The organism is Leifsonia poae (genome assembly GCF_027921845.1).
Classification (GTDB): domain Bacteria; phylum Actinomycetota; class Actinomycetes; order Actinomycetales; family Microbacteriaceae; genus Leifsonia; species Leifsonia poae.
In genome coordinates this window covers 251780-704501 of the sequence record NZ_BSEN01000015.1, presented here as the reverse complement: position 1 = coordinate 704501, position 452722 = coordinate 251780, and the positions used below count along the sequence as shown (strand labels likewise).

The 452722-nt window shown below is 69.1% G+C and carries 422 protein-coding genes, 11 tRNA genes, 3 pseudogenes and 1 riboswitch (2 of these 437 cut by a window edge); of the genes and pseudogenes, 148 read left to right on the top strand and 288 right to left on the bottom strand.

Features of this window, described 5'->3' with window-relative positions:
* Positions 1–2040, bottom strand: the 5' portion of a protein-coding gene (helR, locus tag PKE84_RS18110) for an RNA polymerase recycling motor ATPase HelR (protein WP_271178639.1). Its footprint begins 174 nt before the window's first position; the window shows 2040 of its 2214 coding nt (coding positions 1–2040); the start codon lies at positions 2038–2040; its stop codon lies off the left edge, out of view.
* Positions 2041–2301: 261 nt separating this feature from the next.
* Here helR and PKE84_RS18105 point away from each other — a divergent pair, with 261 nt between their 5' ends.
* Positions 2302–3228, top strand: coding sequence for an alpha/beta fold hydrolase (locus tag PKE84_RS18105; protein WP_271178638.1), 927 nt, complete (start codon positions 2302–2304; stop codon positions 3226–3228).
* Here the strand turns inward: PKE84_RS18105 and PKE84_RS18100 are convergent.
* Positions 3225–4202 carry a prenyltransferase/squalene oxidase repeat-containing protein gene (locus tag PKE84_RS18100; RefSeq protein ID WP_271178637.1) on the bottom strand — a complete coding sequence of 326 codons (978 nt, stop codon included), beginning with the start codon at positions 4200–4202 and terminating at the stop codon, positions 3225–3227. The two genes, PKE84_RS18105 and PKE84_RS18100, sit on opposite strands and share 4 nt — an antisense overlap.
* 167 nt (positions 4203–4369) lie before the next feature.
* Here PKE84_RS18100 and PKE84_RS18095 point away from each other — a divergent pair, with 167 nt between their 5' ends.
* Positions 4370–4681, top strand: a complete 312-nt coding sequence (locus PKE84_RS18095) for a hypothetical protein (protein ID WP_271178636.1) — start codon at positions 4370–4372, stop codon at positions 4679–4681.
* A complete protein-coding gene (locus PKE84_RS18090; protein ID WP_271178635.1) occupies positions 4678–5334 on the top strand; it encodes an alpha/beta hydrolase in 657 nt (218 codons plus the stop codon). The genes PKE84_RS18095 and PKE84_RS18090 overlap by 4 nt, the downstream gene beginning before the upstream one ends.
* Before the next feature lie 19 nt (positions 5335–5353).
* Here the strand turns inward: PKE84_RS18090 and PKE84_RS18085 are convergent, their stop codons facing one another.
* The 5 genes from PKE84_RS18085 to PKE84_RS18065 form a co-directional block, all read right to left on the bottom strand.
* Positions 5354–5851, bottom strand: coding sequence for a universal stress protein (locus tag PKE84_RS18085; RefSeq protein ID WP_271178634.1), 498 nt, complete (start codon positions 5849–5851; stop codon positions 5354–5356).
* 30 nt (positions 5852–5881) lie between these two features.
* On the bottom strand, positions 5882–6301 hold the full coding sequence (locus PKE84_RS18080; RefSeq protein WP_271178633.1) for a VOC family protein: 420 nt from the start codon (positions 6299–6301) through the stop codon (positions 5882–5884).
* A gap of 72 nt (positions 6302–6373) precedes the next feature.
* The gene (locus PKE84_RS18075; protein WP_271178632.1) at positions 6374–7441 is read right to left on the bottom strand and encodes a putative endonuclease domain-containing protein; all 1068 of its coding nucleotides are present in this window, start codon (positions 7439–7441) and stop codon (positions 6374–6376) included.
* Positions 7442–7517: 76 nt separating this feature from the next.
* Entirely contained in the window at positions 7518–8648 is a 1131-nt protein-coding gene (locus tag PKE84_RS18070) for a flavin-containing monooxygenase (protein ID WP_271178631.1), read from the bottom strand.
* 130 nt (positions 8649–8778) lie between these two features.
* Entirely contained in the window at positions 8779–10437 is a 1659-nt protein-coding gene (locus tag PKE84_RS18065) for a LuxR C-terminal-related transcriptional regulator (protein WP_271178630.1), read from the bottom strand.
* Between the two features lie 225 nt (positions 10438–10662).
* On the opposite strand from PKE84_RS18065, the gene PKE84_RS18060 reads away from it, so the two are divergent.
* Positions 10663–11988, top strand: a complete 1326-nt coding sequence (locus tag PKE84_RS18060; RefSeq protein ID WP_271178629.1) for an acyl-CoA thioesterase/bile acid-CoA:amino acid N-acyltransferase family protein — start codon at positions 10663–10665, stop codon at positions 11986–11988.
* Positions 11989–12016: 28 nt separating this feature from the next.
* Here PKE84_RS18060 and PKE84_RS18055 read toward each other — a convergent pair.
* Together PKE84_RS18055 and PKE84_RS18050 are read right to left on the bottom strand one after the other, a co-directional pair.
* Positions 12017–12092 (bottom strand) — tRNA-Val (locus PKE84_RS18055).
* A gap of 55 nt (positions 12093–12147) precedes the next feature.
* Complete coding sequence (locus PKE84_RS18050; protein WP_271178628.1) at positions 12148–12621, bottom strand: peroxiredoxin; 474 nt, start codon at positions 12619–12621, stop codon at positions 12148–12150.
* Positions 12622–12827: 206 nt separating this feature from the next.
* Here PKE84_RS18050 and aceE point away from each other — a divergent pair, with 206 nt between their 5' ends.
* From aceE to PKE84_RS18020, 6 genes are all read left to right on the top strand, one after another.
* Positions 12828–15554: a pyruvate dehydrogenase (acetyl-transferring), homodimeric type gene (gene aceE / locus PKE84_RS18045; RefSeq protein ID WP_271178627.1), complete on the top strand. Its 2727-nt coding sequence runs from the start codon at positions 12828–12830 to the stop codon at positions 15552–15554.
* 53 nt (positions 15555–15607) lie between these two features.
* The gene (locus PKE84_RS18040) at positions 15608–16807 is read left to right on the top strand and encodes a PucR family transcriptional regulator (RefSeq protein WP_271178942.1); all 1200 of its coding nucleotides are present in this window, start codon (positions 15608–15610) and stop codon (positions 16805–16807) included.
* A 108-nt stretch (positions 16808–16915) separates the two neighbouring features.
* Positions 16916–17836, top strand: a complete 921-nt coding sequence (locus PKE84_RS18035) for an ACP S-malonyltransferase (RefSeq protein ID WP_271178626.1) — start codon at positions 16916–16918, stop codon at positions 17834–17836.
* Positions 17837–17845: 9 nt separating this feature from the next.
* Entirely contained in the window at positions 17846–18850 is a 1005-nt protein-coding gene (locus PKE84_RS18030; protein ID WP_271178625.1) for a beta-ketoacyl-ACP synthase III, read from the top strand.
* Between the two features lie 44 nt (positions 18851–18894).
* Complete coding sequence (locus PKE84_RS18025) at positions 18895–19143, top strand: acyl carrier protein (protein ID WP_271178624.1); 249 nt, start codon at positions 18895–18897, stop codon at positions 19141–19143.
* Between the two features lie 116 nt (positions 19144–19259).
* Positions 19260–20495, top strand: a complete 1236-nt coding sequence (locus PKE84_RS18020) for a beta-ketoacyl-[acyl-carrier-protein] synthase family protein (protein WP_271178623.1) — start codon at positions 19260–19262, stop codon at positions 20493–20495.
* A 148-nt stretch (positions 20496–20643) separates the two neighbouring features.
* Here the strand turns inward: PKE84_RS18020 and PKE84_RS18015 are convergent, their stop codons facing one another.
* Entirely contained in the window at positions 20644–21147 is a 504-nt protein-coding gene (locus tag PKE84_RS18015) for a DUF3145 domain-containing protein (RefSeq protein WP_271178622.1), read from the bottom strand.
* Between the two features lie 202 nt (positions 21148–21349).
* Between PKE84_RS18015 and PKE84_RS18010 the strand changes: the two genes are divergently transcribed.
* Positions 21350–21910 (top strand): PadR family transcriptional regulator, encoded by a 561-nt coding sequence (locus PKE84_RS18010; RefSeq protein ID WP_271178621.1) that lies wholly within the window; start codon positions 21350–21352, stop codon positions 21908–21910.
* Between the two features lie 25 nt (positions 21911–21935).
* On the opposite strand, the gene PKE84_RS18005 is transcribed toward PKE84_RS18010, so the two are convergent.
* Together PKE84_RS18005 and PKE84_RS18000 are read right to left on the bottom strand one after the other, a co-directional pair.
* Positions 21936–22784 carry a DUF1684 domain-containing protein gene (locus tag PKE84_RS18005; protein WP_271178620.1) on the bottom strand — a complete coding sequence of 283 codons (849 nt, stop codon included), beginning with the start codon at positions 22782–22784 and terminating at the stop codon, positions 21936–21938.
* An 80-nt stretch (positions 22785–22864) separates the two neighbouring features.
* On the bottom strand, positions 22865–24541 hold the full coding sequence (locus PKE84_RS18000; protein ID WP_271178619.1) for a bifunctional 3'-5' exonuclease/DNA polymerase: 1677 nt from the start codon (positions 24539–24541) through the stop codon (positions 22865–22867).
* Positions 24542–24655: 114 nt separating this feature from the next.
* Here PKE84_RS18000 and PKE84_RS17995 point away from each other — a divergent pair, with 114 nt between their 5' ends.
* Positions 24656–25009: a hypothetical protein gene (locus PKE84_RS17995; protein WP_271178618.1), complete on the top strand. Its 354-nt coding sequence runs from the start codon at positions 24656–24658 to the stop codon at positions 25007–25009.
* Positions 25010–25076: 67 nt separating this feature from the next.
* Here PKE84_RS17995 and PKE84_RS17990 read toward each other — a convergent pair whose 3' ends face one another.
* On the bottom strand, positions 25077–25535 hold the full coding sequence (locus tag PKE84_RS17990; RefSeq protein WP_271178617.1) for an NUDIX hydrolase: 459 nt from the start codon (positions 25533–25535) through the stop codon (positions 25077–25079).
* 162 nt (positions 25536–25697) lie between these two features.
* Here PKE84_RS17990 and PKE84_RS17985 point away from each other — a divergent pair, with 162 nt between their 5' ends.
* Entirely contained in the window at positions 25698–26168 is a 471-nt protein-coding gene (locus tag PKE84_RS17985; RefSeq protein WP_271178616.1) for an NUDIX hydrolase, read from the top strand.
* Positions 26169–26191: 23 nt separating this feature from the next.
* Here PKE84_RS17985 and PKE84_RS17980 read toward each other — a convergent pair whose 3' ends face one another.
* On the bottom strand, positions 26192–26593 hold the full coding sequence (locus PKE84_RS17980) for a hypothetical protein (protein WP_271178615.1): 402 nt from the start codon (positions 26591–26593) through the stop codon (positions 26192–26194).
* A gap of 233 nt (positions 26594–26826) precedes the next feature.
* Here PKE84_RS17980 and PKE84_RS17975 point away from each other — a divergent pair, with 233 nt between their 5' ends.
* Positions 26827–27123: a WXG100 family type VII secretion target gene (locus PKE84_RS17975; RefSeq protein ID WP_271178614.1), complete on the top strand. Its 297-nt coding sequence runs from the start codon at positions 26827–26829 to the stop codon at positions 27121–27123.
* A 31-nt stretch (positions 27124–27154) separates the two neighbouring features.
* On the opposite strand, the gene PKE84_RS17970 is transcribed toward PKE84_RS17975, so the two are convergent.
* The 3 genes from PKE84_RS17970 to PKE84_RS17960 all read right to left on the bottom strand — a co-directional run bounded on the left by PKE84_RS17970 (position 27155) and on the right by PKE84_RS17960 (position 29586).
* On the bottom strand, positions 27155–27952 hold the full coding sequence (locus tag PKE84_RS17970; RefSeq protein WP_271178613.1) for a class I SAM-dependent methyltransferase: 798 nt from the start codon (positions 27950–27952) through the stop codon (positions 27155–27157).
* Positions 27953–27965: 13 nt separating this feature from the next.
* Positions 27966–29027, bottom strand: a complete 1062-nt coding sequence (locus tag PKE84_RS17965) for a hypothetical protein (protein WP_271178612.1) — start codon at positions 29025–29027, stop codon at positions 27966–27968.
* Positions 29028–29088: 61 nt separating this feature from the next.
* Positions 29089–29586 (bottom strand): FBP domain-containing protein, encoded by a 498-nt coding sequence (locus tag PKE84_RS17960; protein WP_271178611.1) that lies wholly within the window; start codon positions 29584–29586, stop codon positions 29089–29091.
* Between the two features lie 396 nt (positions 29587–29982).
* Between PKE84_RS17960 and PKE84_RS17955 the strand changes: the two genes are divergently transcribed.
* Both PKE84_RS17955 and PKE84_RS17950 read left to right on the top strand, forming a co-directional pair.
* Complete coding sequence (locus PKE84_RS17955; RefSeq protein ID WP_271178610.1) at positions 29983–30810, top strand: MerR family transcriptional regulator; 828 nt, start codon at positions 29983–29985, stop codon at positions 30808–30810.
* A 98-nt stretch (positions 30811–30908) separates the two neighbouring features.
* The gene (locus PKE84_RS17950; protein WP_271178609.1) at positions 30909–31490 is read left to right on the top strand and encodes a cation efflux transmembrane domain-containing protein; all 582 of its coding nucleotides are present in this window, start codon (positions 30909–30911) and stop codon (positions 31488–31490) included.
* 86 nt (positions 31491–31576) lie between these two features.
* Here the strand turns inward: PKE84_RS17950 and PKE84_RS17945 are convergent, their stop codons facing one another.
* The 4 genes from PKE84_RS17945 to PKE84_RS17930 all read right to left on the bottom strand — a co-directional run bounded on the left by PKE84_RS17945 (position 31577) and on the right by PKE84_RS17930 (position 35377).
* Positions 31577–32620, bottom strand: a complete 1044-nt coding sequence (locus tag PKE84_RS17945) for a lactonase family protein (protein ID WP_271178608.1) — start codon at positions 32618–32620, stop codon at positions 31577–31579.
* Positions 32621–32956: 336 nt separating this feature from the next.
* Positions 32957–33030: transfer RNA gene (locus PKE84_RS17940), tRNA-Ile, on the bottom strand.
* Positions 33031–33042: 12 nt separating this feature from the next.
* Positions 33043–34305, bottom strand: a complete 1263-nt coding sequence (locus PKE84_RS17935; protein WP_271178607.1) for a glycosyltransferase — start codon at positions 34303–34305, stop codon at positions 33043–33045.
* A gap of 91 nt (positions 34306–34396) precedes the next feature.
* Complete coding sequence (locus PKE84_RS17930) at positions 34397–35377, bottom strand: DMT family transporter (protein ID WP_271178606.1); 981 nt, start codon at positions 35375–35377, stop codon at positions 34397–34399.
* Between the two features lie 40 nt (positions 35378–35417).
* Here PKE84_RS17930 and def point away from each other — a divergent pair, with 40 nt between their 5' ends.
* Positions 35418–35984, top strand: coding sequence for a peptide deformylase (def, locus tag PKE84_RS17925; protein ID WP_271178605.1), 567 nt, complete (start codon positions 35418–35420; stop codon positions 35982–35984).
* A gap of 29 nt (positions 35985–36013) precedes the next feature.
* Here def and PKE84_RS17920 read toward each other — a convergent pair whose 3' ends face one another.
* Positions 36014–36613, bottom strand: a complete 600-nt coding sequence (locus PKE84_RS17920) for a TetR/AcrR family transcriptional regulator (protein WP_271178604.1) — start codon at positions 36611–36613, stop codon at positions 36014–36016.
* A 54-nt stretch (positions 36614–36667) separates the two neighbouring features.
* Between PKE84_RS17920 and PKE84_RS17915 the strand changes: the two genes are divergently transcribed.
* Positions 36668–37471, top strand: a complete 804-nt coding sequence (locus tag PKE84_RS17915) for a class I SAM-dependent methyltransferase (protein ID WP_271178603.1) — start codon at positions 36668–36670, stop codon at positions 37469–37471.
* Between the two features lie 58 nt (positions 37472–37529).
* Here the strand turns inward: PKE84_RS17915 and PKE84_RS17910 are convergent, their stop codons facing one another.
* The 16 genes from PKE84_RS17910 to dusB form a co-directional block, all read right to left on the bottom strand.
* A complete protein-coding gene (locus PKE84_RS17910; RefSeq protein WP_271178602.1) occupies positions 37530–38441 on the bottom strand; it encodes a sensor histidine kinase in 912 nt (303 codons plus the stop codon).
* A 118-nt stretch (positions 38442–38559) separates the two neighbouring features.
* The gene (locus PKE84_RS17905) at positions 38560–38895 is read right to left on the bottom strand and encodes an SHOCT domain-containing protein (RefSeq protein ID WP_271178601.1); all 336 of its coding nucleotides are present in this window, start codon (positions 38893–38895) and stop codon (positions 38560–38562) included.
* Between the two features lie 128 nt (positions 38896–39023).
* Positions 39024–39686: a response regulator gene (locus PKE84_RS17900; protein ID WP_271178600.1), complete on the bottom strand. Its 663-nt coding sequence runs from the start codon at positions 39684–39686 to the stop codon at positions 39024–39026.
* Positions 39683–40909 carry a sensor histidine kinase gene (locus PKE84_RS17895; RefSeq protein ID WP_271178599.1) on the bottom strand — a complete coding sequence of 409 codons (1227 nt, stop codon included), beginning with the start codon at positions 40907–40909 and terminating at the stop codon, positions 39683–39685. Before PKE84_RS17895 ends, PKE84_RS17900 begins: the two co-directional genes overlap by 4 nt.
* A gap of 94 nt (positions 40910–41003) precedes the next feature.
* Positions 41004–41216: a hypothetical protein gene (locus PKE84_RS17890; RefSeq protein ID WP_271178598.1), complete on the bottom strand. Its 213-nt coding sequence runs from the start codon at positions 41214–41216 to the stop codon at positions 41004–41006.
* 169 nt (positions 41217–41385) lie between these two features.
* Positions 41386–41458 (bottom strand) — tRNA-Asn (locus tag PKE84_RS17885).
* An 83-nt stretch (positions 41459–41541) separates the two neighbouring features.
* Positions 41542–42450, bottom strand: a complete 909-nt coding sequence (locus PKE84_RS17880) for a D-isomer specific 2-hydroxyacid dehydrogenase family protein (RefSeq protein ID WP_373877170.1) — start codon at positions 42448–42450, stop codon at positions 41542–41544.
* A gap of 191 nt (positions 42451–42641) precedes the next feature.
* Positions 42642–43496, bottom strand: a complete 855-nt coding sequence (locus tag PKE84_RS17875) for an ATP-binding cassette domain-containing protein (protein WP_271178596.1) — start codon at positions 43494–43496, stop codon at positions 42642–42644.
* 9 nt (positions 43497–43505) lie between these two features.
* Complete coding sequence (locus PKE84_RS17870) at positions 43506–45197, bottom strand: ABC transporter ATP-binding protein (RefSeq protein WP_271178595.1); 1692 nt, start codon at positions 45195–45197, stop codon at positions 43506–43508.
* The gene (locus PKE84_RS17865) at positions 45194–46288 is read right to left on the bottom strand and encodes an ABC transporter permease (RefSeq protein WP_271178594.1); all 1095 of its coding nucleotides are present in this window, start codon (positions 46286–46288) and stop codon (positions 45194–45196) included. Before PKE84_RS17865 ends, PKE84_RS17870 begins: the two co-directional genes overlap by 4 nt.
* 1 nt (position 46289) lies before the next feature.
* Entirely contained in the window at positions 46290–47387 is a 1098-nt protein-coding gene (locus tag PKE84_RS17860) for an ABC transporter permease (RefSeq protein ID WP_271178593.1), read from the bottom strand.
* Positions 47388–47482: 95 nt separating this feature from the next.
* A complete protein-coding gene (locus PKE84_RS17855; protein WP_271178592.1) occupies positions 47483–49117 on the bottom strand; it encodes an ABC transporter substrate-binding protein in 1635 nt (544 codons plus the stop codon).
* A gap of 199 nt (positions 49118–49316) precedes the next feature.
* Positions 49317–51179: a DNA primase gene (dnaG, locus tag PKE84_RS17850; RefSeq protein ID WP_271178591.1), complete on the bottom strand. Its 1863-nt coding sequence runs from the start codon at positions 51177–51179 to the stop codon at positions 49317–49319.
* 54 nt (positions 51180–51233) lie between these two features.
* Positions 51234–52634, bottom strand: coding sequence for a DUF4282 domain-containing protein (locus PKE84_RS17845; protein ID WP_271178590.1), 1401 nt, complete (start codon positions 52632–52634; stop codon positions 51234–51236).
* Between the two features lie 71 nt (positions 52635–52705).
* The gene (locus tag PKE84_RS17840) at positions 52706–53953 is read right to left on the bottom strand and encodes a deoxyguanosinetriphosphate triphosphohydrolase (RefSeq protein WP_271178589.1); all 1248 of its coding nucleotides are present in this window, start codon (positions 53951–53953) and stop codon (positions 52706–52708) included.
* Entirely contained in the window at positions 53943–55133 is a 1191-nt protein-coding gene (gene dusB, locus PKE84_RS17835) for a tRNA dihydrouridine synthase DusB (RefSeq protein ID WP_271178588.1), read from the bottom strand. Before dusB ends, PKE84_RS17840 begins: the two co-directional genes overlap by 11 nt.
* A gap of 33 nt (positions 55134–55166) precedes the next feature.
* On the opposite strand from dusB, the gene PKE84_RS17830 reads away from it, so the two are divergent.
* Positions 55167–55697 carry an aminoacyl-tRNA deacylase gene (locus PKE84_RS17830; RefSeq protein ID WP_271178587.1) on the top strand — a complete coding sequence of 177 codons (531 nt, stop codon included), beginning with the start codon at positions 55167–55169 and terminating at the stop codon, positions 55695–55697.
* A 136-nt stretch (positions 55698–55833) separates the two neighbouring features.
* Entirely contained in the window at positions 55834–56679 is an 846-nt protein-coding gene (locus PKE84_RS17825) for a DUF559 domain-containing protein (protein ID WP_271178586.1), read from the top strand.
* Between the two features lie 76 nt (positions 56680–56755).
* Here the strand turns inward: PKE84_RS17825 and PKE84_RS17820 are convergent, their stop codons facing one another.
* From PKE84_RS17820 to recO, 4 genes are read right to left on the bottom strand one after another with little or no spacing between them, the layout of a single operon-like run.
* Positions 56756–56923, bottom strand: a complete 168-nt coding sequence (locus PKE84_RS17820; RefSeq protein WP_271178585.1) for a hypothetical protein — start codon at positions 56921–56923, stop codon at positions 56756–56758.
* On the bottom strand, positions 56920–57627 hold the full coding sequence (locus tag PKE84_RS17815) for a DsbA family oxidoreductase (RefSeq protein WP_271178584.1): 708 nt from the start codon (positions 57625–57627) through the stop codon (positions 56920–56922). The genes PKE84_RS17820 and PKE84_RS17815 overlap by 4 nt, the downstream gene beginning before the upstream one ends.
* A gap of 21 nt (positions 57628–57648) precedes the next feature.
* Positions 57649–58458, bottom strand: a complete 810-nt coding sequence (locus PKE84_RS17810) for an isoprenyl transferase (protein WP_271178583.1) — start codon at positions 58456–58458, stop codon at positions 57649–57651.
* The gene (recO, locus tag PKE84_RS17805; RefSeq protein WP_271178582.1) at positions 58455–59195 is read right to left on the bottom strand and encodes a DNA repair protein RecO; all 741 of its coding nucleotides are present in this window, start codon (positions 59193–59195) and stop codon (positions 58455–58457) included. Before recO ends, PKE84_RS17810 begins: the two co-directional genes overlap by 4 nt.
* A 61-nt stretch (positions 59196–59256) precedes the next feature.
* On the opposite strand from recO, the gene PKE84_RS17800 reads away from it, so the two are divergent.
* A complete protein-coding gene (locus tag PKE84_RS17800) occupies positions 59257–60012 on the top strand; it encodes a trimeric intracellular cation channel family protein (RefSeq protein ID WP_271178581.1) in 756 nt (251 codons plus the stop codon).
* A gap of 156 nt (positions 60013–60168) precedes the next feature.
* Here the strand turns inward: PKE84_RS17800 and leuA are convergent, their stop codons facing one another.
* From leuA to hrcA, 16 genes are all read right to left on the bottom strand, one after another.
* Positions 60169–61941, bottom strand: coding sequence for a 2-isopropylmalate synthase (leuA, locus tag PKE84_RS17795; protein ID WP_271178580.1), 1773 nt, complete (start codon positions 61939–61941; stop codon positions 60169–60171).
* Positions 61942–62076: 135 nt separating this feature from the next.
* Positions 62077–64560, bottom strand: a complete 2484-nt coding sequence (locus PKE84_RS17790) for a DUF2156 domain-containing protein (RefSeq protein ID WP_271178579.1) — start codon at positions 64558–64560, stop codon at positions 62077–62079.
* 5 nt (positions 64561–64565) lie between these two features.
* Positions 64566–65852 (bottom strand): alpha/beta hydrolase, encoded by a 1287-nt coding sequence (locus PKE84_RS17785; RefSeq protein ID WP_271178578.1) that lies wholly within the window; start codon positions 65850–65852, stop codon positions 64566–64568.
* A gap of 193 nt (positions 65853–66045) precedes the next feature.
* Positions 66046–67488: an ABC transporter permease gene (locus PKE84_RS17780; protein ID WP_271178577.1), complete on the bottom strand. Its 1443-nt coding sequence runs from the start codon at positions 67486–67488 to the stop codon at positions 66046–66048.
* The gene (locus PKE84_RS17775; protein ID WP_271178941.1) at positions 67485–68216 is read right to left on the bottom strand and encodes an ABC transporter ATP-binding protein; all 732 of its coding nucleotides are present in this window, start codon (positions 68214–68216) and stop codon (positions 67485–67487) included. The genes PKE84_RS17780 and PKE84_RS17775 overlap by 4 nt, the downstream gene beginning before the upstream one ends.
* Before the next feature lie 149 nt (positions 68217–68365).
* Positions 68366–69052 (bottom strand): response regulator, encoded by a 687-nt coding sequence (locus tag PKE84_RS17770; protein ID WP_271178940.1) that lies wholly within the window; start codon positions 69050–69052, stop codon positions 68366–68368.
* Between the two features lie 5 nt (positions 69053–69057).
* A complete protein-coding gene (locus PKE84_RS17765) occupies positions 69058–70920 on the bottom strand; it encodes a sensor histidine kinase (protein WP_271178576.1) in 1863 nt (620 codons plus the stop codon).
* An 89-nt stretch (positions 70921–71009) separates the two neighbouring features.
* Positions 71010–71903, bottom strand: coding sequence for a GTPase Era (era, locus tag PKE84_RS17760; RefSeq protein ID WP_271178575.1), 894 nt, complete (start codon positions 71901–71903; stop codon positions 71010–71012).
* Positions 71900–73198 (bottom strand): hemolysin family protein, encoded by a 1299-nt coding sequence (locus PKE84_RS17755; protein ID WP_271178574.1) that lies wholly within the window; start codon positions 73196–73198, stop codon positions 71900–71902. Before PKE84_RS17755 ends, era begins: the two co-directional genes overlap by 4 nt.
* Before the next feature lie 8 nt (positions 73199–73206).
* Positions 73207–73668 (bottom strand): rRNA maturation RNase YbeY, encoded by a 462-nt coding sequence (gene ybeY / locus PKE84_RS17750; RefSeq protein ID WP_271178573.1) that lies wholly within the window; start codon positions 73666–73668, stop codon positions 73207–73209.
* Between the two features lie 24 nt (positions 73669–73692).
* Positions 73693–74703, bottom strand: coding sequence for a PhoH family protein (locus PKE84_RS17745; RefSeq protein ID WP_271178939.1), 1011 nt, complete (start codon positions 74701–74703; stop codon positions 73693–73695).
* Between the two features lie 109 nt (positions 74704–74812).
* Complete coding sequence (locus tag PKE84_RS17740) at positions 74813–75166, bottom strand: histidine triad nucleotide-binding protein (protein ID WP_271178572.1); 354 nt, start codon at positions 75164–75166, stop codon at positions 74813–74815.
* Positions 75167–75303: 137 nt separating this feature from the next.
* Positions 75304–76677 (bottom strand): HNH endonuclease signature motif containing protein, encoded by a 1374-nt coding sequence (locus tag PKE84_RS17735; RefSeq protein WP_271178571.1) that lies wholly within the window; start codon positions 76675–76677, stop codon positions 75304–75306.
* A gap of 126 nt (positions 76678–76803) precedes the next feature.
* A complete protein-coding gene (locus PKE84_RS17730; protein WP_271178570.1) occupies positions 76804–77544 on the bottom strand; it encodes a 16S rRNA (uracil(1498)-N(3))-methyltransferase in 741 nt (246 codons plus the stop codon).
* 18 nt (positions 77545–77562) lie between these two features.
* Positions 77563–78672, bottom strand: a complete 1110-nt coding sequence (gene dnaJ / locus PKE84_RS17725) for a molecular chaperone DnaJ (RefSeq protein WP_271178569.1) — start codon at positions 78670–78672, stop codon at positions 77563–77565.
* 27 nt (positions 78673–78699) lie between these two features.
* Entirely contained in the window at positions 78700–79719 is a 1020-nt protein-coding gene (gene hrcA / locus PKE84_RS17720) for a heat-inducible transcriptional repressor HrcA (RefSeq protein ID WP_271178568.1), read from the bottom strand.
* Positions 79720–79926: 207 nt separating this feature from the next.
* On the opposite strand from hrcA, the gene PKE84_RS17715 reads away from it, so the two are divergent.
* Positions 79927–80502 (top strand): DUF4870 domain-containing protein, encoded by a 576-nt coding sequence (locus PKE84_RS17715; protein WP_271178567.1) that lies wholly within the window; start codon positions 79927–79929, stop codon positions 80500–80502.
* Between the two features lie 148 nt (positions 80503–80650).
* Positions 80651–81031 carry a DUF4870 domain-containing protein gene (locus PKE84_RS17710; RefSeq protein WP_271178566.1) on the top strand — a complete coding sequence of 127 codons (381 nt, stop codon included), beginning with the start codon at positions 80651–80653 and terminating at the stop codon, positions 81029–81031.
* Positions 81032–81074: 43 nt separating this feature from the next.
* On the opposite strand, the gene hemW is transcribed toward PKE84_RS17710, so the two are convergent.
* From hemW to PKE84_RS17690, 4 genes are all read right to left on the bottom strand, one after another.
* The gene (gene hemW / locus PKE84_RS17705; RefSeq protein ID WP_271178565.1) at positions 81075–82304 is read right to left on the bottom strand and encodes a radical SAM family heme chaperone HemW; all 1230 of its coding nucleotides are present in this window, start codon (positions 82302–82304) and stop codon (positions 81075–81077) included.
* A gap of 2 nt (positions 82305–82306) precedes the next feature.
* A complete protein-coding gene (locus PKE84_RS17700) occupies positions 82307–82954 on the bottom strand; it encodes a DUF1990 domain-containing protein (protein WP_271178564.1) in 648 nt (215 codons plus the stop codon).
* A gap of 7 nt (positions 82955–82961) precedes the next feature.
* On the bottom strand, positions 82962–84815 hold the full coding sequence (gene lepA, locus PKE84_RS17695) for a translation elongation factor 4 (protein WP_271178563.1): 1854 nt from the start codon (positions 84813–84815) through the stop codon (positions 82962–82964).
* Between the two features lie 114 nt (positions 84816–84929).
* Complete coding sequence (locus PKE84_RS17690; RefSeq protein ID WP_271178562.1) at positions 84930–86156, bottom strand: amidohydrolase; 1227 nt, start codon at positions 86154–86156, stop codon at positions 84930–84932.
* Between the two features lie 74 nt (positions 86157–86230).
* On the opposite strand from PKE84_RS17690, the gene PKE84_RS17685 reads away from it, so the two are divergent.
* Entirely contained in the window at positions 86231–87121 is an 891-nt protein-coding gene (locus tag PKE84_RS17685) for an NAD-dependent epimerase/dehydratase family protein (protein WP_271178561.1), read from the top strand.
* 214 nt (positions 87122–87335) lie between these two features.
* The gene (gene rpsT / locus PKE84_RS17680; protein WP_271178560.1) at positions 87336–87596 is read left to right on the top strand and encodes a 30S ribosomal protein S20; all 261 of its coding nucleotides are present in this window, start codon (positions 87336–87338) and stop codon (positions 87594–87596) included.
* A gap of 132 nt (positions 87597–87728) precedes the next feature.
* On the opposite strand, the gene holA is transcribed toward rpsT, so the two are convergent.
* The 5 genes and pseudogenes from holA to PKE84_RS17655 all read right to left on the bottom strand — a co-directional run bounded on the left by holA (position 87729) and on the right by PKE84_RS17655 (position 96338).
* Positions 87729–88766 (bottom strand): DNA polymerase III subunit delta, encoded by a 1038-nt coding sequence (holA, locus tag PKE84_RS17675; protein ID WP_271178559.1) that lies wholly within the window; start codon positions 88764–88766, stop codon positions 87729–87731.
* Between the two features lie 275 nt (positions 88767–89041).
* Positions 89042–90784: pseudogene (locus PKE84_RS17670) on the bottom strand (ComEC/Rec2 family competence protein); the annotation flags it as partial.
* A 488-nt stretch (positions 90785–91272) separates the two neighbouring features.
* Complete coding sequence (locus tag PKE84_RS17665) at positions 91273–92073, bottom strand: ComEA family DNA-binding protein (RefSeq protein WP_309297495.1); 801 nt, start codon at positions 92071–92073, stop codon at positions 91273–91275.
* A 145-nt stretch (positions 92074–92218) separates the two neighbouring features.
* The gene (leuS, locus tag PKE84_RS17660) at positions 92219–94807 is read right to left on the bottom strand and encodes a leucine--tRNA ligase (RefSeq protein ID WP_271178558.1); all 2589 of its coding nucleotides are present in this window, start codon (positions 94805–94807) and stop codon (positions 92219–92221) included.
* 85 nt (positions 94808–94892) lie between these two features.
* Positions 94893–96338, bottom strand: coding sequence for an anthranilate synthase component I family protein (locus tag PKE84_RS17655; RefSeq protein WP_271178557.1), 1446 nt, complete (start codon positions 96336–96338; stop codon positions 94893–94895).
* A 17-nt stretch (positions 96339–96355) separates the two neighbouring features.
* Between PKE84_RS17655 and PKE84_RS17650 the strand changes: the two genes are divergently transcribed.
* Positions 96356–97138 (top strand): aminotransferase class IV, encoded by a 783-nt coding sequence (locus tag PKE84_RS17650; RefSeq protein WP_271178556.1) that lies wholly within the window; start codon positions 96356–96358, stop codon positions 97136–97138.
* A gap of 10 nt (positions 97139–97148) precedes the next feature.
* Here PKE84_RS17650 and cydC read toward each other — a convergent pair whose 3' ends face one another.
* From cydC to PKE84_RS17630, 4 genes are read right to left on the bottom strand one after another with little or no spacing between them, the layout of a single operon-like run.
* On the bottom strand, positions 97149–98828 hold the full coding sequence (gene cydC, locus PKE84_RS17645; protein WP_271178555.1) for a thiol reductant ABC exporter subunit CydC: 1680 nt from the start codon (positions 98826–98828) through the stop codon (positions 97149–97151).
* The gene (cydD, locus tag PKE84_RS17640) at positions 98818–100455 is read right to left on the bottom strand and encodes a thiol reductant ABC exporter subunit CydD (RefSeq protein WP_271178554.1); all 1638 of its coding nucleotides are present in this window, start codon (positions 100453–100455) and stop codon (positions 98818–98820) included. Before cydD ends, cydC begins: the two co-directional genes overlap by 11 nt.
* Before the next feature lie 2 nt (positions 100456–100457).
* A complete protein-coding gene (gene cydB / locus PKE84_RS17635; RefSeq protein WP_271178553.1) occupies positions 100458–101480 on the bottom strand; it encodes a cytochrome d ubiquinol oxidase subunit II in 1023 nt (340 codons plus the stop codon).
* Positions 101481–101489: 9 nt separating this feature from the next.
* On the bottom strand, positions 101490–102902 hold the full coding sequence (locus PKE84_RS17630; protein WP_271178552.1) for a cytochrome ubiquinol oxidase subunit I: 1413 nt from the start codon (positions 102900–102902) through the stop codon (positions 101490–101492).
* Positions 102903–102997: 95 nt separating this feature from the next.
* Here PKE84_RS17630 and PKE84_RS17625 point away from each other — a divergent pair, with 95 nt between their 5' ends.
* The 4 genes from PKE84_RS17625 (at position 102998) to PKE84_RS17610 (ending at position 105666) form a co-directional block, all read left to right on the top strand.
* Entirely contained in the window at positions 102998–103366 is a 369-nt protein-coding gene (locus PKE84_RS17625; protein ID WP_271178551.1) for a BlaI/MecI/CopY family transcriptional regulator, read from the top strand.
* Positions 103367–103372: 6 nt separating this feature from the next.
* Positions 103373–104317, top strand: coding sequence for a M56 family metallopeptidase (locus PKE84_RS17620; protein ID WP_271178550.1), 945 nt, complete (start codon positions 103373–103375; stop codon positions 104315–104317).
* A 66-nt stretch (positions 104318–104383) separates the two neighbouring features.
* Positions 104384–104977 carry a TetR/AcrR family transcriptional regulator gene (locus PKE84_RS17615; RefSeq protein ID WP_271178549.1) on the top strand — a complete coding sequence of 198 codons (594 nt, stop codon included), beginning with the start codon at positions 104384–104386 and terminating at the stop codon, positions 104975–104977.
* On the top strand, positions 104974–105666 hold the full coding sequence (locus tag PKE84_RS17610; RefSeq protein ID WP_271178548.1) for a DedA family protein: 693 nt from the start codon (positions 104974–104976) through the stop codon (positions 105664–105666). Before PKE84_RS17615 ends, PKE84_RS17610 begins: the two co-directional genes overlap by 4 nt.
* Here PKE84_RS17610 and PKE84_RS17605 read toward each other — a convergent pair.
* The 5 genes from PKE84_RS17605 to PKE84_RS17585 form a co-directional block, all read right to left on the bottom strand.
* Positions 105659–106585 carry an ABC transporter substrate-binding protein gene (locus PKE84_RS17605; protein ID WP_271178547.1) on the bottom strand — a complete coding sequence of 309 codons (927 nt, stop codon included), beginning with the start codon at positions 106583–106585 and terminating at the stop codon, positions 105659–105661. The two genes, PKE84_RS17610 and PKE84_RS17605, sit on opposite strands and share 8 nt — an antisense overlap.
* Positions 106586–106644: 59 nt before the next feature.
* On the bottom strand, positions 106645–107409 hold the full coding sequence (locus tag PKE84_RS17600) for an ABC transporter permease (protein ID WP_271178546.1): 765 nt from the start codon (positions 107407–107409) through the stop codon (positions 106645–106647).
* The gene (locus PKE84_RS17595; protein ID WP_271178545.1) at positions 107406–108095 is read right to left on the bottom strand and encodes an ABC transporter permease; all 690 of its coding nucleotides are present in this window, start codon (positions 108093–108095) and stop codon (positions 107406–107408) included. Before PKE84_RS17595 ends, PKE84_RS17600 begins: the two co-directional genes overlap by 4 nt.
* On the bottom strand, positions 108092–108973 hold the full coding sequence (locus tag PKE84_RS17590) for an ABC transporter ATP-binding protein (protein WP_271178544.1): 882 nt from the start codon (positions 108971–108973) through the stop codon (positions 108092–108094). The genes PKE84_RS17595 and PKE84_RS17590 overlap by 4 nt, the downstream gene beginning before the upstream one ends.
* Positions 108974–109462: 489 nt before the next feature.
* The gene (locus PKE84_RS17585) at positions 109463–110122 is read right to left on the bottom strand and encodes a TetR/AcrR family transcriptional regulator (RefSeq protein ID WP_271178543.1); all 660 of its coding nucleotides are present in this window, start codon (positions 110120–110122) and stop codon (positions 109463–109465) included.
* A gap of 206 nt (positions 110123–110328) precedes the next feature.
* On the opposite strand from PKE84_RS17585, the gene PKE84_RS17580 reads away from it, so the two are divergent.
* From PKE84_RS17580 to PKE84_RS17570, 3 genes are read left to right on the top strand one after another with little or no spacing between them, the layout of a single operon-like run.
* A complete protein-coding gene (locus PKE84_RS17580; protein ID WP_271178542.1) occupies positions 110329–111396 on the top strand; it encodes an App1 family protein phosphatidate phosphatase in 1068 nt (355 codons plus the stop codon).
* A 34-nt stretch (positions 111397–111430) separates the two neighbouring features.
* Positions 111431–112552, top strand: coding sequence for a winged helix DNA-binding domain-containing protein (locus PKE84_RS17575; protein WP_271178541.1), 1122 nt, complete (start codon positions 111431–111433; stop codon positions 112550–112552).
* Between the two features lie 15 nt (positions 112553–112567).
* Positions 112568–113611 (top strand): FUSC family protein, encoded by a 1044-nt coding sequence (locus tag PKE84_RS17570; RefSeq protein ID WP_271178937.1) that lies wholly within the window; start codon positions 112568–112570, stop codon positions 113609–113611.
* 101 nt (positions 113612–113712) lie between these two features.
* Here PKE84_RS17570 and PKE84_RS17565 read toward each other — a convergent pair whose 3' ends face one another.
* The 7 genes from PKE84_RS17565 to PKE84_RS17535 all read right to left on the bottom strand — a co-directional run bounded on the left by PKE84_RS17565 (position 113713) and on the right by PKE84_RS17535 (position 122137).
* The gene (locus PKE84_RS17565; RefSeq protein ID WP_271178540.1) at positions 113713–114270 is read right to left on the bottom strand and encodes a YceI family protein; all 558 of its coding nucleotides are present in this window, start codon (positions 114268–114270) and stop codon (positions 113713–113715) included.
* Between the two features lie 117 nt (positions 114271–114387).
* On the bottom strand, positions 114388–115596 hold the full coding sequence (locus tag PKE84_RS17560) for a glycoside hydrolase family 3 N-terminal domain-containing protein (RefSeq protein ID WP_271178539.1): 1209 nt from the start codon (positions 115594–115596) through the stop codon (positions 114388–114390).
* A gap of 44 nt (positions 115597–115640) precedes the next feature.
* Positions 115641–116654, bottom strand: a complete 1014-nt coding sequence (locus PKE84_RS17555; RefSeq protein ID WP_373877162.1) for a carbohydrate ABC transporter permease — start codon at positions 116652–116654, stop codon at positions 115641–115643.
* Positions 116651–117592, bottom strand: a complete 942-nt coding sequence (locus PKE84_RS17550) for a carbohydrate ABC transporter permease (protein WP_271178538.1) — start codon at positions 117590–117592, stop codon at positions 116651–116653. The genes PKE84_RS17555 and PKE84_RS17550 overlap by 4 nt, the downstream gene beginning before the upstream one ends.
* Before the next feature lie 126 nt (positions 117593–117718).
* Positions 117719–119098, bottom strand: a complete 1380-nt coding sequence (locus tag PKE84_RS17545) for an extracellular solute-binding protein (protein WP_271178537.1) — start codon at positions 119096–119098, stop codon at positions 117719–117721.
* A gap of 78 nt (positions 119099–119176) precedes the next feature.
* On the bottom strand, positions 119177–120793 hold the full coding sequence (locus tag PKE84_RS17540; RefSeq protein ID WP_271178935.1) for a glycoside hydrolase family 13 protein: 1617 nt from the start codon (positions 120791–120793) through the stop codon (positions 119177–119179).
* 333 nt (positions 120794–121126) lie between these two features.
* Entirely contained in the window at positions 121127–122137 is a 1011-nt protein-coding gene (locus PKE84_RS17535; RefSeq protein ID WP_271178536.1) for a LacI family DNA-binding transcriptional regulator, read from the bottom strand.
* A gap of 115 nt (positions 122138–122252) precedes the next feature.
* On the opposite strand from PKE84_RS17535, the gene PKE84_RS17530 reads away from it, so the two are divergent.
* Positions 122253–123086 (top strand): UbiA family prenyltransferase, encoded by an 834-nt coding sequence (locus PKE84_RS17530; RefSeq protein WP_271178535.1) that lies wholly within the window; start codon positions 122253–122255, stop codon positions 123084–123086.
* Here the strand turns inward: PKE84_RS17530 and PKE84_RS17525 are convergent.
* The gene (locus PKE84_RS17525; protein ID WP_271178534.1) at positions 123068–124456 is read right to left on the bottom strand and encodes an MFS transporter; all 1389 of its coding nucleotides are present in this window, start codon (positions 124454–124456) and stop codon (positions 123068–123070) included. The genes PKE84_RS17530 and PKE84_RS17525 overlap by 19 nt on opposite strands.
* Before the next feature lie 81 nt (positions 124457–124537).
* On the opposite strand from PKE84_RS17525, the gene PKE84_RS17520 reads away from it, so the two are divergent.
* Entirely contained in the window at positions 124538–125209 is a 672-nt protein-coding gene (locus tag PKE84_RS17520; protein WP_271178533.1) for a hypothetical protein, read from the top strand.
* A complete protein-coding gene (locus PKE84_RS17515; RefSeq protein WP_271178532.1) occupies positions 125206–125412 on the top strand; it encodes a DUF6186 family protein in 207 nt (68 codons plus the stop codon). Before PKE84_RS17520 ends, PKE84_RS17515 begins: the two co-directional genes overlap by 4 nt.
* Before the next feature lie 39 nt (positions 125413–125451).
* Here the strand turns inward: PKE84_RS17515 and PKE84_RS17510 are convergent, their stop codons facing one another.
* Complete coding sequence (locus tag PKE84_RS17510; protein WP_271178531.1) at positions 125452–126771, bottom strand: LCP family protein; 1320 nt, start codon at positions 126769–126771, stop codon at positions 125452–125454.
* A gap of 159 nt (positions 126772–126930) precedes the next feature.
* On the opposite strand from PKE84_RS17510, the gene PKE84_RS17505 reads away from it, so the two are divergent.
* A complete protein-coding gene (locus PKE84_RS17505; RefSeq protein ID WP_271178530.1) occupies positions 126931–127158 on the top strand; it encodes an RNA-binding S4 domain-containing protein in 228 nt (75 codons plus the stop codon).
* Positions 127159–127206: 48 nt separating this feature from the next.
* On the opposite strand, the gene PKE84_RS17500 is transcribed toward PKE84_RS17505, so the two are convergent.
* The 11 genes from PKE84_RS17500 to rplU form a co-directional block, all read right to left on the bottom strand.
* Positions 127207–127282: transfer RNA gene (locus tag PKE84_RS17500), tRNA-Ala, on the bottom strand.
* A gap of 98 nt (positions 127283–127380) precedes the next feature.
* A complete protein-coding gene (locus PKE84_RS17495) occupies positions 127381–127674 on the bottom strand; it encodes a TFIIB-type zinc ribbon-containing protein (RefSeq protein WP_271178529.1) in 294 nt (97 codons plus the stop codon).
* Positions 127675–127823: 149 nt separating this feature from the next.
* Positions 127824–128195: a ribosome silencing factor gene (rsfS, locus tag PKE84_RS17490; RefSeq protein ID WP_271178528.1), complete on the bottom strand. Its 372-nt coding sequence runs from the start codon at positions 128193–128195 to the stop codon at positions 127824–127826.
* A gap of 52 nt (positions 128196–128247) precedes the next feature.
* A complete protein-coding gene (locus tag PKE84_RS17485) occupies positions 128248–129672 on the bottom strand; it encodes a hypothetical protein (protein WP_271178527.1) in 1425 nt (474 codons plus the stop codon).
* Positions 129669–130271 carry a nicotinate-nucleotide adenylyltransferase gene (nadD, locus tag PKE84_RS17480; RefSeq protein ID WP_271178526.1) on the bottom strand — a complete coding sequence of 201 codons (603 nt, stop codon included), beginning with the start codon at positions 130269–130271 and terminating at the stop codon, positions 129669–129671. Before nadD ends, PKE84_RS17485 begins: the two co-directional genes overlap by 4 nt.
* A 13-nt stretch (positions 130272–130284) precedes the next feature.
* Positions 130285–130521 (bottom strand): hypothetical protein, encoded by a 237-nt coding sequence (locus PKE84_RS17475; RefSeq protein WP_271178525.1) that lies wholly within the window; start codon positions 130519–130521, stop codon positions 130285–130287.
* A 54-nt stretch (positions 130522–130575) separates the two neighbouring features.
* A complete protein-coding gene (locus tag PKE84_RS17470; protein ID WP_271178524.1) occupies positions 130576–131844 on the bottom strand; it encodes a glutamate-5-semialdehyde dehydrogenase in 1269 nt (422 codons plus the stop codon).
* Between the two features lie 9 nt (positions 131845–131853).
* The gene (gene proB / locus PKE84_RS17465) at positions 131854–132654 is read right to left on the bottom strand and encodes a glutamate 5-kinase (RefSeq protein ID WP_271178523.1); all 801 of its coding nucleotides are present in this window, start codon (positions 132652–132654) and stop codon (positions 131854–131856) included.
* Positions 132651–134186, bottom strand: coding sequence for a GTPase ObgE (gene obgE, locus PKE84_RS17460; protein ID WP_271178522.1), 1536 nt, complete (start codon positions 134184–134186; stop codon positions 132651–132653). Before obgE ends, proB begins: the two co-directional genes overlap by 4 nt.
* Positions 134187–134263: 77 nt before the next feature.
* On the bottom strand, positions 134264–134521 hold the full coding sequence (gene rpmA, locus PKE84_RS17455; protein ID WP_271178521.1) for a 50S ribosomal protein L27: 258 nt from the start codon (positions 134519–134521) through the stop codon (positions 134264–134266).
* 31 nt (positions 134522–134552) lie between these two features.
* Positions 134553–134861, bottom strand: a complete 309-nt coding sequence (gene rplU, locus PKE84_RS17450; protein ID WP_271178520.1) for a 50S ribosomal protein L21 — start codon at positions 134859–134861, stop codon at positions 134553–134555.
* A 281-nt stretch (positions 134862–135142) separates the two neighbouring features.
* Here rplU and PKE84_RS17445 point away from each other — a divergent pair, with 281 nt between their 5' ends.
* On the top strand, positions 135143–135418 hold the full coding sequence (locus PKE84_RS17445; protein WP_271178519.1) for a DUF4031 domain-containing protein: 276 nt from the start codon (positions 135143–135145) through the stop codon (positions 135416–135418).
* A gap of 33 nt (positions 135419–135451) precedes the next feature.
* On the opposite strand, the gene PKE84_RS17440 is transcribed toward PKE84_RS17445, so the two are convergent.
* Positions 135452–138136 (bottom strand): Rne/Rng family ribonuclease, encoded by a 2685-nt coding sequence (locus tag PKE84_RS17440; RefSeq protein WP_271178518.1) that lies wholly within the window; start codon positions 138134–138136, stop codon positions 135452–135454.
* A 312-nt stretch (positions 138137–138448) separates the two neighbouring features.
* On the opposite strand from PKE84_RS17440, the gene PKE84_RS17435 reads away from it, so the two are divergent.
* Positions 138449–139054, top strand: coding sequence for a vitamin K epoxide reductase family protein (locus PKE84_RS17435; RefSeq protein ID WP_271178517.1), 606 nt, complete (start codon positions 138449–138451; stop codon positions 139052–139054).
* Positions 139055–139146: 92 nt separating this feature from the next.
* On the opposite strand, the gene ndk is transcribed toward PKE84_RS17435, so the two are convergent.
* The 5 genes from ndk to PKE84_RS17410 all read right to left on the bottom strand — a co-directional run bounded on the left by ndk (position 139147) and on the right by PKE84_RS17410 (position 145569).
* On the bottom strand, positions 139147–139566 hold the full coding sequence (ndk, locus tag PKE84_RS17430) for a nucleoside-diphosphate kinase (RefSeq protein ID WP_271178516.1): 420 nt from the start codon (positions 139564–139566) through the stop codon (positions 139147–139149).
* Positions 139563–140006: a DUF4233 domain-containing protein gene (locus tag PKE84_RS17425; RefSeq protein WP_271178515.1), complete on the bottom strand. Its 444-nt coding sequence runs from the start codon at positions 140004–140006 to the stop codon at positions 139563–139565. The genes ndk and PKE84_RS17425 overlap by 4 nt, the downstream gene beginning before the upstream one ends.
* Positions 140003–141364 (bottom strand): bifunctional folylpolyglutamate synthase/dihydrofolate synthase, encoded by a 1362-nt coding sequence (locus tag PKE84_RS17420; protein ID WP_271178514.1) that lies wholly within the window; start codon positions 141362–141364, stop codon positions 140003–140005. The genes PKE84_RS17425 and PKE84_RS17420 overlap by 4 nt, the downstream gene beginning before the upstream one ends.
* Positions 141361–144720: an isoleucine--tRNA ligase gene (gene ileS / locus PKE84_RS17415; protein WP_271178513.1), complete on the bottom strand. Its 3360-nt coding sequence runs from the start codon at positions 144718–144720 to the stop codon at positions 141361–141363. Before ileS ends, PKE84_RS17420 begins: the two co-directional genes overlap by 4 nt.
* Positions 144721–144936: 216 nt before the next feature.
* Positions 144937–145569: a TetR/AcrR family transcriptional regulator gene (locus PKE84_RS17410; protein ID WP_271178512.1), complete on the bottom strand. Its 633-nt coding sequence runs from the start codon at positions 145567–145569 to the stop codon at positions 144937–144939.
* Between the two features lie 77 nt (positions 145570–145646).
* On the opposite strand from PKE84_RS17410, the gene PKE84_RS17405 reads away from it, so the two are divergent.
* From PKE84_RS17405 to PKE84_RS17385, 5 genes are all read left to right on the top strand, one after another.
* A complete protein-coding gene (locus PKE84_RS17405) occupies positions 145647–146981 on the top strand; it encodes an MFS transporter (RefSeq protein WP_271178511.1) in 1335 nt (444 codons plus the stop codon).
* A gap of 79 nt (positions 146982–147060) precedes the next feature.
* Positions 147061–149670: a valine--tRNA ligase gene (valS, locus tag PKE84_RS17400; RefSeq protein ID WP_271178510.1), complete on the top strand. Its 2610-nt coding sequence runs from the start codon at positions 147061–147063 to the stop codon at positions 149668–149670.
* Entirely contained in the window at positions 149667–150113 is a 447-nt protein-coding gene (locus tag PKE84_RS17395) for a GNAT family N-acetyltransferase (RefSeq protein WP_271178509.1), read from the top strand. Before valS ends, PKE84_RS17395 begins: the two co-directional genes overlap by 4 nt.
* A gap of 112 nt (positions 150114–150225) precedes the next feature.
* The gene (locus tag PKE84_RS17390) at positions 150226–150684 is read left to right on the top strand and encodes a GNAT family N-acetyltransferase (protein WP_271178508.1); all 459 of its coding nucleotides are present in this window, start codon (positions 150226–150228) and stop codon (positions 150682–150684) included.
* The gene (locus PKE84_RS17385; protein WP_271178507.1) at positions 150684–150953 is read left to right on the top strand and encodes a hypothetical protein; all 270 of its coding nucleotides are present in this window, start codon (positions 150684–150686) and stop codon (positions 150951–150953) included. The genes PKE84_RS17390 and PKE84_RS17385 overlap by 1 nt, the downstream gene beginning before the upstream one ends.
* 36 nt (positions 150954–150989) lie before the next feature.
* Here PKE84_RS17385 and PKE84_RS17380 read toward each other — a convergent pair whose 3' ends face one another.
* From PKE84_RS17380 to PKE84_RS17370, 3 genes are read right to left on the bottom strand one after another with little or no spacing between them, the layout of a single operon-like run.
* Complete coding sequence (locus PKE84_RS17380; RefSeq protein WP_271178506.1) at positions 150990–151181, bottom strand: hypothetical protein; 192 nt, start codon at positions 151179–151181, stop codon at positions 150990–150992.
* Positions 151178–152458 carry an MFS transporter gene (locus PKE84_RS17375; protein ID WP_271178505.1) on the bottom strand — a complete coding sequence of 427 codons (1281 nt, stop codon included), beginning with the start codon at positions 152456–152458 and terminating at the stop codon, positions 151178–151180. Before PKE84_RS17375 ends, PKE84_RS17380 begins: the two co-directional genes overlap by 4 nt.
* Positions 152455–153138 (bottom strand): helix-turn-helix domain-containing protein, encoded by a 684-nt coding sequence (locus PKE84_RS17370; RefSeq protein ID WP_271178504.1) that lies wholly within the window; start codon positions 153136–153138, stop codon positions 152455–152457. Before PKE84_RS17370 ends, PKE84_RS17375 begins: the two co-directional genes overlap by 4 nt.
* Positions 153139–153249: 111 nt before the next feature.
* On the opposite strand from PKE84_RS17370, the gene PKE84_RS17365 reads away from it, so the two are divergent.
* Positions 153250–155289, top strand: a complete 2040-nt coding sequence (locus PKE84_RS17365) for a M3 family metallopeptidase (RefSeq protein ID WP_271178503.1) — start codon at positions 153250–153252, stop codon at positions 155287–155289.
* A gap of 61 nt (positions 155290–155350) precedes the next feature.
* Positions 155351–156682, top strand: a complete 1332-nt coding sequence (locus PKE84_RS17360) for an ion channel protein (protein ID WP_271178502.1) — start codon at positions 155351–155353, stop codon at positions 156680–156682.
* Between the two features lie 35 nt (positions 156683–156717).
* Here the strand turns inward: PKE84_RS17360 and clpX are convergent, their stop codons facing one another.
* From clpX to PKE84_RS17325, 7 genes are all read right to left on the bottom strand, one after another.
* Complete coding sequence (gene clpX, locus PKE84_RS17355) at positions 156718–157992, bottom strand: ATP-dependent Clp protease ATP-binding subunit ClpX (protein ID WP_271178501.1); 1275 nt, start codon at positions 157990–157992, stop codon at positions 156718–156720.
* 134 nt (positions 157993–158126) lie between these two features.
* Complete coding sequence (locus PKE84_RS17350) at positions 158127–158873, bottom strand: AAA family ATPase (RefSeq protein ID WP_271178500.1); 747 nt, start codon at positions 158871–158873, stop codon at positions 158127–158129.
* Between the two features lie 10 nt (positions 158874–158883).
* Entirely contained in the window at positions 158884–159552 is a 669-nt protein-coding gene (locus PKE84_RS17345) for an ATP-dependent Clp protease proteolytic subunit (protein ID WP_271178499.1), read from the bottom strand.
* A gap of 24 nt (positions 159553–159576) precedes the next feature.
* On the bottom strand, positions 159577–160173 hold the full coding sequence (locus PKE84_RS17340) for an ATP-dependent Clp protease proteolytic subunit (RefSeq protein ID WP_271178498.1): 597 nt from the start codon (positions 160171–160173) through the stop codon (positions 159577–159579).
* A 98-nt stretch (positions 160174–160271) separates the two neighbouring features.
* Positions 160272–160754, bottom strand: a complete 483-nt coding sequence (locus PKE84_RS17335) for a tetratricopeptide repeat protein (protein WP_271178497.1) — start codon at positions 160752–160754, stop codon at positions 160272–160274.
* 111 nt (positions 160755–160865) lie between these two features.
* On the bottom strand, positions 160866–162275 hold the full coding sequence (gene tig, locus PKE84_RS17330) for a trigger factor (protein ID WP_271178496.1): 1410 nt from the start codon (positions 162273–162275) through the stop codon (positions 160866–160868).
* 54 nt (positions 162276–162329) lie between these two features.
* Positions 162330–162407, bottom strand: a tRNA-Pro gene (locus PKE84_RS17325).
* A gap of 170 nt (positions 162408–162577) precedes the next feature.
* Between PKE84_RS17325 and PKE84_RS17320 the strand changes: the two genes are divergently transcribed.
* A tRNA-Gly gene (locus PKE84_RS17320) sits at positions 162578–162648 on the top strand.
* A 40-nt stretch (positions 162649–162688) separates the two neighbouring features.
* Here the strand turns inward: PKE84_RS17320 and PKE84_RS17315 are convergent.
* The 7 genes from PKE84_RS17315 to PKE84_RS17285 form a co-directional block, all read right to left on the bottom strand.
* Positions 162689–163000 (bottom strand): hypothetical protein, encoded by a 312-nt coding sequence (locus tag PKE84_RS17315; protein WP_271178495.1) that lies wholly within the window; start codon positions 162998–163000, stop codon positions 162689–162691.
* A gap of 105 nt (positions 163001–163105) precedes the next feature.
* Complete coding sequence (locus tag PKE84_RS17310) at positions 163106–165823, bottom strand: FG-GAP-like repeat-containing protein (RefSeq protein ID WP_271178494.1); 2718 nt, start codon at positions 165821–165823, stop codon at positions 163106–163108.
* Between the two features lie 265 nt (positions 165824–166088).
* Entirely contained in the window at positions 166089–166301 is a 213-nt protein-coding gene (locus tag PKE84_RS17305; protein WP_271178493.1) for an Rv0909 family putative TA system antitoxin, read from the bottom strand.
* Between the two features lie 71 nt (positions 166302–166372).
* Positions 166373–168910, bottom strand: coding sequence for a GH25 family lysozyme (locus tag PKE84_RS17300; RefSeq protein ID WP_271178492.1), 2538 nt, complete (start codon positions 168908–168910; stop codon positions 166373–166375).
* Between the two features lie 99 nt (positions 168911–169009).
* Complete coding sequence (locus PKE84_RS17295) at positions 169010–169672, bottom strand: response regulator transcription factor (protein ID WP_271178491.1); 663 nt, start codon at positions 169670–169672, stop codon at positions 169010–169012.
* Between the two features lie 55 nt (positions 169673–169727).
* Complete coding sequence (locus PKE84_RS17290) at positions 169728–171116, bottom strand: sensor histidine kinase (RefSeq protein ID WP_271178490.1); 1389 nt, start codon at positions 171114–171116, stop codon at positions 169728–169730.
* Positions 171106–172683: a multicopper oxidase family protein gene (locus tag PKE84_RS17285; protein ID WP_271178489.1), complete on the bottom strand. Its 1578-nt coding sequence runs from the start codon at positions 172681–172683 to the stop codon at positions 171106–171108. The genes PKE84_RS17290 and PKE84_RS17285 overlap by 11 nt, the downstream gene beginning before the upstream one ends.
* A gap of 156 nt (positions 172684–172839) precedes the next feature.
* On the opposite strand from PKE84_RS17285, the gene PKE84_RS17280 reads away from it, so the two are divergent.
* Positions 172840–173322 carry a Dps family protein gene (locus tag PKE84_RS17280; protein ID WP_271178488.1) on the top strand — a complete coding sequence of 161 codons (483 nt, stop codon included), beginning with the start codon at positions 172840–172842 and terminating at the stop codon, positions 173320–173322.
* Positions 173323–173380: 58 nt separating this feature from the next.
* On the opposite strand, the gene PKE84_RS17275 is transcribed toward PKE84_RS17280, so the two are convergent.
* Genes PKE84_RS17275 through PKE84_RS17260 form a run of 4 tightly spaced genes read right to left on the bottom strand, consistent with a single transcriptional unit; the run spans position 173381 to position 176951 of the window.
* Positions 173381–174835, bottom strand: a complete 1455-nt coding sequence (locus tag PKE84_RS17275) for an amidohydrolase (protein WP_271178487.1) — start codon at positions 174833–174835, stop codon at positions 173381–173383.
* Complete coding sequence (locus tag PKE84_RS17270) at positions 174832–175470, bottom strand: FMN-binding negative transcriptional regulator (protein WP_271178486.1); 639 nt, start codon at positions 175468–175470, stop codon at positions 174832–174834. Before PKE84_RS17270 ends, PKE84_RS17275 begins: the two co-directional genes overlap by 4 nt.
* An 18-nt stretch (positions 175471–175488) precedes the next feature.
* Positions 175489–176463, bottom strand: coding sequence for an Fpg/Nei family DNA glycosylase (locus PKE84_RS17265; protein ID WP_271178485.1), 975 nt, complete (start codon positions 176461–176463; stop codon positions 175489–175491).
* Positions 176463–176951, bottom strand: a complete 489-nt coding sequence (locus PKE84_RS17260) for a ribose-5-phosphate isomerase (protein WP_271178484.1) — start codon at positions 176949–176951, stop codon at positions 176463–176465. Before PKE84_RS17260 ends, PKE84_RS17265 begins: the two co-directional genes overlap by 1 nt.
* Before the next feature lie 72 nt (positions 176952–177023).
* Between PKE84_RS17260 and pepN the strand changes: the two genes are divergently transcribed.
* From pepN to PKE84_RS17225, 7 genes are all read left to right on the top strand, one after another.
* Positions 177024–179567 carry an aminopeptidase N gene (gene pepN / locus PKE84_RS17255; RefSeq protein WP_271178483.1) on the top strand — a complete coding sequence of 848 codons (2544 nt, stop codon included), beginning with the start codon at positions 177024–177026 and terminating at the stop codon, positions 179565–179567.
* Positions 179568–179685: 118 nt separating this feature from the next.
* Positions 179686–180597 (top strand): ATP-binding cassette domain-containing protein, encoded by a 912-nt coding sequence (locus PKE84_RS17250; RefSeq protein WP_271178482.1) that lies wholly within the window; start codon positions 179686–179688, stop codon positions 180595–180597.
* Positions 180594–181421 carry an ABC transporter permease subunit gene (locus PKE84_RS17245; protein ID WP_271178481.1) on the top strand — a complete coding sequence of 276 codons (828 nt, stop codon included), beginning with the start codon at positions 180594–180596 and terminating at the stop codon, positions 181419–181421. The genes PKE84_RS17250 and PKE84_RS17245 overlap by 4 nt, the downstream gene beginning before the upstream one ends.
* Before the next feature lie 9 nt (positions 181422–181430).
* The gene (locus PKE84_RS17240; protein ID WP_271178480.1) at positions 181431–182825 is read left to right on the top strand and encodes a sensor histidine kinase; all 1395 of its coding nucleotides are present in this window, start codon (positions 181431–181433) and stop codon (positions 182823–182825) included.
* Complete coding sequence (locus tag PKE84_RS17235; protein ID WP_271178479.1) at positions 182822–183499, top strand: response regulator; 678 nt, start codon at positions 182822–182824, stop codon at positions 183497–183499. Before PKE84_RS17240 ends, PKE84_RS17235 begins: the two co-directional genes overlap by 4 nt.
* A gap of 70 nt (positions 183500–183569) precedes the next feature.
* Positions 183570–184814: a mechanosensitive ion channel family protein gene (locus PKE84_RS17230; protein WP_271178478.1), complete on the top strand. Its 1245-nt coding sequence runs from the start codon at positions 183570–183572 to the stop codon at positions 184812–184814.
* Positions 184815–184869: 55 nt separating this feature from the next.
* The gene (locus tag PKE84_RS17225; RefSeq protein ID WP_271178934.1) at positions 184870–185280 is read left to right on the top strand and encodes a globin; all 411 of its coding nucleotides are present in this window, start codon (positions 184870–184872) and stop codon (positions 185278–185280) included.
* A gap of 34 nt (positions 185281–185314) precedes the next feature.
* Here PKE84_RS17225 and PKE84_RS17220 read toward each other — a convergent pair whose 3' ends face one another.
* Both PKE84_RS17220 and PKE84_RS17215 read right to left on the bottom strand, forming a co-directional pair.
* The gene (locus PKE84_RS17220) at positions 185315–185857 is read right to left on the bottom strand and encodes a hypothetical protein (RefSeq protein WP_271178477.1); all 543 of its coding nucleotides are present in this window, start codon (positions 185855–185857) and stop codon (positions 185315–185317) included.
* A gap of 117 nt (positions 185858–185974) precedes the next feature.
* On the bottom strand, positions 185975–186385 hold the full coding sequence (locus PKE84_RS17215) for a VOC family protein (protein ID WP_271178476.1): 411 nt from the start codon (positions 186383–186385) through the stop codon (positions 185975–185977).
* Positions 186386–186481: 96 nt separating this feature from the next.
* Here PKE84_RS17215 and PKE84_RS17210 point away from each other — a divergent pair, with 96 nt between their 5' ends.
* Complete coding sequence (locus tag PKE84_RS17210) at positions 186482–188137, top strand: FAD-binding dehydrogenase (RefSeq protein ID WP_271178475.1); 1656 nt, start codon at positions 186482–186484, stop codon at positions 188135–188137.
* A gap of 76 nt (positions 188138–188213) precedes the next feature.
* On the opposite strand, the gene PKE84_RS17205 is transcribed toward PKE84_RS17210, so the two are convergent.
* Positions 188214–188900 (bottom strand): DUF8185 domain-containing protein, encoded by a 687-nt coding sequence (locus PKE84_RS17205; RefSeq protein WP_271178474.1) that lies wholly within the window; start codon positions 188898–188900, stop codon positions 188214–188216.
* Positions 188901–188941: 41 nt separating this feature from the next.
* Here PKE84_RS17205 and PKE84_RS17200 point away from each other — a divergent pair, with 41 nt between their 5' ends.
* Positions 188942–189805: an acyl-CoA thioesterase gene (locus PKE84_RS17200; RefSeq protein WP_271178473.1), complete on the top strand. Its 864-nt coding sequence runs from the start codon at positions 188942–188944 to the stop codon at positions 189803–189805.
* A 50-nt stretch (positions 189806–189855) separates the two neighbouring features.
* Here the strand turns inward: PKE84_RS17200 and PKE84_RS17195 are convergent, their stop codons facing one another.
* Complete coding sequence (locus PKE84_RS17195) at positions 189856–190548, bottom strand: zf-HC2 domain-containing protein (protein WP_271178472.1); 693 nt, start codon at positions 190546–190548, stop codon at positions 189856–189858.
* On the bottom strand, positions 190545–191054 hold the full coding sequence (locus PKE84_RS17190) for a sigma-70 family RNA polymerase sigma factor (RefSeq protein WP_271178471.1): 510 nt from the start codon (positions 191052–191054) through the stop codon (positions 190545–190547). The genes PKE84_RS17195 and PKE84_RS17190 overlap by 4 nt, the downstream gene beginning before the upstream one ends.
* 132 nt (positions 191055–191186) lie before the next feature.
* Here PKE84_RS17190 and PKE84_RS17185 point away from each other — a divergent pair, with 132 nt between their 5' ends.
* Positions 191187–191594 carry a QcrA and Rieske domain-containing protein gene (locus PKE84_RS17185; protein ID WP_271178470.1) on the top strand — a complete coding sequence of 136 codons (408 nt, stop codon included), beginning with the start codon at positions 191187–191189 and terminating at the stop codon, positions 191592–191594.
* A 105-nt stretch (positions 191595–191699) separates the two neighbouring features.
* Here PKE84_RS17185 and PKE84_RS17180 read toward each other — a convergent pair whose 3' ends face one another.
* The 5 genes from PKE84_RS17180 to msrA form a co-directional block, all read right to left on the bottom strand.
* Complete coding sequence (locus tag PKE84_RS17180) at positions 191700–192176, bottom strand: acyl-CoA thioesterase (protein ID WP_343881455.1); 477 nt, start codon at positions 192174–192176, stop codon at positions 191700–191702.
* Positions 192177–192279: 103 nt separating this feature from the next.
* Positions 192280–193962, bottom strand: coding sequence for an energy-dependent translational throttle protein EttA (gene ettA, locus PKE84_RS17175; RefSeq protein WP_271178469.1), 1683 nt, complete (start codon positions 193960–193962; stop codon positions 192280–192282).
* Between the two features lie 285 nt (positions 193963–194247).
* Positions 194248–194781: a DUF6993 domain-containing protein gene (locus PKE84_RS17170; protein ID WP_271178468.1), complete on the bottom strand. Its 534-nt coding sequence runs from the start codon at positions 194779–194781 to the stop codon at positions 194248–194250.
* 39 nt (positions 194782–194820) lie between these two features.
* On the bottom strand, positions 194821–195456 hold the full coding sequence (locus tag PKE84_RS17165) for a single-stranded DNA-binding protein (RefSeq protein ID WP_271178467.1): 636 nt from the start codon (positions 195454–195456) through the stop codon (positions 194821–194823).
* A 153-nt stretch (positions 195457–195609) separates the two neighbouring features.
* Positions 195610–196137: a peptide-methionine (S)-S-oxide reductase MsrA gene (gene msrA, locus PKE84_RS17160; protein ID WP_271178466.1), complete on the bottom strand. Its 528-nt coding sequence runs from the start codon at positions 196135–196137 to the stop codon at positions 195610–195612.
* Positions 196138–196183: 46 nt separating this feature from the next.
* Between msrA and PKE84_RS17155 the strand changes: the two genes are divergently transcribed.
* Both PKE84_RS17155 and PKE84_RS17150 read left to right on the top strand, forming a co-directional pair.
* Positions 196184–197197: an aldo/keto reductase gene (locus tag PKE84_RS17155; RefSeq protein ID WP_271178465.1), complete on the top strand. Its 1014-nt coding sequence runs from the start codon at positions 196184–196186 to the stop codon at positions 197195–197197.
* Between the two features lie 204 nt (positions 197198–197401).
* Positions 197402–198118 carry a hypothetical protein gene (locus tag PKE84_RS17150; RefSeq protein ID WP_271178464.1) on the top strand — a complete coding sequence of 239 codons (717 nt, stop codon included), beginning with the start codon at positions 197402–197404 and terminating at the stop codon, positions 198116–198118.
* A gap of 75 nt (positions 198119–198193) precedes the next feature.
* On the opposite strand, the gene nadE is transcribed toward PKE84_RS17150, so the two are convergent.
* Positions 198194–199036 carry an NAD(+) synthase gene (gene nadE / locus PKE84_RS17145; RefSeq protein ID WP_271178463.1) on the bottom strand — a complete coding sequence of 281 codons (843 nt, stop codon included), beginning with the start codon at positions 199034–199036 and terminating at the stop codon, positions 198194–198196.
* A 74-nt stretch (positions 199037–199110) separates the two neighbouring features.
* On the opposite strand from nadE, the gene PKE84_RS17140 reads away from it, so the two are divergent.
* Complete coding sequence (locus PKE84_RS17140; protein ID WP_271178462.1) at positions 199111–200328, top strand: cation:proton antiporter; 1218 nt, start codon at positions 199111–199113, stop codon at positions 200326–200328.
* 86 nt (positions 200329–200414) lie between these two features.
* On the opposite strand, the gene PKE84_RS17135 is transcribed toward PKE84_RS17140, so the two are convergent.
* Positions 200415–201269, bottom strand: coding sequence for a LysR substrate-binding domain-containing protein (locus tag PKE84_RS17135; RefSeq protein WP_271178461.1), 855 nt, complete (start codon positions 201267–201269; stop codon positions 200415–200417).
* 156 nt (positions 201270–201425) lie between these two features.
* On the opposite strand from PKE84_RS17135, the gene PKE84_RS17130 reads away from it, so the two are divergent.
* The 3 genes from PKE84_RS17130 to PKE84_RS17120 all read left to right on the top strand — a co-directional run bounded on the left by PKE84_RS17130 (position 201426) and on the right by PKE84_RS17120 (position 203356).
* On the top strand, positions 201426–202730 hold the full coding sequence (locus tag PKE84_RS17130; protein ID WP_373877169.1) for an MFS transporter: 1305 nt from the start codon (positions 201426–201428) through the stop codon (positions 202728–202730).
* A 25-nt stretch (positions 202731–202755) separates the two neighbouring features.
* Entirely contained in the window at positions 202756–203241 is a 486-nt protein-coding gene (locus PKE84_RS17125) for a YdeI/OmpD-associated family protein (RefSeq protein WP_271178459.1), read from the top strand.
* Between the two features lie 42 nt (positions 203242–203283).
* Positions 203284–203356, top strand: a tRNA-Arg gene (locus tag PKE84_RS17120).
* 156 nt (positions 203357–203512) lie between these two features.
* Here the strand turns inward: PKE84_RS17120 and PKE84_RS17115 are convergent.
* Positions 203513–203776: a YbbN family protein gene (locus PKE84_RS17115; protein ID WP_271178458.1), complete on the bottom strand. Its 264-nt coding sequence runs from the start codon at positions 203774–203776 to the stop codon at positions 203513–203515.
* A gap of 152 nt (positions 203777–203928) precedes the next feature.
* Between PKE84_RS17115 and PKE84_RS17110 the strand changes: the two genes are divergently transcribed.
* From PKE84_RS17110 to PKE84_RS17090, 5 genes are all read left to right on the top strand, one after another.
* Entirely contained in the window at positions 203929–204735 is an 807-nt protein-coding gene (locus tag PKE84_RS17110) for an SGNH/GDSL hydrolase family protein (RefSeq protein ID WP_271178457.1), read from the top strand.
* A 9-nt stretch (positions 204736–204744) separates the two neighbouring features.
* Positions 204745–205365 (top strand): oligoribonuclease, encoded by a 621-nt coding sequence (orn, locus tag PKE84_RS17105; RefSeq protein WP_271178456.1) that lies wholly within the window; start codon positions 204745–204747, stop codon positions 205363–205365.
* Positions 205366–205417: 52 nt separating this feature from the next.
* Positions 205418–205493: transfer RNA gene (locus PKE84_RS17100), tRNA-His, on the top strand.
* Between the two features lie 147 nt (positions 205494–205640).
* Positions 205641–206150, top strand: coding sequence for a hypothetical protein (locus PKE84_RS17095; protein ID WP_271178455.1), 510 nt, complete (start codon positions 205641–205643; stop codon positions 206148–206150).
* 222 nt (positions 206151–206372) lie between these two features.
* Positions 206373–208436 (top strand): glycosyl hydrolase family 28-related protein, encoded by a 2064-nt coding sequence (locus PKE84_RS17090; protein ID WP_271178454.1) that lies wholly within the window; start codon positions 206373–206375, stop codon positions 208434–208436.
* An 85-nt stretch (positions 208437–208521) separates the two neighbouring features.
* Here PKE84_RS17090 and PKE84_RS17085 read toward each other — a convergent pair whose 3' ends face one another.
* Positions 208522–209061, bottom strand: a complete 540-nt coding sequence (locus PKE84_RS17085) for an ArsR/SmtB family transcription factor (protein WP_271178453.1) — start codon at positions 209059–209061, stop codon at positions 208522–208524.
* A gap of 75 nt (positions 209062–209136) precedes the next feature.
* On the opposite strand from PKE84_RS17085, the gene PKE84_RS17080 reads away from it, so the two are divergent.
* The 4 genes from PKE84_RS17080 to PKE84_RS17065 all read left to right on the top strand — a co-directional run bounded on the left by PKE84_RS17080 (position 209137) and on the right by PKE84_RS17065 (position 213013).
* A complete protein-coding gene (locus PKE84_RS17080; protein ID WP_271178452.1) occupies positions 209137–210399 on the top strand; it encodes an MFS transporter in 1263 nt (420 codons plus the stop codon).
* A gap of 341 nt (positions 210400–210740) precedes the next feature.
* Positions 210741–211508 carry an aggregation-promoting factor C-terminal-like domain-containing protein gene (locus PKE84_RS17075; RefSeq protein ID WP_271178451.1) on the top strand — a complete coding sequence of 256 codons (768 nt, stop codon included), beginning with the start codon at positions 210741–210743 and terminating at the stop codon, positions 211506–211508.
* An 89-nt stretch (positions 211509–211597) separates the two neighbouring features.
* The gene (locus tag PKE84_RS17070) at positions 211598–212656 is read left to right on the top strand and encodes a hypothetical protein (protein ID WP_271178450.1); all 1059 of its coding nucleotides are present in this window, start codon (positions 211598–211600) and stop codon (positions 212654–212656) included.
* A 6-nt stretch (positions 212657–212662) separates the two neighbouring features.
* Positions 212663–213013 carry a metallopeptidase family protein gene (locus PKE84_RS17065; protein WP_271178449.1) on the top strand — a complete coding sequence of 117 codons (351 nt, stop codon included), beginning with the start codon at positions 212663–212665 and terminating at the stop codon, positions 213011–213013.
* Positions 213014–213040: 27 nt separating this feature from the next.
* Here the strand turns inward: PKE84_RS17065 and PKE84_RS17060 are convergent, their stop codons facing one another.
* The 6 genes from PKE84_RS17060 to PKE84_RS17035 all read right to left on the bottom strand — a co-directional run bounded on the left by PKE84_RS17060 (position 213041) and on the right by PKE84_RS17035 (position 217393).
* Positions 213041–213307, bottom strand: coding sequence for a hypothetical protein (locus PKE84_RS17060; protein WP_271178448.1), 267 nt, complete (start codon positions 213305–213307; stop codon positions 213041–213043).
* Between the two features lie 9 nt (positions 213308–213316).
* The gene (locus tag PKE84_RS17055; protein WP_271178447.1) at positions 213317–213925 is read right to left on the bottom strand and encodes a nucleoside/nucleotide kinase family protein; all 609 of its coding nucleotides are present in this window, start codon (positions 213923–213925) and stop codon (positions 213317–213319) included.
* Positions 213909–214688 carry an energy-coupling factor transporter transmembrane component T family protein gene (locus PKE84_RS17050; protein ID WP_271178446.1) on the bottom strand — a complete coding sequence of 260 codons (780 nt, stop codon included), beginning with the start codon at positions 214686–214688 and terminating at the stop codon, positions 213909–213911. Before PKE84_RS17050 ends, PKE84_RS17055 begins: the two co-directional genes overlap by 17 nt.
* Positions 214685–216181 carry an ABC transporter ATP-binding protein gene (locus PKE84_RS17045; RefSeq protein WP_373877161.1) on the bottom strand — a complete coding sequence of 499 codons (1497 nt, stop codon included), beginning with the start codon at positions 216179–216181 and terminating at the stop codon, positions 214685–214687. Before PKE84_RS17045 ends, PKE84_RS17050 begins: the two co-directional genes overlap by 4 nt.
* An 89-nt stretch (positions 216182–216270) precedes the next feature.
* Positions 216271–216897 (bottom strand): ECF transporter S component, encoded by a 627-nt coding sequence (locus PKE84_RS17040; RefSeq protein WP_271178445.1) that lies wholly within the window; start codon positions 216895–216897, stop codon positions 216271–216273.
* A gap of 34 nt (positions 216898–216931) precedes the next feature.
* A riboswitch (TPP riboswitch) is annotated at positions 216932–217032 on the bottom strand.
* Positions 217033–217057: 25 nt separating this feature from the next.
* Positions 217058–217393, bottom strand: a complete 336-nt coding sequence (locus PKE84_RS17035; protein ID WP_271178444.1) for a spore germination protein GerW family protein — start codon at positions 217391–217393, stop codon at positions 217058–217060.
* 111 nt (positions 217394–217504) lie between these two features.
* Between PKE84_RS17035 and PKE84_RS17030 the strand changes: the two genes are divergently transcribed.
* Positions 217505–218416, top strand: a complete 912-nt coding sequence (locus tag PKE84_RS17030; RefSeq protein WP_271178443.1) for an endonuclease/exonuclease/phosphatase family protein — start codon at positions 217505–217507, stop codon at positions 218414–218416.
* A gap of 12 nt (positions 218417–218428) precedes the next feature.
* Here the strand turns inward: PKE84_RS17030 and dinB are convergent, their stop codons facing one another.
* On the bottom strand, positions 218429–219697 hold the full coding sequence (dinB, locus tag PKE84_RS17025; protein WP_271178932.1) for a DNA polymerase IV: 1269 nt from the start codon (positions 219695–219697) through the stop codon (positions 218429–218431).
* Positions 219698–219758: 61 nt separating this feature from the next.
* Between dinB and PKE84_RS17020 the strand changes: the two genes are divergently transcribed.
* Positions 219759–220763: an aldo/keto reductase family protein gene (locus PKE84_RS17020; RefSeq protein WP_271178442.1), complete on the top strand. Its 1005-nt coding sequence runs from the start codon at positions 219759–219761 to the stop codon at positions 220761–220763.
* A 30-nt stretch (positions 220764–220793) separates the two neighbouring features.
* On the opposite strand, the gene PKE84_RS17015 is transcribed toward PKE84_RS17020, so the two are convergent.
* The 7 genes from PKE84_RS17015 to PKE84_RS16985 all read right to left on the bottom strand — a co-directional run bounded on the left by PKE84_RS17015 (position 220794) and on the right by PKE84_RS16985 (position 226075).
* The gene (locus tag PKE84_RS17015) at positions 220794–221498 is read right to left on the bottom strand and encodes a hypothetical protein (protein ID WP_271178441.1); all 705 of its coding nucleotides are present in this window, start codon (positions 221496–221498) and stop codon (positions 220794–220796) included.
* A gap of 112 nt (positions 221499–221610) precedes the next feature.
* Positions 221611–223308, bottom strand: coding sequence for an MDR family MFS transporter (locus PKE84_RS17010; protein ID WP_271178440.1), 1698 nt, complete (start codon positions 223306–223308; stop codon positions 221611–221613).
* Positions 223305–223937, bottom strand: a complete 633-nt coding sequence (locus tag PKE84_RS17005; RefSeq protein WP_271178439.1) for a TetR/AcrR family transcriptional regulator — start codon at positions 223935–223937, stop codon at positions 223305–223307. The genes PKE84_RS17010 and PKE84_RS17005 overlap by 4 nt, the downstream gene beginning before the upstream one ends.
* A 73-nt stretch (positions 223938–224010) precedes the next feature.
* A complete protein-coding gene (locus PKE84_RS17000; protein ID WP_271178438.1) occupies positions 224011–224547 on the bottom strand; it encodes a DUF1697 domain-containing protein in 537 nt (178 codons plus the stop codon).
* A 2-nt stretch (positions 224548–224549) separates the two neighbouring features.
* Positions 224550–224843: a hypothetical protein gene (locus PKE84_RS16995; protein WP_271178437.1), complete on the bottom strand. Its 294-nt coding sequence runs from the start codon at positions 224841–224843 to the stop codon at positions 224550–224552.
* A gap of 77 nt (positions 224844–224920) precedes the next feature.
* Positions 224921–225697, bottom strand: a complete 777-nt coding sequence (locus PKE84_RS16990; RefSeq protein ID WP_271178436.1) for a YidC/Oxa1 family membrane protein insertase — start codon at positions 225695–225697, stop codon at positions 224921–224923.
* Positions 225698–225769: 72 nt separating this feature from the next.
* Positions 225770–226075 carry a DUF6412 domain-containing protein gene (locus PKE84_RS16985; RefSeq protein WP_271178435.1) on the bottom strand — a complete coding sequence of 102 codons (306 nt, stop codon included), beginning with the start codon at positions 226073–226075 and terminating at the stop codon, positions 225770–225772.
* 85 nt (positions 226076–226160) lie between these two features.
* Between PKE84_RS16985 and PKE84_RS16980 the strand changes: the two genes are divergently transcribed.
* Both PKE84_RS16980 and PKE84_RS16975 read left to right on the top strand, forming a co-directional pair.
* Positions 226161–226826, top strand: a complete 666-nt coding sequence (locus PKE84_RS16980; RefSeq protein ID WP_271178434.1) for an SDR family oxidoreductase — start codon at positions 226161–226163, stop codon at positions 226824–226826.
* A 9-nt stretch (positions 226827–226835) separates the two neighbouring features.
* Positions 226836–228530 (top strand): long-chain-fatty-acid--CoA ligase, encoded by a 1695-nt coding sequence (locus PKE84_RS16975; protein ID WP_271178433.1) that lies wholly within the window; start codon positions 226836–226838, stop codon positions 228528–228530.
* A 93-nt stretch (positions 228531–228623) separates the two neighbouring features.
* Here PKE84_RS16975 and PKE84_RS16970 read toward each other — a convergent pair whose 3' ends face one another.
* From PKE84_RS16970 to mnmA, 13 genes are all read right to left on the bottom strand, one after another.
* Entirely contained in the window at positions 228624–229487 is an 864-nt protein-coding gene (locus PKE84_RS16970) for a hypothetical protein (protein WP_271178432.1), read from the bottom strand.
* Positions 229484–230119 carry a SatD family protein gene (locus PKE84_RS16965; protein WP_271178431.1) on the bottom strand — a complete coding sequence of 212 codons (636 nt, stop codon included), beginning with the start codon at positions 230117–230119 and terminating at the stop codon, positions 229484–229486. Before PKE84_RS16965 ends, PKE84_RS16970 begins: the two co-directional genes overlap by 4 nt.
* A 99-nt stretch (positions 230120–230218) precedes the next feature.
* Positions 230219–230644: a PaaI family thioesterase gene (locus PKE84_RS16960; RefSeq protein ID WP_271178430.1), complete on the bottom strand. Its 426-nt coding sequence runs from the start codon at positions 230642–230644 to the stop codon at positions 230219–230221.
* A gap of 62 nt (positions 230645–230706) precedes the next feature.
* Positions 230707–232434, bottom strand: a complete 1728-nt coding sequence (locus PKE84_RS16955; protein WP_271178429.1) for an APC family permease — start codon at positions 232432–232434, stop codon at positions 230707–230709.
* An 82-nt stretch (positions 232435–232516) separates the two neighbouring features.
* Positions 232517–233482, bottom strand: a complete 966-nt coding sequence (locus tag PKE84_RS16950; protein ID WP_271178428.1) for an oxygenase MpaB family protein — start codon at positions 233480–233482, stop codon at positions 232517–232519.
* A gap of 4 nt (positions 233483–233486) precedes the next feature.
* Positions 233487–234041: a YbaK/EbsC family protein gene (locus PKE84_RS16945; protein ID WP_271178427.1), complete on the bottom strand. Its 555-nt coding sequence runs from the start codon at positions 234039–234041 to the stop codon at positions 233487–233489.
* A gap of 106 nt (positions 234042–234147) precedes the next feature.
* Positions 234148–235653, bottom strand: a complete 1506-nt coding sequence (gatB, locus tag PKE84_RS16940; RefSeq protein WP_271178426.1) for an Asp-tRNA(Asn)/Glu-tRNA(Gln) amidotransferase subunit GatB — start codon at positions 235651–235653, stop codon at positions 234148–234150.
* Complete coding sequence (gene gatA, locus PKE84_RS16935; protein WP_271178425.1) at positions 235653–237200, bottom strand: Asp-tRNA(Asn)/Glu-tRNA(Gln) amidotransferase subunit GatA; 1548 nt, start codon at positions 237198–237200, stop codon at positions 235653–235655. Before gatA ends, gatB begins: the two co-directional genes overlap by 1 nt.
* A gap of 9 nt (positions 237201–237209) precedes the next feature.
* Positions 237210–237506, bottom strand: a complete 297-nt coding sequence (gene gatC / locus PKE84_RS16930) for an Asp-tRNA(Asn)/Glu-tRNA(Gln) amidotransferase subunit GatC (protein ID WP_271178424.1) — start codon at positions 237504–237506, stop codon at positions 237210–237212.
* A gap of 40 nt (positions 237507–237546) precedes the next feature.
* Positions 237547–239310 (bottom strand): alkaline phosphatase family protein, encoded by a 1764-nt coding sequence (locus PKE84_RS16925; protein WP_271178423.1) that lies wholly within the window; start codon positions 239308–239310, stop codon positions 237547–237549.
* Between the two features lie 36 nt (positions 239311–239346).
* A complete protein-coding gene (locus tag PKE84_RS16920) occupies positions 239347–240723 on the bottom strand; it encodes an alpha/beta hydrolase (protein WP_271178422.1) in 1377 nt (458 codons plus the stop codon).
* A 211-nt stretch (positions 240724–240934) separates the two neighbouring features.
* Positions 240935–243229: an NAD-dependent DNA ligase LigA gene (ligA, locus tag PKE84_RS16915; RefSeq protein ID WP_271178421.1), complete on the bottom strand. Its 2295-nt coding sequence runs from the start codon at positions 243227–243229 to the stop codon at positions 240935–240937.
* 47 nt (positions 243230–243276) lie between these two features.
* Positions 243277–244395 (bottom strand): tRNA 2-thiouridine(34) synthase MnmA, encoded by a 1119-nt coding sequence (gene mnmA / locus PKE84_RS16910; protein WP_271178420.1) that lies wholly within the window; start codon positions 244393–244395, stop codon positions 243277–243279.
* Positions 244396–244597: 202 nt separating this feature from the next.
* On the opposite strand from mnmA, the gene PKE84_RS16905 reads away from it, so the two are divergent.
* Positions 244598–246103, top strand: a complete 1506-nt coding sequence (locus tag PKE84_RS16905) for an HNH endonuclease signature motif containing protein (RefSeq protein WP_271178419.1) — start codon at positions 244598–244600, stop codon at positions 246101–246103.
* 47 nt (positions 246104–246150) lie between these two features.
* Here the strand turns inward: PKE84_RS16905 and PKE84_RS16900 are convergent, their stop codons facing one another.
* Positions 246151–247365 carry a cysteine desulfurase family protein gene (locus tag PKE84_RS16900; RefSeq protein ID WP_271178418.1) on the bottom strand — a complete coding sequence of 405 codons (1215 nt, stop codon included), beginning with the start codon at positions 247363–247365 and terminating at the stop codon, positions 246151–246153.
* 50 nt (positions 247366–247415) lie between these two features.
* Between PKE84_RS16900 and glgX the strand changes: the two genes are divergently transcribed.
* Positions 247416–249659, top strand: coding sequence for a glycogen debranching protein GlgX (gene glgX, locus PKE84_RS16895; RefSeq protein WP_271178417.1), 2244 nt, complete (start codon positions 247416–247418; stop codon positions 249657–249659).
* Positions 249659–250150, top strand: a complete 492-nt coding sequence (ybaK, locus tag PKE84_RS16890; RefSeq protein WP_271178416.1) for a Cys-tRNA(Pro) deacylase — start codon at positions 249659–249661, stop codon at positions 250148–250150. Before glgX ends, ybaK begins: the two co-directional genes overlap by 1 nt.
* A 10-nt stretch (positions 250151–250160) precedes the next feature.
* Here ybaK and PKE84_RS16885 read toward each other — a convergent pair whose 3' ends face one another.
* Entirely contained in the window at positions 250161–251144 is a 984-nt protein-coding gene (locus PKE84_RS16885; protein ID WP_271178415.1) for a S66 peptidase family protein, read from the bottom strand.
* On the bottom strand, positions 251145–253718 hold the full coding sequence (gene glgP / locus PKE84_RS16880; RefSeq protein WP_271178414.1) for an alpha-glucan family phosphorylase: 2574 nt from the start codon (positions 253716–253718) through the stop codon (positions 251145–251147).
* Between the two features lie 56 nt (positions 253719–253774).
* Between glgP and PKE84_RS16875 the strand changes: the two genes are divergently transcribed.
* Both PKE84_RS16875 and glgB read left to right on the top strand, forming a co-directional pair.
* A complete protein-coding gene (locus PKE84_RS16875) occupies positions 253775–255829 on the top strand; it encodes an alpha-1,4-glucan--maltose-1-phosphate maltosyltransferase (RefSeq protein ID WP_373877160.1) in 2055 nt (684 codons plus the stop codon).
* Entirely contained in the window at positions 255829–258039 is a 2211-nt protein-coding gene (gene glgB / locus PKE84_RS16870) for a 1,4-alpha-glucan branching protein GlgB (protein ID WP_271178413.1), read from the top strand. Before PKE84_RS16875 ends, glgB begins: the two co-directional genes overlap by 1 nt.
* On the opposite strand, the gene PKE84_RS16865 is transcribed toward glgB, so the two are convergent.
* From PKE84_RS16865 to PKE84_RS16855, 3 genes are read right to left on the bottom strand one after another with little or no spacing between them, the layout of a single operon-like run.
* On the bottom strand, positions 258020–258808 hold the full coding sequence (locus PKE84_RS16865; protein ID WP_271178412.1) for an SDR family oxidoreductase: 789 nt from the start codon (positions 258806–258808) through the stop codon (positions 258020–258022). The two genes, glgB and PKE84_RS16865, sit on opposite strands and share 20 nt — an antisense overlap.
* A 60-nt stretch (positions 258809–258868) precedes the next feature.
* The gene (locus PKE84_RS16860) at positions 258869–259852 is read right to left on the bottom strand and encodes a tetratricopeptide repeat protein (RefSeq protein WP_271178411.1); all 984 of its coding nucleotides are present in this window, start codon (positions 259850–259852) and stop codon (positions 258869–258871) included.
* The gene (locus PKE84_RS16855; protein ID WP_271178410.1) at positions 259849–261720 is read right to left on the bottom strand and encodes a DUF8094 domain-containing protein; all 1872 of its coding nucleotides are present in this window, start codon (positions 261718–261720) and stop codon (positions 259849–259851) included. The genes PKE84_RS16860 and PKE84_RS16855 overlap by 4 nt, the downstream gene beginning before the upstream one ends.
* 203 nt (positions 261721–261923) lie before the next feature.
* Between PKE84_RS16855 and PKE84_RS16850 the strand changes: the two genes are divergently transcribed.
* Both PKE84_RS16850 and PKE84_RS16845 read left to right on the top strand, forming a co-directional pair.
* Positions 261924–264560: a hypothetical protein gene (locus tag PKE84_RS16850; protein WP_271178409.1), complete on the top strand. Its 2637-nt coding sequence runs from the start codon at positions 261924–261926 to the stop codon at positions 264558–264560.
* Positions 264561–264581: 21 nt separating this feature from the next.
* Positions 264582–265619, top strand: a complete 1038-nt coding sequence (locus tag PKE84_RS16845) for an AI-2E family transporter (RefSeq protein WP_271178408.1) — start codon at positions 264582–264584, stop codon at positions 265617–265619.
* On the opposite strand, the gene PKE84_RS16840 is transcribed toward PKE84_RS16845, so the two are convergent.
* The 11 genes from PKE84_RS16840 to PKE84_RS16790 all read right to left on the bottom strand — a co-directional run bounded on the left by PKE84_RS16840 (position 265616) and on the right by PKE84_RS16790 (position 275870).
* Complete coding sequence (locus tag PKE84_RS16840) at positions 265616–266338, bottom strand: alpha/beta hydrolase (RefSeq protein WP_271178930.1); 723 nt, start codon at positions 266336–266338, stop codon at positions 265616–265618. The two genes, PKE84_RS16845 and PKE84_RS16840, sit on opposite strands and share 4 nt — an antisense overlap.
* A gap of 29 nt (positions 266339–266367) precedes the next feature.
* The gene (locus tag PKE84_RS16835; protein ID WP_271178407.1) at positions 266368–266670 is read right to left on the bottom strand and encodes an Rv1322 family protein; all 303 of its coding nucleotides are present in this window, start codon (positions 266668–266670) and stop codon (positions 266368–266370) included.
* A gap of 65 nt (positions 266671–266735) precedes the next feature.
* Positions 266736–268478 carry a cation:proton antiporter gene (locus PKE84_RS16830; RefSeq protein WP_271178406.1) on the bottom strand — a complete coding sequence of 581 codons (1743 nt, stop codon included), beginning with the start codon at positions 268476–268478 and terminating at the stop codon, positions 266736–266738.
* 87 nt (positions 268479–268565) lie between these two features.
* Complete coding sequence (locus tag PKE84_RS16825; protein WP_271178405.1) at positions 268566–269207, bottom strand: aggregation-promoting factor C-terminal-like domain-containing protein; 642 nt, start codon at positions 269205–269207, stop codon at positions 268566–268568.
* A 135-nt stretch (positions 269208–269342) separates the two neighbouring features.
* Complete coding sequence (locus tag PKE84_RS16820) at positions 269343–269891, bottom strand: DivIVA domain-containing protein (RefSeq protein WP_271178404.1); 549 nt, start codon at positions 269889–269891, stop codon at positions 269343–269345.
* 12 nt (positions 269892–269903) lie between these two features.
* Positions 269904–270896, bottom strand: a complete 993-nt coding sequence (locus tag PKE84_RS16815) for a phosphatidate cytidylyltransferase (RefSeq protein WP_271178403.1) — start codon at positions 270894–270896, stop codon at positions 269904–269906.
* 5 nt (positions 270897–270901) lie between these two features.
* Complete coding sequence (gene frr / locus PKE84_RS16810) at positions 270902–271456, bottom strand: ribosome recycling factor (protein WP_271178402.1); 555 nt, start codon at positions 271454–271456, stop codon at positions 270902–270904.
* A 65-nt stretch (positions 271457–271521) separates the two neighbouring features.
* Positions 271522–272235: a UMP kinase gene (gene pyrH, locus PKE84_RS16805; protein ID WP_271178401.1), complete on the bottom strand. Its 714-nt coding sequence runs from the start codon at positions 272233–272235 to the stop codon at positions 271522–271524.
* A gap of 126 nt (positions 272236–272361) precedes the next feature.
* Entirely contained in the window at positions 272362–273189 is an 828-nt protein-coding gene (gene tsf, locus PKE84_RS16800; protein ID WP_271178400.1) for a translation elongation factor Ts, read from the bottom strand.
* Positions 273190–273234: 45 nt separating this feature from the next.
* Positions 273235–274203 (bottom strand): 30S ribosomal protein S2, encoded by a 969-nt coding sequence (rpsB, locus tag PKE84_RS16795; RefSeq protein ID WP_271178399.1) that lies wholly within the window; start codon positions 274201–274203, stop codon positions 273235–273237.
* A 230-nt stretch (positions 274204–274433) separates the two neighbouring features.
* Positions 274434–275870 carry a sugar porter family MFS transporter gene (locus tag PKE84_RS16790; protein ID WP_373877168.1) on the bottom strand — a complete coding sequence of 479 codons (1437 nt, stop codon included), beginning with the start codon at positions 275868–275870 and terminating at the stop codon, positions 274434–274436.
* Between the two features lie 407 nt (positions 275871–276277).
* On the opposite strand from PKE84_RS16790, the gene PKE84_RS16785 reads away from it, so the two are divergent.
* On the top strand, positions 276278–276796 hold the full coding sequence (locus PKE84_RS16785; RefSeq protein WP_271178397.1) for a peptidoglycan DD-metalloendopeptidase family protein: 519 nt from the start codon (positions 276278–276280) through the stop codon (positions 276794–276796).
* A 49-nt stretch (positions 276797–276845) separates the two neighbouring features.
* Here PKE84_RS16785 and PKE84_RS16780 read toward each other — a convergent pair whose 3' ends face one another.
* From PKE84_RS16780 to PKE84_RS16740, 9 genes are all read right to left on the bottom strand, one after another.
* Entirely contained in the window at positions 276846–277751 is a 906-nt protein-coding gene (locus tag PKE84_RS16780) for a tyrosine recombinase XerC (RefSeq protein ID WP_271178396.1), read from the bottom strand.
* A 102-nt stretch (positions 277752–277853) separates the two neighbouring features.
* The gene (gene dprA / locus PKE84_RS16775; RefSeq protein WP_271178395.1) at positions 277854–279167 is read right to left on the bottom strand and encodes a DNA-processing protein DprA; all 1314 of its coding nucleotides are present in this window, start codon (positions 279165–279167) and stop codon (positions 277854–277856) included.
* Entirely contained in the window at positions 279164–280720 is a 1557-nt protein-coding gene (locus tag PKE84_RS16770) for a YifB family Mg chelatase-like AAA ATPase (RefSeq protein WP_271178394.1), read from the bottom strand. Before PKE84_RS16770 ends, dprA begins: the two co-directional genes overlap by 4 nt.
* On the bottom strand, positions 280720–281076 hold the full coding sequence (locus PKE84_RS16765; RefSeq protein WP_271178393.1) for a YraN family protein: 357 nt from the start codon (positions 281074–281076) through the stop codon (positions 280720–280722). The genes PKE84_RS16770 and PKE84_RS16765 overlap by 1 nt, the downstream gene beginning before the upstream one ends.
* A gap of 107 nt (positions 281077–281183) precedes the next feature.
* Positions 281184–281507: a DUF2469 domain-containing protein gene (locus PKE84_RS16760; RefSeq protein ID WP_055893100.1), complete on the bottom strand. Its 324-nt coding sequence runs from the start codon at positions 281505–281507 to the stop codon at positions 281184–281186.
* A 34-nt stretch (positions 281508–281541) separates the two neighbouring features.
* A complete protein-coding gene (gene rnhB / locus PKE84_RS16755) occupies positions 281542–282324 on the bottom strand; it encodes a ribonuclease HII (RefSeq protein WP_271178392.1) in 783 nt (260 codons plus the stop codon).
* Positions 282324–283070: a signal peptidase I gene (lepB, locus tag PKE84_RS16750; protein ID WP_271178391.1), complete on the bottom strand. Its 747-nt coding sequence runs from the start codon at positions 283068–283070 to the stop codon at positions 282324–282326. The genes rnhB and lepB overlap by 1 nt, the downstream gene beginning before the upstream one ends.
* A gap of 87 nt (positions 283071–283157) precedes the next feature.
* Entirely contained in the window at positions 283158–283505 is a 348-nt protein-coding gene (gene rplS, locus PKE84_RS16745; RefSeq protein WP_271178390.1) for a 50S ribosomal protein L19, read from the bottom strand.
* Positions 283506–283744: 239 nt separating this feature from the next.
* Positions 283745–284239 carry a hypothetical protein gene (locus tag PKE84_RS16740; protein WP_271178389.1) on the bottom strand — a complete coding sequence of 165 codons (495 nt, stop codon included), beginning with the start codon at positions 284237–284239 and terminating at the stop codon, positions 283745–283747.
* Positions 284240–284326: 87 nt separating this feature from the next.
* Here PKE84_RS16740 and map point away from each other — a divergent pair, with 87 nt between their 5' ends.
* Entirely contained in the window at positions 284327–285097 is a 771-nt protein-coding gene (map, locus tag PKE84_RS16735; RefSeq protein ID WP_271178388.1) for a type I methionyl aminopeptidase, read from the top strand.
* 79 nt (positions 285098–285176) lie between these two features.
* Here map and trmD read toward each other — a convergent pair whose 3' ends face one another.
* Together trmD and PKE84_RS16725 are read right to left on the bottom strand one after the other, a co-directional pair.
* Positions 285177–285863, bottom strand: coding sequence for a tRNA (guanosine(37)-N1)-methyltransferase TrmD (gene trmD, locus PKE84_RS16730; protein WP_271178387.1), 687 nt, complete (start codon positions 285861–285863; stop codon positions 285177–285179).
* A gap of 10 nt (positions 285864–285873) precedes the next feature.
* Complete coding sequence (locus PKE84_RS16725; protein WP_271178386.1) at positions 285874–287085, bottom strand: MFS transporter; 1212 nt, start codon at positions 287083–287085, stop codon at positions 285874–285876.
* 52 nt (positions 287086–287137) lie between these two features.
* Here PKE84_RS16725 and PKE84_RS16720 point away from each other — a divergent pair, with 52 nt between their 5' ends.
* Positions 287138–287800: a GntR family transcriptional regulator gene (locus tag PKE84_RS16720; protein WP_271178385.1), complete on the top strand. Its 663-nt coding sequence runs from the start codon at positions 287138–287140 to the stop codon at positions 287798–287800.
* Positions 287801–287831: 31 nt separating this feature from the next.
* Here PKE84_RS16720 and PKE84_RS16715 read toward each other — a convergent pair whose 3' ends face one another.
* The 4 genes from PKE84_RS16715 to rpsP form a co-directional block, all read right to left on the bottom strand.
* Positions 287832–289787 (bottom strand): cell wall-binding repeat-containing protein, encoded by a 1956-nt coding sequence (locus tag PKE84_RS16715; protein WP_271178384.1) that lies wholly within the window; start codon positions 289785–289787, stop codon positions 287832–287834.
* Between the two features lie 189 nt (positions 289788–289976).
* The gene (rimM, locus tag PKE84_RS16710) at positions 289977–290606 is read right to left on the bottom strand and encodes a ribosome maturation factor RimM (RefSeq protein WP_271178383.1); all 630 of its coding nucleotides are present in this window, start codon (positions 290604–290606) and stop codon (positions 289977–289979) included.
* 1 nt (position 290607) lies between these two features.
* Positions 290608–290844 (bottom strand): RNA-binding protein, encoded by a 237-nt coding sequence (locus PKE84_RS16705; protein WP_271178382.1) that lies wholly within the window; start codon positions 290842–290844, stop codon positions 290608–290610.
* Between the two features lie 4 nt (positions 290845–290848).
* Positions 290849–291334 carry a 30S ribosomal protein S16 gene (gene rpsP / locus PKE84_RS16700; RefSeq protein WP_271178381.1) on the bottom strand — a complete coding sequence of 162 codons (486 nt, stop codon included), beginning with the start codon at positions 291332–291334 and terminating at the stop codon, positions 290849–290851.
* A 183-nt stretch (positions 291335–291517) separates the two neighbouring features.
* Here rpsP and PKE84_RS16695 point away from each other — a divergent pair, with 183 nt between their 5' ends.
* Both PKE84_RS16695 and PKE84_RS16690 read left to right on the top strand, forming a co-directional pair.
* Positions 291518–292651, top strand: a complete 1134-nt coding sequence (locus PKE84_RS16695) for a glutamate--cysteine ligase (protein ID WP_271178929.1) — start codon at positions 291518–291520, stop codon at positions 292649–292651.
* 127 nt (positions 292652–292778) lie between these two features.
* On the top strand, positions 292779–293480 hold the full coding sequence (locus PKE84_RS16690) for an SGNH/GDSL hydrolase family protein (RefSeq protein ID WP_271178380.1): 702 nt from the start codon (positions 292779–292781) through the stop codon (positions 293478–293480).
* Between the two features lie 13 nt (positions 293481–293493).
* Here the strand turns inward: PKE84_RS16690 and ffh are convergent, their stop codons facing one another.
* The 3 genes from ffh to ftsY are packed head-to-tail and all read right to left on the bottom strand — an operon-like array spanning position 293494 to position 296519.
* On the bottom strand, positions 293494–295074 hold the full coding sequence (gene ffh, locus PKE84_RS16685) for a signal recognition particle protein (RefSeq protein ID WP_271178379.1): 1581 nt from the start codon (positions 295072–295074) through the stop codon (positions 293494–293496).
* Between the two features lie 56 nt (positions 295075–295130).
* Positions 295131–295634 (bottom strand): DUF2004 domain-containing protein, encoded by a 504-nt coding sequence (locus PKE84_RS16680; protein WP_271178378.1) that lies wholly within the window; start codon positions 295632–295634, stop codon positions 295131–295133.
* A gap of 9 nt (positions 295635–295643) precedes the next feature.
* A complete protein-coding gene (gene ftsY / locus PKE84_RS16675; RefSeq protein WP_271178377.1) occupies positions 295644–296519 on the bottom strand; it encodes a signal recognition particle-docking protein FtsY in 876 nt (291 codons plus the stop codon).
* A gap of 30 nt (positions 296520–296549) precedes the next feature.
* On the opposite strand from ftsY, the gene PKE84_RS16670 reads away from it, so the two are divergent.
* Positions 296550–297371: a CHAD domain-containing protein gene (locus PKE84_RS16670; RefSeq protein ID WP_271178376.1), complete on the top strand. Its 822-nt coding sequence runs from the start codon at positions 296550–296552 to the stop codon at positions 297369–297371.
* A gap of 52 nt (positions 297372–297423) precedes the next feature.
* Here the strand turns inward: PKE84_RS16670 and smc are convergent, their stop codons facing one another.
* From smc to PKE84_RS16640, 6 genes are all read right to left on the bottom strand, one after another.
* Complete coding sequence (gene smc, locus PKE84_RS16665; protein ID WP_271178375.1) at positions 297424–301023, bottom strand: chromosome segregation protein SMC; 3600 nt, start codon at positions 301021–301023, stop codon at positions 297424–297426.
* A gap of 165 nt (positions 301024–301188) precedes the next feature.
* Positions 301189–301902: an ABC transporter ATP-binding protein gene (locus PKE84_RS16660; RefSeq protein WP_271178374.1), complete on the bottom strand. Its 714-nt coding sequence runs from the start codon at positions 301900–301902 to the stop codon at positions 301189–301191.
* Positions 301889–302797: an ABC transporter ATP-binding protein gene (locus PKE84_RS16655; RefSeq protein WP_271178373.1), complete on the bottom strand. Its 909-nt coding sequence runs from the start codon at positions 302795–302797 to the stop codon at positions 301889–301891. The genes PKE84_RS16660 and PKE84_RS16655 overlap by 14 nt, the downstream gene beginning before the upstream one ends.
* The gene (locus PKE84_RS16650) at positions 302794–304107 is read right to left on the bottom strand and encodes a branched-chain amino acid ABC transporter permease (protein WP_271178372.1); all 1314 of its coding nucleotides are present in this window, start codon (positions 304105–304107) and stop codon (positions 302794–302796) included. Before PKE84_RS16650 ends, PKE84_RS16655 begins: the two co-directional genes overlap by 4 nt.
* Positions 304104–305111, bottom strand: coding sequence for a branched-chain amino acid ABC transporter permease (locus tag PKE84_RS16645; protein WP_271178371.1), 1008 nt, complete (start codon positions 305109–305111; stop codon positions 304104–304106). The genes PKE84_RS16650 and PKE84_RS16645 overlap by 4 nt, the downstream gene beginning before the upstream one ends.
* Before the next feature lie 119 nt (positions 305112–305230).
* Positions 305231–306451, bottom strand: coding sequence for a branched-chain amino acid ABC transporter substrate-binding protein (locus PKE84_RS16640; protein WP_271178370.1), 1221 nt, complete (start codon positions 306449–306451; stop codon positions 305231–305233).
* A gap of 210 nt (positions 306452–306661) precedes the next feature.
* Here PKE84_RS16640 and PKE84_RS16635 point away from each other — a divergent pair, with 210 nt between their 5' ends.
* Positions 306662–307750, top strand: coding sequence for a GNAT family N-acetyltransferase (locus PKE84_RS16635; RefSeq protein ID WP_271178369.1), 1089 nt, complete (start codon positions 306662–306664; stop codon positions 307748–307750).
* 196 nt (positions 307751–307946) lie between these two features.
* Here the strand turns inward: PKE84_RS16635 and mutM are convergent.
* The 10 genes and pseudogenes from mutM to PKE84_RS16585 all read right to left on the bottom strand — a co-directional run.
* Positions 307947–308858: pseudogene (mutM, locus tag PKE84_RS16630) on the bottom strand (bifunctional DNA-formamidopyrimidine glycosylase/DNA-(apurinic or apyrimidinic site) lyase); the annotation flags it as partial.
* The gene (rnc, locus tag PKE84_RS16625; protein ID WP_271178368.1) at positions 308836–309567 is read right to left on the bottom strand and encodes a ribonuclease III; all 732 of its coding nucleotides are present in this window, start codon (positions 309565–309567) and stop codon (positions 308836–308838) included. The pseudogene mutM and the gene rnc, both read right to left, overlap by 23 nt.
* A gap of 10 nt (positions 309568–309577) precedes the next feature.
* Complete coding sequence (rpmF, locus tag PKE84_RS16620) at positions 309578–309781, bottom strand: 50S ribosomal protein L32 (RefSeq protein ID WP_271178367.1); 204 nt, start codon at positions 309779–309781, stop codon at positions 309578–309580.
* Between the two features lie 2 nt (positions 309782–309783).
* Positions 309784–310311, bottom strand: a complete 528-nt coding sequence (locus tag PKE84_RS16615) for a YceD family protein (RefSeq protein ID WP_271178928.1) — start codon at positions 310309–310311, stop codon at positions 309784–309786.
* A 99-nt stretch (positions 310312–310410) separates the two neighbouring features.
* Positions 310411–312624, bottom strand: coding sequence for a transglutaminase TgpA family protein (locus PKE84_RS16610; RefSeq protein ID WP_271178366.1), 2214 nt, complete (start codon positions 312622–312624; stop codon positions 310411–310413).
* Positions 312625–312673: 49 nt separating this feature from the next.
* Positions 312674–313987 (bottom strand): DUF58 domain-containing protein, encoded by a 1314-nt coding sequence (locus PKE84_RS16605; protein ID WP_271178365.1) that lies wholly within the window; start codon positions 313985–313987, stop codon positions 312674–312676.
* Positions 313988–313990: 3 nt separating this feature from the next.
* Positions 313991–315055, bottom strand: coding sequence for an AAA family ATPase (locus PKE84_RS16600; protein WP_271178364.1), 1065 nt, complete (start codon positions 315053–315055; stop codon positions 313991–313993).
* A complete protein-coding gene (coaD, locus tag PKE84_RS16595) occupies positions 315052–315534 on the bottom strand; it encodes a pantetheine-phosphate adenylyltransferase (protein ID WP_271178363.1) in 483 nt (160 codons plus the stop codon). The genes PKE84_RS16600 and coaD overlap by 4 nt, the downstream gene beginning before the upstream one ends.
* Before the next feature lie 85 nt (positions 315535–315619).
* The gene (locus PKE84_RS16590) at positions 315620–317821 is read right to left on the bottom strand and encodes an ATP-dependent DNA helicase RecG (RefSeq protein ID WP_271178362.1); all 2202 of its coding nucleotides are present in this window, start codon (positions 317819–317821) and stop codon (positions 315620–315622) included.
* A complete protein-coding gene (locus PKE84_RS16585; protein ID WP_271178361.1) occupies positions 317818–318558 on the bottom strand; it encodes a tetratricopeptide repeat protein in 741 nt (246 codons plus the stop codon). The genes PKE84_RS16590 and PKE84_RS16585 overlap by 4 nt, the downstream gene beginning before the upstream one ends.
* Before the next feature lie 48 nt (positions 318559–318606).
* Between PKE84_RS16585 and rsmD the strand changes: the two genes are divergently transcribed.
* Positions 318607–319176 (top strand): 16S rRNA (guanine(966)-N(2))-methyltransferase RsmD, encoded by a 570-nt coding sequence (rsmD, locus tag PKE84_RS16580; RefSeq protein ID WP_271178360.1) that lies wholly within the window; start codon positions 318607–318609, stop codon positions 319174–319176.
* Positions 319177–319196: 20 nt separating this feature from the next.
* Here rsmD and thiL read toward each other — a convergent pair whose 3' ends face one another.
* Positions 319197–320198 (bottom strand): thiamine-phosphate kinase, encoded by a 1002-nt coding sequence (gene thiL, locus PKE84_RS16575; protein WP_271178359.1) that lies wholly within the window; start codon positions 320196–320198, stop codon positions 319197–319199.
* A 24-nt stretch (positions 320199–320222) separates the two neighbouring features.
* On the opposite strand from thiL, the gene PKE84_RS16570 reads away from it, so the two are divergent.
* Positions 320223–320750, top strand: a complete 528-nt coding sequence (locus PKE84_RS16570) for a DUF3515 family protein (RefSeq protein ID WP_271178358.1) — start codon at positions 320223–320225, stop codon at positions 320748–320750.
* Positions 320751–320826: 76 nt separating this feature from the next.
* Here the strand turns inward: PKE84_RS16570 and PKE84_RS16565 are convergent, their stop codons facing one another.
* The 17 genes from PKE84_RS16565 to PKE84_RS16485 form a co-directional block, all read right to left on the bottom strand.
* Complete coding sequence (locus PKE84_RS16565; RefSeq protein ID WP_271178357.1) at positions 320827–321918, bottom strand: D-alanine--D-alanine ligase family protein; 1092 nt, start codon at positions 321916–321918, stop codon at positions 320827–320829.
* Positions 321821–322963, bottom strand: coding sequence for an NAD(P)H-dependent glycerol-3-phosphate dehydrogenase (locus tag PKE84_RS16560; protein ID WP_271178356.1), 1143 nt, complete (start codon positions 322961–322963; stop codon positions 321821–321823). Before PKE84_RS16560 ends, PKE84_RS16565 begins: the two co-directional genes overlap by 98 nt.
* Positions 322953–323735: a lysophospholipid acyltransferase family protein gene (locus PKE84_RS16555; RefSeq protein WP_271178927.1), complete on the bottom strand. Its 783-nt coding sequence runs from the start codon at positions 323733–323735 to the stop codon at positions 322953–322955. Before PKE84_RS16555 ends, PKE84_RS16560 begins: the two co-directional genes overlap by 11 nt.
* Before the next feature lie 7 nt (positions 323736–323742).
* Positions 323743–325113 carry a UDP-N-acetylglucosamine 1-carboxyvinyltransferase gene (gene murA / locus PKE84_RS16550; RefSeq protein ID WP_271178355.1) on the bottom strand — a complete coding sequence of 457 codons (1371 nt, stop codon included), beginning with the start codon at positions 325111–325113 and terminating at the stop codon, positions 323743–323745.
* On the bottom strand, positions 325110–325709 hold the full coding sequence (gene leuD, locus PKE84_RS16545) for a 3-isopropylmalate dehydratase small subunit (RefSeq protein ID WP_271178354.1): 600 nt from the start codon (positions 325707–325709) through the stop codon (positions 325110–325112). The genes murA and leuD overlap by 4 nt, the downstream gene beginning before the upstream one ends.
* Positions 325709–327223 (bottom strand): 3-isopropylmalate dehydratase large subunit, encoded by a 1515-nt coding sequence (gene leuC, locus PKE84_RS16540; protein WP_271178353.1) that lies wholly within the window; start codon positions 327221–327223, stop codon positions 325709–325711. The genes leuD and leuC overlap by 1 nt, the downstream gene beginning before the upstream one ends.
* 152 nt (positions 327224–327375) lie before the next feature.
* The gene (locus PKE84_RS16535) at positions 327376–327882 is read right to left on the bottom strand and encodes an FHA domain-containing protein (protein WP_271178352.1); all 507 of its coding nucleotides are present in this window, start codon (positions 327880–327882) and stop codon (positions 327376–327378) included.
* Between the two features lie 55 nt (positions 327883–327937).
* On the bottom strand, positions 327938–330301 hold the full coding sequence (locus PKE84_RS16530; RefSeq protein WP_271178351.1) for a transglutaminase TgpA family protein: 2364 nt from the start codon (positions 330299–330301) through the stop codon (positions 327938–327940).
* Positions 330298–331665 carry a DUF58 domain-containing protein gene (locus PKE84_RS16525; protein WP_271178350.1) on the bottom strand — a complete coding sequence of 456 codons (1368 nt, stop codon included), beginning with the start codon at positions 331663–331665 and terminating at the stop codon, positions 330298–330300. Before PKE84_RS16525 ends, PKE84_RS16530 begins: the two co-directional genes overlap by 4 nt.
* 20 nt (positions 331666–331685) lie before the next feature.
* Complete coding sequence (locus PKE84_RS16520) at positions 331686–332654, bottom strand: AAA family ATPase (protein WP_271178349.1); 969 nt, start codon at positions 332652–332654, stop codon at positions 331686–331688.
* Between the two features lie 18 nt (positions 332655–332672).
* Positions 332673–337937 carry an Ig-like domain-containing protein gene (locus PKE84_RS16515; protein ID WP_271178348.1) on the bottom strand — a complete coding sequence of 1755 codons (5265 nt, stop codon included), beginning with the start codon at positions 337935–337937 and terminating at the stop codon, positions 332673–332675.
* Positions 337938–338062: 125 nt separating this feature from the next.
* Positions 338063–338812 carry a hypothetical protein gene (locus PKE84_RS16510; RefSeq protein ID WP_271178347.1) on the bottom strand — a complete coding sequence of 250 codons (750 nt, stop codon included), beginning with the start codon at positions 338810–338812 and terminating at the stop codon, positions 338063–338065.
* Positions 338809–340512, bottom strand: coding sequence for a serine/threonine-protein kinase (locus PKE84_RS16505; RefSeq protein WP_271178346.1), 1704 nt, complete (start codon positions 340510–340512; stop codon positions 338809–338811). The genes PKE84_RS16510 and PKE84_RS16505 overlap by 4 nt, the downstream gene beginning before the upstream one ends.
* Complete coding sequence (locus tag PKE84_RS16500; protein ID WP_271178345.1) at positions 340509–341780, bottom strand: FHA domain-containing protein; 1272 nt, start codon at positions 341778–341780, stop codon at positions 340509–340511. The genes PKE84_RS16505 and PKE84_RS16500 overlap by 4 nt, the downstream gene beginning before the upstream one ends.
* A gap of 11 nt (positions 341781–341791) precedes the next feature.
* A complete protein-coding gene (locus PKE84_RS16495; RefSeq protein WP_271178344.1) occupies positions 341792–342604 on the bottom strand; it encodes a PP2C family protein-serine/threonine phosphatase in 813 nt (270 codons plus the stop codon).
* On the bottom strand, positions 342601–343683 hold the full coding sequence (locus tag PKE84_RS16490; RefSeq protein WP_271178343.1) for a TerC family protein: 1083 nt from the start codon (positions 343681–343683) through the stop codon (positions 342601–342603). Before PKE84_RS16490 ends, PKE84_RS16495 begins: the two co-directional genes overlap by 4 nt.
* A 184-nt stretch (positions 343684–343867) precedes the next feature.
* Positions 343868–344224: a DUF5655 domain-containing protein gene (locus PKE84_RS16485; RefSeq protein ID WP_271178342.1), complete on the bottom strand. Its 357-nt coding sequence runs from the start codon at positions 344222–344224 to the stop codon at positions 343868–343870.
* Between the two features lie 74 nt (positions 344225–344298).
* On the opposite strand from PKE84_RS16485, the gene PKE84_RS16480 reads away from it, so the two are divergent.
* Together PKE84_RS16480 and PKE84_RS16475 are read left to right on the top strand one after the other, a co-directional pair.
* Positions 344299–344517: a KTSC domain-containing protein gene (locus PKE84_RS16480; RefSeq protein ID WP_271178341.1), complete on the top strand. Its 219-nt coding sequence runs from the start codon at positions 344299–344301 to the stop codon at positions 344515–344517.
* 391 nt (positions 344518–344908) lie between these two features.
* Positions 344909–345205: a HigA family addiction module antitoxin gene (locus tag PKE84_RS16475; RefSeq protein WP_271178340.1), complete on the top strand. Its 297-nt coding sequence runs from the start codon at positions 344909–344911 to the stop codon at positions 345203–345205.
* Between the two features lie 63 nt (positions 345206–345268).
* Here PKE84_RS16475 and PKE84_RS16470 read toward each other — a convergent pair.
* The 3 genes from PKE84_RS16470 to PKE84_RS16460 all read right to left on the bottom strand — a co-directional run bounded on the left by PKE84_RS16470 (position 345269) and on the right by PKE84_RS16460 (position 348585).
* Positions 345269–345341: transfer RNA gene (locus PKE84_RS16470), tRNA-Glu, on the bottom strand.
* A gap of 85 nt (positions 345342–345426) precedes the next feature.
* A complete protein-coding gene (locus tag PKE84_RS16465; protein WP_271178339.1) occupies positions 345427–346326 on the bottom strand; it encodes a YegS/Rv2252/BmrU family lipid kinase in 900 nt (299 codons plus the stop codon).
* Between the two features lie 153 nt (positions 346327–346479).
* A complete protein-coding gene (locus PKE84_RS16460; RefSeq protein ID WP_271178338.1) occupies positions 346480–348585 on the bottom strand; it encodes a heavy metal translocating P-type ATPase in 2106 nt (701 codons plus the stop codon).
* Positions 348586–348699: 114 nt separating this feature from the next.
* Here PKE84_RS16460 and PKE84_RS16455 point away from each other — a divergent pair, with 114 nt between their 5' ends.
* A complete protein-coding gene (locus PKE84_RS16455) occupies positions 348700–349338 on the top strand; it encodes an MBL fold metallo-hydrolase (protein WP_271178337.1) in 639 nt (212 codons plus the stop codon).
* A 3-nt stretch (positions 349339–349341) separates the two neighbouring features.
* Entirely contained in the window at positions 349342–350727 is a 1386-nt protein-coding gene (locus tag PKE84_RS16450) for a cryptochrome/photolyase family protein (protein ID WP_271178336.1), read from the top strand.
* On the opposite strand, the gene PKE84_RS16445 is transcribed toward PKE84_RS16450, so the two are convergent.
* Complete coding sequence (locus PKE84_RS16445; RefSeq protein WP_271178335.1) at positions 350715–350978, bottom strand: hypothetical protein; 264 nt, start codon at positions 350976–350978, stop codon at positions 350715–350717. The two genes, PKE84_RS16450 and PKE84_RS16445, sit on opposite strands and share 13 nt — an antisense overlap.
* A gap of 62 nt (positions 350979–351040) precedes the next feature.
* Positions 351041–353872, bottom strand: coding sequence for a helix-turn-helix transcriptional regulator (locus tag PKE84_RS16440; protein WP_271178334.1), 2832 nt, complete (start codon positions 353870–353872; stop codon positions 351041–351043).
* Positions 353873–354012: 140 nt separating this feature from the next.
* On the opposite strand from PKE84_RS16440, the gene PKE84_RS16435 reads away from it, so the two are divergent.
* The 3 genes from PKE84_RS16435 (at position 354013) to PKE84_RS16425 (ending at position 355307) form a co-directional block, all read left to right on the top strand.
* Positions 354013–354261 carry an SCO4226 family nickel-binding protein gene (locus PKE84_RS16435; RefSeq protein WP_271178333.1) on the top strand — a complete coding sequence of 83 codons (249 nt, stop codon included), beginning with the start codon at positions 354013–354015 and terminating at the stop codon, positions 354259–354261.
* 50 nt (positions 354262–354311) lie between these two features.
* Complete coding sequence (locus tag PKE84_RS16430) at positions 354312–354476, top strand: hypothetical protein (protein WP_271178332.1); 165 nt, start codon at positions 354312–354314, stop codon at positions 354474–354476.
* Positions 354477–354542: 66 nt separating this feature from the next.
* The gene (locus tag PKE84_RS16425) at positions 354543–355307 is read left to right on the top strand and encodes a nuclease-related domain-containing protein (protein ID WP_271178331.1); all 765 of its coding nucleotides are present in this window, start codon (positions 354543–354545) and stop codon (positions 355305–355307) included.
* A 19-nt stretch (positions 355308–355326) separates the two neighbouring features.
* Here PKE84_RS16425 and PKE84_RS16420 read toward each other — a convergent pair whose 3' ends face one another.
* The 3 genes from PKE84_RS16420 to PKE84_RS16405 are packed head-to-tail and all read right to left on the bottom strand — an operon-like array spanning position 355327 to position 359291.
* Positions 355327–356208 carry an alanyl-tRNA editing protein gene (locus PKE84_RS16420; RefSeq protein ID WP_271178330.1) on the bottom strand — a complete coding sequence of 294 codons (882 nt, stop codon included), beginning with the start codon at positions 356206–356208 and terminating at the stop codon, positions 355327–355329.
* A gap of 9 nt (positions 356209–356217) precedes the next feature.
* Positions 356218–357984, bottom strand: coding sequence for an ABC transporter permease/substrate binding protein (locus tag PKE84_RS19540; protein WP_309297493.1), 1767 nt, complete (start codon positions 357982–357984; stop codon positions 356218–356220).
* On the bottom strand, positions 357984–359291 hold the full coding sequence (locus tag PKE84_RS16405; RefSeq protein ID WP_271178329.1) for a quaternary amine ABC transporter ATP-binding protein: 1308 nt from the start codon (positions 359289–359291) through the stop codon (positions 357984–357986). The genes PKE84_RS19540 and PKE84_RS16405 overlap by 1 nt, the downstream gene beginning before the upstream one ends.
* 467 nt (positions 359292–359758) lie before the next feature.
* Here PKE84_RS16405 and PKE84_RS16400 point away from each other — a divergent pair, with 467 nt between their 5' ends.
* On the top strand, positions 359759–360730 hold the full coding sequence (locus tag PKE84_RS16400) for a Dyp-type peroxidase (protein ID WP_373877159.1): 972 nt from the start codon (positions 359759–359761) through the stop codon (positions 360728–360730).
* On the opposite strand, the gene PKE84_RS16395 is transcribed toward PKE84_RS16400, so the two are convergent.
* On the bottom strand, positions 360640–361566 hold the full coding sequence (locus tag PKE84_RS16395; RefSeq protein ID WP_271178328.1) for an EamA family transporter: 927 nt from the start codon (positions 361564–361566) through the stop codon (positions 360640–360642). The two genes, PKE84_RS16400 and PKE84_RS16395, sit on opposite strands and share 91 nt — an antisense overlap.
* Positions 361567–361605: 39 nt before the next feature.
* Here PKE84_RS16395 and PKE84_RS16390 point away from each other — a divergent pair, with 39 nt between their 5' ends.
* Complete coding sequence (locus PKE84_RS16390) at positions 361606–362109, top strand: MarR family winged helix-turn-helix transcriptional regulator (protein WP_271178327.1); 504 nt, start codon at positions 361606–361608, stop codon at positions 362107–362109.
* On the opposite strand, the gene PKE84_RS16385 is transcribed toward PKE84_RS16390, so the two are convergent.
* Positions 362081–364000, bottom strand: coding sequence for an FAD/NAD(P)-binding protein (locus PKE84_RS16385; protein WP_271178326.1), 1920 nt, complete (start codon positions 363998–364000; stop codon positions 362081–362083). The two genes, PKE84_RS16390 and PKE84_RS16385, sit on opposite strands and share 29 nt — an antisense overlap.
* A gap of 156 nt (positions 364001–364156) precedes the next feature.
* On the opposite strand from PKE84_RS16385, the gene PKE84_RS16380 reads away from it, so the two are divergent.
* From PKE84_RS16380 to PKE84_RS16355, 6 genes are all read left to right on the top strand, one after another.
* Positions 364157–364681 carry a GNAT family N-acetyltransferase gene (locus tag PKE84_RS16380; RefSeq protein ID WP_373877158.1) on the top strand — a complete coding sequence of 175 codons (525 nt, stop codon included), beginning with the start codon at positions 364157–364159 and terminating at the stop codon, positions 364679–364681.
* Entirely contained in the window at positions 364678–365664 is a 987-nt protein-coding gene (locus PKE84_RS16375; RefSeq protein ID WP_271178325.1) for an amino acid ABC transporter permease, read from the top strand. Before PKE84_RS16380 ends, PKE84_RS16375 begins: the two co-directional genes overlap by 4 nt.
* Positions 365661–366419, top strand: a complete 759-nt coding sequence (locus PKE84_RS16370) for an amino acid ABC transporter ATP-binding protein (protein WP_271178324.1) — start codon at positions 365661–365663, stop codon at positions 366417–366419. The genes PKE84_RS16375 and PKE84_RS16370 overlap by 4 nt, the downstream gene beginning before the upstream one ends.
* A gap of 61 nt (positions 366420–366480) precedes the next feature.
* Positions 366481–367500: an ABC transporter substrate-binding protein gene (locus tag PKE84_RS16365; RefSeq protein ID WP_271178323.1), complete on the top strand. Its 1020-nt coding sequence runs from the start codon at positions 366481–366483 to the stop codon at positions 367498–367500.
* 112 nt (positions 367501–367612) lie between these two features.
* A complete protein-coding gene (locus PKE84_RS16360) occupies positions 367613–367909 on the top strand; it encodes a hypothetical protein (RefSeq protein WP_271178322.1) in 297 nt (98 codons plus the stop codon).
* Positions 367910–367990: 81 nt separating this feature from the next.
* Positions 367991–368509, top strand: a complete 519-nt coding sequence (locus PKE84_RS16355) for a GNAT family N-acetyltransferase (protein ID WP_271178321.1) — start codon at positions 367991–367993, stop codon at positions 368507–368509.
* 36 nt (positions 368510–368545) lie between these two features.
* On the opposite strand, the gene sufU is transcribed toward PKE84_RS16355, so the two are convergent.
* Together sufU and PKE84_RS16345 are read right to left on the bottom strand one after the other, a co-directional pair.
* The gene (gene sufU, locus PKE84_RS16350; RefSeq protein WP_271178320.1) at positions 368546–368986 is read right to left on the bottom strand and encodes a Fe-S cluster assembly sulfur transfer protein SufU; all 441 of its coding nucleotides are present in this window, start codon (positions 368984–368986) and stop codon (positions 368546–368548) included.
* Positions 368983–370260, bottom strand: a complete 1278-nt coding sequence (locus PKE84_RS16345) for a cysteine desulfurase (protein ID WP_271178319.1) — start codon at positions 370258–370260, stop codon at positions 368983–368985. The genes sufU and PKE84_RS16345 overlap by 4 nt, the downstream gene beginning before the upstream one ends.
* A gap of 174 nt (positions 370261–370434) precedes the next feature.
* Here PKE84_RS16345 and PKE84_RS16340 point away from each other — a divergent pair, with 174 nt between their 5' ends.
* From PKE84_RS16340 to PKE84_RS16325, 4 genes are all read left to right on the top strand, one after another.
* Positions 370435–371259: a DUF1684 domain-containing protein gene (locus PKE84_RS16340; RefSeq protein ID WP_271178318.1), complete on the top strand. Its 825-nt coding sequence runs from the start codon at positions 370435–370437 to the stop codon at positions 371257–371259.
* A complete protein-coding gene (locus tag PKE84_RS16335; protein ID WP_271178317.1) occupies positions 371256–372386 on the top strand; it encodes an LLM class oxidoreductase in 1131 nt (376 codons plus the stop codon). The genes PKE84_RS16340 and PKE84_RS16335 overlap by 4 nt, the downstream gene beginning before the upstream one ends.
* Before the next feature lie 9 nt (positions 372387–372395).
* The gene (locus tag PKE84_RS16330; protein WP_271178316.1) at positions 372396–373766 is read left to right on the top strand and encodes an NtaA/DmoA family FMN-dependent monooxygenase; all 1371 of its coding nucleotides are present in this window, start codon (positions 372396–372398) and stop codon (positions 373764–373766) included.
* Between the two features lie 64 nt (positions 373767–373830).
* Positions 373831–375084 carry an APC family permease gene (locus tag PKE84_RS16325; protein ID WP_271178315.1) on the top strand — a complete coding sequence of 418 codons (1254 nt, stop codon included), beginning with the start codon at positions 373831–373833 and terminating at the stop codon, positions 375082–375084.
* Positions 375085–375126: 42 nt separating this feature from the next.
* On the opposite strand, the gene PKE84_RS16320 is transcribed toward PKE84_RS16325, so the two are convergent.
* The 8 genes from PKE84_RS16320 to PKE84_RS16285 form a co-directional block, all read right to left on the bottom strand.
* The gene (locus PKE84_RS16320; protein WP_271178314.1) at positions 375127–375879 is read right to left on the bottom strand and encodes a DUF1295 domain-containing protein; all 753 of its coding nucleotides are present in this window, start codon (positions 375877–375879) and stop codon (positions 375127–375129) included.
* 5 nt (positions 375880–375884) lie between these two features.
* The gene (locus tag PKE84_RS16315) at positions 375885–376811 is read right to left on the bottom strand and encodes a 5'-3' exonuclease (protein ID WP_271178313.1); all 927 of its coding nucleotides are present in this window, start codon (positions 376809–376811) and stop codon (positions 375885–375887) included.
* A 208-nt stretch (positions 376812–377019) separates the two neighbouring features.
* Entirely contained in the window at positions 377020–377544 is a 525-nt protein-coding gene (locus PKE84_RS16310) for a hypothetical protein (RefSeq protein ID WP_271178312.1), read from the bottom strand.
* A complete protein-coding gene (locus PKE84_RS16305) occupies positions 377541–379157 on the bottom strand; it encodes an MFS transporter (protein WP_271178311.1) in 1617 nt (538 codons plus the stop codon). The genes PKE84_RS16310 and PKE84_RS16305 overlap by 4 nt, the downstream gene beginning before the upstream one ends.
* Positions 379154–380587, bottom strand: coding sequence for an ATP-binding protein (locus PKE84_RS16300; protein ID WP_271178310.1), 1434 nt, complete (start codon positions 380585–380587; stop codon positions 379154–379156). The genes PKE84_RS16305 and PKE84_RS16300 overlap by 4 nt, the downstream gene beginning before the upstream one ends.
* Before the next feature lie 77 nt (positions 380588–380664).
* Positions 380665–381030 carry an SHOCT domain-containing protein gene (locus PKE84_RS16295; protein WP_271178309.1) on the bottom strand — a complete coding sequence of 122 codons (366 nt, stop codon included), beginning with the start codon at positions 381028–381030 and terminating at the stop codon, positions 380665–380667.
* A 26-nt stretch (positions 381031–381056) separates the two neighbouring features.
* Positions 381057–381482: a DUF6325 family protein gene (locus PKE84_RS16290; protein WP_271178308.1), complete on the bottom strand. Its 426-nt coding sequence runs from the start codon at positions 381480–381482 to the stop codon at positions 381057–381059.
* A 36-nt stretch (positions 381483–381518) separates the two neighbouring features.
* On the bottom strand, positions 381519–382208 hold the full coding sequence (locus PKE84_RS16285; RefSeq protein ID WP_271178307.1) for a GAP family protein: 690 nt from the start codon (positions 382206–382208) through the stop codon (positions 381519–381521).
* 93 nt (positions 382209–382301) lie between these two features.
* Between PKE84_RS16285 and PKE84_RS16280 the strand changes: the two genes are divergently transcribed.
* On the top strand, positions 382302–383435 hold the full coding sequence (locus PKE84_RS16280; RefSeq protein ID WP_271178306.1) for an AI-2E family transporter: 1134 nt from the start codon (positions 382302–382304) through the stop codon (positions 383433–383435).
* Here PKE84_RS16280 and PKE84_RS16275 read toward each other — a convergent pair.
* Entirely contained in the window at positions 383413–383634 is a 222-nt protein-coding gene (locus PKE84_RS16275) for a DUF8691 family protein (RefSeq protein WP_271178305.1), read from the bottom strand. The genes PKE84_RS16280 and PKE84_RS16275 overlap by 23 nt on opposite strands.
* A gap of 144 nt (positions 383635–383778) precedes the next feature.
* On the opposite strand from PKE84_RS16275, the gene PKE84_RS16270 reads away from it, so the two are divergent.
* From PKE84_RS16270 to PKE84_RS16255, 4 genes are all read left to right on the top strand, one after another.
* A complete protein-coding gene (locus PKE84_RS16270) occupies positions 383779–386379 on the top strand; it encodes a winged helix-turn-helix domain-containing protein (RefSeq protein WP_271178304.1) in 2601 nt (866 codons plus the stop codon).
* Positions 386380–386475: 96 nt separating this feature from the next.
* The gene (locus PKE84_RS16265; protein ID WP_271178303.1) at positions 386476–386931 is read left to right on the top strand and encodes a DUF6325 family protein; all 456 of its coding nucleotides are present in this window, start codon (positions 386476–386478) and stop codon (positions 386929–386931) included.
* A gap of 1 nt (position 386932) precedes the next feature.
* Positions 386933–387088 (top strand): hypothetical protein, encoded by a 156-nt coding sequence (locus PKE84_RS16260; protein ID WP_271178302.1) that lies wholly within the window; start codon positions 386933–386935, stop codon positions 387086–387088.
* A 54-nt stretch (positions 387089–387142) separates the two neighbouring features.
* The gene (locus PKE84_RS16255; protein WP_271178301.1) at positions 387143–387544 is read left to right on the top strand and encodes a DUF7144 family membrane protein; all 402 of its coding nucleotides are present in this window, start codon (positions 387143–387145) and stop codon (positions 387542–387544) included.
* A 50-nt stretch (positions 387545–387594) separates the two neighbouring features.
* Here the strand turns inward: PKE84_RS16255 and PKE84_RS16250 are convergent, their stop codons facing one another.
* The 3 genes from PKE84_RS16250 to PKE84_RS16240 form a co-directional block, all read right to left on the bottom strand.
* Positions 387595–388203 carry an HdeD family acid-resistance protein gene (locus tag PKE84_RS16250; RefSeq protein ID WP_271178300.1) on the bottom strand — a complete coding sequence of 203 codons (609 nt, stop codon included), beginning with the start codon at positions 388201–388203 and terminating at the stop codon, positions 387595–387597.
* Positions 388204–388491: 288 nt separating this feature from the next.
* Complete coding sequence (locus PKE84_RS16245; RefSeq protein WP_271178299.1) at positions 388492–389094, bottom strand: DnaJ family domain-containing protein; 603 nt, start codon at positions 389092–389094, stop codon at positions 388492–388494.
* A gap of 48 nt (positions 389095–389142) precedes the next feature.
* Positions 389143–390741 (bottom strand): amino acid permease, encoded by a 1599-nt coding sequence (locus tag PKE84_RS16240; protein ID WP_271178298.1) that lies wholly within the window; start codon positions 390739–390741, stop codon positions 389143–389145.
* A gap of 151 nt (positions 390742–390892) precedes the next feature.
* Here PKE84_RS16240 and PKE84_RS16235 point away from each other — a divergent pair, with 151 nt between their 5' ends.
* The 3 genes from PKE84_RS16235 to PKE84_RS16225 all read left to right on the top strand — a co-directional run bounded on the left by PKE84_RS16235 (position 390893) and on the right by PKE84_RS16225 (position 393917).
* Positions 390893–391159 carry a hypothetical protein gene (locus tag PKE84_RS16235; protein ID WP_271178297.1) on the top strand — a complete coding sequence of 89 codons (267 nt, stop codon included), beginning with the start codon at positions 390893–390895 and terminating at the stop codon, positions 391157–391159.
* A gap of 116 nt (positions 391160–391275) precedes the next feature.
* Entirely contained in the window at positions 391276–393369 is a 2094-nt protein-coding gene (locus PKE84_RS16230) for an acyltransferase family protein (protein WP_271178296.1), read from the top strand.
* 182 nt (positions 393370–393551) lie between these two features.
* Positions 393552–393917 carry a VOC family protein gene (locus tag PKE84_RS16225; protein WP_271178295.1) on the top strand — a complete coding sequence of 122 codons (366 nt, stop codon included), beginning with the start codon at positions 393552–393554 and terminating at the stop codon, positions 393915–393917.
* A 24-nt stretch (positions 393918–393941) separates the two neighbouring features.
* Here the strand turns inward: PKE84_RS16225 and PKE84_RS16220 are convergent, their stop codons facing one another.
* Both PKE84_RS16220 and PKE84_RS16215 read right to left on the bottom strand, forming a co-directional pair.
* On the bottom strand, positions 393942–394097 hold the full coding sequence (locus PKE84_RS16220; RefSeq protein WP_271178294.1) for a hypothetical protein: 156 nt from the start codon (positions 394095–394097) through the stop codon (positions 393942–393944).
* Positions 394098–394203: 106 nt separating this feature from the next.
* The gene (locus PKE84_RS16215; protein ID WP_271178293.1) at positions 394204–394464 is read right to left on the bottom strand and encodes a hypothetical protein; all 261 of its coding nucleotides are present in this window, start codon (positions 394462–394464) and stop codon (positions 394204–394206) included.
* Positions 394465–394656: 192 nt separating this feature from the next.
* On the opposite strand from PKE84_RS16215, the gene PKE84_RS16210 reads away from it, so the two are divergent.
* Complete coding sequence (locus tag PKE84_RS16210; RefSeq protein ID WP_271178292.1) at positions 394657–395109, top strand: GNAT family N-acetyltransferase; 453 nt, start codon at positions 394657–394659, stop codon at positions 395107–395109.
* 309 nt (positions 395110–395418) lie between these two features.
* On the top strand, positions 395419–395679 hold the full coding sequence (locus PKE84_RS16205) for a LysM peptidoglycan-binding domain-containing protein (protein ID WP_271178291.1): 261 nt from the start codon (positions 395419–395421) through the stop codon (positions 395677–395679).
* Between the two features lie 158 nt (positions 395680–395837).
* Here PKE84_RS16205 and PKE84_RS16200 read toward each other — a convergent pair.
* The 6 genes from PKE84_RS16200 to PKE84_RS16175 all read right to left on the bottom strand — a co-directional run bounded on the left by PKE84_RS16200 (position 395838) and on the right by PKE84_RS16175 (position 401134).
* Positions 395838–395909, bottom strand: a tRNA-Gln gene (locus tag PKE84_RS16200).
* Positions 395910–395966: 57 nt separating this feature from the next.
* Positions 395967–396911, bottom strand: coding sequence for an NAD(P)/FAD-dependent oxidoreductase (locus tag PKE84_RS16195; protein WP_271178290.1), 945 nt, complete (start codon positions 396909–396911; stop codon positions 395967–395969).
* Between the two features lie 8 nt (positions 396912–396919).
* Positions 396920–398437 carry a glutamate--tRNA ligase gene (gltX, locus tag PKE84_RS16190; RefSeq protein WP_271178289.1) on the bottom strand — a complete coding sequence of 506 codons (1518 nt, stop codon included), beginning with the start codon at positions 398435–398437 and terminating at the stop codon, positions 396920–396922.
* Positions 398438–398467: 30 nt separating this feature from the next.
* Positions 398468–399244 carry a fumarylacetoacetate hydrolase family protein gene (locus tag PKE84_RS16185; RefSeq protein ID WP_271178288.1) on the bottom strand — a complete coding sequence of 259 codons (777 nt, stop codon included), beginning with the start codon at positions 399242–399244 and terminating at the stop codon, positions 398468–398470.
* A gap of 24 nt (positions 399245–399268) precedes the next feature.
* Complete coding sequence (locus tag PKE84_RS16180; protein WP_271178287.1) at positions 399269–400153, bottom strand: ketopantoate reductase family protein; 885 nt, start codon at positions 400151–400153, stop codon at positions 399269–399271.
* 15 nt (positions 400154–400168) lie between these two features.
* On the bottom strand, positions 400169–401134 hold the full coding sequence (locus tag PKE84_RS16175; RefSeq protein ID WP_271178286.1) for a LysR family transcriptional regulator: 966 nt from the start codon (positions 401132–401134) through the stop codon (positions 400169–400171).
* A gap of 80 nt (positions 401135–401214) precedes the next feature.
* Here PKE84_RS16175 and PKE84_RS16170 point away from each other — a divergent pair, with 80 nt between their 5' ends.
* Entirely contained in the window at positions 401215–402279 is a 1065-nt protein-coding gene (locus PKE84_RS16170; protein ID WP_271178285.1) for an aminotransferase class V-fold PLP-dependent enzyme, read from the top strand.
* Between the two features lie 107 nt (positions 402280–402386).
* On the opposite strand, the gene PKE84_RS16165 is transcribed toward PKE84_RS16170, so the two are convergent.
* From PKE84_RS16165 to PKE84_RS16155, 3 genes and pseudogenes are all read right to left on the bottom strand, one after another.
* Entirely contained in the window at positions 402387–403520 is a 1134-nt protein-coding gene (locus PKE84_RS16165) for a branched-chain amino acid aminotransferase (protein WP_271178284.1), read from the bottom strand.
* A gap of 40 nt (positions 403521–403560) precedes the next feature.
* The gene (locus PKE84_RS16160; protein ID WP_271178283.1) at positions 403561–404628 is read right to left on the bottom strand and encodes a 3-isopropylmalate dehydrogenase; all 1068 of its coding nucleotides are present in this window, start codon (positions 404626–404628) and stop codon (positions 403561–403563) included.
* Between the two features lie 67 nt (positions 404629–404695).
* Positions 404696–406227 (bottom strand): annotated as a pseudogene (locus tag PKE84_RS16155) (MFS transporter).
* Positions 406228–406287: 60 nt separating this feature from the next.
* On the opposite strand from PKE84_RS16155, the gene PKE84_RS16150 reads away from it, so the two are divergent.
* The gene (locus PKE84_RS16150; RefSeq protein ID WP_271178282.1) at positions 406288–406839 is read left to right on the top strand and encodes a TetR/AcrR family transcriptional regulator; all 552 of its coding nucleotides are present in this window, start codon (positions 406288–406290) and stop codon (positions 406837–406839) included.
* 28 nt (positions 406840–406867) lie between these two features.
* Here PKE84_RS16150 and PKE84_RS16145 read toward each other — a convergent pair whose 3' ends face one another.
* The 3 genes from PKE84_RS16145 to serA all read right to left on the bottom strand — a co-directional run bounded on the left by PKE84_RS16145 (position 406868) and on the right by serA (position 410232).
* Positions 406868–408088 carry an RNA polymerase sigma factor gene (locus tag PKE84_RS16145; RefSeq protein ID WP_271178281.1) on the bottom strand — a complete coding sequence of 407 codons (1221 nt, stop codon included), beginning with the start codon at positions 408086–408088 and terminating at the stop codon, positions 406868–406870.
* Positions 408089–408174: 86 nt separating this feature from the next.
* The gene (locus PKE84_RS16140; protein ID WP_271178280.1) at positions 408175–408540 is read right to left on the bottom strand and encodes a YciI family protein; all 366 of its coding nucleotides are present in this window, start codon (positions 408538–408540) and stop codon (positions 408175–408177) included.
* A gap of 99 nt (positions 408541–408639) precedes the next feature.
* A complete protein-coding gene (gene serA / locus PKE84_RS16135) occupies positions 408640–410232 on the bottom strand; it encodes a phosphoglycerate dehydrogenase (protein WP_271178279.1) in 1593 nt (530 codons plus the stop codon).
* Between the two features lie 137 nt (positions 410233–410369).
* On the opposite strand from serA, the gene PKE84_RS16130 reads away from it, so the two are divergent.
* A complete protein-coding gene (locus PKE84_RS16130; RefSeq protein WP_271178278.1) occupies positions 410370–410759 on the top strand; it encodes a DoxX family protein in 390 nt (129 codons plus the stop codon).
* Positions 410760–410789: 30 nt separating this feature from the next.
* Here the strand turns inward: PKE84_RS16130 and PKE84_RS16125 are convergent, their stop codons facing one another.
* The 7 genes from PKE84_RS16125 to otsA all read right to left on the bottom strand — a co-directional run bounded on the left by PKE84_RS16125 (position 410790) and on the right by otsA (position 419132).
* Positions 410790–411518 (bottom strand): copper homeostasis protein CutC, encoded by a 729-nt coding sequence (locus tag PKE84_RS16125; RefSeq protein ID WP_271178277.1) that lies wholly within the window; start codon positions 411516–411518, stop codon positions 410790–410792.
* A 115-nt stretch (positions 411519–411633) separates the two neighbouring features.
* A complete protein-coding gene (ilvC, locus tag PKE84_RS16120; protein WP_271178276.1) occupies positions 411634–412662 on the bottom strand; it encodes a ketol-acid reductoisomerase in 1029 nt (342 codons plus the stop codon).
* Positions 412663–412723: 61 nt separating this feature from the next.
* Positions 412724–413233 (bottom strand): acetolactate synthase small subunit, encoded by a 510-nt coding sequence (ilvN, locus tag PKE84_RS16115; protein WP_271178275.1) that lies wholly within the window; start codon positions 413231–413233, stop codon positions 412724–412726.
* 3 nt (positions 413234–413236) lie between these two features.
* The gene (locus tag PKE84_RS16110; RefSeq protein WP_271178274.1) at positions 413237–415045 is read right to left on the bottom strand and encodes an acetolactate synthase large subunit; all 1809 of its coding nucleotides are present in this window, start codon (positions 415043–415045) and stop codon (positions 413237–413239) included.
* A 48-nt stretch (positions 415046–415093) separates the two neighbouring features.
* Complete coding sequence (gene ilvD / locus PKE84_RS16105) at positions 415094–416788, bottom strand: dihydroxy-acid dehydratase (RefSeq protein WP_271178273.1); 1695 nt, start codon at positions 416786–416788, stop codon at positions 415094–415096.
* Positions 416789–416830: 42 nt separating this feature from the next.
* Complete coding sequence (gene otsB, locus PKE84_RS16100) at positions 416831–417640, bottom strand: trehalose-phosphatase (RefSeq protein ID WP_271178272.1); 810 nt, start codon at positions 417638–417640, stop codon at positions 416831–416833.
* A gap of 13 nt (positions 417641–417653) precedes the next feature.
* Complete coding sequence (gene otsA / locus PKE84_RS16095; RefSeq protein ID WP_309297492.1) at positions 417654–419132, bottom strand: alpha,alpha-trehalose-phosphate synthase (UDP-forming); 1479 nt, start codon at positions 419130–419132, stop codon at positions 417654–417656.
* Positions 419133–419332: 200 nt separating this feature from the next.
* Between otsA and PKE84_RS16090 the strand changes: the two genes are divergently transcribed.
* The gene (locus PKE84_RS16090) at positions 419333–420190 is read left to right on the top strand and encodes a sugar phosphate isomerase/epimerase family protein (RefSeq protein WP_271178271.1); all 858 of its coding nucleotides are present in this window, start codon (positions 419333–419335) and stop codon (positions 420188–420190) included.
* On the opposite strand, the gene PKE84_RS16085 is transcribed toward PKE84_RS16090, so the two are convergent.
* Both PKE84_RS16085 and PKE84_RS16080 read right to left on the bottom strand, forming a co-directional pair.
* Complete coding sequence (locus PKE84_RS16085; RefSeq protein ID WP_271178270.1) at positions 420187–421071, bottom strand: SGNH/GDSL hydrolase family protein; 885 nt, start codon at positions 421069–421071, stop codon at positions 420187–420189. The genes PKE84_RS16090 and PKE84_RS16085 overlap by 4 nt on opposite strands.
* A 94-nt stretch (positions 421072–421165) precedes the next feature.
* Positions 421166–421825, bottom strand: a complete 660-nt coding sequence (locus PKE84_RS16080) for a TetR/AcrR family transcriptional regulator (protein ID WP_271178269.1) — start codon at positions 421823–421825, stop codon at positions 421166–421168.
* Positions 421826–421949: 124 nt separating this feature from the next.
* Here PKE84_RS16080 and PKE84_RS16075 point away from each other — a divergent pair, with 124 nt between their 5' ends.
* Positions 421950–424799 (top strand): MMPL family transporter, encoded by a 2850-nt coding sequence (locus PKE84_RS16075; protein WP_271178268.1) that lies wholly within the window; start codon positions 421950–421952, stop codon positions 424797–424799.
* Complete coding sequence (locus PKE84_RS16070; RefSeq protein WP_271178267.1) at positions 424799–426811, top strand: YhgE/Pip domain-containing protein; 2013 nt, start codon at positions 424799–424801, stop codon at positions 426809–426811. The genes PKE84_RS16075 and PKE84_RS16070 overlap by 1 nt, the downstream gene beginning before the upstream one ends.
* Before the next feature lie 32 nt (positions 426812–426843).
* Here PKE84_RS16070 and PKE84_RS16065 read toward each other — a convergent pair whose 3' ends face one another.
* Positions 426844–428001, bottom strand: coding sequence for an SLC13 family permease (locus tag PKE84_RS16065; protein ID WP_271178266.1), 1158 nt, complete (start codon positions 427999–428001; stop codon positions 426844–426846).
* Between the two features lie 87 nt (positions 428002–428088).
* Between PKE84_RS16065 and PKE84_RS16060 the strand changes: the two genes are divergently transcribed.
* Together PKE84_RS16060 and PKE84_RS16055 are read left to right on the top strand one after the other, a co-directional pair.
* Positions 428089–428304, top strand: a complete 216-nt coding sequence (locus PKE84_RS16060; RefSeq protein ID WP_271178265.1) for a hypothetical protein — start codon at positions 428089–428091, stop codon at positions 428302–428304.
* A gap of 86 nt (positions 428305–428390) precedes the next feature.
* The gene (locus PKE84_RS16055; RefSeq protein WP_271178264.1) at positions 428391–428885 is read left to right on the top strand and encodes a hypothetical protein; all 495 of its coding nucleotides are present in this window, start codon (positions 428391–428393) and stop codon (positions 428883–428885) included.
* Positions 428886–428927: 42 nt separating this feature from the next.
* On the opposite strand, the gene PKE84_RS16050 is transcribed toward PKE84_RS16055, so the two are convergent.
* On the bottom strand, positions 428928–430304 hold the full coding sequence (locus PKE84_RS16050) for a glucose-6-phosphate dehydrogenase (protein ID WP_271178263.1): 1377 nt from the start codon (positions 430302–430304) through the stop codon (positions 428928–428930).
* 31 nt (positions 430305–430335) lie between these two features.
* On the opposite strand from PKE84_RS16050, the gene PKE84_RS16045 reads away from it, so the two are divergent.
* From PKE84_RS16045 to PKE84_RS16030, 4 genes are read left to right on the top strand one after another with little or no spacing between them, the layout of a single operon-like run.
* Entirely contained in the window at positions 430336–432123 is a 1788-nt protein-coding gene (locus tag PKE84_RS16045) for a glycoside hydrolase family 15 protein (protein ID WP_271178262.1), read from the top strand.
* A complete protein-coding gene (locus PKE84_RS16040) occupies positions 432120–432899 on the top strand; it encodes an alpha/beta hydrolase (protein ID WP_271178261.1) in 780 nt (259 codons plus the stop codon). The genes PKE84_RS16045 and PKE84_RS16040 overlap by 4 nt, the downstream gene beginning before the upstream one ends.
* Positions 432896–433186 carry an ATP-dependent Clp protease adapter ClpS gene (gene clpS / locus PKE84_RS16035; protein WP_271178260.1) on the top strand — a complete coding sequence of 97 codons (291 nt, stop codon included), beginning with the start codon at positions 432896–432898 and terminating at the stop codon, positions 433184–433186. Before PKE84_RS16040 ends, clpS begins: the two co-directional genes overlap by 4 nt.
* A complete protein-coding gene (locus PKE84_RS16030) occupies positions 433183–433683 on the top strand; it encodes a DUF2017 domain-containing protein (RefSeq protein ID WP_271178259.1) in 501 nt (166 codons plus the stop codon). The genes clpS and PKE84_RS16030 overlap by 4 nt, the downstream gene beginning before the upstream one ends.
* Positions 433684–433689: 6 nt before the next feature.
* Here the strand turns inward: PKE84_RS16030 and PKE84_RS16025 are convergent, their stop codons facing one another.
* Complete coding sequence (locus PKE84_RS16025) at positions 433690–434811, bottom strand: baeRF8 domain-containing protein (RefSeq protein WP_271178258.1); 1122 nt, start codon at positions 434809–434811, stop codon at positions 433690–433692.
* A 120-nt stretch (positions 434812–434931) separates the two neighbouring features.
* Here PKE84_RS16025 and PKE84_RS16020 point away from each other — a divergent pair, with 120 nt between their 5' ends.
* The 10 genes from PKE84_RS16020 (at position 434932) to PKE84_RS15975 (ending at position 445923) form a co-directional block, all read left to right on the top strand.
* Complete coding sequence (locus PKE84_RS16020; protein WP_271178257.1) at positions 434932–437019, top strand: hypothetical protein; 2088 nt, start codon at positions 434932–434934, stop codon at positions 437017–437019.
* Positions 437016–438044, top strand: coding sequence for a LacI family DNA-binding transcriptional regulator (locus PKE84_RS16015; protein ID WP_271178256.1), 1029 nt, complete (start codon positions 437016–437018; stop codon positions 438042–438044). Before PKE84_RS16020 ends, PKE84_RS16015 begins: the two co-directional genes overlap by 4 nt.
* 24 nt (positions 438045–438068) lie before the next feature.
* Entirely contained in the window at positions 438069–439361 is a 1293-nt protein-coding gene (locus PKE84_RS16010; protein WP_271178255.1) for an ABC transporter substrate-binding protein, read from the top strand.
* A gap of 2 nt (positions 439362–439363) precedes the next feature.
* Entirely contained in the window at positions 439364–440353 is a 990-nt protein-coding gene (locus tag PKE84_RS16005) for a carbohydrate ABC transporter permease (protein ID WP_271178254.1), read from the top strand.
* Positions 440350–441273, top strand: a complete 924-nt coding sequence (locus PKE84_RS16000) for a carbohydrate ABC transporter permease (protein WP_373877157.1) — start codon at positions 440350–440352, stop codon at positions 441271–441273. Before PKE84_RS16005 ends, PKE84_RS16000 begins: the two co-directional genes overlap by 4 nt.
* A gap of 5 nt (positions 441274–441278) precedes the next feature.
* A complete protein-coding gene (locus PKE84_RS15995) occupies positions 441279–442313 on the top strand; it encodes a glycoside hydrolase family 130 protein (RefSeq protein WP_271178253.1) in 1035 nt (344 codons plus the stop codon).
* Entirely contained in the window at positions 442310–443377 is a 1068-nt protein-coding gene (locus PKE84_RS15990) for a glycoside hydrolase family 130 protein (protein ID WP_271178252.1), read from the top strand. The genes PKE84_RS15995 and PKE84_RS15990 overlap by 4 nt, the downstream gene beginning before the upstream one ends.
* Positions 443378–443443: 66 nt before the next feature.
* A complete protein-coding gene (locus tag PKE84_RS15985; RefSeq protein ID WP_271178251.1) occupies positions 443444–443785 on the top strand; it encodes a YciI family protein in 342 nt (113 codons plus the stop codon).
* Positions 443782–445044: an RNA polymerase sigma factor gene (locus tag PKE84_RS15980; RefSeq protein WP_271178250.1), complete on the top strand. Its 1263-nt coding sequence runs from the start codon at positions 443782–443784 to the stop codon at positions 445042–445044. Before PKE84_RS15985 ends, PKE84_RS15980 begins: the two co-directional genes overlap by 4 nt.
* A 39-nt stretch (positions 445045–445083) precedes the next feature.
* Positions 445084–445923, top strand: coding sequence for an NAD(P)-dependent oxidoreductase (locus PKE84_RS15975; protein WP_271178249.1), 840 nt, complete (start codon positions 445084–445086; stop codon positions 445921–445923).
* A 54-nt stretch (positions 445924–445977) separates the two neighbouring features.
* Here PKE84_RS15975 and PKE84_RS15970 read toward each other — a convergent pair whose 3' ends face one another.
* Together PKE84_RS15970 and PKE84_RS15965 are read right to left on the bottom strand one after the other, a co-directional pair.
* Positions 445978–447171 (bottom strand): SGNH/GDSL hydrolase family protein, encoded by a 1194-nt coding sequence (locus PKE84_RS15970; protein WP_271178248.1) that lies wholly within the window; start codon positions 447169–447171, stop codon positions 445978–445980.
* Positions 447172–447336: 165 nt separating this feature from the next.
* Positions 447337–447412: transfer RNA gene (locus tag PKE84_RS15965), tRNA-Lys, on the bottom strand.
* A 164-nt stretch (positions 447413–447576) separates the two neighbouring features.
* On the opposite strand from PKE84_RS15965, the gene PKE84_RS15960 reads away from it, so the two are divergent.
* A complete protein-coding gene (locus PKE84_RS15960; RefSeq protein ID WP_271178247.1) occupies positions 447577–448386 on the top strand; it encodes an inositol monophosphatase family protein in 810 nt (269 codons plus the stop codon).
* 56 nt (positions 448387–448442) lie between these two features.
* On the opposite strand, the gene PKE84_RS15955 is transcribed toward PKE84_RS15960, so the two are convergent.
* Both PKE84_RS15955 and PKE84_RS15950 read right to left on the bottom strand, forming a co-directional pair.
* Positions 448443–448916, bottom strand: coding sequence for an SRPBCC family protein (locus PKE84_RS15955; RefSeq protein WP_271178246.1), 474 nt, complete (start codon positions 448914–448916; stop codon positions 448443–448445).
* The gene (locus PKE84_RS15950) at positions 448913–449296 is read right to left on the bottom strand and encodes an ArsR/SmtB family transcription factor (RefSeq protein ID WP_271178245.1); all 384 of its coding nucleotides are present in this window, start codon (positions 449294–449296) and stop codon (positions 448913–448915) included. The genes PKE84_RS15955 and PKE84_RS15950 overlap by 4 nt, the downstream gene beginning before the upstream one ends.
* Positions 449297–449449: 153 nt before the next feature.
* Here PKE84_RS15950 and PKE84_RS15945 point away from each other — a divergent pair, with 153 nt between their 5' ends.
* Genes PKE84_RS15945 through PKE84_RS15935 form a run of 3 tightly spaced genes read left to right on the top strand, consistent with a single transcriptional unit; the run spans position 449450 to position 452552 of the window.
* Positions 449450–450325 carry an ABC transporter ATP-binding protein gene (locus PKE84_RS15945; protein WP_271178921.1) on the top strand — a complete coding sequence of 292 codons (876 nt, stop codon included), beginning with the start codon at positions 449450–449452 and terminating at the stop codon, positions 450323–450325.
* A gap of 2 nt (positions 450326–450327) precedes the next feature.
* A complete protein-coding gene (locus PKE84_RS15940) occupies positions 450328–451572 on the top strand; it encodes an ABC transporter permease (protein WP_271178244.1) in 1245 nt (414 codons plus the stop codon).
* Positions 451572–452552 carry an NAD(P)H-quinone oxidoreductase gene (locus PKE84_RS15935; protein WP_271178243.1) on the top strand — a complete coding sequence of 327 codons (981 nt, stop codon included), beginning with the start codon at positions 451572–451574 and terminating at the stop codon, positions 452550–452552. Before PKE84_RS15940 ends, PKE84_RS15935 begins: the two co-directional genes overlap by 1 nt.
* Here PKE84_RS15935 and PKE84_RS15930 read toward each other — a convergent pair.
* A protein-coding gene (locus PKE84_RS15930; RefSeq protein WP_271178242.1) for a ribosomal maturation YjgA family protein crosses the window boundary here: on the bottom strand, positions 452455–452722 show its 3' portion. 203 nt of this gene lie beyond the right edge of the window; 268 of the gene's 471 nt are visible here — the last part of the coding sequence; its start codon lies off the right edge, out of view — the gene reads right to left on this strand; its stop codon occupies positions 452455–452457. The two genes, PKE84_RS15935 and PKE84_RS15930, sit on opposite strands and share 98 nt — an antisense overlap.

Below are 452722 nucleotides of genomic sequence, written 5' to 3'. Positions count from 1 at the left end.
CAGCAGCCGCGTGCGGCTCCTCCCCCGCACAACATCGACGCCCACCTCGACCCCGGCGGCGACGCTGCCGATGACGGCGGCGATCCCCTCCGGATGCTCGTCGAGCCACGCATCCAGAATCGACGGCAGCTCTGCCACGGCGCCGTGCTGCACCGGAACACCGCTCGTCCGCACGGACGTCGGCACGTTCGCGTCCGGCAGCACCGACCGGATGACCGGCTCCGCCTCGACCATGACCTCCTCCGGTGTGCGGTAGTTGATGGTGAGCGACGCCGTCGTGACCTGGCCGAGCCCGACCCGCCCGAGACGCTCTTCCCACGTCTCCCTGAACCCGTGCCGCGCCTGAGCGCGGTCCCCGACGATGGTGAAACTGCGCGACGGGCAGCGGCTCAGCAGCATCTGCCACTCGGCATCGGTGAGCTCCTGGGCCTCGTCGACGACGATCTGCGCGAACGGGCCCGCCCGCAGATCCGGGTCGGCGCTCGGCAACGCGGACTCGTCGACCAGGCTGTTCTGCGCATCCGGACGTCGCAGCATCGACATCACCTGCATCTCACTGTCGTCGGATTCGATGAGGTGCTCGACGACCTGCGCCATCTGCTCGCGGGATGCCGCGATCGCGGCGTCTCGCTGCCGCGTGCGTCGCGCCGCCTCAGGATCGCCGATGCGCCGGCGTGCAGCGTCGAGGTAGGGCAGGTCGGACACCGTCCAGGCGCGGGGATCCGGCCGCTGGAGCATCCGGAGCTCGTCGGCGCCGAGCCAGGGAGCGCACAGGCGCAGATACGCGGGCACCGTCCAGAGGTCCCCGACGACGCCGGCCGGGTCGAGGAGCGGCCACGCCCGTGCGAAGATTCCGGTCAGCTGTTCGTTCTGCAGGAGGGCCCTACGCGCGACGTGCGGGGGGACCTCCTCATCGTCGAGCTGATCGATCAGGATGTCGAGCAGCGCCTCCCACACCTGGTCGCGAGCCTCGTTGTGCGGGGCGCCGGGGTCGGCCGCGTCGAAGGCCTCGGCCCACTCGGCGCGGCTGAGCGGCAGGTCCGCCCAGGGCGTCTCGACGATCATCCCGGTGGCCGGCGGCTGCTCGTAGTACCGCACCGCGGCGTCGATCAGTCGCACCGGATCGGCGGATGCCTTCAGAGCCGCCACCGGCGGGTCGGCTTCCGTGATCGCATCGGCTCCCTCGGCGACAAGATCGCGGAGTGTGCAGATCTGCACGCTGTCCTCCCCCAGGCTCGGGAGCACGTCGTCCACATAGGCCAGATACGCCTGGTGCGGGCCGACGAACAGCACGCCGCCCGAGCCGCGAGCGATGTGCGGATCCGCGTACAGCAGGTAGGCGGCACGGTGGAGGGCGACCACGGTCTTGCCGGTGCCGGGGCCGCCGTCGACGACGAGGGCGCCGCGGGATCCTGCCCGGATGATCGCATCCTGGTCGGCCTGGATCGTGCCGAGCACGTCACGCATCCGGGGTGAGCGACTGCTGCCGAGGCTCGCGATGAACGCCGACTGATCGTCGAGCGCGGCGTTGTCTGCGAAGCCGTCGGGATCGAACACCTCGTCCCAGTAGTCGCTGACTCTGCCGTGCGTCCAGCGGTAGCGGCGACGGCTCGCCAGCCCCATCGGATCGCCGTGCGTCGCGCCGAAGAACGGCTCGGCGGCCGGTGACCGCCAGTCGCGAAGGAGGCGGCCTCCTGCGCTGTCCGTCAGGCCGAAGCGCCCGATGTACACGGGTTCGCCACCGTCGTCCGGCACGATGCGACCGAGGCACAGATCCAGTCCGTATCGACGGAGCGACCGCAGCCGTGCCGTCACGCGATGGATCTCGATATCGCGGTCCATCGCGGCCTGACCGGGGCCCCCTGGTGCCGCGAGTTGCGCCTCGAGGTGCGCGCTGAGCTCGGCGATCGTCTGATCGAGGCTCGCCTGGATCGCCGCGAAGTGCCGCTCATCGTCGGCGATCAGCCGCGGGTCGGACTTCGCGGCCAATCGTGCCGGCAGGTCGAAGGCGCTGTTGGTCACGTCCTCGCCGGGCCCCATTCCGCCGCTTGTCGAATCACTCTCATCCGTCCCGTACACCGTCGACACCACGCCCATTCAGCGACTCCCCTCATGCTGCTCTCCGCCTCGGCCGACTAGTCTGCGCCATGACCCGGGTCTTGCCGCAAGCCCCCCACTCGGCTATAAATTGAAAGTGGAGAGGGAAGTGGATTCCCTCTCCTTTCGCATGTCCGGCGCCGATGGCTGAGATCATCCGGCGAGGGTGACGAGGAGCGGCGGCATCGGGCGCACACTGGGTGTGTGGCTCGGGTGACATCTCCACGAGGGTCGGGCGGATCGAGCGGATCCGGCGAACAGACACGCAAGCTTCCCCGACGGCCGGCATCGGCGCTGGCCGAGCGGTGGACGACGATCGACGGCATCGACGTCTTCTACCGCGAGTCCCCCGCGCCTCCGGATGCCCCCGTGATGATGCACGTCCACGGTTTCGGTCTCTCCGGCAGATACCTGCTCCCGACGGCCGAACTCCTGCGCGACGAGTTCCACACGCTCGTTCCCGACCTGCCGGGGTTCGGTCGCAGCGACAAGGTGGATGTTCCGCTCGACGTCCCCGACCTCGCGCACGCGGCGGCGCGTTTCCTCGACGATCGCGGGATCGACAAGGTCACGCTGGTCGGGAACTCGATGGGCTGCCCCGTGATCTGCGAGTTCGCCTATCACTACCCGGAGCGGCTGGAGCGCGCCATCCTCGTCTCGCCCGCCGGCGGCGTGCAGAACCAACCACTGCGCCGGGCGATCGGACAGCTCACCAGAGACGGAACGCGCGAGCCGCGCAGGATGGTCCGGGTCGCCACCCCCGACTACCTGCGTTTCGGCGTCCCCAGCACGGTCCGGATGTTCAGAGCGCTCACGCAGTATCCGTCGCTCGAACGGCTGCTCGCCTTGCGCATCCCGACGCTGGTGGTGATCGGCGACAGGGATCCGCTGATGCCGGGGCCGGCGCGGGTCAAGGAGATCGCGAGCCGCACCGACAACCACGTGCTGCTCGTCACGATCGAAGGGGCGGCGCACGCGATCAACTTCAGCCATCCCGGCGAACTCGCTCACGTCATCCGGTCGTTCATGGCCGACGAGCCGATCGTCGACGACCCGGACTCGCCCGGTCACGCGCGGGTGCGCGAGATCCATCGCGGCGTGTTCCACCCGCGGGCCAAGGGCAGCGCCTAGGCCGCGGCTCCGTCCCACCACCGCAGCACGCGGGTGCCGAAGAAGGTCAGCCACGGCGACGGGAGCCCCGGCGGCACATCGACGTCGAACCAGGATTGACCCGGATACCGGTGCTCCTGCAACCAGGTTCCGTCGGGTCGTCGCGCGGCGCGGACCACCTCGATGGCGTCGCCGAGCCGAGCATCCGGTGGCACGCCGTCGTGCAGAGCGGCCTCCCGGAAGTAGTCGGTCGCTTTGAGCACGCTGAACGGAGCGCGGAACGGGTACGCGAAGCGCGTCACCCACGGACCGACCGGTTCGTCTGTGCTCAGCCGTCGCATCAGCCGGCGTTCGAGGAGGTACTCCTCCCCCGCATGCCTCGCCGCGCGCAGTTCGTCGCTCCCGCCCGTCGCCTGCTCGGCGTACAGCAGCGCGAGGAGCACATTCAGCGTGGAATGGAACGAGGAGCGGGTCGAGCCCTCGACCCACTCGCAGTTCCAGCCGCCGTCGCTCATGCGATGTTCGAGGAACCACTGCGCGATCCCGCTCACGTCCGCGCCGAGCCACACGCCGCTCGCCAGCGTGTAGGCGTTGATGCAGCAGTCGACCTCGCCGCGCCAGTACGGGGAGCCGTCGTACTCCCACCGGCTGTTCGCGTCGAGCCGTTCCGCCGTGCCGGCGAGGGCAGCGGGGTCGAGCCCCCAGTCGCGCAAGGCGTTGAGACTCCAGGTGGTAGCGGTCCACGGTTGGCCGGCGCCCTCGGCGGCCTCCGGGCCGTCGAAGTCGAAGTCCTTCGGGAAGAACGCCCCTCCCGCCCACTGACCGTCCGGATCCTGAAGCGCGAGCAGGCGCGCCCCGAACCCCTCGGTTGCGATCCGGGAGCGTGTGGCCTCCCATTCGTCGCGGGGAGCGTCGATCAGATCGCGCTCGACCTGCCAGCGCAACGCCGGGTCGGTGTCGAGCAGCCAGTCGTGCAGAGCGGGGTCGAGAGCCATCGCCGGGCATAGTACTCCGCGGTGCAGTGTCATCGGTCATGCCATGACTATTGCCCCGCTCGGCGTTCTTGCGGTCCGGCGACGGGAGGCCGTCGTAGGCTGTGCCGGCGCCTGGGGTTGATGGGTTCGAATGACGGAGTGTGTGTGATGGGAAGGGAGTCGGAACGGTGAGCGACGACGAGACGCGCGCGCAAACAGGGCAGCCCGAGCAGGCCGAGCGGGCCGACCAGCCGGGTCGTCGGCGGATCTCTCGGCGGGCGCTCGTCATCGGCGGCGCGGCAGCGGCCGCGGTGGTCGTCGCCGGCGTCGGGGTACCCGTCGCGATCGAGAACCGCCTGCTCCCCGGTCGCTCCACCTTCAACCGGGTGTTCGGACTCGACGGCGCGGCAGGGACCATCCCGTCGGTGGAGCCGGGACCGATGACGTCGGGCACGTTCCGGTCGGCAGCCCGCCTCGGTGCCGAGTGCGGGTGGCGGTGAGCTACCCGCCTGGATCGAGGGCAGGTAACACGCTCCCGGTGCTCATCGTGCTGCACGGCTACTCGGGCGATCACCGGTCGTCGTTCGGATCTGGCCAAGGTCTCGACCGCTTTCTCGCCCAAGCGGTGCAGCGCGGTGCGGCCCCGTTCGCGGTCGCCGCGGTGGAAGGCGGCAACACCTACTGGCATCGCCGCGCGAGCGGAGAGGACGCCGGCGCGATGGTGACCGACGAGTTCGTGCCGCTCCTCGCCGCCCAGGGCCTGACGACGGACCGGATCGGGCTGATGGGATGGTCGATGGGCGGCTACGGAGCGCTGCGGCTGGCCGGACGACTCGGACCGTCGAGAGTGGCGGCCGTGGCCGCCGAGAGCCCGGCGCTCTGGCATCACGCAGGCGAGACGGCACGCGGCGCCTTCGACGACCCAGCCGACTTCGCGGCGAACACGGTGTTCGGGCGGCAGCGCGAGCTCGCCGGCATTCCGGTGCGGATCGACTGCGGTACCGGGGACGGCTTCTACGAGGCCGCCCGCGACTACGCGGACAGTCTCTCGCCGAATCCGGCGGGAGGGTTCACCGCCGGTGGCCACGACAGTGCGTATTGGCGCCGCGTCGCGCCGAGCCAGCTGGCGTTCATCGCCCAGCACTTCGCCTGAGTCCACGGCACAGGGGCCGTCACACAGGTGATCGACCGAGCTTCTCCGCGCCCCGTTCCTCGTGGGCGACCGGGACCACGACGACGGGTCGGGTCGTCGCGCGGCTCAGGTGCGCAGCGACCGAGCCGGACAGCCACGCCTCGACCACGTGCGCCGCGCCAGAGCCGTGCGTGCCGACCACGATCAGGCGGGCAGCCACCTCGTCGGCGGCGATCTTCAGCACGTGGCCCGGGTCGCCCGCGAGCACCCGCAGGGACCAACCGTGTTCGAGCGGCTCCATGCGGTTCAGGGTCTGCGCGATCGAAGCGGCGAGATCCAACGCGATCCTGTCATCCGCCGGTCCCAGATCGCCGGGATACAGGGACTCGGCGTTGCGCCGGTCCCCGCTCTCCCAGTCGGCGAGGTAGGTGTCGATCGCGACGTAGGCGCAGAGGAGCGGCCGGTGCAGCTCCTTCGCCAGCGTGGCCGCTTCGAGCACGACGGCGACCGACTGGCCGGGATAGACCCCGGCCAGCACCGGGGAGACGGACGCGTCGGTCAGAGCGGATCACCCCTGCGGTGTGCCTGCGATGTTGACCAGCCACTGGATGCCGAAGCGGTCGACCGCCATGCCGAAGCTGTCGCCCCAGGGCGCCTTCGAAAGCGGCTCGAGCACCGTGCCGCCGTCGATCAGCTTCTCCCAGTAGCCGGTGAGCTGAGCCTCGTCGTCGCCGCTCAGTGACACCGAGATGGCCGAACCCGGCGAGAACTCCATGTGCGCGGGAACATCCGCGGCCATCAGCGTGTAGCCGGCGTCGGTCTCCAGCTGCGAGTGCATGATCAGGTCGGCCTCGGCCGGATCGGTGCTGACGTTGAACTCGGCGAAGGTCGACGTCGTGAGTTCGCCACCGAAGACCGACTGATAGAAAGTCATCGCCTCCCGAGCGGAATTGCGGAAGTTCAGGTAGGGATTCAACCGTGAAACCATGATGCTCTCCTCCTCGTGAACGGATCTGGTCTCAGAGTACTCACGGCCGATCGCGCTGCACGAGTGCAGAATTCAGCGGCGATAGGCGCCGACGATGAGCTCGCCGCGGATCTCGCCCAGCCGGTCGACGATGCGGTCGACGAGCGCGTTCGTCACGCCGGAGGCGGTGAGATCGAAAGGCCCGATCGGGCGCAGCTTGCCGCACCGGATGCGCACCACCTCCCAGCCGACCCCGCGCAGCAGCCGGTCCTTGCGCTTATCCGTGTCCTCGCGGCGTCCGACGTGCTCGAGTCCGTCGCGCCCGGTGGTGTCGTACTCGATCGCGACACGGAGCTCGGGGATGATGATGTCGGGCCACACCTCGAGGTGGGAGAAGAACGGACGGGCGACGCGCACGGCGTTGTTCCCGAGGTCGACCTCGAGGCGCTCGCCGAGGCGGCGACGGAGCTCCGGCTCGGCCGCGGAGGCCGGCGCCGGCGCCCAGCGGCTCACGAACGCATCGCCGACCGGCACCGCATCGGCGCCGGCGCGAGCGTGTCGGCACACCGGGCAGCGGCGGCCGCCGAGGATCTTCTCGATCGTCGCCTCGTACGACGGATGCCCGTGCTCGCACTGCCAGGCGAAGCGGCCGCCGGTGTTCGTCGCCTGCGAGACCTCGACGCGCGACCGGGGCGCCGCCATGGTGACGAGCTGTTCGCGGGTCAGCGTCTCCCGGTCGAGGCGGCGGCAGAGATAGCAGCGGTCGTCATCCGGGTCGTTCTCGATCCAGCGTGGATCACGTGCGTGGCCGCAGACGTACGTGCCGGCATCCGGAGACGGGGTGACCACCCGGCGTGCGGTCGCCAGCGCGGTGCACTCGGGACACCACGTCGACCGACGGCGGGAGCCAGCCGGCCGCGCTCGCTGCTCCGCCGGTGTCGCGACGAAACGATGACCGGCGTCGCACTCCCAGACGAGATAGACGTCGGCGGCCGGTGGGATCTGGGTGAGCACCACCCCGTGATTGAGGTCCGGGTGGTACTGGCGGATCAGCACCGGATAGCGCTCCCACTCCGCGCGGTACTGGCCGATCACGTAGGGGGTGTCGAGCGCCTTGGTCCACTGCCGGCGCGCCCACCACTGCTCGACGCTCTCCGGCACGGCACCTCTCCGATCGAGCGGCCGCCCGCTGCGGTCGCGCTCGGGCCAGGCTACGCGCGACCACCGTCATCCGGTGTCAGGGGGCGGTGGTGCGCACGACGGCGAGAGCCTGCGCGGGCTCCCCCAGCGACGTGGATGCGACGAGGCCGGCGATCCGTGCCGCGTCGCGGCCGACGCCGTGCACCATCGCCGACGACATCGATGTGAGGAAGTGGAGTCCGACGAAGAAGAGGCCCGGCGCGCCCGGGACGACACCGCGGTCGTGCACCGGCTCCCCCGTCGCGTCGTCGAGCACGGGCAGCCGGATCCAGTCGAAGCCCGCGCTGAAGCCCGTGCACCAGACGACATCGGCGACGTCAAGCGGCTCACCATCCACCACGGGGCGCCCGTGGTCGACACCCGTCACGCGACCCGTGCGGCGCACCCCCAGGCGCGCGAGTTCACGCGACTTCACCCGGATCAGGGGCACCCCTTTGCTCATGATGCGCGGCCGGGCGCGACGGCCGATGGGTGTGTCGACGGACATGATGCGCGGGAACACCAACCGGTTGAGCACGTGCACGACGATGTGCCTGCTCACGAAGCTCGTCGCCGAGCCGGGAACCTCCCCCGTGCTTGGGCCGGCGACGACGACGGGATGCGTGGCGGCGAGGTCTTTGGCGATCTCGGCGCCGGAGTTGCCTGCCCCCACGAGCAGCACCGTTCCGGGGAGCAATTGCTCCGGGTTGCGGTACTCGGCGGCGTGCAGCTGCCGGATGCCCTGGCTCAGGTCGTCCGCGAACGCCGGAATCCGAGGCACCTGGTAGTTCGACATCGCGACGACCACGCAACGCGCCTGGAAGGACTCGTCGCCGGACACGACGAGGTACCCGTCGCCGTCGGGCGCGGCACGGAGCGCGTCGACGCGGTGCCCGCTCTCGACGGGCAGGTGGAAGCGCTCGGCGTACGACGCCAGGTAGTCGGCCATCTGGTCTTTGGTCGGCCAGGCGTCGGGCGGGCCGGGGAACGGCATCCCGTCGAGCCCGTCGTAGCGGGCGGGGGTGAACAGCCGGAGGCTGTCCCAGCGGGTGCGCCACGCATCGCCGATGCGCGGCGCCGCGTCGAGCACCAGATGCGGGATGCCCCGCTGCTGCAGCTGGTAGGAGACGGCGAGTCCGGCCTGGCCGCCGCCGATGACGAGGGTGTCGACGTGTTGGGTGCTGTTCATGTCTGAACCGTAGGCACGCACCTCCGGTCGACGCTTCGGCACAATGCTCCAGGCGTCGGCGGCAGGATGGGTATTCGTACCCAATCCCGTTGAGCGCTCCGTGTGCCCGAGCACACCCGCTGGCGTGGCGTCAGCCCGCGACCAGGCCGTGCTCGTAGGCATAGGCGGTCGCCGCGGCACGGGACGGCACGCCGAGCCGGGCCAGGATGTTGCTCATGTGACGGTCGACCGTGCGCCTGCTGAGTACGAGCTCGGTGGCGATCTCCTTGTTCGTCAAGCCGGTCGTCGCCAACCGCAGCACCTGCAACTCGCGGTCGCTGAGCGGGCCACGCGATGCGGTGTCCGCGTGGTCGCCGGTGCGCCGCTCGCGGCCGGGTGCGGCGCCGAGTGCGGCGAATACTGCCGCGGCCGCCTGCCGGTGCAGGTGAGCGCCCTCGTCGTCGCCGAGCCGATCGAATCCGTCGGCGAGCACCACGCGCACCCGGGCCGCCCGATACGGAGCGTCGAGTTCGAGCCAGGCCTCGAGCGCGGTCGACAGCGCCGCCACAGCGTGCGGGATGCGCCCGGCCTGCTCCGACGCCAGCAGCAGCCGGCCGCGGGCCTCCACCGCCAGCGCGCCCAGCACGGGTGTGTCGTAGGCGGCCGCGATCCGTTCGAGCTCATCCACGGCCTCGGTCGCGTCGCCTGCGTCGGTCCGGTCGCCGGTCGCGAGAGCGATCTCGACGAAGGCCGGGAGGAATCGGACGCGCCCCAGAGCGCTCGACGAGGTGCCGAGCGCACGACGGATGCCTCCCATCGCGTGCTCGAGGTCGTCATACTGCAGGTGCAGCAGCGCAAGTCCGGGTTGCGGGTCGGCGCCGAGCGCAGCGGCGGACTCGTAGAGCGACTGCGCTTCGGCTCGCTCACCGCGCAGCCGGTGGATCTCCGCCTCTTCGTACGTCGCAGCGGCACGTTCGCGTCTCTCGACCTTCATGCCCGATGTCACGAGTCCCGCCTCGGCCAGGGCGGCGGGCCAGTCGCCGCCGAACTCCAGCAGCTCCGCCCGGTGCACGCGGCACGTGCCGTTGAAGATGCCGAGCTGCGTCTGGGACCGGCACCAGTCGTCGAGCACGGCCGACCACTCCCTGGCGCGGTCGACGGCCAGGACACGTTGGCAGCATCCGATGACCGCGCAGTAGACGAGGCCGCGCCCGAGCTCGGACACGGGGCCGGTGGTGGCCACGAGCATCGCTTCGTCGAGCATCCGGATGCCCGCATCGACCTGACCCAGCTCGATCAGCGCGCGGCCGTCGAGTTGCCGGGCGAGGGCGGAGAGGTCGGCCTCGCCGAACCGGTCGCCGCATGCCGCCGCCTCGACCGCGAGGAGATGCGCGGCATCGGGCCGGCGCTTCAGCAGTTCGCGATGGATCTGCGGGATCTTCACGTAACCGCTCACCGCGCAGTCGCCCAGCCGGTCGGCGAGGTCGGAGGCGCGCCACAGCCATGCCTCCGCTCGCGGCCGCTCCCCCAGCGACGAGAGACGGAAGCCGATCCAGAAGGCGCAGTTCGCCGCGCGCCGTTCGTCGCCCTCGTCGAGGCATTGCACGTACCCGCGCTCCAAGAGCGCGAACGCCTCGTCGTCGCGGGCCGTCAGCGAGGCGCTCCGCGCGTAACGCTCGAGATCGCCGATACCGAGACGGCGTTCCTGGTCGGCGATGGCGAGAAGACCGAACGCGTCCTCCCACCGGCGTTCGGCGAAGGCTGTACGGCCGTCCGCCAGCGCATTGAGCACCGCTGCTGAGCCCGGCATATCTGCGATTATCCGCTGGTGACGACGGCCGCGGTAGGCCGCGACGGCACCTTTCGTGCCGGGCACCCCGGGGTCATACTGAGGACATCATCACGTGTCGGGAGAGCCGCACGCTGATCGTCAGTTCTGGTTCCCGGCAGGTGCGCTGAGGAGTGAGCTGCATGATCTCCGTCCGTGAGAACGTCCACCCGGTGTCGGGCGGCCCGTGAGGATGACGGCGAAGCCATGCGATGGCAGCGGCTCACCCAGCGGGCGGCGTTCCTCGTCGCCTGCGGCCTGATCGCTGCCGCCGCGCTCGCCGGATGCACGACGCGCGCGGGCACCGGCGCCGGCCCGCGCTTCGTCACGCCCCCGCTCATCCACTACACGACCATCCTGTGGCCGGTTCCCCTGGTGCTCACCGGGGTCGAGCCGGGAAGGCGCCTGCGCCTCTCGGCGTCGATGCGGTCGGAGTTCGGCCGCTGGCATTCGGCCGCGACGTACACGGTGCCGCCGTCGGGCACGGTCGACCTGGCCACCGCACGGCCGCAGCAGGCCGCCTTCACCGAAGCGGACTCCGCTGGGCTGTTCTGGTCGCTGCGCGGTCCGGCTGTCGATCCCTCGGAGCTGATGCCGCTCTGGATGCGTTCGACCGTGTCGGTGGTGCTGGAGGCCCGAGACGGAGGGCGCGTCGTGGCGAGCCGTGCGTTCTCGCTCGACGGGCCGGGCGCGAACGCCGACCCGATGACGGTCGGATCCCTCGACATCGAGCGGGCCGCCGCTGCTGCCGGCGAGGAGCATCCGCCGCAGCTCTCGATCGGAGGGGTGATCCCGGTCGGCGCGTACTTCCAGGCCCGCTCTGCGGAGCGACCGCAGGGGCCCGTCGTCATCGTGTTCGACGATCCGGCTGTTGGCGTCTCGTCCGACTACATCGCACCGCTGCTGACGCAGTTCGGCGCCGCGGTCTTCGTGCTCCCGGTGCGGCGCGCCTTCACCGGCGTGCAGACGGCCAACGTGATCGAGGCCACCACGGTGGCCGCCGTGCTGGACTGGCTCGACCGTCGGCCGGAGGTGGACTCGACCCGGATCTTCACCTACGGCACGTCGCAGTCGGCGCAGCTTGCGCTCTGGGCGGCGACCAGGTTCAACGATCGCATTGAGGGCGTGTTCGCCGCCGGTGGCGCCACGGCGCCATTGTGCATGCGCGGGGCGGCCGTGCCCCCGGTGTCCGAGAACGGCGAACGCACCCTGTGCCAGAGGAGCGCCTCGCGCATCGATCAGTCGCGGGTGTTCCCGCTGGCGGCCATCGATGGTCCAGCCGTGTTCGCCTGCGCCGGTCGCGACGAGGTCTTGCCGAACGCGTGCGCGTGGATGGATGCGGCTCTGCGCGCCCGCGGCGCTCGCGTCGGCGATCAGGTGATCCGCGCACCCCGGTCGGTGCACGCGATGACGGTGCCGCCGGGCCTCCCCATCGCACTGCCGGAGGGTGCGGCTGCTCAAGCCACGGAGAAGGCGCGGGTCGCGTTCTGGGATGCGGTCGGCAGTGTGCTGCTCCGGGCGAGCCAGCGGTGAAGCGCCGAAGCGGTGCGAGGTGGAGTAGTGGTGGGCCCTGCCGGGATCGAACCGACGACATCCACGGTGTAAACGTGGCGCTCTACCAGCTGAGCTAAAGGCCCTGATGCCGCGGAAGCGGCGAAAGACTGCCGAAGCGGTCCGTCCAGCTTACCGGGGTCAGCCGACGTGCGCGGGCAGCAGCTCCAGTGCGGCGCGGTACGCCTCGAGCGACCTGGCCTCGCCGGGAGCGGTGATGAACGACGCCCTGATGATGCCGGACTCGTCGATGACGAACGTCGCGCGGTTCGCGAAGCCCTTCTCCTGCAGGAACACGCCGTACTCCTTAGCGATCTGGCCGTGCGGCCAGAAATCGGCGAGCAGCGTGAAGTCGTAGCCCTCCTGCTCCGCCCACGCGCGCAGGGTGAACTTCGAGTCGACCGAGATGCCGATCAGCTCCACCGCGTGGTCCTTGAACAGAGCGAGGTTGTCGCGAAGTGCGCAGAGCTCCCCGGTGCAGGTTCCCGAGAACGCGAGCGGGAAGAAGACGAGCGCGACGGCGCGCTTTCCGCGGTAGTCGCTCAGCCGGATGCTCTCGCCGAACTGGTTGAGGAGCTCGAAGTCGGGTGCCTGGGTGTCGTTCTCCAGAGCCATGGTGTGTTCCTTTCAGCGCCGGGATGCTCGATCCTGATTCGGCGCACGAGGACACAGCTTAGACCTCCCGCGAGGCAAGACCAAGGTGGCTGTCAACACCTGCGTCTCAGTGAGGCTAGGCTTGCGGATGGTGCCTTCGCGGTTGTCGTAACCCGACAGCGTCCGGCGCCTCACACGATCTATCCGACACAAGAAAGAGGTCGAGGGTGACTGTAAACGACCAGGACCCGTACTCGGTGAATCACATCGATTCGGACCCGGAGGAGACCGCCGAATGGCAGGAATCCCTCGACGCACTGGTTGCGGCCCATGGACACGAGCGCGCTCGTGAAATCATGCTGAGCCTGCTCAAGCGCTCCAAAGAACTGCACCTCGGTGTTCCGATGGTCCCGACGACGGACTACATCAACACCATCTCGCCCGAGAACGAGCCGGAGTTCCCCGGCGACGAGGACATCGAGCGCCGGTACCGCGCCTGGATCCGCTGGAACGCGGCCATCCTGGTGCACCGTGCTCAGCGCCCCGGCATCGCTGTCGGCGGCCACATCTCGACCTACGCGTCGAGCGCAGCGCTGTACGAGGTCGGCTTCAACCACTTCTTCCGCGGCCAGGACCACCCGGGCGGCGGAGACCAGATCTTCATCCAGGGCCACGCCTCCCCCGGCACCTACGCCCGCGCCTTCCTCGAGGGTCGCCTCAGTGCAGACCAGCTCGACGGGTTCCGCCAGGAGAAGTCGCACGCGGGCGGCGGTCTCTCGTCGTACCCGCACCCGCGCCTCATGCCGGAGTTCTGGCAGTTCCCGACCGTGTCGATGGGTCTCGGCCCGATCAACGCGATCTACCAGGCGCAGCTCAACCAGTACCTCACCAACCGCGGCATCAAAGACGCGAGCGACCAGCACGTCTGGGCCTTCCTCGGCGACGGCGAGATGGACGAGGTCGAGAGCCGCGGTCAGCTGCAGGTGGCGGCGAACGAGAAGCTCGACAACCTCACGTTCGTCATCAACGCCAACCTCCAGCGCCTCGACGGCCCGGTGCGCGGCAACGGCAAGATCATCCAGGAGCTGGAGAGCTACTTCCGCGGCGCCGGCTGGAACGTCATCAAGGTCATCTGGGGCCGCGAGTGGGACGACCTGCTCGCCCGCGACGCCGACGGCGCGCTCGTCAACCTGATGAACCAGACGCCGGACGGCGACTACCAGACCTACAAGACGGAGAACGGCGCCTACGTGCGCGAGAACTTCTTCGGTCGCGACCCGCGCACCCTGGAGCTCGTCAAGGACTACTCCGACGACCAGGTCTGGAACCTCAAGCGCGGCGGTCACGACTACCGCAAGGTCTACGCCGCGTTCAAGGCCGCTGTCGAGCACAAGGGCCAGCCCACCGTCATCATCGCCAAGACCATCAAGGGCTACGGCCTGGGTCCGAGCTTCGAGGGCCGCAACGCGACCCACCAGATGAAGAAGATGACGCTAGACAACCTCAAGACCTTCCGCGACGCGATGCGCATCCCGGTATCGGATGCTCAGCTCGAGGAGAACCCGTACCTCCCGCCGTACTACAACCCGGGTCCGGACGACGAGGCCATCCAGTACCTGCACGACCGGCGTCGCGCCCTCGGCGGTTACGTGCCGGAGCGCCGCACCAAGTACACGCAGCTGAACCTGCCTGACGACTCGGCCTACGCCATCGCCAAGAAGGGCTCGGGCACGCAGGAGATCGCCACCACCATGGCGTTCGTCCGGCTGCTCAAGGACCTGCTGCGCTCGAAGGACTTCGGTCACCGCATCGTGCCGATCATCCCGGATGAGGCGCGCACGTTCGGCATGGACGCGTTCTTCCCGAACGCCAAGATCTACAACCCGAACGGCCAGCACTACACGTCGGTCGACCGCGAGCTGCTCCTGGCCTACAAGGAGAGCCCGCAGGGCCAGATCATCCACGTCGGCATCAACGAGGCGGGAGCGCTCGCTGCGTTCACCAACGTCGCCACGTCGTACGCCACGCAGGGCGAGCCGCTCATCCCTGTGTACGTCTTCTACTCGATGTTCGGCTTCCAGCGCACCGGTGACGCCATCTGGGCCGCCGGGGACCAGATGGCCCGCGGCTTCATGATCGGCGCGACCGCAGGCCGCACCACGCTCACGGGCGAGGGACTGCAGCACGCTGACGGGCACTCCCTCGTGCTGTCGGCGACGAATCCGGCCGTCGTCTCGTACGACCCGGCCTACGGCTATGAGATCGGGCACATCGTGCGCAACGGTCTCGAGCGGATGTACGGCGAGTCGCACCCGAACCCGAACGTCATGTACTACCTGACGGTCTACAACGAGCCGATCGTGCAGCCGGCCGAGCCGGAGGGCGTCGACGTCGACGGGATCGTCCGCGGCATCTACAAGCTCCGCGGGAACGACGTCGTCGGACCGAAGGCGCAGCTGCTCGCGTCGGGTGTCTCCGTGCCGTGGGCGCTCGAGGCGCAGCACCTGCTCGCGCAGGACTGGGGTGTCTCGGCCGATGTCTGGTCGGTGACCTCGTGGTCCGAGCTGCGTCGCGACGGCCTCGCGGCCGAGGAGCACAACTTCCTCTACCCGCAGCAGGACACGCAGGTGCCGTACGTCACCCGCAAGCTGGAGGGCGCAGAAGGCCCGTTCGTCGCCGTGACGGACTACATGCACGCGGTGCCCGACCAGATCCGTCAGTTCGTGCCCGGCGAGTTCGCGACGCTCGGCGCCGACGGCTTCGGCTTCTCGGACACTCGCGCCGCTGCGCGCCGGTTCTTCAAGATCGACGGCCCTTCGATGGTCGTCCGCACCCTCGAACTGCTCGCCGCTCGCGGCCAGGTCGACGCGGATGCCCCCGCCCGGGCGATCGAGAAGTACCTGCTGCACGACGTGAACGCGGGCACCACCGGAACCGCCGGCGGCGAGAGCTGACGCGCGAACGCACCACCGTGCCGAAGACACCTGTGCCGAAGAAGCCGGCGGAGATGACGAAAGCGGAGACGCTCACCTGGCTGCGCAAGATCTCGGGTGAGCTGGCCACCGCTACGCTCAAGCGACTCGAAGACACCCTGCCGTGGTACCGCGACATGCCCCCTGGGCGGCGGTCCGCGGTGGGGTTGGTCGCCCAGGCCGGCATCTCGTCGTTCATCTCGTGGTTCGACGACCCGCGGTCGACGCCGTGGATCGCCGCCGACGTGTTCGGCGCTGCACCCCGCGAGCTCCTGCGCTCGGTGAGCCTGCAGCAGACGCTGCAGCTCATCAAGGTGACGGTGGAGGTCGTGGAGGACCGCGTCAAGCACGGCAGCGAGCCGTTGCGCGAGGCGATCCTGCTCTACTCGCGGGAGATCGCCTTCGGTGCCGCGGACGTCTACGCCCGCGCCGCGGAGGCCAGGGGCCTCTGGGACGCGCGCCTCGAAGCGCTCGTGGTCGACAGCATCCTGACCGGCGAGTACGACGACGAGCTGCCCAGCCGCATCGCGGCGCTCGGATGGCACGGTCACGGCGAGGTCAGCGTGCTGGTCGGAACGGCGCCCAAGATGCTCGACGTCGACCAGCTGCGCCGCACGGCGCGGCACATGTCGGCGGATGTGCTGATCGGGGTGCAGGGCAGCCGGCTCGTGCTCGTGATCGGCCGGGCATGGCCGAGCAACGCCACGCCGGAGGAACAGTACGGCGAGACCGTCGGCGCCTCCCCCATCGTGAGCTTCCTCGAGATCGCCACCCAGCTGGAGCCGGGCTTCGGCGCCGGCCACCTGGTGCTCGGGCACGAGGTGCCGAGCCTGGTCGACGCGTCCAAGAGCGCGAAGGCGGCGCTGGCCGGCTTCGCCGTGGCGAAGGCCTGGCGCAACTGCCCGCGCCCGGTGCACGCCGACGATCTGCTCCCCGAGCGGGCGCTGGCCGGTGACGGCCTCGCCAGGGCGACACTGATCAACCGCATCTACCGCCCGTTGCAGGCGCACTCGACCGAGCTGCTCACCACCCTGTGGTGCTACCTCGACAACGGCCGCTCCCTCGAGGCGACCGCCAGGGAGCTGTTCGTCCACCCGAACACCGTGCGGTACCGTCTCAAGCGCGTCTCGGAAGTGATCGGCTGGGACGCCACCGGCGCCCGCGAGGCGCTCATCCTGCAGGCGGCGCTGATCGTCGGCTCCATCAACGAGCCGGATGCGCCACGCCGCCCCTGACGCCGTCTCCCAGCGGACATCGGTTAGTAGACATCCGCACAAGCATTCCGGAATACTTCGTACCCGTTCGACACATCCGCTCAGCGGAGGATTGGCAGACTAGAACTCGTGATTGTCATCGTGTGCCCTGGGCAGGGCTCCCAGACCCCCGGATTCCTCGACCCCTGGCTCACGGAGTCGTCGTTCCGCGACCAGCTGGGCGCCATCTCGGACTCCGTCGGCATCGACCTCATCGCCCACGGAACCACCAGTGACGCCGACACCATCAAGGACACCGCCGTCGCGCAGCCCCTGATCGTCTCGGCCGGGCTCCTCACCCTGTCCGCTCTGTTCGCCGACGGCCGCCGCGACCGCGTCGGCGGCATCGCCGGGCACTCGGTCGGCGAGCTGACCGCCGCCGCCGGCGCCGGCATCCTGAGCGAGAACGACGCCGTCGCGTTCGTGCGCGAACGGGGTGCGGCCATGGCACGCGCTGCCGCCGAGACCCCGACCGGGATGAGCGCCGTCAACGGCGCCGACGAGACGGAACTGCTCGCGAAGCTCGACGAGTACGGGCTCTCCCCCGCCAACTACAACGGCGGCGGCCAGATCGTGGTCGCAGGCTCACTCGAGGGGCTCGCGAAGTTGAGCGAGAACCCGCCGGCGCGCGCCCGGGTGATCCCGCTTCAGGTCGCCGGTGCCTTCCACACCCGCTACATGGAGCCCGCCGTCGCGCACCTCCGGGAGTTCGCCTCGACGCTCGCCACTTCCGACCCGACGCTGCCGATCTGGACGAACAACGACGGTTCGCGCGTCACCAGCGGTGCCGCTTTCGTCGACCTGCTGGTCGGTCAGGTCTCCTCGCCGGTGCGCTGGGACCTCTGCATGGAATCGTTCCAGGCGGCCGGCGTCACGGGGATCATCGAGGTCGCCCCGGCCGGCGCCCTCGTCGGTCTCGCGAAGCGCGGCCTGAAGGGTGTACCGTCCGTCGCGATCAAGACGCCGGACGACCTGCCCGCCGCATTCGACCTCATCGACCAGGCCGCCTAAGGAGACGCGTTGACCCACCCCACCCTGCAGCAGGCCCACGGGCCCCAGTACACGCGCATCCTGTCCGTCGGTGCCGCCCGCGGCGACGTGGTCGTGCCGAACGACGACCTCATCGGCCCGATCAACTCGTCCGACGAGTGGATCCGGCAGCGCACCGGCATCATCACCCGCACCCGTGCGAGCCACGACGTGCTGGCGGTCGACCTGGCCACCGACGCATCCCGTGAAGCCATCGCGAAGTCCGGGGTCGACCCCGCGCTGATCGACGCCGTCATCGTCGCCACCATCAGCAACTCCCGCCAGACGCCCTCGCTCGCCGCCGTGCTCGCGGACCGCGTCGGGGCCAACCCGGCGGCCGCCTACGACATGAACGCGGCCTGCGCCGGCTACACCTACGGCATCGCCCAGGCCGACGCGCTCATCCGCACGGGCGTCGCGCACTACGTGCTCGTCGTCGGCGCCGAGAAGCTCTCCGACGTCGTCGACCCCACCGACCGCAGCATCTCGTTCCTCCTGGGCGACGGTGCAGGCGCGGTCGTAGTGGGGCCGAGCGAGTACCCCGGCATCTCCAAGACCATCTGGGGGTCCGACGGCTCCAAGGCCGACGCGGTCGGCATGAACGGAACGCTCGTCGACTTCCGCGACGGTGCGGCCGAATGGCCGACGCTCCGGCAGGAGGGCCAGACGGTCTTCCGCTGGGCGGTCTGGGAGATGGCCAAGGTCGCGAAGCAGGCCCTGGATGCGGCGGGTGTCACGAGCGACCAGCTCGCAGCGTTCATCCCGCACCAGGCGAACATGCGCATCGTCGACGAGTTCGCGAAGCAGCTCAAGCTTCCCGACACCGTCGCGATCGCCCGTGACATCGAGACCACCGGAAACACGTCCGCGGCGTCCATCCCGCTCGCCACGCACCGCCTGCTCGAGGAGAATCCCGAGCTCAGCGGCGGCCTCGCGCTCCAGATCGGCTTCGGCGCCGGGCTGGTGTTCGGCGCGCAGGTCGTCGTGCTGCCCTAAACTAAACAACGGTCAAACGACACCCCCCTCAAGGAGATAACACCATGGCATTGTCCACCGAAGAAGTTCTTGCCGGCCTGGCCGAGCTCATCAACGACGAGACCGGCATCGCGACCGACACGGTTGAGCTGGACAAGTCGTTCACCGACGACCTCGACATCGACTCCATCTCGATGATGACCATTGTGGTCAACGCCGAGGACAAGTTCGACGTGAAGATCCCTGACGAAGAGGTCAAGAACCTCAAGACCGTCGGTGACGCCGTCGAGTTCATCGTCAAGGCACAGGCCTAGTACCGCACGAAGAACTTCCATCGCGGTCGCGGCCGGTCCGGCGCCGCCGGATCGGCCCGCCCGTGATCGAGAGCGCCATCGGCGTCTCGAGTTTCTCACCAACGGAGAGTGTTGCAATGACCAAGAAGATCGTCGTCACCGGCATCGGCGCCTCCTCGCCGCTCGGTGGCACCGTCCCGGAGACCTGGGACGCCCTCCTCGCCGGCGTGTCCGGTGCCCGCACCCTCGAGCACGACTGGGTAGCGGAGTACGCCCTGCCCGTCACCTTCGCCGCTGAGGCCAAGGTGCGTCCGGAGGAAGTGCTGGAACGGCCCGTCGCCAAGCGCCTCGACCCGTCCAGCCAGTTCGCACTCATCTCCGCAATGGAGGCGTGGGCCGACGCGGGTTCCCCCGACGTCGCTCCCGAACGGCTCGGCGTCGACTACGCCACCGGCATCGGCGGACTGTGGACACTCCTCGACGCCTGGGACACGCTGCGTGAGCGCGGGCCGCGCCGCGTGATGCCGCTGACCGTGCCGATGCTGATGCCGAACGCCGCTTCTGCTGCGGTCTCGATGCACTTCGAGGCGCGCGCCTTCGCGCACACCGTCGCCTCCGCGTGCGCGTCCAGCACCGAGTCGCTGGTCAACGCCTACAACAACCTTCAGGCCGGACTGGCCGACGTGATCATCGCCGGCGGAACCGAGTCGGCGATCCATCCGATCACTATGGCGTCCTTCGCGTCGATGCAGGCGCTGTCGAAGCGGAACGACGACCCTGGCTCCGCATCGCGGCCGTACAGCGTCGACCGTGACGGGTTCGTCATGGGCGAGGGCGCGGCGAGCCTCGTGCTCGAGACCGAAGAGCACGCGCTCGCCCGCGGCGCGAAGATCTACGCCGAGATCGTCGGCGGCGGCGTCACCGCCGATTCGTACCACATCACGGCGAACGACCCTCAGGGCCGTGGAGCCATCCGCGCGGTCAACCTGGCGCTCGCCCAGGCGGGGGCGACGGCCGACGAGGTCACGCACATCAACGCTCACGCGACGAGCACACCGGTGGGAGACCCCGCCGAGTACACGGCTCTCCGGGAGGTGTTCGGCGAGCGGATCGCCGAGATCCCCGTCTCCGCGACCAAGGCGTCGACCGGTCACCTCCTCGGTGGCACGGGTGCCCTGGAGGCCGTGTTCACGATCCTCGCGCTGCGCGACCGGGTCGCGCCGCCGACGATCAACATCACCGAGCTCGACCCCGCGATCCCGCTCAGCGTCTCTGGCACCGCTCAGCCGCTCGGCAGCGGCCCGCAGCTCGCGATCAGCAACTCGTTCGGCTTCGGCGGCCACAACGCCGTCGTCGCGATCCGTTCCGTCTGACCCCGAGCGCGCGCCGACATCAGCGCTCGCGCGCAAAAAGAGAAGAGACCCCGACCGGGAAGCCACCGGTCGGGGTCTTTTCGTTTTCACCGCGTGCGGGCGGCAGCGCGTGATGCCTGGGCCGGCCCGCCGCGGGAGTCGTTGTTCGTCAGCCGACCTTGTGCAGCCAGACCACGGAGGTCGTGTCGCTGGCGTGCCGGAACACCTCGAGCTCGTCGTCCCAGGCCTGCCCGAGGGCGAGCCGCAGCTCACGGTGGAGCTCGATCGCGTTGGCGCCGGCGATCTCCATCGCGTACCGCACGCGGTCCTCGGGGATGACCATGTTGCCGGCGGTGTCGGTCTGGGCGAAGAAGATTCCGAGGTCGGGCGTGTGCATCCAGCGGCCGCCGTCGGTTCCGAGTCCGGCGTCCTCCGTCACCTCGAAGCGCAGGTGCTCCCAGCCGCGCAGAGCAGACGCGATCGCGGCACCCGTGCCCTGGGGTCCATCCCAGTAGAACTCGGTGCGCTGGGCGCCCTTGAGCACCGGTTGCGCCTCCCATGTGAAATTCACGGCGCGACCGATCGCGCGACCCGCCGCCCACTCGATGTGGGGGCAGAGCGCGCCAGGTGAGGAGTGCACGTAGAGCACTCCTCTAGCTGCGTGTGCCGCCATGGTTTTCCTCCGTTCGGTTCGATACGTCTTCCCCAACGATCGATCGACGGAACCAGGCTGTGCGTACGCACGGGCACGATATGAAATTGGCAGCCACGAGGCTGATGTCTTGAATTATGCCGCACAACCCGGCGAAGTTACAAGATTGTGATTCGGCGGTTCGGTGCCGGGGTCGTGCGGCAAAAGGAATAGCATACCGAGTATGTCCGTTCAGAACGGTTTTCTCGCTCTCCTCACCCTTGGGCCGGCGTACGGTTCGCAATTGCAGGGCGAGTTCCTCGCCCGCGCCGTGCACCGTCGTCAGCTGAACGCCGGGCAGGTCTACTCCACCCTCGACCGGATGATCGATCAGGGTCTCGTGGAGCCGGCGGGCGCCACCGACGACGGGCTGCCGCTCTATGCCCTCACTGCGCAGGGTGAGGAACAGGCGCGCGCGTGGCTCACGACCGGCCCGAAGGATTCCCGCCCCGACTGGGACGAGATGCAGGACCAGGTGTTGGTGGCCGTCTCGCTCGCCGATGCCGATCCCGACGGTGTGCTCCGTGACTATCGAGCAGCGTTCGTGGAGAAGATCCGCGAGCTCGCCCACGACGCCGACTCGAGCGCCGAGCTGGCGGCGAACCGCGCGGCGGAACTCGGCGCCAAGGCTGCGATCGAGTGGATCGACGAGGTCATCGCGACCCTCGCCGCGCATCCGGAGATCTTTCTGCAGGAGCGGTCGTCCGACCGCCCCCGACGCGGACGCAAACCCGCCGCGTCCTGACCCGACGGCGTCCTGACCCGACGGGTCAGTGCAGCAGCTCGCCCGCCTTGTTCAGCACGTTCTTCTCGCCCGCCTCGATCGGAACCGAGAACCGGTTCTGCGCCGGAGGCAGCGGGCAGTTGAAGTTGTAGCTGAAGGCGCACGGCGGCAGAACCGCGAGGTTGAAGTCGAGCGTCACCGTCCCGTCGGGATTGGGCGCCACGAACAGGAAACGGCCGACCGAGTAGGTGGAGTCGCCGTTCGTGCTGTCGGAGAAGACGAGCTGCAGCGCCCGGCCCGCCTTGAAGGCGGCGAGGTTGTAGTCGACGCCGTCTTTGCTGAAGGTGATCTCGCCAGGGACGACCATGTCGCGGGTCTTCCCCTCGTCTTTCAGGTGCTCGAAGCCGACCGTCTTGCCGCCCTCGATCGGCGTGAAGGCTGCCTGCACGATCCACTCGGGGTTGAAGTCGAACGCATCGATCGAGCCGAAGTCCTGGATCGCCTCCGAATTCGAGTCCCAGACGCGCAATGCGTAGTCGCCCTCTTCGCTGGCGATCACGAATCCGGTGACGGTGTCACTGAAGACGACCTCGCTGGGGTTCGCGTCGTCCTTGCCCCGCACGATGGCGTCTCCGTCGACCAGCGTGCCGTCGACCACGATGTCGTCGGCCGGCGTCGCCGTGACCTTGAGCCCGGACTGGCCGGCCGGCAGCGGCGACCAGAGGCCGGGGATGCCCCAGATCGGCTGCCCGGGAGCGGCCGGGTCGCCCGTGATCCACTGCGTGTTGACGAGCGCGAGGTTGCCCTTCGGCGCCGTGACGGCCTGCGCGCGGCGCTGGCGGTAGCGGGCCAGGATGTCGCGCGGATCAGTGGGGGCGGTGGCGGTGTCGGTCATGGTCTCCATCCTCGGTCAGGTGGTGTGCAACAACCAACTCCGACACAGGTTTATGCCGCGAAGCGTGCGTGCGCATCGATCTATTTCGCTTCGGCGTAGTTGTCGACGATCGCCGCGGTGACGGGGAACTCCACCGGGAAGTCGCCGAACAGCAATCGGCCGGCCTGGGCCGCTGCTGCTGTGACCGCGTCCGCTGCGCGATCGGCGAGGCCCTCCGGGGTGTGCACGATCACCTCGTCGTGCAAGAAGTAGACCAGGTGCGGGCCCTCCTCGAGCCGGCGTTCCGGCGCCATCGACGTCAGCTGCTTGCGCAGTTCGGCCATCCAGCACAGCGCCCACTCCGCTGCGCTCGCCTGCACCACGAAGTTCCTGGTGAAGCGGCCCCAGTCGCGTGCCTGGCTGCGCGCGCGTCGCTCCTCCGCATCGGTCGAGTCGGCGCCCGAGGCGGCCGACTGCGCGGCCAGCCACGCCGATCCCGGTCGCGGCGAACTCCGCCCCAGTCTCGATGTGACCACCTCGCCGCGCTCCCCCGCCCGGGCGGCGTCTTCGACGAGCCGGATGGCGCGTGGGAACGCCCGCGTGAGACGGGGCATGAGCCGACCGCTCTCCCCCGTCGTCGCCCCGTACATCGCGCCGAGCATCGCGACCTTCGCGTGCGCACGCTCGTCGACCGCGCCGGACGCGACGATGCCCTCGTAGAGGTCTTTCCCGCGGCCGGCTGCCGCCATGGCCGTATCGGCCGAGAGCCCGGTGAGGATGCGCGGCTCCAACTGCGCCGCATCGGCCACCACGAGCTTCCATCCGGGATCCGCGACCACCGCCCCTCGCACCTGGCGCGGGAGCTGCAGCGCTCCGCCCCCTTTGGTCGCCCACCGCCCCGTCACGACGCCACCCGGCAGGTAGTCCGGCCGGAAGCGACCGTCGCGGATCCAGGCGTCGAGCCAGGTCCAGCCGTTCGCCGTCAGCAGCCGGGAGAGCTTCTTGTAGCGCAGCAGCGGCTCGATCACCGGATGCTCCAGCTTGCGCAGTTCCCACGAGCGCGTCGACGTGACGATGAGACCGGTGCGCTGAAGCGCGCGCAGCAGCTCGGGTGGGCTGTCAGGATTCAGCGCGGGTGCGTCGAGGGTCGCTCGGATCTCGGAGGTCAGTTGTTCGAGCACGGCGGGACGGCCCCCGGTAAGCGGGCGCGGGCCCAGGAGCCCAGTGAGCAGCAGATCGTGACGCTCGGTGCTGTATGGGAGGCCCGCGTGACGCATCTCCGCGGCGATGAGCGCTCCCGCCGACTCCGCGGCGAGCAGCAGCCGGAGACGGCCCGGGCTCTGACTGCCGTCGATCGCCTCCTTCTGGGCGGCGAACTCCTGCAGCGGTGAGCGCGGCTCCGGACGGTCATCCGGTTGGTCGAGGTCGAAGAGGGTGGCATGCTCGACCGCCTCATCGGCGACGTCCGGCCGCACATCCCAGGCGTCGGCCGGACGGCGCGCGAGGGCGGACGAGGCGCTGAGCGTCGAATACCGCAGGATGGTGTGGCTGAGCTGCAGGTCGACGCAGCGCTCGATCCGGATGCCCGCCGCGAGCAGCGACGGATACCAGGCGCGTGTGTCGCTCCAGACCCAGCGCGGCGTCTCGCGCTCGGCGTCGCGCACGTACGCGGGCAGCTCGGCGAGGTCGACGGTCCGCTCCCCCCGCATCGCTCCGTCGTCATCGATGCGCACGGCCAGGACGGCGCCGGAACGCGACCAGTCGAGAACGATGTGCACCCTTCCATTCTCGGTGCTGCCGGCGACATTCATGGGTGCGTCCCCGTTGCACGCGACCGCAAACATGAGGATAATTCAGTCAACGACGAAGCCCAACCCGAGAGGCGATCGACGATGACCGTTTATCTGCACGACAGCCAGGGCACCTGGATCGCGTTCCGCACCGAGCCGAACGGGCGTTTCCTGTTCAACCCGGATGGTACGTGGATCGGCTGGTTCCCGTGGGGCGACGACGAGGTCGTCTCACAGGACGGCGTGTACCTGGGCACGGTCGTCGGCGATCGCCTCCTCGTTCGCGACGCGCCGCCGTACCGCGGCACTCCGAGCTATCCCGGCGCGCCCGACTACCCCGGGCACGCCAGCTATCCGGGAGCCGCGCCGTTCCTGAGCCTCCCGGTCGGCTACACGGATGTCCCCGGATCCGCCCTCTGGCCCGCCCAGCGCTGGGGAAGCAGCATCGCCTCCTGAGCCGTACGGGCTCTGTCGTGCCGGCTCTGTCGTGCCGGCTCTGCCGTGCCGGCTCCGCCGTGCGCCGTCAGTCGTCGAGGCCCACGAGTCGCGCGCGGAGCTCGGGCCACGATTGCGCGAATCCCGGATGCAGGGGCAACTCGGTCACCGACCCCACCGGCACCCAGCGAAGTTCGATGCTCTCGACGTCCGCCATGCGCGGCTCGAACGGCCGCACGGCCTCGGCGACGACCGTGGTGTACGACCAGTACCCGAGGTCGAGCACGCTCGTGAAGAGCACGTTCACGGCATCGGCGGGAACGTCCGCCTCCTCGTGCGCTTCGCGCAGCGCTCCGTCGACGGCGGACTCGTCCGCGTGGCGTGCGCCGCCGGGCAGCCCCCAGGTGCCGCCGAAATGGCTCCAGTCCGCGCGGTGCTGCAACAGGATGCCGCGCAGGCGATCATGCACGAGGAGCCCGGCCGCGCCGAACCGTCCCCAGAATCGTTCGCCGTTCGGGCCCTCGACCCACGCATCGCCGGAGTTCACGCTTCCACGTTAGTCGTCCGCGTGTCACGGGACGCTGCCGGGCAGCGCTCGTGACGTCGTGCGACACGCGAGCTCCCATCCGCGAAGAACGAGTCCGTCTCGCTCTGCGGTGCGGTCGTAAGGTGAGGTCATGATCGCTCGGACAACCAGGACGGTATCGTGATGGCGGCCGTGCGCAGCGCGGGCATCCTGCTGTATCGGCGCTCCCCCGCGCTGGAGGTGTGGATCGCGCACATGGGCGGGCCGTTCTGGTCCGGCAAGGATGAGGCCGCCTGGTCGATCCCGAAGGGAATCGTCGAGACGGCGGACGTCGACGGCGAGCTGGCTGCGGCCATCCGGGAGTTCACGGAGGAGGTGGGCACGGCGCCGCCGGACGTTGCGTACGAGCCGTTCGGCGAGTTCCGGCAATCGTCGGGCAAGGTCGTCGTCGTGTTCGCGGCCGAGACCGACTTCGCTCCCGGGACGATCGTGAGCAACACCTTTCCGCTCGAGTGGCCCCCGAGGTCGGGCACGATGCAGGAGTTCCCGGAGATCGACGACGCGCGCTGGGTCGACATCGACGAGGCGCGGGTGAAGCTCGTGAAGGGCCAGCGCGCGATCCTCGATGCCCTGGAGGGGCGGGTCGGCGGATGAGCGCCAGACCGTGAGCGCCTGCGTCAGCTGCGGAAGAAGTCTCCCGCGCGGCCGCTCCACAGCATGATGATCACGATCAGGGAGATTGCCGCGCTGATGGCGGCGCTCGGCAACTGCGCGGGGAACACGGCGGCCGCGTAGATGACGGACGCGATGCTCAGCAGCTGCACGACGGTGACGATCGCCCGGGCGGTGCGGCTGCCTCGGAGCAGCCCTCGTGCGATGGCGAAGATGATGAGGGCCAGCGCGATCAGCACGATACCGGTGACGATCACCCCCGTCGAGCCGCCCAGCTGAGCGCGCAGCTCCGCGTCGTTCTGCAGCACCAGCAGGGCGATCCCGCCGAGCAGGTCGAAGAACGCCTGAAGCCAGACGAGCACGGCGATGAAGGTCACGCGGCCTGGTCGGCCGTTCGCTGCGGTCATGGGATCCTCTCGTCGGAGCGAGCCTAGCGCCGGTGCCGCCACCGGTGCGGGTGCTGGTACGCCGTGTGGGCGACCCCGCGTGTCCGCGCGTGTCAGGGCTCGCGTCGGACCGGGTCGAAGTGATACACCGAGATATGCCTCGACGCCCCGAGCGTGTCGTCAATAGGCTTCGTCAGGTAACAACAGATCCGGGGGCGGGGGTCGCCCTCGACGATTCATGTGGGGGAACCAGGATGGCAAACATCAACGTCTCGTATCAGGAGCTGAACGGCAACGCGGATCGGCTCATCGCCGGCCGGGACGAGATCAATTCGACGCTCGCGAAGCTGCAGTCGCAGATCTCCGCGCTCACGGCGGCCGGGTTCACGACCGACAAGTCGTCGGGGGCCTTCGCCGACGCCTACACCCGGTTCACCTCGGGGGCGCAGAACACCATCGGCGGTCTGAACGACCTCTCGCAGTTTCTCCGCACCACCGCGCAGACGCTCCAGGACGTGGACGCGCAGCTGGCTGCTCGCATCGGGCGCTGAGCCACGACGCGGGCGGCGTCCACCGCATTACTCAGTCGGGCACGGAGGCGCGCACCGCCCAGGCGCGCGCATGCATCCGGATGGAACCGTCCGGCTCGGTGGACACCCGCTCGCGCAGCGCGTCGCGGAGCCGCTCGCGATCGCGGTCGGTCAGCGACATCGCATACGTCGGAGCGGAGCCCTGTCCGCCGAGAAACGGCGTCCAATAGTCGTCGAAGCTCGAGAACGTCGTCGGGATCTCGACCCCGTTCGTCTCCGCTGCGACCAGGCCCGCCTCCGTGAAGACACGCGCGAGAGCGTGCGGCTCGCACAGCGGGAAGCGTGCTCCCTCATCCGGCGCCGTCGGGTCGAGCCCCACCGCGGCGTCCCAGAACGCGCGCATCAGCTCCATGCCTCCCGCGTAGTCCCAGACGTATGCGGCGACCGTTCCGCCGGGGCGTGTCACCCGCGCCATCTCCGTCACGGCTCGCGCGGGGTCCGGGACGAAGTTCAGCACGAGCCCGGAGACGACCACATCCGCCGTGTCGTCGTCGAACGGGATCGCCTCCGCGCTCCCCTGCCGCAGGTCAGCGCGTGTCCCCAGCCGGGCTCTGGCCGTGTCGAGGAATCCTGCGGACGGCTCCACCCCGCCGACCCACGACGGCTCGCATCCGACGACGATCGCCTCGGTCAGAGCGCCCGTGCCGCATCCGATGTCGAGCCAGCGTTCCCCGGGTGGAGCGTCGAGCCAGCGCAGGAAGGCCGGAGCGACCGCTCTGCTCCAGCGCCCCACGTACCGTTCGTACGCGTCTCCCTGCTCCCAGTTGCCGGTGAGGTGGTCAGCGGACATGGTGCTCCCTCGGTCAATCGCAGGCAGGTGGGGCGGAGCCGTCGCCCGGCGTGGCCGAATCGAGGGCAAGGATCGCGAGGATCACGCGGCGGGTCGGCTCGTCGCGCCCGAGCACGGCGTAGACCGGACCGAGCGCGTGCCAGAGCCCGGCGAGGTCGCGCAGGTCCGCGGTCACGAAGTGGGTCCCGGCCGAGCATCCGGCCCGGATCGCCCGTTGCTCGAGGGTCCGCAGAGCGCCCGTGCGCCCGCGAGCGTCCGCGGCGGCGTCGTCGAGCCACGCCCGTTGCTGCATCGACAGCAGCGAGAGAACGCCCGGATGCGCGATCAGCGCCGTCATCCGCGGCCACAGCGCCATGTTCTGCGTGATGTACGGGCGGGCGAGCACATGATCGTGGTTCTGGTCGACGATCGAGCTCGCGTAGCCCAGCAGGGTGCGATTCGCGAACGCGGTGTCGCGTTCGGGAGGGCTCAGCTGCACCGACCGTGCACCGAACGCGGTGACCGCCGCCGCCTCGACGGAGGACCCGTACGACGAGAACGTGGACCTCTGCCAATCGCTCAGTGCGCGGAGCGGCCCCGATGTCTCCGTCGCGACCGGCCGGCGCAGAAAGCCGGGCTCGAGCGCCAGCCCGACGACCCCGAGGCGCCGCACGTCTGTCAAGACGGTGGTGGACAGGGCGCTGTCCACCACCGCCTGCTGGAGTCGGTAGCTGTCGACGAGCATCGGTGCGGTCAGCGCACGCGCCGTCGGAACGCCGAGACGTTCGAACGCTCGCGTTGGTACCCAGCCGAGGTCGTACGCGTGGCGAGCAACGCCCCGGATCAGGCGCGTCTCGGCATCCTGTCCGTCGCCGCAGCAGTCGCGGACGATCCGGATGGCGAGTTGCCCGTGCGACAGCGCGAACACACTGCGCGCGAACCAGTCCGCCAAGGGATCGCCGGTGGTGTCCTGCTCGGTGAAGCCCATCGTGAGCGACCGTGGACTCTCCGCGACGCCGCCGCGCGCCGAGCACCCGGAGACGACGAGGGCGACCGAGATCGCCGCAGCACCGAGCAGACTCCATCGCGTGCGCATCCGCGCCTCCTGAACCGACAGGTTTCGAGACGAAACGTGCGATCGAGCGCCAGAGTACTCGCTAGGCGCCGACGCCGTGCAGCACCGACAGCGCGAAGCTGCGTGCGCGCTCCCGGAGCACCGCCATGCGCTCTTCCCGCGCCGCCTCGACATCGAACCCGATGTACGCCATCGGCGGCCGCTTGCGGACATTCACCGAGCATCCGAAGTCGGCGCAGACGAGCGTGCCCACCGTGTCGCCGTTGCGGCCGGCCTGACCGGCGCGCTTGGCGCTGTAGAAGACGACGTCGTTCGACAGGTTCACGTCTTGGCACCACGAGCACTGCGGGCGCGCGAGGGCGCGAGCCTCGGTGGGACGCAGCAGGAGGCCGACGGCCGAGCCGTCGAGTTCGACGATGGCATAGCTTCGGCTCGGAACCTTGCGGTCGCGCCAGCCCAGGTAGTCATGGGCGTCCCAGTCGATGGTCGCGAAATCGGCGGGGAGGGCCAGGTCGGAGACCTCCTTGCGGGATGCGTTGACGAAGGACGAGCGGATGGACTGTTCGGTCAGGGGAATCATGAGTGTGCACCTTGGGATCGTCGGCCGGATGGGCGTGCCGGGTCGGCCGTGCAGGCGTCGCCGGGGCGCAGCCCGGGACGCAGGGTTCGAAGCAGCGGCGGATGCCGCTCCCCGCCGAGAGCCGGCGAGGTGGAGGACGAACGCGGTGTCGCTATCTCGCGTCGGCGAAGAACACGCCGACGACCTCCTGACGCCCCGAGGGCAGCGAGAGCGAGAGCTGGATGAACACCCGGCGAGCCTATCACCGCCCGCCGCGCGCCTCCCCGTCCCCATCCGTTGAGGGGTGCCGAATGCGTCTGAACACGCCGGCCAATGGCGTGTTCGCCACCCTTCGACGAATCGCGGCGGCTTTCGTTTGACTCTCACACTGTGTCATGGTCGAACGTGGCTTCCACTATGTACACCATCGGAGAGTTCGCCGCCTTCGGGCGGGTCAGCGTGCGGATGCTGCGGCACTACGACGCGATCGGGCTCTTGCCGCCCGCTCGAGTCGACGAGCGCACCGGGTACCGCCAGTACTCGAACGCCCAGCTGCGTCGTCTGCTGAGAATCGTCGAGCTCCGCCAGCTGGGTGTCGGCCTGGACCGCATCGCCACCGTCTTCGCAAGCGACGAGGACGACGACGCTGCGCTCCGGGACGCCCTCGAGGCGAGGCTCGCCGAACTCGAGGCCTCCGTGGCCGACGACACCGCGCGTCTCGCCCGGATCCGGCGACGTCTCCGACTACTGGAAGGAACGGAAACCATGTCAGAAGCAGTCACCTATCGCACCGTCGAGCCCGTCACCGTCTACGCCGTCACAGGTGTGTCTCCGGGGATGGGTCCGGAGAACGTCGGCCCCATCGTCGGCCCGCTGATCGAGCGGCTCGACCGCGTGCTGGTCGACGCCGGGCGCGCGATCGTCGAGCCGGCGATCTTCTGGTACGAGCCGGGCGAGGGCGGCGACGATCTCGCCGTGAACGTCTCGTACCACGCCGAGCCGACGCCTCTGCCGGGCGACGGCTACCACGTCGTCGAACTCCCCGGGATCGAGACGGCCGCCACGATCGTCCACCGTGGCGACATGTCCGGCATCGGCGACACCTGGTCGGCACTCGTCGATCAGTTGACTGGTGACGGCTACCGGATGACCGGCCCCAGCCGCGAGGTCTACCTCAAGGCGAACGGCCACATCCCGCAGCCCGACTGGGTCACAGAGCTGCAGGTCCCCGTCGAGCGCGCCTGAGAGCGGCTGACGCTGCCTGGTCGCTCCACCGGGGCCGACCGCTCGCACATGCTCTCGCGTGGCGGACGGTCGGCCTTCGGCACCTATAGCGTCATGGGGTGACCGATCACGCGTTGAAGCTTCGCCGATCCGGGATCGGTTTGGAGATCATCACGCTCGGCTGGAACGTCGTCGGCGTGGTGCTGCTGGCGATCCTCGCCTACCAGTCGTCATCGGTAGCGCTCCTCGGGTTCGGCCTGGACAGCCTCATCGAGATCGGCGCGAGCACCGTCGTGATCTGGGAGCTCACCGACACCGACGAGACCCGGCAGCGGGTCGCCCTGCGCCTGATCGCCTGGGCGTTCAACCTCCTAGCCACCTACCTTCTCGTGCAGGCCGTCGTCGCGCTGCTGCTCGGCCATCACGCCACCCCGCTCATGGGCGGAATCGGGTGGACCGCACTCACCGCTGTCGTCATGTTCGCGCTCGCCTGGGGCAAATGGGTCGTGGGCAAGCGCCTGAACAGCCCGGTGCTGCTCACCGAAGGACGCGTCACTCTCATCGACGGGATCCTGGCGACGAGCGTACTGATCGGGATCGGGCTCGACTACGCCCTCGGCTGGTGGTGGGCAGATCCGATCGCCGGGCTCGTCATCGTCTTCTACGCCGCGCGCGAGGCCGTCCACATCTTCCGCGCGTAGCCGAGCTTGCGGAGCAAGACGTCCGCAGACGGCACCTCCCGTGCCTGGAAGCGCGTTCGAACAAAGTAGCCGTAGGGCGGACGGGACTACACGAGCCGGAGGCAGGCAGGCGTCGGCACGGATGCGAGCGAGAGGAACTCCAGCGACCGCGCGTCCTCGTCGAAGGCGAAGACGGCCACGCTGTCACTGTCCTGATTGGCGACGATGACGCGTCGCGCATCCTGAGACACGATGAGGTCCCGGGGCGCCTTGCCACGGCACGGCTCGCTGGCCACCAGGGTCAGACCGGCCACCGGGTCGAACGAGAACACAGCGATCGTGTCGTCGCCCCGGTTCGTGGCGAACACGGTGCTGCCGGTGGGTGACACCCGCACGGCGGCGGTCGTGCTCACGCCGACCGCATCCGCCGGCCGAGTGGATGCGCTACCGGCTCGCTCGAATCGGTCGCCGTCGCGCCGCAGAACATCGACCGTGTTGCCGAGCTCGTTGACGACGAAGGCGTGCTGCCCGTCGGGGTGGAACGCCAGATGCCGGGGTCCCGCGGCTCCGGACGAGATCGTCGCGTCTGGGCGCCGGGCCAGCTGCCCGTCGCCATCGAAGCCGTAGAAGAGCACCTGGCCGAGGCCCAAGTCGACCACGACGAGGTCACCCGTGACATCGTCGAAGATCACCTGGTGCACGTGCGGGCTCTCCTGCCGGACCGCATCCGGGCCGCTGCCGTGATGCTGTACGAAGGCGACCCGCTCGCCGAGCGCGCCGTCGTCGTCGAGCGCGATGACCGAGATCGAGCCACCGCTGTAGGTGCCGACGACGAGGAACCGTTCGCTCGGGTCGAGTGCGAGGTGGTCGGGCTCGGCACCGGCCGCCGATGCTGTGCCGAGCAGAGTGAGCGAGCCTGCGGAATCACGGGCGAAAGCGGCGACGCCACCGTCCGGCGCTGTCTCCATTACCGCGTACACCCGCGAACCGTCGGCACTGGCGGTGAGCCACGACGGGTTCGCCAGCCGAGCTGCGACCTCCGCTCCGGCGACCTTCTCCCCGTCGAAGACCGCGCTCACGATGCCGTCGGCACGCCCGTCGACGTCGGGGACCTGCTGTGTGTATGTGCCGATGAGGAGCGCGCTCGTCATCATCTCATCCTGGCAGTGGGTGCGATGGATGGCACGGTCAGCGATTGGCTTCAGATCCTGGGTTTCCGCGTCGTGGTCCGGAATGAAGTGGGCGGGCGAGTCGAACCGAATGAGGTCGACGAGCTCTATGTCGCTGCGATATCCAATGGAGGCCAGGGCGTATTCGCGCCAGAGGCAACCGGATGGGGTGCACCCCGGGCGCGAGTACTGGCTCCCGGCGGACGGGAGTGGACCTTCGGCAGCTACCGACCCGGAGAGATCCAGCCCGCGGCAATCGCACCACGGCGAGGGCAGGATGTCTCGTTACCGTGAGGCCTGGTCGGGGGATGTTCTCCGTAGGGCGGACGGGACTTGAACCCGTGACCGGCGGATTATGAGTCCGATGCTCTAACCAGCTGAGCTACCGCCCCGTGTGCCGGCGTCTACTCGGACGTCGGCACCGATGGGGCCGCTTCCGTCACCGGGTCGGCCACCGGCTCACCACGATACAGGCTTTCGAATGTCGAGATCGTGGTCTGGATGTCGTGTGCCGCGACGATGCGCAGCGACCCGCGCTTGAGCACATCCAGCTCCTCCTTGGGGAGGGTGAGCACGTGCTCGAGCTTCGTCGCCAGGTCGTCGACATTGCCCGGATCGAAGAGGTAGCCGTTCTCGCCGTCGCGCACCAGGTGCGGCAGCGCCATCGCGTTCGCCGCGACGACCGGGAGGGCGGAGGCCATCGCCTCCATGGTCGCGATCGACTGCAGCTCGGCGATGGACGGCATCGCGAACACGGATGCCCGCGTGTACGCCTGGCGGAGCTGCTCGTCGGTCACGTAGCCGGTGAAGGTCACGCGGTCGGCGATGTTCAGCGTCTCGGCGAGGTTCTGCAGGTTCTTCAGTTGGTCGCCGCCTCCGACGATCTCCAGCTTCGTGTCGAGCGAGGCGGGCAGCGCGGCGACGGCCTTGAGCAGCACGTCGATCTGCTTCTCGCCCGTGACCCGGCCGACGAACAGGATGCGGTTCTCGGTGCGCTCACCGAAGTCCGGCGTGTAGTTGTGGGCGTCGATGCCGCAGGAGATCGCGTGCACGCCGCGCAGACCGGTGAACTTCTCGAGGAAGTCCGCGGCCTTGCGGGTCGGCGTGGTCACGGCCTCGGCGCGCCCGAAGGTGCGTCGTGCCGCCTTCCAGGCGAGCCCGATCGCCCACTCCTGGATCCAGCGCGGCAGGAGCGTGAACTCCAGCATGTTCTCCGGCATGAAGTGGTTCGTGCCGATGATCCGGATGCCGCGCTTCTTCGCCTCGACCGAGAGTCCGCGACCGACGACGATGTGCGACTGGAAGTGGACGACATCCGGCTTGACCTCGTCGATGATCCTGGCGCTGTTCTGCTTGATGCGCCACGGGATGGCGAATCGCAGCCAGTCGTGCGGGTACCAGCGCCAGCTGTACAGGCGGTGGGCCGTCATCGTCTGGCCCTCGTGCTCCTCCTGCCAGGTGCCGTGCTTGCGCGAGGCGGCGGGGGCGACGATGTGCACGTCGTGGCCGCGGGAGACGAGGCCGGCAGCGAGGCGCTCGGCGAAGCGTGCGGCGCCGTTGACGTCGGGCGCGAACGTGTCGGCGCCGATCAGCACGGTCAGGGGTTTCTTGGCCGCGCCGGCCGGCTGGGCGGGCGTGGAGCTATGCGGTCCGCTCGAATCGGGCACGAAGTTGGTTCCCTACGTTTGTGGGCCGGGACAGGAATCCGGCGAAGGTCGTCGCTAACGCCGATCGGGGTCGACCGGCTGATTCAGTCGCTTAGTCTAAGCCGGAATCCGGCGTTCTGTCCGAAAGCGTGGCCGCGACCGGCGCGCCTTCCAGGCCCGGCTCGAGCGATTGCGGGTGGTGCCTGGCGAGCATGAAGACCCCGTAGATGGCGACCGCGCCGGTGAGGACGAAGCCGATCATCGCCCACCAGGGCGCCTGGGCGGCCTCGTCGAGGATCAGGATGCCGATGGTCACCGCGACCAGCGGGTCGATCACGGTGAGACCGGCGATGACGAGATCGGGCGGCCCCGACGAGTACGCGTTCTGCACGAAGTACGCGCCGAGTGCCGCGGCGATCAGCAGTCCGACGATGCAGAGTACGAGCAGACCATCCCACTCACCGTCGCTGATACGTGCGATGACGACCTTCGCGAGGGTGGCCACGAAACCGTAGAGCACCCCGGCACCGACGATGTAGATCAGGGCCTTGAACCGGGAGCGCAGGAAGAAGAAGCACACCCCGAACGCCACGAGCACGATGGCGAGGATCACCAGGATCTCGATCAGCGCCCGATTCGTCACGGGGAGATCCCTCGCGGTGAAGGCGGCCAGGATGGCGAACGCACCGACGCCGCCGACGCAGAGCGAGATGGCGATGATCGACTGCCGGTTGAGCTTCACGTGCGTGACGCGCGCGTTCAGGATGGCCGTGACGACGAGAGCAATCGCCCCCAGCGGCTGCACCACGATGATGGGCGCGAGGGTCAGGCTGACGAGCTGGAACACGATCGCCAGGCCGAGCATCAGCGTGCCGACGACCCACGAGGGCCGTGCGAGCAGTCTGCCGAGCTGAGCCACGTCGAGACCGGAGGACGCCTCATGGGTCATCGCTTCGACCTTGGCGACACCGTGATGCTGCAGTTGGGCGCCGACCGACAAGAAGCAGGCGCCGATGAGAGCAATCGGGATTCCGAGGAATGCGCTCGGTTGAAGCGCGACCTCGCCCGTCACCGCCGTCAACACCGTATCCACCCCACGACCCTACCCAGTTTCATGCCGATATTCTTGCTGAATGGCCGTCCTCCCCATCCGGATCTCCGGAGATCCCGTGCTCCACTCCCCCGCAGCCCCCGTCACCGATTTCGACGACGGCCTGCGCACGCTCGTCGCCGACATGTTCGAGACGATGGATGCCGCTCCCGGGGTCGGCCTCGCCGGGCCGCAGGTGGGCGTGCCGCTTCGTCTCTTCGTCTACGGCTGGACCGACGATGACGACGTGTCGCATCGCGGCGTGGCGATCAATCCGGTGCTGTGGATCACCCCGACCTCGACGGACGAGCTCGACGAAGACGAGGAGTCGGAGGGCTGCCTGTCATTCCCGGGTGAGCGGTTCCCGCTGCGGCGCTCAGCCAACGCCATCCTGCAGGCGGTGGATCTCGACGGCGAGCCGTTCGAGGTGCACGCCGACGGCTGGCTCGCCCGCATCTTCCAGCACGAGTACGACCACCTCGACGGAACCCTCTACGTCGACCGTCTCACGCATCCGTACGGCAAAGCGGCCGCGAAGGCGTCGCGCAAGAACAGCTGGGGCGTACCCGGGCTGAGCTGGCTTCCTGGACGCGACCACCTCGAGGACTGACGGCTGCGTCCGCCGAGTGCTGTAGTCGGTCAGGGGCGCGCGCCGGGTTCGGCGCCGACGATGATCGACTCGACCACTTCTTCGACGGCGTCGGCATCGGGCAGACCGCCGAGTTCCCCGGCGAAGAGCAGGTGCCCTGTGCCGATCAGGGTGAATGCCAGTGCGTCGGGGTCCGCCTGCGGGGTCAGCCGTCCGAGGCGGCGCTCCGCCGTCAGGTAGCGCGAGAGCACGGCGGATGCCTCGGTGACGATGGGGACGCCACGCGGGGTCGTCTGGCGCAGCCGGCCGCGCAACTCCTCCCGGAAGCCGATGACGGCGATCAACCCGAGATCGATCGGTGTGAAGATCCGGGTGAGCGCATCGGCGATGGTTGAGACGACGCGCTCCCGCCCGACGGATGCGTCGAGCCGAGTGGCCTCCTGATCGAGCAGCGCGATGCGGTCGCGGATCAGCTCGGCGAGGAAATCGTCGAAGTCGGCGAAATGGCGATGCAGCACGCCTTTGGCGACCCCGGCCTCATCCGTCACCGCGCGACTGGTGAGTCCGCTCACGCCGTCCCGCGCGACGACGCGTTCGGCCGCGGCGAACAGTTGTGCTCGCGCGTCCCGCAAAGCGACTCCGGTCGGCATGCACGTCTCCTCGGCTACTGGATTAATGGGCGACCGCCCACTTAGAGTGGGCGCATGGTCACTCTAACGCCGGATCCCGCACCGCACCGACACCGCGAGATCGCCGAGTCCTTCGGCGCTGAGGCGGCACGCTACGACCGCGCCCGCCCGCATTACCCGCAGGCGGTCGCCGACGCTGTGCTGGACGGCCTGCCGGGCCGCCGCGTGCTCGATGTCGGAATGGGTACCGGCATCTCTGCGCTGCCGTTCGACGAGGCGGGGGCGCACATCGTCGGGGTCGAGGTCGATCCGCGCATGGCTGAGCTCGCGCGCTCGCGCGGCTTCCAGGTCGAGGTCGCTCGTTTCGAGGACTGGAATGCTGCCGGACGCGTCTTCGATGCCGTGATCGCCGGACAGACTTGGCACTGGATCGACCCGTCGGCCGGTGCAGCCAAAGCGGCGAGCGTGCTCGCGACTGGTGGCCGGCTCGCCCTGTTCTGGAATGTCGCCGACCCCGAACCGGAGATCGCCTCGGAGTTCGCTGCCGTCTACCGGTCCGTGGAGACGGGACTGCCGTTCACACCGTGGGCCGCACCGGCTCTCGACGGTTACGACGCCATCACCGGAGCAGCGATCGCGGGCATCCGGGCCACCGCTGCCTTCGCGGAGCCGCGCCGACTGCGCTTCGATCGGCAGACCACGATCACCGGGGAGGCGTGGCTCGATCAGGTTCCCACCATGGGCGGCCACAACCGCATCCCCCGCGAGAGCCTCACCGAACTCCTCGACGGGCTCGCACGGGTCGTCGACGACCACGGCGGAAGCTTCACCATGAACTACGCCACCGTGGTCATCCTCGCCGACCGCATCGCGGCGTGAGCTGCCCGGCGGCGCCGAGCACCGTGCGCTGCCAGGCGACGCCGCGGGCCGACGGGCGTCAGCGACCCAGGTCGACCCCGTGCACGCCGTTGTGGAAGCGCAGCGACGGGAAGACCGCCGACACCGAGAACCCCACTCCGGGCACCGTATGCGCGTTCAGGATGCCGCCGAACAGCGCGGAACGCTCCCGCATCTCGGTGAGGCCGGCGCCCTCGAAGCGCTCGGTGAGCGCCCGCAGGTCGTCGTCGATCGTGTACTGCGTCGCCTGATCGACCTCGTCGGGGCTGAGGCCGGCGCGGCGGGCGGCCGACCGGATGCCGTCGTCGTCGACGCTCACCTGCAGGCCCTCGTCCGTCCAGGCGAAGCCGACGGCGACCGCCGTGCCGGTCCCGCCGTGCCGGAGCGCGTTCTCGAGGCTGCCCTGCAGGATGCGGAACACGGCGAGCTCGGCGCCGGGCCGCAGTTCGAATCGCTCGCCGGTCTCGGTGAAGGTCACATCGAGTCCGGCGTCCCGCATCACACGGAACAGGTCGCGGGCGGAGTGCAGGCTGGGCTGCGGCATCGCCGCCGACTCGCCCTCGCGCACGACCGACTGCGCGCGGCGCAGATCGGCCAGGGCATCCCGGGCGAGCGTCTCGAGCGTGCCCGCCGACCGTGTGGCCGCCTCCGGGTCGCTCGCCGCGGCGTACCGGATGCCTTCGGCCTGTGCGACCAGCCGGGAGACCGCCTGCACGGCGACGTCCTGCAGCTCGCGGATGATGCGGAAGCGTCCGGCGTGCTCCGCGAGCTCGAGTTCGCGGTCGATGCGGTCCCACTCGGACTCGCTGCGGTCGTCGCGCTGCCGGCGGAGCAAGCGTGCGGCGCGCAGCCAGAGGATCAGCAACACGATGACGGCCAGGAGGAGCACGCCGCCGACGATGCCGGCGGCGATCACGAGGCCTCGTGCGTCGGGTGACGACAGAGCGTCCATGACAGTCCCTTCGGGCCGCTACGGGGGAACGGCCCGAACGAGCTTACCCGGCAGACGTGCGGGCGCACGGCGAACGGCGGCCGCGCCGGATGACGCGACCGCCGTTCGGAGCTGCGACTCAGGCGCTGTCGCCGCGGTTGGCGCGAAGGACCTCGAGCCGGGCGCGGTACTCGACCTCGTCGATGTCACCCTGCGCGAAGCGCTCCGCGAGCGTGCTCTCGGCCGAGCGCGAGGCGGCTCCCGGACCGTATCCGCCGCCGTACGGGCCGTATCCGCCGCGGGCAGCAGCCGCACGGCGCCAGCGACGCCCGGCGAAGGTGAAAATGAGCACGAAGACGGCGATCCAGAACAGCGGGATCAGCAGGAACAGCCAGCCGAAGCCGGCGCCCCACGGTCCCACCCAGGGTCCGCCCCAGTGGGCTGCGACGTTCGCAGCGGCGAGTGTGCTGAGCATGGTGGTCATCCAATCGGTGAACGCGGTCCGCACGATTCGCGGACCATCCACTCAAGCGTCGCCGGATCGGCTGCTCGGCGAATCCGCCCGGCGGAGTGAATGGCCGTACTCCGCCGGGAGCAGTGCGGCTACTGCCAGCCCGCCTGCACGAGGCCGGTCTCGTAGGCGACCACGACGAGGTGCACGCGATCGCGGGCGTCGAGCTTCGTCATGATGCGCGAGACGTGGGTCTTCGCGGTGAGGGGGCTCAGGAACAGCCGTTCGCCGATCTCCCCGTTCGTCAGTCCCTGGCCGACCAGCGTGAGCACCTCGCGCTCGCGTTCGGTCAGCCCGGCGAGGGCGTCGGATGCCGGCGCCGGCTTCAGACCACCGGCGACGCGCTCGAGCAGTCGGCGCGTGACGCCCGGCGAGAGCAGAGCGTCTCCCGCGCTGGCCACCCGCACGGCTCGGATGAGGTCGACGGGCTCGGTGTCCTTCACGAGGAACCCGCTCGCGCCGGCCGAGATGGCCTGTGCGACGTACTCGTCGAGCTCGAAGGTGGTCACGATGACGATGTGCGTTCCCGACAGTGCCGGGTCGCGCACGATCTGCTCCGTGGCCCAGAGTCCGTCTCCGTCGGGCATCCGGATGTCCATCAGCACGACATCCGGTTTCGTCGCGGTCGCGAGGGCGACCGTCTCGGTGCCGGTCGAGGCCTCCCCCACGATGTCGATGTCGGGCTCGGCTTCGAGCAGCGCGCGGAACCCTGCACGCACCAGATGCTGGTCGTCGGCGAGGAGCACCCGGATCACGACACACCCCAGGTACTGATCGGTCCGGTGGCGGCGGCCGTGCGGTGCGGGAAGTGCGCGGTGACCGTGACGCCGTGCGGCTGTCCGTCGTCGTCGCGCACGGTGACCGCCTCGAAGCGCCCGCCGAGCAGCTCGGCACGCTCGCGCATCCCGAGCATGCCCTTGCCGCCCTGCAGGGTGGTCTCGGGGAGCCCGCGACCGTCGTCGGTGACGCTCACGACGTACTCGCCGGCGGTCTCGGTGAGGTCGATGCGCACCGTCCTGGCCTGTGCGTGACGGCCGATGTTCGTCAGTGATTCCTGCACGATCCGGTAGATCGCGAGCTGGATGGCCGGGCTGGGAACGCTCGAGAGACGTTCGTCGTACCGCACCTGGAGTCCGGCGCGCTTGTACGTCTCGACGAGCACCGGGATGCGCTGCAGGTCCGGCTCGGGCGTGCGGGCGGCCGGTCCGCCCTCGGAGCGGAGGAAGCCGAGGACGCCTCGCACCTCCTCGAGCGCCTGGCTGCTCGTGGTCTTGATGGCGGCCAGACTCTCCTTCGCCTTGTCCGGTCGGGTGTCGAAGAGGTGAAGGCCGACTCCCGCCTGCACGCTGATCTGGGAGAGCGAGTGCGCGAGCACGTCGTGCAGCTCGCGCGCGATGCGCAGGCGCTCCGCTTCGGCGGCGGCCTCGCGGCGCGCGGTGAGCGTTCGGGAGACCTCGCGATACCGCTCCCTGCGGCCGCGGATGGCCTCACCTGCTCCCACCAGCAGGCACAGGATGAGCGCGATGATCAAGGGCCGGATGATGGCGGTCGGATGCCCGACCAGCAGGTACGCGCCGAGTGGGCCGAGCACCGCGAGCCCGGCGAGGGTCCACCAGGCCCAGACCCGCGCGCCGCGCACGACCGCGCTGACGACGGCGAGGGCGAGCGGGACAGCGGTGAACGGCGGCCCCGTGGTGATCGCGATCGCCGGAGCGCAGAGCACGGCGACGGCGGCGACGACGGGACCCGGATGCTGACGTGCCGCGAGCAGCACGAACGACGAGGCGAACGCGAGCAGGACGAACGCGAGCGTCAGCGGATCGGCCCGGGCATCGTGCACGGCGATGACCACGCCGGGGAGCTGGAACAGCGCGGCCACGACGACCGGGAGCCACCTGGCACCCGGCGGGCGGCGACGCCCCTCCCAGCCGTTTCCCGCGCGCGCGAACCACGTCTCATCGTTCGCGTTCAAGGGCATCTGACCATGCTAACCAGCGGTGCTGGATGCTCCATCCGCCGTGGGGCGCTTTACGGGTACTCCCGAGGGAGTACGCAGCGGACCATCGGCGCGCTCACGGGTTGTGTTCGGCGTCGAATCCGCGGTCGTCGGGCTCCTCGTCGAAGATGATCCCGCCCGGCACCGCAAGTGCGATGTCGGAGGCCTCGTCTTCTCGGCTCTGAAGGTCTTCTGCGTCGTCGTCCTCGAAGTCGCGCAGCACGTCATCCGGATCGCCGCCGGCGCGCTCGTCGTCGCGCCACCGGCCATCGCCGTTGTCGATCGTCATGCGGAGAGCGTACGCGCGGGCGACGCGCGCGACCAGAGCGCGCAGGTGAACATCCGGTGACGTCGGTCGGAATCGAATCCCGGCCCTCTCACATATGCCGGGCTCGACATATTGCACCCAACGACGCGAAAAACCCCCGAACTCCGTGATGGAGTTCGGGGGTTCGTTGCTCCCCGACTTGGACTCGAACCAAGAACCTGCCGGTTAACAGCCGGCTGCTCTGCCAATTGAGCTATCGAGGAATGCTTGAATCAGCGTAGCTACTTTATCAACATTTCGCGCACCGCCAAATCGAGACCGAATCTCGCGCGCGTCGCCCGCGGAATCAGTAGCCGGCGGCGGGATCGACGAGCCCGACGAAGCGCCCGTCGTCGAGGAACGCACGGGTGTTCAGCCGGATCCGCTCGGCCAGCAGCGGCGCCGTCATCTCTGGAGTGTCCGCCTGGTGCGGGGTGATCAGGCAGCGCGGCTCGTCCCACAGCGGGTGGCCGTCGGGCAGGGGCTCCGGGTCGGTGACGTCGAGGCCGGCTCCGGCGATCTCGCCGGATGCGAGGGCGTCGACGAGGGCGTCCGTGTCCACCAGCCCGCCCCGCGCGATGTTCACCAGGTACGCCGTCGACTTCATCGCGGCGAGCTCGTCACGACCGAGCAGGCCGCGCGTGCCGCCGGTGAGGGCAGCCGCCACCACGACGACGTCCGCCTCCGGCAGCACCGAGCCGAGTCCCTCGACCGTCACCGTGCGCGCTGCTCCCGGCACCGCGTCGGGCGAGCGCCGCACGATCGTGATGTCGCAGCCGAACGGCTCGAGCAGCCGGATGAGCTCCAGGGCGATCCCGCCCGCGCCGATGATGACCACCTTCAGTCCGTAGAGCGAGCGCCCCTCCTGCTCGGTGGCCCACGTGCGAGCGACCACGCGCTTCGGGAGCACGCGCAGCAGCGCGAGAGTGAGTGCGAGGGCGTGCTCGGCCACCGGCTGGGCGTACGCACCCTTCGCGCTCGTCCAGAGCAGCCCGGGCCGGGCCTCGGCGGCGAGGATGTCCGCGAAGGCATCGACGCCGGCGTACGGCAGCTGCACCCAGCCGATCTGCGGATTCTTCTCGAGCAGGTCGGCGAGACCGGCCGCCTCCCGGTACGAGAGCCACACGACGCCCCGCGTCTCCGGAGAGGGGTCGGCGACCGTGCCTCCGCCGGCGCGCACGGCGTCGACGAACTGCTGCTCGGGCTGCGGGAGCACGGCGATGGGACCCGACTGCGGGCGCTCCGCTGCCGGTACCTCGGTCACGTCGACCGCCAGTACGGCGCGGTGCTGTGAAGGAGTAGCCGCGGCGGACGAGACGGCAGCGGGCGAGCCGGAGGCGGAGTGGGAGGCGGCGGGGTTCGTCGGCTCTGCGGACATGCGGGTCTCCTTGATCGAGCAGTGTTGGGTCAGTCGGCGGTAGCCGGGCGCTGCGGGCGGCGCTCCGTACGCCGCGACGGCGGCTTCAGGGCCGTGGCGAGACCGGCGACGAACGGGTGCTCCGGCTTGGCGAGCACCTGTTCGATCGGGCCGTAGCCGACCACGCGGCCGCCCTGCAGCACCAGCGAGTTGGTGGTCGCCCGCCGCAGGACGGCGAGGTCGTGGCTGACGATGACGGCGGAGAAGTCCGCGTGGTCCTTCAGCTGACCGAGCAGGTCGATCACGGCATCCCGCACCGTCGCGTCGATCCCGGCTGTCGGCTCGTCGGCGACCAGCACGGACGGGCCGAGCACGAGTGCGCGGGCCAGTGCCACACGCTGCCGCTGGCCGGAGCTCAGCTCGTACGGGTACTTGCTCAGCACGCTGAGCGGCAGGTGGACGGTGTCGAGCATCGTGGCCGCGCGGGCGCCCGCCGTGCGCCGGCTGTAGCGCTCGTCACGTTCGAAGATCGGAAGTGCGACGTTCTCGGCGACGGTCAGCGACGGCTCCAGCGTGCTCGACGCGTTCTGGGCCAGATAGCCGACGTGGAAGGTCACCTCGGCGATGTCCCGCTTGCGCGCCTTGCGCATCGAGTGCCCGAGCACCGTGGCGTCGCCGCCGCTGACCCGGGGACCCGGCTCCGACGAGCGCGCGGGCAGGCCGCGCCCGGCGAGGATCGCCGCCAGCGTCGACTTGCCGGAACCGGTCTCGCCGAGCACCCCGAGCACCTCACCGACCTCGAGCCGGAAGCTCACTCCCCGCAGCGCGACACAGGACGCACTCGGCCCCTTGGCCGGATACTCGACGGACAGGTCACTGACGGCGATGGCGGGGCTGGAACTCACATATCGACCCTAAGCGCTCTGCGCCCGCAGCGCGCGCAAGGCCTCCCGCCGGTCGGCCTGTTCCACCGGATCCGGAACCGGGAGCGATGCCAGCAACCGCTGCGTGTACGGCTGCTGCGGGTTGCCGAGCACCTGCGCGCCCGTCCCTTCCTCGACCAGCTTGCCGCGGTGCAGCACCGCGATCCGGTCCGCGAGGATGTCGACGACCGCCAGATCGTGGCTGATGAAGAGGGAGGCGAAGCCGAACTCCTTCTGCAGCTCGGCGAAGAGCTCGAGCACGCGCGCCTGTACCGAGACGTCGAGGGCCGACGTGGGCTCGTCGGCGATCAGGAGCGTCGGCTCGAGGGCGAGCGCACGGGCGAGGCTGGCGCGCTGTCGCTGGCCGCCGCTGAGCTCGTGCGGGAACCGGTCGCCGTAGCTGCGCGGCAGCTGCACGGCTTCGAGCAGGTCGTTCACGCGCCCCCGTGCGGCCTGCGGGCTCGACGCCCGGCCGTGCACGACGAGCGGCTCCGCTACGCAGTCCGCGATCGTCAGCAGAGGGTTGAAGCTCGACGCTGGGTCTTGGAAGACGAACCCGATGTCCGCGCGCACCGGCTTGAACCGGCGCTCCCGCACCCCGTTCATCTCGACGCCGAGAACCTTCAGCGAGCCTCCGGTGACCCGGTTGAGCCCGCCGATGGCGCGACCGATCGTCGTCTTGCCCGAACCGCTCTCACCGACCAGACCGAGCACCTCGCCGGCGCGGATCTCGAAGTCGACACCGTCGACCGCGACGAAGCCGGGACGGCCGAGACGGCCGGGGTACTGGATGCGCAGGCCCTCCGCCTTGACGACGGGCGCCGCGCTCTCCCACTCGGCGCCGCGCGACGTCGCGCGATCCTGGGTGGATGCGCGCCCCTGGCCGATCTTCGGCACCGATGCGAGCAGGCGCCGCGTGTAGTCGGCCTGCGGGCTCGCGAACAGGGTCTTCGCGTCGGCCTCTTCGACCACCTTGCCCTGGTACATGACAGCGACGCGATCGGCCAGGTCGGCGACCACACCCATGTTGTGGGTGATCAGCACGATGGCGGCGCCGAACTCATCGCGGCAGCGGCGCAGCAGGTCGAGGATCTCCGCCTGCACCGTCACGTCGAGCGCCGTCGTCGGCTCGTCCGCGACGATCAGCCCGGGGTTGAGCACGAGCGCCATCGCGATCACGATGCGCTGCTTCTGCCCGCCCGAGAACTGGTGGGGGTAGTAGTTGACCCGCTTCTCCGGCTCCGGGATGCCCACCCGCTCGAGGATCTCGATGGCCTGCGCGCGCGCCTCGCTCTTCGAGAGCTTCGCGTGCGCCTTGAGTCCTTCGGCGATCTGCCAGCCGACTGTGTAGACGGGGTTCAGCGCGGTGGACGGTTCCTGGAAGACCATCGCGACATCGCTGCCGCGCACCTCACGCAGCTCGCGCTTGCTCAGGCTGATGACATCCGCTTCGGTGGAGCCGTCCTTGCTCCGCAGGATCACCGCGCCGGAGGCCGTCGCCGTCTCGGGCAGGAGTCCCAGGATGGTCTTCGCCGTCACGGTCTTTCCGCTGCCGGACTCCCCCACGATCGCGAGCACCTCGCCGGGCGCGACCCGCAGGGTCACGTCGTCGACGGCCTTCACCGCGCCGGCGTCGGTCGAGAACGAGACTGCCAGGTTGTTGATCTGTACGACGTCGCTCATGGCTTGACCTCGATTCCGTGTTCGTCGAACGATTCGCCGTCTTCGAGACCGGCGAGTCCTCCCGGGCCCGCCTCGAGCGTGCCGCCCGGCACGACCGACGTCTCGGCGACGAGGCCGGAGGCCTTCGCGACCGCCCGGCGTCCGCGCAGGCGCGGGTCGGCGAGATCGTTGAGGCTCTCGCCCACGAGCGTGATGCCGAGCACGGCGAGCACGATCGCGAGACCCGGGTACAAGGCGGTCCACCAGATGCCGCTGGTGACGTCGGCGAGCGACTTGTTGAGGTCGTAGCCCCACTCGGCCGCGGCCGTCGGCTCGATGCCGAAGCCGAGGAAGCCCAGGCCTGCGAGGGTCAGGATCGACTCCGAGGCGTTCAGTGTGAAGATGAGCGGCAGGGTGCGGGTCGAGTTGCGCAGCACGTGGCGGAACATGATCCGCCAGCTGCTCGCACCGATGACCTTCGCCGACTCGACGTACGCCTCGGCCTTGATCCGCACCGCTTCTGCGCGGATGACCCGGAAGTACTGCGGGATGAACACCACGGTGATCGAGATCGCGGCCGCCATGATGCCGCCCCACAGGCTGGACTGACCGCCGCTGATCGCGATCGCGACCACGATGGCGAGCAGCAGCGACGGGAACGCGAAGATCGCGTCGAGGATGACCACGAGCACGCGGTCGAGCCAGCCCCCGAAGTAGCCGGAGAGGAGTCCGACGGCGATACCGATGAAGATCGAGAGCACGACGGCGACGATGATCACGAGCACGGCGGTCTGAGCGCCCCAGATCACGCGAGAGAAGACGTCGTACCCGCCGACGGTGGTGCCCCAGATGTGCTCGGGGCTCGGCGGCTCCTGCGCGCCGAACGGTCCCTGCGCATTGCGGAGCTGTGCGAAGCCGTACGGTGCGATCAGCGGTGCGAAGATCGCCACCAGGATGAAGATGCCCGTGATGACGAGGCCCGCGATGAGCATCCCGCGCTGGAGCCCGACGCTCTGGCGCAGCTGGTGGACGACCGGCAGGCGGTCCAGGATGCTCCGCTTGGGCGGACGCGGCGTGGTCGGGAGATCGGACTGAACCGTTTCCGTCGACATGTCAGTACCTCACTCTCGGGTCGACCAGCGCGGCGATGATGTCCACGATGAAGTTGGTCAGGGCGACGATCACCGCGAGCAGCGCGACCATCCCCTGCACCGCCACGAAGTCGCGCGCCTGCAGGTAGTGCACCAGCTGGAAGCCGAGGCCCTTCCACTCGAACGTCGTCTCGGTCAGCACCGCGCCGCCGAGCAGGATGGCGATCTGCAGGCCGATGACCGTGATGATCGGAATCAGGGCCGGCTTGTAGGCGTGCTTGCGCACCAGGCGGTACTCGCTCACCCCGCGCGAGCGGGCGGCATCCACGTAGTCGGTCGAGAGCGTGCCGATCACGTTCGTGCGCACGAGGCGGAGGAAGACGCCGGCCGTCAGCAGGCCGAGGGTGACCGCCGGCAGCACGGCGTGGATCAGCACGTCGCCGACGACGGCGGGATCTCCCGTCTGGAAGGCGTCGATGAGGTAGATGCCGGTCTTGTTCGGGAGCGTCTGCATCTCCAGCTCGGAGCTGGTGGACGCGCGTCCGGCTACAGGGAGCCAGTTCAGCCAGATCGAGAAGATGAGCTTCAGCAGCAGGCCGGCGAAGAACACGGGGGTTGCGTAGCAGAGGATCGCGAAGATGCGCAGAGACGCATCCTTACCCTTGTCGCGGAAGTAGGCCGCGACCATTCCGAGCGGGATGCCGACGATGAACGCCACGATCAGCGCGTAGAACGCCAGCTCGAGGGTCGCCGCACCGTACGTGAGCAGCACCTGCGTCACCGGCTGGTTGTCGCTGAGGGTCGTTCCGAAGTTGCCCGTGAAGACGTTGCCGAGGTACTCGAAGTACTGGACGATCAGCGGCCGGTCGTATCCGGCCTGGTGGATGCGCTCGGCCAGCTGGTCGGGCGTGAGCTTGCCGCCGAGCGCCGCGGTGATCGGGTCGCCGGTCGCGCGCATGATGAAGAACACCACGGTGACCAGGATGAAGATGGTCGGGATGATGAGCAGCGCGCGTACGACGATGTACCGTGCGAGCCCACCTCCCGCCTTACGAGATTTGGGGGTTGCAGTGGGGCTTGCCGGCGCCGGCGCGGCGGGGCCCGTGACAGTCGCTGTCATTTCTACCAATCGTGAGTGTGCCGGAGTGCGAAGGGGCGACCCGCTTTCGCGAGCCGCCCCCAGCTTTCGGTCAGGCGATTCTAACCGCCGACGACCTAGCCCTTCGACAGGGCGGCGTACCGGAACTTGAACGAGCCGTCGAGCGTCTTGTCAGCGCCCGACACGGTCTTGCCGGTGATGGCCACCTGAGCACCCTGGAGCAGGGGCAGCGTGGACAGATCGGCTCCGACCTTCGCCTGGATCTCCTCGATCAGCTTGGTGCGAGCGGCCTTGTCGGTCGTTCCCAGCTGCTGGTCGATGAGCTTCTGCACCTCGGGGTTGTCGTAGTGGTTCACGAGGAAGTTGTCCTTCGCGAAGAACGGCGTGAGGTAGTTGTCAGCGTCCGAGTAGTCGGGGAACCATCCGAGCTGGTAGGCCGGGTAGGTGTCCTTGACACGGTCCTTGCTGTACTGCACGTACTCGGTCGACTGCAGGTTGACCTTGAACAGACCGCCCTGCTCCAGCTGGTCCTTCACCTGGGCGTACTCGTCGGAGGACGAGGGGCCGTAGTGATCGGTGTTGTACTGGAGGTTGAGCGCCACCGGGGTGCTCACGCCGGCCGCCTGGAGAGCAGCCTTCGCCTTATCGAGGCTGGGGCCGCCGTTACCGTCGCCGTACAGGTCCTTGAGGACCGTCGTCGCGCCGGTCAGACCGGACGGGACGAACGAGTACAGCGGGGTGTAGGTGTCCTTGTAGACCTGCTTGGCGATCGCGGCGCGGTCGACGAGGTCAGCAGCTGCCTGGCGCACGGCGAGGGCCTTCTTGGGGTCGGCCTGCGTGGTCTTGGCGCCGTACGGCATCGTGTTGAAGTTGAACACGATGTAGCGGATCTCTCCACCGGGGCCGTCGACGACCTTGACGTTCTTGTCCGTGCGCAGGCTCGCGATGTCGGTCGCGGAGAGGCTGCGGAACGCGACGTCGATGCCGCCCTTCTGGATGTCGAGCTTCATGTTCGACGCCTCGGTGTAGTACTTGACGTTGATCTTGTCCGTCGCCGGCTTGCCGAGCAGACCCTTGTAGCCCGAGTAGGCCTTGTAGGCGATCAGGTTGTTGAAGTCGTAGCTCGTGATGTCGTACTGGCCGGCGAAGGCGTGGCCCTTGACGATCGTGTTGTCGGGGGTGACCTTGTCGGCCGAGAAGACCTGCTCGTCGACGATCGGGCCGGCCGGGCTCGAGAGCACCTGTGCGAACGTCTGGTCGTTCGGCACCTTGAGGTGGAAGACGACCGTGGTCGGGTCCGTGGCCTCGACCGTGTCGATGTTCGCCAGCAGGTAGGCCGGACCGTTCGGGTCGTTGATCTTCTTCTGGCGGTCGAACGTGAACTTGACGTCGGACGAGGTCAGGTCGTGACCGTTCGCGAACTTCAGCCCGGGCTTCAGCTTGACGGTGTACTCGTTCGGCGAGGTGAACTCCGCGGACTCTGCGATGTCCGGCTTCACGTCGGCGGAGCCGTACGGGGAGTTCATGAGGAACGGGTACACCTGGTTCATCACGGCGAAGGAGCCGTTGTCGTACGAGCCGGCGGGGTCGATCGAGGTGATCTTGTCGGTCGTGCCGACGGTCAGCGAGCCGGAGCTGCCGGAGCCGGTGTTGTTGGCGTTCCCGGAGCAACCGGCGAGCACCAAGGCCGTCGCCGCGAGTGCGGCGGACACGGCCAGAAGGCGCTTGCCGCTGATGTGAGCGGATCTCATATCCGAATACCTCTTCCTGGTGTGGGGTCACCGATTCGGCAGACGCACGCGTGCCTCACTGCCGAATCACGTAGCCATATTCGTAACACGAAACGCGTCGCACGCATGCATCCGGATGGAGTTTGTAGCGCGATCTTTACATGCGCGCAATTTAACTGCGCACATTCGCGCAGGGCGCAGCGCCGTTGCGCAAAACGCGCTATTCTTCGCGCAACCTGCGTCGTTCGGTCTCAATCTGCATCATCGCGCGCCCGAGGGTCCGCGCGACCTCCGGGTCGTCCGTGCGGCGCAACCGCAGCTGCAGTTCCGCCTTCTCCCGCAGGAGGTCGCGCTCGATCAGCGCGCCGGCGACCGACCGCGCATAGGCGGTGAGATCGCCCATCTGCGGCACGGATGCCACGCTCAGCTCGTTCACGAGCGGAGCGAACGGCGCCGGCACCTCCGCCGCGACGCGGTCGACCCAACCGGGGTCGGCGAGCGTGGCGAGCTGGCTCGCGATGGCGTCCTTCACCACCCCGAGGGACGGATTCGTGAACGGGACCTGCATGACGCGCGCGGCGCGCTCGGCGCCGATCTCGTTCGGAAGCTGGAGGAGCACCATGAGGGTCTCGCGCTCTGTGCGCGACACCGGGTCGTTCGGCAGCTGGGCCAGGCCCGCCGCCGCCTGCACGGTCGGCTGCGCGCCGTTCGCGCCGCTCGTCGCGTTCTGCCCCTGCGGCGAACCGTTCTGGGCGGAGCGTTCGCCACGACGTGCTGCCTGCACCGCGCGGAGCGTGTCCTGCAGGTCGGCGCCGGAGAGCCGGGCCAGTTCGCGGGCATAGCCGTTCTGCGAGGCGGGGTCGCGGATCGTCGCCACGATGGGTGCTCCCCCGCGCATGGCCGACGTACGGCCTTCCACCGTGTCGAGGTCGTAGCGGTCGACCACCTGACGGATCATGAACTCGAACATCGGCTTCTTCGCGTCGATCATGCGGCGCACCGCGTCGTCGCCCTTCGCGAGCCGCAGGTCGCACGGGTCGAGACCGTCCGGGCCCACCGCGACGTACGTCTGAGCCGAGAAGCGCTGCTCCTCCCCGAACGCGCGCGTCGCCGCCTTCTGGCCCGCCGCATCCGGGTCGAACGTGAAGATCACGGAGCCCTGGCTGTTGTCGTCGCCCATGACACGCCGGATGACCTTGATGTGATCGACGCCGAAGGCCGTGCCGCAGGTCGCGACGGCGGTCGTGATGCCGGCGAGATGGCATGCCATGACGTCGGTGTAGCCCTCGACCACTACGACCTGGTCGAGGCGGGAGACATCGCGCTTGGCGAGGTCGAGCCCGTAGAGCACCTGGGCCTTCTTGTAGACCGGCGTCTCCGGAGTGTTCAGGTATTTGGGGCCTTTGTCGTCGTCGAGCAGTCGCCGTGCGCCGAAGCCGATCGTCTGGCCGGTCAGGTCGCGGATCGGCCAGACGAGCCGCCCGCGGAACCGGTCGTAGACGCCGCGGTCGCCCTGCGAGACCAGGCCGGCCATCGTGAGCTCGTCGACCGTGAAGCCCTTGGAGCGGAGATGCTTGGTGAGCTCGTCCCAGCTCTTGGGCGCGAACCCGACCCCGAACTGTGCGGCGGCGTGCGAGTCGAAGCCGCGTTCGCCGAGGAACCGGCGTCCGACCTCGGCATCGGGGGCAGACAGGCGGGACCGGAAGAACTCCTCCGCGGCATTGTTGGCGGCCAGGAGGCGGGCGCGGTTGCCGTGCTCGGAGGGTCCGCCGCCGCCGTCCTCGTAGTGCAGGGTGAAGCCGATGCGCGCGGCCAGCCGTTCGACCGCCTCGGTGAAGGTGACGTGGTCGAGCTTCTGGAGGAACTCGTAGACGTCTCCGCCTTCGCCGCAGCCGAAGCAGTGGTAGCGGCCGACGCCCGGACGCACCTGGAAGCTCGGGCTCTTCTCGTCGTGGAACGGGCAGAGGCCTTTGAGGGCTCCGACACCGGCCGACTTGAGGCTGACGTGGTCGCCGACGATGTCGGCGATGTTGGTGCGGGCCTTGACCTCTTCGATGTCGCTCTGTCGAATCCGGCCGGCCATACATCGATTCTAGTGAGCCCGGCCGACCTCGAGGGCCGCCGGGCGTTCACCCCGCTACTGCTTCTGCCTCTTGCGTCCGCGCGTGTTCTGCGCGATCTCGATGATCGCCACGAACACTTCGATGCCGACCCGCAGCAGCAGCACCGCCAGCACAGCGCCAACGATCGTGATGATCAAGCCGAACAGGAACACGAAGGCGCCGAAGAACGAGTGCGTCTCGACCGCGAGCGTCAAGCTGTACATGAGCGACAGCAGTGTGCTCAGGCCGATCAGGACCAGGCCGACCACATAGACGGGACCTGCGAGCTTGCGCGTGACGTAGTTCGTGAAGCTGAAGTCGAACAGCGTCGAGAAGAACCGGGTGTCGTCGAGGATCTCGGCGTAGTCGCTCATGCTGCGCGGGGGGACGCCCGCGGCGGAGTAAGCGTCGTCGCCGGCTTCGCCCGGCGGGATCGTCCCGGCCGGGGGAACCGTTCCTGCGGGTGGCGGCGGCACCGTGCCTGCCGGCGGGACCGTCCCGGCGGCGGCCCCGGTCGCTGGAGCTGTGCCGGAGGGCGGAGGCACTGCGCCTGCGCCTGCGGCGGCGGATGTCGCTGCGGGCACGAGCACCTCGGTCGGGGCATCGCTGAATGCGGCGGTGGTCGCGGCCGTGGTGGCGGGCGTGGCGGCGGTCGATGGGCCGGCCGCTGCGGCCGTAGCGGGCGGTGTTGCGCCCGCAGCCGACGCCGGTGCTCCCGTGGAATCCGCGGGCGTCGTGGCGGCGGACGGTTCGGTCACACCGTCGAGGAAGGCGTTATGTCCCGCGAGCGCGGCGTCGAGGATCTCCGGTGCGTCGCCTTGCGTCGCGCTCGTGCCGCTGGGCTTCTTCGGCGTGGGGGTCTTGCGCGCGGTGGAGCGTGCCGCGGGCGCACTGGTCGTCGGGACCTTCTTCGTCGCCGGCTTCGCCGGGCTCGTCGCGGCTGCGCCGGTCTTCGCGGCGCTGGCCGCAGTGACACCGGTCGCAGTGGCACCGGGCGCAGTGGCACCGGGCGTCGGGGCACCGTTCTTTGCGGCGGGCGTCTTGGCAGCGCCGGTCGTCGAAGAAGCGGTCTTCGCCTTGGCCGCGCCGGCCTTCGCTGCTCCCGCCTTGGCCGCCTTCGAGAGGACGGCGGCGCTGGTCATGTCGTCCGTGGCCGCGTCGGCGCCGGAACCGGCGCCGGTGCCGGCACCAGTGCCTGTCGTCGCTCGGCTCCGGGCAGGCGTGGTGCGCGGTGCACGGGCCGCGCGAGATGCGCCATCCGTGCCGAGCGCATCTGCCGCAGCGGTGTCTCCGGTCGTCGTTCCGGCCGTGGTCTCGGCGGCGCCTCCGGTCATCTTCGCCGCGGGGCGTGCCGTGGTGCGCTTGGGGCGCACAGGGGCCGCTGCCTCCGCGGGCGTCGGCTCCTCGCCGTTCGCCGGTGGTTCTGGGGTGCTCATTCTTTCCTCCCGATCGCCAAGACTCCCAGCATTCTGCACTGGGCCCGGTGTTTCAAGCCCGCTGGGTGAACTCAGTGCTGAACCAGACGCTCGTACCAACTGAGCGCGGACTGGTCGGTGAGACTGGCCACCTGATCGACGATCACGCGGCGGCGAGCCGTGTCATCGTCGGCGGAGTTCCAGTCTTCGGCGAAGCCCGCATCGAGCTCGGCCGGCCCGCGTTCATAGAGGATGTCGGCGAGCGTCGTCAGGATCTGGCGCTGCTGGACGTAGATGGGCTGCCGGGTGTTCTTCGACATCACGAAGGTCGCGACGATGCCCTTCAGTACGGCGATCTCCGCCTGGATGCCGGGAGGGACCACCACGTTCGCACCGAACCGGATCAGCTGCTGTCCGGGTGCTTCGTCGCGTGTCGCGCGGATCGCCGCCCCCGCGAAGCGACCGATGAGCTGACTCGTGAGGTTCTTGAGGCGCGCCTGCGACCGGCGGCTGCCATCCCAGGCGTCCAGCCACACGTCGAGGCTGTCGAGGCGATCGAACGCCGCGATGAGCTCGTCGTGGCTGAACTCGCCCCCGATCCACTCGTACATCGAGCGCACGAGGTCGTCGTGGTCTACGCGGCTGCCCAGCGCGGCCACGTCGATGTAGCCGTTGACGACCGCGTCTTCGAAGTCGTGCACCGAGTACGCGATGTCGTCGGAGAGGTCCATGACCTGGGCCTCGATGCAGCGGACGCGATCGGGCGCGCCCGCCCGCAGCCACTCGAACACCGCGCGGTCGTCCGTGTAGAAGCCGAACTTCGCGCGGCCGCTCGGATCGGCCACCGACGTCGTCGCGGGCCACGGATACTTGCAGCTCGCGTCGAGGCTGGCCCGGGTCAGGTTGAGTCCGTACGGGCGTCCGTCGGGCCCGAACACCTTGGGCTCGAGCCGCGCGAGCAGGCGCAGCGTCTGCGCGTTGCCCTCGAACCCGCCGATGTCGTCGGCCCACCCGTTGAGCGCGCGCTCCCCGTTGTGTCCGAACGGCGGGTGCCCGATGTCGTGCGCGAGGCAGGCCGTGTCAACGATGTCAGGATCGAGGCCGAGGCTCGTGGCCAGCTCGCGGCCGACCTGTGCGACCTCGAGCGAGTGGGTCAGCCGATTGCGGGCGAAGTCGAGGCCCGCCGTCGGGCTGAGCACCTGCGTCTTGGCGGCGAGGCGGCGCAACGCGCTGGAGTGCAGCAGGCGGGCACGGTCGCGCGCGAAATCGCTGCGGCGGTTCGAGTGCTCTTCGGGGAGCCAGCGCTCCCGATCGTGAACGCTGTAGCCGTCATCCGCCACTGTTGTGAACCTCCGCCTCGGCGACCTCTGCGCGCTGGTACCCGTCGAGCTCGCGGCTCGCGAGCCATCCGTCGGGAAGTGCGGGCCGCTTGGGGGATCCGGCGCGACCGCGCTGCCCCTCCGCCGCCTCGCCGGGGTACTCCTGCGACCAGTCGAGCGTCGCGAGCAGATCGTCGAGGTGCTCGAGCGTGTCGACCGTGGCCAGGCTCGCCCGGAGGTCGCCGCCGACGGGATAGCCCTTGAAGTACCACGCGACGTGCTTGCGGATGTCCCGGCAGCCGCGCTCTTCGCTCTCGAAGAACTCGACGAGCAGTTCCGCGTGCCGCCGGAACGTCGCCGCGACCTGCCCGAGACTCGGATGCGCCTGGGCGCGCGCCGCCTCAGCGGCATCGATCTCCCCCGCGCGTGCCCGGAAGGCCGCCGCGAGGTCGCCGAACAGCCATGGACGCCCGAGGCACCCGCGACCGACGACGACGCCGTCGCAGCCGGTCTCATCGACCATCCGGAGTGCGTCTGCCGCCGACCAGATGTCGCCGTTCCCGAGCACCGGGGTGCCCGTGATCGTCTCCTTGAGCTTCGCGATGGCGGACCAGTCCGCGTGCCCGGAGTAGAACTCCGCCGCCGTTCGAGCGTGCAGCGCGATCGATGCGACACCGGCTCCCTCCGCGGCCTTGGCCGCCTCGAGGTAGGTGAGGTGATCGCTGTCGATGCCCTTGCGCATCTTGACCGTGAGCGGGATGGATCCGGCGGCCTTCACCGCGCCCTCGACGATCTCGCGGAAGAGACCGAGCTTCCAGGGAAGCGCCGCTCCCCCGCCCTTGCGGGTGACCTTGGGCACCGGGCATCCGAAGTTCAGGTCGATGTGGTCGGCGCGGTCCTCCGCGACGAGCATCGTGACCGCCTCGGACACCGTCTTCGGGTCGACGCCGTAGAGCTGGATGGAACGGGGCGTCTCGGACTCGTGATGTGTGATGAGTCGCAGGGATTCGGGAGTGCGCTCGACCAGCGCTCGTGAGGTGATCATCTCGCTCACGTAGAGCCCGGCGCCGAACTCGCGGCAGAGCCGGCGGAACGCGGTGTTGGTGATCCCCGCCATCGGCGCCAGTACGACGGGCACGTCGAGCGCCAGCGGACCGATGGTCAGCTGGGGTGCGTGGCTTATCGTTGCTGTAGTAGACATTTCACTCAATTCTCCCAGAAAGCGCGGTAGGCCATGACCGAGGGGCAGGATGCTGTGGAGACTCCGAGCAACGACTCTCCTGTGGAGACCGCTCAGGAGACCGGGCGCGCGCGCGTCGAGGCCGATGCGCGGGCGCGCGGCGTGAGCATCCGGGTCATCGAACGACCGGCGGCCAGGAGCCTCGACGAGGCCGCGCAGCTCCTCGGGATCCAGCCGTCGGACATCGTGAAGTCCCTGGTCGTCAAGCGCAGCGACGGGACCTTCGTCTTCGCGCTGGTGCCCGGCGGCCGCAAGATCTCGTGGCCGAAACTGCGCGGGCTCCTGGGCGTGAACAAGCTTCAGCTGCCCGACGCTCAGGTCGCGTTCGAGGCCACCGGTTACGTTCGCGGCACGATCACGCCGTTCGGCAGCACCACCGCCTGGCCGGTCGTCGTCGACGAGACCGTCGTGGGACGCACCGTCTCGATGGGCGCCGGCGAGCACGGCTACTCCCTCTTCGTCGACGCCGACGAACTCGTCACCGCGTTCGGCGCCACCGTCGCCGACATCACCGACCCCGAGTAGCGCCCCTCCCTCCCGCACGCAGAAGGGGCCCCGACGCGCCGCGTACCGACGCATGCGACGGCGTGTCAGGACCCCTGATTCGCCGAACTGTGGAGAACGTTCGGGCAAGACCCGCGGGCTGTGCCAGGGTGGGCCGATGCGAGCCGCACCATCCCCGCAGCCCTCGACGAGACGATCGAGCTCGCGCGGCTCGACCGAGCCGGACGCGGCCGAGCTCGCCTCTGCCGAAGCTGAGCTCTTCGACCGCTGCCATGCCGCTCAGGCGAGGATGGGAGTCGAGCGATTCTTCAGCCACACCACAGCTGCTCGGATCTATGGTCTCTGTCTGCCCCGCGAGATCGAGCGGAAGGCGGAGCTGCATATCTCGACGGTCGCACCGCGCCGCGCACCAAAAGGAGCGGGTGTCATCGGCCACAGACTCCGGATCGACCAGGATTCGCTGCGAATCCGGTCAGGACTTCGCGTGCCGCAAGCCGTGGAGGTGTGGTGCGAGCTCGCCAGCCTGCTCGAGGGTGACGACCTGGTCTGCGCAGGAGACGCGCTCCTGCGTCGGAAGAATCCGTTGACCGAACCCGATGCGCTCCGGATGGCAGTCGAAGCGGCGACAGACCGTCCGAGGGTGGATCGGCTTCGGCGGGCGCTCCGATTGATCCGCCCACGCACCGACTCCCCGATGGAGACGCGGCTGCGACTTGCCCTCATTCGCGCTCGTCTTCCCGAGCCGGGGGTCAACATCGCGATCCTCGATAGCCGGGATTCGTTCATCGGCTTCGGGGATCTCGTGTACACAGGAGCACGCGTCGTCGTCGAATACGACGGAGATCACCATCGATCGGATCCTGCGCAGTACTCGGCAGACGTGGACCGCCACTGGAGAATGCAGAACGCCGGGTGGCAATTGGTCCGCCTCGACCGCGCCCACCTCCGCAACAATGCGCATGAAGCGGTGAATCGCGTGCGGCAGGCGCTCACACCGAAATGAGGGGTCCAGACGCGCCGCGAGATCGACAATCGAACGGCGTGTCTGGACCCCTCATCGAAAGGGGGACGCGACGGGGCTAGTCGGCGGCGGGGATGACGCAGGAGTCGCCGTCGCAGACGACGGCGTTCGCGTCGCCGAGCGGGATCAGCGAGAAGGTCGCAGGAGCCGCGGGAGCGGCAGGCGCCGCGGGAGCCTCAGCGGGGTATGCGGCGAGGCCGGCGCCCGCGACCTCGGCCGCGGTCACGCGGTCACCTCGGCACCCGAAGCGTCCGCGGCGGCTCCGGCGCCCGCAGCTCGCTCCGACCACACCTGCTCGAGCACCTGCGCGAACGTCGCCGCGTCCTGGGCACCAGACACCCCATAGCGGCCGTCGATCACGAAGAACGGAACGCCCTGGATGCCGTACTCCTGCGCCAATGCCTGGTCGGCCCGCACGTCGGAGAGGAACTCCTCCGAGCTCAGAGCCGCACGCGCAGCGTCACGGTCGAGCCCGACCTCGACGGCGAGGTCGACGAGGTCGTCGACGCGCCCGATGTGGCGGCCCTCGGTGAAGTACGCCCGGAAGAGCCGCTCGGAGAGCTCCAGCTGCTTTCCGTTCGCCTTCGCGAAGTGCAGGAGTTCGTGCGCCTTCACGGTGTTCGTGTGCTTCAGGACGTCGAAGTCGTAGTCGAGACCCACCGATGACGCGATGCCGGTGACGCGCTCCAGCATCTGCGAGACCTGTGCGGGCTGCATGCCCTTGTGGCCGGCGAGGAAGTCGATCTCGCTGCCGTCGAAGTCGACGGGGGTGTCGGGCGAGAGTTCGAAGGAGTGGTATTCCACCTCGACCGCCCGGTCGTCGCCGGTGCCGGCGAACAGGCCGCTGCCGGCTTCGAATTTGCGCTTGCCGATGTAGCACCACGGGCAGGCGATGTCGGACCAGATGTCGATCTTGATGGGTTCACTCACGCAGTTCTGCAACGGTGAAGGTCAGCCGGGCATTCCCGGCGCGTCCACCGCACCGCCGAACCGGCGGTTGCGCCCCGCGTACAGCTCGATCGCGCGCCACAGATCGACGCGGGAGAAGTCCGGCCACAGCGTGTCGAGAAACACCATCTCGGCGTAGGCGCTCTGCCAGAGCATGAAGTTGCTGGTGCGCTGCTCCCCCGAACTGCGCACGAACAGGTCGACATCCGGCAGCTCGGGCGCGTACAGGTGGCGCTGGATGCTCTTCTCGGTGATTGCGGACGGCTTCAGGCGACCGGCGGCCACCTCGGACGCGAGCGTGCGCACGGCATCCGCGATCTCGGTGCGACCGCCGTAGTTGACGCACATCGTGAGGGTGAGCACGTCGTTGCCGGCCGTCAGCTTCTCGGCGAACTGCAGTTCCTTGATCACGGACGACCAGAGCCGCGGCTTGCGACCGGCCCAGCGCACGCGTACGCCCCACTCGTTCAGCTGGTCGCGGCGCCGGTGCAGCACATCGCGGTTGAAGCCCATGAGGAAGCGCACCTCTTCGGGCGACCGCTTCCAGTTCTCCGTGGAGAACGCGTACACGCTCAGGTGCTTCACGCCGATCTGCACCGCTCCGGCGACCACGTCGAGCAGGGCTGCCTCGCCCGCGCGGTGCCCTTCGATGCGGGTGAGCCCGCGCGCGTTCGCCCAGCGTCCGTTGCCGTCCATCACGACCGCCACGTGCTCGGGCACAGCGGAGATCGGCAGCTCGGGCGGATACAGACCCGTCCAGTCGAGCGGGCGGAACTCCACCGCGTCTTTGTGCGTGTAGGGCTTGGGGCTCATCCGTTCGCTTTCCGTTCGTGCTGCACGTGCGCCAGGGATCGCAGACCGCGCTCGAGGTGCCACTGCGTGTACGCAGCGACGACGCCGCTCGCCTTCGACCGCGTAGCGTCGTCGGTCTCGTCCGCCGCCTCCCAGTCGCCGCTGAGCAGCGCGCCGAGCAGCCCCACCGTCTGCGTGTCGAGTCGTGGCGCACCCTGCGGGGCGCAGTCGGTGCAGACCACGCCGCCGAGCTGCACCACGAGCGACAGGTGCGGACCGGGTGCCCCGCAGCGCGAGCAGTCGAGGAAGCTCGGCGCCCAGCCGGCCAGCGACAGCGCCCGCAGAAGGTACGAGTCGAGGGTCAAGGAGGCCCCGTGCTCCTGCCGTGAGAGCGAGCGGAGCGCTCCGACGAGCAGCAGGTACTGCTGCAACGACGATTCCGCCTCGGTCACGCGATCGGCCGTCTCGACCATGGCGTTCGCCGCCGTGTAGCTGGCGTAGTCCCCCGCGATCAGCGCGCCGTAGGCGCCGAGCGACTCGGCCTGGGTGATCACGTCGAGGCTGCGGCCCTCGTAGAGCTGCACATCCGCGACCATGAACGGCTCGAGGCGCGAGCCGAACTTCGAGGCGGTGCGGCGGACCCCCTTCGCCACCGCCCGCACCTTGCCGTGCTGGCGGGTGAGCATCGTGACGATCCGGTCGGCTTCGCCCAGCTTGTGGGTGCGCAGCACGACGGCTTCATCACGGTAGACAGGCACACTCAAGTATCCCGCGTAACACCGACAGTCCGGGTCAGCCGCGCATGATACAAAGTGACGTATGAGCACCACCGCCCTCACGATCCCCATCTGGGTCGATCTGGTGGCGGTAGGGGTCGGCAGCCTGCAGGGTGCGATGTTCGCGTCCGGCTTCCGCGACCGCCGCCTCGACCTGCTCGGTGTCGCGATCATCGGCGTCGCCACGGGTGTCGGCGGCGGCCTGCTGCGCGACATCCTGCTGGTGGTGCGTCCGGTCGCCCTGCAGTCGAACTGGTATCTGCCGATCACGGTCGTCGCCGCACTGGTCGGGATGCTCCTGGTGCGGATGTTCCGGCGCCTCGACCCGATCATCACCTTCCTCGACGCGCTCACGATCGGGCTGTTCGGCGCCATCGGCGCGACCAAGGCGCTGTCGCTCGGGCTTCCGGAGGTGCCCGCGATCTTCGTGGGCGTGGTCTCCGCGGTCGGAGGGTCGATCCTGCGGGATCTCCTGCTGAACCTGCCCATCGCCCTGATGCACGTCGGTTCGCTCTACGCGGTCGCCGCGGGCGCCGGCACGATCGTGCTGGTCGTCCTCGTCGACCTCGGCGTGCCCATTCCGGTGGCCGCGATCGTCTGCGTCGCCGTGACCACGATCATCCGGTTGCTGGCGGTGCGTTTCGGCTGGAGCCTCCCGGAGCAACGGGAGCTGAGCCGCATCCCCCGGCCGCGCTGGCCGCGTCTCTCGTGGCGCGCCGTGCGCGTCGACGAGCGCACCGAGACGGGCTCGATCCCGCGCTACAAGATCCCGCGCTACAAGCTCGACAAGCCCGAGTAGCCCCAGCTCGACTAGCGGCACAGCGCCGCGTCCGCACCCGCAACTCCCGCAACTCCGGATGCCCGCAGCGCCACGCCGCCCGCAAACGCAGAACTCCGGAACTCCAAGGCCCTGAGACCGACGAGTTCCGGAGTTCTTCGCGAAATCCGACGCGTGCTACGCCGTGACGAGCTCCTGCGCCTCCGCCGGAGCGCTGCCGCGCACCGCACGGTTCACCGCCGAGACGACCGCCTTGAACGACGCCGTGGTCGTGTCGGCGTCGATCCCGACTCCCCACAGGCGCGTGCCGTCGACCTCGAGCTCCACGTAGGCAGCAGCCAACGCGGACTCGCTCGCCGACAGCGTGTGCTGCGAGTAGTCGTAGAGGTGAACGTCGATGCCGCGCGCGTTCAGAATGTCGAGGAACGCCGCGATCGGGCCGTTGCCCTCGCCTGTGGCCTTCGCCACCGAGTCGCCGTCGCGCAGTGTGACGGTGAGCGAGACGTGATCGCCGGTCTCGTTGGTGGTGCTCGTGCTGCCGAGTTCGAACCGGCCCCACTTGCTCTCCGCCTCGTGCGCCGGCGCCGGCAGATACTCGTCTTGGAAGATCGCCCAGATGTCGTCGCTCGACACCTCGCCGCCCTCTTCGTCGGTCTTGGCCTGCACGACGCCCGAGAACTCGATCTGCAGCTTGCGCGGCAGGTCCAGAGCGTGGTCCGTCTTCAGCAGGTAGGCGACACCGCCCTTGCCCGACTGCGAGTTGACCCGGATGACCGCCTCGTAGCTGCGTCCCAGATCCTTGGGGTCGACCGGCAGGTACGGAACGGCCCAGACGAGCTCGTCGACCGACGTGCCCTTCGCCTCGGCCTCGGCGGCCATCGCCTCGAAGCCCTTCTTGATCGCGTCCTGGTGGGATCCGCTGAATGCGGTGAACACCAGGTCGCCGCCCCAGGGGCTGCGCTCGTGCACCGGCAGCTGGTTGCAGTGCTCGACGGTGCGCTTGACCGAGTCGATGTCGCTGAAGTCGATCTGCGGGTCGATGCCCTGCGTGAACAGGTTGATGCCCAGCGTGACCAGGTCGACGTTGCCCGTGCGCTCACCGTTGCCGAACAGGCAGCCCTCGATGCGGTCCGCGCCGGCCATGTAGCCGAGCTCGGCGGCGGCGACCGCCGTGCCGCGGTCGTTGTGCGGGTGCAGCGACAGGATGACGTTCTCGCGGTGGTTCAGGTGGCGCGACATCCACTCGATCGAGTCGGCGTAGACGTTGGGCGTCGCCATCTCGACCGTCGCCGGCAGGTTGATGATGACCTTGCGCTCGGCGGTCGGCTCGAAGACGTCGAGCACCTGGTTGCAGATGTCGGCGGCGAACTCGAGCTCGGTGCCCGTGTAGCTCTCGGGCGAGTACTCGTAGTAGATCGTCGTGCCGGGGACCATCGATTCCATCTGGCGGCACAGCCGGGCGCCGCTCAGAGCGATGTCGATGATGCCCTGCTGGTCGGTGCGGAACACGACGTCGCGCTGCAGGATGCTCGTGGAGTTGTACAGGTGAACGATCGCCTGCTTCGCGCCGACGAGCGACTCGTAGGTGCGCTTGATCAGGTGCTCGCGCGCCTGGGTCAGCACCTGGATCGTGACGTCGTCGGGGATGGCGTCTTCTTCGATCAGGCTGCGCACGAAGTCGAAGTCGGTCTGGCTCGCGCTCGGGAAGCCGACCTCGATCTCCTTGTAGCCCATGCGGACCAGCAGGTCGAACATGATGCGCTTGCGCTCCGGGCTCATCGGGTCGATGAGGGCCTGGTTGCCGTCACGCAGATCGACGGCGCACCAGCGCGGCGCGACGGTGATGCGCTGGTCGGGCCAGGTGCGGTCGGGCAGGTCGACGCGGATCTGCTCGTGGAAGGGCCGGTATTTGTGGATCGGCATGGCGCTCGGCGCCTGGGTGTTCTTCATGGTCTGAAATCTCCTCGTGGTGTCATCTGGAGAGCCAACGACGAACTCCGCGACGAGGGAGGCCCAGAACTAGGACTCGTCGCGGCAGCTAAGAAGGAGCAGACCGTACACAGAAACGAGAGTACCACGCACCGCTCAGCCGCGCCCGCGTGCCAGGGCCGCCGCTTGCCGCACCGACAGCTGCGGCAGGTACGCCCGGATCAGCGCGACGCCGATCGCCGGCAGTGCGACCGGGTCGGGGTACGCCATGATCATCGGCCGCTGGGCCGGCTGGAACTTGCGCTTGAAGCGCAGCAGCGACCGGAAGCCGTACACGGGCTCCAAGGACGAGCTCAGGAATCCGAGCGTGCGGTCCATGCCGCTGCGCTCCGCGTCCTCCGGTTCGACAGCGGTGTGCGCGAGGGGCGCCGCCGACAGGCTCATGAACTCGATGCCGTCGTCGCGCATCCGGATGGCCGCCTCGGCGATCAGGAACTCCATCACGCCGTTGATGCTGCCGGGCCGACGACGCATGAAGTCGAGCGTCCAGCCGACCACGACGCCGTCGCGGAAGGTGGGCAGCCAGCTGGTGACCCCCTCGATCCGTCCCTCCTCGTCCACGGCGAGCATCAGCCGAACGGCGGGATCACGCAGTTCGTCCAGGCCGCCGAGGGTGAAGCCCATCTCCGGCAGGTCCTTCTCGGCCACCCACTGCTCCGAGATGTCCGAGAGCTGCACGACCTGGCTGAGCGGGAGGGCGGCGAACGTCGTCCACTCGGCCCGGATGCCCGCACGTTCCGCCCGATTGATGGACGAGCGCACATCCTGCCACTTCTTGCCGGTGGTCGACCAGTTCTGCGGGTCGATGACGGCCTCCTCCGCGACCACCATGGTCGACCATCCCATCTCGCGGAAGAGCCCCTCGAAGGCGGCGTCGACGCTGTAGAAGACGGGCGTCCAACCGTTGTCGTCGCAGAATCGCGCGAAGCGGTCCACCGAGCGGTCGTGCGGGGGCGGAGCGCCGAACGGGCCGCCGGTGGTGATCGCGACGCGGCCGATCACGCGGTAGGCGATGGCGTGCCCGTCGACCGGATCGAACCAGTAGTCGTTGCCCGGCCAGGTGGCCATGAACGAGATCGCATCGCCACCGCCGCGCTCGATCGCCTCGCGCACACGCACGGCATCCGTCTCACCGCGCCGTGATCCGCTGCCGCGCAGCACCGGGATGGCGGCCAGGACGGCGACCAGCCAGAACACGGTCCCGACGTTGTCGTAGACGAAGGTGGCGAACGGCGTCGTCGGGAGGTACTGCACGGGTTCCCGTCGCAGGAACGTCACGGGGATGAAGCGTTCGAGCACGTCGTTCACGAGATCGCTCAGGTCGAGGGGCCGCGTGAAACCGGTGTCCTTCTGGAGGTACCCGACGGCGATGTAGAAGAAGGAGAGAGCCAGCCCGGCGGCGACGACGATGAGGATGTAGCGCTGCACGGCCCGGGAGGCGGGCCGAACGGGAAAGTGCCTGCGGAGCACGACGAGGACGACCGCGATCGCCAGTGGGAGCAGCGATGACAGTGCGAGGATCGCCGTGATCTCCCAGTAGCGCGGCGTCAGCGAGATGCGGGGCGTCACCCCTGCGAGCGGGAGGATCCCGAAGTAGAACGCCGAGAGCACCGCGAGCAGCACGTTCACCGCGACCGCCAGCCAGAGCGCGAAGCGGCTCCCCCGCAGCAGTCCGTACGCCGCGACGAGCAGCACCAGCAGCGGCAGCACCGAGACCAGCACCGGTCCGACGCCGCTGATCCGCTCGACCGCCAGGTCGTGCACGCACTGACGGGTCACGGCGAACGCCTGGCAGCGCTCCAGCAGCGTCCCCTTGTCGGGGGCCTCGCTGGTGAAGAGGAGGGCGATCGGCGCCAGCAATCCGTAGCGCGAACGTGTCAGCAGGCCGATGACGGGACCGACCGCGGTCACCGCCACGACGGACGCGAGCAGCACCCGGATCTCGTGGTGCGAACTGCGCACCCATCCGGTGCGCTTCGCGGTCGGCCGCAACAGCACCCCGAGTCCGAGGCCGGCGAACACGGCCACCAAGCGGTAGACATCCGACGGGAGGCCCGAGTACAGCAGGAAGACCACGGCGACGAGCACGGTCAGCACGCGGATGCGTCGTCGCCAGAGCGCTCCGGCGAACGCGCTCGCCGTCATGATCGTGCCGCCCAGCGCGGTGAACACGTCGAGCACCACCAGGTGCCGCACGCTCGTCGCCCACATCTCGCCTGTGTCCGAGGCGAGCAGCTGCAGCCCGATCCCGGCGGAGATCCCGACGATCGGGGTGGCCACGAATGCGACGAGCGTGCGCCACGTGCCCATGAGGTGCTCGGCCGCGCCGACGAGGACGATCGTCAGCACGAGAGCGACGATCAGCTCGACGATGTCGTTCGTGAAGAGCACCGACGTGAGCGGCGTCCACCAGTGCCCGTCGACGAGCGGTCCCGGCCCGGTTCCCAGCCACACGCCGAGCGGACGGCGCGGTCCGTGCATCGGTCCGGTCGCGAGAGCGAGGGCGAGGATCACCAGGGTGATGACCACGGTGACGGGACGCGCAGCGACGACCGCCCGCGCGCGTCCGGCCCACGACATCCGGGTCATCCTTCGAGTCCCAGGTGTGCGGCGATGAGCGGGAAGCCGTGCGCCAGTGTGTAGCGGACCGTGTTCCAGTCGTGCGCCGAACCGGGCGAGACGAGCAGGTCGGTCGACATCCCGGCCCGGTCGGCGTCGGCGCGCAGCGTGTGCGCGTATCCCGTGTACCGCAGGTCGTTCTGCCCGACGCCGAACACGATCAGCGAGTCACGGTACGGGGCGTTGGCGCGCAGCAGCGCGCTCGGCTGGGCGGCCCGGTACGCCGTCACAGAGCCCGCGAACCCGGTCGCCACGGTCGATCCGCCGGCGCCGAGGGTGGGGCCGAGTTCGCTCGACGACGCCAGCGCCGACCCGAAGAGCTCCGGGTGCCCGGCGGCGAACTGCACCGCGCAGGTCGCACCTTGGGAGTACCCGAAGACGCTCCACGCGGCCGGATCACTGCTCACCCGCAGATGGGCCCGGATCCACGTTGGAACGTCCTTCAGCAAGTAGGTGGCCGAACGGCCGAGCGTCGACGAGTCGACGCACATCGGGTTGCGATCGGGGCCGCCGAGCTGGTCGGCGGCGACGACGATCGGCGCCAGGCCGCCGTGCTTCGCCGCGTAGGCGTCCATGACGGCGCCGATCCGGCCGGCGGTGAACACGTCCGCCGGAGCCCCCGGCTGCCCGGCGAAGGCGTACAGCACGGGCAGAACCGGCGGCGCGGCCGTCAGCGCTGCGGGCGGCAGATAGACGACGGCCGTGCGGGCGGGGAAGCCCGAGGTCGTCGCCGGAATCCGAACCGTTCCCGTCTCGCCCGTGGCCGGCAGCGAAGCGGGCGGGGTCCAGGTCGATCCGTAGTCGGTGCCCACCGCGACGACCTCGCCGTGCTCGTGATGCAGGTCGAGGCCGCGGTACGGCACGACACCGACGACGTCGTCCAGCGTGCGGTATGCGCCGAAGTCCACGTTGATCGCCGCCGCCGACACGATCAGGAACACCGGGATGCTCACCACGGCGATGACCTTCCGCCACCATCGCGAGCGGAACAGGTTCGCCAGTGCCAGCGCGATTCCGGCGCATCCGATGACGACCCAGAACCGCGTGACCGTCGTCAGCTGAACGCCGAACAGGTTGAGCACGTCGCCGAACAGCCACGTGACGAACCAGCCGAGCACTCCCCCGGCAATGGCCGCGAGCACGCCGGCGAGCACGCGCCTCCACGTCGGGCGCACCAGGAGGTAGAGCGCGAGCGCCGCGGCCACGACGTCGGCGGCGATCAGAAACGGCTGCTGATCGATGCGCAGGGACATGAGCCAGTTCAGGGTGGATCCTTTCAGGGTGCCGGCAGGCCGACGCACAATTCTCGGGTATTCAGCCTGCGCAGAGCTGCGATGACGGGGGCGCTCAGGAAACTCCGAGCATCCAGGGGGCTTCACGGAAGAATGCGCGAGCGTCGGAGCGCTGGACCGGACGGCCGGCGCCCGTGGCCGGGCGGGCCGGGTGCTACTCGACGGCCAGCGCGGCCACCGGCGAGAGCGCCGTCGCCCGGCGCGTCGGCGCGATCGAGGCGACGACGGCGAGCACAGCGGCGGCCACAGCCACAAGCGCGAGGAACGGCCACGGAAGAGCAGGGACGAGCAGGCCACCTCCCGGGATGCTGCCGAGCAGCGACTGCGCACCGATCCAGCCGTAGACCGTGCCGAGCACCAGCCCGGTCAGCACCGCCGAGACCGTGAGCTGAGCGCTCTCGGCGAGGATCATCCGCTTCACCTGCTGCGCCGTGAATCCGAGAGCTCGGAGCAGCCCGAGCTCCCTGCGCCGCTGCAGCACGCTCAGCGAGAGGTTGTTGATCACGCCGACCGCCGCGATGACGGCCGAGAATCCGATCATCACGGAGAACACGATCATCGTCACCGTGACCACGGGGGTCACGCCCGCATACAGCTCCGGCTCGTTGCTCTGAGCCTCCTGAATCATCTGCAGATAGGACTGCGCGGCCACGACGAACATCGTGATCAGGGTGACCCCGATGACCAAGCCGATCGTGGTGCGGGAGCTGCGCTCCGGGTTGCGCACCGCGTTGGCCGCGGCCAGTCTCGTCGCCGTCCCGTGGCCGAACAGCAGTCCGACGCCCCGAAGGATGGAGGGCATGAAGAGGGGCGCGGCGAGGATGATGCCGGTGAACGAGAGCACGCCGCCGGGCAGGGCGACCAGCACTCCGTACGAGTGGTACTGCTGGAGCACCGGTGTCGCGAACACATCGAGCCCCAGCAGCAGGCCGAAGGCGAGGAGCGCCGCGCCGACGAGGATCAGGGCGGATGCGACGACAGTGCGGCCCCTGCTCCGCCGCAGTGCGGCGGGCGGGCGCTCCTCGGCGGCGCCCAGCGCCTGAACAGGCGTCACGGTCAGCACCCGGCGTCCGCCGACCCAGGAGGCCAGCCACGTCGTGAGCACGACGACCACCAGCGGCGCGAGCAGCGCCGGCGTGATCACCGGATAGAGCAGGTCCGGGAGCACGCGCAGCGCGACGAACACCCGCACGGCCGCCAGGGCGAGCGTCGCGGCGATCGCCCCGCCGAGCAGGGAGCCGATCAGCCCGACGGTCAGTCCCTCGCCCGCCACTGAGCGCCTCTGCGCCTGGGCGCTCGACCCGATCAGTCGCAGCAGGGCGATCGTGCGTGTGCGCCCGGCGATGATCGTCGCGAAGGTGTTGGTGGTCACGATCGCCCCGACGTAGACCGCGATGATGAAGAAGATCACGGCCACGACGTTGAGCGCTACCGTCACCGAGCCGTGCGCAGCGACGTCGTCCTGTGCGATGTACGCCGCCAGCACTCCCGTCGACGACAGGAGGGCGACGCCGAATGCCGAGCTCAATGCGGCGACCAGGATGCTCGCGCGGTGCTCGCGCGCGTTGGCGCGGAACGCCGAGAACGGCCGGCTCACGCGCGCTGCTCCATGCCCAGCATGAACGTGGAGATCTCTTCGGCGGACGACCGCCCCCGTTCTGCGACGACAACGCCGTCCGCCAGGAAGACGATGCGATCGGCGAAGCTCGCGGCGATCGGATCGTGCGTCACCATCGCGATGCTCTGCCCGTACGACCGGCTCGCCTCGGCGAGCAGGGCGAGGACATCGCGCCCCGTGCGCGAGTCGAGATTGCCGGTCGGCTCGTCCGCGAAGATCAGATCGGGACGGGTCGCGAGCGCGCGCACGATGGCGACCCGCTGCTGCTGCCCACCGGACAGCTCGTGCGGACGATGGGTGAGCCGGTCGCCGAGGCCGAGCGAGCCGACGAGGTGGTCGATCCACTCCGCCTGCGTACGGGTCGGGCGACGACCGTCCAGTTCGAACGGCAGCCGGATGTTCGCCTGGACGTCGAGCGTGGGGACCAGGTTGAACGACTGGAACACGAAGCCGACCCGGCGCCGGCGCAGCACCGTGAGCTCCGCATCCTTCAGGCGGGTGATCTCCGTGTCGCCGAGCCAGACCTGACCGGTCGTGACCGTGTCGAGTCCTGCCATGACGTGCATCAGAGTCGACTTCCCCGAGCCGCTCGGCCCCATGATCGCGGTGAACTGCCCGGCCGGGATCCCCAGGGTCACGCCGTCGAGCGCATTGACCCGTCCGGCGCCGGCGCCGTACGACTTGGTGGCATCCACCACGCGCGCCACCAGGGCGGTGCGGGAGTCGGGGCTCAGAATCGGGTTGGCGGTCGTGATCGTCCGGCTGGTGACATTGTCCATGTCGACAACGCTAGAGATCCGCGCTCGGCCGCGAATCAGGCCAGCGGTCGATCGTCACTCAGCCTGGAGGATGATTCCTATTCCGCCGCCGTGAGCCCGTGCTCGAAGGCGTAGACGACCATCTGCACCCGGTCGCGGAGCCCGAGCTTGCTCAGGATGCGGCTGATGTGCGTCTTCACCGTCGCCTCGCTCAGGTATTCGGTCGAGGCGATCTCCGAGTTGCTGAGGCCCCGGGCGGCGAGCACGAAGATCTCGCGCTCCCGCGAGGTGAGGTTGCCGAACTCCTGCGGCTGCTCCTTGGCGGGCTCGCCGGCGGAGAAGTACTGGAACAGCTCGCGCGTCGCTCCGGCCGCGATCACCGCATTGCCGGCGTGCACCGTGCGGATCGCCGCCAGCAGGAACTCCGGCTCCGCGTCCTTGAGCACGAAGCCGCTCGCCCCTCCCCGGATGGCGCGTGCCGCCGCTTCGTCGAGGTCGAACGTGGTCAGCACCACGATCCTCGGCGGCCTGCGACCATCGCGCACGGCCCGCCCGACGATCTCCGACGTCGCAGCGATCCCGTCCATCACGGGCATCCGGATGTCCATCAGCACCACGTCGGGCGACGTCTCGAGCGCCACCTGTACGCCCTCCTCGCCGTTCGCCGCCTCCCCCACGAACTCGAGGTCGGGCTGCGATCCGACGAGCATCCGGATGCCCGCGCGGAACAGCGCCTGGTCGTCGACCAGCAGCACCCGGATGCGTTCGCCCGCGCCTGCGCCCATCCCGCTCACGCCGGGGCTCCCACCGGCAGGAACGCGGCGACGGTGAATGTGTCGCCGGTCGGACCCGCGGTGAGCGAGCCACCGGCGAGCGTCGCACGCTCGCGCATCCCTGGCAGACCGTGGCCGATGCGGGGCAGGGCTCCCGTCCCGGTCGCGGTGGTGTCGAGCGTGATCGGTTTCATGGTGTTCCTCACGGTGATGCCGACCCCCTGCACGCCGGCCTCGCTCGTGATCGAGGCGAGGACGACGGTCGCCGGGTCGGCGGTGCTGCCGTGCCGGAGCGCGTTGGTCAACGCTTCCTGCACGATGCGGTAGGCGGCGATCTGCTGGGCGGAGCCGAGACGCTCGAGGTCGCCGCTGCGCTCCATCGTCACGTCCAGCCCCGCTGCTCGAACCTGATCGACGGTCTTGTCGAGGTCGTCGAGCGACGGCTGCGGGCCCTCCGGCTGTGCGTGGCGCAGTTCGGCGAGCAGTACCCGCACGTCGCCCAGCGCCGAGCGGGCCGTCGACGCGATGGTCGTGAGCGCCTCGTCGACGGCATCCGGATCGGCGTGACGGGCGTAGCGCGCCCCGTCGGCCTGGGCGATGACCACGGCGAGCGAGTGCGCGACCACATCGTGCATATCGCGGGCGATGCGCGTTCGCTCCTGCTCGACGACGACGTCTTCGACGGCGCGGGCGCGATCGAACTCGGCGGCGACCTGCGCGCGGCGCGAGATCCTGGCGTTGCGCCACGTGCGCATGAGCAGCCCGAGCACCCAGGACAGGCCCAGCACGGTCGCGCTGACGACGAACAGGAAGACGAACTGAAGCGCGAGCCGGGTGATCGCCCCGGAGAGCAGATCGAGGTAGTTCTGGCTGACCGCCGCGGTCAGCGTGAGGTACAGGGCCGCCACCACGGCGCCGACTCCGGCCGAGATCAGGCCCGACCAGCGCACGACGCGGTCTCCGTAGGCCGCCGTCGAGTACAGCACGATCAGCACGCCGACGTCGCTGAACAGGATGTTGTGGCCGGAGATCATCTGCAGCACGGCGGCCAGCCAGGCGATCGCGAGCGCCACCGGCGGCGACATGCGGCGCACAGCCACCGCGACCGCGAAGCCGATCATCACCACGAAGCCGGTGCGCGGCGACGAGTCGAATCCGAACACGTTCACCGTATCGAGCAGGAGGCAGACCACCGCGAACAGGGCCGCGCCGGCGATGTCGAACGCGAGCTGAGGGCGGGTGAGGCGGCGCACCAGCGCGGCGCGGTCGACGTCGGCGTCGAGTGTCGGCGTTCCGCCCGACGAGGCCAGCCACATCAGCACCGAGCGTCCGCCGTCCGTGCCGATCGCGCGCTGCCGCGCGACGAGGTAGCCCACGAACCAGCCGGCGACGAAGAGCACCACGACCATCAGGCTCATCAGCAGCAGACCGACGCCCTGGCTGGTGTAGTAGCCGGCGATCACCGGGCCGAACTGCGGGAACTTGATGTCGCCGCGCACGGTGAAGAGGTACGCGACGGCGGGTCCGAGCAGTACCGCCGAGACGAAGTCGAGCCAACGGACCACCACGCCCGAATGGGCGGCGACACCGAAGATCGCGAGCAGCACCGCGATGCCGCCGACGAGCCGGAACGGCGCACCGAGCGAGTCGGGTGCGGCCAGTTCGAGGAGTACCGATGCCCAGACCAGCCCGAGCGAGACCGCGGGGATGACCCGTGACAGCGCGACGGCCGCACAGGCGAACACGAGCGCGAGCGCCGACTCCACGTCGACCGGGAGACCGGTCGCGATCCAGACGGCGAACAGCAGGAGCCCCAGGGCGGGCTCGAGCACCCAGCGGAAGGGCACGAGCCGGTCCACGAGTCGGGAGCGCTGCAGCATCCTTCTACGGTACGGGGCGAACGAGGCCGTCGCCGCGCGCACGGGCGGATTTCATCCGCTGGATGTACGCGGCAGCGCCCGCGCCCGGGTCAGAACCCGAGGCGGCCGAGCTGCTTCGGGTCGCGCTGCCAGTCCTTGGCCACCTTCACCCGGATGGACAGGAACACGTGCTTGCCGATCAGCTTCTCGATCGGCACGCGCGCTGTTGCGCCCACCTCGCGGATGCGGCTGCCGCCCTTGCCGATCACGATCGCCTTCTGGCTGTCGCGCTCGACGAACAGGTTGGCGTAGATGTCGACGATGTCCTTGTCGTCGCGCTCGATGATGTCGTCAATCGTCACAGCGAGCGAGTGCGGGAGCTCGTCCTCCACGCCCTCGAGCACCGCCTCGCGGATGTACTCCGAGATGCGGTCCTCGAGTCCCTCGTCCGTCACAGCATCGGCCGGGTACAGCGGAGCCGGCGAGGTCGGAAGCAGTCGCATCAGCTCGCTCGTGAGCGTGTCGAGTTGGATGCTGCTCGTCGCCGAGATCGGGATGATCGCCTCCCACTCGCGCAGCTCGGAGACGGCCAGCAGCTGTTCGGCCACGGCCTGCTTGCTCGCCGTGTCGATCTTCGTGACGATCGCCACCTTCTTCGCCCGCGGGTACTCGTCGAGCTGATCATTGATGAAGCGATCCCCCGGGCCGATCTTCTCGTCCGCGGGAACGCAGAAGCCGATCACATCGACGTCGCCGAGCGTCGACTGCACAAGCGAGTTCAGGCGTTCGCCCAGCAGCGTGCGCGGGCGGTGGATGCCCGGCGTGTCGACCAGGATCAGCTGGCCGTCCTTCTGGTGGACGATCCCCCGGATCGCGCGACGCGTCGTCTGCGGCTTCGAGCTGGTGATCGCCACCTTCTCGCCGACGAGCGCGTTCGTGAGCGTCGACTTCCCGACGTTCGGGCGGCCGACGAACGAGACGAATCCCGCATGGAAATCGTTCACGAGTGCTTCTCCTCCAGCGACGCGTCCGGCGTCGCGATCAGGGCGGTGTCGCGCTCGACGAGCACGGTGCTGACATGTTTGCGGCGGCCTTCGGTGCGATCGACGGTGAAGCGCAGCCCGTACGCCGTCGCCGTCGATCCGACCTCGGGGAGGCGGCCGAGCGCCTTGGAGACCAGGCCGCCGACGCTGTCGACGTCGTCGTCCTCGATCTCGAGTCCGAACAGTTCGCCGAGCTCGTCGATCGGCAGGCGGGTGCCGACCCGGTAGCGGCCGGGCCCGACCTGCTGCACGAGCTCGACCTCGTGGTCGTATTCGTCGGAGATGTCGCCGACCAGTTCCTCGATGAGGTCCTCGAGCGTGACCAGGCCGGCGATACCGCCGTACTCGTCCACGACCATCGCCAGGTGGTTCGATTCCAGTTGCATCTGCCGCAGCAGCTGATCGGCCTTCTTCGACTCGGGCACGAACAGGGCCGGCCGAGCCAGGTCGCCCATCGTCACCTGGTCGGCGCCGAGCGGGCTCTCGAAGCTGAGCTTCGCCACATCCCTCAGGTACAGCACGCCGACGACGTCGTCGGGGTCGCCGTCGATCACGGGCATCCGGGACACGCCCTTGCTGAGGAACAGGCCCATCGCCGTGCCGAGCCCGGCGCCGCGATCGATGGTGATCATGTCGGTGCGCGGGATCATCACCTCACGCACCACCGTGTCGTTGAACTCGAAGATCGAGTGGATGAGCTCCCGGTCGTCCTCCTCGAGAACGTCGAACTCGGTCGCCTCGTCCACGATGCTGAGCAGTTGCTCCTCGCTCGCCACCGGGGCCGACCGGGCGCGCGACGGCGTCACCCGGTTTCCGAGGGCGACCAGACCGTCGGCGATCGGCCCGAGGAGCACGCGCACGAACCGGATGAGCGGCGCCGTCAGCCGCAGCAGCAGCGTCGAGTTCGCCCGGCCGACGCTGCGCGGGCTCGCCCCGACCAGCACGAACGAGACACCCGTCATGATCAGCGCGGACAGGATCAGTGAGATCCACCACTGTTCGAAGATCATCTCGAAGGCGAGCGTGACGAGCACGGCGGCCGTCGTCTCCGCCGTGATGCGGATGAAGTTGATCGCGTTGATGTGCGCGCCCGGGTCGGCCGCTATGGCCAGCAGGGACTTCTTCGACCGCGACGTCTCCGCGAGTTCGGCGATGTCGCCGCGCGACTGCACCGAGATCGCCGCGTCGACCGCCGCCATCAGGCCGCCGAACGCGACGAGCACGAAGGCGATGACGAAGAAGAGGGTGGTGAGCATCCGCGCCTCTAGCGCTGTCGGTCGTAGCGCGAGAACCCGATCAGGATGTCGCGCTGGATGCCGAACATCTCGCGTTCCTCGGCGGGTTCGGCGTGATCGAAACCGAGGAGGTGGAGGATCCCGTGCGTCGTGAGCAGCAGTAGCTCCTCCATCAGGCTGTGACCGGCCGTTTCCGCCTGCGCCTGAGCGACCTGCGGGCAGAGCACCACATCGCCGAGCAGACCTGCCGGCGACGGTTCGTCCTCGGTGCCGGGACGCAACTCGTCCATCGGGAAGCTGAGCACGTCTGTCGGCCCCGGCTCGTCCATCCACTGCACGTGCAGCTGCTCCATCGCCGCTTCGTCGACGAGCACGATCGCGAGTTCCGCGTCCGGGTGCACGTGCATGATGTCGAAGGCGTAGGTGGCGAGGCGCTGCAACGCTGCCTCGTCCACCGGGATCGTCGACTCGTTGTTGACTTCGATGCTCATCGCTGGCGGTCCCTGTTCGTCTTTCTATCGTCTCTTCGGCGTGCGATCGCGCGGGATCGCCGAACGGCGCTCAGCGCGGTTGGCGAACTCCGCCGCCTGCTCGCGCTCGTAGTGCAGGGCCTGCTTCTGGGCGTCGTACTCCGTGTACGCGTCGACGATGCGGCCGACGAGCGTGTGGCGCACGACATCGTCGCTCGTCAGTCGCGCGAAGTAGATGTCGTCGATGTCTTTGAGCACGCGCGTCACCAGCCGCAGGCCGCTCGCGGCCGTCGGAAGGTCCACCTGCGTGATGTCACCGGTGACCACCATGCGGGAGCCGAACCCGAGTCGCGTGAGGAACATCTTCATCTGCTCCGGCGTCGTGTTCTGCGCCTCGTCGAGCACGATGAACGAATCGTTCAGCGTGCGGCCGCGCATGTAGGCCAGCGGGGCCACCTCGATCGTGCCCGCTGCCAGAAGCTTCGGAACGATCTCCGGGTCCATCATCTCGTTGAGCGCGTCGTAGAGCGGGCGCAGGTACGGGTCGATCTTGTCGGTGAGCGTTCCGGGCAGGTAGCCCAGCCGCTCCCCCGCCTCGACGGCCGGACGCGTGAGGATGATGCGGTTGACCTCCTTGCGCTGCAGGGCCTGCACCGCCTTGGCCATCGCCAGGTACGTCTTGCCGGTTCCCGCCGGGCCGATGCCGAACACGATCGTGTTGTGGTCGATCGCGTCGACGTACTGCTTCTGGCCGAGCGTCTTGGGCCGGATGCTCTTGCCCCGAGCCGTCAGGATGGCCTGGCTCAGCACATCGGACGGGCTGAGGTTGAGGTCGGTGTCGAGCATCTTCGCAGAGCTCGTGACCTCGGCCGGGCTGAGTTCGTGGCCGTTGCGGACCATCTGCAGCAGCTCCTCGATGAGGCGCCGCGCGGCGTCCACCTGGGCCGGGTCGCCGACCAGCGAGATCTCGTTGCTGCGGACGTGCACGTTCACCAGCGGGTACTGGTGTTCGAGCGTGGTCAGCAGGCGGTCCTGTGGGCCGAGCAGCCGCACCATCGCCACCCCGTCGACCTCGAACCGCGCTTCCGCCTGGCCCTCGGTCGGGCGATTCGCGCTGCTCTGGCTCGTGCTGTCGTGCTGTCCGTTGCGCTGCGGCGTCGGTTCGCTAATCGGCAAGGCTTCCTTCCTCGAGCTCCCCGCTCAGAATGTGTGCGTGGACGTGGAACACGGTCTGTCCCGCTCCCGCCCCGGTGTTGAAGATCAGTCGGAAATCGCCGTCGGAGAGCTCCGTCGCGAGCTTCTGAGCAACGTCGACCACGTGCGCCAGCAGAGCCGGATCGCCCGCGGCCAACTCGGCCACATCGCTGTACTCCTCGGTCTTCGGCACCACGAGCACGTGCACCGGCGCCTTCGGCGCGATGTCGCGGAACGCGATGACCCGATCGTCGTCGTAGACGATGTCGGCCGGGATCTCTCCGGCGATGATGCGCGAGAAGATCGAGCGCTGGTCGGTTTCCATACTCTCCATCTTAGAGTTCGGCTCCGTCATTGGGGGTCGATCGGGGCAATGGGCACAGGCGATGGCGGGCACCGTTCGCGATCGGCGGAACGGCGCCGTCGGTCGCGTGGTGGCGGGCGTCGCCCGATCGAACGCGGTCATCCCGTGGGTCTGAGCCGGACCCGGCCACCGGCTCGCGGCCTTCGGGTCGCGTCGAGGTGCCGGGGCGGGACGAAGTGCGGCACCGCGTCGCGCACCACGATGTCCCAGTCGTCCTGGTGGACGCGGTGATGATGACTCGAGCACAGCAGCACGCCGTTGCGGAGATCGGTCGGTCCCGCATGCGCCTCCCACCAGCGGATGTGGTGCGCCTCGGTATAGGTCGGTGGATGCGGGCATCCGGGCCACGCGCAGCCGTCGTCGCGCTCGGCGAGAGCCAGCCGCTGGGCCTTCGAGAACAGCCGCCTGCTTCGGCCGAGGTCGAGCACCTCGCTCGCGCCACCGAGTACGACAGGGATCACTCGGGCGTCCAGTGCCATCCGCCGTGCGGTCGACGCGCTGATCGGAGACGATACCGCGTCGATCTCCGCTGTGCCGATGCCGGCGCGCAATGCATCGAGGCCGACGCGCACGACCATCGTCACGGGCGCACCGCCCAGGCTCACGCGTTGCTCGCAGGCGGCGAAATGCCGGAACACCTCTGTTCCGGCGTCGGATCGACGCTGTGCGATGGTTCGCGAGTCGGGCAACTCCTCGATCGACTCTGCCTCGGCACAATCGCTCGAACCCTCGTCGGTATCCCTGAATCCAACCGACCGCATCCCATGCCCGACGACCGCGTCGATCGCCGAAACCACATGGCCTGCCGACTCCGGATCGAGGTACCAGTCGACATGCGTCATCCCGTCGGACGTGGTGCTGATCGCGAGCGACCGTCGCTGCCGTTGTCGCTCCTCCCGTGGGCGGATGCCGTCTTGATCGAGACGATCCCGCACGTGAACGGCCACGCACCGCAGGTCGGCCATGCCCAGATCGCGGGCGCGCTCGACCAGCAGGCTCTCACCCAGAGAGCGTTCGTCCACGCTGCAGTTCGCTTCCGCCTTCGTCAGCTCGCGCACGATGACGGCGGCCTCGTCGAGGCTGAGGATCGCGCCGCCGGCATCGTCTGCGCCGAGGGCAGCGGCGACCACCGGGAACCGGGACGGGAGACTCTCACCCACGAGCGACCGCCGCGGAGCGATCGCTTCGCCCACCACGTGCATGGTGCGTGCGGCAGAAAGCGAGATGCGCCACCGCTCCGCCAGCAGCGATGCAATGGATGCATGACCGGCGCGCGACACCGGGTTCGCGTCGCAGGGAAGAATCGAACGCGCAACCACTTCGCCCACCACCCGCAGCTTCACCGCGTCGAGTGCGGCCTGGAGCTCGCCGAGCTCAGTGAGGGCCCCGAGAAGCTCGTCGCGGGCGAACCGATTCGGCGTGGCGAAGGGCGCAAGGAACTCGCGCATCCGATCGGCGTGGCGGTTGGTCATGAAACCAGTCAATCAGCGACCACTGACATTCTAACCGCCAGAATGACCCTCTGATCAGGCAATTACCTGTGGACAACTTTGGGAACTAAGGACCTGTGGAGGAGAGTCCGCGAGACCCGGCTGAACTCACCAACGCCCGAGCGCACCGTTCAGCACAGCCAACGCAGCGGGTCCGGCCGTCGACGTGCGAAGCACCGTCGTCCCCAGCCGCACCAGCTCCGCTCCCGCAGCGGTCAGCAGCCCGAGTTCCTCCGGCGCGATCCCGCCCTCCGGCCCCACCACGAGCACGAGCGGGCGCGCATCCGGACCCGTCTCGACGACGATGTCGCTCAGCCGCGTCGTCGCATCCGGCTCGAGCACCAGAACGCGCGACGATCCACTCAACTCGGCCACCGCCTTCGTCGACGACAGCTCGCCGACCGACGGCACCCACGCCCGGATGGACTGCTTCGCCGCCTCCCGCACGATCGTCGCCCAGCGGTCGCGGCTCTTCGCGATCTTGGCGCCCTCCCAGCGCGACACCGAACGCGCGGCGGCCCAGGGAACCACCCGATCGACACCCAGCTCCGTCGACGCCTGGATCGCCAGCTCGTCGCGGTCGCCCTTGGCGAGGGCCTGAACCAGCGTCACCACCGGCGACGGGGATGCGACGTGCTGAACCGTTTCGACCTCGATCGTCAGCTCGGTGGACGTTGCCACCAGGACCTCCCCGGTCGCGATCAGTCCGCGGCCGTTGCCGATCATCACCGACTGGCCGGGACGCGTGCGGTTCACCGTCGCCGCGTGCTTGGCCTCCGGCCCGGTCAGCGAGAGCCGGGCGCCCTCGTCGACCGACTCCAGGTCTTCACGGAAGTACAGCGCGCTCATGACGGACCAGACCCCGGATCAGACGTTGAGGAACCGGTCGCGCAGCTTCGCGAAGAGACCCTGCTGGAATCGCGCCAGGGTCGGCTCGGTGTGCTTGTGGGCCGCGGCGAACTGCTTGATGAGTTCGCGTTCCTTGTGGTCGAGCTTCACCGGCGTGACCACCTGGATGCCGACCCGCAGGTCGCCTCGCCCGCTGCCGCGCAGATGCGTGATGCCGCGGTCCTTGATCGTGATGATGTCCGCGCTCTGCACGCCGGCCTTGAGGTCCATGCTGATGTCGCCGTCGAGGGCCTTGACCGTCGCGGTGGTGCCGAGGATCGCATCCGTCATCGCGACCTCGAGGGTGCAGAGCAGGTCGTCTCCGTCACGGCTGAAGACGTCGTGGTGCTTGACCTTGATCTCGAGGTAGAGGTCTCCGTTGGGGCCACCGGCGGGACCGGCCTCGCCGCTGCCCGGCATCTGCAGACGCAGGCCGGTGTCGACGCCGGCGGGGATGTCCACCGGCACGGTACGGCGGGCGCGCACGCGTCCCTGTCCCTGGCAGGTGACGCACGGCGTGGCGATGACGGTGCCGTACCCGCGGCAGGTGCCGCAGGGGCTCGAGGTCATGACGTTGCCGAGGAGCGAACGGACCGAGCGCTGGATGCTGCCGGTGCCGTGGCAGATGTCGCAGGTGACCGGCGCCGTGCCCGGCTGGCAGCAGGACCCGTTGCAGGTCTCGCAGACGATCGCCGTGTCGACCTCGAGGTCGCGGTGGGTGCCGAAGATGACCTCGTCGAGGTCGACCTCGACGCGCAGGAGCGCATCCTGACCGCGTTCCCGGCGCGACTTGGGGCCGCGCGACGTTCCGCCGCCGCCGAAGAAGGTCTCGAAGATGTCGCCGAAGCCGCCGAAGTCCGCGCCGCCTCCGCCACCGAAGCCGGGCTGCGGGCCGAGGTCGTACTGCTGGCGCTGCTGCGGGTCGCTCAGCACGTCGTACGCGTGCGTGACCTGCTTGAATCGCTCGGATGCCTCCGGGCTGGGGTTGACGTCGGGGTGGAGTTCCCTCGCGAGGCGGCGGTACGCCTTCTTGATCTCGTCGGGGGTGGCGTTGCGCTCAACGCCCAGGACTTCGTAATGGTCGGCCACGTACGGCTTTTCCTTCTCGTTCGGTGCTTATTCGCCCAGCAGGCGGGAGAGGTATCGGGCGACCGCGCGAACGGCCGCCATGTTGTTGGAGTAGTCCATGCGGAGCGGTCCGAGCACACCCAGCCGGGCGATGTCGGATCCGGAAGAGGTGTAACCGCTGGAGAGCACGCTGGTCTCGGCCAGGCCGAAGGCGGCGTTCTCGCGACCGATGCTGACGGCGACGCCGTGCTGATCGGTGGCCATCTCGCCGAACAGACGTAGCAGCACGACCTGCTCCTCGATCGCCTCCAGCACCGGGAAGATGCTGCCGGTGAAATCGTGCTCGGTGCGCACGAGGTTCGCAGCGCCGGCCATGACCAGCTTCTCCTGGCGGTTGGCGGCGATCTGGTCGATCAGTGCGCTCGCCACGGGCGCGACGAGGCCGCGGGTGCGCTCGGTGAGCGCCTCCGGCAGATCGTTGAGCCGGTGCGCGGCGTCGTTCAGCGACAGCCCGGCCGACGCGCCGTTGATGGCGCCCCGGATCTCCGCGACGTCTTCATCGCTCAGGTCGGACCCGAGTTCGATGACGCGTTGCTCGACCGCGCCGGAATCCGTGATCAACACGCTGAGCAGCCGTCGCGGCGCCAGCATGACGAGCTCGATGTGCCGGATGCGCGAGCGCGCGACCGACGGATACTGCACCAGCGCGACCTGGTTGGTGAGCTGCGAGAGCAGGCGCACGGTGCGCGCGAGCACGTCGTCGAGGTCGACGGACTGCCCGAGGAACACCTCGATCGCCTGCCGCTGCGCGGGACTGAGCGGACGCATCTCGGCGAGATGGTCGACGAACAGCCGGTAGCCCTTGTCCGTCGGCACCCGGCCGGATGAGGTGTGGGGCGCGACGATCAGCTCTTCTTCTTCGAGCGCCGCCATGTCGTTGCGGATGGTCGCGGCGGAGACTCCGAAGGCGTGCCGCTCCACGATGCTCTTGGAGCCGACCGGTTCACGAGACGCGACGTAGTCCTGCACGATCACACGCAAAACCTCGAGGCTGCGCTCGGACACCATACGACTCGCCTCCTGTCCGAACTGTTAGCACTCACTTCTCTTGAGTGCTAATCATATCGTGCCGACACGCAGACACATTCATTGCACGCCTGAGATTCACAGCAGTACCGTATGCATGCGCTCCCACAACAGCGTGGCGCGCACTGATCGGCAGGCCCGGCCGGCCGACGGTTCGATCCGAACGAGCTCGAACGAAAGGCACCGATCATGAACGACCCGACTCAACCCCCGAGCGATCCGGCCGCGGGCGGGGTTCCGCCGCAGCAGCCGGTTCCCCCCACCGGCGCCGTACCGCCGCCTCCTCCCCAGCAGCCTTACGGATCGGTTCCGCGGCAGCAGCCCTACGGATCGGTTCCGCCCCAGCAGCCGCAGCAGCCGCAGCAGCCGTACGGCGGCGTTCCGCCGCAGCAGCCGTACGGCGCACCGGCCGCCCCGCTCGACCCGGCCCAGGACAAGCAGTGGGCCTCCTTCGCGCACCTCGGCGGCATCCTCTGGATCCTGCCGTCGTTGATCATCTTCCTGGTCTTCAAAGACCGCGGCCGGCTGACCAACCAGGAGGCGAAGGAAGCGCTCAACTGGCAGATCACCTGGATCATCGTCTGGATCGCCTCCCAGATCGTCGGCGCCATCCTGTCGTTCACGGGCATCGGCTGGCTGCTCTTCGGGCTGCTGATCCCGTGGGTGCTCTACGTCGTGAACCTGGTGTTCTCGATCCTCGGTTTCGTCAAGGTCAACGGCGGCGGTACGTACCGGTATCCGGTGAACTTCCGGTTCATCAAGTAGGTCGGCGCCGCCTCAGCGACGGGCACGCGCAGAAGCCGGGAGGGTGACAGCCCTCCCGGCTTCTTCTCAGTTTCGGCCCGATCGCCCTAGAGTTGATGGCGACAGTGGTCCCGACCGCCCGCAGTCCGGGCGCACCCAAGGAGTGAAGATGTCCGCAACGCCCCCGCCCCCTCCCGGAGCGCCGTATGGCGGCACCCCGCAGCAGCTCAGTCCGTCCGACGAGAAGCTCTGGTCGACGCTCGTCCACATCGGCGGCATCCTGTTCAACTGGATCCCGGCGCTGATCGGCTACCTCGTGCTGAAAGACAAGGGACCGTTCGTGCGGGCGCACACCGCGACCGCACTCAACTTCCAGATCACGATCTTCATCGCCTACATCGTCGGCTGGCTGCTGACGATCGTGTTCATCGGCTTCCTCATCCTGGCGGCCGCCTGGGTGATCAACATCGTCTTCAGCATCATCGCGGCGGTCAAGGCGAACCAGGGCGAGTTCTACACCTACCCGCTCGCCATCAAGTTCGTCAGCTAGTCGCGAAAGCGCCCGGTCCGCCGGCCGCGGCCCGCTCTGCCGGTCAGTCGTCGGCCAGCAGGCGCCGCACAACGGCATCGGCCAGCAGCCGCCCTCGCAGTGTCAGTTCCACGACGCCGCGCAGGGCGGCTTTCGCGTCCACGAGGCCGTCGGCGATCAGGCCGGCCACGGCCGTGCGGCCGTGCTGGTCGAGCTCGGTGGTCGAGAGTCCGTCCCGGATGCGCGTCAGCAGCAGCACGCGCTCGACGCGCTGCGTCTCGGCATCCAGCGTCTCGCGGCCCGCGGCCGGCGACTCGCCCGCGAGCACCCGGCCGGCGTACGCCGCAGGATGCTTCACGTTCCACCAGCGCACGCCGCCGACGTGGCTGTGCGCGCCAGGGCCGATGCCCCACCAGTCGTGTCCCTGCCAGTAGGCGAGGTTGTGGCGAGACCGGTGGGCGTCGTCCGTCGCCCAGTTGCTGACCTCGTACCAGCCGTAGCCCGCGGCGGCGAGCCGAGCATCCGCCAGTTCGTACATGTCGGCCTGCAGGTCCTCGTCGGGTTCCGCGACGCCGCCCGATTTGATCTGGCGCGCGAGCTTGGTGCCCGGCTCCACGATCAGCGAGTAGGCCGACAGATGGTCGGGACGGCAGGCGATCGCGCTCTCGAGCGACCGCGACCAGTCGTCGAGCGACTCCCCCGGCGTGCCGTAGATGAGGTCGAGGCTCACCTGGAGCCCGGCGGCACGCGCCCACTCGACGACGAGCGGAACGCGCTCGGGGTCGTGGGTGCGCTCGAGGGTGGCGAGCACATGAGGCACAGCCGACTGCATCCCGAAGGAGACCCGCGTGAAACCGGCGGCCGCGAGCTGCTCGAGATACGCGGCATCGACGGAGTCGGGATTGGCCTCGGTCGTCACCTCGGCGCCCTCGGCGAGGCCCCACGCGTCGCGCACGGAGGCGAGCATGGCCGTCAGGTCGGTCGCCGGCAGCATCGTCGGCGTGCCGCCCCCGAAGAAGACGGTGGACGCCGCACGCGATGCGATGCCGGTCGCCTCGAGCACCCCGGCCGCGAACGCGACCTCGCTGATCGCATGCGCGGCGTAGTCGCTCTGCGCGACTCCGCGGAGCTCGGTCGCCGTGTACGTGTTGAAGTCGCAGTAGCCGCAGCGCACCCGGCAGAACGGCACGTGCAGATAGACGCCGAAGTTGCGTTCGGCGGCCCGCTCGGCGGTCGACGCGGGCAACAGGCCGTCAGCGGGCGCCGGATCGCCCAGCGGAAGAGCACTCGGCACGGTCAGACCGACCGAACGGGAAGGAGGGCGCGCAGGTACTTCGCCGTGTAGTGACGCTGCACCAGTCGCAGGATGGGCCCGAACGCACGGTAGAAGCCGTTCGCCGGCCGCGAGAACGCACGCAGCACGAACCAGACGGACCCATCGTCGCGCTGCTCGACGATGAACGCCTCTTCGCCGCTCTCCGGATGCCCGTGCAGGGTTCCGTAGGCGAAGCCGGCCCGGTTGGGTTCATCGATCACGTAGACGACGCGCATCGGCGCCGAGACGTGAATGGGACCGAAGGGGATCTTGAGCACGGCGGTCATGCCGTTGGCGATGTACGGCGACCCGTCATCCGCGAACACAGCCTCGGCCTGACGGTGCTCCTGGAGCTTGGCGGGCGAGCCGTCCGGGTTGAAGATCACCCCTTCGTACTGCACGCCGGTTCCCTCGTGGGCGTCGGTGACCTTGATCCCGCTCCCCCGTTGCACGCCCCACGTCATGAGGGAGGTGACCGCCGCGGCGAAGCGCTCCTCGCCGCTGCCGAGCCGCGCCTGGCGCTCAAGGGGGCGGTAGCCCTTCGGCGGGTAGTACAGCAGGTCGGGAGCCTGCGTGCCGCCCACCGCGCCGTACGTCACGGGCTGATCGGTGAACGTTGAGCGTCGCATGGCGTGCCTACTTCTTGTCCTTCTTCTCGACGTCGCCCGAGAGCGCGGCGATGAAGGCTTCCTGCGGTACCTCGACCCGGCCCACCATCTTCATGCGCTTCTTGCCCTCCTTCTGCTTCTCGAGGAGCTTGCGCTTGCGGGTGATGTCACCGCCGTAGCACTTCGCGAGCACGTCCTTGCGCATGGCCCGGATGCTCTCGCGGGCGATGATCCGCGCGCCGATGGCGGCCTGGATCGGCACCTCGAACTGCTGGCGCGGGATGAGCTCGCGCAGCCGCCCGGTCATCAGCACGCCGTAGGCGTAGGCCTTGTCGCGGTGCACGATCGCGCTGAACGCGTCGACCTGCTCGCCCTGCAGCAGGATGTCGACCTTCACCAGATCGGCCTCCTGCTCGCCGGCGGGCTCGTAGTCGAGCGACGCGTAACCGGCGGTGCGGCTCTTGAGCTGGTCGAAGAAGTCGAACACGATCTCGCCGAGCGGCATGGTGTAGCGGATCTCCACGCGGTCCTCGCCGAGGTACTCCATGCCCATGAGCGCGCCGCGGCGGCTCTGGCACAGCTCCATGATGACGCCAACGTAGTCCTTGGGGGCGAGGATGGCGGCCTTCACCATCGGCTCCTCGACCTTGGCGATCTTGCCGCCGGGGAACTCGCTCGGATTGGTGACCGTGATGGTCTTCTTGTCCTCGGTGGTGACCTCGTAGATCACGCTGGGGGCCGTCGTGATCAGGTCGAGACCGAACTCCCGTTCGAGGCGCTCGGTGACGATCTCGAGGTGGAGGAGTCCGAGGAAGCCGCAGCGGAAGCCGAATCCGAGGGCGACCGAGGTCTCCGGCTCGTACACGAGCGCGGCATCCGACAGCTTGAGCTTGTCGAGCGCCTCGCGCAGTTCGGGATAGTCGCTGCCATCGATCGGGTAGAGACCCGAGAACACCATCGGCTTGGGCTCCGTGTAGCCCGGGAGGGCCTCCGTCGCCGGCTTCGACGCGGTCGTGATCGTGTCACCGACCTTCGACTGGCGCACGTCTTTCACACCCGTGATGAGGTATCCGACCTCGCCGACGCCGAGGCCCTTCGACGGGGTCGGCTCCGGGGAGCTCACGCCGATCTCGAGGATCTCGTGCGTCGCCTTCGTCGACATCATCTGGATGCGCTCGCGCGGCGAGAGCTTGCCGTCGATCATCCGGACGTACGTGACGACACCGCGGTAGCTGTCGTAGACCGAGTCGAAGATCATCGCGCGAGCCGGCGCATCCTTCTTGCCGACCGGCTGCGGGATGAGTTCGACGACACGATCGAGCAGGGCATCCACGCCCATGCCGGTCTTCCCGGAGACGCGGAGGACGTCTTCGGGACGGCCGCCGATGAGGCTCGCCAGCTCGGCGGCGTACTTGTCGGGGTCGGCCGCCGGCAGATCGATCTTGTTCAGCACCGGGATGATCGTGAGATCGTTCTCGAGCGCGAGATACAGGTTGGCCAGGGTCTGGGCCTCGATGCCCTGCGCAGCATCGACGAGGAGGATCGCGCCCTCGCACGCCGCCAGCGATCGCGACACCTCGTAGGTGAAGTCGACGTGCCCTGGGGTGTCGATCATGTTGAGCGTGAAGGACTGGCCGGAGTCGTCGGCCCACGGCATGCGCACGGCCTGGCTCTTGATCGTGATGCCGCGCTCACGCTCGATGTCCATGCGGTCCAGGTACTGCGCGCGCATGTCGCGCTCGGCGACGACGCCGGTGATCTGCAGCATCCGGTCGGCCAGGGTGGACTTGCCGTGGTCGATGTGGGCGATGATGCAGAAATTGCGGATGAACGCCGGATCGGTCGCGGCGGGCTCGAGGGCCTTCAGAGCTCGTGGTGACATTGTGGGTCGATTCTCCCACGAGCCGAGCCTGCTTCCCTATTCGGGCGTCGGCGGCGGCATCGGCTGCCGGGCGAGCGGGCGCCGTCGACGGATCGGACGGCACCCGCCGACGGGTCAGACGGCCGTGTCGAACCGCTCGGAGCGCTCGACGACGACGCCGTGGTCGCCCTCCCAGCGGTACACCTCTGCGCCCTCGATGAAGACGCGCTCGGCACGAGAGTTCACGTCGAGCGGGTCGCCCGACCACACGACGATGTCGCCGTCCAGTCCCGGCGTCAGCGAGCCGACGCGCTCGTCCAGCTTCAGGAAGGAGGCGGGGTTGACCGTCAGCGCTTCGATCGCGGTGTCGCGGGGCAGCCCCTCCTTGACCGCGAGGGACGCCTGGTGCACGAGGAAGTTGATCGGCACGACGGGGTGGTCGGTGGTGATCGCCACCCGCACGCCCGCGGCGGCCAGCTTGCCGAGATTCGCGATCGCGCGATCCTTGAGCTCGACCTTCGACCGCGACGTGAACATCGGCCCGAAGATGACCGGGATGTCGCGCTCGGCGAGCACGTCGGCGAGCTTGTGCCCCTCGGTGCCGTGGTTGATGACGAGACGGTAGCCGAACTCGTCGGCGAGCCGGATGGCCGTCGCGATGTCGTCGTGACGGTGGGTGTGCTGGTCCCAGGCGAGCTCGCCGTCGAGCACGCGCACCAGCGTCTCCTTGCCGAGGTCGCGCGCGAACGACTTGCCGTCCTTCTCCGCCTCGTCGCGCTGGGCGCGGTAGTTCTGGGCCTCGACGAACGCCTGGCGGATGATCATCGCGACGCCCAGCCGCGTGCTGGGGGTGACGTTCTTCGCCCCGTAGACGCGCTTCGGGTTCTCACCGAGGGCCGACTTGACGCTGACGGCCTCGCGGATGACCTGCTCGTCGATCGTGCGCCCGCCCCACGACTTGATCGCGACGGTCTGCCCGCCGATCGGGTTGCCGGATCCCGGCTTGACGACGATCGAGGTGACGCCGCCGGAGAGCGCGTCGCGGAAGCCCTCGTCGTCGATGTTGATCGCGTCGATCGCGCGCACGGCGGCCGTGTTCGGCACCGTCATCTCGTTCGTGTCGTCACCGGCGGGACCGTTGGCCTCTTCGTGGATGCCGACGTGGCCGTGCGACTCGATGAAGCCGGGAAGAACCCACTTGCCGCTCGCATCGACGGTCTCGACGCCGTCCGGAACCGTGACATCGGCGCCGACCGCCGTGATCCGGCCGTTCTCGACGAGCACGGTGCCGTTCTCGATCGGGTCCCCGGCGACGGGGACGAGGTAGGCGTTGACGATGGCGATGGATGCGGGATTCTTCATGATTTCGAGCCTACGCCCGGGCATCGGCGGCACGGTGCGGGAATGGATGCGTCGCCGTCGCGTTGCACGCAAGCATGAGCATCCTCCTCACCGGCGCGACCGGCTTCATCGGATCATCCGTCCTCCCCCGCCTCATCGACGAAGGCCACAGCGTCGTCGCTCTGGTGCGCGACGAGACGAAGGCCGCCGCGGTCGAGGCCGCGGGCGCGACCGCCCTGATCGGGGACGCGACGGACGTGGAGCTCGTCGAGCGCGCGGCGCGCGAGAGCGACGGAGTGATCCACCTGGCATCGTCGAAGGATGTCGACCCGGTCTTCATCGGCGCTGTTCTCAGCGCGCTGGAGGGCACCGGCAAGGCGTTCGTGCACACCGGCGGCATCTGGACCTACGGCTCGAACGGCGACATCACCGAGGACTCGCCGTCGGCACCCCCGGCCCTGACCTCCTGGCGCGGTGCGAACGAGGCGCGCGTGCTGGCGGCTCGCGGCATCCGCACGGCCGTCGTCGTCCCGTCGATCGTCTACGGCTACGGCAGGGGTCTCGCGAACGAGATCGTCGACGCCCCGCGCGGAGACGGGGTCGCTCCGACCCTCCGCCTCATCGGTGACGGCTCGCAGCACTGGGCGACCGTGCACGTGGACGACCTCGCCGCCCTGTACGTGCTGGCCTTCGAGAACGGCGACGGCGGGTCGGTCTACCTCGGCGCGAGCGGGACGAACCCGACCGTGCGCGAGCTCGGCGAGGCCGCGGCCTCGGCGGCGGACATCGCCGGCGGTGTTCAGCCGGAGACCGTCGGGGAATCGCGCGACCGGCTCGGCGCCGGCCTGGCCGACGCCCTGCTGCTCGATCAGCAGGCACGTGGCACGAAGGCGCGCATCGACCTGGGCTGGGAGCCGAACGGCCCGACGCTGGTCGAGGAGATCACATCCGGTTCGTACGCGGTGAAGCAGACCGCGACCGCCTGACGCACACGGAGGCCGGGCGGGCTCGTCGGCCCGCGCGCCAGGCAGCCTGTCGGTTCGGCGCGGCGCGCGGGGTCGATGCGTTTGGTCAGACGGGCCCGCACTGGTAAAGTTGTTTGTTGGCTTGCGTGTGGGTTCCGTCCGCACGATTGCCGCAAGGCGCCCTCTCTCGCTGAGCGGCTCATCCGAAACTCACTACGAACGAAAGTAACCACACGTGGCAAACATCAAGTCGCAGATCAAGCGCATCGGCACGAACAAGAAGGCGCAGGAGCGCAACAAGGCCGTGAAGAGCGAGGTCAAGACCGCCATTCGCGCAGCCCGCGAGGCCGTCGTCGCCGGAGACAAGGACAAGGCGACCGCAGCTCTCACCGTCGCCAGCAAGAAGCTCGACAAGGCCGCCAGCAAGGGCGTCATCCACAAGAACCAGGCCGCGAACCGCAAGTCGGCGATCGCCAAGCAGGTTGCGAGCCTCTAAGCACCACACGTCCACGGGCCTGATCCCGTGAGTCGAAGAGCCCCCGTCATGGCGACGGGGGCTCTTCGCGTTTCACTCGCGTTGTCGCGGTCGGGGCAGCTTCTCGCGCTGGTTCCGTGCTCGTGCTGGGGCTCAGTCGCGGCCGCGTGAACTCACGATGCGGATCATCCGTTCGAGCGCGAACACCGGGTCCCGGCCGCCGCCCTTCACGTTCGCGTCGGTCTCGGCCAGGACCTCGATGCAGCGGCCGAGGCCGTCCTCCGTCCAGCCGGAGAGGTCGCGGCGGGCGCGGTCGACCTGCCAGGGAGCGAGCCCGAACTGCTGGGCCAGCTGCCCGGATCCGCCGCGTGCACCGGAGATCTTCGCCATCGTGCGGATCTTGCTGGCGAACGCCGCGACCATCGGCACCGGGTCGGCACCGGATGATAAGGCGTGCCGCATGGTGATGAGCGCCTCGCCGTGCCGGCCTGCGATCGCGGCGTCGGCGACCTGGAACGCGTTGGTCTCCATCCGGCCGCCGTAGTACTTGTCGACCGTCGCCTCCGTGATCTCGGCCGCCGTATCGGAGATGAGCTGCTGGCAGGCGCCGGCGAGTTCGGCGAGGTCATCGGCGAAGGCGGAGGTGACGGCGCGGAGCGCGCCGGGGCTGATCTTCTTTCCCGCCGCCCGGAACTCCGCCTGCGCGAAGTCGTACTTGTCGGAGTCCTTCTTGAGTTCCGTGCAGACGACCTCGATGCCGCCGCCCGTTCCCGCTCGGATCGCGTCGAGCAGCTTCTTGCCGCGCACCCCGCCACCATGGCGGAGCACCACGACGGTGCCGTCGGCCGGAGCGGCGAGGTAGTCGAGCATCTCGGCGAGGAAGACGTCGCTGCATTTCTCGACCGATTCGACCCGGATCAGCCGCGGCTCGCCGAACAGCGACGGGCTGGCGAGGGTCAGGAGCTCGCCGGGGGCGTAGTCGTTGGCGGCGAGATCGCTGACTTCGAGGCTCGGGTCCTCCGCCTTGAGCGCGTCGCGCAGCGCACGGATCGAACGATCCGCGAGAAAGCCCTCGGGGCCGGAGACGAGGACGATCGGTGCGGGCCGAACCTGGTTCCAGGAGAGCTGCGGGATGGCGGCCGCCGTACGCCCCGCGCTCGCGTTCGACCTGCTGCTGCCTCGTGCCGCCACGTTCCTCCTCGTTCCCCTCCAGCATACGGGGGCCCACTGTCATCGATCCGCGCGCCGGAGGCGTCGGAGCGCTCCGTCCAAAGCGACACCGCTCCCTCGGCCGACCCGGGCGAGACGAGGACGAGACCCTGACGATCGGTGCGCGCCCAGGACGTGCCGGCCGCTCCGAGGATCTCGAACGCGCGCGCCGTGGGGTGCCCGTACCCGTTCGCCGCCCCGACGGATAGGAGGCCGAGCGCCGCTCCGAGCTCGGCGTACATGGCAGCGCTCTGATCGGCGGATCCGTGATGGGCGACCTTCACGACGTCGACGGCGCCGACCGTGCCCGACGCGAGCAGTTCATCCTGCTCGCGCTCCCCCAGGTCGCCCAGAAACAGCGACGTCAGACCGTGTCCCTCGGCCGTGATCACAACGCTGCCCGCGTTCCCTGTGGGCGGGGGCGCAGCAGATGCTGCCGGCGGCCACACCACGCGCCAGCTCAGACCCCCGAGCGTGCCGTGCATACCGGCCTCTCCGCGCGAGACGGTCGTCCCTGTGGACTCCAGCCGGCCGACGGTAGTGTCGTCCGCGGCGTCCGACGTCGCGCCGACCACCGCCGCCGTTGCGCGGCCGATGACGGACTCGAGGCCGCCGATGTGGTCGGCGTCGTAGTGCGTGAGCACGAGAAGGTCGAGCTGCTCCACACCGAGCCGATCGAGGCACGCCGCGGTGGGGCCGGCGGTGCGCCCGACGTCGATCATCGCTGTGCGGCCGTCGTCGCGAAGGAGCAGCGCGTCACCCTGGCCGACGTCGCACACCGCGATCTGCCAGTCGTCGGGCGTCGCGAGGGCGCTCCCGAGCGTGGCGCCGCCGAGCGCTCCCGCGTAGACACCGATTCCGCCGATCAGCACCGCGGACGCCACAGACATCGCGATCCCCCGCGTGCGGCGACGACCGGCTCCCTCGTCGGGCTGCGCCCCCACCACTCCGTGGGATGGCCGACCGGACCGCCGTCCGAGAGCCAGGATGGCCACGGCCGCCAGCGCGCCTGCGCAGAGAACCACCCCGAGTGGACCGTCCACCCAGGGCAGACTGCTGCCCGGAAGGGACGCGGTCGTCTGTGCGACCGCCGCGATCCACGCCGACGGCAGCCACGCGACCCAGACCAGGGCTTGGCCGAGCACCGGCGCGACAGGGAGCACCAGGCAGGAGACGAGGCCGACAAGGGTGCCGATGGGCGCCGCGGGTTCGGCCAGCAGATTGGCGGCGACGCCGTACAGCGGCAACGTGGGCGTGAGCAGGATGAGCACCGGCTGACAGGCGAGCTGCGCCGCGAGCGGAATGGAGACGACGGCTGCGAGACTGCGCGGCATCCAGCGCGCGAGCACGCGCGCCAGCGGACCGGCGAGCACCAGGAGGCCCGCGGTCGCCAACGCGGAGAGCGCGAAGCCGTAGTCGCGGGCGAGCCACGGGTCGTGCGCGAGCAGCACGATCACCGCAAGGGCGAGCACCGGCACTCCCTGTGCCGGGCGACCGCGTGCGAGCGCGACCAGAACGATCACCGCCATGGTCGCCGCGCGAACGACACTCGCTCCGGGCGTCACCAGCACGACGAACGCCAGCAGCATCGCGAGGGATATGAGGACCCGAGTGCCGCGTCCGAGGCCTGCCGCTGCGCAGAGCAGGAACACGATGCCCGTCACCAGCGCACAGTTGGCCCCGGACACCGCGGTCAGGTGACTCAGCGCACTGACCTTCATCGCCTCGTCCAGCTCGAGGCCGACGGCGGAGACGTCACCGATCGCCAGTCCGGGAAGAAGGGAACCGCCGTCGCCCGGCGTCGCCGCCGCGGCAGCCGAGAAGCCGTTCCGGAGCACGTCGGTCCAACGAAGCCAGGGCGCCGCGTCGGCGAGCACGACGGGCGGTGAACGCGCGCTCACCAGGAAGGCGGTCGTATCGCCGGGGTCGTTCGCGCGTACGCTGCCCTCCACCCGCGACACGGAGCCGAACACGATCGTCCGCGCGTCGCCCGCGTCCATCGACCCGATCACTGTCACGGGAGACTCGACGGCGTACCGCTCGCCGCGCGCCGTCACGGACGACGCCGTGCCCTTCCACATCCACCGGGGTCGCCCGTCGAAGCCGCCCGAGATCCGTTGCGGTGTGCGGTCGGCGCGCACCTCCAGGGTGACCGCGGCCGACCCGGCGGCCGCGTCGACCAGCGGCTCGGGAGCGCGCCGAGGTTGTTCACGCGCGATGACGCTCAGCACGAGCGCAGCAGCCACGAGGGAGAGCACGCCGGCGGTCCAGATCACCGTCACGCCGCGCCCCGTACGCACGGCACCATCCCGGTTCGCGCGGCCGCCTGCCGCGACCCGTAGGCGCGCCCAGACGGTGATCGCCGTGCCCACGCCCACGAGCGTCCACGTGACAGCCGCGGCAACGGGCGCCGTCTGGGGCGCACCGACCACCATCGCCGCCGTGCCCCACATCGTGACGGCAGGGACCGCGAGCCGCAGATCCACCGTCATACCGTGATCCGGTCCTTCAGCCCGTCGAACAGCTTCTCGCCGATCCCGGTCACCTTCACGAGGTCGCCGGGAGCCGTGAAGCGTCCGTTCGCCGAGCGCCAATCGGTGATCCGCTGAGCGAGCGCCGGTCCGATCCTCGGCAGGGTGGCGAGCTCGGCCTCCGATGCCGTGTTGATGTTGACGAGGGCGCCGGATGCCGCGACGCTGCCTCCGGGCGCGGTCGTCGGGGCAGCAGCCGGGACCTCCCCGGCTCGCGGCACCGCGAGCTGTTCGCCGTCGGACACCGGCCGCGCGAGATTGATGCCGGACACGTCGGCATCGGCGCTGAGTCCGCCGGCCGCGGCGACCGCGTCGACCACCCGGGACCCGGCCGCCAACGAGACGAGCCCGGGCTTCTTCACGGCCCCGAGCACGTGCACCAGCAACTCCGCGCCGCCCACCGCGCCGGCGGAAGCGCTCGGCGCCGAACCGGACGGAGCCGTCGATTCGGCCGGCGCTGCCGCGGCGAGTTCCGCGACTGTCCCCTGCTGTCCGATCGCTGTCACGATCACCGTCACGACGAGTGCCGCGATCACGAGCACGACCGCGGCACCGATCCCGATCCGCACCCGCGTGGAGCGTGGCGCAGGAGCGAGGTCGGCCAGTGATGATTCATGACCCTGGGCAGCCGCATCCACGCCGGACGTACCGCCTGGGCTCACCGCCTCGTTCGAGCCCAGCACCTCGTCTGGGTCCACCGCATCCGCCAGGCCCGACGCCTGACCACCACGATGCCGCCCGGCACTTCGCTCCCCCATCCCTCCACGGTACGAAGCCGGGTCGCGCGCCGGGCGCCCGGCGGCTCACCGGTGGAAAGCGAACGACGGCCCTCCGCTGTGGAGGACCGCCGTGGGCTGAGTTCGCGTCATACGACGCGCCCCGGATACCGAACGCTACCGGGCGCTACCCGCGCGGCCTCGTCGCGATGTTCACCAGACGGGGCGCGCGGACGATCACGTTGACGATCTCGCGATCGCCGACCGAGCGCTTGACGGCATCGGATGAACGTCCGAGGGCCTCCAGCTCGTCGGCCGCGATCTTCGGCGACACCTCGAGGCGGTCGCGCACCTTGCCGTCGACCTGCACGACGGCGGTCACCGACTCCTCGATCAGCAGCGTCGGATCCGGCTTGCGCCACTGCGCCAGCGCCACCGTCGCCTCGTAACCGAGGATCGACCACATGTCCTCTGCCGTGTACGGAGCGAACAGGTTCAGAGCCATCGCCGTGACCTCGGCCGCCTCGCGCACCGCGGGATCCGCGGGCCCGGCGCCGGTGTCGATCGCCTTGCGCGTGGCATTGACGAGCTCCATGAGGCGGGCGACGACGACGTTGAACTTGAACGCCTCGATCAGCCCGGGCGCGTCGGCCAGGAAACGGTGCGTCACGCGACGCAGCGCCTGATCGCCGTTCTTCCACACAGCATCCGGAGCGCTCGTGACGTCGTTCGCCACGCGCCAGGCGCGGGCGAGGAACTTGGCGCTGCCGGACGGCGACACGTCCGCCCAGTCGATGTCGTCCTCGGGAGGCCCGGCGAAGGACATCGTCAGGCGCACGGCGTCGACTCCGTGCTCATCGAGCTGCTCCGCCAGCTTCACCAGGTTGCCGCGCGACTTGCTCATCGCCGATCCGTCCATCAGCACCATGCCCTGGTTGAGCAGTGCGGTGAACGGCTCCGTGAAGCTCAGGTACCCGAGGTCGAACAGCACCTTGGTGATGAACCGCGAGTACAGCAGGTGCAGGATGGCGTGCGTGACGCCACCGATGTACTGGTCGACGGGCGCCCACTTCTCGGCCTCCGCCGGGTCGAACGCCTTGGTGTCGTCGTTCACCGACAGGAACCGCAGGAAGTACCACGAGCTGTCGACGAAGGTGTCCATCGTGTCGGTGTCGCGCTTGGCCGGTCCGCCGCACTTCGGGCAGGTCACGTTGACCCAGTCCGAGGCCGCACCCAGCGGGCTCGTGCCCTTGGGCTGCAGGTCGAGACCGTCGGCCGGCGGCAGCAGGACCGGCAGCTCCGACTCGGGCACGGGCACCTCTCCGTCGATCTCGCAGTGGATGATCGGGATCGGCGTCCCCCAGTAGCGCTGGCGTGAGATCAGCCAGTCGCGCAGCCGGAAGTTCTTCGCGGGCGTGCCCAGCGAGCCCGCCTGCAGCGCCTCGGTGATGCGTCGGATGGCGTTGGACTTGCTCAGGCCGTCGAACGGCCCCGAGTTGATCAGCCGACCCTCGCCGGTGAGCGCGACGCCGGTCTCCGACGGGTTGTCCAGCGGCAGATCGTCGGGCAGGATCGGCTCGCCGGTCTCCGGATCCGTGTGGATGACCGGGATCGCGCCGGTGACCGGCTGGTTCGTGTCCAGCACCACGCGCACGGGCAGATCGAACGCGCGAGCGAAATCGAGGTCGCGCTGGTCGTGCGCGGGAACGGCCATGATCGCGCCGTGACCGTAGTCGCTCAGCACGTAGTCGGCGGCCCAGATGGGCAGCTTCTCCCCCGTCAGCGGGTTGACGGCATGACGCTCCAGGAAGACGCCGGTCTTCTCGCGGTCGGTGCTCAGACGGTCCATCTCCGTGGTGCCGCGCACCGCATCCAGGTACTCGTCGAAGCGGGCCTTGACCTCCGGGCGCGCATCCCGAACCAGTTCTGCGGCCAGGTCGGAGTCGGGCGCGACGACCATGAACGTGACCCCGTACAGCGTGTCGGGGCGCGTCGTGTACACCGTGACCGGCTCATCCCGGCCTTCGATGGTGAAGTTCACGTCGGCACCGGTCGAGCGCCCGATCCAGTTGCGCTGCATGCTCAGCACCTTGGACGGCCACGCGCCCTCCAGTTGGTTCAGGTCGTCCAGCAGACGGTCCGCGTAGTCGGTGATGCGGAAGTACCACTGGGTCAGCTTCTTCTTGGTGACCAGATTGTCGCAGCGCTCGCAGCGGCCGTTGACGACCTGCTCGTTCGCCAGCACGGTCTGGTCGAAGGGGCACCAGTTGACCTGGCTCGCCTTGCGGTACGCCAGACCCTTCTCGTACAGCTTCAGGAACAGCCACTGGTTCCAGCGGTAGTAATCGGGGTCGCTCGTCTGCAGGACGCGGTCCCAGTCGAAGCTCGGCGCGTAGCGGCGCATGCTCGCCTTCTGCTGAGCGATGTTGTCGTTGGTCCAGCCGTTGGGGTCGAGTCCGCGCTTGATGGCCGCGTTCTCGGCAGGCAGGCCGAAGGAGTCCCAGCCGATCGGGTGCAGCACGTTGAAGCCCTGCTGACGCCAGTAGCGCGCGATCACATCACCGAGTGCGTACGCCTCCGCGTGCCCCATGTGCAGGTCGCCCGAGGGGTACGGGAACATGTCGAGCACGTATTTGCGCGGACGCTTGTCGGCCGGGTCGTCCGTCGCGAACGGCTTGAGGTCTTCCCAGACCGGAAGCCACTTCTTCTGGATGTCGGCGAAGTCGTACTGCGCGCCCTCGGCGGGCGCGTGCGCTAAATCGTGCTCGTGTGCCACGTGACTCTCATTCGTCGGTTCTTGCCGCCTCGCCTGGGAGACGGCGGAAAGCAGAGGGCTGCTGCGTGCCCAAGCATCCAGACTACTAAACGTTCGGGAGGCCCGATCCGTTCCCTGACGCCGTCGGACCGGCTGCGATGAGCCCGGCCGCGGCGAGCAGGGCGCGCGCCTTGATCGCCACCTCGTCGAGTTCCTCCTCCGGCACCGACAGCGCGGTGATGCCTCCGCCGGCGCCGATGGTCACGAGACCGGGGCGCACGGTGATGCTCCGGATGACCATCGCGAGGTCCGCCGCGCCGTCGAGACCGACATACCCGAAGCATCCGGCGTAGATGCCGCGCTCGCCCTGCTCGAGCTCGTGCAGGATGCGCATCGCGCTGAGTTTCGGAGCTCCTGTCATCGAGCCGGCCGGGAAGCACGCCGCGATCGCGTCGACCGCCCCGAACCCGGTGCGAAGTCGGCCCTCGACGGTGCTGACCAGCTGATGGACCTGCGCGTAGCTCTCGACGGCGAGCAGGTGCCGCACCTCCACGGAGCCGACCTCGCACACGCGTCCGAGGTCGTTGCGCATCAGGTCGACGATCATCACGTTCTCGGCGCGCTCCTTCTCGCTCGCCTCGAGTTCTGCGCGTAATTCGACGTCGCGTGCGACCGTGGCGCCGCGGGGGCGCGTGCCTTTGATGGGCTTCGTGCGCACGAGGCCGTCGGATCGCACGGCGAGGAACTGCTCCGGAGACGAGCTCACGAGGGACACGCCTGCGATGCGGAGCAGTCCGCCGTGGTGCGCGGGGCTCGCCGCGCGCAGGCGCAGGTGCAGGGCGACGTCGTCGATCGTCGTCTCGGCGACGGCCTGGTTGGTGAGGCACAGCTGGTAGGCATCGCCGCGCCTGATGGCGTCCTGACACTCGGCGATCAGCCGCAGGTACTCGGCGTCGCCGTACCGCCAGACGGCCGGGTGCGGCGGTCCGACCGGATGCGCGGCAGCGTACTGAGCGGCGGCCCCCGCTGCCCTCCCGATCGCGCGGCGCACGCGCACCACCCAGGCCTCCTCCGACTCCCCGCTCTCGGCGTCGTCGACGGCCAGCAACTCGATGGTGCGGGTGCCGTGATCGAACGCGATCGCACGGTCGACGAACAGCATCGCGGCATCAGGGCCGGTCGTCGTCGCGATCGGGACGCCGCTCGCAGCCGCTCCGCTCTCGTACCCGAGCCAGCCGACCCAGCCGAGCGCGAACGATGGCTCGGTGGTGCGGGGCTCACTGCGGCCGCGCTCCGTCAGGTCGTCGGAGAGGAAGTCGAGCATCGACCCCGGACGACGTCGGAGACCCGAGGGCCCGTCCACGACGACCTCGCCTGCCGCAACGCTGGAGGTCGCGACGCGCATGCCCGCACCGAGGTAGCTGCGACCGCTGTCGGCATCCGGGCCGGCGTCGAGCCAGACAGCGTTCGCGGCGTCGGCGAAGAGGGCGACGAAGGCGTCGGCGGGATCCGCCCAGCCGTCGACCGGGTAACTGCGGAGTCGGGGAACCACTGCATTAGCCTAGGCGAATGGCTGCGAGCACGACCCTGTGGGACTGGCGCGGTGGCGACCTCGTCATCGTCGATCACTGCGAGGTCGGTGAGACCGCACTCGAGGCGGCGGACTCGTTCCTGGTCTCCGATGGCAGGGCCCTGGCTCTGGCGCTGCATCGGGAGCGGTTCGCCGAGACGGCCATCGAACGAGGTTTCTCCGACCGCTCTGCGCTCGACGAGTTCTGGCAAGCCGGGTTGGACGCGATCCCCCGCGACGGCCGCTGGTTTCCGCGCTTCGAGCTCGTGACGAGCCGGGATGCTCCCCTGCTGCGATTCCGGCTGCGTACCGCGCCCGACTTGACCGAGTCGGTCGTCGTCGCAACGGCTGCGGACGACCCGCGTCGCGTCCCGCATCTCAAGGGACCGGATCTCGCGGCGCTGAGCCGCCTGCGCCAGGAGGCCCAGCGGGCCGGCGCGCAGGAGGCGGTCATCCTCGACGACGGCCGGGTCAGCGACGGAGCGACGACCGCCCTGCTCTGGTGGCGCGGCGACACTCTCTTCACGCCGCCGCTGGTGCTGCCGCGCGTCGACAGCGTCGCGGCGAGGACGGTTCGCGGGGTGGCCGCGGCCCTCCGTGTGCCGGTGGACGAGGAAGCCGTCGCCCCGGCCGAGTTGGAGGGCGCGACGCTCTGGGCGGTCAATGCGCTGCACGGCATCCGCGCCGTCACTTCGTGGGTCGACGGACCGGCGCTCGCCCAGGATCCGGCGCGCACCGCCGCATGGCGGGCACGCCTGACCGCTCTGGCCCGTCCGTTCTGACGCCCGGGCCTTACGCGAGCACGCGACCGCGCTCGAGGCGGACCCGACGCGTGATCAGGTCATCCGGCACAGCGGTGTGGGAGATGAGCAGCACCGTACGCCCGTCCTCCGCGGCCGTCGTCAGGATGTCGCGAACGACCCGGTCGGCGATGCGGGCATCCACGTTCGCCGCCGGTTCATCGACGATCAGCACGGGGAAGTCGGCCAGGATCGCCCGCGCGACGGCGATCCGCTGTGCCTGTCCTCCGGACACGAGCGCACCGCGCTCCCCCACCGGCGCCCCCAGTCCACCGCGCTCGACGGCCCAGTCGCTCAGGCCCACTCGTTCGAGCACAGCGAACAGCTCATCGTCGGTCGCAGTGTCCTTGGCGAACAGCAGGTTCTGACGGAGGTCGGAATCGAACAGATACGGTCGCTGCTCGCAGAGCCCGATGATCGTTCGCACATCATCCTGCCGAGCATCCCTCGCCTCTACGCCGTCGATCGTGTACGAGCCCTCGTAGTCGATGAAGCGGGTGAGCACATGGGCAAGGGCCGTCTTCCCCGCACCCGTCGGGCCGGTCAACACGACGCGCTCGCCGGGGTGCAGACGGATCGACACGTCGTCCAGCACCGGTTCCGCCGTTCCTGGCCATCGCGCGCTCATCCCCCGCAACTCGATGACGGGACCCACGTGACGGTCGAGCGCCACGGCGTCGGGCCGGTCGACCGGCACCCCTGCCGGCGGCTGGTCGGGCGTCGTGGCGGCGAGCCGCCGTGCGCTGGCGATCACCTGGCGTCGCGCACCGAGTGCCAGGGGCACCGTTCCGAACACCTCGAACACGGCGAGCGGCAGCAGCGCGATCACCGCGAGCGTCGGCCCGTCGAGCCGGTGGGCGCCGAGAGCGGGAACCCCCGCCGCCAACGCAGCAGCGGTCGCCGCGCCCGCGAGAACGGACACGACGGCGCTGGTCAACGCGGACCCCGAGGCGCGGGACCGGATGGCGTCGGTGAGCGTGCGACTCGCGGCGCCGACCCGCTGCTGTGCGCTGTCCAGGGCGCCGTAGGCCGTGAGCACATCCAGGTTTCCGACCAGGTCGCTGACGCTGTCGTTGAGTGCTGCCCGGAGCGGGGCGATGGTGCGCTCGGCCGCGCCGGATGCCCAGCGGTTGATCAGTGTGCCCAGGAGGAAGGCGAGAACGAGCGAGACGAGGAGGGCGAGTCCGGCCTCGGGAAGAAGCAGGGTAACGCCGACGACGCTCACGGCGGCGATGATCCCGGCGGTGACGAGCGGCTGCACGACGCGGAGCGAGTGATTCTGCAGTTCGTCGACATCATCCGCTACCCGGGTCAGCAGGTCACCACGTCGGGTGTCGCCGAGGCCGTCGGGCGCGAGGGGCACCAGCCTCCCGAACAGTTCGGAGCGGATGGTCGCCAACTGCCGGAAGGCCGCATCGTGACCCGAGAGCCGCTCGAGATAGCGGAAGAAGGCCCGGCCGAGCGCGAACGCCCGAACGCCGACGACCGCCATCGAGATGTAGATCAGTGCGGGCTGCTCGGACGCCCGGGTGATCAGCCACGCCGAGACGGCCAGCAGGGCGACAGCGCTGCCGGCGCTCAGCACGCCGAACGCGATGCCGACCCACAACCGGCGGGCGGGGGGAAGCGCAAGCCGGAGGATGCGCCGGGTCGGAGCGGATTCAGCGGACACTGGTCAGCACCTCCAGCGGTATCACGTGGTCGGCGGCCTCGACGACGGGGGCACGGTGGCTGACGACCACCACGGTGCGGCCTTCAGCGGCCACACGCCGGAGATTCACGATCAGCGCGGCCTCCGTCGCGTCGTCGAGCGCGGATGTGGGCTCATCGAGGATCAGCACCGGGCAGCGCTCGGCGCGCATCCGGTACAGCGCCCGCGCGACCGCGACACGCTGCGCCTGTCCGCCCGAGAGACCCCTCCCGCCGGGGCCGAGCAGTGTCGACGGCTCGAGCTCCGGCGCCGCCGCCTCCCGCAGCGACGCGGCGACCAGGTCGGCATCCGGAGCGGGGGCACCGAGGGTGACGTTCGCGGCGATCGTGCCGGCGATCAGTCCGGGATTCTGCCCCGACCACGCGATGAGAGAGCGCCGGACGAGGTCGTCGTGCTCCGCTCCCACCGCTATCCGGCCCGAGGCGGGAGTGAACCCGAGGGCAGCCCCGATCAGGCTCGACTTCCCGGACCCGCTCGGCGCGCTCAGCACACTGAGCGCGCCCGCCCGAGCCTCGGCGCTGAATCCGGCGACGATCGGCCGACCGTCGTACGCAATCGTCACGTCGTCGAACGTCAGTGATGCGCGGGTGAGATCCTGTTGAGCCGCCGGCGGGGCCGCCTGAGGCACCGACGCGCGGTCGGCGTCGAGGATCTCGAAGGCGCCCTGTGCGGCCTCGATGCCCTCCGTCGCCGCGTGGTACGCCGCGCCGACGTTGCGGAGCGGGAGGAAGGCCTCCGGCGCGAGCAGCAGCACGAACAGCCCGACCGACAGATCGAGCTGACCGTTCAGCAGCCGGAGCCCGATCGCTACCGCGACGAGCGCCACCGAAAGGCTCGCTGCGAGTTCGAGCACGAACCCCGAGAGGAAGGACATTCGCAGCACCTTCATGGTGTGCACCCGGTACTCGTCGCTGACCGCGCGGATCCGGGCCGTCTGCCGGTGCTGCCGCCCGAAGAGCTTGAGCGTCGACAGCCCGTCGACAACGTCGAGGAAGCCCCGCGACAGTGTCGACAGGGCCGCCCACTGCTTCTGCTGCGCCGCCTGGGTCGCCCAGCCGATGAGCATCATGAAGATCGGGATGAGCGGCAGCGTGATGAGCACGATGATGCCGCTCGTCGGGTCGCTCCAGAAGATCATCCCGACCAGCAGCGGGGTCGCAACGGCGGTCAGGATGAGCTGCGGCACGTAGGCCGTGAAGTATCCCTCGAGAGCATCGAGCCCGCGGCCGATCGTGAGCGTCACCTGCGTGCCGCTGCGCGTCGAGAGCCAGCTCGGTCCGAGCCGGCCGATGGCGCCGGTCAAGGCCTGACGCAACTGGCCGATGACGGCGGCCCCACCGCGCGCCGCCGCCGCGTCGGACAACCAGATCACCAGACCCCGCACGAGGATCACGAGCACCAGCGCGCCGAGCAGCCCACTGATCGCCGCGATGTCGTCCCCGGCGATCGCGCGCACGACCACCTGAGTGACGAGCCAGGCGAACGCGATGATGCTTGCCGTGCGCAGGAGCGCGAGCGCACCTCCGGCGGCGAGCATGGTGCGCGCCGCCGCGGCGTAGCGGAGCAGACGGGGATCGAGAGGACGCACGGTCAGGCGGCGTTCGCGGTGACCGGAGCTTCTTCCGGGATCTGGGCACGGGTCACGCGCTTGCGGAAGATCCAGTAGGTGAACCCCTGGTAGAGCAGGATCAGTGGCAGGAAGATCGCGGCGACCCAGGTCATCACGGTGAGCGTCGTATCGGTGCTCGACGCATTGGCGATCGTCAGGCTGTTCTCCGGGTTCGGCGAGGAGGGCATCACGTTCGGGAACAGTGCTGCGAACAGCGACACCACGGCGAGGCCGATGGTGAGCGCCATGAACGTGAACGACCATCCCTCCGCACCGCGCAGGTTGGCGACCCACGACGAGATCAGGGCGACCGCCGCCAGCGCGGCGAGGATCAGGAATACGACCGAGAAGTGCGCGATGCCGGTCCAGAGCAGGAACGCCGCCGCGACGACGATCGCGATCGCGCCCGACCTCACGGCGAGCCGGCGGGCCCGCTCACGGATGGGACCGTCCGTCTTGAGCGAGATGAACACGACCCCGTGGGTGAAGAACAGCAGCAGTGTCGTCAGGCCGCCGAGCAGCCCGTACGGGTTGAGCAGGTCGAAGAGCGTCCCCGTGTAGTTGTGCTGGGCATCGAGGGCGACGCCCTGCACGATGTTGGCGAAGGCGCAGCCCCACAGGAACGCGGGCAGAGCCGACCCGACGATGATCATGCCGTCGAACCACTTCTTCCAGCGCGAGTCGGGGCGCTGGTGACGGTACTCGAACGAGACGCCGCGGGCGATGAGCGCCAGCAGGATGAGGAGCAGGGCCAGATAGAAGCCGCTGAACAGCGTCGCGTACCACTCGGGGAAGGCCGCGAACAGCGCAGCGCCGCCGACGATCACCCAGGTCTCGTTGAGGTCCCAGACCGGGCCGATGGTGTTGATCATCACGCGACGGTCGACGTCGTCCTTGCCCAGGAACGGCAACGCCATCCCCACGCCGAAGTCGAAGCCGTCGAGCACGAAGTAGCCGACGAAGAAGAAGGCGACGATGCCGAACCAGAGAATTGCCAGATCCATCAGTGTCTCCTAGTAGACCGTCGCGACCGGGACGTGTTTTCCCTCTTCGTCGAGGTGATCCTCGACGGGGGCCGGGCCCTTCTGGGCCGCACGTTTGATGAGCAGGAACTCGACCACCGCGAGCACTCCGTAGATCGCCGTGAACGCCACGAGCGAGATGAGCACGGTGAGCCCGGTGACGTTCGGCGAGACGCCGTCGGCCGTCTTCATGAGGCTGAAGACGATCCACGGTTGTCTGCCCATCTCGGTGAAGATCCAGCCGACGGTCATCGCCAGCAGTGAGAGCGGGAACGCCCAGATCGCGACCTTCCACACCCAGACCCGCTGCGGCATGCGGCCCTTCCTGGTGATCCACAGACCGACGACGGCGATGAGCACGTGGAGCGCGCCGAGTCCGATCATCCAGCGGAACGCCCAGTAGGTGACCCAGATGATGGGCGTGTAGTCACCGGGGCCATAGATCTGCACGTAGTGCGCCTGGAGGTCGTTGATGCCTTCGACCGTGCCGTCGAGCGTGTGCGTCGACAGGAACGACAGCAGGTACGGGATGCGGATGGAGAACAGTTCGTGCACTCCGTCCGGCGTGCCCAGCGTGAAGATCGAGAACGATGCATCGGCGCCGGTTGATGTCTTGTAGAGAGCCTCTGCCGCGGCCATCTTCATCGGCTGGGTCTGCACCATGGCGAGTCCGAGCTGGTCGCCGCTCAGCACGGTGAGCGCACCGGCGCCGACCATCGTCCACAGGCCGAACTTGAGCGCCGGACGCATCGTCTCGATGTTCTGCTTACGCGCGAGATGCCACGCGGCCACCGAGATGATCAGTCCCGCCGACACCATGAAGCACGCGAAGATCGTGTGCGGGAACGCGGCCAGTGCCACCTTGTTCGTGAGCACGGCCCAGATGTCGGTCAGCTCGGCACGGCCCCGCCCCTCGTTGAGCGTGTAGCCGACAGGGTTCTGCATGAATGCGTTCGCGGCGATGATGAAGTACGCCGAGAGGATGCTGCCGGCCGCGGTGAGCCAGATGGTGGCGAGATGGAGCCCTCGTGGGAGTTTGTCCCAGCCGAAGATCCACAGGCCGATGAAGGTCGCCTCCAGGAAGAAGGCGAGCAGACCCTCGAGGGCGAGCGGGGCGCCGAAGACGTCGCCGACGAAGCGCGAGTAGTTGGACCAGTTCATGCCGAACTGGAACTCCTGCACGATGCCGGTGACGACGCCCATGGCGAAGTTGATCAGGAAGATCTTGCCGAAGAAGTGGGTGAGCTGCAGATAGTGCACCTTGCCCGTGCGGTACCACGCCGTCTGGAAGATGGCGACGACGGTCACGACCCCGATCGTGATCGGGACGAACAGAAAGTGGTAGATCGTCGTCAATCCGAACTGCCACCGCGAGAGCAGCAGCGGATCTAACCATTCGTTCACAGCAACTCCACCAATCCCCATGGTTTCTACACCGTGTAGAACACATTTCTACTCAGTGTAGAACATTCTCAGCAAGGCCGCGCTACCCTAGAACCGTGGCGAATCTCGGAGAACTCGAACGAGCAGTGATGGATACTCTGTGGAACAGCGGCACCCCTGTCTCCGCCAACGAACTACGCGACAAGCTAGCTTCATCCCGGGGTGACGGCAAGGGACCGGCGCTCACGACGGTGCTCACCGTGCTGTCCCGTCTCGAGACCAAGGGCTTCGTCGAGCGCGACCGCGGTACCCGTCCGCACCTCTACTTCGCCGCGCTCTCCCGCGCGAGCCATGTCGCCGATCTCATGCACGAGGTCCTCGAGAGCTCGTCCGACCGCACGGCGGCCCTCGCCCACTTCGTCGGCTCCGTCGACGAGTCCGAAGCCGAGACCCTCCGGCGCCTCCTCTCCACGCGCTCGCAGTAGCGTCCGGTGACGCCCGTCAACGACATCGCGCTCGCGCTCGGCGTGCTCGCCGTCGCGCTGGCCTGGCCGGTCCCCGCGCTGCTGGCGCGTGCATCCTGGCCCGCCAGGGCTCCCGTGCTGGCACTCGCCCTCTGGCAGTCGATCGCCCTCGCCGGTGGCATCTCGATGATCGGCTCTCTGCTGCTCTTCGGCCTCCAGCCGTTCGGCGACGACCTCTGGAGCCGGATCGCCAGCGCCTTCGGTTCGATCCTCAGCGGCCCTCTCCCGCCGCAGGCATCCCTGCTGAACACCTTCGCGCTGAGCGCGGCCGTGCTGCTCGCCGTGCACCTGATCCTCAATCTCGCGCTCACATCGGTGCGCAGCCGCCGCCAGCGGCATCGACACCGGGAGCTCCTCGGCCTGCTGAGCTCCCCGCTTCCCGACACGCCGTCGACGCGGGTGATCGACCATCCCGCCCCTGCCGCCTACTGCCTTCCGGGAGCACGCAGCATCACCGTGCTCTCCGAGGGGATGATCGAACTGCTCACTCCCGAGCAGCTGGAGGCCGTCATCGCGCACGAGCGTGCGCATCTGAGACAGAAGCACCACCTGCTGCTCGACGCGTTCCGGTCGTGGAAGCGGGCTCTCCCGTGGTTCCCGATCGCGACCCGCGCGCAGGATGCCGTCGCTCTGCTCGTCGAGATGCTGGCGGACGACCAGGCACGACGTGTGTCAGGAGACACGGTGCTGGCGGAGGCGATCGAGCTCGTCGACGCGACGGGAAGCGCCGGCGCCGTCCTCGGCGCCCCGAAAGACAGTCGCACACCGGCCGAGCGACGCACGGCGCTCGTGTCCCGCGAGGCGCGACTTCTCGACCCGCCGGCGCCGATCAGCCCGGCCGCGCGCGCCTTCGTGGTCGTCATCTGCGCCGCGCTCGTGCTCGTGCCGCCCATCCTGGTGCTGACGAGCTGAGCGATCCGGGCGCCGGCCAGCGGGGTGTGAGGCGACGCCCAGCCCGCGCACAGTAGCATTTCCACCATGCCGAAGAAGGGGTCGTACGCCAAGGGGATCGCCAAACGGGAGGAGATCCTCACGACCGCGCTGGAGGTGTTCGCCCAGAAGGGGTATCGCCGCGCATCTCTGCGCGAGATCGCCGAGTCCGTCGGGCTCAGCCAGGCGGGACTGTTGCATCACTTCTCCTCCAAGGAGGAACTCTTCGCCGAGGTGCTGCGCAAGCGCGACGAGGTGGATGTGACGGGTACCGATCCGGATGCCGGCGACTTCGACGCGTTCGGCGCCCTGGTGGGTGCCGTGCGGCACAATGCCGAGGTCCCCGGCCTCGTGCAGCTCTACGCCACGATCTCGGCGGAAGCCGCCGACGACGATCACCCGGGCCACGACTACTTCGTCGAGCGCTATCGCACGTTCATCGGTCAGCTCGAGAAGCACGTGCGCGCAGAACAGCAGGCCGGACGGATCGATCCCGCACTGGATGCGCTGCAGGTCGCCAGGCTCGGCATCGCGGTCGCCGACGGCATGCAGGTGCAGTGGATGCTGGACAGCGAGGCCGACATGGCCGACGCCCTCTCCGCCTTCTGGGACCTCGTTCAGCGCACCGGGGACCGCCGGTGAACGACGCGCTCACCTGGATCCTCGACCTGGTGCAGAGCGTGGATCCCGTTCTGCGCACGGCCATCGCCGGCCTCGGGATGCTGCTCGAGACGTCGATCCTCGTGGGGCTCGTCGTGCCCGGCGATACGATCGTGCTCGTCGCGAGCACGGCGGTCGGCAATCCGGTCGAGTACATCGCCCTCGTGATCGTCGTCATCGTCGGCGCGCTCTGCGGGGAGAGCATCGGCTTCGCGCTCGGCCGGTTCTTCGGCCCCAAGATCCGGGCGAGCGGCCTGGGTCGTCGCATCGGCCAGAACAACTGGGACCGCGCGGAGGCGTACCTCGCGAAGCGAGGCGGCATCGCGGTGTTCCTGTCGCGCTTTCTGCCCGTGCTGCACTCGCTGATCCCGCTGACGGTCGGAATGAGCCCGATGCGGTACCGCACCTTCATGCGTTGGACGATTCCGGCGTGCGTGATCTGGGCGTTCGCGTACGTCTCCGTCGGTTCGGCGGCCGCGGGAAGCTACCGCGAGCTCTCGCGCGAACTGCACTGGGCCGGCTACGTCTTCGTCGCGGTCATCGCCCTCTTCATCCTTCTGGCGATCGTGGTGAAGAAGGTGCTTCAGAAGCGGGAGGCCCGGCACATGGATGCGGCGGCCCGGTCACCCGAGCCGCCGCACGCACCTGAGACCGAAGCCCCGCCTACTTGATCGGGTGGCTCGCCAGCCACTCCTTGGCGAGCGCGTCGGGCTGTGTCTTCGACGCGCCCTGGTTCTCGCTGTTCAGCGTGATGAGGTCCTCGGTGGTCAGCGCCTTGGAGACCTGGTTCAGGACGTCCTTGACAGTGTTCGAGGCCTTCTTGCTGTTGATCAGCGGCACCACGTTCTGCGCGGCGATCAGGCTCTTCGGGTCCTTGAGGGTCACGAAGTTGTTTTCCTTGATCGCGGGCGTGGTCGTGTAGATGTCCGCGAGCTGGACGTCGCCGTTCTTCAGGGCGGCGACGGTCAGCGGGCCACCGCTGTCGCTGATCTTCTTGAGCGTCGCGGTCACGCCGTACGCGCTCTTGAGTCCCGGGATGCCGTACGGACGCGTGGCGAACTCGGGGTTCGCGCCGACGACCAGCGGGATCGTCACCTTGGACAGATCGGCCAGGCTGGTGACGCCGTACTTGTCCGAGAACTCCTTGGTGACGTTGTACGAGTCGGCGTCCTGGGCCTGCGACTGATCGAGGACCTCGAACCCGCTGGGAAGGGCGTCGTTCAGCGCGGCGAAGACGTCGTCGCTGGAGGTCGCCGTGCTGTCCTTCGAGTAGTACTGCAGCAGGTTGCCGCTGTACTCGGGGACCAGGTCGATCGAGCCGTCCTTGAGCGCGGCGAGGTAGACGTCGCGCTGGCCGATGTTCGGCTTGGTGGTGACCTTCACGCCCTTGGACTCGAGCGCCTGTGCGTAGATCTGCATCAGGATCTCGTTCTCGGGGAACGCGGCCGAGCCGACCGTGATGGTGTCGGGCGCGGACGAGGCGGTGTCGCCGCTCAGCGCGCCGCCGCCGGACGAGCACGCGCTGAGAGCCAGCAGGGCTCCCGCCGCGATCACGCCGGCCGCGATGCGGCCTCTCTTGTGTGCGAACATGTGATTTCTCTCTTTCGTGGGTGCAGTGGTGTCAGTGGTGCTGGGTGGGTCGGGAACGTTCAGGGGGCCTCCGGGCTGACGGCCGGATCCGAGGACACGCGGGCCGTTCCGACAGAGCGTCCGGTGTCTCTGGTGCGCACGTCGGCGACCTTGCCGGCGGTGACGCCGCGCGGGACGACGAGTCGTTGCGTCAGGGCGAAGAGCCCGTCGACGACGAGAGCGAGCGCGACCACGAGGATCGAGCCGCCGAGCATCTCGTCGTAGCGGCGCACCGGGAGGCCGTCGAACAGGTATCGTCCGAGCCCTCCGACCGACAGGATCGCCGCGACGGTCCACGTCGCGATCACCTGCAGTGCGGCCGACCGGAGTCCGCCGATCAGCAGCGGCAGCCCGAGCGGCAGCTCGACCTTGCGCAGGATCTGGAACTCCGTCATGCCCATCGCGCGGGCGGCGTCGACGGTGCGCGGATCGACCGATTCGACACCGGCGTAGGCGCCGGCGAGCACCGGCGGGATGGCGAGGATCGTCAACGCGATGAGTGCGGGGATGATCGTCAGGCTGACGCTCGAGAGGGAGAGCGCCAGCAGCACGACCAGGCCCAGCGTCGGGATGGCGCGCAGAGCGCCCGAGAGGCCGACCGCGAGGCCGCGGAAGCGCCGCGTGTGCCCGATCGCGAGTCCGATCGGGATGGCGATGATCGCCGCGATGACGAGGGTGAGCGCCGAGTACCCGATGTGCTGTGCGAGGCGGTTCGGGATGCCGTCCTCCCCCGACCAGTTGACGGGGTCGAAGAGCCAGGCGAACGCCGAGAGGATGTCGGTCATGCTTCAGTCACCGCCGTCAGTGCCGCGCGTCGCGATGCCCGCTTGCTGCGGCGGTCGACGAGCGTCCAGGGCATCAGCAGCCGCCCGAAAAGCACCAGGATCGTGTCGAACACGAGCGCGATGATCATGATCGCCACGATGCCGATGATCACTTCGTCGGGGAAGTTGCGCTGAATGCCGTCGGTGAACAGGTTTCCGAGGCTGCTCACGCCGATCAGGGAACCGATGCTCACGAGACTGACCGTGCTCACCGACACCACGCGGAGGCCGGCCAGGAGCACAGGTCCGGAGAGCGGGAGCTCGACCGTCCAGAACCGCTTCCAAGTCGAGAACCCGACCGCCGTCGCCGACTGGAGAACGTCGCCGGAGACGGAGGCGAGTGCGTCGGCCGTGCTGCGCACCATGAGGGCGAGCGCGTAGATGCTGAGCGCGATGATCACGTTGATCGGATTGAGGATCTGCGTTCCGATCAACGCGGGCATGGACACGAACAGCGGCAACGACGGGATGGCGTACAGGATGCCGCACACCGTCAGCACCGTTCCCCGGCTCGCGTGATAGCGGTTCGCGACCCAGCCGATCGGGATGGAGACGACGAACCCGATGAGGATCGGAAGGACGCTCAGGATGACGTGAGCGACCGTGAGGTCCCAGACCAGGCCGAAGTTCGACCACAGCCAGCTCACGACGCTTCCTCACCCTGCGCCGGAGCACCCACGACCGAGACGGTCGCAGCCTTTGCCTCAGCGGGCGCGCCGGAGAGCACTCCGGCCGGTCGCCCTTCACTGTCGACCAGCACGTCGCCGGCCGGGGTCTTCTCGATGTGCAGCGCGCGCTTGCCGCGGTCGGCCCCGACGAACGAGGCGACGAAGTCGTCGGCGGGATTCGCCAGGATCTCGGACGGCGTGCCCTTCTGCGCGACGATCCCGCCCTTGCGGAAGATCACGACCTGCTCTCCGAGGCGAAAAGCCTCGTCGATGTCGTGCGTCACGAACACCACCGTCTTGTCGAGGTCGCGCTGCAGCCGGAGGAGCTCGTTCTGGAGCTCGTCGCGGACGATCGGGTCGACGGCGCCGAACGGCTCGTCCATGAGCAGGATGTTCGGGTCGACCGCGAGGCCGCGGGCCACTCCGACGCGCTGCTGCTGCCCGCCGGAGAGCTGGCTCGGGTACTTGTCGGCGAGCGACCGCTCGAGACCGACGTCGTCCATCAGCTCCAGCGCGCGCTCCCTGGCGTCCTTCTTCTTCACGCCGCGCAGCAGCGGAACGGTCGCGATGTTGTCCACGACCTTGCGGTGCGGCAGCAGCCCGGAGTTCTGCATCACGTAACCGATGCTGCGCCGCAGCGGGACCGGCTTGAGCGTCATGACGTCTTCGCCGTCGATCTCGACGGATCCACTGGTCGGGTCGACCATCCGGTTGATCATGCGCAGGATGGTCGTCTTGCCGCTACCGGACGAACCGACGAGCACCGTGATGGTGCGGGAGGGGATGACCAGCGAGAAGTCTTTGACCGCAACGGTGCCGTCGGGAAACTGCTTCGTTACCGAGCGGAACTCGATCATGTGTGCGGCTCATTCCTCGAAGTGTGCATCGGATCAACACAGGCCTGTCCTTCCACCCAAACACCATTCCGGGGGTTTGGCAAAGCATTGAGACGATTTGTGGCAACGCGGGTGCAGGCCATCCGTTGCCCCTTTCGCTGTCGGCAGGAGTGTCTACTGTGTTCGTCGTGCGGGCCGTATCGGATGCCAACATGCCATCGCCCACCGACATTCCCAGCCCGATCCCAGGCTGGAGCGGCGTGTGAGCGCACCAGGTGCCGCCGTCCTCGGCTCGGTCGGGATCGACTGCCGGATCCGGCGGAGCGCGCACGCTCTTACGCCGTTACACGGAGCCGGCCACCAGCGCACGCCGAGCACCGGGCGCGTGCGCATTGGCAGGCGCTCGGAGTACGCACGTGGCCGGTCAGCCTGTGCCGATCACGTCAGCGGGCGAGCCTGACTCGTGCCGAGCCTTCAGCGGGCGCAGACCGCGACCGCAGCGGTGACGCGCTACTCGCCGTCGCCGTAGCGCTTCGCGAGGTACTCGCGGGCCACGACGCGCGCCTCGGCGATGAACCGCTCGTCGCCATCCGGATCGACGAGGAACGCGCGGTTGATCAGCGAGTCCGAGATCTCGACGACGATCTCGAGCCGGAACTTCAGCTCGTCTCCGGCCGGCAGACCGAACTCGTCGGACAGGATCTCGGCGAAGCGGTGGGCGAAGAAGTCGTCATCATCGTCGACGGTCTCGCCGGGCAATCCCGAGCGCTCGGCGTCGGTGAACCGGATGATGCGGAAACCGGGCTCGGTGCGGAACATCAGCACGAAAGCGTCGATCGCGCATTCGACCGCGTTCCACCAGTGCTCGGGCTCGGCGTCGCGGATCGCGTCGACGACGGCGCCCCGATAGCGCTGCACCGCCCGGTCGCGCAGCGCCTGGAGCAGCACGATGCGATCCGGGAAGTAGCGGTACACGGTACCGATCGACGCGCCGGCGCGTTCGGCGACCATGGCCGTCGTGAGTCGGTCGAAACCGATCTCGTCGACGACTTCGGCCGCGGCGTCGAGCAGCGCGTCGATGCGGGCGGCACTGCGCTCCTGGATCGGCTCCGTGCGGACGAGCGGCGCACCTGTCTGGTTCTGACCGGCTACGAGGTCATTGATGGGCACGAGGGCAACTCCTTCTTTCCTGCAGGTCAACAATACGTTGGTCCGGGTCCCCAGCCCCGCAGAAGCATCAGCTCTGCGATATTCGGATCATATTCGTGGAAACCTCATTTCCGCCTCCGAATTGTCAACGACGCGCCGTCATTCTGTCCCCCAGATCTGGGGGCTGCGCGCAAACGTGCTCATGGAACATGAGAAACTGGTCACATATGCCTCAGTCCTCTGACCGACGCGCCGGCAGCGTCGAGCCCATCATGCATCGTGCTGCGCGCGTCGAGGACGCCTTCCATGCCTTCCGCGCGCGACGTGCACGCAAGCGGGGCTACCTGCCCACCGTCGTGCCGTACACCGGCTATGGTGCGCCGACGTGGGCGCGCATCCTGGGCCGGGTGGTGCTGGCGAAGGACCCGAAGCCGGGCAGTCGCGCCGAGCGGCTGCACCGCAAGCGCGAGGAGAGCATCCGGGGCTGGCGGTCGTTCACGAGCGTCCCCGTCGCCGACGTGCCGGTCACGATCGAGATCGAGGGCGACACCCATACGGTGATGCCCGACCGCGGCGGCGTGTTCGACACGGTCATCCCGGTGCAGCTCTCCCCCGGCTGGCACACGGTGCGGATGTCGACAGAAGGCTCGTCGCGCACATTCGAGTCCCCCGTGCTCATCATCGATCCGTCGGCGACGTTCGGCATCGTCTCCGATGTCGACGACACCGTGATGGTCACCGCGCTCCCCCGCCCGCTGCTGGCTGCCTGGAACACCTTTGTGCTCGACGAGCACGCGCGCGTCCCCACCCCCGGGATGGCCGTGCTGCTGGAGCGCCTCGCCGCCACGCATCCCGGCACTCCCGTGGTGTACCTCTCGACCGGAGCCTGGAACGTCGCCCCGACACTCACGCGCTTCCTGTCGCGCAATCTGTTCCCGGCAGGTCCCCTGCTGCTGACCGACTGGGGGCCGACGCACGACCGCTGGTTCCGCAGTGGACGCGACCACAAGCGCTCCAGCCTCGTGCGACTGGCCGAGGAGTTCCCCGGACTCAAGTGGCTGCTCGTGGGCGACGACGGTCAGCACGACGAGCAGCTCTACGCCGACTTCACCCGTGAGCACCCTGACAGCGTCGCCGCGGTCGCCATCCGCCAGCTCTCCAATGGTGAGGCGGTACTGGCCGGTGGACGCTCCAAGGCCGAGAAGCACAGCGAGATCAGCGGCGCGCCGTGGGTCTACGCGCCCGACGGCGCCGGCCTCAGCGAACAGCTGACCGACGCCGGGATGCTCCCCTAGCCGGACCGTCGGCGGTCTCCGCCATACTGGGCGCATGCCCGCCAGCATCGCCGACCTGCTCCGACTCCGTCTGATCGCGCAGGGTCTGAGCCCGCATGACGTCGACGACGCGAGCCCGGTCGACGCGGCAGCCGTCGTGCAGCATCTTCTCGCCGTGCAGGCGCAGGACTTCGGCGCGGCATGCTGGGCGCTCGGCGTCCGCGCTCCCGGCATCACCATCGGTGATGTGACGGCAGCGCTCGACGCCGGCACGGTCATCCGGTCGTGGCCGATGCGCGGCACCCTGCACTTCGTGCCGCCGGCCGATCTGGGCTGGATGCTGGGCGTCACCACCCAGCGCATGATCAGCGGCCTCACGCTGCGGCACCGGCAGCTCGAGCTCGAAGATGCCGACTTCGGCCGGGCACGCGACCTCGTCACCGAAGCGCTCAGCGGCGGTCGCAGCATCGGGCGCGCCGAGCTGATGGAGCTCTGGGAGGCGAACGGGATCGCGACGGCCGGCCAGCGCGGCTATCACCTCATCTACTACCTCGCGCAGACGGGCCTGTTGTGCTGGGGGCCGACGCACCGGTCCCAGCAGGCGCTCGTGCTCCTCGACGAGTGGGTCCCGGAGCCGCGCCACCTCGAACCGGACGAGGCCCTGTCCGAGTTCCTGGTGCGCTATCTGGCCGGGCACGGCCCTGCGACGATCAAGGACTTCGTCTGGTGGACCAAGGGAACCGTCGCCGGAGCGAAGACGGCCCTCGCCGTGGCGGGCGAGCGCCTCACCTCCGTCGAGGTCGACGGAACGGAGTACTGGCTCACATCCGAGCTCGCCGGCATGCCCGCCGCACCCGCACGAACCACAGCGTCGTCGGTGAAGCTCGTCCCCGCGTTCGACGAGTACCTCCTCGGCTATCAGACCCGCGACCCCGTGCTCGATCCCGCCCATGCCTCGATCGTCGTCCCGGGAGGCAACGGCGTCTTCGCGCCCGTGATCGTCTCCCGTGGCCGCATCGTCGGCATCTGGAAGCGAACCCCGACCGCGAAACGCGTGACCGTGCATCCGCAGCCGTTCGATCGCCTGACCCGTGTCGAGGAATCCGGCGTCGAACGAGGAGCGCGCGACTACGCACGTTTCCTCGGAGTCGACGTGGCCGTCGGCGCGCCCCGCTAACCTGGAGGGGTGGCACTGCGACTCCCTGCAAGCATCAGAGCGGCGTCACGGGTCCCCCTGCTGCAGGTCACGAAGACCGCGATCGCGATGGTCTTGGCGTGGGTGATCGCCGGCCTCTTCCTCCCGAACGAACTGCCGATCTTCGCGACGATCGCGGCCCTGCTCGTCGTGCAGCCCAGTGTGAACCAGTCCGTCGGCCGCGCGATCGAACGCAGCCTCGGCGTGATCGTCGGCGTGCTGGTGGCGTACGCGATCGGCCTCGCCTTCGGCACGAACGCCTGGATCGTGCTCGTCGCCGTCGTCGTGTCGCTGTTCGTCTCCTGGGCGCTCAAGCTCACCCCGGGAACGGCCAACCAGGTGCCGATCACGGCGATGCTGGTGCTCGCCGTCGGCGCTTCGACGCCCGACTACGCGTTCGCCCGGGTCATCGAGACGGTGATCGGCGCGGCCATCGGCGTCGTCGTCAACATCACGATCGTGCCTCCGGTGCTCCTCGCTCCCGCCCACACCTCGGTGCACCGGCTGGGCAACGAGATCGCCGCGACGCTCGACCGTCTCGCCGACGCGCTCGGCCGCAGGCAGACGCCGCAGCAGCTCAACGAGCTGCTGCTCCAGGCACGGCTGCTGCGCCCGATGGAGACCAAGGCCGACAATGCCCTCACCCAGGGCAGGGAGAGCCTGACGCTGAATCCGCGCCAGACCAAGCACCGACGCGTGCTGGAGCACGACGACGAGCTCTTCACGCGCTTCCGGCCGTTGATCACCCGAGCACTCGGCATGACGCGCGCGTTCCATGACCACTACGACGACAGCCTGGCCGGCGAGCCGACCCTGGAGGCGATCGCCGAGGAGCTGCGCCGCTCGGCGCACGACCTGCGCCTTCTCGCCCGCGATCCGGATGCGCCGGTCGACGAGCCGTCGACGGAGACGGCCGGCATCCCCGTGCTCACCGCGCCCCTGGTGATCTCGACGCCGGACCCACGGCACTGGGTGCTGATCGGCTCCCTGGTGGAAGACCTGCGGCGCATCCACGACGAGATCACCGGCGACAGCTCCTGACGGGGAAACTGGGCGACGCGAAAAAGGGCCCCGCCGAAGCGGAGCCCCTTTCCTCATGACACGTCAGGCGATCGGCGCGAGCGCCGATCGTGCCCGCCCGATCAGGCCTGGTTGAGAACGGCCTGCAGCTCGAGCGTGATGGTGACCTCGTCGCCCAGCAGCATGCCACCGGTCTCGAGGGCGGCGTTGTAGGTGAGGCCGAAGTCCTCGCGGTTGATCTTGGTCTTCGCGGTCGCGCCGGCCTTGTAGTTGCCGTACGGGTCCTGCCCGAAGCCGCCGAAGTCGAACTCGAACGTGACCGGCTTGGTCACGCCCTTGATCGTGAGGTCGCCGTCGACGAGGAAGTCGCCGCCGTCGACGCGTGCGCCGGTGGAGACGAACTCGATGTGCGGGTGCTCCTCGGCGAGGAAGAAGTCACCGGTGCGCAGGTGCGCGTCGCGGTTCTTGTCCTTGGTGTTCACCGAGGCGACCTCGGCCTTGGCGGTGACCTTCGAGTCGAGCGGGTTCTCCGCCGTGACGAAGGTGGCGTCGAAGTTCTCGAACACGCCCTTCACCTTGCTGATCATCAGGTGGCGGATGCTGAAGCCGACCTCGCTGTGCGAGGGGTCGATGGTCCAGGTGCCTGCCTTGTAACCGGGGATGTCGATCGTCGTGGTCATTCGTGTGCTCCTCGAGAGTCAAATGGTCGAGGCGGTCCACCCGCCTCACAGGTACATGCAAGCGCATAGACCATCGATCTATTCCGGAGATCCGAAAAAAGTTGACGCGTCACCGATTCACCGGACGGGAGCCACCAGCGAACGCCGGAGTTCGAGGAGTTTCAACGCATCGGAATCGATCTGGGCCGCGGAGATACGGCCGCTGCCGACCGCGGCGACGATCGCGTCGATCAGAGCGTCCGGATCCATCCTCTGTGCGGCCGGATCGGCCGGGAGCACGAAGAGGAGCATGGTGTTGCCGGCGGCCAGGGCGCGCACCGCGTTCTCGGCAGAATCCTGATACGCCGGCAATCCGGTGTCCTGCAGCATCCGCATGTCATCGGTGATCGTCACACCCGAGTACCCCAGCTGGTCGCGCAGGATGCGGTGCCAGGTCGGCGAGAGCGAGGCGGGCGCGGCATCGACGGCGCTGTAGACGAGATGCCCGAACATCACGAGCTCGGCGCCGGTGGAGATCCCGGCGACGAACGACGGCGCATCCCGGCCCTGCCACTGCGCCTGCGTGATCGGAGTGGTCGGCACGGTCAGGTGGGAATCGGCGTCGGTCTCCCCGTGTCCGGGGAAGTGCTTGAGGGTCGAGAGCACCGCCCCGTGCTCGGCGCCGACGGAGGCGCTCACCCGGGCCGCCGCGTCAGGCGGCGTCGTACCCAGGACCCGGTCGAAGATGAAGGACGACGGGTCGGCCGTGACGTCGGCGACCGTTCCGAAGTTCACGGTGATCCCGGTCTGGCGCAACAGCGTCGCGCGCCGGGCGAAGGCCGCCTGGGTCGCCGCGACCGGTGCCGACTTGAGGGTGTCGGCTCCCGGACCGGTGTCCCACGGCAGCCGGGTGACATCGCCGCCCTCCTCGTCGGTGGCGATCAGGGGCGGCAGCGCCGCATCCGGGACCATGGCGGTCGTGAGTGCCTTCAACGCCGCCGGTGTGGGTGGGATGTTGTCGCCCATCAGGATCATCCCGCCGACGCCGTAGCGGGCGACGAAGCTGCGCAGCGCGGCACCGTCGAGTCCGGGCTGATGGAGCATCAGGAGGCTCGCCACCTTCTGCCGCAGCGTCATGGTGCGCAGGCGCTCCTGGGCGAAGGCGGTGACCGGGTCGACGGTCGGCGTCGGTGTCGGGGTGGCCGTCGCGGTGGCGGAGGCCGACGTCGGCCCGGCTGAGCGCCCGGCCCCCGCCGCGCATCCGGACACCGCGACGAGCACGGCCGCGGCGATCGCGACGATCGTCGTCGCGCGCGTTCGAACCCGCGTTCCCGGCTGCCGCATCATCCTTCGATGGTAATCGCCGGGCGCGCGCCGGGACGCCGGTCGGGTCAGCCCTTGACCGCTCCTCCCAGGCCGGCGCTGCGCAGGAACAGCCCCTGGAAGATCAGGAACAGCACGATCGGGATGAGCGTCGAGATCGCCAGAGCGGCCAGGTAGACGTCGAGCTGGATCGCCGCCTGCAGGGTCGGCAGCCGCACCGACAGGGGCTGGATCGCCGGGTCCCGCAGCACGAGCAGCGGCCACAGGTAGTCCTTCCAGGCGGCGATGATCGCGAACACGGAGACGACGCCGAGGATCGGCTTCGACATCGGCAGCACGATCGACCAGAACAGCCGGAAAGGCCCGGCTCCGTCGGTGCGCGCCGCCTCGAACACCTCGCGCGGCAGGTTGTCGAAGAAGCGCTTGATCAGCACCACGTTGAACGCGCTCGCTCCGGCGGGCAGCCAGACCGCCCAGAACGTGTTGATCAGCGAGGTGCCGAGCAGCGGCGGGTTGAGGATCGTGAGGTAGAGCGGTACCAGCAGCACGACGGAGGGCACGAACAGGGTGCCGAGCACGAGTCCGTAGATCACCTTGCCGTACTTGGGGCGCAGCACGCTGAGGGCGTAGCCGGCGGTGGTCGCCACGACGATCTGCATGATCCATGAACCGAGGGCCACCCAGATGGTGTTCATGAACTGCACGTCGATGTGCACCGTCGACCACGCAGTCGACAGGTTCGCCCAGTCGACGCCGTTCGGGAACAGCGCCATCGGCGTGCGCAGGGTGTCCTGCGTCGGCGTGATCGCCGACTTCGCCAGCCAGAGCAGCGGGCCGAGGCCGACGACGATCAGCACCAGCAGCAGCACGACGTGCGTGATCCTGGTCCCCCACCGGATGCCCGGCCGGTGCCAGTCCGACGGCGAGAGGATGCCGCGGTCGCTCGTGTCGGCGCTCGCCTTCGCCCGCGTCTTGCGACGACGGCGGCGTCCGCGCGGGTCCTGCGGAGTGAGGCCGGAGTCCTCGAGCTCGTCGGTCATGACGTTCATGACCTCGGGCGTGAAATCAGTGGACGTGGTCAATTCTGGCTCCAGGACTTGGTGAGGCGGAAGTACACGAGGGAGAGGATGGCGAGGAACGCCGCGAGCATCAGGCTCAGCGCGGTCGCCGCTCCGTAGTCGCCGCCGAGGCTGTTCTCGAATGCGTAGCGGTAGATCAGCAGCAGCACCGTGACGGTCGCATTGACCGGGCCGCCGCCGGTGAAGAGGAACGGCTCGAGGAACACCTGCGCGGTCCCGATGATCTGGAGAATGAGGGTGATCAGCAGGATGCCCCGCAGCTGCGGCATCGTCACATGCCAGATCTTCTGCCAGATGTTCGCGCCGTCGACCTCGGCCGCGTCGTAGAGCTCCGGCGCGACACCGGTGATGGCGGCCAGGTAGATGATGATGGTGCCGCCGGCCGCCGCCCAGGTGGCCTCGACGACGAGCGACGGCATCGCCTGCGTCGCATCCTGGATCCAGGGCTGAGGCGGGATGCCCACCCAGCCGAGGACCGTGTTGAAGACGCCGGTCGGGCTCGCGTCGTAGAAGAACTTCCAGAGGAGCACGGCGACGACGGGCGGGACGACGACCGGGAGGTACGCGAGCGCGCTGTAGAGCCCCTTCGCCCGCTTGAGCTCGCTCATCAGCACCGCCGCGATCAGCGGGATCGGATAGCCGAGGATCAGGGCCAGGAGGGCGAACCATCCGGTGTTCCCCACCGAGGTCCAGAACAGGGGGTCGTTGACGACCTGCACGAAGTTGTCCCAGCCGACGAACGTCGGCGGCGCGATCAGGTTGGTGTGCTGGAAACTCATCACGACGGCGCGCACGATGGGCCACCAGGAGAAGACACCGAAGATGACCAGCATCGGCAGGAGGAAGACGAGATTGCTGAGTCCTCCCCCACGGAGCCAGGTCAACGGTGTGCGTCTGACGACTCTGCGCGAGGTCGTTCTCGGCCGGTCGATCGCTGTCATGGGCTGCTGTGCTTTCTCTTCGGGTGGTGCGAGTGCGTAGGGCCGCATACGGCCGACGGCCGGCGGGGCGCGTGACGCCCCGCCAGCCGGGTGGTGCGGTGGTCGGCCACCGTCACCGGGTGTTCACTACTTGTCGGCGTCGACGAGCTTCTGGATGTTCGTGTCGACCGTCGTCAGCAGCTGATCGACGTTGGCGTTCTTCTGCGTCAGCACCGCCTGCACCACCGAGTCGAGGGCACCGTAGAGCTCCTGCGTGTGCTTGTTCGGCTCGGGCACGAGGTTCGCGTCGAAGATCTTGTCGGTGAACGGCGCGACGTTCTCGAGCGGGATGTTCACCTCCGGCTTGATCCAGGACAGCGTCTGGTCGTAGGTGGCCTTGTCGAAGACCGGGAGCGTGGGGACGCCGACCGGCTGGTTCGACTTGGCGAGCACCTTGGCGTCGGCGATGGCCTGCGTCTTGTCGAGCAGCTTCTGCATGTAGTAGAAGTCGATCCACTTGACCGCCGCCGTCCGCTGGGCCGCCGTCGACTTCGGGCTGACCGCCGCGACGTTGCCGCCGACCAGAACACCGGCATCCGACGAGTCGGACAGCGGGAGCGCCGTCAGACCGTAGTTCTTCGGGTCCACGTTGTTCTGCTGCACGAGAGCGGTAAGCACATCCGAGCCGCTCGGGTACATCGCGACCTGGCCGGCGCCGAACGCCTGGTTGATGCCGCTCCAGTCGAGCAGGAAGTTGCTTCCGGCGGCGTTGTCCTCCCAGCGCACGTCGTGCAGGAACTGCAGAGCCTCCTTGGTGACCGGGTTATTGGTCGTGACCTTCGTCTTGCCGCCGTCGGTGGTCTCCATCCGGCCACCGCGTGCGTACACCGTGGTCGTGAGCTCCCAGCCACCGGTGTTGCCCTTGGTCATCTGCATGTAGCCCGCGACACCCGGAACCTTCTCCGAGATCGTCTTGGCGTCGGCGCGCACTTCGTCCCACGTGGTCGGCGGCTTGTCCGGATCGAGACCGGCCTTGGTGAAGATCTCGCGGTTGTACGAGAGACCCATGGCGTACGGGCCGTACGGGATGCCGTAGATCTTGTCGCCGGACTTGGCGACAGCGAGCACGTTCTCGTTGAACTTGCCGGCGTACGACAGCGCCTTGACCTCGGCCGTGATGTCGGCGAGCTGGCCGGCCTGCAGCAGCGACTGCGAGTCGGTGAACGGCACGTTGAACACGTCGGGCAGGGTGCCGCCCGCGAGCTGCGTCGCGAAGGTCGGGCCCGTCCACTGGTACTCCTCCGACTTGACGGAGATGTTCGGGTTCGCCTTCTCGAACTCCTTGACGCGGTCGTCGAATGCCTTGAACGCGGCCTTGTCGCTTCCGGGGATCAGGCTGGCTACGGTGATGCTCACCTTGCCGTCGCTGCTGTCCGAGCCGCTGCCGGAGCTGGAGCATCCGGCGAGCAGGCCGACACCGGCGATCGTGATCGCTGCGACTGCAGCAACCGTTCTTGGTGACCTCATTGTCGGTTCCTTTCGATGGTGGTGAGGTGCGGGTCGTGCTGTGTCACGTGAGGCAGGACCACGCGTGACCTCCGGCGGCTAGTGCTGTGTTCGTAGCCACGCCGTGGAGTCCGGGGGCAGCAGTCCGTGGTCGAGCGGGCTGCTGCTGAGCAGGATGGCGACGTGCTCGGGAAGAGCCACCGCCTGGTGGGAGAGATTGGTGACGCTGAGGAAGCGGGAGCCGCGTGCGAAGACGAGCGTTCCCTCTTCGCCGTCGCGCCACTCGAGCGGCCCATCGCCGAGGTCCGCCTCCGAGCGCCGGATGCGCAGCGCCTGCCGGTAGAGCCAGAGCATCGACGTCGCGTCGCTCTGCTCCGCCTCCACGGTGAAGCGCGACCAGGTGCGCGGCTGGGGCAGCCAGGGCTCCTCGGCGGAGCCACGCGGGCTGAACCCGAACGGCGGCTCGACGCCGCGCCACGGCAGCGGCACCCGGCAGCCGTCGCGACCGGGGTCGACGCCGCCGGAGCGGAAGTGCATCGGGTCTTCGAGCCGGTCGGCCGGCAGGTCCTCGACCTCGGGCAGGCCGAGCTCGTCGCCCTGGTAGATGTACAGGGATCCGGGGAGGGCCGCGGTGAGGAGAGCCGCGGCACGGGCGCGTCGCAGGCCGACGCCCAGATCCGTCGGCGTGCCGACCCGCTTCTTCGCGAAGGCGAACGACGAGTCCTCCCGGCCGTAGCGCGTGACCGGGCGGGTCACGTCGTGATTCGAGAGCACCCAGGTGCTCGGGGCGCCGACCGGGGCGTGAGCCGCCAGGGTCGCGTCGATCGAGGTGCGCAGTTCCCGCGCATCCCACGGCCGTGCGAGGAAATCGAAGTTGAAAGCGGTGTGCAGCTCATCGGCGCGCAGGTACATCGCGAAGCGCTCGATGTCGGGCAGCCAGATCTCGCCGACGAGCACGCGGGTCCCCGGGTACGAGTCGGCGATCGCGCGCCAGCCCCGGTACACCTCGTGGAGCTCGTCGCGGTCCTCGTTGGGATGCTCGCCGGGCGCCGGGTCCTCCGGCACCTCCGGGAGCTCGGGGTCCTTGATGAGCAGGGCGGCCGAGTCGATGCGCACGCCGGCGACGCCGCGGTCGAACCAGAACTTCAGGATGGCCTCGTGCTCGGCCCGCACATCCGGATGGTTCCAATTGAGGTCGGGCTGCTGCGGGGTGAACAGATGCAGGTACCACTCGCCGGGCGTGCCGTCAGGATTCGTGGTGCGCGTCCAGGTCTCGCCCGAGAAGTTGGAGACCCAGTTGGTCGGCATCTCGTCGCCGTGCTCCCCGCGTCCGGGACGGAACCAGAAGCGCTCGCGCTCCGGCGACCCCGGCCCGGCCGCGAGGGCCGCTTGGAACCAGGGGTGCTGATCGGAGATGTGGTTCGGGACGACGTCGATGATCGTCCGGATGCCCAGGGCGAGAGCCTCCTGGATGAGCGCTTCCGCTTCGGTCAGGTCGCCGAACGCCGGGTTGATCGTGCGGTAGTCGGCGACGTCGTAGCCGCCGTCGGCCAGCGGGGACTCGTACCACGGGGTGAACCAGATCGCGTCGACGCCGAGTTCGCGCAGGTAGCCGAGGTGCTGCCGTACTCCGGCGATGTCGCCGATCCCGTCGCCGTTGCCGTCGGCGAAGCTGCGGATGTAGATCTGGTAGATGACCGCGCTGCGCCACCACAGCGGGTCGCTCTGCGACGGCGTGAGCTGCGACGGCGTGTTCGCCTGGTCCGGAGCGGCCTGGGCGTCGGGGGCGGAGTCGCCCGCTTTCGGCTGGGCGGCGAGCACGGGGAGATCCACGGAAGGAGCCCTTCAGTCGGGCGACCCTGCTCGTAGCTCCGCGGTCGTTCTCGCTCAGCCTTGCGTTCGGGTCGACGGTTCGGTCGTCGGCGCGCGGCGGCACCAAACCATCGGCGCCATCGTCGTCGACCCAAATGTAGCTATGGCGACAGATTAACGCAAGAACTCAACAATGAGTAATTCGTTTGCGCACATTTGCGCTGAATTGCATAACAGTTACGACACGCGCGCCGGTCCGGTCGAGCCCCGGACGACGAGCTCTGGCTCGAAGAAGAGCTCGTCGGAGATGGCGGAATCGCTCGAGATCTGACGCAGCAGCAGCTCGATCACCGTGCGGCCCATCGGCTCGATCGGCTGCCGCACGGTCGTCAGCGGCGGCTCGGTGCAGTTCATCAGGGCCGAGTCGTCGTACCCGACGATGGAGATGTCCTGGGGCACGCTCATGCCGGCCCTCCGCACCGCCCGGATCGCGCCGAGCGCCATGGGATCGCTCGCGCACACGATCGCCGTGACCCCGGCGTTCAGCAGACGGGTCGCGGCCGCCTGGCCGGCCTCGAGGGAGTACAGGGAGTGCACCACGAGCTCCTCGTCGAAGGGGGCGCCCCAGCTCTCCACGATGCGCTTGGCCGCGGCGAGCTTGCGCTGGGAGGGCACGTGGTCGCGGGGGCCGAGGAGGAGGCCGATCCGCTCGTGGCCCAGGGAACGCAGGTGGTTCAGCGCCTGAGCGGTGGCGACGGTGTCGTCACAGGAGACGGTCGCGAAATCGAGTTCGTCGACCGGCGCGTTCACGAGAACCGTCGGCAGATTGAGGTCGGTGAGCCGCGAGTAGTGGTCGTGCGATGCATCCTGCTGGGCATACGCGCCGCCGACGAACACCACGCCCGAGACCTGCTGTTGCAGGAGCAGTTCGACGTAGTCCGCCTCGGAGATGCCCCCGGCGGTCTGGGTGCAGAGCACCGGCGTGTAGCCGTTCTGGGCGAGCGCTCCCCCGATCACCTCGGCGAACGCCGGGAAGATCGGGTTCTGCAGTTCGGGCAGCACCAGGCCGACCAGCCGGGCGCGCTCGCCCCGCAGCTTGCTGGGACGCTCGTAGCCGAGCACGTCGAGAGCGGTGAGCACCGCCTGTCTGGTCGCCTCCGAGACGCCGGGTTTCTCATTGAGCACGCGGCTGACCGTTGCTTCGCTCACTCCGACCTTGCGGGCCACCTCTGCGAGACGTTTCGACATGCGCATAGTTTACGCAATTCCTTGCAACCGGACGCAAGTCTTTTACACCAGCCGGCCTCAGATGCCAACGCGGCGCTGCAGACCGGATGCCGGCACACCACATACCATGTCGATCATGGCGAACAAGGTGACGGCGCTGCTGCTGGCCAGCCACCCCGGGCCGACCGCCGTCGTCACCGTGATCGCGGTGGTGCTCGGAATCGGCCTCGGATACTCCCCCGGCCGCCTCGCCCTGCTGGCCGTCTGCATCCTGCTCGGCCAGCTCTCGATCGGCTGGTCGAACGACTGGCTCGATGCCGCGCGGGACGCCTCCGTGAACCGCGCGGACAAACCGGCTGCTCGCGGGGCCATCGGCGTCGGCACGGTGCGCGCTGCCGCGTTCATCGCTCTGGTCGCCGCCATCGCCCTCACGCTGCTGCTCGGGCCGCTCGCCGCGATCGCACACGCGGTCGCGATCGGCGGCGGTTGGGCCTACAACCTCGGACTCAAGGCGACCGTGTTCTCGTTCGTTCCGTTCGCGGTCAGTTTCGCCCTGCTGCCGGCGATCGCGACCCTCGGCGGCCTTCCGCCGCGCTTCCCGGCCCCCTGGGTGCTCGCCGCCGGAGCCCTGCTCGGCGTCGCCGCCCACATCACCAACGTGCTCCCCGACCTCGCGGACGACGACAGCACGGGCATCCGGGGCATGCCGCACCGCCTCGGGGCGGTGCCGAGCGGGCTGCTCGCGTTCGCCTGTCTCGCCGCCGCGACGGTCACGATCACCCTCGGGCCCGGATGGCCGCCGCGACCGCTCCTCCTCGTCGGCTTCGCGATCGGACTCGCGGTCGCGATCACCGGCGTCGTGCTCCTGCTGCGTGGAGATCCGACGCGGCGCCTGATGCAGCTCATCATGACGTGCGCCATCGTCGATGTCGTGATGCTCGCGCTGGCGGGTCAGTCCGTCGCCGTCTGAATCGGGTCGGCCGCCGGCTCGTGGTTGCGGATGCCGATCGCCGAGACGATCCCGCCGAGCAGCATCAGGAACGCCGTGCAGAGGAGCGCTCTGTCGAACCCGGCCCTGTCGAGTTGCTCGCCCACGATCAGTCCCGCCATCGCCACCACGATGAGCCCGGCGATGCGCGAGATCGCATTGTTCACGGCGGAACCGATGCCTGCCTGCTGCGGGTGGATCGAGCCGAGGATCGCCGAGGTGAGCGGGGCGACCGTCATCGACAGTCCGACGCCGAACAGCAGCACCGCAGGCAGCAGATTGGTCCAGTAGTTCACGTGCGAGTCCATCATCAGCAGCCAGAGGAAACCGCTCGACGCGATGATCGGCCCGACAGCCATGAACAGACGCGGGCCGTACTTTCCGGCAAGCCCTCCGAAGAAGCCGGAGAGGAGCAGCATGCACAGCGTCGACGGGATGAAGACGAAGCCGGCCGCCGTCGCGGAGAATCCGGCGACCTGCTGCAGGAACAGGGTCACGACGAGCGGTCCGAACGCCAGCGCACCGTAGACGAGTGCCGTGGAGATGTTGCCCACCCAGAAGTTGTGCACCCGGAACAGGCCGAGCGGCAGCATGGGCTGCTTCGCACGCGTCTCCCAGAAGAAGAAGCCGGCCAGCATCAGCAGCCCGATGATCAGCGGGATGAACACCCGCGGGCTGCTCCAGCCGTACGGGCCCTGCTCGATCAGGGCGTAGACCGTGCCGGCGAGTCCGACGGACCCGAGGACGGCGCCCAGCACGTCGATACGGCCGCCCATCCCGTGATCGTCCTGCTTCAGCGTGAACATCAGCACGAGGGTGATCGCGATCGGGATGACGTTGATCACGAACACCCACCGCCACGACAGCGTGTCGACGAAGATCCCGCCGATCACCGGCCCGGCGATCATCGCGACGCCCGTCCACGCCGTCCACCGGCCGATCGCCTTCGCTTGGGCGGCTCCCTCAAAGGTCGAGATGATGATCGCCAGCGAACTGGGCACCAGGAGCGCCCCGGCGACGCCCTGCAGAGCACGTGCGACCACGAGGAACACGCCGGTCGGGGCGAACGCGCACAGCAGCGATGTGATGCCGAAGCCGATCAGCCCGACATACAGGATGCGCTTGCGTCCGAAGACATCCGAGAGCGAACCGGCGATCAGGATGAGCGACCCGAGGGTCACGAGGTACGCATCGACCACCCATTGCTGAAGCGGGAGCCCGCCGCCGAGGTCTTTGGAGATCGCAGGAAGGGCCACATTGATCACCGCGCCGTCGAGGAACGCCACGAAGCTCGCGAGGATCGCGATGATCAGCACCCGACGCTGTACCGAGGTCATGCTCAGGGTCGTCATGCTCTCAGTTAACGGGGAGGCGATCGGAAAGGCAACTACAGGGCGCTCCCAGCCGCGATGGGGAGTAGCCTGTTGTGCGCCATGTCGGATGAGCAGCACACGCTCGCTGATCGACCCGGCCGCCGTGCAGCCCGGATCGCCGCCACCACGCGCGCCTGCTGGGTCGCGGTGCTGCTGTTCACCGGCGCCTTCCACGTGTTGCGAGGCGCGCCCGTCGACGCCTGGATCTTCTTCGGCGTCGCCATCCTGGTGACCCTCGAGTCGCTCGGCTGGCTCCGTGTGCCGCTGAGCGCACGAGCGGATCGCACCGCGCGCGGGCGGCCGATAGCGGTCGCGGGCGCGCTGATCGCCACCCTCGTCGCGGTCCTCGCCGTCTCGCCGCTCTACGGAGGCGCCGACACCGCGATCGTCGTCGGCCTCGGGCTCGTGCTGCTGCCGATCGCGTGGGCGGCCCCGCCGAGCTCCCCGCCCTCGTCCGCGCCCTCGTCCGCGCCCTCGTCGACGACGGCGAGTGCGGAACCGGCACGGATCAAACGCGCGGCGATCGTCTGGTCCGTGATCATCGCGGCCGGCTGCGCGTGGGAGATCACGGCCTTCCTCCTCGGACGCAACTCCCCCGGCGGCTCGACGCAGTTCCCGGCGCTCTCTGACCTGGTCGACCCCCTCCTGGCCGACCCGTTCGGTCGGACCGCGCTGGTCGCGCTCTGGCTGGTCGGCGGCTACGCGCTCATCCGGAGAGGACGACGTCGATGAGGATCGTGACGATCGCGGGTTTCATCGTGTGCGGCATCCTGATGGCGGCACTCGTCCTCCAATCGCGGCGGGACGGCTCACGGCTGGCCCCGTTCGGCAGCCTTCTCGACGTCGTCATGGCGGATCGCGCTGCGCGGCTCACCATCCTGCTCTTCTGGTGGTGGCTCGGCTGGCACTTCCTGGTGACGCCGCCATCGCCGTAGCTCGCGCCGGACTCACGCCGGACTCGCGCCGCGCTCCGGCTAGTTGTTGCCCTTGGTGCAGGTCTGCTGCGCCGCCGTCTGGCCGGTGATGTCGGCAGGAAGCGGGACAGAGGTCTGGCCGGGAGTCGGAGTGACCGCCGGTGCGGGCGTCGCGGGCGAGGTCGGCGCCGAGGGTGCGGTGGGCGCCGGGGTGGTCGTCGGCGCCGGGCTCAGCGTCGGCGCCGGCGCGGTCTCCGCCGCTCGGCCCGTCGTGCCCGTCAGCTGAACGGGGAGGTCTTTCACCAGGGCGTTGTTCAGCGTGTCCGCGGCGTCCTGATTCACGACCACGCGATTGGCGTTGTCCGGATCGGAGTAGACGGGGTATTGCATGAACACCATGTTGCCGAGGCCTGTCTCCTTCATCGCGAGTCCGATCTGCACCAGCGTCGTCGGATTCGCGAGCGACTGGGACGGCGTGATGTTCTTCACCGCCGCCTTCGCAAGCCCGTAGAGCTGCACGGGATTCGACAGCACGCCGCCGCTGACCACCTTGCGAGCCAGCGCGGAGAGGAACACCTGCTGGTTGCTGATGCGGCCCAGGTCGCTGCCGTCGCCGACACCGTGGCGCGAGCGGAGGAAGGAGAGCGCCTGGTCGCCGACGAGCGTGTTCTCCCCGGCGGGAAGGTCGAGCGGCGGATTGGTGTACTCGTCGGTCACGGGCGTCGCGAGACACACGGTCACCCCGCCGATCGCGTTCGACATGGCGCTCACGCCGTTGAAGTCGACGGCAGCTGCGAAGGGGATCTGCGCACCGGTCAGCTTCTCGACGGTCAGCACGACGCACGCCAGCCCGCCGCGCGACAGCGCCGTGTTGAACATGTCGAGGTCGGAGCCACTGATCGTCCCGTTGCCGTTCGGGTCGGGACAGTCCGGGATCGGGACCATCAGATCGCGCGGGAAGCTGATCACCATCGCGCTCTTGTGGTCCTGCGCGATGTGCAGCAGCATCGTCACGTCGTTGTTGCCCGCTCCGGTGCTGGCGTCCTGCTCCTGCTGCAGATCGTAGATGCCGCCCTGGTTGCTGCGCGTGTCCGTGCCGGCGAGGAGCAGATTCACGCCGCCGCTGATCGCGCCGACGCTCGGGATGGATTGCTGGGCGGTGTGCCCGGGCAGGGCGACGAGCTCGACGCCCTTCTTGATCGAACGGGTCACATCCCAGAAGGCGTATGCGGCGACCGACCCGGCACTCACCGCGACGACCGCGACGATCGCGACGAGGATCTTCGCGATCGCTCCGATGGCGCGACGCTGAGGCAGGCGGCCGTGGCGCACAGCGGACGTGCGCTGGTCACGCTCGTGGTGGCGCGGCGCGTCGGTCATCTCGTGGATCCCCCTGGGTCGGGCGGGTGTGCTGGGTCGTCTCGAATCCTATTCCACCCGGGCTATGCGACTTCTGCGAAGCGCCCACAGAAGTTCATACACTCGACCTTTGTCGTACCACCGGATCGCAGGCGGCACATGGTCGGTTAGCCTTCCAGGATGACGAACGAAACTCCGATCGACGAAGTCCCCGTTGGCGATGAGACCATCCGCCTCGGTCAGTTCGTGAAGTTCGCAGGGCTCCTCGACTCCGGCGGAGATGTGAAAGAGGCCATCGTAAACGGCGACGTGACGGTGAACGGCGAGGTCGATCGCCGTCGCGGACGGCAGCTGCAGCGTGGCGACATCGTCAGCGTTGAAGGGCACACCGTGCGCGTCGGCGGGTGAGCCGCAAAAGAGAAGAGCCCCTGAGAACTGTGCGTTCATCAGGGGCTTTGGTGGATCTGAGGGGACTCGAACCCCTGACCCCCTGCATGCCATGCAGGTGCGCTACCAGCTGCGCCACAGACCCAGAAGCTGTTTCCGATCTCTCCGAAACAACTCGTTCAGCCTACTACATGAACGCGCACAGAAAAAAACGAGCGAGCCTCGAGTCGGCCGTCACGCGGATCAGTCGAACAGCTCGCTGAGCCAGTTCTCCTTCTTCTTGCGGTACGGGTAAGCGGGCTGCCCGGACGCAGGCTGCTGCCGGTACTCGTGCTGCGTCGGCTGAGCGTAGGTGGGCTGCGGTGGGTAACCGGGTGCTGACGGGGCGGCGGCAGGCGCGGTGCCCTGCGAGCGATCGATGATCTTGTCGAGCTCTCCGCGGTCGAGCCAGACTCCGCGGCATTCCGGACAGTAGTCGATCTCGATGCCACTGCGTTCACTCATGACGAGGGTGGCGTTGTCGGTGGGACACTTCATCGGCAGCTCCGTTTCGGTCGGGCCGGCGAAACGGACGCACGCCGGCGGGATCGAACTCAGTGAATCAGCCGCGGATGAGAGAACACCCCGTTGCGCCCGGGAAACCCCCGAGATGTGCGCAAGGCGGGTGACGAACGCGTGTCGACCTGCTAGTCGGCGTGGACGGGCAGCTCGAGGGGAACGACGGGGCAGTCCTTCCAGAGGCGTTCGAGCGCGTAGTACATCCGGTCCTCCTCATGGAAGACGTGCACGACCAGGTCGCCGAAGTCGAGCAGGATCCAGCGGCCCTCGGCCTTGCCTTCGCGACGGAGCGTCTTGACGCCCGCGTCGTTCAGCTGGTCCTCGATCTCGCCTGCGATGGCGATGACGTTGCGTTCGACGCGCCCCGACACGAGGAGGAACACGTCCGTGAGCGGAAGCGGCCCGGAGACATCGAGGGCGACGAGATCTTCGCCCGATTTGGAATCGGCGGCCTTCGCGGCGATCTGAAGGATCTCGCGGGCGTGCTCGGATGCGGTCACAGGTGGGACTCCCGGAGGGTTCGGATACTGGCGTTCTGACGGGTACGGATGATCAGAACACATTCAGGACGTAGGCGGCGATGAGGAGACCGATCACACCGACACCCAGCACCGCTGCGGTGATCGACAGCACGACCGGCAGTCGGCCGCCGCGCTTCTTCGGGGGTGTGATCACTCCGCGGGTGGAGGTGTGCGTGCTCACGGCTCGCGACGCGCGGATCGGCGCGACCTCGGACGTGTTGAACTCGTTCTCGTCGCCCTCGAGCAGACGGTCGAGGTCGGACGAGTCGATGCGGTTGGGATGCGCTCCCGTTGCACCGAGCCCGCGCGGCAGGTCGATCGAGCCCGTCACGAGGATCTCGCCGGTGCTGGTGAGCGGACCGGTGGCGTCCGGCGTGGGGAGGACGGGCAGGATGAGCGCGTTCGTCGTCGTCGCGGACCCGGACTGGCCGACATTGCGCGAGATGATCTGGTCGAACGGCTGGTTCTTGTCGTCGAGCTCGGCGGCCGTCGACCAGTGACCGACGGGCGGCGTGTACGGCTGACGTTCCTCGCTCGGGTCGACCGCCTCGGGCACAGCGGCGGGCGCCTCGGGCGTCGCGGCGGCAGGCGCAGCAGGTGCGGCGACCGGCGGCTCGGCCGGCGTCACCGGCGCGAACGTCGGCGGAGTGAAGACCGGCGGGGCAGGCGTCGACGGAGCCCCTGCAGCGGGGCTCGCCGCAGGCGTCGCGGAGGACGGCGTCAGCGATCCGAAGGGCCACGCGCTGGGCGTGGACGTGTCGGGCGTTGAATCAGGCGAAGCAGCAGGAGCAGCCGCAGCGGTTGCGGTCTCGTCGGCCGCGGCCGGCGGGGTGAACGTGACCGGGATGGTCGGCTCGATGTGGCCGGCCTGCTGGTTGGCCTCCTGAGCCTGCAGCATCGCCCGCAGCTCGCGACGCGTCAGGGTGCGCTCCTGATCGACGGGAGCGGCGGGTGACGCCGGGCCCTGCGTCACTGACGCAGGCGTCGCGGGCGACGGCGTCGACGCGGCGTCGGCGGGACGCACGGCGTCGGGCACCAGCGCCACCGGAGTGGTGACCGGTTCCTGCACCGAAGCGACGGGCGGCTGACGGTACAGCCCGGCATCCGGCTCGGAGGAGTCGTCGGACGCCGACGAGGAGTCGGAGTCGGACTCCGGCGAGAGCAGGGCGTCGAAGGACGATCCGTAGCTCGGCAGGTTCGGACGGGACGGAGCGGTGACCCCGGGCTCGGCGAACGCCGTCGCCGGGATGGCCGGCTTCTCCGGTTCTTGGTCGTCGTCGGTGCGACCGGCGGTGAACGTGTATGGCGTCGTCATCGTCGGGATCTCGCCGGCGGGCGTCGGCTCTGCCGTGCCGGCTCGTCGTGACGCCTGACCGGCGGCCTTCTCAGCCTGCGAACGCTCGTTCTCGCGCGCTTGTCGCCGTGTCTGTGGCGGCGGGTCTTGCCACAAAGTCATGCCACACTCCGATACAGATGGTGTTTGGAGATGTACTGAACAACGCCGTCCGGTACCAGATACCAGACGGGAAATCCCCTGCTCACCCGGTCCCGGCAGTCGGTTGACGAGATAGCCAGGGCCGGAACTTCCAACAAGCTTACGTCTTGCGTCGGCAATCCAGAAATAGTCAAGTCATGTCCCGGACGACTCACAGCAACGAAATGCGCGAGGCTCCAGAGCTCGTTGACGTCGCGCCAGTTCAGGATCTGAGCGATGGCGTCGGCACCGGTGATGAAGAAGAGCTCGGCCTCGGGGCGCGACTCGTGGAGATCGCGCAGTGTGTCGATCGTGTACGTCGGACCTTCGCGGTCGATGTCGACGCGACTCACGGTGAACCGCGGATTCGACGCCGTCGCGATGACGGTCATGAGGTAGCGGTGCTCCCCCGGCGACACGTCGCCCTTCTGCCAAGGGTGTCCGGTCGGTACGAAGACGACCTCGTCGAGGTCGAAGGACTGCGCGACCTCGCTGGCGGCCACCAAGTGGCCGTGATGGATCGGATCGAACGTTCCGCCCATCACACCGACACGCGGCCGGCGCTTTTCCGTGAGCTCCATACGACCGGCGCGGTCAGTGGCCCTGAGTGGGGTGGCCGGTTCCGTGGTGCGTCGCGCCGGGAGCGGCCGCGTGCTCTGCGGCACCGGGGCCCGCCTTGTGGCTGTGCCGGTTGGCGACATCGCGGTAGGTCCAGATCACGAATCCGAGCACAGCGAACACCGCCAGTGCGATCGCGCCGAATGCCCACGTCGGCATCGGAAGCTCCACGTGAGTTTCGGTCGCGGCCAGCAGAGCCGTCAGGTGTGACATCGAATTCATTCCTTTCCGTCAGCGCGAACGCCCGCCGACCAGTCTAGTGGCCGGTCAGGCGCGGATCTGTCCTGACCCGCGGACGATCCATTTCGTGCTCGTCAATTCGGGCAGCCCCATCGGACCTCGGGCGTGCAGCTTCTGCGTGGAGATCCCCACCTCGGCCCCGAAGCCGAACTCGCCGCCGTCCGTGAACCGTGTCGACGCATTCACCATGACGACCGCCGAATCGACCTCGGCGAGGAACCGCTCGGCATTCGCCAGATCGTTCGTGATGATCGCCTCGGTGTGCTGGGTCGAGTAGCGACGGATGTGGTCGATCGCCTCGTCGAGCGAGTCGACGACCTTCACGGAGATGTCGAGACTCATGTGCTCGGTCGCCCAGTCCTCCTCGGTGACCGGGACGGCACCGGGCGCGAAAGCGCTCGCGCGCTCGTCGGCGTGGATGGTGACCCCGGCCTCCGTGAGCGCGGTGACGACCGACGGCAGCACGCGCTCGGCCGCCGAACGGTGCACCAGCAGCGTCTCGACCGCGTTGCAGACACTGGGCCGCTGGACCTTGGCGTTGCGCACGATGTCGGCTGCCCAGTCCTCACGGGCGCTCTCGTCGAGCACGATGTGCACCACACCGGCGCCCGTCTCGATCACGGGGACCGTCGACTCCGTCACCACCGTGCGGATCAGCTCCGCGCTCCCCCGCGGGATGAGCACGTCGATGTAGCCGCGCGCCTTCATCAGCTCCGTCGCGCCGACGCGGCCGAACTCGTCGATGGTCTGCACCGACTCCTCGGGCAGTCCCGTCTCTCCGAGCGCTTCGCGGATGACCTCCACGAGCACACGGTTGGTGTTGATCGCCGCGCTGCCGCCGCGGAGCACGGCGGCGTTGCCGCTCTTGAGCGCGAGGGCGGCGATGTCGACGGTGACGTTGGGACGGGCCTCGTAGATCGCGCCGACCACGCCGAACGGCACACGCACCTGGGTGATCTTGATGCCGTTCGGCAGCGCGCTCCCGCGCACGGCCTCGCCGACGGGGTCGGTGAGCGCGACGATCTGCAGCACGGCGTCGGCGAGGCCGGCGAGCCGTGCGTCACTCAGCGTGAGCCGATCGAGCAGCCCAGTGGAGAGGCCGTTCTCGCGCCCATTGGCGAGGTCGAGCTCATTCGCTTCGAGGATGCGGCCGGACGCGTCACCCAGCCGGGTCGCGATCGCCCGCAGCGCCGCGTTCTTCTGGTCGGTGGTCGCCGTGGCCAGGGCGAACGAGGCGTTCTTCGCCGCCGCGAGCTTGTCGGCGAGCGTAACGGCGCCGAGCGTGGTCTGAGACATGGCTCAAGTTTAGGCGGTGCGCGCCGCATCCTGAGCGGGGGCGAACCAGGTGCCGACCCGCTCGCCGCGCAGTGCCTCGGCGACCAACGTGGTCGCGGTCAGGATGACTGCGGTGCCCTGCTCCGCGGCCTGCCTGGCGGCGGACACCTTGGTCAGCGCTCCCCCGGTCCCCACGCCGGAGAGACCCGTGGAGCCGATCTCGACGCCCGCGAGGTCGTCGTCGTACGCGACCTCGTCGATCTTCGCCGCTCCCGGCTCCTGCGGGGGCTTCGTGTAGAGCGCGTCCACGTCGGACAGCAGCACCAGCAGGTCGGCGTCGACGAGCAGCGCCACCAGCGCGGCGAGCCGGTCGTTGTCGCCGAACCGGATCTCGTGGGTGGCGACGGTGTCGTTCTCGTTCACGATCGGCAGGATGCGCAGGTCGAGCAGGCGCTCCATGGCCCGCTTGGCATTGCTCCGGTGGGTCGGGTTCTCCATGTCGCCGGCCGTCAGCAGCACCTGTCCGGCGACGATCCCGTACCGGTCGAGGCTGTCCTGATAACGGTAGATGAGCACGTTCTGCCCGACCGCGGCGGCGGCCTGCTGCGTGGCGAGGTCGGTCGGCCGCCCGTCGAGCGCGAGGTACGGGATGCCCGTGGCGATCGCGCCCGACGACACCAGGATCACCTGGGTGTCACGGCCGTGAGCCTCGGCGAGGGCGTCGACGAGCGGAGCGATCTGGCCCGCATTGTCTCCACTGATGGACGACGATCCCACCTTGACGACCACACGTCGCGCTGCGGGGACCTGGCTGCGGTCGTCGATCGTCATTCCCCGTCGGTCTCCTTGTTGTCGTTGTAGTCGTCGTCCGCCCAGAGGCCGGCCTCGCGCTCCCGCACGAGTTCGGCGCGAGCCTCTGCCTTGGCGTCCATGCGCTCGAAGTACTCCTCGCGGCGCTGGTTGCGGGTCGGGCGGTTGAGCGCGTCGAGGCGGGGGTCGGAACCGCGTGGCGAGGTCAGCAGTTCAGCCGTCGAGGTCAGCGTCGGCTCCCAGTCGAACACCACGCCGTTGTCGCGACCGATGACCACGGTCGAGCCCGCGACGGCCCCGGCCTTGAACAGCTGGTCTTCGACGCCGAGCTTGGCGAGCCGGTCGGCGAGGAAGCCGACGGCCTCGTCGTTGTTGAAGTCGGTCTGGGCGACCCAGCGCTCCGGCTTGGCGCCGAGGATGCGGTAGACGTTGCCGTCGGAGCCGCCCTCCACCTTGACGACGAACTTGGAGTCGTCCACCGCCTGCGGCCGGATGACGATGCGGGGGCGCGCGGCCTCCGCGGCCACCTGCTCGCGCCGTGCCGCTTCGACCAGCTCCGCGAGGGCGAAGGACAGGGGCCGCAGTCCCTCATGGCTCACGGCAGAGATCTCGAACACGCGGTAGCCGCGGGCCTCGAGGTCGCTGCGCACGAAGTCGGCGAGCTCGTGCGCATCCGGGACATCGATCTTGTTGAGCGCGATCAACTGAGGACGCTCGAGCAGCGGCGTCTGACCCTCCGGTACCGGATACGCGGCCAGCTCGCCCAGGATGACGTCGAGATCGCTGATGGGGTCGCGTCCGGGCTCCAGGGTGGCGCAGTCGAGAACGTGGAGCAGCGCGCTGCAGCGTTCGACGTGGCGCAGGAACTCGAGTCCGAGCCCCTTGCCTTCGCTCGCGCCCTCGATGAGGCCGGGCACGTCGGCGACCGTGTAGCGCACGTCGCCCGCCTGGACGACACCGAGGTTCGGGTGCAGCGTGGTGAAGGGGTAGTCGGCGATCTTCGGCTTGGCCGCCGACAGCGCGGCGATCAGGCTCGACTTGCCGGCCGAGGGGTACCCGACCAGGGCGATATCGGCGACGGTCTTGAGCTCGAGGAGCACATCGCCCTCGAAGCCCGGGGTCCCCAGCAGCGCGAAGCCAGGGGCCTTGCGCTTGGGGTTGGCGAGGGCGGCGTTGCCGAGGCCGCCGATGCCGCCGGGGGCGACGACGTAGCGCATGCCCGGCTCGTTCATGTCGATGAGCTCGTTGCCCGCCGGGTCCTTCACGACGGTCCCGACCGGGACAGCGAGCTCGAGCTCTTCGCCGGCGTAGCCGCTGCGGTGGTCGCCCATCCCGAAGCCGCCGTTGTCGGAGGAACGGTGCGGGTGACGGTGATAGCCGAGCAGCGTGGTGACCTGAGGGTCGGAGACGAGAACGATGTCGCCGCCGTTACCGCCGTTGCCGCCGTCGGGGCCGGCGAGCGGCTTGAACTTCTCGCGCTTGACGGAAACGCACCCGTTGCCGCCGTTTCCGGCGCGCAGATGCAACGTCACGTGATCCACGAACGTCGCCATGGTGCTCCTTCTATCGGGTAAAACGGGGATGGGCGGGCCGAAGCCCGCCCATCCGGAAGTGTGCTCGTGGAGGAGGCTTACGCCTGGGCCGCCACGATGTTGACGACCTTGCGGCCGCCCTTGCTGCCGAACTCGACCGAACCGGCCGCGAGTGCGAACAGGGTGTCGTCGCCACCACGGCCGACGTTCACGCCCGGGTGGAAGTGGGTGCCGCGCTGACGGACGATGATCTCGCCCGCGCCGACGACCTGACCGCCGAAGCGCTTCACGCCGAGGCGCTGCGCGTTCGAGTCACGACCGTTGCGAGTGGAGCTCGCTCCCTTTTTGTGTGCCATTGCTTCTTCTCCTCAGCCCTGTGCTCGTCGGCTACTTGATGCCGGTGACCTTGACGCGCGTGAGCTCCTGGCGGTGCCCCTGACGCTTCTTGTAGCCGGTCTTGTTCTTGAACTTCTGGATCACGATCTTCGGGCCGCGGAGGTCGCCGAGGACCTCGGCGGTGACCTTCACCTTGGCGAGCGACTTCGCGTCGGAGGTGATCGTGTCACCGTCAACAAGCAGCACAGCAGCGAGCTCGACGTTGCCATCCTTGTCGGCCTTGATACGGTCCATCGTCACGATGGTGCCGACCTCGACCTTTTCCTGCCGGCCACCGGCGCGCACAACTGCGTAAACCACTTTTACGTACCTTTTCTCTGGGGATCAGCTCCCCCCGGCTCAGTCGAGCGGCGGACCTGGTCCTAATCTCTGTATCTTCAGGAAGTTACTGGCGAGTCCTGCCCGTCGCTCCGCGACGTTCCGGCTCTCAGAAAAACCATGGTGGTCAGCGGACAACGCCCGACACACACCAACGGTCAACTTTACCCGATGCCGCTTCCACGGTCAATTCGCGTCACGCGGATCGGTGTGGGGGCGTCGGGGCGCGGCCCCTCGGTGGCGCCGCTTCCTACAATCATTGTATGACGGTCCTGATCGATCCCCCGGCATGGCCCGCCCACGGCATGTTGTGGTCGCATCTCGTGAGCGACAGCTCTCTCGCCGAGCTGCACGCCTTCGCCGATGCCAACGACATCGGCCGACGCGCGTTCGACCTCGACCACTACGACGTCCCCGACCGTCGTTACGATCAGCTCGTCGCCGCCGGCGCGGAGCCGGTCAGCGGCAAAGAGCTCGTCGTGCGGCTGCGCGCCAGCGGTCTCCGCATCAAGGCGCGGGACCGCGTGCGCAAGCACTGATCCCGCGCCTCGAGTGCGTGGTGCCGACGAGGACTACTCGGCGGAGTCGGTCCTGGTGATCTCGGGAGCCACCGAGCCGCCTGCGATGGCCGCGGTGCTGACCCGCCGGCTCCGGCCGCGTCCCTGTCCGGGCTGCTTGGGCTGCGGGAGCGCGTCGAGCACCGAGTCGAGCAGCTGCTCAGTCTCCTTGGAGGGGGCGCGACGCGACGGCGCGGTCGCGACGGCCACGGGGATGTCGAGCAGCGTGACCGCAGCCTCGGATGCGTCGGCCTGGAGGGGGCGGTCGGAAGCCGCGGCCGCATCCTGAGCCTCCGCGGCGTCGTCGGTCGACGGCGCTGCTGCCTTCTTCGAGGACTTCCTGCGGCTCTTCTTCGGCGCGTCGGTGGCGGCGGGGGCGACCTCGGCCGCGGCGTCCGCGTCGGCGACGTGCTTGCCGTGACCGCTGTCGGCTGCGGCGGCGGTGTTCGTGTCGTCGGCGACCGCAGCCGGGGCTGCCGCTTCGCCATCGATCGGATGCTCACCCTCGTGACCGTGCGCGGCGAGCGTGCTCGCGGCGATCTGCGCGAGCGCGTTCTTGGCGTCGTCGGTGATGGCGTGCGTCACGCCGGGAGCGGCGTGGCCGTTTCCGTTCGAGGCGCCGCCGGCGCCGTTGTTCGACGATCCGTTGCCGCCGTTGCCGTTCGAGCCCTGAGACTGCTGGCCGCCGCGGCCTCGCCGGCGCTCTCCCTGCTGCTGCTGTTGCGGCTGACGGTGCTTCACGACAGGCTCGTGGTGCACGACGACGCCGCGTCCGGCGCAGACCTCGCACGCCTCGCTGAAGGTCTCGAGCAGGCCGAGTCCCAGCTTCTTGCGCGTCATCTGAACGAGCCCGAGCGAGGTGACCTCGGCGACCTGGTGCTTCGTGCGGTCGCGGCTGAGGCATTCGATCAGCCGGCGCAGCACGAGGTCGCGGTTCGACTCGAGCACCATGTCGATGAAGTCGACGACGATGATGCCACCGATGTCGCGCAGCCGGAGCTGGCGCACGATCTCTTCCGCCGCCTCGAGGTTGTTCTTGGTGACCGTCTCTTCGAGGTTGCCGCCGGAGCCGACGAACTTGCCGGTGTTGACGTCGACCACCGTCATGGCCTCGGTGCGGTCGATCACGAGCGAGCCGCCCGACGGGAGCCAGACCTTGCGGTCGAGCGCCTTCTCGATCTGCTCCGTGATGCGGTACTCGTCGAACGCGTCGCGGTCGCCGGTGTACGGCTCGACGCGGTCGAGCAGATCGGGAGCGACCTGGCGCAGGTAGGTCTCGATGGTCTGCTTGGCATCGTCGCCCGAGATGATCAGCTTCTGGAAGTCCTCATTGAAGACGTCGCGCACGATCTTGATCAGCAGATCGGGCTCGCTGTGCAGCAGCGCCGGAGCTTGAACGGACTCGACCTGCTTGCTGATGTCCGCCCACTGCGCGGTGAGGCGCGTGACGTCGAGCGTCAGCTGCTCCTCGGTCGCGCCCTCGGCCGCCGTGCGGACGATGACGCCGACGTTCTCCGGCAGCACCTCTTTGAGGATCTTCTTGAGGCGCGCGCGCTCGGTGTCGGGCAGCTTGCGGCTGATCCCGTTCATCGAACCGTTGGGCACGTAGACGAGGTAGCGTCCGGGCAGCGAGACCTGGCTGGTGAGGCGCGCGCCCTTGTGGCCGACCGGATCCTTGGTGACCTGGACGAGCACGCGGTCGCCCGGCTTCAGCGCGAGCTCGATGCGGCGGGGCTGGTTGCCCGTCTCGGCGGCGTCCCAGTCGACCTCGCCCGAGTAGAGCACGGCGTTGCGGCCGCGGCCGATGTCGACGAAGGCGGCCTCCATGCTGGGGAGCACGTTCTGCACGCGTCCGAGGTAGACGTTGCCGATCAGCGACGCCTCCTGCGACTTCGCCACGTAGTGCTCGACCAGCACCTTGTCTTCGAGCACGCCGATCTGGATGCGGCCGCTCTTGGAACGGACGATCATCTGGCGGTCGACGGACTCGCGGCGCGCGAGGAACTCCGCCTCGGTGATGACGGGGCGGCGGCGCCCGGCGTCACGGCCGTCGCGACGGCGCTGCTTCTTGGCCTCGAGGCGCGTCGAGCCCTTGACCTTCTGCGGCTCCGTGATCAGCTCGGGCTCGCGCGGAGCGCGCACCTTGACGACGGTGTTGGCGGGGTCGTTCGAGCCGCCCCTGTTCTCCTCGCCGGCACGGCGACGCGACCGACGGCGGATGGTGCTCGGCTCGTCGTCTCCGTCGTCGTCGCGCGGCAGGGGCGGGAGCGGCAGAATGTCGGGCGCCTGGAAGAGCAGCGTTGTGGGGGGAAGCCCGGGAACGACGGGCGTGCCGGCCGCCGGCGACTCAGTGTTGTCAGCGCTTTCGGTGCTGTCGGTGTTCTCGGTGCTTTCGGCGGCGGGGGCGTCCCCTGCCGCGCGGGGCTCGTCGGCCACGGGTGTCTCCTCTTCCGGCGACGCCTCGGCCGCCGGGGGCTCATGGGGCTCGGGGGCGGTGGGACCCGACGGCGCCTGCTGGGCGCTCGGGGTCGCAGACGCATCCGGCGCCGCTTCGGTCACGGGCGGCTGAGGCGCGGCGGCAGCCGCGGCCTTCTTGGCATTCTTGCGGGACCCGAAGAGGCGCGAACGCTTCCTCCCCCCGCTCTCCGTGCCTTCCGTTCCGTTGACCTGCGTGTTCTCAGTGTTGTCGTTTTCCACCATCGCTGGTGCACTCCTCGACCGGAGCGCGGTTCCCCGCACACCGGGTACTCTCCGTAGGCGGAACCAGCACTCCCGCGCCGACTCCGCAATCCTTGGTCTGTGCGAACGGCTCGTGGCTCGGCTCGCACGGTCTCGATGTCTTCGGTCGGCCACTTCGGCCGACCCGTTCTGGGCGTCTCACGCCCTCAAGCCTTCTTTAGCGTCTCGTCGGCCACATGGCCGATGAGACTTCACAAACCATTATCGCATGGTCACGGCGCAAACGCGGTCGGCCCACGGTCGACACGCGAGAGCGCATGCCATAATCCGACTGTGCCTCCCTCTACGACGTCGCGCCGTCCGACAGCGCTCGCCATCTTCCTCATCGTCGCCGGAGCGATCGGATTCTGGGCCGCGTTCCAGCTCACCCTCGACAAGCTCGCCGTGCTCGCCAACCCGAACGCGAACCTGTCGTGCAACTTCAGCCTCCTGGTCGGGTGCTCCAAGAACCTCAACTCCGCCCAGGGCGCGATCTTCGGCTTCCCGAACCCCCTGATCGGCATCGCCTGCTGGACCGCCGTCATCTCGGTCGGCGTCGGCATCCTCGCCGGCGCCCGCTTCGCCAAGTGGTACTGGATGCTCTTCAACCTCGGCGTCGTCGGGGCCATCGTCCTCGTCGGCTACCTCATCGCCCAGTCGGTCACGGTACTCAACGTGCTCTGCCCCTGGTGCATGGTCACCTGGGTCGTCACCATCCCGACGTTCTGGGCCGTCACGCTCTACAACCTCAAAGAGGGCAACATTCCCGTTCCGGCATCCGCTCGCCGCTTCTTCGGCACCCTGTACGGCTGGGTGCCGCTGATCACGATCGTCTGCTACGCGATCGTCGCCATCTGGGCTCAGGTGCGCCTCGACTGGATCCACAACGTGTTCGTCTGACCCGCTGAACGCCCGACGGAAACGACGAGGGCGCCGGTTGCATCGGCAACCGGCGCCCTCGTCTTCGCCTCAGCGAGCGGGATGGGCCGCGGCTAGAACCACAGCGCCAGCTCGCGCGCAGCCGACTCGGGCGAGTCGGAGCCGTGCACGAGGTTCTGCTGAACCTTCAGTCCCCAGTCGCGCGCCAGGTCGCCACGGATGGTGCCGGGCGCGGCCGTCGTCGGGTCGGTCGTTCCAGCGAGCGACCGGAATCCCTCGATCACCCGGTTGCCGGCGACACGGATGGCGACGATCGGACCGCTCTCCATGAACTCGACCAGCGGCTCGTAGAACGGCTTGCCCTCGTGCTCGGCGTAGTGCTTGGCCAGCAGCTCGCGGTCGGCCTGCAGCATCCGGAGGTCGACGAGCGAATAGCCCTTCGCCTCGATGCGGCGAAGGATCTCGCCCGTGAGGTTTCTGGCGACTCCGTCGGGCTTGACGAGGACGAGGGTCTCTTCGACAGCGGTGGTCATGGATTCTCCGTTCCGGTGGCGGCCGCACGTGCGGCCTTGTTGTTTCGGTCGATGCGGGCGCCCGCGATCATGCAGTAGGTCCACATGGCCGTGAAGATGGCGCCCACGATGAAGAAGGCGGGGACGAGGAAGCCGGCGGCGACGACGACGAGCTGAACCAGCCAGCCGAGCCAGATGCCGACCGGGTAGCGCAGCAGCCCGACGGCCGCGATGATCACGACGACGACGACCGCTCCCCCGCCGAGCGCGATCGCGGGCGGGAGGGCCTTGAGCCCGAAGAGCACGAGTGCGCCCAGGAAGACGACGATGAGCTCGAAGCCGAGCACGATCGAGCCGAGGAGCTCGACGACACTCCTGGTGCGGCGCACGCGTCCGGCGGGCGCGGAGTCGGCGGGCGCGGAGTCGGCAGGACCGGGCTCGGCGGGACCGGGATCGGTCACGACGTCTCCTTCCAGCCGGCGGCCTCTGCGATCGTCATCGCTTCGCCGACGAGCACGATCGAGCCGGTCACCACGACGGCCCGCTTCGGCCCTTCGGCCGCCCAGTCGCGTGCGGCGACGAGCGCCTCCTCCAGGTCGGGGTAGACGAAGGTCGCGTCTTCGTGGGTCTCCTCGAGCACGATCTCGCCGAGCTCGGCGTAGTCGATCGCGCGGTCGGAGCGGACCTGCGTCACGTAGAACTGGTCGGTCACCGGCGCGAGCTCCCGGATGATGCCGCGCACGTCCTTGTCGGCCAACGCGGCGAAGACCATGGTGATCTCGTCGAAGTCGAAGTAGGTGCGCAGCGCCTTCGCGAGCGTCTCGGCGCCGGCCGGGTTGTGTGCGGCGTCGACGATGATGCTCGGCTCGATGCCGATCAGCTGCAGGCGGCCCGGCGAGGTCGAGATGGCGAAGCCCTCCTCGAGCAGGTCGCGGTTGAGCGGCTGCGTCCCGCGCCCGAGGAAGGTCTCGACCGCCGCGACGGCGACGGCGGCGTTCTGCGCCTGGTGGTCTCCGTAGAGCGGGAGGAACAGATCGTCGTAGGTGCCCGCCCTGCCCCGGATGCTCACCAGCTGTCCGCCGACGGCGACCGCCGTCGACGCGACGTCGAACGCCTCCGGCTGCACGGCGAGGCTCGACTCCGTCAGCTCGGCCGCGGTCGTCAGCTCCGCGAGGGCCTCGGACGGCTGAACGGCGCTCACGACGTCGGCCGACGGCTTGATGATCCCCGACTTGGTGCGCGCGATCGCGGCGACCGTGTCGCCGAGCGCCTTGGTGTGGTCGAGCGAGATCGGTGTGAACACCGCCACCTGTCCGTCGCCGACGTTCGTGGAGTCCCACTCCCCGCCCATCCCGACCTCGATCACAGCGACGTCGACGGGTGCGTCGGCGAACGCCGCGAAGGCCAAGGCGGTCAGGGCCTCGAAGAAGGTCAGCGGCGCGGAGCCGGCTTCGACCAGCTCGCTGTCGACGATCTCGAGGTACGGCTGCACGTCCTCCCAGTTGCGCACCAGGTCCTCATCGCTGATCGGCACGCCGTCGATCACGATGCGTTCGTTGAAGCGCACGAGGTGCGGGCTCGTCAGCAGCCCGGTGCGCAGGCCGTACGCCCGCAGGATGCTCTCGGCGATGCGGCTCGTGCTCGTCTTGCCGTTCGTCCCCGTGATGTGGATGATCGGGTATGCGCGCTGCGGGTCGCCCAGCAGTTCCACCGCTCGGCGCGTCGCGGTCAGCCGGCGCTCGGGGGCGCCTTCGCCGACCCGCGCGAGCAGCGCCTGGTAGACGCCCTCTGCCGCCTCGCGGAAGTCCTCGTCGCTCATCGGGTCCCCTCCTGCCGTCCCGCATCCTGCCCGTTCGCATCGGCGACCCGGGTCACGCCGACCGTGAATGCTCCGGCGTTGGCGAACTGCCCCGCCTCGAAGGTCTTCCGGTACGCGGCCTCCGCCGCAGCGAACTCAACCACCAGCGCCAGGGTCTCCGCGGCGATGTCCACAGTGTCGGCGAGGCCGAGCGCGCGGGAATCGTCGTCGTGGGCGAACTCCAGCGAGAGCCGGATGCGGTCGCTCACGTCGAGCCCGGCCGCCTTGCGCGTGTCCTGCACCGCGCGGATGACGTCGCGGGCAAGGCCCTCGGCCTCGAGCTCCGGCGTGGTGACCGTTTCGAGCAGCACGAACCCGCCGCCCGGCAGCAGCGCGAGGGCCGAGGTGGATTCGCCGTCGGCCTGCGCCGTCTCGAGCACGAGGTCGTATTCGCCTTCGGCCAGCTCGATGCCGCCGGCGGTCACGACGCCGTCCACTTCGGACCAGTCCCCCGCCCTCGCGGCCTTGATCACCGTCTGCACCTCTTTACCGAGGCGCGGACCGGCCGCGCGGGCATTGACCGTCAGCCTGCTCGTGATGCCGTAGAGCGATGCGCTGTCGTCGTGGAGTTCGACCAGCTCGACCGCCTTGACGTTGAGCTCGTCGCGCAGGATGGACTCGAACGGGGCCAGCGCCGCCGCGCGCGCGGCGACCACGGTGAGCCGGGCGAGCGGCAGCCGTACGCGCAGACCCGCCTGCTTGCGGAGCGAGAGCACCGTCGAGCTGATCGCCCGGATGCCGTCCATCGCCTCGACGAGCGCGTCGTCCGCCGGGAACTCGTCCGCCTCGGGCCAGTCCGTGAGGTGCACGCTCCGGCCACCGGTGAGCCCCTGCCAGATGCGCTCGGTCACGAGCGGGAGCAGCGGTGCGGCGACGCGCGTGACCGTCTCGAGCACCGTGAACAGCGTGTCGAACGCCTCGCTGCCGGCGCCGTCCTCCGACACACCCTCCCAGAAGCGGTCCCGCGAACGGCGGACGTACCAGTTGGTGAGGAGGTCGGCGAAGTCGCGCAGCTTGGCGGCGGCGAGCGTGCTGTCGAGCGCCTCGAGGTCGGCCGTCACGTCGGCGATCAGGTCGCGGGTCTTGGCCAGGAGGTAGCGGTCGAGCACGTCCGTCGAGTCGACGCGACGGCGTGCGTCATAACCCGTCGCGTTCGCATACAGCGAGAAGAAGTACCAGGTGTTCCAGAGCGGCAGCAGCACCTGTCGCACGCCCTCGCGGATCCCCTCCTCGGTCACGATCAGGTTGCCGCCGCGGAGCACCGGGCTCGACATCAGGAACCAACGCATCGCATCCGAGCCGTCGCGGTCGAAGACCTCGTTGACGTCGGGGTAGTTGCGCAGCGATTTCGACATCTTCTGCCCGTCGCTGCCGAGCACGATGCCGTGGCTGATGACGTTCTTGAACGCAGGGCGGTCGAAGAGCGCGGTCGAGAGCACGTGCAGCATGTAGAACCAGCCACGCGTCTGCCCGATGTACTCCACGATGAAGTCGGCCGGATTGTGGCTATCGAACCACTCGCGGTTCTCGAACGGGTAGTGCACCTGCGCGAACGGCATCGAGCCGGAGTCGAACCACACGTCGAGCACATCCGGGATGCGGCGCATCGTCGAGCGGCCGGTGGGGTCGTCCGGGTTCGGGCGGGTCAGCTCGTCGATGTACGGACGGTGCAGATCGGGCTCGCCGTCGCCGTTCAGCGGGAGACGTCCGAAGTCCGCCTCCAGGTCGGCCAGCGAACCGTAGACGTCGATGCGCGGGTACGCCGGGTCGTCGCTCTTCCACACCGGGATGGGCGACCCGAAGTAGCGGTTGCGCGAGATCGACCAGTCACGGGCGTTGCTCAGCCACTTGCCGAACTGGCCGTCCTTGACGTTCTCCGGCACCCACTCGATCTGCTGGTTGAGCTCGACCATGCGGTCGCGGAACTCGGTGACGCGCACGAACCAGCTCGAGACCGCCTTGTAGATGAGCGGGTTGCGGCAGCGCCAGCAGTGCGGGTACGAGTGCTCGTAGCTCGCCTGGCGCAGCAGCCGGCCGTTCTCGCGCAGCAGCTTGGTGAGCGGCTTGTTCGCCTCGAAGACCTGCAGGCCGGCGACATCCTCGATCACCGGCAGGAAGCGCGCGCCGTCGTCGACGGAGATGATGACCGGGATGCCGGCGGCCTCGCAGACGCGCTGGTCGTCTTCACCGTAGGCGGGCGCCTGGTGCACGATGCCGGTGCCGTCCTCGGTCGTGACGTAGTCGTCGACCAGGATGCGCCACGCGTTCTCGGTGCCGTAGGTCTCGGTGTCGGCGTAGTAGTCCCACAGCCGGTCGTACGTCACGCCCTCGAGTTCGGCGCCGCGGATGCGACGCGTGACGGCGGCCAGTGCGTCGGCGGCCGTCTCGTAGCCCAGGTCTTTCGCGTAGTTGCCGACGAGGTCGATCGCGAGCAGGTACTCGCCGCTCAGCACCTCGTCGTCGGGGACGCCGTGCGCGTCGGCCGCGCCGTTCGGTCCGGACGGCACGACGGCATACTCGATGTCGGGTCCGACGACGAGCGCGAGGTTCGTCGGCAGGGTCCACGGCGTCGTCGTCCAGGCGAGTGCCCGCACCGCGGTGAGACCGAGCGACTCGGCCTTGGCGCCGGTCAGCGGGAAGGTCACCGTGACCGTCTGGTCCTGACGCATCTTGTAGACGTCGTCGTCCATCCGGAGTTCGTGGTTCGACAGCGGCGTCTGGTCGCGCCAGCAGTACGGGAGGACGCGGTAGCCCTCGTAGGCGAGCCCCTTCTCGTGCAGCTGCGAGAACGCCCAGATGACGGACTCCATGAAGGTGACGTCGAGGGTCTTGTAGTCGTTGTCGAAGTCGACCCAGCGCGCCTGGCGGGTGACGTACTCCTGCCACTCGCGGGTGTAGTGGAGCACCGAGTCGCGGGCCGCGGTGTTGAAGGCCGCGATGCCCATCTCCTCGATCTGGCTCTTGTCGGTGATGCCGAGCTGCCGCTCGGCCTCGAGCTCGGCGGGGAGACCGTGCGTGTCCCAGCCGAAGCGACGCTCGACCTTCTTGCCACGCATCGTCTGGAAGCGCGGGAAGACGTCTTTGGCGTAGCCGGTGAGGAGGTGACCGTAGTGCGGCAGGCCGTTGGCGAACGGCGGGCCGTCGTAGAACACCCATTCCGGAGCGCCCTCGCGGTTGTCGATGGACGCGCGGAATGTGCCGTCCTTCTTCCAGAAGCCGAGAACCTCTGTCTCGATGTCCGGGAAGCTCGGGCTGGGGGCGACGCCGTTCGGCTGGTCGTCCGGCGAGGCGTTGTCCGGCGTGTGGGGGTACGGCATCTCTCTCCTGGCAGGTCGTTCGTCTGCACGAGGACGCCGGACGCTGACGCGTTCGCCGCGGTACCACCCCGCTTGCCGCATCCGCCCACTCGAGGATGCGACCGCTCTCTCTTTGGCTATGACGGGCCAGCCCCGTTCGGTTCTACTCGGCGGCCGGAACCGCTTTTCTTCCGAAGACTCACCGGTGATGGCCGGGTCGATGTCTGTACGACGATTCTACCTGGTCGCGGCGCGATCATCGAGGACGGCCTGATACCCGGCGCAGACCGGCGCGATCGCCGCCTCGACGTACGGCGCGAGCGGGCCGCGTGCGACGCCCGCAGCCGCCCAGACGGCCGCGGCGGCGACGGCCGCTCCGATGACCGCGGTAGCGATGCTCCGGGGCAGGAGAGTGTCGGGATCCGCGTCCGTCCGCCGCGCGACGAAGGCGCCGAGGAGCCGCACGAGTGTCAGGAAGCGGGACAGCGCCGACGACTCGAGCTCGGCGTTGGTGCCCATCACCTCGAACTGGGTGACCGCGAGCGGCAGACGGGCGGGACCGAACTCCGCGGCCAGCGCGACGACGGACTCCTGCACGGCGTGCATGGTCGGTCCCTGGGCGGATGCTCGCTCGAGCACCTCCCCGAACTGCGCCAGGCTCTCGTCCACCTCGACCCAGAGCAGGTCGCTCTTCGCATCGAAGTAGTTGAAGAAGGTCGCACGGCTCACGCCCGCTCGACGGGTGATGTCCTCGATGGTGGTGCCGGCGTAGGTGCGCTCGAGGAAGAGCTCCGCGGCCGCCTCGGCGAGGGTGCCGCGCGACGAGGCGCGCGGTCGCCCGGAACCCGTGGAATGGATCGGCGGCGTCATGCGTTCCTTCTCCTGCCTATTATTGGACCCGATCCAATTATCGCGTCCCGCCCGAGCATCGAATGACAAGGACCGTCGTGAGTTCCACAGACACCATCACATACAGCACCACCGACCGCCCCGGCATCACACCGGGCACCGCGCGCCGGGTCACCATCGCGTCGTTCGTCGGCACCTCCCTCGAGTCGTACGACTTCTACCTCTTCGCGTACTTCAGCGCCTTCTTCGTCGGCCCGCTGTTCTTCCAGCCGCTCGGCGCCTTCGGGGGTGTGCTCGCCGGGTTCCTGACCATCGCGGCCGGCTTCGTCATCCGGCCGATCGGCGCCATCGTGTTCGGTCACCTGGGCGACCGCATCGGCCGCCGGCCGACTCTCCTCATCACGATCCTCATGATGGGCATCGGCACCGGGCTCGTCGGCGTGCTGCCCACGTACGCCCAGGCCGGGTGGTTCGGAGCGATCGCGCTCGTCCTGCTCCGCCTGGTGCAGGGGCTCTCGCTCGGCGGCGAATGGGGCGGCTCGATCCTGCTGGCCACCGAGTATGCGAACCCGAAGCGGCGCGGCTTCTACGCGTCGCTCCCCCAGCTCGGATCGCCGGTCGGCAGCATCCTGAGCGCCGTTGTCTTCATCGTCATCTCGTTCGCGCTGCCCGCCGAGCAGATCGCCGCGTGGGGCTGGCGCATCCCGTTCCTCACGGCCATCCCGCTGCTGCTGGTCTCGCTCTACCTCCGCTGGTCGATCGACGAGACGCCGGTGTTCAAGGAGCTTCTGGCGACGGGCAAGCGCGACCGGTTCCCGGTGCTCGACGTGTTCCGCAAGGCGCCGTCCGCCTTCTTCATCGCGATCGGTGCGGCGGTCCTCGGCATCGGCTCGTACTCCCTGATGAACACTTACATGGTCCAGTACGGAACGGCGACGCTCGGCTTCAGCTTCAACGACCTGCTGATCGCCACGACCATCGGCGGTCTGCTGCAGCTCGTCACCATCCCGCTGTTCGGCGTGTGGGCCACCCGGATCGGTTCCGCCAGGGTCGTCGCGATCGGCGCCGTCGGAACCCTGATCATCGCCTTCCCGATGTACTTCCTGCTGCAGTACGCCACGTTCCCGATCCTCGTCGGCAGCATGATCATCGGCGGGATCCTGCCCACCCTCTCCTGGGCAGGGCTCGGCGGACTCATGTCCGACCTGTTCCCGAGCGAGGTGCGCTACAGCGGCCTCTCGGTGGCGTACAGCATTGCCGCGCTCCTCACCGCGTTCGTCCCGTTCCTGACCGCCCTGCTCGGCAACGCGACGGGGAACGTCTGGTGGTACCCCGGAATCGTGCTCGGACTGATGAGCGTCATCACCCTCGTGTCCGCATGGCTGGCCGCCCGCCGGCGACCGATCATCGACGACGTCGAACTCGCGGCCTGAGCCTCCGCTACCCTGGAAGGACTGCACACTCAGGCACCTTTCCATTGACACGGTGCCGCACATATCGATTCGGAGAGTCATGAGCGCCGCCATTGTGCCCGATAAGCCCGCCCTCGAGGGGCTGGAAGAGAAGTGGGGCGGCCGCTGGCAGTCCGACGGTACGTTCCTCTTCGACCGCGCCGCCGCCCTCGCGGCCGAGCGCCGGTGCCTCTACTCCATCGACACCCCACCGCCGACGGCCAGCGGCTCGCTGCACATCGGTCACGTGTTCAGCTACACCCACACCGACGTCATCGCGCGGTACCAGCGCATGCTCGGCAAGCACGTGTTCTACCCGATGGGCTGGGACGACAACGGTCTGCCGACCGAGCGCCGCGTGCAGAACTACTACGGGGTGCGCTGCGACCCGTCCCTGCCGTACGACGCCGACTTCACCCCGCCGTTCGAGGGCGGCGACAACAAGAGCAGCAAGGCGGCCGACCAGAAGCCTATCTCTCGCCGCAACTTCATCGAGCTCTGCGAGCGGCTGACGGTCGAAGACGAGAAGCAGTTCGAGGCGCTCTGGCGCTCGCTCGGTCTCTCCGTCGACTGGAGCCAGACGTACCGGACCATCGGCAACGAGGCGCTGCACACTTCGCAGCTCGCCTTCCTGCGCAACATCGAGCGCGGCGAGGCCTACCAGGCCATGGCGCCGACGCTCTGGGACATCACGTTCCGCACCGCGGTGGCCCAGGCGGAGCTCGAGGATCGCGAGCAGCCCGGCGCCTACCACCGCGTCGCCTTCCACGGTGCCGACGGCCCGATCTACATCGAGACCACCCGCCCGGAGCTGCTCCCCGCGTGCGTGGCCCTGGTCGCGCATCCGGATGACGAGCGCTACAAGGCGCTCTTCGGCACGACCGTGACCACCCCGGTCTTCGGCGTCGAGGTCCCGGTGCTCGCCCACCACCTGGCGCAGCCGGACAAGGGCAGCGGCATCGCGATGATCTGCACCTTCGGCGACATCACCGACGTGGTGTGGTGGCGCGAGCTCGACCTGCCCAACCGCGCCATCCTCGGCTTCGACGGACGCCTGGTCAGCGAGCCGCCGCTCGCCATCACGAGCGAGGCGGGCAAGGCCGCGTATGCGGAGCTCGCCGGCAAGACGGTGTTCTCCGCCAAGCAGACGGTCGTCGAGCAGCTGCGAGCCGCCGGGGACATCGTCGGCGACCCGAAGCCCATCCAGCACCCCGTCAAGTTCTTCGAGAAGGGCGACAAGCCCCTCGAGATCGTCTCCACCCGCCAGTGGTACGTCAAGAACGGCGCCCGCGACGAGGCGCTGCGCTCACGCCTGATCGAGCTCGGCCGTGAACTCGACTGGCACCCCGAGTTCATGCGCGTCCGCTACGAGAACTGGGTCGGCGGCCTGACCGGCGACTGGCTGATCTCGCGCCAGCGCTTCTTCGGCGTGCCGATCCCGATCTGGTACCCGCTCGACGGCGACGGCAACCCGCGCTTCGACGAGCCGATCCTGCCCGACGCGGCCCAGCTGCCCGTCGACCCGTCGTCGGACGCCGCACCCGGCTTCGAGGAGGCCCAGCGCAACCAGCCGAACGGCTTCGTCGGCGAGCACGACGTGATGGACACCTGGATGACCTCGTCGCTCACCCCGCAGCTGGCCGGCGGCTGGCAGCGCGACGACGAGCTCTTCGACGCCGTCTTCCCCTTCGACCTGCGTCCGCAGGGCCAGGACATCATCCGCACCTGGCTGTTCTCGACGATGCTCCGTTCGCAGCTCGAGCACGGTGTCGCACCGTGGACGAACACGGCGCTCTCCGGCTTCATCGTCGACCCCGACCGCAAGAAGATGTCCAAGTCCAAGGGCAACGTCGTCACTCCGGCCGACATCCTCGAGAAGCACGGCTCGGATGCGGTGCGCTACTGGGCGGCGTCGTCGCGCCTCGGCACCGACGCCGCCTTCGACCCGCAGAACCCGACCCAGATCAAGATCGGGCGTCGCCTCGCGATCAAGATCCTGAACGCGGCCAAGTTCATCCTGGGATTCGAAGCGCCCACGTCGGACGACCTCGCCCTGGTGACCGAAGCCCTCGATCAGAGCATGCTGCAGAACCTCGCGGCCGTCGTCTCCGACGCCACCGCTGCGCTCGACGGCTACGACCACGCGCGAGCCCTCGAACTCACCGAGACGTTCTTCTGGACGTTCTGCGACGACTACCTGGAGCTCGTGAAGGAGCGCGCCTACGGCGACGTCTCCCCCGAGCAGACGTCCGCCGTGGTCGCCCTCCGGCTCGCGCTGTCGACGCTCCTGCGGCTGTTCGCGCCCGTCGTCCCGTTCGCCACGGAGGAGTCCTGGTCGTGGTTCAACGAGGGCTCGGTGCACGTGGCGGCCTGGCCGACAGCCGACGGACTGACCGACTCGTCCTGGAGCGACCGCGCCGGCGTGCTCGGTGTCGTCGGCCGGGCGCTGACGAGCATCCGCGGCGCCAAGACCACGGCGAAGGCCTCGCAGAAGGCGCTCGTCGACTCCGCCACGATCGGCGGCCCGGAGGCGGAGATCTCCGCCGTCAAGCTGGCAGGGGGCGACCTCCGCTCGGTGGGCAGAATCGCCGACCTGCGGTTCGAATCCGGCGAGGAGCTCACGGTGACCGATATTCTGCTTGCCCAGGCCCCGAGCGAGGAGGAACGATGACTGCAACGGTCCGGCGCGTGGACGACAACGAGTTCTTCACCTGGCTCGACCTCTACGCGGGCTACGGCGAGTTCTACGAGACGCCGCTCACCGACGAGAAGGCGCTGCTCGTGTGGAGCTGGCTGACCGACTCCTCGCCCGAGCTGACCGCGTACTTCGCCGTCAACGAAGCGGGCGAGCCGATCGGGCTGGCGCACGTGCGCGAATTCGCGCGGCCGCTCGACGGCAGCCGCGGGCTCTATCTCGACGACCTCTTCGTGTCGCCGGATGCACGGGGCGAAGGCGCCGCGACAGCCCTTCTCGAGTCCCTGCGCGACCGCGCCCGCGCCGAGGGCTTCTCGGTCGTCCGCTGGATCACGGCCAAAGACAACGAGACGGCTCGCCGGGTCTACGACCGGGTCGCCGAGAAGACGAAATGGGTCACCTACGACCTCGTCCCCTGAGGTCGGGCCCGGCCGCATCCCTCCGACGGCATCGACCGGCGGGGATGCGCGCGATAGGGTCGAACAAGCATCAACTCTCAGCCGTGCGGGGTATGGCAAACGGAGGCAACACATGTCGATTGACGTCCGATCGGTCGCTGACGGCGATTTCTTCGCCTGGCTCGATCTCTACGAGAAGTACGCGGAGTTCTACGAGACCACGCTGACCGACCAGAAGGCACTGCTGCTCTGGTCGTGGCTGACCGCGCCCGACCACCCTGAAGAGGGCCTCATCGCCGTCGACGGCGAGCGGATCGTCGGGCTGGCGCACTTCCGTGAGTTCCCGCGCCCCCTCGAGGGCGACCGCGGGATGTTCCTCGACGACCTCTACGTGGCGGAGGACAGCCGCGGCAACGGCGTCGGCCACACCCTGATCGACGCCGTGCGCGAACGTGCGGCGGCGCGTGAGCTCGGCGTCGTGCAGTGGATCACCGCGCACGACAACCAGGAGGCCCAGCAGGTGTACGACTCCGTCGCCAGCCGCACGTCCTGGGTCACCTACGAGATCGACCTTCCCAAGGCGCGCGCCTGATGCAGCTCGGCACCCGCTGGGCGGTCGGAGCCGCAGCCCCATCGTCCCTGCCCGAGGTCGTCGGCTATGCCGTGCAGACCGTCGAGGAGGAGCTCGTCGCCACCGAGGTCGAGACCACGGACTGGCGCTGGACGCTCACCTGGCTCGAAGGCAAGCCGGTCATCGAACTCGACGACGGCACGGTCATCCACTACAACCCCTCCGAGGACTCGGCCACGATCACCCAGCCGTCAACGCAGGAGCCCGACGAGTTCGATCTCGAGCCATAGGCCGTCGTCGCGGGCTGCACGCCGGCGAGCTCGTCGTCAGCGCGGGAGCTGCGGCAGGATGCGAGCAGCGTTGTCGCGCGAGGCCGTGATGCGGGCATCCTGCTCGTCGTAACGCGGAGCCGAGCGGAGCACCGCGTGGCGCGTCCCCCAGTTCGTGAGCGCCTGTCCGAGGCTGACAGCGGTGCGGTCGATCCAGCCGGCGCGGCGGTCGATACTGAGTGCAGTCATGATCCGATTCCTTCCGGGTGTGTTTCGGCGGCGGGCTCGTACGAGCCGGCCGAGAGCAGCAGCCGCACGGCCACGAGGCACAGTGCGACGACGATGGCGCCTCCGATGACGAAGGGGAGCCTGAGGTCGATGCGGGCGACGAACCCGCCGATGACGGTCGCGATGGGTGTGAGTCCCCAGCCGATCGTGCGGATGATCCCCATTGCACGGCCGAGCATGTCGCTCGGGATGATCGACTGACGCAGGGCGCCCCAGGGCACGTTCCAGACGGCGACGCCGAACGCGCCGACCGCGTACGCCGAGATGGCGATGAAGACGTTGCCCGTCACGCCCACGCCCAACAGCCCGATCCCGCCGACCAGCATCGACCAGAACATCACCACGCCCCGGCCCCAGCGCTCCACGAGCCGACTGGCGATCAGGGCACCGATCAGGGCACCGAGGCCGACGCCGGCGGTGACCACGCCGATCAGAGCGGCGGGAACGGAGAAGGTCTGCAGCAGCAGGAGAACGACGCTCCCCTGTGCGAACGCCATCGCGGATGCCGTGAGCGAGGTCAGCACGATCAGGGCGCGCAGCAGCCGCTGGTGCGTCAGGAACCGGACCACGGCGCCGAAGGACGGCCGAGGCTCCGCGGCGGCATCCGGATTCGCGGCGGCCTCCGCACGCAACCCCCGTGCCGCTGCGGCCGGGATCGTCAGAGCGAGAAGTCCTGCCACCAGGAAGCCCGCGCCGGTGAACCAGACCGGGATGACGATCGCCGCGGCGAACAGGAAGCCGGCGACGGGCGTCGCGATGAAGTTCTGCACCACGATCTCGGCCGACTGCATGCGCCCGTTCGCCCGGTCGAGCTGATTGCGGGTGACGAGACTCGGCACGACCGTGGTGGTCGCGTTGTCGAACACCGTCTCGCCGAGGCCGAACAGCAGCACAATCGCGTACAGCCACCAGATCGTGAGCGTCGAGGTCGCGATCATCACCGCGAGCAGCGCCGCGACGGCGAAGCGCAGGCTGTTGGCCACCGCCATCGCGATCCGGCGGTCCACCCGGTCGAGGAGGATGCCGGCGGGGATGCCGAACAGCAGCCACGGCAGGAACGTCACGGCGGACAGACCGGCGATCAGAGCGGGGTCACGGGTGAGGGTCGTCGCGATCAGCGGCACCGCGGTGCGCCCGATGCCGTCGGCCAGGTTGCTGGTGATCGCGGCGGTCCAGAGCCGGTTGAACCCGGCGCTGAGCGGGGCGCGCTCGAGGGTGGGTCGGGTCGCGGTACTCATCGGTCTTCGCCTTCGACGAGCGGGAAGGCATTGAGCTGGATCTGCACGCGCCGTGCGCCGTCGGCGGGCTCGGCGTCGGGCACGTAGCCCCATTTCGCCCGGAGCCGATCGTGCAGCGCGTAGTACTCGCGCCCGAACTCGGCGAGCTGGTCTTTGGTGAGCGCCATGTGCGACGTCGACAGTGTCGCCGCCTGCGACCATTCCTCGCCGAGTACGTCGAGGCCGTAGCGCAGATACGCGACGAGACGGCGATCGTTGTTCTGCGCCCATTCGCGCGAGATGAGCTCGGTCGCTTCGCGGCCGGCCGGGGTGACGAGTGTCTCGGGCGAGCCGATGGTCACGCCGCCCGGAGCCATCCGCCACCAGCGCTCACGAGCCGAGCCCTTATCTTCGACCTCCACGATGATGTTGTGCTTGGCGAGCTGACGAAGGTGGTAGCTGGTGGCGCCGCTCGACTCCCCCAGGCGCTCCGCCAGACCACTGGCCGTCATCGGGCCGAAGTCGCTGAGCTCGTTCATGATCCGCACGCGCATCGGGTGCGCCAGCGCCCGGAGCGACTCCAGGCTCAGGGCGTCGTCATACGGGTGGGAGATCGCGGGAGGCTTCTCGGCGGAGGCCTCAGCAGACACCTCAGCGGGCGTCTCGGCGGGTGACTCTTCGGGGGTCTTCTCAGCGGCCATACCGACAGAGTAGCAATGCAAAGTTCTCTTTGCAACAGTCTCTTTGCAATTGCTTCTTTGCAATCATACGTTTGCATGCGAAGCGCGTACCGCTGGTTCTAGGCTGGGCAGATGGCTGAATCCTCGAATCCGTTCTTCGCTCCCAGCACCCTTCCGTATCAGTTGCCTCCGTTCGCCGAGATCCGCGACGAGCACTACCGACCCGCCTTCGAGCGCGGGTTCGAGGAGCAGCTGGCGGAGGTCCGCGCGATCACCGCGGAGCGCGATACGCCCACCTTCGAGAACACGATGATCCCCCTCGAGCTGTCCGGTCGAACGCTGATGCGCGTCGCCGAGGTGTTCTTCAACAAGAGCTCGTCCGACAGCACCGATTTCACCAACGCCCTGGAAGAGGAGATCGCTCCGCTCCTCTCCTCCCATGAGGACGCGATTCGGCTCGATCCCCAGCTGTACGCGCGCATCAAGGCACTGCACGACCAGCTCGACAGCCTCGGTCTTGATGCCGAGTCGCGCTATCTCGTCGAGCGCTACTACGCCGAATTCACCCTCGCGGGCGCCGGGCTGAGCGATGACGACAAGGAGACGCTGAAGGACTACAACCAGCGCCTCTCCACCCTCACGACGCGGTTCGAGAAGAACCTCCTGGCCGACACCAACGAGCTCGCCGTCGTCTTCGACGACGCGTCCGAACTGAACGGGCTCGGCGAGGGCGAGCTCTCCGCGGCATCCGAGGCGGCGAAGGAGCGCGGTCTCGACGGCAAATACGTGATCACGCTCGTGCTGCCGACCGGGCATCCCTCCCTCGCCGCCCTGACCGATCGCTCCGTGCGTGAGCGCATCATGACCGCTTCGCGTTCGCGTGGCATCCACGGCGGCGACAACGACAACCAGCAGCTCGTGCTCGACATCACTCGGCTGCGGGCGGAACGCGCGCGCCTGCTCGGCTTCGAGACGCACGCCGCGTACGTCACCGCCGATCAAACCGCCAAGAACCCGCGGGCCGTCGCCGACATGCTCGGCAGGCTCGCCCCGCCGGCGGCGCGCAACGCCCTGGCCGAGCAGGCCGACCTGCAGGAGCAGATCGGTGACGCGTTCGCCCTGGCGAGCTGGGACTGGTCGTTCTACACCGAGAAGGTGCGGCAGGCGAAGTACGACGTGGATGTCGCCGCGATGCGCCCGTACTTCGAGGCGGAGCGTGTGCTGCGCGACGGCGTGTTCTACGCGGCGACCCGCCTGTACGGCGTCACCTTCGCGGAGCGTCCCGATCTCGTGGCCTACCACCCGGATGCCCGGGTCTTCGAGGTCAGCAACGAGGACGGCTCGCCGCTCGGCCTCTACATCCTCGACCTCTACACCCGCGACTCCAAGCGCGGCGGAGCGTGGATGAACCCGCTCATCTCTCAGTCCGAGCTGCTCGACACCCCGACCGTCGTGGTCAACAACCTCAACGTGCCCAAGCCCGCCGCCGACGAGCCGACGCTGCTCACCTACGACGAGACGAACACGCTCTTCCACGAGTTCGGGCACGCCCTGCACGGCCTGTTCGCCCGGGTGACCTACCCGAAGTTCGCCGGCACCAACGTCTTCCGCGACTTCGTCGAGTTCCCCAGCCAAGTCAACGAGATGTGGATGCTCTGGCCGGAGGTCCTCGCGAACTACGCCGTGCACTATCAGTCGGGCGAGCGCATGCCGCAGGAACTCGTCGACCGGCTGCACGCGTCGGAGGCCTTCAACGAGGGCTTCCTCACCAGCGAGTACCTGGCTGCAGCCCTCCTCGACCAGGCATGGCACGCGATCACCGCCGACGACACCGTGACCGATGTCGCTGCGTTCGAGGCGGAGGCGCTGCGGGCGGTCAGCCTCGACAACCCCGCCGTTCCTACGCGGTACGCGAGCACCTACTTCGCCCACACGTTCTCCGGCGGTTATGACGCCGGGTACTACTCGTACATCTGGAGCGAGGTGCTCGACGCCGACACGGTCGAGTGGTTCAAGGAGAACGGCGGACTGCTCCGTGAGAACGGCGACCGTTTCCGCAGTCGTCTTCTCGGCGTCGGCGGCTCGAAGGACCCGCTGGAGGCCTACCGCGACTTCCGCGGCAGGGACGCCGTGATCGAACCGCTGCTCGCGCGCAGGGGCCTCGACAGCTAGTTGGCACTGGACCGCTCCCCGCGTCGCGCCCTACGCTGAGGCCGATGAGCAGGAGGGTCCGATGACATCCACGACCGGTGACGCCGGAGTCCCGAGCATCCGGATGCTCGTGCGGCTCTCCGTGCCCGCGGTCATCATCGGCGTCGTCTCGGCACTCGTCCTGTGGTGCCTCGACGAGGTGGCCGGCCTGCTCGAGGACGGACTGTGGAAGGGACTGCCCGGAGCGCTCGGCATCGACCCATCGTCGGGCTGGTGGATCTTCGCCGTTCTCACCGCCACGGGCGTCGCGATCGGGCTCGTGGTGTGGCTGGTCCCCGGTCACGCGGGTCCGGACTCGGCCACGACGGAGCTGATGACGCCTCCCCTGCGCCTCGCCGTGCTGCCGTCGCTCATCCTCGCGACCGTACTGGCCCTGGCGGGCGGCGTCAGCCTCGGCCCCGAGAACCCCATCATCGCGATCAACACGGGCCTTCTCGTCGCCGTGATCGCCCGGCTGTGGCCCGCTATCCCTCCGCAGCTCGTCGTCCTGATCACGGCAGCGGGCACGATCGGCGCCCTGTTCGGCACGCCGGTGGCGGCCGCGCTGGTGTTCACCGGCGTCGTCGCCGCCTTGAAGACGGGCGGGGCGCTCTGGGACCGCCTCTTCCTGCCGCTCGCCTCCGCGACTGCCGGGTCGATCACGATGACCCTGCTGGCGCATCCGTCGTTCGCCATCGCGATGCCGACCTACGATGCGCCGAAGATCGTCGATCTCGCGGGTGGAATCGTGATCGGCATCGTCGCGACGCTTCTCGGGCTGGTGATCGTCTACGTCTTCCCGCTCGTGCACCGCACGTTCCACCGCATCGGGCATCCGCTCATCTACATCACCCTCGGCGGTCTCGTGCTCGGCGGCCTGGGCGCGCTCGGCGGTCCGATCACGCTCTTCAAGGGCCTCACCCAGATGAACGAGCTCGTCCAGACCCGCGGCGACTACACGACCTGGCAGCTCGCTGGCATCGTGGGCGTCAAGGTCGTCGCCCTCGTGATCGCCGCCGCAGCCGGCTTCCGCGGCGGCCGGATCTTCCCCGCCGTCTTCATCGGCGCCGCCGTCGGTGTGCTCGCGAACGCGCTCGTCCCCGCCGTTCCGCTGCCCGTCGCCGTCGGGTGCGGTGTACTGGGGCTGACACTCGCGATCGCGCGCGACGGCTGGATCGCGCTGTTCATCGCCGCGGCGGTGACCAACTCACCCGCCATGCTTCCGCTGCTCTGCCTGGTGATCCTGCCGACGTGGCTGATGGTGTCACGGGCGCCGGAGATGCTCATCAAGCCGCCCGTGACGGTCGCTCCCGCACCGGCCGGGCCGACGGGGCCGCCCGACTCCCCCACGCAGCAGACGGCGCCCGGCAGCTGATCGCTGCGGGCGCCGTCTGCACACCTGTTCGGCGGTTAAGCCGACTTCTCTTCGCGTCGCGGACGGTGAGGGACGATCGTCGGAGCGGCGTTCTCGAGCACCGCCTCGCGGGTCACGACCACGCGGGCGACCTCGGAGCTCGACGGCACCTCGAACATGATCGGCCCGAGGACCTCTTCCATGATCGCGCGCAGCCCGCGGGCGCCGGTCTTGCGGAGAACCGCGAGATCGGCGATCGCCTCGAGCGCCGGCGGCTCGAAGTCGAGCTGCACGCCGTCGAGTTCGAACATGCGCTGGTACTGACGCACGAGTGCGTTCTTCGGCTCGGTCAGGATCTGCATGAGCGCTTCCTGGTCGAGCTGCGTCACGGTCGTCACGACCGGGAGGCGACCGATGAACTCGGGGATCAGACCGAACTTGTGCAGGTCTTCCGGCAGCACCTCGCTGAAGAGGTTCACGTCGTCGCCCTTGCTGTGCAGCGGGGCGCCGAAGCCGATGCCCTTCTTGCCCGCACGCTGGGAGATGATGTCTTCGAGCCCGGCGAAGGCGCCGGCCACGATGAACAGCACGTTCGTCGTGTCGATCTGGATGAACTCCTGATGCGGGTGCTTGCGACCGCCCTGCGGCGGAACGGAGGCGACCGTGCCCTCGAGGATCTTGAGCAGGGCCTGCTGCACGCCCTCGCCCGAGACATCGCGGGTGATCGACGGGTTCTCGGCCTTGCGGGCGATCTTGTCGACCTCGTCGATGTAGATGATGCCGGTCTCGGCCCGCTTCACGTCGTAGTCAGCGGCCTGGATGAGCTTGAGCAGGATGTTCTCGACGTCTTCGCCGACATAGCCGGCCTCGGTGAGCGCCGTGGCGTCCGCGACCGCGAACGGGACGTTCAGCCGCTTGGCGAGCGTCTGCGCCAGGTACGTCTTGCCACAGCCCGTCGGGCCGATCAGCAGGATGTTGCTCTTGGCGATCTCGACGTCGTCCATCGCGTCGGCCGCGGTGATCGTCGAACGGGCGCGAACCCGCTTGTAGTGGTTGTAGACGGCGACCGCGAGTGCGCGCTTCGCCGCTTCCTGTCCGATGACGTACTCCTCGAGGAAGCCGAAGATCTCTTTCGGCTTGGGGAGGTCGAACTCGCTCGACGTCTCCTCGCCCGCTTCCGCGAGGCGCTCCTCGATGATCTCATTGCACAGCTCGACGCATTCGTCGCAGATGTACACGCCCGGACCGGCGATGAGTTGCTGAACCTGCTTCTGGCTTTTGCCACAGAAGGAACACTTGAGCAGATCGGCGCTTTCCCCGATACGAGCCATCCGTCACCCTCCTCCTTCGGGTATCTTCTGACGAGCCTAACCTGTGCGGGCGACAAAGGTGCGCACCCCGCCCGCAAATGATCTCCGGCGCGTTCGCCCTCAGCGATTGCGCCGCAAACGGCGGTCACGGTTCGTCACAGCAGATGCCGCAGGTACCGCTCGGGGTCGTCGAGATAGGAGCGCCAGTGGCCCACGATCTCCAGGTCCTCCCAGGTGCTCTCCCGGATGCCCCACTCCCCTGTCTCGAGCAGATGCGCTCCGGGCAGCGACGCGAGTATCGGCGAATGCGTCGCGCAGATCACCTGGGTGCCGCGCTTCGCCATCTCGTTCAGGTTGGCGAGCCAGCGCAGGCTCGACCCGAACGACAGCGCGGCTTCGGGCTCGTCGAGCACCACCAGCCCCGCGACGAACTGCGGATGGTTGAGCTTGGTCTCGAGGAGCTCGTTGAACGACTCGCCGTGGCTCAGGGCATGGAGCACGGCATCCGGTCCGCCCAGGCTCTCGAGGTACGTGTAGTAGCCGTGCATCGTCTCGGCGCGCAGGAAGAACCCCCAGCGGGGGGCCGACGGGCTGCGCTCGGCGAGCAGCCATTCGCCGAGCGACGACTCCGACGGGCGGGTCTCGTGCCAGCCCTGGTTGCTCCCACCCTCCGGGGGAAGCCCGTACGCCGTGGCGATCCCCTCGACCAGGGTCGACTTGCCGCTGCCGTTCTCGCCGACCAGGAACGTCACGCCGGCAGGCAGCTCGAGGCCGTCGCGCAGCACCTGCGCGACGGCCGGGATGTTCGCCGGCCACACATCCGGGTCGTACATCGCGTCGTTGAAGACCCTGACACGCCGAACGGGGCGATCGTCGTGAAGACGATCGCCCCGTTCGGTCATGCCGAGGACTCTACTTGACGAGTGCCGGAAGCGCCTTGCGGCTGGTGAGCACCTGGTCGATGAGACCGTACTCGAGCGCCTCAGCGGCCGAGAGGATCTTGTCGCGGTCGATGTCCTTGTTGACCTGCTCCTGCGAGCGGTTCGAGTGGTGCGCGAGCGTCTCCTCGAGCCAGGTGCGCATGCGCATGATCTCGTTGGCCTGGATCTCGATGTCGGACGCCTGGCCCTGACCGGCCTCACCGACGGCGGGCTGGTGGATCAGGATGCGGGCGTTCGGCAGCGCGAGACGCTTGCCGGGCGTGCCGGCGGCGGTGAGCACTGCGGCGGCCGAGGCGGCCTGACCGAGCACGACCGTCTGGATCTGCGGGCGGATGTACTGCATCGTGTCGTAGATCGCCGTCATCGCGGTGAACGAGCCACCGGGCGAGTTGATGTACATGACGATGTCGCGGTCGGGGTCCTGGCTCTCGAGCACGAGGAGCTGCGCCATGATGTCATCGGCCGAAGCGTCGTCGACCTGCACGCCGAGGAAGATGATGCGGTCCTCGAAGAGCTTCGCGTACGGGTCCTGGCGCTTGTAGCCGTAGGCCGTGCGCTCTTCGAAGCTCGGCAGGATGTAGCGCGCACCCGGGGCCTGGACCCCGTTGAACGCCTGACCACCGAAGTTGGGGATGTTCATTTCGTCGTATTCCTTCCGTGGTCTCTACTTGACGGCGTCCGCGTCGGTGCCGCCACCGCCGACGACGTCGGAGGCCGTCTCGCGGATGTGGTCGACGAAGCCGTACTCGAGGGCCTCCTGGGCGGTGAACCAGCGGTCGCGGTCACCGTCGGCGTTGATCTGCTCGACCGACTTGCCGGTCTGCGCCGCCGTGATCTCCGCGAGGCGCTTCTTCATGTCGAGGATGAGCTGCGCCTGCGTCTGGATGTCGCTGGCCGTTCCGCCGAAGCCGCCGTGCGGCTGGTGCAGCAGCACGCGGGCGTTGGGGGTGATGTACCGCTTGCCCTTCGTGCCCGCGGTCAGCAGGAGCTGGCCCATCGAGGCCGCCATGCCGATTCCCACGGTGACGATGTCGTTCGGGACGAACTGCATCGTGTCGTAGATGGCCATACCCGCGGTGATCGAGCCACCGGGTGAGTTGATGTAGAGGTAGATGTCGCGCTTGGCGTCCTCCGCAGCGAGGAGCAACAGCTTCGCGGCGATCTCGTTCGCGTTGTCATCCCGCACCTCGGAGCCGAGCCAGATGATGCGGTCCTTCAGCAGTCGGTCAAAAACACTGGGTTGCATGCCCATGTCGGCCATGTGTCGCTCCATTTCCTTGTCGCTTCGTGAACGAATCTATCGGAGCCGCAACAGCATTTCCGGCCTGTTCGCCCTGGGCAGATCGGCGGGGCTCCGGCTCAGCGCCCGACGAGGTCGTCCCCGTAGGCCGCGACGGCCCGGCCGTACTGCGGAAGGTGCGGTGCGAGTGCGCTGAGCGACACCTGGACGGCCGCCGAAGGTTCGCCAGCGTCGTGCAGGGCGAGCGCCAGGAACGCGCGTGCGGCATCCGCCAGCGGATGGCCAGGATGCTCGGCTAGTTCGCCCCGCAGAAGCGCGGCGCTCTCCCCCGCCCGGCCGAGGTTGCGGAGCGTGCTCGCCAGCTGGATGACGGCCTGAGCGCGCTCCGGCTCGGCGAGGCCGCACTGCAGGGCCCGGCTGTAGAGCGGCTCGGCCTCGGCCTCGAGGCCCGCGTAGTCGCGGGCGCCGGCGGCTTCGAACAGCGCACGGGGGTCGTCCTCCTGGCGTTCGGCCACGAGGGCGTCGATCGCCTGCACGACCGCGTCGTCGCTCATGGTTCCCGCCGCCGTCCACACCGCGGCGACCCGCGCGTCCCAGTCCATGAGCATCCCCTCGTCGTTTCGTCGCTCGTCGTGTCGTCGCGCCGGGCGCGCTGGTCGCCCGGATACGCAGAAGGCCGGGAGCGATGTGCTCCCGGCCTTCAGGCGTGTCGACTACTTCTTCTTGGAAGCGGCCTTCTTCTTGGGCTTCTCCTCTTCGGCCGGAGCCTCGGCGGCCTCTGCCGCCTCTTCGGCCTCCGCGGTCTCGACGACCTCGTCGACGACGTCGGCGCCGTCTTCCTCGTCCTCGGGCAGTGCCGTGAACTCGGACAGGTCGACGGCATTGCCGTTCGAGTCGGTGACGGTCGCCTTGCCGAGCACGATCGCGAGCGCCTTGTTACGGGCGACCTCGCCGACCATCGACGGGATCTGGCCGTTCTCGCTGAGGATCTTCACGAACTCGTTGGGGTCCATGCCGTACTGGGCTGCGCCCTGCACCAGGTACTGGGTGAGCTCGTCCTGGCTGACCTTGACGTCTTCGGCCTGAGCGACCTCGTCGAGGAGGATCTGCGTGCGGAAGGTCTTCTCGCTCGACTCGGTGACCTCTGCGCGGTGCACGTCGTCTTCGAGGCGGTTCTCCTGCTCCAGGTGGCGGTGCACCTCGTCTTCGACGAGCGCGGCCGGAACCGGGATCTCGACGAGCTCGAGGAGCTTCTCGACGAGCTGGTCGCGGGCGCTGGTGCCCTGACCGAAGGTCTTGGCACGCTCGACCTGGCCGCGCAGGCTGTCCTTGAGCTCGTCGATCGTGTCGAACTCGCTCGCGATCTGCGCGAAGTCGTCGTCGGCGTCGGGCAGCTCGCGCTCCTTGACCGCCAGGAGGGTCACGGTGATCTGGGCGCTCTCACCCTCGTGGTCGCCGCCCATGAGGGGCGCCTCGAACGTGGTGGTCTCGCCGGCGGTCAGCGTGTCGAGCGCCTCGTCGATGCCCTCGATCAGCTCGCCGGAGCCGATCTCGTAGGAGATGCTGTTGGCCGTGTCGACCTCGTCGTCGCCGATGGTCGCGACCAGGTCGATCTGGGCGAAGTCGCCGGTCTTGGCCGGGCGGTCGACGGTGACCAGCGTGCCGAAGCGGCTGCGCAGGGTGTCGAGCTCCGACTCGATGTCGGCGTCGGTGACCTCGGCCGCGTCGACCGTGATCTTCACGTCGTCGTACGTGGGCAGCTCGATCTCGGGGCGCACATCCACCTCGATGGTGAGCAGCAGGTCGCCCGAGAAGTCCTTCTCGTTCGGCCACTCGGTGATGTCGGCTTCCGGACGGCCGAGCGGACGCACGTCGCTCTCGTCGACGGCCTGACGGTAGAACCCGTCGAGCCCCTCGTTGACCGCGTGCTCGAGGACGGCGGCCTTGCCGACGCGCTGGTCGATGATCGCCGGCGGCACCTTGCCCTTGCGGAAGCCGGGGATGCTGACCTGCTCGGCGATGTGCTCGTACGCGTGCTTGATGGACGGCTTCAGCTCCTCCGGCGTCACCGAGATGGTGAGCTTGGCGCGAGTGGGGCTCAGCTTTTCGACCGTGGTCTTCACGTTGTTGGGTTCTCCTGTAGTTGAACGGTGGTCTTCGTCGTGTGGCTCGAGGTCTGGTCGGGGCGACAGGATTCGAACCTGCGACCTCCCGCTCCCAAAGCGGGCGCTCTAGCCAAGCTGAGCTACGCCCCGGGTTCAGCGACCTCAAACCCGCCCGGTCCGTACCGCGACGCGAACGAACCCGTCGGGGGCGAAAGACCACGCGCAAGTCTACTGCACCCGTGACGACGACGGTGCGCCGGTCGGGGCACGTACGAAACCTGTACTACGATGTCCTGGGTGCCTCGCTCACGCGGGACTCCGGGGATGTAGCTCAATGGTAGAGCCTCAGTCTTCCAAACTGATTACGCGGGTTCGATTCCCGTCATCCCCTCTGTAACCGGCGCTGTACGCGTCGACCGGGACTCGAGCCGCTATGACGTGGCGAGTGCCTGCGCGATCCACCAGGAGAGCAGGCTGAGCACGATGCCGGCGAGCGGGTAGAAGAACGCCAGGCGGCGCCGCGTGAGGGCGACGATCCCCCCGATCACGCCGGCGAGCGTGAGCACCGGCGGCAGGAACACGCCCAGGAAGAAGCCGAGTGCATGCGTGGCGCCGTCGGTGTCCCAGAGGAAGACGCCGAAGAAGAGTCCGATGGCCAGCCCGATCGAGCCGACGATGAGCAGCACCGTCACGACGACGTCGCCGAGGTGGGCGCTCTGGGGCTTGCCTGATTCGGCGGACACGGTGTCACCGTAGCGCCGCTGTCGCGCTACGTCCAGCATCCGCAGATGGAAAAGGAAGAGCCGGCGGGTGTTGGTCTGCCGGCTCTTCCTCTTCTCAACTCGGGATCATCCGTAGATCTGCCAGCCGGTGCCGATCGCCATCGTCGAGGAGAACGAACCGGTGGTACTTCCGGCCGTGCCCGTCCCCGCGTAGAACAGGGCGGAGCCGTCGGCCCGGATGCCGATGATGTCGTTGATGCGGTCGCCGTTGGCGTCCTGCCCGCCCACGAGGGTCTGGAACGTGTTCCAGCCGCGGCCGATCTGCACCTCGGGCGCGAAACCGGAGTTGGTCGCGCTGGGTTTGCCTGTCCCGGCGAAGAACGACAGGGTGCCGTCGGTGCGGCGCGCCACGATGTCGGGGCGCCCGTCGCTGTTGACGTCGCCGACGCCCAGGATCGTGTCGAAGATCTGCCAGTTCGTGGCCAGCTTGACCGCGGGCTTGTAACCCTCGTGCGTACTGTCGACGACAGCGGTGCCCGCGTAGAACCACAGTGAGCCATCCGGTCGCCGCGCGATCAGGTCGGAACGACCGTCAGCGTTGAAGTCGCCGACGCCCACCACCGTGTCGTAGACACCCCACCCGTGCCCGACCTTCACGCCGGGCTTGTAGCCGGTGTCTGCGCCCGCGACCTTGCCGGTTCCGGCGTAGAACCAGAAGGTGCCGTCGGCACGGATCCCCAGCAGGTCGGGCTTGCCGTCGCCGTTGAAGTCGCCGGGCGCGACCAGCTTGGAGTAGACCTGCCAGCTGGTGCCGATCCTGCTCGGGGTCACGTAGAGGGCGCCGGTCGAGGTCATCGAGCCCAGCCCGGGGTAGAGCCACAGGCTGCCGTCGGCCCGGGTGGCCAGCACATCCGCCTTGCCATCGCCGCTGAAGTCACCGACGCCGAGTTCGTTCGTGTTCACGTTCCAACCGCCCGCAGACGTCTTCGCGGCCGAATAGCCCTCATCCTTCACCACGCTCCCGGGGAGGTAGGTCAGCGCACCGGCAGCGGAACGAGCCAGCAGGTCGGGCGTACCGTCACGGTTGAGGTCGCCGGGGGCCACCAGCGTCGAGGTGCCCGTCACGCCGGACAGCGTCACCGGGCGGGCAGGCAGATACCAGGCGTTCGTGCCCGAGGTGCGGCGCGTTCCCGCGTAGTAGTAGGCGCTCCCGTTCGGCATCAGGCCGATCAGGTCCGCTTTTCCGTCGCGGTTGAGGTCGCCGACGCCCAACACCTGCTTGAACACGTTCCAGCCGGTGCCGATCTTCTTGCCGGCAGCGTAGCCCTGCGCGTTCCCTCCGACGACACCCGTGCCTGCGTAGAACCACAGCGTGCCATCCGGACGCCGGGCGAGCAGGTCGGCCTTGCCGTCGCCGTCGAAGTCGCCGGCGGCCGAGATCTCGGTGTAGACGCTCCAGCCGGTTCCGATCTGTCGGCCGGATGCGAAAGTGGGCTTGCTCTTCGCGGCGTTGTTCGAGGCGTACAGCCAGAGGGTGCCGTCGGTCTTGCGGGCGACCAGGTCGGGCTTGCCGTCGCCGGTGAAGTCGCCGACGCCCAGGATGGTGTCGAAGGCGTTCCAGCCGACACCGATCTGGACGGCCGCGGCGTACCCGCTGTCCGACGAGCTCACCGTGCCGGTGCCGGCGTAGAACCAGAGGGTGCCATCGGGACGCCGCGCGATGAAGTCCGGTTTCCCGTCGCCGTTGAGATCCCCGGTCCCGATCACGGGAGCCGTGAGCGGTGTCGGTGCGGGCGGAATCGGCGTCGCTCCGCCTCCACCCGTGCTCGTTCCCCTGGCGAACGCCGCGAGCTGGGCCTCGGTGCCGTTGAAGACGTCCTGGTCACCCGGGAACACGCCGGCATCGGCGTACTGCCACATCGTGTACCGGCTCCATCCTGCGGGCAGTGTGCCCGCGCCGGACGCGATGTTGCTCGGGTACCGCGCGATGAAGAGCGGGTTGGCACCGAACGACGAGGTGTTGCCGGTGCACCGTGTCCACCAGTCGGTTGTCGAGTAGATCGCGGGGAGGCGGCCGGTGCGGGCGAGGATCGTGTTCGAGAAGTCCCGGATCCACGACACCATCTGCGCCGCGCTCAGGCCGTAGCAGGTCGCGCCGTACGGGTTGTACTCGATGTCCAGCAGCGGCGGCAGTGTGCGACCGTCGTTGGTCCAGCCGCCGCCGTTGTTGACGAAGAAGTTCGCCTGGGTGGCTCCCGACGACGTGTTCGGCGTCGCGAAGTGGTAGGCGCCGTGGGCGAGACCGGCTGTGTACGAGTCGCTGTACTGCTCAGCGAACTGGCTGCTCCGGTAGTCGGTGCTCTCGGTGGCCTTCACGTAGGCGAAGCGTCCGCCGTTCGCGTAGATCGTGCGCCAATTGGCGAGGTTCAGCACCTGCCAGCCGCTCACGTCGAGGCCCTGCACGCCGGCGGGGCGGGCGGCTGCGAGAGAACGGAACTTCGAGCCCGACCCTTCGGACGCCTCGACCGGGATCGTCGACCCCATCGCATGGTTGCGGGCGGCATTCATCGTGGCCAGCGACGGGTCGTCTCCGACCGCGGGAGCCGGAGCGGCTGTCGGCGCCGGGGACGCGGGGACCGACGGCGACGGAGTCGTTGTGGGCGCCGGGACTGCGGTGGGTGCCGGGCTCGCCGTCGGCGACGCCGCATCCGGCCGGCTCGCCGTCACGGAGGGAGACGGCTCAGGCGTCGCCGTCGTGGCGTTCGCCGGTGACGCGAGCACGCAGCTTGCGACCAGCGCCGCAGCAACGGCTGCCGTCGTGGCGAATTGGGAAACGGTGGGCATCGGAGGCGCTCCTCAGCTGTGGACGGATCCCTCGGGAAAGAACGCAACGGAGTCCACCGTCGACGAGCGGGATTGCAGTATGGTCGGTCGGGTCCACCGCTTCGGGGTCGGTCGGAGCGATGGTTCGAAGCTTAAGGCTTCGGTGGAAGTTTAACGGGATTCGTTCAGCAAGGAACCCTACCCGTTCGGGGGGTCCCGCATCGAGGCAGAGAAAAACGGCCGGTCCCACGAGGAAACCGGCCGTTCGGGATTACGTGTAAGCCCGCTATTCGTTGCCGACTTTCTTGTCGGCGGCGTCGCGGGCGCCCTCGATCTGCTCGTCGAACTTGCCGCCGCTGACCTTCTTCGCCGCGTCGGCGACGCCGTCGAGGAGCTTGTCGCTCACGCCTTCGGCCTGTTCGCTCGAGAGCGCGTCTTTCACCGCACCACTGTCGAGGAATTCCTTCGCCTTATTGGTGATGTCGTCCAGTCCGGCCATCTGAGCACCTGCTTTCCGTCAGCGAGCGTGGTTTCCTCAGTCTGCCCGCGCACCCGCGCGAGTGGCAAGGGTCACTGGTACACGTTCCACGAGGCTCCGATGCGCACAGACGAGCCGTACCCGAACCGCGGAACGCCCGTGCCTCCCGTGCCCGCGTAGAACCAGACGGTGCCGTTGGAACGCACGCCGAGCAGGTCGGTGCGGCCGTCGCGGTTGGCGTCGTGGGCGCCGAGGATCGAGCGGTAGACGTTCCATCCGGTGCCGATCCGAACGGCGGCGGAGTATCCGCTGGACGAGCCCATCCTGCCGGTGCCGTGATAGAACCAGAGCGATCCGTCCGCCCGCCGCCCGACCAGATCCGGCTTGCCGTCCCTGTCGAGGTCGCCTGTGCTGACGAGCGTGTTGAACGCGGCCCATCCCGTCCCCACCTGCACGCCGGCCCGGAACACCGGGGCGGCCGACGCGGCCTGAGCGGTACCGGCGTGGAACCAGAGCGTGCCGTTCGACCTGACGCCGACCAGATCGGGTCGGCCGTCGCCGTTGAAGTCCCCGGCGACGATCCGGGTGTAGGCGTTCCAGCCCGGCCCCAGCTGCACGGCCGGACGGTATCCGGTCGCTCCCCCGCCGAACGACGCGGTTCCCGCGTAATACCAGAGCGTGCCCGATGAGCGCACTCCGAGCAGGTCGACCTTGCCGTCGTGGTTGAGGTCGCCCGGAGCGATGAGCGTGGAGTAGACGTTCCAGCCGGTGCCGATCCGGAGCGCGGTGCCGTAGCGCGCCGGCCCCGAGCCCGGATGCAGCACGAGGGACCCGTCTGTGCGCTTCGTCACGATATCGCTCCAGCCGTCGAGATTGAAGTCACCCGCGTCCAGTGCCACGCTGTCGGTCGTCCATCCCGTGCCGGCCGCGACCGCCGCCTGGTATCCGCTCGCGCCGACGGGGTATCCGGGGATGAGGCGCAGGGCCCCGTCGAATCCGCGGGCCAGCAGATCGGTGATCCCGTCGCCGTTGAAGTCGCCAGGCGCGCTGAGCGTGTCCGAACGGCTGAGTCCGGATACCGGCATCTTCTGGGCCGTCCCGTACCACGGGGTACCCGCGCCGCCGCGTCCCCCCGCGTACAGGTACAGCGAGCCGTCGCTGCGGAAGCCCGCAAGATCCGGCTTCCCGTCCCTGTTCTGGTCGCCGATGCCCAGCAGCTGGGAGTAGACCTGCCAGCCGGTGCCGATCTGCACCGGGGCGGCATGTCCGGAGTGGGAGGTGTCGGCGATCCCGGTACCGGCGAAGAACCACAGGGTGCCGTCGGACTTGCGGGCGAGCAGGTCGGCCCGTCCGTCGGCGTTGAAGTCGCCGGGTGCGGTGATCTGCGTGAACGCGCCCCAGCCCGCATCGATGCGCACGCCCGCCCCGTAGCCGGGGGAACCCGATCCGACTGTGCCCGTGCCCGGGTAGAACCAGAGCGAACCGTCCGGACGCCGGCCGAGCAGATCGGCCCGTCGGTCGCCGTTGTAGTCCCCGACACCGATGATGGCGTCGTAGACGTTCCATCCCGTGCCGATCTGGCGCCCGGGAGCGTAGCCGCCACTCGTCGACGTGACCGTGCCCGTCCCCGCGTAGAACCAGAGGCTCCCATCACCGCGGCGCGCGATGAGGTCGGGCTTGCGATCGCCGTTGAAGTCGCCGACGCCGACGATCGGGGAATCCAGGGCGATCGCGGTCGAACCGCTCCTGGTAAGGGCGAGCAGCTGCGCGACGGTCCCGTTGAAGACGTCCTGGTCTCCCGGGAAGACTCCGTGGTTGGCGTACTGCCACATGGTGTAGCGGCTCCAGCCGGCGGGCAGTGTGCCCGCACCGGATGCGATGTTGTTCGGATAGCGGGCGATGACGAGCGGGTTTCCGCCGAAGCCGCCGTTGTTGCCCGTGCATCGCGTCCACCAGTCGGTGGTCGAGTAGATCGCGGGGAGCCGGCCGGTGCGGGCTCGGACCGTGTTCGAGAAGTCCCGGATCCACGCGACCATCTGAGCGGCGGTCTTGCCGTAGCACGTCGCACCGTACGGGTTGTACTCGATGTCGAGCAGCGGCGGCAGCGTGCGGCCGTCGTTGACCCAGCCGCCGCCGTGGGCGACGAAGAAGTTCGCCTGCGCGGCGCCGGACGACGTGTTCGGCGTCGCGAAGTGGTACGCGCCCCGCACCAGGCCCGCGCGATACGAGTCGTTGTACTGCTCGGTGAACTGGCTGCTCGTGAAGTCCGTGCTCTCCGTGGCCTTCACGTACGCGAAGCGGCCGCCGTTGGCCCAGACCCGCGTCCAGTCGGCCATCGCGAGCTTCTGCCACCCGCTCACGTCGAGCCCCTGGACCCCGGGCGGCTGCGTGGCCGCGAGCGGCTGCACGGCCGCGCCGGAGAAGGCTCGCGGGGCGGTCGACGCCGGGTCGTCCCCCGGCACGGTCGAACCCATCGTGTGATCCCCAGCAGCGTTCATCTGCGCCAGAGTCGGTTGCGCGTCGGTGCCGGCGGGGACGGTCGGAGTATCGGCCGTCGCGGCCAGTGCGCCGGTCGCGACAAGCGCGGCAGTGACGGTCATCGTCGTGAGCGTGCGCAGCAGAACAGACATGGGCGCCCTTCGCGGGTCGGTGGTCGGTGGGCGGTGCCCGCAGCCTAACCCCGAACCGGCGAGATGTCTGCCCTTGCGCTCGCGTGCCCCGAACGAGGGTCAGCGCTGGAGGTAGGCCAGCACTGCGAGCACCCGGCGGTGGTCGTCGCCCGAATCCTCCAGCCCCAGCTTCTGGAAGATCGCCGTCACATTCTTCTCCACGGCCCCGACGCCGATCACGAGCCGTTGCGCGATCCCGGCGTTGGTGCGGCCCTCGGCCATCAGTTGCAGCACCTCGGATTCGCGCGGTGTGAGCGCATCGATCGGGTCGGTGCGGCGTACCAGGAGCTCGCGAACGACCTGCGGATCGAGCACCGTTCCCCCGTCGGCGACGCGCGTGATCGCATCCCGCAGCTCGTCGAGCGACGCGATCCGGTCTTTCAGCAGGTAGCCCGTTCCGCCTTCGCCCGCCGACAGCAGCTCTTGCGCGTAGGTGCCCTCGACGTACTGGCTCAGCAGGAGCACAGCGGTGGCCGGGTGCTCGGCCCGCAACCGGATGGCCGCCCGCACCCCCTCGTCGCGGAAGGTGGGCGGCATCCGCACGTCCAGCACCGCGACATCCGGATGCAGGGAGCCGACCTCGGCCAGCAGGCTGTCGCCGTCGCCGTACGCGCCGACGGTCTCGAAGCCGGCCTCGTCGAACAACCGGATGAGACCCTCGCGCAGGAGCACGGAGTCGTCGGCGACGACGATGCGGAGGCGGGAGGGATCACTCGGGGTCATCCCTCCAGCCTAGGGCGGCGCTCAGCCCCGGGGGGCGCCCAGCCTCGGGGCCGCGCTACTGCGGCGCAGCGACCGGGATGCGGGCGCCGATGCGGGTCGGACCGCCGACCGGGCTGTCGATCACCAGTTCGCCGCGCAGTCCGCGCACCCGCTCGTCCAGGCCCCGCAGTCCATGCCCGTCGACGAGGGACGCTCCCCCGTTGCCGTTGTCGGTGAGCCAGATGTCCAGCCACACTGCGCCGGTCTGGGCGTCGGTGCGCGTGTCGACGAAGAGCCGGCCCGCGGTCGCTCCGGAGTGCTTGGCGAGGTTCGCGGCGAGCTCGGCGGCGACGTAGTACGCGCTGCGCTCGACCTCTGGCGCGAACCGGGCGCCCGGGGCGATCTCCGTCTCGAGCTGGATCGGCACCGTGCTGCGCGCCGTGAGGCTCTCGAGCGCGGACACGAGTCCGCGGTCTTGCAGGATGGGCGGCGCGAACCCGCGCGACAGTGCGCGCAGCTCCTCCAGCGTGTCGCGCGCCTGCTGGCCGGCCTCGGCGAGAATCGCCCTGGCGCCCTCCGGGTCGGCATCGAGCTTGCGCTCGGCAGTGGCGATGTCCATCTGCAGCCGGATGAGCCGCTGCTGCGGCCCGTCGTGCAGGTCGCGCTCCAGCCGCCGCAGCGACTGGTCCTCCGCCACGACCGCCGCACCGCGCGATGCCGACAGATCGGCGACCTCGCGCTGCAGGGCCTCGGAGCGCCACGCCCCGAGCATCCCGAGCGCCACCCCGTTGTGCATCACCGTCAACCCCCGGGTGACGAACGGGAGCGTCACGGCGAACAGCGCGCCGAGGACGATGTAGAGGATCTGGTCGCCGACCACCGGGTCGAAGGTCGATCGCGTGCCGGTGGCCCAGTCGACGATCACCCTCGAGAGGAAGAACGTCTGACCGTCGTTCGGGAGGAAGCGGTCCCAGATCCAGCCGGTGAGCCCACCGAGCGCCGTGGCCGTCCACGCGATCGTGATCGACCACGACACGATGCTGACGATCGGGTTCACGACCATCGTGTGGAGCAGATACAGCCAGTAGTGCCCGTTGACGAACGGTCCGAACGCGGAGCGCAAGAACGTGCGCGGCTTGTCGGCCGGCTCCCACTGGGGTCGCGCGATCTCGTCCCGGCCGGCCCAGCGCAGCCGGACGAGTTCGAGCGTCCCGAAGCCGCGCGCCGTGTAGAACGCCCCGATGAGCACGAAGAGCCCGACGTAGATCACGATCGTCCCGACGCCGGTCCAGAACAGCGACTGCAGGACGGCGAGCCCGATGATCGCGATCGGCATCGTCAGCAGCAGGAAGCCGAGCTCTCGCGGCACACCGCGCCACAGGGAGCCGTAGCCGACGCCTCGGGTGCTCGATTGCTGGCGGATGCTCGTCACATCGTCCAGCGTGGCAGAGGTTTCAGTGGTCATGGGTCATCTCCTGTCGTGGACCGCTGCCGGACCCGGCTGCGGTGGTGTCTTCCGGCACGGTGCCGGCATGCTGACCGGGCTGGACGACCACGAACTGGCCCATCATCCCGTGGTCTTCGTGCGTCAGCAGGTGGCAGTGGTACATGTACGGCGCGTTCCGGTCGGCGTAGTCCGTGAACCGCATCAGCAGCCGGAACTCGGTCTGCGGCGGCAGGTAGATCGTGTCCTTCCACCCGGCGAGCTCCGGAGGGGGCGTCTTTCCCGCGATCGTCCCGATCTGGAACTGCACGTCGTGCACGTGGAAGCTGTGCGGAGCATCCATCGTGTTGGTGACGACCCACTGCTCCAGCGCGCCGAGCTCGACGGTCTCGTCGATGCGCCCTGATTCCATCTGGCGTCCGTTGATCTCGTGTCCGTCGAGCAGGAACTCGCGCGTCACATCCGCATCGGCCGCACGCCAGCGCGCGAGGGCCACGAGCTGGTCGGGGATCGGCGCGCTCGGCGTGAGCACGGCGGCGGCCCGCAGCTGCAGAACGTCGAGCGTGTCGTTGCCCGCGTTCATCCCGGCGTTGATGCGGTCCACCCCGAGGTCGGGAGGAACGGAACGCAATGTCGTGCGCTCGCCCGCCACGACGTGCACGAGAACCTCGGCGCGCTCGCCGGGCGAGAGCCGGATGTGCGTGAGCGGCACCGGCGCAGGCAGGAGTCCGCCATCGGTCGCGATGAGCGAGAAGGAACGGGCGTCGTCGAAGCCGAAGTCGTAGGTGCGGGCCGGGGAGGCGTTCAGGAGGCGCAGCCGCACCGTCTCCGACGTCACGTCCAGGTACGGGCCGATCGCGCCGTTCACCACCAGGGTGTCGCCGATGGAGCCGATGAATCCGCCCACCGCGTCGGTGAACTGGCCCTGCGCATCGAACCGCTTGTCTTGCACGATGACGGGGATGTCGTCGACGCCGTAGCTGCGCGGGAGGTTCAGCGCCTCCTCCGCACGATCCTTCAGGATGACCATCCCGGCCATGCCGAGCTGCACCTGCTTCTCGGTCTCGCCATGCAGGTGCGGGTGGTACCAGAGGGTGGCCGCCGGCTGGTCGATGCGCCAGTGCGGCTCCCAGACCTCCCCCGGCGAGACCAGCTGGTGCGGCCCTCCGTCCATGCGGGCGGGCAGGTGCATGCCGTGCCAATGCACCGTCGTCTCCTCGGTGAGCCGGTTGGTCACGCGCATCCGCACGTCGTCCCCGCGCTCGGCGACGATCGTCGGTCCGAGGTAGGCGTCGTCGAAGCCCCAGGTCGTGGTCTCGACCCCCGGCCGGAACGCGGTCGTGCCGGCACGCGCCTCGAGGTCGAACACCTTCGATCCCGTGGCATCGATCGTCGGCTTCGCCAGGGGTGGGATGGGGAGGGCCCTGTCGAACCGCACCTTCCCCGCCGTGTCGATCGTGCCGCCGCCGAGGGCCCCGCAGCCGGCGATCCCCAGCCCGATGGCCGACGCGATGCCGACGGCGAGAGCTGCGCTGATGACGGTGGCGCGAGGGCGCCGCAGCCGGGACGCGGGCGAGGAACGGGTCATGCCTCCAGCCTCGCCAGACCGCGGCACGCGCGGTATGCGGCGGGCAACCGGACCCGACCGGGGGTTACCCCCACCTTAGTTAGCGCAGCCTCAGCTTCGTTGCGGAATTCTGCGTACCGCGTAGCGTTGTCTCAGGCACAAGAAAGGACGCCCATTATGACGGACATCGCCGTAACGCAGAGTGTTTCCAACCCGGACGTCGCCGCCGGAGTCGCACAGTTCCTCAGCCCGGTCGTGATCGATCTCACCGCCCTCGTGGTCAACGGCAAGCAGGCCCACTGGCATGTGCGCGGAGCCAACTTCATCGGAGTGCACGAGCTCCTCGACACCATCGTGGACCACGCTCAGGAGTGGGCCGACCTCGCCGCTGAGCGCATCGTCGCTCTCGGTCTCCCGGTCGACGCCCGCCTCGGAACGGTCGCAGCGAAGACCGCGACCGCCGAGCTCACCGCCGGCTTCCGTCAGTCGAACGACACGATCGCCGAGGTCATCGGCCAAATCGATGCGGCGCTCGCCGCCGTGAACACTGCGGTCAAGGAGCTCGACGAGCTCGACCAGACCAGCCAGGACATCGCCATCGAGATCGCCCGCGGCCTCGACAAGGACCGCTGGTTCCTCTTCGCGCACATCAGCGAGTAGCGCTTCTTCTCCGTGAACGGGTCGCCTTCGGGCGGCCCGTTCTCGTCGTTCCGGCGCCTCAGCGCACCGCGTCGTGCGTGAAACGGCCGGCGAGCATCGTCGCTGCCACGGGCATCCGGCGCAGCTCGGCGAGACTGCAGCCGAACGGGTCGTCGTCGAGCACGATCAGGTCGGCAGGCTCTCCGACGGCGATCCGCGAGCGCACCGAGGCGTCGAAGGCCACGCGTCGCGAGATCGACTGCTCCGGATGCCACGGGGCCCGGCCGTCCCGCGCCCGCGCGACGGCCGCGGACATCGCGACCCACGGATCGAGTGGAGCGACCGGTGCGTCGGAGCCGAGGGCGAGTCGCACACCGGCCCGCTGCAGCGCCGCGAGCGGGAAGGCGCGGCCCGTGCGGCCTGCCCACAGCACGTCGGCCACGTCGCGGTCGTCCATCGCGTGCTCGGGCTGCACGCTCGCGACGACGCCGAGTTCGGCGAAGCGGGAGACATCGGCGGTGCTGAGCAGCTGTGCGTGCTCGATGCGGCCAGGGACGCCGACCGTGGCGAAGGCGTCGAGGGCGAGGCGGTTGGCGTGATCGCCGATCGCGTGCACGGCGGGCTCGAGTCCGTTGTCCGCTGCGAAGCGCATCGCCGCGACCAGTTCGTCGGGTGTCAGGTTCTGCACACCGTGGCCGCCATCCGGATACGCGTCGAAGCAGAAGGCCGTGCGGGTATTCAGCGAGCCGTCGGTGATGACCTTGAACGGTCCAACGGTCAGCAGGCCACCGGTCTCGGGGATCGCGTCGCCCGTACGCAGACCGAGGTCGGCCGCCCGAGCGAGGTGATCGCCGTAGATCCCGAACTCGACCCGCAGGGATCGGGCGCCGTCGCCCATCCGTCGCTGCCAGACATCCAGGTTCCAGCCGTACTCCAGGTCCACGATTCCGACCACACCACGGGCGGCAGCAGCCAGCGCGGCGTCGGACGCCCAGCGGTCGAGAGTCGCGTCGTCGGCTGTGCTGAGCCGCGAGGTGACGGCGAAGCTCGCATCCTCCCTGAGCACCGCCGCGTTGTCGTCGTCCGCGGTCTCCGGGGCGTAGAGCCGCGCGGCGGCGGTGTTGAGCCAGCAGCAGTGCAGGTCGCCTGCGATCAGCACGGCCGGCCGATCGCCGGCGGCGTCGTCCAGGAGAGCGCGCGTCGGCACGTCCGGCCAGAGCGCGTCGTGGAACCCGAAGCCGACGAGTGTCTCGGCGGTCGCAGCGGCGGCGGCGCGTTCCCGCACGAGCTCGGCTGCGGCAGCAGCCGAGCTCGCCTGCGACACGTCGAGCCGGCGGGCGGTTTGCGCCCACTGCGTGAAGTGCACATGGTTGTCCCAGAGCCCGGGCGCCACCCACCGCCCGTCCAGCGACACCAGGTCATCGCCGCGCAGTCGCCCGGCCGGCGCGAGCGCAGCGATGCGGCCGTCCGAGATCAGGATGTCGACCGTGCCGTCGACGGCCGCAACGCGCCCGCCGCGCAGCACCGTCGTCATCGGGCGGCGCGCATCCGGTCGTGCACGCGGCGCATCTCGGCCGCCAGGGCCGCGCTCGCGTAGGGGCCGTCGCCCTCCAGCTCGGAGACGATGCGATCGACGGTCTCCGCCGGGCGGTTCTGGCTCATCTTGCTCTTGGCGACCACGCGGGTCGGCGTCAGGCGCAGGCCGACCGTGCCCGACGAGATGCGCTTGGCGTACTCGGCGTTCTCGGGGGTGCCTTCCATGCGGCGCGGATTCGGCATGGGATCCTCGAAATGGTCGACCAGCTGGCCGAGCACGCGGAAGTTCTCTTCGTCGCTGAGGATCTCGGGGACGCCGCTGAGATGGACGGCGACGAAGTTCCAGGTGGGCACGGCCGGCGTCGCGTCGTACCAGCCCGGCGAGATGTAGCCGTGCGGGCCCTGGAAGATCACGATGATCTCGTGCGCGCCGAGCTCGTGCAGCTGCTCATCCGGCCGTCCTACGTGCGTGACGATCGACAGCTCCTCGCGCGACTCGTCGACCAGCACGGGGTAGTGCGACGCCACCAGACCCTCGGAGGTCTGGGTGACGATCGTCGCCCAGGGGTTCTGGCGGATGATCCGCTTGATCTCCGCGGGATCGGCGAGGGTGAAACTCGGATTCTGACGCATCGCGCCCACCTTCCCTTCTCAGGCCTGATCGACCGGGCACCAGTACAGTTTGCGGCCGGCCATCTCCTCGAGAAGGATATGGGTGCCGCAGATCCGGCACGGCAAGCCCTCGCGCTTGTAGACCCAGTGCCGGTCGTCGCGGGAGGCCATCGCCTTGCGGTACGACTCGTCGTCCAGGTCGTCCATCGTCATCATCTGACCGGTCTCGACCCCGATCCGCAACAGCCTCACCCAGTCGCGCCAGAGGGCCCTGGCCGTCTCCTCCGAGACCTGCTTGCCCGGAGTGTGCGGGTTCTGACGCGCACGGAACAGCAGTTCGGCACGGTAGACGTTGCCGATCCCGCTCACGACCGACTGGTCCATCAGCAGCAGACCGATCGGCGTCCCCTTCTTGCGCACGGCCGTCACGAACCGGTTCTCCGCCTCAGGGCCGTCGTCCACGATCGGGTCCGGTCCGAGCTTCGCGATGACGGCGTCGACCTGCGCCGGGTCCAGCACCTCGCACGCGGTCGGGCCCCTGAGGTCGGCGACCGCCGTGTCGGTGAGCAGGCGCACGCGCACCTGCCCGATGGGCTCCGGCGGGAACTCGGTGATCTCCGGCTCGAGCTTCTCCGACTCCGACATCCGGAGCCGGGTGCGCCGCGGAGCACCGATGCTGTGCAGCGAGTTCTCGCCGGCGCTGTCGAGCACGGTGCCGCGCTGGTTGGTCTGGCCCATCCGCCCGTTCGCTGCGGCGATGGTCGGGTCGACGCTGATGTCACCGGCGAAGTCCCACGCTCCGTAGAGGCCGAGGTGCACGCGCAGCCACAGGTCGTTGTCGAACTCGAGGAACATCTGCTTGCCGACGGCCCTGGCATCGATCATCCGGTGGCCGTCGATGCGGGTCGCCCCCTCCGCGAAGCGGCCCTGCGGCGACGACACGGCGACGGTGCTCCCGACGAAGTTCGCCGCGAACTGTCGCGCGATGCGGTGGACGGAGTGACCCTCGGGCATCAGCGGTCCACGTTCTTGCCCGCGATGTCGCCGGTGGCTTCGTACTCGGCGAGCTGGGCGATCCGGCGCACGTGCCGTTCCTCGAACGAGAACGGCTCGGCGATGAAGGCGTCGATGAAGGCGGTGGCCTCCTCGACGGTGTGCTGACGGGCGCCGATCGAGATGACGTTGGCGTCGTTGTGCTGACGGGCGAGCACCGCCGTGCTGTTGTTCCAGACCAGTGCCGCGCGCGCCCCGCGCACCTTGTTGGCGGCGATCGCCTCGCCGTTGCCAGAACCTCCGAAGACCACACCGAGCGCCTCGACGCCCGCCTGCTGGTCGACGACGACCGCCTTGGCCGCGTTGATGCAGAAGGCCGGATAGTCGTCGAGAGCGTCGAAGCTCGTCGGCCCGTGGTCCACGACCTCGTGGCCCGCGTCGGTGAGGTGCTTCTGGAGATAAGTGCTGAAATCGAGACCGGCGTGATCGGTGGCGATGTGGATGCGCATGGAGTCCAGTTTAGGGATGCGTCTAGGGTTGTCTGTTGGACACGATCCACCACGCATCCGAAGGAGCCAGCGTTGCCAGGAGAAAACCTCACCCGCGTCGAAGCACAGGAGCGCGCAGCGCTCATCCGCACCCACAGCTATGACGTGACCCTCGATCTGACCCGCGGGTCGGAGACCTTCCTCAGCACGACGACCGTGCGGTTCTCGGCCGAGGCGGGCGCGTCGACCTTCATCGACGCGATCACCCGCACCGTGCACTCGGTGACGCTGAACGGAGCGGAGCTCGACCCCGCCCAGGTCAGCGACGGCGTGCGCATCCAGCTCGACGGTCTCGCCGCTGAGAACGAGCTCACGGTCGTGGCCGACGCGATCTACACCAACACCGGTGAGGGACTGCACCGTTTCGTCGACCCTGTCGATGGCGAGGTCTACCTGTACAGCCAGTTCGAGGTCCCGGATTCGCGCCGGATGTTCGCCGTCTTCGAGCAGCCCGACCTCAAGGCCGAGTTCACCTTCACGGTTACCGCACCCGCGCACTGGGTGGTCGTCAGCAACTCCCCCACGCCGCAGCCCGTCGACGCCGGCGACGACGCGAAGACCTGGTCGTTCCCCGCGACCAGCCGCATCTCGTCGTACATCACCGCGCTCATCGCCGGACCGTACGACTCGGTGCACAGCGAGCTGACCAGCAGCGACGGCCGCACCATCCCGCTCGGGGTCTACACCCGCAAGAGCCTCTCCGAGTACCTCGACGCCGACTACATCTTCGACAAGACCCGCGAAGGATTCGCGTTCTACGAGGAGAAGTTCGACTACGCGTACCCGTTCGAGAAGTACGACCAGCTGTTCGTCCCCGAGTTCAACGCGGGCGCGATGGAGAACGCAGGAGCCGTCACTTTCACAGAGACCTACGTGTTCCGATCGAAGGTCACCGACGCCATCAAGGAGCGCCGGGTCGTCACGATCCTCCACGAGCTCGCCCACATGTGGTTCGGCGACCTGGTCACCATGAAGTGGTGGAACGACCTGTGGCTGAACGAGTCGTTCGCCGAGTACGCGTCGACGCTCGCCACCGCTGAGGCCACCGAGTGGACCGAGGCCTGGACCACGTTCGCGGCGATGGAGAAGAGCTGGGCGTACAAGCAGGACCAGCTGCCGTCGACGCACCCGATCGTCGCCACCATCAACGACCTCGAAGACGTTCAGGTGAACTTCGACGGGATCACGTACGCCAAGGGCGCCTCCGTGCTCAAGCAGCTCGTCGCGTGGGTGGGGCAGGACGACTTCCTCGCCGGCGTCGCGAAGTACTTCAAGAAGCACGAGCACTCCAACACCGAGCTGCGCGACCTCCTCGTCGAGCTCGAGGCCACCAGCGGCCGCGACCTCACCGACTGGGCGGCCAAGTGGCTCGAGACGGCCGGCGTGAACACGCTGCGCCCGGAGATCGCGGTGGATGCCGACGGCACCATCACCTCGTTCGCCGTGCTGCAGACCGCTGCTGCCGACTACCCGACCATCCGGCCGCACCGCCTCGCCATCGGCTTCTACAACCTGGTCGACGGCGCCCTGGTGCGCGAGCACCGCCTCGAACTGGATGTCGACGGTGAGCGCACCGAGGTGGCCGAACTGGTCGGGCAGAAGCGCCCGGCGCTCGTGCTGCTCAACGACGACGACCTCGCGTACGCGAAGATCCGTCTCGACGAGGACTCGCTCGCCGTCGCCATCGAGCACCTCGCGAAGATCGAGAGCCCGCTCGCCCGCTCGCTCGTCTGGGGTGCGGCCTGGGATGCGACCCGCGACGCCGAGACGCCGGCGAGCGACTACGTGCGCCTGGTGCTCGGCAACATCGCGACCGAGACCGAGTCGACCACGATCCGCACCACGCTGAGCCAGCTCGCGCTCGCCGCAGGCTCGTACGTCGCGCCGGAGCGTCAGCAGGCGACGGCCGAAGAGGCCGCCTCGGCTCTGTGGGCCCTCGCGCAGCAGGCGGAGGCCGGCAGCGACGCGCAGTTCCAGTTCGTCAAGTTCTTCGCCGCGCTGGCGTCGACCGACGAGCACCTCGCAGCAATCGCGGCCCTCCGCGACGGCTCGACGACCCTTCCCGGCCTCACGGTCGACACCGACCTCGCGTGGGAGCTGCTGATCGCGCTCGTCGCGGGCGGCGCGGCCGGCCAGGACGAGATCGCTGCGGCGCTCGCGGCGGACAACACCGCCAACGGCGCGCAGTTCGCCGCGCAGGCCTCGGCGTCCATCCCGACGCTCGAGGGGAAGCAGGCGGCGTGGGACTCGGTGTTCGCCACGGACTCCGCGCCGAACGCGATCGTGCGCTACACGGGCCTCGGCTTCCAGCGCGCGGCCGACAAGAGCGTGCTCGCGGCCTTCGTGGCCCCGTACTTCGAGGCGCTGCAGGGAGTGTGGGAGTCACGGAGCTACAAGATCGCCGAGTACCTCGTCGCCGGAATGTATCCGGCGCCGCTGGCGAACGCCGAGCTGCGCGACGCGACGCGCGCGTGGCTCGACGCCAACCAGGAGCCGGCGGCGCTGCGCCGTCTGGTCGTCGAGAACCTCGCCGGGGTCGAGCGGGCGATCGCCGCCCAGGAGCGCGACGCACAGTAGCCTCCACCTTGTTGCAGTGACCGACGGATGGCGTGGTACTTCGGTACCACGCCATCCGTTCGACACACTGCACTCCTGATCGATGACGGGAGCGGAGCGCATCAATAGAGTCGTATCCATGATCCAACTCGATCGTCTCACCAAGACCTACGGCTCGAAGACCGCGGTCAACGACATCACAGCGACCATCCAACCGGGCAAGGTCACCGGCTTCCTCGGCCCGAACGGCGCCGGCAAGTCCACGACCATGCGCATGATCATGGGACTCGACCGGCCGACGCACGGCACGGCGATCGTGAACGGCAAGCGCTACGTGGAACATCGCTCCCCGCTCACCGAGGTGGGCGCCCTGCTCGACGCGAAAGCCGTGCACACCGGCCGAACCGCCTACAACCACCTGCTGGCGATGGCGGCGACGCACGGGATCCCGAAGCGGCGCGTACACGAGGTCATCGGACTCACCGGACTCGACGCGGTCGCCGGCAAGCGCGTCGGCGGCTTCTCGCTCGGCATGGGCCAGCGGCTCGGCATCGCGGCCGCCATGCTCGGCGACCCCGCAACACTCATCCTCGACGAGCCGGTCAACGGGCTCGACCCCGAGGGCGTGCTCTGGGTGCGCCAGTTCGCCAGGCACCTGGCGAGCGAGGGCCGCACCGTCTTCCTGTCCTCGCACCTGATGAGCGAGATGGCCCAGACGGCCGACCACATCATCGTTCTCGGACGCGGCCGCATCCTCGCCGACGCCCCGGTCGGCGAGATCCTCGCCGGCGCCACCCGCGGCGCTGTGCGCGTCCGCACCCCGCAGGCCGAGGAGCTCTCCCGCGCCGTCAACGGCCCCGACGTCACCGTCACCGGCGTCGAGAGCCAGCTGCTGGAGGTCTCCGGCCTCTCCGCCGCGCAGATCGGCGAGGCGGCAGCGCAGTTCGGCATCGTGCTGCACGAGCTCACCCCCATCAACGCCTCGCTCGAAGAGGCTTACCTCGAACTGACGCAGGACGAGGTCGAATACCGCACGGAGGTCTCCCGATGAGCACCGCAGTAGCACCCACCACCCGGCACAGCTCGCTCGGGCACCTCACCTTCCCGCGCGTCGTCCGCTCGGAGTGGATCAAGTTCCGCACCCTGCGCTCCACGTTCTGGTCGTACGCGATCGTGCTGGTGCTCGGTCTCGGGATCACCTCGCTTGTCGCCTTCAGCTTCCCGGAGAGCGCTGTCTCGCAGATGCCCGCCGCGGCAAAGGCGACCTTCGTCACCAGCACCGCGTCGTTCGGCGTGTACTTCGGTCAGCTGATCGTCGCCGTGCTCGGTGTGCTCGCGATCTCCGGCGAGTACTCGACCGGCATGATCCGTTCGTCGTTCGCCGCCGTGCCGCGTCGCACGCCCGTGTTCGTCGCCAAGGCGATCGTGCTCTTCATCAGCTCGTTCGTCGTCGGCATCGTCACCACGCTCGCCGGCTACGCCATCGCGGCACCGGTGCTGTCGTCCAAGGGCTTCCCCGTGGACCTCACCGAGGCTGGCACCGTCTGGGCGATCCTCGGCGCCGGCGCCTACCTGGGCCTGGTCTCGGTGTTCGCGCTCGGGCTCGGCACCCTGCTCCGTTCGGCCGCGGGCGGCATCGCCGCGGCGCTCGGCGTGGTGTTCCTCCTGCCGATCATCGTCAGCATCGTGGGCGGCCTGCTCGCCACCACGGAGTGGATCGCCGAGCTGCCCAAGTACCTCATCAGCAACGCCGGACAGGCGATGGCCGGGGCGGGCACCGAGCTCGACCCGTGGCAGAACGTGCTGATCGTGCTCGTCTGGACCGCCGTCTCGTTCATCGCGGGCGCTGTCGTCATGAAGCGCCGCGACGCGTAGCGTTCCCGTATGACCACTGACCCGATCACCCCCGGCCGGACGGCTTCTCCGGCCGGGGGTGATCTGTTGCTGCCGCGGCCGCCAGGCGCCATCCGGCGGTTCTTCGCGGCGCATCCGGTGCTGGTCGACGCCCTGATCGCCGGCGTCTATCTGGTGCCGAGCCTGACGGCCGGCATCGTTGCGATCGTGATGGAGCCGAGCTGGCAGCTCGCCGCGCGCCTGGTGCTGCACGCCATCGCGGGGGCTGCGCTGTTCCTGCGCCGCCAGCGGCCGTGGGCGGTGTTCATCGTCGCCCTGGTGGTGATGCTGGCCGGTGTCACCCTCGCGCGCGACATCGACTTCGTGCCCGCTCTCTTCGCGCTCTACGCGCTGGCCGTCTACCGGTCGGCGCGCGCCGCGTGGATCGGCTTTGCGGCCTATTCGGCGGCGACAGTCATCGCGCTCACCACCGGCTGGCTCCTCGCGCAGGTGAACTTCTACACGCCGCTCGACAACGAACCGATCGCGTCGGGCGTCATCGTCATCGTGCTCGCCCTCGTGTGGGTGCTGATCGGCAACAACATCGGAGGTCGGCGCCGCTATCTCGCCGCCCTCATCGACCGGGCGCAGCAGCTCGCGCGCGAGCGCGACCAGCAGGCCGTGATCGCCGCTGCGGCGGAGCGCAGCCGCATCGCCCGCGAGATGCACGACATCGTGTCGCACAGTCTCACGGTGATGGTGACACTCGCAGACGGCTCCGCGGGGCTCGTCGCGACGGCCCCCGAACGGTCAGCGGATGCGATGCGGATGGTCGCAGAGACCGGGCGCTCGGCGCTGGGTGATATGCGGCGCCTACTCGGCGTTCTGCGCGCGACCGAGGGGAACGGGGCCGAGCACGCGCCGCAGCCGGGTCTCGGCGAGCTCGGCGAGCTGGTCGAGCGCTTCCGCGCGGCGGGACTCCCGGTCCGCATCAGCGTGACCGGGACTCCGCCGACCGACACCGGGCAGCAGCTCACGGTCTTCCGGGTGGTGCAGGAGGCGCTCACCAATGCACTGCGATACGCCTCGCTCGCCACCACCGTCGAGGTGAGCATCACCTTCGCGGCCGATCGGATCTCCATCACCGTCGACGACGACGCCACCGTTCGAGGGACGCCGGGCCAGGGTTCCGGCCGCGGACTGCTCGGGCTGCGCGAGCGCGTCGGCCTGTACGGCGGCTCGCTTCAGGCCGGCCCACGCGCCGGGCGTGGGTGGCGCCTGCGCGCGGAGTTCGACGCCCTCGCGCCGGCGGCGGCATCCTCGGCCAGCTCTGTTTCACCGCCCGACGCAGCATCTCCGACCGACTCAGCATCTCCGCCCGACTCGGCATCTCGGCCGACACCGCCCGCACCGCCCGCACCGATCTCGCCCAGGAGTTCTTCGTGACCGATCGTCCCCCCATCCGTGTGCTCCTCGTCGACGACCAGGCGCTCGTTCGTCTGGGCTTCCGCATGGTGCTCGACGCCGAGAGCGACCTGACCGTGGTCGGCGAGGCGGGCGACGGAGGCGAGGCCGTTCGGCTCGCCGTCGAGTCGCGTCCCGACGTCATCCTGATGGACGTGCGGATGCCGACGCTCGACGGAATCGAGGCCACGCGCCGGATCGTCGCCGCGAATCCGGATGCGCGGATCATCATCCTCACCACCTTCGACCTCGACGAGTACGCCTTCGGAGGACTGCGGGCCGGCGCCAGCGGATTCCTCCTGAAGGACGCCCGCCCGGCCGAGCTCACCGCTGCGATCCGCGCCGTGGCTGCCGGCGACGCGGCCATCTCCGGCCGCGTCACCCGCTCGATGCTGGAACTGTTCGCCGACGTCCTCCCCGCCTCGGCCGCGGCTGGCACGCCCGCCTCCGACCCGACGGCGGCGCTGACCCCGCGCGAGCGCGAGATCCTGCTGGCGATCGCCGAGGGCCTCTCGAACGGCGAGATCAGCGAGAAGTTCTTCCTGACCGAATCGACGGTCAAGACCCACGTGGGCCGGGTGCTCGCGAAGCTTCAGCTGCGCGACCGCGTGCACGCCGTGATCTTCGCGTACGACAACGGACTCGTCGAGCGCTGATCCCACAGCGGGCGGCCTGACGGCGAGACCCAGCACCCGCCAAGGCGCGGCTCGGTAGGCTCGTACGCATATGTTGAAGCTGCAATCGAACTTCTGGACCGACCTCGGCGCGTGGGCCGTGGCGAGTGGATGGCTCCTCCTGCAGGTGGCGGCGATCATCCTCGGAGCCTTCCTGCTGAGCTGGATCCTGCGGGTGGTGATCAGGCGCGTCGTGCGCCAGATCGTCAGCGGCGTGAAGAAGAACCAGAACGTCACCGACACACAGGCGCTGGTCGCGTCGCCGCTCGCCGCCGTGCGCGTGGTGCAGCGCACCCGAACGCTCGGAACGGTGCTGACGAACATCGTCAACGTGACGATCGGCATCATCGCGATCATCCTGGTGATCAACACCCTCGCTCCCACTGCGCTCGGCTCGCTGGCGCTGCTCACGGCCGCCCTCGGAGCCGGCCTCGGTTTCGGCGCCCAGAACATCGTCAAAGACGTGCTCAACGGTCTCTTCATGGTGATGGAGGACCAGCTCGGCGTCGGCGACATCGTCGACCTCGGGCCGGCGACCGGCGTCGTCGAGGGGGTCGGCATCCGGATCACGCAGGTGCGTGACGTCAACGGCGTGCTCTGGTACGTGCGCAACGGCGAGATCCTTCGGGTCGGCAACATGTCGCAGGGCTGGTCGCGCGTGATCATCGATCTCGCGGTGCCATACGACGCGGACGTCGAGGCCGTCGAAGCCAAAATGATGGAGACCGCGACGGCGCTCGCGACAAGCCCGAAGTGGCGGTCGCGCATCCTCGAGAAGCCCGAGATCTGGGGACTCGAATCGATCTCGGCCGAGGCCATGGTGATCCGCATCGTGCTCAAGACGCGCACGACCGCCAAAGACGACGTCTCCCGCGAGCTCCGGATGCGCCTCAAGACGGCGCTGGACGAGATGGGTGTCAAGCTGCCGTCGCTCAACGCGATCGTACTCAGCGGCTTCGACGGCGCGGCGAGCGTGACCGGCGCGAAACCGCCTCGCACCCGGCCGACGCCGGTCGTGAACGAGGCCCCGAAGGGACGCAAGGCCCGCGCGGCCGCCAAGCGCGGCGCCACCGTCGCGTCCGACCCGCGCGCGCTCCGTCTGAAGGGCACCGCCATCGAGACGGGCACGGATGCGACGCAGAAGCCGGCGCCGTCCACGAAGGGGCCCGTCACGAAGCCGACCACGAAGCCCACCACCAAGCCGTCGACCACGTCCACGCCGACCGCGTCCGGCCCCGCCGAGCCGACCGAACCGCCCACGGCCGAACCGCCCAACACCAAGCCCCCGCAGGAGTGACGTGACCATCCCCACCAGTCCCGAGAGCGCCGGAACGGTCCCGCCCAGTCCCGTCGTGCTCCGCTCGAGCGAGAACGGCGCCGGTGTCGAGCAGACCTTCTTCGAGCAGGTCGGCGGGCACGCGACGTTCAAACGCCTCGTCGACGCCTTCTATCGAGGCGTCGCCGGCGACCCGGTTCTCAAGCCGATGTATCCGGAAGAGGACCTCGAACCGGCAGCCGAGCGGTTGACGCTGTTCCTCGAGCAGTACTGGGGCGGCCCCGGCACCTACAGCGAGCAGCGCGGTCACCCGCGGCTGCGCATGCGGCACATGCCTTTCAAGGTCAATCCCGACGCGCGCGACCGCTGGCTCGCGCACATGCGCGCTGCCGTTGAGGAACTCGACCTGCCTCCCCTGCAGGAGGAGACCCTCTGGGCCTACCTGGAGCGGGCAGCCTTCGCGATGGTGAACACGTTCGAGGAGTGACCGGCGCTGTGGTCCGCCATGGGCCGCGGCGCGACTAGCGGCGCGACTCGTTCGCGAGCATCCGGATGGTGCGGTAGCAGCCGAGCGCGGCGAACGCCAGGGCGAGCACGATCTGCGGGAGATACGCGCTCCAGAGGTCGCCGTTGGTGAAGATGTTGCGCCAGAACAGGCTCCAGAACTGCGGCTCGCTGAGCGCCTCCGACAACGGGATGCCCACGGCCTGCACGAGGTCGGAGAAGATGCCGGCACCCAGGCTCAGCACGACCGTGACGACGATGATCGCCAGGACGCCCCAGAACGACGCCCGCGTCACCCGTGCCTTCGAGCCGACCCGGTAGAGCCAGACGGCCCCGAACGAAACGCCGTACGACACGATCGACGCGATGAAGCCGATGTTCCAGAGCAGCACCCAGGCGGCGACGCCGACAGGGATCACCACCAAGGCGAGGGCGAGCCCGCGCGCGACGCGCTCCGGCTCCGGGACCGCGGGGCCGACCAGCTCCGGCGGCACCGAGACCTCGGGGGCGACAGGCTCGGCAGGAACGGTGGTCGACTGATCGTCGTGGGCGTCGGACATGGCGGCTACTCCCCCTCAGCGCGGATCTCGCGCGAGTCACAGCCTGCCACGCCCTACCCGCGCACCCGGCACGTGCGGACTCCCCCAGTCCGAGGGATGCGCCGCGGGAACGGATCGCTAGGAGGGGTGGGCCGCCAGCTCCGCCGCGTCGCGCTCCGCCTGGCTGCGCTCGACGCAGAACTCGTTGCCCTCCGGGTCCTGCATCACCACCCAGCCGCGGCCATCCGGCAGCCGGTGGTCGGCGAACACCGTCGCACCCAGGGCGAGGAGTCGTTCGACCTCGTCATCCCGCGTGCCGTCGGTCGGTGCCACGTCGAGGTGCACCCGGTTCTTCACCGACTTCCCCTCCGGCACATTGATGAAGAGCAGCCGGGTGAGGCCATCCGGACTGATGATGAGGTTCTCCTCGTCATCCGGGCCATTGGGGTCGTCCGGGTCCTCCGAGAAGCCGGTCACCTGTGCCCAGAACAGGGACTGCTCATAGGCATTCGCGCTGTCGAACGTGATGTGGTTGATTCGAACCGCCATACTCCACAGAATAGGCCTGGCCCGTACGAGCGCGGCAGGCCCCCGCCAGACCCGCCCCACCCGCCCGACCACCCCTGTGCCGAAGGAGACACCCGGATGACCAACGCAGTCACAGAGTCAGACGCCATCATCGTCGGAGCGGGCCTCGCCGGCCTGGTCGCGGCGTCGGAGCTCATCGACGCTGGCAAGCGCGTGACGATCGTCGAGCAGGAGCCCGCCGCGTCACTCGGCGGACAGGCGTGGTGGTCGTTCGGCGGCCTGTTCCTCATCGACTCGCCGGAGCAGCGCCGGATGGGCGTGAAGGATTCCCTCGCCCTCGCGCGCCAGGACTGGCTCGGCAGCGCCGGCTTCGATCGCGAGGAGGACCACTGGCCCAAGCGCTGGGCGGAGGCCTACCTGCAGTTCGCCGCCGGGGAGAAGCGCGCCTGGCTGCACGAGAAAGGTGTGCGCTTCTTCCCGATCGTCGGCTGGGCCGAACGCGGCTCGGGCATCGCGGGCGGCCACGGCAACTCGGTACCGCGCTTCCACATCACGTGGGGCACCGGCCCCGGTGTCGTCGCACCGTTCGTGCGCCGCGTGCAGCAGGGGGTCGCCTCCGGTCTCGTCACGCTGCTGCACCGGCACCGCGTCGACGAGCTCATCGTTGAGGACGGACGCGTCACAGGCGTGCGCGGCGCGATACTCGCCGAGGACCCGGCACTCCGAGGGGCGCCCAGCTCCCGGGAAGTCGTCGGCGAGTTCGAGCTCAGCGCCACCGCCGTCGCGGTCACCAGCGGCGGGATCGGCGGCAATCACGACCTGGTTCGTGCCGCCTGGCCGGAACGGCTCGGCACTCCCCCGACGCACATGCTGTCCGGCGTCCCCGCGCACGTCGACGGCCGGATGCTCGGAATCAGCGAGGCGGCGGGAGCGCGCCTCATCAACGGCGACCGGATGTGGCACTACACCGAGGGCATCCAGAACTGGAACCCGGTGTGGCAGCAGCACGGCATCCGCATCCTGCCCGGCCCGTCGTCGCTGTGGCTCGACGCGTCGGGCGAGCGTCTCCCCGTGCCGCTGTTCCCCGGATTCGACACGCTCGGCACGCTGGAGCACCTGCGCACGACCGGCGCCGACTACAGCTGGTTCGTGCTCACCCAGAAGATCATCGAGAAGGAGTTCGCGCTGTCGGGCAGCGAGCAGAACCCCGACCTGACGAACAAAGACCTGCGGCTGCTGTCGAAGCGGATCGGTCCCGGGGCGCCCGGGCCGGTCGAGGCGTTCAAGGAGAAGGGGGCCGACTTCGTCGTGGCCGACACACTCGACGAACTCCTGGCGGGGATGCAGCGACTCTCCGATGTGCCGCTCGACAGCGAGCGCGTCGCGCAGCACATCCAGGAGCGCGACCGCGAACTCGACAACGCGTTCAGCAAGGACCTCCAGCTCGCGGCCATCCGTGGGGCCAGGGAGTACCGCGGCGACAAGCTGATCCGGGTGGCCAGCCCGCACAAGCTGCTCGATCCGTCGGCGGGGCCGCTGATCGCGGTGAAGCTGCACATCCTGACCCGCAAGAGCCTCGGCGGAATCGAGACCGACCTCGACGGCCGTGTCCTCGGCGACGGCGGTGAGCCGGTCGCCGGGCTCTACGCGGCGGGGGAGGCGAGCGGGTTCGGCGGCGGCGGCGTGCACGGGTACCGCGCCCTCGAGGGCACGTTCCTCGGCGGCTGCCTGTTCTCTGGCCGTCAGGTGGGCCGGGCGATCGCGCGCGGCTGACGCACGGGCTGCCTGCTGCGGGGCGCTGCGGGGTGAGGCGCTGCGGAGTGGAGCGCTGCGGGGTGAGGCGCTGCGGCTACGCGCGCAGCGTCCAGGCCTGCCGGCGCACCAGCACGTGGCCGCGCTTCGTCGTGAGCCGCGTCCATGGGCCGGTCTCCAGGATGGACACCGGCTCGCCCTCGCCGAGGAAGCCGAGGCTCTCGGCGGCGAACGCCGCGCCCGCCGGAATGTACTCCAGCCCCTCGACCGGCTTGCCCCAGACCTCGGCTCGCACCCGCTGCACGAGCTGTTCGCCGGTGCCCGTCGGCACCGCTTCGGCCACCTCGGCGATGCCGTCCTTCGCCGTCTGCTGCAGCAGGTCGGCGGAGGCGTCGCCGACGGGCCGCCAGCCGCCCCGTGGCGGCGAGATGCCGGCCCAGGTGACCGTGGAGACCTCGAGCGGCATCCGGACCTCTACCGGGCCGTCGACGCCGTCGCCAACCGGGAGAGCGTCGGAGATCCGCGCCAGGCGATCGAGCAGCGACCGGATGGGCACCACCGCGTCGAACGCGACCTCCGGCTGGATGGCGAACGTGCGCAGACCGAGCACCGTCGGCGTCTGGTCGAGCAGGCCGCGCGGGTACAGGATCGCCGAGTACACGGCGAGGACGCCCGATCCGCCGATCAGGCGCACCGAACCTTCCTCCACACGGGCCGCCCGGGACAGGTAGGTCTGCAGGTCGGACACGGAGAGGGAATCCAAGAGGGAGAATGACTGGCTCATCTGCTGTCTAAACTACCAAGAGACATCACGATGGAGGCACTGTGACCGAGCCCCTGGCATCCCTTCTGACCGCGCTCGATCTGACCGACACCGGCGCACGCACCAGTGAGGACATCTTCACCGGACCGTCGCAATGGATGCCCCTCGGGCGTGTCTTCGGCGGCCAGGTGCTCGCGCAGTCCATCGTGGCCGCCCAGCGCACCGTGCCCGACGACCGTTCCATCCACTCGATGCACGGCTACTTCCTGCGGCCGGGCGACGTCAACCTGCCGATCACCTTCTCGGTCGACCGCATCCACGACGGCCGCTCATTCTCGACCAGGCGCACCCAGGCCTATCAGAGCGGGCTGCCCATCCTGTCGATGATCGCCTCGTTCCAAGACGACGACGAAGGCCTCGAGCACCAGATCGAAATGCCGGACGACCTGCCGGATCCCGAGTCGCTGCAGAGCTCGGCCGCGGTGCTGGCCGACATCGACCATCCGGTCGCACAGTACTGGGCCAGCGACCGCCCGTTCGACATCCGGCACGTCACCTCGCCGATCTACTTCACGGTCGAGGGCGAGCAGGTGGCGCACCAGGCCGTGTGGTTCCGCGCGATCGGAACGCTGCCGGACGACCCCGAGCTGCACCGCGCCGCTCTCGCCTACGCCAGCGACTACTCGATCATGGAGTCGGTCATGCGACGGCACGGCGTCGCATGGGCCACGCCCGGACTCAAGGCGGCGAGCCTGGACCACGCCATGTGGTGGCACCGCTACGCCCGGGTCGACGAGTGGCTGCTCTACCTGCAGGAGTCGCCGTCGGCCAGCGGCGGCAGAGGCCTCTCGCTCGGCCGTATCTACAGCCGTGACGGCCGGCTGATCGCCAGCGTGGCGCAGGAGGCGATGGTGCGGGTGCCGTAAGGCGCCGTCCCGTAGCCCGTCGCCTTCCAACCCGTCGCCCCGGGCCCCGGCTACCCGAAGGTGCTGCGCAGCAGCACGGTGCCGTCGGTCGCCGAGCGGATGTCGACGCTCGCGATCTTCGACAGCGGCACGCTGGTCGTGGCGACCGGCTCGACCGTCGATCCCGCCTGCGCCGTCCAGGTCGAGATCTGTGTGGCGACCCCGCTCCGGTCGGTGACGACCATCGCATAGGTCCAGACCCGCCCCGACTCGCTCCCCGCCCACTCGGCGTAGCTGCACCGCGACTCGATACGGGTCCCCCACGGCTCGGAGACGAGCTTCAAGTCGGCGCTCAACGCGCTCGGCTCGACCTGCGTCATCTGGACGCTCGTTCCGGCCTGCTGCGTGACGGGAGGCGCGACGAGGGACGGCACCACCACGGCCGAGATCGCGATGATGGCCGCCGCCGCGGCCAGCGCACCGGCGGTCCACCATCGGCGACGAGTGCGGCGCCTACGCGCCTCGCTCAGCAGTGCCGGAAGCAGTTGCGGGGTGGGCGCGACCGTCGGGTCGTCGAGCAGTGCGAACGCGTCGTCGGGGGCGACCCTGCCCAGGATGCCGGGGAGACCGGCCAGCTCCCCCATCGACGTGGCGCAGTCGCTGCACGTGCGCAGATGCTCCTCGTATGCGCGGCGCTCGGTGGGCGACAGCGCCCCGAGCACGTAGGCGCCGTCCCATGTCGCGAACTGGTCGTGAGTCGTCATCGCTCGGTCACCCCCCTCTCCTGCAGTGCGAGTCTCAGCGCGCGCAGCCCGTAATGGATGCGCGACTTGACGGTCCCCTCGGGAATGTCGAGCTCCCGTGAGATCTCGGCGATCGAACGTCCGCCGTAGTACGCGTGAACGATCACCGCGCGGTGCTCGTCGGACAGCTCCGCGAGGGCGTCCGTCACCAGCCAGGCGTCGAGCACGGCATCCGCCTCGTTCGGTCCACCGCGCTCGGGCAGCACATCGGTGCCGATCTCGTGGATGCTGTGGGCGCTGCGCTTGTCGTCGATCACCAGGTTGCGTGCCACCGTGAACATCCATGCGCGCGCCGAGGACTGCGACTGGTCGAGCACCGCCGGCCGGCGCCAGGCGCGCAAGAGGGTCTCCTGAACGACGTCATCGGCCATCGCGCGGTCGCCGGTGAGGTGCACCACGTAGCGCCACACCGCCTGCGCGTGCTGGTCGTGCAGCTCGCGGAGCAGTCGCGCGTCCTCGTTCGGCATGCACACCTCCACCAGATACACGAAGCCGCTTCAAAGAAGGTTCACCGTTTCACGGCCCCGCATTGAACCGTTCGCACGGCAGACTCGTGGATACCGGTATTACAAAGCTACGCCGACCCGTGAGGACTCAGTATGACCGAACCGACTCCGCTCACCCGACGCACCCTCGTCTCGATCGGCGGAGCGTCCGCGGGCGCCCTGCTGCTCGCCGCGTGCACGTCCGATGGCGCGGCCGGCTCCGAATCGGGCTCCGTCACCGTGCCGCTCTCCTCGATCCCCGTGGGAGGCGCTGTCTCCGCGAAGCTCGGGTCGACGCCCGTCGTCGTCTCGCAGCCCACGGAAGGAAAGGTCGTGGCCTTCAGCGCGGTCTGCACGCACCAGGGCTGCACCGTCGCTCCGACGGGCAAGGAGTTCGACTGCCCGTGCCACGGCTCCCGCTTCGACGGAACGACCGGCGACGTGCTCCAGGGCCCGGCTCAGCAGCCGCTCGGCAAGCTGACCGCCTCGGTGTCGGGTGACACAGTCACCGTGACGAAGTAGCCGTCCCAGCGAGTTGCGCCGAATGTGCGCTCGCGCACGCTCCGGACCGCACATTCAACGCAAGTCGGCCTGCGCGGGTAGCGGCGGCCGCGGCGGCCGCGGCGGTCAGCCGCGCTTGGTGAACTGCACCGGCTCGTCGAGGTAGGGCGTCCAGGCCGCGCGCTCGCCGTCGTTGATGCGGCGCGGCCGCTCGCTCGCCGCATCCACCAGCACGATCGTCGTCGCGGCGCGCGCGTACAGGATGTCGGGCTCGGTTCCGCGGGGCGAGTGCACTTCGTAGCAGACCTCGAGGCTCGCGCCGCCGAGGCGTCCGAGCCAGAGCTGCACGTCGAGCGGCTGCCGCAGGTACGGGATCGGCGCCAGGTACTCGATCTCCTGCCGCGCGATCAGCGTGAGCGTGTCAGCACCCGGCCGCCCGTCGAGCACCGCCGTGCTCGCGCCGACCGCCTCTTCTGCGTCGTCGGTGATCCAGAACGCGATGATGCGCGCCTCCTCGAGGAGGCGGAGCATCTCCGCGTTGTTCACATGGCCGTAGGCGTCGAGGTCGCTCCAGCGGAGCCTGATCGGCACGTGCAGTCTCATCGTCTTCGCCTTCCTGCGTCGTTGCTTGCTGCGCCAGCTCTGTGCTGCGCCTGTTCTCCCGCTCGGCCGCGACGGATACGACGGCCGGGCGGGAGCGCGGGGCTCAGTCGCGGGTGAGCTTGCGGTACGCGGAGCGGTGCGGCTTGGCCGCGTCCGGGCCGAGGCGCTCGATCTTGTTCTCCTCGTACGCCTCGAAGTTGCCCTCGAACCAGTACCAGTTGGCCGGGTCCTCCTCGGTGCCTTCATAGGCGAGGATGTGCGTGGCGATGCGGTCGAGGAACCACCGGTCGTGTGTGATCACGACGGCGCAACCCGGGAACTCGAGCAACGCGTTCTCGAGGCTCGAGAGCGTCTCGACGTCGAGGTCGTTGGTCGGCTCGTCGAGCAGCAGGAGGTTTCCGCCCTGCTTGAGCGTCAGCGCCAGGTTGAGGCGGTTGCGCTCACCACCGGAGAGCACGCCGGCCTTCTTCTGCTGGTCCGGTCCCTTGAACCCGAAGGTCGAGACGTAGGCGCGCGACGGCACCTCCATCTTGCCGACCTGGATGTAGTCGAGCCCGTCGGACACGACCTCCCAGAGGCTCTTGTTCGGGTCGATGCCGCCGCGGGACTGGTCGACGTACGAGATCTCGACCGTCTCACCGATCTTGAGGTCACCGCCGTCGAGCGGTTCGAGACCGACGATCGTCTTGAACAGCGTCGTCTTTCCCACGCCGTTCGGGCCGATGACGCCGACGATGCCGTTGCGCGGAAGCGTGAAGGTGAGACCGTCGATGAGTTTGCGGTCCGCGAACCCCTTCTCGAGGTTCTTCGCGTCGATCACGATCTGGCCGAGGCGCGGGCCCGGCGGGATCTGGATCTCTTCGAAGTCGAGCTTTCTGGTGCGCTCCGCCTCGGCCGCCATCTCCTCGTAGCGCGCCAGACGCGCCTTCGACTTCGCCTGGCGTCCCTTCGCGTTGCTGCGCACCCAGTCGAGCTCTTCGGAAAGCCGCTTGGAGAGCTTGGCGTCCTTCTTGCCCTGGACCTCGAGTCGAGCCTGCTTCTTCTCGAGGTAGGTCGAGTAGTTGCCTTCGTACGGGTACAGGTGACCGCGGTCGACCTCGGCGATCCACTCGGCCACGTGGTCGAGGAAGTACCGGTCGTGGGTCACGGCGAGCACAGCACCGTGATACTTGGCCAGGTGCTGCTCGAGCCAGAGCACGCTCTCGGCGTCGAGGTGGTTGGTGGGCTCGTCGAGGAGCAGCAGGTCGGGCTTCTGGAGCAGGAGCTTGCAGAGCGCGACGCGGCGCTTCTCACCACCGGAGAGGCTCGTGACCGGCCAGTCCCCCGGCGGGCAGCGGAGCGCATCCATCGCCTGCTCGAGCTGCGAGTCGAGGTCCCACGCGTCTGCGGCGTCGATCTTCTCCTGCAGCGTGCCCATCTCGGCGAGCAGGGTGTCGAAATCGGCGTCGGGGTCGGCGAGCAGCCCGGAGATCTCGTTGAAGCGGTCGACGTACGACTTGATCTCGCCGACGCCCTCCTGCACGTTCTCCAACACCGTCTTGCTCTCGTCGAGCAGCGGCTCCTGCATCAGGATGCCCACCGAGTAACCGGGCGTGAGCTTGGCTTCGCCGTTGCTCGGGGTGTCGAGCCCCGCCATGATCTTGAGGATGGTCGACTTACCCGCACCGTTCGGGCCGACGACACCGATCTTCGCCCCCGGCAGGAACGACATGGTCACGTCGTCGAGAATCAGCTTGTCGCCGACCGCTTTGCGGGCGCGCACCATCGAGTAAATGTATTCGGCCATGCCCTCCAGTCTATTGGGCGCGGGCGGCGCACCGGTCCCACCGGCCTCGCTGCCCGATACCTCCTCTCACGTTGCGCTCCACCTCTGGCATCGCCGTGACACCGCCCTGCCATCGCCGTGAGTGGTCACGTATTGTCGCTGGCCGGCCCGGAACCGCGTGTGTGGCGACAGTTGGTGACCGCTCACGCTCGTGCACCGCCAGCGCCCTGTGGATAAACGCGGGGCACGGCTCGACGCACGGCTCGACGCACGCCCTGCACGGGCATCCACCACCGCCGGCGCGAGCTACCAGTCGATCGCGCGGGTCTGGCCGATGAGGCACGAACCTGTGCCGAGCACCGGGGTGACCTGGCTGCTGTAGCCGCCGGCATCCGCACCGTTCTGTCCGATGAGGCAGCTGTCGCCCATGCGCACCGAGAACTGGATCGAATTCGCCTTGAGGCCGATCGTCGACGTATCCGGAGTGACCTGCATGTCGGCCTTCACGAAGCCCGCCGCCACGAGCGCGTCGATGAAGTCGCGGCCCTGCGCAGCAGGCTTGGCCGCGAGGGTGGCCTTGTTGACCTTGTTGAAGAACGGCAGATTCTGCTGCGCCGTTCCATCGGGGTGCAACTCGATGGCACTCGAGGTCTGGCTCGGCGTCGCCGTCGCCGTCGCCGTCGGGCTCGCGCTCGCGGTGCTCGGGGTCGGCGCGGGGCCGCCGCCGACGCATCCGCTCAGCAGAACCGAGACCATGATGGCCCCCGTCGCTGCACCCCAGACCCCTGCCGCGCGCCCCCGGGATCGACGGACGATCGGGAGGCGTCGCACGTCGGTCATCTCGTCTCCGTTGCGGTAGCGGTGGGGGCGAGAGCCATTCTAGAAGGGCACCGCGGGTGAATCCTCCGCGGTCACCGGGAGAGCCCAGCCGTCCGCGTCGCGGTCGATCCCGGCCCCGGCAGGGGCTGCGTGAACGTCTCCGTCGCCGCGCGACCCACTCGACAGCCCTCGCGATGCGTCCGAGCCGTCGCCCGGCATCCCGGTGTCCTCAGCCGCAGCTCCACCTGCCGCGTCTCGCTCTACAGCATCGCCCTGCGTCCCGCTGCCTTGTGTCCCACCGCCAGGCGCCCCCTCACCGTGCCCGTCGATCGGCGCCGAGCGGATCGTGCGCGCGAACGACGCGCTGCCCCAACCGAGATCGTGACCGACCGCATCCGCGTCGATCTCGACCACGATCCCCGAGCGGTCGTCGTTCTCCCACTCCCGAACGCTCAGCCGGCCGGAGACGATCACCGGGTCGCCCTTCGAGACGCACGAGGCGACGTTGAGCGCGAGCTGCCGGAATGCCGTGACGGTATACCAATTGGTGCCCGTGTTCTCCCACGCCTGGGTCTGCCGGTTGAACCGGCGACGCGACGCGGCGAGGCGGAACGTCGTGATGGGCAGCCCCTCGGCCGTGACGAGGTGGTTGGGGGCGGTGGCGACGAAGCCGCGCGTGGCCAGGGAATCGTTCATGGTGCTCTCCTTCGGAACCTCGGAACATCGCCGGATGGCGGTGCTGACGAGTCTCGAACGGATGAGCATCCGGAAACCGCGTGCGCATCAACCTGGGGAAAGGCTCTCGACGCGAGCCCCTGTGGAGGCGGGAGGCGGGAGCCGGGAGACCCGTTACGCCGCGATCACGTACTGCGAATACGAAGCGCGGATCTTGTTCACCTTCGGCTGCGCGACGGCGAGACAGTAGCCCTGACCCGGGTTCTTCGCGAAGAAGTCCTGGTGGTACTCCTCGGCGCGGTAGAACGTGCCGAGCGGCTCGAGCGTGGTGACGATCGTGCCGTCCCAGTACGTCGCCGCCCGCTCGAGGGCAGCATCGAACAGCGCCTTCTGCTCGTCGCCGTCGTAGAACATCGCCGAGCGGTACTGGGTGCCGACGTCGACGCCCTGACGGTTGAGCTGCGTCGGGTCGTGGAGCGTGAAGAACACGTCGAGGATCACGGATGCGGGGATCACCTCGGGATCGAAGGTCACGGCGACCGCCTCGGTGTGACCGGTGCTCCCGGTGCAGACCTCCTCGTAGGTGGGGTCGACCGTCGTGCCGCCGGTGTAGCCCGACACGACATCCTGCACCCCGCGGAGCACGCGGTAGACCGCATCCAGACACCAGAAGCAGCCTCCGGCGATGACGAACGTCTGCATGGGAACCCTTTCGTTGCGACGCGCACCATTCTCCTACGATGTGGACATGACTTATGTTCCGGCGGACGACCGCTACGACACGATGACCTACAACCGCAGCGGACGCAGCGGCCTCAAGCTGCCCGCACTGTCGCTCGGCCTCTGGCACAACTTCGGCGACGAGCGCCCGATCGAGACCCAGCGGGCCATCGTGCGGCGCGCGTTCGACCTCGGCATCACGCACTTCGACCTTGCGAACAACTACGGGCCGCCCGCCGGCACCGCCGAGACCAACTTCGGTCGCCTGCTGCGCGAAGATCTGGCCCCGTACCGTGACGAGATCGTCATCTCCAGCAAGGCCGGCTACTACATGTGGCCCGGCCCGTACGGCGAGTGGGGCTCCCGCAAGAACCTGCTCTCGTCGCTCGACCAGAGTCTCGCGCGCCTCGGCACCGACTACGTCGACATCTTCTACTCGCACCGTCCCGACCCCGAGACGCCGATCGAGGAGACCATGGGCGCGCTCGCCAGCGCCGTGCAGCAGGGCAAGACCCTGTACGTCGGCATCTCGAACTACGACCCGGAGCAGACCCGCGCCGCGGCCGCCGCGCTGGCCGAGCACAAGATCCCGCTGCTCATCCACCAGCCGCGCTACTCGATGTTCGACCGTCACATCGAAGACGGCCTCTTCCCGGTGCTCGACGAGATCGGTGCGGGGAGCATCGTGTTCTCGCCGCTCGCCCAGGGAATGCTCACCGACCGCTACCTCGACGGCACGGTCCCCGCCGGCTCGCGCGCGGCGACCAGCCACTTCCTGTCGGAGAAGCAGTTGAGCCCCGTCTACCTCGAGCGGGCGCGCGCGCTCAACGAGATCGCTGCGGCGCGCGGCCAGTCCCTCGCTCAGCTGGCGCTGCGCTGGGTGCTTCGCCAGCCCGCGGTGACCAGCGCGCTGATCGGCGCGTCGAGCGTCGCGCAGCTCGAACAGAACGTCGCAGCCTTGGATGCTCCCCCGCTGACTGCGGACGAGATCGCCGCCATCGAGCCCTACGCGGTCGACGGCACCGAGCACCTCGAAGACTGAGGCAACGAGCCGGCACAACTCCGGAACGACGGGCGCAATCCGGCCCGCGTTCCGGAGTTGTGCGCTTTCTCAGGGCGTGTCGGCCCGGAGTTCCGGACGAACGCGACCGGGTTGCGCCCACGGCCGGTCACGGGAGCGTCACGACTCCGCGACACTGCGCGCGAGGTCCCGGAAGAGCGGCGCATCCGGAGTTAACATCACGCCATGCAGTGGTGGAATGACTTCGTAGACTGGCTCACTTCGTCGGACGCTCAGCCGATGATCTTCAATGCGGTGGTGCTCGCGGTTGCCGTGATCGTCGCCGGGTTGCTCGCAGCCTGGATCGCGCGCGGCGCGATCAAGGGCCTGCTCTCCCGCACCGATCGCGCGCAGAAGGCGTCGGCCATCGCGGCCCTCGTCGACGCGGCGACCGAGGCATCCGTATGGAATTCCCTGACCCCCGGCGAACAGGTCCTCTCGGACCGCGCCGTCGGCCAGGCCGACATCATGGTGCGCCTGCTCCCCATCAAGGGCGCCGGTATCGCCGCCAACTGGGCCGGACACCAGCTCGCAGAGATGAAGCGCGCGTCCGCCACCTTCGGCTACCAGCTCGACCCCGCGATCGCCGAGTTCCGCGACCGCCTGATCGAGTGGCAGAACAAGCCGGGCCGCGCCCGCAAGATCTTCCAGGGCGACCTCGAGCGCTGGCGGTTCGAGAACAACGACTCGGAGCGCCAGCTCATCGCCCAGCAGGACGCCTGGGTCGCCGACCAGCATCACCAGCAGTACGTCCCCGTCGCCCAGAACGACACGGCGGACCCGTTCGGAGTCGGCAACGCCGACACGGTCGCGCCCGCATCACCGATCCCGTCCGACACGGTGCCGTCCAACACGGTCCCGTCCGACACCGCTCCGACCTCGAAGCTGTCGCAGCCCGTCTGATCGACGCGCGCACTTCCACCCGAACGAGAGAGGGCCGGCGGATCATCCGCCGGCCCTCTTCCGTTGCTGCAGTCCCTACTTCGAGTAGTCGCCCCGCTCGTGCCACCACTCGTCGAACATGCTGGCCGGAACACGCCGCTTGTGCTCGGTGGCCAGGTACCGGGCCTCGATGGCACTCGCCACCTCATCCGGAACATCGCGGCCCTCGAGGAAGTCGTCGATGTCCGCATAGGTCAGGCCGAGGTTGTCCTCGTCGGTCTGGCCCGGCGTGTGGTCGAGGAGGTCGGCGGTGGGCGCCTTGGTGTAGAGCCGCTCCGGCGCCTCGAGGTGCTCGAGCAGCGCGCGCCCTTGACGCTTGGTGAGCCCGGTGAGGGGCAGGATGTCCGTTCCGCCGTCGCCGTACTTGGTGAAGAATCCCGTGACCGCCTCGGCGGCGTGGTCCGTGCCGACCACGAGAAGGCGGCGCTGGCCCGCGATCGCGTACTGGGCGACCATGCGCGCGCGCGCCTTGACGTTGCCCTTCGTGAAGTCGCTCATCTCGTCGCCGACGGCGTCGCGGTACTCGTCCTGGAAGCCATCGACGCCGCGCTTGATGTTGAACGTCACCGTGCGCTGGGGGCGGATGAACGAGAGCGCGAGCTGCGCGTCGTCTTCGTCGTGCTGCACCGAGTACGGCAGTCGCACGGCGATGAACTCGGCCTCGACCCCTTGCTCGGCGAGTCGCTCGACCGCGAGCTGGCTGAGCCGGCCGGCGAGCGAGGAATCCTGCCCGCCGCTGATGCCGAGCACGTACCCGGACGCGCCCGTGTTCTTGAGGTACTCCACGAGGAAGCCGACCCGCTTCTCGATCTGGGCCGCCGGGTCGATGGTCGGGCTGACGTTGAGTTCCTCGATGATTCTGGCCTGGAGATCACGCATGCAGCCACCCTAGCGCCGGCGCGTTTCGGTCATGTGAACACCGCCGGGATGCGCGCCACGAGTAGCATCGCGGCATGGATCCCACGGTCGGCACCATCATCCTGCTCCCCCTGATCGCGGTCGGCGCCTCCTTGCTCGCGAACGCCGTGGGGAAGGTCGCCAAGATCCCCCTGGTGGTCTTCGAGATCCTGCTCGGACTGCTCGTCGGTCCGAGCGTGCTCGGCTGGATCCCGAAGTCGGACGGAGTCGACTTCCTTGCGAACTTCGGGCTCGCCTTCCTCTTCTTCATGGCCGGCAACGAGATCGACTTCGCCTCGATCAAGGGGCGTCCGCTCGGTCGGGCCTCGATCGGCTGGCTCGTCTCGCTCGTGCTCGGCGTGGTGCTGGGGATCGTGCTCGCCCCCGACCCGATCGCCGGCGTCTACATCGGGATCGCCCTCACCTCGACGGCGCTCGGCACGCTGATGCCGGTGCTGCGCGACGCGGGCGAGCTCAAGACGCCGTTCGGTCTGGCGGTGACCGCGGTCGGCGCCATCGGCGAGTTCGGGCCCCTGGTGGCCATCTCGCTCTTCCTCAGCGGCCGCAGACCTCTGGCGGCAGCCCTCGTGCTGATCGGCTTCGCCATCGTCGCTGGGCTGGGGATCTGGCTCGCCTCGAGGGGTACGCACGAGCGCTTCCACCGCCTGGTGCGCGCGACGCTGCACACGAGTGGACAGTTCGCCGTCCGCTTCGTCGTTCTGGTCATCGCAGCCCTCGTGGGCCTGAGCGTCGCGCTCGGCCTCGACATGCTGCTGGGCGCCTTCGCCGCCGGCGTCATCTGCCGGGTGCTGCTGCAGGGCGCGAGCAAGCCGGATGCCGAACTGGTCGAAGGCAAGCTGGAGGCGGTCGCGTTCGGTGTCGTGGTGCCCATCTTCTTCATCAACACGGGCATCGGATTCGACCTGCCGGCCCTCCTCGGCGACCCGCACGCCCTCCTGCTGCTGCCGATCTTCGTGGTGCTGCTGCTGATCGTCCGCGGGATCCCCGGCTCCTTCGCTGCTCCGCGCGGCGCGACGTTCGCCGACCGCAGCGCCCTCACCCTGTTCAGCGCCACCGGTCTGCCCATCATCGTGGCCGTGACGAATATCGCCCTCGACGAGCACGCCCTCTCAAAAGGAACGGCGACCGCGCTGGTCGGGGCCGGGATGCTCTCGGTGCTGCTGTTCCCGATCATCGCGCTGACCCTGCGCAAGCGGTCGAGCGACGGCGGCCTGCGGTCGCCCGACACCGATCGGGTGCCGATCGTCGGCTAGCCAGTGCCGGCCCGCGCCGGTTGGCGCCCCGCGCCGGTTGGCGCCCCGCGCCGGTCGGCGCCACCCGGCGCCGGTCGGTCCGAGCGCTACGGGATGCGCGTGAGCGCGCGTCCGAGGATCGCGGTGGTCAGCGCTTCGATCGGCTCGCGCGGCGCGGCCGGGTTCGACAGCAGTGTGAAGTCGACCTGCCCGAGCTCCGGCAGCGCGAACCGGTTGGTGACCTTCACCAGATCCGACGGGATGAGCGACCGCGGGAAGACTGCCACCCCGATCCCGGCACGCACGGCCGCGAGCACGCCGTTCACCTCGCGCGTATTGCACGTGATCCGCCAGGTGCGTCCCGCCGCTTCGAGGGCGTCGATGGTGATCTGGCGGCTCAGGCTCGGCCCCTGGTAGGCGATCAGCGGGATGGGCTCCCCCGGCTCGATCACCGTCTTCTCCTGCCCCACCCAGACGAGGTCGTCGGTGGCGACCACCGTTCCGTCGGTCGTGCCGGGGTTCTGCTTGATGAAGATCAGATCGAGGTGGCCGCCCTTGAGCCGCCGGTGCAGGGGGCCGGACTGGTCGACGGTGAGTTCGAGATTGATCTGCGGATGCTGCTGCCGGAAGTGGCGCAGGATGCGCGGCAGCGTGGTGATCGCCAGGTCGTCGGCCGCGCCGAACCGAAGCCGGCCGCGCATCGCCGAGCCGCTGAAATAGCGGTCGGCCTCCGCGTGCGCGGCCAGGATGGTGCGGGCGAAACCGGCCATCGCGTCTCCGTTGTCGGTGAGGCGCACATCCCGGGTGTCGCGGGCGACCAGCTGCCGCTTGGCCGTCTGCTCGAGGCGCCGAACGTGCTGGCTGACGGTGGGCTGACTGATCCCGAGACGCGCGGCCGCCTTCGTGAAACTGCGGGTGTCGGCGACCGCCAGGAAGGTGCGGAGCAGCACCGGATCGAACATCAGGCATCCATTCGATAAGCCAATAGGAGTTATAGCTTCAATTGCCCGCAAGAATATCGCGGATTGCGTAACGTCGAGAGGGAAGACCTTTCATACGGAACCAGATACGCAGGACGATTCGTGGCACACACCGCAGCAGCACCACCCACCGGACCGATGCAGGTCCTCTCAGCCCGCCCGCCGTGGAGAGACACGTTCATCTCGCTCCGCGTCCGCAACTACCGGCGTTTCGCCGCCGGCAACTTGCTTGCCAACACCGCGGTGTGGATGCAGCGCATCGCGATGGACTGGCTCGTGCTGCAGCTCTCCGGGAGCGTCGCCGCGGTCGGGATCACGGTGTTCATGCAGTTCACGCCGATGCTCGTCTTCGGCCTCTACGGCGGAGTCATCGCCGACCGCTACCTCAAGCAGCGACTGCTGATCGTGACGCAGTCGTGCGCCGCCGGACTCGCTGCCCTCCTGGCCGTGCTCACCCTCACCGGCACAACGCAGGTGTGGCACGTGTACGTGATCTCGTTCGCGCTCGGGCTGGTGACCGTCGTCGACAACCCGGCCAGGCAGGTGTTCGTGAACGAACTCGTCGGGCCGCACTACCTGCGCAACGCGATCAGCCTCAACTCGTCGATCTTCCAGCTCGGCGGCCTCATCGGACCGGCGGTCGGCGGCATCCTGATCACCGCTGTCGGGGGCGGGTGGTCGTTCGCGATCAACTCGGTGGCCTGTCTCGTGGTGGTCGCGGCGCTCTGCTCGCTCCGGCGCTCGGAACTGCACGCTTCGCCGGCAGCGCCCCGCGCCAAGGGGCAACTCGTCGAGGGGATGCGCTACGTCCGTGGCAAGCCGGTGATCTTCTGGACCGTCGTGATGGTCGCGATCATCGCGGTGTTCGCCTTCAACATGCCCGTCTTCCTCGCGGCGTTCGCGAACAACGTCTTCGACATCGGCGCGCAGGGCTACGGACTCTTCAACGCCCTGGTCGCCGCCGGCGCGCTCGTCGGCGCGCTCGCCTCGACGCGCCGCACGAGCATCCGGCTCAGCATGGTCGTGGGAACGGCCGCCGCCCTCGGGATCGTGCAGGCGCTGGCGGGCTTCGCGCCCACCGAGTTCACCTTCGGCGCGCTCCTCGTCGGCATCGGGCTCGCGAATCTGCTCTTCGTCACCGCCGCCAACTCGCTCGTGCAGATGTCGTCGAACGTGCAGATCCGCGGCCGGGTCATCTCGCTCTACATCCTGGTGCTGCTCGGTGGTCAGGCGATCGGCGGCCCGCTCATGGGCTGGGTGGTCGAGACGGTCGGACCGCACGTCGCGATGATGATCTCCGGACTCGTGCCCGCCGCGGCGGCCGTCGTGATCGCGCTGCTCATCGCGCGCAGCGCGAGCCTCCGGCTGAAGTTCAGCCTCCGCGGACGCCGCCCGAGCGTGGCGATCGTCAATCGCGCTGGCAAGGCCGGCGCGCGCCTCTAACATGTGCAGCGGCTAGGCTCCGAGGATGGTGACATACCGCGACCCAGGTCTGCTCGAGTTCGATACCGCATTGGAGCGGGGCGATGCCGGCAACTCCCAGTCGTACATCCTGCTGCCCGGAAAGGCCGAAGAGCTGTTCGGCACGAGTGGCCGCATCCCCGTCGTGGCGACCTTCGACGACGTGCACTATCGCGGGTCGCTCGTCACCTACGGAGGCGGACAGCACCTCATCCTGGTGCTGCGCAGCATCTGCGAACTGATCGGCAAGGAAGCGGGCGACAGCGTGCACGTGACGCTCGCCCTCGACACCGAGCCCCGCGTGGTCGAGCTCGAGCCGGATGTGCAGAAGGCGTTCAAGACGGCCAAGGCGCTCGACCCGTTCCGCGCGATGAACTTCAGCTACCAGCGGGAGTACGCGCTCTGGATCGAAGAAGCCAAGCGCCCCGAGACGCGCACCCGGCGAATCCAGCAGGCGATCGAGCGGGTGAACGCGGGCCGACGGCTGCGCTGAGAGCCGGCGACGGCGGCGGCTACGGTATCGTGGAAGCGCCCCGCCCTCGTAGCTCAGCGGATAGAGCAGGAGCCTTCTAATCTCTTGGTCGCAGGTTCGATTCCTGCCGAGGGCACACCAGCGCCTACTCGCCGAAACGCTTCTCATCTCTTGGTCGCAGGTTCGATTCCTGCCGAGGGCACGTGCCCGAAAGGTGCCGAAACGTCGCTTTGAAGGGCGCCAACCGACCTTTTCGCACCTCTCGCTGAGACACAGAGCGTGGCAGCGAGGGTTACGGCAGCGCCTTCGCGGCCGCGACCAGCACCTGCTGGAGCGTGGGAACGCCCTCGGCCCGAAACACCTCGTCGCCGTCGGGCGTGCTGACGATCACCGTCGGCGTCACCCGGATGCCGTCGGCCTCCGCACGTTCCACGTTGCGCGCCACGTCGAACTCCGCCACCGAGGCACCCGGGACGAGCCGTGACGCCTCAGCGAGGATCGCACGCGTCTGCATGCACGGCTCGCAGAAGGCCGAGGTGTAGAGGGTGAGCTTCACAGTGCACCGGCTCCGCACGCAGTGACGGGAGGGCGAACCGCGGATGTCGAATGCACGACTTCAGTGTACGTCCGGCGAACATCCGGAAGCCATCCGGGAACGGTCACGCGGCGGACACCCGGCGTTCGCGCTGACTGACGAGAATCACTCGTGTGAGCCGAGCCGCATACACCAGGTACGTCGCTCTCGGAGATTCGATCACCGAAGGGCTGTGCGATCCTGCGCCGCCGCCTTCGAAGCCATCGGCGCCCACCGCCCCGTGGCTCGGATGGGCCGACAGGCTCGCCGTGATCCTCGACGGAGACGCGCATCTCGGCGGACGCGAGTTCGAGTTCGCGAACCTCGCCGTGCGCGGGCGCCGCATCGGCGACGTCGTCGACGCCCAGGTCCCGCACGCCGTCGCGCTCGGCGCAGACCTGGTCTCGGTGATGGTCGGCGGCAACGATCTGATGAGCCCCGCCGCCGATCCGGATGCGCTCGCCGGCCGACTCGACGCCGGCATCCGGTCGCTGCGGGCGAGCGGTGCGACGGTGCTCCTCGCCAACATCTTCGACCCGCAGTTCGCGTTCTTCCTCAAGCCGTTCCGCGGGCGCGCAGCCGTGTTCAACGCGAACGTCTGGAGCATCGCGCGCGCCAACCAGGCCGTCGTGCTCGACGTGTGGGGCGTGCGCGAATTCCAGGACGGCGCGATGTGGGCCTCGGATCGCGTGCACCTGAGCGCCCGCGGACACCGGCTCCTGGCCGCGCGCGCCGCGCACACGCTCGGGGTTCCGTACGCGGAGATCGCCGCCAAGAACACCGCGGAATCGTCCCCCGCTCCCCCGCAACCGTTGCCGCTGCGCACCTGGCTGAGGGTCTACGCGATCCCCTGGGCCGCGCGCCGGCTCCGACACATCTCCGCCGGCGACGGGCTCGACCCCAAGCGGCCGGTGCCCTGCCGCGTCGGACCCCAGCATTAGACTCTCCGCATGGCTAATTCCTCGGATCGACTGGTCTGGATCGACTGCGAAATGACCGGACTCGACCTCGAGGTCGACGAACTCGTCGAAATCGCGGTGGTGATCACCGACTTCGAACTGAACGTGCTCGACCCGGGACTCAGCATCGTGATCAAGCCGGATGCATCCGCGCTCGAGAACATGAACGACTTCGTGCGCGACATGCACACGACGTCCGGCCTCATCGAAGAGATCCCGCACGGCAAGAGCCTCGCCGAAGCCGAGTACGAGGTGCTCGAATACGTGCTCAAGTACGCACCGGGCGCCCGAACGGCTCCCCTCGCCGGCAACACCATCGGCACCGACCGCATGTTCCTCGCGAAGTACATGCCCCGGCTCGACAACCACCTGCACTACCGCAACGTCGACGTCTCATCGATCAAAGAACTCGCACGCCGCTGGTTCCCGCGCGTGTACTTCAACGCGCCCGAGAAGCACGGCGGGCACCGCGCTCTCGCCGACATCCTGGAGTCGATCCGGGAGCTCGACTACTACCGCGACGCGGCGTTCGTCGGCGAGCCGGGACCCACCACGGAGCACGTCCAGGCGGTCTCAGCGGCCGTGGTGGAAAAATGGGCGCCCCAGATGTAATACAATCGTCAAGTTGCTTTGAGTGAACCGAAAGAGACACTCGAAGAGCATGGTGGGTATAGCTCAGCTGGTAGAGCGCCTGGTTGTGGTCCAGGAGGTCGCGGGTTCAAGCCCCGTTACTCACCCCAAAGAAGCGCCTGGTCGTGGTGCAGCGTCACAGAGCAGGTCACGGGTTCAAGCCCCGTTACTCACCCCAAAGAAGCGCCTGGTCGTGGTGCAGCGTCACAGCAAGCCCCCAGTAGAGAACTGCGGCGGCGCGCGTACTGTGACGTGGCATGAATGCAACCGGATGGATCATCCTCATCGTCGTGATCGTCATCGTGGTGATCGCGATCATCGTCGTCGTCTCCATGGCCGGCCGCCGACGCAAGGTCGAAGCGGACCGTCAGCGGGCCGGAGAGCTGCGGCAGTCCGCCGCGGACGACGAGCTGGCCGCCCGCGAACGCGAGGCGGCTGCCGCCCGTGCGTCTGCCGACGCGAAGCAAGCAGAGGTCGAGGCCGAGAAGCTGCGCCGCGAGGCCGAGGCCCGTCAGACCGACGCGACAGAGGCGCGCTCTGCGTCCGACGACAAGCTCCGCAAGGCAGACGGGCTCGACCCGGACGTGCGCACCGGCAGACGCGCCGAGCCCACAACGGCACCGGCGGCCCCCGGATCGCCCGCGGAGCCGACCGTCGCAGGAGACGCCCCGAACACGACACAGGCGCCGCCGCCGACCTCGCCCGCCGCGCCGGCCGTGGCTCCCGACGACCCGAACGCCGGCTCGGGACAGCACCGCGCCCCCTGACCCGCCAGCCGGCGCCGGCACCGCCGGCGCCGGGCGGCGGCGATCGACGCAATCCTTGCACCGACTTGCAGTCGATTACGCAATAACTCGACAAATCGTCGACAATTCTCACGACCCTCTTGTGGATGGCCGCATCGCGGTCGTATCGTCGGGCCAACTCTCGACGCAATCGTGCGCCGAGTGTCCAACGGCGTACACCTTCTCGAGAGGAACGAGTCAACGATGACACGAAACGTCCCGGCCGCCCGGCGCGGCCGATTCCCCCGGATGCGCTGGAGCACGTCCATCGCGTCGGCCGCCGCGATCGCGACGGCCGTCACTCTGGCCGGGCTCGCCGCACCCGCCGCCGCAACCCCCGCTCCGGTGACACCGTCGCCGGTCACACGCGCGGCCCTCGACCCGTCCCTCGTCAGCGGGCGCGGCGCCGCCCTCGGCTTCTCCGAGCAGGAGGCGGAGAAGGCCACGACGAACGGCACCGTGATCGGCCCCGACCGTACCGCGTACACCCTCCCCGCCGAGGCCTCCGGCCGCTCTGCCGTCTCGCTGAAACCGGGACAGTACGTGCAGTTCACCCTCCCGGCCGCCGCGAACGCCATCACTATGCGCTACAGCATCCCGGATGCGCCCCAGGGCGGCGGCATCACCGCCCCGCTTGCGGTCTCCGCGAACGGCGGCGCCGCGCGCACGATGACCCTCACGTCGCAGTACTCGTGGCTCTACAACCAGTACTCCTTCACCAACGACCCGAACGCCGGGCTCATCCATCCGGACTGGTGGATCACCGAATGCAAGTGCGTCCCGTCGCAGACGACGCCCGCGCCCGTGATCTCCACCCCGTTCCGCCCGATGCACTTCTACGACGAGCAGCGACTGCTCCTCGGTCGCACCTACAAGGCCGGCGACACGATCCGGCTCACCGCACCCGCGGGCAGCCCGGCAGCGACCACGACCATCGACCTGCTCGACTCGCAGGTGGTGGCCGCGCCGCACATCCGGCTCATCGCGGCGAACGTGCTGGCGTTCGGCGCCGACCCGTTCGGCAAGCGCGACTCGGCCGCGGCGTTCGACAAAGCCATCGCATTCGCCAAGAAGACGCACCTGAAGGTCTACGTGCCGCCGGGGCGCTACCAGGTCAACCGTCACCTCATCGTCGATGACGTCACGATCGAGGGCGCCGGCAGCTGGTACACGATCATCACCGGCAAGCAGGTCACGCTCTCCACTCCCGCACCCGACGGCTCCGTGCACACGGGCGTCGGCTTCTACGGCAAAGACGCGAGCGCCGGCGGATCCCACAACGTGCACCTCTCGGGCTTCGCGATCGAGGGCGACGTTCGAGAGCGCATCGACACCGACCAGGTGAACGGGATCGGCGGCGCGATGAGCGACTCGACCATCGACGGCCTCTACATCCACCACACCAAGGTCGGGATCTGGTTCGACGGTCCGATGTCGAACACGCACATCACCGACACCGTGATCGCCGACCAGATCGCCGACGGCGTGAACTTCCACACCGGCGTGACCGACTCGAGCGTGTCGAACTCGTTCATCCGCAACACGGGCGACGACGGCCTGGCGATGTGGTCGGAGAAGACGGCGGATGCCCGCAACACCTTCGACCACAACACCGTGCAGACGCCGACCCTCGCCAACGGGATCGCGATCTACGGAGGCACGGACAACACCGTCTCCGCCAACCTGATCGCCGATCCGCTCCGCGAGGGCAGCGGCATCCAGGTCGGATCGCGCTTCGGCGCCGAACCGTTCGCCGGTCATCTCTGGATCACCGACAACACGACGGTGCGGGCCGGAACGTACGAGCTCAACTGGGAGATCGGTCTCGGAGCGATCTGGTTCTACGCGCTGGAACGGAACATCGACGCGGACATCCAGGTCGTGGGCGACCACTTCCTCGACAACACGTACAACGCGATCATGCTGGTCACCGACTTCCCGGTCAAAGACCAGTACCGCATCACGAACGTCCACTTCGCCGACATCCGAGTGGACGGCACCGGAACCTCGGTGGTCAGCGCCCGCACGGCCGGCTCGGCGAGCTTCCAGAACGTGGATGCCCGCAACGTCGGCGCTGTCGGCGTGAACAACTGCGGATCGTTCAACTTCACGCCTGCCGGTTCGGAGTTCTCGTTGACCGACCTCGGCGGCAACGACGGCGGCGGAACGACCGGCCCGTGGCTCGCGGCGTGGGAGCTGCCGAACACCATCACCTGCGACGACCGCCCGCCGGTCGTCGTGCCTCCTGCGCCGTCACCGTGGAACTGACGCCGGCATCACACTGACGCGCTGAGACAGATCGAGGCCGGGCATCCATCGGGCGGATGCCCGGCCTCCCTGCGATCGCCGGCGCTCAGTCGGCCGAGCGGTGCAGCAACCAGATGCCGCCGTGCACAGGACGGTCGGCGCGCTGGCCGTCGCTCTCCACGTATTCGTCGAGCACAGCCAGGATGCGTCGGTCGATCTCCGCGACGTCGTCCGGCGACAGGTGCAGGGAGAAGCGCGCGTAGGTAGCGATCGAGGAGGGGCCCGCCTCGGCGAGCTCCTGCTGAAACGCATCGATCGGCGCGAACGACTCCGCCGTATCGGCGTGGGCGAGCGGGTCGGAGAGCCACCAGGTGCGGCCGGTCGAACGGTACGGCTTCTCGAGGGCCCCGCTCTCGCCGGTGCGGACGCCGGCGGGCTCGAGGAAGCCCGCATCCAGTAGCTGCTTCACGTGATAGTGCGCGGTGCCGGGGTCGATGCCCAGCCGGTCGGCCAGCTGCTTGTTGGTGAGCTCGTACTCGCCGCAGAGCCTCACCATGCGCACGCGCACCGGGTTGGCGAGCGCCTTCGCTTCTTTGACCGTCGCGGGCCTGCGCTTGGCGTCGACGGGATCCTGGGGCTCGTCCATGCCCTCAGGATACGTCCCGATGTGAATTGTGCAAATCCATTTGAATTTTCCCAATCACTGTGCAAGTCTTCCCTCATGGCTGCACCGCTGGGATCGAACTACTGGAAACTCTGGACATCGTCCGCGCTGTCCAACCTCGCGGACGGGGTCATGAAGGTCGCGCTGCCGCTGGTGGCCATCCGGTACACCGACTCGCCCACGATCATCGCGGGGCTGGCGTTCGCCTTCTCGCTCCCCTGGCTGGTCTTCGCCCTGACCGCCGGCGCACTCGCCGACCGTTTCGATCGCCGCCGCCTGATGCTCGTCGCCAACTCCGCCCGCGCCGCCTTCCTGGCGGTCCTCACCATCGCCGCGGCGATGGGCGCAGGCTCGATCTGGATCCTCTACGCGGCCGCCCTCTGCGTCGGCATCGCAGAGACGATCTACGACACGTCGTCGCAATCGATCCTCCCGCAGGTCGTGTCGCGCAGCGCCCTGTCCCGCGCGAACGGACGCCTCTACGCCGCCGAGTTGACCGCGAACCAATTCGTCGGTCCCCCGCTCGGCGGCTTCCTGGTCGCCGCCGGGTTCGCCCTGGCCTTCGGCGCTCCCGTGCTGCTCTGGGCGCTTGCGATCGGGATGCTCCTGCTGATGCGCGGTTCGTACGGCACCGATCATCCGCGCACCACCACCATGCGGGCAGACATCGCCGAGGGCTTGCGCTTCCTCTGGAGCAACACCCTGCTCCGTGTGCTCGCCATCATGGTCGGCGTCTTCAACTTCGCCGGCAACGCGACCTTCACGGTGCTCGTGCTCTACGCCGTCGGCCCGGCATCGGCCATGGGCCTGACCGATCCCGGGTACGGCCTCCTCCTGACCGCGTCCGCGCTCGGGAGTGTTCTCGGCTCACTCGTCGCCGAACGCGTCGAGCACGGCCTCGGGCGCTCCCGTGCACTGATCCTGACGATCCTCGGCAGTTTCGTCAGCCTGGCGACCCCGGCATTCACCACCAACCCCTACATCGTCGGTGCGGGATTCTTCCTCGGCGGCATCACGGTGTCGATCTGGAACGTGATCACGGTGTCGCTTCGACAGCGGATCACGCCCACCCGGCTGCTCGGCCGCCTCAACAGCGCCTACCGCCTGGTCTCGTGGGGCACCATCCCGCTCGGCGCCCTCGCCGGCGGGGTGCTCGCCCAGTTCCTGGGCTTCCCGCCCGTCTTCATCATCATGGGCGCCCTCACTCTCGGCCTCGTGATCGGGATGATCTGGGTCACCGACCGGCGCATGGACCAGGCCGAGCACGACGCGGAGAGCGTGTCCGCCGAGCACGACGCGGCACGGTCCGCCGGGCGCTGACACCACCGACGCACACACGACCCTCCCAGCCAACGTGCCTGTTCTGCCCAGAATGACCACGTAACGTTGTTTTCCGTTGACGGCACGGTATGCCGTCGTGTCGCGCGTGTGCCGCATCCACCCCCCGATTGCTCCGGATGTCCACCTGTGTTTAGCGCGGCACACCCGCGTCGCGCGTTGCGCGCCCTCTGACCCGCCGGGTCGCCGGGCGATCACGCACGTACCGCCGCGGTTCCCGACCCGCCGGATCGCCTCCTCTCCACCGAGGATGACCGATCCATGCCCGCCCACGGCCTACCGCCGTGTGCCCGCGAGCGGGGAAGCCCGAACACTGGAAGAGAATGCTCAGAACCATCCGCAACACCTCCCTGCCCCTCGGCCGCATCGTCGCCGGTGTCGCCACCGCCCTCGCGACCGCCAGCCTCATCGGCCCGGCGCTCGCCCAGCAGCAGAGCCAGACCGAGACGAAGCAGATCTCCGAGTCGACCGGCATGCACCACGAACAGCTCTCGGTCTACGAGGGGATCGTGCGCCACCGGCTCGAGGCCGAGGCCACGAAGACGCTCGCCAGCGCGAAGACCACCGTCGCCGCGCGTGCGGCGAAGGTCGACACGTCCGCGGCGAAGACCGCGATCGCCGGCCTCGACGACTATCAGCAGCTCGACGACTCCAACCTGCGCGCCACCATCGACAAGACGAAGACCGCCACGGCCGCCGTCGTGACGGCAGCTGCCAAGAAGGACCGCGAGATCGCCGCCGCCGCCGCTGCGGCAGCCGCCCGCGCCGCAGCGCTGGCGAACACCCCCTCGGGTGCGCAGGCGACGGCCCGCAACCTCGCCTCGAGCCTGCACGGCTGGGGCGACGGCGAGTTCAGCTGCCTCAGCAACCTCTGGCAGAAGGAGTCGGGCTGGAACTACCAGGCGTACAACGCCGGGAGCGGTGCCACCGGTATCCCGCAGGCGCTGCCCGGAAGCAAGATGGCGACCGCCGGCAGCGACTGGCAGAGCAACGCCTCGACCCAGATCAAGTGGGGTCTCGACTACATCGCGCGCTCCTACGGCTCGCCGTGCAGCGCCTGGTCCCACTCGCAGTCGGTCAACTGGTACTGATCGATCCGCCCGGGAGACCGGGCTCGTGAAATTCCGGTGCGCCGGTCCCGTGACGATCCCGGGGCCGGCGCACCGGTAAACTCACGCAGGTGAGCATCCCCGTCATCCAGGGCGCACATCTCGTCGGCAGCATCAACCTGCCCGATGCCGAGACCGTCCTGCGCACCGTCAGCACCCACCTCGGCGACCGTCTGCACCGCATCCCGGACGGCGAGGTGGGCGAACGCTTCTACTGGATCCAGTTCCAGACCAAACGGTTCGACACGATGGCGGGTCTCTCTCGAATCCCCGTCGAGCCGTTCTACATCCGCGACACCTTCGACGGCCGCCCCTTCGTGATCGACGAGGGCGTGTCGGCCGACGACCTCGTCTTCCCCGACCTCGGCTACGCCGAGGCGGCGCTCGCGTCGTACGCGACGTTCGCCCGCGTGCGCGACGAGGGCGCGATCGCACCCGGAACGCGGTTCCAGGTCTCCCTCCCCACTCCGGCGGCCATCGCCGGAGCGTTCGTCGTCGCCGACTTCCGCGCAGATTTCGAGCGGGCCTACGAGCGCGCGCTGTTCGGCGAGCTCGAACGGATCGTGGCGGGCATCCCCCACGCCGACCTCGCCATCCAGTGGGACACGGCCGTCGAGTTCGCGCTGCTGGAGTCGACCAACATCCGGTCGACTCACGCCATCGTGCCGTGGTTCGACGATGTGCTCGGCGGGGTGATCGAGCGTGCCGCACGGCAGGCCTCGGTCGTCCCCGCGGACGTGCAGGTCGGTTACCACCTCTGCTACGGCGATGTCGAGGAGGCGCACTTCGTGCAGCCCACCGATGCCGGGCATCTCGCCGACGTGATCTCCGGCGTGCTGGCCGCCGCCCCGCGTCCGATCACCTGGTTCCACCTGCCCGTGCCGATCGAGCGAGACGACGCGGCGTTCTTCGCACCGCTCGCCGCCGTCGAACTGCCGGAGAGCACGGAGCTCTACTTCGGGCTGCTCCACCACGAAGACGGCGTCGACGGCGCCCGTCGTCGCGCGGACGCGGCGGCCACCGCGGTGCCGCGGTTCGGCGTCGCCACCGAGTGCGGTTTCGGACGCGGCCCGAGCGAACGCACCCCAGCTCTGCTCGACCTGCACGCGGCCGTCGCCGACGCCTGGTGACCTGAGATGCTCGACCTGGACGCCGACGCGTTCGAAGCCCTCGTCACCGACGAGCTCGACGAACTGCCGGACGAGATGGTCGACGGGCTCGACAACGTGGTGTTCGTGGTCGAGGACCGCCCGGAAGACGGCTCGCTCGACCTGCTCGGACTCTACGACGGCGTCGCGCTCACCGAACGCGGCGACTACGGTTTCGGCGAGATGCCCGACCGCATCATCCTGTACCGGGAGCCGCTGCTGTCGATCTGCGACGACGAGCAGCAGTTACGGGACGAGATCCACGTCACCCTCGTGCACGAGATCGCGCACTACTACGGGATCGACGACGAGCGGCTGCACGAACTCGGCTGGGCGTAGCCGCCGACAGCTCAGACGGTCCGTCGCTCAGAGCGACTCGTCCTCTTCGTCGGCCTCGACGGGGTCGCTGTCCGGAGCGTCGAAACGGTAGGAGACGTACTTCTCGCCGTTCACCGTGCGCTCGTCGCCGGCGACGTACCAGAACAGCGACTCGAGACCACTGACGGCCGCGACGACACCGATGCGGTCATCGACCTTTCCGTCGACCAGCACCCGGCGGTCAGTCGTTCCTTCCAGGGGTCCGTCAACGTACTCGACGATGTACTCGTGCTCGGACTGGTTCTGATCGCTCATTCCTCAAATCTAGTCCTCGGGACGCGGTACGGCCTGCACCGGCAGGGGCCATTCGGTCACATCGAGTATCAGGTCGGCATTGTGCCGGGGCTGTTCACGCTCGAGATATGCCTCGAAGTCGTGCTGCCACTCGTCCCAGTGCGTCTCGAACGCGAGGCCGTCACGCGCCAGCGCGCGCTCCTTACGCAGCGTGTCGTCTGCGTCCAGCCAGATGCACAGGTCCGCGTCGGCGGCGTTGCCGGCCGTGAGGGTGCCGCAGCCCTCGACGATGAGCGGACGAACGCCATCCACCTCGTGCCACTCGGCCGGGCGATCGGCCGCCCAGTCCCAGCGTCGCCAGCGTCCGCGGCCGGTTCGTCGGAGCGGACCGAGCAGCTCGGCACCGAGCGCCCCGGCCGCCGCGGCGAGGCCGCCCCAGCCGGGATACAGGTCGTCCATGCGCACGAGCACGGGCGCGACGTCGCCGGGCCACTCCGCGACGATCCGGTCGGCCAGCGAGCTCTTGCCGGCGCCGCTCGGGCCGTCGATCAGCACCACCGGCGCCGGACGCCCCGGATCGGCGGCGAGGCGACCGAGCGCGGCGGTCAGGCGCGCGTGCGCGTCAGCTGCCGAGGACATTCCAGCTCCCCACCGCGATCGCGACCGCAGCGGCGGTGGATGCCACGAGCACCGCGACGGCCAGCGTCACCCAGTCGCGCCCGCGGAAGACCGACGGCCGCGCCCACGTGCGTCTCACCGGCGCGCCGAAGCCCCGCGCCTCCATGGCGGTCGCGAGCTTGGTGCCGCGCCGGATCGAGAGCACGAACAGCGCGAACGCCTGGCCGAGCATGCGCCTGATGGCTCCGGTCTCGGCGATCCCCCTGGCGCGCCGGGCGAGGGTCAGCGCGCGCCAGTCGTCGACGAACAGGCCGACGAGGCGCAACCCGGCCAGTCCACCGAGCACGAAGCGGGCAGGAAGACGCAGCACCTGGGCGAGCCCGTCGGCGAGGTCGGTGGGGTCGATCGTGATGAACAGCAGAACGGCGGGCAGTCCGATGGCCAGGATGCGCAGCATCGTCGCGAGGCCGAGCGCGATCGAGCCGTCGCTGATCTCGACGGCCCACCACTGCACGTAGACGGCGCCGCTCGCCTGGCCGTAGAGCACGGTGGTCAGCCCGGCCAGGGGCGCGGCGATCCAGACGGGCGCCGTGCGGACGACCAGCGTGCGCAGCGGAATGCCGGCTACCGTCAACAGCGCGATCTCGAGCACGAGTGCCACCGCTGCGGACACCCAGTCGATCGAGATCAGGAGGACGGCGCTCACGATGAGTGCCGCGCCCAGCTTCGCGACGGGGTTCACGCGGGCGAGCGGGCCCTGGCGCACAGGCGCGAGGATGCTCATGCGACCTCCTCCCCCGTGGCGGAGCCGTCGTGCGCCCCGCGCCCGTCGATCCCGGAGGTCCCTACCCTCGCGACGGTCTCGCCGCTTCGGGAGTCCCCGAGGCGCAGAACGTCCGCGCCGATCGCGGTGACGAACTCCGCGTCGTGCGTCGCTGCGACGATCGCGTGCCCCTCCACGCGCAGCTCGCCGATCATGGCGACCAGGCCGGCCCAGGTCAGCGCGTCCTGCCCGAACGTCGGCTCATCGAGCACGAGCATCCTGGGTCTGGTGGCGAGAGCGGTCGCGACCGAGAGCCGACGCTTCTGGCCGCCGGAGAGCGTGAACGGATTCGCCTCGGCGAGGCCGGCCAGCCCGAGCCGTTCGAGCAGTTCGTCGACCCGCCGCCCGATCTCGTCCTCTGGCTCCCGCACCGCACGCGGCCCGACGGCGAGCTCCTCGCGCACCGTCGAGGCCACGAACTGGTGCTCCGGGTTCTGGAACACACTGCCGATCCGCGTGAGCAGCTGGCGCGATCGCCAGGTCCACGGCTCGGCGGGCGCATCGAGCGCGAACGACGGCTCGGCCCGCAGGGACCCGCCGAGGGGTGGGAGGAGACCGCCGAGCGTGAGTGCCAGCGTGGACTTGCCCGCCCCGTTCGGTCCCGTGAGCGCCAGCGCTGAGCCGGCGGCGATGTGGGTATCGATCTGCAACGGCAGCGGCTGCACGGCCTGCGCCGTACGCCGGCGCCGACGGCGTGATGTCCCACCCCGGCCGATCTCGAGCCTGTCGGCCACCAGCAGTTCCGTGCCGACCCGCACCGGTCGCGCCGGGGCGATCGGCTCGTCCGGCAGCCACACGCCGGCCTGCCGGAGTTCGTTCGAACGGTCGGCCAGCACGGCATCCGGAGCGCCGTCGGCGAGCACACCACCGTCGGCCGCGAGCACGACGACCCGGTCCACGAGGTGCCGCCACACACTGACCCGGTGCTCGACGACCACGAGCGTGGCGCCGGTCGCCTCGAGTGCGGCACCGACCGCGTCGCGCACATCGACGACCCCGTCCGGATCGAGGTTGGCGGTCGGCTCGTCGAGCAGCAGCATCCCCGGACGCATCGCGAGCAGGCCGGCGAGGGCCAGCCGCTGCTTCTGCCCGCCGGAGAGCGCCGCCGTCGGATGGTCGAGCGGGACCCGCAGCCCGACGGCGTCGAGCGCAGCGCGCACGCGTGCCCAGATCGTCTCGCGCGGCACGCCGAGGTTCTCGCAGCCGAAGGCCACGTCGTCGCCCACGCGCGCCAGGATGACCTGGGAGTCCGGATCCTGAAGCAACAGGCCGCTCACGCCTCGGGAGCCCAGCGGAGACTCCCCGGCAACGTCGACGGTGCCGAGCGTGTCACCGTCGTCGTCGCCGCCGAGCACACCGGCTAGCGCCGCCAGGACGGTGCTCTTGCCCGCGCCGGATGCACCCAGCAGGAGCACGCGCTCGCCCGGCTCGATGCGCAGCGTCAGATCGCGCACCGCCCAGGCGGCGCGCCCCGAATACCGCCAGCCCCAGCCGTCGAACCGCGCGCCCGCCGGAGTCGGAGCGTCTCCGCGTCCGCTGATGATTACACCCGCCCCGTCACCTCGCGGCCGGCCGCGAACCTGCTCAGCGCTCCGGTGCGCGCGAGCGCCCTCACCAGCAGCCACGACAGCAGACCGGCGACGACGATGCCCGAGATGGTGGTCGACACCGTGTAGGCGATCGCGAAGGACGCCTTTGCGCCCGGGTAGGAGTAGAGGAGGTCGAGCACCGACTCGGCGAGGCCGGCGCCTGCTCCGGCCAGGAGAGCCACGTAGAGCCGCCAGTTGGCGTAGAGGAACGCCGCGACGACGATCTCGACGCCCAGGCCCTGCACCAGGCCGGACACGAGTGTCATGAAGCCCCACTGCGTACCGATCAGCGCGGAGACGACCGCAGCGACCAGCTCGGTGAAGATCGCCGCTCCCGGCTTGCGGATCACCAGGGCGCCGAGCACGCCGGCGAAGAGCCACGGCCCGTTCAGGATGCCCTGGAAGCCAGGCAGCACGGCCTCGATCGGCGCGGCGATGGGGCTGTACGCCTGACCCCAGGCCCAGAAGATGACACCGCTGGCGACAGCGATCACGCTGGCGACGACGATGTCGACGACGCGCCAGCGGAGGACCCGCCCGGTTCGCGTCGTGGACGGTGTGGATGCGATTGTCGAATGCACTTTTCGTGCCCTTTCATTCGTGGAAAGAGGGCACGGGATGATGAGAATGTCTCCCTGCGCTGGCATGATCCAGATCAGGTTCAACGGTCGAAGCTTGAGAAGCTTCCTCTCAGCCCGGCTCACCGGACTCCCGTGTTCGCACCGAGTCTAGTGCGTTCGCCTACTTCTTGAGTGCTTTGATGACCCGCGACCAGGCGTGGCCGGCCACCCACACGAACGGGATCCCCACGATCAGGAGCGTGATCAGGTTCGGACGGAAGTGCACGCCGCGCTCGTCGCTGACATAGGCGCCGAACGGGATGCTCACCCCGCCGCCACCGGCGCCACCAGGCGCGTCCTCCTCGCCGGCCTCGCCGCCCGAGCCGGCACCGAAACCGTACTGCACAGCGGCGACGGGAACGATCGTCGTTCCGTCGATCTCGACGGGTTCGCCGTAGACCGCCTTGATGCCGTTCGAGCTGATGGTTTCCGCGAGCTTCAGGGAGATGTTCGTCATGCGGGCAACGCTACCCTCCGCCTCCCAGGCTGACCAGGCCATCTCCCGGCCTGCGTCCAGCGTTTGCGGCGGCTTCTCAGGAGTTGACCCTGAATAATCGTGCGAGTGTCGATGATCCGTTCCAGCCGAGGCCCCCGTGGCGTCGTCGTCGGGATCCTCGCACTCGCCGCCGCGGCGCTGCTCCTCTGGCACGGCCTGCTCCCCAACCTGGCAGGCTCCGCCTCGCTCATCGAGACGTTCCTCCCGTGGGTCGGCGTGGCCATCCTGCTGCTCGGCCTCGCGGCGCTGCTGCGGCTGTCACTGTTCGGGGCGCTCTGCGTGGCCGTCGCGGCCGCCGTCTGGGCGGCCAACTTCGGCACGGCGCTGCTTCCAGCGATGCCGGTGGGTGCCGCGGGGATCACCGTCGTCAGCGAGAACATCCACGCCGACAACGTTGCGGCAGCTTCGATCGCGCACGACCTGGCGTCACGCGGGCCCGACGTCATCGCCCTGCAGGAACTCGACGCCACCTCACGCGAGGCGGTCTCCCGGGAACTGGACAAGACCTATCCGCACAGCGACATCGTCGGCACCGTCGGGCTGTGGAGCCGCTACCCGATCACCGATCAGGCGCGTCTCGACCTCGGCCTGGGCTGGGCGCGCGCGCTCCGCGTCGATCTGGCGACTCCGGGTACGCCCACCCGCGTCTACGCGGTGCACCTGGCTTCGGTGCGCCCGGGTCAGTACGAGCAGCGGGACACGATGCTCGCTCAGCTCGCCGACACGCTGACCGCCGACAGGTCGAGCCGTGTGCTCGTCATTGGCGACTTCAACACCGCGTCGACCGACCGCCAGTTCCGTCCCCTGCTCTCGACGATGACCGAGGCGTCGGACAGCGATCTCGGCCTCGGGTTCACCTGGCCGTCGTCGTTCCCCGTCGCGCGGCTCGACCACGCCCTTGTGCGCGGCCTGACGACCGTCTCGAGCTCGGTGCTCTCCGCCAACGGGAGCGACCACCGCGGCATCCTGATCGGCGTGCGGTAGCCGACCCACGCCCTAGTCGCTGAGCCAGCGCGGACTGCGCCCGTCTTCGGCGGCCGCGTCGGCGTCCCTGCCGGGCTTGACCAGCGACGCCGGACCGATCGCGCCCCTGCCGAATCGCGCGCTCACCGCGTCGAGAGTGCGTTCGGTCTCCCGCCACTCCTCGTCGGGGTCCCACAGCGCGAGCCGGTCGCCGCCGCTCTCCGTGAGCTGCTCGACGCGGACCCCGATCAAGCGGATGGGCGTGCGGTCGAGCCCGAGCGCCTCGTACACCTGCCACACCTCTTCGAAGATGCGGCGCCCGACGTTCGTCGCCTCGCCCAGCGTGCGTGACCGGCTCACGGTGCGGAAGTCCGAGAAGCGGAGCTTGAGAGCGACGGTGCGGCCGACCAGTCCGTGCGTGCGCAGGCGTGCGCCGACCTGGTTCGACAGGCGCAGGAGCTCGCGCCGCAGTCGATCCTGGTCGGAGACGTCCACCTCGAAGGTCATCTCGTGCCCGACGCTCTTCTCGCGCGACTCGGGCGTCACGCTGCGGGCGTCCCGGCCGTTGGCCAGTTCATGCAGCTTGCGGCCGGAGGCGTCGCCGACGGCCTTCTGCAGCACGTGCAGCGGCGTGTCGGCCAGGTCGGCGACGGTGCGCAGTCCGAGCCGGGCGAGCGATTCCTGCGTGCTCGCCCCGACGCCCCACAGCGCCCCGACCGGGAGCGGCCGCAGGTAGTCGAGCGTCTCGGCGACCGGGATCACCAGCAGCCCGTCGGGCTTCGCCCGCCCCGACGCGAGTTTCGCCATGAACTTCGTCGAGGCGGCGCCGACCGAGCAGGTCAGCCCCGTCTCCTCGAAGACGCGCGCCCGGATGAGCTCCGCGATGTGACGAGGGGACCCGAGGAGTCGACGAGCCCCCGCGACGTCGAGGAACGCCTCGTCGATGCTGAGCGGCTCCACGATCGGCGTCACCTCGGAGAAGATGCGCATCACCTTCGCCGCGTACTCCTGGTACTTATGCATGTGCGGCGGAAGGATGATCGCCTGCGGGCACAGCCTCAGCGCCTGGGCCACCGGCATCGCCGAGCGCACACCGAAACGGCGCGCCTCGTAGGTCGCACTGGTCACGACCGAACGTGGACCGGGATGCCCGACGATCGCCGGCTTGCCCCGCGCCTCCGGATGATCGAGCAGTTCGACCGCCGCGAAGAAGGCGTCCATGTCGACATGCAGGATGGTGGCCGTCGTGTCGTCGACGGTCGCCGCAGACACGCGTCTGTCGCTGCCGTCCGCTCGTCCCACTCCCCCAGCTTGCCACGCTCCGCCGACATCCGGCCCGGCGTCGCTGGCGTAGTTTGGGACCATGGAATTCAGATACCTCGGCAACAGCGGATTCAAGATCTCGGAGATCATCTACGGCAACTGGCTGACCCACGCATCACAGGTGGAGAACGACATCGCGACGCAGTGCGTTCAGGCTGCTCTCGACGCCGGAATCACCACCTTCGACACGGCGGACGCCTACGCGAACACCGCGGCGGAGAAGGTGCTCGGCGACGCCCTGAAGGGCGAGCGCCGCGCCTCGCTCGAGATCTTCACCAAGGTCTACTGGCCGACCGGTCCCAAGGGCCCGAACGACGTCGGGCTCTCGCGCAAGCACATCCTGGAGTCCATCGACGGTTCCCTCCAGCGACTCGGCTCCGACTACGTCGACCTGTACCAGGCGCACCGCTACGACCACGAGACACCGCTCGAAGAGACCATGCAGGCGTTCGCCGACGTCGTGCGCGCCGGCAAGGCGCTGTACATCGGCGTCAGCGAGTGGGACGCCGAGCAGCTGCGCAACGGCCACGCGCTCGCGAAGCAGCTCGGCTTCCAGCTCATCTCGAACCAGCCGCAGTACTCGATGCTGTGGCGTGTCATCGAGAAGGAGGTCGTACCCACCTCGGGCGAGCTGGGCATCTCGCAGATCGTCTGGTCTCCGGTGGCCCAGGGCGTGCTGACCGGCAAGTACAAGCCGGGCGCCGAGGCGCCGGCCGGGAGCCGCGCCGCCGACGAGAAGGGCGGCGCGAACGCCATCAAGAGCTTCATGCGCGACGACGTGCTCACGGCCGTGCAGCAGCTGCAGCCGATCGCCGACGAACTCGGCCTCACCATGGCGCAGCTCGCCGTCGCGTGGGTGCTGCAGAACCCGAACGTGGCCGGCGCGATCGTGGGCGCCTCCCGCCCGGAGCAGGTCGCGTCGAACGCCGCCGCAGCCGGCGTCCGGCTGTCGTCGGACGTGCTCGGACGCATCGACGAGGCCGTCGGCGATGTCGCGCAGACCGACCCGTCCCTGACGGTCTCGCCCGAGCGTCGGCCGGTCTGATCGCCCGCACCTCGTCTGGGCCGGGCAGGCTCAGACGAGGGCGGCGACCATCGGCGTGAACCAGGCGCGGAAGGCGGCGGAGTCGTCCCGCAGCGACGTGGAGACGATGACGGTGTGCGGTCCGACGATCCACGCGCCGGCTTCCGCCAGCGGCAGCACATAGAGATCGAGCCGGAAGTACCCCGCCTGGCGCCGCAGCACGTGCTCGCGCTCCTGCACCACGTCGACGATGTCGGCGGCGCGCGCGGCGTGCTGCTCCACGCTCGTCGCCGCGTACTCGGCGTGACGTTCGCGGGTCCAGGCCAGCGCGGCCTGGTAGTTGGCCATCACCAGATCCTGCAGCTCGAGCGCGCGATCGAACGCCTCGAAGTGCGGGGGCCGCAGCAGACTGGCGATCGGCCGCCGCTCCCGATCGACCGTCAGCTCGAACCACGCAAGCCACTGCTCACGGAGCGCATCCGGGCCGGTCACGCGATCCGGCTCGGAGGCGGGACGCACCGGCCCGGTGTCCATCCGGCCGACCGCTTGGTCGCGTGCGGGACGGCCGCCCTCGCGCTGAACGGGGACGGTGCCGGTAGCCGCGCGCATGGCCGGCGCCACGGCCGGAGACAGCTCAGGAATGCACGGATCGCCGATCGGAGACAGGCGTCCGAGGTCTCGCAGGGCGAGCGCCATCAGCAGGTCCCACGGACAGTCCTCGGTGACCTGCCATCGAAGGGTCCCTTCGACGAACATGGGGTCATTGTAGGAGCCGCCGGTGACAGCCGCCAGGGTCCGGTGCCCGACAAAACGCGAGCGACCCGCCTCCGGAAGCCGTTCGGAGGCGGGTCGCTCGGTTCACGAGGCGTCAGCGGGAGATGAGCTCCTGCTCGCGCTCGTCTCCGTCGAGGTCGGACGCCGTGTCGGACGCCGCCTCTCCGGATGCCGGGGTACGGTCGGCTTCGCCGGTGACGGCGAGCACCGGATGCGTCGATCCGTCGGTCTCCAGCGTCGTCGGGAGCACGTCCCGATCGATGGTCGTCGCCAGCGGCTTCTCCACCACGAAGCACAGCAGCAGGGCGGCGATCACGAGCAGCGGGACCATGTAGAGGAACACCGGGGTGAGCGCATCGTTGTACGCGCCGACGATGACATCGCGCACCGGTGCCGGCAGCGCCTTGACGATCGCCGGGGTGAACGAGTTGCTCGATCCGCTGGAAGAGGATGCGCCTGCGGGCATCCGGTCTGTCAGCAGCTCGGTGAGGCGGGCGACGAATAGGCTGCCGACGATCGCGGAGCCGAGCGAGGCTCCGATCTGACGGAAGTAGTTGTTCGACGCGGTCGCGGTTCCCACCTGCGACACCGGGAACGAGTTCTGCACGATCAGGATGAGGATCTGCATGCTCATGCCGAGTCCGATGCCCATCACGGCCAGGAACGAGCAGATGATCCACACCGGCAGGGTCGGGGTCATGGTCGACAGCAGCACCAGGGCGACGGCGACGATCACGGTGCCGACGATCGGCAGCCACTTGTAGCGACCGGTCCTGCTGACCAGCTGGCCCGAGACGATCGACGTCAGCAGCAGTGCCGCCATCATCGGGATCATCAGCAGCCCGGCCTCGGTGGCGTTCGCTCCGGTGACCATCTGCAGGTAGGTCGGCAGGTAGGCCAGCGCTCCGAACATCGCGATGCCGATGATGAGACCGGCGATCGTGGTCAGGTTGAAGTTGCGGTCCTTGAACAGCTTCAGGGGCATGATCGGCTCAGCGGCCCGGCGTTCGACGAACACGAACGCCACAGCGGCGACCACGGTGCCCGCGATCAGGGACAGGATGACGGCCGAATCCCACGCGTAGGTGTTTCCGCCCCAGGTCGTGACCAGCACGAGGCAGGTGGAGGCGATCGCGAGGAGCCCCATGCCGGCGAAGTCGAGTCGCGGCGCACGCTGCGCGTTCTTCGGCAGGCGGAGGAAGACGACGGCGGAGGCGATGGCCAGGATACCGAGCGGGATGTTCATCCAGAACGCCCAGCGCCACCCGATGCTCTCGGTGAACCAGCCGCCGAGGAGAGGACCGGCGACGGACGACAGCGCGAACACGCCGCCCATGACGCCCATGTACTTGCCGCGCTCGCGAGCGGGGACGACATCGGCGATGATCGCCTGCGACAGGATCATCAGACCGCCGCCGCCGAGGCCCTGGATGGCACGTCCCGCGATGAGCCAGGTCATGTCACCGGCGAGCCCGCCGACGACCGAGCCGGCGATGAAGAGTGCGATCGCGCCGATGAAGAGGCCCTTGCGGCCGATGAGGTCGCCGAGCTTTCCGTAGACCGGCAGCATGATGGTGGACGCCAGGATGTAGGCCGTGGTGACCCACAGCATGTGGTCGACGCCGTTCAGCTCGCCGACGATGGTCGGGAGCGCTGTGCTGAAGATGGTCTGGTCGAGCGATGCCAGGAGCATCGTGACCATGAGTCCTGCGAAGAGCAGGACGATGGTGCGCTTCTGCGGGGAACCGGCGGAGGTCTTCTCCGCCGTCACCGCCTGGGTGGGTGAGCTCATCTGAGTGTTTCGATTGCCTTTCCGGCGAGCTCGACGGCTCGTCTCGAGAGTTCGTGGGGGGAACGGTCGCCGCCAGCGGCGACCCATTCCTTCACGGCGACGCGCACGGCGCCGCCGCAGAGCGGGAGGATCAGTTCGGCGAGGGTGTTGCGCTCGTCGGCCGGCACGGCGGCGAACGAGGGGTCGTGCGAGAGCAGGGTGGCGGTCGCGGCGGTGAGCTGCTCCCCCATCCGCGTCATCTGCGCGATCTGGCGCGTGAGCAGGCTCGGGTGCTGCCGCACGATCGCCAGCCGGGCCTCGTGCAGCTCGGTGTCGGCGATACCGGGACCGAGCGCGTGCAGGAGCAGGCCGATGACCTGAGCGGTCAGCGACTCCCCCGCGGTGCTGGCCAGGTGCGCGGCCACCAGTTCATCGTCGATCGGGATGTCGCGGACGCCGAGCACGGCGTCCTCTTTGCTCTCGAAGTAGTTGAAGAAGGTGCGGGGAGAGACCGGCACCGAGGCGCAGATCGCGTCGACGGTGGTGTTCTCGAGCCCGACCTCCTGCGCGAGCAGCACGGCGGCGCGCTCGAGCTGAGCGCGGGTTTCGAGCCGCTTGCGCTCACGCAGGCCGAGGGTTTCGTTGATCACCTTTCAATTGTTGCGCTGCGCGTAACTTTTCACAACTGCAAGAATGCATAAATGAACTATTTGCGGAGAGTTCTCAGTTTCGGGTGTCCAGCTCCTCGAGCAGCTTGAGAACCGTGCGCCAGTTGCGGCCCGTCGCCACCTCGCCGACGCTTTTCCAGAAGGATGCGGGCAGCTTCGACTTCGACACCCCCAGCGGACACCACTGGTAGACGGCACGCGTGCCGAGACGCACCAACTCCGGCGCCAGCTCGTCGGAGGGAGGGACCTTCACGCCATCGGGGAGATCGGCTCCCACGAAGGTCACGACGAGTTTGGAGAAGTCGTCGCCGGCGTCGAGCAGCGGGTTGGCGTCGGCGATCCGCCGGAACTCCTGTTCGGTGATCAACAGCACCCGTGCGGCCACACCGGAGCGCGCCTCGATGCCCGCCTCGACCGCACGGCGCTCGCTCTCCCCCGGCGCGCGATCCGCATCGAACACGATGTTCCCGCTCGCGAGGAACGTTCTGACGTCGACGAGGCCGGCCTCCTCGAAAGCGTCGACGAGCTGCTGCTTCGCGACGCGAGTGGTCGGGCCGACGTTGATCCCGCGCACCAGCCCGACGCCGTGCATCCTCAGCCCTCGATCGGGTCGGCAGCCACGAGCAGAGCTTGCTCGATCGACGCCCGCTCGAAGGGGCCGCGGCCGTCGCGGCGGAACTGCGGCTCGTCGAAGGCGACCATCCAGTTCGTGGTCGAGCCGGCGGGCAGATTGACCGAACGCAGGCTCGCGGCGCCCGGCGCCACGATCACCCCGGTGGGCTCGCCGACCCAGTCATCGCCTCCGGCCACCGCCGGCTCGATCACATGCACCTGGACGCCGATGCCGAACCCGGGATCGGACGCCGCGGCGTCGCTACGCTTCTTCATCGCTCAAGCATCGCATCACGAGGGCGTCGATCCGGATTCCCTGGCCGAGCGCCCTCGACGGCGCGAAGCGTCGCCGTTCAGTGCGACGGCGACGGTTCGATCGTCCCCGTCGGCGCGTTGCGTCCCGGGTCGAGGAGACGACGCAGGATGAAGCGCTCGGCGACCGTCCACGCCGTCGACGTCAGGATGTACACCGCGGCGGCGAGCGGGACGAACGCCGCGAACACCACCGTGATGTACGGGAGGAAGGAGAGGGCGCGCACGATGCCCGTCGGCTCCGGCGCCCCCGGCGCCTGCGGCAGTGCGAGCACCCGGCGTGACACGGTCGTGACTCCGGCGATGAGCGCCAGGGTCACGAGGTAGACGAGCATCGCGGGCCAGACCCCTGCTCCGGCGCCGGTGAGCCCCACGAAACTGGTGCCGAGCGGAGCACCGAACGCATGCTCGCTGAGCAGCGTGTTCGCGTGCCCGGCGATCATCGGATGCGTGAAGACGGCGTAGACGAGCGAGATCACCGGGATCTGCAGGAGGAGCGGCAGCATGCCGGCGAAGGGCGAGGCCTTCTCGGTCTGGTACAGCTCCATCGTCTTGCGTGCGAGGGTCTCGCGATCCTTGCCGTGCTTCCGCTGCAGCTCGGCGAGCTGAGGCGCGAGCCGCCGGCGCGTGTACTCCGCCCGCACCTGGCTCACCCCGACGGGGAGCAGGATCGTGCGGACGAGGATCGTGAGGACGATGACGGCGATCAGGCCGCTCGCCGTGCCGGCCAGCGGCTGCACCGCGGCCGAGAGTCCGGTGACGAGGCCGTAGGCCGCGTCGAGAATGGCCGCGATCGGCCCGAAAGAGAAGATGTCCATGGGTGTGTCCCTGCTGTCGAACGGAGAGATGGATTCCGTCTGACCGCGTGCGGCGGGGAGCAGACGCTCCCGCTACGCGGTCTGCAGGGCGTATCCGGGCGCTCGCGGGCGCGGGCGGCCGTCGGCGTCGGGATCGGACTGCGTGAGCAGTCGTGCGCGATCGGCCGGTTCGACCGGCCGCGCCAGGCGCTCGCTCACCTGCAACGAGGTGACGAGGGCCACGAGCGAACGCAGGCCGGCGGTCGCGAGGATCGCGACGAGTCCGACGGCGCCGGCCATACCCGCCAGAGCGACGAGGCTCGCGGGGCTGGACGCACTGAGCGCGGTCTCGAGCGTCGACGCGACGAGGCGTCCGAGCAGCTCGAGGAAGGCGATCATGGTGATGACGCTAACAAAGAACGGGCGATTCGTCGTGAGGTGTTCGCCGTGGGCGCATCCGTGTCGCAAGGGCCATGATGGAAGCATGACTCGCGTTGCAATCGTCGGTGCCCACGGAAAAGTCGCCCAGCAGCTCATGCGGGTGCTCTACGACAGAGGGGACGACTTCGTCGGCGTCGTGCGGAACGACGAGCACGCGGACGACGTCTACCGCCTGGGCGGAGAGGGGGCGATCGTCGACATCGAGGCGGCGACGGCCGAGCAGCTCGCCGCCGCTTTCGCCGGCTGCGATGCTGTCGTCTTCTCGGCCGGCGCCGGCCCGGGCTCCAGCATCGAGCGCAAACGGACGGTCGATTACGGCGGCTCGGTGAAGTCGATGCAGGCGGCCGTGCTCGCCGGGGTCCGCCGTTTCGTGCAGGTGTCCGCCTGGGGTGTCGATGCCCCTCTCCCCGAGGACACAGAACCGGTCTGGCGAGCCTACGTGGAGGCCAAGCGGGACGCGGACGCGGTGCTCCGGCAGTCCGGACTCGACTGGACGATCCTGCGGCCGGGCGGTCTGACGTCCGACGAGGGCACCGGGCTGATCACCCTCGGCGACAGCGTCGCGCAGGGCCGGATCCCCCGCCAGGACGTCGCTCTGCTCATCGCCGAGTGCATCGACGAGCCGGCGACGATCGGCCACCAGTGGGAGGTCATCAGCGGCGAGACACCGGTCGTCGAGGCGATCCGTGCGCTGACCTCGCCCGCGTAGAGTTCCACCGTGAGCATTTACACAGACCGTCCCTGGGTGTCGAGCTACGCGCCGGGGGTGCCCGCCGAGGTCGACCTTCCTGCCGGATCCCTGGCCCACCTCATCGACGACTCGGTCGCCACCTACGGCAAGCACGTCGCGCTGGAGTTCTTCGGCGCGACCACCACGTACGCGGAGCTCGGCGACCAGATCGCACGCGTCGCGGAGGGACTGCGCAAGAAGGGCGTGCGCAAAGGCGATCGCGTCGCCCTGGTGCTGCCGAACTGCCCGCAGCACGTCGTCGCGTTCTACGCTGTCCTGCGCCTCGGCGCCGTGGTGATCGAGCACAACCCGCTCTACACGCCGCGAGAGTTGCGGCACCAGTTCGAGGATCACGGCGCGCAGGTCGCGATCGTGTGGGACAAGGTCGCGAAGACCGTTCAGGACCTGCCGGCCGACCTGGGCGTCACGACGGTCGTCTCCATCGACATCACGCGCGGGATGCCGGCCCCGAAGCGCATCGCCCTCCGGCTCCCGGTGCGCGCCGCGCGCACGGCGCGCGAGCAGTTGACCACGAAGGTCTCCGGAACGGTCACCTGGGAGACCCTTCTCGCCTCCAAGAAGCTGAAGGCCTCGTACCCGCGTCCCGAGCGCGACGATCTGGCGCTCATCCAGTACACGAGTGGCACGACCGGGCAGCCGAAGGGCGCGATGCTCAGCCATCTCAACCTCGCGGTCAACGCCGCGCAGGCGCGTGCCTGGGTCCCGGCGATCGAACGCGGCACTTCCGTCGTCTACGCCGTGCTCCCGCTCTTCCACGCGTACGGTCTGACCCTCTGCCTCACCTTCGCGATGAGCATGGGCTCCCGCCTCGTGCTGTTCCCGAAGTTCGACCCCGACATGGTGCTCGACGTCATCAAGAAGCACCCGGCGACCTTCCTGCCGGCCGTGCCTCCGATCTACGAGCGCCTGGTCGAAGCGGCCGAGAAGCGCAAGGTGTCGCTCTCGGGCATCGAGATCGCGATCTCGGGTGCGATGAGTCTCCCGCAGAGCATCGTGAAGCTCTGGGAGAGCAAGACCGGCGGCTATCTCGTCGAGGGCTACGGCCTCTCCGAGTGCTCGCCGGTGCTGATGGCCAATCCGGTCGGATCAACCCGCCGGGAAGCGACGGTGGGACTCGCCCTGCCGAGCACGGAGCTCCGGGTGGTCGATCCCGAGGATCCGTCGAGCGATCGTGCCTTCGGCGAGGAGGGCGAGCTGCTCGCCCGCGGGCCGCAGGTGTTCTCCGGCTACTGGCGCAAGACCGACGAGACGGCCAAGGTCTTCACCGACGACGGGTGGTTCCGCACCGGCGACATCGTCACCATGGATGCGGACGGATTCGTGCGCATCGTCGACCGCATCAAAGAGCTCATCGTCACCGGCGGATTCAACGTCTCTCCGAGCGAGGTCGAGGACTCCCTGCGCGCGTTCGAGGGCGTCTCCGACGTCGCGGTCGTCGGCCTGCCGAGCCCGCGCGGCGGCGAGGACGTGGTCGCGGCGGTCGTGATGGAGCCGGGGGCATCGTTCGACGAGGCCGCCATCCGCGCGTTCGCACGCGACTCCCTCACGCCCTACAAGGTGCCGAAGCACGTCGTGCAGGTCGACGAGCTGCCGCGTTCGATCGTCGGCAAGGTCATCCGGCGCAAGGTGCGCGACCAGCTCCTCGCCGCGTTCGGGCGCTGACCCGATCTCCCACCGCGTCTCCGGCGAGCGGGACCGATGTCGAGGTTCGCTTTCGCGCCATCTGCGCGTCTCGAAATTGCTAATTGTGGTGGACTATAAGCCATTTCGAAGAACGAACAGATACGCCGTGCACAGGCCCGCGATCGTCCAACTCACGAGACTCCCGACGAGAAACTCCTCGGCCTTCGATCCTTTTCGGCCGTCGGCACTGATCTCGGGGAAGCGGACGATCCCCTTCGCCGCCAGGAGCCCGACGATGACGGCCTCAGCCCCAAAGAGGCCCAGAGCCGTGATGAGAATTCGTTCGAACGGCCCGATGACCCGGCCGCCTTTCAACGTGGTGGCCGCGTGGTCGTCGGATTCTTCCCGTAGAGCGCTCGTTGTTTCCTCGGCCACCGATGCCAGTTCCCTGGAGCGCAGCGAGAGGGTCCATCGTCGTTGTTGCGGCAATGAGGGCCGCTCCGCGCTGACGGTCCGTCCGAAGGCGGCGCGGCAGATCAGATTCGACGTGCGGGTGAGCACAAGCACCACAGCCACCGCTCCGAAGAGCAGCTCGAAGGTGAGATGCAGACCGACGGTGTGCGCGTACGTGTTGAACGCTGTCACAAGCGTCGCTTCGTCACGCGCTCCGGCGTCGACAAAGAGGCCAAAGCTCACGAGCACAACGAATGCGATCGCCGCAGCGAGGAACCACCCGTTGCGCGAACGCCGGACGAACTCGCACTCGAGCCAGATCCAAACCCACGCAAAGAGGGCGATCGTCCCGACAGCGAAGGGAGACAAGCCCAGAACAATCAGGCCGAGAGCAGGCAGAACGAGTGCCGCGACGACTCCGGCGATAATCACCCGTGGCGGAATCGTGATACCGCGGCGATCATCGTGCGGCTCGGGCATCCCCAACACCCCCATGACTACGTCCACGACCGCGATGGTGAACACGAGAAGGGTCGAGATCATGCTGGAATCACGCTGGAGAACTGTTCGAGGCCCGTCACGAGCGCCGTGCCTCCCGATCGGCGGAGCGTCTGGGATACAGCCGGCTGCGTGATGCGCTCGACTGCCGCCAGCTCCTTCTGCGTCCGTCCCTCGAGCAGACCGGCAGCCAGCCGACGCTCTCGAGCCTTCATGCGAGAGATGATGTGGTCGCGCTGAAGGAGCAGCGCGTTGATCGCCGCAGTCATGGTCGCGTCTCCGGAGATGAACCAGGTGCGGAGGTACGGCTGCCCATGCGCTTCAAGCCGGCTACCGGTCGAGATCGCGTCACGCGCCCGCCACCAGGCCGAGCCGTCCTGTATCGACCAGCCGTCACTACTGGATTCCACCTCTCTCGCTTCTCCCTCGCCGATCCCGAATCGGCAATCGATGTCCGTCGGCAACGTCAGTCTTACGAGCGCGGTCGCGGCCAGGGCAGTACCCAGCTCCGCGTAGAGGGCCTGAAACTCGTCGCCGACTGTCGCCCAGAGGGGCAGCTCGGCGGGAAAACGTCGATGCGCGTGTTCGAACTCCGCTCTGATCAAGTCCTGAACCTGAGCTCGATCTGTCAGGTGGCGAGAGCCGACGATGTCGACGATGAGCGCGATTTTGGACACAAATGTCATTATATCGCTTATATTCAATGGATATAAGGAAAAATACCACATCCGTTTGTGCTGGACTGCCCGGCCCCACTGGCGCGGCCGCAGCGAGCCTCAGCCGATCGGGAACACCAGCAGCGAGCCCGTCGCCGTCGCGACCGCCTTGCCCGTCGCATCGGTGACGACGCCGTCGGCGAAGGCGACCCGGTTGCCCGGCTTCGTCACCGTTGCGACGCAGGTCAGCGGACCGGTGCCGGCGAGCACCGGCCGCAGGTAGTTCACCGTGATCTCGATCGAGGTGTAGCCCTGGCCCTGCGGGAGGGTGGTCTGCACCGCGCAGCCGAGGGCCGAGTCGAGCAGCGTGCACACCAGTCCCCCGTGCACCGTGCCGATCGGGTTGTAGTGCGACTCGTCCGGCAGGCACGTGAACGTCGCGGTCCCCGGCCCGACCGCGGTCAGGGACATGCTCATCAGGCTGGTGATCGGTGGCGGCGGGAGCTCGCCGGCGAGCATCGACTGGAGGTATTCGAGGCCGGACATGCTGGGCATCCTCGCGACGCCGGGTGCAGGATCCTGCCATTCGACCACTCGAGTCCGCTCCGTCATCTGCTGTCCTTCTCCTCGTCGTCCGTCTTCTCGGTCACCGGCTCCAGTGTCTCAGCACTCACCGGCGTCTGCCCAGGGGGCAGGTTCGAACGGTCGGGCGAGATGACGGTGCGCCCGGGGCTGGAATCGGGCAGCCCGAAGGTGGGAAGCCCCGCCGGCGTCAGCACCAGCGCGTGCGAGCGCATCGGCAGCGTCTCGCCGCGGAAGTAGTCGGGACGGCGCCACCACCAGATCGCCATGAGCACGGCGCCGATCAGCAGGCCGCCCACGCCCACCACGGCCTCGGCTCCGATGCCGAAGATCGTGACGTTCTTGCCGTCGTCGTCGACCAGCCAGTCCGGGGCGGAGAAGCTGATCAGCCCGTAGATGAAGACCGCGAGCAGCATCAGGCCGCCGACGAAGGGGAACACCCCGCGCATCACGATGCTGCGGAACGAGCCGAACAGCGTCTTGCGGTAGAACCAGACGCAGGCGAAGCCGGTGAGGCCGTAGTAGAACGCGATCATGAGACCGATCGAGCCGATCAGCGCGTTCAGCAGCACCGGGCTGATGAAGGTGAAGATCAGGTAGAAGACCGCGGAGACGATCCCCATTCCGATCGTCGCCCACGTCGGCGTGAGGAACCGGGGGTGGATGCGGGCGAACTTCTCCGGGATCGCCTTGTACGCGGCCATCGAGAGGGCGGTGCGAGCGGTGGGGAGGATCGTCGTCTGCGTCGACGCCGACGCAGAGGTGAGGATCGAGAAACCGAGCAGTGCCATCAGGATCGAGCCGACCACGCCGCCGCCGAACAGTGTCGGCCCGATCGCCGAGAACACGTCGGCCGAGTTCGCCGGGTTGGCGAGTCCGATGCCCTTGTCGCCGACGCCGGCGAAGGCGACGGTCGCGACGGTCACGATGGCGTAGGTGCCGAGCAGGAGCAGGGTGCTGATGATCGCGGCGCGCCCCGGTGTCTTGCCCGGGTCCTTCGTCTCCTCATTGATCGAGACCGCCGTGTCCCAGCCCCAGTAGATGAAGATGGCGGTGAGCATCGCGGGCGCGATGGTCTGGGCGAAGTCGAGCGTGAACGGGTTGAACCAGTCCCACTGCGGGATGAGCGAATACGGCTCCGCATTGCCGGTGTAGACCTTCACGAGCGCGAACACCGCGAAGAAGATCAGGATCAGCACCTCGAACGAGAGCAGCACGTACTGGAGGCGGGCCGAGATCTCGATGCCGCGGTAGCAGATCCAGGTCATCACCGCGATCCAGAGCAGCCCCGCGATCGTCGTCGCGAACGTGTTGTCCGCGAGCGCCGCCACCCCGGGCAGTCCGAAACTGCCGACGAAGGTGAAGGAGTACGAGCCCGCGACCGCGGCGAGGTTCGCCATCACGATCACGTCGGCGACGATGATTCCCCAGCCGCCCATCCATCCGGTGATGGGCCCGAACGCCCTGGTCGCCCAGGTGAAGGTGGTGCCGCAGTCCGGCTCGGCCTTGTTCAGTTCCTGGTAGGCGACGGCGATCAGATACATCGGGACGAAGGCCAGCAGCACGATACCGGGCGCTTTGACGCCGGCGGCGAGGGTGCCGCCGACGACGATGAAGCCGAGGCTCGCGGCCAGACTGTACGCGGGGGCCGTCGAGGCCACCCCGACGACGACGCTCGAGACGAGTCCTAATGCTCCGTCTTTCAGGCCCTTGGATTCCACGCCCTCCGGCGTTGGCGTACTCGTGGTGCTCATCCTGCACTCCCACCGACTCGGGTCCGCTCGTCGATGAGCGGGCCGGCTGGACTCAGGGTAACGCCGAAAGGCCGGAACGTGCTCAATCCCGGGCGGGATCTCCTGCGAGCCGGCTCAGGCGGCGGCGAGCGGCGAGCTCGGCCTGCGTCGTGTTCCCGAGCAGAGCGCCGGCGCCCTTCAGCACCGCCCCGGTCGCGAAGTCGAGCGGCAGCATGCGCCCGACGGGTGCGCTGTGGAAGCCGAGGAGCTCGCGGTGGGCCGGCGTGAGCGTCGACACGGCGGCCCGGAACAGCACGGGATACGACGGGCGGAGCATCCGGCTCAGCGGCGGCCTGCGGATGAAGCGCACGATCTCGTCGACATCGGGACCTCCGCGCAGCTCACCGGCGTCGGTGAAGGCCTCGAGCTGCGCCCGAAGCTGCGTCATGCTGCGCGGCGGATCCTCGACGCCCATGAGCTCGCCCGCCGTCGCCCACTCGGCGACGTAGGCGTCTCCTCCGCCCGGGATCGGCGCGCCCCAGCGCAGGTGCGCCGCGAGGAAGGAGTCGGTGAAGGCGAGGTGCACCCAGGAGGCCAGCTCGGGGTCGTTCGCCGCGTACGGCCTCAGGGCGCCGTGCCCGTCGCGGTAGGTACCGGCCACCCGCGTGTGCATCGACCTGACCATCTGCGAACCGGCGATCGCCTGCTCGCGCGACCCGAAGGTGACGGTGTGGATCCACCGGATGGTGCCCGCGAGCCGTCCCAGCGGGTCCTCGCGATAGCGCGAGAAGTCGCGGACGCCGGCCAGCGCGCCGGGGTGGAGCGCTTGGAGCAGCAGGGCGCGCACGCCCGCGACGAGCGTCGGCATTCCGCCGTGCACCGTCCAGGATGCACTGCCGGGGCCGAAGAAGCCTTCGTCGTCTCCGTCGCCGAGGGCGGTGATCCAGGCCGGGATCTCGTCCGCCCGGCCGGCGAGGGTCTCGATCAGCCGCGATCGCACCGAGCCCAGCACACCCCGCGCCGGATCCGCTGTGCGCCCGGAAGCCGGGGACTCGCCTGATGCCGTCATCCGGTCATCCGGCGATCTCGAGCCCGAGCCCCTCGACGACCTGCACACCGGGAAGCGCGGCGAGCACCGCGCCCGGCAGCAGGACCTTCGACCGGCGGACGCCGGACCCGATGATCACCACGTCGGTCTCCGCCACGCGGCTGTCGACGAACACCGGCCACTCGGCGGGAAGGCCGATGGGGGTGATCCCGCCGTACTCCATGCCGGTCAGCTCCACCGCTCTGTCCATCGACAGGAACGATGCCTTGCGCACGTCGAGCAACCTCTTGACGGTGTTGTTCACGTCGGCGCGCGTGGTCGACAGCACAACGCAGGCGGCGATCTTCTCGACGCCCTCCCGCTTTCCGGCGACGACGACGCAGTTTGCGAGCGTCGAGGCGTCGAGCCCGAACTGCTCGCGCGTCGCGGCCGTGTCGGAGACGGTGGGATCGATCTCGACGACGCCGACCGCATCGAGGAGGTCGGCGCTAGTGAGCGCGCCCGCCGTGGTCGGTGCGAGCAGTGCGGTGTCGGATGATGCGGGGACGGTGGTGAGACCGCCGAGTGTGAAGACGCCCATGCTCCTAATCTGCATGACGGGCGGCGCGAACGCCAGCCGATCCCGACACCTTCACAGGTGCCCGCGGACCGGCCGGCGTCCGGCTCTCCCGAACGACTTCGCGAACCTACTCGGCGCTGCCGGCGCGCTCGAGCACGAGCTCGCGCACGCGAGCGGCGTCGGCCTGGCCGCGCATGGCCTTCATGACCGCGCCGATGACCGCGCCGGCTGCCTGCACCTTGCCGTCGCGGATCTTGGCCAGCACATCCGGCTGCGCCTGCAGAGCCTCGTCGATGGCGGCGATCAGCGCGCCGTCGTCGGAGACTACCGCGAGACCGCGAGCGTCCACGACCTCCTGCGGCGAGCCCTCGCCCGCGATGACGCCCTCGAGCACCTGGCGCGCGAGCCGGTCGGTCAGCGTGCCGGCGTCGACGAGCTTCGCAACCTCGGCGACGTGGGCCGGTGAGACCAGCGAGCCGGCCGGTACGCCCTGGGCGTTCGCGAGACGGGCGATCTCGCCGGTCCACCACTTGCGTGCTGCTGCTGGGGTGGCCCCGGCAGCGATCGTGGCCTCGACCTCGTCGAGCAGGTCGGCGTTCGCGACATCCTGGAACTCGAGGGCGGTGAAGCCCCAGTCGGCCGTGAGCCGCTTGCGCCGCAGCGCCGGCTGCTCGGGCAGCGTGCCGCGGAGCTCCTCGACCCACTCGCGGGCGGGTGCGACGGGGACGAGGTCGGGCTCCGGGAAGTACCGGTAGTCGTCCGCGTCGCTCTTGGGGCGTCCGGCGCTGGTCGTGCCGGTGTCCTCGTGCCAGTGGCGGGTCTCCTGGATGATCACGCCGCCGGCCGCCAGGATGGCAGCCTGGCGCTGGATCTCGTAGCGCACGGCGCGCTCGACCGAGCGCAAGGAGTTGACGTTCTTCGTCTCGGTGCGCGTCCCCAGCGTCGACGACCCGCGCGGACGCAGCGACACGTTCGCGTCGCAGCGCACGTTGCCCTCTTCCATCCGGGCGTTGGAGACTCCGAGGCCCTTCACGATGTCGCGGATCGCGCGCACGTAGGTGCGGCCGATCTCCGGCGCGTCGGACTCGGCGCCCTCGATCATCTTGGTGACGATCTCGACGAGCGGGACGCCACCGCGGTTGTAGTCCACGAGCGAGTAGTCGGCGCCCTGGATGCGACCGGTCGCGCCGCCGACGTGCGTGAGCTTGCCGGCGTCCTCCTCCATGTGCGCGCGCTCGATCTCCACGGTGATCTCGCGGCCGGACTCGAGCTCGATCGTGACCCGGCCGTCGAACGCGATGGGCTCGTCGTACTGCGATGTCTGGAAGTTCTTCGCGGTGTCCGGGTAGAAGTAGTTCTTACGGGCGAAGCGGCTCGACTCTGCGATCTGGCACTCGAGGGCGAGCCCCAGCCGGATGCTCGACTCGATCGCCTTCTCGTTCACCTGCGGCAGACCGCCGGGGAGGCCGAGGCAGGTCGGGCAGGTGTTCGTGTTGGCTCCGGAGCCGAACTCGTTCGCGCAGCCGCAGAACATCTTCGTCTTCGTGTTGAGTTCGACGTGCACCTCGAAGCCGAGCACCGGCTCGAAGAGCTCGAGCGCCTTGTCGTAGTCCATCAGTTCCGCTTTGGCCATCAGACGGCTCCCTCTTCGCTCGCGAACATCTCGGTGGCGCTCAGGTCGGGTGCCTGACTGAGCATGCTGCCACCCCACTTCTGCTCGAGCAGCTGCTCGAGCGCGGCGCCGATCGTGTACAGCCGCGCGTCGGCGCGCGCCGGCGCCATCAGCTGCAGCCCGACGGGCAGGCCGTCCTCCGGCGCCAGACCGATCGGCAGCCCCATCCCGGGAACGCCGGCGAGGTTGGCGGGGATCGTGGTGATGTCGTTCAGGTACATCGCCATCGGGTCGGCGAGCTTCTCGCCGAATTTGAAGGCCGTCGTGGGCGCGCTCGGGCTGACCAGCACATCCACCTTCTCGAACGCCGACGCGAAGTCACGCTGGATGAGCGTGCGCACCTTCTGCGCGCTGCCGTAGTAGGCGTCGTAGTAGCCGGCGCTCAGGGCGTAGGTGCCCAGGATGATGCGGCGCTTCACCTCGGGTCCGAAACCGGCGTCCCTGGTCGCGGACATGACGCGCTCGACCGTGACGGGCGGGTCGCTCGGGTCGACGCGCAGCCCGAACCGCACCGAGTCGAAGCGCGCCAGGTTGCTGGACGCCTCGGCGGGCAGGATCAGGTAGTACGCGGCGACCGCGTACTCGAAGCTGGGGGCGCTGACCTCGACGATCTCGGCGCCGGCGCTCTCGAGCAGCGCGAGCGACTCCTCGAAGCGCTGCGTGACGCCGGCCTGGAAGCCCTCGCCCGAGAGCTCGCGGATCACACCGACGCGCACGCCCTTCAGGGCGCCGTCGGCGAGTCCCGCGCGTGCGGCATCGGCCATCGACGGCCAGGTGTCGGTGAGCGAGGTCGAGTCGAACGGGTCGTGACCGCCGATGACGTCGTGCAGCAGCCCGGCGTCGAGCACGGAGCGCGAGACGGGGCCGACCTGGTCGAGCGAGCTGGCCAGCGCGATCGCGCCGTAGCGGCTGACGCCGCCGTAGGTCGGCTTCACGCCGACGGAACCCGTCACGGCGGCGGGCTGGCGGATCGAGCCGCCGGTGTCCGAACCGAGTGCGAGCGGCGCCTCGAACGCGGCGACGGCCGCGGCCGATCCTCCGCCGGAGCCGCCGGGGATGCGCTCGAGGTCCCACGGGTTGCGCGTGGGCCCGTACGCAGAGTGCTCCGTGGACGATCCCATGGCGAACTCGTCCATGTTGGTCTTGCCGAGCGGCACGAGACCCGCCTCGCGGAGCTTGCGCACCACGGTGGCGTCGTACGGCGGCAGCCAGCCCTCGAGGATCTTGGAGCCCGAGGTCGACGGCATGTCGTTCGTGGCGAGCACGTCTTTGATCGCGATCGGCACGCCGGCCAGGGGTGCGAGCTGCTCGCCGGCGGCGCGGCGCTGATCGATCCCGGCCGCGGTCGCCAGGGCCTTCTCGCCCGCGACGTGGAGGAATGCGTGGACATCCTCGTCGACGGACTCGATGCGGTCGAGGTGGGCGCGGGTGGCGTCGACCGAGGAGACCGCGCGCGAAGCGAGGAGGCCGGCGAGATCGGCGGCGGAGAGCCGTGTCAGGTCAGTCATGTCGGGCCCCTACTCTTCGTCCAGGATGGGGGCGACCTTGAACTTGTCGCCGAGTCGGTCGGGGGCGCCGGAGAGCGCCTGCTCCACCGTGAGCGACGGCACCACCGTGTCCGGCCGGAACACGTTGGTGAGCGGCAGGGGGTGGCTGGTGGCGGGAACGTCGGGACCGGCGACCTCGGTCACCTTGGCGACCGCCTCGACGATCTGGCCGAGCTCGCTCGTCAGACTCTCGATCTCTTCGGTGCTGAGGTCGATCCGGGCGAGACTCGCCAGGTGCGCGACCTGCTCTGCACTAATTTCGGACATGCGTCTCCGTGCTGTGCGTTTGAGGGTGGATGGTTCAATTCTATTCAGTCGTTCCGAACAGGCCGACCCCCAGGCGCTGCACCTGGTCGTAGGCCTCTCGATACGTGCGCGGCACCGGCTCCCCCGGCTTTCCGTATCGTGCGGTGAGCAGCCCGACCAGCCCGACGCCGGGCGGGCTGAGCGGGCGGTCCTCGTCTCCGGGTCGCGGCGACTCCGCCTCCGGATTCGTCGGCAGGTACTGCGGGTAGGTGTCCGGCCAGGACGCCGGCTGGCGGGGCGTCGAGCGATTGACCGCGTTCTCGATGGTGCGCGCACCCTTGTCGCGCTCGGTCAGCGGCTGCAGACCGTGCTTGCGGGTCAGGGTGCTGATGACCGCGCCGTGATGCATCTGCTCGTGGATGATCGTGTTGCGGGCGGTGTAGGCGGAGATGGCGATGGCGGGCACCCGCACCCCGAGCCGGTCGAAGGCGAAGCCGTCCTCACCCGGTCCGCTGTCGTCGGGCGCGACCGCCGGACCGGGAGCCACGTGGTCGTATGTGCCGCCGTGCTCGTCGAACGTCACCAGCAGCATCGTGTTCATCGCGTTCGAGCCCTTCTGGCTCGCCGACGACCGGATGGCCGAGTACACCCGGTGCAGCAGCAGATCCCCGGCGCGCACATCCGAGATCGCGCCGCCCGCGATGACCTCGCCGTCGAGGTCCTCGACGGTCATCGGGCCGCCCGGTGGGTGCATGTCGTTGTGGTCGTAGAGAAGCCGGGGTTCCACGAAGGCGTAGTCGGGCAGCGCGCCCTTCTCCACGTCCTCGTAGAACTGGGTCATCGTGCGGAAGTTGCTGTGCCAGTAGGGCTCGAGAGCCGGCGCGTGGATGAAGCCGGTCAGCGAGATGATCTGGCGGTCGTCGAAGTAGACGCGCCAGCTCAGCCCGGCGTCCTCCAGCCTGTTGAAGATCGTCGGGGCGTCGTTCTTGGGGTCGAACCACTTGCGCAGGCCCTCGGCGCCGCCGTTGTTCACGTAACCGTGCGAGGTGGACGCGTTGAAGAACGACCGGTTGCAGAACGTCTGCGACGGCACGGCGCAATGCCAGTCGTCGTACACCGCGAACGACCGCGCGAGCGTCGAGAACACCGGCAGCATCGCGGGCGTGAACGAACCCATGATGCGCCGGTAGTCGTCGAGCCGTGGTTCCTGGTCGGGGCGGTCACGCCGCAGCACGTCGATGTAGTCGCGGACGAAGCCGTTGTTGCGCGGCTCGGCCCCGGCCGGCGGCGCGTTGTACGGAGGCTTCAGCTCGTCGAGCCGCACATCCGCGTTGCTCGGCGGATCGACGACGTCGTACAACTGCGTGTTGACATGGGCGTACACCTCGCCCGGATCCGGCGAGGGCTGCCGCATCACGAAGTCCGTGGTGCCTTCGTACGCGTGCACCCGGATGTCCTCGCCTCCGGCCGGGTCCGGGTTGCGGTAGTCGCCGAACGCGAGGCCGTCGAAGTGCTGGCCGGCGGGGAGGTTCCCCCGGTCGTAGAGGTAGCCGAGCAGGTTGTCGAACGAGCGGTTCTCGTACATGAGCACGACCAGGTGGTCGAAACCGGGCGATGGGCGCGGCGGCAGCGCCGGGTACTCCGTATCGGTGTCGGCCCCGCTGGATTCAGTGTTCTGCGAGGCGACCGTCGCACCGATCACACCGCCGGCGACCCCGCCGACGGCAGCGCCGGCGGCAGCGAATCCGGCGCGCTTGAGGAACTCACGGCGCGAGGCGTCGCGCTGTCGACTCCCTTCGGGAGTGGGCTGGTCGTCCCCCGTCATCGCATCCCATTATGCTCCGGGCATCCTGCTGCCCGGCTAGTGACCGGATGCGTTCTGCACCGCCGGGGTGCCCGAGGGTGCGCTGCCCATCACGAGCCGCCCGAGGTCGATCCCGATCAGCGCGAGATTGCGCATGCATTCGGTGCCGGCGGTGAAGTACTCGTTGTGACCGGATGATCCGGCGAGCGTCTCGCCCGTCACGGGGTCGGCTCCCCCGTCGACGCCCATCCGCTGCGCCCCGTACGAAGCCGAGCCGGGGTCGCTGCCGAAGAACGCGCTGTGGACGATCGGGTCCAGATCGGCCTGACCGACGAACACGTTGCCGTCGCGCACGCTCAGCGCCTTCACCGACTGGGCGTCGCTGCCGGGCGAGCCCATCAGCGCGAGCGCGTCGACGGTCACGGTGTGCCGTTGGAGGGCAAGCAACGCGGCGGTCGATCCGTACGAGTGCGCCAAGACGCTGAGGTAGGGCGGCGACGCACGTCGCATGGTCTGGATGCCCTCGAGAGTGCGCTCCAGGCTGTCGGCGCCCTGCGTCGCCAGCGTGAGGCCGCCGATGTTCATGAGCACGGGCGTCTGATAGCCGATCCAGGCCACGGTCGCGACTCCGGGTGTCCCCTGTCCTCCGCGCGGTCCGAGCACCCGGCGCAGCCACGACACCTGCTCGTCGTAGAGGTTCTGCGCCGTCTTCGCCCAGTCGACGACCTGCTCGCCGACCGACATGTACATGCCGGGCACCAAGACGCTGACGTAGTGCGCGGTGGCCAGATCGCCGATCACGATCGAGGCACGAGCGTCGTCGGAGGTGTCGAGGGCGACAAGAGTGCGTTTGACGCCGTCCTTCGCCTTCATGGCCTTCGCGACGTTGCCGAGCGTGGTGAGTTTGCGCTGCAGCTCGATGCGCACCGCCTTGCCGTTCTCCGTGGTGAGCCGCTTCGTCGTGTCGGCGATGGTCCTCGTGAGGTCGAGCGTGTTCGCCTGACCCCGCACCGCGTACGGGATGCCCTCGAGGTTCCCGATCACATGCGGCGCGCTGTGCAGCAGAGTGGACTGCTTCACGGGGTCGAGCAGTCGCCACACGCCGCTGACGTCTGTCGCCTGGGGCGGGTTCGCCAGCAGGCGGCCGAGGTCGCTGCGGTGCGCATCGATGAACGCGGGCAGGTCCGCCGCGCTCAGCCGGCTCAGCGCTCCGAGGATCGAGCCGGCGGCGACGGTCGCGGGTCCGCTCCCCGTCGGGGCGTCTCCGACCACCGTGTGCGAGGCGACTGCGACGCTGTGCGGGGCGTCTGCGACGCTGTGCGAGACCTCAGCGACGGCGGGCGACATCTGCGCGACCGACGAGTAGGCGGCCTGAGGCGGGATGTCTGCGGGCATGACAGGGGCCCCGATCAGCCCTGCGACGACCGAGGTCATGGTGACGATAGCTGCAAAGCCGACCAGCACTCCGTCCGGGTCCCTCCGAGAGCGACGAGCTAAGCCCTTGCAGTGCGCCCCGGGCGAGCGCACTCTCCGATGCTATCGGTACGCCCCTGCGCAAAGGCTGCTCGTTCTACCCCCTGTTGTGGAGTAGACAAGCCGGTCGGAGGGACATTCCGGTCTTGAGTGACATGGTGGAGCGGCCGGTTTAGACCGCGTCGTCCTCGTCCTGCCCGCCGGCGTCGTCGTCCTGCTGCCGAACGGCATCCGGGCCGCCCTCGAGCAGGAGCCGGAAACCGTCGGCGTCGAGGATGCGCAGACCAAGAGCCTCGGCCTTCGCCAGCTTCGACCCGGCGCCCGGACCGGCTGCCACGAAGTCGGTGTTCTTGGAGACGCTCGACGCCGCCTTGCCGCCGGCCGCGATGATCGCCTCCTGAGCGCCCTCCCTGGTGAAGCCTTCCAGTGATCCGGTGGCGACGATCGTGAGCCCCGCGAGCACGCCCCCGGCCTCAGCCGCTGCCCCCGGCCCGGGATGTCCTGGCGTCGAGAACTGCACCCCGTCGCGTTCCCAGCGCTCCACGATCTCGCGGTGCCAGGGGACCTCGAACCAGGCCAGCACGGCGTCGGCGATGATCCCGCCGACCCCGTCGACCGCGGCCAGGTCGTCGCGGGTCGCGCCACGGATGGCGTCGAGCGAACCGAAATGAGTGGCCAGCGCACGCGCGGCCACCGGGCCGACATGCCGGATGTTCAACGCCACCAGGATGCGCCAGAGCGGCTTCACGCGGGCAGCGGACAGGTTGGCCAGCAGCTCGATCGCGTTCTTGGAGGGCACGAAGTCGGCGTCGCCCGCGAATTCGGCGGCCTCGGGCTCGTACGCGCCATCCTTCTTCTGGCGCCGCCGGCGGAACGGAGTGTCGGTCTTCTCGGCGCCGCTCTCGGTCAGCTTGGCCAGCCCGGTCTCCGAGTCGCGCACGACGACCTGGACGGGGAACAGCTCGGCCATGGTGAGCCCGAACAGTCCGGCCTCGGTCGGCAGCGGCGGCTCCGACGGGTACAAAGGTCTCGTCAGCGCGGCGGCCGCCACCTCGCCCAGCGCTTCGATGTCGAGGGCACCGCGCGAGCCGATGTGCTCGACCCGGCCCTGCACCTGCGCCGGGCAGAACTCGGAGTTCGGGCAGCGCAGATCGATGTCGCCCTCCTTCGCCGGCGCGAGCCGGGTTCCGCAGACCGGGCAGTTCTCCGGCATCACGAACTCGCGCTCGCTGCCGTCACGCAGTTCGACGACCGGACCGAGCACCTCGGGGATGACATCACCGGCCTTGCGGAGCACCACCGTGTCGCCGATCAGCACGCCCTTCGCCTTCACGACCTCCTGATTGTGCAGCGTCGCCTGACGCACCTCGGAGCCGGCGACCCGCACCTTCTCCATCACGGCGAACGGCGTCGCGCGTCCCGTGCGGCCGATGCTCACGACGATGTCGAGCAGCTTCGTGTTCACCTGCTCGGGCGGGTACTTGTAGGCGATGGCCCAGCGGGGCGCCCTGCTCGTGGCGCCGAGTTCGTCGTGCAGCGCGAGCTCGTCGACCTTGATCACGATGCCGTCGATCTCGTGCTCGACGCTGTCGCGGTGCTCGCCGTAGTACTCGATGAACTCCGACGCCTTCGCCGCGCTGTCGACCACCCGGTAGTGGGTCGACGTCGGCAGCCCCCACTCCTTCAGCAGTTCGTAGGTCTTCGACTGGCTGTCGACGGGCGGGTTCGCCCAGGCGCCGATCCCGTGCACCAGCATGTGGAGACGCCCGAGCCGAGCCCGCATCAACGCGAGCTGAGCGGCGTTCTTGCCCTCCGCCTTCTGCCGCAGCGAGCCGCTGGCGGCGTTGCGGGCGTTCGCGAAGACCTTCTCGCCCATGTCGAGCTGGGCGGCGTTCAGCGCCTCGAACTCCGCCACCGGGAAGAAGACCTCTCCCCGCACCTCGACGAGCGGCGGATGCCCGGAACCGGCCAGCCGCTTCGGGATCGCCGGGATGAACCGGATGTTCTCGGTGACGTCTTCGCCGACGACGCCGTCGCCGCGGGTCGCCGCCGAGACGAGCATCCCGTTCTGGTAGCGCAGATTGATGGCGAGTCCGTCGATCTTGAGTTCGCACAGGTAGTCGACCGTGCGACCGGAGTCGCGCTCGACCTTGGCCGCCCACGCCTCGAACTCGGCGATGGAGAACACGTTGTCGAGGCTCAGCATGCGCTCTGCGTGCTCGACCGGTGCGAAGAGCGTCGTCTGGGCACGGCCGCCGACCGTCTGCGTCGGGCTGTCCTGGCTCTGCAGCTCGGGGAACAGCCGCTCCAGTTCCTCGAGCCGGTGCATCATGCCGTCGTATTCCTGGTCGCTCACCAGGACGGTGTCGCGTTCGTAGTACGCGTCACGCAACTCGAGGATGCGCGTGGTCAGCTGTTCGGCTTCGGCCTTGGCCGCACCGAGATCGTCGTTACCGTCATTCGCCACCCGACCAGCATAGGGAAGACGTGCGACACCGGCGGGGGTGCCGTGGGTCAGCCGACCGGTACGGCCGAGACGGTGCGATCGATCGTCGTCTGGCCGAGGACCCGCGTTCCGACGTAGACGACGGCCGTCTGGCCTGGCGCGACCCCGTTCAGCGGTTCGTCGGGAGTGATGACCAGCTCGGGCGTGCCGTCGGCGTTCGGTCGCACGACCGCAGTGGCGGGAACCGGATCGGCGTGCGCGCGGATCTGCACGTCGCACGCGAACTCCTCATCGGCGTGCTCGGGAGCGAGCCCGGCCCACGTGAACCGCGATCCGGCGATCTCGGCGATGTCGAGTGCCTCTTTTGGGCCGACCACCACCGTGTTCTCCTTCGGACGGACCTCGAGCACGAAGCGCGGCTTGCCGTCGTCGGACGGGTAGCCGATGTTCAGGCCCTTGCGCTGCCCGACGGTGAAAGCGTGCGCCCCCTCGTGGCTGCCCAGCCGGTTGCCCTCGCGGTCGAGGATGTCGCCCGTCTCTGCGCCGACCCGCTCGGCGAGCCAGCCGCGGGTGTCGCCATCCGGGATGAAGCAGATGTCGTGGGAGTCGGGCTTGTTCGCGACGCTGAAGCCGCGCGCGGCGGCCTCGGCGCGCACCTCCGCCTTCGACGGCGTCGCGCCCAGCGGGAACATCGCGTGCGCCAGCTGATCGGAGGTGAGTACACCCAGCACGTAGGACTGGTCCTTCGCCCACGCGCTTGCGCGGTGCAGTTCACGGTTGCCGTCGGCATCCGTGAGGATCGTCGCGTAGTGGCCGGTGCAGACGGCGTCGAACCCGAGGTCGAGCGCCTTCTCCAGCAGCGCGGCGAACTTGATCTTCTCGTTGCAGCGCATGCACGGATTCGGGGTCCGACCCGCCGTGTACTCGGCGATGAAGTCGTCGACCACGTCGAGCTTGAATCGCTCGGAGAAGTCCCACACGTAGTACGGGATGTCGATGATGTTGGCGGCGCGCTGGGCGTCCATCGAGTCCTCGATCGTGCAGCAGCCACGGCTGCCGGTGCGCAACGTGCCCGGCATCCGGCTCAGCGCCAGGTGCACGCCGACCACGTCATGACCGGCGTCGACCGCTCTGGCCGCCGCCACGGCGGAATCGACACCACCACTCATCGCCGCTAAAACTCTCACCGCAGAATTCTACGACCTCGACGCCGAGTGCCCCCTGGACGCATCGATCGACCGCGTTGGGTGCGAGTGGGGGCCTTTGGCCTAGCGATGTGCCGACGTTCCTCCACAGGCTGCTGCGATCGCAAGTTATCCACCGTAAAATGGCTGGCCAGAAGCGATATTCAGCGGCGGGGATGTCGGTGGTCGCTGATTGACTTGTCGCATGACCACTACCCCAGCCGCAGCGTTGAGAGCGGCGCTCACCGGGCTGACCCGTCCGTCACCTCTCGAGCGGGACGAGTTGTTGGCGGCGGTGTCGGCCCTCGGCGCCGCTCAGGCGGTGCTCGACGCGATCAAGACACAGGTGGCGGGCGAACTCGTCTCACGCTCGACACAGCTGGGAGCGCAGAACCCGGTCGCCCGCGCCGGGCATTCGAGTGCCGCCAGCCTCCTGTCCGATCGTTGGCGGATCCCGATGCCGGCGGCTCGGCTGTACTGCCAGGTCGGCGAGGCGACCAGACCGGGCACGAGCATCTTCGGAGAGGCGCTGCCGCCCGAGTTCGCGGTGCTCGCCGCCGCGCTTGCCGCACCGCTCGCACCCGAGGGGCCGTCCGCGGGGGCGTCTGACGAGCTCTCCGACGGCCGCGGGGTCGGCGTGGACCAGGCCGCCGTGATCGTCCGCGAACTGCGCAAGGCCGCGCCCGGATGCACGATCGACGACCTTCAGGCAGCCGAGCGCGTGCTTGTCGAGCACGCCCCGAACCTCGGGATCATCGACCTGCGGTCTCTCGCCGCGCAGGTGCGCGACCGGCTCGACCAGGATGGCGTGCTCCCGCGCGAGGACCGGCAGCGCACGCGCCGCTCGCTGACGATCAGCACCGCCAGCGACGGCATGACGCACATCGACTGGTACCTCGAGCCGGAGTCCGCCGGGTACGTCGTCACGGCGATCGACAGTCTCGTCGGTCGCGTGCTCCGCGACAGTCGTGGCGTGCGCTTCGTCGATCCGGGCGAGGCTGACGAAGCGGGTGTGGCGGGCGCAGCGGGTGTGGCGGGCGCAGCGGGCGAACGCTCGCGCACCGGTGACGATGCCGACCTCCTGGACGACGGGTTCGGCGGGCTGCCGCAGACGCGCACCCTCGCACAGCTGCGTTCGGACGCCGCGACGGACGTGTTCCGTCACCTGGCCGCGTGCGCGACCGACACTGCAGCCGCCGACACGGCGATCGGCGGCCGACCGCCGGTGACCGTGATGGTGCGGATCGGTCTCGACGCGCTGCAGTCCGGGCGAGGGAGCGGCGAGATCGAGGGCGTGCGCTCCCCCGTGAGTGCCGGCACCGTGCGCCGGATGGCCGCCGACGCGAACATCATCCCTGTCGTCCTCGGAAACCACTCCGAGGTTCTGGATCTCGGCCGCTCCCGCCGCCTCTTCACCACTGCCCAGAAGCGGGCCCTGGCGGAACGGGACGGCGGCTGTGCCTGGACCGGATGCCCGCACCCGCCTTCGTACACCGAAGCCCACCACATCCGCTGGTGGAACGCACACGACGGAGCCACCGATCTCGACAACGGCATCCTGCTCTGCAGCACCCACCACCATCGCGTCCACGACGACGGCTGGGACATCGACGTGCGCGACCACGTTCCGTACTTCATTCCGCCGGATCACGTCGACCCCTACCGTCGGCCGCGCCGAGGCGGTCGCGTGCGCCTCAGCGACGTCGCATGATGATGTCTGTGCGCTCGGCCGGCATCAGCCGCGCCGCCGCGACGCGCTCAGCCGCCCAGGCGTGTGGCGCGCTCGGCCAGTCCGGCACGCGACGCCTGCGCGTACGCGGCCGGGAGCGCGGCGACCAGCGCGTCGATGTCGGCCTCCGTGGTGGTGCGTCCCAGCGTCACGCGCAGGGCACTGCGGGCATCCGGTTCGGCGCGCCCCATGGCCAGCAGCACGTGCGAGGGCTCCGGGATGCCCGCCTGGCACGCGGAGCCGGTCGACACGGAGATCCCGGCGAGATCGAGCAGGAACAGCAGCGAGTCGCCCTGGGCGCCGGGGAAGGTGAAGTGCGCGTTCGACGCGACGCGGAACGGATCGCCGGCGGGCAGCCCGCTGAGGCGCGCATCCGGCACGTTCGTGAGCACGCCCGCGATCAGGCGGTCGCGCAGGGCGGCGAGACGTGCGCCCTCCTCCACGAGCTCACGTTCCGCGGCACGAGCGGCGACGGCGAACGCGACGGCGGCGGCGACGTCCTGGGTGCCGCTGCGCACCTGGCGTTGCTGCCCTCCACCGTGCACCAGGGGCACGACGGTCGCCGAACGGCTCAGCACGAGCGCGCCGATGCCGACCGGTCCCCCGATCTTGTGCGCAGACACGCTCAGCGCACTCACTCCCCCGCGCTTGAGCGCGGTGAAGTCGATGGGCAGGTGCCCGTACGCCGCGACGGCGTCGACGTGCACCGGGATCCCATATTCGGCGGCGAGCGCCGCCAGCTCGGCGACGGGCTCGATCGTCCCGACCTCGTTGTTCACCCAGAGGAAGGTGAGAAGTGCGACACTCTCCGGATCCCGCTCCAGTGCCTCCCGCGCCGCATCGACCCTGATGCGTCCCGCCTCGTCCAGCGGCAGCCACTCGATCTCGGCGCCCTCGGCCGACTGCAGCCATTCGAGGGTGTCCATCGTCGCGTGGTGCTCACCACCGGGAGCCAGGATGCGCGGACTGGGACGGCCGCCGTCGATACTGTTGCGCGCCCAGAACAGTCCCTTCACCGCGAGGTTGATCGCCTCGGTGCCCCCGGAGGTGAAGACGACCTCGATCGGATCGGCGCCGAGGGTCGCGGCCACGGTCTCCCTGGCCTCCTCGAGCATCCGCTTGGCCTGTTGTCCCTGACTGTGGATCGACGAGGGGTTGCCGACGACCCCCATGGCCTCGGCATAGGCCGCGATGGCCTCCGAACGCATCGGCGTGGTCGCCGCATGATCCAGGTAGACCGGCACTTGCCCTCCTCGAAACTGAAAGCGCTTGCGTAGTCACTACTCTAGATCGCATGACCTCCGCCGATCCTCTGCGCAATCTGGGCGTTCGCGTCAACCAGCACGGCGGCGAGCTTCGCGTCTGGTCGGAGAACGCCGACGGCATGGAGCTGTGCATCTTCGACAGCAAAGACCCCAACTGGATGGTCAAGACCGTCGCGATGACGAAGGACGCGAACAATGTGTTCGTCGGCCGTTCGCGGAGCCTCACGGTCGGCACGCGGTACGCGATCCGGGTGTCGGGGCCGGCCAGCCCGACGAATGTGTTCAACCCGGAGACCCTGCTGCTCGACCCGTACGCGCGCGGGATGGTCCGCGTCGGTGCGAACGAGTGGCGCGGGGTGGTCGTCGCCGACGGCTTCGACTGGGGAGACGCCCGCAAGCCGCTCATCCCACTGGATCACACGGTGGTCTACGAAGCGCACGTGAAAGGCATCAGCCGGCTCAACCCCGATGTGCCGGAAGAGCTGCGCGGCACCTACGCCGGCCTCGCCCACGAGTCGACGATCGGCTACCTGAAAGACCTCGGCGTCACGTCGGTGGAGCTGCTGCCCGTTCAGGCGTTCGTCTCGGAGCAGCGGCTGCTGCAGCAGGGCCTCACGAACTACTGGGGCTACAACACGCTCAACTTCTTCGCGCCGCACGCACCGTACGCGTCGCGCTCGGCGCAGGCGGCGGGACCGGAGGCAGTGCTCGCGGAGTTCAAGGGCATGGTGAAGCTGCTGCACCTGGCCGGTATCGAAGTCATCCTCGACGTGGTCTACAACCACACCGCCGAGGAGGGCATCGGCGGCCCTCGCACCAGCTTCCGCGGCATCGACAACGCCAACTATTACCGGCAGGATGCCGAGGGCGCCTACATCGACGTGACCGGATGCGGCAACACGGTGAACTTCGGGCACGATGTTCCGGTGCGGCTCGTCCTCGACTCGCTGCGCTACTGGGCGAACGAGGTGCAGATCGACGGCTTCCGCTTCGACCTCGCCGCGACGCTCGGCCGTAACGCCGATGTCGAGTACACGCGCGATCATCCGCTGCTGCAGGGCATCCTGCACGATCCGCAATTGGCCGAGGCCAAGATCATCGCGGAACCCTGGGATGTGGGCATCGGCGGCTGGCAGACCGGCAACTTCCCCGACGGGTTCTCGGAGTGGAACGACCGCTACCGCGACCGGGTGCGCAACTTCTGGCTGGCCGACATCGCCGATGCCCGCCGCAACGGCCAGGCGCCGGTGGGCATCGGCGGGTTCGCCACCCGGCTGGCCGGCTCCTCGAACACCTTCTCCCCGGAGCGCGGACCGCTGGCGTCGCTCAACTTCGTGACGGCGCACGACGGCTTCACGATGGCCGACCTCACGGCCTACAACGAGAAGCACAACCTCGGCAACGGCGAGAACAACCGCGACGGCACCGACAACAACCGCTCGTTCAACCACGGGATGGAGGGCGCGACGACGGACGAGGCGATCCTCCTCGAACGGCACAAGGCCATCCGCAACCTGATGGGGACGCTGCTGCTGTCCGCCGGCGTGCCGATGCTGACCGCGGGCGACGAGTTCGGCCGCAGCCAGCGGGGCAACAACAACGCCTACTGCCAAGACAGCGAGCTGACCTGGATGAGCTGGCTGCGCACCCGCGAGGAGCGGGAGCTGTTCGCCACCACGAAGCGGCTGCTCGAGCTGCGGCGCACGAACCCGGCCCTCCGGCCGAGCAAGTACGCGGTGTTCGGCGAGACGACCAAGAACGCCAGCCACATGGACTGGTACGACGCCACCGGTGCGCTGATGGACGACGAGGACTGGAACTCGCCGGAGAACCGGACCCTGCAGTACCTCGCGGCGTCCACGCCCGACCAGGAGGAGTTCAACCGCATCCTGCTGATCGTCCACGGAGTCGAGGACGACGTCGAGGTGTCGCTGCCCGTCGCCCCGGGCGTCGAGAACTACCAGCTTCTCTGGGACAGCGCGACGGAACTGCCCATCGACGAGGATGCGACTCCCCTGACCCCAGGCACCCGGCGACTGGTGGGCGGCACCTCGATGCAGCTCTACCGGGCCAACGGACCGCGGGTCGAGCAGGCGCTGACCGCGGCTGCCCAGCATCCGACCGAACGCGAGTCGGACGACCGGCACGCCGGGGACCAGCAGGCAGCCGACCATCGTTTCGCCGACGCCGAGGCGACCGACCATCGCGCCGCTCTCCCGGAGGACGAGCAGGCGTCTGCGCAGCACAACGTCGACCACTCGAATCCGACCTGATGGCGAAGCAGAAGGCCCCGGCGGGAACGCCGGCGACCGTCGCGCTGACCGCTGCGGGCATCCCGTTCTCGGTTCACCCGTACGAGCATGACCCGGCCGCCCCGTCGTTCGGGCTCGAGGCGGCGGAGGCGCTGGGCGTCGAGCCCGACCGCGTGTTCAAGACGCTGCTCGCCGACACCGACCTCGGCCTCGTCGTCGGTGTGGTGCCGGTGACCGGGATGCTCGACCTCAAGGCGCTCGCGGCAGCCGCCGGGGCGAAGCGGGCAACGATGGCGGACCCGTCCGTCGCCGAGCGCCGCACCGGTTATGTCGTCGGCGGCATCAGCCCGATCGGCCAGAAGACGCAGCACCCGACCATCGTCGACGAGACGGCCCAGCTGTTCGACACCGTCTTTGTCTCCGGCGGCAAGCGCGGCCTCGACATCGAACTCGCGCCGGCGGACCTTCTCGCCGCGACCGAGGGCGCGTACGCCGCTATCGCGAAGCCGTGAACGCCTGCTCTCAGGCCAGCGTCTGCTCCAGCACCTGGGTGCCGCCGTCCAGCACCAGCCGGCCGACAGCACCGTTGACCACGGTCAGCTGGGGCCCGGCGTGCCCGATCTCGACATCGGCGATGATCGGTAGCCCGAGCATCCCGAGCGCGTCGACCACGGCCTCGCGCTGCGTCAGGGTCTTCGAGTCAGGCGCGCTGGTGCGTCCGACCAGCACTGCGACGGCCGTGTCGAAGAAGCCGGCCAGGCGCATCCCGTGCAGTTGGCGGCAGATCGAGTACGCCCCGTCCTCGCACGCCTCGACGTAGACGATCGTCGGACCGAGCGCCCGGATCGCCTCCCGCGATGCGAACGGCGTGCCGGCGACGTTGGCCAGCGTCTCGATGCAGCCGCCGATCATCCGGCCCGTCACCTCGACCGGCCCACTGCCGGAGCCGAGCCGCGACCATCCACCGGTGGGCGACGACTGGCGTACGACAGCGCCGGCACCAGCGCTGGCACTGACACCGGCATCAGCCGCCCCCGCAGGCAGCGACGCCACATCCAGCCAGGAACTCAGCCCCGCCGGCAGCGACTCCGTCACGTCCATCAGATTGCCGCCGTGCAGGCTCGCCGACCCGGTGAGGAGCGTGAGCGGGGTGAGCAGCGTCGAGGTGTCGGAGTAGCCCGCGTACCAGGTGGGCTCGGCGCCGGCCAGCGCGTCGAAGTCGAGGAGCGACAGCAGGTCGATGCCCGTCTCCCCGCCCCAGGGCGGCACGATGGCCCGGATGCGCGGATCGAGCATCATCCGCATGAATTCCGCCGCGCGCTCGGGCGCCGAAGCGCTGATGTGCCCGGCGCCGAGCAGGCACTCACCGAGCTCGACCTCGAACCCGCGCCCGCGGAGCACCGAAACGGCGGCCTCGAGCCGCCCCTCGAACGCCGTCTCGACGCCGCTGGAGGTGGCCGTGATGCCGATCGTGTCGCCGGGTACGAGCGGCCGCGGGTAGCGCACCTACGCCGCCACGGCGACCAGGCCGAGCTCGGCCGGGCTGATGAGCAGGTCGTTCTTGGGCACGACGCGAACGGTGTAGCCGAACGCCCCGGCCCAGGCGAGCTGAACGGTGCCGCGGTATTCGAAGGCGACCGAGGCGTCGTGGCTGCCCGGGGCGTTGCGGTCGACCTCGAGCGCGGCGTAGCGCACGTCGGTGAGCTCGTCGCCCTCGTGGCTGCGGCCGTAGACCACCTGCACCTCGACCTCGTCGGGGCTGAGGCCGTTGAGGTGCACCAGCGCTCGCAGGTGCAGCTCGTCGCCGACCTGCGGAACCGCGTCGACACCGCCGGACTCGACATGGGCGACGGAGACACCGGGCCACGCAGCCCGCACGCGCTGCTTCCACGCGGCGAGACTCCGGGCGGCCGCGAACCCGTCGCCCGTCAGGCGGCGCTCGAAGCCGCACGCCGGCACGTACAGCCGGTTGACGTACTCGCGCACCATCCTGCCCGCACTGAGCTCGGGTGAGAGCGTCGCGAGCGTGTGACGGATCTGCCCGACCCACGCCTCGGGGACGCCGTCGCCGTTGCGCTCGTAGAAGCGCGGCGCGATCTGGTTCTCGATGAGGTCGTAGAGCGCCTCGGCCTCGAGCGCGTCGCGCTCGGCGCCATCGCCCGCCGCGTCGGCGGACGGGATCGCCCAGCCGTTCTCGCCGTCGTAGTACTCGTTCCACCAGCCGTCGAGGATCGAGAGGTTGAGCGCACCGTTCAGCGCGGCCTTCATCCCGGACGTGCCGCACGCCTCCAGCGGACGCAAGGGGTTGTTGAGCCAGATGTCCGTTCCCGGGTACAGCAGCTGCGCCATGCCGATGTCGTAGTCGGGCAGGAAAACCATCCGGGTGCGGATCTCGGGCTCCGACGCGAACTGCACCAGCTTCTGGATGAGCCGCTTGCCCTCGTCATCGGCCGGATGCGACTTGCCGGCGATCACGATCTGCACGGGACGCTCGGGGTTGAGCAGGATCGAGCGCAGCCGCTCGGGGTTGTGCAGCATCAGCGTCAGCCGCTTGTAGGTCGGCACGCGCCGGGCGAAGCCGATGGTGAGCACCGACGGGTCGAGCAGGTCGTCCATCCACGCCGGAGCGATGCCCCCGGGGTTCTGGCTCTCCCACGCCGCTTTCAGGCGCCGGCGGGCGTCACCGACCAGCTGCTCCCGCATCCGGGTGCGCACCGACCAGAGATCATGGTCGTGCACGGCGCCGCTGTTCGCCCAGTCGGCCGTGGTGGTGTCATCGGTGCCCAGCCGCTCCTCGGCGAGCGCCCGCATCATCGGGTCCGTCCAGGTGGGGGCGTGGACGCCGTTGGTCACGGAGTCGATCGGGACCTCCGCCGGGTCGAATCCCGGATAGAGCCCGTTGAACATGTGGCGGCTCACGTCGCCGTGCAGCTTCGAGACGCCGTTGGCGTGCTGGCCGAGCCGCAGCCCCATGACGGCCATGTTGAACATGTCCGGCGATCCGCCGGGGTAGTTCTCCGAGCCGAGGGCGAGCACGTCCGCCACCGCGACGCCGGGCAGCAGGTCGGTGGAGAAGTACTGCTGCACGAGCGGGCCGTCGAACCGGTCGATGCCGGCCGGCACGGGGGTGTGCGTGGTGAACACGGTCCCGGCGCGCACGACCTGCAGGGCCTCGTCGAACGTGAGTCCCTCGCCGATCAGGTCGGAGATGCGCTCCAGGCCCTGGAAGCCCGCGTGGCCCTCATTGGTGTGGAAGACCTCGGGCTCGGGCGTGCCCGACAGGTCGGTCCAGGCCTTGAGGGCGCGCACACCGCCGATGCCGAGCAGGAGCTCCTGCAGCAGGCGGTGCTCACCCCCGCCGCCGTAGAGGCGGTCGGTGACGGATCGGAGGCGCTCTTCGTTCTCGGGGATATCCGTGTCGAGCAGCAGCAGGCGCACCCGCCCGACGGCGGCCTGCCAGACACGGGCGTGGAGCACCCCGTTCGGCAGGGCGAGCGTGATCTGGACCGGTGTGCCGTCGGCGTTACGCAGCACCGACAGGGGCAGCCCGTCGGGATCGAGCACCGGATAGCTCTCCAACTGCCAGCCGTCGGGCGTGATCGCCTGCGAGAAGTAGCCGGAGCGGTAGAACAGGCCGACGCCGACCAGCGGCACGCCGAGGTCGCTCGCCGCCTTCAGGTGATCCCCGGCGAGGATGCCGAGCCCACCCGAGTACTGCGGGAGCGCGGCGGCGATCCCGAACTCGGGCGAGAAGTACGCGATGGTGCGCGGAGCCGAGCCGTCGAGCGACTGATACCAGCGCGGCTCGCTCAGGTACACGTGCAGGTCGTCGCGGAGGTGGTTCGCCCAGTCGACATAGCCCTGATCGGAGGCCAGTTCGGCGAGCCGGGCCGGGTCCACCGCGCCGAGGAGCGCGATCGGATCGTGCCCGACCTGCTGCCACAGTTCCGGCGAGATCCTGGCGAACAGCTGTCTGGTCGGCTCGTGCCACGACCAGCGCAGATTGCCTGCGAGTTCTTCGAGCGCCCCGAGGTTCTCGGGGAGGACGGCACGGACGGTGAATCTACGGATGGCCTTCACGGAAGTCAGCCTACGGGGCCTCCTGTGCCGCGGGCTAATGCGTGTACGGTCGGGATGTGGCAAAGAGCGCAACGAGTACTGCAGCATCCGTCGAGCGGCCGGCCGAGGAGTCCGAGATCACGCCGCTCATCGGCCGGATACCCATCCTGAAGCTCTCACCGCAGGTGGACGAGGGCCTCTGGCCCGCCACCGCGTTCAGCGGTGAAGTGGTGCCGTTCCAGGCAACCGCGTTCCGCGAGGGACACGATTTGATCGGGGTCGATCTGCTCCTGCTCGACCCGTCGGGCGAGCAGACCGAGCACCGGATGCGTCCGGTCGCCCCGGGCACGGACCGCTGGGAGGCGCTGGTGCAGCTCGAGGCCGAGGGTCTCTGGCGCTACCGCATCCAGGCCTACGCCGATGAGTACGCGACCTGGAAGCACAACGCCGAGCTGAAGATCCCGGCCGGCGTCGATGTCGAGCTCATGTTCACCATCGGCCACGAGCTCCTGGTGCGCGCGTCGACCGACAAGCGGCGCAGTACAGCCGAGCGCCGGCACCTCTCGGAGAGCGCGAAGGTGGTCGGAGACACGAACCGCAGCACCGAGGAGCGAATCACCGCCGCGACGGACACCCGCATCGCGGCCATCCTCCAGGCACGCCCCGTGGTGAGCCTGCCCACCCTCTCCGCCACCCGCTCCGTGCTCGTCGAACGCACCCGCGCCGGCGTCGGCAGCTGGTACGAGTTCTTCCCCCGCTCCGAGGGTGCGAACAAGCTTCCCGACGGCTCCTGGAAGTCGGGGACCTTCCGCACCGCGGCCAAGCGCCTGCCCGAGGTCGCCGCCATGGGCTTCGACGTCGTCTACCTCCCTCCGATCCATCCGATCGGTCACGACTTCCGCAAAGGCCCGAACAACACGCTCGAGGCCGGCCCGAACGACCCGGGCTCCCCGTGGGCGATCGGCAGCGCCGAGGGCGGCCACGACGCGATCCACCCCGACCTCGGCACCGAGAAGGACTTCGTCTACTTCGTGGGCAAGGCCAAGCAGTCCGGTCTCGAGATCGCTCTCGACCTGGCGTTGCAGGCGGCACCGGACCACCCGTGGGTCACCGAGCATCCCGAGTGGTTCACGACCCTGCCCGACGGCTCGATCGCGTACGCGGAGAACCCTCCCAAGAAGTATCAGGACATCTACCCGATCAACTTCGACAACGATCCGATCGGCCTGCGCACCGAGGTGCTGCGCATCGTGCGGTACTGGATCTCGCTGGGGGTGCGGATCTTCCGCGTCGACAACCCGCACACCAAGCCGATCGCGTTCTGGGAGTGGCTCATCCACACTGTCAACGCCGAGTACCCGGATGTGGTGTTCCTCGCCGAGGCGTTCACCCGCCCCGCGATCCTGCACACGCTGGCCAAGGCCGGCTTCCAGCAGTCGTACACCTACTTCACCTGGCGCAACACGAAGGAGGAGCTCGAGGAGTTCCTCGACAGTCTCGCCCACGAGACCGCCGACTTCCTGAGGCCGAACCTGTTCGTGAACACGCCCGACATCCTCACGGAGTACCTGCAGTTCGGCGGACCGGCGGCCTTCAAGATCCGCGCGGCGATCGCCGCGACGGCTTCGCCGACCTGGGGCGTCTACTCGGGCTTCGAGCTCTTCGAGAACGTGGCCCGTGCCGGCGCCGAGGAGTACATCGACAACGAGAAGTACGAGTACCGTCCCCGCGACTACGCCAAGGCCCAGACGGCAGGCCGCTCGCTTGCGCCGTATCTGACGATGCTCAATCGCGCGCGCAGCGAGCACGCAGCGCTCCGCCAGTTGCGCAATCTGACCGTGCACGGGAGTGACGACGACTCGATCCTCGTCTACTCCAAGTACCTGGCCGGACAGTTCACGCGCAGCGGCAAGGCCGACGCGATCATCGTCGTGGCGAACGTCGATCCGCATTCCGTGCGCGAGACGATCGTGCACCTCGACGTCGCGGCATTCGGCGTAGAGCCGGGAACCTCGTTCGAAGTCAAAGACATCGTGACCGGAGCGAGGTGGACCTGGGGAGCGGACAACTACGTACGCCTCGACGCGTTCACCGAGCCCGTGCACATCCTGAGTGTGAAGGTGGGCCCCTGATGACCCCGATCCCCGAAGGCGCCGCTGCGGTCGACCTCCCCGCCCTCGACGACGCCCTGCTGTTCGCCGTCGCGACGGGCAGCTATCACGACCCGCACTCCGTGCTCGGCCAGCATGCGGTGAGCGCGCCCGGCGTCGCCGACCGGATCACCGTGATCCGCACGCTGCGTCCGCTGGCGAGCGCGGTCTCGGCGGTGCTGTCGACCGGCGCGCACATCGAACTCGCGCACCTCGCCCACGGCATCTGGCAGGGCATCGACATCATCGGCGCCGACGGCTACACCGTGGAGGCCCGCTACCCCGACGGCAGCGTCTGGACGGCAGAAGACCCGTATCGGTTCCCTCCGACCATCGGCGACCTCGACCTGCACCTGATCGGCGAGGGGCGCCACGAGCAGCTCTGGTCGGCCCTGGGGGCGCACGTGCGCGAGGTCGACGGCGTGCGCGGCACGGCGTTCACGGTCTGGGCTCCGCATGCCAGGGCCGTGCGGCTCGTGGGAGACCTCAACGACTGGGACGGCACCCAGCACGCGATGCGCAACATGGGCCCGACCGGCGTGTGGGAGCTCTTCGTCCCCGGCATCGGCGCCGGCTCGATCTACAAGTTCGACCTGCTCGGCCAGGACGGCCAATGGGTGCGGCGCGCCGACCCGATGGCGCGGGCCGCCGAGACCCCGCCGGCCACGGCATCCGTCGTCACCGAGAGCGGATACCACTGGGGCGATGGCGGCTGGATGGCCGACCGCGCGGCGCACGACGTGCACAACGGGCCGATGAGCGTCTACGAACTGCACCTCGGCAGCTGGCGGCCGGGCATCGGCTACCGCGAGGCCGCCGACCAGCTGATCGACTACGTCGGAGCCCTCGGCTACACGCACGTCGAGTTCCTGCCGCTGTCCGAGCATCCGTTCGGCGGCTCGTGGGGCTATCAGGTCACCGGCTACTACGCACCGACGAGCCGCTTCGGCTCCCCCGACGACCTGCGCTACCTGATCGACCGGCTGCACCAGGCGGGCATCGGCGTGATCATGGACTGGGTCCCCGGGCACTTCCCGAAAGACGAGTGGGCCCTCGCGCGCTTCGACGGACAGCCTCTCTACGAGCACGGCGACCCCCGCCGTGGCGAGCAGAAGGACTGGGGCACCCTCGTCTTCGACTTCGGCAATTCGCAGGTGCGCAACTTCCTCGTCGCCAACGCGCTGTACTGGCTCGAGGAGTTCCACGTGGACGGCCTCCGGGTCGACGCCGTCGCTTCGATGCTGTACCTCGACTACTCGCGCGAAGACGGCGAATGGCTGCCGAACATCCACGGAGGGCGCGAGAACCTCGAGGCGATCAGCTTCCTGCAGGAGGTCACCGCCACCTCGTACAAGCGCAATCCCGGCACCGTGATGATCGCCGAGGAGTCGACGAGCTGGGCCGGCGTCACGGCGCCCACCTCCAGCGGCGGGCTCGGCTTCGGCTTCAAATGGAACATGGGCTGGATGCACGACGCGCTCCAGTACATCCACGAGGACCCGATGTACCGCAGCTACCACCACAGCGAGATCACCTTCTCGTTCGTCTACGCGTTCAGCGAGAACTTCCTGCTGCCGATCAGCCACGACGAAGTCGTGCACGGCAAGGGCTCGCTGCTGGGCAAGATGCCGGGCGACCACTGGCAGCAGCTGGCGAACGTCCGTGCGTTCCTCGCCTTCATGTGGGCGCACCCGGGCAAGCAGTTGCTGTTCATGGGCCAGGAGTTCGGTCAGCCGTCGGAGTGGAGCGAGGAGCGCGGGCTCGACTGGTGGATCCTCGACCAGCCGGCGCACCGCGGCCTGTGGGACCTGGTCGCCCAGCTGAACGCCACCTACAAGGCCAATCCGGCCCTGTGGGCGCTCGACAACGATTCGTCCGGATTCGAGTGGATCGACGGCTCGGATGCCGCCGGCAACGTGGTCGCCTTCCTCCGCAAGGACAAGGACGGCAACCCGATCGCGGTTCTGCTGAACTTCTCCGGCAACCCGCACACGGACTACCGGGTGGGCCTGCCGTTCGCCGGCGAGTGGGAAGAGCTGCTCAACACCGACGCCGAGCTGTACGGCGGGTCGGGCGTCGGCAACTTCGGCGCGGTGACGGCCGTGGACGAGCCCTGGGCAGGTCGCCCCGCATCGGCCACCGTGACGCTGCCGCCGCTCGGCGCGCTGTGGCTCAAGCCACGGACGAACTGAGCCAGTCGCGGTAGGTGACGCCGTCGAGCGCGTCGGCGGGGACGAGGTTCTCGCCGGCGCGCCAGGTGGCGCCGAGCGGTCCGCCGACGCGGAGGCCGACGATGGCGCCGCGCCCTCCCGTCACCGACTTCCACTCCCCCGCGAGCTCGCGGGCCGTTCGGATCTCGGGGCCGCCGATGCTCCTGGTCGCGTTCGGAGCGCCGTGTCCTTCCGCCGCGTCGACGAGGACGCGCGCGACGTCGCCGACCGCGATGGGCTGGAAGCTGATCTTCGTCGGCGCCGGGATGACCCCGAGGCGGGAACCGCGTTCGAAGAATGCGGTGATGAAATCGTGGAACTGGGTCGCCCGCACGATGCGCGTCTCGATCGGCGACTCCTGGTAGTTGCGCTCCTGGGCGGCCTTCGCACGGTAGTACGGGTAGGCGGACCGGTCGACATTGACGATCGAGAGCAGTACCGCCTGCCGCACGCCGAACCGCGCAGCGGTGTGCAGCAGGTTCTGCGAGCCGGAGGCGAAGACGTGGCTCGCGGCGCGACCGCCGCCGTTCGATGCGTCGACGAGCACGTCGGCGCCCTCGAGGACCTCCTCGAGACCGTCGCCCGTCACGAGGTCGGCGAAACGGTAGTCGGCGCCGGGAACGTACGCGGGCGCGTCGTCATCGGGGACACGACGGCTCGCCACGACGACGTCGTGGCCTCGTTCGATGGCCTCAGCGGTGACAGCCCGGCCCGCGAGCCCGGTGCCACCCACGACGAGAACGCGCGGCATTGGCAGCCTCCCGGCGGGTCGGTTGGGAACAGTGCCGCCGCGCGGCCGGTGGAGGCCCGCTCAGTACAGCAGCGACGCCAGCCTAGCCCGCGCCTTCACGACGCGAGGGTCGTCCACACCGACAATCTCGAAATAGTCCAGGATGCGCGTACGCACCACTTCCCTGCCCGCAGCGTCGAGCGTCGGGAACAGGGTGAGCAGACGGTCGAATGCGTCTTCCACGTGGCCGCCGGAGAGGTCGAGGTCGGCGACGAGCAGCTGGGCATCGACGTCGCGCGGGCCTTCGGCCGCGGCGGAACGGATCTCGTCCATCGACTTACCGTCGAGACGGTCGAGCAGGCTCACCTGAGCGAGGCCGGCAACGGCCATGGTGTCGCGCGGGTCCTGCGCGATGGCGGTCTTGTACTCGGCGATCGCGGTCGCGTAGTCACCGCGCTCGATGGCCTCGTACGCCTCCGCGTGGTGCGGGGGAAGCGGCTCGGCGACGGGCTCGGCGGGAGCGGCATCCGGATCGTCGGAGGCGGCGGGATCGCCCTCGACCGCTGCACGTCCGGTCACGCCGTTCTGGGCGGCGAGCTGCAGCAGCTGCTCGAACACGTCGCGCACCTGCGCCTCGGGCACGGCGCCCGAGAACAGCTGGACGGGCCGGCCGCCGATGACGGCCGCGACCGCGGGCACGGACTGCGCCTGGAACGCCTGGACGAGCTGGGGGTTCGCGTCGACGTCGATACGCACGAGCACCAAACGGCCGTCGTAGTCCTTGACGACCCGGTCGAGCACCGCAGACAGCTGCGCACTCGGCTCCGCCCAGTCAGCACGGAGGTCGACGACGACAGGAACCGTCATCGACAGGTCGAGGAAGTCGTTGAAGTTGGCGTCGGTGCCCTCGAAGTACAGGCTCGGCAGGGCGACGACCCCGTCGGGAGCGCCGGCGTCCGCCGCCCCCGCTGCGGGTGTCTGCCCCGACGTCATGGCCCGGTTGACGAGCGATGTCAGGTCGACGGCACCGCGCAGGCTGGCGGCGTTCGGCGGAATCTGGCTCATTTGACTTCCTTCGCTGCGACGAGGCCCTGAGCGAAGCCCAGGAGGGTGATCTTCGAGTCGGAGCCGGCCTTCGGTACGTAGAACGCCAGCTGGTAGCCGTAGGTGGTGTCGATACCCGTCTTCGACATCGTCACGCCCGAGAGGGCCGCGGACGTGGGACCGGCGCCGACCTCGGCCCCTGCCTCCACGACGCGGAGCGACTCCGTCTCGGTGAGGCTCGTCCAGACGATGGCGCCCGAGTCGTTGGTGGCCATCGCCGTCGGCGGGGTCGACCCCACCGCGTGCGAGAACTTCAGCGACGCCGTCTTCTCGAGATTCGCGAGCGCCTTGGCCTTGTACGCCTGGCCGACCACGCCGCGCAGGGTGTCGCCGGTCGCCTCGAAATCGGGCGCGTACTTGCTCTTGTCACCGTTCACCAGGATGTCGGCGTAGGCAGCGGCCACCTGGTTGGGAGCCAGCTTGAGCAGCTTGGAGTCCGGCGGCACGACCGCTGCGCCGATGCTGGCCGGCGCGAGGTCCGGGACCTTGGCCTTGGGCTCGAGCGACACCGCGTAGCTCACCTGGTAGTTGCTGCGAGCGGTCTGCTGCACGAGCGTGAGCGCGATCGGCGCCTGCGTCGTCTGCGCCGGCTTCACGACGGTCATCACCACGCGCGGCCAGGTGTCCGTGGACTGGGGCAACGACACGGCGAGCGGCCCGGCCGAGATGGCTGGCAGCGCGGGGACGTCGGACTTGTTGGTGCGGATCGTGTAGTTGGCCTTGCGCAGTTCGAGCGCCGGGCCCGAGAAGCGGGTCGCGAGCAGTGTGGCGTCGCGCTTCGCGTCCGCCTGGGTCGTAGTGGCGGAGATGCGCTTCATGATGCGCTCCAGCTGCGGCACGGTGACGCTCGGGGGCATCACGTCTTTGGCCTTGGGCAGGTCCGTCGTGATCGGGCTGGCCGTCGGTACGGCCGATGCCGAGGACTGCGACCAGAACTCGGAGGTGCAGCCGGTCAGTCCGAGCGCGCCGACGAGCACGACCGGAACGGCGATGAGCGCGCGCCGGGTCGAGCGCCGGCCCTTCGGGGTGGCCTCGATGGCCTTGGACGGCTTGTATCGGGGCGCCTTGGGAAGCTTCGGCATCTTGGGGCCGCCTCCTCCCTTGCGTCGTGGGCCGCGCGACTTGCGCAGCGAATAGAGCCCCCAGAGGTAGAGGGCGAGGCCGACGACCAACAGTCCGAGCCCGCCGACGATCAGCGGACCGGCCCACGGGGTGCTCGTGTCGAGCGGCCAGACGACGCGCACGGTGTTCGGCGCCGGCTGCGTGCCGTCTGCGGCCACGATGACGCTGATGCTGTCGGGCACGTTCATCCGGGTCAGCTTCGCGTCGTCGCCGTCGAACTCCTCGAGCCAGAGATCGGAGCCGGCCGGGTTGGGTCCTGGCGTCACCGCCGCCTTGGCCGAGGTGTCGGCGGACGCGCTCGGCGTCGCGGACGGTGTCGCCGTCGGTGCGGGGGTGGCGGTGCTCGTCGATCCCGAGCCGCCGTCGCCCTGGTCGGACGGCGTCACCTTCTTGGTCGTGATGGTGCCGTTCGCGGTGTTCAGGGTGAGCCGGGTGTAATCCTGATCGCCCAGCCACGCCGTCACATCGGCGGTGCGGCCGTACGCGACGACCTGCTTGCCACCACTGCCTCCGGTGACCGACATCGTCTGCTGGCCCGGATGCGCGTTGAGCACAGTACCGTCGATGACGATGTACCGGGGGTCGCCCGAGACGGTCGTGGAGACGGCCACCTGGGAGGGTGGTGCGAACACCGTGCGCTGGGCGATGCCGACAGCGATCATGACGGCCGCCACGACGAACGCGACGATGGCGAGTACGAAACGCAAACAAGCTCCTTCTGTGTTGCCCCGGGACGCCCGGCGGGCACAGTCAGTACACGATAGTCGACCACCCTGGGAGGCTCCTAACGATTGCCTGGACAGTCGCGGTCCCGACAGGGCCCCGATGCAGCTGTCGGGCTCGAAATGTAGGATTGGGGCGGTGCGGCAGCCACGTGGCGTGCACGCCTCGGACTTCAGGAGAGACAACAGTGGCCACCGACGATTCGAACTTCACACAGGTCTTCCGCGGATACGACAAGGACGAGGTCGACAAGGCCGTCCAAGACCTGCGGCGCGAGCTGATCAAGTCGAACACCCAGGCTGCCGATTCCGCCAAGGAGATCAAGCGGCTCCAGGTGCGCGTCGAGGAGCTCAACGCCGAGATCGAAGAGGTCGGGAGCCCCACGTTCTCCGGTCTCGGAACGAAGCTCGAGAACACCCTGCGGGTGGCCGAGGAGCAGTCGACCCGCCTGATCGCCCAGGCCGACATCGATGCCGAGAAGCTCCGCAACGGCGTCGCGGCGGAGGTCGACAAGATCAAGTCGACGGCCGCGCAGCAGGCCGAACGGGTGCTCGCCGACGCCCGCGCCCGCGCGACGACGGCCCTCGAGGACGCGCAGATCGAGGCGGCCGAGGTACTGGCGAAGGCGAACACCGACAGAGAGACCCTCGTCACGGATGCGCTGCGCGAAGCGGCTGCGATCCGCGGTGCTGTGGCCACCGAGGCCGCGGAGGTGCGTGCGACGAGCAAGCGCGAGTCGGCCGCTGTGCGCGCCGAGGCGGACCGGGAGGCGGCGGAGCTCAAGGCCGTGGCAACGCGCGAGGCCGAAGCCGCCCGCGCCGAGGCCGCGCAGCTGGACCGCGAGATCGAGACAAGACGGGCCGAGCTCGCCAACGCCTTCGCCGACGATCGCGCCGCGTTCGAGCGCGAGTCCGAGCAGACGCGACTCGAGCTGGCCAAGAAGGTCGCGGAGACGAACGATTCCCTCGAGGCCGAGAGCGTGCGCACTCGCAACGAGCTCGCGGCCGAAGCGGCGCAGGCCCGCGCCGACCTCGCCGACGAGGTCGAGCGCCAGCGCGTCGCACTCGCGTCCGAGGCGGCGCAGACCCGTGCCGACCTCGAAAATGAGACCAGGACCGCCCGGCAGGCGCTCGAGACCGAGGTCGAGCAGACGAAGAAGGCGCTCGCCTTCGAAGTCGAGCAGACCAGGAACAGCCTCGCCGCCGATGTGGAGCAGACCCAGTCCGCTCTCGCAGACGAGGTCACGCGCACCAAGAGCGAACTCGCAGACGAGGTCGCCACCACCAAGAGCGCCCTCGCCGACGAGGTGACCCGCACCAAGAGCGCCCTCGCAGACGAGGTCGCCACCACCACGAGCGCCCTCGCCGACGAGGCGGTCCAGACCCGCACGGCGCTGGCCGACGAGGCGATCCAGACCCGCACCGCCCTCAGCGACGAGGCGACCCGCACGCGCGCGGAGCTCGAGGCCGAGCGCACCGCGACCGCAGCGTCCCTCGCCGCCGACCGCGAGCAGACCGCGAGCAGCCTGGCCGCCGAGGTCGAGCAGACCAGGGCGGAGCTCGCCGCTGCTGCCGAACGACAGAGCCGCGACCTGAGCGCGGAGGCAGCGCAGCTGCGTGCCGATCTCGCCGCGGAGGTCGACCGCACCCGCAGCAGCCTCGCCGACGAGGTCGCCCGCGAACGGAGCGTCCTCGCGGCCGAGGTGGAGAGCACGAAGGCGCAGCTCGCCGCCGAGGTCGAGCAGACGAGGTCCGCTCTCGCGACCGAGGTCGAGCAGACCAAGTCCGCCCTCGCGACCGAGGTCGAGCAGACCAAGTCCGCCCTCGCGACCGAGGTCGAGCAGACCAAGTCCGCCCTCGCCGCCGAGGTCGAGCAGACGACGTCGACCCTCGAGAACGACGTGACGAGCACCCGCTCGGCACTGGAGGCCGAGGTCGAGCAGACCAAGTCCGCCCTCGCCGCCGAGGTCGAGCAGACCAAGTCGTCGCTGGCCGAAGAGATCGAGCGCACCCAGGCGACACTCGCCGAAGACGTGCGGCGCACGGCCGTCGACCTCGCCGACCAGCGGCAGTCGACCGCCGACACGCTCGCGAACGACGCTGAGCAGCAGCGCGTCGCTCTCGAGAAAGAGGCGGAGGAGACGCGTGTCGCCCTCGCCGACGACACGGAGCGGGCCCGCATCGCCCTCGAGCGCGAAACCACCGAGGCACGGGCGAAGCTCGCCGCAGAGGTGGCCGAAGCCACGACGGCGCTCGAGGCCGAGCTCGCGGAGCTCCGCAGCGCCTTCGAGCAGGAGGCGGCCCAGGCACGAGCAGCGCTCGACGCGGAACTCTCGACGCTGCGCACGCAGACCCTCGAGGCCGTCGAGGCGAAGACCCGCGAGATCGAGCAGGCCCGCATCGACCTCGACGTCGAACTCAAGGCACGGCGCGACGAGGCGGAGAAGGATTACCTGAGTCGCCACCAGGAGGCGGTGGCCCAGACCCAGAAGTACCTCGACGAGGCCAACCAGCAGCTGGCCGAGGCGGTCAAGCGCACCACGCAGGCGCGCACCGAGGCGGACACCTTCGAGACCGAGGCCCGCAACACGGTCAAGTCGGCCCGCAAAGACGCCGAGGCCACGGCGGCGAAGATCGTCGCCGACGCCGAGGAGCGCGCCGCCGGGCTCGTCGCAGAGGCCGAGGAGCGCACCGAACGCCTCGTGGCGGACGCGGAAGAACGCCTGGCGCAGATTAGGATTGAGCGCGAAGCCGTTGCGGGATACTTCGAGAACCTTCGAGGAGTGCTGCAGCAGGCGGAGAAGGTCTCCGCCGATAGCAACTGACGTTCGTCACCAGGGGGCCGCATGAAGATCCAGAACCCGTTCAGGGTCGGCCTCATCGGAACGTTGGGCGTCGGCGTCGGGATTCTGATCCTCACCTCCGTCGTGAACCTGGCGACGATCATCACCTACATCGGCGCAGCGCTCTTCATCGCGCTCGGCATCGAGCCGCTGATCTCGTTCCTCGAGCGCCACAAGTTCCCGCGCTGGTCGGCCCTGGTCATCACGCTGGTCGTCATCCTCGGCGCGCTCGCCGGCCTGATCTGGGCGATCGTGCCGGTCGCCGTCGACCAGCTCACCCAGTTGATCAACGGAATCGTCACCTGGGTCAATGAGGGCAAGGCGCAGCAGTGGTACACCGATCTGCAGCATCAGTTCCCCGGCATCGTCAATCAGCAGAACTTCGACGCGGTCACGCAGTGGCTGCAGAAGAACCTGCCGAACATCACCTCGACCGTGCTGGCCACCGGCGTCGGCATCGTCAGCGGCGTGTTCGGCGCCCTGATCGTGATCATCCTGACGATCTACTTCACCGCTTCGCTGCCGAGCATCAAGCGTGCTTCGTACCAGCTGGTCCCCGCGTCGAAGCGTGCCCGGTTCTCCGACCTCGGCGACCAGATCACCGACTCCGTCGGCAAGTACGTCATGGGCCAGGTCTCCTTGGCTCTCATCAACGGCATCCTGAGCGCGATCTTCCTCACCATCATCGGCGCGAAGTTCCCGATCCTGCTCGCGTCGATTGCCTTCTTCTTCTCACTGATCCCGCTGGTGGGCACCATCACGGGCTCCGTCATCATCACCGCGGTCTGCCTGCTCGCCGGGCCGGCGACGGCCATCACCGCCGGCATCTACTACATCATCTACATGCAGGTCGAGGCGTACGTGCTGAGCCCGCGCATCATGAACCGCGCGGTCTCCGTGCCGGGTGCCCTGGTCGTGGTCGCCGCCCTCGCCGGCGGCACGCTCCTCGGCATCCTCGGCGCCCTGATCGCCATCCCGTTCGCGGCGGGCATCCTGCTCATCATCAAGCAGGTCGTCATCCCCCGCCAGAACGAGCTCTAGACCGCCGTCCCGTCACGCCATTCGCCCGGAAGGGGCAGCGCCGACGGATTGACGCGTTCGACGATCTCGCTCAGCACGCGCCTGGTCTGGTTCTCCCCCACCCAGAGGTGCTTGCCGCCCTCGACATCGACGAGCTCGATCTGCGGGAGCGGCGCGAATGCCTCGGCTGCCGCATCCGGCTTCAGGTAGTCGTCGTGCTCGGGGATGAGCGCCACGATCGGCCGGGGGTCGCCCGCCCAGGCGGCCAGGTGCTCGGGCTTCGCACGATGCAGCGGGGGCGACAGCAGGATGACACCGTCGACCGGGAAGCCGCGCCCGTACATCAGGGCGAGCTCGGTGCCGAACGACCACCCGACGAGCCACGGATGCGGCAGGCCGCGCTCCGCGACGAACTGCATGGCGGCCTCGACGTCGTAGCGCTCCTCGATGCCGTGGGAGAACCGGCCTTCACTCGTCCCCCGTGGCGACGCCGTCCCCCGCGTGTTGAAGCGGAGCACGGCGATGTCGGCGAGGGCGGGCAGACGCGCCGCCGCCTTGCGCAGGATGTGCGAGTCCATGAAGCCGCCGCCGGTCGGCAGCGGGTGCAGCGTCACCAGGGTCGCGACCGGCGCGCGGTCGAGCGGCGACGCCAGTTCGCCGACGAGCGTCAGACCGTCGCGGGTGTGCAGCTCGATGTCTTCGCGCCGTGCGGGCAGCTCGACGCTCCCCCGGATCTCGATGGGCTCAGTGGTCACGTGCGTCCTTCTGCTCAGCTGATCTTCCAGCAATGGGAGTGCCAGTGCCGGCGTGCCGCGATGTCGGCCGCGTCGCCCATCACCCCGTCGGCGCGCCAGGCCACGAGATGGGCGACCCCGGGAGAGATGTCCTGACCGCAGCCGGGGCACACGTAGCTCTTCTGCGCCTGCACCGTCGACACGGGCTGCACGTTCCACGCGATGCCACGGCGCACCTCGGTGCGGCGCCAGCCGGTCATGATGCGCGAGAGGTCGAGGGCCTCGTCATCATCGCGGCCGTGGCCCTGACGGCCTCGGGGACGATTGCTGCGCGGCATCACACCAGTCTAGACACGGCTGTGGTGACTCATCCGTCATCGGCTACGCGTCGTGCGACATCCGCCTACGCATCGTTCTCGCGCTGCGCCATCCGCGATTCGTCGAAGTCGAGCATCGTCTGCGCCTTGGTCAGGATGCGCGACGGGTAGTTGCCGCGGCTGCGCGCCTCCAGCAGCGCGTCGCGCTCGGCATCGAGCACCAGCGACCGCAGCGCCCGGTACTGCTCGTGCGGGCCGGCCTTCTCCTTCTCGCCTTCCTCGCGTTCCACCCGCTCCCATTCGGCCTCGACACGCAGCAGCGTGTCTTGCCGCACCCGCTCCACGACGTCCTCGTCGAGCACCTCGCCCTCGGGGAGGCCGACGTCGGGGTTCTCGAGCGCGCCGAGGCCAGCCTCGCTCATCTCTTCGAGCAGGCCGGCCAGCTCGCGGCGATCGGCCGCGGCATCCGAGCCCGTCACCTTCAAGAGCCGGATGACCAACGGAAGGGTCCCGCCCTGGACGAGGAGCGTGACGAGCGCGACGACGAACGCGATCAGGATGAGCTGGAACGAGTACGGGGTCTCGCGCGGCAGCGTCTGAGCGGCGGCGAGGGTGACGACGCCGCGCATCCCCGCCCAGGTCAGCACCGCACCTCCGCGCCAGCCGATCGACGCATCCTGCATCTCGGTGATGTCGGCGGAGCGCCGTTCGAGATAGCGCCGCAGACGGGACCAGCGTCGCCTGTCGCGCTCCGTGCTCGGCTCCGGGCGGTCGTTCATCTTGTCGAGGCCGTCGGAGACGCGGTCGCCGATCTGCTCCGCCCGGCGCTGGCTGGCGCGCAGTCCGAGCACGATCGGCACGATGAAGAGCCCCCGGATGACCAGCAGCAGCACGCAGATCAGCAGGCCGAGCGCCAGGCAGCCCCAGACGTCGAGACCGGCCGGATGCGTCTCCACTCCGCTGATGATCGACTTCAGCTGCACGCCCATCACGAGGAAGACGCCGTTCTCGAGGAGGAACTGCACGGTGCGCCAGTTCAGGCGTTCGGCGATCCGCGCCTGGGCGCTGAACCGCCGTGCGGAGTTGTGGCCGGTGTAGAGGCCGGCGACGACGACGGCGAGCACCCCGGATGCCTCCAGACTCTCCGCCGGGATGTAGGCGATGAACGGCACGGCGAACGACATCGCTGTCTCGAGCACGGGGTCGTTGAGGCGCGAGCGGAGGAAGACCGTCACGATGCCCACCACGAGGCCGATCGCGATGGCGATGACCACGGACAGCGCGAACTGACCGGCGACCGCGGCGACGTGCACCGTTGCGGCGGTGGCGGCGACGGCCGACTTGAGCAGCACGAGCGCGGAGGCGTCATTGACCAGGCTCTCGCCTTCGAGAACGGTCACGAGTCGTGTCGGCAGACCGAGCCGCTTGGCGATGGCCGTGGCCGCAACCGCGTCGGTCGGGCTCACCACGGCCCCCAGGGCGATTCCGGCCGCGAGGTCGAGGTCCGGCAGGATCGCGTACAGGATGAAGCCGATGACGAACGCGGTGACAACGACCAGGACGACTGAGAGGACCGAGATCGGCCCGATGTTGCGCCTGAAGTCCATCAGCGGCACTTGGATCGCCGCCGAATAGAGCAACGGCGGCAGAACGATCGTCAGGATGACCCACGGAGGGACCTCGAACGAGGTCGGAAGGATCGGCAGGAACGAGATGGCAACGCCGACCACGACGAGCACGACCGGTGTCGCGATCCCGAGCTGTTTGGAGAACACGGACACCCCGACCAGCACGACGATGCCGATCACTCCGATGAGTGCGTACTCCATGCGACCACGCTACCGCGGCCGGATGATCCGGACGCGGGGGTTGCATTTCAGGCCGGCGTCAGCAAGAGCCGACTCTTCGGGTGGGCGTCAGTACCAGCCGGCGCTCTCGGAGTGCCCCCAGGCGCCGCACGGAGTGCCGTAACGACCCTGGATGTAGCCCAGACCCCACGCGATCTGCGTAGCGGCGTTGGTCTGCCAGTCAGGGCCGGCGGAGGCCATCTTGCTTCCGGGCAGTGCCTGCGGGATGCCGTAGGCGCCGCTGCCGGCGTTGTAGGCGTAGACGTTCCAGCCGGACTCGCGGTTCCACAGGGAGACGAGGCAGTTGTACTCGCTGTCGCCCCAACCGTGCGCCTTGACCGCGGCATAGCCGGCCGCCTGGGCCGATCCGGGGTCGGGAGTGCCGGCGGCGGGAGCACTGCTGCCGGAGCTGTCGCCGCTGTCCGAGCTGTCGCTGCTGCCGGAATCGGTCGCGGCGGGAGCCGGGGGCGGAGGCGGCTTGGGCTTCGGCTTCTCTTTCACCGAGATCGCCTCGCGGGTGACCGAGGTGGTGTACGAGCCGGTGGCAGCGAGCGTCTGCACGGGAGCGTCGCCGTAGCGCGACGTGCTCTGGACCGTGTCGGCGTACGCCGGCGTCGCCGCGGAACCCGAGTAGGGATCGACGACGTTCACCAGCGCGAATCCGACGGCGGCTGTGAAGGCGAAACCCCACAGCACGGCCTGCGATCGCACATGGGGTCGCCTTACCGTGACGCCGACCGGGTTGGCCGGAGTCAGGGGAACAATCTCTGACTCTGCTACTCGTCTACCCACGATCACAAGACCATAACGAACAAATCACGCATCGCCAAGACGAGCCTCCCACTTTCAGCGAACAGCCAGCATCACATCCGTCACGCTGTCGAGCAGCAGATCGACCTGGATCTCCTTGTATCCGCCGCGCTGCGGGCGGAACGTCACGGTGCGCACCTCTTCGACGCTCATCGGCTTCCCGTCCTGGAAATATTTCACCAAGCGCGACGAGAATCGGTCGACATCCGTGCGGTTGTAGCCATAGGTGAAGACGCTCGCGCGGTCGAAACGCTGCCCGATCGGCCGGTCGAGTCGGTTCAGCACGACCTGGGCCGTCGTGCGCGCCTCCTCGAACCAGGCGGCCTCGCCCGCAGCCGCGCGGGCGGCCTCGCGCTCGCGTGCCGCGAAGGCGTCCTCCAGCCGCTCGAGGGCGGCGTCGACATGCGTGGTCGAGTAGCCGCCCTTCTCCATGCCGAACGCGGTATGCCGGATGTCCGCCGAGGTCAGCGCATCCTTGTCGGAGGCGTCGCCGTCATAGGCGAGGCGGGCGGTCTGCAGGAACTCGTCGACCTGCGCGGTGTCGTAACCGAGCTTCGACTTCCGGGCACGGGGGAAGGTACTCACTCCCCCATTCTGTCATCCGAAGATGAGGAAGAGCGCGTAGGTGACGGCCGCAGACGGCAGAATCGAGTCGAGCCGGTCGAGGAAGCCGCCGTGCCCTGGCAGCCACGAGCTCATATCCTTGATGCCCAGGTCCCGTTTGATGAGGGACTCGGCGAGGTCGCCGAGGGTCGCGCTCAGCAGGATCACGATGCCGAAGACGATGCCGAACCACCACGGACGCTCGATCATGAACAGCGAGAGCAGGATGCCGGCGACCACGCTGGTGACCGCCGCTCCGGCGAAGCCCTCCCAGGTCTTCTTGGGGCTGATCGTCGGCGCCATCGGATGCTTGCCGAACGACAGTCCGCTCGCGTAGGCGCCGGTGTCGACGGCCACCACCAGGATGATGAACGCCAGCACCCACCACTCGCCGCGGTCCTCGGCGAGCAGCAGCATCGCGAAGCTCGCGAGCAGCACGACGTAGAGCTGCACGAGGGCCGACGAGCCCAGGTCGCGCACCAGCTGCGCGCGCCCCACCTTCGCTGGGCGCGCAGCCTCCTCGATGAGTCGCCAGACCCACACCAGCAGGATGCCGGCCGACAGCGAGACGAGCTGGCCTCCCGCATGGAAGTAGTACGCGGCAGGGGCGATGGCCACCGCCGCGACGATGGTCGGGATGCGCGGCACGAACCGCCCTGCACTGCGGAACGCCTGCGTGAGTTCGAACGACGCGAACGCCGCGATGCCGATGCCGAACACGAGGAAGAGCTGCTTGATGAAGATCAGGCTGATCAGCAGCAGCGCGCCGGCGCCGACGCCGATCAGGATGGCGAGGATCAGGTTGCGCCCGGTGCGGGCTTCGATGCGCTCGTTCGTCGCATCGAGCTGAGCCTTGCGGGCCTGGACCTGTCGTTCCAGATCGGCCCGGGTGGCCTGAACCTGAGCGCGGAACTCCGCCTTCGATCCCGGCCTGCCGCGGCGCGGCTGGACCGGGTCGTCCGGTTCGCCAGAGGTGCCGTTGGTCATGGTGCCTAAACCTCGAGGAGTTCGGCTTCCTTGCGCTTGAGAGCCTCGTCGATAGCCTCGACGTGCGTGCGCGTGACGTTCTCCAGCTCTTTCTCGCCGCGGGCCACGTCGTCGTCGCCGACCTCGCTCTTGAGCGCGTCGAGGTCGTCTTTGGCCTTGCGGCGGATGTTGCGGATCGCGACCTTGGCGTCCTCGCCCTTGCTGCGCACGAGCTTGACGAAGTCCTTACGGCGGTCCTCGGTGAGCTCGGGCAGGGTGACGCGCACGATCTCACCGTCGTTGCCGACGTTCGCCGACAGGTTCGGCATGTTGACGATCGCCTTCTCGATCTCCTTCAGCGCCGACTTGTCGTACGGCGTGACGAGCAGCACGCGCGCCTCGGGGTTCTGCAGACCGGCGAGCTGGTTGAGGGGCGTCGGAGAGCCGTAGTAGTCGACCAGGACCTTCTGGAAGAGGGCCGGGTTCGCGCGGCCCGCGCTCACCGTGCTGAAGTCGTCCTTCGCCGCCTCCACGGTCTTGCTCATGCGCTGGGTGGCGTCGGAAATCACATCCGCGATCACGGTCTCTCCTTCAGTCGGTGAATCGGTTTCTAGTCTAGAGCCGCGTGGCTGCGCAGCCCGCCCGGCTAGCCGAGCAGAGTGCCGATCTCGGCGCCGAGGATGGCGGCCGTGACGTTCCCGGCCGGCTCGATGCCGAAGATGCGCATGGGCATCCCGTTGTCCATGCAGAGGCTGAGCGCGGTGGAGTCCACCGCCTTGAGGTTCTGCTGCAGCGCCTCCTGGTGGCTGATCTGCTCGATCTTGCGCGCATCCGGGTTGGTGCGGGGGTCGTCGTCGTACATGCCGTCGACACCGTTCTTGGCCACGAGCACCACGTCGGCCTCGATCTCGAGCGCGCGCTGGGCGGCGACCGTGTCGGTCGAGAAGTACGGAAGGCCGGCGCCGGCACCGAAGATGACGACCCGCCCCTTCTCGAGGTGCCGCTCCGCGCGGCGCGGGATGTACGGCTCGGCCACCTGGGTCATCGCGATGGCGGACTGCACGCGCGTCTCGGCGCCGGCCTGCTCGAGGAAGTCCTGCAGGGCGAGCGCGTTCATGACCGTGCCGAGCATGCCCATGTAGTCCGCACGACCGCGGTCCATGCCGCGCTGCGAGAGCTCGGCGCCGCGGAAGAAGTTGCCCCCTCCGACGACGATGGCGACCTCGACGTCGCTGGCCGCCTGGGCGATCTCGCGGGCGATCGAGCTGACGATATCGGGGTTCACTCCGAGCTGACCGCCGCCGAAGGCCTCGCCGGACAGTTTGAGAAGGACCCTGCGCCTCTTATTGGATTCCGACATGCGTGTATGAGTCCTTCCGTTGGGCGATCTCGTTAAAAGTAGTGGTTGCGAAGCGCGAGCGCTCCACCGAGCGCACAGAAAAGGAGTCCGGATCGTGAGAACGATCCGGACTCCTTCATGAGGCTGTTAGGCGCCGACCTTGAAGCGCGCGAAGCCGGTGACGGTGATTCCCGCCTCCTTGACGACCTGGCTGATGCTCAGCTTGTTGTCCTTCGCGTAGTCCTGCTCGAGCAGGGCGACCTGCTTGAAGTAGGCGCCGAGGCGACCCTCGATGATCTTCGGGAGCGCGGCCTCGGGCTTGCCCTCGTTGCGCGAGATCTCCTCGACGATGCGGCGCTCGTTCTCGACGGCCTCCGCCGGGACGTCCTCACGGGTGAGGTACTCCGGGTTGGCGAACGAGATGTGCTGCGCGATGCTGCGAGCGGTCTCCGCGTCGTTGCCGGTGTAGCCGAGCACGACACCGACCTGCGGGGGCAGGTCCTTGGAGGTCTTGTGCAGGTAGATCGCGAAGTGCTCGCCGGTCACGACGGCGAGGCGGCGGAGCTCCACCTTCTCGCCGAGGATGGCGGCCTCGTCACCGATGAGCTCGGCGACGGTCTGGCTGCCGGCGGGGGCCGCGAGGGCCTCCTCGACCGTGGTGGCGCCCGCTGCGACGACCGCGTCGAGCACCTTGTCGGAGAGGGCGATGAACTTGTCACCCTTGGCCACGAAGTCGGTCTCGCACGCGAGCTCGATCATGGTGGCGCTGGTGCCGTTCTCCTTGGCCGCGACGAGGCCTTCGCTCGTGGAGCGGTCGGCACGCTTCGCGTTGCCCTTGGCACCCTTCAGGCGCAGGATCTCGGTGGCCTTCTCGATGTCTCCATCGGCCTCCTCGAGTGCCTTCTTGGTGTCGACCATGCCCGTGCCGAGCTGCTCGCGCAGGGCCTTGATGTCAGCGATGCTGATGTTTGCCATGTTCCTTTGAGAACCTTCTGTCGAAAATGTGGAGTGGGAGACGGGTTACTTGGCGTCGGTCTCGGCCTCGACGACAGCCTCGGTGGCGTCATCGGTGGCGACCGCGGCTTCGGCGCCCGCGTCGGCTTCGGTCTCCGCAACAGCCTCGGCGACGGCTTCGCCCTCGGCGACGACCTCGGCGGAGTCCGCCTTGGCCTCGGCGAGGTCGGCGTCTGCTGCCTTCTCGGTCTCGGCGCTGGACTGGACCTCGTCACCCGACGACGTGAGGAGCTCCTGCTCCCACTCGGCGAGCGGCTCGGCCGGCTCTGCACCCTCTTCGGGCTTCTGGTGACGCTGGATGAGGCCCTCGGCCGCGGCGTCGGCGACGATGCGGGTCAGCAGGCTGACCGAGCGGATGGCGTCGTCGTTACCCGGGATCGGGTACTGGACCTCGTCGGGGTCGCAGTTGGTGTCGAGGATGCCGATGACCGGGATGCCCAGCTTCTTGGCCTCGTCGATCGCCAGGTGCTCCTTCTTGGTGTCGACCACCCAGAGCGCGCTCGGGGTCTTCGCCAGGTTGCGGATGCCGCCGAGCGACTTGTGCAGCTTGTCGAGCTCCCGCTTCTTGATGAGGAGCTCCTTCTTGGTGAAGCCGCTCGTGGTGCCTTCGAAGTCGAGCTCCTCGAGCTCCTTCATGCGGGCGAGGCGCTTCGACACCGTCTGGAAGTTGGTGAGGAGGCCACCGAGCCAGCGCTGGTTGACGTAGGGCTGGCCGACACGCGTCGCCTGCTCGGCGATGGCGTTCTGGGCCTGCTTCTTGGTGCCGACGAAGAGGATGGTGCCGCCGTGGGCGACCGTCTCGCGCACGAACTCGTACGTCTTGTCGATGTACGCGAGCGACTGCTGCAGGTCGATGATGTAGCTGCCCGAGCGCTCCGTCAGGATGAATCGCTTCATCTTCGGGTTCCAGCGGCGGGTCTGGTGTCCGAAGTGGACGCCGCTGTCGAGCAGCTGGCGCATGGTTACAACGGCCATTTGCCGTTCTCCTTTTCTCGCATCCGGGCGCGCGCGGCACGCGGATGCTCTTGCGGTTGACTGCGGCGACCGGACGGCCGCCACTCCTGGTGCCCGGCGCGCACATCCGCTCCTCGGCCGACGGGATGACCCGTGGATCGTGAAGACCGGTGGATGTGGCGTAAACCCGAGTGGGCACGCGTAGTCACCCCGACGAGCGGGGTGCTGCAGTCATCTTATCAGAACGCGCCCTAGACGGTGTCGCCGCTGGAGCGCACCTGGACCCCGCGGTTCTTGCCCGCGTTGGCGAACAGCGTCTCCGCGTGCTCGAGCGCCATGCCGTTGGTCTCCGGGATCTTCCAGAACACGAAGAAGAACGACAGCAGAGCGAACACCGCGTACATGCCGTACGTGAACGGCAGCGAGAAGGCCGCCATCGGCGGGAAGCTGACGGTGACCAGGAAGTTGGCGATCCACTGCGCAGCCGCCGCGACACCGAGCGCCTTGCCGCGGATCTTCGTCGGGAAGATCTCGCCGAGCAGCACCCAGACCAGCGGGCCCCACGACGCGCCGAAACAGACGACGAAGACGTTGGCCGCGACCAGTGCGATCGGCCCCCAGGCGCCGGGCAGGCTGACCTCGCCCTTGCTGTTCGTCACGGAGAACGCGAACGCCAGGGCCATCGCTCCGAGCGAGACGGCCATCCCGATCGAGCCGGTGAGCAGGATGGGACGTCGTCCGACGCGGTCGACGAGCAGGATGGCGACGACCGTGACAGCCACGTTGGTGACCGACGTGATCACCGTGATCAGCAGAGAGTTCTTCTCGGTGAATCCCACGGCCTGCCAGAGCGTCGTCGAGTAGTAGAAGATCACGTTGATGCCGACGAACTGCTGGAACACCGACAGGATGATGCCGATCCAGACGATCGGTTTGAGTCCGAACCTGTTGCCGCGCAGGGTGGCCTTGAGGCCCTCCTTGTCCTCCTCGATCGAGTGCTCGATGTCGCCGATCTGGCGGTCGATGTCGCTCTCCGGCACGAGGGTGGCGAAGATCGCGCGGGCTTCGTCGTGCTTTCCGGTCGCGAGCAGGTAGCGCGGCGACTCGGGCAGGATCAGCGCCAGGATGCCGTAGACGACCGACGGGATGACACCGACCAGGAACATCCACCGCCACGCCTCGAGTCCGAACCACAGCTGGTTCGATGCGGAGCCGGCGACGCCGGCGAGAAGGGCGTCGGAGAGCAGGGCGACGAAGATACCGATCGTGATGGCGAGCTGCTGCAGCGATGCCAAGCTACCGCGGGACTGCTTCGGGGCGATCTCCGCGATGTAGGCCGGGGCCACGACGGAGGCGATGCCGATACCGAGACCGCCGATCACACGCCAGAAGCCGAGATCCCAGACCGAGAAGGCCAGGCCGGCGCCGATCGAGCTGGCGAGGAACAGGATAGAGCCGAGCAGCATCACCTTGATGCGGCCCCACCGGTCGGCGAGGCGACCGGCGATGTACGCACCGACCGCGCAACCGAGCAGGGCGATGGCCACCACGAAGCCCTTGACGAAGTCGTTGAGCGCGAAGTTCTTCTGGATGGAGTCCACCGCGCCGTTCACGACGGAGGAGTCGAATCCGAAGAGGAAGCCGCCGACGGCCGCAGCGACGGCGAGCCCGATGACCTTGCGGCGCATCGCGGACGTCGGCTTGGGCGCGTTGTCGTCCGCCGAGGACGAGGTGTTTCTCTGCTGTTCAGACATCTGAGACCTTTGCGATCGAGTGCGGGTCCGTCGGACACCGGGAGGTGTTCGGATCACCGGCGAATGACACGGTACTCCGGTACTTCACACTCGCAAACACCTGCATACGGCCGGGCGTGCCGCGCTGTCGCGCCCCTCCACCGCAGCGCCGTGCGATCCGTTCTCCACGGATTAGCCGACTCCGCCGTCGCAGGTGCATGCGTCCACCACAGTTGAACCACGAGCGGAGGGCGCTCGCTGAGCGGGCGGAATCCCGGGCGATTGTGGCCCCCGCATGCCGATGCGCAGGCGGATACAGGGAGGACGGGATGCGGAGAATCCGGCGGGCGAGATGGCCTGCAGTGGCGATAACGCTGGCGGTGTCGGCAGGTCTCGGTGCCGGCACGGATCACGGAGGCGCGACCGGATTGCGTCCTGCTGCGATCGACAGCACCTCTCGTGGCGCCTGGCGCTGGCCGCTGCAGGGGGTAGCGCTGACCCGTCCGTTCGAGGCGCCCGCGACTCCGTACTCGGCCGGACACCGCGGGGTGGATCTGCGTGCGGCTCCCGGCGCTGCGGTGTCGGCACCCTCGGACGCGGTCGTGCACTTCTCCGGGGTCGTGGTGGATCGCCCGGTGCTCACGCTGGATCACGGCGACGGTGTTCTCTCGAGCTACGAGCCGGTGCGGTCAGAGTTGAAGGCGGGCGACTCGGTCGCGGTCGGGGGTTCGGTCGGAGTGGTGTCGACGGGTGGACACTGCAACGAGGCGTGCCTGCACGTCGGGGTGCGGGTGTACGGCGAGTACGTCTCGCCGCTTCTGTACTTCGATCGCGTCCCGCGCGCGGTGCTCCTCCCCCTCGGCAGCGGAAGCGGGAGGTGAGACGCGGGGGGCTCGGCGGACGAACAACGTGGCCCGGGTGCCGCGTGGTTCAGGCCCGGGGGTGCGCGATCCGGTAGCTCTCCTTGAGCCGCTCGGTCGAAACGTGCGTGTAGATCTGCGTGGTGCCGAGGCTCGCGTGGCCCAGCAGTTCCTGCACCGCACGGAGGTCGGCGCCGCCGTCGAGCAGGTGGGTGGCGGCGGTATGCCGGAGGGCGTGCGGTCCGGCCGGTCCCGTACCGGGCAGATCGGCGAGCAGGCCGGCGACGAGACGGTAGATCGACCGGGTTCCGAGTCGAACGCCTCGGGCACCGAGGAAGACGGCCGCGCCGGAACGCTCCGACGCGAGATGCGGACGGCCCCGGCGGAGGTAGTCGACGATGGCACGGTGCGCGGGGACACCGAACGGGACGGTCCGCTCCTTCGAGCCCTTGCCGAGAACGCGCACGGTGAGCCGGTCGAGGTCGATGTCGTCGACGTCGAGACCCGCCAGCTCCGAGACGCGCAGCCCCGAAGCGTAGAGCAGTTCGATCACGGCGACGTCGCGGAGCCGGGCGGGGTCCCCGTCGGCGGCGCGCGCGGCGAGTAGTTCGAGCACCTCCGCGATCTGCGCCCGGTTGATCACGCGCGGAAGGGTCTTGCCGGCCTTGGGTGTCTTGAGCCGTGCAGCAGGGTCGGCGTTCTCCGCTCCGGCCCGCGCCAACCAGGCGCTGAACCCCTTCGCGGTCGCCGAGCGGCGTGCGAGCGTCGCCGTCGAGAGGCCCCGCTGCGACGCATCCCACAGCCAGTCCCGCCACAGGTCGAGCGTGATCGCCCCGGTGTCGGCGACCGCACGCGCCTCGGCGAAGGTGGTGAACGCAGCGAGATCGGACCGGTACGCGCGAACCGTCTGCGGGGAGTACCCGCGCTCCACCGTGAGGTGCGCGACGTACCTCTCGATCGCGCGCTGCAGCTCCACTCCCTCAGCATCCCCCCGAGCGCCGCCGATCCCGCGGAGCTCAGGCGGCTCGTTCCAGAATCCGCACGCTCCCCACACAGGTCCCGCGACCCGCGGCGACTCTCACACCTTCACCCACCCGTCGGCGTGCTCGGCCACCCTCCCCTCGAGTTCGAGTTCGGCCAGTGTCGCGGTCACGTCCCGAACCGACAGCCCGGACGACGATGCCACCACGTGAGCGGGGCGACCACGGGTGCGCACCAGGGCGTCCAGCACGCGCACCGGATGCCCGTCCACGGCCACGCCGTCCAGGGCGACGCGGCGTGCTGCCTCGCCCCGTGATGACCCCGGCGAGACGGGATCATCGAACCCGGCGAGCTCGGCCATCTCGGCGGCATCGGTCACGCAGGCCGCGTCGAACTCGCGCAGGAGCCGGTGGCAGCCGGCCGACGCCGGCGATGTCACCGGCCCGGGAACGGCGCCCAGCGGTCGCCCGATCGCCGCCGCGTGGCCCGCCGTGTTCAACGACCCCGACCGGCGACCCGCCTCGACCACGACCGTTGCGGCACTCGCAGCGGCGATGAGCCGGTTGCGCAACAGGAATCGCCACTTCGTCGGCGAGGACCCGCACGGGAGCTCGGCGACGAGCAGACCTCGCTGCGCGATCCTGGTGAGCAGGTCGGTGTGCCCGGCGGGATAGAGGCGGTCGACGCCGCCCGCCAGGAAGGCGACCGTCGGATGGTCGCTCGCCAACGCAGCGCGGTGTGCGGCACCGTCGATCCCATAGGCGCCGCCCGAGACGACGGTGATCCCCCGATCGGAGAGGCCGGCCGCCGCCTCCATCGCGACATGCTCGCCGTAACCGGTGGCCGCGCGCGCTCCGACCAGCGCGAGCGACCGCCCGAGCGTCCGCATCGCCCCGGCGTCGCCCCGCACCCAGAGCGCCAAAGGCGCGCCGTCACCCAGTGCGCCGAAGCCCGCCGGCCACAGCTCGTGCGACCGGGTGAGGAGCACAGCCCCGACCCGGGCGGCGGATTCGAGCGATCGGGTCGCACCAGCCAACGACAATCGCGGCGTCCATCGGTCGATCGCGTCGGCGATGCGTGGCGCGAGCACCGCGGCGGCGCCCGGGTCCGCCTCCGCCACCTCGGCCGCCAGCCGCTCCGGCGGCCATCGCTCCACGAGGCCCACCAGGGCGCGCGCGGCACCGAGCGCACCGACGAGCGCTCCGGCATCCGTGTCCCCCGGCTCGGTCAGCGTCGAGAACACTGCGGTGGCGAAGCGGTCCTCCAGCACCTCACGATCGTCGGGACCGCTGCCGACATCCGCTGCGCGGACATCCCCCTGGTCGGCACCCGATCCCGCGGCACCGGATCTCGCGGCGACCGGTCGCAGCAGGCGGGCGAGCTCGCTGTGCGGCACCTGGAGGAAGGTCATATCGTCGTCCCCCGCCGCAGGTAGAGCGCCGCGGCGACGTGCTCCGCCGTCGGCGCACCACCGGTCTCGAGGTCGGCGATCGTCCACGCCAGGCGGAGAGATCGATCGTAGCCGCGCATCGTGAGGCTGCCTCGCTCCAGGGCACGATCGAGAGCACCCAGCGCTGCGCGATTCAGTCGCCGCGGGCCCGTGCGCAGCCAGGTGCCGGACGCATCCGCGTTCCTGTTCCACGGAGTGCCCGCCATCCGCTCGGCGGCGACCGCTCGGGCGGCGGCAACGCGACGGCGCAGCGCCTCGCTCGTCGGGCGGGTCGCTGCGCTCTCCTGGCCGCCCGCATCCGCCTCGCGCACCGCCGCCAGACCGAGTCGCCGGACGTTCAGCCGGATGTCCACCCGGTCGAGCAGCGGTCCCGAGATCTTGGCCAGGTAGCGGCGACGAGCGATCGGCGTGCACGTGCACTCGTCGTCGGTCGAACCGTAGCGACCGCATGGACACGGATTCGACGCGAGCACCAGCTGGAAGCGCGCGGGGAATGTTGCCACCCCGCCGGCCCGGTGGATGGTGATGGCTCCCGACTCCAGCGGCTGCCGGAGAGCATCGAGCACGCTCGCCGGAAACTCCGCGGCCTCGTCGAGGAGCAGCACCCCATGCGAGGCCCGAACAATGGCGCCCGGCACGATGCGCCCGCTCCCGCCTCCCACGAGGGCGACCTGCGAGGCGGTGTGGTGCGGTGCTTCGAAGGGCGGCCGGCGGAGGAGCTCGTGACCGATGCGGACGCCGAGGAGAGACCGGATCGACGTCACGTCGAGGGCCTGCTCGTCGGTGAGGTCGGGGAGGATGCTCGGCAACCGCGCCGCGAGCATCGTCTTGCCCGCGCCGGGCGGCCCGATCATCGAGACGTGGTGTCCCCCGGCCGCGGCCACGACGAGGGCCTCGACGATCTCGTCATTGCCCACCACGTCGGCCATCTCGGGCTCCGCGGCGATGTCATCGACCACGGCGGCGACAGCCGCCGGCTCGAGCGAGTCGTCGGGAGCCAGGTCGCCTCCGTGCTGGATCACGGCATCGCGGAGCGAGACGACACCGGTGACCTCGATGCCGTCGACGAGCCTGGCCTCGTCGGCGTTCGCATGCGGCACCATCACGTGCTCGAAGCCGGCCGCCCTTGCCGCCCGCACGCTGGGCAGGATGCCGGGCACCGGCCGGAGCCGACCGTCGAGCCCGAGCTCACCCAGGTGCACGACGCGGCTCGCCGATTCCGGCCGGAGGTCGCCTCCCGCCGCGAGGGCGGCGATCGCGATGGCGAGGTCGAACGCCGATCCCTGCTTGCGCAGTGCGGCGGGCGACAGGTTGATCGTGAGCTTGCGCTGCGTCAACGGGCATCCGGCGTTGACCGCCGCGGAGCTGACCCGCTTGCGCGATTCACCGAGCGCCAAGTCTGGCAGCCCGATCAGCACGAAGGCCGGCAGGCCGGCAGCGATATCCGCCTCGACCTCGACCACGTCGCCGTGCATTCCGGTGAGCGCGACGGCGTAGGTGCGTGCGAGCGCCATCAGGCGACACCGGCGAGATGCTCGACCACCGGCGCGGCGCTCCAGGCGTCGAGCACAGCGATGGCGTCGATACGCACGTCGCCCGGCGGTTCATCCCTCGTAGTGCACCACTCCGCAGCCAGCCGCCGGAGCCGGTTGGCCTTGACCGCCGTGATGGCCTCGAACGGATGCCCGAACGCCACCGAGGTCCGTGTCTTCACCTCGACGAAGACGGTCGTCCGTTCCCGCCGGACCACGAGGTCGAGCTCCCCCGAGCGGCATCTCCAATTGCGATCCAGCACTTGATAGCCGTGCCGCTCCAGCCAGAGCGCGGCCACCTCCTCGCCCCGCCGGCCCAGGTCGTCTTTCGCTGCCATCCGTAACCTCCCGGGACAAGCCTGGGAGGGATCGTGCGTGCTCGGCGGCGGGCCCCGCGATCTGTGCAGAGGGCGTGCAGGACTGGGCCTGTGGAGGAGGCGAGCCGTTACTCGTCGAGGGCGAGTTCCTTGGGGAGCTCGAACTCCTTGCTCGAGAGCTCCTCGATGTTGACGTCCTTGAACGTCAGCACGCGCACCGACTTCACGAAGCGGTCGGAACGGTACACGTCCCACACCCACACGTCGTTCATGGTCAGCTCGAAGTAGAAGTCATGCTCGGTGTCCCGGCGCACGAACTCCACCTCGTTCGCAAGGTAGAACCGGCGCTCGGTCTCGATCACGTACTTGAACTGCGAGACGACGTCCCGGTATTCGCGGTACAAAGCCAACTCGACCTCGCGGTCGTAGTCGTCGAACTCGTCTTCATCCATCGTCCGACCAGTCTATGCCGGATGATCGGCCCGTCTATGCCGGGAGGTCGGCACGAAGGGCCGAAGCGCCGTTCGCAGACGACCCTGCCGAAAGCTCCACCGGAAACTCCGAAGGAGGTTCGCCCGGCAGGCCGACCGGAAGGTCGTCCGGCATGTCCAGCGGCATGTCCAGCGTGGCCGGGTCCTTCAGCCAGGTGAGCCGGTGCAGGGCGCTCGGCCCGAGCTCCGCGATGGCCGCGAAGTGCTCCCGGCTCGAGTAGCCCTTGTTCGACGCCCAGCCGTAGCCGGGGTAGTCGCGGTCATGGGCGATCATGAGCCGGTCGCGGTGCACCTTGGCGATCACCGATGCGGCGGCGACGGACGCGCAGTCCCTGTCGGCCTTGATCCGCGTCACGACGCGAGCGGGGCGCATCAGTGCCGGGTTCAGGTAGTCGTAGTTGCCGTCGAGGATCAGCGTGCTCTCCCGCACGTCGGCGCCGCCCGCCTCGAGCAGACCGAGCGCACGCGCTCCCGCGAGCCCGAGGCACCGCATGATGCCCAGCGAGTCGACCTCCGCGGCCGTCGCCATTCCGACCGCCGAGTGCAGGACCCAGCGCCGGCAGAGCGGCTCGAGTGCCTCGCGCGCCGGTTCGGGCAGCAGCTTGGAGTCGCGCAATCCGGTGGGCATCCGTTTGACCGCGCTGTCGATGACGACCATGCCGACCGCGACCGGGCCGGCGAGGGCCCCGCGGCCGACCTCGTCCACCGCGACGATCGACGTGACGCCGTCACGGTAGAGCGAGCGCTCGAAACGGAGGGTCGGGCTGATCGGAGTCATCACTTCTGATTCTCCTCCACTCCGCGGAAGACGTCGGGATAGTCGTCGAGCCAGGTCCAGCGGTTCGTCGGCCAGCTGATCACGAAGGCGCGCCCGACGACGTGGTCGATCGGCACGAATCCGCGGCCGGGAAGGTCCTGATTCAGCGAGGAGTCCTGGGAGTTGTAGCGGTTGTCGCCCATCACCCAGAGCTCGCCCTTCGGAACCGTCACGTCGAAGCTCCTGGTCGCGGCGTCCTTCTTGCCGGGCGGCACAAGGATGTACGGCTCGGTGAGCGCCTGACCGTTCACCGAGACGTGTCCGTCGGCCGTGCAGCACGCGACCCGGTCGCCCGGCAGCCCGATGACCCGCTTGATGAGATGGTCGTTGCTGTCGGCCGCCGAGAGCCCGATGACGGTGAGCACCTGGTCGACGGCGGCGCCGAACCCGTTCTGGTGGACAGGCGGCTGCGGGGCGAGCCAGCCGCCCGGATCACGGAAGACGACGACATCGCCGTGGCTGATCGGGATCATGCCCGGCTCGAGCTCGTTGACGATGATGCGGTCGTCGATCTGCAGCGTGTTCTCCATCGACGCAGACGGGATGTAGAACGACCGCACGATGAACGTCTTGATGAGGAAGGAGACCAGGATCGCGACGACGAAGATGATGAGGATGTCGCGGATGAAGGCACCGGTGCTGCGCCGTCGGCCGCGCCGTTCCGTCGCCACGCGGTTCGACCGGGTGGGCACTGCTTCTTCCGTCATTTAACCGCCTGAGCTCCCGGTCCAGTGTAAAGGAACGGGAGCTCAGAGCAGGTTCTACGGGAACCGCGAGTCGAGGCGCGTCGGGCCTCAGTTGTCGCGCTTCTCCTTGATCTTCGCCTTCTTGCCGCGCAGCTCGCGCAGGTAGTAGAGCTTGGCGCGACGCACGTCACCGCGGGTGACGACCTCGATGTGGTCGATGACCGGGGAGTGCACCGGGAAGGTACGCTCGACGCCCACCTGGAAGCTCACCTTGCGGACCGTGAAGGTCTCGCGGACGCCTTCGCCGGAGCGGCCGATGACGACGCCCTGGAAGACCTGGATACGAGAGCGGGTACCCTCGACGATGTTGACGTGGACCTTGACGTTGTCGCCGGCGCGGAAGGCCGGGATGTCCTGCTTCAGTGAAGCGGCATCCACCTGATCGAGAATGTGCATTGCTGGGTTCGCTCTCTGTACCCGCCACAGGTCGAGGACGGACTTGGGGACTGCAGCGAACGCGGGTGACCGCGCCGGCTGCGTCCGGATTATCGGTTATGGGGTGTCCGCGAGGATTGCTGGCTCCCCTGTGGCAGAGCCTGGCCGCGGCACAAACAACAATTCTGCCATGAAGGGGGCCGGTTTGCCAAAGCGCGCCCGATCCGGCCGAAGAGGCTCAGCGCACAGGACCGTGCGCCTCAGCTCTCGTCGCGGCGCTCTTCGATGACGATGTACTCGACGGCGTCACCGGATGCGGCGGGCGGACGGTTCACCTGCTGCGGCTGCGCGGCCCGTTCGTAGGCCTCGAACGTCTGCTGCACCCGGGTCCGGGTCTCCGTCACCAGCTCCCACAGCACGATCCAGAACGTCGCCAGTCCGAGCAGGATGCCGACGACGGGCAACCAGCTGGACACCCCGTCGATGAAGCAGCCGAACACCACGATCGAGGCGTGCCAGGCCGTGAGGAGACCCACGTCGTACCAGGAGACCGCCCGGGATTCCCGCACGCTCCTGCGCGCCGCGATGATGCCGCCGATGGCGAGTTGGGCGATGAACAGGATGGGGCAGATCACCAGCAGAGCGACGAACGCCCACCCGCTCGGGTGGAAGATCGCCCAGCCGATCAGCAGCCAGACGGGCAGGACGACGGCGGACGGGAAGAGCCACCAATAAAACGCCTTGCGGATGAACACGCGACCAGCGTATCCGTGCCAGGCTGTGCGGTGGCTGCGGGTTCGCCGAAGGCGTGAAAAACTGTTCGCACGACGTGAGGAGATCGTGTGATCGAGTTGAGGACCCCTGCCGAGATCGAGCAGATGCGCCCGGCAGGGCGATTCGTCGCCGATGTGCTGGCGCGCACGGCCACAGCGGCGCGCGTGGGCACCAACCTGCTCGAGCTCGACCGGATCGCCCACGACCTCATCAGGAGCGCCGGCGCCGTCTCGAGCTACCTCGACTACCACCCGTCGTTCGGCGCGAGCCCGTTCGGCAAGGTCATCTGCACCTCGGTGAACGATGCCGTGCTGCACGGTCTCCCCCACGACTACCGTCTGCAGGACGGCGACCTGCTGACCCTCGACTTCGCGGCCGCCGTCGACGGCTGGGTCGCCGACTCCGCGATCAGCTTCGTCGTCGGGAATGCCCGCGATGAGGACCTGCGGCTGATCGACACGACCCGTCGCGCGCTCACGGCCGGGATTGTCGCCGCACTTCCCGGCAATCGCGTCGGCGACATCTCGGCCGCGATCGCCGCCGTCGCCCACGCCGAGGGCTACTCGATCAACACGCAGTTCGGCGGCCACGGCGTCGGCCGCACCATGCACGGCGACCCGCACGTGCCGAACGACGGCCGCGCCGGCCGTGGCTTCCCCCTGCGACCGGGACTCGTGATCGCGATCGAGCCCTGGTTCCTCGAGACGACGGACGAGATCTACACCGACCGCGACGGCTGGACACTGCGCAGCGCGGACGGCTCACGCGGCGCGCACTCCGAGCACACCATCGCGATCACAGACGGAGACCCGATCGTGCTCACCGCCCGCGAGGGCTGACCGCCCGCAAGGGCTGACCGCCCGCAAGGGCTCACCGCCCGCGAGGGCTGAGCGCGCGCACTGATGTCCGCGGAAGCCTTCAGCCGAGCAGATCGGGCCGCACGCGCGCCGTGCGCTCGAGCTGCTGCTCGCGTCGCCAGGCGGCGATCGCGCCGTGGTTGCCCGACAGCAGCACCGGCGGCACGTCCCGCCCTCGCCACTCGGCCGGCTTCGTGTAGCTCGGGTACTCGAGCAGGCCGTCTTCGTGGGACTCCTGCACCAGGCTCTCCGGATTTCCGACGACGCCAGGGATCAACCGGCCGATGGCCTCGATCATCGCCATGGTCGCCACCTCGCCGCCGTTGAGCACGTAGTCGCCGATGCTCACCAGCCGCACGCGGGCACGTGACGCCGTGTCGTCGAAGACCCGCTGGTCGATGCCCTCGTAGCGGCCGCATCCGAAGACGAGGTGCTGCTCGTGCGCGAGCTCGCGAGCCGTCGCCTGGGTGAAGACCTCGCCGGCGGGCGACGGGAAGATCACGAGCGGGTCGCCCGGTCCAGCGGGCAGGATGCCGTCGAGCGCCTCGCCCCACGGCTCCGGCTTCATCACCATGCCCGCCCCGCCGCCGTACGGAGTGTCGTCGACCGTGCGGTGCCGGTCGTGGGTGTGGTCGCGCAGGTTGTGCACGCCGAGGTCGATGATGCCGGACTGCCGCGCCTTGCCGAGCAGCGAGATGTCGAGCACATCGAAGAACTCGGGGAAGATCGTGACGATGTCGATGCGCATGCCGGAAAGTCTATTGCGGCACGACGGCCAGCTCGCGGTCGCGCGGCACGAGCGGAACGGCGACGACCGGGCACAGGGCGACCGCGGCGAGGGCGAGTGGGAAGCCCACCAGCGTGATGAGCCCGCCCACCGCAGGACCCACGACCGAAGCCGCCAGGAACTGTCCGGTGTTCTGCGCGCCGAGCGCACGCCCCGACCAGAACGGCCCGGCGATCTCCGCCACCGAGGTGTACGCCAGACCGTTGTCGGCGACGGTCACGATCGCCGCGACGATGAGGATCACCGCGGCCCAGGCGGCGCCCAAAGAGGCCGCGACGGCCATCAGCAGCATCACAGCCACGGCGGCGATCGAGACCCAGCGCAACGGTCGCAGATGGCTTCCGACACGGTCGCTCAGCACGCCGACGCCGATCCGGCCGAGCGCTCCGGCGAACTGGCTCACGCCGATCACGACTCCGGCCGCGAGCGACGGGAAATGCAGCTCCGTGACCAGCCAGACCAGGCCGAAGGTCGAGATCGCGAACTGCGGCACGACCAGCAGCATCGACACCACGTGGATGCGCCAGAGCAGCGAGGTCTCCCGGTACGGCTTCCAGGTGGCGAGTGGATGCGCCGAGCCGTCCTCGGCGATGCCGCGCGGCGGACGGGGCGGGTCGACGATCCCGACGGCGCACAGCACCGCGGAGACCGCGCAGAGCACAGCGGGCACGACCAGGGCCGCCGCGATGCCACCGGACGCGGCGAGCTGCGGGATGGTCAACGCGGCGACGGCGACACCGAGGGGCTGGCACATCTGCCGGATGCCCATCGCCAGTCCGCGACGCTCCTTGGGGAACCAGCCGATCACCACGCGCCCGCTGGCGGCGTTGGGACTCGCCGCCGCCATCCCGCCGATCAGGAACAGCGCGCCCAGGCTCACGTAGTCGCTCGCGAACATCGCGGCGAACGCGGCCAGCGCCGTGATCGCGAGACCGGCCGAGATGACCCACCGCTCCCCGATGCGGTCACTCAGCGCTCCCCACGCGATCAGGGTGATCACGAGCCCGAGGGTCGGCGCCGACGCGAGCAGACCCGCCTCCCCGAGCGAGAGACCACGCTCGGTGTGCAGCAGCGGGATGAGGAACGCCGGCGTGCTGACGAACACCGTCGAACTCGCCTGAGCCGTCACGCCGAACGCCAGCATCAGCCACGGACGGGGTGTTCGTGTCATGATCGTGGTCATGCGGTATACCCTACTGGTATACCAAGCCGGTATACCAAATGGAAGGCATCGGATGCCCGAGCAGACGCACGTCTACGACAGACTCCGCGCGCAGATCCTCGACCTCGAGCGCACGCCGGGCGCACGCCTGACCGAACGCGGCCTCGAGGTCGAGCTGGGGGCATCCAGGACCCCGCTCCGGGCGGCGCTGATGCGCCTCGAATCCGACGGGCTGGTGGAGCGCGACGGCCGCGCATGGCAGGTCTCCCCCATCGACCTCGGTGAGATCGCCCGGCTCAGCGAACTGCGCGATGCCCTGGAGACCGCGGCCGTGCGGCTCAGTTGTATGCGCGCCGACGACGAGGCGATCGCTTCCCTCGCCGAGCGGCTCGGCCGGTTCTCGCTCGAGACGCCGAACGAGCAGAGCGTGCGCGCCGGCGCTCACTTCCACGTCGAGCTCGCCGGTCTCTGCGGCAACGACTACTTCAGCGACGCCGTGGACGCGGCGATGACCCGCCTCGCCCGCACCCGCTGGCTCGAGGTGCGCACGGAGGATGCCCGACGCCGCTCGTGGGAGGAGCACCGCGAGATCGTCGACCTCGTGGCCGCCCGCGATGCGGACGCCGCGGCGGAGCGCATCCACCACCACATCCTCGGCACGCACGAGCGCCTGCTCGCCGCGCTCGACGCGGATGCCCGTACCCTGCGTGCCCGGGGCCTCGCCGTCGTCGGCTGAGCCCGGCTACGAACGGCCGCCCGGCCGGTGATCAGCGGATATAGGCCAGCAGCGTCTTATCCGTCGTCGCCGACACTCCGGATGCACCTCCGAGCTCGATGATGCCGTGCGGCTTAAGCCGTTTCAGCTCCGCCGCCACCGCGGTGGGGATCGCGCCGGTCGGCGGGAGAAGCAGCACGGGGGCGCCGGACACCGCAGCGACAGGCGCGCCCGACAGAGCGTCCGGGAACAGATCGCCGCGCGCGACGAAGACCTTCGCGACTCCCGGGCGGAACGTCGCCGACGAGAGCGCTGCGCTCACGGTGTAGCGGTCCACACCCCCGATCCTCGTCACGGGGGCGATCGCGGCCAGATCACCGGCGACATCGACGCCGACCGAGCCTGTACCGCCCAGAACCGTGATGACCCCAGGGTGCAGGCGCGCCAGCTCCGCCGAGACCGCGTTCGGGATGGCTCCGGATGCCGGTACCAGCAGCACAGGAGCGTGGGAGGCCCCAGCGGCCGCGGCGCCGCTCAGGGCGTCGGGGAACGTAGCCCCCGTAGCGACGTAGACTCTGGCGACTCCGGGAGAGAAGACGGATGCCGAGAGCGAAGCACTGACCTCGTAACGGTCGGCGCCACCGATGCGGGTGACCGACGGCGCATACGACCTCAGTGCCGATTGCACGGCGGACGACACCGAGGCGGTGCCACCGAGCACCACGATCGCGTGCGGGCGGAGCCGCGTCAGGGCACGCACGGTGGACGACCCGAGGGCGCCCGACGGCGGCACGAGGAGCACAGGTCCGCCGAGTGCGGCCGCTGCTGCGCCGCCGGACAGCGCGTCGGGGAAGACCGCACCCGAAGCCACGAACACGACGGGCACGTCCCTGCCGAACGCCGCGCTCGCCGCGGCCCCGCTCACGTCGTAGCGCGTCGCCCCACCGATGCGCGACGTCGACGTGTAACGCGTGATCTGGTTGCCCCGCGTACCCTTCGAGTCGAGCACCGGCATCGAGTAGATCCAGACGTTTCCCCACCGGTCTGCGATCGCCTCTTCGCCGCCGCTCCCCGACCGTTGGAAGGTGAATGCGTGCTTGGTGACGACACCGGCACTCGAGACCGTGGTCACATCGCCGAGTTGATCGTTCACGCTCATCAGCTCGTGGCCGGGTCCCCACACCAGCGCTGCGGGTGCGGCCAGACCCTTGTCGACGATGTTGAGGGTCGTTGTGCTGTCAGCACCGAAGCGACCGAGCCTGTCGTCGTCGACGGACGACTGCAGTGTGTAGTCGACGTAGACGGAGCCATCGTTGTCGACCGCAGCTGCCCAGATGGTGATCGCGCCCGGGATCGTGAACGAGCGCTCGACGATTCCGGCAGACGAAAGCACGACCGCTCCGACCGACCGCCCCGCGACCGTCATGGCAATGCCGCCGTCCGGAGTGGCCTGAGGTGCCCCCAGGGCGGCTCCGGCCGGTGCGGTGTACAGGCGCGACCAGGTGCCGTCCGGGTGGATGAGCAGCAGTTGATACCCGTTCGGCGCCTGATCGGGAGACGAGGTCGTCTCAAGGCGCACGTCCCCGCTCGGCGACACGTCGAGTGCGAATCCGGGAAAGGCCTCGCCATTCGCGAAGGCACCCCGATCGGTTCCGTCGGCGCCGAGGTGCTCGATCACCCCGCTGGAGGTCAGCACGAACAGGGACCCGTCTGGAGCGACGGCCAGAGCGGATGACGGAGCCGCCGCCTGAGTGCCGGCCGCCTTCACCGTGGCGATGGCGGGGCTCCACGTGCCATCGGGGCGGATTCTGCTCACGACGCTGGTGGTCACGTTGAGGGCGTAGACGTCCCCGTCCGGCCCGGCCGCCATCCGGTAGTTGTTGTTGCCGGCCGGCAACGTGTATGTCGTCCCACGCGCTGTCGCCGCGGAGACCGGCGCCGGCACGCCGGCGACCAACAGAGTGGCAGCGATTGCGAGCACGACGATGAGCCCGGGTAGACGGCGCACGATGTCCCCTTGTTGCCGAAACCCGTCGGCACGTCTCAGTGGAGTTCCGGCGAGATCCGTACCGGAGCGCGCTCAGCCTAACGCGATGTCAATCGGTCGAGACACCGGGGTCCATCCCCCGTTCGGGGCAGCAGTGAGAACGAGAGAGCCCCCGCCGTCCGGCAGGGGCTCTCGGTGAGTCGCTCGGTGCTACTCGGTCGTTTCGCGAGTCCCGGGGGCGCCCGCCTCGGGTTCCGGGTCGTCATCCGGCACCTCTTCGAAGAGGCCCGTCGGCGGCGTCAGCGTCAGCGTGCCTGCCGCGAGGTCGACCTCGGGGACGATCGCCGAGACGAACGGGACGAGAACCTCGCCGTTGTCCGTCTTGATCGCCAGCAGGTCTTGCGCGGGCAGATGGTCGACCCGGGCGACGATGCCGACCTTGACACCGTCGCGGAGGGCGTCGAGCCCGACCAGCTGGTGGTCGTACCAGGCGTCGGCCTCATCCGGCAGCTCGCGCGGGTCCTGCGTCACCCAGAGGATCGCTTTGATGAGCGTCTCGGCCTCGGTGCGGTCGTCGACGCCCTTGAAGAACCCGACGGCGTGGCCGTTGTACCAGCGGAGCTCGGTGAGCTCCAGCGTCTTGCCGTGCCATTTCGACGCGGTCGGCACCTGCAGGGTGAAGACCGCGCCGGGGACGAACCGCTTCTCCGGCTCGTCCGTGTAGAGCTCGACCTTGATGGCGCCCTTCAGCCCGTGGGCTTTGTTGAGACGCCCGACGCGCAGCTGGGTCTGGTCGGAACGCGGTGACCCGTTCTGCGGCGGCAGCTTGTGGTCGGCCACCTCAGTTGTCGGTGTCGACGACGTCGACGCGAACGCGACGACCGTCTGCCAGCGCGCCCACGAGCGTGCGCAGCGCCTTGGCGGTGCGGCCGCTCCGGCCGATGACCCGGCCGAGGTCCTCGGGGTTCACACGAACCTCGAGGACCTCGCCACGGGGCGAACTCTTTGCAACGACGTGCACGTCGTCGGGGTGATCCACGATCCCCTTGACGAGGTGCGCGAGTGCGGGTGCGAGCAAGGTGTTACGCCTTCTCGCCGTCGGCGGCGGCTTCGGTGATCTCTTCAGCCTCGGTCACGACCTCGGCCTCGGCGGCCTCTTCGGCCTCGACCTCTGCCTCGACGACGGCCTCTGCCTCAGCAGCGACCTCGGCCGGCTTCTCGGCCTTGGGCTTGAGGACCGGCTTCTTCTTCTCGTCGGCCTGGAAGGCGACCTTCTCTTCCTTGACCTTGACGGTGCTCTTGGCGTTCTTGTCGCCCTTGAACTTGCCCCAGTCGCCGGTGAGCTTGAGAAGGGCCAGAACCTGCTCGGACGGCTGGGCGCCGACGCCGAGCCAGTACTGAGCGCGCTCCGAGTCGACCTCGATGACCGACGGCTCCTCGGTGGGGTGGTACAGACCGATCTCCTCGATCACGCGACCGTCGCGCTTGGTGCGCGAGTCGGCGACGACGATGCGGTAGTACGGAGCGCGGATCTTGCCGAGGCGCTTCAGACGGATTTTGACAGCCACAATTCTCCTGTGTTGTATGAGGTAATTTGACGAACTGACTGCCGTGAGCGTGGGGGCACACTCGGCAGGAGGTCTATGGTGTTCCACCGGACCTGATTAGAGGGTCGGGTACGACGGAACTCAACTAGCTATTCTGTCAGAAACGTGGGCCCTTTGAACAATCGGATGAACGGGACGACCAGCATGCAGATCGAATTCTCGGAATCCGAGCGCTCGACGGTGGGGATCGAGTGGGAGCTCGCGCTCGTCGACGCCTCGACCGGAGACCTCGTGCAGATCGCCCAGGAGGTGCTGCAGGAGCTCGGAACCGATGGCGAGGAGCATCCGCAGATCACCCACGAACTGCTGCTCAACACCATCGAGCTGGTGAGCCGCGTGCACCACACGGTGCCGGATGCGATCACCGACCTCCAGGAGCTCATCGGGCTCGTCCGAACAGTCACCGACCCGCTCGGCGTCGAGCTGATGTGCGCCGGCACGCACCCGTTCGCGCAGTGGTACGACCAGAAGGTCACGCCGAACGAGCGGTACGACCGCCTCCTCGACCGCACCCAGTGGTGGGGTCGCCAGATGATGATCTGGGGCATCCACGTGCACGTCGGCATCGACGACCGCGACAAGGCGCTCCCGATCGTCAACGGACTGCTGACCTATTATCCCCACCTGCAGGCCCTGAGCGCATCCAGCCCGTTCTGGGGCGGCGCCAAGACCGGCTACGCCTCCAATCGTGCACTCATGTTCCAGCAGCTGCCGACAGCGGGGCTCCCCTGGCAGTTCGGCAGCTGGACGAACTACGAGGAGTACGTTCAGGATCTCGTCACCACCGGCGTCGTGACCGACCACAGCGAGGTGCGCTGGGACATCCGGCCGTCTCCGCAATGGGGCACCGTGGAGATGCGCGCCTGCGACGGCCTCTCGACCGCCGACGAAGTGGGCGCGGTCGCCGCTCTGATCCACTGCCTCACCGACCGGATGTCCCAGCAGCTCGACGACGGCGTCGAGCCGGTCACCCTGCAGCCCTGGTTCGTGCGGGAGAACAAGTGGCGGGCGGCTCGCTACGGCCTCGACGCCGAGATCATTGTCGCTCCCGACGGCAGCGAGCGGCTGGTCTCGGATGCGCTGCGCGACCTGGTGGTCGACCTCGCTCCGGTGGCCGAGCGGCTCGGATGCCTGGCCGAGCTCGAGACGGTGGACGTCATCCTGCGCGATGGCGCGAGCTATCAGCGGCAGCTGGCGGTCGCCGAGGCGAACGGCGGCAGTCTGCAGGCGGTCGTGAGCTCGCTCACCCACGAACTCAGGGACGGCCTGCCCCGCTGACGGAGCGGCGCACAGCGCCCATCCACACCCGCACAGACGGCGGTTGACCGACCGGTTCACCCTCCCCCGCCCGACACGCCGTCGGATCCACAGCACTTACTCAGTTTCGGCGACGTACTCTCATCGCGTGCGTCTGTCTACCCGAAGCCTGCGCCTGGCCGTTCTGGCCGTCGCCGCAACCGCCACCATCGTCCTCGCCGGATGCTCGTCCGCGACCGTTCAGCGCCCCGTCGCCGCCGTCGGAACGCCGGTCGCCGCACCTCAGGGCGCACATGAGCCGCTGCTCGTCGCGATCGGCGACTCGATCGCGTTCGGCAAGGGCGTCGCCCGCGACGAGGCGTGGCCCGCTCGCGTGGCCGCGGCCCACGGCTGGCGCCTCACAGACCTCGCGGTCTCGGGGTCCGGCTTCGTCAAGAAGGGCTGGAACGGCACGACCTACCAGGACCAGGTCGACACGGCGCTCACCCTGCACCCCGACTTCATCCTGATCGCCGCCACGCGCAACGACCGCGACCAGAACCCCGCGCTCGTCGAGCAGAAGACCTCGACGATGCTGGATGCGCTCCGCCAGCAGTTCCCGAAGGTGCGCATCATCGGCACGACGGCGATCTGGGGGTCGGACACGCCGCCCGCTACGATCACGCGGGTCGACGCGATCATGAAAGAGGCCGTTCAGGGCGTCGACGGAACGTTCCTCGACGTCGGGTTCCCGCTCGTCGGGCACCGCGAGCTGTTGCAGGCCGATCAGATCCACCCGAACAGCGCCGGTCAGAAGGCCGTCGCGAACGTCATCGACTCCAAGCTGGCACCGCTGAACCTGGCCCTCTGACCGGCTTCGACGGCTAGCGGCCCAGGAACTTCTGCAGCGACGCGAGCTCTTCTTCGCTCGGTCCGCCCGGCTTGCCCGCTCCGGCTCCGGCGCCTCCGCCGAGTCCGAAGCCCGAGCCCGCCGCGGCACCCGTCGTGGGCTTGGCACCGGCCGCGATCGCTGCGTTCTCCGCCGCGCGCTTGGCCGGGTTGCCCGACTTCGAGCCCTTCTTCTTCGGCTGCTGCTTGCCGCGTCCGCCGCCGAACCCTGCACCCGGGATCGGACCCATGCCGGGAACGTTCGGAACGCCGCCCTTGGCCACGGTCTTCATCATCTTGGCGGCCTGCTCGAAGCGGTTCACCAGCTGGTTGACCTCGGTGACCGTGGTGCCGGAGCCCTTGGCGATGCGCAGGCGGCGCGAGCCGTTGAGGAGCTTGGGCGTCGTGCGCTCGACGGTCGTCATCGACTGGATGATCGCCTCGGTGCGCACGATCTCCTTCTCGTCGAAGTTGTCGAGCTGCTGCTTCATGGCGCCGGCGCCAGGGAGCATCCCCATCATCTTCTTGATGGAGCCCATGTTGCGCAGCTGCTGCATCTGCTTGAGGAAGTCGTCGAGCGTGAAGGTGTCGGTCGCGAACTTCTCGGCGACCTTGCGCGCCTCGTCCTCGTCGAAGGCCTCCTGCGCCTGCTCGATCAGGGTGAGGATGTCACCGAGGTCGAGGATGCGGCTGGCCATGCGGTCGGGGTGGAACGGCTCGAAGTCGTCGAGGCCCTCACCGGTCGACGCGAAGATGATCGGCCGGCCGGTCACCGAGGCGACCGACAGCGCCGCGCCACCGCGCGCATCGCCGTCGAGCTTGGAGAGGACGACACCGGTGAAGTCGACGCCGTCCTGGAACGCCTTGGCGGTCGCGACGGCGTCTTGACCGATCATCGCGTCGATGACGAACAGCACCTCGTCGGGGTCGACGGCCTTGCGGATGTCGGCGGCCTGCTTCATGAGCTCGGCATCGACGCCGAGACGGCCCGCGGTGTCGACGATGACCGTGTCGTACTGCTTGGTCTCGGCGAACTTCAGCGCGTCCTTCGCGACCCTGACCGGGTTGCCGACGCCATTGCCCGGCTCGGGCGCGTAGACGGGGACGCCGGCCTGCTCGCCCACGATCTGGAGCTGGTTCACGGCATTGGGACGCTGGAGGTCGGCGGCGACCAGGACGGGAGTGTGGCCGTCTTTCGCGAGCCACTTCGCGAGCTTGCCGGCGAGCGTCGTCTTACCGGCGCCCTGCAGGCCGGCGAGCATGATCACCGTCGGCGGCTTCTTCGCGAACTGCAGGCGGCGCTGCTCGCCACCGAGGATCGCGACGAGCTCCTCGTTGACGATCTGCACGACCTGCTGCGCGGGGTTGAGCGCCTTGTTGACCTCGTCGCTCAGTGCGCGTTCGCGCACCTTGCCGGTGAAGTCCTTGACGACATCGAGCGCGACGTCGGCGTCGAGCAGCGCGCGGCGGATCTCGCGCACGGTGCCATCGACATCGGCCGGCGACAGCTTGCCCTTGGTGCGGAGGTTTTTGAAGGTGTCTGCGAGGCGGTCAGACAGCGTTCCGAAAGTAGCCATGATCCAGCCAGTTTAACGGGAGGAATCTGTGAGCTCGCGCGATTTCGCGCCGAGCGTCACGAGTCGTGCGTGTCGATGTTCACCACGTCGCCGCGGATGTCGAAGCTCACGGTGAGCAGGGCATCCGTCTCGTCGGGCGCGATCGAGTAGTCGAAGGTCGCGAAGACCTCGTCCTCCTCGGGGTGATCGGGCTGGATGACCACGCGCAGCAGCTGCAGCGACCGCAGCACGTCGATCGCGATGTCGCCCGAGTTGTACACGAGGATGTCGAGCAGATCGTCGCCGAGCTTCTCGACGTGGTCGTCGATATAGGTGGTGGTGGCCGACTGGCGGGAGCTCAGCTCGGCGACGAGCGCATCGCGTGCGCGGGCGTCGAACCCCTCCATCGCCTGGATCAAGGCGGCGGCGGAGTCGAGCGCGAACTCCGTGACCGCCGACTCGTCGTCGGCCTGCAGCTCGACCTCGACGATCTGCTCGGAGAGGTCGGTGGAATCGCCCCAGGCGAGTCCGCCGCTCGCGGTCTCGTCGATGATGCCGAAGTACTCGTGTTCGATCGCCATGTCGCGCCCCTATCCCACCAGCTGCTGAGCGAAGACGTGCGGGGTGAAGCCGGTGAGGTCGTTGATGCCCTCGCCCTGGCCCACCAGCTTGATCGGGATGCCTGTCTTCTCCTGCACCGCGAGCACGAAGCCGCCCTTCGCCGAGCCGTCCAGCTTGGTGAGCACGAGCCCGGTCACGCCGGCGTGCTCGATGAAGGCTTCTGCCTGCGCGAGGCCGTTCTGCCCCGTCGTCGCGTCGAGCACCAGCAGCACCTCGGCGATCGGAGCCTGCTTCTCGACGACGCGCTTGATCTTGGAGAGCTCGTCCATCAGGCCGCCCTTGGTCTGCAGCCGGCCGGCGGTGTCGATGATGACGATCTCGGTGCCGTGCTGCTTGGCGTGCTCGACGGTCTGGAAGGCGACGGACGCCGGATCCTGGCCCTGCTGCTGGGGACGCACGATGTCGGCCCCGGCCCGCTCCGCCCAGGTCGCGAGCTGCTCGACCGCGGCGGCGCGGAAGGTGTCGGCCGCACCGACCACGACGGTGCGGTCGTAAGTGCGCAGGAACTTCGCGAACTTGCCGATGGTCGTCGTCTTGCCGACGCCGTTGACACCGACGACCAGCACGATGGCCGGACGCTCGGAGAGCTTGAGCGTGGTGTCGAGCTTCGAGAGGCGCTCCTCCAGGCTCTCGCGCAACATGCGCTGGAGGTCCGCCGGGTCGGTGGTGTGATAGCGGTCGACCTTGGCGCGCAGGTCGTCGACGATGGCCTCGGTGACGTCCGGGCCGAAGTCCGCGGTGATCAACGCCGTCTCGAGATCGTCCCAGGTGGTCTCATCGATCGTCTTCTTCGAGAACATGCCGCGGAGGGCGCTCGACAAAGACCAGGGGGTGCGTTCTGCCATAGGAATCACCCTAGTTGTTACGGTGTGACCATGTTCGCTCTCGTCTCCCTCTCCGCTGAGCTCGCGGAACAGCTCGTCGCCGTCGAGACGGGAGGAGACGACGCCGTGCATCAGGCACGCACGCGGGTGCGGCGCATCCGCAGCGTGCTCAGCGTCTACCGCCGCGCCTTCGTGGAGGAGGACGCGCAGGTGATGCGCGCCCGCCTCCGTCGGCTCGGCAGCGCGCTCGGAGAGACGCGGGATCTCGAGGTACGCGCGAAAGACCTCGAAGACCTGCTCGCGGCGGAGACCGCACCCGATGTGGTGGATGCCGTGCTCGGCTTCGCCCAGGACGCCAGGCGGGCATACGACGCGTCGCTCGCCGGCCTCATCCGGCGGCTGAACGGTCGCGCGCACCGCCGACTGCTTGCCGACCTCCAGGCGTTCGCCGCCCGACCGCCGCTGCGCAAACGCGGCAGGAAGCATCCGAACCGTGTCGCCAGGAACGGAATGGAGAAGGCGGCACGCCGCGTGGCGCGTGGGGACCTCGACTCGCTCGAGAAGCTCCACGAGCTGCGCAAGTCGGCGCGCCGGCTCCGCTACGCCGCCGACGCCGTCTCGGACACGCTCGGGCGGGACGCGGTGCGCATCTCCTCGGCCGCCGAGACCCTGCAGGATGCCCTGGGCGACCACCGCGACCTGGTGCTGCTGGCGAGCCATCTGCGGGCGCGGGCGGCGGAGACAGAGCTCAGCGCATCCGCGGCCGCCGGGATCGCCCGGCTCGCCTCCGACAGCGATGCGCGTGCGGAGACGATGCTCGAGCCGGTCCCCTCGCTGGTCGACGCCGTCGCTGCCGCCGTCGACGCGGTCTGAGCGGACCGGCGACCGCGGACCGCGGATCGCCGATCGCGGAACGCCGACCGGCTTAGGAGGCCTTCTCCTGCGCGACGCGCTGGCCGACGACCGCCGACACGCCGTCCTGCCGCATGGAGACGCCGTAGAGGGCGTCCGCGATCTCCATCGTGCGCTTCTGGTGCGTGATCACGATCAGCTGGCTCGACTCGCGCAGATCCTCGAAGATCGTCAACAGCCGGCCGAGGTTCGCGTCATCGAGCGCGGCCTCGACCTCGTCCATGATGTAGAACGGGCTGGGGCGCGCCTTGAAGATGGCGATCAGCAGCGCGACGGCGGCGAGCGACCGCTCACCGCCCGACAGCAGCGAGAGCCGCTCGATCTTCTTGCCTGCCGGCTTCACCGACACCTCGATGCCGGTGGTCAGCAGGTTCTCCGGATCGGTGAGGGTGATGCTGCCGGTACCGCCCGGGAAGAGGATCGGGAACACGTAGGCGAACGCCTCGCGCGTGTCCTCGAAGGCCGACTCGAAGATGATCTGCATCTTCTCGTCGATCTCCTCGATGATCGTGAGGAGGTCCTTGCGGGTGTTCGTGAGGTCGGTGAGCTGCTCCGTCAAGAACTTGTGACGCTGCTCCAGGGCGGCGAATTCTTCGAGGGCGAGCGGATTGACGCGTCCGAGCTGGGCGAGCTTGCGCTCGGCGGAGGCCAGCCGCTTCTGCTGCTGCTCACGGTTGAACGGCATGGTCTCGACCTCGGCGGCCGGCTCGTCGCCGTACAGCTGGTCCGCTGCGTCGTCATTTCCGGCAGCATCGGCCTCGGCAGCATCGTCTGCTGTCGGGGCGGCCGCGACCGGAATCGGCACCTCCGGGCCGTACTCCGCGACGAGCACATCCTCGACGAGCCCCAGTTCGCTGCCCGCCCGCTCGAGCAGACCGGAGAGATGCAGCTTCTTCTCGTAGATCTGCAGTTCGAGGCCGTGCACGCTCTCGGAGATGGTCTGCAACCGCTCGCGCAGCGCGTTCTCCTCACGCCGCAGCCCTGCGAGCTCCTCGTTCTGGCTGGCACGCCGGGCCTCGGCCGTCGCGAGCTCGACCCGCGCCTGAGCGACCGAGCGGTCGGCGGAGTCGAGCACCGCGGGGAGCGCCTCGAGCACGCGGGTGGCGGCATCGGTCTGCCGTCGACGGATGACGGCGCGGCGGGCGGCCTCCTCCGCTGCGGCACGTTCGGCCTCGAGCTGCCGGGCGATGGCCTCTCCCCTGGCCTGCTCCGCGCGCACGCGCTCCTTGGCGGTCTCGACGGACAGCCGCGCCTCGACCTCGGCCTCGCGAACCGCGTCGAGCTCCGCCGAGAGCGCATCCCGTGCACTGACGTCGAGGATCGGTCGCGGGCGTGAGCGTGCGGTCTCGAGTTCGGACTTCGCCTTCTCTGCGGCGGCCTCGGCCTCCGCAACGCGCTCACCGGCCAGCGCCAGCGCCGACGAGAGGCGCTCGAACTCGGCCTGCGAGGCCTCGAGCTGCACCTTCAGCCGGTTGAGCTGCTCGGTCTGCGCCGCGAGCCGGGCGTCGAACTCGCGAAGCGCACCGAGTGCGGCCTGCGACTGCTCCTTGGCCACCTGCAGCACGCCGCGCTGCTCGGCGAGGGCGAACCGTGCCCGGTCGATGAGCGAGGTGACCTCGCCCAGCCGGTCGTCGGCCGCATCCCGGTCGGCGATCAGTTCGATGCGGCTCTGCTTCGCGCCGGAGCCACCGCGCAGAACGTAGTCGGTGAGCACCTCACCGGTCTTGGTGATGATGGTGACCGGACCGCCGAGCCCGCGCGCCGCATAGGCGGCACTCGCAGCACGTGCCGCATCGAGATCGTCCGCGATCGCGGTGAACGCGAGGATGCCGAGCACGCCACCTGGCGCGTCGACGACCGAACGGGCGGCGACCACGCCGTGCACGCCGCTCAGGTCGACCTCTGGCGCCGACGCGTCCGCCATGATGACCTCGACGCGGCCCAGGTCGTCGGCGGACGCGCGGGCGACCGCCTCGAAGGCGCGCTCGCTGTCGTCGGCGAGCACCGCATCCGCCAGGGACCCCAACGCCGCGGCGATCGAGGCCTCGTAGCCGGGATGCACGCGGATGTGCTCGGCGACGAGACCGCGCACGCCGGGAAGCCGAGCGGCGACCAGGGCGGCGGAGCCGTCCTTCTGGTCGAGGGCCTGGGAGAGTGCGCTGGTGCGGGCGGCGAGGGCGTCGCGCTCCCGCTCGAGGGTGTGCAGCTCCTCGCGGAGCCGTTCGATCTCGCCCTCGGCCTCGAACACGTCGGCCTGGGCGAGCTCGTAGGCCTCGTCGAGGTTGCTCTCCCCCGCATCCGCCGTCGCGGCATCGGCCTCGCGGGCGGCGAAGTCGGCGCGTGCCTTCTCCCGGCGCTCCGTCGCGGCGTCGAGCGCGTTCTGCTGGCGGAGCACCTCGCCGCGCACCGCAGCGAGCCGCTGCGCGGCAGCGTCGGCCTGGCCGCTCAGCTTGGAGATCTCGAGATCGTGCCGGGAGACGAGCGCGCTCTGCGCGGCGATCTCCTCATCGACGGAGTCCAGTCGGGAACGCGCACTCCTGGTCGCGGCCTGCGACGCCACCCACGCGGCCTCGGATTCGGTGACGACCGTTCGCAGCCGGGCGACCTCGTCACGGGCATCCTGGACCATCTGCGGGCTCACGCTCGGTCCGGCATCCGGTGCGTCGGCCTGGCTGCCCAGCAGGGCGAGACGCTGGTTGGCCATCGTGTAGAGGTTGCGCAGGCGCTCCTGCACCGACTCGAGACCGAACGCGGTGCGCCGGGCGACATCGACCTCGTCGCCCACCTGGGCCTGCTCGAGCCGGGCGACGCGCAGCTGCTTCTGCTCGAGCTGCTCCTGCAGCACGATGCGCTCGCTGTGCCGCTCCGACTCGGTGCGGCCGTGGTCGTCGAGAGCGGTGCGCAGCGCGACCACCTCGTCGGCCAGCAGGCGCGCCCTGGCATCCCGGACGATGGCGGCGATGGACTGGGCCTCGCGTGCGATCTCTGCCTGGTGCCCGAGCGGCTTGAGCTGGCGCCGGATCTCCCCGGCGAGGTCGCTCAGGCGGGTGAGGTTGGTCTGCATCGCCTCGAGCTTGCGGAGCGTCTTCTCTTTGCGGCGGCGGTGCTTCAGGATGCCGGCGGCCTCTTCGATGAACCCGCGGCGATCCTCCGGGCTCGCGTGAAGGACGGCGTCGAGCTGGCCCTGCCCGACGATCACGTGCATCTCGCGGCCGAGACCGGAGTCGCTGAGCAGTTCCTGCACGTCGAGCAGGCGGCAGGTCGAGCCGTTGATCGCGTACTCGCTGCCGCCGTTGCGGAACAGGGTGCGCGAGATCGTCACCTCGGAGTACTCGATGGGCAGCGCGCCGTCGGAGTTGTCGATGGTGAGCGTCACCTCGGCACGGCCGAGGGGCCCGCGGGTGGACGTGCCGGCGAAGATGACGTCCTCCATCTTGCCGCCGCGGAGGGTCTTCGCCCCCTGCTCGCCCATCACCCAGGCCAGGGCGTCGACCACGTTGGACTTGCCGGAGCCGTTGGGCCCGACGACGCACGTGACGCCTTGTTCGAAGGCGAAGGTCGTCGGTTGAGCGAACGACTTGAAGCCCTTGAGCGTCAGGCTCTTGAGATACACCCGCCGCCCGTCCCTTCTCGCGTCCAGCAGCTTGCCTGCGCCAAATTTACCCGACCGCGTGCCGTTCGCCCGCCGCGCCCCGCTCGCACACGCAAACGAGTCCGGGAGAAATCGGCGCTCCGATGTGCGGAGGCGCGATTTCTCCCGGACTCGATGGCGGCGGGGTCAGCCGACGCCGAGGTACGCCTCCTTGATGGCGGGGTTGGCGAGCAGCTCGCGGCCCGTGCCGGAATGGGTGATCGAGCCCGTCTCCAGCACGAAGCCCCGGTTCGCGCGAGCGAGCGCCTGGTTGGCGTTCTGCTCGACGAGCAGGATGGTCGTGCCCTGCGCGTTGATCTCGCTGATGATCGAGAAGATCTGCTTGATGAACTGCGGGGCGAGCCCCATCGACGGTTCGTCGAGCAGCAGCAGGCGCGGCGCCGACATCAGCGCGCGGCCGATGGCGAGCATCTGCTGCTCGCCTCCGGACATCGTGCCGCCGACCTGCGTCTTGCGCTCCGCGAGTCGCGGGAACAGCGAGAAGACCCGGTCGAAGTCGGCGGACATCCCGCTGCGGTCCTTGCGGCCGAACGCGCCCATGTCGAGGTTCTCGAGCACCGTCATGCCCGGGAAGATGCCCCGGCCCTCGGGCGCCTGCGAGATGCCCTGGACCACCCGGATGTGCGCCTTCATCTTGGTGATGTCGGTGCCGTCGAAGGTGATCGTGCCCTTCGACGGGTTCAGCAGGCCCGAGATCGTCTTCATCGTGGTCGACTTGCCGGCTCCGTTCGCCCCGATGAGGCTGACGATCTCGCCCTCGTCGACGGAGAACGACATGTCGTGGATGGCCTCGATGCGCCCGTACGCGACGCTCACGTTCTTCAGCTCAAGCAACGTCATCTTCAGGCTCTCCCAGGTAGGCGGCGATCACGCGCGGATCGTTGCGGATCGCGGTCGGAACATCGTCGGCCAGCTTGCGGCCGAACTCGAGCACCACGATGCGGTCGGTGACGCCCATCACCAGGCGCATGTCGTGCTCGATCAGGAGCACGGTGTACCCATCGGCCCGGATGGTGCGGATGAGGTCCATCAGGTCCTCTTTCTCCGCCGGGTTGAAGCCGGCCGCCGGCTCGTCCAGGCAGAGCACCTTGGGGTCGGTCGCAAGGGCGCGAGCGATCTCGAGGCGGCGCTGGTAGCCGTACGGGAGCTGCCGGGATGCGGTGTTGGCCAGGTCGGCGATGCCGACGAACTCCAGCAGCGCCATCCCGCGCTCGATCGCGCTCTTCTCCTCGCGGATGTGGCGCGGGCTCCGGATGAGCGCGCCGGGCACGCTCGTGCGGTGCCGCGCATCCAGCCCGACCACGACGTTCTCGAGCGCGGACATCTCGCCGAACAGGCGGATGTTCTGGAACGTGCGCGCGAGACCGAGCCGGGTGATCCGGTGCTGCTTCTGACCCTTGATCGACTTGCCTTCCAGCAGCACGTCGCCGCTGGTCGGCTTGTAGACGCCGGTCATGGCGTTGAAGCAGGTGGTCTTGCCCGCGCCGTTCGGCCCGATCAGGCCCAGGATCTCGCCGCGCTTGATGTCGAAGCTGACGTTGTCGAGGGCCAGCAGCCCGCCGAACTTGACGGTCAGGTTCTTCACCTCGACGATGCTGTCGCCCACCTCGACCGCGATCTCGCGGTCGGGGGCGGCCGCAGCGGCGACCTCCAGGTCGATGCCCGCATCGGTCAGCAGTTCGGCGTCGGCTCCGGGGGCGAGCGCGTCGCGTGCGGCTTCGTCGTCGGCGGTCATGATGCGCCTCCCTTCGGTGTGGTCGGATCGGTCGGATCGGTCGGGTCGGTCGGGTCGGTCGGGTCGGTCGGACCGTTCCCATCAGTCGGTGCGGTCGGTGCGGCCGGGGCGGCCGGGGCGGGTGCCTCAGGAGACGCTCCAGCCGCCGTCGCAACCGCCGGCGCCGGCGCATCCGGTTTGTTCACCAGGTACTCGTACGCATGGCGACCGTAGGCCAGCAGTCGCTGCTTGGCCGGCACAAGGCCCTTCGCCCGGAAGATCATCAGCACCACGAGCGCGACGCCGAAGATCAGGTACTTGTAGTCGGCGATCGCGGTGAACCGCAGCGGCAGGTAGGCGACGATCGCGCCACCGAGCAGCGCGCCCACCTTGTTGCCGGTTCCACCGAGCACCACTGCGGCGAGGAAGAGGATCGAGGTCTGAACGTCGAACTTCTGGTTGTTCACGAAGCCGACCTGCCCGGCGAACAGCGCTCCGGAGAGACCGCCCACCGCCGCACCGATCGCGAACGCCCACACCTTGTACTTGAACGTGGGCACGCCCATGATCTCGGCGGCGTCCTCGTCCTCCCGGATGGCGATCCAGGCGCGGCCGACGCGGCTGCGCTCCATGTTGCCGACCAGCAGCAGCACGATGATGATCACGCCGAGCGTCAGCCAGTACCAGGGCACGCCATTGGAGTTGGCGAAGATCGGGATGCCGTCCGCGTTCTCGCCGGGCGGGTGCCCGACGTTCTGGAAGCCGACCTGCCCCTTCAGCGCCGGGATGATCGTCGCCAGGATGCGCACGATCTCACCGAAGCCGAGCGTGACGATGGCCAGGTAGTCGCCGCGCAGACGCAGGGTCGGCACGCCGAGCACGACGCCGAAGAGCATCGCGACCGCCATGGCGACCGGGATGGTCCACAGATACGGGATCTTGACGAACGGCGAGTCGGGGCTGGTCAGCATGGCCGCGGTGTACGAGCCGACCGCGAAGAAGGCGACGTAGCCGAGGTCGAGCAGACCGGCGTAACCGACGACGACGTTCAGGCCGACCGCGATGAGCGCGTAGACCGCCATGCTGAAGCAGGCGAGCGCCCAGTCGTTGCCCGGCTCGGTCGTGAGCGGGAAGAAGTTGAGGTACGGGAGCGCGAAGGCGATGGCGACCACGATGAGCATCCACAGCCACTGGATCTGCCGTGGCAGACCGTTCCAGCGGTCGCGGAAGCCCTGGAAGGGGCCTCCCCTGCGGGCGCGCGCCTCTGTGGCGTCCTCCGCCTGTTCGCTTCTGGCGTCCGGCAGGACGCGGGGTCCGTCTGTGGTGCTCATGCTCTGCTCCTCCCCAGTGAGGTACCGAGGATTCCCGTCGGCCGCACCAGCAGCACGAGGACGAGCACCACGAAGGCGATCACGTCCGTCCACTGGGAGTCACCGAGCAGGATCTGTCCGTAGTTTCCTATCAATCCGAGCAGCAGTCCACCCAGGAGCGCGCCCCGGATGTTGCCGATGCCGCCGAGCACCGCGGCCGCGAAGGCCTTGATGCCGAGCACGAAGCCGCCGGTGTAGATCACACCGGAGGGAACGAGCATCACGTAGAAGAGGGCGGCGGCGCCGGCCAGGAGACCGCCGAGCACGAAGGTGATCACGATGATGCGTTCCTTGTTGACGCCCATCAGTGTCGCGGTGTCGGGATCCTGCGCGACGGCCCGGATGCCGCGGCCGGTGCGGCTGCGGCGCACGAACATGTCCGTCAGCACCATGAGCACCACAGCGGCGATCACGATGATCAGCGACTGGCTGTTGATGATCGTGCCGAACACGTCGAACACCGCCACCGGACGGAACATCGTCACGGCCGGCTCGGCGTTCGCACCGCGGATCACGAAGATCGCGGACTGGATGGCGAACGAAGCGCCGATGGCCGTGATGAGGAACGCCAATCGTGGCGCGTTCCTCCGGCGTAATGGCCGATAGGCCACGCGTTCGAGGAGGAACGCGGTGACGGCCGATGCCAGCATGCCGACGATGAGGGCGAGCAGGATGTCGCCGATGATCGCGGCTATCCCGAGGTTCGGGATGGAGGGGCCGAAGCCCAGCGAGGTGAGAGTGATCACGACGCCGTACGCGCCGATGATGAACACCTCGGAGTGCGCGAAGTTGATCAGGTTGAGCACGCCGTACACGAGGGTGTACCCGACGGCGATCAGACCATAGATGGCCCCGAAGGTGAGGCCGTCGAAGGTCGCGCTCCAGAAGTTCTGTACGAGGGATTGGACATCGAAGTTGATCCACGAATTGTCTAGGACGGGGTGGATTGCGAGCAGTTCGAGCATTCAGGCATCCAGATCGAGTGGGAAGGGATCGACGTTGATCCGATCGGATTGCGGACAGGTGGAACGCAGGATGCCGCGGGTCGCGAGTCGGCGACCCGCGGCATCCTCAGTGTCGTGCGCTATCCGATGGTGCCGATCGGAACGATCTTGCCGTTCTCGACCTTGTAGCCGTAGACCGTCGGAGCCTGCAGCTCACCCGTGGAGTCCCACTTGTAGTGCTTGCTCAGTCCGTCCTTGTCGTAGGACTTCACGAAGTCCTTCAGGTCGGCGCGGGTCGTCTTGCCCTGGTCGATGCCCGAGAGCAGCACGGTCGCGGCGTCGTAACCCTCGATGGAGTACGTGCCGGGCTCGGCGCTGGCGAGCGTCTTGTAGTCCTTCTCGAAGTCCGGGATCAGCTCACCCGGGATGCAGGGGCAGGTGAAGTACGCGTTGTTGGACGCGTCGCCGGCCAGCTTGATGAACTGGTCGTCCTTCACTCCATCCGGTCCGACGAACGTTCCGGTGAAGCCCTTGCTCACGAGCTGCTGGTCGAACGGTGCACCCTCGGCGTAGTAGCCCGAGTAGTAGACCGCGTCCGGCTTCGCGTTGATGATCTTGGAGACCACCGCCGAGAAGTCCTTCTGACCGGTCGTCACCTTGTCGGTTCCGACGAGCGCGTCGCCGAGAGCCTTCGAGGTGGTCGTGGCCAGGCCGATGCCGTAGTCGGAGTCGTCCTGGACCAGGTAGACCTTCTTGGCCTCCAGCTTGTCGGTGAGGAACTTCGCCGCCGCCGGGCCCTGCACGGCGTCATTGCCGAGGCCGCGGAAGAAGGTCGTCCACCCGTTCTTCGTCAGGTCGGGGTTGGTCGCAGACGGCGTGATGTGAACCAGGCCCTGCTGCTCGAAGATGTTCCCCGTCGCCTTCGACTCGCCCGAGAACGGGAGACCGATGACGCCGATGATGTCCTTCTCATTGACCGCCTGGGTGACCGGGCCGGTCGCCTTGTTCGGGTCGCCCTCGGTGTCGAACTTCTTGAATGCGACCTGGCAACCGGAGTTGGCCTGGTTGTGCTGGTCGATCGCGAGCTGGACACCGTTGTAGATGTTGATGCCGAGCTGGGCGTTCGGGCCCGTCTCCGCTCCGACATAACCGATGGTCAGGCCGGCAGGACAGGTGGCCTTGCCGTCGCCGGCGGGCAGAACCGCGTCCTTGGGCGTGTCGACCGAGGTGATGGCCGGGATGTCAACCTTCCCGGAACTCGACGTCGACCCGCCGGTGGATGCCTGGTTGGCACACCCCGCCAGGAAGAGCGCGACCGCCGCTGCAACGGCCGCACCTGTGATGACTTTCTTTCGTAACATCTTCTGCCTCTCGACGTGAATCCGTTACGAAGCGGCGTAGTTGCCGCTTCGCACCACGAATATGTGTGCCGAGACTACATGCAATGCAACTAATCGCAACCAACATTCGCGCGCAGATTTACACGATTGAAACCAAAACGATTCGCTCTGTTCACAGCTCGGGCACCGGAATAGGCTGGGAATCCCCAGTGCACGAGGAGGTGCCGGCGGATGCGCCCGACTGCTCCACCGACCATCGCCGAACTCCCGATCCCGGCGCGGATCGGGACGCCGGAGTCCGCCGCGTTCGAAGAGATGGTCGCCGTGATGAACGGGGTCGCCGTCGCCCTCTGGCACAACGACGACTTCGTGTACACGGCGGAGGCGGAGCTGGCGTCGTTCCAGGCGCGCGAGTTCCACGACAAGATCGTGTTCGTCGCCGTCGTCGACGGTGTGATCGTCGGGCGGGTGGTGGTCGACTTCCCGCTGGAGGAGGACGCCGTGACTGCCACCCTCCTCGTCGACGTCGTGCCGGGGATGCGCGGGCGCGGCATCGGGTCGGCGCTGCTGGCCCACGGTGAGGAGTTCGCGGCCGACGGCGGCCGCACCGCCGTCTCGGCCTACACCGAGCATCCGGCCGCCACCCTGCACGACGGCCCGGTCGTCCGCGCCGAGGTCGGAACATCCGCTCTCCCGGCCGACTCCCCCGACGTCCGCTTCGCCCTCCGGCACGGGTACCGTCTCGGCCAGATCGAGCGCTCGAGCAGTCTCGCGCTCCCGCTCACCGCCGATCGACGGGATGCCCTGCTTACCGATGTCCGCACGCATTCGCGGGACTACCGCACGGTCAGCTGGTGGAGGTCCGCGCCCGGCGACAGGGTAGCCGCCTTCGCCGCGCTCAAGGAGCGCATGACGGTGGACGTGCCGCAGAGCGGCATCGCGCTCGACGACGAGGAGTGGACGGCCGACCGCGTGCGGCAGCACGAGGACGAGCTGATCGCCCGGGGAGAGCCGCTGCTGGTCACGGTCGCCGAGCATGTGCCGTCGGGCGCGTTGGTGGCGTACACCGAGATCGCCGTGCCCGACGACGGAGACAAGGCCGAGCAGTACGACACGCTGGTCGCGACCGACCATCGGGGGCACCGGCTCGGCACGCTCGTGAAGCTCGAGAATCTGGAGCGCCTCGCGGAGCGCGCGCCGCACATCCGGCGCCTGCTCACCTGGAACGCCGACGAGAACGCGCCGATGCTGCGCGTCAACGACGCGTTCGGGTTCGAACTGCACGGGCTGACCGGCAACTGGCAGAAATCGTTGGACTGACGCCGACCCGGGCGACCGGCCACAATTCCGGAACTCCCGCCCGACACGCCGCGATATCCGGCACTACTCCGGAAGTCCGACCCGTGAGGTCCCCCGGCTTCCGGAGTTTGCGGGCTCCCGGGACGGACGCGGCGGGAGCAGCGGGCGCGGCGGGAGCAGCGGGCGCGGCGGGAGCAGCGGAGGCGTCAGCAGCCGTGGCCGGGGTGGCACGCGGGCGACGCAGTTTCTGGCAGTGGGGACAGAAGTGCGACGAGCGGTTCATGAACTGCTCGCGCACGATGAGCGTGCCGCACCGCGGGCACGGCTTGCCCTCCTGTCCGTACGCGTTGAGGCTGTGCGAGAAGTAGCCGGAGGCGCCGTTGACGTTCACGTACTGGGCGTCGAAGCTCGTGCCGCCCTCGGCCAGCGCCTTGGCGAGCACCAGGCGCACCTCGCTCAGCAGTGTGCGGATCTTCGCTCGGCTGAGGCTGCGCACCGGCTGCTCGTAGTGCAGCTTCGCCGCCCACAGGGCCTCATCGGCGTAGATGTTGCCGATGCCGCTGATCAGCGACTGATCGAGCAGCGCACGCTTGATGCCGGTGTTCTTGCGGCCGAGAGCGGCGGCGAAGGAGGCGTCGTCGAACGCCGGGTCCAACGGATCGCGGGCGATGTGCGCGACCTGGGCCGGGACGAGCGCGTCGTCGGTGCCGAGGCCCCCTGGCGCGCCATCCGCTGTCGGCACCAGCTTGTCGACCGCCATGGAGCCGAAGATCCGCTGGTCGACGAAGTTCACCCAGAACTCGCCGTGCAGCGGATGCTCGATGTGCAGCCGGATGCGCAGGAGTCCGGTCTCGACGACGCCGGGCTCGCGCAGCAGGATCTGGCCGCTCATCCCGAGGTGCGCGACGATGGCCTGGGTGCGACCGTCGAGCGGGATCCAGAGGAACTTGCCGCGCCGAACGGGCGTGGACATGGTGCGCCCGGTGAGCAGCGACTCGAAGTCGCCGGCGGACGTGTCGTGACGGCGCAGCGAACGGGGCTCGAACACCTCGACGCCGAGGATCGTCGCCCCCGTGACGGCCGGAGCGAGCCCGGCCCGGACGACCTCAACCTCGGGGAGCTCGGGCACGTCGCTTGGTGAGTTCGGTCCACGCGGTGAGCGCGGCGGACATCTCGGCCTGCTTCTTGCTCGTGCCCTCGCCCGTCGCCGTCACGAGGTCACCGACCTCGACCGTGGCGTGGAAGGTCTTGCTGTGGTCGGGGCCGCTGTTGGTGACCGTGTAGACGGGAAGGCCGGCTCCGCGGTGCGCTGCGGCCTCCTGCAGGCTCGTCTTGGGATCCATGGCCGCGCCGAAGCGCGCCGGATCGTCGAGCAGCGGCTCGACGAGACGCAGCACGAGCGCCGTCGCCTCATCACCGCCGAGATCCAAGTACGCCGCACCGATGATCGCCTCGACCGTGTCGGCGAGGATCGAGGCCTTGTCTCGGCCGCCGCTCTGGTTCTCGCCGCGGCCGAGCAGGAGGTACTCCCCCAGCCCGATGCTGCGCGCGACCTGGGCAAGCGCGACCGAACTCACCAGGCTGGCGCGGCGCTTCGCGAGGTCGCCCTCGTCGAGTCCCGGGTTCTCCCGGAACAGCTTGACCGTCACCGCCTGACCCAGAATCGAGTCGCCGAGGAATTCCAGGCGCTCGTTGTTCGGGATGCCGCCGTGCTCGTACGCGTAGGAACGGTGGGTCAGCGCCAACTCGAGAAGCTCGGGGTCGATATCGACTCCGAGCTTCTCGGTGAGTGCGGTGCGGTCGGTACTGCCCTTGTTCAGAGACGTCGTTCCGGCCATCGTGCCGAAATCAGACGTCGGCGACCTTGCGGCCCTTGTACTCGAGGAACAGGGCGGTGCCTGCGGAGTCCTCGACGACCTTGGCGCGGTGCGGCAGGCTGTAGGTGACCTTGCCACCCTCGATGGTCTTGACGAGCGTGGGGACCTCGGCCTTCCACTGCGAACGACGAGCGTGCGTGTTGGCGCGTGACTTCTTCCGCTTCGGAACAGCCATGACTATCTCTCTTCTCTGTTTCTGTCGATGTCGGCAGGAACATCCTGCGTCAAGGTACTGGCGGGACCAGCACCGGTGTCGGAAGCCTGGAAAGCCGCAAGCGCAGACCACCGCGTATCGGTGGTTTCCTGGGGTTTGCGGTCCGGTACATCCGCCAGCCGTTCTCCGGTCTCGGGGTCGAGTCCGGGGCAATCTGGCCGGCACACCGGCTGAAACGGCAGTGCCAGCACTACCGCGTCCCTGATCAGAGGTTCAAGATCCACGTGGTCGTCGTGAACCTCAAAATCAAAAGCTTCGTCAGAAGAATACGCGAAAAGCTCCTGGAAATCGACTTCGACAGGCTGAGCGATGTCGATCAGGCAGCGTCCGCACACCCCGACGGCCTCACTCGTGAGCTCGCCGGAGACCAGGATGCCCTCGTGCATCGACTCCAGCCGGAGGTCGAGATCGATGGTCGCACCCTCGGGAACGCTCAGCAGCCCCTCGCCCAGCTTGTCGGCCACGGGCAGCACGATGGTCTGCTCGCGCATCTCCCCCGGGCGGTGGATGAGATCGTACACATTGACCGTGTACGGGGTGGTCTTGAACTTGGTCACGGTCAACCATTTTACGCGGATCGGAACCGGTTCTCAGGCAGATCCGCGCGCACTCTGGGCTGGCGTCCAGGTGGGCGGGATGAGCGAGACCGGAATCAGGGCGGCTTTCAACCGGAGCGCCCGCCCCGCCTGCGCCTCGAGGGCCGTCAGGACCCGCTCCAGATCGTCGGCGAGCCCGACCGCCGTCGCGCGTGTCGGCGGCCCGAAGGCGTCCCGCTCGCGCACCGCCAGCAGTCGGAGCACGGCATCGTGGCCCGGCGTACCGGACACCGCCTCGGCGATCCGTCCCGCGAAGACGCGCGGTGTCTCGGTGTCCGGCACGGCCCAGCCCAGATCACGGGCCGTGTCGCGCAACTCGTCCCACGCGACGGACGCCCCGCCCCATTCGTCCGTGAGCCGTCTCAGTCGATTGCGGCGCCGAATGCGGCGCAGAACGGCCGGCGTGAGGAGGAGCGCCACGACCAGCAGGGCGACACCGACGCCCGAGAGCACCGGCTGGAGCGGCGCGGTCGCCGTCACCCCGGTCGCGCCGCGCTGGTTGGCGGGATCGGTCGGCACCAGACGCTGCGCCTGCGAGGACGACGACGATTGCGGCACCGGCGCGTTCGGTGCGATCTGGGACTCCGGTCGCGTGTAGCTCGGGATGGTCCCGCGCCCCACCGTCGGCTCGAAGGCCACCCAGCCGACTCCGGCGAAGTACAGCTCGGGCCAGGCGTGCAGGTCGTCGCTCGTCACCGTGTACTGTCCGGGGTTGTTGGCGGTTCCGCCGTTCGTCGCCCCCGGCAGGTAGCCTTCAGCGACGCGCGACGGGATGCCGATGGTGCGCGCCATCAGTGCCATCGCCGAAGCGAAGTGCACGCAGTATCCGGACTTCACCTCGAGGAAACGGGCGATCACCCGCGCGCCGTCGCCGTCGTAGCCCTGCTTCAGCGGGGTCTGTGTCGAGTACACGAAGTCGTTGTCGCGGAAATAGTCCTGCAGCGCGACCGCCTTGTCGTATTCCGAGACCGAGCCCTTCGTGGCGGCGAGGGCCGACGTGGTGATGATCGACGGCAGATTCGGGGGCAGGAACAGATCCCGCTGCACACTGGCCGGCACGAAGCCGCCCGCGGCCTGCAGCTGCGCCGCGGTCGGCTGCAGCACCAGGCTGGTCGCGGTGTAGTTCTGCCCCTGCGTGCTCGTGTTCACGCCGCCGATGGTGAGATCGTCGGGGTCCCACGACCACGTGCCGTTGAGACCCTTGATGCCCTGCACCGGATACGGCACGGGCAGCCAGCGGCTCTGCATGTTGTCGATCTGGACGCTCGTGGTGATCTTGGTCGTCTTCACGGTGTCGGAGAGCCCGAACACGGGACCGATCGTGTTGCCGGCCGGCAGCCGCTTCGTGTCCCGCTCCCTGTGCTTCCAGACGGACCCGGTGAACTGATCGAGGGACGCGAGCTTGAGGTACTGGCCGGTCGTCGCCGTGGTCGTGTAGGTCAACGCGCGCACGGCGGCAGGACGCCGCAGATCGCGGCCGAGGTCGATCAGCGGCGTGACCGTGCCGCCGATCGAGATGCCGCCGGCCGTGAACGAGGTCGCTCCGCCGCGGTCGAAGCCGGGGGCGGTGCCCGCGAGGATCAGTGCGACCGCCACCGACGACGCTGCGATCGACAGCGATGCGGTCGGGCGCGGCGTCGCCGGGCGTCGGGTTCGCACGTCGCAGCGCAGCAGCCAGAGGAAGGCGGCTGCGCTCGTCGCCAGCGCGAAGGGGTCCAGGCCGTCGCCGAGCAGCGCGCCGGGCACGACAAGCACCAGGCCGACGCCGAGGGCAGTGAAAGCAGGGATGCGGAAGGCGATCGCCAGGGTGTCGATCACGAGGGCGAGGAGGCAGCCGCCGCCCACCACGAGGAACATGAACTCCGGCAGTGCCGGTGACGGCGTTCCCTGCTGGTAGATGGAGAGCATCGCCTGCTGCGCGAAGTCCCCGAAGTGCACGAAGGTCGCCGGTGTCGGGAAGAGCCCGAGCAGACCGGTGCCTTTGCCGAAGCCCACCGTCATGATGATCGCGAACTCGACGAGCTGCAGCAGCGGCACGAGGCGGCGCGGTACTCCGAGCATGCGCAGGCCCGCGCCGGCGACGAGGATCAGCGCCGACGAGAAAATGAGCAGGAACCACCAGCCGGCGCCCTCGATCAGCCCGATCAGCGCGAAGCTCACGGCGAGCACCTGGAGCAGGAGCGCACCGGTGAGCCTCCAGTACCCCATGCGCCTCGCTCGCTCGCGCGGGAGGACGGCCGCTCCGATCGCGCTCTCGCTAACCACGCTGCGCTCCCGCCCGCTGACGCGCCAGCGCCTGCTGCCACACGTCGGCCGGGTCGTCGCCGGCGCGGAACGGAACGCAGAGCCATCCGGCGTCGGCGAGCACGTCGCCCACCGCAGGCGGCGAGGACGCGGCGATGAACGCCACCGCCGGGTCGCACATGGAACGCACCGCCGCCAGGGCCCCGAGCTCCTCGAGCGAGCCGCCGAGCAGCATCGCGAAGACGGGAACGGCGCGGCCGGACCGGCGGAGGCCCGCGGCGAGCTCCGCGACGGCGTCGTCACGCCCTTCCGCGCTCTGTTCGACCGCGGCCAGGTCGGCCAGCAGCAGCCGATCGGCGCTGCCGACGTCGTAGGTGGGCGTCGCCGAGCCGAGGGTGCCCGTGCGTCCTGCACCCGAGCGACCCGACAGCTGACGCGGACCCGTCTCGACCACGCTCACCACGAAGCCCGCGTCGAGCAGATGCACGCCGACCGACGCGACGAGTTCGACGAGGGTCTCGAACTCCGCGTCATCGCCCGCGCCCGTGTGGCTGTCGAAGAGCATCCACGCCTCCGGGTTGCTGCGTCGCTCCTCCTGACGCACCATCAGCTTGTCGTGGCGCGCCGTCGCCCGCCAATGGACCCGCCGCAGCGGGTCGCCCGGCCGGTATTCGCGCGCGATCAGCTCGTCGGCGCTCGGGATGCTATGCCGCAGCAGTTCGTGCTCCGTGCCCTCACTGCGTGCGACGTCGAGATCCCCTCCCGGGAGGGCCGTGACGCGCGGTGTCACCACGAACTGCCGGGGCTGCCCGAGCGCGTACTCGGCGTACGCGAGCCCGAACGGGTCCGTACGGCTGACGATGAGCGGCCCGACGGCGTGCGAACCGCGGTGACGCGCGCGCACGTCCTGGCGTAGCACCACCGTGTCCCGGCCGTGCGTGACGTTGGCCTGATGGCCGCCGAGCCGCGGGAACGGCGCCGCCTCCTGCACCCCGACCGCCGGAGGGGCGAACTCGCGCCAGAGGGCGGCAGGACTCGGCCTGGCCGACTCGTTGCGCGCGGTGGTCACCACCGTCGCCGTCTCCCCCACCCCGACGATGTCCGGATGGAAACTGCGCGTGACCGTCAGCCGGGGACGATCGACGGTCACCGAGATCATCGCCGCCAGCGGCAGCACCGTGAGGAACAGCCCGACGAAGAGCACGTCGGTGCGGCCGAGCGTCGCGGAGGCGATCAGCGCGACGACCCCGACGCCGAACAGCGCCCAGCCCCGAGACGTCGGCCGCGGCTTGCGCAGCGGCGACGATGAGCGCTGTCGCCGGGCCATGGGTCAGTCCGCCCGGCCGGAACCGATCGCGCCCGAGCCGACCGGCACGGGGGTGGCCGCCACGATGCGGCGCACGATGTCCGCGATGACGGGAGCGCTCTCGTGATGGTGGCCGAGAGCGCGGCTGGTCGGCAGCAGACGGTGGCCGAGCACGGGCACGGCGAGGGCGTCGATGTCGTCGGGGAGCACGAAGTCACGGCCGTCGAGCACGGCCTTCGCTTTGGCCGCCCGCACCAACTGGAGCGTTGCCCGCGGGCTCGCGCCGAGGCGCAGGTCGCGATCCTCGCGGGTGGCGCGCACCAGGTCGACGGCGTACTGCTTCACCGGCGTCGAGGCGAACACGCTCCTGGCCGTCGTCATCATCGCCCGCAGCTCCTCCGAGGTCACCACCGGCCCGATGCGCGACAGCGGGCTCGACGTGTCGCGGGTGTTCAGCATCGCGAGCTCGGAGTCGTCGTCGGGATAGCCCATCGCGATGCGGGCCATGAACCGGTCGCGCTGGGCCTCCGGAAGCGCGTACGTGCCCTCCATCTCCACCGGGTTCTGCGTCGCCACGACGATGAACGGAGCGGACAGCGGGTACGTCGACCCGTCCACCGTCACCTGACGCTCCTCCATGCACTCGAGCAGCGCCGACTGCGTCTTCGGGCTGGCGCGGTTGATCTCGTCGCCGATCACGATGTTGGCGAACACCGCGCCGGGCTTGAACTCGAAGCGCCGCTCCGCCTGGTTGTACACGGAGACGCCGGTCACGTCGCTCGGTAGGAGGTCTGGGGTGAACTGGATGCGGCTGACCGTGCAGTCCACCGACTTGGCCAGCGACTTCGCGAGCATCGTCTTGCCGACGCCCGGCACGTCCTCGATGAGCAGGTGGCCCTCGGCCAGGAGCACGGTCAAGGCGGTCTGCACGGCATCGTGCTTGCCGTCGATCACCGACTCGACGTTCGCCGTGATCTGCGCGGCGGCGCGGCGCAATTCCTCGAGATCCATTGCGACCGATGCCTGGCCGGTCTCCTCGTCGCTGGCGACGGAGGACTCCGTCGGCTGACGTGTCGCGTAACTGTTCATGTCTCCTGCAGGTATTCGTAGACGGCCGTGGGGACGTACGGGCTCACGTCGCCGCCGAGCGCCGAGACCTGGCGCACGAGCGAACTGGAGACGTGGGCGTTCGCGGGGTTCGGGAGGAGGAAGATCGTCTCGACCGCCGCGAGGTTTCGGTTGACGATGGCCATCGGGGTCTCGTAGGCCACGTCGATCTGGGAGCGGATGCCCTTGATGAGCACGTGCGCACCGACATCCGTGCAGTAGTCGACCAGGAGGCCGACGCTCCACGAGGCGACCACGATGTTGCCGGCGATGCCGGCGTCTTCGATGGACCGCTCCAGCAGGGCGACCCGCTGCGCGATGGGCAGCAGCGCGGACTTGTCGGGGTTGTGGACCACCAGCACGTGCACCTCGTCGAACAGGCGCGCGGCACGTTCGATCACGTCGAGGTGCCCGAGGGTGACCGGGTCGAACGATCCAGGGACAACGGCGATCCTGTTCATAGACCTTCAGACTATCCCGCTGATCCCGGCATTTCGTTGTGAATCCGTTACCGAATTGTTGCGGGCACGTCACGCCGTCCGGTCGTCAGGATTTGGCGAGGAACGCGCGCTCGCTCTCGTCGAGGCGGCGCGCGAGGGCGGCGGCCAGCGCCGGATGCGCCGCGAGCCCGCCGTCCGTCTCCAGCGTCTCCTGCGCCGCCACACGAGCCTCCGCGATGAGCTCGCCGTCGCTGGCCACCCGGAGCAGCCGCAGCGACGATCGCCCGCCGGACTGCCTGCTGCCGAGCACGTCGCCCTCGCGTCGCAGTTCCAGGTCGATGTTGGCGAGCTCGAAGCCGTCGATGGTGCCGGCCACGGCCTCGACGCGCTCCCGCGCCAGGGTCTCCTGCTCGGCGCTGGTGACCATCAGGCACAGCCCGGGCACACCGCCACGGCCGACGCGGCCGCGCAGCTGGTGGAGCTGCGAGACGCCGAAGCGATCGGCGTCGAGGATGACCATGGCGGAGGCGTTCGGAACGTCGACACCGACCTCGATCACGGTGGTCGCGACGATCAGGTCGAGCTGCCCGGCGGCGAAGGAGCGCATCACCTCGTCTTTGACGTCGGAGGGAAGCTTGCCGTGCAGCATCCCGATCCTGGCGTCGGCGAACAGGGGGTCGGCGCGCACCTGGGCGATCACCGACTCGACGTTGGCGATCGGTCGCGCCGGCCCCTCCTCCGGCTCAGCCTCCTCACCGTCGTCCTCCGCGTCCTTACCCGTGATGGCGGGACAGACGACGAACACCTGCCTCCCCTTGCCGATCTCCTCGGCGGCGCGCTCCCAGATGCGGCGCTCCCAGCCGGGCCGGTCGGCGAGCGGCACCACGAAGCTCTCGATCCCCTGCCGGCCGGCGGGAAGCTGCGCGATCGTCGACACGTCCAGGTCGCCGAACACCGTCATGGCGACGGTGCGCGGGATGGGCGTGGCCGTCAGCACCAGCACATGCGGCGGCGTCCCTCCCTTGGCCCGGAGGGCCTCGCGCTGATCCACCCCGAAACGGTGCTGCTCGTCGACGACGACGAGCCCGAGGTCGTAGAAGGTCACGGCGTCGCCGAGCAGTGCGTGCGTGCCGACCACGATGCGGGCCTGGCCGGAGACGGTGCGCAGGAGGGCCTTCTTGCGCTCGGCGGTCGAGAGCTGCCCGGTGAGCAGGGTCGGCATCAGCTGTGCGGCGAGGTCGGGGCCGAGGACCTTCACGATCGACCGCAGATGCTGACCGGCGAGCACCTCGGTCGGGGCAAGCAGCGCGGCCTGGCCGCCCGAGTCGGCGACGGCGAGCATGGCCCGCAACGCCACGAGCGTCTTTCCGGAGCCCACCTCGCCCTGCACCAGTCGGTTCATCGGTGCGGTGTCGGCGAGGTCGCGGGAGATCTCGCCGCCCACGGTGGCCTGGTCGTCGGTCAGCTCGAAGGGAAGGGCGGCGTCGAAGCGCTCGAGGAAACCGCCAGGGGTCGCCGAACGAGGTGTCGCCGCCGTGGCGCGCGACGCGGCCCGCTGCTGAAGGAGGGCCGCCTGCAGCACGAAGGCCTCCTGGAACCGCAGCGCGTCGCGGGCGCGCTGCCAGTGCGCATCCTTCTCGGGGCGGTGGATGCGCTCCAGGGCATCCCGGAACGTCAGCAGCCCGCGCTCCCTCGCCACCTCGTCGGGCACGGGATCGGCCACCGCGCCGAGGGCGCCGAGCGCCAGTGCGACGGCCTTCTGCACCTGCCAGCTCGCCACCGTTCCGGTCGCCGGGTAGATCGGGATGGGCATCTGCGCCCAGTTCTGTGCGGCGGCGGTGCCGGCGGCCAGCGCGGCGCTGTCGTCGGCCTCGAAGAGCTCGTAGTCCGGATGCGCCAGCTGGAGCGCGCCGCGATAGTCGGAGACCTTGCCGGCGAAGATGCCGCGCACTCCGGGCACCAGGTCTTTCGCGCGCCAGGCCTGGTTGAAGAAGGTCAGCGTGAGGATGCCCTCGCCGTCGGAGATCTTGACCTCGAGGATCGAGCCGCGACGTGCGCGCATCGGGCGCTCCTGTACGCGGAGCACCTCGGCGACGATCGTGACGTTCTCGTCGATCGGCAGGTTCGCGAGGGCGGTGAGCTCTCCGCGACGGGCGTAGCGGCGCGGGTAGTGGCTGAGCAGGTCGGCGACGGTGCGCATCCCGAACGCCTTCTCGAAGGCGGTGGCCGTGCGGCCGCCCAGCACGCCGCTCAGCTTGGAATCAAGGGTGACAGCGCCCTCGACGGCCGGGGCGGGGACGGAACTCATGGTTCGATCGTATGCGGCACGACCGTCAGCGCGGCGAGCTCGTCCGCCACGAAGGGATCCTCCGGCCGGGCCGCGGCCAGCCTGGTCTGGAGCTCGAAGGCCTCATCGGTGCGTCCCAGTTCGCGCAGACAGCGCGCCAGCGCCCACTCAGCCCAGAACACCTGGTCGTCGGTGCCCACAGAACGGGACGCGCGCAACGCCTCGGCGAACTCGATCAGCGCCGCATCCGGTCGCGCCGCCTCGAAGAGCTGCCAGCCGCGGTTGTTGTGGAGAGTGACGCCCCAGCGCAGCGTGCGGGCATCGCGCACGTCCTCCAGTTCGGCGAGCCCCTGCGCCGTCCACTCCTCACCGTGCGCCGGATCCGCCAGCGCCAGCATGTGCAGCGCGTCGACCGCGAGGAACACCTCACCGTCGCGTCTGGCCGCCGACAGGGCCTCCTCGAGGAAGGGCGCGGCCTCCGCCGGGTGGTCGGCGGAGCGCCGGAGCCGTCCGCGCTCCAGGGGGATGCGGATCCCCAGCGGCCCGATTCCGGGCTCGAGGGAGTCGAGCAGGGCCTCCGCCTCGTCGAAGCGCTGCTGCAGGCCCAGCGCTCTGGCGCGCTGTGTCTCGAGTTCCGCGCGAACCAGCTCGGGTCTGTCGGGTTCGGCTGCCGCCTGGGCGAAACGTTCCGCTGAGGCGATCGGGTCGTCGAAGTTCCACAGGGCGTCGAGCTCGCTCTGGTCGAGTCGTGCGTCCATCTTCATATCTTCGTTGTCGGAGCGCCCCGCCGCTAGGCTCGGATGACCATGACTCGTATCGTCGCCGGGTTCGCCGGATCGCTCAGCCTGCAGGTTCCGAAGAGCGGTACGAGGCCGACGAGCGATCGGGTGCGGGAGGCGATCTTCTCCGCGCTCGAGGCCAGGGACGCCCTGCAGGGCGAGCGCGTGCTCGACCTGTACGCCGGCTCGGGGGCCCTCGGTCTCGAGGCGGCCAGCCGGGGAGCGTCGCGCGTGATGCTGGTCGAGCGCAACGCGCAGGCCGCGGCGGTCTGCCGGTCGAATGCGTCGGCGGTCATGAAGGCGGCACCGCGTTCGGGTGCGCCGTCGATCGAGGTGCGGGCGACCGCGGTGCAGACCTTCCTCACCGGCTCCGGGTCCACCTACGACCTGGTGTTCATCGATCCTCCGTACGAGGTGGATGACGACGAACTGCTCGCGGTGCTGACCGCGCTCGTGCCGCGCCTGTCGCCGCACGCCATCGTCTGCGTCGAGCGCAGCACGCGCTCGGGAGCGCCGTCGCTTCCGCCGCGCCTCGATCTCGATCGCAGCACGGCGTACGGCGACACGACGCTCTGGTGGCTGGAGCCCGAGCAGTAGCAGACCCGGGCCGGGCGCGTTCAGCCGCCGTGGCCGTCCCAGCCGATGTAGGGGTCCCATCCCCCGCGCTCGTCGAACGGCCGCCCTCCGACGAGCACCCCGGCCCCCGGCACGACGACGCCGATGGCACGGAAGCCGCCCGGCAGTCCGGCTCCCGCGGGGAACGCCGCGAACAGGCCGTGATCCTCTCCCCCGGTGAGTGCGATCTCGACGTCGTCGCCGAGCAGGCCGGGGTCGAGATCGATGCCGACGCCGCTCGCCTCGGCGACCCGGCGCGCATCCAGGGCCAGACCGTCGGAGAGGTCCAGCATCGCCGTCGCGCCCGCCTGCGCCGCGAGCGGGCCGTCGGCGATCGGCGGCCGCGGCCGCAGTTGCGCGGTCACGGTCTCCGGATGTGCGGCGAGCACCCGCTCGAAGCGCGCGCGATCCGGTTCCCCGGCGGCGTCGACGGCTTCTGAGAAGAGCAGCCGGAGTCCGGTCGCCGCCGCGCCGAGCATCCCGGACACGGCGACGACATCGCCGACCCGGGCACCGCTGCGCAGCACGGGTGCGCGGCCCTCCAGGTCGCCGAACGCCGTGACAGCGATGGTGAACGTGTCCGACACGGAGAGATCACCACCCACGACGCCGCAGCCGGGGGCGAGCGCGGCACAGCCATCGCGCAGCCCGTCCGCCAGCTCCTCGAGGTCGCTGACAGGGGTGGAGGCGGGCGCGGCGATCGCGACCACCAGGGCGGTCGGCACGGCGCCCATCGCGGCCACATCCGAGAGGTTCGTGGCCGCCGCCTTCCAGCCCAGGTCGTACGGTGCGGACCACGCCCAGCGGAAGTCGGGACCGTGCACCATCATGTCGGTGGTCACGACGTACCGGCCATCCGGAGCCGCGAGCACGGCGGCATCGTCACCGGGGCCGACGATGGTCGAGCGGGACTCGGGGAGACGCGGGAAGATGCGCTTGAGCGTCTCGCGCTCCGAGGCCTCGCCGAGGGTGGTCGCGGAGGCGTCGCTCCCAGACATCGTCATGCATCAAACGGTAGCCTGAAAGCGATGCCCAGACGCCACGCCGCCCTCGCGACGCTCCTCGCCGTACCCGTGCTGACCGCAACCCTCCTGACGCTCACCGGATGCGCGCCGACCGTCTCGCTGGACGCGGCTGCCGACTCGAACGACCCCGGTTGCGCCGAGATCTCCGTGCGGCTCCCCGACACCGTCGCCGACAAGGCGGAGCGGGAGACGAACGCGCAGGCGACCGGCGCGTGGGGCGATCCGGCGGCCGTGCTGCTGCGCTGCGGCGTGCCTCCGATCGGCGCCACCACGAAGCCGTGCATCACCGTCAACGGCATCGACTGGGTGCTGATGACCGACCTCGACAAGGACCCGACGGCGAAGACCCTCGTCTACCAGACGTTCGGCCGCACCCCGGCGACCCAGGTGGTCATCGACCACGTGTCCGGTGCGTCGGATGCGGCGGTACTGCCCGAGTTCGCGAGCGCGATCGCCACCATCCCCCAGACCCGCAAGTGCCTCTCGACCCTCGACACAGGCGCGACGCCGACCCCGGCGCCCACGAAGTAGCTCCCGTTGAGGGGCGGCAAACGCACCTCAAACGAAGTTTTTGGATGCGTTTGCCGCCCCTCGAAGAACGAGAGCGTCAGGCGCGGGCCAGGGCGACGGTGATCAGCTCATCGATGAGGGCGGGGTAGCTGAGGCCCGACTCCTGCCAGCAGCGCGGGAACATCGAGATCGGGGTGAAGCCCGGCATCGTGTTGATCTCATTGATGACGAAACCGTCGGCTGTGAGGAAGAAGTCGACCCGCGCAAGCCCCTCGCCGCCGATCGCGTCGAACGCCGTCACGGCGAGCCGCTGCATGGTGGCGAGCTCCTCCGGCGACAGGTCGGCCGGGCAGACCAGGTCGATGCCCGGTGCGTCGAGGTATTTGGCGGCGAAGTCGTAGAAGTCCCGGCCCGAGATGACGATCTCGCCCGCGACCGATGCCCTGGTCGCCTCGCCCGGCCGTCCGCCGAGCACGGCGATCTCGACCTCGCGACCGACGACGCCGGTCTCGATGAGCACGCGGTCGTCTTCGGCCAGCGCGGTCTCGACCGCTGCGTCGAGCTCGGCCCAGTCGGTGATCTTGCTGACGCCGACGCTGGAGCCGGCACGCGCCGGCTTCACGAACGCCGGCAGCCTGAGCTCTGCGGAGGCCGCCGAACGCACGGCAGCCGGATCGGTCCGCCACTCGTAGGCGGTGACGGTGCGCCACGGCGCGACCGGGATGCCCGCCTGCTGCAGCACGGTCTTGGTGAAGTGCTTGTCCATCCCGAGTGAGCTCGCCAGCACGCCGCTGCCGACGTACGGCAGGTCGACGAGCTCGAGCATCCCCTGGATGGTCCCGTCCTCTCCCCATGGACCGTGCAGGATCGGGAACACGATGTCGACGTCGCCGAGCGAGCGCGTCTCGCCGTGCTCCGTCACCGTCAGCTCGCGCGTCGTGGCGCTCTCCGGCCAGTGGATGCGGGTGCCGTTGTCGTGCACCGTCGGCAGATCGTCGGCGTTCAACGCGAACAGTGCGGCGTCGTCGGGCTGGAGGGTGAACACTCCGTCGGCGGTGATGCCGACCGGGATGACGTCGTACTTCTCGCGGTCAATCGCGGCGAGCACTCCCGCCGCCGTCGCGCAGCTGATCGAATGCTCGCTTGAGCGACCCCCAAACAGAAGAGCGACCGCGAGTCTGTCCGTCATCCGTAGTCCTTTCACCCTGGGGTTCGTCCGAATCCGTGGTGAGATGCGGCGCAATGTCTTTCGGATCGAGCGTACCGGCAAGCACTTGGCTCACCTGCCGCACGATGGGCATGTCAACGCCACGGGCCTCGGCGAGGGTCAGGATGGGCGCCACCGAGGCGAGGCCCTCCGCCGTCTGGTTCATCTGCTTGACCACGTCGTTGAAGCTGTAGCCCTGGCCGAGCAGGCGCCCGGCGGTGTTGTTGCGGCTCAGCGAGGACTCGCACGTGGCGATGAGGTCGCCCAGCCCGGCGAGGCCGGACAGCGTCACGGCCTCAGCGCCGTACGCCACAGCGAAGTCGGTCATCTCGACCAGGCCGCGAGTGATGATCGACGCCTTGGTGTTCTCGCCGTAGCCCACGCCGTCGACGATGCCGATCGCGACCGCGATCAGGTTCTTCAGCACGCCGCCGAACTCGGTGCCGATCACGTCGGTGTTCACGAACGAGCGGAAGTAGCGGTTGGTCGCCGCCATCGCGACGGCCTGCGCGGTCTCCAGGCTCGCCGACGACACGACGGCAGCGGTGGGCTGCTCGCGCGCGATCTCAAGAGCGAGGTTGGGCCCGGAGGCCACGGCGATGCGCTCCGGCTCGATGGGCAGCCCTTGCGCGATCACCTCGCTCATCCGCAGCCCGGTGCCCTTCTCGACGCCCTTCATCAGGCTCACGACCACCGTCGACGGCCCCAGGAACGGCGCGATCGCTTCGAGGTTCGAGCGCAGCGTCTGGCTCGGGATCGACACGAACACCTGCTCGGCGCCCTGCATCGCCTCGCCCAGCTTCGAGGTCGCCCGCAGGTTGCGCGGCAGGTTGATGCCCTCGAGGTAGTCGCTGTTGCGCTTGACCTCGTTGATCTCGCGGGCGAGCTCGGGACGGCGTGCCCACAGCACCACGTCGGAGCCGCCGTCGGCGAGGATCTTGGCGAACGTCGTGCCCCAGCTCCCGGCGCCGAGCACGGCGATCCGGCGAGGGGCGACGACGGCGGCGCGCGAAGAGCTACCCTTCAAAACGGCCCGTCTCCTTCTGGTCGTGATCGGCGGGGTTCCAGCGGACGGCCGGTGCCTTCTCGCCGCGCAGGTCTTCGAGCAGCGACGTGATGGCGTCCATGATGACGGCGGTCGCCTCGTTGAGGGTCGCGGCGTCGAGGTTGCGGCCGCGGAAGGCCGAGAGGTCGACGGGATCCCCCACCTTGACGTCGATCGTCTTGCGCGGGAAGAAGCTGATCTTCTTCGCGTAGCGGGCCATCACCTGCTGCGTGCCCCAATGGGCGATCGGGATGACCGGGATGTCGTGCTCCAGCGCCATGCGGGCGGCGCCCGTCTTGCCGCGCATCGGCCACATGTCCGGATCGCGGGTCAGCGAACCCTCCGGATAGATGATCACGATGCGCCCGTCGTCCACGATCTGCTGCGCGACGGAGAGCGGCGCGGAACCGCGGGTCGAGCCGGCGCGCTCGACCGGCACCTGCCCCGACTTGCGCAGGAACCACCCGACGACGGGCACCCGGAAGAGGCTGCCCTTCGCCAGGAAGCGCGGCATGCGCCCGAGCTTCCAGCTCACGATCCCGATCGCGATCGGGTCGATCTCGCTGTAGTGGTTCGGGGCGACCACATAGGCGCCGCGCCGCGGCAGCTTGTGGCCGTCGACGATGCGGAAGCGAGCGATGATGCTGAAGATCGGGATCACCATCCCGGCCAGCACCCAGAAGATCGAGGGCGTGCTCGTCTCTTTGCGGGGAAGCCTGGAGGCGGACGTCGGCTCTGAGGAGGGTTGGCTCACCACCCCATTATCCTTCGAGAACGAAGTCGGCTCCCAGCAGCTCCAGCTTGGTGATGAAGTTCTCGTATCCGCGGCTGATGATCCCCACGTTGCTGACGGTCGAGCGGCCGTCCGCGCTGAGCGCAGCGATCAGGTGGCTGAAGCCGCCGCGCAGGTCGGGGACGACGATGTCGGCGCCGTGCAGCTCCGACGGACCGGAGATGACAGCCGAGTGGTTGAAGTTGCGCTGACCGAAGCGGCAGGCGTGCCCACCCAGGCAGTCCTTGTGGATCTGGATCGTCGCGCCCATCTCGACGAGGGCGTCGACGAAGCCGAAGCGCTGCTCGTACACGGTCTCGTGCACGATCGAGACGCCCTTGGCCTTGGTCAGAGCCACGACGAGCGGCTGCTGCCAGTCCGTCATGAAGCCGGGGTGCACATCCGTCTCGATCACGACCGGCTTGAGCTCGCCACCGGGGTGGAAGAACCGGATGCCGTCGTCGTGGATCTCGAAGGCGCCGCCGACCTTGCGGAAGACGTTGAGGAACGTGAGCATCTCGGGCTGGCGTGCTCCGCCGACGTAGATGTCGCCGCCGGTCGCGAGCGCGGCCGCAGCCCAGCTGGCGGCCTCGTTGCGGTCGAACAGTGCGGTGTGGCTGAAGCCGACCAGCTTGTCGACGCCCTCGATGCGGATGACGCGGTCGGTGTCGACCGTGATGATCGCACCCATCTTCTGCAGGATGTTGATGAGATCCATGATCTCGGGCTCGATCGCCGCGCCCTTCAGCTCGGTGATGCCCTCGGCGCGGACGGCCGTGAGGAGCACCTGCTCGGTGGCCCCGACGCTCGGGTACGGGAGCTCGAGCTTGGCGCCGTGCAGGCCGTTCGGGGCCGTCATCCGGATGCCGGTCGGCAGCTTGTCGACGATGGCACCGAACTTGCGCAGCACCTCGAGGTGGTAGTCGATCGGGCGGTCGCCGATGCGGCAGCCCCCGAGGTCGGGGATGAACGCCTCGCCGAGACGGTGCAGCAGCGGCCCGCAGAACAGGATCGGGATGCGGCTGGAGCCGGCGTGTGCGTCGATGTCGGCCATGTGGGCGCTCTCGACGTTGCTGGGGTCGAGCAGGAGCTCGCCCTCTTCCGTGCCGTCGGTGACCTTGACGCCGTGGATCTCGAGGAGTCCGCGCACGACGCGCACGTCGCTGATGTCGGGGACATCGCGCAGAACACTGGGCCCCTCGCCGAGGAGAGCCGCCACCATGGCCTTGGTGACGAGGTTCTTCGCGCCCTTGAGCTCGATGCGGCCACGCAGCGGGATTCCGCCGTTGATCGTGATGCGGTCGCCCTTGAGGCCGACGCGGGCTCCTGCTGCTTGAGCGTCCTGAAGAAGTGAGTTCAAAGTTTCACCGGTAACGTCTTAGGCCGCCAGCTTTCGCGACGGGCTTCGAATTCTGTGATGTGCGCCTCGTCGCGCAGGGTCAGACCAATGTCGTCCAACCCTTCGAGCAAACGCCATCTAGTGTAATCGTCGATTTCGAAAGACACCGTGACCCCACCGACGCTTGCAGTCTTGGCAACCAGATCCACCGTCGCCTCTATTCCCGGGTCCGCCTCGATGGCGGCCCAGAGGCGCTCGGCGTCCTCCTCGCTGATCTGTCCGGCGAGGAGTCCCTGCTTGCCCGCGTTTCCACGGAAGATGTCGGCGAACCGCGGGCTGAGCACCGCGGCGAACCCGTAGTCGCGCAGCGCCCAGACGGCGTGCTCGCGCGAGGAGCCGGTACCGAAGTCGGCGCCGGCGATGAGCACACGCGCCCCCTGGTACTGCGGCTGGTTGAGGATGAAGTCCGGGTCCTGGCGCCAGGCGTGGAACAGGGCGTCGTCGAAGCCCGTCTTGGTCACGCGCTTGAGGAACACCGCCGGGATGATCTGGTCGGTGTCCACATTGGAGCGGCGGAACGGTACGGCCACGCCGGTGACGGTGGTGATCTTCTCCATCAGGCACCCACCTTCTCTCCGAAGCGCGCATCCGAGCCGTCGCGGCCAGGCGTGTCGCCGCCTTCGTCGTGCTCGAGGTCCCACGGGCTCGAGAGTGTTCCGCGGATCGCGGTCGCCGCGGCGACGAGGGGCGACACCAGGTGGGTGCGCCCTCCCTTGCCCTGACGGCCTTCGAAGTTGCGGTTGGAGGTCGAGGCGCAACGCTCCCCCGGAGCCAGCTGGTCCGGATTCATCCCGAGGCACATGGAGCAGCCGGCGAAACGCCATTCGGCGCCGAACTCCTCGACGATCTTGTCGATCCCCTCGGCTTCGGCCTCGATGCGCACGCGGGCACTGCCGGGCACCACCATCACCCGCACGCCGTCGGCCTTCTTCTGACCCTTGATGATCGAGGCGAAGGCCCGGAGGTCTTCGATCCGGCTGTTGGTGCACGAGCCCATGAAGACCGCGTCGACCGGGATGGACTTCATCGGCGTTCCGGCTTCGAGGTCCATGTACTCCAGCGCGCGCTCAGCGGCGGCGCGCTGGTTGGCGTCGGCGATGTCGGCCGGGTTCGGCACGCTCTGGCTCAGCGAGACACCCTGACCCGGGTTGGTCCCCCAGGTGACGAACGGCTCGATCTCGGCCGCGTCGAGGTACACCTCGGCGTCGAACACGGCGTCGTCGTCGGTGACGAGTGTCTTCCAGTAGGCGACCGCGTCGTCCCAGTCCTGACCGGCAGGCGCGTGCGGACGGCCCTTGAGGTACGCGAAGGTGGTCTCGTCGGGGGCGACCATGCCGGCCCTCGCACCCGCCTCGATCGACATGTTGCAGATCGTCATGCGGCCCTCCATCGAGAGGGCCCGGATGGCGCTGCCGCGGTACTCGAGCACGTAGCCCTGCCCGCCGCCGGTGCCGATCTTGGCGATGACCGCCAGGATGATGTCTTTGGCCGTCACGCCGGGACGCAGGTCGCCCTCGACGGTGATCGCCATGGTCTTGAACGCCTTGAGCGGCAGCGTCTGCGTGGCCATGACGTGCTCGACCTCGCTCGTGCCGATGCCGAACGCCATCGCGCCGAACGCGCCGTGGGTCGAGGTGTGCGAGTCGCCGCAGACGACAGTGATGCCGGGCATGGTGAGTCCCAGCTGCGGACCGACGACGTGCACGATGCCCTGCTCGACGTCGCCGAGCGAGTGCAGGCGGATGCCGAACTCCTCGGCGTTCTTGCGCAGCGTCTCGATCTGGGTGCGGCTGGTCAGATCGGCGATCGGCCGGTCGATGCCGATGGTCGGCGTGTTGTGGTCTTCGGTGGCGATGGTGAGATCGGGCCGCCGCACGGGGCGCCCCGCCATCCGGAGGCCGTCGAACGCCTGCGGGCTGGTGACCTCGTGCACCAGGTGCAGATCGATGTAGATCAGATCGGGCGAGCCGTCCTCCCCTTTGACCACCAGGTGGTCGCGCCACAGCTTCTCGGCGAGCGTCAGGGCTTCTCCCTCAGCGGGGGCGACGGGATGCTCGGAAACGGTACTCATAAGGCTCGTGAACTCCTTGCTTGCTTCGGTGGTCAGCCAACGACGGACTCCGCGACGAGGGAGGCCTGGAAACTAGGACTCGTCGCGGCAGCTAAGGAGGAGCACACCGTGAAACACGATGTCAGGCTATCACCCGAGCCGGGGAGTTCCCGTCAGGCACGCTCGACCCGCACCGCGAAGCGCCCGAGCCGCACCACGGCGCCCTCCGCCACCGGCGCGGCGACTCCGGGCTGCAGTGACGTCTCCTCTCCCGTTGGCGAGACGGCGACGACGCCGTTGGTGGAATGCACATCCGTGACCCGCACGGCGTCGGAGCCGGCCTCGAACGCCGCGTGCGTCTTGGACACCGACGCGGCCGCGTCGTCGACCGCGACGAGCTCCGCTTCCGGCCAGGGTCCGAACGCGACCGGGTTGCGTCCGACGAGCGCAGCGCCCGTCAACGGGACGACGTGTCCGCCCGGCAGCACCAGGCGCCAGTTCCGCGCAGCGGGGGCCGCGGCCGCCGGAGCCGCGCCCGGTGTCGAGGTCGGCGTCGCGGCCGGCGGGAGGAACACGGGAAGCTCGCGGGCCCGGCCGGGGACGCGCGCGGTCTCGGTTCCGGTGTCTTCGCGCGGCGGGATCAGGTGCGGCGGGGGAACGATGAAACCGGACGAGTCCACCAGGCCACTATAGGACGCGCACCCGCGGCCGGAACCGCTTTCGGATCGCCGCGGACTACGGCCGCGGACGCCTCCGCGCGCGGCGGTAGCGGAACGACGCGAGGCGGCGCCGCAGCCAGCCGGCCGAGCGCCGGGCCTCGCGCACCGCGTCATCCGAGCGCGACCACGCGTCGCCGACGCGCTCGTCCGACACCGCGCTGCCGTCGAAGACTGCACCGTCGATGCGCTCGGCGAGCGGCACCAGGCCGGCGTCGGGCACCCGGAGGTTCTGTGCCGCCGCCTGACGCTCGAAGGCCGAGGCGGCCTGCCGGCGGGTGGCATTCGCGGGGACGGTGAGCCCGAGCTCCGCGTAGCCGTCGGCCAGTTCATCCCAGGCACCGGCGGCACGGCGGTCGGCCGCCCCGACCCGTTCCCGCCGGCGCCGACGACGTCGCTTCAGCGCGGCGATCACGAGAAGTGGAACGAAATAGAGCACGAGCGGGATGACGATGACGCCTCCCACCACCCACACCCAGCCGGGCAGCGAGAAGGAGGTGTGCGGCGGCTTGCGCTCGTTGTCCTTGGTCTTGACCGGGGTCAGCAGATCCTGCGGCTTCGGATTGGCGGCCGGGGGCTGTCGCACCTGCGGCTGCGGTTCGAGCTTCGGCCGCGTCGTCTGGTTGCGGGGAGCATCCGTCTTGGTGGGGGTCGGGAAGAACGGAACCCATCCGACGCCGTCGAAGGCGACCTCGTCCCAGGCGGTGACGTCGTTGCCGGTGACGGTCGTCGTCGATCCGGTGGCGACCTTGGGGGCGAAGCCCATCACGACCCGCGTTGGATAGCCGAGGTGGCGGGCCATCAGGGCGAACGCGCTCGCGTACTGCTCCTGATCGCCGACCATCGGCGACTTCGCGAACAGGTCGGTCATCCGGTCGGCGCCCTCCCCCGCCCGCGACGGCACCGGGTCGGATGCCCGCCCGTGGCTCAGGTAGCCGAACGTCTTGAGCGAGCGCTCGATGTTGCGGAGCTTCTGGATGGCCGTGCTCGACGATCCGGCGTACTCCTCGGCCTTCGAGGAGACGATGTCGGGCACGTTCGTGACCGGAGGGAGGGTGAGCCGGGCGGGCGCGACCTTCGCCAGCGTCTTGTCGCTCGGCAGTCTCTGCGCGGTCGCGTCGACCGTGTAGCGCAGGCCGACGCCGACACCGCTGGTGATCGCCGTCGTGCCGGTCGCGGTGTTCACGCGTACGGTCTCGGAGGGGTCGGTGCCGCGGTGCGCGTCGAACCCGAGCTGCGTCATGTAGCCGAGGGTGGGCAGCCAGACATCCGAGTACTGGCGGATGGCGATGGTCGCCTCCGACGTGCCGCCCGGCGTGAACAGCGGCGGACGCGGGATGGTGCTGCCGAGCAGTTCGAACGATCCGGAGGCGTCGGTGCTGTCGCTCGGATCGGTGACGCTCCACACCACCCCGTCGTAGCTGTCCATGCTGGCGAGCCGGATCAGCTGCCCCGACTGCAGCCCGTCGACGGTGAACAGCTCCGTCTTCTCGAGGTCCTTGGTGTACTGCCGGAAGCCGGCGAGAGGGCTCGGGTAGTCGAGCGGGTCGAACGGCGGAGTGACCTCCTGCCGCAGCACGAACCGCGAGGAGGCGGGCGGAGCGAGTACCGACCCGGCCAGCGCGCCGACCGCGACGGCTCCGATCACCACGATGCCGGTGCCGACGAGCTTGCGCCGCCGGAGTCCGGGATCGACGGCGACGTCGACCGAGTGCTCGCGCGTGCGCCCGCGCCGCCACCCCAGCCAGACGATGGCGATGCCGGCGAAGAGCACGCCGCGCACTCCCGCGAAGAACGGGTCGCGGGTGCCGAGCAGGATGCCGGCGACGAAGAGCACCGCCGGCGCGATCAGCACCGCCGCCGCCCGCGCGGTGCCGCGGGAGCGCGCACGGGGCAGCCAGCGCAACGCCAGCGTGACCGAGACCAGCGCGACGAGCCAGGTCGCGAAGTACGGCACGACGGCGACGTAGGGCGGCGCCTCGAGTGGTGCCTGCAGCGTGACCGCGTCCGCCCAGCCGAACACCGCACCGAGGACGAGCCCGGAGAGGCTGTCGAGGGACGGCAGGACGACCATGGTCGCCTGACCCGGCATCGCCAGCGGTGTTCCGAACACGAAGTAGGCCGCCAGCGCGATCGCGATGCTGATCGGCACGGGAAGCCGGAACAGGCGGCACACCACGGCGGCAACGGTGCCGACGGCGATGCCGCCGAGGGAGGCGAGCAGGAACGCGTAGTGCCCGAATGCGGGCTCGAATCCGAGGACGGCGAGCACGCTGAGCACGGTCAGCACCGCGACGTCGGTCCAGGCCGTCGCACCGAGGCGGTCGACGGTCTGCGAGGTGGCGGGCGCCTTCGGTGCGCTCCTGGTCGTCGTCGCGGTCATCGGCTGGCCCGCTTCAGCAGCCCGGGCAGGTCGGACAGCGTCGAGACCGTCGCCATCATCATCGAGCCGAGCTTGGTGAGCCGCGGCTCCCCCGCCGCGTCCACGCGGATCGCGATCACCTCGGTGTCGTTCCCGTACAGGGTGCCCGCGGCACGCAGCTCCGCCGGCGGCACTTCGGAACCGACGACGAGCACGACCAGGCTGGGGGCCGCGAGGCGCAGCGTCGCCCGCCGCACATAGTCGCGCAGCGAATCGTGCATGCCGTCGACCGGCTGGATGCGGCAGGAGTCGTCGAGCAGCGCGGTCGGCGTCTCGACCCGCAGGCCCTGCTTCTGCCAGATGGCGTCGATCTCGGTCTCTTCCCGGATCACGTGGCAGCCGACGGACGCCATCACCGACACACCGAGCTCGAACTCCTCGTCCGATGCGAAGTGCGACCGCTCGGCGTCCAGCGCCAGCAGCAGCTGGGAACGGCGGGTCTCCTGGTACTGGCGCACCATCAGCTGGCCGGTGCGCGCCGAGGTGCGCCAGTGCACGTTGCGGATGTCGTCGCCGGGCTCGTAGGTGCGCAGCGCATGGAACGCGAGGTCGCTGTCGGTGATGGTCTTCGTCGTCTGGCCCTCGAGGTCGCGCACCAGACCGCGGGCAGTCGCGACCAGCCGCGTCGTCTTCGGATGCACGAACAGTTCGACCTGCCCGGTCCACTGCGTGGTCCGGCGCAGCAGACCGACCTGGTCGCCGCGCACCGAGAGGGCGGGTCCGGCGAGGATGAGGGCCCGTCGTGCCGTCGGCACGGCGAACAGCTCCTCCGTCTCGGCACCCGGCGCCAGTCGCGGCACCATGAACTCCGCGACGCCGGCGCCGACCGGCAGCTCCATGCGCGTCGGGAGCACGGGCCGCGTGCCGGTGTTCCGCACCGCCATGCGGCCGAGCGCGCGGTCGCCGGCGACCACGCGCCGCGGATTGAGCTCGATCCCGACCTCGTAGGTCGAGCGTCCGATCACAAAGCACAGCGCGATCGCGAAGGCGGCGGCCAAGGTGGCGCCGATGAACGCGAACTCCGCCCAGCCGAGCACCACGGCGACCACCAGCGACACGGCCGCCCCGCCGAGCACGATCCAGCCGAGCGGCGTCACGACGCCGAACACGGGCGCGAGCCGTCCGGCGGCCCCGCGCCAGGCCGGCGCCACCCGCGCAGCGGCGGACGACGACAGCGAGCGGGTGCTCGCGGCCAGTTGCCCGATCGCGATGCCGGTCTGCGACGGCACGTGCGGGGCCGACGGCACGCCCGGCGACGACGGCACGCCCGGCGACGACGGCGCGGGCGCGCGGCGGCGGCCGGACGCGGGAGTCTGTGTGGTCATGACGGGGACGGGTCGGGTGTTCAGGCGGCGCGGTAGGCGGGCGGGGTGACGGACGCGACGGCGCGCTCGACGATCGCCTCCGCCGTGACGCCGGCGAACTCAGCCTCGGGATCGACGATCACCCGGTGCGCGAGCACGGGCACGGCCAGCTCACGGATGTCGTCGGGAGTGGCGTAGGTGCGCCCGGACGCGATCGCCCAGGTCTTGACGGCTCTGGCGAGTGCGAGAGCGCCACGGATGCTCACGCCGAGCGCGGCGTCCTTGTCGGCGCGGGTCGCGCTGACGATCTCGCTCAGATAGCCCATGACCGACGCGTCGGTGTGCACCTCCGACGCCAGCTGCGCGAGCGTCGTCACGGAGTCCGAGGCGATGATCGGCCGGATGGCGGCGGCACGCGACCGGTTCGATGCGTCGAGCAGCAGGCTCACGGTCGTGTCGTGGTCGGGGTAGCCGAGCGACGTCTTGATGAGGAACCGGTCGAGCTGGGCCTCGGGGAGCGAGTAGGTGCCGGCCTGCTCGACGGGGTTCTGCGTGGCGATGACCACGAACGGCGTCCCGACCGGATGCCCCACGCCGTCGACCGTGACGACCCCCTCCTCCATCACCTCGAGCAGCGCGGACTGCGTCTTGGGACTCGCCCGGTTGATCTCGTCGGCCAGCACGACCGAGGCGAAGATCGGCCCCGGATGGAACTCGAAGCGCCCGTTGCTCTGGTCGTAGATCGTCACACCGGTGACGTCGGACGGCAGGAGGTCCGGCGTGAACTGGATGCGGGACTGGGTGCCCTCGATCGTGTTGGCGAGCGCCTTGGCCAGCACCGTCTTGCCGGTGCCCGGCACGTCCTCGAGCAGCACGTGGCCGCCGGACAGCATCGCCGTGATGACCAGCCGGATGCTGTGCTCCTTGCCGAGGATCGCTTTGTCGACGTTGGCGACCAGCTGCGCGAAGGCGCCGGAGAACCAGTCCGCCTGTTCTTGGGTGACCGTCACGTGTTGTTCACTCGCTTTCTACTTGGACCAGTCCTGCACGGAGCTCTGAACGCCGCCCGCCGTCACGTAGGCGTCCGGGAACCCGCACCAGGCGTCGAGGTGGTTCGGGGCTCCGCGGAAGTGCGCGTAACCGCTACCGTTCGTGGTGATCGCCTTGCTCGAGAGGGTGCTGCCGTGGCAGTGCATCACCATCGTGTACTGCCTGTTGGCGGCGAAATTGTTGAGCGTCACGTCGTAGGTGTAGCTGTGGGCGTACCCCGGCTCGAGATCGCCCTTGGCGAGGTCGATCGACGGCTGAGGTTTGGGCTTCTCCTCGACACGGATCGTGTTCGACTTCGTCGTTCCACTGCGTGCGCCGCTGTGGTCGTTCTGCGCTCGCACACGGAAGCTGTACGACCCGACGTCCTTGCCTCCGACGTCCACGCTGGTCGCCGTGGTGCGGTTCCAGCCGCCGTTGTTCAGACTCCACTCGTAGGTGACCGTGCCGCCTCCGGTGCCGGACGGGTCGGCGAGCGCGCTCCAGCTGAGATGCAGCGTCGCTGTGGCGTACTGGTCACCGCTGATCGACGCGTTGCCGACGCTCTGCGGCGTGCCGTAGGGAGTGACCGACGCGCTGGCAGCGGACAACTCGCTCCAGCCGTCGGCGTTGTGCGCCCGCACGGTGAACCGGTACGCCGTGCCGTTGGTGAGTCCGGGGATCGTCACCGTGCCGACGGAGGCGGTCGTCACGGCATTCGGACCGCCCTGCACCTCGTACTGGTCGATGGGCTTGCCGTTGTCAGCGGGAGCGGTGATGTCGACCGTGGCCTGCCCGTCCGACGCCTTCGCGTTCGCGGGGGCGGCCGGCCGGGACGGCACGTCGTGGATCGTCACCCGGTACTGCCCGATCGCGCCGGCGGTCCGCTTCGGATCCTTCGTGGCGTCTTCGACGTGATAGACCACGTTGACGGCACCGACCGCCGCGCCCGAGGCCGCACTCACCGAGATGGACGACCCGGTGAAGGTGACGGTCACGCCCGACGGGGCGCTGTCGGCCTTGGCGTCCACGATGGTCAGCGGATGCCCGGGGAACGGGTTCACCCACGCGGCGTCGCTCTGCGCCCCGTTCAGCGTCACGGTGTTGCCGCGCTGCAGCTCCTGCGTCTGCGGCGGATTCTTCTGCGTCGCGATCGGCCGGTTCGAGCTGGTGACCTGCACAGCGACCGTGCCGGTGATCGTGTGCGTCCCCGAGCTGATCGTCACGGTGAGCGTCGCATGCTCCCCCGCCTGCACCCCGAGCGGCGCGGACATCGTCAGGGTCGATCCGCTGAGCGTCGCCTGGATCTTCTGGTTCGACGAGCGCAGGTTCGCGTAGGTGAGCCGGCTGAGGATCGCGGGGTTGGGATGGAAGCTCGATGCGCGCAGATCGATGCTCAGGGGAGCCTCCCCCGGCTCGATCTTCTCGGTCGGCGGAGTGAACGTCGGTGCGACGTCGGACTGGTCCGGATTGCCGACCGTGATCGGCAGCACCAGCGTCGTGACACGGTCGGCCGTCTGCCCGGCGTCGCGTCCGTCGGCGACCGTGAAGGTGATGGCGGCGGGTCCGCGGTAGTCAGCCGGCGCCCGGAAGGTGAGGGTCTGAGCGTCCACGTACGACGGCGAGCCGCTGCTGTTCGTCGCGTTGACGCCGTCCGGTCCGGTGATCTTCACCGGCCGGCCGGAGGGCACGTCGACGATGTCGGCGAGCTTCCAGCTCTTGGTGCCGCCCATCTGCACGATCTGCTGCGGAAGGGCGGGCTTGATGCGCGGCGGCGCCGTCGCGTCGCCGCGGGGCGGGACGATGATGAACGCGCCGCCCTGCAGACCGGTGACGGGGTCGGTGACGCTGTACGGGATGGCGAGGCGGCGGTTTCCGGGGTGCACCGTGACCACTCCGCCCTGGCCCACCTCTGCCGCCGAGGCGTTGGCTCCGGTCATGGCGACCGTCAGCTCGCTGATGAGCCCGGAGGGGTTCGTCGCGCCGGCCAGTGCGTCGACCTTCACGCTGGTGGTGGCCGCCACCTTGTCCGGCTCGACCAGATGGTCGACCGCCGACGGATGCTGCTCCTTGGCGCGCGGGGTCACCGTCACCTGGATGAACGCGCTCGCGACGCCTCCCTGACCGTTGCTGATCTGGTAGCGCACGACGTACGCCCCCTCGGTCTTCGGCGCCGCGATCAGCACGACGGTGCCGTGCACCGAAGCGGTGAGCCCGGCATCCACCTGCAGGAGCTTCTTCTGCACCGCGATGGTGTAGCCGTTCGGATCCGAGTCGTTGGCCAGCACGGGGACCGAGATGGTGCGCCCCGGCTTGACCTGCACCGGATCGTTCACGGCGATCGGCGGCTGCACCGTGGCCGGCCGCCGGATGACACCGATCGACACGGTTCCGGTCGCGGTCTTCCCGAACGTGTCCTTCACCGTGTAGGTGAAGGTGTCCGTTCCCGCCGAGGTCGGGTAGGCCTCGTATGTGAACGAGCTGCCCGTGCTGGCCGAGATGCGTCCGAGCGTCGGCTGCGACGCGAGCCCGGAGAGCGTGACCGAGTCGCCGTCGGGGTCGATGCCGTCCAACGGGACGTTCACGGGCACGGATGAGCCGGCGAACGCCCGGATGGTCAGCGGCAGCGGCTGCGGCGCATGATTCGCCCTCTTCACGCTGCGCACCACGAACGAGAGTGTCGCCTGCGCCTTCTGCCCGAACTTGTCGGTGATCCCGTACACGACGCTGTACTGTCCCGCCGTGGTCGGAGCCTGATAGCGCACGGTCTTGCCGCTCACGAAAGCAGTTGCGCCCTTTCCGGCCGTGCTGGCGTTGCGCAGCGCCGGGTCGAGGGAGAACGGCTCGTTATCGGGCGAGTAGTCGTTGTCCATCACCGGAACGGTCGCGATGTCTCCGGCGCGGACCGTGACGGTGTCGTCGACGGCGACCGGCGGCTGATGGTTCACCAGGGGCGGCACCGGAACGACGGTGATGCCGGCAGCCGCCTGGTGGATGCCGTCGGACACGATGTAGGACAGCTGGACCTGATCGGTCAGCACCGTCGGAGCGGTGATCTTCACCACGGCGTTGTCGAGCACCTCGACGTTGAGGTCGGCGGTGCCCTTCGAGAGCTTCACCGAGCGGACGACCAGCACGCGACCGGACGGAGACACGTCGTTCGCCAGCACGCTGACCGACGTCGGCTCGCCGGGTCGCACGTACGCCGTGTCCGTCACGGCGACGGGAGGAGCATCCGATGCCCCGTTGGCGGCCACGTCGACGCGGATCAGTCCGGTCGTGGATTTGGGGCCCGCGCCGAGCGTGTAGGTCACGTAGTACTCGCCGGGGGCGTTCGTGCTGAGCGTGACCGTGCCCTTCGCGGCGTCCGCCGTCACCCGGGCTCCCCCGCCGTCCAGGCTCGCGCCCACCAGCGACAGCGGTTGCCCCGATGGCGACTGATCATTGTCGAGCGGGGAGACGACCACCGGATCGCCGGCGAAGCCGGAGCCGAAGTCGGTCACCGCGACCGGATCGAGGCTCCCGGCCGCTTTGACGGTCACGAGCAGGGTGCCCGTCTTGCTCTTCGCGCCGTCGGAGATCGTGACCTTGACCTCCTTCGAGCCGGTCTGGCCGGTCTTGCTCGTGAAGGTGACCTCGCCGTCCGGTTTGAACTGCACGGAGTCGCCGGTCGTCGACGCTGCGGCTACCAGCGAGAGGTCGTCCCCGTCGGGATCGCTCCAGTCGTTCAGCACGTCGTAGGCGACGGACTGCCCGACCTCCGTCTGGGCGGCGCTGGTGCGCGTCGCGACGGGCGTCGCGTTCTGCTCGGGCTGACGCAGGGTGGCGTCGACCTGGGCGGACGCCGTGCCGCCGCGCCCGTCATCGATCGTGTAACGGAACGAGATCGTTCCGTTCAGGCCGTCCTCGGGCGTGAACTGCACGGCCCTGCCGCCCTCGATGAGCTGCACGAGCCCTTGGGCGCGCGACAGCCCGGAGATGCCCGTGATCGTGAGCACGTCGCCATCCGGATCGCTGTCGTTCGACAGCATAGGGAGCACGGTCGCGCGGCCGGGGCGCACACCGAATGCGTCGTTCGTCGCCGTCGGCGGACGGTTCACCTTGCTCCGCTGCGCAAGAGTGTCGGCGAAGGACTGCACGACCGGCTTCTCCTCGCCGGTCTTCCCCTCCACCGTCGTGTCGTTCGGCTTCAGCTGTGCCCAGTTCTGCACGAGGCGCATGTGCGAGGAGACGACCCACGCGTCTCCGTCCCGCAGATTGTTGAGCGCGATGACCCCGTGGTTCACCCGGAACTCGAGATCGTCGCCGCGCACCGGCTGGTCGATCTCCAACGCCACGGGAGGCTTGCCGTCGCACGCGTAGAGATAGCGTCCCGAGCCGGCCCACGCGCCGTAGGAGCAGGAGCCGAGGCGCACCGGTGCGGATGCTGCGGCCTCGCCGCCGGGCGACGTCGCCCCCGCCGAGCGGGCGACGATCGATCCGCCGTGCAACGGCACGGTCAGCAGACCGGTGGCCGTCGCGATCAGGGCGGCGGGGTCGGCCGGTCCCGGCTGCTGGATGCGCAGGCCGGTCGCCGGCAACCGGATGCTCGACCCGTCGCGCGTGAGCACGGCGTTCTTCTGCACGTCCAGCAGAACCGGATCGTCACCGACTGCACTCAGCTGGAAGCGGGCGGGCACGGTGAGCGTCGAGGAGGTCGCCGACGACCCCGGATGCGCGACCGAGATCAATTTGCGGCCGCCGGGCGCCGCCGCGAAGGTGATCCCCGACCGCGTCACGACGACGTGGGAACCGGCCGCGAGCCGTGCCGTCGGCTTGGTCGTGGTCTTGTCGAAGTCGAGCCGTCCCGAGGCGTCGAGCACCCAGAGCTGGCCGGCGGGCGACAGGATGGAGAGCGTGTCGCCGCCGTACGCGATCTCCGACTTCTGAGGCACCTGGATGCGATCCGTCAGCGAGACGAACGCCGGGTCGATGCGGTCGACGGTGCCGTGCGGCGCGTCCGTGAGGAAGTAGGCGCCGCCGTCCTGCAGCACGTCGATGTCGGAGCTCGATCCCGTGACCGCGGCATCGAGCTCGTTGATCTGATGGTTGAGACGGCCCCCGAGCAGCTTCTCGCCGTTCGTCACCCAGACGTCGCGGGTGTCCAGGTTCACGTCGTTGACCGGGAAGCCGCGATGCAGGACGGCGATGGTGAGCGGGACTCCGGCGACGACAGCCAGCGCGGTGATGGAGGCGAGCGTCTTGCGCTTACGGATCCAGGCCGTCACAGATACCACTGTGCTGAATCCCCCCGGTTGTAAGCAGCTGTCAATCCGTCGGCGTCCACGCTAACACGCACCCCATCGCGGGCCGAATGGGGAGGGCTCCCCATGCCTCTACGTGCTGGCGGCCTCTACGTGCCGGCAGCCTCGCCGTCGGGGCGTTGGCTGTCGGGAGGTTGGCTGTCCGGACGTTCGCTGCCCTGCTCGAGCAGCGGGAGGTCGTCGAGACCGACCAGGTGAGTGGTCACCGCGTACTCGACGAGGCGGGCCCGGCGGTTCGTCGCCAGCTTGCCTTTACCGCCGCGAAGGCCGGCGACACCGAGCTTGTCGAGCTTGTCGCAGACGTTGTCGAGCTTGCGGTTGAACGTCGTCATGCTCCAGCCGAGCCGTGCGGCTGCCTCCGCCGAGGTCGGGATGGTGCCACGGCCAGGAACCGTCTGCGTGAGCACCCCCTCGGAGAGCGCGACGATCAGCTGCCGCTGACTCGTGGTGAGGGTGACGGGCAGCACGGTCGTGGAACCGCCGGACTCGTTCACGGTGATCGCCGTGTTGAAGTAGTCGTCTTCGCTGGAGATGGTGAAGTCGTACGTGGTGGCGCCGGCGCTGAACATCACGTGCATGGTCTGGAAGACGATCGGCAGCTTCGCGCCCGGGGCGAGCCAGGCCTGCACGGTGCCGGTCGAGTCGCTCACCGTCGCGGTGAGGAGCGTGCCGACATTGCTCAGCCACCACATCCCGAAGTCGCTCGTGACGGTGAGGAACCGACGATGGAGGTAGGGGTTGTCGTCGATGGAGAGGTCGGACTCCCGCCCGATGCCGAACTCGCCGGGCCCGTCGACGGTGTAGAGCTCGCCGCAGTAGTCGATCGTCAGCGGCTTCACCGTGTGCACGCTTTCAGCGGCTGGGACGTGCGCCCCGCACGGATGGTGACGACATCGATGCAGGCCGGGGAGCCCTTCGTCAGACCGGTGACCCTCGCCGACGGCTTCGCGGTGACGGTGGGAGCGTCGGTGGTGCCCTCGCGCACCCACTGGTATTGATCGCCGTCGTGCGGCTCCGCGGTCTTCCAGACGATCGTCGCCGCATTGCCTGCGGCGTTCCTGGTCGCCGACACGAGCACGGGAGGCGGCACCACGGTCACGGCGACGGTGCCGTCCCGCTGGTCGCCCGGCTGCGTCGTCGGAGAGGTCGACGGCGTCATCGCCGGTACGAGCACGGCGGCCAGGATACCGCCGGCGACGACGAGCACGGCCGCGCCGGTGATTGCGGGGACGAGCCAGCGACGGCGAGGCCGCGCCTCGGGCTCGCTGCCGTCGGTGCTGCCGTCGGCGTCCGGAGCCGGCGCCGAACCGGCCGGGGGCGCGGCGGCGGTCTCCGTCGAGGGCCGGGCGGTGCGCGGTCGCAGCACGGTGCTCTCGACGGCCACCGGCACGCCATCCGGATCGACGGCGGGGATCGCGCCGCGCACCCGGGTGGGCTCTTCCGAGGCGGCGATCGGCCGCTCCGGGCTCGACGTGTCCGCCGCGGTCGCGCGGGGCTCCGGCACGGCATGACGCGCAGCCGGAGGCAGTACCCCCTGCGCGTCGATCGTCGCCACCGAGCGCACGCGGGTCTCGTCCTCGCCCGACGCGGTCGGACGCGGCCCGACGACCCGCAGGTTCGGCACATCGATGCTGGTCGGCGCGAGACCGAGCTCGAGTTCGACCCGCTGCAGCGCCCGGGCGAAGTCGACGGCCGTGGCGAACCTGTCCTCACGGCGCGTCGCCATGCCCTTGCTGAGCACGGAGACGAGCGATCGGGGCACGTCGTCACGGTCGATCGGCGTGATCATCCCGCGCTCGATGCGGCCGATCAGATCCAGCGTGCCGTTGGACCGGCCCGGCACCTCGAACGGGGAACGTCCGGCCAGGAGCGTGTGGATGGTCGCCGCGAGCGAGAAGACGTCGCTGCGGACATCCGGCTGCGGGTCCTCTTCGAACATCTCCGCCGGCGACCACGGGACGCTGAGCCCGATCGAGCGGCTGCCGCTGGTACCCGTGTCGGCCACGCCGCCGCGCAGGTCGCTGAGCGAGGCCGTGTGCACGGGCAGTTCCTCGAGCGTCGACGCGATGCCGAAGTCCGTGAGCGCCGGCCAGTCGAAGTCGGTGGTCAGCACGTTGGCCGGCTTGATGTCACGGTGCAGGATGCCCGCGCTGTGCGCCGTCGCGACCGCACTCGACAGACGAACGCCGGTGCGCAGGGCGTCCTCGACGCTGAATCGCTCGCGCTTGAACCGCTCGGCGAGCGACGGGCCCGAGCAGTACTCCATCACGAAGTAGGGCCGGTCGTCCGCGGAGATGCCCGCGTGGTAGATCGTGACGATGTACGGATGCGCGGACAGCTGCGCCATCACGTTCGCTTCGGTCACGAACCGCTCGCGCGCGGCAGCGTCGACATTGTCGGTGAGCAGCACCTTCACCGCCACGCTGCGTTTCGGCAGCTCCTGTTCGTAGAGGAAGACGTCGGAGAACCCACCGGAGCCGAGCAGCCGGATGTAGTTGAGGCCGGGCAGGACCGGCGGCTGGGAGGCGAGACGCCTCATGCGTCCTCCCCCACGGTCAGCGTCACTCCGCTGCCGAGGTCGATGAGGGTTCCGGCGATCACCGCGGTCGGCTCGCCCTGGCGCAGCTTCTGCGCGGACTTGCCGGGGAGCACGACCATGGTGCCGTTGCGCGAGTGCAGGTCGGTGACGACCACCGTGTCGCCCTCGACCGCGATGGACGCGTGGCTGCGCGAGATGTCCTGTTCCGCGCTGGTCACGGTCACTGCCCGCGGCGAGACACCACGCGACGACGACGAGACCACGGGCGCCCGGCCGACCACGATCGGCGGCTCCAGGTACTCGCGCCGCCCGTCGAACACGTCGACGAAGAAGCGCGGTCCGACGACAGGGGCGGCGGGCGTCTCGACCGGCCGCTCGCGGTCGTCGAATCCGCTGAGGCTGCCGCTGAGCACGGTCATCCCGTCGTGGTCGCCGTCGAGTGCGGCGGCGGGAACCGGGAAGGACTCCGAGACGAAGCCGGGGATGTCGATGAGCGCGGACGCCTGCTCCTCCTCGATCGGCCGCACTGCGGCGTCCTCGACGCTGCGCATCATCGTGGCGCCGAACAGGTGGTCGTAGCCGGTCGCCTCTGCGGGGGCGGAGATGGTAGCCTCCGGAACCCGGGTCTCGTCGACCGGGCGCGACGCGTCAGGCGCTGCGGCCGGCACTTCCGGTGCTTCCGGAGCTTGCGGCTCCGCGGCGGAGATCTCCGGCGCATCCGGCGCATCCGGCACCACGGGGGCATCGGCAACGACGGCGACGTCGTCGATCGCGACGGGGGCCGTGACGGGCGCCCGTCGCGGGGCATCCGGCTCAGAGGCGGCGAGCGGCGTCTCCGTCGTCGGCGACCACGTGACAGCGGCGGCCCAGACGACGCCCTCGACCAGCGGCAGCGGAGCCAGGGCGGCATCCGCCGGCGGGATGCTCAGCCGGACCGTGCTCGCGCCGTCGACCTGCTGCTCGAGCCAGGTCGAGACACCGGAGGCGTCGATCACGCGATCAGAGCCGTTGACCGCGACCGTCACGCTCGCGGTGCCCCGAACGGCGATGACGGCATGCCGTGCGGCCACATCCGCCAGCGCGAACGCGGGGGTGCGGGCGAATCCGTCGGCGGCCAGAGCCTCGAGCGTCTCCGCGAAGCCGGCGCTGAGCGCGCGACGGTACGACGCGACGCGCGCCGTATCGCCGCCGAGTTCGACGAGGAGGGCTCGGCGCCCCACCACGACGACGACCCACTCCCCGGATGCCGTCTGCTGAACCTCGAACACGTGGTGCGAACCTACCCTCTCGGCCGGGTCTCTTCCGCGGGACCGGACCCCTCGTCCCTGTCGCGGGTGTCGGCGGAGGCGGTCTCTGCGCCCCCGGTCAACGATTCAATCACGACGACGGTGACGTTGTCGCGCCCCCCGGCCTCGACCGCCGCATCCACTAGCGCATCCGCGGCGTGCGCTCCGCGCACCTCCGCGAGGATCCGCGCGATCTGGTCGTCGCTCAGTTCTTTCGTGAGGCCGTCGGAGCAGATCAGGAAGGTCTGGTGGCCGGCGATCGGCAGGATCAGCGTGTCGGTGTCGACCAGATCCTCGGCGCCGAGCGCGCGCGTGATCACGTTGCGCTCGGGGTGGACCGCGGCCTCGGACACGGTGATCAGTCCCGCGTCCAGCAGCTCTTGAACCGCCGAGTGGTCGACGGTCAGCTGATCGAGGACGCGGCCGTCCCACTGATAGACCCGCGAGTCGCCGACGTTCACCACCATCCAGCTGTCGGCGTCGGCGCCCGGCTCGCGCACCCGGAGGACACCGGTCAGGGTCGTCCCGGCGACGGCGACGCCGGACTCGTCGGCGCCCGAGAGCGCCCGCACGGCCGCATTCGCCTCGTCGATCGCCGCGATCACCTCGTCGGGCGTCGGACGCGCACCGGCCCCGAACGCTCCGGCGAGGGTCTCGACGGCCGTGCGGCTCGCCGCGTCGCCGCGCGCGTGGCCGCCCATGCCGTCGGCGACGACGAAGACCGGATCGGCCGCGAGCAGACTGTCTTCGTTGACCTGACGCACGGCGCCAACATCGGTGCGTACGCTCACGTCGACGGACGTCATCTGCCGGGGTCCTCCTGTGTGTTCGGGGTGCCGGACGCCGGCGCGGGCTTGTCGACCGCATCCACGTCATCCGGGTCGTCGCCGTGGATGGCCTCGGCGATGCTGGATCCGCTCATCTTGAGCTTCACCAGACTTGCAATCGTAGCGACCGCCATCGACAGGATGATCACCGCGAGCGAGGTCCAGGTGTTGATATCGGGCGCCCACTCGATGTGCTCGCCGCCGTTGATGAACGGAACCTCGTTCTCGTGCATGGCGTGGAAGACCAGCTTGACGCCGATGAAGAAGAGGATGAAGGCGATGCCGTACTTGAGGTACTCGAGCTTGTCGAGCAGGTGACCGAGCAGGAAGTAGAGCTGTCGCAGCCCCATCAGGGCGAACACGTTCGCGGCGAACACGATGAACGGGCTCTGCGTGATGCCGAAGATCGCGGGGATCGAGTCGAGCGCGAACAGCAGATCGGTGGTGCCGAGCGCGAGGAAGACGATGATCAAAGGCGTGAACATCCGCTTGCCGTCCACGAGTGTGCGCAGCTTGAAGCCCTCGTACTGGTTGGAGACCTTGAGGCGCTTGCGCATGAAGCGCACAAAACCGTTCTCCTCGTCTTCGTTCTCCTCGTGCTTGCTGAACGCCTGGTGGATGGCGGTGTAGAGCAGGAACGCGCCGAAGATGTAGAAGATCCAGCTGAAGCTCGCGATGAGCGAGGCGCCCAGCACGATGAAGATGCCGCGCAGCACGAGGGCGATGATGATGCCCACCATCAGCACTTCCTGCTGGTACTTCCTGGGCACGGCGAAGCGCGACATGATCAGCACGAATACGAAGAGGTTGTCGATGCTGAGGCTGTATTCGGTGAGCCAGCCCGCGAGGAACTGCCCGGCGTGCTCGGCGTCGCCGATGAGGAACATCAGCAACGCGAAGATCAGCGCGAGCGCCACGTAGAACGACACCCAGAGCGTCGACTCCTTCGGGCTCGGGATGTGCGGCCGCTTGAACACGATCAAGAGGTCGAAGGCCAGGATGAGCAGGAGGACCACGAACGAGGTGATCTCGAACCAGGCGGGAAGAGCAAGCTCCACGGGATGCATACCTTTCGAAGGGCGCCGAAAACAGGGCCGAAAGTCTCTCCCGCACCCATACAGTCGGGTGCCGCTGTGCCCGGGATCCGAACAACGGATCCGTGATGACGTCCACAGCGCCGACCCGCCGTGGGCCGTCCGGGATACTCCCCTTCGCTCGCAAAAGTCTACAGGAGCCGGTGGCTCAGCGAGTGCCCGGTCCGACGGTGTCGCGGGCCTCTCGCATCAGCTCCGCGATCTCGCTCACCTGATCGGGGCTCGCCAGTGTGAACCGGTGCGTGATGACCCGCTTCGTCGTCGGGAACGCCTGCTTCAGCAGCGGGTGCTCCACTTCGCGCAGCAGGTCGACGGCGACCTCGAGCCAGTGGCTCTTGACATACGCCGAGGTGAAGACGCGGACGACCTTGTACTGCACCTCCGTGCGATGCACGTGCTCCGTGACATCCGGAAGAGCGGTGGCCGCCGCGCGGAAGGCTCCGATCAGCGCGAGGTCGCGCTCGTCGAACCCGGCCGTGAACTCGTCCCAGGTCGCCTGCACCATCGCTTCCCCCTCGGTTGCGTTCGTCTCGCGTCCCACCCTGGCCCGGGCGGCGCCGCCGGTCTACCCTGACCGACGTGAGACGGCGACCCGTGAAGAGTTCGGTGCTGGCGTCCGCCGGCTACGACCACGAGCGGCGCATTCTGGAGCTCGAGTTCGTGAGCGGCGACGTGTACCGCTACTGGATCGTGCCCGAACGGGTCTGGACCGGCCTCTGGGAGGCGGACAGCGCCGGCCAGTACTTCACGACCGTGATCCGCGACGCGTACCCGACGGAGAAGGTCTCGGGCGCATGACGCCGGATCTCGGGCGCATAACTTCGGAACTTTCGGGCGGATCCGCCCGACCTTCCGGAGTTGCAGCGATCTGCTCGGCGCGTCGCCCAAGACTTCCGGAGCTGTGGATCCGCGTACCCGGCCGAGTGAACGCGCTGACCTCGTCGCGAGGCTTCGCGCATGTGATGCGCTATCCTCGATGACTAGTAACGTGCCGCGTTACGCTCTCGATCGTGATCAGGTCGTTCGCCGATAGACAAACCGAGCTCGTGTGGGAGCGATCGCACGTCAAGGCATTCGGTCGAGAACTTCAGAGGCTCGCACATCGCAAACTACTCATGAATCTGTTTCCGATGGACGCCGACGGGTGCTGCCGACGTCGAAATCACCGACTACCACTAGAGGAGGAACCATGAGCACCGTCCACGCACCGATCCACCCCGGGGAGATCCTCCTCGAGGAGTTCCTCGTTCCCCTGGGGATCTCCCAGTACCGGCTGGCTCATGCGATCTCGGTGCCGCCTCGGCGAATCAATGAGATCGTGCACGGCAAGCGGGCGATCTCCCCCGACACCGCGCTGCGGCTCGCTCGCGCACTCGGAACGTCCGAGCGTTTCTGGATGAACCTCCAGAGCCGCTACGACCTCGACATCGCGCGGTCGCTGCACCGCGAACAACTCGAGCGCATCCGGCCATTGCTCTCGGCGTGACCGCGACCGAAAATCCAAGAAAAAAGCCCGCTTCCCTTGTGAATACAGGGAAGCGGGCTGATGTGACCCCAGCGGGATTTGAACCCGCGTTACCGCCGTGAGAGGGCGACGTCCTAGGCCGCTAAACGATGGGGCCGTTTTTGCAACTCAATGAGTATGCCACACTCCGGGCGCGGGTTCCAAAACGACGGGTGCAACCCGGGCGTGGCGCGTGGACGCGCTCAGGCGAGCATCCGGAGCGCGCCGGGAACGACCGAGATCTCGACCGGGAGCGGGCCGATCCGCTCGCCGTCCGCATAGGCGATGACGCCCGGCGCGTTGAGCGACACGGTCTTCACCGCACGGAACGAGACCTGCGGGAGATCCGTATGCGTTCCGGAGAATACGCGCGGGAAGACGCGGAGGAAATGGAGCCGGGACATCGCGGAGACGACGAACAGGTCGAGCATCCCGTCGTCGAGCACGGCGTGAGGCACGATACGCATGCCGCCGCCGAGTGAACGGTTGTTGGCCACCGAGATGAGCAGCGCCTTCGTCTCCAGCGGGACTCCGTCGGCCACGACCTCGTACGGGATCGGACGCAGCGTCGCGAGCTCCCGCAGCAGCGCGACGATGTAGCGGCTGCGACCGCGCGGCCACGTCATGCGGTTCGCGCGCTCGTTCACCGTCGCGTCGAAGCCGGCCGAGACGACGCCGCAGAACCAGGTGCTGAGCCCGCCGTGACGGACGACCCCCGCATCGATCACGCGCGGCGGGCTCTGAAGGGCATCGAGCAGCAGATCGATCGCCGCCTCCGTGTCGCCGACCGGGATGCCGAGGCCGTCGGCCACGTCGTTGCCAGTCCCGCTCGGCACGATGCCGAGCGGCGTACCCGTCTGCGCGACGAGGTTGACGCCGAGATTCACCATGCCGTCGCCGCCGACCACCACCAGGGCATCCGCACCGGCTTCGAGTGCGCGCCTGGTCTCGCGGCGCAACAGCTCGATGTTCGCTTCGCGCATGTCGACGACGGTGTGACCTTCTGCGCGGACGCGCTCGATCACCCGCGGACCGACCTCGGCTCGATGCCCGAACGACGCCATCGGGTTGACCGCGATGACGACGGTGAGGGATGCGGCCATAGGTCACGATTATGGCGGCTCCCCGCACCGACACCGCGCATCCGCCCGAGACGACGCGTTCCGCGCGTCGCGGCGCCGCAAAGGTTTGGGCCAAATGCGGGGATTGCGTGGCGCATTCTCCACATTTGGCCCAAATCGCGGGCCCAGCGCGGCTCAGCCGAGGCGCAGGCGGCGCAGGAGCTGCGCATTCAGCGCGACGACGATCGTCGAGACCGACATGAGCACTGCGCCGACCGCCGGCGAGACGAGCACGCCGATCCCGATCGCCACGCCCGCCGCCAGCGGAAGCGCGATCACGTTGTAGCCGACGGCCCAGCCGAGGTTCTGCAGCATCTTGCGGTAGGTCGCCCGCGACAGCGTGATCACCTTCGCCACGCCGCGCGGGTCGCTCGACGCCAGCACGATGCCCGCGGATTCGATCGCCACGTCGGTCCCGGCGCCGATCGCGATGCCGACATCCGCCTGGGCGAGAGCCGGTGCATCGTTGACGCCGTCACCGACCATGGCGACGCGCGACCCGTCCTTCTGCAGCGCGGCGACCGTGCTCGACTTGTCGCCGGGAAGCACCTCGGCGTACACCTCGTCGATGCCGAGCTGCGCGGCGACCGCCTCACCGACCTCGCGCGAGTCACCGGTCAGCATCGCCACGCGCACGCCGCGGTCGCGGAGGGACCGCACCGCCTCGGCCGATTCCGGGCGCACGACGTCGGCGAGGGCGACCATCCCGAGCACCTCGTCGCCGCGCAGCACGAAGACCACCGTCTGCCCCGCCCCGGCGGCGTCGCGCGACGCGTTCACCAGTTCGGCCGTCGGCGTCAGTCCACGCTCGGTCAGGATGCGCGGCGCACCCACGGTCACCTCCGCGCCGGCGACGGTCGCCGTGGCGCCCCGGCCGCCGAGCGCCTCGAACGAGACCGCCCTGGCCAGGGAGAGACCGCGCGACCGCGCCTCGTCGACGATGGCGCGCGCGATCGGATGCTCGGCCGGAGCCTCCACCGCCGCGGCCAGCGCGAGCACGGCGTCCGCCGCGTCAGCCGACCCGTCGGCGGCGACGACGGCCGCGACACCCTGGCGGCCCTCGGTGAGCGTCCCGGTCTTGTCGAACAGCACGACGTCGATCAGGCGGGCGTCCTCCATCGCGTGCCGGTCACGGATCAGGAGCCCATTGCGCGCACCGATCGCGGTCGAGATCTGCGCCACGAGCGGGATGGCGAGGCCGAGCGCGTGCGGGCAGGCGATCACCAGCACCGTGACGACGCGCTCCAGGACGAACGCAGGGTCGTCCGGCCGCAGGATCACCCAGACGACGAGGGTGAGGGATGCGACCGCCAGCGCCACGTAGAAGAGCCAGGCGGCCGCCCGGTCGGCGAGCACCTGCGTGCGCGACTTGCTCGCCTGTGCGTCGGACACCAGGCGCATGATGCCGGCCAGAGCGGTGTCTCCGCCCAGCTTGGTCACGCGCACAACGAGCGAGCCGCTGCCCGAGATGCTGCCGGCGACCACCTGCTCGCCCGAGCCGCGGGACACGGGCTTGGACTCCCCCGTGAGCAGCGACTCGTCCAGCTCCGACGATCCGTCGACGATCTCACCGTCGGCGGGGACGGCCGCCCCGGGTCGAACACGCACGAGGTCCCCGACGCGCAGAGCGGCGACGGCCACGGTCTCGGTGCGTCCGCCGTGCGCATCCCCGAGCACGCGCTCCGCTTCGTCCGGGAGCAGCTTGGCGAGCTGGCCGAGCGCATCCTGGGTGCCCATCACGGCCGACATCTCGATCCAGTGCCCGAGCAGCATGATCAGGATGAGGGTCGCGAGCTCCCACCAGAAGTCCATGCCGGGCAGGCCGAACGTGACCGCGAGGCTGTAGCCGAAGGCGACGACGATGGCGAGGGAGATCAGGGTCATCATGCCCGGCTGGCGGTTGCGCAGCTCGTCGACGGCGCCGCGGAGGAAGACCAGTCCGCCGTAGAAGAAGATCGCGACGCCGAACACCGCAGGGATGTACTGGCTGCCCGGGAAGCGCGGCCCGCTCAGCCCGAGGATCTCCTGGAGGCCGTGCGAGAACACCAGGGTAGGGATGGTGAGCACGAGGGTGAGCCAGAACTTGCGGCGGAAGATCGCGGGATCGTGGCCTGCGTGGGCGCTGTGATCGTGCGCAGCGTGCCCGGCGTGCCCGGCGTGCGAATCGTGCCCCTCATGCTCTCGGTGCGCGTCGTGCGCCGAACCGGCAGGGGGCTGTTCCGGATGCGTCGTCTCGTTCATGTCCACCATTCAACGGTACCCCCTAGGGGTATATTCCTCAATGCCTTCTCAGGTGTCGCCTGAGAATCCCGCGCTCGGATTGCAGCCGGATCGATTTGGGTATTTCCTGGACCCATGAGACTGACGAAGTTCGAACATGCCGCCCTGCTCCTCGAAGACTCCGGAAAGAAGCTGTACCTCGACCCCGGATCGTTCACGTCTCCCCTGACCGACACGGCCGGCACCGTCGCCGTCGTCATCACTCACGAGCACGCCGACCACTGGACGCCGGAGCAGCTCGGGCGCGTCCTCGACCTCAATCCGGATGTGCCGATCTATGCACCCGAGGGCGTCGCCGCCGCGGCGAAAGACCTGGACATCACCGTGGTGCACGCCGGCGACACGGTCGAAGCCGGCCCGTTCACCCTCCGCTTCTTCGGCGGCAAGCACGCCGTCATCCACTCGAGCATTCCGGTGGTCGACAATCTCGGCGTGCTGATCAACGATCAGCTGTACTACGCCGGCGATTCGTACACGATCCCCGAGGGCGTGGATGTCGACGTACTGGCCGTCCCCGCGGGAGCACCGTGGATGAAGATCGCCGAGTCGATTGACTATGTGCTGGCCGTCAAGCCCAAGCGGAGCTTCCCGACGCACGAGATGGTGCTCGCCCGGGCGGGCAAGGACATGGCGAACGGCCGCATCAAGTGGGCGACCGAGCAGGGCGGCGGCGAGTTCTTCCCGCTCGAGCCCGGCGACAGTCTCGACCTCTAGCCCGTGACCTCCGAGGCACGCCCGGCGATCGTCTGGTTCCGCGACGATCTGCGGGTGGCGGACAACCCCGCCCTCACGGCGGCCGCGAGCACCGGGATGCCGGTGCTCTGCGTCTACGTGCTGGACGAGGAGTCGCCGGGCGTGCGCCCTCCGGGCGGTGCGGCCCGCTGGTGGCTGCACCACAGCCTGGAGTCGCTCGACGGCGACCTGCGACGGCTGGGCGCACGGCTGAGCATCCTGCGGGGACCGGCGGAGCCGACCATCGCCGACCTCATCGACCAGACGGATGCGGGGGCGATCTTCTGGAATCGCCGCTACGGCGAGGCCGAGCGCACGGTCGACGAGAGGATCAAGGCGTCGGCCAGGGATCGTGGCCTCGAGGCGTCGAGCTTCGGCGCCTCTCTTCTCTTCGAGCCGTGGACGATCCGGACCGGCTCAGGAACGCCTTTCTCCGTCTACACCCCGTTCTGGCGCGCCTGCCTCGCCGAGCCGGAGCCGCGCAAGCCGCTTCCGGCCCCGGAGAAGCTGCGACCGTACCCGGTCGACGACCGGATCGGAATCGGACTCGACGACCTCGACCTGCTCCCCCGGCATCCGGACTGGGCGGCCGGTCTGCGCGAGGCCTGGACACCGGGCGAGGCGAGCGCGCTCGACGCACTGACCCGTTTTCTCGCCGACGACGTGGCCGACTACCGGCGCGATCGGGACACCCCGGGGATCGCGGCCACCTCACGCCTGTCGCCGCACCTGCGCTGGGGTGAGCTCAGCCCGTTCACCGTCTGGCACGCCACCACCGCCGCCCGCTCCGCGGCGAACGCGGAGGGCGCCGCGACCTTCCTCTCCGAGCTGGGTTGGCGGGAGTTCGCCTATCACACGCTGTTCCGCAGCCCGGCGATGGCGACGGAGAACATCCGCGGAGAGTTCGACGCCTTCCCCTGGCCGCGGCTGCATCCGGCTGCGCTGCGCGCGTGGCAGCAGGGGCGTACGGGTATCCCGCTGGTGGACGCCGGGATGCGCGAGCTCTGGCGCACCGGGACGATGCACAACCGGGTGCGGATGGTCGTCGCCTCGTTCCTGACGAAGAATCAGCTCATCGACTGGAGGCGGGGCGAGCAGTGGTTCTGGGACACGCTCGTCGACGCGGATCCGGCCTCGAACCCGTTCAATTGGCAGTGGGTCGCCGGCAGCGGGGCCGACGCCGCACCCTACTTCCGCGTGTTCAATCCGGAACTGCAGCGCACCAAGTTCGACCCGCACGGCGACTACGTGCGCCGGTGGGTACCGGAGTGGGACACGGCCGACTACCCGGAGCCGATCGTCGATCTCGGCGAGACGAGACGCGCCGCTCTTGCGGCGTACGACGTCGTGAAGGCTGCTCAGCGGGCGTGATCGGCGAGGATCTGGTCGACGTCGATCTGCTTGAGCAGGGCGGTCCAGTCGATTCGCCGCGCCACGTCGGCGAGGTCTTCGTCGGCGAGGACTCGCCCGCTGCGCTCCACGGTGATGCCGACGGGGACCAGCCGGTTGAGTTGGGCGAGGATGGCGTCGTCCACCGCCTCGGTGTCGAAGTCCGCCCCCACACGGGCGTAGTAGTCGCCAGAGAGCGTGTACGCGACGATTCCGGTTTCGATTCGGCTCATACCGCGAGTGAACCCTGTGGCCGCGCGGGCGTCAAGAGCATCGCGCAGTGCGCTCCCCCGGCTCAGGATGTCGGCCGGCTCGGGTGCGCCTCCGACCACGCCGCGATCTCGGCTCGCCTGGCCGCCCCGAGCTTCGCGAGGATGTGCTCGACGTGCGAGCCCACCGTCTTCGGCGCGATGGAGAGGGAGCCGGCGATCTGGCGGTTGGTCGACCCGGTGGCGACGAGCCGCGCGACCTCGACCTCCCGCGCGGTGAGCGGATACGTGCCGTCGTCGCGTGGGGCGTTCGCGCCGGCGGCCGCTGCCTGAGCGAGCAGCGCAGGCGCACCGGACGCCACCGCGATGGCACGCGCCTCGGCGAGCAGATCGGACGCGGTCGCCGGGCTCTTCGAGCGGAGCGCGCACACCGCCCGGTCGATCAGCGTCTGGGTCCGCTCCCACCACCGGTCGTGGGCAGTCCAGCCCGCGGCCGCGCGCTCGATCGCCTCGCGCGCCTGAGCCGGACGCCCCTCCGCCAGTTCGATCAGGCCCTCGGCGTGGTCGAGTGCGGGCAGTGTCACCGCGATCGCGCGCCCATGCACCAGCACGGAGCAGCGCGCGACCCAGTCCCGCGCCGCGGCGGGGCCGCCGACGCTGAGGTGGGCGCGCGCCCCGGTCGCCACGAACGGAAAAAGATAGGCGGCATCCGACACCCTCGCGGAGTCCTCGTAGCCGCGTTCGCTCAGCTCGACCGCCTCGGCCGGATGCCCGGAGCGGGCGGCCAGCTCCGCCAGTCCCCACAGGGCCGGCGAGAGTCGCTGCAGTTCGTGCATCCCCTCGCCGATCGCGCGCGCCTCGGCGAGCAGTTTGGCCGCGCGCTCGTCCTCCCCCGACGACAGCGCCACGAACCCGAGCACGTGCAGCGCGGTGACGCGCGTCGTGATGGCGCAGCGGCCGTCGGCCAAGGCTCGCGACGCCAGGGCGAGAGCCGACCCCGTGTCTCCCGTCTGCCAGCGCACGTGGGCCAGGTGCGCGACGAGATAGTGGTGGTCGTTCCAGCGCTCGGTGCGTTCGGTGTAGGCGATCCCGTCCGCGAGCCAGCCCTCCGCCCTGCGGTATTCGCCGAGCATCGAGGCGCTCGAGCCGAGCATCCGGTAGCTGCGGGCGGCGGCGCCCTCGAGGCCCGCCTCGACCGCGCGGGCCGTCGTCTCCTCGAGCAGTCGCCACCCCTCCTCGCTCCGGCCGGCGAATACAAGCACGGACCCGATCGTCGCGTCCACCCCGATACGGGTCTCGACGTCGTCGTCGGTGAACAGTTCGCGTGCGCGACGGCCGTAGTCGAGGGCGTCCTCCAGCCGTCGATCGAGCATGGTCGCTGCTGCAAGCGCGGCGAGCAGATGTGTGCGGGCGGCACGCGTGCTCTGCTCCGGCAACGGGCGGAGCCGCTGGAGAGCGTCGTCGAGGTCGCGCATCCTGGCCTCGAGGTCGGCGCCGAGCAGATGACGGATGGCGACCAGCCACGGGACGAGTTCGGCGGCGGCGACCTCGTCGCCCTGCTCGCGCAGGAGTTCGATCGCCCGCACGTACTCGCGTTCGGCCGCCTCGTTGTCATCGATCGCGGCGAGCTCTGCGGCGAGCATCCGGTGCAGCTCGGCGCGCTCGGGCGGAGACGACGCGGACGGGATCGTTCGCTCGGCACGCTCGAGCAACTCGGCGGCTTGACGGTGCGCCGACAGCCGGATCGCATGATCGGCCGCCGCCCGCGCGCGCCGGTACGCCTCGGCGGCTCGTCCGGCGCGCTCGAAGTGGTCGGAGACGGCGGCATCGGTGAACGCGTCTCCCGCCGCGTCGGCCACGGCGGCGTGCAGGGCGCGGCGGCGGGCGAGACCGATGTCCTCGTACACGGCGTCGCGGATGAGGGCGTGCCGGAAATCGTAGGTGCGGCCGTCGTCGCGGGCGACGACGAAATGCTCGGCGATGAGCTCGTCGAGCATCAGCTCCACCTCGACCGGGGAGTCTCCGCTCACCCGCGAAAGGAGGTCGGCGTCGAAGCTGCGGCCGAGCACGGCGGCCGACGCCAGGAGCTCGCGCGTGCGGGGGCGCAGCCGCACGGTGCGGTCGATGACGGTCTCGGCGATCGTGTCGGGCACCTCGTCGAAGCCGCCGGCCACCACCTCCTCGATGTGCAGCGGGATCCCGTCGCTCACCTGATACAGGCGCGCGCGTTCGTCGGACGCGGGTTCCCTGCCGATGATCGAGGCGAACATCCGGGCGGTGCCCTCCTCGTCGAGCCGGGCGAGCCGCACCTCCTCGGCGCGCCGCTGGCCGAGCAGGCGCGTTCGCCAGAGCTGGAATTCCGACTGCGGGTACAGCTCGTCGCTGCGGTAGGTGAGGATCGCCATGCTCGGCTGATTCCGCAGTCCGTCGGCGAGCCGCTCGAGCACCTCCAGGCTGAGCTCGTCGGCCCAGTGGACGTCCTCGACGCGCAGCAGCATCGACGAGGCCAGCACGTCGTGCAGAACAGCCGTCAGCTCGGCGACCAACAGGCGTCGCCGCCTGCCCGAGTCGCCCACCATGCCGTCGTCGAGCACGAGCTCCCGGATGCGGGCCGCCGCGTCGACCTCTCCGGCCGATCGCAGCTCGGCGGTCAGCTCGAGCAGCAGCACGCCGGGGGTCTCCCGGTCGCTCGGAAAGGCGTGCACCTGCACGGTGCGCGCCGCGCGGAGCCCGTCGACGATCTCGTCGAGGAGGCGCGATTTGCCGATGCCCGCCTCGCCGCCGAGGAGGAGCACGTGCCCGGAACCGTCGAGTGCCCTCTGCCACCGCCTGCCGGCCAGCGCGAGGAGATCCTCGCGGCCGACGAAGTCGGGACAGACACGGGCGAGACCTCCGGGCGTCGGGTTCGCCGCGATCATGGCCACAGTCTAGAAGCGCGGATGCACGCGGAACAGAGCCGCGACCCATGATCGGTCAGACGACCGATGCCCGCCTCCGCGGCCGGCGACGAGGCTGCTTCCACGAGACACCACAAGACGTTCACGAGAAGGGAACGACCATGGCACGATTCATCGATGTCCACGACGGATTCGTCGGCGTCACCAAGGACCAGCTGGCCGCGGCGCACGATGCCGACGCCGCGATCGAGGACGAGGAGGGGGTGCACATCGAGCACGCGTGGCTCGACCCGCAGAGCGGCAAGGTCTTCTGCCTGTCGACCGGGCCGTCCAAGGAGGCGCTGATGCGCATCCACGAGCGGGCCGGGCATCCGACCGATCAGGTGTACGAGGTCAGCATCGAGGTCTGAGCACCGCCCACGTCGGTGCCGGCGTCGCCTCGCGGCGTACAGTGCGGTGCATGTCAGACGAGAAGGATCAGAAGCCCGACGCCGACGCGCTCGCCGAGAAGGTGCGCGAACTCGGCACGACCGACGAGGACCGGCTCGACGCCGTCGCGGAGCACAATGAGTCGCTCCAGGAGCGGCTGCCGGGCGACGACGAGCTGCCCCTCACCAAGGGGTAGGCCCTTTCGGGTCCTCCCCGCACTGGGGCCGTGCGCAGCGGCGCGCGGCCCCAGTAGCGTGGCGCGGTGGCCTCCGATAACAGCATGCGCGATCGCGCCCCCGGGCATTCCGTGATGGAGCAGGTCGTCAAGCTGCAGGACGCCGCGACGCCGCGCTCGGCGGTGGCCCGCGCGCTCGGCCTCTCCCCGCTCACCGAGGAGGCCTCGCCGTGGTTCGCGGGCGCGACCGGTGAGCGCGAGGTCGGCGCCCTGCTCGAACGGCTGCCGCAGGGCTGGACGGTCTACCACGCCGTCCCCGTCGGCACGGGCGACGCCGACATCGACCACGTGGCGGTCGGGCCGGGAGGCGTGTTCGCGATCAATACGAAGAACCACCGGGGCAGGAAGGTGTGGGTCGGCGACCGCGCGGTTCTGGTGGACGGCGCTAAGCAGCCCTACATCCGGAATTCCGAGCTCGAGGCGTCCCGGGTGCGGCACGTGCTCGCCACCGCCGGCATCGCGGCACCGGTGCACGCCGTCGTGGCGATCGTCGCGCCGGCCTCGTTCACCGTGCGGCAGCAGCCGGCTCGCGTCACCCTGCTCGAAGCCGACGCGCTGGTGCGCTGGATGGGCCGTCGTCCCGTGGCCGTCGACCAGGCGGCCACCGCTGCGATCGTCGCCCTGTTCGACCAGCCCGAGACCTGGCGGGTGGGCGCGGCCGATGCATCAACCGTCGAGCGCTTCGACGCCCTCGCCCGCGAGGTGCGCGTCGCACGGCTGGTGCGGCAGGGCTGGGTGCTGGCCGGTGCACTGGCCATCGTCGCCACCGTGCTGGCCCTGCTCCCCCGCTGAGCCGCCGGCCCGCAGAGGGCTACGCCGCGGGCGTCGCCGCCGTCGTCATCCGCAATTCGAGCGCGCCCTCGACGCCCAGCAACTCCAGTCCCACCCGAACGCCCGCCAGCTGCGCGAGCGAGCGCAGATGCGTGCCGCCGCACGGGATCTCCACGACGCCGTCCGGCAGTTCGCACCGCCAGGCGCGCCGCTCGCCCAGACCATCGCCGGCCCGCGCGATCGAGACGGCCGCGCCGCTGGCGACCCACTCGGCGAGCAGGGCATTCGCGAAGTCCTCCACCTCGGTGAGCCGCTCGGAGAGGTCCGCGGCGGCGAAGCCCTTCTTGCGCAGGCTCTTGCCGATCCGGTACGTGTCGAGCGAGCCGTCGGGCAGGATGCGCGACTCGGTGATCGCGAGCTGATCGAAGTTCGGGTTCCCCCTGCCGTCGAGCGGCACCTCTTTGCTCCAGAGCGGCGCGAGCGCCTCGTTGAGAGCGAGCGACGCGAGGTGGCAGGCGGTGTGCCCGGCCGACAGGGCCCCGCGCACCAGCGGATCGACGGTCACCTGCGCAGCGGCGCCCTCCACGACCGACGCGCCCGAGGCGCTCGGCTCCAGGAGGTGGCAGACGACGAACGCCCACCCCTCAGTACCGGTGCGCACCGGGGCGTCGCCGACGTACAACCTGGAGCCGTCGCTCGCCCCGACGACGGCTCCGATCACGGGATGCTCGACACCGTCGACGGTCAGCACGCCCTGGTCGGCCGGCTGGTCCGGCCACACGGGGTCGACCGGATGGAACGCCGTCCGGTCGAGCACGACGGCCAGCCGGTCGCCCACCGCTTCGACGTGGACCACCGTTCCGCTCGATGCGATGTCGCCGTCGGCGTAGGTGACGATGGTGTCGGTTCGGGGAAGACTCATCCCACCAGGTTACGAGCCCGCGTGGGCCGTTGACGTCGGCTGGGCCTTTCCGCCGGAGCTCGACGTCGCCGTGAGCGAGTCGACGTACGCCTGGTTCTGCGCCATCCACTTCGTCACGATCGGGTCGTAGTCGTCGGTCTTCTCGCCGTTGAACATGGCGTTCTCGAGCGAGTAGAGCTTGTCGGAGTCCAGCCTGAAGTCCTTCACCCAGCGCTCGACCTCCGGGAACTTCTCACCGAAGCTGGTGCTGGCGATCGAGTGGATCGACTCCGCCGTTCCGAGCGTGTTCTTCGGGTCCTTCAAGTCCTTCAGATCGAACTGGTCGTACGCCCAGTGCGGACGCCAGAGCGTCACGGCGATGTTGTCCTTCTTCTTCATCGCACTCGTCAGCTCGGCGAGCATGGCCGGCGTCGACGAGGTCACGAAGTTCAGCTTCGACAGCCCGTACTGCGGGATGACCTTGTTCTGCGTCGCCTCGGTGAGACCGGCGCCCGGTTCGATCCCGACCAGCCGGTTGCCGAACTCCGACGCGTGGGATGCGAGCTGATCGAGCGAGTCGATCGGTGCGTCCTTGTTCACGGCGATGGTCAGCTTGGCCTCGTCGTTCCAGGCGCCGAGATCCACCAGCGAGTCGCCGTACTTCTTCAGGAACGCGGCGTGGGTGGTCGGCAGCCAGCCGTCGAACGCCACGTCGTAGTCGCCGGTGCTGAGTCCTGCGAACGCCGGGCCGGCATCCGCGTACTCGAACTTCACCGAGTAGCCCTGCTTCTCAAGCACGTGCTTCCAGAGGTACGAGGCGGCCTCGCCTTCCGGCCAGCCGTTGAAGACCGCGACCGTGACCGTCCCCTTGCTCCCGCCGGTGCCGCCCTGCGTGACGGCGGCGGCGCTGGTGCCGGCGACCGCGACGACCGCCGCGGTGCCGAGGGCGATGACCGCCCGGCGGGGCAGCCGGCCCCGGACCGCGCCGACCGCTCCGGTCAACCGGTCGAGGATGATCGCCAGGATGACAACGGAGAGTCCGGCCTCGAAGCCGAGCCCCACGTCCACGCGACTGAGCGCCTGCACGATGTCACGGCCGAGGCCTCCGGCGCCCACCATGCCCGCGATGACCACCATCGAGAGCGACAGCATGATGACCTGGTTCACACCGGCGAGGATCGACGGCAGGGCGAGCGGCAGCTGGATCTGGCGCAGGATGCGCCGGGGCGACGACCCGAAGGCCCGTCCGGCCTCCACGATCTCGCTGTCGACGCCGCGGATGCCGAGCTCGGTGAGGCGCACGCCCGGCGCCATCGCGAAGATGATCGTCGCGACGATGCCGGGGACGACACCCACCCGGAACAGGATCAGCGCCGGGATCAGGTACACGAACGCCGGCATGGTCTGCATGAAGTCGAGGATCGGCCGGATGATCGCGGATGCCGTCTTCGAGCGTGCGGCAAGGATGCCGAGCGGCACACTGATCGCCACGGCGATCGCGGCCGCGACGAGCACCAGCGCGAGGGTGTCCATCGCGTTCGCCCACTGGTCGACCCCGGCGATCACCAGGAGTCCGACGATCGTGCCGGCGCCGAAGAGCCAGCCCTTCAGCCAGACGCCGAGTGCCGCGATGACCAGGATGACCACCCAGAACGGCGGCGTCTGCAGAACCCAGTCCATGCCGGTGTAGAGGCCGGTGAAGACGGCGCGGATCACGTCGAAGACGGGACTGAACACGGTCGTGACGAAGTCGACGACGTGCGTCGCCCACTCGCCGAACGGAAGCCGGACATCCATCAGCGCACCTCCTCGAGGTCGGCGGCCGCCGCTCCGGGAGCGGTGTCGCGAAGCGTCTGCGTCATGACTTCGACCGACACGGTCGCCGGCGGTTGCACGATGACGGGGATCTCGGTGGTGTCGCTGGTGACGTTTCCGAGCGCGGCGAGCAGGGTGACGCGCGGGATCACGCCGAGCAGTCGCTGCTTGTCGTCGACGACGGCGAGCGGGAGCTCGCTCTCGACCGACAGCTCGACGAGATCGCTGAGCACTTCGTCGCGGGACACCGAGGCGATGTCCTCGCGGATCGCCGGGGTGAGGTCGGTCTGGCCCTCCCGCACCTGGCGCATCACGTCGCGGTCGCGCACCGCGCCGAGCAGTCGCCGGCCGTGCCCGACCACGAACGCGGCCGAGGTCTGCAGGTCGCGCATCGTCCGCACCGCGGCACGGGGACCGGCCGCGACGGTGACCAGGGCGCGAACAGGCTCCATCACGCTCGCCGCGGTGAGCACGCGGGCGCGGTCGACATCCTGCACGAAGCTCTCGACGTAGTCGTTGGCGGGATCGGTGAGGATCTCCTCGGGCGTGCCGATCTGCACCACGCGGCCGTCCCGCATCACGGCGATGCGGTCGCCGAGGAACATGGCCTCGTTGAGGTCGTGGGTGATGAACACGATCGTCTTGCCGAGCTGGCTCTGCAGCTCGAGCAGCTGCTCCTGCATCTCGCGGCGGATCAGCGGATCGAGGGCGGAGAACGCCTCGTCCATCAGGAGCACATCGGTGTCGGCGGCCAGCGCTCGACCGAGGCCGACGCGCTGCTGCATGCCCCCGGAGAGCTCGCCAGGGAGTTTGTCTCCCCAGCCGGAGAGCCCGACCAGGTCGAGCACCGTCTCGGCGCGCTCACGGCGCTCCGCCGCCGGCACACCTTGCACTTCGAGCCCGTACGCGAGGTTGTCGAGCACGGTGCGGTGCGGCAGCAGAGCGAAGTGCTGGAACACCATCGAGATGTGCTTCTGGCGCACGGCGCGCAGTCGCTTGGCCGGTACGCCCGTGATGGTCGTGCCCATCACATCCACTTCGCCGCTGGTCGGCTCGAGCAGACCGTTGAGCAACCGGATCAGGGTCGACTTTCCCGACCCGCTCAGTCCCATCACGACGAAGATCTCGCCGGTCTTCACACGGAAGCTCGCGTCGATCACGGCTGCTGTCCCATTGGCGGCCACGTCGTCGCGGGTCGCCCCGTCCTTCAGCCGGCGAACGACCTCGCCCGGCTTCCTTCCGAATACTTTGAATAGGTTCCGTGCCTCGACGGCAACAGACTCGCTCACGTGATCTCCGCGGCACGGCAGGGGTGAACCCCGGCACGTGCTCCGTGGTTGCGTCCGGGTGGAGGGTGCGAGCAACGCTGGCGTCTCAAGCGGCGGATGCTCGCGAGTCGCCTGCTGCCGGCGCGACCGTTGGGGTGCGCCCGCACCTCCCGACCGTACGTCCCCGGATCGTGAGGCCGTCGCGCGTCATACGGCGCACGGCCTCGCATCCGGGATCGCGGACTGGGTTTGCGGCCGGTTCCTGCAGGCTGCAGCAGAAAAGGGCATCAACGACGCTATCAACCTGTGAAGGTTCGAAGCCAATCGCTGTTCGGCATTTGCGGATGCATTCCGCTGTCGGCATGCACGCAGTTCCGCGCCGTGGCGGCGATCGAAGCGGGTCAGCATCGTTATCTTTCCGTTACCTGAGTATCTGTGCGTCGGTCGACTCTGGTCGACCACCGCCGGTCTACGGCAGACTCGTGGGCATGATGACCGACCAGAGCGACCACAGCTGGCAGCGCGTTCCCATCGAAGCGCAGAGCGTCGACGCTCCCCTTTCCCGCTCCGCGGTGTTCCTCGTGGTGAGCATCGCCGACGACGATGCCGCGTACCAGAACGTGCGCGACGTGCTCTCCGGGCTCTCCGACCTCGTGAAGACCGTCGGCTTCCGTGACCTGAACGCGCACCTCTCGTGCAACACCGGCATCGGGGCGGCGGTGTGGAGCCGCCTGACGGGCAGCGCGACGATGCCGGCCGAGCTGCGTCCGTTCCGGCCGATCGCGGGGTCCGTGCACACCGCCGTCTCCACGCCGGGCGACCTGCTGTTCCACATCAGGGCCGAGCGCAGCGACTTCTGCTTCGAGTTCGAACGGCAGCTGCTCGGCCTCCTCGGCGACGCCGTCACGGTGGTCGACGAGGTGGTCGGTTTCCGCTATTTCGACTCGCGCGACCTCCTGGGCTTCGTCGACGGGACCGCCAATCCGACCGGCAGCGAGATGGCCGGCTCGACGCAGGTCGGCCAGGAGGACGCCGCGTTCGCCGGGGGAAGCTACGTCGTCGTGCAGAAGTACCTCCACGACCTCGACACCTGGGGATCCCTCCCCGTGCCGGCGCAGGAGGGCGTCATCGGGCGCACGAAGCTGGAGAACATCGAGCTCGCCGACGCCGAGCACGGCCAGAAGTCGCACAAGACCCTCGCGACGATCACCGACGAGAACGGCGTCGAACACGACATCCTGCGCGACAACATGCCGTTCGGCCGACCGGGTCACGGCGAGTTCGGCACCTACTTCATCGGGTACTCTGGCCGGCTCTGGGTGATCGAGCGGATGCTCGAGCGCATGTTCATCGGCGATCCCGAGGGCAGCTACGACCGCATCCTCGACTTCTCGACGGCGGCCACGGGCGTCACGTTCTTCGCCCCGACCCGACCGTTCCTCGACGCCCTGGCCGACTGACCGAGCCCGATGCCCGCGAGCACGATCGCCAACCCGAGCAGCTGACGGAGGCTGAGCACCTCGCCGGCGAGCAGGGCGCCGAGAAGGACGCCGGCGATCGGGTTCAGCAGCCCGATCAGCCCTGTCGTCCCGGCGCCGAGATGCCGCAATCCGCTGAACCAGACGACGAACGCGAGGGCGGTCGCCACGACCGTCACGTAGGCGAAGCCGGCGACCGCCGGCGCGTCGAGCTGCGGCGGGGCTCCCTCCACGACGGCAGCGACCGGGACGAGCAGCAGGCCGCCCGCGATGAGCTGCCACGAGGTCGACGAGAACACGTCGACCCGGTCGCCGGTGCTCCAGCGGGTCGCCAGCACATAGCCGATCGATGACAGGAGCATCGCGGCCAGCGAGGCGGCCACTCCCCACGGGTTCACGGCAGACCTGCCTCCGAGCAGCATCACGCAGACGCCGGCGACCCCGATGACGGCGCCCAGCAGCGCGAGCATCCGGGGCCGTTCGGCCAGGAACAGCCAGCCGAAGCCCATCATCGCCAGCGGAGAGGTGGCCATCAGGGTCGCCGCCACCCCCGACGGCAGCAGTTGAGCGGCGACGTAGACGAGCGCGAAGAACGCGCCCGTGTTCAGCACTCCGAGCACCGCCGAACGCCACCACCAGGCGCCGCGCGGCCGTCGACGGCGCACGAGGAACAGGAGCACCCCTGCCGGGAGTGCCCGGATGACCGCGCCCCACAGCGGCGCGTCCGCGGGCAGCACCGCCTGGGTGACGACGTAGGTCGAGCCCCAGGCGATCGGCGCGATGGCGGTGATGGCGACCCAGACCCATTTAGCTTCCATGGAAGCTATTTTACCTTCCGTGGAAGCTAGTATGGAACCATGGCCCCGGAATCCATCGCACCTGATCGCATCGCCCGCATCCAGGCCGAGTGGACGCGAGAACGGCCGGAGCTGGATGTGCGCCCGCAGGGTGTCATCGGCCGGCTGCACCGTGTCGCGGAACACCTCACCGGCGAGCTGCAGGCCGTCTACGCCGAGCACGGACTCGGCGAGGGCGACTTCGATGTGCTCGCGGCTCTCCGGCGCGCAGGCGAGCCGTTCGAACGCAGCCCGGGGGCGCTGGCCGAGCACACCATGGTCACCACCGGCGGGATGACGAAGCGCATCGACCGGTTGGAGCGCGCCGGCCTGGTCACCAGGCGGCCCGCCGGCGACGACGGGCGCGGGCGCATGGTCGCCCTCACGCAGCGCGGACGCGAGGTCATCGACAGCGCGTTCACCGACCACATGGCCAACGAGCGCCGTCTGCTCGACGCCATCAGCCCGGCCGACGCCGCCCGGCTGGAGGCGATCCTCACGCGATGGCTGGCGACGTTCGAGTAGCCGGCGGCTCGACGGCCCCGGCCGGCGCCTCGGACCCTGAGAGTCGGCGGACCATCGCCACCGCCACCGCATCGTTCTCGCGGAAGGAGAGCGCGTTCGTGCCCGGCCGCGAGAACGCACCGGCGAACGGCGCGGTGGTGAACGGCCCGATCGCGTACCTCCGCGGATGCACGGAGCCGTCGGTCCTCACGATGCGGGAGTCCGACGGCCGCACCTCGATCAGCCCGTCACGTTCAGCCCCGTCGCCACGGGCGACCAGGTCGCGCAGGGCGGCGCTGTCGCTCGTCGCCGCGTCGGCGCCCGGCAGCCAGGCGTCGACGAGGGTGTCGGCGGCGAACTCCCCGTCGACGTTGGAACCGCCGACGATGAACGCGCCCGCGTCCTCGTCCGCCGTCACCCGCATCCCTCCCCCGAGGAACTCGACGATGCCGGCCTCCGAGAGGGCGACCAGTTCTTCGAGCCGGTGCCCGGGCGGCCCCGAGGCGACGTAGCTGAAGAAGCCGGGCCACCAGGTACGGAGGTCGGTGCGGGCGGTCTCGCTCCAGCCGGGCGACCCGCTCTCGGGCGCGAGCACGAACATGCACTGCAGCAGCGCGGTGAACAGCCCGAGTGTCGCACTATGCCCTTGGTCGCTGCGCAGGCGCAGGTCACGCCGGATGTAGTCGCGCACCGCCTCCTGCAACGCGGCGGCGTTCTCGAAGCGAGTGCCGTCGAGGGGCCGATCGAACGCGTCGAGCAGGAGTCGGTCGTCCTCGTGCGGCACAGCGCGCTCCACCAGGGCGCGGTACTCGTCCCCGAACGGATCCACCAGCGCGAGCCGGGCGACGAACGACGACCAGTCGCTCGCCGTGCGCTCCGGATGGCCCGTGAAGAGTTCCGCGTAGTAGCCGTGCAGCATCTCCCGTGCGATCAGCGGCCACACCTCGCTCCGGAAGTCGACGGGCGTGCCCCGTCCGAGGAGGCGGCCGAGGGCGTCGGCCGTGAAGAAGCGCAGCGGCGGCCGGTCCCCCACCAACGTCGATGAGATCTTCGCGTGGTACGGAACCCCGCGCCGCGACCCGATCAGGATGCGCGGTTCGAGACCGCTCGGCGTGTACCGCAGCCCCCCGCCCGGGGCTCGGTCGAATCGGCCGCCGCGACCCTCGGTGAGCAGCACGACGAGGTCGACCGCCGCCAGACCGAAGCCGCGCACGACGATCGGCCGGCCGGCGGCGAGCGCGGAGGTGTCGGCATCCGCCGTGAACGCGGGCGGCTGATAGTGCAGTCCGTGTCGGTCGGCGAACGCGGCGAGCGCGGCCGGCTCCCCGTCGAGGGCGCGACCGTTGTGGCCGAGCGCGTAGAGCACGAGATCGGCCCGGATGCTCGACCCGTCCTCCAGCGTCACCTGCTGCACGTCGTCCCCTCCCTCCACCGAGACCGCGCGATTCGCATGCACGACGATCGTCACGTCCGCGTCCAGGAGCTCGACCGCGCGACGCTGGAACCAGTCCAGGTAGTGGCTCTGCAGGCGACGGGTGGGAAAGCTCGAGCCGGTGAGCCCCTCGAGTTCGGCGCGCACGACGGCATCCGTGACCCGACCGTCGTCGATGTGTCCCGCACGCACCTGCTCGGCCCACTCGATCAGCGATGGCCCCGGGATGATCGGCCCGTCGATGGCGCACGACGCATCGGTGAACATCGTCACGTCCGCCGCCATCGAGTTGAGTTTGAGCAGTGGCGACTGGGCGGAGCGCCAGATACGGCCCGGGCCGGCCGGGTGCGGATCCACCAGGTGGATGGTGACCGGCTCGCCCCTGCCGGCGGCGGCCCGGTTCGCGGCGAAGCGCTCGAGCCAGCCGGCAGCGCGCGGGCCGGCGCCGATGACGGCGATGGATGCTCGGAGCGATGACATCGCAGCAGCCTCCCCGCCCGCGCAAGCTCCGCCTAGCCCAGATGTCGCTCTGTGACAGCGGCGACGCACGACGTAACGCAGCGTGGTCGGCAGTTGACGGCGCACCGTACGGTCTCAGCACATCCGATCAGGACCCATGACCGAAGGAGGCATCCGGTGACCATCAACGACGTCGTCGCGGACGAGTTCCGCTACGTCGCAGCGACCGACGAACTCGCCAGGCCGTTGCTCGCCGAGCTCGAGCTCGAGTACGACACACGCTACGGCGACTTCTTCGGCGAGCGCGCCTCGACCGAGCTCACTCGCTACCCGGCGGCCGAGTTCGCCGCCCCGCACGGCGCGTTCGTGGTGCTTCTGCGCAACGGGTCGCCGATCGCCGGCGGCGCCTTCAAACGCGTCGACGACGAGACCGCCGAGCTGAAGCGCATCTGGACGAGTGCCTCGCACCGGCGCGAGGGCCTCGGCCGCCGTGTCGTCGCCGAGCTGGAGGCCGAGGCGCTGCGCCGTGGCTATTCCCGCGTCTATCTCACGACGGGTCCACGGCAGCCCGAGGCCAAGGGCCTCTACCTCGCAGCGGGATACACGCCGCTGTTCGACACGGCCGCTCCTCCCGAGGAGGTCGGCATCCACCCGTTCGAGAAGCGGCTCGATGCCGCGACATCCCGAGAGACCGAACGATGACCGCGGTCACCGAGCGGACGGCCGACACCGCGGTCCTCCCTCCGCGCACGGCCGTCGCCGACCTTCCCGCCGGCATCGACCTCCGGCGCCTCTCCGAACGACCGGTGCTCCCGCTGCGTCATCCCGGTCGCTGGATCGCCGCCGCCCTCGTGCTGGTCGTGCTGCTCAACTTCGGCCAGACCCTCTTCACCAACCCGTCCTGGGAGTGGGCGAAGGTCGAGAAGTGGCTGTTCAGCCCGGCCATCCTCACCGGACTGCAGCTGACCCTCGTCGCGACGGCGATCAGCGCGGTCGTGAGCTTCATCGGCGGCATCGTCGTCGCACTGGGGCGCCTCTCGCCGAACCCCGTGCTCAGCACCGTCAGCTGGCTCTACGTGTGGCTGTTCCGTTCGGTGCCGCTGATCCTGGTGCTGATCTTCCTGTACAACCTGGGCAACCTGTACCCGACGATCGGCATCGGCGTCCCGTTCGGGCCGCAGGTCGAGGTGAAGACGGTCACGGTGCTCTCCGACCTCACGCTCGGCGTCATCGGGTTGAGCCTCAGCGAGATCGCCTACTCGTCCGAGATCGTGCGCGCCGGCGTGCTCTCCGTCGACCAGGGGCAGCACGAGGCCGCGAAGGCCCTCGGCATCTCGCGGTCGCGGCAGTTCCGGCGCATCGTGCTCCCGCAGGCACTGCGTTCGATCGTGCCCGCCTATGTGAACCAGATCATCGGACTCCTCAAGGCGAGCTCCCTGCTGTTCTACGTCTCGCTTCTCGACCTGTTCGGCGTCGTGCAGAACCTCGGGAGCACCTACCCCACCGACGTCATCCCGCTGCTGGTCGTCGCCACCATCTGGTACCTCGTGCTCACGAGCGTCGTCTCGATCGTGCAGTTCTACGTCGAGCGCTTCTACGCCCGCGGCGCGTTGCGCACGCTTCCTCCGACGCCGCTCCAGCGGCTGAGGCGCCGCACGCGCGCTGTGTTCGGGGGTGCCCGATGAGCGCGACGATCGAGATCTCCAATGCCGTGAAGGCCTTCGGCGACAAACCCGTGCTGCGGGGTATCGACCTCACGATCGCGGCGGGCACCGTCACGGTCATCCTGGGGCCCTCCGGCTCGGGCAAGTCGACGCTGCTGCGCGCGATCAACCACCTCGAGCGACTCGACGAGGGCTACGTGGTGGTCGGCGGCGAACTGATCGGGGTCCGCGTGCAGGGCGACAGGCTCAAGGAGCTGAGCGAGAAGCAGATCCTCCGCCAGCGCTCGCGCATCGGCTTCGTCTTCCAGAACTTCAACCTGTTCCCGCACCTGACCATCCTCGAGAACGTCACCGAGGCGCCGATCTCACTCGGCGTCGCCCCGGCCGATGCCCGGGCGCGCGCCACGGCCCTGCTCGACCGCGTCGGACTGGCGGAGAAGGCGGCGGCCTACCCGCGCCAGCTGTCGGGCGGACAGCAGCAACGCGTCGCCATCGCACGCGCGCTCGCCCTGGAGCCGCAGGTCATCCTGTTCGACGAGCCGACCTCGGCACTCGATCCGGAGCTGGTCGACGAGGTGCTGCAGGTCATCCGCACCCTCGCCGGCGAGGGCACGACCCTCGTCGTCGTCACGCACGAGATCGGCTTCGCGCGGGAGGTCGCCGACCGTGTCGTCTTCATCGACGACGGTCGCGTGGTCGAGGAGGGCGCACCCGGCGACATCCTCGACCACCCCACCCAGCCGCGCACCATCGACTTCCTGAGCAAAGTGCTCTGAAGCCGCGGGCCGACGCCCGCGGGCACGACCCCGACAGCCCACCCCACAGCAAGGAGAACCGATGTCTTCCCCCACTCCCATCCGCCGCCGTTCGCGGTGGCTCAGCACGGCAGGTGCCGCGTTCGCGGCCGCCGCCCTCGTCGGATCCCTCGCGGCCTGCTCCGGACAGGCGTCAGCAGAGACGACGCCGGGTCGCGTGACCGTGGCCGCGCACGCCAACGGCGCCGGCACCGAGACCACCATCTCGGTGGCCCAGGTCGACTCGATCCGCAAAGAACTCCCCGATGCCGTACGCAAGAGCGGCAAGCTCGTGATAGGCATCGGCGCCCTCCCCGCAGGGTTCCCGCCCCTGGCCTACACGGGTGACGACCAGAAGACGCTGACCGGCGCCGAGCCCGACCTCGGCCGTCTCGTCGCCGCCGTCTTCGGCCTCACGCCCGAGGTCAAGAACGCCACCTGGGACAACCTGTTCGTCGGCATCGACACCGGCGCGACGGATGTCGGCTTCTCGAACATCACCGACACCGAGCAGCGCAAGGAGAAGTACGACTTCGCCTCCTACCGCCAGGACAACCTCGCCTTCACGACGCTGAAGAAGAACTCCTGGTCGTTCGACGACGACTACGAGAACCTCGCCGGGCTGACCGTCGCTGTCAGCGCCGGCACGAACCAGGAGAAGATCCTGCTCGAGTGGCAGACGAAGCTGAAGGCCGAAGGCAAGGCCCTCGACATCAAGTACTTCACCGACACCAACTCCACCTATCTGGCCCTGAACTCCGGCAAGATCGACGCCTACTTCGGCCCGAACCCCGGCATCGCGTACCAGAACACGCAGACCAAGGACTCGGCCAACCCCACCCGCACGGCCGGCACCTACTCCGGCGCCGGAGCGAGCCTGCAGGGCCTGATCGCTGCGACCGTGAAGAAGGGCAGCGGCCTCGACAAGCCGGTCGCCGACGCGATCAACTACCTGATCGACAACGGGCAGTACGCCACCTGGCTGAAGGCGTACAACCTCTCCAACGAGGCCGTGAAGAAGTCCGAGATCAACCCTCCCGGGCTGCCGAAGACGAACGAATAGCAGCACGGCGCGTCAAGTCGCCGGCCGTGATTGTTACGGCCGGCGACTCGGGGCGCAACAGGTCGTCATCTTCATGGCGCCGCGCTCCTCCGGCGGGTTAGAAACGAGCATCATGTCGCGGATCTTCACGAGTACCTTCAACCCCGGCCGGGCACGCTTCGAGCTGGTCGTCAGCCCGCAGGGCGACGTCTATGCGTTCCCACTCACGCTGGCGATCGCACAGCGTCACGTGCTCGACGGCCACTCGCGCTATCTGGTCGGCCATGTCACCAAGGGCGTGGATGCGCGGGGCGAGAGCGCCTGGACGGCCAGCGGCCCGTCGGGGCTCGTCTACGGCACCACCTTCCCGAGCCTGTCATCGGCGCTCGAGATCATCGCCGACGAGTACGACCTGACGCCGGTGCCCTGAGCAGTGGATTCGGGCCGGCGGATACTGGCCAGCCAATGCGGCCGGCGGATGCGGCCGGCGAGCGGATGTAGCGTAGAAGGAATGGACACCGTGGCAACCGACACCCTGCTCATCCGGCTCGCTGAGGCCGACGAGTACCCCGCGATCGGCGACCTCACGCATGCCGCCTACACCGGCGATTACGACGATCTCTCCGCCGGGTATCAGGAGCAGCTGCGGCATCCCGAGCGCCTGCTCCCGTCGTACGACGTCTGGGTCGCGGCCGACCGGTCGAGCGGCGAGCTGCTCGGCACCGTCGCGATCCTGCGTGCCGGTCTCGACGACGAGGGGCGCATCGGCCCTGACGAGCTCTACTTCCGCCTGCTGGCCGTCTCGCCGGCGGCACGCGGCCGCGGCATCGGCACCGCACTCACCGAGTTCGCCCGCGCGACGGCGGCCGAGCGGCGCTCAGCGCGCGTCGTGCTGCACAGCGGCGAGAACATGCTCGGCGCCCATGCGCTCTACACCAAGCTCGGGTACTCCCGGCGGCCGGAACGCGAGCTGGTCGTCGTCGACGGCGGCCGCCGCATCCAGCTCTACACGTTCGCGCTCGACCTCTGACGAGCCTGCTGCGACGAGCGTGACCGGATCAGACGCTCAGGCCTTCGCGAGGGCGTCCTCCAGTGCGACCCACGGCAGCATCGCGCACTTGATGCGGGTGACGTAGCGCGAGACGCCCGCGAGCGCGACGGCGTCGCCGAGCAGCTCCTCGTCGCCGTCGATGGTGCCCTTGGACTGCATGAGCTCGCGGAAGGCGCCGATCTTGTGCGTCACTTCCTCACGCGACGCATCGCTCACGATGTCATTGAGCAGCGAGGCCGACGCGGTCGAGATCGAACAGCCGTGACCCTCCCAGCTGATCGACTGCACACCACCGTCGGGGGCCGCGTAGACGTTGAGCGTCACCTCGTCGCCGCAGGTCGGGTTCAGCTGGTGCGACGACGAGGCTGCGCCCTCGCGCAGGCCGTAGCCGTGCTTCTGCTTGGCGTGATCGAGGATGACCTGCTGGTACAGGTTCTGAAGGTCGCTGGAGGTCATCGGTCCACTCCGAAGAAGGCGCGGGAGTCGGCGACGGCCTCGAGGGCCTGGTCGACTTCGTCCGCGGTGTTGTACAGGTACGTGCTGATGCGCGTGCTCGCCGTCGCCCCGAAGCGGCGGTGCACCGGCTGCGCGCAGTGGTGGCCGACGCGCACGGCGATGCCGCGGTCGTCGAGGAACTGGCCGACGTCGTGCGAGTGGATGCCGTCGACCACGAAGCTGGCGAGCCCCACCCGTTCGACGCCCGCCGCCGGACCGAGGACGCGCACGCCCTCGATGCGGTCGAGTCCGTCGAGCAGGCGGGCGCCGAGGAGCGCCTCGTGCTCCTCGATGGCGCCCATGCCGACCGCGTCGAGGTACTCGACGGCCCGGGCGAGCGCGATGACCTGGGAGACGCGTTGCGTTCCCGCTTCGAAGCGCGCGGGCGCCGGGAGGTATTCGGCCTCGGTGAGCGTGACCGTGGTGATCATCGAGCCGCCGGTGAGGAACGGCGGGAGCGCGTTCAGAAGCTCCGAACGGCCGTAGAGCACGCCGACACCGGTCGGCCCGAGCATCTTGTGGCCGGAGAAGGCGGCGAAGTCGACGCCCAGGGCGTGCAGGTCGAGCGACAGATGCGGAGCGGACTGGCAGGCGTCCAACACGACGAGGGCGCCGACCGCGTGTGCGAGCCCGACGAGCGTCTCGACCGGATTGATCGCGCCGAGCACGTTCGAGACGTGGGCGAAGGCGACCACCTTGGTGCGCTCGGTGATGAGTTCAGCGGCCTGGTCGAGGCGCAGCCGGCCGTCGTCGTGCAGGCCGATCACCCGGAGCGAGGCGCCGGTGCGTGCCGCCAGCTCCTGCCACGGCACGAGGTTCGCGTGATGCTCCGCCTCGGTGACGACGATCTCGTCGCCGGCCCCCAGCCGGAAGCGCTCGGCGGCGGGCCCTCCGCGGCCGAGCGAGGCGTTCGACATCCCGTAGGCGATGAGGTTGATGCCCTCGGTCGCGTTGGAGGTCCAGACGATCTCGTCAGGGTCGGCCCCCACGAACCGCGCGACCGTGGCGCGCGCCTCCTCGAACAGCTCCGTGGCCTCGCCGGCGACGGTGTGGGCGCCGCGGTGCACCGCCGAGGTGTAGTGCTCGGCGAAGTCGCGCTCCGCGTCCAGCACCTGGCGGGGCTTCTGGGCGGTCGCGCCGGAGTCGAGGTAGACGAACGGATGCCCATTGACCTCACGGTCGAAAATGGGGAAATCCGCTCGCACCCGCACGACGTCGAGTGGTTCGGTCTGCATTCTTGTGTTCACGTGGATCCCAACGATGAATTCTAGTCGCCTCATCTGCAAGTCCTCCGGAGACGACGGCATTCCCCGCCGTTGCGCAAGCGCGCATTACCGCCTGTGACAGCGTTACGCCGGATGTCGCCCGATGCTGTAGGCACGGCCGCCGGTCCGGCTAGCGTCCAGCCCATGACAATCGCAACGGAACAGGCGCAGCAGGAGACCTTCGAAGCCGACTGGGTCGCCTGGCACGACCGCCACGAGACCGCCCGCGCCGCCGAGCACGGCTTCCTCGCCGTGACCGGTCTGCACTGGCTCACCGAGGAGCCCACCCGGTTCGACGACGCCCCCGGGGCGTGGTCCACCGGCAGCGACGGGCCCGTCGTGGAGCTCGACGACGGAGAGTCCCTGCTCGTCGACGGCGTCACCGTCACCGGCCGCCACGCGTTCGGCCCGATCGCCGAGCGCGGCGGGATCGTCGCCGCCTTCGGCGATGCGGTGGTCGAGGTGGCCAAGCGCGGCGGCTCCGACATCATCCGCCCGCGGCATCCGGACAATCCACTGCGCACCCACTACCGCGGCACCCCCGCCTACGCACCGGATGCCCGCTGGGCGGTGCCCGCACGCTTCGTGCCTTTCGACAGACCACGCGAGGTGACCGTCGACGCGGCGGTCGAAGGACTGCAGCACGTCTACGAGGCGCCGGGGGTCGTCGAGTTCGAGCTCGACGGAGTGCCCCAGCGGCTCACCGTCTTCAACGGCAGCGCGCCGGGAAGCCTGTTCGCCCTCTTCACCGACGCGACCAGCGGGGTCACCACCTACGCGGCGAACCGTTCGCTCGAGATCGCGGCGCCGGGAGCGGATGGCTCGGTGCTGCTCGACTTCACCCGCGCGGTGAACCTGCCCTGCGCCTATACCGAGTTCGCCATCTGCCCGCTGCCGCCGAGCGAGAACCGGCTCGCGGTCGCGATCGAAGCCGGCGAGCGCATCCCGGCCGAGCGGAGCGCACGATGAGCCGCGGGACAGTCGCCGGCGCCTTCGTCGTCGGAGTGGAACTCGACGGCGATGGGGCGCACCCGGCGGCGTGGCGCGCATCCGGTCACACACCGGCCGAGCTGCTGAGCGGCCGCACGGTCGCGGCCCGCGTCGCCGCGGCCGAGCGCGCCGGCTTCACGTTCGCGACCTTCGACGACTCCCCGTTACCGCCGTCGGCCGGTCCCGACATCACGGCGCGCATCGACGCGGTGCAGCGCGCCGCCTTCGCCGCCCCGCTGACGGGAGCGATCGGTCTCGTGCCGGCCGCGCACTCCACCTACAGCGAACCGTTCCATGTCGGCACCCAGCTCGCCAGCCTCGACTTCGCCGCCGGTGGCCGTGCCGGCTGGCTGGTCACCGTCGATCCGGATGCGCGCATCGCCGCCCTCTACGGACGCCCGGCCGTCGACGCGGACGCCGCGCGCGAGCGCGCGGCCGACGCCGTGGAGGTCGCCCGTCGGCTCTGGGACTCGTGGGAGGACGACGCCGAGATCCGGGATGTCGCCACCGGACGGTACCTCGATCGAGATCGCGTGCACTACGCCGCGTTCGCCGGAGGCGACTACTCGATCGTCGGTCCGGCGATCGTGCCGCGGCCGCCCCAAGGTCAGCTGCCGGTGTTCGGCGACGCCGCCCTCTCGGGCTCCGTGGAGCTGGACGTCGCCCTCCTCACCGCGGGCACGGATGCCGACGACACGACGGAACTCATCGCGGCCGTCGCGGCCGGGGCGGCCGCCGCCCGGGCGTCCGACAGGACGGGCACGGCCCTGGTGGTCGTGGAGCTGGACGTGGTGCTCGACCACGCGGGCGTCGATGCCGCCGACCGGCTCGAGGCACTCGACGGTCACACCGCGTGGAGCACGGAACGCGCCCGCTTCGTCGGCAGCGCTCCGGCTCTCGTCGACCTGCTGACCGGGCTCGCGAGCGTCGTCGACGGCGTGCGCCTGCATCCGGCTGTGCTCGACATCGACCTCGACGAGCTCGGCCGCGCCGTGCTCCCCCGCCTCCGCGCGGCCGGCGTCTTCACCTCGCCCGCCCCCGGTGGCACCCTGCGCGACAGCCTCGGGCTCGCGCGTCCCGTCAGCCGCTACGCGACCGCCCGCTAGGAGCATCTCATGACCACCGCCCGCACCACCCTGCGCTTCGGCGTCTTCTTCCAAGGTGTGAACTTCAGCACCATCTGGTCCGACCCCGCCAGTGGCTCGCAGATCGATTTCGAGAGCTTCCGCCGCCTCGCGCAGACCGCCGAACGCGGGCTCTTCTCCGCGTTCTTCCTCGGGGAGGGCCTCCGGCTGCGCGAGCACCTCGGGCGGCTCCACGAACTCGACGTCGCCGGACGACCGGATGCGCAGACACAGCTCGCGGCGCTCGCCGCGGTCACCAGCCGTATCGGCCTGGTCGCCACCCAGAACACGACCTACAACGACCCCGTCGACCTCGCGCACCGTCTCGCCAGCCTCGACCTGCTCTCGGGCGGCCGCGCCGCCTGGAACATCGTCACCACCGACAACGCGTGGACGGGCGAGAACTTCCGTCGGGGCGGGTATCTCGACCACGCCGACCGCTACCGTCACGCGGAGAGCGTGGTGAACATCGCGAAAGCCGTCTGGGGCGCCTTCGACGACGACGCCGTGGCGACCGCAGCGACGGCCCCGTCGTGGTCGACCCCGAACCCGTCGGCGGAGGTCGACGGGGCGACCGGTCACTACGCCGTCCGCGCGCTCAGCCGCCTCCCCCGCAGTCCCCAGGGGCACCCCGTGCTCTTCCAGGCCGGCGACTCCCCCGAGGGCCGCGACTTCGCTGCCCGGACCGCCGACGTGATCTTCTCGGCGCACGCCGGCTTCGACGACGCGAAGACCTTCGCCGCCGACATCCGGGCCCGCACCCTGAAGGCCGGTCGCCCGGCCGACGATCTGAAGATCTTCCCCGGGCAGGAGTTCATCCTCGCCGACAGCGACGCGGAGGCCGCCGAGAAGGCGCGCTGGGTGCGGGAGCAGCAGGTCTCACCGCAGACGGCGCTCGCGTTCATCGAGAACGTCTGGGGTACCGACCTCAGCGCGTACGACCCCGACGGTCCGCTGCCGACCGTCGACCCGGTGCAGGACACGACCGGCGAGACGCGCGGCGCCGGCTTCCGCGGGGCTCAGGCTCTGGCGACGGCGGAGAAGTGGCGCGCGCTCTCCGAGGCGGAGGGGCTGTCGATCCGGCAGCTCGTCATCCGGCTGTCGTCGGGTCGCGGTTTCGTCGGCAGCGTCGCGTCGGTCGCCGACGAGCTCGAGCGGTTCGCCGACGAACACGTCGTCGACGGGTTCAACATCACCCCGTGGCTCGTGCCGGGCGGCCTCGACGACATCGTCGACAAGCTGGTGCCGGAGCTGCAGGAGCGGGGCGTCTACCCGACGGAGTACGCCGGCTACACTCTCCGCGAGAACCTTGGACTGCGGGTGCCTCCGTCGGCGCGTGAACGCGAGGCAGCGACCGCCTGACCGGATGTACCGTGCGGTGACCGGCGTTCACGCGCCGGTCACCGCACGCCCGTAGGATTCCCGCATGTCCACCTCCGGCGCCCTGGCCCGCCGGCTCGGTCTCGGCGACGCTGTCATGATCGGGCTCGGCTCCATGATCGGCGCGGGCATCTTCTCGGTGTTCGCACCGGCGGCATCGGCCGCCGGGAGCTGGCTGCTCGCCGGACTCGCGATCGCGGCTGTCGTCGCCTTCTGCAACGCGACCTCCTCCGCGCAGCTCGCGGCGACGTACCCGTCGTCGGGCGGAACGTACCTGTACGCCCGTGAACAGCTCGGCGACTGGTGGGGGTTCGCCGCCGGCTGGAGTTTCGTGATCGGCAAGACCGCGAGCTGCGCCGCCATGGCGTTGACCTTCGCCACGTACGCGGCGCCTCCCGGCTGGACGAAGCCGGTCGCGGTCGTCGCTGTCGTCGCGCTCGCGACCGTCAACTACTTCGGCGTGACCCGCACAGCGCAGCTCACGCGCATCATCGTCGTGCTCGTGCTCGCCGTGCTGGCCGTCGTTGTCGCCGCGGAAGCGACGGCCTGGAACGCTGCCCCGACGTCCGGAGCGGTCGACACGACCCTCTACGGCGTGCTGCAGTCGGCCGGCCTCCTGTTCTTCGCCTTCGCCGGCTACGCCCGCATCGCGACCATGGGCGAGGAGGTCCGCTCGCCGGAGCGCACCATCCCGGCCGCCATCGGCATCGCTCTCGGCATCGCGGTGGTGGTCTACGCGGCCGTCGGCATCGTCGCGCTCGGCTCCCTCGGGCCATCGGCGCTCGCGGCGTCGCCCGCCCCGTTGCGCGATGTCGTCGCCGCGGCCGGCTGGGCGTGGTCGGTGCCCGTCGTCCGCGTCGGCGGGGCGCTGGCCTCGCTCGGTGCCCTCCTCGCCTTGATCGCCGGGATCGGACGCACCGCCTTCGCGATGGCCAGGGAACGCGATCTGCCCCGGATGCTGAGCGCCGTGCATCCGCGTTGGCACGTTCCGCACCGGGCCGAGATCACGCTCGCCGCCGTCATCGTCATCCTGGTGCTCACGGTCGACCTGCGCAGCGCGATCGGGTTCTCCTCGTTCGGCGTGCTCCTCTACTACTTCATCGCCAACCTGGCCGCGTTCACGCAGCTCCCCGACCGCCGCCGCTTCCCTCGCGGGCTGCAACTGCTCGGGATGCTCGGCTGCGCGGTGCTGGCGCTCACCCTCCCGCTCGCCGGGGTCGCCGTCGGCGTGCTCGTGGTCGCGGTCGGGCTCGCGGTGCGCGCCCTGCGTCTCCGCAACGATCGACGCGGCGCGGCCTGAGGGCAGCCGGCGATGAGACGCCGTACTTTTCCGCTCCTCCGTTCACACGATGAACGGGATGAGCGCCCTGCGCTCGGGAGGATAGTCGTCGAACGTCTGCCGATACCACCGGTGGTTCGACACCGCCCGCGGGGCGAGGTTGGCCACTGTATAGAGCGCGAACGCGAGCCCCGCCGGCGACCAGGTGGCGACGGCCCACCCGATCCACTCGATCATCTCTCCCAGATAGTTCGGGCTCGACACGTAGCGGAACCCGCCGCCCTGCGGGATCGAATAGCCTGACGATCCCGGTCGGCGCAGGCGGCGCAGGATGCGATCCGAGCCGATGTTGAGCGCGAACCCGGCCAGGAAGACCAGCACTCCCACCAGGAATCGCGGATCCGCCAGCCACGACGTCGCGTACGAGCCGTACTCCGAGATCCAGCGGGCGTTGATCCAGGTGTTGAGCAGGTTGAAGAGCATCGCCATCGCCATCACGCTGACGGGCATCCGGCCGCCGCCGCGCATCAGGAACGGGTAGACGAACGCGCGCTGCACGTAGTGGAGCTGCCAGAGCGCCAGGAAGATCAGGGGGACGAGCTCGGCGCGGTGCTCGCCGAGGAGGTAGAACACCAGGAACAGGATCGAGGCCGGCGACTCCATGACGACCCAGCCGACCCGGCTCGGCACCGTCGGCCCCCACCCGCCGCGGTTGTGCCGGCCGTACGGCGCCACGATGAAGCACAGCGCGACGAATGTCACGACGGCGAGCGCGATCTCGAGTGCGACCAGCCAGCCGAATGCGGTGTCCGGCACGCGCGTCACTCTCCCCCGAGCGCCTTCAGCACGCGATCCATCGACCCGCCGAGCGCCCAGGTGTCCGCGAGCTGTTCGGCCGCCGCCAGCTGTTCGCCCTTCACCGCGCGGAGCACCGGATCGAAGGCGGGCAGCTCGAGATCGCGCACCACCTCGACGACGCGTGGGGCGACATCCAGATAGTCGGAGGCGGCCGCGAAGCGGGCGCGCACGGTCGGCGAGAGCGGCGTCGCGGTGTCGGCGGCGGCCGCTCGGATGGCCGTCAGGTCGCCGAACTCGCGGAGCAGACCTGAGGCGGTCTTCTCGCCGACGCCCGACACCCCGGGGAGGCCGTCCGAGGTGTCGCCCCGCATCGCGGCGAAGTCGGCGTACTGCTGCGGGCCGATCCCGTACTTCGACTCGATCACCCCGTCGGTCACGAGTTCGAGGTTGCTCATGCCCTTGGCCGTGTAGATGACCCGCACCCCGGCTGCATCGTCCACGAGCTGGAACAGGTCGCGGTCACCGGTCACGATGTCCACGGGCCGCCCCGCTCCCGTGGCGAGGGTGCCGATCACATCGTCCGCCTCGTGATGAGCGGCGCCGACGATCGCGATGCCGAGCGCATCCAACACCTGCCGGATCACCGGGATCTGAGCGACCAGCCCCTCCGGGGTCTGCTCCACGTCGACACCGCCCGCCACGGACTTCTCGACCCGGTGGGCCTTGTAGCTGGGGATCAGCTCGACGCGCCACCCGGGCCGCCAGTCGTCATCCCAGCAGGCGACCAGTTCGGTCGGCTCGAACTCGGTGACGAGGCGCGCGATGATGTCGAGCAGACCCCGCACGGCATTGACCGGCGTGCCGTCGGGGGCCTTGACGCTGTCGGGCACCCCGTAGAACGCGCGGAAGTACAGCGAAGCAGTATCGAGGAGCATCAGTCGCCCGGTCACACCCCGATCATGGCACGGGATGCGCGGAGCGCGCTCCCCGACGGCCCGCCCGCGGCGGATGCGGGCGGGACCGCCTTCAGGGGTTGGTCACCGGATCGCCGGCAACAGAGAGGCATTCGGAGCGGTCGCCGCGAACGGATTGGTACCGCAGCGACGACCCGCGCGGCGGCGAGACGCGCGTCAGTGGATGCCCATCAGTGGACGCGCGTCAGTGGATGAAGGCCTTCAGGACGATCATGGGCACGCCGAACGCCGCCGTCCCGAGACACCCAAGGATGCGCACCGGCCAACTGCTCCCCCGCAACGCGAACGCCCGGTAGCCGAGGATTCCGAGCAGCACGACGCCGAGCCAGAGGGCCGTCCAGACGGCCAGCTTGTCCGGCACGATCTGCAGCGCCCCGAGCAGCAGCACCGCCGAGGGCGGAAGGGCCGAGAGCAGAAAGCCGAGCGAGCGCCGGAGCGACTGGCGGAAGGCCATCGGCAGTGTCGTCCGGTCTCCCGGCGTCACGCCGTGGCCGGCGACCGTTCCCGCGTAGAGGTGCGCCGCCCAGAACACGATGACGGTGGTGATGACGCTGAAGAAGGTCTCGATCGACGTCGCGTGATACGAACCGGAGACCACGATCATGCCGCTCACCAGAATCGTGCCGTAGACCGACTCCTCCGTGATCCACGCGCCGCGCCACGGGTGGTCCGTCGTCTGCTCCGGCTCCCCGGCCCCCTCCGCCGTCATGTCGCCGCCTCCTTCTCCTTCGTCTTCCTCACCGGGACCTCCGCCGGTATGCCGCGCGAGAACAGCAGCGACAGCAGACTGATCGCGATGAGCCCGAAGAACGCGACGCGCAGCGATTCGAGCTGCGAGTCACGGTAGATCGTGGACAACTCCGCTGCGTCGTCGGACGACAATCCGGCCTCGGCACCGATCTCCTTCACGCTCGACGCAGGCACGATTGCCAGGCCTTTCTCGGTCCGCTCGGCCACGAGTGACTTGGCGTCGGACGAGAGCTCGCTCGTCGCCACCCCGGAAGCGAACGTGGTCGCTAGCGCGCCGATCAGGATCGAACCGATCAGGGCGGTGCCGAGGGACGAACCCAGGTTCTGGAACACCCCCTGCAGCCCGCCGACCTCGCTCGTCTCCTTCTCGGACACACTCGACATGTTCACGTTCCCGAGCTGCGAGGCGAGCAGCCCGAGACCGGCGCCGGCGAAGAACATCCCCGCGGCGAAGAGGCCGCCGCGCAGGTCGCTCGTGGCCGAGCCGAGCAGCAGGAAGGCGCTCGCAACCAGGATGAGCTGGCCGAGCCGCACGACGCGTCGGGGCGACCACACCCGCGACAGGGCCGTGCCCACGATCGAGAACAGGATGAGCGAGACCGACAGCGGGAAGATCTTGAGTCCGGTCTGCAGGGCATCGAGGCCGAGCGTCATCTGCAGGTACACCGGGACGATGAAGAAGAGGCCGGCCGTCACCGAGTACTGCGCGCCGAGCACGGAGAGACCGCTGCGCAACTGCGTGATCGAGAACAGCTCGGCGTGCACGAGAGGCGGGAGTCCCCGATGCACGAGTCGGCGTTGCCGGCGGAAGAAGACGACGACGAGCACGCCGCCGACGACCATGCACCACGCCGTGAGCGAGATGCCGAAGGGTGCGATCAGCACTCCGTTGATCTCCGGCGAGGCGAGCGGGATGAACCATCCCCAGGTCTTGCTCTGTAGCATCCCGAAGACGATGAAGACGAGGCCGAACGCCGACAACAACACGCTCAGCAGGTCGATCCGCTCGGCACGACGTGGGGTGCGGTCGGTCACCAGCCGCGAGAAGATGACGACGACCGCCATGATCACCACCTCGCCGACGAAGACGTAGCGCCAACTGGAGTACGTCGTGATGAACCCGCCGATCAGCGGGCCGGCCGCCACCGCACCGCCGGACACGGCGCCGATCACCGCATAGGCCGTGATCCGGTCGCGTCCGCGGTAGTTGTCGGCGACGAGGGCCGCGATGGCCGGGATCACCAGCACGGCGCCCAGTCCCTCGACGACCGACCAGCCGATGAACAGCACCACCACGTTCGGGCTGAGCGCGGTGAGCAGCGAGCCGACGGCGTAGACGCAGGAGCCGATGACGAACGCGGTGCGGCGGCCCCAGAGATCACCGAGCTTGGCTCCGAGCAGCATGAACGCGGCCATCGTCAGCGTGTAGAACGTGATCGCCGCCTGCATCGCCGCGACCGTGGTGCCGAGGTCCTCCACGACGGTCGAGATCGAGACGTTCATCACCGTGCCGTCGAGCACCATCACGAACTGCGCGGCGCCCAGGATGGTGACGACGAGCCACTTCTTCATGGCCGGATGGGCACCGACACGTCGGCGCCGCCTTCCCGGGTGAGACGCGTTCCCATCTTCACCAGGGACGGCGCCGGCACGAAGCCGCCGGCGAAGAGCGCCTCGCCCTGCCGGAAGCGCGGCGACCGGGCGAGCATGGTCGACGGAACGAAGCCGAAGATGGTCGCCAGCTCGTCGAGGTCGAGCGGCGAGCTCATCTTCATGAGTGCCAGGTTGTCGCACTGGGAGATGATGCTCGGGTGGATGCGCGACGGCCGCTGCGTCGACAGCAGCAGCCAGAGGCCGAACTTGCGGCCCTCCGCCGCGATCTGGATGATCCGTTCGCGCACCGCGCGATCGAGCGGGCTGTCGTTGTCGGGAGAGCACAGGTTGTGCGCCTCGTCGATGACCAGGAGCACCGGTCGCCGCTGCTCCCGTTTCGCCCAGAGGTCGTCGAGCACCGCCATCGCGACAACGAGCGACTCGTCGGGGTAGCTGAAGCCACCGAGGTCGAGCACGGTCGCATCCGGACGCGTCTCGATGACATCCGTGACCGCCTGATGCCCCAGCGCCCACACCGACCAGTCGATCACCCGCAGGTTCTCGACCCGCGCGGCGAGGGCACGCGCCGAGTCGGTGTTCCGCTCCAGGAGCTTGGGAAGGACCTGCTCGGCGCCGAGGGTGCCGACCGTCTCCTCCAGGTGAACGAGCTCGTTGTACTCCGCGCGGTCGTCCAGCGGGTCGAGTCGCAGCACAGCTGCCTTGGCGTGCATCGAGAGGTCGACGAACCGAACCCGGAGGGCATCCGGCTCGGCGGAAGCCGGCCGGAGGACGCGGATGTCGCGTTCGCCCAGCGTCCTGCCGTCCGCCGCGGCCCCTCCGTCGGCCGCCGAGTCGATCGGCTCACGCAGCCGCACGAAGTCGGCGTTCGGATCGAAGATCACCATCGGCAGGCTGGTGTGCAGCAGGAGTTGCTCCACGAGCACTCCGAGTGCGTAGGTCTTTCCTGAGCCGCTCTGCCCCACCCAGAACGTGTGGCGGTTGAAGCGATGCGGCAGCAGGCGGGCGGCGACATCGGTCTCGGAGAGGAAGGATCCGATCGGAAGCGTCTGCCCGGCTGTCGAGTACAGAGCCTCGACCGTTCTGGCGTCCGCGTCCTCCATGGCGGCCGCGACGAAAGCGAACGTCTCGCGCCCGTTCAGCCGACCGTCCGGCGTGAGGACCCCCAGGATGCGTCCGGAGCCGAGAAGCGAATCGCCGTCGACCCGGATGTCCTCCACCTGGCCGATCTGCCGCCTGCCCGATTCGTCGAGCACCGTCACGAACGAACCGGGAGAGAATCCCGATGCCAGGGCACCGCTGAACTGGAACTGGCGGCCGTCGAGCGACATCGCGCCCGCTGAACGCGTCGCGATGTCACCGACGGCGGTCTCGGCGATCTGGTCGGTCATGATGTCCTCCTCGAAGGCATGCACGGTTCTGTCGAATCACATCACGCGGATGCCCTCCGGTGCTAGAGGCGAACGCGCTACCCGAGCAGTTTCGCCTTCGCCGCGGCGAACTCCTCGTCGGACAGGATGCCCTGGGAGTGCATGTTCGCGAGGTTCTGCAGCTGCCCCATCAAATCGTTGCCGGGTGCCGCCGCCGGCGCGGGCGCCTGCTGGGCGTAGGCCGCCTGCTGCGCCTGCTGCTGAGCGACCGCATTCTGGGCCGCCGCATCCATCTGCGCCTGCTGCTGCTGCTGTTCGTAGGCCTGCGCCTCGGCGGCCTGCTGCGCCTTGGCGTCCTGACGTCCCCGGATCCCTCCGGAGACCGCCGTCGCCGTACCCGCCACCACCGCTGTCGTCGCTGCCGCGCGGAGCAGTCCTCCGCGTCCCATCCGTCGACCGAGCATCTTCGTCCTCCTTCACTCTGCCGCCGTCACTCGGACGTTGCGGCGACCATTTCATTCACGACCGGAGCGGGGATCCGCTCGGTCTGCAGCACGCGACCGCCGGCCTCGAACAGCGCCTCGGCGAACTCGCGGGCCCATACGTGCTCGACGACCAGCAACGCGGCGCTCGTGCCCGGCACGATCGCTTCGGCGATGTCGTCCACATCGTCGGAACCGGCCAGTCCGAGCTCGATTACCTCGAGTCCCTCGAGTCCGTACTCGTCCGCGATCTCCTCGAGCTCGACCACGCGGAGGTCTCCGTCCTGTGCACGCGATACGAACAGCAGGTCGAGCAGGCGCACGGTGTCCTGCGCGATGAGCCGGAGGATCGCGTCGACGACGTCCCGGCCGGGGCGTTCCCCGTCGAAACCGATGACGAAGATCTCCACCGGCCCGTATTCGAATTCAGCCATCTGTCTTCTTCCTTTCCGTTGGAGGCTCGACGACTCTCACAAGCGTGTGAGCCCGTTTGCCACGATCACGACCCCGATCAGCATCAGGATCAACACACTGACGGTGCGGTTGTTCGCCGCGATCCACTCGCGCGTACGCACGAGACGCCGCTCCGTCTTGTCCGGCTGCACCAGGCTCGCGATGATCGGCACGACCACTGTCGATGCCGAGATCACCACATAGACGCAGACGATGATCGCCGCCTCCGCGCCGGTCAGCTCGTCGCCGCGCACCGACAGCCCCGCTGCGGCGCTCAGAAGGATGGCCTTCGGCCGCACGTTCAGCACCAGGGCAAGGCCGAATGCCGACCACGGCCCCAGGGAGCCGACAGCGGAGAGCCATTTCGGGATGCCACTGGACGGCGACCCGGATCCTCGTCTCCACAGGACGATCGCGAACGCGATCAACGCCAGGCCGATCACGATCATGATGATGCCGATCGCGTACTCCGGGCCTCGGGACTTCGACGAAGGGATCACGTAGGCGAGCAGGATGAACACGACGACCGTCACCGTGAGCCCGAGGACCCAGCCGATCAGGAACGTCAGCGACGACCGCCCCTTGTTGGGCGAGAGGAGTATCAGGATCGTCGCCATAATGGGGACGGAACTGAGCGCGACGGCGACCGCTAGAGGCAGGATGTGGCCGAGCGCCGCCCACATGCACCCTCCCCTCGTATCGTCCATCGGGTGTTGGGACGACGGTAATCGGCGCGAGGCCTCCCGACATCACCCGGTTGGGATGATGTCGCCGGTCCGGGCGGACCCTACCGTTGGCGCATGGCAGCAGGACTCCCCCGCGCGACGACGATCCTGGTCGGGCTCGCCGCCGCGACGGTGACGGCGATCGGCCTGAGCGGCATCCGCGGCATCCTCGCGCCGACGCTGCTCACCTTGATCCTGGTCATCTGCGCCAACCCGGTCCGCACGGGACTTCTGAAACGCGGCGTGCCCGGCGGCATCGCCACCGGTTCGGTGATCCTCGTCGTGTTCGGGCTGCTCGCGGCGTTCACCTACACGATCATCATCGCCTTCGGCCAGTTCGTGGCGATGCTCCCGTCGTACTCGGCGCAGTTCGAGCAGATCGGCACGAGCATCGCAGCGTGGCTGAAGAGCATCGGCATCGGGCAGGCCCAGGTGCAGGAGATCCAGAAGAGCATCAACCCGAACAACATCGTCGCCTTCTTCACGAACGCGCTCGGCAGCGTGGTCGGCATCACCGGGGCACTGGTGATCGTGCTCACGATGATGATCCTGATGGCCGCCGACGCCGTGTACGCCCGCACGGTGCTCGGCCAGCTGGGCGAGCACAAACCCGACCTCGTCGCCGCTCTCAGCCGGTACGCGTCGGACGTACGGCGCTACATGGTCGTGACCACCGTGCTCGGCGTCGTGCAGGGCACCCTGAACGCGATAGCCCTGTACATCATGCACGTCCCTGCAGCCCTGCTCTGGGGGCTTCTCGCCTTTCTCTGCAGCTTCATCCCGAACATCGGATACTTCTTCGCGATCATCCCGCCGCTCGTGTTCGGCTTCCTCGTCGGCGGCTGGCCGACGGTGATCGCCATCGTCATCGTGTACGGGGTGATCAACGCCGTCGTGCAGTCGATCATCCAGCCGCGCGTGGTCGGCCACGCCGTGTCTTTGAGCCAGACCGTGACCTTCTTCTCCGTGCTGTTCTGGGCCGTCGTGATCGGACCCATCGGGGCGATCCTCGCGATCCCGCTGACTCTGTTCGCCAAGACGCTCCTCGTCGACGCCGACCCGGCGGCCCACTGGTGGAGGCCGGCCCTCGGACCGACCGACGAGACCAGGGGCCTTGCCAAGGCGACCCAGGCGGCTGCCAAGGCCGACCGGCGCGAGCATCGATCGGCTCATCACGCCGCTCGGACTACGCCGCCCCCCGAGGACTGATCGGGTTCACCGATACGAGCTCGATGTTGAGGCTCGCGAGCAGCTCCAGCAGGCCGTGCAGCCGCGCTTGATCGTCGATCGGCCCCACCAGATGCGTGCGACCGTGCTCGACGCGTGAAACGGTGAACCCCTCGAATGCGCCGGCGATGGCCGGCCCGAGCGTCCCCGTTATCACGATCTCGAAGGTTGCAGCGCCCACGATGACCTTCCTGTGCTGTCTCGATCGGGCAACCATCGCAGACTTTCCACCACGGCGGATCATCCGCACCGGGTGATTCGACGCTGGATCCACCCGGCGCGGGGGTCTGGTGGTCGGGCGCCTGTGCTGGCACACTGAAACCGGATGGGGACGGGGCATATGGTCACGGGATGGGACGTAGCTGCTGAAGTCGTCGACCGGCCTGCGCTTCGTGATGTGATCGACGGCTCGGCACGGCAGCCGCTGACACTGCTCGTCGCACAAGCCGGCGCCGGCAAGACGGTGCTGCTCTCGCAGTGGGCGCGCCAGCACCCCGAACTGGGTTTCGTCTGGCTCGACATCGATCCCCGCGACAACGAGGCCGCCCACCTGGCGCGCCGTATCGTCGCCCAGCTGGACACCATCTCAGAGGACACCGCGCACCTCGCGCTCCTCGCCGAGTCGGCACGTCGGTCGCTCGGGGCTCCCTTCCTCGACGCTCTCGTCGAGCAGCTGCGCGGCCTCGGCCCCTCCGCCATCGTGTTCGACGACCTGCACCTGCTCTCCAACCGTGCGTTGATCGACGATGTGATGTCGCTGGTCGACCGGCTCCCTGAGCAGGTCAGGCTCATCATCGCCACGCGTGTCGATCTCCCGCTCGGCTGGGTGCGCCGCCGCCTCCGCGGCGACGTCGCGGAGTTGAGGACGGCCGACCTGGCGTTCGATACCGCCGATGCGGCCGCATTGCTCGGGGCGATCGCGGGAAGGCCCATCTCCGAACGCAACGTCGAACTGCTGGTCGCGCGCACCGAAGGATGGGCAGCGGGGCTCCAGCTCGCCGGCCTCACGCTGCGCAATCGAGACGACGATGACGAGTTCGTCGGCCAGTTCGGAGGCACCGACCGTCTCGTCACCGACTATCTCGGCGAGGAGGTGCTCAACGCGCAGTCCGGCGAGCGCCGCACCCGCCTGCTGCTCGCGTCGGCCCTCGACGAGGTCAACGCCGACCTGCTGACCACCATCACCGGCGACGGCGAACTGCGGCCGTTCCTCGAGGACGTGGAGCGGGAATCGCTGTTCCTCGTCCCCCTCGACAGCCGTCGCGAGCGATTCCGCTTCCACCACCTCTTCCGCGACCTGCTCCGCTACCGTCTCCGCGCCGAAGCGCCGGACGTCGAGCGGTCGCTGCTACGGCGCGCGGCGCACTGGCATCTCGAGCGCGACGAGACCGACCGCGCCGTCGAGTACCTGCTGCGCGCGCGGGACTGGGAGGCCGCGCTCGACGTGATCCGCACCCGGGGCGCCGAGATCTACGAGCGCAGCGAGATGCGCGAGGTGATCCGGTGGATCGGGGAACTCCCGCCGCGGATCGTTCCCGAGCGCATCGACATCACCCTTCTGCTCGGGGTGCTGCGATCACTCGAGGGACAGCTTCCGGTCGCCGACGGGCTGCTGAGACAGGTGATCGTGAACCCGCAGGCGACGGCCGGGCAGCGGATGGTCGCCGAGACCATCCTCGCCGCCCGCGCCCAGTGGAGCGCGCATCCGGAGGTCTCGGCAGAGATGGCGCGCCGCGCGATCGCGCACTTGGAAGGGCAGCCCGACGTCACGCCGCCCGACATCCTGGGACTGACCGACCGTGACTCCCTCATGACCCTGGCCCTGCTGTCAGAGGGGAGGTCGTGCTTCCTCGACGGCCGGCCGCAGCAGGCGCGACGCTGGCTCGAGAAGGCGCTCGCCTCGGAAGGCTCGCGCTTCGTGCCGTGGCGCGTCAGCACGCTGGGGTCCCTCGCTCTGATCCACGCCTGGCTCGGGCGCACGACGGCCGCCGAGGAACTCGCCGACGAGGCGATCATCCTCGCCGAGGAGTCGGGCCTCGGCGAGCATCCGACCACCGCCGATGCTCATCTCGCTCGCGCGCTCGACGCTGCCGAACGCGCGGAAACGCATCGGGCGGCGGACGCGCTCCGCGAGGGCATCACGCTGGCGGACTCGAACGGACGCATTCAGCTGCTGTGGATCGGCCATGTCATCCAGGCCAGACTCCAGGAGCTGAACGGTGATGCCGCGGCCACTCCGCCCCTGGCGACACCGCCCGGCCCGCCCCCTGCGCTGGTCCGCGACAGGATGTTCGCCGCGCGCGCCCGTGCCCGTCGCCTCACGAGGGAATCGGACCACGCGACGACCGAGACAGTGGACGGCGGCGACGGGCCGGCCGTGCGGTTCGAACGCGCCGCGACGGCCCTGACCCGTCTGCGTCCGGATGCGGCCCGCCCGATCGTCCTCGCGGCGACCTCCGCCCACGCTCCCGACGCCGTCATCGAGAGCGTCGAGGGCCGCATCCTGCGCGCCTGGCTGGCGGAGCTGGAGGGGCGGACCGCGGCGAGCGAGGCGCACCTGCGCGCGGCCCTCGAACTTGCCTCCGGCGAGCAGCTGATCGATCCCTTTCTCCGTGCTGGGCCGGTCGTGACGAACCTGCTCCGCAGACTCCCCGGACCCCGTGACGCCCACGCTCAACGAATACTCGATTGCGCCAACGATCTCATCGCCGCGCCGAGCACCGCGATCGCCGAGCCGCTCACACAGCGTGAACTGGAGATCCTGGCCCTCCTCCCGACGCGTGCGACCAACACGGAGCTGGCGGAGCGCTTCTTCGTCTCGGTCAACACCATCAAGACGCACACCGTGCACATCTATCGCAAGCTCGATGTGCCCAACCGCAGCGCTGCCATCCTGCGAGCGCGTGAAGTCGGCCTGCTCCCCTGACCGACGTCACCCCATCAGGATGATGACCGCCCGGCGACGGCCGCGGTAGCTTCTGGCACAGGCACGGATGGTGCCCGTTTGCTGAAGGAGACAACCATGACGGACTTACCTGAGACGGCGGCGCCGGTCGACTTCGTGATCGTCGAGTTTCCGGCGGGGGAATCCACCTTCTCCGGCGAGGTGATCGACGAACTCGTCGCCCTGGTCGAGTCGGAGACGATCCGGCTGGTCGACGCGATGGTCCTCATCAAGGACGACGACGGCGAGGTCGAGGCCCTAGAGCTCTCGGACCTCGAGGGGATCGGCCCGCTCGAAGCGATCGCCGCCGACCTCGCCGAGTTCCTCGCAGCAGACGATGTCGCGCATCTGGCGGCGGCGATGGACCCGGGGAGTGTCGCCGGGGTGCTGGTCTACGAGAACCTGTGGGCCGCCCCGTTCGCTGCGGCGGTCAGGCGTGCCGGCGGTCAACTGATCGCCGACGGACGCATCCACAGTCAGGACATCGCCGACGCCCTCGCGGCGGAAGAGGCGCTTGAGGAAGAAGGAGTCTGAGATGTTGCGAGCAGGACGAGTGGGACGCGTCGGCGTGGTGAGGGCGCCGATCGCGAAAGCAGCCGTGGTGACGCGAGCGGTGACGCCGGGGCCGGCGCCGGTCGCCAAGGCGGCCGTGGTCGGCGCGGCCATCACTCCCCGGCGCCGACGGTTCTAGAACCGGCAGCCGTCCAGTCAGAACCGGCAGTCACGCAGTCAGAGAGGAAGAGAAATGAGCACAGTGCAACGAACGGGGTGGGTCGGCTGGGGCCGCTTCGCCGCCGTCATCGTCCTCGTCAACGGGATCTTCGGAGTCCTCCAGGGAATCGTGGCGCTCTTCGCGCCCGACCCCTACTACGTCCTCGCCCGAGGTCACCTGTTCCTCTTCGACGTCTCCGGCTGGGGCTGGTGGACCCTCATCATCGGCATCCTCATGATCCTGACGGGCGCCGCCCTCTTCACGGGGGCGACCTGGGCACGGGTGATCACGATCGTCCTGGTCATCATCGGGGCGATCGGCCAGATGCTGCTGATCCCCGCTCAGCCGTGGTGGGCGTCGATCACCATCGGCATCGACATCCTGATCATCTACGCTCTGACCGCGCACGGTCGCGAGCTGCGCCCCGACGCATAGAACTCACGCAGGGGCGCAGCTCGCGACCGTGCTCAAGCGGTCGGCGCGGCTCAGGCAGCCGGCGTGGCGACTCCGCGGCCGAAGGTGATCGCGCGGATGATCTGGATGATGCCGAGCACGATCAGGCTGATGCCGGCGATGATGAAGAGCACGACGAAGCCCCAGGCCGGCGAGAACAGCAGCACGATACCGGCGACGAGGCTCAGGGCGCCGAAGAAGATCGCCCATCCGCGCGACGGCGCGTCTCCGAGCTGTGCGAGCGTCACCGCGCCCTCCACGATCCAGGCGATGCCGATCAGGATGCCGAAGAACACGGCCAGGAACGCGGTCGTGCCCGCGAGGTTCGAGAAGGCCAGCACGGCCGCGATGATCATCAGAACGCCGAAGATGATGTCGAGCGCCCTGGCACCTCCGCTGAGACCCTTCGCGAAGATGCCGATACCGAGGTAGGCGAGCCCGGCGACGATCAGGTAGATGCCGATCAGCACGGCGAGACCCACGGCGGCGGTCTTGGGCCAGAACGTGATGATGATGCCGATGATCAGGGAGACCGCTCCGCTGATGCCGAGCGCGACCCGCACGCTGTTGATCATCGAGGACGTCATGTCCTTGCCATTGAGCGAGAACGAGGCGAATGCAGACGGTTGAGAAGTGGACATCGTCGATCCTTTCGCTGGATGCTCGGACCTTATCGCTCCGCGGTGCGCCCTGTCCATCGATCGCGTCGCGGGTCGGCATCCGGTGTCGCGCGCCCGATCGGCACCCGTCAATTGTTGACGGTTTTCGTCCCTCGATTTGGGCACACGGAGCCGGGCTGACTAGCGTGGTCAACGACCCGGGGATGCATGGTCTCGACGTGGAAACGACCGGAAAAAACGGATACGTCTCACCCCGACGCGTTCTCGGCGTGCATCCCCTGGGGGTCGAACTCCTCCAGCGCTCCTCCGCTAACGGCGGCGACGCTCACGCAGCGCCCGTCGACGCTCGCGTCTGCTCATGGCGGCGAGCTCGGCATCCTCGCGTTCGCGTGCCTCCGCCAGCTCCCGTCGTCGCGCATCCCGTCGATCGCGTCGTCTGGCCAATTCGTCGCCGATGTCGCGCGTCGGCGTGACGACCGGAGGGCCTCCTTGCAACTGCCGCCGGGCCTCGATCACGCGGCGATTGAAGTCCTCGAGCAGCTCGCGGGCGGCCTGTTCCGACGGCGCGGCGTCGACCTTCGCGTCGAGCTGCGCGTCTTCGGTGCGCAACGTCAGCGCGGGCGGGCCGAGCCCGGTGAGGCGCTCGTTCTCGATCTTCTGCCGGATCCACCAGTTGGGATCGTGCGTGCCCGTGAGGTTCTTCAGCGGCTTGCCCGATCCGGGCAGGTTGTCGAAATCGCCGCGACGGATCGCCTGCGCGATCGTCATCTCGATGATCGCTGCGCGCTGCTCCATCGTCGGCTGCCCGGCCGTCGAGCCCTCGTCGTCGTCCCCCGACTCCTGCGTCAGCCGGTCCACCTGGTAGCGAGCGGCCGCAAGGCGGGAGTCCTTCGGCTCCTTCTTGCCCGTCATGACATCCAGCCTAGATTTCTCTCGCGGATTGGGCCAGTTCGCGCCGCGTTACGCGCTCGGGTCCTGGTCCCGAGGGTTCCGGGGTCCGCCCGGTCCCCGGCCGGAACGTCCGGCGACCGTCGGGAAACTCCCGGTGTAGCCCTGCCGCTCGCGCGCGATCGCGAGGATCTTGTTGCGGCTGGCGTACCAGCCGACGATGAGCGCGGGGATGATGACCACGAGAGAGGCGACGGTGTAAGTCCCCGTCGGGTAGTCGAACGCCATCAGCACCACCACCGCGACCAGGAACGCGAGGGTCAGGTACGACGTGAACGGCGCGCCGAACAGGCGGAACGACGGTCGCTCGATTTTCCCCTGCATGGCCCAGCGCCTCAGCTGCATCTGACAGAGGATGATCATCCCCCAACTCGTCACGATGCCGAGCGATGCGATGTTGACGACGATGTTGAAGGCGTCCTCCGGCACGATCAGATTGAGGAACACGCCGAGCACGCCGATGGCGCCGGTGAGCAGGATGCCGCCGTACGGCACACCTCGGGTGTTCATCCGGCCCGTGAAGCCGGGCGCGGCCCCCGTCTGCGCCATCGAGTGCAGGATGCGTCCGGTCGAGTACATGCCGGCGTTGAGGCTGGACAGCGCGGCGGTCAGCACGACGAAGTTCATGATCGAGCCGACGATCGCGCCGAGCTCCGGCGATCCGAGATGGCTGAAGAACGTGACGAACGGGCTCTCGCTCGCGCTGTACACGTCGGACGGGAGCAGGAGCGCGAGCAGCAGCACCGACCCGCAGTAGAACACCGCGATGCGGAACACCACGCTGTTGATCGCCTTCGGCATGATCTTCTCGGGGTTCTCCGTCTCGCCGGCCGCCGTGCCGACGAGCTCGACCCCGGCATACGCGAACACGACGCCCTGCACGAGCACGATCGCCATGCCGATGGTCGCGACGCCGTGCGGGAGCAGCCAGCCGTTCTGGGCGAGCATCGCGAACCCGGTGACGCCCTGGTCCGTCGGCCAGCCGAACGAGAGCACCACGATTCCGACGAGGAGGAAGGCGACGAGCGCGCTCACCTTGATGAGCGCGAACCAGAACTCCATCTCGCCGAACACCTTCACCGAGATGAGGTTGAGGCTCACGACGACGACGAGCGCGATGAGGGCCAGCAGCCACTGGGGCACCGAGGAGAACGCGCTCCAGTACTTGACGTAGAGGGCGATGGCGGTCGAATCGACGATGGCGGTCATCGCCCAGTTGAGGAAGTACATCCAGCCCGCGACGTAGGCCATCTTCTCGCCGTAGAACTCGCGCGCATACGACACGAACGAACCGGACGACGGACGGTGCAGCACCAGCTCGCCGAGAGCGCGCAGCACCAGGAAGGCGAAGAAGCCGCAGAGCGCGTAGACGAAGACGAGCATCGGTCCGCCCTGTTCCAGGCGGCCTCCCGCACCGAGGAAGAGCCCTGTGCCGATGGCGCCGCCGATGGCGATCATCTGCACCTGTCTGGGCTTGAGGGACTTGTGGTAGCCCTCCTGCTCACTCGAGAAGTCCTGGACCGCCTGGCTCAGATCGCCGACGTGCTCCCGGCTGTTCTCGAGTTCATCGGCCGGATCGTGGGCGCCGTCTCCCGGAGTGCGTGTCGTCATCGTCTCCCCTTTCGCAACGCCGACCGTCACACCCTATCCCCCGTTCGGGCGCCACCCGGACCCACGCGGCGGCGACCGATCCACCACTACGGGGGCTACGCCGGCGCCTTGCCGCGACCATAGCCTGAGTGCGAGAAGAGGAGAGCCGCCCGTGACCACCACCGCACCCGAACTCCAGCTGACCTTGGAGGCGGGCACCCGCATCGATCTGTTCCGTCACGGCTCGGCTCAGGCTCACGGCATCCCGGACATCAGCGCCGTACTCGGCTACATCTCGAACCGGGGCTGGGGTGACGTCGAACTGACCGTCGACGACCTGTTCACGGGCGACCACTCCCCCATCGGCATGTTCGTGCGGGTCGTCAACGCGGCGGGCGCCCGCCGCACGGTGCCGCTGAAGGTCACCGCGCTCGGCTGATCCGGGGCTCGGCTCCGCCTGCGGGCTTAAGCGTCGCGCGCGCCTTGGGCCCCTGTATTGGGGGGTAGACCGATCGGGACGGGCTACCGCTATCGTCTGAACGTGAGGAACGCTCAGTGAATCGGGGGGACGCGGCGTCGGCCGCGCCGACGGCGACAGCGCTTCCCATTCCCACGGAGCCTGCGCACACGCCACCACCGGGTGCGCCGACGCCGCAGCGCCTCGCCCACATCGACGGCCTGCGTGCCATCGCGGTCGCGGCCGTGGTCCTGTACCACTACGGCATCCCCGGCATCCAGAACGGCTTCCTCGGTGTTGACGTGTTCTTCGTGATCAGCGGCTACGTCATCAGCCGATCGCTGACGACGGCGCACGCGAAGAGCCAGGGCCGCCTGAGGAGCTGGCTCTTCGAGTTCTACGGCAGGCGGGTGTGGCGGATCGCGCCGGCGCTTCTCGTCATGATCGGGATCGTCGGCGTCCTGTTCGCGTTGTTCGAGCCGCGAGGCTATGCGTCCGCACCGATTCTCTGGACATCCATCGGCGCTTCGGTCGGGGTGGCGAACCTGGTGCTGCTCGGAAGCGAGCAGGGCGACTACTTCGGAGCGACCACGGCGTTCAATCCGTTCCTGCACACCTGGTCGCTCGGTGTGGAGGAGCAGTTCTACCTGATCTTCCCGCTGCTGCTGTGGCTGCTGCTCAGCGCCGGCACGGTCGTCGCACGCCGACGCGCCCGCCTGCCCGTCATCGTGCTCGCCCTCCTGTCGCTCGGTCTCGCCGTGTGGTTCTGGCGGACGAATCCGAGTGCGTCGTTCTACCTGCTGCCCACGCGGTTCTGGGAGCTCGCGGCCGGCGCGCTCGCGTTCCAGGCCGCGCGCTGGGTGGACACCCGCATGCGCGGCAACGCGCTCCGCCTCGTCGTCAGCTGGGTCGCGCTGGCGGCCATCGTGGCGTCGATGGTGGGAGTGGGCGGCGCGGACAGTCCGTTCCCGGCGGCCCTGCTCCCCGTAGCGGCGACCGTGCTCGTGATCTGGTTCGCACCCGTCGAGCGTGCGGGATGGGGCGCCCCCGGGCGCTGGCTGCGCGCGACGCCGGTCACCTGGCTCGGACGCGTCTCGTATTCGCTCTACCTCTGGCACTGGCCGGTGATCGTCATCGGGCTGTGGGTGTTCGGATCGCGTGGCCCGATCGGCATCCTGGTCGCGATCGTGGCGGCGGTCGGTCTCGCAGCGCTGTCGTACTACGGCGTCGAACGCCCCATCCTCCGCAGTCGCGTGGCGCACGCCCCGTTGAGGCGCTCCCACTGGCTCCTCGGGGGGACCGCCATCGCCCTGACCCTCTCCATCGTCGTGGTCATCGGATGGCAGCACGACAGATTCTCGCGAGCATCGCCGATCTCGCTCTCGGTGACGACGCAATCCGGCTGGGCGAACGACCGGATGCCGAACCAGCCCGAGCAGACGGCGAACGACATCGCCGGCGCGCCGCGACTGCTCAACATCGGGGATTCGCACGCGGGCGCCTACACGGCGATGGTGACGGCGGCGGCGAAGAATCGCGGCCTCTCCCTCACCATCGCAAGCCATTCGGGATGCGGCTTCACGCTCCTCGCACCCGTCCCGACGGACGGCAGCTGCGCGACGGCGTGGGAGGCGATCGACTCGGCCCGATCCGGTGACGTGGCCGTGTTCATCGGACTCCGCGTCCCGCGCATCGCCGACGCCGGCGAGCTGGAGCCCGAATATGTTGCCGACAGCCCCGTGAACGTGGCATCGCGTGGCGCGGCCATCGCCCAGTTCCAGCCCATCGCCCGGGCGTTGACCGCTCGAGGTGTGAAGGTCGTAGTGAACAGTCCGGAGCCGCTGTTCGGCCGGGCCCCGTATCTGTGCGAGGACTGGTGGTTCGCGGCGAACTCAGGATGCGCGTTCCCGAGCACGATGGAGCGCTCGGCTGAAGTGCGGCGCGCCGGCCTCGCCAGGGACAGCATCGACGCCGTTGTGGCCGCCAACCCCGCCGTGACCGTGTGGAACGTCTTCGACGCGCTCTGCCCGCCGTCGAACAGCACCTGCAGCCAGCACGACGCCGACGGACACGCGCTGTTCGTCGACACCGATCATGTCTCGGGCTGGGGAAACGCGGCGGCCCTGCCCAGCTTCGAAGCCGCGCTCGACAGCGCACTCGGGCCGGAGAACAGTCTCCGGGCAGAGGAGTGACCAGCCACCCCCGTAGCCGGTCACTCGTCGCCGTCCGGTCCCAAACCAGCACGGCGACTCATCGAGGGCTCTGACAATGCATGCCCCCGGAAGATCCATACTGTCGTCCGGCCGGTGGATTCTCAACGTGCATCCGGTGAACAATCGGTGTCATCGCGCGGCCGTTGTGGCATCGTGTGGACGTGACGACGACAACGAGGGTGTTGAGTGTGACCGTTCCGGTGCCCGATCAGGACCGGGCTCTGGAGTTCTACCGCGACGTGCTGGGCTGCGAGGTGCGCTACGACGGCGAGCCGTGGCCGGGCGCCCGCATGGTCGAGGTCGTGCCGCCGGGATCGTCGGTCGGAATCGTCCTCCTTCCGGCCGACAGCGAGATCCCGGTCGCGCTGCGCCTGGGAACGGATGATGCGCAGGCCGCGTTCGACCGCGTGAAGGAAGCAGGAAGCACCCTGCACAACGACGCGCCGATCTCGCTGGGCGGGGGCACGCCGATGTTCTTCTTCGACGACCCGTTCGGAAACGGGCTCGTGTACATCCAGGAGGGCTGACCGGCTCGGCGTCTGCCCGCCGATCTACGGGTTCCCGTTCTCGCGAACGCTGCTGCCGGAGCGTGCTTCGAGCGCATCGGCCATTCGCTCGACTGCCGCCGCGATGCGTCTCAGATACGCCAACATGCTGATGCCGGCCAGTACCACCAGAACAATTGCTGCCATCACGAGCCAGTCCATAGCTCAACACCCTATCGAGGGCTCGTCAGCGCAGGTGCAGCAGCCAGCTGCGGAGCCGACGCTCTCGAACCTGCATCGGCGCTCCTGGATCATTCTGGATGAAGCCTCACCCTGCGGACGAGGCCAGGGGCGGTGTCAGCAGAACGGCGACGACAAGCACCACGGCCGTCGTGATGGCCAGTCCGACGAGAAGCACGAGCCATACCCGCTGCTTCGCCGCTCGAGCAGCGAACCCGGCGCCGATCGCAGCGCCGCCCAGGACGATGAAGGACACGACTGCCCAGAACCGCACCTTCCAGATGGTCTCGCCAGCGTTCAGCTCGGAGATGCTGTCCGGGTACGGCCCCGGCCAGCCGTAACGGAGCACATGCTGCCACTCCCCGTAAGCAGATGCCGCGGGTACGACCAGGAGGACGGCGGCAGCGATGAAGACATAGCGGCCCCATGGGCGCGGTTACGTTCCGTGTTCGAGGGTCCCCCGACCTCATCCATTCTCGGGCTGGGCGTCAGCCTGGCTGAAACGCGCCGGCAGTACGCCCTGCGCATCAGGCTGGATACGATGACAACCATGTCCGGCCCGATCACCGTCTATGTCGCCGACTCCCTCTCAGGCGAGGACCTCGCAGCCATCGAGCGGCTACTTCCGCAGCTCTCATCGACGGCGACCTTCGACCGGGCTCGCATCGAGTCGATGATCGACCACGACGGCACTGATCTCATCATCGCCCGCGAGGGTGACCGAGTTGTCGGCATGGCGACGCTCGCGTCGTTCCCTCTGCCGACCGGGGTTCGCGGTCATCTCGACGACGTCGTCGTGGACCAGGAACTCCGCGGCCACGGCATCGCTCGACTTCTACTCGAGGCAGTGATCGAACTCGCCCGTGAGAGAGGGCTGCGTACGCTCGACCTCACTTCGCGACCGAGTCGCGAGTCCGCCATCCGGCTCTACGAGTCGGTGGGCTTCGAGCGGCGCGACTCGATGCTGATGCGATTCGCGGGCGCGCTGGCGTAGCCCGCCCTACACTGGCGTCGTCAACGATTGGGGGGGGTCATGTCACGGCGGCTTGTTGCAACGGCGCTGGCCGGTGCGCTTCTGTTGACGGCGACAGGCTGCACCGCGACTGCTCACATCCCACTGTTAGCCCAGCCGGCAAAGCATGCCCCGACGCCGATCCCCGCGGCATCCTCGTCGCCGACAAGCACTCCCTCGTCTGCGCCGACCGCCACCACCTGTCACGGGTGGGGTTTCTGGGCGAAGGACGACTACAGCGCGGCTCAGCAGCCCGTCGACTGCGGACCCATCACGTACGCGACCGGCGCGGTGAAGCTCAACAGCAAGGGTGAGCCGGCCGCCTACGTCGTGGCGCCAGGAGACATCTGGGAGTTCATCGCCAAGCGCTTCGACGTCGGAACGGCGTACCTGACCTCGATCAACGCGGTTCGGCGAGATTCACCCATGCTCGTGTACGTCGGCGACACCGTGAACTTGGACCCGGCAACCATCACCACTGTCGGCGACCAGAACGGCGTCGTCTTCCACCATGAAGACCGCCTTCCGAATCCGCATGTCACTCAGCACTGAGAGACATGACGGCACCGGCAGATTATCGCGTCTCCCCGACTGGGCCGCACCGTCGATCGTCTCTTACATCGCGGCACGGACCCACGGGTCGGCGTTGATGCGTATCCGGGCAACAAAAAAGCCCGGATGACCGGGCTTTTCGCTACTGGATGCTACTGCTGGGGTACCTGGACTCGAACCAAGAACAACTGAACCAGAATCAGCCGTGTTGCCAATTACACCATACCCCACTGCGCCGATCCGGAGAGCGGCACCGAGAGTCAACTTTAGCCTACGCAGACCCTCAACTACAAAACGGGCGCGTCGAGCCCGACGCTCAGGCCGATCAGGTCGCGGTTGACGGCCGCCGCCACGACGGCGCCGGCTCCCGCGGCCACGATCAGCTGCTGCGGACCGGGCGGCGTCGTCTCTCCCACGGCGTACACGCCGGGCACCGACGTGCGGCCCTGCGCGTCCGTCAGCAGATAGCCGTCGTCGTCGCTGTCGAGGTCGAGGCCCTCCACGAAACGCAGTGCGGGCGTCCACACCGGTCGTACGAAGCCGCCTTCGCGTTCGATGACGGTGCCGTCGGTGAGCCGCACGCCGGTCAGCACGCCGCGCTCCCCCGTCAGGTCGTCGATCGGGCGCCGCTCCACCCGCACACCGAGACGTGCGAGCGTGCGTTCGTCGTCGTCGGCGATCACGCCGACTCCGTTTGTGAAGACGATCAGATCGTCGGACCATTGCGTGAGCAGCAGGGCACGCTCGGCGAGATCGTCGGTCTCCCCGATCAACGCGAGCGGAGCATCCGCCTTCTCGAACGCGTCGCACTCGATGCAGCTGTGCAGCTGGGTGCCGTAGTAGGCCCGGATGCTCGGAAGCGCCGGCATGGTCTCGGTGACGCCGGTCGCGACCACGACGGCCTGAGCGACCACGTCGATGTCTGCCGCACCCCGCACGCCGGACGCGACCACGCGGAATCCGGAGCCCGACAGCTCGACAGAGCGCACCTCGGCGAAGACGACCTCGCCGTTGTCGTAGCTCTCGACGTCTTCGCGTCCGAGCCTGCGCAGCTCGAGCGGCGGAACACCGTCGCGGGTGAGGAAGCCCTTGGCGAGCAGCGTTGCCGCATGCCGGGGCCGGTTGCTGTCGACGACGAGAACCCGCCGGCGCGCCCGTACCAGGTTGAGGGCGGCGGAGAGCCCAGCAGGACCACCGCCGATGACGACGACCTCGTACGACTCGCTGCTCATGCCCGTGCCTATCCGAGCGAGGCCGAGAGCGCGTCGAGTCGGGCCACCGACTCCGCCTTGCCGAGGATCTCCATGGACTCGAAGAGCGGAGGCGACACGCGCCGTCCCGAGATCGCGACGCGCAGCGGACCGAAGGCGACCCGCGGCTTGAGCCCCATCGTCTCGATCAGCATCGTGCGCAGCGCAGCTTCGATGGCGTCGTGGGTCCACTCGGCCTCGGGGATCTCCTGCAGCGCGCCGAGCGAAGCCGCGAGGATCTCCCCCGCGTTGGCCGGAAGGGATGCGCGGGCGTCGTCCTCGACCACGAGGGACGCCGAGTCGGTGAACAGGAAGCCGAGCATCCCCGGCGTCTCGGAGAGCAGCTGCACGCGCTCCTGCACCAGCGGCGCGGCCTCGGCGAGCACCGCGCGCTGGGCGTCCGTGAGCGGCTCGCTCAGCACGCCCGCAGCGACCAGGTACGGGATGGTGCGCTCGGCGAAGTCCGCGACGTCGAGCATCCGGATGTGGTCGCCGTTGATCGACTCGGCCTTCTTGTGGTCGAAGCGGGCCGGGTTCGGGTTCACGTCGACCACGTCGAACGCCGCGACCATCTCGTCGATGCTGAACACGTCGCGGTCGTGCGTGAGCGACCAGCCGAGCAGTGCCAGGTAGTTGACCAGGCCCTCGGGGATGAAGCCGCGCTCGCGGTGGTGGAACAGGTTCGACTCGGGGTCGCGCTTGGACAGCTTCTTGTTGCCCTCGCCCATCACGTACGGAAGGTGACCGAAGCGCGGCACGAAGGTCGTGATGCCCGCGTCGATGAGCGCGTGGTACAGCGCGATCTGACGCGGGGTCGACGACAGCAGGTCCTCGCCGCGCAGCACATGGGTGACGCCCATCAGCGCGTCGTCGACCGGGTTCACGAACGGGTACAGCGGATGCCCGTTCGGGCGCACCACGACGAAGTCGCTGAACGACCCGGCCGGGAAGGTGATCTCGCCGCGCACCAGGTCGTCGAAGCTGAGGTCGGCGTCGGGCACGCGCAGGCGCAGCGCGGGCTCGCGGCCCTCGGCGCGGTAGGCGGCCTTCTGCTCGTCGGTGAGGTCGCGCTCGAAGTTGTCGTAGCCGAGCTTCGGGTCGCGACCGAGCGATACGTTGCGGGCCTCGATCTCCTCGCCGGTGGCGAAGCTCTCGTAGATGTGCCCGGACGCCTTGAGCTTCTCGACGACCTCGCGGTAGATGTCGTAGCGCTGCGACTGCCGGTAGGGGCCGTTCGGGCCGCCGGCGTTGACGCCCTCGTCCCAGTCGAGACGCAGCCAGGTCAGCGCGTCGATGATCTGGTCGTAGCTCTCCTCGCTGTCGCGAGCCGCGTCGGTGTCCTCGATGCGGAAGATGAGCTTGCCGCCGGTGTGCCGGGCGTACGCCCAGTTGAAGAGGGCCGTGCGGATCAGACCGACGTGCGGCGTTCCGGTCGGCGACGGGCAGAACCGGACGCGGACGTCCGATCCGGTGGCAGTGGAGAAGGGGTGCGCAGTGGAGTCAGACATGTCCGTACGATTCTATCGGCGGCGCTTCGGCTACCGCGCCGGTACGGCCGCGCGCACCGGGTTCACCAGCGAGCCGACGCCCTCGACCTCGACCTCGACCGTGTCGCCGGCGACGATCGGGCCGACGCCGGCCGGCGTGCCCGTGAGGATCACGTCGCCCGGCAGCAGGGTGAAGACGCTCGACGCATACGCGACGATCGACGGGATGTCGTGCACCATGTCGCTGAGCTTCGCCTCCTGCTTCAGCTCGCCGTTGACCCGCGTGCGGATCGCCGCCTCCGGGTCGAGCTCGGTCTCGATCACAGGCCCGAGCGGGCAGAAGGTGTCGAACCCTTTGGCGCGGGTCCACTGGCCGTCGGTCTTCTGCAGGTCGCGGGCGGTCACGTCGTTGGCGACGGTGTAGCCGAAGATGTAGTCGGCGGCATCCTCCGCCTTCACGTTCTTCGCGATCGTGCCGATCACCACGGCGAGTTCGCCCTCGAAGTCGACCTGCGACGACTGCGGCGGCAGCACGATCGCGTCGCCGAGCCCGATCACCGCTGTGTTCGGCTTGAGGAACAGCAGGGGCTCCGCCGGCGCCTCCCCGCCCATCTCGGCGGCATGATCGCGGTAGTTCTTGCCGACCGCCACGACCTTCGAACGCGGGATGACCGGGGCGAGGAGCGCGGCCACCTTGCCGAGCGGAACGCGCTCGCCCGTGGTGTCGAAGCCGGCGAACATCGGGTCGCCTGCGAGAACGACGAGGGCATCCTCGTCGACGATTCCGTAACTGATGGCGCCATCATGGCTGAAGCGTGCGATTTTCACGCTTCCGAGCCTAGTGCGGCAGCCCTACCGCGGGAGCGTTCCGCCCACCGCGGAGACGATCGTCTCGATCGCGGGCGTGGGCACGCCGTTCGTCTCACCGATCCGGATCAGGGCGCCGCCGATCGCGTCGAGTTCGTTCGGGTTGCCTGCTGCGAGGTCCTCCTGCAGCGACGTGCGCATCCCGGCCGGCACCGATCGCACGACGACCGCGACCTCGCCGGCGGTCGCCGGGACCCCCGCCGCGGTCGAGCAGGCTGCGACCTCGGCCAGAACGGCTTCCGTCAGCTCCGGATCGGTGGACAGCGCGACGCCGACCGGCTCGCGCCAATACGAGGTCAGGAGCGCCATCGAGGCCAGCAGGCGGAACTTCGCCCACAGCACCTCCGCCTCCGTGCCGCCGATGCGAACGCTCGCGCCCGCATCCGCCAGGGCACGCACCGTCGCGAACCCGTCGCCCGACTCTGGCACCTCGATGCGCGTGAACGGGCTGCGGTGGTCGATCACCGTGGCCGACGCGCGCAGCGCCGAGACGGCGATGGATGCGCCGACGACGGGGACGCCGGGCAGCGCCTCGCGCAGCGTCGCCATGTGCTCGACGCCGTTGAGCAGCGACAGCACCTCGGAGGGCTGCGCTGCGGCGAGCGAGGGCAGCACGTCGGCCAGGCCGTAGGTCTTGGTCGCGACGATCACCGCGGCGCCGTGCGGGATCCCGGTGCTCGCGGGGACCTGTTCGACCCCGTTCCCGAACGCCTCGCTCCGCACCTCGATCCCGTTCGCCCGGATGGCGGCGACGGTGCGATCGCGGCCGACGGCGACCACCTGCTCCCCCGCTCGATGCAGCAGCCAGGCGAGCAGGCCGCCGACGGCTCCGGGGCCGACGACGGCGATGACGGGACGCGGATCACTCATGCTCACAGCCTAGGTTCAGACGTCGGCCAGCGACCACTCGGCGCCGTCGAGCGCCAGCAGCGCCGAGGCGACGGTGGCGATCGCGGGCACCTGGTCCGACCCGGCGGCGCCGACCAGGTTGATGGTGCGGTGATCGTGGTTGACCGTCGGCCTGATCACGACGCCGTCGTTGCGTGCGGCCGCTCCGAGGGCGAGCGACGGGATGAGCGCCACACCCACCCCCTCGGCGACCATGCTCACGACGGCCACGAAGTTGTCGGTCTCGTAGGCGATCCGCGGCACGAAGTCGCGCGCATCGGTGAGCTCGAGCAGATGGCCCCGGCAGCGCGGGCAGCCGGCGATCCAGGGCTCGGCCTCGAGGTCCGCGAGATCGATTTCGGGGGCATCCGCCAGTCGATGGCCGGCGGGGAGCACCAGCAGCATCTCGTCGCGCCAGACCGGGATGACCGCGAGCCCGCGTGCGCTCTCGCGGTGCGGATCGACCCGGTCGCCCGGATAGCTGAAGGTGATCGCGAGGTCGGCCGTCTGCCCGCGGACGGCCGCCACCGCCTCCGGCGGCTCGGCTTCCGCGTAGGTGATGCGCACACCCGGATGCGCCGCGCCCATCGTGCCCAGGAGCCGCGGCACGAGCGTCGACGACGCGGACGGGAAGGCGGCGAGCCGCACGCGCCCCGACCGCAGCCCCTGCAGGTCGGCGAGCTCGCCGGCGGCCGCATCGAGCGCGGTCGTCACGGTGCTCGCGTGCCGGGCGAGAACGCGACCGGCCTCGGTGAGCCGCACGCCGCGGCCGACACGCGTGACGACGGGCATGCCGAGGCGAGCCTCGAGGCGTTTGAGGTGCTGGCTGATGGCGGGCTGGCTGTAGCCGAGGGCCACGGCCGCGCGCGTGATCGACCCGTGGTCGGCCACGGCGCGCACCACGCGCAGAGCGTTCGAGTCGAGATCGAGGCGCGAGAGTCCGGATGCCGTATCGATGGTCATACGCAAGCATAACCGTGACTTATGAAAGTGATTCAATACTGGCTGTGGTCGAATGTGTGAGCATCCGTCACGATGAAGGAATGACCACGACGATGACCACGCCGAGCCTCGCCGAGGCACGCGGCCACTTCCTGGTCACCGACGGCTACCTGGCCGCGTGCACGCAGGGACTGCCCCTGCGCGAGACGCTCGCCGCCTCCCGCGCGGAACTCGACCTCTGGGAGTCCGGCGGAGCGACTCCGGCCCACTACGGTGCGGCCGTCGATGTCGCGCGGGACGCCTACGCGCGCCTCGTCGGCGTCGACGCCCGGCACGTCGCCATCGGATCGCAGGTGTCGGTTCTCGCCAGTCTCGTGGCCTGCTCCGTGCCCGACGGCGCCGAGGTCGTCTGCGTCGACGGCGACTTCAGCTCGATGATCGCACCGTTCGCCGCGCAGGCCGATCGCGGGGTCACCGTCGTACACGCTCCGCTCGCGCGGCTCGCCGAGGCCATCGGCCCCCGCACCTGGCTGGTCGCCTTCTCACTGGTGCAGTCGGCCACCGGTGCCATCGCCGACGCGGATGCGGTGCTCGCCTCGGCCGCCCGGCACGGCGCCCGCACGTTCGCCGACCTCACCCAGGCCGCCGGTTGGCTCCCCGTCGACGCCGGCCGCTTCGACCTCACCGTCTGCCACGCGTACAAATGGCTGTGCGCGCCGCGCGGGTCGGCGTTCCTCACGGTGAACGACCGGATGCTCTCCGAACTGCGCCCCGTGCAGGCCGGCTGGTTCGCGGGCGACGACCCGTGGAGCTCCTGCTACGGACCGGTGAGCGAACTCGCCCACGACGCCCGGCGCTTCGACGTCTCCCCCGCCTGGCCCGTGTGGCCGGGCACGGCGGCCGCGCTCGAGTTCTTCGCAGAACTGGACATCACCGAGGTGCACCGGTACGTCACCGGCCTCGGCGACGAGTTGAGCCACCGGCTCGGCATCCCGGCGCTCGGCCAGCCGATCGTGACCTGGCCGGACCCCGAGGGCTGCGACCTGGCCGCCCTCACGGCGGCGGGCATCCGGGCATCCGGTCGTGCGGGCCGTGCCCGCGTGGCCTTCCACCTCTGGAACACCTCAGCCGACGTCGACCGCGTCGCGGCCGCTCTGCGTCCCTGACGGCCCCAGAACCCAGACCCCCAGCGTTGAGGGGCGGCTAACGCACCCAAAACGGAAGTCTTGGATGCGTTAGCCGCCCCTCAACGGAGCTGGGCTGGGTCGACGGGCTAGGCGTCGAGGCGGGTGAGCCAGTTGTGACGGTCGGGCACGCGGCCGTACTGGATGTCGGTGAGCTCCTGGCGCAGCGACATGGTCAGCTCTCCGGCGGGAGCCGTGATGTCGCCCACCGTGAAGGTGTCCGACTTGAGCTCGCCGATCGGCGTGATCACGGCCGCCGTGCCGCAGGCGAACACCTCGACGATGTCGCCCGACTCCACGCCGACCCGCCACTCGTCGATGGTCACCTTGCGCTGCTCCACCTTGTGGCCGCGGTCACGGGCGAGCTGCAGCACCGATTCGAGCGTGATGCCCTCAAGGATGCTGTCCGACTCCGGCGTGACGATCGTGCCGTCTTTGTAGACCAGCACCACGTTCATCCCGCCGAGCTCCTCGAGGTACTTGCCCTCGACCGAGTCGAGGAACAGCACCTGGGCGCAGCCGTGCTCGGCCGCCTCCGACTGCGGCAGCAGGCTCGACGCGTAGTTGCCACCCGTCTTGGCCGCACCCGTCCCGCCCTTGCCTGCACGCGAGTAGCGGTCGGAGAGCCAGATCGAGACCGGGGCGATGCCGCCGTGGAAGTAGGCGCCCGCCGGGCTGGCGATCAGGTAGTACGCGACCTTATTGGCCGGTCGCACACCCAGGAAGGCCTCCTTGGCGAACATGAACGGACGCAGGTAGAGGCTGGTCTCCGGCGCAGACGGCACCCAGGCGCCGTCGTACTTGATGAGCTGCTTGAGCGAGTCGAGGAAGTACTCCACCGGCAGTTCGGGGAGCGCCAGGCGGTAGGCCGAGCGCTGCATGCGCGCCGCATTCGCCTCGGGACGGAAGGTCCAGATGGAGCCGTCTTCGTGGCGGTAGGCCTTCAGGCCTTCGAAGATCTCCTGGGCGTAGTGCAGCACCGCGGCCGACGGCTCGAGCTGGATGGGCCCGTACGGCGAGACGCGCGGCCGGTGCCAGCCACCCTTGGCCGACCAGCACAGGTCGACCATGTGGTCGGTGAAGTAGTTGCCGAAGCCGGGATCGGCGAGGATCTCCTCGCGTTCGGCGTCACTGCGCGCCGCGTCGTTGCGCGTCACGGCGAACTGGAGGCCGCTGGTCTCGGTGGGACCGTCGGTGAGGGTGATGCTGGTGGAAGCGTTCATGAGAGTCCTTTGCACTGCGTTCGTCAAAAGCAGAGTTGATCTAATTCTGCGCCACACCGGCCGCGATCGCGTCGCCGATCTCGGCGGTGCGACGGGCGGCGGCTGCGCTGTCTGCTGCTCGGGTGGCGAGGTCGGCGGTCACCGCGGCTTCGACGCGCTCCGCGAGCTCCGGTGCTCCGAGATGACGGAGCAGGAGGGCCACGGAGAGGATCGCGGCGGTGGGGTCGGCCTTCTGCTGGCCTGCGATGTCGGGGGCCGATCCGTGAACCGGCTCGAACATGCTGGGGAAATCGCCTGCGGGGTTGATGTTGCCCGAGGCCGCCAGTCCGATGCCGCCGCTGATCGCGGCCGCGAGATCGGTGAGGATGTCGCCGAAGAGGTTGTCTGTGACGATCACATCGAATCTAGCAGGATTCGTGACGAGGAAGATCGTGGCGGCGTCCACGTGCAGGTAGTCGACCGCGACATCCGGATGCTCGGCCGCGACGGCGTCCACGATCCGCTTCCAGAGACCCCCGGCGAACGTGAGCACGTTGGTCTTGTGCACCAGCGTCAGCTTCTTGCGCCGTGACTCGGCCTGCTCGAAGGCGTAGCGCACGACACGCTCGACCCCGTACGCCGTGTTCACCGAGACCTCGTTGGCGATCTCATGCGGGGTGCCCTGCCGGATGGCACCGCCGTTGCCGACGTACGGACCCTCCGTGCCCTCGCGGACGACGACGAAGTCGACATCGCCGGGGTTCGCGAGCGGGCTCGCGATGCCGGGGAACAGCGTCGTCGGACGCAGATTGACGTAGTGGTCGAGCGAGAACCGCAGCTTCAGTAGCAGACCGCGCTCGATGTTCGCGTTCGCGAGGCGCGGGTCGCCCGGCACTCCCCCGACCGCACCGAGCAGGATGGCGTCGTGCTCGGCGATCGACGCGAGGTCCGCATCCGTGAGCACGTCCCCGGTCTCGAGGTAGCGGGCGGCTCCGAGTGAGAACGGCGTCTTCTCGAAGGCGAGGTCGCTGCCGGCCGTCACCGCGTCGAGCACCTTGACCGCCTCGGCGACCACCTCCGGCCCGATTCCGTCTCCGGGGATGACGGCGAGTCTGATCGTCTGCGGCATGGCACTCCTGCGGTCTCGTGAGGGTTCTACAGCAACCCTACCGGCGAGCGCATCCAGGCCGCCGCCGTCAGCCACGCACCTTGCGCAGCGACACCATCGCGAGAATAGCGGCCGCCACCATCAGCACCGCACCGATGCCGGCCGTGAGCGCGACGCCGGAATCGAACGCGTGCCTGGCGGACTCGAGCAGCCTCTCGCCAGGTCGGACGGGAGCTGCGCCGCGACCGTGGTCGCACCGCCGAGCGTCTCGCGAGCAGCGTGCGCCTGCGCGCCGGAGAGACCGTCGGGTAGGACGACCGCCGAGCGGTACGACGCGGTCAGGATGGTGCCGAGCGTCGCGGTTCCGAGCACGGCCCCCAGCTCGTACGCCGTCTCCGACACCGCGGACGCGGCTCCGGCCTTGTCGGCCGGCGCGCTCGAGATGATCATCTCGTTCGAGACGGTCTCGGCCGCGCCGATCCCCGCACCGAGCAGCACGAACGAGATCAGCAACGTCGACGCGGGGGCATCGCCGCCGACGAGCGCGATCAGTCCGTAGCCGCACGCCGAGATCAGCAGGCCGATCGGGATGACGATGCTCGGCCGCACACGCCGCGCGATCGGCACGACCACCAGACCGGAGACGATCATGGTCGCCAGCCCCGGCAGCAGCACCAGCCCCGACTCGATCGGGCTGAGGCCGATCACCAGCTGCAGGTGCTGCGAGACGAAGAACAGGAACCCGACGAGTGACACGACGCTCAGCAGGTTGATGAGCACCGCACCGCTGAACGACGCGCGGCGGAACAGCCGCATGTCGAGCATCGGGATGGGCCGCGCGAGCTGCCGTCGCACGAACAGCACCGCAGCGGTGACGCCGATCGCGATCGCGAGCACGCCGACCACCGAGAAGCCTTCGCTCGCCAGCGATTTGATGCCGTAGACGACCGGCGCCATCGCGGCGAGGGAGAGCAGGATGCTGACCGGGTCGATGGGACCGGGATTCGGGTCGCGCGACTCCGGGATGAGCAGCGGGGTGAGCACGAGCAGCGGGATGAGCACCGGCACGGCCAGCAGGAACACGGAGCCCCACCAGAAGTGCTCGATGAGCAGGCCGCCGACGATCGGGCCGAGCGCCGAGCCCGCCGCGAATCCGGATGCCCAGATCGCGATCGCGAGCCGTCGCTGGTCGCGGTCGGTGAAGACGCTCCGCAGCAGCGAGAGGGTCGACGGCATGAGCATCGCACCGAAGAAGCCCAGGCTGGCTCGGGCGGCGATCAGCAGCTCGGTGGTGGGCGCGAACGCCGCGGCGATGGACACCGCGGCGAATCCCGTCGCACCGATCATCAGCAGGCGCCGGCGGCCGATGCGGTCGCCGAGGCTGCCCATCGAGACGAGCAGCCCGGCCAGAACGAGCGGATATGCGTCGATGATCCAGAGCATGCCGGTGCCGCTCGGCTCCAGCGCCTGCGAGATCGACGGCAGGGCGAAGCTGAGGACCGTGTTGTCGATCGAGACGAGCAGTACGGGGAGCATCAGGACCACGAGCGCCAGCCACCCACGGGCGCCGGCGCGCGCGGGCGTGACGACGGAGGGTGCAGTGGTGGGCAGCGTGGACATGACCACTACTGTACCGGCTGGACGGTACAGTTGCAACGCCGTAACGGCTAGCATGTGGTCATGCCCCCGTCGTCCCCCGCCCGCGACCGCATCCTCGACGCCTTCGAAGAGCTGCTCACCGAGCAGAGCGAGCGCGCCGCCACCCTCGACGCCGTCGCCGCCAGGGCGGGCGTCTCGAAGGGCGGTCTGCTCTATCACTTCGCGTCGAAAGACGCTCTCGTCGAGGGCGTGCTCGAGCGTCTCCGGTCGCTCGTCGCCGACGACCTCGAACGGATGCGCACGGCGCCCGCCGGTCCCGTCGACTACTTCGTGCGCAGCTCGGTGTCGTGGCAGAGCGCGCTCGACCGCACGGTGATCGCCGCGGCCCGACTCGCGCAGGGCGCCGACGCCAACGCCCGCGAGACGCTCCAGCAGATGCAGCAGGGCTGGCTGGGCATCCTGGAGTCAGCGGTCGCCGATCCGATCGCTGCCAAGGCGATCATGCTCATCGGCGACGGCATCTACTACAACTCGGCGCTCCTGCCCTCGACCACGGCCGTGGTGAAGGACGAGGCGGACATGGACCGGCTCATCGCACTGGTGCAGGAGCTCGCCGGCGGCTCATCCCGCTAGCGCGCTCAGCCCGCTGGCGCCGGGCCCGCTAACGGCCGAGCCCGGCCACACGCGTCTCCAGGAACCGCCGGGCGCGCGCGTTCGGCTCCAGCTCGATCGCACGGCGGTACGCCCTCCTCGCCGTCGCGTGATCGCCGGCCAATCGCGCGAGGTCTCCGCGCGCCGCGTACCCCTGCGGAGCGAGGACACTGTCGAAGAACAGAGGTTCGGCATCCAGCTCCGCGAGCGCGGCCTCCGGTCCGACATCCGGGCTGTAGCCGCGCGCGACGATGCGCCCGAGGCGCGCCGACGGCGACGGCCACTCCTCGACCAGCCGGTCGTAGAGCCGGGCGATCGAGGGCCAGTCGGTGTCGGCCCAGGTGGGCGCGATCGCGTGGAGCCCGGCGATGCCCGCCTGCAGCGCGAAACGCCCGCGGCCGGCCAGCGCGCTCGTCGCGAGCCGCTCCCCCTCGATCATCATCGCGACGTTCCATCCGCCGCGGTCGGCCTCGGACAGGGTGACGAACTCGCCGCCCGGCGTGAGCCTCGTCGACTGGCGCGCTTCGGTGAGCAGCAGCAGCGCGAGCAGCCCGGCCGCCTCGGCATCGCCCGACCGGATGCGGTGCGCATCCCTCGCGAGCACGATGGCATCGGCGCGCACCCGGTCGTCGGGTGCCGCATGGCCGACGGTGAAGAGCAAGTAGATGGTCGTGAGCGCATCCGGAAAGCGCGCCGTGACATCCGCCTCGTCGTCGATCGCGAACCGGATGCTCGAATCGTGGATGCGCTTCTTGGCCCGCGTCAGGCGCGCGGCCATCGTCGCCTCCTGCACGAGGAAGACCGCGGCGACGTCACGCGTCGGCACCCCGCAGACGAAGCGGAGCGCGAGCGCGACCCTCGCCTCCTCGCTCACCTCGGGGTGGCAGAGGAGCAGGATCAGCTCGAGCCGCTCGTCACCGGTGAAGGTGGTCTCGGTGTTCTCGGGCATGGGCATATCCGCCGTTCGGCGCGCCTCGGCGGCGAGAGCCGGCAGGGCGCGCGTCGTCGTGCGTTCCTTGCGGACCGTGTCGACCGCGATCCGTCTGGCCACCGTGGTGATCCAGGCGGCCGGGTTGTCGGGCGCGCGGCCGGCGGTCTCCAGCTCGATGGCGCGCGCGAAAGCCTCCTGCACGGCGTCCTCCGCCGTGAGCAGGTCGCCGGTGTACCGGGCGACGGCACCCAGGATGCGCGGGGCGTCGTCGCGGAACGCCTGCTCGATCCCGGTGGCCACAGCTCATTCAACCGTGACGGGCGGCGCGGGCACAATCGCCCGCGGCGCCGGTCAGGGCACGGACGCCGTGACCACCGGGTCGACGATCAGCGCACCGAGTCGAGCACGAGCACCGGGAACAGCTCGAGCCAACCCTCCGTCGGGATCATGGACGCGAGCTCGCGCGCCTGATCCGGGCTGGAGGCGGTGAAGCTGTAGAACCCGGTGACGACCTCGCGGGTCTCGCCGAACGGACCGTCGGTGAGCACCGGCTTCCCACCCGCCTGCGGGGTGATCTTCGTCGCGGCCGAGATGGGCTGCAGAGCGGCGCTGGCGGTGATCTTCTCGCCGGCCAGCGCGACCGCCTCCTGGAACGCCGCATGCCCTGCCATCGCTGCCTGCCAGTCCTCCGCCGAGATCTCGTCGGGGTTCCAGTTGGGCTCGCGGATGAGGATCACGTATTCGTCGGACATGATGTCTCCCTACGTCGTGCGCTTGCGCGCTTCTGATGTGAACACCAGTACGACGCAAGCCTGCCGCAGAAATCGACAGCGCAGTCGAAAAAAGATCCGCTACGACTCGGTGATGTCGATCTCCTGCATGAGATCGGCGTCGATCGCGACGCGCACCTTCTCGAGCAGGCCCTCGGGGATGCGCGAGTCGACGGTGAGCACGCTCAGCGCCTTGCCTCCGGCCGAGGTGCGGGCGATCTGCATGCCGGCGATGTTGATCTCCGCCTCGCCGAACTCCTGGCCGTAGACCGCGACGATGCCCGGGCGGTCGTCGTACACCATGACGATCAGGTGCTCGGCGATCGGGACCTCGACGTCGTAGCCGTTGATCTCGACGATCTTCTCGATCTGCTTCGTACCGGTCAGCGTGCCGGAGACCGACACCTGCGAGCCGTCGCTGAGCGCGCCGCGCAGGGTGATGAGGTTGCGGTACTCCTCGCTGACCGAGTCGGTGATGAGTCGCACCTCGATGCCGCGCTGTTCGGCGAGCAGGGGCGCGTTGACGTACGAGACGGTCTCGCTGACCACCTTGGTGAAGATGCCCTTGAGCGCGGCCAGCTTCAGCACGCTCACGTCGTAGTCGACGAGCTCGCCGCGCACCTCGACGTCGACGCTGGTCAGCGGGCTGTGCGCGAGGCCGGAGAAGACCTGGCCGAGCTTCTCGACGAGCGGGATGCCGGGACGCACGTACGGGTCGATGACGCCGCCGGCGACGTTGACCGCGTCGGGCACCAGTTCGCCCGACAGCGCGAGGCGCACCGACTTGGCGACCGAGACACCCGCCTTCTCCTGGGCCTCGTCGGTCGACGCACCGAGGTGCGGGGTGACGACGACGTTCTCGAGCGCGAGCAGCGGGGAGTCCGTCGGGGGCTCGCTGACGAAGACGTCGAGACCGGCGCCGGCGATCGAGTGGGTCGAGAGCGCGCGGTAGAGGGCGTCCTCGTCGATCAGTCCGCCGCGGGCGACGTTCACGATGAACGCGGTCGGCTTCATCAGCGCGAGCTGGTCGTCGCTGATCATGCCCGTGGTCTCGGGGGTCTTCGGCATGTGGATGGTGATGAAGTCGGCCTCGGCGAGCAGTTCGTCGAGCGTCACCAGCTGCACACCGAGCTGCTGGGCGCGGGCCGAGGTGACGTAGGGGTCGTACGCGACGACCTTGGTGCCGAACGCCTGCAGACGCGCGGTGATGAGGGCGCCGATGCGGCCGAGGCCGATGATCCCGACGGTCTTCTCGTAGAGTTCGACGCCGGTGTACTTCGAGCGCTTCCACTGTCCCTGCGCGAGCGCGCTGTGGGCCGCCGGGATGTGACGGGCGAGGCTCAGGATGTGACCGACGGTGAGCTCGGCGGCCGAGATGATGTTGGAGGTGGGCGCGTTGACCACCATGACGCCGGCGGTGGTGGCCGCCTTGATGTCGACGTTGTCGAGCCCGACGCCGGCACGCGCGACGACGCGCAGCTTCGGCGCGGCGGCGATGACCTCCTCGTCGACCTTCGTGGCGGAGCGCACCAGGATCGCGTCCGCGTCCGTGACCGCGGACAGGAGCGCCGGGCGGTCGGTTCCGTCGACCGAGCGGATCTCGAAGTCCGGCCCGAGGGCGTCGACGGTAGCGGGCGAAAGTTCTTCGGCGATCAGCACGACCGGCTTTGTCACGTGGCAGTTCCTTTGGGTGGGAGCAGGCTTGGGAGGCGAGCGCCACGATCATTGGGGCGCGATCAGCACACACTCTACCGGCTGGCGTGGGGTGCCTTTCGCCGCGTTACGCCCCGCGCAGCATGCAGACTGGACCGATGACCGTCTTCGAAACCGTGCAGCTCGTCGTGCGGATCGCCCTCGCCGCCGTGTTCGTTTTCATGGGTGTCCTGCACTTCCGGCCCGGCGCCCGGCGCACGATGGCGAAGATGATCCCGCCCCGGATGCGCTGGTCGGGAATGCTGCGACCCGAGGTGCTCGTGGCGGTCACCGGGGTGTGCGAGATCGCCGGCGGCGTCGGGCTGCTGCTGCCTCCGACGCGGGTGGCGGCCGCGATCCTGCTCGCTGTCTTCCTGGTCGCCGTGTTCCCCGCCAACGCCTATGCCGCGCGCCATCCCGAGCGCTTCGGAAAGCTGGCGACGCCGCTGGTGACGCGTCTCCTGCTGCAGCTCCTGCTGATCGCGCTGTGCGTGTTCTGCGCGCTCTGAGACGGTTCGTCGCGCTCTGAGACGAGCGGATCAGGCCGCGGCGGCGATCGCCGCGCGCACGACGGAGGCGTCCGTCAGGTCGTAGGAGGAGTCGCCCCCGCCCGGCCCGCTCGGAGCGCCCAGTGCGACGGTCCGCGCCGACAGATGCACCGCATCCACGCCGGTCGCCGCGAGAGCGAGGATGTCGGGCACGGTGACTCCCCCGCCCGCCATCACCTGGATGCGACCGGATGCCTCTGCGCTCAGCGCTGCGAGCATCCCGACGCCGTCGATGCTGCGGGCCTCGCCCCCGGAGGTCAGGATGCGGCGCACGCCGAGCCCGACGAGCTGCTCGAGCGCCCCGATGGGGTCGGGCACGATGTCGATCGCGCGATGGAACGTCACATCGAGCCCACCGGCCGCCTCGACGAACCGGCCGACCGTCGCGACGTCGACGGCGCCGATCTCGTCCAAGGCTCCGACCACGACACCGGATGCTCCCGCCTCGCGCGCATGGCGGATGTCGGCCATCGTGAGCTCGACCTCGTCGGGCGTGTAGACGAAGCCGCCGCCGCGCGGGCGCACCAGCACGTGCACGAACCCGTCGTGGCCGTGCTCAGCCGCTTCGGCGACGGCCGCCGCGATCAGCCCGGCTGACGGGGTGAGGCCGCCCATGCCGAGCGCGGAGCACAGCTCGATGCGATCGGCGTCGGCGTCGAGCGCGACGCGGACCCCTGCTCGGTCCTGCACTGCGATCTCGACGGCGAGTCGACGGTTCACCGGTTCTCCTCACGAAGCGGGCTCCGCGCGTCCCCGGCGAAGCAGAAAAGTGCCGCGCCACTCCGCAGAGGCGGAGGGCGGCGGCACCTCTCAGGCTAGTTCAGCGGGCACGCGCTCAGCGTGCAACCTCGCCGTCCACGTAGTCGTCGTCGTTCGACGCGTTCCACGCGAAGAGCTTGCGCAGCTCGCGGCCGGTGGCCTCGATGGGGTGCTGCTCGCCCTTCTTGCGGAGCTCCAGGAACTCGGGCGCTCCGGCATCCTGGTCGGCGATGAAGCGCTTGGCGAACGTGCCGTCCTGGATGTCGGAGAGAACGGCCTTCATGTTCTCCTTGACGTGCGGGTCGATCACGCGCGGGCCGGACACGTAGTCGCCGTACTCGGCCGTGTCGGAGACGCTCCAGCGCTGCTTGGCGATCCCGCCCTCCCACATGAGGTCGACGATCAGCTTGAGCTCGTGCAGCACCTCGAAGTAGGCGACCTGCGGCTGGTAGCCCGCCTCGGTCAGCGTCTCGAAGCCGTACTGGACGAGCTGCGAGACACCGCCGCACAGCACGGCCTGCTCACCGAACAGGTCGGTCTCGGTCTCTTCGGTGAAGGTGGTCTTGATGCCGCCGGCGCGGAGGCCGCCGATGCCCTTGGCGTAGCTCAGCACGAGCGGCCAGGCGTTGCCGGTGGCGTCTTCCTCGACGGCGACGATCACGGGCACGCCGCGGCCGGCCTCGTACTCGCGCCGCACGGTGTGGCCCGGTCCCTTGGGGGCGACCATGATCACGTCGACGCCCTCCGGCGCCTCGATGTAGCCGAAGCGGATGTTGAAGCCGTGACCGAAGACCAGGGCGTTGCCCGCCTCGAGGTTCGGCTGCACGTCGTCGGCGTAGAGGTGACGCTGCACCTGGTCCGGAGCGAGGATGACGATGACGTCGGCCCACTTGGCGGCGTCGGCGGCGCTCAGCACCGTGAAGCCCGCCTCCTCGGCCTTGGGCTTCGACTTCGAGCCCTCCTTGAGGCCGACGACGACCTCGACACCCGAGTCGCGGAGGTTCTGCGCGTGGGCGTGGCCCTGCGAGCCGTAGCCGATGACGGCGACCTTCTTGCCCTGGATGATCGACAGATCTGCGTCGTTGTCGTAGTAGATCTCAGCCACGAGTGGTTTCTCCTTAATGATGTGGTTCTGATTGAGTATTTCGAGCCGCCCGGGGGCGGACCTAGTTCTTGTAGACGCGCTCGGTGATGGACTTCGCACCACGGCCGATCGCGAGCAGACCGGACTGCGCCATCTCCTTGATCCCGTAGGGCTCCAGCACCTTGAGCAGGGCCTGGGTCTTTCCGCTGTCGCCGGTGACCTCGATCACGAGGGCATCGGTCGCCACGTCGACGACGCGCGCACGGAACAGGTTGACGGCCTCGAGGACCTGCGAGCGGGTCGTGTTGTCGACGCGCACCTTGATCAGCAGGTGCTCGCGCTGAACCGACTGCACGGGATCGAGCTCGACGATCTTGATCACGTTGATCAGCTTGTTCAGCTGCTTCGTCACCTGTTCGAGCGGCAGCTCCTCCACATCCACCACCACGGTGATGCGCGAGAGGCCGTCGAGCTCGCTGCGGCCGACGGCGAGCGACTCGATGTTGAAGCCGCGACGGGCGAACAGCCCGGCGACGCGGGTCAGCAGACCCGGCTTGTCCTCGACGAGGAGGCTCAGAACGTGCGTGCTCATGGGTTACTCCTCTCCGAAGGCGGGGCTGTGCTCGCGGGCGTACTGCACATAGCTGTTGCTGACGCCCTGGGGGACCATCGGCCAGACCATGGCGTCGGCGCTCACCACGAAGTCGATGACGACCGGGCGGTCGTTCGTCTCGAGCGCGAGCTTGATGGCCGCGTCGACCTCTTCTTCTTTCGTGACCCGGATGCCGAGGGCGCCGTACGCCTCGGCCAGCTTCACGAAGTCGGGGACGCGGATCGTGTCGTGACCGGTGTTGAGGTCGGTGTTCGAGTAGCGGCCGTCGTAGAACAGCGTCTGCCACTGGCGCACCATCCCGAGCGACGAGTTGTTGATGATCGCCACCTTGATCGGGATGTTGTTGATCGTGCAGGTGGCGAGCTCCTGATTGGTCATCTGGAAGCATCCGTCGCCGTCGATCGACCAGACGACGCGGTCGGGCTCGGCGACCTTGGCACCCATGGCGGCGGGCACCGAGTAGCCCATCGTTCCCGCACCACCGGAGTTGAGCCATGAGTTCGGGCGCTCGTAGGCGATGAACTGCGCGGCCCACATCTGGTGCTGTCCGACGCCGGCGGCGTAGATGCCCTCCGGCCCGGTGAGCTCGCCGATGCGCTTGATGACGTGCTGGGGAGCCAGCAGACCGTCGGTGGTCGGCGAGAACCCGAGCGGGAACTCCTCGCGGAGTCCGTTCAGGTACGTCCACCACTCGATGATGTCGGGCGTCGTCTCCTTGATCGCGTCGGTGTACGCGGCGGTCAGATCGACGATGACGTCCTTGGCATCGCCGACGATGGGGACGTCGGCGACACGGATCTTGGAGATCTCGGCCGGGTCGACGTCGACGTGCACGATCTTGGCGTTCGGAGCGAACAGCGAGGTGTTCCCCGTCACGCGGTCGTCGAAGCGTGCGCCGAGCGAGATGATCAGATCCGACTCCTGGAGGGCGAGCACCGCGGGCACCGTGCCGTGCATGCCGGGCATGCCGAGGTGCTGCTTGTGCGAGTCGGGAAAGGCCCCGCGGGCCATCAGCGTGGTCGTCACGGGGACGCCCGTCACCTCGGCGAGCTCGAGCAGTTCCTTCGACGCCCGCGACCGGATGACGCCGCCGCCCACGTAGAGGATCGGCTTCTTGGCCTCGGCCAGCATCTGCGCCGCGGCCAGGATCTGCTTGCCGTGCGCCTTCGTGATCGGCCGGTAACCCGGCAGGTCGATCTTCGGCGGCCACACGAACGGCACCGTGTTCTGCTGCGCGTCCTTGGTGATGTCGACGAGCACCGGACCGGGACGGCCCGTGCCGGCGATGTGGTACGCCGCGGCGATCGTCGAAGGGATGTCCGCCGCATCCTTCACGAGGAAGGAGTGCTTCGTGATCGGCATCGTGATGCCTACGATGTCGGCCTCCTGGAACGCGTCCGTGCCCATCAGGGTGGAGAAGACCTGGCCGGTGATGAAGACCACCGGAACGGAGTCCATGTGCGCGTCCATGATCGCGGTGACCAGATTGGTGGCGCCGGGGCCAGAGGTGGCCATGGCGACGCCGACCTTGCCGCTGGCCGAGGCGTAGCCCTCGGCCGCGTGCCCGGCGCCCTGTTCGTGGCGCACCAGCACGTGTCGGATCGCGGTGGAGTCCATGATCGCGTCGTAGATCGGAAGGATCGCACCGCCCGGCAGCCCGAAGACGTTGTCGACGCCGAGCAGTTCGAGGGTGCGGACGACGGACTGCGAGCCCGTCAGGAGTTCGGGCGAGGCCTTACCAGGCATCGCGGTGGGCAACACGGTACTGGGGGTACTGGTTTCCGAGGACATGTGTAAGCGAGTCCCTAACGTACGTAACGGTTGATAGTGGGGCGCGGACTACCCCGTGACCGCGCCCTCCGCAGCGGAGTGCACGAGCTTGGAGTACTTAGCGAGAACGCCACGGGTATAGCGCGGAGGAAGCGGCGCCCAGCCTTCACGGCGGGCGGTCAGCTCAGACTCGTCGACAAGTAGGTCGAGGGAGCGAGCCGCGATATCGACCCGTATCAGATCACCATCGCGCACGAAGGCGATGGGACCTGCGTCCACCGCTTCGGGTGCTATGTGGCCGATGCACAGGCCGGTTGTGCCGCCTGAGAATCGTCCGTCGGTCAATAGTAGTACATCCTTGCCGAGGCCTGCGCCCTTGATGGCGGCGGTGATGGCGAGCATCTCGCGCATGCCCGGGCCGCCCTTCGGACCCTCGTAGCGGATGATCACGACGTCGCCGGCGTTGATCCTGCCCTCGGTGAGTGCGTCCATGGCAGCACGCTCGCGCTCGAACACACGGGCGGGGCCCTCGAACACCTCGGCGTCGAAGCCGGCGGTCTTGACCACGGCGCCCTCGGGGGCGAGCGAGCCCTTGAGGATCGTGATGCCACCGGTCGCGTGGATGGGGTTGTCGAGCGAGCGCATGACCTCGCCGTCCGGAGCGGGCGGGTTGATCTCGGCGAGGTTCTCGGCGACGGTCTTGCCGGTGACGGTGAGGCAGTCGCCGTGCAGCAGGCCGGCGTCGAGGAGCGCCTTCATGACGACGGGGACACCGCCGTGGCGGTCGACGTCGTTCATGACGTACTTGCCGAAGGGCTTGAGGTCGCCGATGTGCGGCACCTTGTCGCCGATGCGGTTGAAGTCGTCGATGGTGAGGTCGACCTCGGCCTCCCTGGCGATCGCCAGCAGGTGAAGCACGACGTTGGTGGAGCCTCCGAACGCCATCGCGACGGCGATGGCGTTCTCGAACGCCTCCTTGGTCATGATGTCGCGCGCGGTGATGCCCAGCTTGAGCAGGTTGACCACGGCCTCGCCGGAGCGGTGGGCGAAGTAGTCGCGGCGGCGGTCGGCCGAGGGCGGCGCTGCCGAGCCGGGGAGGCTCATGCCGAGCGCCTCTGCGACCGACGCCATGGTGTTCGCGGTGTACATGCCGCCGCAGGCGCCTTCGCCCGGTGCGATGGCGCACTCGATGCGCTTGAGGTCCTCTTCGCTCATCTTGCCCGCCTTGCAGGCGCCGACGGCCTCGAAGGAGTCGATGATCGTGACGTCCTTCTCGGTGCCGTCGGAGAGCTTGACCCAGCCGGGGGCGATCGAGCCGGCGTAGAGGAACACCGCGGAGAGGTCGAGGCGCGCGGCGGCCATCAGCATGCCGGGGAGCGACTTGTCGCAGCCCGCGAGCAGGACGGTGCCGTCGAGGCGCTCCGCCATCATGACGGTCTCGACCGAGTCGGCGATGACCTCACGGGAGACGAGCGAGAAGTGCATCCCCTCGTGGCCCATCGAGATGCCGTCGGAAACGGAGATGGTGCCGAACTGGAGCGGATAGCCGCCGCCGGAGTGCACTCCCTCTTTCGCGCCCTGTGCGAGGCGGTCGAGCGACAGGTTGCAGGGGGTGATCTCGTTCCACGAGCTCGCGATGCCGATCTGCGGCTTCTCCCAGTCGGCGTCGCCCATACCGACCGCTCGAAGCATCCCCCGGCTGGTGGTTGCTTCGATGCCGTCGGTGACGACGCGTGAGCGCGGTTTCCAATCGATGTCAGGCATGGATCAACTCTAGGACGTCGCGCATGCCACTCGGACCATGTGTCACGCGCGCGACGCGCGGGCCTCCGCGAGCAGTGTCAGCATGGCCGCGACGGCCTTCTCGTCGGCGAGCCGGAACTGCGCCAGAGTCTCGCCGTCGCCCACTTTGATGCCGATGTCGCCGGACTCGACGCGCAGCACGCGGAAGCCGTCTTCGTCGGTCACATCGTCGCCCGCGAAGAGCACAGCGTTCGCCGCCGTGTACTCGCGGAGGCGCTCGATGCCGTCGCCCTTGTCGGCGCCGCGCACCGAGAACTCGATGATGTCCTTGCCGTCGCGGATGGTGAGCGAGTCGCTCACCGTCGCAGCGGCCTCGTAGGCCCGGCGCACCACGTCGGCGCCGTCCGTCTCCTCGAGGAGCCGGTAGTGCACGCCGAAGCCGACCGGCTTCACCTCGAGCCGGGTGCCGGGAACGCTGTCGACCAGCTGCTGCAGCACCTCGCCCAGACGGGTCAGCGTCGACCGCTCCTCGTCACTGAGGTCGAGCGAGACGCCATCGCGCCCGAACCGCACCTCCACGCCGTGCGAGCCGATCAGCAGGGCGTCCTCGTCGGCCTCCGTCACGATCTCGAGACTCGACAGCGGACGCCCGGAGACGTAGGCGACCCAGGTGTCCGGCGTGCGCTCGAGCTTCTCGAGAGCCGCCTTCGACTCCGGAAGCGCTCTCGCCGACTTGGGCTTGTCGACGAACGGCGCCAGTGTGCCGTCGAAATCGAGCGCGAGGAGCACGCGATCGGCGGCCGCGAACTGCTTGAGGGCGGCGGCCAGCGCGATGGCGGACTCGGTGGGAGTGGGAAGAGGTGTCTCGGTCATGCTTCTTTCTGGTTCAGCGCCGGTTGACCGGCGGGTTCTGCAGCGGGTGGTCGCCGTGCGCACTGCGCGTCAGGGCGTCGAGGAACGACGCCGACCACTTCGCCACATCGTTGGTGAGCACGCGCTTGCGCAACGCGCGCATCCGTCGCACCCGTTCGCGCCTGGGCATCGCGATGGCCTGCAGGATCGTCTCCTTGAGCCCCTCGATGTCGTGCGGATTGATGAGCAGCGCCTGGCGCAGCTCGTCGCTCGCTCCGGCGAACTCGCTGAGCACCAGCACGCCGTCGTCGTCGACACGGGTGGCCACGTACTCTTTGGCGACCAGATTCATGCCGTCGCGCAGGGCGGTGACCAGCATGACGTCGGCGGCCAGGTAGAGCGCGACCATCTCCTCGCGGGGGTAGCCGTGATGCAGGTAGGCGATCGCGGTGTGCCCCAGGGTGGAGTAGTCGCCGTTGATCCGGCCGACCGTCAGCTCGATCTCGTCGCGGAGCTGCTTGTAGGTCTCGACGCGCTCACGGCTCGGGCTCGCGACCTGGACGAGCGTGACGTCCTCCGCGGAGAGCGTGCCCTCGGCGAGCAGTTCGCCGAAGGCCTTGAGTCGGTGGCCGATGCCCTTCGTGTAGTCGAGCCGGTCGACGCCGAGCATGATCGTCTGCGGGTTGCCGAGCTCCTCGCGGATCTGGCGGGCACGCTCCTGGATCTCGGGCCGGCGCGCCATCGTCTGGTACTGCTCGGCGTCGATGGAGATCGGGAACTGCCGTGCGAGCACGGTGCGCACCAGGCCGCCGTGGCGATTCATCGTGACGTGTCGGTGCGACCCGGCTTCCGGATCGTCGGAGTCGATCGGCACCTCGATGATCGGGCCGCGGGTCTCGTAGCCCTTGAGCCGTCGGACAGCGCGGGAGAAGTTGCCGGCGTCCGCCACCCGCTGGAAGCCGATGACGTCGGCGCCGAGCAGTCCGTCGATGATCTGGCGCCGCCACGGGAGCTGGGAGTAGATGCCGTAGGGCGGGAACGGGATGTGGTTGAAGAAGCCGATCACGAGGTCGGGCCGCACCGCCCGCAGCATCGCCGGGACGAGCTGCAGCTGGTAGTCGTGCACCCAGACCACGGCGCCCTTGGCCGAGACGGCGGCGGCAGCATCCGCGAACCGCTGATTGACCTTGACGTAGCTCTCCCACCACTCGCGGTGGAAGCTCGGCGGCGCGATCACATCGTGATAGAGCGGCCAGAGGGTGTCGTTCGAGAATCCCTCGTAGTACTCCTGCAGCTCCTGCTCGCTGAGCCGCACGGGGTGGATGCTGATGCCGTCGGCCTCGAACGGCTCGACGTCTTCGTCGGCTACACCGGCCCAGCCGATCCAGATGCCGTCTTCCGCCCGCATCACGGGTTCGAGCGCAGCGACGAGACCACCGGGCGACGGACGCCACGTCGCGGTGCCGTCGTCGTCGATGACGCGGTCGACCGGAAGGCGATTGGAAACGATCACCAGGTCGTAGCTTGTGTTGTCCGCGGCCGCGTCGCTGCCCGTGGTGCTGTCGGTCTGAGCTGAAATGGTGGGTCCAATCCGTCGTTGTCGCCGGTCGTGCGCACTATCAGTCAGGGTACCAGCGTCGTGGAACCGGGAGTCTGCCGCGCGTTCGCCGAACGGCCATCGGGAGTTCAGCGGGCGTGATTAGAGTGACGACTGTGATGCGCATCGGCATGAGCACCTCGTGCGTGTATCCGCTTTCGACGGAGCACGCCTTCCGTTACGCCCGGCTCGCCGGCTACGACGGAGTGGAGGTGATGGTCACCCGCGACGAGGTCACGCAGTCCGCCAAATCGCTCCTCACCCTGTCCGCCAGGTACGGGATGCCCATCCTGTCCATCCACGCCCCGGTGCTGCTGCTCACCCACTTCGTCTGGGGCCGCGACCCGCAGGTCAAGCTCGAGCGGTCCGCGGAACTCGCGAAGGCGGTCGGCGCCGAGACCGTCGTCGTGCATCCGCCGTTCCGGTGGCAGTCCGACTACGCGGCCGGGTTCCTCGACATCGTGCGCAGCACGGCGACCGACAGCGGTGTCGAGATCGCGGTCGAGAACATGTTCCCGTGGAAGGTGGGCAGCCGCTCGCTCGCGGCATACTCCCCCGGCTGGGATCCCAGCGCGATGGACTGCGACGCAGTAACCCTCGACTTCTCGCACGCCGCCCTCAGCGGGCTCGACTCCCTCGACTTCGCCGCCGAGCTCGGCGACCGGCTGCGGCACGTGCACCTGTGCGACGGCTCGGGCGCGCTCGACGACTCCCGGGTCTTCGACGAGCACCTGCTTCCCGGCCACGGCGGCCAGCCGGTCGCCGAGGTGCTCCGGATGCTCGCCGCCCGTCGGTGGGACGGGAGCATCGTGGCCGAGGTCAACACCCGCAAGGCGCGCACCGAGGACGAACGTCTCGCGCTGCTCCGCGAGACCCTCGACTTCGCCCGCACGCATGCGGCCGTCGCCGCGCATCCGCGGTTCTCGCGCAGCCGCCGGGCTCTGGCGTCGATGCTGCCGGTGCGCCGCTCCTAGCCGGCAGTGCCGAGGAGCCGCACGAGCTCGCGCGAGTACTCCTCGTAGCCGGCCGCCGTGGGGTGGAAGGCGGTGTAGCCCGTCGCGTTGACCCACGGATCCTTGTTGCCGATGCCATGACCGTCGAAGTCGACTCCCACGAAGGTGATCGGGATCCCCTTGGCGCGCTGGGCGTCGACGGCGTCGCTGATCACCTGGTTGAGTCCGACGGTGGCGGCGTTGATCGTGGCGGCGATGCCGAAGTCGGACGCGCTCGGGTCGGACGCGTCGTAGAGCGTGGCGTACCCGGTGACGACGATGCGGGCGTTGGGTGCGGCTTGCGCCACGGCCGAGTAGACGGTGTCGAGACGCTCGGGCAGCACGTTGAGCAGCGAGAGACCGGATGACACCTCGGTGCGGCAGGCGACCGCTTTGCCCGCCGAGCAGTCGGCCGCGATCGCCGCGACGCCCAGATCGTTGCCGCCCACGCTGATCGTGACCAGGTCGGTGCGGTCGTCGAGTGCGATGAGTTGGCGCTTGAGGAGGTCGCCGGTGGTGGCGCCGCTGCACGCGGCGTTGGCGATGAGGTCGACCTTGGAGGCCTCGGCGAACAGGTCGGGATAGGCCTTGTCGCTGGTCAGGCAGCGGCCCTGCTCGTCGCCGGCGCCCATCCCGGCTGCGAAGGAGTCGCCGAGCGCGACGTAACGCGTCTCGGTGGTGAGCGGTTCTTTCGGGAACGGGTCGAGCGTCGGGGTCGGCGTCGGGGTGGGGACCTCCGGCACGGCTGCGGACGGCGATTCGGCTCCGCCGCGGCTCGCCGCCCACGCGATGGCGCCCGCTCCGGCGAGCGCGCCGACAGCGACGATGGCGATGATCGGGATCAGGAGGGTTCTGCGTCGCATCCGGTCTACGCTACCGGCGCAGGCTTGACGATCGCTCGATACGGGCCGCGAACCCGCTGCGCCCGGTCAGAGACGCCCGGTCAGAGACACCCGGTCAGAGACGCTCGGTCAGCGCGAGCATGATCGCCGGCACGCTGGCCGACAGCCGCTCGGAGAGCTTGCGCTCGTCGCCGGCGAGCAGGGCACGCGCCTCGGCGTTCGCGCAGAGCTCGGCGATCACCCGAACGGCCTCTTCTGCGTCGATCGTGAAACGGAGCGATGCCGACGTGAGCGCCTCGACCACGATGGTGGTGAGCTCGCGGACGAAGCCGTCCTGATACTCGAGGAAGCCGGCCGAGATCTCGGGATCGCGCATCGCCAGCAGCTGGAACTCCGACTGCACGAGCCACCAACGCCGGTCGTCCGACTGCAGCTCGAGCACCTTGGTGATGATCTCGACGACCGCATCGTCACCCAGCGCGGCACCTCCGCCGACCGCCGGAGCGAGGAACTGCGCGACGCCCTCGTTGAGCTGTTCGATGCGCAGCGACTTCTCGCGCTCCATCAGGGCGAAGAACAGCTCGTTCTTGCTGGAGAAGTTCGAGTAGAACGCGCCGCGCGTGAAGCCGGCCGCCTCGGTGATCATCTCGACGCTCGCGGCGTGCACTCCGTGCTCGGCGAAGATCTCGAACGCCGCGTCGAGCAGGCGTGCGCGGGTCTTCTGGCGGCGCGCCGAATCGACCGGGGCATCTTCTCTGAGAGCTGTCGTGTCCAAGCTGAAACCTTCCTGAGTCGAGGTCCAGATACATCAGTGTATCCGATACATTCGAGTATCGGATACGACGGTGTATCGAAACCCTTCCCTGATGCTGTTGTGTCACCGATACGTAGGAGAACGCGTGTCCTCGATTCTGTATTCGATCGGCCGCTGGGCGTTCCGCGCCCGCAAACTGGTGCTGTCGCTCTGGATCGTCCTCCTCGTCGCCCTCGGCGGTGGCGCCGTGCTGTTCAATCAGGGCACCGACAACTCCTTCAGCATCCCGGGTACCGAGTCCCAAGAGGCGCTCGACACGCTCAGTCGCACGTTCCCGCAGGTCAGCGGCACGTCGGCCCAGCTGGTGATCGTCGCCCCGAAGGGCGACACCGTCCGCGACGCCGACATCGAGCAGCCCGTGAAAGACGCCGTCGCGTCGCTCGAGAAGCTCGACGGGGTCTCCGGCGTCACCTCCCCGTACAGCGAGACCGTCAAGAACACGATCTCCGACGACGGATCGGCCGCGATCGTCACCGTGCAGCTGAAGGGTCAGATGACCACAGTGCCGGCCGAGACGAAGACCGACCTGAAGACGGCGGGCGCCGACCTGCAGAAGGCCCTGCCGGACGGCTCGCAGGTCGCCGTCGGCGGTGCGCTCTTCTCCCAGAGCCTGCCGACCCTCAGCGTGACCGAGCTCCTCGGTGTCGGCATCGCGCTCGTGGTGCTGATCCTCACCTTCGGATCGTTCCTCGCCGCCGGGATGCCCCTGCTCACCGCCCTGCTCGGGGTCGGGCTCTCGATGGCGCTGATCTTCATCGCGACGCTCTTCGGACCGATCTCGTCGACGACCCCCCTGCTCGCGCTCATGCTCGGTCTCGCGGTCGGCATCGACTACTCGCTGTTCATCATCTCCCGGCATCAGAGCCAGCTGAAGGCCGGCGTCCCACCGGAGGAATCAACGGCCCGATCGGTGGCGACCGCCGGGTCGGCCGTGCTCTTCGCCGGCATCACCGTGATCATCGCTCTCGTCGGACTGTCGGTGGCCGGCATCCCGTTCCTCACGACGATGGGCATCGCTGCTGCCGTCGCCGTCGCCGTCGCCGTGCTCATCTCCCTCACCCTCACGCCGGCGCTGCTCGGCTTCGCCGGCGCGCGCATCACTCCCGGGCGGCGAGCGGCGAAGCGAGCCGCGAAGAAGGCCGCCGCCACAGCAGCGGCCGCGGGCGAACCGACGCCTGCCCCGGTCGGCACCGCCGCCGCGCCGACCCTCGCGCACGCGGCCAAGGCCGAGATCCCTCCCGGCTTCTTCCGCGGCTGGGTGCGCACGGTCACCCGCTTCCCGATCGCCACGATCGTGGCCGTCGTGGCGGTGCTCGGGATCGCGGCGATCCCGGCGACGCAGCTGCGCCTCGCGCTCCCGGATGCCGGCTCGCACGCCCCTGGCGATCCGGCGCGGGTCACCTACGATCTCATCTCCGAGCACTTCGGACCGGGCTACAACGGGCCGCTCATCGTGACGGGATCGATCATCTCGAGCACCGATCCCGTCGGCCTCATGACGAAGATCGGCGACGAGATCGCAGCGATGCCCGGCGTCTCGTCCGTGCCGCTCGCCACCCCGAACCAGACCGCGGACACCGGCATCGTGCAGGTCATCCCGACCACGGGCCCCGATGACCCCAAGACGGCCCAGCTCGTCTCGGATCTGCGGGCGAAGCATCAGCACTTCCTCGACGAGTACGGCGTCGACCTCAAGGTCACCGGCAACACGGCGGCCCAGATCGACGTCTCCGACCGCCTCGGCGGCGCACTGCTGCCGTTCGGCATCCTCGTCGTCGGGCTGTCCCTCGTGCTGCTGACCATGGTCTTCCGGTCGATCGCCGTTCCCATCAAGGCGGCCCTCGGCTACCTGCTCTCAGTCGGCGCCGCGTTCGGCGCGGTCGCGGCCGTCTTCGAGTGGGGCTGGTTCGGCGACGCCCTGAACCTCGCGAAGGAGGGCCCGGTGATCAGCTTCATGCCGATCATCCTGATGGGCGTGCTGTTCGGGTTGGCGATGGACTACGAGGTGTTCCTGGTCAGCCGCATCCGCGAGGACTACGTGCACGGCGGCGACGCCCGGCGCGCGGTCGAGAGCGGGTTCGTGGGTTCGGCCAAGGTCGTGACGGCGGCCGCGATCATCATGATCTCGGTCTTCGCCGCCTTCGTGCCCGAGGGGGACACATCGATCAAGCCGATCGCCCTCGGCCTCGCCGTCGGCGTCTTCGTCGACGCCTTCATTGTGCGCATGACGTTCGTGCCCGCCGTGCTCAAGGTGCTCGGCGACAAGGCCTGGTGGATGCCGCGCTGGCTCGACCGCGTTCTCCCCTCGTTCGACGTGGAGGGCGACGGACTGCAGAAGCAGCTCGAGCTCGCGGACTGGCCCGAGCCCGGGCATCCGTACATCGCCGCCGCGGACGGCCTCGCGATCAGCGCCAAGAAGAAACGGCTGTTCTCCGATGTGTCGTTCCGCCTCGGCGACGGCGACGCGCTCGTGGTGCACGGCGGGGACCGCACCGCCGCCTCCGCCCTGCTGATGGCCGTCACGGGCCGCACGAAGCCGGATGCCGGCACGATCAAGGTCGCCGGGTTCGTGCTGCCGACCCGCGCCGCCGCCGTGCGGTCGCGCACCGCCGTCGTGCGGTTCGGCGCAACGGAGACCCCCGTCGACGACCTCCGCAGGGCCCTCACCGGGCACCCGAACGTGCTGGCGCTCGATGCCGTCGACACGGTGACCGACCCGGTCGAGCGCCGGCGCATCCGCTACGAGCTCGCCGACGCGTTCAGCCGCGCCCGCCTCGAGGAACGCGCGTTCGCGCTCGTCGTGAGCTGCGTGGAACCGGACGCCCTCGACGACCTGCTCCCCGAGACCGTCGAGCCGAGCACCGTGCTGCTCGGCCACGGCGCGCCGGCAGACACCCTCCACACCCACCGCTCCCCCGAAAAGGCGATCGTCTGATGCCAACGTCCTCCGCCCCGCTCCGCCGCCCGCGCTCGATCTTCTCGCTCGAACGGATGCGGTCCGACAAGCGCGTCACCTGGCTGACCATCGCGGGCATCCTGCTCGTGCCGCTCGTGATCGGCGGGCTGCTGGTCTGGGCGCTCTGGAACCCGACCGAGCGCCTCGGCGACGTGAAGGCCGCCGTGGTCAACCTCGACCAGCCGGTGAAGGTCGGCGGGCAGACCGTGCCCCTCGGGCGACAGCTCTCGGCCGGCCTGCTCGACGGGACCAGCGACAACTTCAGCTGGGTGCTCACCGACGAGAAGGATGCGGCCAGCGGCCTCGCCGACGGAACCTACGTGTCCGTCGTCACGATCCCGAAGGACTTCTCGGAGGCGGCGACCTCCCCGGCAGGAGCGGCGGCAGACGCCACGCAGGCGACGATCGACGTGCAGACGTCGGCCGAGTCCAAGCTCGTCGATCCGGCGATCAGCCAGGCAGTGACGAGCACGGCGACCTCCGTGCTGAACAAACAGCTGACGTCGACCTATCTGGACAACGTCTACGTGGGCTTCAACACGTTGCACGACCAGATCGCTAAGGCGTCGAGCGGGGCGGCGCAGCTCTCCGGCGGCATCGGCACGCTCGCCACCGGCACCCATCAGCTCGCGGATGCCGCCGGCCAGTTGGGCACCGGCGCCTCCGGTCTGTCGTCGGGCGTCTCGCAGCTCTCCGATGGCGCCTCGGCGTTGTCGTCCGGGGCTTCGCAGCTCTCGACAGGGGCTTCGTCACTGGCCACCGGGCTGACCAAGCTGTCGGGCGGAGCTTCCGCCCTGTCCGGCGGCCTGAGCACTCTCCAGAGCAAGACGCAGGCCCTCCCGGCGCAGACGAAGCAGCTGTCCGGTGCGATCTCGGGCCTCGGCGGTGACCTGCGCGCGCTGCAGACCCGATGCATCACCGAGGGCGGAAGCGCCGAATTGTGCGGCGGCATCGCGAAGGCGGCTGCGACCGTCAACGGGGTTCCAGGCACAGCCGGCATCGCTGCGGGAGCCGCCCAGCTCGCCGACGGGATGCCGGCACTGACCGGCGGGATCGCGCAGAGCGCGACGGGCGCCTCCGCCGTCGCCTCCGGCCTGACGCAGAGCGCGGGCGGGGCGTCCGGCCTGGCCTCCGGTGCCGCCAAGACCGCCTCCGGCGCGGCGCAGCTCGCCGATGGCGCCGCCCAGTCGGCCGACGGCGCCTCGCAGCTCGCCTCGGGCACCACGCAGTTGCACGACGGGCTCACCGGCCTCGCGGCCGGAGCCGACGCGTCGGCGTCCGGGGCGGCGTCGCTCTCGAGCGGGTTGAAGCAGGCGACCGCGCAACTGCCGAGCTACTCGAAGTCCGACCGGACGAACCTGGCGTCCGTGGCGTCGGAGCCGGTGACGCAGAAGACCGGTGACGTCGCCGCGTTCGGTGAGTCCAGCATCCCGTTGTTCGGGGCGGTGGCACTCTGGCTCGGGGCCCTTGCGACCTTCCTCGTGCTGCAGGCCGTGTCCAAGCGCGCGCTGCTCACGACCCGCGCATCCGGTCGGATCGCCCTCGACGGGTTCGTTCCCGGGGCCGTCATCGGCGCCGTGCAGGGGGTGCTCATCGCCGGGATCATGCAGTTCGCCCTGTCGCTCGACGTCGGCCAGTGGTTCGGGTTCGCCGCGATCGCCGCGGTCGCCGGTATCGCCTTCGCGGCCGTCAACCAGGGGCTCGTCGCGCTGCTGGGCGGGGTCGGCAGGTTCGTCTCGATGCTGGTCGTGGTCATCACGCTGGCGTCGGGCATCATCTCGACGGTGCCCGGGTTCTTCTCGACAGCGATGCAATGGCTGCCGACCTCGGCCGCGATCACCGCGTTCCGCGGGGTGGTCGAGTCGACCGACGGGGTCTGGCGCGGTTTCGGCGGCCTGCTGCTCTGGGCGGCCTTCGGCTTCGCGCTCACGCTGATCGCGGTCGCCCGCCGCCGTATCGTGCGGGTCACGCAGCTACTGCCCGCCGAGTAGGCCTGCCGTCGCGGGCGGTGCTTGGCCGGCGCTCAGCCGGACGTCACCGCGAGGGCGAGGGTGGCGAGCACCACCGTGATCGGTGCGACGATCAGGCCGAGCAGCACGTAGCGGCTCCAGCGGATCTCCACGTCGAGCGAACTCAGCCGCTGGTGCCAGAGGAGGGTCGCAAGCGACGCCCACGGCGTGATGAGCGGCCCGGCGTTCACGCCGATCAGGAGCGCGACCAGGCGCACGGGCGTGTTCGCGACCGGCTCCAGGGCGAGATAGGCCGGAAGATTGTCGATCGCGTTCGCGCCGACCATGCCGGTGAGCGACAGGCGCAGCAGGTCGAGCGGCGACTCACCGGTGCCCGAGACTGCGGAGAGCAGCGCGCCGAGGCCGACCGCGTGCAGAGCCTCGATGAACAGGAACAGCCCGCTCGCGAGCAGGATCAGCTGCCAGGGCAGCAGCGAGAACCGCAGCACGCTGCGCCGGCGCACGGCGAACACCGTGATCAGCACCACGGCAGCCGCCACCGCGGGGATCCACACCGCGATGCCCGACACCAGCGCGGGGACGAGTGCGGCCACGACCGCCGCGCTCCACCAGAAGAGCACCCGGTCCCCGATCGGCTCGGCCTCCCCCGGCTCGTAGCGCACCAGCAGCGACCGGCGTGCGATGAGGAACACCGCGACGGCGGGCACCACGACGGCCACCACGGCCGGCGCCGCGGTGAGCGCGGCGAACTCTCCAGGAGAGGGATCGCCCATCGCGTGCTGGGCGAGGAGGTTGGTGAGGTTCGACACCGGCAGCAGCAGCGAGCCGGTGTTCGCCAGCCAGACCGTCGTCAGGGCGAACGGAAGCGGGTTGAGGCCGGCGTGCCGGGCGAGCACGATCACGACCGGGGTCAGCAGCACCGCCGTCGTGTCGAGCGACAGGAAGATGGTCGAGAGGGTCGCGAAGAGCACGACCAGGATCCACAGCAACCAGGCGCGACCCAGGCCCCAGCGCGCGGTCAATTGCGCGATCGCCGTGAACAGACCCGCCTCCGCCGCGAGCTCGGTGACGACGGTCACGGCGGCGACGAACAGCAGGATGGGCCACACGCGCTCCCAGAGCTCTGCGGCCTCGGCGAGCGGGAGGACGCCGGTCGCGACCGCGATCCCGCCGGGCACGAGGAGCACGGCGCCGACGATCGCTGTGCGCATCCACTCCCTTTCCCGAACTGCCCAGGCGGCTGGTCCGACTGTAGTCGACGGCGTACGCTGCACAACGCACCCGCTAGCGTGGGTGCCTTGAGCGAAAGGGAGCGGATGCGCAAGTTCTTCTTCAACGGCGCCGTGATCAGCGCGGCGGTCGGCCTGTGGTCCACCATCCAGTCGAGCAGGAGCGGTCCGCGCGACTGGCGCATCGTGCTGATGTGGATCAACGCCGGCATCGCTCTGGCCATCGCGGTCGGAACGGTCGTGCAGGAGTCGAAAGAGGCGGAAATCAGCGAGAAATCGCGCTGATCACGCGGCGTGTCCGCCCTGATTCGCAGGAAATGTCCAGGACACTGGTATCACAGCAGTGATATCAACCTGGAAGGGGTTGCGCGATGTTTGGTCGTAGGCGGCACGCCGCCGCGGTTCCGGCGGCTCCAGTCCCCGTTCCGCAGTTGAGCGAGGTGCAGATCCTCGAGCTGGTTCACGTCAAGATCGCCGAGCTGATCGGCGCGAAGGGCGAATGGACCGTCTCCCGACGCTCCGACGACGACACCGACGCCATCTTCCACTCGGTGCTGGCGCAATCCGTCTCGCTGTCCATCACCGCGACCCTCGTCGATGCACGCCGTCGCCTGGAGGCCGGCGAACTCGTCGAGACCGCAGCCGCCGTCACCGAACCCGAGGTCGAGACCGCCGAGGTCGTCGCCCGCACCGAGGCGCAGCACGTCGCCGCCGAGGTGACCATGGTCGACGTCACCGTCGAGACGGCGGATGCGTCCGAACCGGCAGCGTTCAGCTGGGAGCCGGCCCCGATCACCGTGTGGACCGACCTCCGCAAGCCGGTCACCGGCGAGATCCCCGCCATCATCGAGCGCGCCGCAGCCTGACGCTCTCGCGTTCAGGCTTTCCGTCCTCCGGCGGAAGCGTGCTCAACCGAGCGGTCGCCACTCCGACGGTCCGCGCGAGCCGGCGCGATAGGTGTCGAGTGCGACCTCGTCCTTCGTCCAGGCGCTGATCACCGGAGCGACGATGCGCCAGCACTCGACGGCCGTGTCGCCCCGCACGGACAGCGACGGATCCCCGTCGAGGATGCCCTCGAGGACCTCGCCGTACGCCAGGAGCTGACCGGGGCCGAACTCCACCGACATCGACGCCCGCTCGATCTGCAGCGGATCGCCCGGGCCGTTGACGTTGAGTTCGAGTTGCATCTCGTCGGGCGCGAGCATCATGCGCAGCTTGGTCGGCTCTTTCGTCCCCGTCAGTCCCGTCGGCACGTGCTGAGCGGGTTTGAAGGTCACAACGACCTCGCGGCGCCGCTCCCCCAGCGCCTTCCCCGAGCGCAGCGTGAACGGAACGCCCGCCCAGCGCCAGGTGTCGATCTGGAACGTGACCTCGGCGAGTGTCTCGGTCTCGCGATCCGGATCGACGCCGGGCTCCTTGGCGTAGGCGGGGACCTTCTCGCCCTCGACAGTGCCGCCGGTGTACCGGGCGCGCCTGCTCGACTCCGTCGGGCTGTCCTGCCACAAGCGGGTCGCGCGCAGCACAGCGCCCTTGCCGTCGCGGAGGTCCTGGGCATCCAGTGTCGACGGCGGCTCCATCGCCAGCACAGCGAGCACCTGCAGTAGGTGGCTCTGAATCATGTCGACCAGCGCGCCGGCCTTGTCGTAGTAACGGGCGCGTCCCTCGAGCCCGAGCGTCTCGTCGTAGATGACGTCGACCCGCTCGATGTGCTCGGCGCTCCAGACCGGCTCGAAGATGCGGTTGGCGAAGCGGAGGCCGAGCATGTTGTAGACCGTCGAACGGCCGAGGAAGTGGTCGACGCGATGCACCTGGTCTTCCGGCACCAGCTTCGCCAGCTGCTTGTTGAGCGCGATCGCCGTGCGACGGTCCGTGCCGAACGGCTTCTCGAGGGCGAGCGTGATGCCCTCGGGGAGCTCGATCTTCGCCAGCGCCGTACAGGCGAGGGCGGTGACCGCCGGCGGCAGGGCGAAGTACAGCGCGGGAGTCGCATCGCAGGCGTCGAGGATGCGCTCGAGGTCATCCGGCTTCGTCACATCGGCGGTCAGGTAGCGCGTGTCTTCGAGCAGCGCCTCGATCGCAGGTCCGCTCGCCGAGACGGTCTTGAACGACGAGCGCACGACCGAGCGCCAGTGCGCATCCGTCCATTCCTCGCTGCCGGAACCGACGAGCTGGAGACGCCGTTCCGGGTGGTTGGTGAGCAGTTGTCCGAGGGCTGGGAGCAGCAACCGCGAGGCGAGATCGCTGCTGCCTCCGAGAATCACGAGAGTGCCGACCGTCTGCGTCATGGCTCTCACAGTACCGGCCATACTGGAGAGCATGTCGCTCCCCATCGAGGATTACGCCCTGATCAGTGACTGCTTCACGGGGGCCCTCGTCGGACGGGACGGCAGCATCGACTGGCTGTGCCTGCCGCGCTACGACTCGCAGTCCATGTTCGGCGCGCTGCTCGGCACCGAGGACCACGGGCGCTGGCTCCTCGCGCCCGTCGACGCCGAGGCGACCTCCACCCGCTCGTACGAGGGCGACACCATGATCCTCGTGACGCGCTGGACATCGTCCGAGGGCGAGGTCGAAGTGATCGACGCGATGCCGATGGGCGACGGGCGCGCCGACATCGTGCGCCGGGTGCGGGGCATCAGGGGCACCGTGCGGATGAAGCAGGAGGTGCGCATCCGGTTCGGATACGCGACGGCGATCCCCTGGGTGCGCAAGGACGACTCCGAGCATCCGCCGGCGCTCATCGCGGTCGCCGGCCCGGATGCGATCGTCGTGCGCGGAGCCAACCTCAAGGCCACAGACCACGCGCACGCCGGGCAGTTCGCGGTCGAGGCGGGCAAGACCGTCGACCTCAGTCTCACCTGGTATCGCTCGCACCGGCAGCCGCCGGCCCGGCTCGATGTGGGGGCGGCACTCGAGCGCACCCGCACCTGGTGGACGAAATGGGCGGAGGGCTGCGAGCACGAAGGCCCGTACCGGCAGGAGGTCGTGCGGTCCCTCCTGCTGCTGCGTGCGCTGACGCATCTGCAGACCGGTGGGATCGTCGCCGCTGCCACGACCTCGCTCCCCGAGAACTTCGGCGGCGAACGCAACTGGGACTACCGCTACGTGTGGCTCCGGGATGCATCGCTCACCATCTCCGTTCTCCTCGCCCACGGCTACGACGACTCCGTCGACCACTGGCGCGACTGGCTGCTGCGCGCGGTGGCGGGCGATCCGGCGGACGTTCAGATCATGTACGGACTCTCAGGCGAGCGCGACCTGGGCGAGCACATCCTGACGAGCCTCCCCGGGTATCAGGGCGCTTCGCCCGTTCGCATCGGCAACGACGCCTCGCGGCAGTTCCAGGCCGACGTCATCGGCGAGGTGATGCTCGCGCTCGACCACGGCCGCAGGAGCGGCGTCACCGAGACCCGGTTCTCCTGGGCGCTCCAGCGCGCGCTCATGGGGTACCTGGAGCAGCACTGGCGCGAGCCCGACCACGGCATCTGGGAGATCCGCGGAGACCCGCAGTACTTCACCCACTCGCAGGTGCTCGTCTGGGCCGCGTTCGACTGCGCGGTCCGCGCGGTCGAGGAGCACGGCCAGGAGGGCCCCGTCGCCCGCTGGCGCAAGCTCCGCGATGAGGTGCGGGCCGACGTCGAGGCGAACGGTTACGACCCCGAACGCGGCACCTACGTGCAGTCCTACGGCAGCACGGAGGTCGACGCGTCGCTCCTGCAGCTCGCCCAGGTCGGCTACTGCGACTGGGACGACCCCCGGATGCTCGGCACCGTGCGCGCGATCGAGCACGACCTGCTGCGCGACGGGCTGCTGCTGCGGTACCGCACCGAGAAGGGCGTCGACGGTCTTCCTCCCGGCGAGCATCCGTTCCTGGCGTGCTCGTTCTGGCTGGTCGAGCAATACGCGCGCTCCGGTCGCGTCGACGACGCCCGCGCGCTGATGGACCGGCTGCTCGCGCTGGCGAACGACGTCGGCCTGCTGTCGGAGGAGTACGACGTCAGCGGACGCTCGCAGGCGGGCAACACCCCGCAGGCGCTCACCCATCTCACCCTGGTGCGCGCCGCCGACGCGATCGCCGACGTCGCGGGGAGCCCGGCCGCATGAGCGGTGTCGCCGAGCCCAGCTGGCACCGGAAACCTGCTCCGCGCTGGCTCAGGATCACGAGGACGACCGTCGCCTGGGTGGTCGCCGTCGTCGTGCTCGTCGTGATCGGCTTCCTGGTCTGGGCGAACACCTCCATGCCCGCGGAACGCGGGCCCCTCGACACCGTGTGGAACGACTCGGCGGTGTCGATCACCGACCACGGCGACTCGGTGGTGCTGGCGCCGACCGGCACGCCTTCCGGGGATGGCCTGGTCTTCATCCCCGGCGCCCGCGTCGATCCGTACGCCTACCTCTACAAGCTGTCCGGCGCCGTCGCCGAGACCGGGCTGACCGTCGTGGTGACCAAGCCCATCCTCAACCTGGCGTTCTTCGACCAGCGGCCGCTCTCGACGTTCACCGACGCCGCCCCGGATGTCTCGCACTGGTACGTCGGAGGACATTCGCTCGGCGGCGTGCGCGCCTGCCAGTACGCCGCCGAGGGCGAGGTCACCGGCCTGGTGCTGTTCGGCAGCTACTGCGCGAACGATCTCTCGAGGTCCGGCATCTCCGCGCTCAGCATCTCCGGCAGCGAAGACGGGCTGAGCACGCCGCAGAAGATCGCGGACACCCGCTCGCTCCTCCCCGCCGACGCGACGTTCAGCACGATCGAGGGCGCGAACCACGCCAGCTTCGGCGACTACGGAAAACAGCCGGGCGACGGGACGGCGACGATCGACTCGCCCGCGGTGAGGAAGGCGATCACGGCCGACGTGAGCGATTTCCTGGGGGCGGGATGACCGACGCACGCACTCGTGAGGACACCGTTCTCGATGAGAAGCTCGCCCTCGGCTCCCCCTGGGTGACCATCGTCTGGAACGATCCGGTGAACCTGATGTCGTACGTGACCTACGTGTTCCAGACGTACTTCGGTTTTCCGCGCAAGGAGGCCGATCGCCTGATGATGCTCGTGCATCTGGAGGGCCGCGCCGTCGTGGCGACCGGCACCCGCGAGGAGATGGAGCGGCACGTCGAGGCGATGCACGAGTACGGCCTGTGGGCGACGCTGACGAAGGCGGACGGATGAAAGCCTTCCGGCGCGAGCGGGACGGCAGTGTTTCGGCGGTGCTCGAACCCGAGGAGGTCGAGCTCCTGGTGCAGCTCGCCACCGAGAGTGCCGCGCTGGCCGACGCGGCGCGAGCGGGGGCCGGACTTCAGGCGGATCCCGCGCTCATCCGCCTGCTCCCCGACGCCTACCCCGGCGACCCCGCCGCCTCGGCGGAGTTCCGGCGCTTCACCGCCGACGGACTGGCCGAGCGCAAGGCGACGAACGCGCGCGTCGTCGTCGAGACCCTGGCGAGCGCCGGTGCCGGCCGGATCGAGGTGCGGCTCGACACCGCCGCGTCGACCTCGTGGCTGCGGGCGATCACGGACATCCGGCTCGTGATCGGCGCACGACTCGGCATCGTGCAGGACGGGGACGAAGGCGACGTGCACGACACCGAATCGGCGCTCATGCGTGCCGCCTACGACTGGCTCGCCTGGGTGCAGGAATCCCTGGTGAACGCCCTCACGCCGCGCTGAGGCGGCTCACACCGGGAAGCGCACCGCGGCCGCCGCGACTCCCCCGCCGGGAACGTCTTCGGCCCGCAACGCGTAGATCTTCGCCTTCGAGGCCAGCGACCGCCGCAGGATCTCGTCGACGACACCGTAGTTTCCCGGCGAGTCCTCCGCGTCCAGCGTGATGGCGCCCGTCTCGTCGTCCAGTGTTCCCGGCACGCGCTGCTCGATGTCCACGATCAAGGCCTCGACAGCGCCGTAGGTCGCCGCTCTGGCGATGTCGCTCAGGTCGACGAGGGCTGTGCCGGCCGCAATGCGCGCTTCGAAGTCCTCCTTGAGCGCGGCGATCTTCTTCGCGTACACGGCGTCGAGCACGAGCCGGGCGGCCTGGGCGAGCTCCTCGTCGGTCTTCTCCTCGGGGTTGCCGGCGATCACCTGGTCGACGAGGTGCTGATAGCTGTTCGCCCCGCGGAAGATCCCGATCAACGGCTCGGCCGCGGCGAGGATGAGCGGTTCGGTCGAGTTGGCGAGCATCGGCCGCAGTGCACGGTCGATGGCCTGCACGTATTCGAGCAGCCGCACCTTCTGGCCCTCGGATCCCTGGATGCGGCCATCGGCCGTTCGTCCGCTGACCGACGACAGTCCGACCGCACTCGCTACGTCGCGCGGCATCCCTGGCACGTCGACCGTGGTGGCGGGCGCCTCCGGGGAGACACGGATCAGCCGGACGGAGTTGCCGGCGAGCGCGAGCACCAGGGCCGTCTGCGGGAACGTGACGGCCCGCAGCAGCGGTTTGACGTAGAAGCGGTCGGAGACATCGCACGATGAGCCCAGCCGATTGGGGAGCCGGAAGGTCTCACTGACCTCTCCGTTGAGGAAGACGGCGAGCGAGCGGGACTGGTACCGCCAGAAGTCGCGGTCTTCGAGGATGCTCTCGCCCTCGTGGGCGATGGCCGCGATGCGCGTCTTCGGGATGCCGTCGTCCTCGAGGTGTTTGACCGCCTGCGCGAGGTGGTTCTTGAGTTCGATCCTTGCCCGGTCCGCCTCGGCGGGAACGGTGCCGGTCGGCAGGTAGATGCTGACGCATCCCGGTTCCCGGAAGGCTGCGATCCTCTCGATGTCGGCCTTGGTCGGGATGTCCTTGTATTCCATTCCAGCTCCCTCGGTCGTCGATGTCCGGTTCCGCCAGTCTCGTCGGGGGCGCAGCGGTTGACAAGTCCCGATCATGCGCCTACGGTCCGTTAAACCGGTTTAGACGTAAGGAACGCAACGATGCGAAACCACTCGACCCCCCACTACGTGCGCAGAGTCACCGCGGCCATCGCCGCCATGGCCGGCGCCGCCCTGATCGCCACAGCACTGCCGATGACAGCGAGCGCCGCAACGAGCGCCGCGGCGATCTCAGCGACGAAACCCGCGCCGGCCAAGCTGACCAACCTCGCGCACCTCGACTGGCTGCTGGCCGATGTGCCACTGAAGGCCGGGGTCGCCGGTCACACCACCTACCGGCAGGATGCCCAGCCGACCGCCCGTGCTCCGTGGGTGTACGCCGACCGGAACGCCGACGGGACGTTCCGCCACGTCGGTGGCGGCCCCATCACGGACGCGGCGAAGGGCTGGTACGCCCAGGGCGCCTTCGACGCCGACGACATCTCGCGCGCGGCCGTCGTCTACCTGCGGGACTGGAAGCAGAACGGCACCGCGTCGAGCCGCGAATCCGCGTTCCAGCTGCTCCGCTCGCTGACCTACCTGCAGACGAGCTCGGGCCCGAACGCAGGAAACGTGGTGCTCTGGCAGCAATCCGATGGAGCGCTGAACCCGAGCGCCATCCCGGTCGAACAGCCCGACCCCAGTGACTCGGCCGAGTCGTTCTGGCTCGCGCGCACGGTGTGGGCGCTCGGCGAGGGGTATGCAGCGTTCGCGCACTCCGACCGGGCCTTCGCGTCGTTCCTGCAGCAGCGCCTGCAGCTGGCCGTCGCCGCCCTCGACCGCCAGTCCCTCTCGCACTACGGCGAGACCTCGATCGCGAACGGCGTGCGCGTCCCCGCCTGGCTCATCGTCGGCAGCGCGAGCGCCACGTCGGAGGCGCTGCTCGGACTCTCCGCGTACGTCGCAGCCGATCCGCGCGACCGCGCGGCATCACAGGCACTGCAGCGGTACGCAGCGGGGGTCGGCCGGCTCTCCAGCGGCGGCATCGGCCAGTGGCCGTTCGGCGCTGTGCTCCCCGAGGCGAACTCCCCGACGTTCTGGCACGCCTGGGGCGGCATGGAGCCGGCAGCGCTCTCGCGTGCAGCCGTCGTCCTCCACCGCGGCGACCTCCAGAAGACCGCCGCGGTCGACACCGCGCAGTTCACCGCGCAACTGCTGGCCTCCGGTGGCCCCGACAACGGCTGGACCCCGACGCCGGCCGATCGTACGCAGATCGCTTACGGCGTGGACTCCCGCATCCAGGGCCTGCTCGCCGTGGCCGACGCGACCCGGGCAGGCGGACTCGATCAGCTCGCCGGCGCTCAGGCGGCCTGGTACTTCGGCGCCAACCCGGCCGGCGTCCCCGTGTACGACCCGGCGACGGGAGTCTGCGTCGACGGCATCGCCTCCGACGGCACGGTGAACCGCAACTGCGGCGCCGAGTCGACGATCCACACCGAGCTCTCGATGCTGGCCCTGGATGCGCATCCGTCCGTCGCCGCGGCTGCGACGTCGCTGACCCGCACCACCGCGACCGACGGGATCACCGTCGTCGAGGCGGAGAGCGGTGCCCTCACCGGCTCCGCGACCGTCGTCACCCCGCCGAGCGCCTGGACGGGATCCGCCAACTGGTCGGGTGGAGCGTACGTGAACGCCGCCGCCGGCGACACCATCACGGTCGCCCTCCCGGCGGGTCAGGGAGCTCACCGCATCCTGCCGATCGCCGACCTCGGCGCCGGACTCTCCGGCAGCACGACCTGGACCGCGACCGGAGCGGGACGGCCGACAGCGCTCGGCTCGAGCGCGAACGCGGCCCGCGCCCCGCAGGGGATCGCTCCGTCGCCCGTGTTCCTGCTGCCTCAGACCCTGCGCGGTTCGGCTCCCGCCGGCACCACCGGCCTGACCGCGACCGTGAAGGGAGCCGTGCACCTCGACGCCGTGCTCGTGCAGCCCGTCGTCTCGCACCTCGGGCTGGCGGGCGCATCCGGTGGTCTCGACGTCTACGTCAACGCGACCGATCGCCGGGCGACGCAGACCCTGCCGGCCGGTGGCTCCGCCACGGTCACGCGATACGACCGCTTCGGGCGCCAGGCCGCGGCGACCACGCATGCCGGTTCGGGCGCGACGATCTCCGTCGAGCCCGGTGGATTCACGACGGTGAGCACCCGATGACCAGTGCCCGCATCACGATCAACGATGTCGCCAAGGCGGCGGGCGTGAGCAAAGGACTCGTCTCCCTCGCGCTCAACGAACGCCGCGGGGTGGCGCCGGAGACCAGGGACCGCATCCTCGGCGCCGCCCGCGACCTCGGCTGGAGCCCCAACCCCGGCGCCCGCGGCCTCACCACGCGCCGCGCGTACGCGCTCGGGCTGATCCTGCGCCGCGACCCGCGGACGATCGAGGTCGACCCGTTCTTCCCGGCCTTCATCGCGGGAGTCGAGACGGTGCTCTCGGCGCGGGGCCAGGTGCTGGTGCTCAGTGTGGCGGCGGACCACGACGCCGAGGCCGCCGCCTACGAGCGGCTCTCGACGGACAAGCGGGTCGACGGTTTCCTGCTCACCGACCTCCTGGCCGACGACATGCGCATCCGGCTGGTCGAGAGCCTCGGGATGCACGCCGTATCGCTCGGCTCGCCGACCGCCGACAGCGTGTTCCCGGTGATCTCACGCGACTACGACGAGGGCATCGACGCACTTATGGAGCACCTCATCTCCCTCGGGCATCGTGAGATCGCGCACGTATCGGGCGACGAACAGATGCTGCACGGCCGCCGCCGCCGGGAACGCTACGAGCATGCGATGCGAGAGGCCGGACTGGTCCCGAACGTCATCGCCACGGACTTCTCGCCGGAGCAGGGAGCCGGGGCGACCAAGGCTCTCCTCGACGGTCCCCGGCGGCCGACCGCGATCGTCTACGGCAACGACCCGATGGCCGTCGCCGGCATGGGCGTCGCCCACGAACGAGGCCTGCGCCTGCCGCGCGACCTCTCGATCACCGGTCTGGATGGCTCTCAGATCGGCACCTACATCTATCCCTCCCTGACGACGCTCGACAACGACCCGACCGAATGGGGCATCGCTGCGGCCACCGCCCTGCTGCGCCTCGTCGAAGACGGCGAGACGTCGAACGTCACCCTCCCCCCGGCCGGACTGGTGGTGCGTGCCTCCACAGCGGCGCCCTCCACCGGCCAGCACTGAAACAAGACAAGGAACCGAAGAACCATGCAAAGACGCAGAATACTGATCAGCATCGTGACCGCTGCTGCTCTCGCCGGATCGCTCGCCGCGTGCGGGTCGAGCGGTGGCAGCTCGAGCGATGCGATGAAGGCCCACGGCCCGATCACCCTCTGGTACTCGAACAACGCCCAGGAGCTCCAGTGGGGCAAGGCGATGGTGGCGTCGTGGAACTCCGCGCACCCGAAGGAGCAGATCAAGGCGCAGGAGGTGCCGGCCGGCAAGAGCACAGAAGAGGTGATCGGGGCGGCCATCACCGCCGGCACGACACCGTGCCTGGTGTTCAACAACCTGCCGGCGGCGACCGGGCAGTTCCAGAAGGCCGGCGGCCTCGTCGACCTCTCGAAGTTCTCCGACGGCGACTCGTACATCGAGACGCGCAGCGGCGATTCGGCCAAGCAGTACAAGTCGGCAGACGGCGACTACTACCAGATGCCGTGGAAGTCGAACCCCGTGATGATCTTCTATAACAAGACCCTCTTCGAGAAGGCCGGGCTCGATCCGAACAACCCCGACCTCTCGACCTACGACAAGTTCCTCGCGGCCGCGAAGCAGATCAAGTCGAGCGGAGCCGCGCCCTACGCGATCTACCCGGCGCCGACGAGCGAGTTCTTCCAGGTGAACTTCGACTTCCTGCCGCTGTACGCCGCGGAGAGCAACGGAAAGTCGATGATCGAGGACGGCAAGGCGACCATCACCAGCCCGGAGGCGATGGACGTCGCCAACTTCTGGAAGACCATCTACAGCGACGGTCTCGCCGGCAATGAGCAGTACCAGGGCGACGCGTTCGCCGACGGCAAGTCCGCGATGGCGATCGTCGGCCCGTGGGCCATCGCCTACTACGGCGACAAGGTCAAGTGGGGTTCGGTCCCCGTCCCGACCAAGGACGGAACCACCCCGGAGAAGACCTACACCTTCCCCGACGCCAAGAACATCGGCATGTACACCTCGTGCAAGAACCAGGGCACGGCCTGGGATGTGCTGAAGTTCGCGACGAGCAAGGATGAGGACAGCAAGCTCCTCAACGTGACCGGCCAGATGCCGATCCGCGATCAGCTGTCCACGGTCTACGCCGACTACTTCACCGCGCACCCGGACTACAAGGAGTTCGGATCGCAGGCCGCCCGCACCGTCGATGACCCTTCAGGCCCGAACACCATCGCCCAGATGCAGGCCCTGCGGGACGCCTACACGAAGTCCGTGATCTCCGGGAGCGGCAGCGTCGAAGACGCGTTCAAGGCCGCAGCCGACAAGATCGACAAGCTGGCGGCGCAGAAGTAGCCATGACCGCCGTCAACACCACGCCGGCGGCGGGGGGCCACGACTCCTCCGCCGCCGGCGGGCCCATCAAGGGACGCGACGCGAAGAAGCGACGCACTGATCAGCCGCTGCGCATCCGGATCTTCGGAAAGAACCCGCTCGGCTGGTTGTTCAGTGCCCCGTATCTGATCTTCGTGATCGTGATCTTCGCCTACCCCCTGCTGTTCGCGATCTACATGTCGTTCTTCGACTACTTCTTCGCGGCTCCCGGGGCGAACGTCGACCGCCCGTTCGTCGGCTTCGACAACTACGTCAACGCCTTCACCGATCCCGCCGTCTGGCAGTCGTTCGGCAACGTCGGCATCTTCTTGATCATCAACGTGCCGCTCACGGTGATCCTGTCGTTGCTGCTCGCCAGCGGACTGAACAGCATCAAGCGCTTCCGCACCTTCCTGAGGGTCAGCTACTACGTGCCCTACGTGACCGCCAGCGTGGCGATCATCGGCGTCTGGCTGTTCCTGTTCAACGAGAACGGCCTCGTCAGCAACATCCTCGGGCCGCTCGCCCCCAACCCCAGCTGGTTCGTGAATCCGTACTGGGCGATGCCCATGATCGCGATCTACGTGACCTGGAAGCAGCTCGGCTTCTACATCCTGCTGTACCTGGCGGCGCTGCAGAACGTGCCGACCGAACTCTACGAATCCGCCGCGACCGACGGTGCCGGGCGCGTACGGCAGTTCTTCTCCGTCACGGTGCCCGGCGTCCGCCCGGCGACGGTGCTCGTGCTGCTGCTGTCCACGATCGTCGGCGCGAACCTCTTCACCGAGCCGTACCTGCTGACCGGCGGTGGCGGACCGAACGGCGCCTCGACCAGCCCCGTGCTGCTCATCTATCAGCAGGGCATCCAGCAGGGACATCCGGGCTACGCGGCCGCCATCGGCATCGTGCTCGTGATCTTCGTGCTGATCATCGCCTTCCTTCAGAATCGGTTCGCGGGAGAGAGGAACTCATGACCGCCACCACCCCACGCGTTGCGCCGGCCTCGTCCGGGCGTCCCGCGCGTAAGCGCCGCAAGGTCGACATGTCCTCCCCACGGCAGCTCAGCCGGGGGCAGGCCGTGCTTCAGGGGATCGTGCTCACCATCGGTGCGATCGCGTTCCTCTTCCCGTTCTATTACATGGTGGTCGGCTCGCTGCAGGCGGCGCCCGACACGACCGTCGCCGGCGCGTTCCCGAATCCGGCGAACATCACGGTGAACAACTACATCAACATCAACGAGCGCATCAACCTCGGCACCGGCCTGATCAGCTCGGGCATCTTCACGGGAGGCGTGATCCTGTGCACCGTGGTGTTCGGCATGCTCGCGGGTTACGCGTTGTCGATCCTGCAGTGGCGCGGGCGCGGTACGACCTTCGCGCTGGCGCTCCTGGTGCAGGTCGTGCCGTTCCAGCTGCTGATGGTGCCGCTCTACGTTTTGATCGCGCGCAACTACGGACTCGCCGACAACTATCTCGGGATGATCCTGCCGTTCGCGATCAATTCGACGGCGGTGCTCATCTTCCGGCAGTACTTCCTGCAGATCCCGAAGGAGCTCTTCGATGCCGCGCGCATCGATGGCGCCGGTGAGTTCGCGGTGCTCCGGCGCATCGCGCTCCCGCTCGTGCGACCCGCCCTGGTCACGGTGCTGCTGCTGACCTTCATCGGTCCGTGGAACGAGTTCCTCTGGCCGTTCCTGATCACGAAGGAGGCGAGCATGCAGCCGCTCGCCGTCTCCCTGGCGAACTACATCAGCACGGTCGCGGCGTCGTCGACGAACCCGTACGGCGCGATCCTCGCCGGCGCAGTCGTACTGGCAGCGCCCGTGGTGGTGCTGTTCATCGCCTTCCAGCGGTACTTCACATCGACCGACATCGGGTCGGGCGTCAAGGGATGAGGACAATGTCAGCCGTCAGCACGGACGATCTGCGCGCGAGTTACCGCGAAGCGCTGCAGCACACCAACGCGCTCACCGACCGGATCTCGACCGACCAGTTCTCTGCCCACTACCCCGATCGGCCGGATTGGGCGATCGGCCCATTCGCCAGGGACGAGTCGCTCACCTTCCGTCTTGACGGGCAGTGGGACGACCCGACCGGCATCGGCTGGACCAGCGACTCGATCTTCAACCCGACGGTGATCGAGCGCGACGGGGAGCTTCACCTGTTCTACCGCGCCTCGCCGCGCAAGGAGTCGACCTCCAGCCGCATAGGGCATGCCGTGCGGCGCGAGGGCGTCTGGCGGGACTCCCCCGCCAACCCGGTGATCTACCCCACGGAAGCCAACGAAGTCCTCGGCTGCGAAGACCCCAAGGTCTACCGGATCGACGGGCGGTACGTGCTCTTCTACAACGCCATCTGGCGCCTGCCCGAGACCGGCGAGGTCGCCTGCGACATCATGGCCGCCGTCTCCGACGATCTCGAGCACTGGGAGAAGAGCGGTCTCGTCGTGCCGTACGAGGTGTCGCAGTACTGGGCGAAAGGCGCGGTGATCCCGCGAGACGGGGCCGGCAATGCCGTGCGCATCGGCGGCGAGTACCTGATGTTCCTGTCGGAGGGCTGCGGGGGACGGCCCATGGTCGGGCACTCGGACGACCTGCTCTCGTGGCGCTTCGAGGAGCAGCCCTACCTGGATCTCCTCGATCTCGGCGGCTCGCTGCACGAAGTCGCCTGCGCTGCAGTCGTCGGCGACGACCTCGTGCTCGACTTCTTCTACGGCGACGCCGACGGCGAATTCGCCGCGGCCCAGGCCCTCTACTCCACCTCCGACCCGTACCGGCAGCTCGCCGTGCACCGGGGCGGCTCGCTCTCCTGGGGCGGGTTGCAGCGCATCGACGGCGATTGGGCCTTCGCCCAGGGCTGGGATGCACCGCGCGGCGTGCGCGAGATGTACTTCTACCGATCGACAGAACCGACACCGAAAGCACCGACGGCATGAGCACTCCAGAGAACTTCCCCTACGCACTGACCAGGGCCGGAGTCGTGATGGTCCCCGAGCCCGGCAACCCGCTCGAGGTGGAAGGGGTGCTCAACCCGGCCAGCGGCCGCGGTCCCGACGGTGAGCTGTACCTACTGCCGCGTCTCGTGGCCGATGGCAATGTGTCGCGGGTCGGGCTGGCGCGCGTCGTCGTCGACGACGGAGTGCCGGTATCGGTCGAGCGCGAGGCGATCGTGCTCGAACCCGAGCGGGAGTGGGAGATCGGCGCGTCGAATTCGGGAGTCGAAGACCCGCGCGTCACGTTCATCCCGGCTATCGGACTCCACGTGATGACGTACGTCGCCTTCGGCCCCCTCGGCCCCCGGACCGCCGTCGCCACGTCGCGGGACCTGCGCGAATGGCGTCGCCTGGGGCCGGTCACCTTCGAGTACGACGACGAGCTCGGCGTCGACCTCGGGCTCTATCACAACAAAGACACGGTGTTCTTTCCCGAGCCGGTGACCGCACCCGACGGCACGCTCAGCCTCGCCGTGCTGCACCGGCCGGTGTGGGAGCTCGGCGAGGTGCGGCCGGGCGAGGGCAACCGTCCCCCCGCCACCGTGGCCGAGTCGCGCCCGAGCATCTGGATCGCCTTCGTGCCGCTCGATGCCGTGCTCTCCGACGATCGGGAGCTCGCGCGCTGGCGCCAGAACCGCTTCCTCGCCGGTCCGGAGTATCCGTTCGAGGAGCTCAAGATCGGGGCGGGTCCTGCTCCCATCCGTGTCGAGGAGGGCTGGCTGCTGCTGCACCACGGCGTCACCGGCGTGATCACGAACTCGATGGCCCAGCAGCAGAACGTCAACTACGGCGCGGGAGCGATGATCCTCGACGGCGACGAGCCGTGGCGGGTGCTCGACCGCACCAGCGCACCGCTGCTGGCCGCAGAGACCGAAGACGAGCGCAGCGGGATCGTTCCGAACGTCGTCTTCCCCACCGCGATCGAGGAGGTCGACGGCCGGCTGTTCGTCTTCTACGGTATGGCCGACTCGAAGATCGGGGTCGCCCGGCTGCACGCGAACGAGTGATCTGGGCCATGATGTCGAAAAGACCGGCTCCCGTTCGTGTAGAAGACGAGAGAAACGGAGAACATCATGACGCAGTACCTGCTCAGCGTGTATCAGCCTGACGGCCCGGTTCCCGAGCCCGACGTGCTGGCGGCGATCGGCCGCGACCTGGAGGACGTCAACAATGCGATGCGTGCCGCCGGCGCGTGGGTCTTCTCGAACGGGCTGCTGCCGCCGTCGTCGGCCACGGTCCTGCGGCCCGACGGTGACGACGTGCTGATGACGGACGGCCCGTTCGCCGAGGGCAAGGAGCATCTCGGCGGCTTCACGATCGTCGAGGCGCCCGACCTGGATGCTGCGCTCGAGTGGGGCCGTCGCGTCGCGATCGCGAGCACTCTCCCCATCGAGGTGCGGCCCTTCGCCGGGTGAGCGGGCGCGTCGGTCCGGCGGAGATCGCTGGTGTCTTCCGCTCCGAGTACGGCCGGTCGGTCGCCGTGCTGTGCCGCATTTTCGGCGACCTCGACATCGCCGAGGATGCGGTGCAGGACGCCTTCACTGCCGCCGCGCAGCGCTGGCCGGTCGACGGCCTGCCGCCGAGCCCGGCCGGCTGGATCATCACCACGGCGCGCCGCCGTGCGATCGACCGCCTGCGGCGCGAGGCGACGGGACGCGACCGCATCGCCGAGGCAGCGCTCCTGCACGCGCAGTCGGAGCCCGCTGCGGCATCCGCAGACCCGGAGTCACCCGTGGACGACGACCGGCTGCGCCTGATCTTCACCTGCTGCCACCCTGCACTGGCGCCCGCATCGCGTGTCGCGCTCACCCTCCGGATGCTCGGCGGCCTGACCACGACGGAGATCGCGCACGCGTTCCTGGTGCCAGAGGCGACGATGGGGCAGCGCCTGTCGCGTGCCAAGGCCAAGATCCGGGATGCGCGCATCCCGTACCGCGTCCCCCGTGAGGCCGACCTCCCCGACCGCCTGCGCTCGGTGCTCGCGGTGGTCTACCTCATCTTCAGCGAGGGCTACACGGCGACCGGCGGCGAGCGCCTCGTGCGCGACGAGCTCTGCGCAGAGGCCCTCCGGCTCGCGCGCCTGCTGCTCGAGCTGATGCCCGACGAAGAGGAGGCGGCCGGCCTTCTCGCGCTGCTCCTGCTGATCGACGCCCGACGTGGCGCACGGGTGGGTGCCGACGGCGACCCTGTGCTGCTGCCCGATCAGAATCGGGCCCTGTGGGATCGGGCTCTGATCGACGAGGGACTGGCGTTGGTGCGGTGGTGCCTGCGACGGGATCGTCCCGGGCCGTACCAGCTGCAGGCGGCGATCCAGGCGGTGCACAGCTCGGCGCCCCGGGCATCGGAGACCGACTGGGCGCAGATCGTGGCGCTGTACGACCAGCTGCACGCCGTGCAGCCCACCCCGGTGGTCGCACTCAACCGTGCGGTCGCCGTCGGCGAGGCGCAGGGCGCGGCGGCCGGCCTGGCGGTCGTCGATGCCCTGACCGGGACGACCGGAAGCCTCGAGACGTTCTATCTGCTGCACGGCATCCGTGCCGATCTGCTGCGCCGCCTTGGTCGCAGGACCGAGGCCGCCGCCGAGTACGACGAGGCCATCGCACGCACCGACAACGCCGCCGAGCGCCGGATGCTCGCCCGGGCACGCGCCTCGCTGACACCGGCCGAGCGCTGACGTCTTCCCTCCCGGCGCCGATCGGCGCAGAGTGGAGACATGAACATCGCCTTTCTCGGACTCGGCCGTATGGGTCGCGAGCTCGTCCCCCACCTCATCGACGCCGGCCACTCGGTGACCGTGTGGAATCGCTCGCCCGAACCCGCCGCGGTGATCGGCCGTCGCGGCGCGACGGTCGCCTCGACGGCCGCCGAGGCGGTCGATGGGGCGCAGACCGTCGTCTCCGCGCTCTTCGGACCGGACACCGTGAGGGAAGTCATCACCGGTGCAGGCCTGCCGTTCGCCGACGGAGCGCTCTGGATCGACGTGACGACGGTCGCCCCCGCCGACGCAGAGGAGTTCGCCGCCTGGGCCGGTGAGCAGGGCATCCGCTACGTGCACTCACCCGTGATCGGCTCGCTCGCGCCGGCCCGTGCCGCCGCCCTCGGCGTGCTGGTGGGCGGGGAGCACGACGCCGCACGTGACGCTCGCACGATCGTCTCGCTCTGGGCCGACCCCAACAAGCTCCGGATGCTCGACTCCCCCGCCAAGGCCGCCGCCGGCAAGCTCGTGGCGAACCTCGCCCTGGCGGTCTCGATCGAAGGGCTGATCGAGGCGCTCCGCCTCGGCGAAGCCGGCGGCCTGAGCCCGAACGAGGTGCTGGAGACGCTGGGGATCACCGCGCTCGCCCCCGTCGCCGCGATGAAGGGTCCGACCGTCGTGGGGCGGTCCTTCGACGACACGCAGTTCTCGGCGGCGCTGCTGGCGAAGGACACCCGCCTGATGCTCGCGACCAGCGTCAAGCCGCTTCCGGCGGTCGCCCTGGTCGCCGACGCCCTCGACCGCGCGATCGCATCCGGACACGGCGAGGAGGACTTCTCGGTCATCGCCGACGACTGACGATTCCGGCGGTGGCGGAACCGGTGGCGGTGGCGGAAGCGGTAGCGAGGGCTGTCAACGGTCGCGTGAGGCCGCCGAGCGCAGGTACGCCTGGATGCGGCGCGCCGCGTCACGCAGCACCGTGACGTCGACATCGATCACGGTCCTGACGTCGGGGTCGGCCACGCAGAGGGCGCCGATCCGCTCGTGCTCCAGCGCTTCGACCGGCATCGCCGCGAAGAACTGCGGGCCGCCGTTGTACACGATCGGATCGGCGCGGGTGCGCTCGTCGCGCCGGGCGTCGTACACGACGATGGGGCCGGCCATCTGCGACGCGTTGCGCGCGAGCACGCCGGGATCCGGGAGGGGCCTGGCGCCCGACGAGACGACGGTGCGCTCTCCGCGCTCGTCCACCACGACCAGTCCCGCCCAGGACGCGCGGAAATGCGCCTGGACGTCGACGAGCACCGCCTCGATGGAGGTATCCCCCGACACCTGGGCGTGCGTCAGCAGGTCTTGGATCCGGGCGCGACCGTCGTCGCCCGATGGCGCGATGGCCTGCCGATGGTCGCGCAGCGCTGCGACCACGGCCGGAGCGAGGTCGCCCGCCCACTGCGCGTATACGGTCGAATCGCGATAGCGATCCGTACCCGGCTGTGGATCGCTCAGCATGGCCAGCCGGGCGCAGCCCGCTCTCGAGAGCAACCGCGACGACGCGGCGTTGAGGCGGTTCCGGTGGCGGTCCGCTCTCGCCCCCACCCGACCTGCGTACGTCGGTATCGTCGATACCGTCTGGATTCCCAGCAGCACGACGCGAGCCGGATCGATTCCGGAGGCCTCCAAGACACCCAGCGCGCGGCGGAGGCTCGTCGTCCACGCCGAGGTGGCTGTCGCCGTCAGCGCATCGTTGACGCCGACCGTGATCACTGCCGCACTGAAGGAGGACAGGTCGTCGAGGTGCTCGAGCGCGTCGGGAAGGTCCCGCGCCAGCATCCGGGGGTCGGCGTGCACGACGACGTCGACCCCGGAGTCGAGGTCCCGCGCAACGCGCCGGGCCAGATGGCCCGCGAGGGCGACCTCGTGCGTCAGAACACCCCATCCGACGGCCGGCCCGCCGCCGATCAGCAGCACCCGTTCACCGCCGGGCCCCCCGGCATGCACGACGCCGTCCGACGGCGGGCGCGGGACGTCGTGCATGAGCCTGCTGCGGTGCGACAGGATCGCCCGCGACCACATCGCGCTCACCACCATCGCACCTCCAGGCTCCATTCAACTCTCGTCCGTGCCGGTCGCGACGTAAGGGCGCACCGCAGGACGTCTTCGATTTGTGCAATAAGCAGGGTTGAACGGGACCACACCGTACATTTAGACGGAAACTGCCGCCGGCAGCGCAACGAAAAGCCCGGCCGGATCGATGATCCGGCCGGGCTTCGGTGGTGCACCCCCTGGGACTTGAACCCAGAACCCACTGATTAAGAGTCAGTTGCTCTGCCGATTGAGCTAGAGGTGCGTTTCGTTTCGGTGACCCGAACCGAGGCTCAACATTAGCATCAGATTCGCGCGCTTCGCCAATCGAGCATCCTTCAGCATCCGGGCCCGTCGCGACGCGTCGGGACACACGCTCTGCACCCGGAGGGCACCCCCCGTTCACGACGGCTGGGTAGGCTCGGAGCCGTGACTTCCGACTCCGCCACCATCGCCACCGGCGCCCCGTTCGCCGACGACCTCGCGCTCGCGCTGCGCCTGGCCGACACCGCGGACGCGATCTCCGCCGACACGTTCCGCGCGCTCGATCTGCACATCGACACCAAGCCCGATCGCACGTACGTGACGGAGGCCGATCTCGCCGTGGAGCGCGCCATCCGGGGCGTCCTCGCCACCGATCGACCGGATGACGGGATCCTCGGCGAGGAGTACGGCGTCGAGGGTGACGCGACCCGCCAGTGGATCATCGACCCCATCGACGGCACCGCCAACTACCTGCGCGGCGTCCCGGTCTGGGGGACGCTGATCGCTCTCGCTGTCGACGGTGTGCCTGTCGTGGGTGTCGTCAGCTCCCCCGCGCTCGGCAAGCGATGGTGGGCGGCGACGGGGTCCGGCGCGTGGGTGGCCGAGAACGACGGCGACCCCCGCCGCATGCGCGTCTCCGCGGTCGCGGACCTCGAGCACGCGTCGATCAGTTTCCAGTCCATCGCGCAGTGGGACGACGCCGGCTACCTCGACCGGCTGATCGCCCTCACCCGGGCGGTCTGGCGCGACCGGGCGTACGGAGACATGTGGTCGTACATGATGCTCGCCGAGGGCCTGATCGATGCTGTCGGCGAGTTCGACGTGAAGACCTACGACCTCGCCGCACTCATCCCGATCGTCGAGGAGGCGGGCGGACGCTTCACCTCGGTGAACGGCGATGCCGGCCCCGGCAACGGATCCTCGCTGGCCAGCAACGGCCTCCTGCACGAGGCTCTGCTGCGCTCCCTCGCCTGAGGGTGCGCAGCAGAAGCTGAGAGCGCGCAGCAGAAGCCGACGGTCGGCGGGCGGCGTCAGGCGGCCAGCACCTCGTCGAGCTGCTGGTAGCCGTCGGTCATTCCCTTCTCCATGCCGGACGAGACCATGCCGTCCCGCGCCTCGAGCGTCGGATACACCGCGTGTCCGACGAGGCGGCTGCGGCCGCCCTCGAGCGGCTCGAACGTGATGGACTCGATGCTCACCACATCCGGGTACCCCTCGAACTCGAAGGTCTGGATGGCGAACTCGTTGTCGCGCACGACGTGGAAGACACCGCGGAAGGCGTACTCCTCGCCGGACGGGTCGCGGTGGATGTAGCGGTAGCCGCCTCCCGTGCTGAAGTCGTACTCCTCCAGGTCCATGTCGTAGCCGCGCGGCCCGAGCCAGCGCGCGAAGAGCTCCGGGTCCTTGTGGGCGCGGAACACCTTCTCGACGGGAGCGTCGAATTCGCGCACGAAGTCGACGAACGGCAGCCCCTCGGGGGCAGTGACAGTGAGTGCATTGCTCATGATCTGTTCTCCTTGTGCGATCGATTGCCGGGCGCCCCCTGCTCCGCGTCGAGCTCGGCGAGGACGGTGTCCAGCGAACGGAATTGCTGTTCATGGATGAGGCGGTAATGGTCGATCCAGGCGGTGAGCTCTTCGAGCGCGCCGGCGTTCAGATGAACCGGACGTCGCTGCGCCTCCTTGGTGCGGGTGACGAGCTGCGCCTCCTCCAGCACGTGGATGTGCCGCGAGACCGCCTGCGTGGTGATCGCGAACGGTTCGGCCAGCTCGTTCACCGTCGCCGGCCCCCGGCTCAGCCGGGCGACCATCGCCCTGCGCACCGGATCGGCCAGCGCCTGGAACGCGCGGTCGAGCCGTGCCTCCGTCTCCACGCCGTCATTCATATTCAATCAATTCCTTTATCAACTGTTACGTTGAATACACTAATCCGAGCCGAGACGCGTGTCAACAGTTCCATCCGCAACCCTCCGATCGATAGGTTGGGGACGGTGAGCACCAATTCCGCGTCGCCCCTCGTGCACATCGCCAACTTCCGCATGGACTTCGGGCGCACCACGGTCATCCGCGACCTCTCCTTCGACATCGACGCCGGTGAGACCTTCGGGTTCCTGGGCAGCAACGGTTCCGGAAAGACGACGACCATCCGGGCCCTCCTCGGCATCTACCAGCCGACGGCTGGCACCCTCCACATCGACGGGCGCCCGTTCACCCCGGAGGCCGGCGGACGCCTCGGCTACCTGCCCGAGGAGCGCGGTCTCTACAAGAAGGAGGCCGTGATCGACGTCATGGTCTATTTCGGCAAGCTCAAGGGCCTCGGCGCCGAGCAGGCGAGGCGCTGGTCCCGTGGCTATCTCGAGCGCGTCGGGATCGGGGACAAGGAGAAGGTGCGCCTCGACAAGCTCTCGGGCGGTCAGCAGCAGAAAGTGCAGCTCGGTGTCACGATCATGAACGAGCCGGAACTGCTCATCCTCGACGAGCCCACCAAGGGCTTCGACCCGGTGAACCGCCGTCTGCTCATGGACATCATCGACGAGCAGAAGAAGGCCGGCTCGACCGTGATGATGGTGACCCACCAGATGGAGGAGGTCGAGCGCCTCTGCGATCGCGTCATCCTGCTCAAAGACGGCGGCGCCCGCGCCTACGGCACCGTCGCCGAGGTGCAGGAGCAGTTCGGCGGCACGATCGTGCACGTCGATCACGACGGTGCCATCCCGCCGTCACCCCAGTACGCGATCCTTTCGGATTCCGGCGGGCACGCACAGCTCGAGGTCGCCAATGACGCCGACACAGCGGCCATCCTGCGCACGCTCGTCGACGCGGGCCTGGACATCACCCGCTTCGCCCCCACCCGCAAATCCCTCGACGACATCTTCGTCGAGGTCTACGGAGCCGAGAACAGGGATCTGGACTGACCATGGCACAGCACAACCTCGGAACCGTGATCTCGTTCGAGTTCCTCCGCACGGTCAGCAAGCGCCGCTTCTGGGCGATCACGCTCTTCATCCCGATCGTCATGATCGGGCTGATCACTCTGATCGTGGCCTCGAACGTCTCGACCGCCAACACGGCCGACGCCCAGAAGAACGCACGCGTGACCTTCGTCTACACGGATGCCTCGGGCCTCGTCGATCCCGCCCTCGCCACCAAGGCGGGCGGCAAGCAGATCACGGATGAGGCCGCCGGTGTGGCTGCGGTGAAGAACGGCGACTCGGAGGCGTTCTTCGCGTACCCGGCCGATCCTGCGACGCAGACGGTGAAGGTCTACGGCGCCGACGCCGGGCTCTTCGCCAACGGCAAGTACTCGTCGGTCGCCCAGGCCGTGCTGTCGGCGAGCGTGCAGGAGCGGGTCGATTCGAAGGTGTACGTCGCCGTGCTGCGCGATCAGGTGCAGACGACGACCGTCACGTTCAAAGACGGCGCGGTCGCGCCCGGCTTCGAGGCGATCATCCCTGCGCTCTTCTTCGTGCTCGTCTTCTTCATCGTCATCGTGTTCCTCGGCAACCAGATGCTGAACTCGACCCTCGAGGAGAAGGAGAACCGGGTCACCGAGATGATTTTGACCACGATCAATCCGACGAGCCTGCTCGTGGGCAAGGTGATCTCGCTCTTCATGATCGGCATCATCCAGATGATCGTCTTCTCCCTGCCCGTGCTGATCGGATACGTGTTCTTCCGCTCGCAGCTGTCGATCCCCGAGCTCGCGCTCTCCGGGCTCGTGTTCGAGCCCGAGAAGATGATCGTCGGCGTACTCATCCTGATCGGCGGTTTCGCCCTGTTCACCGGCACGCTGGTGGCGGTCGGCGCTGTGATGCCGACGGCCAAAGACGCCGCTCCCGTCTTCTCGGTCGTGATCTTCTCGATCGTCATCCCGCTGTACGCATCCGGATTCGCGGTGAGCTCGCCCGACTCGCCGATCGTGCAGGTGCTCGCCTACTTCCCGTACACGGCACCGGTCACGGCGCTGATCCTGAACGCCTTCGGCACGCTGCCTCTCTGGCAGGCGATCATCATCATCCTCGAGCTGTTCATCCTGTCGGCGATCGTGCTGCGTATCGCCGTCCGGCTGTTCCGCTACGGATCGATCGAGTACACGAACAAGGTGAAGATCCGAGACGTGCTGTCGCGCCGCGCGACCGTGGAACCGCAGGCTGGCCGCTGATGCGCGCGATCACGGTGCCGACGCCCGGCGACGCGCACGTTCTGACCATGACGGAGGTCGCCGAACCGGTGCCGGGAGACCGCGACGTGCTCATCCGGGTCGCCGCGGCCGGCCTCAACGGCGCCGACATCTCGCAGCGCCGCGGGTACTACCCGTCGCCTCCTGGCGCGCCGGAGTGGCCCGGCCTCGAGGTCTCGGGAGAGATCGTCGGCACCGGATCGTCCGTCACCGAATGGTCGGCCGGCGACCTCGTCTGCGCGCTGCTGCCGGGTGGCGGCTACGCCGAGTTCGTCACCGTCGACGCGGGACTGGTGCTGCCGGTGCCGCCGGGCGTCGACCTGGTCGAGGCGGCCGGGCTCCCCGAGGTCGTGGCCACCGTCTGGTCGAACGTCTTCCTGAGCGCCGGGCTGCTCCGCGGCGACGGCCTGCTCGCGCACGGTGGCTCCAGCGGCATCGGCTCGATGGCGATCCAGCTCGGCGTCACCTTCGGCGCACGGGTCTTCGCGACCGCAGGAACCCCGGAGAAGGTGGCGTTCTGCCGCGAGCTCGGCGCTGAGGTGGCCATCGACTACCGCGAGCAGGACTTCGTGGAAGTCGTGCGCCAGGAGACCGATGGCACCGGCGTGGACGTGGTGCTCGACATCGTCGGCGGCGATTACATCGCCAGAGACCTGGAGGCGCTGGCGACGGGTGGCCGGGTGATGTCGATCGCCAATCGCAGCGCCCAGCCGAGCACGATCGACGTGAACCGCCTGATGCACAAGCGGGCGAAGATCTGGGGCACGACGCTGCGTGCGCGGCCGCTCGCCGAGCGTGTTGCCATCATCACCTCCGTGCGGGAGAACGTCTGGCCGCACCTTGCGGCGGGACGCATCCGACCTGTCATCGACTCGGTCTTCCCTCTCGAGGACGCGACGCAGGCGCATCTGCGGATGGAGTCGTCGCGCCACCTCGGGAAGATCCTGCTGCAGCTGCGCTAGCCCTGCGCGACCACACCTCGATCGGAACGGCGGCCGCAGCACCGACCGCATAGGCGACCAGATCGATCCAGGAGAAGGTCGACCCGACGACGAGTGCAGCACCGGGAACGGTGCGCGAGAGTTCGGCGGGCACCGGTGTGAGCTGCCACAGTTCGATCGCCGCGCAGACG

Excerpts from the sequence above, each read along its gene's own strand:
- PKE84_RS17865 (WP_271178594.1), bottom strand. The coding sequence starts at position 46,288 with ATGTCGACGGAAACGGTTCAGTCCGATCTCCCGACCACGCCGCGTCCG.
- PKE84_RS17300 (WP_271178492.1), bottom strand. The coding sequence starts at position 168,910 with ATGTCTGTTCTGCTGCGCACGCTCACGACGATGACCGTCACTGCCGCG.
- PKE84_RS17550 (WP_271178538.1), bottom strand. The coding sequence starts at position 117,592 with ATGACAGCGATCGACCGGCCGAGAACGACCTCGCGCAGAGTCGTCAGA.
- PKE84_RS17920 (WP_271178604.1), bottom strand. The coding sequence starts at position 36,613 with ATGCCGACCGGAGTCGCTTTGCGGGACGCGCGAGCACAACTGTTCGCC.
- PKE84_RS16005 (WP_271178254.1), top strand. The coding sequence starts at position 439,364 with ATGACCGCCGTCAACACCACGCCGGCGGCGGGGGGCCACGACTCCTCC.
- PKE84_RS17860 (WP_271178593.1), bottom strand. The coding sequence starts at position 47,387 with ATGACAGCGACTGTCACGGGCCCCGCCGCGCCGGCGCCGGCAAGCCCC.
- PKE84_RS17220 (WP_271178477.1), bottom strand. The coding sequence starts at position 185,857 with ATGTCCGACGCCCACGACGATCAGTCGACCACCGTTCCTGCCGAGCCT.
- PKE84_RS16655 (WP_271178373.1), bottom strand. The coding sequence starts at position 302,797 with ATGACCGCCGACGACGAAGCCGCACGCGACGCGCTCGCCCCCGGAGCC.
- glgX (WP_271178417.1), top strand. The coding sequence starts at position 247,416 with ATGACCTCCGCCGATCCTCTGCGCAATCTGGGCGTTCGCGTCAACCAG.
- clpX (WP_271178501.1), bottom strand. The coding sequence starts at position 157,992 with ATGGCTCGTATCGGGGAAAGCGCCGATCTGCTCAAGTGTTCCTTCTGT.
- PKE84_RS17130 (WP_373877169.1), top strand. The coding sequence starts at position 201,426 with ATGCAGGTCCTCTCAGCCCGCCCGCCGTGGAGAGACACGTTCATCTCG.
- PKE84_RS16150 (WP_271178282.1), top strand. The coding sequence starts at position 406,288 with ATGCCCCCGTCGTCCCCCGCCCGCGACCGCATCCTCGACGCCTTCGAA.
- PKE84_RS17165 (WP_271178467.1), bottom strand. The coding sequence starts at position 195,456 with ATGAACGATTCCCTGGCCACGCGCGGCTTCGTCGCCACCGCCCCCAAC.
- PKE84_RS16385 (WP_271178326.1), bottom strand. The coding sequence starts at position 364,000 with ATGTCATCGCTCCGAGCATCCATCGCCGTCATCGGCGCCGGCCCGCGC.
- gltX (WP_271178289.1), bottom strand. The coding sequence starts at position 398,437 with ATGTCTGACTCCACTGCGCACCCCTTCTCCACTGCCACCGGATCGGAC.
- PKE84_RS17745 (WP_271178939.1), bottom strand. The coding sequence starts at position 74,703 with ATGGTGCGGCTGCTCGGCCCACAGGACCGCCTGCTGACCACGCTCGAA.
- PKE84_RS17035 (WP_271178444.1), bottom strand. The coding sequence starts at position 217,393 with ATGACGAACATCTCCCTGAAGCTCGCGGAAACCATCAGCTCGAACGGC.
- PKE84_RS16375 (WP_271178325.1), top strand. The coding sequence starts at position 364,678 with ATGACCGCGGTCACCGAGCGGACGGCCGACACCGCGGTCCTCCCTCCG.
- PKE84_RS17895 (WP_271178599.1), bottom strand. The coding sequence starts at position 40,909 with ATGCCCTTGAACGCGAACGATGAGACGTGGTTCGCGCGCGCGGGAAAC.
- PKE84_RS16475 (WP_271178340.1), top strand. The coding sequence starts at position 344,909 with ATGAGCACCGTCCACGCACCGATCCACCCCGGGGAGATCCTCCTCGAG.
- PKE84_RS17825 (WP_271178586.1), top strand. The coding sequence starts at position 55,834 with ATGCGAGCCGCACCATCCCCGCAGCCCTCGACGAGACGATCGAGCTCG.
- PKE84_RS17890 (WP_271178598.1), bottom strand. The coding sequence starts at position 41,216 with ATGACGATCGACAACGGCGATGGCCGGTGGCGCGACGACGAGCGCGCC.
- PKE84_RS17755 (WP_271178574.1), bottom strand. The coding sequence starts at position 73,198 with ATGCTCACCACCCTCTTCTTCGTCATCGCCTTCGTGCTCGTCGCGTTC.
- PKE84_RS17650 (WP_271178556.1), top strand. The coding sequence starts at position 96,356 with ATGGCTGCGAGCACGACCCTGTGGGACTGGCGCGGTGGCGACCTCGTC.
- clpS (WP_271178260.1), top strand. The coding sequence starts at position 432,896 with ATGACCGACGCACGCACTCGTGAGGACACCGTTCTCGATGAGAAGCTC.
- PKE84_RS16615 (WP_271178928.1), bottom strand. The coding sequence starts at position 310,311 with ATGCGCGAGCAGACCATCGTGCTGCCCGTGGCCGACAAGCTGGGCGAG.
- PKE84_RS17010 (WP_271178440.1), bottom strand. The coding sequence starts at position 223,308 with ATGAGCTCACCCACCCAGGCGGTGACGGCGGAGAAGACCTCCGCCGGT.
- PKE84_RS17965 (WP_271178612.1), bottom strand. The coding sequence starts at position 29,027 with ATGCGCACGCGATGGAGTCTGCTCGGTGCTGCGGCGATCTCGGTCGCC.
- PKE84_RS16045 (WP_271178262.1), top strand. The coding sequence starts at position 430,336 with ATGTCGCTCCCCATCGAGGATTACGCCCTGATCAGTGACTGCTTCACG.
- PKE84_RS16815 (WP_271178403.1), bottom strand. The coding sequence starts at position 270,896 with ATGACCAACGGCACCTCTGGCGAACCGGACGACCCGGTCCAGCCGCGC.
- sufU (WP_271178320.1), bottom strand. The coding sequence starts at position 368,986 with ATGACCTCCAGCGACCTTCAGAACCTGTACCAGCAGGTCATCCTCGAT.
- valS (WP_271178510.1), top strand. The coding sequence starts at position 147,061 with ATGAGCGCCGCCATTGTGCCCGATAAGCCCGCCCTCGAGGGGCTGGAA.
- PKE84_RS16295 (WP_271178309.1), bottom strand. The coding sequence starts at position 381,030 with ATGCTCGGTCGACGGATGGGACGCGGAGGACTGCTCCGCGCGGCAGCG.
- PKE84_RS18005 (WP_271178620.1), bottom strand. The coding sequence starts at position 22,784 with ATGACCGACACCGCCACCGCCCCCACTGATCCGCGCGACATCCTGGCC.
- PKE84_RS16165 (WP_271178284.1), bottom strand. The coding sequence starts at position 403,520 with ATGAACGCTTCCACCAGCATCACCCTCACCGACGGTCCCACCGAGACC.
- PKE84_RS17590 (WP_271178544.1), bottom strand. The coding sequence starts at position 108,973 with ATGATCGAGTTCCGCTCGGTAACGAAGCAGTTTCCCGACGGCACCGTT.
- orn (WP_271178456.1), top strand. The coding sequence starts at position 204,745 with ATGGCTAATTCCTCGGATCGACTGGTCTGGATCGACTGCGAAATGACC.
- PKE84_RS17290 (WP_271178490.1), bottom strand. The coding sequence starts at position 171,116 with ATGACCACTGAAACCTCTGCCACGCTGGACGATGTGACGAGCATCCGC.
- coaD (WP_271178363.1), bottom strand. The coding sequence starts at position 315,534 with ATGAACAGGATCGCCGTTGTCCCTGGATCGTTCGACCCGGTCACCCTC.
- leuA (WP_271178580.1), bottom strand. The coding sequence starts at position 61,941 with ATGAAGAACACCCAGGCGCCGAGCGCCATGCCGATCCACAAATACCGG.
- PKE84_RS16395 (WP_271178328.1), bottom strand. The coding sequence starts at position 361,566 with ATGGAAGCTAAATGGGTCTGGGTCGCCATCACCGCCATCGCGCCGATC.
- PKE84_RS17335 (WP_271178497.1), bottom strand. The coding sequence starts at position 160,754 with ATGGACTGGGACGCGCGGGTCGCCGCGGTGTGGACGGCGGCGGGAACC.
- PKE84_RS17790 (WP_271178579.1), bottom strand. The coding sequence starts at position 64,560 with ATGTCGTGGGCCGGACGCGCGCGGGCGGTCGTCGCTGCGCGTCCCGTC.
- PKE84_RS15935 (WP_271178243.1), top strand. The coding sequence starts at position 451,572 with ATGCGCGCGATCACGGTGCCGACGCCCGGCGACGCGCACGTTCTGACC.
- PKE84_RS16440 (WP_271178334.1), bottom strand. The coding sequence starts at position 353,872 with ATGATCGCGGCGAACCCGACGCCCGGAGGTCTCGCCCGTGTCTGTCCC.
- dprA (WP_271178395.1), bottom strand. The coding sequence starts at position 279,167 with ATGACCTTCCTCCAGGTGCCGCACAGCGAGCTCGCCCGCCTGCTGCGA.
- PKE84_RS17065 (WP_271178449.1), top strand. The coding sequence starts at position 212,663 with ATGCTCGACCTGGACGCCGACGCGTTCGAAGCCCTCGTCACCGACGAG.
- PKE84_RS17085 (WP_271178453.1), bottom strand. The coding sequence starts at position 209,061 with ATGGACGAGCCCCAGGATCCCGTCGACGCCAAGCGCAGGCCCGCGACG.
- pyrH (WP_271178401.1), bottom strand. The coding sequence starts at position 272,235 with ATGTCGGAATCCAATAAGAGGCGCAGGGTCCTTCTCAAACTGTCCGGC.
- lepA (WP_271178563.1), bottom strand. The coding sequence starts at position 84,815 with ATGTCACCACGAGCTCTGAAGGCCCTCGAGCCCGCCGCGACCGATCCG.
- PKE84_RS17710 (WP_271178566.1), top strand. The coding sequence starts at position 80,651 with ATGTCCGCAACGCCCCCGCCCCCTCCCGGAGCGCCGTATGGCGGCACC.
- PKE84_RS16305 (WP_271178311.1), bottom strand. The coding sequence starts at position 379,157 with ATGAAGAAGTGGCTCGTCGTCACCATCCTGGGCGCCGCGCAGTTCGTG.
- rplS (WP_271178390.1), bottom strand. The coding sequence starts at position 283,505 with ATGCACATTCTCGATCAGGTGGATGCCGCTTCACTGAAGCAGGACATC.
- PKE84_RS16455 (WP_271178337.1), top strand. The coding sequence starts at position 348,700 with ATGAGACTGACGAAGTTCGAACATGCCGCCCTGCTCCTCGAAGACTCC.
- PKE84_RS19540 (WP_309297493.1), bottom strand. The coding sequence starts at position 357,984 with ATGGATGTCCGGCTTCCGTTCGGCGAGTGGGCGACGCACGTCGTCGAC.
- ilvD (WP_271178273.1), bottom strand. The coding sequence starts at position 416,788 with ATGCCTGACATCGATTGGAAACCGCGCTCACGCGTCGTCACCGACGGC.
- PKE84_RS16960 (WP_271178430.1), bottom strand. The coding sequence starts at position 230,644 with ATGTCCGGCCTCGAATACCTCCAGTCGATGCTCGCCGGCGAGCTCCCG.
- PKE84_RS17375 (WP_271178505.1), bottom strand. The coding sequence starts at position 152,458 with ATGAGTACCGCGACCCGACCCACCCTCGAGCGCGCCCCGCTCAGCGCC.
- msrA (WP_271178466.1), bottom strand. The coding sequence starts at position 196,137 with ATGCAGACGTTCGTCATCGCCGGAGGCTGCTTCTGGTGTCTGGATGCG.
- PKE84_RS16865 (WP_271178412.1), bottom strand. The coding sequence starts at position 258,808 with ATGCCGCGCGTTCTCGTCGTGGGTGGCACCGGGCTCGCGGGCCGGGCT.
- PKE84_RS16830 (WP_271178406.1), bottom strand. The coding sequence starts at position 268,478 with ATGGAGTACGCACTCATCGGAGTGATCGGCATCGTCGTGCTGGTCGGG.
- PKE84_RS16600 (WP_271178364.1), bottom strand. The coding sequence starts at position 315,055 with ATGAACAGTTACGCGACACGTCAGCCGACGGAGTCCTCCGTCGCCAGC.
- PKE84_RS16645 (WP_271178371.1), bottom strand. The coding sequence starts at position 305,111 with ATGCTCGAACTGCTCGCAATCCACCCCGTCCTAGACAATTCGTGGATC.
- PKE84_RS17975 (WP_271178614.1), top strand. The coding sequence starts at position 26,827 with ATGGCAAACATCAACGTCTCGTATCAGGAGCTGAACGGCAACGCGGAT.
- PKE84_RS17615 (WP_271178549.1), top strand. The coding sequence starts at position 104,384 with ATGCCGAAGAAGGGGTCGTACGCCAAGGGGATCGCCAAACGGGAGGAG.
- ftsY (WP_271178377.1), bottom strand. The coding sequence starts at position 296,519 with ATGGCAGAACGCACCCCCTGGTCTTTGTCGAGCGCCCTCCGCGGCATG.
- PKE84_RS16530 (WP_271178351.1), bottom strand. The coding sequence starts at position 330,301 with ATGACCGCGACGACGACCAGGAGCGCACCGAAGGCGCCCGCCACCTCG.
- PKE84_RS16340 (WP_271178318.1), top strand. The coding sequence starts at position 370,435 with ATGACAATCGCAACGGAACAGGCGCAGCAGGAGACCTTCGAAGCCGAC.
- PKE84_RS17240 (WP_271178480.1), top strand. The coding sequence starts at position 181,431 with ATGACCACTGACCCGATCACCCCCGGCCGGACGGCTTCTCCGGCCGGG.
- PKE84_RS17285 (WP_271178489.1), bottom strand. The coding sequence starts at position 172,683 with ATGACCCGTTCCTCGCCCGCGTCCCGGCTGCGGCGCCCTCGCGCCACC.
- PKE84_RS17180 (WP_343881455.1), bottom strand. The coding sequence starts at position 192,176 with ATGAGACTGCACGTGCCGATCAGGCTCCGCTGGAGCGACCTCGACGCC.
- PKE84_RS16265 (WP_271178303.1), top strand. The coding sequence starts at position 386,476 with ATGACGGACTTACCTGAGACGGCGGCGCCGGTCGACTTCGTGATCGTC.
- PKE84_RS16925 (WP_271178423.1), bottom strand. The coding sequence starts at position 239,310 with ATGACGGGGGACGACCAGCCCACTCCCGAAGGGAGTCGACAGCGCGAC.
- PKE84_RS16010 (WP_271178255.1), top strand. The coding sequence starts at position 438,069 with ATGCAAAGACGCAGAATACTGATCAGCATCGTGACCGCTGCTGCTCTC.
- PKE84_RS16170 (WP_271178285.1), top strand. The coding sequence starts at position 401,215 with ATGACCACGACGATGACCACGCCGAGCCTCGCCGAGGCACGCGGCCAC.
- PKE84_RS17350 (WP_271178500.1), bottom strand. The coding sequence starts at position 158,873 with ATGACCGAACGGGGCGATCGTCTTCACGACGATCGCCCCGTTCGGCGT.
- PKE84_RS16465 (WP_271178339.1), bottom strand. The coding sequence starts at position 346,326 with ATGGCCGCATCCCTCACCGTCGTCATCGCGGTCAACCCGATGGCGTCG.
- PKE84_RS16790 (WP_373877168.1), bottom strand. The coding sequence starts at position 275,870 with ATGCGCCGCAAGGTCATCGGGCTCGCCGTCGCTGCGGCCGTCGGCGGC.
- PKE84_RS16945 (WP_271178427.1), bottom strand. The coding sequence starts at position 234,041 with ATGGGCGTCTTCACACTCGGCGGTCTCACCACCGTCCCCGCATCATCC.
- otsB (WP_271178272.1), bottom strand. The coding sequence starts at position 417,640 with ATGACCGAGACACCTCTTCCCACTCCCACCGAGTCCGCCATCGCGCTG.
- PKE84_RS16835 (WP_271178407.1), bottom strand. The coding sequence starts at position 266,670 with ATGCCGCGCAGCAATCGTCCCCGAGGCCGTCAGGGCCACGGCCGCGAT.
- PKE84_RS16050 (WP_271178263.1), bottom strand. The coding sequence starts at position 430,304 with ATGACGCAGACGGTCGGCACTCTCGTGATTCTCGGAGGCAGCAGCGAT.
- PKE84_RS17140 (WP_271178462.1), top strand. The coding sequence starts at position 199,111 with ATGGATCCCACGGTCGGCACCATCATCCTGCTCCCCCTGATCGCGGTC.
- PKE84_RS17800 (WP_271178581.1), top strand. The coding sequence starts at position 59,257 with ATGAGCACCACCGCCCTCACGATCCCCATCTGGGTCGATCTGGTGGCG.
- PKE84_RS18060 (WP_271178629.1), top strand. The coding sequence starts at position 10,663 with ATGCGATGGCAGCGGCTCACCCAGCGGGCGGCGTTCCTCGTCGCCTGC.
- PKE84_RS17095 (WP_271178455.1), top strand. The coding sequence starts at position 205,641 with ATGAATGCAACCGGATGGATCATCCTCATCGTCGTGATCGTCATCGTG.
- PKE84_RS17395 (WP_271178509.1), top strand. The coding sequence starts at position 149,667 with ATGACTGCAACGGTCCGGCGCGTGGACGACAACGAGTTCTTCACCTGG.
- PKE84_RS17230 (WP_271178478.1), top strand. The coding sequence starts at position 183,570 with ATGTTGAAGCTGCAATCGAACTTCTGGACCGACCTCGGCGCGTGGGCC.
- glgB (WP_271178413.1), top strand. The coding sequence starts at position 255,829 with ATGACCCCGATCCCCGAAGGCGCCGCTGCGGTCGACCTCCCCGCCCTC.
- PKE84_RS17295 (WP_271178491.1), bottom strand. The coding sequence starts at position 169,672 with ATGACCCCGAGTGATCCCTCCCGCCTCCGCATCGTCGTCGCCGACGAC.
- PKE84_RS15955 (WP_271178246.1), bottom strand. The coding sequence starts at position 448,916 with ATGAGCAATGCACTCACTGTCACTGCCCCCGAGGGGCTGCCGTTCGTC.
- PKE84_RS16250 (WP_271178300.1), bottom strand. The coding sequence starts at position 388,203 with ATGTCCACTTCTCAACCGTCTGCATTCGCCTCGTTCTCGCTCAATGGC.
- leuD (WP_271178354.1), bottom strand. The coding sequence starts at position 325,709 with ATGGAGAAGATCACCACCGTCACCGGCGTGGCCGTACCGTTCCGCCGC.
- PKE84_RS17020 (WP_271178442.1), top strand. The coding sequence starts at position 219,759 with ATGGAATTCAGATACCTCGGCAACAGCGGATTCAAGATCTCGGAGATC.
- PKE84_RS16505 (WP_271178346.1), bottom strand. The coding sequence starts at position 340,512 with ATGAGGCGTCTCGCCTCCCAGCCGCCGGTCCTGCCCGGCCTCAACTAC.
- PKE84_RS16650 (WP_271178372.1), bottom strand. The coding sequence starts at position 304,107 with ATGAGCACCACAGACGGACCCCGCGTCCTGCCGGACGCCAGAAGCGAA.
- PKE84_RS17905 (WP_271178601.1), bottom strand. The coding sequence starts at position 38,895 with ATGCTCAGCACACTCGCCGCTGCGAACGTCGCAGCCCACTGGGGCGGA.
- PKE84_RS16990 (WP_271178436.1), bottom strand. The coding sequence starts at position 225,697 with ATGGACATCTTCTCTTTCGGGCCGATCGCGGCCATTCTCGACGCGGCC.
- PKE84_RS17955 (WP_271178610.1), top strand. The coding sequence starts at position 29,983 with ATGTACACCATCGGAGAGTTCGCCGCCTTCGGGCGGGTCAGCGTGCGG.
- PKE84_RS16390 (WP_271178327.1), top strand. The coding sequence starts at position 361,606 with ATGGCCCCGGAATCCATCGCACCTGATCGCATCGCCCGCATCCAGGCC.
- PKE84_RS17770 (WP_271178940.1), bottom strand. The coding sequence starts at position 69,052 with ATGGGCGCAGGCGCGGGCGAACGCATCCGGGTGCTGCTGGTCGACGAC.
- PKE84_RS15950 (WP_271178245.1), bottom strand. The coding sequence starts at position 449,296 with ATGAATGACGGCGTGGAGACGGAGGCACGGCTCGACCGCGCGTTCCAG.
- PKE84_RS16770 (WP_271178394.1), bottom strand. The coding sequence starts at position 280,720 with ATGGCGCTCGCACGCACCTACGCCGTCGCGCTCACCGGAATGCACGGC.
- PKE84_RS17475 (WP_271178525.1), bottom strand. The coding sequence starts at position 130,521 with ATGTCACACCTGACGGCTCTGCTGGCCGCGACCGAAACTCACGTGGAG.
- PKE84_RS15970 (WP_271178248.1), bottom strand. The coding sequence starts at position 447,171 with ATGGAGCCTGGAGGTGCGATGGTGGTGAGCGCGATGTGGTCGCGGGCG.
- rnhB (WP_271178392.1), bottom strand. The coding sequence starts at position 282,324 with ATGACTCCGATCAGCCCGACCCTCCGTTTCGAGCGCTCGCTCTACCGT.
- PKE84_RS17810 (WP_271178583.1), bottom strand. The coding sequence starts at position 58,458 with ATGAGCCCCAAGCCCTACACGCACAAAGACGCGGTGGAGTTCCGCCCG.
- PKE84_RS17845 (WP_271178590.1), bottom strand. The coding sequence starts at position 52,634 with ATGAGCACCCCAGAACCACCGGCGAACGGCGAGGAGCCGACGCCCGCG.
- PKE84_RS17995 (WP_271178618.1), top strand. The coding sequence starts at position 24,656 with ATGACCGTTTATCTGCACGACAGCCAGGGCACCTGGATCGCGTTCCGC.
- PKE84_RS17265 (WP_271178485.1), bottom strand. The coding sequence starts at position 176,463 with ATGCCCGAGGGTCACTCCGTCCACCGCATCGCGCGACAGTTCGCGGCG.
- PKE84_RS16725 (WP_271178386.1), bottom strand. The coding sequence starts at position 287,085 with ATGACCACGATCATGACACGAACACCCCGTCCGTGGCTGATGCTGGCG.
- PKE84_RS16360 (WP_271178322.1), top strand. The coding sequence starts at position 367,613 with ATGTCGCGGATCTTCACGAGTACCTTCAACCCCGGCCGGGCACGCTTC.
- PKE84_RS16585 (WP_271178361.1), bottom strand. The coding sequence starts at position 318,558 with ATGGACGCACGACTCGACCAGAGCGAGCTCGACGCCCTGTGGAACTTC.
- PKE84_RS18020 (WP_271178623.1), top strand. The coding sequence starts at position 19,260 with ATGACCAAGAAGATCGTCGTCACCGGCATCGGCGCCTCCTCGCCGCTC.
- PKE84_RS16175 (WP_271178286.1), bottom strand. The coding sequence starts at position 401,134 with ATGACCATCGATACGGCATCCGGACTCTCGCGCCTCGATCTCGACTCG.
- PKE84_RS17380 (WP_271178506.1), bottom strand. The coding sequence starts at position 151,181 with ATGACTGCACTCAGTATCGACCGCCGCGCCGGCTGGATCGACCGCACC.
- PKE84_RS17090 (WP_271178454.1), top strand. The coding sequence starts at position 206,373 with ATGACACGAAACGTCCCGGCCGCCCGGCGCGGCCGATTCCCCCGGATG.
- PKE84_RS16970 (WP_271178432.1), bottom strand. The coding sequence starts at position 229,487 with ATGATCTCGACCCTTCTCGTGTTCACCATCGCGGTCGTGGACGTAGTC.
- ettA (WP_271178469.1), bottom strand. The coding sequence starts at position 193,962 with ATGGCCGAATACATTTACTCGATGGTGCGCGCCCGCAAAGCGGTCGGC.
- PKE84_RS17495 (WP_271178529.1), bottom strand. The coding sequence starts at position 127,674 with ATGAAGTGTCCCACCGACAACGCCACCCTCGTCATGAGTGAACGCAGT.
- PKE84_RS16140 (WP_271178280.1), bottom strand. The coding sequence starts at position 408,540 with ATGTCCGACGAATACGTGATCCTCATCCGCGAGCCCAACTGGAACCCC.
- PKE84_RS16195 (WP_271178290.1), bottom strand. The coding sequence starts at position 396,911 with ATGAGCAGCGAGTCGTACGAGGTCGTCGTCATCGGCGGTGGTCCTGCT.
- tsf (WP_271178400.1), bottom strand. The coding sequence starts at position 273,189 with ATGGCAAACATCAGCATCGCTGACATCAAGGCCCTGCGCGAGCAGCTC.
- PKE84_RS17575 (WP_271178541.1), top strand. The coding sequence starts at position 111,431 with ATGCCCGCCAGCATCGCCGACCTGCTCCGACTCCGTCTGATCGCGCAG.
- PKE84_RS16860 (WP_271178411.1), bottom strand. The coding sequence starts at position 259,852 with ATGAGCCAGATTCCGCCGAACGCCGCCAGCCTGCGCGGTGCCGTCGAC.
- PKE84_RS17605 (WP_271178547.1), bottom strand. The coding sequence starts at position 106,585 with ATGTTCGCACACAAGAGAGGCCGCATCGCGGCCGGCGTGATCGCGGCG.
- PKE84_RS17580 (WP_271178542.1), top strand. The coding sequence starts at position 110,329 with ATGCCTCAGTCCTCTGACCGACGCGCCGGCAGCGTCGAGCCCATCATG.
- PKE84_RS17960 (WP_271178611.1), bottom strand. The coding sequence starts at position 29,586 with ATGATTCCCCTGACCGAACAGTCCATCCGCTCGTCCTTCGTCAACGCA.
- PKE84_RS16055 (WP_271178264.1), top strand. The coding sequence starts at position 428,391 with ATGTTTGGTCGTAGGCGGCACGCCGCCGCGGTTCCGGCGGCTCCAGTC.
- PKE84_RS16570 (WP_271178358.1), top strand. The coding sequence starts at position 320,223 with ATGCCCAGACGCCACGCCGCCCTCGCGACGCTCCTCGCCGTACCCGTG.
- PKE84_RS17050 (WP_271178446.1), bottom strand. The coding sequence starts at position 214,688 with ATGAGCATCCTCGCGCCTGTGCGCCAGGGCCCGCTCGCCCGCGTGAAC.
- PKE84_RS17830 (WP_271178587.1), top strand. The coding sequence starts at position 55,167 with ATGACCGAGGGGCAGGATGCTGTGGAGACTCCGAGCAACGACTCTCCT.
- PKE84_RS18100 (WP_271178637.1), bottom strand. The coding sequence starts at position 4,202 with ATGGCTCTCGACCCCGCTCTGCACGACTGGCTGCTCGACACCGACCCG.
- PKE84_RS16660 (WP_271178374.1), bottom strand. The coding sequence starts at position 301,902 with ATGACGTTGCTTGAGCTGAAGAACGTGAGCGTCGCGTACGGGCGCATC.
- PKE84_RS16130 (WP_271178278.1), top strand. The coding sequence starts at position 410,370 with ATGACCGTCTTCGAAACCGTGCAGCTCGTCGTGCGGATCGCCCTCGCC.
- PKE84_RS17125 (WP_271178459.1), top strand. The coding sequence starts at position 202,756 with ATGGTGACATACCGCGACCCAGGTCTGCTCGAGTTCGATACCGCATTG.
- PKE84_RS16285 (WP_271178307.1), bottom strand. The coding sequence starts at position 382,208 with ATGGACGATACGAGGGGAGGGTGCATGTGGGCGGCGCTCGGCCACATC.
- PKE84_RS17360 (WP_271178502.1), top strand. The coding sequence starts at position 155,351 with ATGACATCCACGACCGGTGACGCCGGAGTCCCGAGCATCCGGATGCTC.
- def (WP_271178605.1), top strand. The coding sequence starts at position 35,418 with ATGGCCGTCCTCCCCATCCGGATCTCCGGAGATCCCGTGCTCCACTCC.
- PKE84_RS17530 (WP_271178535.1), top strand. The coding sequence starts at position 122,253 with ATGGCGAACAAGGTGACGGCGCTGCTGCTGGCCAGCCACCCCGGGCCG.
- PKE84_RS17030 (WP_271178443.1), top strand. The coding sequence starts at position 217,505 with ATGATCCGTTCCAGCCGAGGCCCCCGTGGCGTCGTCGTCGGGATCCTC.
- PKE84_RS16070 (WP_271178267.1), top strand. The coding sequence starts at position 424,799 with ATGCCAACGTCCTCCGCCCCGCTCCGCCGCCCGCGCTCGATCTTCTCG.
- PKE84_RS18070 (WP_271178631.1), bottom strand. The coding sequence starts at position 8,648 with ATGAACAGCACCCAACACGTCGACACCCTCGTCATCGGCGGCGGCCAG.
- leuC (WP_271178353.1), bottom strand. The coding sequence starts at position 327,223 with ATGAGTACCGTTTCCGAGCATCCCGTCGCCCCCGCTGAGGGAGAAGCC.
- PKE84_RS16180 (WP_271178287.1), bottom strand. The coding sequence starts at position 400,153 with ATGAGTGATCCGCGTCCCGTCATCGCCGTCGTCGGCCCCGGAGCCGTC.
- PKE84_RS17735 (WP_271178571.1), bottom strand. The coding sequence starts at position 76,677 with ATGACCAACCGCCACGCCGATCGGATGCGCGAGTTCCTTGCGCCCTTC.
- PKE84_RS17260 (WP_271178484.1), bottom strand. The coding sequence starts at position 176,951 with ATGCGCATCCACATCGCCACCGATCACGCCGGTCTCGATTTCAGCACT.
- PKE84_RS17485 (WP_271178527.1), bottom strand. The coding sequence starts at position 129,672 with ATGACTTTGTGGCAAGACCCGCCGCCACAGACACGGCGACAAGCGCGC.
- PKE84_RS17345 (WP_271178499.1), bottom strand. The coding sequence starts at position 159,552 with ATGAACATCCCCAACTTCGGTGGTCAGGCGTTCAACGGGGTCCAGGCC.
- PKE84_RS17685 (WP_271178561.1), top strand. The coding sequence starts at position 86,231 with ATGAGCATCCTCCTCACCGGCGCGACCGGCTTCATCGGATCATCCGTC.
- PKE84_RS18080 (WP_271178633.1), bottom strand. The coding sequence starts at position 6,301 with ATGGTTTCACGGTTGAATCCCTACCTGAACTTCCGCAATTCCGCTCGG.
- PKE84_RS17910 (WP_271178602.1), bottom strand. The coding sequence starts at position 38,441 with ATGGACGCTCTGTCGTCACCCGACGCACGAGGCCTCGTGATCGCCGCC.
- PKE84_RS17060 (WP_271178448.1), bottom strand. The coding sequence starts at position 213,307 with ATGAGCGATCAGAACCAGTCCGAGCACGAGTACATCGTCGAGTACGTT.
- PKE84_RS15945 (WP_271178921.1), top strand. The coding sequence starts at position 449,450 with ATGGACTTCGGGCGCACCACGGTCATCCGCGACCTCTCCTTCGACATC.
- ilvN (WP_271178275.1), bottom strand. The coding sequence starts at position 413,233 with ATGAGCACGCACGTTCTGAGCCTCCTCGTCGAGGACAAGCCGGGTCTG.
- trmD (WP_271178387.1), bottom strand. The coding sequence starts at position 285,863 with ATGCGCATCGACATCGTCACGATCTTCCCCGAGTTCTTCGATGTGCTC.
- PKE84_RS16765 (WP_271178393.1), bottom strand. The coding sequence starts at position 281,076 with ATGGCAGCGAAAGACGACCTGGGCCGGCGGGGCGAGGAGGTGGCCGCG.
- PKE84_RS16110 (WP_271178274.1), bottom strand. The coding sequence starts at position 415,045 with ATGTCCTCGGAAACCAGTACCCCCAGTACCGTGTTGCCCACCGCGATG.
- PKE84_RS16905 (WP_271178419.1), top strand. The coding sequence starts at position 244,598 with ATGACCACTACCCCAGCCGCAGCGTTGAGAGCGGCGCTCACCGGGCTG.
- gatA (WP_271178425.1), bottom strand. The coding sequence starts at position 237,200 with ATGACTGACCTGACACGGCTCTCCGCCGCCGATCTCGCCGGCCTCCTC.
- PKE84_RS17855 (WP_271178592.1), bottom strand. The coding sequence starts at position 49,117 with ATGAGATCCGCTCACATCAGCGGCAAGCGCCTTCTGGCCGTGTCCGCC.
- PKE84_RS17055 (WP_271178447.1), bottom strand. The coding sequence starts at position 213,925 with ATGTCCTCGGCAGCTGACGCGCACGCGCGCCTGACCGCCGCGCTCGGT.
- PKE84_RS16015 (WP_271178256.1), top strand. The coding sequence starts at position 437,016 with ATGACCAGTGCCCGCATCACGATCAACGATGTCGCCAAGGCGGCGGGC.
- PKE84_RS16920 (WP_271178422.1), bottom strand. The coding sequence starts at position 240,723 with ATGACCTCGGTCGTCGCAGGGCTGATCGGGGCCCCTGTCATGCCCGCA.
- obgE (WP_271178522.1), bottom strand. The coding sequence starts at position 134,186 with ATGGCGACGTTCGTGGATCACGTGACGTTGCATCTGCGCGCCGGAAAC.
- PKE84_RS16020 (WP_271178257.1), top strand. The coding sequence starts at position 434,932 with ATGCGAAACCACTCGACCCCCCACTACGTGCGCAGAGTCACCGCGGCC.
- PKE84_RS16720 (WP_271178385.1), top strand. The coding sequence starts at position 287,138 with ATGCCCGAGCAGACGCACGTCTACGACAGACTCCGCGCGCAGATCCTC.
- PKE84_RS16240 (WP_271178298.1), bottom strand. The coding sequence starts at position 390,741 with ATGACGACACGCACTCCGGGAGACGGCGCCCACGATCCGGCCGATGAA.
- PKE84_RS16670 (WP_271178376.1), top strand. The coding sequence starts at position 296,550 with ATGTTCGCTCTCGTCTCCCTCTCCGCTGAGCTCGCGGAACAGCTCGTC.
- PKE84_RS16310 (WP_271178312.1), bottom strand. The coding sequence starts at position 377,544 with ATGACGGCGGAGGGGGCCGGGGAGCCGGAGCAGACGACGGACCACCCG.
- PKE84_RS16980 (WP_271178434.1), top strand. The coding sequence starts at position 226,161 with ATGACTCGCGTTGCAATCGTCGGTGCCCACGGAAAAGTCGCCCAGCAG.
- PKE84_RS17970 (WP_271178613.1), bottom strand. The coding sequence starts at position 27,952 with ATGTCCGCTGACCACCTCACCGGCAACTGGGAGCAGGGAGACGCGTAC.
- PKE84_RS17250 (WP_271178482.1), top strand. The coding sequence starts at position 179,686 with ATGATCCAACTCGATCGTCTCACCAAGACCTACGGCTCGAAGACCGCG.
- PKE84_RS16355 (WP_271178321.1), top strand. The coding sequence starts at position 367,991 with ATGGACACCGTGGCAACCGACACCCTGCTCATCCGGCTCGCTGAGGCC.
- PKE84_RS17545 (WP_271178537.1), bottom strand. The coding sequence starts at position 119,098 with ATGAGGTCACCAAGAACGGTTGCTGCAGTCGCAGCGATCACGATCGCC.
- PKE84_RS17270 (WP_271178486.1), bottom strand. The coding sequence starts at position 175,470 with ATGCGTCAGAATCCGAGTTTCACCCTCGCCGATCCCGCGGAGATCAAG.
- PKE84_RS17520 (WP_271178533.1), top strand. The coding sequence starts at position 124,538 with ATGTCGGATGAGCAGCACACGCTCGCTGATCGACCCGGCCGCCGTGCA.
- PKE84_RS17305 (WP_271178493.1), bottom strand. The coding sequence starts at position 166,301 with ATGGCCGGACTGGACGACATCACCAATAAGGCGAAGGAATTCCTCGAC.
- PKE84_RS17280 (WP_271178488.1), top strand. The coding sequence starts at position 172,840 with ATGACGGACATCGCCGTAACGCAGAGTGTTTCCAACCCGGACGTCGCC.
- rpmF (WP_271178367.1), bottom strand. The coding sequence starts at position 309,781 with ATGGCTGTTCCGAAGCGGAAGAAGTCACGCGCCAACACGCACGCTCGT.
- PKE84_RS16420 (WP_271178330.1), bottom strand. The coding sequence starts at position 356,208 with ATGAGTCTTCCCCGAACCGACACCATCGTCACCTACGCCGACGGCGAC.
- PKE84_RS17505 (WP_271178530.1), top strand. The coding sequence starts at position 126,931 with ATGACGAACGAAACTCCGATCGACGAAGTCCCCGTTGGCGATGAGACC.
- PKE84_RS16065 (WP_271178266.1), bottom strand. The coding sequence starts at position 428,001 with ATGCGCACAGCGATCGTCGGCGCCGTGCTCCTCGTGCCCGGCGGGATC.
- PKE84_RS17445 (WP_271178519.1), top strand. The coding sequence starts at position 135,143 with ATGACGGTCCTGATCGATCCCCCGGCATGGCCCGCCCACGGCATGTTG.
- PKE84_RS15990 (WP_271178252.1), top strand. The coding sequence starts at position 442,310 with ATGAGCACTCCAGAGAACTTCCCCTACGCACTGACCAGGGCCGGAGTC.
- PKE84_RS16290 (WP_271178308.1), bottom strand. The coding sequence starts at position 381,482 with ATGGCTGAATTCGAATACGGGCCGGTGGAGATCTTCGTCATCGGTTTC.
- PKE84_RS16950 (WP_271178428.1), bottom strand. The coding sequence starts at position 233,482 with ATGACGGCATCAGGCGAGTCCCCGGCTTCCGGGCGCACAGCGGATCCG.
- PKE84_RS17385 (WP_271178507.1), top strand. The coding sequence starts at position 150,684 with ATGCAGCTCGGCACCCGCTGGGCGGTCGGAGCCGCAGCCCCATCGTCC.
- PKE84_RS18050 (WP_271178628.1), bottom strand. The coding sequence starts at position 12,621 with ATGGCTCTGGAGAACGACACCCAGGCACCCGACTTCGAGCTCCTCAAC.
- proB (WP_271178523.1), bottom strand. The coding sequence starts at position 132,654 with ATGACGATCGACGACCGCAGCCAGGTCCCCGCAGCGCGACGTGTGGTC.
- ybeY (WP_271178573.1), bottom strand. The coding sequence starts at position 73,668 with ATGAGCATCGAAGTCAACAACGAGTCGACGATCCCGGTGGACGAGGCA.
- lepB (WP_271178391.1), bottom strand. The coding sequence starts at position 283,070 with ATGACGGAAGAAGCAGTGCCCACCCGGTCGAACCGCGTGGCGACGGAA.
- PKE84_RS17560 (WP_271178539.1), bottom strand. The coding sequence starts at position 115,596 with ATGATGCGGCAGCCGGGAACGCGGGTTCGAACGCGCGCGACGACGATC.
- PKE84_RS16640 (WP_271178370.1), bottom strand. The coding sequence starts at position 306,451 with ATGTTACGAAAGAAAGTCATCACAGGTGCGGCCGTTGCAGCGGCGGTC.
- PKE84_RS16605 (WP_271178365.1), bottom strand. The coding sequence starts at position 313,987 with ATGGCCCGGCGACAGCGCTCATCGTCGCCGCTGCGCAAGCCGCGGCCG.
- nadE (WP_271178463.1), bottom strand. The coding sequence starts at position 199,036 with ATGCGTGATCTCCAGGCCAGAATCATCGAGGAACTCAACGTCAGCCCG.
- PKE84_RS16590 (WP_271178362.1), bottom strand. The coding sequence starts at position 317,821 with ATGAGTTCCGTCCCCGCCCCGGCCGTCGAGGGCGCTGTCACCCTTGAT.
- PKE84_RS17205 (WP_271178474.1), bottom strand. The coding sequence starts at position 188,900 with ATGAGCCAGTCATTCTCCCTCTTGGATTCCCTCTCCGTGTCCGACCTG.
- PKE84_RS16210 (WP_271178292.1), top strand. The coding sequence starts at position 394,657 with ATGACAACCATGTCCGGCCCGATCACCGTCTATGTCGCCGACTCCCTC.
- PKE84_RS17075 (WP_271178451.1), top strand. The coding sequence starts at position 210,741 with ATGCTCAGAACCATCCGCAACACCTCCCTGCCCCTCGGCCGCATCGTC.
- PKE84_RS16985 (WP_271178435.1), bottom strand. The coding sequence starts at position 226,075 with ATGATCGCCTTCCTCGAGCTGCTCGGACGCCTCGTCGCGTCGACGCTC.
- gatB (WP_271178426.1), bottom strand. The coding sequence starts at position 235,653 with ATGGCCAAAGCGGAACTGATGGACTACGACAAGGCGCTCGAGCTCTTC.
- PKE84_RS17390 (WP_271178508.1), top strand. The coding sequence starts at position 150,226 with ATGTCGATTGACGTCCGATCGGTCGCTGACGGCGATTTCTTCGCCTGG.
- PKE84_RS16085 (WP_271178270.1), bottom strand. The coding sequence starts at position 421,071 with ATGCGACGCAGAACCCTCCTGATCCCGATCATCGCCATCGTCGCTGTC.
- ffh (WP_271178379.1), bottom strand. The coding sequence starts at position 295,074 with ATGGCTACTTTCGGAACGCTGTCTGACCGCCTCGCAGACACCTTCAAA.
- PKE84_RS16365 (WP_271178323.1), top strand. The coding sequence starts at position 366,481 with ATGTCTTCCCCCACTCCCATCCGCCGCCGTTCGCGGTGGCTCAGCACG.
- PKE84_RS17510 (WP_271178531.1), bottom strand. The coding sequence starts at position 126,771 with ATGACCGACGCGCCGCGCCACCACGAGCGTGACCAGCGCACGTCCGCT.
- PKE84_RS17470 (WP_271178524.1), bottom strand. The coding sequence starts at position 131,844 with ATGTCTCAGACCACGCTCGGCGCCGTTACGCTCGCCGACAAGCTCGCG.
- PKE84_RS16300 (WP_271178310.1), bottom strand. The coding sequence starts at position 380,587 with ATGACCGACCAGATCGCCGAGACCGCCGTCGGTGACATCGCGACGCGT.
- PKE84_RS16845 (WP_271178408.1), top strand. The coding sequence starts at position 264,582 with ATGAAGATCCAGAACCCGTTCAGGGTCGGCCTCATCGGAACGTTGGGC.
- PKE84_RS17870 (WP_271178595.1), bottom strand. The coding sequence starts at position 45,197 with ATGAGCGACGTCGTACAGATCAACAACCTGGCAGTCTCGTTCTCGACC.
- ndk (WP_271178516.1), bottom strand. The coding sequence starts at position 139,566 with ATGACCACCGCTGTCGAAGAGACCCTCGTCCTCGTCAAGCCCGACGGA.
- PKE84_RS17665 (WP_309297495.1), bottom strand. The coding sequence starts at position 92,073 with ATGGGGGAGCGAAGTGCCGGGCGGCATCGTGGTGGTCAGGCGTCGGGC.
- PKE84_RS17155 (WP_271178465.1), top strand. The coding sequence starts at position 196,184 with ATGACTTATGTTCCGGCGGACGACCGCTACGACACGATGACCTACAAC.
- PKE84_RS17985 (WP_271178616.1), top strand. The coding sequence starts at position 25,698 with ATGGCGGCCGTGCGCAGCGCGGGCATCCTGCTGTATCGGCGCTCCCCC.
- dnaG (WP_271178591.1), bottom strand. The coding sequence starts at position 51,179 with ATGGCCGGCCGGATTCGACAGAGCGACATCGAAGAGGTCAAGGCCCGC.
- PKE84_RS18025 (WP_271178624.1), top strand. The coding sequence starts at position 18,895 with ATGGCATTGTCCACCGAAGAAGTTCTTGCCGGCCTGGCCGAGCTCATC.
- PKE84_RS17410 (WP_271178512.1), bottom strand. The coding sequence starts at position 145,569 with ATGACGCCGCCGATCCATTCCACGGGTTCCGGGCGACCGCGCGCCTCG.
- PKE84_RS15995 (WP_271178253.1), top strand. The coding sequence starts at position 441,279 with ATGTCAGCCGTCAGCACGGACGATCTGCGCGCGAGTTACCGCGAAGCG.
- PKE84_RS17195 (WP_271178472.1), bottom strand. The coding sequence starts at position 190,548 with ATGACGACTCACGACCAGTTCGCGACATGGGACGGCGCCTACGTGCTC.
- PKE84_RS16370 (WP_271178324.1), top strand. The coding sequence starts at position 365,661 with ATGAGCGCGACGATCGAGATCTCCAATGCCGTGAAGGCCTTCGGCGAC.
- PKE84_RS17310 (WP_271178494.1), bottom strand. The coding sequence starts at position 165,823 with ATGCCCACCGTTTCCCAATTCGCCACGACGGCAGCCGTTGCTGCGGCG.
- PKE84_RS17150 (WP_271178464.1), top strand. The coding sequence starts at position 197,402 with ATGCAGTGGTGGAATGACTTCGTAGACTGGCTCACTTCGTCGGACGCT.
- PKE84_RS16335 (WP_271178317.1), top strand. The coding sequence starts at position 371,256 with ATGAGCCGCGGGACAGTCGCCGGCGCCTTCGTCGTCGGAGTGGAACTC.
- PKE84_RS16695 (WP_271178929.1), top strand. The coding sequence starts at position 291,518 with ATGCAGATCGAATTCTCGGAATCCGAGCGCTCGACGGTGGGGATCGAG.
- PKE84_RS16430 (WP_271178332.1), top strand. The coding sequence starts at position 354,312 with ATGTCAGACGAGAAGGATCAGAAGCCCGACGCCGACGCGCTCGCCGAG.
- PKE84_RS17170 (WP_271178468.1), bottom strand. The coding sequence starts at position 194,781 with ATGACCGACGTGCGACGCCTCCCGATCGTCCGTCGATCCCGGGGGCGC.
- rsmD (WP_271178360.1), top strand. The coding sequence starts at position 318,607 with ATGACTCGTATCGTCGCCGGGTTCGCCGGATCGCTCAGCCTGCAGGTT.
- PKE84_RS16435 (WP_271178333.1), top strand. The coding sequence starts at position 354,013 with ATGGCACGATTCATCGATGTCCACGACGGATTCGTCGGCGTCACCAAG.
- gatC (WP_271178424.1), bottom strand. The coding sequence starts at position 237,506 with ATGTCCGAAATTAGTGCAGAGCAGGTCGCGCACCTGGCGAGTCTCGCC.
- PKE84_RS16400 (WP_373877159.1), top strand. The coding sequence starts at position 359,759 with ATGATGACCGACCAGAGCGACCACAGCTGGCAGCGCGTTCCCATCGAA.
- PKE84_RS15975 (WP_271178249.1), top strand. The coding sequence starts at position 445,084 with ATGAACATCGCCTTTCTCGGACTCGGCCGTATGGGTCGCGAGCTCGTC.
- PKE84_RS16280 (WP_271178306.1), top strand. The coding sequence starts at position 382,302 with ATGGCAGCAGGACTCCCCCGCGCGACGACGATCCTGGTCGGGCTCGCC.
- PKE84_RS17370 (WP_271178504.1), bottom strand. The coding sequence starts at position 153,138 with ATGGCCGCTGAGAAGACCCCCGAAGAGTCACCCGCCGAGACGCCCGCT.
- PKE84_RS17565 (WP_271178540.1), bottom strand. The coding sequence starts at position 114,270 with ATGACCACGACGATCGACATCCCCGGTTACAAGGCAGGCACCTGGACC.
- PKE84_RS17740 (WP_271178572.1), bottom strand. The coding sequence starts at position 75,166 with ATGGAAACCGACCAGCGCTCGATCTTCTCGCGCATCATCGCCGGAGAG.
- PKE84_RS17245 (WP_271178481.1), top strand. The coding sequence starts at position 180,594 with ATGAGCACCGCAGTAGCACCCACCACCCGGCACAGCTCGCTCGGGCAC.
- PKE84_RS16445 (WP_271178335.1), bottom strand. The coding sequence starts at position 350,978 with ATGAGCCGAATCGAAACCGGAATCGTCGCGTACACGCTCTCTGGCGAC.
- PKE84_RS16345 (WP_271178319.1), bottom strand. The coding sequence starts at position 370,260 with ATGCAGACCGAACCACTCGACGTCGTGCGGGTGCGAGCGGATTTCCCC.
- rpmA (WP_271178521.1), bottom strand. The coding sequence starts at position 134,521 with ATGGCACACAAAAAGGGAGCGAGCTCCACTCGCAACGGTCGTGACTCG.
- PKE84_RS16460 (WP_271178338.1), bottom strand. The coding sequence starts at position 348,585 with ATGAACGAGACGACGCATCCGGAACAGCCCCCTGCCGGTTCGGCGCAC.
- PKE84_RS17700 (WP_271178564.1), bottom strand. The coding sequence starts at position 82,954 with ATGCGACGCTCAACGTTCACCGATCAGCCCGTGACGTACGGCGCGGTG.
- PKE84_RS16270 (WP_271178304.1), top strand. The coding sequence starts at position 383,779 with ATGGGGACGGGGCATATGGTCACGGGATGGGACGTAGCTGCTGAAGTC.
- PKE84_RS17000 (WP_271178438.1), bottom strand. The coding sequence starts at position 224,547 with ATGCACGGCGTCGGGCTGGTGCGCGGGATCAACGTCGGCCCGACCACT.
- PKE84_RS16040 (WP_271178261.1), top strand. The coding sequence starts at position 432,120 with ATGAGCGGTGTCGCCGAGCCCAGCTGGCACCGGAAACCTGCTCCGCGC.
- PKE84_RS17730 (WP_271178570.1), bottom strand. The coding sequence starts at position 77,544 with ATGAGCGCGCTGTACTTCCGTGAAGACCTGGAGTCGGTCGACGAGGGC.
- PKE84_RS17765 (WP_271178576.1), bottom strand. The coding sequence starts at position 70,920 with ATGCTGCAGCGCTCCCGACTCGTGGACCGGCTCGTGCCCTTCCGCTGG.
- PKE84_RS17420 (WP_271178514.1), bottom strand. The coding sequence starts at position 141,364 with ATGAGCGACGAGGACTTCCGCGAGGCGGCAGAGGGCGTCTACCAGGCG.
- PKE84_RS16325 (WP_271178315.1), top strand. The coding sequence starts at position 373,831 with ATGTCCACCTCCGGCGCCCTGGCCCGCCGGCTCGGTCTCGGCGACGCT.
- PKE84_RS16955 (WP_271178429.1), bottom strand. The coding sequence starts at position 232,434 with ATGAGCACCACGAGTACGCCAACGCCGGAGGGCGTGGAATCCAAGGGC.
- PKE84_RS16255 (WP_271178301.1), top strand. The coding sequence starts at position 387,143 with ATGAGCACAGTGCAACGAACGGGGTGGGTCGGCTGGGGCCGCTTCGCC.
- PKE84_RS16485 (WP_271178342.1), bottom strand. The coding sequence starts at position 344,224 with ATGGTGCAGGCGACCTGGGACGAGTTCACGGCCGGGTTCGACGAGCGC.
- PKE84_RS18015 (WP_271178622.1), bottom strand. The coding sequence starts at position 21,147 with ATGGCGGCACACGCAGCTAGAGGAGTGCTCTACGTGCACTCCTCACCT.
- PKE84_RS18040 (WP_271178942.1), top strand. The coding sequence starts at position 15,608 with ATGACGAAAGCGGAGACGCTCACCTGGCTGCGCAAGATCTCGGGTGAG.
- PKE84_RS17980 (WP_271178615.1), bottom strand. The coding sequence starts at position 26,593 with ATGACCGCAGCGAACGGCCGACCAGGCCGCGTGACCTTCATCGCCGTG.
- PKE84_RS16030 (WP_271178259.1), top strand. The coding sequence starts at position 433,183 with ATGAAAGCCTTCCGGCGCGAGCGGGACGGCAGTGTTTCGGCGGTGCTC.
- PKE84_RS17190 (WP_271178471.1), bottom strand. The coding sequence starts at position 191,054 with ATGCCGAACGAGGACGCGCGACTGCTCCGCGAGCTGCACGACCAGCAC.
- PKE84_RS17275 (WP_271178487.1), bottom strand. The coding sequence starts at position 174,835 with ATGACGACGGTGCTGCGCGGCGGGCGCGTTGCGGCCGTCGACGGCACG.
- PKE84_RS16245 (WP_271178299.1), bottom strand. The coding sequence starts at position 389,094 with ATGACGGGCAAGAAGGAGCCGAAGGACTCCCGCCTTGCGGCCGCTCGC.
- PKE84_RS17015 (WP_271178441.1), bottom strand. The coding sequence starts at position 221,498 with ATGTTCGTCGAAGGGACCCTTCGATGGCAGGTCACCGAGGACTGTCCG.
- PKE84_RS16680 (WP_271178378.1), bottom strand. The coding sequence starts at position 295,634 with ATGGCGATCGAACACGAGTACTTCGGCATCATCGACGAGACCGCGAGC.
- hrcA (WP_271178568.1), bottom strand. The coding sequence starts at position 79,719 with ATGGTGTCCGAGCGCAGCCTCGAGGTTTTGCGTGTGATCGTGCAGGAC.
- ileS (WP_271178513.1), bottom strand. The coding sequence starts at position 144,720 with ATGCCGTACCCCCACACGCCGGACAACGCCTCGCCGGACGACCAGCCG.
- PKE84_RS16995 (WP_271178437.1), bottom strand. The coding sequence starts at position 224,843 with ATGAAGAAGCGTAGCGACGCCGCGGCGTCCGATCCCGGGTTCGGCATC.
- PKE84_RS17785 (WP_271178578.1), bottom strand. The coding sequence starts at position 65,852 with ATGTCCCTGCGCATCGATCAGCAGCCGTTTCTGATCGCCGCCGACGTC.
- PKE84_RS16495 (WP_271178344.1), bottom strand. The coding sequence starts at position 342,604 with ATGACGTCCGTCGACGTGAGCGTACGCACCGATGTTGGCGCCGTGCGT.
- PKE84_RS16635 (WP_271178369.1), top strand. The coding sequence starts at position 306,662 with ATGCGCCCGACTGCTCCACCGACCATCGCCGAACTCCCGATCCCGGCG.
- PKE84_RS16610 (WP_271178366.1), bottom strand. The coding sequence starts at position 312,624 with ATGGGGTACTGGAGGCTCACCGGTGCGCTCCTGCTCCAGGTGCTCGCC.
- PKE84_RS15940 (WP_271178244.1), top strand. The coding sequence starts at position 450,328 with ATGGCACAGCACAACCTCGGAACCGTGATCTCGTTCGAGTTCCTCCGC.
- PKE84_RS17340 (WP_271178498.1), bottom strand. The coding sequence starts at position 160,173 with ATGGCCGACATGGGCATGCAACCCAGTGTTTTTGACCGACTGCTGAAG.
- nadD (WP_271178526.1), bottom strand. The coding sequence starts at position 130,271 with ATGGAGCTCACGGAAAAGCGCCGGCCGCGTGTCGGTGTGATGGGCGGA.
- PKE84_RS17715 (WP_271178567.1), top strand. The coding sequence starts at position 79,927 with ATGAACGACCCGACTCAACCCCCGAGCGATCCGGCCGCGGGCGGGGTT.
- PKE84_RS16260 (WP_271178302.1), top strand. The coding sequence starts at position 386,933 with ATGTTGCGAGCAGGACGAGTGGGACGCGTCGGCGTGGTGAGGGCGCCG.
- PKE84_RS17215 (WP_271178476.1), bottom strand. The coding sequence starts at position 186,385 with ATGGCGGTTCGAATCAACCACATCACGTTCGACAGCGCGAATGCCTAT.
- dusB (WP_271178588.1), bottom strand. The coding sequence starts at position 55,133 with ATGTCTACTACAGCAACGATAAGCCACGCACCCCAGCTGACCATCGGT.
- thiL (WP_271178359.1), bottom strand. The coding sequence starts at position 320,198 with ATGACGATGTCTGGGAGCGACGCCTCCGCGACCACCCTCGGCGAGGCC.
- PKE84_RS17440 (WP_271178518.1), bottom strand. The coding sequence starts at position 138,136 with ATGGTGGAAAACGACAACACTGAGAACACGCAGGTCAACGGAACGGAA.
- PKE84_RS16565 (WP_271178357.1), bottom strand. The coding sequence starts at position 321,918 with ATGACGGACAGACTCGCGGTCGCTCTTCTGTTTGGGGGTCGCTCAAGC.
- PKE84_RS18010 (WP_271178621.1), top strand. The coding sequence starts at position 21,350 with ATGTCCGTTCAGAACGGTTTTCTCGCTCTCCTCACCCTTGGGCCGGCG.
- PKE84_RS16025 (WP_271178258.1), bottom strand. The coding sequence starts at position 434,811 with ATGGAATACAAGGACATCCCGACCAAGGCCGACATCGAGAGGATCGCA.
- PKE84_RS17210 (WP_271178475.1), top strand. The coding sequence starts at position 186,482 with ATGACCAACGCAGTCACAGAGTCAGACGCCATCATCGTCGGAGCGGGC.
- PKE84_RS17365 (WP_271178503.1), top strand. The coding sequence starts at position 153,250 with ATGGCTGAATCCTCGAATCCGTTCTTCGCTCCCAGCACCCTTCCGTAT.
- PKE84_RS17945 (WP_271178608.1), bottom strand. The coding sequence starts at position 32,620 with ATGACGAGCGCGCTCCTCATCGGCACATACACACAGCAGGTCCCCGAC.
- PKE84_RS16000 (WP_373877157.1), top strand. The coding sequence starts at position 440,350 with ATGACCGCCACCACCCCACGCGTTGCGCCGGCCTCGTCCGGGCGTCCC.
- PKE84_RS17080 (WP_271178452.1), top strand. The coding sequence starts at position 209,137 with ATGGCTGCACCGCTGGGATCGAACTACTGGAAACTCTGGACATCGTCC.
- PKE84_RS16760 (WP_055893100.1), bottom strand. The coding sequence starts at position 281,507 with ATGGATGAAGACGAGTTCGACGACTACGACCGCGAGGTCGAGTTGGCT.
- PKE84_RS16220 (WP_271178294.1), bottom strand. The coding sequence starts at position 394,097 with ATGGACTGGCTCGTGATGGCAGCAATTGTTCTGGTGGTACTGGCCGGC.
- PKE84_RS15985 (WP_271178251.1), top strand. The coding sequence starts at position 443,444 with ATGACGCAGTACCTGCTCAGCGTGTATCAGCCTGACGGCCCGGTTCCC.
- PKE84_RS17515 (WP_271178532.1), top strand. The coding sequence starts at position 125,206 with ATGAGGATCGTGACGATCGCGGGTTTCATCGTGTGCGGCATCCTGATG.
- ybaK (WP_271178416.1), top strand. The coding sequence starts at position 249,659 with ATGGCGAAGCAGAAGGCCCCGGCGGGAACGCCGGCGACCGTCGCGCTG.
- PKE84_RS18065 (WP_271178630.1), bottom strand. The coding sequence starts at position 10,437 with ATGCCGGGCTCAGCAGCGGTGCTCAATGCGCTGGCGGACGGCCGTACA.
- PKE84_RS17535 (WP_271178536.1), bottom strand. The coding sequence starts at position 122,137 with ATGTCGAAACGTCTCGCAGAGGTGGCCCGCAAGGTCGGAGTGAGCGAA.
- PKE84_RS17135 (WP_271178461.1), bottom strand. The coding sequence starts at position 201,269 with ATGTTCGATCCGGTGCTGCTCCGCACCTTCCTGGCGGTCGCCGACACC.
- PKE84_RS17690 (WP_271178562.1), bottom strand. The coding sequence starts at position 86,156 with ATGAAGAATCCCGCATCCATCGCCATCGTCAACGCCTACCTCGTCCCC.
- PKE84_RS17600 (WP_271178546.1), bottom strand. The coding sequence starts at position 107,409 with ATGACCGACATCCTCTCGGCGTTCGCCTGGCTCTTCGACCCCGTCAAC.
- cydB (WP_271178553.1), bottom strand. The coding sequence starts at position 101,480 with ATGGATCTGGCAATTCTCTGGTTCGGCATCGTCGCCTTCTTCTTCGTC.
- rpsB (WP_271178399.1), bottom strand. The coding sequence starts at position 274,203 with ATGGCCGTTGTAACCATGCGCCAGCTGCTCGACAGCGGCGTCCACTTC.
- PKE84_RS16160 (WP_271178283.1), bottom strand. The coding sequence starts at position 404,628 with ATGCCGCAGACGATCAGACTCGCCGTCATCCCCGGAGACGGAATCGGG.
- PKE84_RS16525 (WP_271178350.1), bottom strand. The coding sequence starts at position 331,665 with ATGACCACACAGACTCCCGCGTCCGGCCGCCGCCGCGCGCCCGCGCCG.
- PKE84_RS17915 (WP_271178603.1), top strand. The coding sequence starts at position 36,668 with ATGGTCACTCTAACGCCGGATCCCGCACCGCACCGACACCGCGAGATC.
- PKE84_RS16330 (WP_271178316.1), top strand. The coding sequence starts at position 372,396 with ATGACCACCGCCCGCACCACCCTGCGCTTCGGCGTCTTCTTCCAAGGT.
- PKE84_RS17525 (WP_271178534.1), bottom strand. The coding sequence starts at position 124,456 with ATGACGACCCTGAGCATGACCTCGGTACAGCGTCGGGTGCTGATCATC.
- rnc (WP_271178368.1), bottom strand. The coding sequence starts at position 309,567 with ATGGCCGGAACGACGTCTCTGAACAAGGGCAGTACCGACCGCACCGCA.
- PKE84_RS17185 (WP_271178470.1), top strand. The coding sequence starts at position 191,187 with ATGACCGAACCGACTCCGCTCACCCGACGCACCCTCGTCTCGATCGGC.